The sequence below is a fragment of the Amycolatopsis australiensis genome, from assembly GCF_900119165.1.
GTDB classification, from domain to species: Bacteria; Actinomycetota; Actinomycetes; order Mycobacteriales; family Pseudonocardiaceae; genus Amycolatopsis; species Amycolatopsis australiensis.
Window position 1 is genome coordinate 6590668 of record NZ_FPJG01000006.1, and the last position, 326833, is coordinate 6917500.

Annotated in this window: 300 protein-coding genes, 1 tRNA gene, 2 rRNA genes and 11 pseudogenes (1 of these 314 cut by a window edge); 152 read left to right on the forward strand and 162 right to left on the reverse strand. The window is 70.8% G+C overall.

Annotated elements, in window-relative coordinates:
* A pseudogene (locus BT341_RS47970) lies at positions 1-40 on the forward strand (winged helix-turn-helix transcriptional regulator); its annotated part reaches 29 nt to the left of the window's first position; the annotation flags it as partial.
* 240 nt (positions 41-280) lie between these two features.
* Here BT341_RS47970 and BT341_RS32095 read toward each other — a convergent pair.
* Positions 281-1456, reverse strand: coding sequence for an aminotransferase class V-fold PLP-dependent enzyme (locus BT341_RS32095; RefSeq protein ID WP_177328951.1), 1176 nt, complete (start codon positions 1454-1456; stop codon positions 281-283).
* A gap of 83 nt (positions 1457-1539) precedes the next feature.
* A complete protein-coding gene (locus BT341_RS45630) occupies positions 1540-1716 on the reverse strand; it encodes a hypothetical protein (protein WP_177328952.1) in 177 nt (58 codons plus the stop codon).
* 132 nt (positions 1717-1848) lie between these two features.
* Between BT341_RS45630 and BT341_RS32100 the strand changes: the two genes are divergently transcribed.
* The 3 genes from BT341_RS32100 to BT341_RS44625 all read left to right on the forward strand — a co-directional run bounded on the left by BT341_RS32100 (position 1849) and on the right by BT341_RS44625 (position 3880).
* Positions 1849-2610 (forward strand): hypothetical protein, encoded by a 762-nt coding sequence (locus BT341_RS32100; protein ID WP_143168703.1) that lies wholly within the window; start codon positions 1849-1851, stop codon positions 2608-2610.
* Between the two features lie 569 nt (positions 2611-3179).
* Positions 3180-3449 (forward strand): hypothetical protein, encoded by a 270-nt coding sequence (locus BT341_RS32105; protein ID WP_143168704.1) that lies wholly within the window; start codon positions 3180-3182, stop codon positions 3447-3449.
* Between the two features lie 20 nt (positions 3450-3469).
* Positions 3470-3880: a hypothetical protein gene (locus tag BT341_RS44625; protein ID WP_143168705.1), complete on the forward strand. Its 411-nt coding sequence runs from the start codon at positions 3470-3472 to the stop codon at positions 3878-3880.
* 75 nt (positions 3881-3955) lie between these two features.
* Here the strand turns inward: BT341_RS44625 and BT341_RS32110 are convergent, their stop codons facing one another.
* Positions 3956-4525: a TetR/AcrR family transcriptional regulator gene (locus tag BT341_RS32110; protein ID WP_072479825.1), complete on the reverse strand. Its 570-nt coding sequence runs from the start codon at positions 4523-4525 to the stop codon at positions 3956-3958.
* 75 nt (positions 4526-4600) lie between these two features.
* Here BT341_RS32110 and BT341_RS32115 point away from each other — a divergent pair, with 75 nt between their 5' ends.
* Together BT341_RS32115 and BT341_RS44630 are read left to right on the forward strand one after the other, a co-directional pair.
* Positions 4601-5533, forward strand: a complete 933-nt coding sequence (locus BT341_RS32115; protein ID WP_072479826.1) for a DMT family transporter — start codon at positions 4601-4603, stop codon at positions 5531-5533.
* Positions 5534-5877: 344 nt separating this feature from the next.
* Positions 5878-6921, forward strand: coding sequence for a hypothetical protein (locus BT341_RS44630; RefSeq protein ID WP_143168706.1), 1044 nt, complete (start codon positions 5878-5880; stop codon positions 6919-6921).
* A gap of 314 nt (positions 6922-7235) precedes the next feature.
* Here BT341_RS44630 and fxsT read toward each other — a convergent pair whose 3' ends face one another.
* The 5 genes from fxsT to BT341_RS32145 form a co-directional block, all read right to left on the reverse strand.
* Positions 7236-9872 carry an FxSxx-COOH system tetratricopeptide repeat protein gene (gene fxsT / locus BT341_RS32120; protein WP_143168707.1) on the reverse strand — a complete coding sequence of 879 codons (2637 nt, stop codon included), beginning with the start codon at positions 9870-9872 and terminating at the stop codon, positions 7236-7238.
* Between the two features lie 574 nt (positions 9873-10446).
* Entirely contained in the window at positions 10447-11262 is an 816-nt protein-coding gene (locus BT341_RS44635; RefSeq protein ID WP_143168708.1) for a hypothetical protein, read from the reverse strand.
* Positions 11259-13586 carry a hypothetical protein gene (locus BT341_RS32135; RefSeq protein ID WP_143168709.1) on the reverse strand — a complete coding sequence of 776 codons (2328 nt, stop codon included), beginning with the start codon at positions 13584-13586 and terminating at the stop codon, positions 11259-11261. The genes BT341_RS44635 and BT341_RS32135 overlap by 4 nt, the downstream gene beginning before the upstream one ends.
* Entirely contained in the window at positions 13583-14080 is a 498-nt protein-coding gene (locus tag BT341_RS32140; RefSeq protein ID WP_143168710.1) for a hypothetical protein, read from the reverse strand. The genes BT341_RS32135 and BT341_RS32140 overlap by 4 nt, the downstream gene beginning before the upstream one ends.
* Before the next feature lie 795 nt (positions 14081-14875).
* Positions 14876-16558 carry a hypothetical protein gene (locus tag BT341_RS32145; RefSeq protein ID WP_143168711.1) on the reverse strand — a complete coding sequence of 561 codons (1683 nt, stop codon included), beginning with the start codon at positions 16556-16558 and terminating at the stop codon, positions 14876-14878.
* 961 nt (positions 16559-17519) lie between these two features.
* On the opposite strand from BT341_RS32145, the gene BT341_RS32150 reads away from it, so the two are divergent.
* The 6 genes from BT341_RS32150 (at position 17520) to BT341_RS32170 (ending at position 22366) form a co-directional block, all read left to right on the forward strand.
* Entirely contained in the window at positions 17520-18179 is a 660-nt protein-coding gene (locus BT341_RS32150) for a hypothetical protein (protein WP_072479832.1), read from the forward strand.
* Positions 18180-18192: 13 nt separating this feature from the next.
* Entirely contained in the window at positions 18193-19032 is an 840-nt protein-coding gene (locus BT341_RS32155) for a hypothetical protein (protein ID WP_072479833.1), read from the forward strand.
* Between the two features lie 365 nt (positions 19033-19397).
* Positions 19398-19538 (forward strand): hypothetical protein, encoded by a 141-nt coding sequence (locus BT341_RS45635; RefSeq protein WP_177328953.1) that lies wholly within the window; start codon positions 19398-19400, stop codon positions 19536-19538.
* Positions 19539-19987: 449 nt separating this feature from the next.
* Entirely contained in the window at positions 19988-21214 is a 1227-nt protein-coding gene (locus tag BT341_RS32160) for a cytochrome P450 family protein (protein WP_072479834.1), read from the forward strand.
* Between the two features lie 439 nt (positions 21215-21653).
* Complete coding sequence (locus BT341_RS47975) at positions 21654-22085, forward strand: sigma factor-like helix-turn-helix DNA-binding protein (protein WP_072479835.1); 432 nt, start codon at positions 21654-21656, stop codon at positions 22083-22085.
* On the forward strand, positions 22082-22366 hold the full coding sequence (locus BT341_RS32170; RefSeq protein ID WP_072479836.1) for a hypothetical protein: 285 nt from the start codon (positions 22082-22084) through the stop codon (positions 22364-22366). Before BT341_RS47975 ends, BT341_RS32170 begins: the two co-directional genes overlap by 4 nt.
* A gap of 45 nt (positions 22367-22411) precedes the next feature.
* Here the strand turns inward: BT341_RS32170 and BT341_RS32175 are convergent, their stop codons facing one another.
* On the reverse strand, positions 22412-22942 hold the full coding sequence (locus BT341_RS32175) for an ArsR/SmtB family transcription factor (protein ID WP_143168712.1): 531 nt from the start codon (positions 22940-22942) through the stop codon (positions 22412-22414).
* A 73-nt stretch (positions 22943-23015) separates the two neighbouring features.
* On the opposite strand from BT341_RS32175, the gene BT341_RS32180 reads away from it, so the two are divergent.
* From BT341_RS32180 to BT341_RS46890, 5 genes and pseudogenes are all read left to right on the forward strand, one after another.
* Positions 23016-24230 carry an MFS transporter gene (locus BT341_RS32180; protein ID WP_072479838.1) on the forward strand — a complete coding sequence of 405 codons (1215 nt, stop codon included), beginning with the start codon at positions 23016-23018 and terminating at the stop codon, positions 24228-24230.
* A 25-nt stretch (positions 24231-24255) separates the two neighbouring features.
* A pseudogene (locus tag BT341_RS47980) lies at positions 24256-24591 on the forward strand (pentapeptide repeat-containing protein); the annotation flags it as partial.
* On the forward strand, positions 24506-25363 hold the full coding sequence (locus BT341_RS32190; protein WP_072479839.1) for a polymorphic toxin-type HINT domain-containing protein: 858 nt from the start codon (positions 24506-24508) through the stop codon (positions 25361-25363). The pseudogene BT341_RS47980 and the gene BT341_RS32190, both read left to right, overlap by 86 nt.
* 70 nt (positions 25364-25433) lie before the next feature.
* The gene (locus BT341_RS32195; protein WP_072479840.1) at positions 25434-25790 is read left to right on the forward strand and encodes a hypothetical protein; all 357 of its coding nucleotides are present in this window, start codon (positions 25434-25436) and stop codon (positions 25788-25790) included.
* Positions 25791-26191: 401 nt separating this feature from the next.
* Positions 26192-26368, forward strand: coding sequence for a hypothetical protein (locus tag BT341_RS46890; RefSeq protein WP_245805182.1), 177 nt, complete (start codon positions 26192-26194; stop codon positions 26366-26368).
* On the opposite strand, the gene BT341_RS32205 is transcribed toward BT341_RS46890, so the two are convergent.
* The 4 genes and pseudogenes from BT341_RS32205 to BT341_RS32215 form a co-directional block, all read right to left on the reverse strand.
* Positions 26365-26721 (reverse strand): alpha/beta fold hydrolase, encoded by a 357-nt coding sequence (locus tag BT341_RS32205; RefSeq protein WP_342750235.1) that lies wholly within the window; start codon positions 26719-26721, stop codon positions 26365-26367. The two genes, BT341_RS46890 and BT341_RS32205, sit on opposite strands and share 4 nt — an antisense overlap.
* A gap of 469 nt (positions 26722-27190) precedes the next feature.
* Positions 27191-27436 carry a 1-aminocyclopropane-1-carboxylate deaminase gene (locus BT341_RS46895; RefSeq protein WP_245805183.1) on the reverse strand — a complete coding sequence of 82 codons (246 nt, stop codon included), beginning with the start codon at positions 27434-27436 and terminating at the stop codon, positions 27191-27193.
* Positions 27405-28079, reverse strand: coding sequence for a 1-aminocyclopropane-1-carboxylate deaminase/D-cysteine desulfhydrase (locus BT341_RS32210; RefSeq protein WP_245805184.1), 675 nt, complete (start codon positions 28077-28079; stop codon positions 27405-27407). The genes BT341_RS46895 and BT341_RS32210 overlap by 32 nt, the downstream gene beginning before the upstream one ends.
* Positions 28080-29027: 948 nt before the next feature.
* Positions 29028-29633, reverse strand: a pseudogene (locus BT341_RS32215) (hypothetical protein); the annotation flags it as partial.
* Positions 29634-29781: 148 nt separating this feature from the next.
* On the opposite strand from BT341_RS32215, the gene BT341_RS32220 reads away from it, so the two are divergent.
* Positions 29782-30099 (forward strand): winged helix-turn-helix domain-containing protein, encoded by a 318-nt coding sequence (locus tag BT341_RS32220; protein ID WP_143168713.1) that lies wholly within the window; start codon positions 29782-29784, stop codon positions 30097-30099.
* A gap of 813 nt (positions 30100-30912) precedes the next feature.
* Positions 30913-31089, forward strand: a complete 177-nt coding sequence (locus tag BT341_RS47985; RefSeq protein ID WP_218177790.1) for a response regulator transcription factor — start codon at positions 30913-30915, stop codon at positions 31087-31089.
* A 99-nt stretch (positions 31090-31188) separates the two neighbouring features.
* Here BT341_RS47985 and BT341_RS44655 read toward each other — a convergent pair whose 3' ends face one another.
* The 3 genes from BT341_RS44655 to BT341_RS32245 all read right to left on the reverse strand — a co-directional run bounded on the left by BT341_RS44655 (position 31189) and on the right by BT341_RS32245 (position 34309).
* A complete protein-coding gene (locus tag BT341_RS44655; RefSeq protein WP_143168714.1) occupies positions 31189-32499 on the reverse strand; it encodes a hypothetical protein in 1311 nt (436 codons plus the stop codon).
* A 597-nt stretch (positions 32500-33096) separates the two neighbouring features.
* Positions 33097-33447 (reverse strand): cytochrome P450 family protein, encoded by a 351-nt coding sequence (locus BT341_RS32240; RefSeq protein ID WP_072479845.1) that lies wholly within the window; start codon positions 33445-33447, stop codon positions 33097-33099.
* Positions 33448-34048: 601 nt separating this feature from the next.
* Entirely contained in the window at positions 34049-34309 is a 261-nt protein-coding gene (locus BT341_RS32245; RefSeq protein ID WP_072479846.1) for a hypothetical protein, read from the reverse strand.
* A gap of 14 nt (positions 34310-34323) precedes the next feature.
* Here BT341_RS32245 and BT341_RS32250 point away from each other — a divergent pair, with 14 nt between their 5' ends.
* From BT341_RS32250 to BT341_RS32265, 4 genes are all read left to right on the forward strand, one after another.
* Positions 34324-34755: a hypothetical protein gene (locus tag BT341_RS32250; RefSeq protein ID WP_072479847.1), complete on the forward strand. Its 432-nt coding sequence runs from the start codon at positions 34324-34326 to the stop codon at positions 34753-34755.
* A gap of 101 nt (positions 34756-34856) precedes the next feature.
* On the forward strand, positions 34857-35429 hold the full coding sequence (locus BT341_RS32255) for a hypothetical protein (protein ID WP_072479848.1): 573 nt from the start codon (positions 34857-34859) through the stop codon (positions 35427-35429).
* 199 nt (positions 35430-35628) lie between these two features.
* A complete protein-coding gene (locus BT341_RS32260; RefSeq protein ID WP_143168715.1) occupies positions 35629-36105 on the forward strand; it encodes an ATP-binding protein in 477 nt (158 codons plus the stop codon).
* A gap of 45 nt (positions 36106-36150) precedes the next feature.
* Positions 36151-36531: an anti-sigma factor antagonist gene (locus BT341_RS32265; RefSeq protein WP_177328954.1), complete on the forward strand. Its 381-nt coding sequence runs from the start codon at positions 36151-36153 to the stop codon at positions 36529-36531.
* A 517-nt stretch (positions 36532-37048) separates the two neighbouring features.
* On the opposite strand, the gene BT341_RS32270 is transcribed toward BT341_RS32265, so the two are convergent.
* Entirely contained in the window at positions 37049-37477 is a 429-nt protein-coding gene (locus tag BT341_RS32270) for an iron chaperone (RefSeq protein ID WP_072479850.1), read from the reverse strand.
* A gap of 105 nt (positions 37478-37582) precedes the next feature.
* Here BT341_RS32270 and BT341_RS32275 point away from each other — a divergent pair, with 105 nt between their 5' ends.
* Entirely contained in the window at positions 37583-38158 is a 576-nt protein-coding gene (locus BT341_RS32275) for a TetR/AcrR family transcriptional regulator (RefSeq protein ID WP_072479851.1), read from the forward strand.
* Positions 38159-38316: 158 nt separating this feature from the next.
* Complete coding sequence (locus tag BT341_RS46050) at positions 38317-38562, forward strand: hypothetical protein (RefSeq protein ID WP_072479852.1); 246 nt, start codon at positions 38317-38319, stop codon at positions 38560-38562.
* A gap of 145 nt (positions 38563-38707) precedes the next feature.
* Here BT341_RS46050 and BT341_RS32285 read toward each other — a convergent pair whose 3' ends face one another.
* Together BT341_RS32285 and BT341_RS32290 are read right to left on the reverse strand one after the other, a co-directional pair.
* Positions 38708-40183, reverse strand: coding sequence for a glycoside hydrolase family 28 protein (locus BT341_RS32285; protein WP_143168716.1), 1476 nt, complete (start codon positions 40181-40183; stop codon positions 38708-38710).
* A 376-nt stretch (positions 40184-40559) separates the two neighbouring features.
* Positions 40560-40985: an Hsp20/alpha crystallin family protein gene (locus BT341_RS32290; protein ID WP_072479854.1), complete on the reverse strand. Its 426-nt coding sequence runs from the start codon at positions 40983-40985 to the stop codon at positions 40560-40562.
* A 290-nt stretch (positions 40986-41275) separates the two neighbouring features.
* Here BT341_RS32290 and BT341_RS32295 point away from each other — a divergent pair, with 290 nt between their 5' ends.
* The 4 genes from BT341_RS32295 to BT341_RS32310 all read left to right on the forward strand — a co-directional run bounded on the left by BT341_RS32295 (position 41276) and on the right by BT341_RS32310 (position 43712).
* On the forward strand, positions 41276-41635 hold the full coding sequence (locus tag BT341_RS32295; protein WP_072479855.1) for an Hsp20/alpha crystallin family protein: 360 nt from the start codon (positions 41276-41278) through the stop codon (positions 41633-41635).
* Positions 41636-41663: 28 nt separating this feature from the next.
* A complete protein-coding gene (locus BT341_RS32300) occupies positions 41664-42233 on the forward strand; it encodes a YflT domain-containing protein (RefSeq protein ID WP_072479856.1) in 570 nt (189 codons plus the stop codon).
* A 106-nt stretch (positions 42234-42339) separates the two neighbouring features.
* Positions 42340-42621 carry a hypothetical protein gene (locus BT341_RS32305; protein ID WP_072479857.1) on the forward strand — a complete coding sequence of 94 codons (282 nt, stop codon included), beginning with the start codon at positions 42340-42342 and terminating at the stop codon, positions 42619-42621.
* 641 nt (positions 42622-43262) lie between these two features.
* Positions 43263-43712: an STAS domain-containing protein gene (locus BT341_RS32310; RefSeq protein ID WP_072479858.1), complete on the forward strand. Its 450-nt coding sequence runs from the start codon at positions 43263-43265 to the stop codon at positions 43710-43712.
* Positions 43713-44219: 507 nt separating this feature from the next.
* Here the strand turns inward: BT341_RS32310 and BT341_RS32315 are convergent.
* Both BT341_RS32315 and BT341_RS32320 read right to left on the reverse strand, forming a co-directional pair.
* Positions 44220-45242 (reverse strand): cytochrome d ubiquinol oxidase subunit II, encoded by a 1023-nt coding sequence (locus tag BT341_RS32315; protein WP_072479859.1) that lies wholly within the window; start codon positions 45240-45242, stop codon positions 44220-44222.
* A complete protein-coding gene (locus tag BT341_RS32320; protein WP_245805186.1) occupies positions 45239-46579 on the reverse strand; it encodes a cytochrome ubiquinol oxidase subunit I in 1341 nt (446 codons plus the stop codon). Before BT341_RS32320 ends, BT341_RS32315 begins: the two co-directional genes overlap by 4 nt.
* A 1299-nt stretch (positions 46580-47878) precedes the next feature.
* Here BT341_RS32320 and BT341_RS32330 point away from each other — a divergent pair.
* Entirely contained in the window at positions 47879-48097 is a 219-nt protein-coding gene (locus BT341_RS32330; protein ID WP_072479862.1) for a DUF2188 domain-containing protein, read from the forward strand.
* A gap of 330 nt (positions 48098-48427) precedes the next feature.
* Complete coding sequence (locus BT341_RS32335; protein WP_072479863.1) at positions 48428-48655, forward strand: hypothetical protein; 228 nt, start codon at positions 48428-48430, stop codon at positions 48653-48655.
* A 51-nt stretch (positions 48656-48706) separates the two neighbouring features.
* Here BT341_RS32335 and BT341_RS32340 read toward each other — a convergent pair whose 3' ends face one another.
* On the reverse strand, positions 48707-49483 hold the full coding sequence (locus BT341_RS32340) for a GAF and ANTAR domain-containing protein (protein ID WP_245805187.1): 777 nt from the start codon (positions 49481-49483) through the stop codon (positions 48707-48709).
* 38 nt (positions 49484-49521) lie between these two features.
* Positions 49522-50226: a GAF domain-containing protein gene (locus BT341_RS32345; RefSeq protein WP_072479865.1), complete on the reverse strand. Its 705-nt coding sequence runs from the start codon at positions 50224-50226 to the stop codon at positions 49522-49524.
* A gap of 230 nt (positions 50227-50456) precedes the next feature.
* Between BT341_RS32345 and BT341_RS32350 the strand changes: the two genes are divergently transcribed.
* Positions 50457-51209: a GAF and ANTAR domain-containing protein gene (locus BT341_RS32350; protein WP_245805188.1), complete on the forward strand. Its 753-nt coding sequence runs from the start codon at positions 50457-50459 to the stop codon at positions 51207-51209.
* A gap of 302 nt (positions 51210-51511) precedes the next feature.
* The gene (locus tag BT341_RS32355) at positions 51512-52249 is read left to right on the forward strand and encodes a GAF and ANTAR domain-containing protein (RefSeq protein ID WP_072479867.1); all 738 of its coding nucleotides are present in this window, start codon (positions 51512-51514) and stop codon (positions 52247-52249) included.
* Between the two features lie 20 nt (positions 52250-52269).
* Here BT341_RS32355 and BT341_RS32360 read toward each other — a convergent pair whose 3' ends face one another.
* Entirely contained in the window at positions 52270-53010 is a 741-nt protein-coding gene (locus BT341_RS32360; RefSeq protein WP_072479868.1) for a GAF and ANTAR domain-containing protein, read from the reverse strand.
* A 576-nt stretch (positions 53011-53586) separates the two neighbouring features.
* On the opposite strand from BT341_RS32360, the gene BT341_RS32365 reads away from it, so the two are divergent.
* The 15 genes from BT341_RS32365 to BT341_RS32425 all read left to right on the forward strand — a co-directional run bounded on the left by BT341_RS32365 (position 53587) and on the right by BT341_RS32425 (position 63752).
* Positions 53587-54597: a chemotaxis protein CheB gene (locus BT341_RS32365; protein ID WP_072482301.1), complete on the forward strand. Its 1011-nt coding sequence runs from the start codon at positions 53587-53589 to the stop codon at positions 54595-54597.
* 50 nt (positions 54598-54647) lie between these two features.
* On the forward strand, positions 54648-55073 hold the full coding sequence (locus BT341_RS47705; protein WP_342750275.1) for a hypothetical protein: 426 nt from the start codon (positions 54648-54650) through the stop codon (positions 55071-55073).
* Complete coding sequence (locus BT341_RS47710) at positions 54968-55354, forward strand: ATP-binding protein (protein ID WP_342750237.1); 387 nt, start codon at positions 54968-54970, stop codon at positions 55352-55354. Before BT341_RS47705 ends, BT341_RS47710 begins: the two co-directional genes overlap by 106 nt.
* Positions 55355-55364: 10 nt before the next feature.
* The gene (locus tag BT341_RS32375; RefSeq protein ID WP_072482302.1) at positions 55365-57215 is read left to right on the forward strand and encodes a CheR family methyltransferase; all 1851 of its coding nucleotides are present in this window, start codon (positions 55365-55367) and stop codon (positions 57213-57215) included.
* A 295-nt stretch (positions 57216-57510) separates the two neighbouring features.
* Positions 57511-57882 carry an STAS domain-containing protein gene (locus BT341_RS44670; RefSeq protein WP_072479869.1) on the forward strand — a complete coding sequence of 124 codons (372 nt, stop codon included), beginning with the start codon at positions 57511-57513 and terminating at the stop codon, positions 57880-57882.
* A gap of 207 nt (positions 57883-58089) precedes the next feature.
* Positions 58090-58293, forward strand: coding sequence for a hypothetical protein (locus BT341_RS32385; protein WP_072479870.1), 204 nt, complete (start codon positions 58090-58092; stop codon positions 58291-58293).
* 114 nt (positions 58294-58407) lie between these two features.
* On the forward strand, positions 58408-58779 hold the full coding sequence (locus BT341_RS43765) for a hypothetical protein (protein ID WP_218177791.1): 372 nt from the start codon (positions 58408-58410) through the stop codon (positions 58777-58779).
* Positions 58780-58999: 220 nt separating this feature from the next.
* Positions 59000-59425 carry a MarR family winged helix-turn-helix transcriptional regulator gene (locus BT341_RS32395; RefSeq protein WP_072479871.1) on the forward strand — a complete coding sequence of 142 codons (426 nt, stop codon included), beginning with the start codon at positions 59000-59002 and terminating at the stop codon, positions 59423-59425.
* Complete coding sequence (locus BT341_RS32400; RefSeq protein WP_072479872.1) at positions 59422-60483, forward strand: flavin-containing monooxygenase; 1062 nt, start codon at positions 59422-59424, stop codon at positions 60481-60483. Before BT341_RS32395 ends, BT341_RS32400 begins: the two co-directional genes overlap by 4 nt.
* Positions 60480-60866 carry a helix-turn-helix domain-containing protein gene (locus BT341_RS32405; protein ID WP_072479873.1) on the forward strand — a complete coding sequence of 129 codons (387 nt, stop codon included), beginning with the start codon at positions 60480-60482 and terminating at the stop codon, positions 60864-60866. Before BT341_RS32400 ends, BT341_RS32405 begins: the two co-directional genes overlap by 4 nt.
* 44 nt (positions 60867-60910) lie before the next feature.
* Positions 60911-61081 (forward strand): hypothetical protein, encoded by a 171-nt coding sequence (locus BT341_RS45645; RefSeq protein ID WP_177328955.1) that lies wholly within the window; start codon positions 60911-60913, stop codon positions 61079-61081.
* A 229-nt stretch (positions 61082-61310) separates the two neighbouring features.
* Positions 61311-61787: an ATP-binding protein gene (locus BT341_RS32415; RefSeq protein WP_072479875.1), complete on the forward strand. Its 477-nt coding sequence runs from the start codon at positions 61311-61313 to the stop codon at positions 61785-61787.
* A 240-nt stretch (positions 61788-62027) separates the two neighbouring features.
* Positions 62028-62309, forward strand: coding sequence for a hypothetical protein (locus BT341_RS47990; RefSeq protein ID WP_425426412.1), 282 nt, complete (start codon positions 62028-62030; stop codon positions 62307-62309).
* A 33-nt stretch (positions 62310-62342) separates the two neighbouring features.
* On the forward strand, positions 62343-62912 hold the full coding sequence (locus tag BT341_RS47995) for a hypothetical protein (protein WP_425426413.1): 570 nt from the start codon (positions 62343-62345) through the stop codon (positions 62910-62912).
* Between the two features lie 645 nt (positions 62913-63557).
* Positions 63558-63752 carry a hypothetical protein gene (locus BT341_RS32425; RefSeq protein WP_143168720.1) on the forward strand — a complete coding sequence of 65 codons (195 nt, stop codon included), beginning with the start codon at positions 63558-63560 and terminating at the stop codon, positions 63750-63752.
* A gap of 13 nt (positions 63753-63765) precedes the next feature.
* Here BT341_RS32425 and BT341_RS32430 read toward each other — a convergent pair whose 3' ends face one another.
* The gene (locus tag BT341_RS32430) at positions 63766-64542 is read right to left on the reverse strand and encodes a methyltransferase domain-containing protein (RefSeq protein WP_072482305.1); all 777 of its coding nucleotides are present in this window, start codon (positions 64540-64542) and stop codon (positions 63766-63768) included.
* Between the two features lie 49 nt (positions 64543-64591).
* Between BT341_RS32430 and BT341_RS47715 the strand changes: the two are divergent.
* Positions 64592-64642, forward strand: a pseudogene (locus BT341_RS47715) (hypothetical protein); the annotation flags it as partial.
* 433 nt (positions 64643-65075) lie between these two features.
* Here BT341_RS47715 and BT341_RS32440 read toward each other — a convergent pair.
* The 5 genes from BT341_RS32440 to BT341_RS32460 all read right to left on the reverse strand — a co-directional run bounded on the left by BT341_RS32440 (position 65076) and on the right by BT341_RS32460 (position 71184).
* Entirely contained in the window at positions 65076-66512 is a 1437-nt protein-coding gene (locus tag BT341_RS32440) for an MFS transporter (RefSeq protein WP_072479877.1), read from the reverse strand.
* Between the two features lie 563 nt (positions 66513-67075).
* Positions 67076-69022: a heavy metal translocating P-type ATPase gene (locus tag BT341_RS32445; RefSeq protein WP_281256021.1), complete on the reverse strand. Its 1947-nt coding sequence runs from the start codon at positions 69020-69022 to the stop codon at positions 67076-67078.
* Positions 69023-69191: 169 nt separating this feature from the next.
* Positions 69192-69890, reverse strand: a complete 699-nt coding sequence (locus BT341_RS32450) for a hypothetical protein (protein ID WP_084743074.1) — start codon at positions 69888-69890, stop codon at positions 69192-69194.
* A gap of 215 nt (positions 69891-70105) precedes the next feature.
* Complete coding sequence (locus tag BT341_RS32455; protein WP_072479878.1) at positions 70106-70510, reverse strand: hypothetical protein; 405 nt, start codon at positions 70508-70510, stop codon at positions 70106-70108.
* Positions 70511-70725: 215 nt separating this feature from the next.
* A complete protein-coding gene (locus BT341_RS32460) occupies positions 70726-71184 on the reverse strand; it encodes a hypothetical protein (RefSeq protein WP_072479879.1) in 459 nt (152 codons plus the stop codon).
* Between the two features lie 110 nt (positions 71185-71294).
* On the opposite strand from BT341_RS32460, the gene BT341_RS32465 reads away from it, so the two are divergent.
* A complete protein-coding gene (locus tag BT341_RS32465) occupies positions 71295-73187 on the forward strand; it encodes a HEAT repeat domain-containing protein (protein ID WP_072479880.1) in 1893 nt (630 codons plus the stop codon).
* A gap of 524 nt (positions 73188-73711) precedes the next feature.
* Complete coding sequence (locus BT341_RS32470) at positions 73712-75367, forward strand: pentapeptide repeat-containing protein (RefSeq protein WP_143168721.1); 1656 nt, start codon at positions 73712-73714, stop codon at positions 75365-75367.
* A 131-nt stretch (positions 75368-75498) separates the two neighbouring features.
* Here the strand turns inward: BT341_RS32470 and BT341_RS46910 are convergent.
* The 6 genes and pseudogenes from BT341_RS46910 to BT341_RS32500 all read right to left on the reverse strand — a co-directional run.
* Positions 75499-75627, reverse strand: a pseudogene (locus tag BT341_RS46910) (DUF2188 domain-containing protein); the annotation flags it as partial.
* A gap of 235 nt (positions 75628-75862) precedes the next feature.
* A pseudogene (gene ligD, locus BT341_RS32480) lies at positions 75863-76342 on the reverse strand (non-homologous end-joining DNA ligase LigD); the annotation flags it as partial.
* A gap of 139 nt (positions 76343-76481) precedes the next feature.
* Positions 76482-77012 (reverse strand): GNAT family N-acetyltransferase, encoded by a 531-nt coding sequence (locus BT341_RS32485; RefSeq protein WP_072479884.1) that lies wholly within the window; start codon positions 77010-77012, stop codon positions 76482-76484.
* Positions 77013-77121: 109 nt separating this feature from the next.
* Positions 77122-77583, reverse strand: a complete 462-nt coding sequence (locus BT341_RS32490) for a hypothetical protein (RefSeq protein WP_072479885.1) — start codon at positions 77581-77583, stop codon at positions 77122-77124.
* A 2-nt stretch (positions 77584-77585) separates the two neighbouring features.
* Complete coding sequence (locus tag BT341_RS32495; protein WP_084743076.1) at positions 77586-78095, reverse strand: MarR family winged helix-turn-helix transcriptional regulator; 510 nt, start codon at positions 78093-78095, stop codon at positions 77586-77588.
* A 192-nt stretch (positions 78096-78287) separates the two neighbouring features.
* Positions 78288-79148 (reverse strand): tyrosine-type recombinase/integrase, encoded by an 861-nt coding sequence (locus BT341_RS32500; RefSeq protein WP_084743077.1) that lies wholly within the window; start codon positions 79146-79148, stop codon positions 78288-78290.
* A gap of 94 nt (positions 79149-79242) precedes the next feature.
* Between BT341_RS32500 and BT341_RS32505 the strand changes: the two genes are divergently transcribed.
* The 4 genes from BT341_RS32505 to BT341_RS48000 all read left to right on the forward strand — a co-directional run bounded on the left by BT341_RS32505 (position 79243) and on the right by BT341_RS48000 (position 81753).
* Positions 79243-80025, forward strand: coding sequence for an XRE family transcriptional regulator (locus BT341_RS32505; RefSeq protein ID WP_218177792.1), 783 nt, complete (start codon positions 79243-79245; stop codon positions 80023-80025).
* A gap of 138 nt (positions 80026-80163) precedes the next feature.
* The gene (locus BT341_RS32510) at positions 80164-80703 is read left to right on the forward strand and encodes a CHAP domain-containing protein (RefSeq protein ID WP_072479888.1); all 540 of its coding nucleotides are present in this window, start codon (positions 80164-80166) and stop codon (positions 80701-80703) included.
* A 14-nt stretch (positions 80704-80717) separates the two neighbouring features.
* A complete protein-coding gene (locus BT341_RS32515) occupies positions 80718-81167 on the forward strand; it encodes an alpha/beta hydrolase (protein WP_072479889.1) in 450 nt (149 codons plus the stop codon).
* A gap of 121 nt (positions 81168-81288) precedes the next feature.
* Complete coding sequence (locus tag BT341_RS48000) at positions 81289-81753, forward strand: DUF6218 family protein (RefSeq protein ID WP_425426498.1); 465 nt, start codon at positions 81289-81291, stop codon at positions 81751-81753.
* Here the strand turns inward: BT341_RS48000 and BT341_RS32525 are convergent.
* Both BT341_RS32525 and BT341_RS32530 read right to left on the reverse strand, forming a co-directional pair.
* Positions 81644-82120: a hypothetical protein gene (locus tag BT341_RS32525; protein ID WP_072479890.1), complete on the reverse strand. Its 477-nt coding sequence runs from the start codon at positions 82118-82120 to the stop codon at positions 81644-81646. The genes BT341_RS48000 and BT341_RS32525 overlap by 110 nt on opposite strands.
* On the reverse strand, positions 82117-88620 hold the full coding sequence (locus BT341_RS32530; RefSeq protein WP_245805189.1) for an RHS repeat-associated core domain-containing protein: 6504 nt from the start codon (positions 88618-88620) through the stop codon (positions 82117-82119). The genes BT341_RS32525 and BT341_RS32530 overlap by 4 nt, the downstream gene beginning before the upstream one ends.
* A gap of 612 nt (positions 88621-89232) precedes the next feature.
* Here BT341_RS32530 and BT341_RS32535 point away from each other — a divergent pair.
* The 3 genes from BT341_RS32535 to BT341_RS32540 all read left to right on the forward strand — a co-directional run bounded on the left by BT341_RS32535 (position 89233) and on the right by BT341_RS32540 (position 91478).
* Positions 89233-89754, forward strand: a complete 522-nt coding sequence (locus BT341_RS32535) for a hypothetical protein (protein ID WP_072479891.1) — start codon at positions 89233-89235, stop codon at positions 89752-89754.
* Positions 89755-90335: 581 nt separating this feature from the next.
* Entirely contained in the window at positions 90336-90479 is a 144-nt protein-coding gene (locus BT341_RS45650) for a hypothetical protein (RefSeq protein WP_177328957.1), read from the forward strand.
* 240 nt (positions 90480-90719) lie between these two features.
* The gene (locus BT341_RS32540) at positions 90720-91478 is read left to right on the forward strand and encodes a DUF5131 family protein (protein ID WP_072479892.1); all 759 of its coding nucleotides are present in this window, start codon (positions 90720-90722) and stop codon (positions 91476-91478) included.
* Here BT341_RS32540 and tcmP read toward each other — a convergent pair.
* Positions 91475-92686 carry a three-Cys-motif partner protein TcmP gene (tcmP, locus tag BT341_RS32545; protein ID WP_072479893.1) on the reverse strand — a complete coding sequence of 404 codons (1212 nt, stop codon included), beginning with the start codon at positions 92684-92686 and terminating at the stop codon, positions 91475-91477. The two genes, BT341_RS32540 and tcmP, sit on opposite strands and share 4 nt — an antisense overlap.
* An 870-nt stretch (positions 92687-93556) precedes the next feature.
* Between tcmP and BT341_RS32550 the strand changes: the two genes are divergently transcribed.
* Positions 93557-93778 (forward strand): hypothetical protein, encoded by a 222-nt coding sequence (locus BT341_RS32550; protein WP_143168723.1) that lies wholly within the window; start codon positions 93557-93559, stop codon positions 93776-93778.
* Positions 93779-94175: 397 nt separating this feature from the next.
* Here BT341_RS32550 and BT341_RS48005 read toward each other — a convergent pair.
* The 4 genes and pseudogenes from BT341_RS48005 to BT341_RS44685 form a co-directional block, all read right to left on the reverse strand.
* Positions 94176-94861 (reverse strand): annotated as a pseudogene (locus BT341_RS48005) (DUF2637 domain-containing protein).
* Between the two features lie 515 nt (positions 94862-95376).
* Positions 95377-96384, reverse strand: coding sequence for a DUF2637 domain-containing protein (locus tag BT341_RS47725; RefSeq protein WP_342750239.1), 1008 nt, complete (start codon positions 96382-96384; stop codon positions 95377-95379).
* Complete coding sequence (locus tag BT341_RS47730; protein WP_342750240.1) at positions 96384-97028, reverse strand: hypothetical protein; 645 nt, start codon at positions 97026-97028, stop codon at positions 96384-96386. The genes BT341_RS47725 and BT341_RS47730 overlap by 1 nt, the downstream gene beginning before the upstream one ends.
* Before the next feature lie 4 nt (positions 97029-97032).
* Positions 97033-97494 (reverse strand): hypothetical protein, encoded by a 462-nt coding sequence (locus BT341_RS44685; RefSeq protein ID WP_143168724.1) that lies wholly within the window; start codon positions 97492-97494, stop codon positions 97033-97035.
* A gap of 306 nt (positions 97495-97800) precedes the next feature.
* Here BT341_RS44685 and BT341_RS48010 point away from each other — a divergent pair.
* Together BT341_RS48010 and BT341_RS32575 are read left to right on the forward strand one after the other, a co-directional pair.
* A pseudogene (locus BT341_RS48010) lies at positions 97801-97977 on the forward strand (cellulose binding domain-containing protein); the annotation flags it as partial.
* Between the two features lie 72 nt (positions 97978-98049).
* On the forward strand, positions 98050-100419 hold the full coding sequence (locus BT341_RS32575; protein ID WP_084743080.1) for an nSTAND3 domain-containing NTPase: 2370 nt from the start codon (positions 98050-98052) through the stop codon (positions 100417-100419).
* Positions 100420-100861: 442 nt separating this feature from the next.
* Here BT341_RS32575 and BT341_RS32580 read toward each other — a convergent pair whose 3' ends face one another.
* From BT341_RS32580 to BT341_RS32605, 6 genes are all read right to left on the reverse strand, one after another.
* Positions 100862-102730, reverse strand: a complete 1869-nt coding sequence (locus tag BT341_RS32580) for a DNA cytosine methyltransferase (protein WP_218177794.1) — start codon at positions 102728-102730, stop codon at positions 100862-100864.
* Between the two features lie 145 nt (positions 102731-102875).
* A complete protein-coding gene (locus tag BT341_RS32585) occupies positions 102876-104621 on the reverse strand; it encodes an AIPR family protein (protein WP_072479897.1) in 1746 nt (581 codons plus the stop codon).
* Positions 104618-107722, reverse strand: a complete 3105-nt coding sequence (locus BT341_RS32590) for a sigma-70 family RNA polymerase sigma factor (protein WP_143168725.1) — start codon at positions 107720-107722, stop codon at positions 104618-104620. The genes BT341_RS32585 and BT341_RS32590 overlap by 4 nt, the downstream gene beginning before the upstream one ends.
* A gap of 47 nt (positions 107723-107769) precedes the next feature.
* Positions 107770-109551, reverse strand: a complete 1782-nt coding sequence (gene drmB, locus BT341_RS32595) for a DUF1998 domain-containing protein (RefSeq protein WP_072479899.1) — start codon at positions 109549-109551, stop codon at positions 107770-107772.
* Positions 109548-112676, reverse strand: a complete 3129-nt coding sequence (locus BT341_RS32600; RefSeq protein WP_218177795.1) for a helicase-related protein — start codon at positions 112674-112676, stop codon at positions 109548-109550. Before BT341_RS32600 ends, drmB begins: the two co-directional genes overlap by 4 nt.
* 38 nt (positions 112677-112714) lie before the next feature.
* On the reverse strand, positions 112715-114286 hold the full coding sequence (locus BT341_RS32605) for an NERD domain-containing protein/DEAD/DEAH box helicase (protein ID WP_218177796.1): 1572 nt from the start codon (positions 114284-114286) through the stop codon (positions 112715-112717).
* A gap of 715 nt (positions 114287-115001) precedes the next feature.
* Between BT341_RS32605 and BT341_RS44695 the strand changes: the two genes are divergently transcribed.
* A complete protein-coding gene (locus tag BT341_RS44695) occupies positions 115002-116249 on the forward strand; it encodes a hypothetical protein (RefSeq protein WP_143168726.1) in 1248 nt (415 codons plus the stop codon).
* Between the two features lie 271 nt (positions 116250-116520).
* Here the strand turns inward: BT341_RS44695 and BT341_RS32620 are convergent, their stop codons facing one another.
* The 3 genes from BT341_RS32620 to BT341_RS46915 form a co-directional block, all read right to left on the reverse strand.
* The gene (locus BT341_RS32620; RefSeq protein ID WP_245805190.1) at positions 116521-116736 is read right to left on the reverse strand and encodes a hypothetical protein; all 216 of its coding nucleotides are present in this window, start codon (positions 116734-116736) and stop codon (positions 116521-116523) included.
* A 38-nt stretch (positions 116737-116774) separates the two neighbouring features.
* Entirely contained in the window at positions 116775-117602 is an 828-nt protein-coding gene (locus BT341_RS32625) for a Scr1 family TA system antitoxin-like transcriptional regulator (protein ID WP_072479904.1), read from the reverse strand.
* Positions 117603-117685: 83 nt separating this feature from the next.
* Positions 117686-117880: a transcriptional regulator gene (locus BT341_RS46915; protein ID WP_245805191.1), complete on the reverse strand. Its 195-nt coding sequence runs from the start codon at positions 117878-117880 to the stop codon at positions 117686-117688.
* Between the two features lie 566 nt (positions 117881-118446).
* Between BT341_RS46915 and BT341_RS32640 the strand changes: the two genes are divergently transcribed.
* Entirely contained in the window at positions 118447-119928 is a 1482-nt protein-coding gene (locus BT341_RS32640) for a helix-turn-helix transcriptional regulator (protein WP_084743285.1), read from the forward strand.
* Here the strand turns inward: BT341_RS32640 and BT341_RS32645 are convergent.
* The 3 genes from BT341_RS32645 to BT341_RS32655 form a co-directional block, all read right to left on the reverse strand.
* Positions 119917-120267, reverse strand: a complete 351-nt coding sequence (locus BT341_RS32645) for a cupin domain-containing protein (RefSeq protein WP_072479906.1) — start codon at positions 120265-120267, stop codon at positions 119917-119919. The genes BT341_RS32640 and BT341_RS32645 overlap by 12 nt on opposite strands.
* Positions 120264-121826 (reverse strand): transcriptional regulator, encoded by a 1563-nt coding sequence (locus tag BT341_RS32650; protein ID WP_072479907.1) that lies wholly within the window; start codon positions 121824-121826, stop codon positions 120264-120266. The genes BT341_RS32645 and BT341_RS32650 overlap by 4 nt, the downstream gene beginning before the upstream one ends.
* 144 nt (positions 121827-121970) lie before the next feature.
* Complete coding sequence (locus BT341_RS32655; RefSeq protein WP_020640049.1) at positions 121971-122351, reverse strand: helix-turn-helix domain-containing protein; 381 nt, start codon at positions 122349-122351, stop codon at positions 121971-121973.
* Positions 122352-122507: 156 nt separating this feature from the next.
* Here BT341_RS32655 and BT341_RS44705 point away from each other — a divergent pair, with 156 nt between their 5' ends.
* The 7 genes and pseudogenes from BT341_RS44705 to BT341_RS46925 form a co-directional block, all read left to right on the forward strand.
* Positions 122508-122696 carry a helix-turn-helix domain-containing protein gene (locus BT341_RS44705; protein ID WP_072479908.1) on the forward strand — a complete coding sequence of 63 codons (189 nt, stop codon included), beginning with the start codon at positions 122508-122510 and terminating at the stop codon, positions 122694-122696.
* Positions 122693-123028 carry a WhiB family transcriptional regulator gene (locus BT341_RS32665; RefSeq protein WP_072479909.1) on the forward strand — a complete coding sequence of 112 codons (336 nt, stop codon included), beginning with the start codon at positions 122693-122695 and terminating at the stop codon, positions 123026-123028. Before BT341_RS44705 ends, BT341_RS32665 begins: the two co-directional genes overlap by 4 nt.
* A complete protein-coding gene (locus BT341_RS32670; protein ID WP_072479910.1) occupies positions 123025-123354 on the forward strand; it encodes a hypothetical protein in 330 nt (109 codons plus the stop codon). The genes BT341_RS32665 and BT341_RS32670 overlap by 4 nt, the downstream gene beginning before the upstream one ends.
* Positions 123351-124049 (forward strand): hypothetical protein, encoded by a 699-nt coding sequence (locus tag BT341_RS32675; RefSeq protein WP_072479911.1) that lies wholly within the window; start codon positions 123351-123353, stop codon positions 124047-124049. The genes BT341_RS32670 and BT341_RS32675 overlap by 4 nt, the downstream gene beginning before the upstream one ends.
* Positions 124042-126168: an FtsK/SpoIIIE domain-containing protein gene (locus BT341_RS32680; protein ID WP_072479912.1), complete on the forward strand. Its 2127-nt coding sequence runs from the start codon at positions 124042-124044 to the stop codon at positions 126166-126168. Before BT341_RS32675 ends, BT341_RS32680 begins: the two co-directional genes overlap by 8 nt.
* Before the next feature lie 195 nt (positions 126169-126363).
* Entirely contained in the window at positions 126364-126999 is a 636-nt protein-coding gene (locus BT341_RS46920; protein ID WP_245805193.1) for a recombinase family protein, read from the forward strand.
* Positions 127000-127022: 23 nt separating this feature from the next.
* Positions 127023-127304: pseudogene (locus tag BT341_RS46925) on the forward strand (recombinase family protein); the annotation flags it as partial.
* A 438-nt stretch (positions 127305-127742) separates the two neighbouring features.
* Here BT341_RS46925 and BT341_RS46930 read toward each other — a convergent pair.
* Positions 127743-127928 (reverse strand): hypothetical protein, encoded by a 186-nt coding sequence (locus BT341_RS46930; RefSeq protein WP_245805194.1) that lies wholly within the window; start codon positions 127926-127928, stop codon positions 127743-127745.
* 120 nt (positions 127929-128048) lie between these two features.
* Positions 128049-128134, reverse strand: a tRNA-Leu gene (locus tag BT341_RS32690).
* A gap of 560 nt (positions 128135-128694) precedes the next feature.
* On the opposite strand from BT341_RS32690, the gene BT341_RS46935 reads away from it, so the two are divergent.
* Entirely contained in the window at positions 128695-129105 is a 411-nt protein-coding gene (locus BT341_RS46935) for a cellulose-binding domain-containing protein (RefSeq protein WP_072479914.1), read from the forward strand.
* On the opposite strand, the gene BT341_RS32705 is transcribed toward BT341_RS46935, so the two are convergent.
* Complete coding sequence (locus BT341_RS32705) at positions 129102-129995, reverse strand: LysR family transcriptional regulator (RefSeq protein WP_072479915.1); 894 nt, start codon at positions 129993-129995, stop codon at positions 129102-129104. The two genes, BT341_RS46935 and BT341_RS32705, sit on opposite strands and share 4 nt — an antisense overlap.
* 96 nt (positions 129996-130091) lie before the next feature.
* On the opposite strand from BT341_RS32705, the gene mdlC reads away from it, so the two are divergent.
* From mdlC to BT341_RS45655, 4 genes are read left to right on the forward strand one after another with little or no spacing between them, the layout of a single operon-like run.
* Entirely contained in the window at positions 130092-131666 is a 1575-nt protein-coding gene (gene mdlC, locus BT341_RS32710; RefSeq protein ID WP_072479916.1) for a benzoylformate decarboxylase, read from the forward strand.
* 2 nt (positions 131667-131668) lie between these two features.
* Positions 131669-133096, forward strand: coding sequence for a benzaldehyde dehydrogenase (locus BT341_RS32715; RefSeq protein WP_072479917.1), 1428 nt, complete (start codon positions 131669-131671; stop codon positions 133094-133096).
* Positions 133097-133116: 20 nt separating this feature from the next.
* Complete coding sequence (locus tag BT341_RS32720) at positions 133117-134343, forward strand: MFS transporter (protein WP_072479918.1); 1227 nt, start codon at positions 133117-133119, stop codon at positions 134341-134343.
* Positions 134344-134352: 9 nt separating this feature from the next.
* The gene (locus tag BT341_RS45655) at positions 134353-134514 is read left to right on the forward strand and encodes a hypothetical protein (protein WP_177328958.1); all 162 of its coding nucleotides are present in this window, start codon (positions 134353-134355) and stop codon (positions 134512-134514) included.
* Here the strand turns inward: BT341_RS45655 and BT341_RS45660 are convergent.
* The 3 genes from BT341_RS45660 to BT341_RS32730 form a co-directional block, all read right to left on the reverse strand.
* The gene (locus BT341_RS45660) at positions 134511-134684 is read right to left on the reverse strand and encodes a hypothetical protein (RefSeq protein ID WP_177328959.1); all 174 of its coding nucleotides are present in this window, start codon (positions 134682-134684) and stop codon (positions 134511-134513) included. The genes BT341_RS45655 and BT341_RS45660 overlap by 4 nt on opposite strands.
* Before the next feature lie 29 nt (positions 134685-134713).
* Positions 134714-134950: a DUF6480 family protein gene (locus BT341_RS32725; protein WP_072479919.1), complete on the reverse strand. Its 237-nt coding sequence runs from the start codon at positions 134948-134950 to the stop codon at positions 134714-134716.
* Positions 134951-135013: 63 nt separating this feature from the next.
* On the reverse strand, positions 135014-135622 hold the full coding sequence (locus tag BT341_RS32730) for an HSP18 transcriptional regulator (RefSeq protein WP_072479920.1): 609 nt from the start codon (positions 135620-135622) through the stop codon (positions 135014-135016).
* 105 nt (positions 135623-135727) lie between these two features.
* Here BT341_RS32730 and BT341_RS32735 point away from each other — a divergent pair, with 105 nt between their 5' ends.
* Complete coding sequence (locus BT341_RS32735) at positions 135728-136168, forward strand: Hsp20/alpha crystallin family protein (protein WP_072479921.1); 441 nt, start codon at positions 135728-135730, stop codon at positions 136166-136168.
* 41 nt (positions 136169-136209) lie between these two features.
* Here BT341_RS32735 and BT341_RS32740 read toward each other — a convergent pair whose 3' ends face one another.
* Together BT341_RS32740 and BT341_RS32745 are read right to left on the reverse strand one after the other, a co-directional pair.
* The gene (locus BT341_RS32740; protein WP_245805195.1) at positions 136210-136656 is read right to left on the reverse strand and encodes a nitroreductase family deazaflavin-dependent oxidoreductase; all 447 of its coding nucleotides are present in this window, start codon (positions 136654-136656) and stop codon (positions 136210-136212) included.
* 60 nt (positions 136657-136716) lie between these two features.
* The gene (locus BT341_RS32745) at positions 136717-137286 is read right to left on the reverse strand and encodes a TIGR03086 family metal-binding protein (protein WP_072479922.1); all 570 of its coding nucleotides are present in this window, start codon (positions 137284-137286) and stop codon (positions 136717-136719) included.
* A gap of 101 nt (positions 137287-137387) precedes the next feature.
* On the opposite strand from BT341_RS32745, the gene BT341_RS32750 reads away from it, so the two are divergent.
* Together BT341_RS32750 and BT341_RS32755 are read left to right on the forward strand one after the other, a co-directional pair.
* Positions 137388-138662: an amidase family protein gene (locus BT341_RS32750; RefSeq protein WP_072479923.1), complete on the forward strand. Its 1275-nt coding sequence runs from the start codon at positions 137388-137390 to the stop codon at positions 138660-138662.
* A gap of 7 nt (positions 138663-138669) precedes the next feature.
* The gene (locus BT341_RS32755; RefSeq protein WP_072479924.1) at positions 138670-139479 is read left to right on the forward strand and encodes a MerR family transcriptional regulator; all 810 of its coding nucleotides are present in this window, start codon (positions 138670-138672) and stop codon (positions 139477-139479) included.
* Here the strand turns inward: BT341_RS32755 and BT341_RS32760 are convergent.
* Positions 139472-139834 (reverse strand): ArsR/SmtB family transcription factor, encoded by a 363-nt coding sequence (locus BT341_RS32760; protein WP_072479925.1) that lies wholly within the window; start codon positions 139832-139834, stop codon positions 139472-139474. The genes BT341_RS32755 and BT341_RS32760 overlap by 8 nt on opposite strands.
* Before the next feature lie 53 nt (positions 139835-139887).
* On the opposite strand from BT341_RS32760, the gene BT341_RS32765 reads away from it, so the two are divergent.
* Together BT341_RS32765 and BT341_RS32770 are read left to right on the forward strand one after the other, a co-directional pair.
* Positions 139888-140844 (forward strand): cation diffusion facilitator family transporter, encoded by a 957-nt coding sequence (locus tag BT341_RS32765; protein WP_072479926.1) that lies wholly within the window; start codon positions 139888-139890, stop codon positions 140842-140844.
* 39 nt (positions 140845-140883) lie between these two features.
* Positions 140884-142944 carry a leucine-rich repeat domain-containing protein gene (locus tag BT341_RS32770; protein ID WP_072479927.1) on the forward strand — a complete coding sequence of 687 codons (2061 nt, stop codon included), beginning with the start codon at positions 140884-140886 and terminating at the stop codon, positions 142942-142944.
* Here BT341_RS32770 and BT341_RS32775 read toward each other — a convergent pair.
* Complete coding sequence (locus tag BT341_RS32775) at positions 142939-144135, reverse strand: MFS transporter (RefSeq protein WP_072479928.1); 1197 nt, start codon at positions 144133-144135, stop codon at positions 142939-142941. The genes BT341_RS32770 and BT341_RS32775 overlap by 6 nt on opposite strands.
* Complete coding sequence (locus BT341_RS32780; RefSeq protein ID WP_072479929.1) at positions 144132-144908, reverse strand: DeoR/GlpR family DNA-binding transcription regulator; 777 nt, start codon at positions 144906-144908, stop codon at positions 144132-144134. The genes BT341_RS32775 and BT341_RS32780 overlap by 4 nt, the downstream gene beginning before the upstream one ends.
* Before the next feature lie 123 nt (positions 144909-145031).
* On the opposite strand from BT341_RS32780, the gene BT341_RS32785 reads away from it, so the two are divergent.
* Complete coding sequence (locus BT341_RS32785) at positions 145032-145619, forward strand: TetR/AcrR family transcriptional regulator (protein ID WP_072479930.1); 588 nt, start codon at positions 145032-145034, stop codon at positions 145617-145619.
* Here the strand turns inward: BT341_RS32785 and BT341_RS32790 are convergent.
* Together BT341_RS32790 and BT341_RS32795 are read right to left on the reverse strand one after the other, a co-directional pair.
* Positions 145616-146716, reverse strand: coding sequence for a Gfo/Idh/MocA family protein (locus BT341_RS32790; protein WP_072479931.1), 1101 nt, complete (start codon positions 146714-146716; stop codon positions 145616-145618). The two genes, BT341_RS32785 and BT341_RS32790, sit on opposite strands and share 4 nt — an antisense overlap.
* Positions 146713-147447 carry a sugar phosphate isomerase/epimerase family protein gene (locus tag BT341_RS32795; RefSeq protein WP_072479932.1) on the reverse strand — a complete coding sequence of 245 codons (735 nt, stop codon included), beginning with the start codon at positions 147445-147447 and terminating at the stop codon, positions 146713-146715. The genes BT341_RS32790 and BT341_RS32795 overlap by 4 nt, the downstream gene beginning before the upstream one ends.
* 213 nt (positions 147448-147660) lie before the next feature.
* On the opposite strand from BT341_RS32795, the gene BT341_RS32800 reads away from it, so the two are divergent.
* Together BT341_RS32800 and BT341_RS32805 are read left to right on the forward strand one after the other, a co-directional pair.
* Positions 147661-147855 (forward strand): hypothetical protein, encoded by a 195-nt coding sequence (locus tag BT341_RS32800; RefSeq protein ID WP_072479933.1) that lies wholly within the window; start codon positions 147661-147663, stop codon positions 147853-147855.
* Between the two features lie 78 nt (positions 147856-147933).
* Entirely contained in the window at positions 147934-148779 is an 846-nt protein-coding gene (locus BT341_RS32805) for an SAM-dependent methyltransferase (RefSeq protein WP_072479934.1), read from the forward strand.
* A gap of 2 nt (positions 148780-148781) precedes the next feature.
* On the opposite strand, the gene BT341_RS32810 is transcribed toward BT341_RS32805, so the two are convergent.
* From BT341_RS32810 to BT341_RS32820, 3 genes are read right to left on the reverse strand one after another with little or no spacing between them, the layout of a single operon-like run.
* Positions 148782-149759: an ABC transporter permease gene (locus BT341_RS32810; protein WP_072482311.1), complete on the reverse strand. Its 978-nt coding sequence runs from the start codon at positions 149757-149759 to the stop codon at positions 148782-148784.
* A complete protein-coding gene (locus tag BT341_RS32815) occupies positions 149756-150640 on the reverse strand; it encodes an ABC transporter ATP-binding protein (RefSeq protein WP_072479935.1) in 885 nt (294 codons plus the stop codon). The genes BT341_RS32810 and BT341_RS32815 overlap by 4 nt, the downstream gene beginning before the upstream one ends.
* A 13-nt stretch (positions 150641-150653) precedes the next feature.
* Positions 150654-151049 carry a GntR family transcriptional regulator gene (locus BT341_RS32820; RefSeq protein ID WP_072479936.1) on the reverse strand — a complete coding sequence of 132 codons (396 nt, stop codon included), beginning with the start codon at positions 151047-151049 and terminating at the stop codon, positions 150654-150656.
* Positions 151050-151169: 120 nt separating this feature from the next.
* Here BT341_RS32820 and BT341_RS32825 point away from each other — a divergent pair, with 120 nt between their 5' ends.
* Positions 151170-151943: a cyclase family protein gene (locus BT341_RS32825; RefSeq protein ID WP_072479937.1), complete on the forward strand. Its 774-nt coding sequence runs from the start codon at positions 151170-151172 to the stop codon at positions 151941-151943.
* Positions 151940-153562 carry a thiamine pyrophosphate-binding protein gene (locus tag BT341_RS32830; protein ID WP_072479938.1) on the forward strand — a complete coding sequence of 541 codons (1623 nt, stop codon included), beginning with the start codon at positions 151940-151942 and terminating at the stop codon, positions 153560-153562. The genes BT341_RS32825 and BT341_RS32830 overlap by 4 nt, the downstream gene beginning before the upstream one ends.
* A 12-nt stretch (positions 153563-153574) precedes the next feature.
* On the opposite strand, the gene BT341_RS32835 is transcribed toward BT341_RS32830, so the two are convergent.
* Together BT341_RS32835 and BT341_RS32840 are read right to left on the reverse strand one after the other, a co-directional pair.
* Positions 153575-154306: a hypothetical protein gene (locus BT341_RS32835; RefSeq protein WP_072479939.1), complete on the reverse strand. Its 732-nt coding sequence runs from the start codon at positions 154304-154306 to the stop codon at positions 153575-153577.
* A gap of 1 nt (position 154307) precedes the next feature.
* Positions 154308-154754, reverse strand: coding sequence for an Lrp/AsnC family transcriptional regulator (locus BT341_RS32840; protein WP_072479940.1), 447 nt, complete (start codon positions 154752-154754; stop codon positions 154308-154310).
* Positions 154755-154911: 157 nt separating this feature from the next.
* On the opposite strand from BT341_RS32840, the gene BT341_RS32845 reads away from it, so the two are divergent.
* Positions 154912-158307, forward strand: a complete 3396-nt coding sequence (locus BT341_RS32845; protein WP_245805196.1) for an indolepyruvate ferredoxin oxidoreductase family protein — start codon at positions 154912-154914, stop codon at positions 158305-158307.
* Here BT341_RS32845 and BT341_RS32850 read toward each other — a convergent pair.
* The 3 genes from BT341_RS32850 to BT341_RS32860 are packed head-to-tail and all read right to left on the reverse strand — an operon-like array spanning position 158288 to position 160444.
* Positions 158288-158914 carry a response regulator gene (locus tag BT341_RS32850; protein ID WP_072479941.1) on the reverse strand — a complete coding sequence of 209 codons (627 nt, stop codon included), beginning with the start codon at positions 158912-158914 and terminating at the stop codon, positions 158288-158290. The genes BT341_RS32845 and BT341_RS32850 overlap by 20 nt on opposite strands.
* A gap of 56 nt (positions 158915-158970) precedes the next feature.
* Positions 158971-159936, reverse strand: a complete 966-nt coding sequence (locus BT341_RS32855) for a GlxA family transcriptional regulator (RefSeq protein WP_072479942.1) — start codon at positions 159934-159936, stop codon at positions 158971-158973.
* 1 nt (position 159937) lies between these two features.
* Entirely contained in the window at positions 159938-160444 is a 507-nt protein-coding gene (locus BT341_RS32860; protein WP_072479943.1) for an ATP-binding protein, read from the reverse strand.
* 103 nt (positions 160445-160547) lie between these two features.
* Between BT341_RS32860 and BT341_RS32865 the strand changes: the two genes are divergently transcribed.
* Entirely contained in the window at positions 160548-161267 is a 720-nt protein-coding gene (locus tag BT341_RS32865; protein WP_072479944.1) for a M24 family metallopeptidase, read from the forward strand.
* 18 nt (positions 161268-161285) lie between these two features.
* Here BT341_RS32865 and BT341_RS32870 read toward each other — a convergent pair whose 3' ends face one another.
* Positions 161286-161927, reverse strand: a complete 642-nt coding sequence (locus BT341_RS32870) for an FMN-dependent NADH-azoreductase (RefSeq protein ID WP_072479945.1) — start codon at positions 161925-161927, stop codon at positions 161286-161288.
* Between the two features lie 82 nt (positions 161928-162009).
* Here BT341_RS32870 and BT341_RS32875 point away from each other — a divergent pair, with 82 nt between their 5' ends.
* A complete protein-coding gene (locus tag BT341_RS32875; RefSeq protein ID WP_072479946.1) occupies positions 162010-162489 on the forward strand; it encodes a MarR family winged helix-turn-helix transcriptional regulator in 480 nt (159 codons plus the stop codon).
* Between the two features lie 4 nt (positions 162490-162493).
* Here the strand turns inward: BT341_RS32875 and BT341_RS32880 are convergent, their stop codons facing one another.
* From BT341_RS32880 to BT341_RS32900, 5 genes are read right to left on the reverse strand one after another with little or no spacing between them, the layout of a single operon-like run.
* On the reverse strand, positions 162494-163096 hold the full coding sequence (locus BT341_RS32880; RefSeq protein WP_072482313.1) for a SecDF P1 head subdomain-containing protein: 603 nt from the start codon (positions 163094-163096) through the stop codon (positions 162494-162496).
* A gap of 23 nt (positions 163097-163119) precedes the next feature.
* Entirely contained in the window at positions 163120-164907 is a 1788-nt protein-coding gene (locus BT341_RS32885; RefSeq protein ID WP_072479947.1) for a glycoside hydrolase family 76 protein, read from the reverse strand.
* Positions 164859-165581 carry a CPBP family intramembrane glutamic endopeptidase gene (locus tag BT341_RS32890; protein ID WP_177328960.1) on the reverse strand — a complete coding sequence of 241 codons (723 nt, stop codon included), beginning with the start codon at positions 165579-165581 and terminating at the stop codon, positions 164859-164861. The genes BT341_RS32885 and BT341_RS32890 overlap by 49 nt, the downstream gene beginning before the upstream one ends.
* The gene (locus BT341_RS32895) at positions 165578-166474 is read right to left on the reverse strand and encodes an NAD(P)H-binding protein (protein ID WP_072479948.1); all 897 of its coding nucleotides are present in this window, start codon (positions 166472-166474) and stop codon (positions 165578-165580) included. The genes BT341_RS32890 and BT341_RS32895 overlap by 4 nt, the downstream gene beginning before the upstream one ends.
* Before the next feature lie 10 nt (positions 166475-166484).
* Entirely contained in the window at positions 166485-167408 is a 924-nt protein-coding gene (locus tag BT341_RS32900) for a DMT family transporter (RefSeq protein WP_072479949.1), read from the reverse strand.
* A 73-nt stretch (positions 167409-167481) separates the two neighbouring features.
* On the opposite strand from BT341_RS32900, the gene BT341_RS32905 reads away from it, so the two are divergent.
* Complete coding sequence (locus BT341_RS32905) at positions 167482-168405, forward strand: LysR family transcriptional regulator (protein ID WP_072479950.1); 924 nt, start codon at positions 167482-167484, stop codon at positions 168403-168405.
* On the opposite strand, the gene BT341_RS32910 is transcribed toward BT341_RS32905, so the two are convergent.
* Positions 168356-169279 (reverse strand): LysR family transcriptional regulator, encoded by a 924-nt coding sequence (locus BT341_RS32910; protein WP_072479951.1) that lies wholly within the window; start codon positions 169277-169279, stop codon positions 168356-168358. The two genes, BT341_RS32905 and BT341_RS32910, sit on opposite strands and share 50 nt — an antisense overlap.
* 84 nt (positions 169280-169363) lie before the next feature.
* Here BT341_RS32910 and BT341_RS32915 point away from each other — a divergent pair, with 84 nt between their 5' ends.
* Positions 169364-170308, forward strand: a complete 945-nt coding sequence (locus BT341_RS32915; RefSeq protein ID WP_072479952.1) for a threonine/serine dehydratase — start codon at positions 169364-169366, stop codon at positions 170306-170308.
* Here BT341_RS32915 and BT341_RS32920 read toward each other — a convergent pair.
* Complete coding sequence (locus tag BT341_RS32920; RefSeq protein WP_072479953.1) at positions 170262-171080, reverse strand: LLM class flavin-dependent oxidoreductase; 819 nt, start codon at positions 171078-171080, stop codon at positions 170262-170264. The genes BT341_RS32915 and BT341_RS32920 overlap by 47 nt on opposite strands.
* Before the next feature lie 83 nt (positions 171081-171163).
* A complete protein-coding gene (locus tag BT341_RS32925) occupies positions 171164-171994 on the reverse strand; it encodes a peptidoglycan-binding domain-containing protein (protein WP_072479954.1) in 831 nt (276 codons plus the stop codon).
* Between the two features lie 410 nt (positions 171995-172404).
* Here BT341_RS32925 and BT341_RS32930 point away from each other — a divergent pair, with 410 nt between their 5' ends.
* The 3 genes from BT341_RS32930 (at position 172405) to BT341_RS32940 (ending at position 174202) form a co-directional block, all read left to right on the forward strand.
* A complete protein-coding gene (locus BT341_RS32930; protein WP_072479955.1) occupies positions 172405-173457 on the forward strand; it encodes a C40 family peptidase in 1053 nt (350 codons plus the stop codon).
* Between the two features lie 55 nt (positions 173458-173512).
* The gene (locus tag BT341_RS32935; RefSeq protein WP_072479956.1) at positions 173513-173935 is read left to right on the forward strand and encodes a hypothetical protein; all 423 of its coding nucleotides are present in this window, start codon (positions 173513-173515) and stop codon (positions 173933-173935) included.
* A 66-nt stretch (positions 173936-174001) separates the two neighbouring features.
* The gene (locus BT341_RS32940) at positions 174002-174202 is read left to right on the forward strand and encodes a DUF3072 domain-containing protein (protein WP_072479957.1); all 201 of its coding nucleotides are present in this window, start codon (positions 174002-174004) and stop codon (positions 174200-174202) included.
* 337 nt (positions 174203-174539) lie between these two features.
* Here BT341_RS32940 and BT341_RS32945 read toward each other — a convergent pair whose 3' ends face one another.
* Positions 174540-175481, reverse strand: coding sequence for a PrsW family intramembrane metalloprotease (locus BT341_RS32945; protein ID WP_072479958.1), 942 nt, complete (start codon positions 175479-175481; stop codon positions 174540-174542).
* 203 nt (positions 175482-175684) lie between these two features.
* On the opposite strand from BT341_RS32945, the gene BT341_RS32950 reads away from it, so the two are divergent.
* Positions 175685-175963: a hypothetical protein gene (locus BT341_RS32950; RefSeq protein ID WP_072479959.1), complete on the forward strand. Its 279-nt coding sequence runs from the start codon at positions 175685-175687 to the stop codon at positions 175961-175963.
* 18 nt (positions 175964-175981) lie between these two features.
* Here BT341_RS32950 and rho read toward each other — a convergent pair whose 3' ends face one another.
* Positions 175982-177043, reverse strand: coding sequence for a transcription termination factor Rho (rho, locus tag BT341_RS32955; protein WP_072479960.1), 1062 nt, complete (start codon positions 177041-177043; stop codon positions 175982-175984).
* A gap of 234 nt (positions 177044-177277) precedes the next feature.
* Between rho and BT341_RS32960 the strand changes: the two genes are divergently transcribed.
* A complete protein-coding gene (locus tag BT341_RS32960) occupies positions 177278-177790 on the forward strand; it encodes an ATP-binding protein (protein ID WP_245805198.1) in 513 nt (170 codons plus the stop codon).
* Between the two features lie 128 nt (positions 177791-177918).
* On the opposite strand, the gene BT341_RS32965 is transcribed toward BT341_RS32960, so the two are convergent.
* On the reverse strand, positions 177919-178131 hold the full coding sequence (locus tag BT341_RS32965) for a hypothetical protein (RefSeq protein ID WP_072482314.1): 213 nt from the start codon (positions 178129-178131) through the stop codon (positions 177919-177921).
* Between the two features lie 80 nt (positions 178132-178211).
* On the opposite strand from BT341_RS32965, the gene BT341_RS32970 reads away from it, so the two are divergent.
* Positions 178212-178712, forward strand: coding sequence for a methylated-DNA--[protein]-cysteine S-methyltransferase (locus BT341_RS32970; protein ID WP_072479962.1), 501 nt, complete (start codon positions 178212-178214; stop codon positions 178710-178712).
* On the opposite strand, the gene BT341_RS47485 is transcribed toward BT341_RS32970, so the two are convergent.
* Positions 178709-180937, reverse strand: a complete 2229-nt coding sequence (locus BT341_RS47485) for an extracellular catalytic domain type 1 short-chain-length polyhydroxyalkanoate depolymerase (protein ID WP_072479963.1) — start codon at positions 180935-180937, stop codon at positions 178709-178711. The genes BT341_RS32970 and BT341_RS47485 overlap by 4 nt on opposite strands.
* 154 nt (positions 180938-181091) lie before the next feature.
* On the opposite strand from BT341_RS47485, the gene BT341_RS32980 reads away from it, so the two are divergent.
* From BT341_RS32980 to BT341_RS32990, 3 genes are read left to right on the forward strand one after another with little or no spacing between them, the layout of a single operon-like run.
* A complete protein-coding gene (locus BT341_RS32980; RefSeq protein WP_072479964.1) occupies positions 181092-181910 on the forward strand; it encodes a helix-turn-helix transcriptional regulator in 819 nt (272 codons plus the stop codon).
* 30 nt (positions 181911-181940) lie between these two features.
* Positions 181941-182804: an oxidoreductase gene (locus BT341_RS32985; protein ID WP_072479965.1), complete on the forward strand. Its 864-nt coding sequence runs from the start codon at positions 181941-181943 to the stop codon at positions 182802-182804.
* Positions 182801-183520 (forward strand): SDR family oxidoreductase, encoded by a 720-nt coding sequence (locus BT341_RS32990; protein WP_072479966.1) that lies wholly within the window; start codon positions 182801-182803, stop codon positions 183518-183520. Before BT341_RS32985 ends, BT341_RS32990 begins: the two co-directional genes overlap by 4 nt.
* Before the next feature lie 4 nt (positions 183521-183524).
* On the opposite strand, the gene BT341_RS32995 is transcribed toward BT341_RS32990, so the two are convergent.
* Both BT341_RS32995 and BT341_RS33000 read right to left on the reverse strand, forming a co-directional pair.
* Positions 183525-184394 carry an NAD(P)H-hydrate dehydratase gene (locus BT341_RS32995; protein WP_072479967.1) on the reverse strand — a complete coding sequence of 290 codons (870 nt, stop codon included), beginning with the start codon at positions 184392-184394 and terminating at the stop codon, positions 183525-183527.
* Entirely contained in the window at positions 184372-185091 is a 720-nt protein-coding gene (locus tag BT341_RS33000) for a histidine phosphatase family protein (RefSeq protein WP_072479968.1), read from the reverse strand. Before BT341_RS33000 ends, BT341_RS32995 begins: the two co-directional genes overlap by 23 nt.
* Positions 185092-185173: 82 nt before the next feature.
* Between BT341_RS33000 and BT341_RS33005 the strand changes: the two genes are divergently transcribed.
* The gene (locus BT341_RS33005) at positions 185174-186397 is read left to right on the forward strand and encodes a PP2C family protein-serine/threonine phosphatase (RefSeq protein WP_072479969.1); all 1224 of its coding nucleotides are present in this window, start codon (positions 185174-185176) and stop codon (positions 186395-186397) included.
* A gap of 19 nt (positions 186398-186416) precedes the next feature.
* Here BT341_RS33005 and BT341_RS33010 read toward each other — a convergent pair whose 3' ends face one another.
* Entirely contained in the window at positions 186417-186800 is a 384-nt protein-coding gene (locus BT341_RS33010) for an STAS domain-containing protein (protein ID WP_072479970.1), read from the reverse strand.
* A gap of 168 nt (positions 186801-186968) precedes the next feature.
* Here BT341_RS33010 and BT341_RS33015 point away from each other — a divergent pair, with 168 nt between their 5' ends.
* From BT341_RS33015 to BT341_RS33040, 6 genes are all read left to right on the forward strand, one after another.
* Entirely contained in the window at positions 186969-187352 is a 384-nt protein-coding gene (locus BT341_RS33015; RefSeq protein ID WP_072479971.1) for an STAS domain-containing protein, read from the forward strand.
* Positions 187349-188920 (forward strand): PP2C family protein-serine/threonine phosphatase, encoded by a 1572-nt coding sequence (locus tag BT341_RS33020; protein ID WP_072479972.1) that lies wholly within the window; start codon positions 187349-187351, stop codon positions 188918-188920. The genes BT341_RS33015 and BT341_RS33020 overlap by 4 nt, the downstream gene beginning before the upstream one ends.
* Complete coding sequence (locus BT341_RS33025; RefSeq protein ID WP_072479973.1) at positions 188917-189342, forward strand: ATP-binding protein; 426 nt, start codon at positions 188917-188919, stop codon at positions 189340-189342. The genes BT341_RS33020 and BT341_RS33025 overlap by 4 nt, the downstream gene beginning before the upstream one ends.
* Before the next feature lie 95 nt (positions 189343-189437).
* On the forward strand, positions 189438-193508 hold the full coding sequence (locus BT341_RS33030) for a SpoIIE family protein phosphatase (RefSeq protein WP_072479974.1): 4071 nt from the start codon (positions 189438-189440) through the stop codon (positions 193506-193508).
* Complete coding sequence (locus BT341_RS33035) at positions 193505-193807, forward strand: STAS domain-containing protein (protein WP_072479975.1); 303 nt, start codon at positions 193505-193507, stop codon at positions 193805-193807. Before BT341_RS33030 ends, BT341_RS33035 begins: the two co-directional genes overlap by 4 nt.
* A 231-nt stretch (positions 193808-194038) precedes the next feature.
* Positions 194039-194764, forward strand: coding sequence for a GAF and ANTAR domain-containing protein (locus tag BT341_RS33040; protein WP_072482315.1), 726 nt, complete (start codon positions 194039-194041; stop codon positions 194762-194764).
* A 3-nt stretch (positions 194765-194767) separates the two neighbouring features.
* Here the strand turns inward: BT341_RS33040 and BT341_RS33045 are convergent, their stop codons facing one another.
* Positions 194768-195178 (reverse strand): ATP-binding protein, encoded by a 411-nt coding sequence (locus tag BT341_RS33045; RefSeq protein ID WP_072482316.1) that lies wholly within the window; start codon positions 195176-195178, stop codon positions 194768-194770.
* A gap of 112 nt (positions 195179-195290) precedes the next feature.
* Here BT341_RS33045 and BT341_RS33050 point away from each other — a divergent pair, with 112 nt between their 5' ends.
* Together BT341_RS33050 and BT341_RS33055 are read left to right on the forward strand one after the other, a co-directional pair.
* Entirely contained in the window at positions 195291-198557 is a 3267-nt protein-coding gene (locus BT341_RS33050; RefSeq protein ID WP_072479976.1) for a glucodextranase DOMON-like domain-containing protein, read from the forward strand.
* A gap of 18 nt (positions 198558-198575) precedes the next feature.
* Positions 198576-199145 carry a DinB family protein gene (locus tag BT341_RS33055; protein ID WP_072479977.1) on the forward strand — a complete coding sequence of 190 codons (570 nt, stop codon included), beginning with the start codon at positions 198576-198578 and terminating at the stop codon, positions 199143-199145.
* Here the strand turns inward: BT341_RS33055 and BT341_RS33060 are convergent.
* The 8 genes from BT341_RS33060 to BT341_RS33095 form a co-directional block, all read right to left on the reverse strand.
* Complete coding sequence (locus BT341_RS33060; protein ID WP_072479978.1) at positions 199142-200638, reverse strand: helix-turn-helix domain-containing protein; 1497 nt, start codon at positions 200636-200638, stop codon at positions 199142-199144. The genes BT341_RS33055 and BT341_RS33060 overlap by 4 nt on opposite strands.
* A 130-nt stretch (positions 200639-200768) precedes the next feature.
* A complete protein-coding gene (locus BT341_RS33065; RefSeq protein ID WP_072479979.1) occupies positions 200769-201839 on the reverse strand; it encodes an S-methyl thiohydantoin desulfurase family protein in 1071 nt (356 codons plus the stop codon).
* 21 nt (positions 201840-201860) lie between these two features.
* Positions 201861-202574 (reverse strand): SDR family oxidoreductase, encoded by a 714-nt coding sequence (locus BT341_RS33070; RefSeq protein ID WP_072479980.1) that lies wholly within the window; start codon positions 202572-202574, stop codon positions 201861-201863.
* Positions 202571-203665, reverse strand: a complete 1095-nt coding sequence (locus BT341_RS33075; RefSeq protein ID WP_072479981.1) for an S-methyl thiohydantoin desulfurase family protein — start codon at positions 203663-203665, stop codon at positions 202571-202573. Before BT341_RS33075 ends, BT341_RS33070 begins: the two co-directional genes overlap by 4 nt.
* Positions 203662-204732, reverse strand: a complete 1071-nt coding sequence (locus BT341_RS33080; RefSeq protein WP_072479982.1) for an S-methyl thiohydantoin desulfurase family protein — start codon at positions 204730-204732, stop codon at positions 203662-203664. Before BT341_RS33080 ends, BT341_RS33075 begins: the two co-directional genes overlap by 4 nt.
* On the reverse strand, positions 204732-206273 hold the full coding sequence (locus BT341_RS33085; protein WP_072479983.1) for a hydantoinase/oxoprolinase N-terminal domain-containing protein: 1542 nt from the start codon (positions 206271-206273) through the stop codon (positions 204732-204734). Before BT341_RS33085 ends, BT341_RS33080 begins: the two co-directional genes overlap by 1 nt.
* Before the next feature lie 14 nt (positions 206274-206287).
* Positions 206288-207613 carry a purine-cytosine permease family protein gene (locus tag BT341_RS33090; RefSeq protein WP_072479984.1) on the reverse strand — a complete coding sequence of 442 codons (1326 nt, stop codon included), beginning with the start codon at positions 207611-207613 and terminating at the stop codon, positions 206288-206290.
* Between the two features lie 105 nt (positions 207614-207718).
* Positions 207719-208582, reverse strand: coding sequence for an SDR family NAD(P)-dependent oxidoreductase (locus BT341_RS33095; protein WP_072479985.1), 864 nt, complete (start codon positions 208580-208582; stop codon positions 207719-207721).
* Positions 208583-208613: 31 nt separating this feature from the next.
* Here BT341_RS33095 and BT341_RS33100 point away from each other — a divergent pair, with 31 nt between their 5' ends.
* Both BT341_RS33100 and BT341_RS33105 read left to right on the forward strand, forming a co-directional pair.
* Positions 208614-209231 carry a TetR/AcrR family transcriptional regulator gene (locus BT341_RS33100; protein WP_072479986.1) on the forward strand — a complete coding sequence of 206 codons (618 nt, stop codon included), beginning with the start codon at positions 208614-208616 and terminating at the stop codon, positions 209229-209231.
* Positions 209232-209269: 38 nt separating this feature from the next.
* Complete coding sequence (locus BT341_RS33105; RefSeq protein WP_072479987.1) at positions 209270-210097, forward strand: alpha/beta fold hydrolase; 828 nt, start codon at positions 209270-209272, stop codon at positions 210095-210097.
* Here BT341_RS33105 and BT341_RS33110 read toward each other — a convergent pair.
* Together BT341_RS33110 and BT341_RS33115 are read right to left on the reverse strand one after the other, a co-directional pair.
* Positions 210084-210452, reverse strand: coding sequence for a DUF742 domain-containing protein (locus BT341_RS33110; RefSeq protein ID WP_072479988.1), 369 nt, complete (start codon positions 210450-210452; stop codon positions 210084-210086). The two genes, BT341_RS33105 and BT341_RS33110, sit on opposite strands and share 14 nt — an antisense overlap.
* 211 nt (positions 210453-210663) lie before the next feature.
* Entirely contained in the window at positions 210664-212025 is a 1362-nt protein-coding gene (locus BT341_RS33115) for an NAD-dependent succinate-semialdehyde dehydrogenase (RefSeq protein ID WP_072479989.1), read from the reverse strand.
* 111 nt (positions 212026-212136) lie between these two features.
* Here BT341_RS33115 and BT341_RS33120 point away from each other — a divergent pair, with 111 nt between their 5' ends.
* Together BT341_RS33120 and BT341_RS33125 are read left to right on the forward strand one after the other, a co-directional pair.
* Positions 212137-212553 carry a hypothetical protein gene (locus tag BT341_RS33120; RefSeq protein WP_072479990.1) on the forward strand — a complete coding sequence of 139 codons (417 nt, stop codon included), beginning with the start codon at positions 212137-212139 and terminating at the stop codon, positions 212551-212553.
* Positions 212554-212600: 47 nt separating this feature from the next.
* On the forward strand, positions 212601-212999 hold the full coding sequence (locus tag BT341_RS33125) for a hypothetical protein (protein WP_245805200.1): 399 nt from the start codon (positions 212601-212603) through the stop codon (positions 212997-212999).
* Here BT341_RS33125 and BT341_RS33130 read toward each other — a convergent pair.
* On the reverse strand, positions 212954-213391 hold the full coding sequence (locus BT341_RS33130) for a L,D-transpeptidase (RefSeq protein WP_072479992.1): 438 nt from the start codon (positions 213389-213391) through the stop codon (positions 212954-212956). The two genes, BT341_RS33125 and BT341_RS33130, sit on opposite strands and share 46 nt — an antisense overlap.
* 69 nt (positions 213392-213460) lie before the next feature.
* Positions 213461-214366, reverse strand: coding sequence for a hypothetical protein (locus tag BT341_RS33135; protein ID WP_072479993.1), 906 nt, complete (start codon positions 214364-214366; stop codon positions 213461-213463).
* Positions 214367-214491: 125 nt separating this feature from the next.
* Here BT341_RS33135 and BT341_RS33140 point away from each other — a divergent pair, with 125 nt between their 5' ends.
* Positions 214492-214794: a hypothetical protein gene (locus BT341_RS33140; RefSeq protein ID WP_072479994.1), complete on the forward strand. Its 303-nt coding sequence runs from the start codon at positions 214492-214494 to the stop codon at positions 214792-214794.
* A 1-nt stretch (position 214795) separates the two neighbouring features.
* Here the strand turns inward: BT341_RS33140 and BT341_RS33145 are convergent, their stop codons facing one another.
* Positions 214796-215242, reverse strand: coding sequence for a nuclear transport factor 2 family protein (locus tag BT341_RS33145; protein WP_072479995.1), 447 nt, complete (start codon positions 215240-215242; stop codon positions 214796-214798).
* Between the two features lie 106 nt (positions 215243-215348).
* On the opposite strand from BT341_RS33145, the gene BT341_RS33150 reads away from it, so the two are divergent.
* Positions 215349-216215 (forward strand): LysR family transcriptional regulator, encoded by an 867-nt coding sequence (locus BT341_RS33150; protein WP_072479996.1) that lies wholly within the window; start codon positions 215349-215351, stop codon positions 216213-216215.
* 20 nt (positions 216216-216235) lie between these two features.
* On the opposite strand, the gene BT341_RS33155 is transcribed toward BT341_RS33150, so the two are convergent.
* Positions 216236-216619, reverse strand: a complete 384-nt coding sequence (locus BT341_RS33155; protein ID WP_072479997.1) for an STAS domain-containing protein — start codon at positions 216617-216619, stop codon at positions 216236-216238.
* A 321-nt stretch (positions 216620-216940) separates the two neighbouring features.
* On the opposite strand from BT341_RS33155, the gene msrA reads away from it, so the two are divergent.
* The 4 genes and pseudogenes from msrA (at position 216941) to BT341_RS33175 (ending at position 221957) form a co-directional block, all read left to right on the forward strand.
* Entirely contained in the window at positions 216941-217456 is a 516-nt protein-coding gene (gene msrA / locus BT341_RS33160) for a peptide-methionine (S)-S-oxide reductase MsrA (RefSeq protein ID WP_072479998.1), read from the forward strand.
* Between the two features lie 319 nt (positions 217457-217775).
* Positions 217776-220055, forward strand: a complete 2280-nt coding sequence (locus BT341_RS33165; protein WP_143168729.1) for a M4 family metallopeptidase — start codon at positions 217776-217778, stop codon at positions 220053-220055.
* A 129-nt stretch (positions 220056-220184) separates the two neighbouring features.
* Positions 220185-221157: pseudogene (locus BT341_RS33170) on the forward strand (ATP-binding cassette domain-containing protein).
* Positions 221154-221957 (forward strand): ABC transporter permease, encoded by an 804-nt coding sequence (locus BT341_RS33175; protein WP_072480000.1) that lies wholly within the window; start codon positions 221154-221156, stop codon positions 221955-221957. Before BT341_RS33170 ends, BT341_RS33175 begins: the two are co-directional and overlap by 4 nt.
* A gap of 21 nt (positions 221958-221978) precedes the next feature.
* Here the strand turns inward: BT341_RS33175 and BT341_RS33180 are convergent, their stop codons facing one another.
* Complete coding sequence (locus BT341_RS33180) at positions 221979-222395, reverse strand: nitroreductase/quinone reductase family protein (protein WP_072480001.1); 417 nt, start codon at positions 222393-222395, stop codon at positions 221979-221981.
* Positions 222396-222397: 2 nt separating this feature from the next.
* The gene (locus BT341_RS33185) at positions 222398-222940 is read right to left on the reverse strand and encodes a DUF6069 family protein (RefSeq protein ID WP_072480002.1); all 543 of its coding nucleotides are present in this window, start codon (positions 222938-222940) and stop codon (positions 222398-222400) included.
* A gap of 104 nt (positions 222941-223044) precedes the next feature.
* On the opposite strand from BT341_RS33185, the gene BT341_RS33190 reads away from it, so the two are divergent.
* From BT341_RS33190 to BT341_RS33200, 3 genes are all read left to right on the forward strand, one after another.
* Entirely contained in the window at positions 223045-224004 is a 960-nt protein-coding gene (locus BT341_RS33190; RefSeq protein ID WP_072480003.1) for an SDR family NAD(P)-dependent oxidoreductase, read from the forward strand.
* A 44-nt stretch (positions 224005-224048) separates the two neighbouring features.
* Positions 224049-225722 carry a serine/threonine-protein kinase gene (locus BT341_RS33195; RefSeq protein ID WP_245805201.1) on the forward strand — a complete coding sequence of 558 codons (1674 nt, stop codon included), beginning with the start codon at positions 224049-224051 and terminating at the stop codon, positions 225720-225722.
* Positions 225723-225957: 235 nt separating this feature from the next.
* Positions 225958-227127, forward strand: a complete 1170-nt coding sequence (locus BT341_RS33200; RefSeq protein WP_072480004.1) for a glycosyltransferase — start codon at positions 225958-225960, stop codon at positions 227125-227127.
* Here BT341_RS33200 and BT341_RS33205 read toward each other — a convergent pair.
* Positions 227114-227878 (reverse strand): SIR2 family NAD-dependent protein deacylase, encoded by a 765-nt coding sequence (locus BT341_RS33205; RefSeq protein ID WP_072480005.1) that lies wholly within the window; start codon positions 227876-227878, stop codon positions 227114-227116. The genes BT341_RS33200 and BT341_RS33205 overlap by 14 nt on opposite strands.
* 689 nt (positions 227879-228567) lie before the next feature.
* On the opposite strand from BT341_RS33205, the gene BT341_RS33210 reads away from it, so the two are divergent.
* The 3 genes from BT341_RS33210 to BT341_RS33220 are packed head-to-tail and all read left to right on the forward strand — an operon-like array spanning position 228568 to position 231678.
* A complete protein-coding gene (locus BT341_RS33210) occupies positions 228568-229440 on the forward strand; it encodes an alkaline phosphatase family protein (protein WP_072480006.1) in 873 nt (290 codons plus the stop codon).
* A gap of 4 nt (positions 229441-229444) precedes the next feature.
* Positions 229445-230686, forward strand: coding sequence for an MFS transporter (locus tag BT341_RS33215; protein WP_072480007.1), 1242 nt, complete (start codon positions 229445-229447; stop codon positions 230684-230686).
* Entirely contained in the window at positions 230683-231678 is a 996-nt protein-coding gene (locus BT341_RS33220; RefSeq protein WP_072480008.1) for a TolB-like translocation protein, read from the forward strand. The genes BT341_RS33215 and BT341_RS33220 overlap by 4 nt, the downstream gene beginning before the upstream one ends.
* Here the strand turns inward: BT341_RS33220 and BT341_RS33225 are convergent.
* The 4 genes from BT341_RS33225 to BT341_RS33240 form a co-directional block, all read right to left on the reverse strand.
* Entirely contained in the window at positions 231653-232237 is a 585-nt protein-coding gene (locus BT341_RS33225; protein WP_072480009.1) for a dihydrofolate reductase family protein, read from the reverse strand. The two genes, BT341_RS33220 and BT341_RS33225, sit on opposite strands and share 26 nt — an antisense overlap.
* 69 nt (positions 232238-232306) lie before the next feature.
* Positions 232307-232711, reverse strand: coding sequence for a RidA family protein (locus BT341_RS33230; protein WP_084743085.1), 405 nt, complete (start codon positions 232709-232711; stop codon positions 232307-232309).
* 30 nt (positions 232712-232741) lie between these two features.
* On the reverse strand, positions 232742-233131 hold the full coding sequence (locus tag BT341_RS33235) for a hypothetical protein (protein ID WP_072480010.1): 390 nt from the start codon (positions 233129-233131) through the stop codon (positions 232742-232744).
* Positions 233132-233529: 398 nt separating this feature from the next.
* The gene (locus tag BT341_RS33240) at positions 233530-234858 is read right to left on the reverse strand and encodes a 3-hydroxybutyrate oligomer hydrolase family protein (RefSeq protein ID WP_072480011.1); all 1329 of its coding nucleotides are present in this window, start codon (positions 234856-234858) and stop codon (positions 233530-233532) included.
* Positions 234859-235049: 191 nt separating this feature from the next.
* Between BT341_RS33240 and BT341_RS33245 the strand changes: the two genes are divergently transcribed.
* Positions 235050-236261, forward strand: a complete 1212-nt coding sequence (locus tag BT341_RS33245; protein WP_072480012.1) for an extracellular catalytic domain type 1 short-chain-length polyhydroxyalkanoate depolymerase — start codon at positions 235050-235052, stop codon at positions 236259-236261.
* 27 nt (positions 236262-236288) lie between these two features.
* Here BT341_RS33245 and BT341_RS33250 read toward each other — a convergent pair whose 3' ends face one another.
* Positions 236289-237299: a LacI family DNA-binding transcriptional regulator gene (locus tag BT341_RS33250; protein ID WP_072480013.1), complete on the reverse strand. Its 1011-nt coding sequence runs from the start codon at positions 237297-237299 to the stop codon at positions 236289-236291.
* Positions 237300-237329: 30 nt separating this feature from the next.
* On the opposite strand from BT341_RS33250, the gene BT341_RS33255 reads away from it, so the two are divergent.
* A complete protein-coding gene (locus BT341_RS33255; protein ID WP_072480014.1) occupies positions 237330-238478 on the forward strand; it encodes an MFS transporter in 1149 nt (382 codons plus the stop codon).
* Here BT341_RS33255 and BT341_RS33260 read toward each other — a convergent pair.
* The 3 genes from BT341_RS33260 to BT341_RS33270 are packed head-to-tail and all read right to left on the reverse strand — an operon-like array spanning position 238467 to position 242452.
* The gene (locus BT341_RS33260) at positions 238467-240335 is read right to left on the reverse strand and encodes a helix-turn-helix domain-containing protein (protein WP_072480015.1); all 1869 of its coding nucleotides are present in this window, start codon (positions 240333-240335) and stop codon (positions 238467-238469) included. The genes BT341_RS33255 and BT341_RS33260 overlap by 12 nt on opposite strands.
* 1 nt (position 240336) lies before the next feature.
* Positions 240337-241665, reverse strand: coding sequence for an MFS transporter (locus BT341_RS33265; protein ID WP_072480016.1), 1329 nt, complete (start codon positions 241663-241665; stop codon positions 240337-240339).
* Between the two features lie 37 nt (positions 241666-241702).
* On the reverse strand, positions 241703-242452 hold the full coding sequence (locus BT341_RS33270) for a 3-hydroxybutyrate dehydrogenase (RefSeq protein ID WP_072480017.1): 750 nt from the start codon (positions 242450-242452) through the stop codon (positions 241703-241705).
* Positions 242453-242592: 140 nt separating this feature from the next.
* Between BT341_RS33270 and BT341_RS43795 the strand changes: the two are divergent.
* Together BT341_RS43795 and BT341_RS33285 are read left to right on the forward strand one after the other, a co-directional pair.
* A pseudogene (locus BT341_RS43795) lies at positions 242593-243073 on the forward strand (transposase); the annotation flags it as partial.
* Between the two features lie 51 nt (positions 243074-243124).
* Complete coding sequence (locus BT341_RS33285) at positions 243125-243565, forward strand: hypothetical protein (RefSeq protein ID WP_072480020.1); 441 nt, start codon at positions 243125-243127, stop codon at positions 243563-243565.
* Here the strand turns inward: BT341_RS33285 and BT341_RS33290 are convergent.
* Positions 243519-243911 carry a VOC family protein gene (locus tag BT341_RS33290; RefSeq protein WP_072480021.1) on the reverse strand — a complete coding sequence of 131 codons (393 nt, stop codon included), beginning with the start codon at positions 243909-243911 and terminating at the stop codon, positions 243519-243521. The two genes, BT341_RS33285 and BT341_RS33290, sit on opposite strands and share 47 nt — an antisense overlap.
* Positions 243912-243996: 85 nt before the next feature.
* Between BT341_RS33290 and BT341_RS33295 the strand changes: the two genes are divergently transcribed.
* Entirely contained in the window at positions 243997-244926 is a 930-nt protein-coding gene (locus tag BT341_RS33295) for a helix-turn-helix transcriptional regulator (RefSeq protein WP_072480022.1), read from the forward strand.
* 180 nt (positions 244927-245106) lie between these two features.
* The gene (locus BT341_RS33300; protein WP_072480023.1) at positions 245107-247173 is read left to right on the forward strand and encodes an AMP-binding protein; all 2067 of its coding nucleotides are present in this window, start codon (positions 245107-245109) and stop codon (positions 247171-247173) included.
* Between the two features lie 3 nt (positions 247174-247176).
* On the opposite strand, the gene BT341_RS33305 is transcribed toward BT341_RS33300, so the two are convergent.
* A complete protein-coding gene (locus tag BT341_RS33305; protein ID WP_072480024.1) occupies positions 247177-247776 on the reverse strand; it encodes a GyrI-like domain-containing protein in 600 nt (199 codons plus the stop codon).
* Positions 247776-248279 carry a helix-turn-helix transcriptional regulator gene (locus tag BT341_RS33310; RefSeq protein ID WP_072482319.1) on the reverse strand — a complete coding sequence of 168 codons (504 nt, stop codon included), beginning with the start codon at positions 248277-248279 and terminating at the stop codon, positions 247776-247778. Before BT341_RS33310 ends, BT341_RS33305 begins: the two co-directional genes overlap by 1 nt.
* Positions 248280-248371: 92 nt before the next feature.
* Between BT341_RS33310 and BT341_RS33315 the strand changes: the two genes are divergently transcribed.
* The 6 genes from BT341_RS33315 to rpmJ all read left to right on the forward strand — a co-directional run bounded on the left by BT341_RS33315 (position 248372) and on the right by rpmJ (position 255938).
* Complete coding sequence (locus BT341_RS33315) at positions 248372-249691, forward strand: SWIM zinc finger family protein (RefSeq protein ID WP_245805203.1); 1320 nt, start codon at positions 248372-248374, stop codon at positions 249689-249691.
* 240 nt (positions 249692-249931) lie between these two features.
* Positions 249932-251317, forward strand: coding sequence for a DUF5691 domain-containing protein (locus BT341_RS33320; protein WP_072480026.1), 1386 nt, complete (start codon positions 249932-249934; stop codon positions 251315-251317).
* On the forward strand, positions 251314-252396 hold the full coding sequence (locus BT341_RS33325) for an ATP-binding protein (protein WP_072480027.1): 1083 nt from the start codon (positions 251314-251316) through the stop codon (positions 252394-252396). The genes BT341_RS33320 and BT341_RS33325 overlap by 4 nt, the downstream gene beginning before the upstream one ends.
* The gene (locus BT341_RS33330) at positions 252393-254573 is read left to right on the forward strand and encodes a DUF5682 family protein (protein ID WP_072480028.1); all 2181 of its coding nucleotides are present in this window, start codon (positions 252393-252395) and stop codon (positions 254571-254573) included. Before BT341_RS33325 ends, BT341_RS33330 begins: the two co-directional genes overlap by 4 nt.
* Positions 254570-255739, forward strand: a complete 1170-nt coding sequence (locus BT341_RS33335) for a VWA domain-containing protein (protein WP_072480029.1) — start codon at positions 254570-254572, stop codon at positions 255737-255739. Before BT341_RS33330 ends, BT341_RS33335 begins: the two co-directional genes overlap by 4 nt.
* A 76-nt stretch (positions 255740-255815) precedes the next feature.
* On the forward strand, positions 255816-255938 hold the full coding sequence (gene rpmJ, locus BT341_RS33340) for a 50S ribosomal protein L36 (protein ID WP_072480030.1): 123 nt from the start codon (positions 255816-255818) through the stop codon (positions 255936-255938).
* A 134-nt stretch (positions 255939-256072) separates the two neighbouring features.
* On the opposite strand, the gene BT341_RS33345 is transcribed toward rpmJ, so the two are convergent.
* From BT341_RS33345 to BT341_RS33375, 7 genes are all read right to left on the reverse strand, one after another.
* Positions 256073-257548, reverse strand: a complete 1476-nt coding sequence (locus BT341_RS33345; protein ID WP_072480031.1) for a flavin-containing monooxygenase — start codon at positions 257546-257548, stop codon at positions 256073-256075.
* 66 nt (positions 257549-257614) lie between these two features.
* On the reverse strand, positions 257615-259993 hold the full coding sequence (locus BT341_RS33350; protein WP_072480032.1) for a polysaccharide lyase 8 family protein: 2379 nt from the start codon (positions 259991-259993) through the stop codon (positions 257615-257617).
* Positions 259994-260097: 104 nt separating this feature from the next.
* Positions 260098-261552, reverse strand: a complete 1455-nt coding sequence (locus BT341_RS33355; protein WP_072480033.1) for an aldehyde dehydrogenase (NADP(+)) — start codon at positions 261550-261552, stop codon at positions 260098-260100.
* A 14-nt stretch (positions 261553-261566) separates the two neighbouring features.
* Positions 261567-262694, reverse strand: a complete 1128-nt coding sequence (locus tag BT341_RS33360) for a hypothetical protein (RefSeq protein ID WP_072480034.1) — start codon at positions 262692-262694, stop codon at positions 261567-261569.
* A 4-nt stretch (positions 262695-262698) separates the two neighbouring features.
* Entirely contained in the window at positions 262699-263955 is a 1257-nt protein-coding gene (locus tag BT341_RS33365) for a glucarate dehydratase family protein (protein ID WP_072480035.1), read from the reverse strand.
* A complete protein-coding gene (locus BT341_RS33370) occupies positions 263955-264890 on the reverse strand; it encodes a 5-dehydro-4-deoxyglucarate dehydratase (RefSeq protein WP_072480036.1) in 936 nt (311 codons plus the stop codon). Before BT341_RS33370 ends, BT341_RS33365 begins: the two co-directional genes overlap by 1 nt.
* 51 nt (positions 264891-264941) lie before the next feature.
* On the reverse strand, positions 264942-266447 hold the full coding sequence (locus BT341_RS33375) for a sodium:solute symporter family protein (RefSeq protein WP_072480037.1): 1506 nt from the start codon (positions 266445-266447) through the stop codon (positions 264942-264944).
* A 159-nt stretch (positions 266448-266606) separates the two neighbouring features.
* Between BT341_RS33375 and BT341_RS33380 the strand changes: the two genes are divergently transcribed.
* Positions 266607-267416, forward strand: a complete 810-nt coding sequence (locus tag BT341_RS33380; protein WP_072480038.1) for an IclR family transcriptional regulator — start codon at positions 266607-266609, stop codon at positions 267414-267416.
* Between the two features lie 36 nt (positions 267417-267452).
* A complete protein-coding gene (locus BT341_RS33385; protein WP_072480039.1) occupies positions 267453-268259 on the forward strand; it encodes an NAD-dependent epimerase/dehydratase family protein in 807 nt (268 codons plus the stop codon).
* 42 nt (positions 268260-268301) lie between these two features.
* Here BT341_RS33385 and BT341_RS33390 read toward each other — a convergent pair whose 3' ends face one another.
* Positions 268302-268919, reverse strand: coding sequence for a TetR/AcrR family transcriptional regulator (locus tag BT341_RS33390; RefSeq protein ID WP_072480040.1), 618 nt, complete (start codon positions 268917-268919; stop codon positions 268302-268304).
* 67 nt (positions 268920-268986) lie between these two features.
* Here BT341_RS33390 and BT341_RS33395 point away from each other — a divergent pair, with 67 nt between their 5' ends.
* From BT341_RS33395 to BT341_RS33415, 5 genes are all read left to right on the forward strand, one after another.
* Positions 268987-269613, forward strand: coding sequence for an MSMEG_1061 family FMN-dependent PPOX-type flavoprotein (locus BT341_RS33395; RefSeq protein ID WP_072480041.1), 627 nt, complete (start codon positions 268987-268989; stop codon positions 269611-269613).
* Between the two features lies 1 nt (position 269614).
* On the forward strand, positions 269615-270502 hold the full coding sequence (locus BT341_RS33400) for a PDR/VanB family oxidoreductase (protein ID WP_072480042.1): 888 nt from the start codon (positions 269615-269617) through the stop codon (positions 270500-270502).
* A 51-nt stretch (positions 270503-270553) separates the two neighbouring features.
* Positions 270554-271429 carry a helix-turn-helix domain-containing protein gene (locus BT341_RS33405; protein WP_072480043.1) on the forward strand — a complete coding sequence of 292 codons (876 nt, stop codon included), beginning with the start codon at positions 270554-270556 and terminating at the stop codon, positions 271427-271429.
* Between the two features lie 974 nt (positions 271430-272403).
* Positions 272404-274170 carry a maleylacetate reductase and hydroxyquinol 1,2-dioxygenase domain-containing protein gene (locus BT341_RS33410; RefSeq protein WP_072480044.1) on the forward strand — a complete coding sequence of 589 codons (1767 nt, stop codon included), beginning with the start codon at positions 272404-272406 and terminating at the stop codon, positions 274168-274170.
* Entirely contained in the window at positions 274167-275909 is a 1743-nt protein-coding gene (locus BT341_RS33415; RefSeq protein WP_072480045.1) for an FAD-dependent monooxygenase, read from the forward strand. The genes BT341_RS33410 and BT341_RS33415 overlap by 4 nt, the downstream gene beginning before the upstream one ends.
* Before the next feature lie 7 nt (positions 275910-275916).
* Here the strand turns inward: BT341_RS33415 and BT341_RS33420 are convergent, their stop codons facing one another.
* From BT341_RS33420 to BT341_RS33455, 8 genes are all read right to left on the reverse strand, one after another.
* Positions 275917-278193 (reverse strand): glycosyl hydrolase family 95 catalytic domain-containing protein, encoded by a 2277-nt coding sequence (locus BT341_RS33420; RefSeq protein ID WP_072480046.1) that lies wholly within the window; start codon positions 278191-278193, stop codon positions 275917-275919.
* 22 nt (positions 278194-278215) lie between these two features.
* Positions 278216-280507, reverse strand: coding sequence for a glycosyl hydrolase family 95 catalytic domain-containing protein (locus BT341_RS33425; protein WP_072480047.1), 2292 nt, complete (start codon positions 280505-280507; stop codon positions 278216-278218).
* 208 nt (positions 280508-280715) lie between these two features.
* Positions 280716-282044, reverse strand: coding sequence for a M1 family metallopeptidase (locus BT341_RS33430; protein WP_072480048.1), 1329 nt, complete (start codon positions 282042-282044; stop codon positions 280716-280718).
* An 81-nt stretch (positions 282045-282125) separates the two neighbouring features.
* Positions 282126-286010: a Pls/PosA family non-ribosomal peptide synthetase gene (locus tag BT341_RS33435; protein WP_072480049.1), complete on the reverse strand. Its 3885-nt coding sequence runs from the start codon at positions 286008-286010 to the stop codon at positions 282126-282128.
* Positions 286011-286193: 183 nt separating this feature from the next.
* Positions 286194-287654 (reverse strand): ribosome biogenesis GTPase Der, encoded by a 1461-nt coding sequence (gene der / locus BT341_RS33440; RefSeq protein WP_072480050.1) that lies wholly within the window; start codon positions 287652-287654, stop codon positions 286194-286196.
* A gap of 17 nt (positions 287655-287671) precedes the next feature.
* Positions 287672-288316 (reverse strand): lysophospholipid acyltransferase family protein, encoded by a 645-nt coding sequence (locus BT341_RS33445; protein WP_177329096.1) that lies wholly within the window; start codon positions 288314-288316, stop codon positions 287672-287674.
* An 80-nt stretch (positions 288317-288396) separates the two neighbouring features.
* Positions 288397-289101, reverse strand: coding sequence for a (d)CMP kinase (cmk, locus tag BT341_RS33450; RefSeq protein ID WP_072480052.1), 705 nt, complete (start codon positions 289099-289101; stop codon positions 288397-288399).
* A 91-nt stretch (positions 289102-289192) separates the two neighbouring features.
* On the reverse strand, positions 289193-289759 hold the full coding sequence (locus tag BT341_RS33455; RefSeq protein ID WP_072480053.1) for a TetR/AcrR family transcriptional regulator: 567 nt from the start codon (positions 289757-289759) through the stop codon (positions 289193-289195).
* Positions 289760-289850: 91 nt separating this feature from the next.
* On the opposite strand from BT341_RS33455, the gene BT341_RS33460 reads away from it, so the two are divergent.
* Genes BT341_RS33460 through BT341_RS33470 form a run of 3 tightly spaced genes read left to right on the forward strand, consistent with a single transcriptional unit; the run spans position 289851 to position 291941 of the window.
* Positions 289851-290219, forward strand: a complete 369-nt coding sequence (locus BT341_RS33460) for a DUF4267 domain-containing protein (RefSeq protein ID WP_072480054.1) — start codon at positions 289851-289853, stop codon at positions 290217-290219.
* Between the two features lie 38 nt (positions 290220-290257).
* Complete coding sequence (locus tag BT341_RS33465) at positions 290258-290740, forward strand: cation:proton antiporter regulatory subunit (protein ID WP_072480055.1); 483 nt, start codon at positions 290258-290260, stop codon at positions 290738-290740.
* Positions 290741-290747: 7 nt separating this feature from the next.
* Positions 290748-291941, forward strand: coding sequence for a cation:proton antiporter (locus BT341_RS33470; RefSeq protein WP_072480056.1), 1194 nt, complete (start codon positions 290748-290750; stop codon positions 291939-291941).
* A gap of 102 nt (positions 291942-292043) precedes the next feature.
* On the opposite strand, the gene BT341_RS33475 is transcribed toward BT341_RS33470, so the two are convergent.
* Positions 292044-293897 (reverse strand): Xaa-Pro dipeptidyl-peptidase, encoded by a 1854-nt coding sequence (locus BT341_RS33475; protein WP_245805204.1) that lies wholly within the window; start codon positions 293895-293897, stop codon positions 292044-292046.
* 58 nt (positions 293898-293955) lie between these two features.
* On the opposite strand from BT341_RS33475, the gene BT341_RS33480 reads away from it, so the two are divergent.
* Positions 293956-294783, forward strand: a complete 828-nt coding sequence (locus BT341_RS33480; RefSeq protein WP_143168731.1) for an SAM-dependent methyltransferase — start codon at positions 293956-293958, stop codon at positions 294781-294783.
* A 39-nt stretch (positions 294784-294822) separates the two neighbouring features.
* On the opposite strand, the gene BT341_RS33485 is transcribed toward BT341_RS33480, so the two are convergent.
* The 11 genes from BT341_RS33485 to BT341_RS33535 form a co-directional block, all read right to left on the reverse strand.
* On the reverse strand, positions 294823-295575 hold the full coding sequence (locus BT341_RS33485; RefSeq protein WP_072480057.1) for a pseudouridine synthase: 753 nt from the start codon (positions 295573-295575) through the stop codon (positions 294823-294825).
* Positions 295562-296242: an SMC-Scp complex subunit ScpB gene (gene scpB, locus BT341_RS33490; protein WP_072482322.1), complete on the reverse strand. Its 681-nt coding sequence runs from the start codon at positions 296240-296242 to the stop codon at positions 295562-295564. The genes BT341_RS33485 and scpB overlap by 14 nt, the downstream gene beginning before the upstream one ends.
* Positions 296243-296784: 542 nt before the next feature.
* Positions 296785-297681, reverse strand: coding sequence for a segregation and condensation protein A (locus BT341_RS33495; protein WP_072480058.1), 897 nt, complete (start codon positions 297679-297681; stop codon positions 296785-296787).
* Positions 297681-298085, reverse strand: coding sequence for a cobyrinic acid a,c-diamide synthase (locus tag BT341_RS33500; RefSeq protein ID WP_072480059.1), 405 nt, complete (start codon positions 298083-298085; stop codon positions 297681-297683). The genes BT341_RS33495 and BT341_RS33500 overlap by 1 nt, the downstream gene beginning before the upstream one ends.
* Entirely contained in the window at positions 298082-299053 is a 972-nt protein-coding gene (locus tag BT341_RS33505) for a ParA family protein (protein ID WP_072480060.1), read from the reverse strand. The genes BT341_RS33500 and BT341_RS33505 overlap by 4 nt, the downstream gene beginning before the upstream one ends.
* Before the next feature lie 146 nt (positions 299054-299199).
* Positions 299200-300102, reverse strand: a complete 903-nt coding sequence (gene xerD, locus BT341_RS33510) for a site-specific tyrosine recombinase XerD (protein ID WP_072482323.1) — start codon at positions 300100-300102, stop codon at positions 299200-299202.
* A gap of 141 nt (positions 300103-300243) precedes the next feature.
* Positions 300244-300873, reverse strand: coding sequence for an NUDIX domain-containing protein (locus tag BT341_RS33515; protein ID WP_072480061.1), 630 nt, complete (start codon positions 300871-300873; stop codon positions 300244-300246).
* Positions 300870-302570 carry a CTP synthase gene (locus BT341_RS33520; RefSeq protein WP_072480062.1) on the reverse strand — a complete coding sequence of 567 codons (1701 nt, stop codon included), beginning with the start codon at positions 302568-302570 and terminating at the stop codon, positions 300870-300872. The genes BT341_RS33515 and BT341_RS33520 overlap by 4 nt, the downstream gene beginning before the upstream one ends.
* 90 nt (positions 302571-302660) lie before the next feature.
* Positions 302661-303821 (reverse strand): acyltransferase, encoded by a 1161-nt coding sequence (locus BT341_RS33525; RefSeq protein WP_072480063.1) that lies wholly within the window; start codon positions 303819-303821, stop codon positions 302661-302663.
* A gap of 235 nt (positions 303822-304056) precedes the next feature.
* On the reverse strand, positions 304057-305253 hold the full coding sequence (locus tag BT341_RS33530; RefSeq protein WP_072480064.1) for a S53 family peptidase: 1197 nt from the start codon (positions 305251-305253) through the stop codon (positions 304057-304059).
* Positions 305254-305404: 151 nt separating this feature from the next.
* Positions 305405-306073 carry a GntR family transcriptional regulator gene (locus BT341_RS33535; RefSeq protein WP_072480065.1) on the reverse strand — a complete coding sequence of 223 codons (669 nt, stop codon included), beginning with the start codon at positions 306071-306073 and terminating at the stop codon, positions 305405-305407.
* A gap of 147 nt (positions 306074-306220) precedes the next feature.
* On the opposite strand from BT341_RS33535, the gene BT341_RS33540 reads away from it, so the two are divergent.
* The 4 genes from BT341_RS33540 (at position 306221) to BT341_RS33555 (ending at position 311601) form a co-directional block, all read left to right on the forward strand.
* Complete coding sequence (locus BT341_RS33540; RefSeq protein ID WP_072480066.1) at positions 306221-307642, forward strand: NCS1 family nucleobase:cation symporter-1; 1422 nt, start codon at positions 306221-306223, stop codon at positions 307640-307642.
* A complete protein-coding gene (locus tag BT341_RS33545) occupies positions 307639-308346 on the forward strand; it encodes an aspartate/glutamate racemase family protein (RefSeq protein WP_072480067.1) in 708 nt (235 codons plus the stop codon). Before BT341_RS33540 ends, BT341_RS33545 begins: the two co-directional genes overlap by 4 nt.
* 100 nt (positions 308347-308446) lie before the next feature.
* On the forward strand, positions 308447-309712 hold the full coding sequence (locus BT341_RS33550) for an alginate lyase family protein (protein ID WP_245805205.1): 1266 nt from the start codon (positions 308447-308449) through the stop codon (positions 309710-309712).
* 194 nt (positions 309713-309906) lie between these two features.
* Entirely contained in the window at positions 309907-311601 is a 1695-nt protein-coding gene (locus tag BT341_RS33555; protein ID WP_072480068.1) for a glycosyl hydrolase family 18 protein, read from the forward strand.
* Between the two features lie 52 nt (positions 311602-311653).
* Here BT341_RS33555 and BT341_RS33560 read toward each other — a convergent pair whose 3' ends face one another.
* From BT341_RS33560 to BT341_RS46955, 11 genes are all read right to left on the reverse strand, one after another.
* Complete coding sequence (locus BT341_RS33560; protein WP_072480069.1) at positions 311654-312604, reverse strand: copper transporter; 951 nt, start codon at positions 312602-312604, stop codon at positions 311654-311656.
* Positions 312601-313785 (reverse strand): putative cytokinetic ring protein SteA, encoded by a 1185-nt coding sequence (gene steA / locus BT341_RS33565; protein ID WP_072480070.1) that lies wholly within the window; start codon positions 313783-313785, stop codon positions 312601-312603. Before steA ends, BT341_RS33560 begins: the two co-directional genes overlap by 4 nt.
* Positions 313786-313871: 86 nt before the next feature.
* Positions 313872-315044 (reverse strand): DUF1266 domain-containing protein, encoded by a 1173-nt coding sequence (locus tag BT341_RS33570; RefSeq protein WP_072480071.1) that lies wholly within the window; start codon positions 315042-315044, stop codon positions 313872-313874.
* Positions 315041-315256: a zinc-binding dehydrogenase gene (locus tag BT341_RS46950; RefSeq protein WP_245805206.1), complete on the reverse strand. Its 216-nt coding sequence runs from the start codon at positions 315254-315256 to the stop codon at positions 315041-315043. Before BT341_RS46950 ends, BT341_RS33570 begins: the two co-directional genes overlap by 4 nt.
* The gene (locus BT341_RS33575) at positions 315231-316028 is read right to left on the reverse strand and encodes a zinc-binding dehydrogenase (RefSeq protein ID WP_245805207.1); all 798 of its coding nucleotides are present in this window, start codon (positions 316026-316028) and stop codon (positions 315231-315233) included. The genes BT341_RS46950 and BT341_RS33575 overlap by 26 nt, the downstream gene beginning before the upstream one ends.
* Positions 316029-316452: 424 nt before the next feature.
* Complete coding sequence (gene recN, locus BT341_RS33580) at positions 316453-318234, reverse strand: DNA repair protein RecN (RefSeq protein WP_072480072.1); 1782 nt, start codon at positions 318232-318234, stop codon at positions 316453-316455.
* Positions 318235-318347: 113 nt separating this feature from the next.
* On the reverse strand, positions 318348-319274 hold the full coding sequence (locus BT341_RS33585) for an NAD kinase (protein ID WP_072480073.1): 927 nt from the start codon (positions 319272-319274) through the stop codon (positions 318348-318350).
* Positions 319271-320098: a TlyA family RNA methyltransferase gene (locus BT341_RS33590; protein WP_072480074.1), complete on the reverse strand. Its 828-nt coding sequence runs from the start codon at positions 320096-320098 to the stop codon at positions 319271-319273. The genes BT341_RS33585 and BT341_RS33590 overlap by 4 nt, the downstream gene beginning before the upstream one ends.
* Before the next feature lie 5 nt (positions 320099-320103).
* Positions 320104-320301 (reverse strand): hypothetical protein, encoded by a 198-nt coding sequence (locus tag BT341_RS33595; RefSeq protein ID WP_072480075.1) that lies wholly within the window; start codon positions 320299-320301, stop codon positions 320104-320106.
* A 16-nt stretch (positions 320302-320317) separates the two neighbouring features.
* A complete protein-coding gene (locus BT341_RS33600) occupies positions 320318-321289 on the reverse strand; it encodes an HAD-IIA family hydrolase (RefSeq protein WP_072482325.1) in 972 nt (323 codons plus the stop codon).
* Positions 321282-321845, reverse strand: a complete 564-nt coding sequence (locus BT341_RS46955) for a tetratricopeptide repeat protein (protein WP_245805208.1) — start codon at positions 321843-321845, stop codon at positions 321282-321284. The genes BT341_RS33600 and BT341_RS46955 overlap by 8 nt, the downstream gene beginning before the upstream one ends.
* Here BT341_RS46955 and BT341_RS46960 point away from each other — a divergent pair.
* Complete coding sequence (locus BT341_RS46960) at positions 321813-322832, forward strand: hypothetical protein (RefSeq protein ID WP_245805209.1); 1020 nt, start codon at positions 321813-321815, stop codon at positions 322830-322832. The two genes, BT341_RS46955 and BT341_RS46960, sit on opposite strands and share 33 nt — an antisense overlap.
* Before the next feature lie 560 nt (positions 322833-323392).
* Here BT341_RS46960 and rrf read toward each other — a convergent pair.
* Together rrf and BT341_RS33615 are read right to left on the reverse strand one after the other, a co-directional pair.
* Positions 323393-323509: ribosomal RNA gene (rrf, locus tag BT341_RS33610) — 5S ribosomal RNA — on the reverse strand.
* A 68-nt stretch (positions 323510-323577) separates the two neighbouring features.
* Positions 323578-326694: ribosomal RNA gene (locus tag BT341_RS33615) — 23S ribosomal RNA — on the reverse strand.
* Positions 326695-326833: the final 139 nt, after the last annotated feature.

A 326833-nucleotide genomic window follows, 5' to 3' on the forward strand; every position in this document is an offset into this window, starting at 1 on the left:
AGCGGACGGGTTCGTCACCCGCACCGCCTACCCGACGGTGCCACCGCAGGTGGAGTACACGCTCACCCCGCTCGGCCACAGCCTGCGGAGCCCGATCGCGGCTTGCGAGAGTGGGTGGAAGCCCACATCAACGACATCGAACGCGCCCGTCAAAGCCGCTGAACGACGGTCCGGCGCCGCGGAGGCGGTGCGAACGTCGCCGAGTTCGCTCACCTCCCCGCCAAGCCAGGATTGGCGCCCACGGGCGATACCCGAAGGACAACTTCCCTTGTTCGTGTGCTCAGCGACCGGTGCAGCAAGCCAGGAGCTCACCGAGCCGGACGAGCTCGTCCGGCGTCACGTCGATGTGCGGGCTGAACCGCAGCAACGAACCCGTCAAATGATGCGGAGCACGCTCGGCACCGGCCACCGAGCACACCACGCCCCGCCGCACCAGCCGCTCCCGCACCGCCGCCGGGTCGACGTCGTCCGCCGGCCGCAGCGCCACGATCGCTCCCGGCGCCGCGACCGGGTCGCACACCGCCCAGCCCGGCACCTCCGCCAACGCCCGCCGCGTCGCCGCGCCCACCTCGGCCAGGCGGCGCATGATCCGCGACGGGCCCAGCTCCTCGAACTCCGCCAACGCCACCGCCAGCCCCGCCCGGCCCGCCACGAACGCCTCCCGGCTCTCCAACCGCCGCACCGGCCGCGACTCCCCCGGCCACGCCCCCGCCGCCAACGCCGGTGCCCGCGGTACCAGCCGTCCCTGCCACGGATCCGCCACCGCCACATACCCCACACCACGCGGCCCGCACAGAAACTTGCGTCCCGTCCCATACGCCGCCGCCGCGCCCGACGGCAACCGGAACTGCCCCAGTGCCTGCGCCGCGTCCAGCACCACCGGCACCTCGTACTCCGCACACGCCGCCACACACTCGGCGACCGGCTGCAGCACCGCCCGATGCGACAACGCCGCCGTCACGTGCACCAACGCCGGACGCTCCCGCCGCAACCGCCCAGCCAGCGCCTCCACGTCCAGGACCCCGCGCGAATCCACGTCCAGCAACTCGACCCGCAACCCCCGGTCGGCCAACGCCGCCAGGCTCGGCCCCCAATCCGAACGCGGCGCCCACACCACATCACCGGCTTCCACCGGCCACGCCGCCAGCAACTGCGCCAACGCCGTCGACGCGCTCTCCGTGAAAGCCACGTCCTCCGCACCGAACCCCAGCAACGCCCCCAGCCGCGCACGAGCCTCGCGCAACTCACCCGCGATAGCCACCTCCGCGACGTACCCGCCACGCCTCGCCTCAGCCGCCTGATGCCGCGCCACCCGGGCCCGGACCGCCCCGCTCGTCCGCCCGCACGCCGCGGTGTCCACGTGCAATCCCGCCGTCCGCGGCCGCCGCTCCGCCCACGCCCGCCCCAGCTGCTCGTCCGGAACCTTCGGTAGCCATGCAGCTGTCTCACCGGGCATTTCGCTCTCCTCCCCCATCAGTGGCAAGCTCTAGTGCCCCTTCTACACCGCGCCGATGATCCACGTCAGCCGTTGGAACCTCGTCAAACGGCCTGTGCCACTGTGGCCGGGCACTGGCTCGGCTGGTCCGCAGCCGCCGCTTGTTGGTTCGGCACGATGACGGCCATCGCCGCGATCGCGAGCACGGCCATGAGACTGCCGAATTGCATGCTTCGCCGACGCGACACCAGTGTTCTGACCATAATCTTCACTCCGCTCATGGCGCGTCATCGCGCAACGTACCAGGAGAGCCTCCAAATTCACTCCAAACCTCAGAACCAGCGACTGGAAGGAACTTGGAGAACCTTGACGTAGCGTCGGCATGTTCCACAGTCAGTCAAAGGAGCGAAACCATGAGATTGCGCAACGTCCTGACCGGAATCGCCTGCGCGGCGGCGATGATCGCCGCGAACGGCACAGCGACCGCCGAAACATCCACGGTGGTGACCCCGAAGACACCATACGGGTGGGGCTTCACCGAGATCGACACCTCCGGATATTTCTCGTGCTGGGAGTCCAACGCAAGCTTCACCGGCTATTCCCGGTTCAGCATCAACACCATTCAGCAATGGGCGGGGCGGGCTCTCACCACGCGGGTCGGCCCGGCGTCAACTGATGCTCCGCAGTGCGCGGCCCTGTTCGTCAGTGGGGACAGCCTCTGGGAGATCAACACCGAGACCAGCGGTACTCACTACATCGGCCCCGGCTGGACCAACGCCCGGCTCATCGCCGCCCTCGGCGGTTCGGAGTTCATCGAGGTCACCGACACCGGCCAACTGATGCTGTGGACCTACACCGACAACTGGCACAGCCAGCAAATCGGCCAGGATTGGCAGAACGCGCGGCTCATCACCGGGGTCGGCGTCGGCGAGTTCGTCGAGGTGACCTCCGACGGACGGCTGGTCGACTGGCTGAGCACGGACGACGTCCACTGGTATCCCTCGACTGTCGGCCAGGGATGGGGAGACGCCAAGTTCATCGCCGGCGTCGCACAAAACCGGTTCACCGAAGTGACCTACGACGGACGACTGGTCAACTGGGTCTATGACGGCTCGGTCGGCTGGACCGGTCGTCAGGTGGGCCAGGACTGGGGCAACGCCGCGCTGGTCGGATAGCCGTTCCCGAGCGGTACAACGAGCTCAAGTGTCAAGGGCTAGATGCATCTGCTTTCCGCCGACATCACCAGCTGAATATCGGCGAGTCCTGCCTGCGCACCTGGATGGCCCAGACCGACGGCGGCTAGAACGGCTCGGCCACGAGCGACGCGGACGCCACGTCGGCTTCTCGACGGAGGTGAGCCCCGAGCTGCCCGGATGGCGTTGGAACACACCGGCGAGCGACGGCTCTCATCCTGACAGCCTTCGATCTCTGCGTGACCGAGGTAGATACCAGCGGAGGCAGATTCTCTCCCCTGGAGGGAGCGCCGATCGGGCCGACGCACTCTAGCGGAGCCTGGCGTCGGCGGAAGCCCGCGCATGCGCTGCCTCGGCTGCGGACTAGCAGGCGGGGCGGGCTTGCCGCCGACGCGGGCGGCCCCGCTCGGGCGAGTGCGTCCCGACCGGGACACCCCGCACTCCGCTCCTTCTCCACCGCATCGCGGAAAGGGAGAAGGAAGTGGTGCGGGGTTCGTGGCCGGTCACCGGATCTGCTCGGTGACCGGCCGGCCCGTGTGAAGGAGCCCTTCGTGACCAGCACGATGCATCTGCCGACCCAGCGCGACACCGACGACCCCACCCCCACGACCATTCGAACATGGGAGCCCTTCTTGCGAGCTGAACGCATCATCGACGAGACCGGCAGGAGCCTGTGGGAGCTTGCCGACGAGCGAGCGAGTCTGGAGCTTCCGAACCGGTTCCTCCGCCATCTGCACAACCGGTCGATGTCGCCGACATGCGATCGTGGCTATGCCGGGGACCTGGCTCACTTCTTCCGGTTTCTCAATGATGGGCGGTAGACGTCCACGATGTCGGAACCGTGGTGATCGCTGGCGTCCCGGATTATCTGGTGCGCCTTCCCGCTCCAATAAGGGACAAGCAGCAGACGCTCGCTGCGGTGACCAGTGACAGCAACGGGCCGGGCTGGCGCCGCGCGGCAACCTCGACCAAGCGAACTCTCGCTGCGGTGTCCAGCTTCTTCGAGTTCGTCGTCACCGTCGAGGTGTACGACGCGGACAACCCAGTTCGCAAGGTCGACGACCACGCGCTCAGCCGCGTACCCGAACGTCACCGGCCGTTCATGGGAAAGGCCACGCCCGGTCCTTCGTGCAACGCGAGTCAAGACCATCCGGGCACTGCGACGCCCTCTGGCCGGCGCGGATGTCGACGTGCTGCTCGCGGCGCCGCGCACGAAGCGGGACCGTGCGTGTTGCCTGAGGAAATTTTCTGAAGGTTGATCCGCGAAGTGGCATCACTTCGGCTTTCGCCTGCCGCCGCGTGACCTCCCAGCGCGAGGCGGCCCGGCTCACCCGCGCTCGATGAGCAGGCCCGCGGTGTCGCGTGCCCGGGCGATCGCCGTAGGAAGGACCCCGGCGGACCCCGCGACCAGTGCGCCCTCGAACAGTATCAACAGCGACTCGGCCAGCCGCTTGGGCTTCGGCAAGCCCGCGTCGCCGGCCAGCTCTGCGAAGATGTCGAGCAGCCAGCGCTTCTGTGCGACGATCACCGGCCGAGCCGGGTGGCCGGGGTCGGGCAGCTCGGCCTGCGCGTTCACGAACGCGCAGCCCCGGCTGTTCCCGGCGTTCCAGCTCTCCAAGGCGTCGAAGACCAGCAGCGGCCGGCGTGCGGGCTTCATCCTCGGCGCCGCCTCGAGGGTGGCCAGCACGTGGGTCCGCCAGCGCTCGTCCCGGCGCCGCAGGTACAACGTGACCAGGGCGTCCTTCGAGCCGAACCGATCGTACAGCGTCTTCTTCGTCACCCCGGCGACGGCCGCGATCAAGTCCACGCCGACGGCGTGGATCCCGTTGTCGTAGAACAACTTTTCGGCGGCCGTGAGGATTCTCTCGGCCGCCGGTGTCAGCGTGACCTCGGGCATGCCCTTGACAGTACACCAACCGGTATACCTATGATCAGGTAACCATACCGGTCAGTATACTCGAGAGGATGGCGAATGCGCTCCGAGGCTGTCGCCGGCGCCGGGTTCGTGCTGATGTGGAGCTCCGGCTTCATCGGCGCCACCCTCGGAACCAGGTACGCCGCCGCGGAGACGCTGCTGATGTGGCGGTTCCTGTTCGCTGCTGGGCTGCTGGGCGGCTGGTGGCTGCTCACCCGGCGGCGCCGGTTCTCCGTGCAGGAACTGGTGGTCCACGCCGCGCTCGGCGTACTGTCCCAAGGGGCCTACCTGGCCGGCACGGTCTGGTCCGTGCAGCTCGGCGTGCCGGCGGGCACGGTCGCGTTGATCGCCGCGCTGCAGCCGATCCTGGCGGCGGCGCTCGCGCACGTGCTGCTCGGCGACCGGGCGGCACGTCGGCAGTGGGCCGGGCTGGTGCTCGGGCTCGGCGGGGTGGCCCTGGTCGTCGGCGGTGACCTGGCCGGCGGATCCGGTGCGGCGCCGTCCGCCTACCTGCTGCCGTTCGCGGCGATGCTCGCGCTCGTCGGCGCCAGCTTTCTGGAGCGGAGCGCGCCCGAGGGCTCGTCGCTGGCGGACACCCTGATGATCCAGTGCGCGGTCAGCGCGGTGCTGTTCACCGGCGTCGCGCTCGGCACGGGGCACGCCGCTCCCTCGGCGTCCGGCCCGTTCTGGTTCGCGGTCGCGTGGGTGGTGGTGCTGTCCACGTTCGGCGGCTACGGCTGCTACTGGCTGGTGCTGCGGCGCGGCTCGGTGACGCGGGTGTCCACCTTGCTCTACCTGACCCCGCCGACCACCATGCTCTTCGCGTTCCTGCTGTTCGGCCAGCGGATCGACCTGCTCGGTTTGCTCGGTCTCGCGGTCTGCGCGGCGGCGGTCGCGCTGGTGCTCGCCCCCCGGAACCGGCCGCCCGGCAGCAAGAGCGGGCCCGGCAAGCACTCGCCGTCGCGGCGGCAGGTCGACGCCAGGGAATAACACTACGTCATTGCGTGCTCACAGCGGTCTCGCACCCCGCACTCGCGTCGATCGATCAGCTCTGCCACCCGTGCTCCCCGGTCCAGTACTTCATCGCGCGTACGGGGTGGATCGGTGGGTGCCCGAGCTGGGCGGAAAGTACGACGCGCGGAAATGCTCATGAGCGTGCTCGGTGGGATGAGCGAGTCAGAACGCCAGCACGTCCAGGCTCGTGTCCGTGCGGCGATGGACGCGCAGGTGGTCAACGAAGGGCGACACCAGGGCGGCCGAGCGCCGTACGGGTACGTCGTCGTCGATCGTGGGCCGCACCCGAATCCGCGAAAGGGCTGCTGAAGGGTTCCGGCGTGGAAGGCGTCGGTGACCGCGCGACCGCGAAGGGGTTCAATGAGGAGCGAGTACCTGCCCTTCGGAACGCCGGCCTGACCAGAACCGGCACTGGCTCGCCGATGGCTGGCAAGGGAGCACCGTCCGGTCCATCCTGGAGAATCCGCGGTACACCCGGGTATGCGATCTTCGGGCGATGGACCAAGCACGAGACGCTTCTGAATCCGGATGACGTCGGCGCGGGGCACGTCGTGCGGTTCAAGCGCGCAGCGCCGGATCACGTTGTTCGGTCGCGGCGACCCGCGCACCCGGAGATTGTTTCTGTCGAGGCGTTCACGCAGGCGCGGTTGATGCGCCGGTCCCGCGCGGCCGGCGGCTTGCCCGGGATTGCCAAGCTCGAACGGAATCGGGCAGCCACGAAGCACACGTACCTGTTGAAGAGGCTGGTGCGGTGCGAGATCTGTACCCGGAAGATGCAGGGGGCGGCGATCCGGAAGAGCGTCTACTACCGCTGTATCGCTCGGACGATGGCGCCGGGCTCGGCAGCGCTGGCCGATCACCCGAAGACGGTGAACCTGCGAGAGGACGTCGTAGTCCCGCCGATCAACGAGTGGTTGTGTCAGATCTTCGACCCGGACAACCGCGACGAGACGGTACGGCTGCTGACCGGGTCACAGGACGGCCGAGTGGACGGCCGACGCGCCGCCGCCGACAAGCGGATGAAGGATGCCGAGGCGAAGCTACGGCGACACCTGGCAGCGATCGAAGCGGGCGTGGACCCCGTCAACTTCGTCGAGCCGATGAAGCGCGCACAGGCTGAGCGGCAGGCCGCGATGGAGGAGCTGAAGCACCTACCGGACACGCAGGGTCGACCTGGCGGAGGTGTACGCGATGCTCGACCAGCTCGGCGACGTCGCGAGGCACCTGAACTCGCGGGCCCCGGAGAGGGGCGTGCAGGTCTACCGCGACCTGGGCCTACAGGTGGTCTACGACAACAAAAAGAGGCAGTCACTGTGACTGCCTCTCCCCGTGTGGGTAACGTGTGTGTCCGAGGGGGGACTTGAACCCCCATACGTGGAATATCTCCCGTGTTTGGGGAGATCATGCACTCACGGTAGCACAGAGTCACAACTATTTCGTGGCTGCGGCGACCCTCACGTCGGCGGAAGCTGGTCGGCGGCGAGGAGCTGCGCTCGTTCACCAGCTGCGCGATGAGGCCTGCCCGCGACGCTTCCGTCGCCCGCTATGTGCGAGTAGGAAGGCCCGCTATCCGGACCGGAGGGTCGTGGGAACGCCCGCAAGTTTGACGAGTTGCGCAAGGACAGCGGCTCATACCAACGACGGGGGGCTGCGAGTTGTGACCCGTATCAGCCGTCGTTCAGGCTCCGTGCGCCCACCACTCCATCGCCAGGCTCTTCCACCAACCCGGCCAAGACTGCAGATCTGCAATCATCTGCCACGAGATGAGGTTGTTGCGGATGGTCAGCGTGGACTTGTGTCCGGGACCCAGTACGCGCTCTGAATCCGCCAGGAGGGCTTGCAAGTCCGCTACGGCGCCAGCCAGGTCGCCTGCATCGCCGCGCCAGGAGGCGAGGTTGTTGCGAGTGATCAGGGTGTCACGATGGTCGGAGCCGAGTACGCGGCACTCGTCGGCCAGTACCGACTCATACTCGGCCTCCGCGCGGGCCGGGTCACCGCCCTCGCCGCGCCACCGGGCAAGCATGCCACGGATAGCCAGGTTCTTGGGATGGTCCGAACCCAGGATGCGCCGCTGGTCGGTTAATAATGCCTCGAGCTCGGCGACGGCGCCGCCCGTGTCACCGGCCTCGCCCCGCCAGGAGGCGAGGTTGGCGCGGGTGGTAAATAGGGCGGGGTGGTCGGCTTCGAGCACACGTCGCTGGTCGGCCAGCAGCACTTTCGCTTCGGCGACGGCACGGGTCGCGTCACCGGCCGAGCTTCGCCAGTAGACGAGATTATTTCGGGTAGTCAGAGTGCTGGGGTGGTCGGGGCCGAGTACACGCTGCTGCTCGACCAGCAGCATCTCGTACTCGGCAATGGCGCCGGGTACGTCACCGGCCTGGCCCCGGAAGCTCGCGAGGTGTCTGCGTGTGATCAGGATGGAGTAGTGGTCAGGACCCAGCACACGCAGTTGGTCGACCAGCAAAGCTTCTAAATCGGCAAGGGCGCCAACTGCGTCACCGGCATTACCCCGGCAGGAAGCGAGGTTGCCGCGATTGCAGAGGGTGCCCAGGTGATCGGGGCCTAGTACGCGTTGATGGTTGGCGAGGAGCTGCTCGTACCCGGCGATGGCGCCGGCTGAGTCGCCTGACTCGTCGCGCCAATGGGCGAGATCGTTGCAGATGGCCATCACGAGATCGTCGTCCGACCCAAGCGCACCTTCGGCCGTGGCTCGCAGTGCTTCGAACTCCGTGACAGCACCGGATGCGTCGCCAGCCATCCCCTGCAAACGGGCGAGATGGCAGCGGGCGGCCAGAGTCTGGAGATGGACTGACCCCAGCCGGCTGGTCGCGTCCCGACAGAGGCGCAGAAAGTGGGTGGCTGAGGCGGTGATCTGCCCTGATTCGGCCAATGACCGCCCGATGCGGAATAGCAGCGGGTGGTGGTCGGGTTGGGACAGGGCCGAGACGGTGACGGCGTCGAGGGCTTCGCTGCAACTGCGCAGCGTCCGGGCTACGCCGAGGTCGGCGGTGTCGAACTCGGGCCAGAGGTCTAGCAGCGCATCAGCCGTGAGCCGGGCCAGGTCCCCGACGTGCGCCGGGCTGAGGGCGTCGCGGACGGCACGCTGGACCAGCGGGTGCACCGCCACCGCCCGACCCGGCCGGGTGGGGTCTAATGTGAGGAGATTGAGCCGGTGCAGACACGCCAACCCGTCCTGGACCGCTTCTTGATCCACCTCACGCCCTACTGCCGTGGCCAGGCAATCCCGGATGACGGTGCCGGTGAACACCGCCAACGGACTACCGTGCGGATCCAATAGGCTGGCTACCTCGAGGAGCGGGCGGGCCAATCCCCGGGGCCGGAGCCGGTCGGCGCGTTCGATGGACAGCGACCAGGTCGCGTCCACAGTCGCCGCGTACTGGTCAGGCAGCTCGGCTGAGCTGGGCAGAACATCTGCGAGCGTATACCGACGGTCCGCCAGCCGCCGCCGGTAGCCGGCGACGGTGAGCAATGGCTTGTCGTGCAAGAACGCCACCGCCTGCGACAGCGCCAGCGGTAGCCGTCCGAGGTCTTCGGCAAGCCCCTGAAGCTGCATCCGCTCCACCGCGTGGACGGCGTGGCCGGCCAGCGCCTTGGTCAGGAAGTCGATCGCCTCGGTCTCCGTGTAGACACCGAGCTCGATGACGCGGTGCCACATGCTGGTGGCTGTGTTCAACGCGGCGTCACGACGCCGGGAGGTCAGCAAGATCTCGCCCGAGTCGTTGTGTGGAGGCCACAGTCCATGCAGATCCTGCGGATCCTGCACGTCGTCGAGCACCATCAGCCAACGTCGGCTGGTGGCAGCAAGCCAGTCCCTCAGTAATTGCGCGGCTTCCTCAGGAGCCCGAAGGGCAATGTCGGGTATCGTTCCGGACAGCACCTGCCGCGAGGCTTCCGCGTAGGTGCTGACCACCGCGTCGCGGGACAACACCGGCATCCAAACTGCCAGGTCGATGGCGCTGTCAGGCCATACCGACCACGCGTGGTGGGCGGCGAGCTGCGACTTGCCCACTCCGCCCAGCCCGGAAACCACCACACTTCGGCCGCGCGCCCCGGTTCCGCCTGGCGCCAGGGCTTCCGCCAGCTGTCGGCGAGCGTCGCGGTGCTGGTAGTGGTCCGCGACCTGCGGGGGCACACCCAGGCGCACCGGCCATGCGGTCCTCACGCCAGGCACGTAGAAGGTGTTGCGCTGGACGTTGTTGTCACCGACCTGGGCACCGAGGTTGTGGTCGACGGCGAACGTCTCGCCGAGCGGATACTCGGATGGGCCCGTGCGGGGAAAGCGGCGTCGAGGCACAGTAGCTCAGGAGGTGAAGGTGTTGGTCTGCGTGTTGTGGTCCCCTACCTGGACTCCCTGGTTGTCCCGCACCTCCACCTGCCCATACCTCCTGTCCGAAACCCCCGCGAGGCCGGTCAACTCTAGGACGTGCCGCGCTGCGGCGACGAGCTCGTCGTCCAGCTCGACAGCGGCTGCGGACAACGCCGCCGCAAGCTCGGCTTGGTGCGCTTCAGGGACTGCCAACCCTGCTTCCAGTACAGCTTGTCCGTCCTCGGACGTCGAAGGGGAGCGTCGCACCGCTCTGAGCGTCAGCGACTTCAATCCCTCGTACCCGTCCCTCACCGCAGCCGAGGCCGCACCACCCGCACCCGCGGCCGCCCCAGCCGACAACGCGGCGACCACCAGCCCTACTGATTCCAGCAATTCCTGCTCTCCTGACTTCCCAGCTCAGTATGAACCGCGGCCGCATCCCAGCCAGGACGACACTCCTGACAGTGTCGAGTCCACGGGCCATTACGACCGGTATGATCACCACGGCTCCAAATTGAAGACCTCACGGCACGCGCCGGCATTTGGTGCAACACAACGATGTTCAGCGTCCATCAGCTCCACGAGCGACCCCATTCGACTCGGTCGATGGTTCATCGGCTGGATGGGTCCATCCGTTCTTGGATGCCTGCCGCTCCTGCGACTCGGTCAGCATCGCATCAGCAAACTGCTGTCCTCGTTCAGCCTCGCTGAACCTCGCCATGACGTCGCGAACGGAGTTGCCCAACATAACCAGCTGTGGTGGTGTCAGCTTGTCACCGAAATCGATGAGCGTCTTCGCCGCTCGCACCCAACCACTGTCAGGCTCCCATTTTCGCACCAGCTCCACCAACCGGTCCGGGTCTCCAGCAGGTGAGGATCCGGTAAGCCGCGGCGAGGGCGGCAGCAACACGAACAGCTCGGCCGCAGCAGGATCCCGCAGACACTCCTCCCGAAGGAACCGCATACGCGCTTTGATCTGCCGGTGCGCGACCTCGTCGAGTTCGAGTTCGTGGCGGGCATGTTCCACTCGCATCGCCGCTTCCAGGTCCTCCGACCGTACTCGGACAACTACGGTCGCCTCCCGAAACTCTGCACCCGGCACCGAGAACGGAACCCGCTCCATCAGCCGGTTCGCCAGCAGTTGCCGCACCGCTTGCCACCGCACCAGCGAAGACCGGCTCGTCACATCCTCGAATGCCTCTCGGACATGGTCGGCGCCGGCCGTGCCAACCTCACCGTTCTGCGCTGCGTTGGCTATTGCGATGCCAAAGAACCGAATCTGGACATCGAAGTATAGGCCGACATCCCGGCTCGGCAGGTACTCCCGGTGCTCCCACCTCTCATTGGGTTCACGGCCTCGATTCCGCCATCGCGTCATGCCCAGCTGCCCGAAGCCGCGCCGTGAGAAGCCATGAAGTCGTCGTCCACCTTCCCGGTGATGAGCGTGTAGAGCTGCTCGCGCTGCTCCGCCTCAACCGAAGGACGTTTGCTCCACTGGCGTACCAACCCCGTCAAGCGGTTCCGCGGCGACTCCTCGCCCGCGATCTCCGGCCCCCGCACCGCCCGGCACAAGATGTCGGCGATCCGCCCGCGATGTTCCGGGAACGCGACCGCCGCCTCGAGCCAGAACGGCAGTACCTCTTCCAGATGGTCGTCACTGTTGCCCGGCGCCAGCAAGCTGCGCCAACCGCGGGCGAGGTCTTCGACCGTGGGCGCCTGCTCCTCGCGCTCGACAGGTTCGATCAACAACGACGGCTGCCGCGAATCGGCCGGAGGACTCATAAGAGCGAGCGTGCGGAACGACTGCCGACCGGCAGCAGCAGTCTTGTTGTCGCCACACCATCCGATGACAGCCGCGAACAAGGCGTGCCGGACACTCTCGTCGTCCCATAACGTCTGCACGGCCTCCCTCACCGCGCCGACAACGCGCACATCGTCAGAGTTCGCCGCATGCTTCAGCCGGATGAGGGCCTTGCCCGTGTATTTCCTGCCGAACTGCCGGGAGCAGATCTCTGCCACGGCCAGCTTGCAGGGTTGCTTGCTGCCCGGTAGCGCATTCGCCCAGGTCAGCAGCATCGGGTGAATACTGCGAGCGGTGCTCGGCTGCACCGCCGCGTGATCGAGGACGTCGATGAACTCCGACCACACCACCCCTTGGTCGTACCACTCTTCCGCGATCCGCGTGAGCGGCTGGGCTCGTCCCTGCCGGACTGCCCAGTCGACCGCCAACTGGGAGATACGCGCCGCCAACGCGCGTCGCTGTACCTCGGTGAGGGATTCGAGCGCTTCGTGCTTGTGTGACTGCACAGCCCGCTCGGCCAACCAGTCGAGAAACAACTTGCGCGACAACGGCCGGTCGACCCAGAAGTACTGTAACGCCGCGTCGTCCCAGCCAACGCGATCGAACACGACCGTGCCATCGTGGGCGAGGTCCGCCTGCACCGCATCGACCAAGTCGATCACGCCAGGCACGTCCTGCCCGGTCGATGTCTTTCGTCCGTGCCTCTCCCCCAGCGTCTGCCCCAGATCGGTGGCTCCTGTGTACACGTAGGCGACAGGTGCCCCCTTCTGGACGGCCGCCGAGATCAAAAAATTGCGCTCCATGCCGGTCCGCCCCTGCGCGCGATGCCACTCCAGCAGCCGCTTGTGCCAGTTCAGGCGCGCTTCGACGACCACCTCGACGCGCTTGCTGAACAGCCAGTCGGCGCTGCGCACCAGTCCGCCCTCCACCCCGCGGTTCGCTTTCGGTGCGCCATCGTCCTCGAACGCCGACTCCGGCATCTGCTGCGCGGCGACGATGAGCTCGACGATCTCCTGTACTTCTGCCGGGACCTGGCCGGTGATCAAGCGCGCTACCTGCCCGTCGGCAAGCCATTGCTCGACCGGGATCTGGCTGTCTCGCACACGTAAGGCTCGGCGGGCGATCTCCTGCGGGTCGACCCGACCGTCCCGGATGGTGACAAGGCCTGGAACCTGCGCTTGGGCGCGGTTCCACTGCTCGACGCTCATCACCATCACCATCCAGCAGGACTGGCTGCGCAGCCTCTCCTGCAGTGCACGCAGGCTGCTGCCGAACGTCGAGTGCAGCTTGAACTCGGCCTCTTCGGCGGGAACCTCGACCACATAGGCCCGGTCACGGTGTGGCGGCAGCTGCCTGACCGGGAACGTCGACCCACCACCAAAGCTCAGGGCACCGACCTTGACCCCGCGCTCCTTATGGATGGTCGCCAACAACGCGTGCGCCGTAATGAACCGGCCGCGATCCTGATCCAGGGCGACGACCAGTAGGGGTGAGTCCAGCCATTCGGCGACACGGTTGCCAAACCCGGCCGGAGGTGCGAACAGCTCCAGCACGGCGGCCAGGTAGCCCTCGTCCGCGTCGAACCGCTCAAGACTCTCCTGCAGATGGTTGACAATTTTGATCGCAGTGTTTTCGCCTGCGTTGGATTTCGCGATCGCCACTGCCCTGCCTGCAGTGGCCAGTGCGTCCGCAGTCGCTGCCGCCGCGGCCGGTGACACCGCGTCCACCTCGGACAGAGCAGCCGCAACTGCGTCATCGGATGCCTCACTGACCGCAGCCGCCGGTTCCGCGCCGCCTGATTCGGAACCAGCACTCTCGCGCCATGCCACGACGTCCCAGCGATGGTCATCCGGCCGTGCCGGCTCCGGCTGGCCCCGGCGATCGTCGCGAAACAGGCTCATCCCAGCCTCCGCTCGATCCGCATTCCGGTAACCTCGCCGCCAGCCTTGACCGTCCTCGTACGGACTCGCACATCGGCACGCCCGATTTCACCGATCTCCTCGGCGACCAGCCCTGTCACTGTTCCCTCAACGTCGTCGCTTTCAACCTCCACCGCCACGCCAGCCCGGGCCACAGCGGCAATGTCGATGGGTCGGCCCTCGATACGCTGCAGTTCGTCCAGCACAGTCTCCAAGTGCCCGACTAGCTTTGCGTCGTCAGACCGCAACGGCAAGCCATGCTCGTCGTAGACCTCGAGCGCATTCATCGCACGCCTCATGCTCTCCACCGACTCACGCTCAACCGCAGTTCCGACGAGCCCTTCCGCACCGTCCTCCACTTTATCCCCGGTCGCGTTACGCCGATCCAGAAACGCGCTCGCCCGATCGAAAAGGAACTTGAATGCGGCCGCCATCATCGGCCCCGTCATGGTCGCCAGAGACACTGCGTCCGACATACCATCCCTCCCCATGCCCTCACCGACCAGCACAGTCAGCCCGAACAGTCTGACGCCGGATCATACGAAAGACAAGCATCGCAGACGTTCAGCACCTAGCAAAACGCATTTGACCCTAATTCTTCCTTAAATTGCCGACCGAGCCGACTCCGATCATCTGTTGACAAAAAGTGGACAGGAAGGTGAATAATCGCAAGCCTGCACGTGCAGGTTCACGACCGCCCGGAGTCAGGGTCACCCGGGCAAATCAACGCCTCAGGCTGCCACCCCCGTTCGAACCACCCGCACCAGCTGAAACGAGCAGTCCAGGAAAGTCTGCCTCTGACCTGCAGCTCGGTCGACCGCGCCAGGTTGGCGAACTACTCGGCGCGGACGAAAGGAGGGACCAATCGGTGCCAGTTCAGCGGCGACAGCTCCACTGCAGGTGGAAGTCGATCAAGTCTATGACTTCCTCGCCGGTCCGGTGCCCGAGCAGGACCGCGCCCGGCAAGAGTAGCCAAACAGCACGAGTCACTATCGGATCTGGTCACCCGGCTACGGCCGCACCTCGTCGCCGCGACCCGTACCCCTCGCGTTGGAGTATCGCGGCACTGCACCTCTGCCTGACGGCGTCAGCCGGGCCTGCCCGCCATCGAGCATCCTGCCCTCGGGGAGTCACCGGCCTCCCCTCTCGATGGCACGGTCACCACGACCGCGGCCTCCGTCGGACCGTACTCGTTCACCGCCTCATCCGCTCCGCGTGGGGTGCCGCCGCGCCCGGGCCTGGACAGCTGTTCGCCGGCGCCGGACGTCGAGTCAGTTCGCAGAGCCGAGCAAACCCACCCTCCCCAGCAGGGAAGAGACCTGTTCGGTCGCGAGCGTCATCGACTCAGGACCACGCAGGTCTCCGTCCGCGTGCGGGTGGAGGCCGAGTATCGTGCTTTCGACCTGATGAGGCACCGATTCGATCGCGCCGCGCAGAAGATCCTGGGCCGCGGTCAGGAGATCAGTGCCCCAACGCTCGACCGCCTCGTCACCTGTGTCCACGTCCTCCGCCCCTTCGGTTCCGGTGAGCACCCCGTCCTCGGCGAGCAGATCCAGGCTGGACTCCAGCCAGGGCTTCCCGTCTCCCAGCCGCACCCGCCGGGTGACCGGGTCGTACTCCACCCGCACGCAGTGCTCGGCCCGACGCAGGAGCAGATCCTCCAAACCGCCGTCCCAGGTCGATCGCTCCAGCTCGACCCAGCCCGCGCCGGACAGCGTCGAGCCCACGACGTCGAGCACCGAGTCCGCGTACTCGGCGAACCCCGTCGCCCCGTACAGCTGCAGATACGCCTCGGCCACTTCATCCTGGCCGGTCATGGCGCCGGATGTCTGGCCGGCTTCGATCAACGGCGACAACAGAGCGTCGAGCTCCGGCTCGACCGTCTCGGCGCAGCCTCCGCGATGACACCAGTCCGGCCCGGGGCAGGACAGCGTCACCCGGTGCACGGCGTCGATGGCATCCGTGCCCGCTCGGGACCGGGTGACGCACAGCAGATGGCTGTGCAGAGGCCCCGGATATCCCGACAGCCCTTCGTGAGCGTGGAACGCGCCACCGGAAGCGTAAAGGATCAAGCCGCTGCCGCGCTCGTGCGCCCAGCCCGCGAAGGCGGCTCGAGCTGTGACCAGCACTCCGGCGTCCGAAGTCGGATCCCAGGCGTCGAGCCGCCACCGCCGGCTGAACCGCCAGTCCCCGGCCGCCGTGAGGGCTCGCGCGATCACCTCGGGCGAGTCGTCGACCACCCGGACGCCGCCGAGGGTCGCGCACGTCGCCAGCAGCTCGCTCGCAACCCCCGGATCGTGTGCCGCCGGCACCGGCCCGGTTCGCTGCCGGGGCCACCAGCACGTCTCATCGGGAACGAGCGCTTCGTTGGCTGCCGCATCAAGGTGCAGCTCACCGAGTACTCCCTCGGCACCAACCGTGCCCAGGACAGCGTGCAGCACCATTTCCAGCTCGCCGATTCCTCCGGTGAGCACCGGGACTTCGGGTCGGTCTTCGTCGTCCGTGGGCAGCTGGACGGTGACAGCACCGAGCTCGGGAAAGCTTGCGACCACCGCCGAGACCGAAGATGGCTCTTCCTCGGCGCCGGCCGAGGGCAACGGACGGCCGTACCGGTCGACCGTGGGAATCCAAGACGGCCGGCGCTCGTGCCGGCGTTTGATCCGGTCGAGCTCGTCGAGCAGTTCGCCCTTGGTGGGGTACGACCGCAGGAACCCCGTCGCCGCCGGACGAACCAGCTCGGCCAGTTCGGCCTTGGCCAGCTCCTCGGGGTGCTCAGCGACGTCGATGACCACCTCCGGCTTGGCCACCACAGCGAGCTGGACCTCGATCGCCGCAGCGAACCGGGCGGCGAAACCGCCCCGGGTCCTCTCGAACGCGATCCTCGCAGGCTCGATATCGACATCGGCGCCCACGAGCGTCGACAACATCGTCTCCAACAAGGCGTTGTGCGTCACGGGGCTCACCATGGGCTCAACATACTTGATCAGCGAGTCACCGGAGACCGGGTCAGGTGAATCGGACGGCCGTTTTCAGCAAGCCGGGATTCGCGCGGAGTTCTTTCAGCCCGACCGTTTCCTGGGGGATCCGCGCGCGCTGGTGGAGCAAGTGTGTCACGGCTTCGTGCATGTCTTCAGGGAGCCCGGCGGTCAGTGCGGATACATCGACCGACCCACGGCTGGATTTGTCCGGCCGGGCGGTGCCGTGGTCGAGCAGCCGCCAGCCGGTGAGCGACTCCGACTACGTCACTCGATTCGCCTCCATGGCCGCGACGCTCACTCAGCACGAACAGCTGGTCCAGCTGTTCACCTCACGGCCAGCCCGCTCAGTGGTCACTCAGTAAGGCACGTCTAGGGCGCGTCTGGCAATGCCCTGGTCCTGGTGATCACGGCGGGCAGGACGACCGCGGCGCGGTAGACGATGGCGAGCTTGTCGTAGCGCTCAACCGCCGGCGTTTCCCGGCCGCCGTCCCTTCGATTCACTCCAAAGGTGAAGCTCCCAAGGACGGCCCGCCCACCCTTGGGACCGCGTGGCCCGGCTGTCGAGGCAATTGCGCGCGGCGGCGGTCACCACATATGCCTGCGATGGGCGGCCCTCCGACGGGGCGGCCGGCACCGCCGAACGGTTCCCGGATCGCCGCCGGTCTTCCCGTGCGTGATCACGGAGAGTGGGGCTGTTCACCGTCCCGGCGTAGTGTGTTCGCTCGCTACGGCAGACCCCGCGCATTCCGTCATTTTTCGCCGATATTTTCCTGAAAGTTTCCCTGGTTCACTCCAGTGGGTTTTTATCGCCGTTCCCGCGCGTTCCCACACCTTCAGGTCATCGCACCGATCCGGGATGGCCACCTCGGTAGCATCGGTTCGGTTGGTGCGCACCCGGCAGTCACGTTCGAAGACCATTGTCAGGAGCTGGTGAATCGTGACGAACACCGGAATCGATCGCGAAACGTTGACCGTGGTGGCGTCCGTGGCGGCGGTCCGGCACACCGCCGCCGTGCCGGAGGAAAACCGCGGCCAGATCGACAACGTGCTGCTGCTGGCGGTGCTGGCCGCCGGCGCGAAGTACAACATCGGCCTGCAGAGCGATGAGTGGTTCAGCACGTTCGACGACACGATCCAGACCGGCGCGGAGTGGGCCGTCGACGCCGGCTCCTGGAAGCGCGTGACCCGGTCGGGCAGCCCGTTCGACCTGGCCATGATCCTACCGGGCGGCATCGCGGACACCGAGCGGGCACTGGTCGCCGTGCGCTCGGAGCACTACCCGCTGCGCGGCGCGTTGCGGTTCGGAGCCGTGGCGAGCGCGGACGTCGCCGTGCTGTGCGCGGTGGCGGACGTGACGCCGCGGCCGGGTGCGCTGTCCGTCGTGCTGGGCGCCGTCGCCTACCGCTTCAAATCCGACCTGAGCGTCGACAACCCGCTGGCGCCGCGCCCCTGGGCCGAAGTTGATGACGCATTCCTGCGGCTGTCGAAATACACGATCGACACCACGGAGGCGGGCTACAACGGGATCCAGCAGCGGATCGCGAAAGCACTCGGTGACCGGGTCGAGAAATACCTCTACCGCACACCGATCAAGTGAAACGAGGAAACCGATGATCACCAAGGAAGCCCCCTTCACGCTCTCGGACGACGCCGTCTCGTCCCTACCGGGGCAGCGCGACCGCGCGGTGGACTACCTGGAGAACCTGCCGCTCGCCGACTTCGACGTCGAGTCCCGGCCCGGCCGGGCCGGCCTGTACCTGCCGACCGGCGACACCTTCGGCACCTCGAAGGTGACCCCGGCGAACGGCAACTCGGCCGCCCAGGACACGATCGTGGCACCCGACGCGATGGGTGACGCCAACTACACGGCTGTCATGCGCACGAAACTGCTCGCGCAGATGGGCGCCCGCACCGAGTTCGACGTCAACCGCGAAACCGACAAGTACTACCAGAAGTACATGGAAATCCTCGGCTACTGCGGCTGGGTGCAGAACTACAGCAAGTGGCGGCAGTACACGTCGTCGAGCTCCAGCCTCGAGATCAGCCGGGTGCTCATCGACCTGCTGACGGGCCTGCTGGTCGGCCCGCAGCTGGAGCTGCTGGAGACGGCGCTGACGGTCCTGAAGACGGGCTACTCGTCGAACGAGCAGATCCGCCTGCTGGGCAAGGACAAGGCGGCGGACAAGGAGGTCAACTTCGACCTCGGCGTCGTCGGCGAGGACAGCCACGCCTGGCCGACGTTCAAGCCGGTGTTCTTCGCGATCTCGGCCGAGTCCGAGACTGTCAACATCCTGTTCGCCACCCTGAAGTCCAGCCAGACGTCGGTGTTCTACGCGACTTCCGACCAGACCCTCGACATGAGTCACTACGCGAAGGTCAAGGCGACGGTCGAAGCCAAGACTGAGGAGGCGGCGAAGAAGTACATCGAGAACCTGCCGATCGCCGACTGACCGACAGGCGCCGGTCGTGGTGGCCTCAGGCGCCGGGACCACCACGGCAGGCCGACGGTCAGGCGGGTCATCCCGGCAGGCCGCCGCCTGATCCGAGACCCGTCCCAAGTACTGACGACCTACCCACTCAATCGGGTCCTCACCGTCACGGTGCGCTCGCGGCGGCGCGCACCCGCGGGAGACGCCTCTCCGACAGAGCCGGCGTACAGAGTGTCCATCCTGAGGGAAGCTATATTCGGTGGATACCGCCCAATCGGAGGGTTTGTGTCGCCGAAGTGATACAGGCACCGTTGAGTACGTGGAATCGCGTGAGTTTCGGGTGCGGCTGCCCGTTCGACGTACCACCAGCCCGGTACGCGGTGCTCGTGCACGCGGTCGCCGGCGTGCTCGATGCCGCCGACCTGATCGCCAGATCGTCGATCGTCGTGGACCATCAAGCCCGCGACGAGGACCTGAACCGCGAGTTTGACCGATTCAGCGCCGAGTACCCGTGGGGTGACCTCTGATCGCTAAGTGTGCCGGTCAAATCTGCCTCTGCTCGGTGGCTGGCAGAAAACATGCTCGCGGGCCGCCGAGGTTGTGGAAGGCCGCGTGCTGGATCACCGCGTTGAACGTAGTCGCCGGACGGCTCAGACGACGGCTGTCCACTCGGCTGCGGCCACCATCGTGCCGCACCTCTCCTGCAGTGCAGGGGTTCAACATGCTCTTCTGTTCGGTGCCCCCACCGGCGGGGTCGCGTTTTAAGTCGAGTCCTGGAATAACCAGCGGCTATTTCGCCGCCGCGCCGTTCTACGGCGGCCCGGGCGTCGGCGGCGGCACGGTCGTGACAGCGCCGGAAACACCCGTTCGCAGGGGCGACCGTGATCTGCATCCTAGATGCCCAGTGACCCGCAGCCGGTATTCCGTATCCGAGTTCGGCCGGGGGTCCGTGCGAGAACCGACGGGGGGGATGAGAATGGAACAGCCGATCACGCTCGACGTCAACGGTTCGGATGTGCACGCCGAAGGTGCCCGCCTACGGGAACGGGGGCCGATCACCCGGATCGAACTGCCCGGTGGCGTTCCGGCCTGGGCCGCTACCGGGAACGATGTCCTGCGTCGGCTGCTGGCCGACCCCCGGGTGTCCAAGGACGCGGTGCAGCACTGGCCCGCGTTCACCAACGGGGAAATCGCCGACGACTGGCCGCTGCGGATCTGGGTGTCGATCCGGAACATGTTCACCGCCTACGGCGCCGACCACCGGCGGCTGCGTTCCCTGACGGCCGCCGCCTTCACCGCCCGCCGCACCGAGGCGCTGCGCCCGAAAGTCGAAGAAATCACCCGGGACCTGCTCGACGCCATCGAGACGGATTTCGGTGACACGCCCGTCGACCTGCGGGCGCGGTACGCCTACCCGCTGCCGATCGAGGTCATCTGCCGGCTGTTCGGCGTCCCGGAGGACAAACGGGCCGGGATCCGCGAAGTAGTGGACGGCTTCTTCGACAGCGCGATCACCGAGGTCCAGGCGCAGGCGAACGTGGCGGCGGCGTACGTCCTGTCCACCGAACTGATCGCGCAGAAGCGCGCGGCGCCCGCCGACGACCTGACCAGCGCCCTGATCGCCGCACGCGACGACCGGGACGGCGCGCTGACCGAAACCGAGCTCGTCGACACCCTGATGCTGATGATGACCGCCGGCCACGAGACCACGGTGAACCTGCTCGACCACGCCATCACCGCGCTGCTGACCCACCCTGATCAGCTCGCCCTAGTCCGGTCCGGGCGAGGGTCCTGGACCGCCGTGGTGGAGGAGACGCTGCGCTGGCAGGCGCCGATCCCGTACACACCGCTGCGGTACGCGGTCGAGGACATCGAGGTGGACGGCACGATGATCCGACGCGGCGACGCGATCCTGGTCTGCTTCGGCGCCGCCGGCCGCGACCCCGCCCAGCACGGCGACACCGCCGACGAATTCGACATCACCCGCGCGCCCGCACCGCACCTCACCTTCGGCTACGGCGTGCACCACTGCCCCGGCGCGCCGCTGGCCCGGCTCGAAGCCGAAGTGGCGCTCCCGGCGCTGTTCGACCGCTTCCCGGACCTGACCCTCGCCGTGCCACCGGAGAAACTGACCACTCTGCCCACGTTCCTGTCCAACGGGCACACCAGCCTGCCCGTCCGCCTCCGGCCCGCACCTCGCTGACACCGCAACCGTGAATCCGGACGCCTTACGGTCTTACGGTCGAAGACGACGAAATTCCGCTGTCCTGCGGGAAGCACCACCTGTTGCTTCACCATGTGCCGTAGTCGTCGCCGCCGGTCGTGAGTTTCCGGGTGACCGCATCAGCGCCGGGCGGCCCGCACCCAGGAGGCAGTCCATGACCATCACTCGCACCCAGCCGACCCGCCGTCCACGCCACGCTGCAGCTACGGCAGGGAAGTACGGTCAGCCTGAGGCAGAGCTGCGATGGGCGACGTCGATGCCGATAAACAGGCAGTGATTACGAGGGGAACAGCCGGAGAGCTGCCGTCGGCGAGCATGTCCGCTGGCTGCAACCTGTCCCGGACGCGCGGCCCGACCGGAAGACAACGACCCGGCGGCGACAGTCTCCGAGCGAGCCAGCGTGAGACTGGCGTTAAACGTGAACCTGCAGTACCTGCCGCCGCATGAGCGCGCCGTGCTGATCCTGCGCGAGATGTCGGCCTGGTCCGCCGTTGAGGCGGCCGCACTGCTCGACATGCCCGTGGCCGCGATCAAGAGTGCTCACCCCGCCGTTGGCGAATGTTCTCGACCCGTGCGGACGGGCAACCCGTCGTCGCCGCCTACACCGAGCCTTCGACGGCCAGTATGTGCCCTACGGGATCGTCGTACTCACCGCGGGCAACGACGGCACCACGGCAATCACCGCATTCGTCTTTCCACGCAGTCTTCCCTGACCGCCCTGACTGGACCGATCCAGGATCGGCTTTGCGTAGCGGCCAGGCTGGTCCCGGTCGAGCGGTGCGTCGCCCTGCTGGCCCGCGTTGTCGACGTCGAGCGACGCGTCCGGCGGCCATCCCGCTGTATGACGTGACCGTCGCCGACCACGAGCGGGTGCTGGGACCCGGCCACCCCACAACCACGCCACCCAGGCCGATCCTGACCATGCTGCCCGGTGGCCTCGCGTTCTTCTCCAGCGGCAGCTGCTACGGCCACACGATGATCTCGATCGGCGGCGGCGACTTCCTGTCGAACGCCATCCACGGCGCGGGCGCCTACACCAAGACCACCACCGCGGAGATCAAGGGCAAGCGGGGCCCGACCTACCTCGGCTGGGCGCAGCCGTGGTTCAAGGCGAAACCACTGACGCGGTGAAGCCGGCGGCCCGCGCCACCTCCGGGCAGGGGCCGCTCGCACGCGTCAGCCGCCGGGCCGCACGTGGTGGAGCACGAAGATGCCGCCGACCGCAGGCCGGCCGAGCCGTTTGTGGTCGGTCGCCACGTACTCGTCGAGCACGGCGAGGATCCGGCGGTCCAGCTCTTCGACCTCGTCGGGGGACAGGTGCAGCAGGAACTTCTCGTGTAGCACCACCGATTCCGGGCCCGCCTCCCGCAGCTCCTCCTGAAAGATCTCGATCGGCGCGAACCGCGTTTCGGCGTCGGCGCCGGCGAGCGGTCCGTCCAGCCACCACGTCTCGCTGTTCGAGCGGTACGGCTTCTCGAGGGCGCCGCTCGCCCCGGTCCGGACAGGGGCCGGTTCCAGCAGTCCCGCGGCGACGAGCCGGCGCACGTGGTGCAGGACCGTGCCGGGGTCGCGGCCGAGGCGGTCGGCCAGCTGCTTGTTGGTCAGCTCTTCGACCAGGCACAGCCGCATGATCCGCAGCCGCAGCGGGTGACCGAGGGCCTGGGCCTCCTCCGGTGTGGCCGGGCGCCGTCGGCGGGGTTCGGGCATGAGCGGAGCGTAGTCCATCGATCCGACTCGCACATCGATGGAGAAAAGCCCATCGATGTGTCATTCTCCATCCATGACTTCCGGGTTCTGGCGGCTGTGGACCGCGGCGGGGCTGTCCAGCCTCGCCGACGGCGTGCTGAAGACCGCTCTGCCGCTGGTCGCGGTCGGCTACACGCGGTCGCCGCCGCTCGTCGCCGGGCTCGCTTTCGCCTTCAGCCTGCCGTGGCTGCTCTGCGCGTTGCCCGTCGGCGCGCTGGTCGACCGGCTCGATCGCCGCCGCGCGATGCTGGCCGCCAACGTGCTCCGCGGGGCGCTGGTCGCCGCGGTGACGCTGCTGACGGTGACCGGCAACGGCTCGATCTGGGCGCTGTACGTCGTCGCGCTCGGCGTCGGCTGCGCGGAGACGGTCTACGACACCGCCGCCCAGTCGATCCTCCCGCAGGTCGTCGGGCGCGCCGAGCTGGCGCGCGCGAACGGCCGGGTGTTCGCCGTCGAGCAAACGGCCAACGAGTTCGCGGGGCCGCCGCTGGCCGGTGTGCTCGTCGCGACGGGTGTCGCCGCCGCGTTCGCCGCGCCGGTCGTGATGTGGGCGGTGGCCGTCACGGCGCTGCTGCTGGTGCGCGGCCCGTTCCGGATCCCGCGGGAGGGCGGCACGACGCTGCGCGCGGACATCGCCGAGGGCCTGCGGTTCCTGATACGCCACCGGGTGCTGCGCACGTTCTCGGTCATGATCGGGACGTTCAACTTCGCCACCGGAGCGACCTTCGCCGTCCTCGTGCTCTACGCGGTGGGCCCCGGCTCGGCGATGGGCCTGTCCGGACCGGCGTTCGGCCTGCTGATGGCGACGATCCCGGCGGGCGGCCTGGCCGGGGCGCTGCTGGCCGGGCCGGTGGAACGCCGGCTCGGCCGCGTCCGCGCGCTGGCGGTGTCCTGGCTCGCCGGCGGGCTGACGATCGGGGTGCTCGCGGTGACGGCGGACCCGTACGCGGTGGGAGCCGCGTTCTTCGCCGGCGGAGCCGGGCTCCTGGTGTCGAACGTGATCGTGGTGTCGCTACGCCAGCGCGTGACCCCCGACCGGCTCCTGGGACGGCTCACCAGCAGCCACCGCCTGGTGGCCTGGGGAACGAAGTCCCTCGGCGCACTGGCCGGCGGGGCGATCGCCCAGGGGGCCGGGCTGCACGCGGTATTCGTGGTGATGGCAGTGATGGCGTTCGCAGCGCTCGCCGGCCTGCTCGTGGTCACCGAGGACGCGCTCACGACGGCCGAACGCGCGGTCACCGCCCGCTGAGGGCGCCGCCTGGTTCGACCGCGCGACCTTCACCGGCAACGCCCGGTTCGACAGCGCAAACTTCACCGGCAGCGCCCGGTTCAACAGCGCAAACTTCACCGGCAGCGCCCGGTTCAACGACGCCACCTTCATCGGCGACGTCACCTTCAACAACACCAAGTTCTCTTCCCGGCTCATCGACCTCAACCATGTGATCGTTGTGGGCGGCGCCAGGCGGGCAGACGTGTGTCTCCCTGGACATCTCCACGACGTCGGCACGATCCCTCCGGGCGACCTTGAAGGCCGCCAGCGAGGCCCGCGGCGCGATCATCGATCACCGGGAACCTCAAAACCGTTACATCGCAGCAGCCGACTCCGGTGACGAAGCCTCCGGGCCGAACTTCCTCAACCAGTTCGTCAAGCCCTTCACGTCGTGCACGCCGAACAGCTTCTCCGGCGACACCCCGGTTCTCCTTGCCGGTGGGGGCGCCAAGCCGATCAAGGACATCGTCATCGCCGACCGCGTGCTGGCCGCGAACGCGCACGACGGGCGGCCGGTTCCGGAGCCGGTCACGCGGCTGATCACCGGTGAGGGCCGTAAGCACATCGTCGACGTCGAGGTGCGGACGCAGGACTCGGCCACGCGGATCCGGGCGACCTCAAACCACCCGTTCTGGGTGCAGAACCTCGGCAAATGGATCGAAGCGAAGGACCTCCGGCACGGGGACCGCTTGAGAACGCCGGCTGGCGACGCCGTCGTCGGTTCGGAAGTACGTGAACACCAAGAACAGATCAAGGTCTATAACCTCACGGTGGCCGATCTGCACACGTATTACGTCGGCTCCGGGACGAACGCGGTACTCGTCCACAACGCCGACTGCGTGATCGACCCACGGAAACTCGATTACCTGTTCAACGTGAACATCAAGGACGATCCACACAACTCCGCGCGCGCCGCGCAAAACGTGATGGAGCTGCTCAAGGTCGGGATCAGGGACACCCCCGAGATGCGGGCGTATCTCGCCGAGCAGCTCCAAGCGGCCACTGCTGGCGGATTCGATCGGACGTTCACCAATAAGTACGGAAATTTCGGCGTCACGCATTCCGTGCTCTACGGACCGTACGGCGTGCGCAGCGTCGAAAGCACCTGGTAGATCATGCCCGACGGAACATATCGGTTCTCGACTGCTATCCTTCGGGGACGAAAGTGATGAAGGGTGGATCATGACGTTTCGCGAGCTCGTAGTGCCGAGCGCCCTCGAGGTCCTGGAATGCGTTGGCGTGGAGCCTGTGGCGCCCGAGCCGGGTTCCACCGTGCAGGAGCTCACCTTCGAAGCAGACGGTCGGAATTCCGTCAGCTTCTCCTATGACGTGATCGGAAGATCGGTCAGGGTGATCTGGAAAGCAGGTGACCGGACCATTCTCGACATATTCCGAGAGGGCGCGGTTCGCATCGAGTTCCGCCAGGATGGCGACGATACTGTGGTCGACGCCGATTTCGAAACGGATTCTCTGGGCGGGAACATCGAGGTGAGAGTCGGGGGCGAGGTGCAGGTCAAGGACAAATTGCTCTTCGTTTAGTCCGCCCCCTGGCTCTGGCCGTCGGCCGCGCAGCGTCGCCAGGCGTGGCCGTGTCTATCGCCCCCCAGCGCGGATGTACCGGTTCCGATCTCGCACCGGATGTTCGGAAGATGTCCGACGGTGGTACCGGTAACCCGTGCGGAAATCCCACTGCGCACTGCGGCGCCACTTCGAGGACCGGCTGGCCGCGAGCGTGCGCGGGGCGCTGGCCGATCTCGGCGGGGGTCCAGGTGCGCGCCGGGCCGGATTGCTGGCGGTTTCGGCCTACGCCGCACTCGACGAACTGGTGCGGCGGGCGTGGGAGGTGCCCGGAGGGAGTGTCGTGCAGCCGCCGCGCGGGTGGGCAAGAGCGCCGATGAGGCGGTCGCCGCGGCCGTGCTGCAGCGACTAAGTCGAGCGAGTTGTCGGGACGCGATCGTCCAGGCTGCGCCGACGCGTACTCGAGCTTGCTTCTGCACGCCGAGCGCTACGGGGTGCCGGCGCGGGCGGTCCTGCGCCGCTGCGGCGAACCCGCGCTCGTGGGCGACCAGGAGGGCATGCCCATCGACGTGGCGGCGATGCTCGCGGCGGAACGCTAGCGCGCGAACCGGTCGAGCGCCGCGAGCTTCCATCCGCGCTTGAGGTCACTGGCCCGGTGCCCGGAGTGGTCGTCCACCAGGAGCTCCGCACCGGGCCACGCCTCGGCCAGTTCAACCGCCGTGCTCACCGGGCAGCTGAGGTCGAGTCGGCCGTAGATCAGCACGCCGGGAATGCCCGCCAAGCGCCCGGCGTCGCGGATCACCGCGCCTTCCTCGAGCCAGGCCGCGTGCGCGTAGTAGTGCGTGGTGAGCCGGACGAACGCCAGCGCGGCCGTCGTCGTGCCGATCGCAGCGTTCTGCTGGGTGCTCGCCGACCCCGACCGCCCGCAGCGGCTCGCGCTGCTTCTGAACACCTGGCGCCATGGCACCCCCATCCCGACTACGCGACGGAGCGCGGCCACCACGCCGCGCCGGGAGATCACGAAACCGCCCACCGCCGTGGGGTGTTTTACCGGTCCACCGCCCGGCGCGCAGCCCTCACGCGCGGGCCGATAGCAAGCCGTGGCGCTGCGATCAGCACGATGGAAAGCAGCTCCAGCCACCGGCGGACACGCGATACTCCGTCGGCACGCAGGTCCGCCATCCCCACTCTTCGCAGCACTCGTCTCTGACGTCCGCGGGAAGCAGCAGGCCGATGCTTGATAGCGCGCGGAACCGCGGACGTGTGCCCGCACTACACCACAGCTGGCTCCCCGACTCTGATCTACGCCGTCCCCCGCCACGACCGCGTCGACCTCGTCGGCTGCGACGTGGCCAACGACGACGAATACGACATCGCCCACACGTTGGGTACTGGCCTGGCTGACTCGGCCAGTACCCAACCTAACTCAGCACCGCGATGATGCGGGTACCGGGCGCAAACGCTCCGGCCTCGATGCGGGCGAACAGGCCGTACAGCATCTTCGCCTCATACACCCAGTCGGGTGTGATCCCATGCCGGGTCGCAAAGTCGGCGATGAAGGCATCCAGCTCCGGCTTGCGCTTTGCGTAGCCGCCGAAGTGGAAGTCGTAGTCGATGAACCAGTTCGACGTCGCCTCACCGAACGCTTCGCGCTGCAGCCGCTGCATCTCGTCGTCCAGGAACTGGCCGCCCTTGAGCACAGCGAAGCCGAGGGCACGCTGCTCCGCGCCGAGGCCAGCCGCAATCCCAGCACAGAGTGCCGCCGGTGCCACAGGCACAAGCGATGACATCGAAGTCCACGGTGATCTCGGCGACCAGCTCGGCGCAGCCACGCACCGCCAGGCCGTTGCTCCCACCTTCGGGCAAGACATAACACGGCCCGAACTGCTGCAAGAGACGGGCGAGCACGTCGGGCTCGGTCTTGCGGCGGTAGGTCGCGCGGTCGAGATAGGTCAGCACCATGCCACGGCCGGTGGCGTACGCCAACGCGTCGTTGAGCGGCAGGTGCGCCTCCCCGCGGATCACCCCGACGGTCTCAAAGTCCAGGTAGTAGCCAGCAGCAGCCGTCGCCCGGATGTGGTTGGAGAACGCCCCGCCGAAAGTGAGGAGCCGAGCAAAGCGCTCACCACGGGCAGCCTCGAGGTTGTAACGTAGCTTGCGCCACTTATTGCCCGGCACCTCGGGATGGATGAGGTCGTCCCGCTTGAGCAGCAGCTCGACGCCGTACAGCTCCAGCCGCTCGTCCCGCAGCTCGACCAGCGGCGACGGCAGGCGCACCGAACTCGCCAGGTCATGCTCGCCGGGGTTCATGCTGGTCAGCGTAATGGGCGGAAGCCCAGACTGATCTCGCTGGGCGTTAGGGAGGGCCAACCGTTCGAGATCTTGCTTCTGGTATCAGCACGCGCTGAGCTGACTCGATGAGCGACGCTGGAACAACAGGGCGAGCAGATCCGAACCACCATCCGTCCAGCCGTGCTCATCGGGTCGTCAGGCTTCTGGGCGGCCGACCGGTACGCCGCATGCGGCTCCGGCCGCCGACTTCCTGGAGCGCTCTGGCCCTTTAGGTCTAGCCCTAGCGGCTGCTGGTGCGCAACACCGACCGCGAGGACCTCGACCAGTCGCCACCTCGGCGAGCTAGCGGCGGGTCGGCTCAGGCGTCCGGGGCGGGCAGACGTGCTCTTCGTCGGCCGGGTGGGCGTAGCTGCAGTCCGCGATCCGTGCCTTCACCCAGCGATGCTCGCGGAGGCTGTGCGGAAGGATTGTCGTGCTGTCAATCAACGCGGCAGCCAGCAGCAACGAAGACCAATCTCGCCGAAGACTGGCTGCAGCGGTCACTACACTGGGCCTTGCGCAATGGCGATGACCTGGCCGGTATCACCGTCCACGTCATCGACGCGGGCGCCGACTCCGCCGAATCGTTGTGCTCGATCTGGCCCGCCGTCGACGAAGTCCGTGACGTCTGGTGGCCAGCCATCGCTCACGGTCGCCAGCTCATCACGACACGCTTTCACGACTGGACCAAACCACACGTCGACCGCAGGACCCGCAGCTCGCGATGCCCCTCTACAGCCGCGAGAACCACCCGCTCGGCGATCGAACCGAGTGACCACGTGCTCCATCGTGCCGACGCGACTAACGGCGCTGCACGTTCGGTGGCCGCCGATCCGATTCAGGGTCAGCTGACACACAGCCGGAACAGATGCGTCAGCTCGAGCGAATTCCCAAGGCGCACGACCAGTATGGCGCAGCCTGCGATCATCAGCGCCCAATCAGGGTGTCGTGAAGGTGGTCGTCAAGTTCAGCCACGAAATCTTCGGATCGCCACGGCCGGAGGTCGCGTCGAGCCAGCCGAATACGTTGGGCGGCGACTCGACCGCCCGTGGCGGCAGTGATGTCGATGGCGTCGTGCAGCAGTTCGACGCAAGCGGCCGGGTCGCCGAGGCGCAGACGTGCGAGCGCCAAGTCGGTGCTAACGATGCCGCGCTGGACGGCATCGCGCGACAACGGCAGGGCAGAGACTGACCGGCCGAGGCTCTCGTGCGCACGGTCCGCGTCGCCTGCGTGCAGGGCGCAGAGGCCATCGAACCCACTCAAGCGGTCAGCGTTGAACCCGCCGTGCGGATCATCGACGGCCAACTGCTCGACGGTCCTCCACGCTCGGTCCAAAGCAGCGGCTGCCTCGCGGGTCTGGCCGGCGCGAGCGCTGATTTCTGCGTGCACCGCGTGGGCGCGAGCGCGGACGGCGTAGCTGGGGCCGCGGTGCGCGTCGACCGTCGCGGCGCGGGCGATCGTCCGTGCCGCGGCCAGGTCGCCGGTTGCATGCAAGGTCACCATGGTGTGGCTCGTCTGGACCGCGGCTCGATGGCTTCGGTCGGGAGACGTTCAGCCGCTCTGGTCGCGTTGGTGTACAGGACCATGGCCGCTTCGTCGTCTCGAGTCTCGAACGCTAAGCGGCCGGCAAGTGAGCTGGTCCTACACTCGGCTGCTCGAGCCCGAGCAGAGACTGTGGGTAGTGGCCAGCGTCTTCGAAGGCGCGTTCGACCTCGACGCCGTCCAGGCGATCTCTCACCACGCCGGCCTCGACGAAGCCGACGTGCAGACCCTTCTCATCGCGCTGGTCAGCAAAAACATCATCAAGGGCCTGCAGCGTCGTGGCCGTCCGTGCTACCGCATGCTGGAGACGATCCGCCAGTACGGACCTGCGCGTTCATCTTCGGTGGCCGGCTCAACGAAAACGTTCGCCTGCTCACCGCAGGGCTGGCCCGCCACCGTGGCGACCCGAGCGTGGACCAGGTGGCGGCACTGTCGCTGGCGGCATGGATCGCGCTGATCCAGGGCAACCATGTGCGCGCTGCTCCCCTGCTGGACCAAGCCGAGGCGGCGGCCGCCGCGCTCGACCTCGACGACGCCTTCGGCCCGCTCGACATCGCACGCGCAACCCGGTTGTGGCTGGTCGAGCAGGACCCGGCACGGGCGCGGGACTCGCTGAGCTTGTTCCGAAGGGCAGCGGAAGCGTTTCGCGCAGCAGGCGCCATCGCCGATGAGTGGCTGGCTCGCCTGTTCTTGACGATGTCGGCGGCGTCGTTGCGGCGCCTGGACGTCGCCAGAACCGAAAGCGTGACCCTGCTGACCGACGCCGAGGAAGCGCAAGCCCCGTGGTGCATCTCCTGGGCCCTATGGTCGCGGGCGCTGGTGGAGCTGCTCGACAGCCGCCCACGCCACGCCGCCGGCTCAGCGCAGGAGGCGTCGCGCATCCAGCGGGAGATCGGAGACGCGTGGGGGCCGGCATGGAGTCTGTGGCTGATCGCGCTGATCGCCGCGCAGCTGGGTGAGTTCACGACGGCCGCGCAGGTGCTGGGCGGTGCACGGGCGCAACAACAGTCGACCCAGGCCAGCGTGCTCGGGCTGACACCATTCCTCCGCCTGCAGCGGCAGGCCGAGACCGCTGGACGCCACGCGCTCGGCAAAGACGCGCACGGCAACGACGAATGGGACAGCCACGTCACGGCTGCGCAGAAGCTGTCCACGAGCGAAATGCACGCGCTGGCGCTCGCCCCGTTGGCTTCCCCCGAGCCGGACCCGCTTCCCGCTGGGATCCCCCCCCCCCCCCCCCCCCCCCCCCCGCGAATCCGAAGTCGCCGGATTGATCGCCCAAGGGTGGACGAACGAATCGATAGCCGGCCAGCTGCCGATGTCGCCCCGGACCGTCAGCACGCACGTCTCGAATCTCAACCGCAAGCTAGGCACGGCGAGCCGGACCGGAATCGCCGCCCGGTACCTCACCACCCTTGCCGCCCGGACCGGCCATGACGAGTCGTGACAACGCACGTCGGGCGGACCTCACTTGCCGTCAAGGTACGAGCTGGCGTGGTCTTGCCGAGGCTCGCCGACCACGGGCGAGCCTCGGCAATGCGGTACCTCACGAAGCTGGGCCAGCCGACAGACTGCCAGGGGCCATGACACTCACCTTCGGCTCGGGTAGCACATCTGTCCAGTCGAAAAGGCGACGAGCGTCGGTGTATTCCAGGCCGCCACTCGCGGAAGCCTCGACACCGACACCGACACCGACACTGTCATTGAGGTACTTGCGGTCTTCGGATACCGAACCGTTGATTTCGACCCCGGGCCCGGCAGCCATCCCCACTGTGCCGTAGATCGACCGGCCGGTGAGCTCATCGATGTTCGCGTTCGACCCCTTCGCACTGATGGTAGCTTCGGCGCCGAAACCCAGGCCCGGACCCACGTGCTGACTGTTGGCGAAGCCGACCCCGCGCCGGTCGAACACCAGACAGGAGTCACCACCAGCGCCGGCGCCCACGCCTTGAAGGTGCACGCCGAAGCAGAGCGCGTTGGAACCACTGGGCGGGTCCTTCTCCTCTGCCTTGTTCTGGTCCGCAGGCGCGGCAGTACGCACCTGGGCGGCAGCCAGACTGGCCGGCTGCCGCGGTGGACGGACCGCAGCCTGCCGATGACGAGTCTGCTCCTGACGACTGGCCTCCCTCATTTGTTCCGGCCCCTTGTCGTTGTCAGCTGATATGGCCTTCCGTCGCTCGGCCTCACGTGGCTGCAGCTGCTGTTGTTCGGCAACCATTTTCGGATCGGGCACTTTTCTCGTCGGCGCCTTCCGCGCCACTTCACTCACCTGCCGCTTGCGTTGTTGTTGATCTTTCGCAACCAACAGAGGATCGCTCACTCGCTCGATCGGATCGTTGCCCTTCGCCCTTGCACCTTCTTTGAACATATTTTGCACTTCCGCGAGGAAGTTCTCGTCCTTCTTCTGATCTTTCCGCGCCAAACGCACGTCATGCGCCTGCTGCCGCGCCCGCTCCGGAGTCGGGCCGGTATCCCGACCCTGCACCGCATTCCGCTTTTCCTGCTTCCCGTCCTTCTTCTGGTCCTTCCGCGCCAAACGCACGTCATGCGCCTGCTGCCGCGCCCGCTCCGGAGTCGGGCCGGTATCCCGACCCTGCACCGCATTCCGCTTTTCCTGCTTCCCGTCCTTCTTCTGGTCCTTCCGCGCCAAACGCACGTCATGCGCCTGCTGCCGCGCCCGCTCCGGAGTCGGGCCGGTATCCCGACCCTGCACCGCCGTGCGTGCGCCGGCGTCTGCTGGCGGAGTCTTGTTCGGTGCAGCTTCGGCCTCAGCGATACCGAGTACGCTGAACAAAAGCGTCAGGAAGCCACCAGAAGCCGAGTACAACAAGGCCCGGCTCACTTTTGAGCTGCTCACCACATCCCCTTTCCCAGACCGTTCCGACGAAGCTCCGTCGGCTACGATCGTCCCTCATGCGGTATATGAAAAGTCCACCGGCGATACATCGGTTCAGACGAGGAAGTGATCCAGTTCCTCAGCCGCCTCCCGGCGACCGCTGAAGGCTGGCACAAGGAGGGCACCGGCCCAGGGCCAAGACCGAGGTCCAGCGACGGGGTGGGCGTGCGCGCTCAGGTCGTTGCGGTGGCTTGATCGCGCCTGCTCGCGGACTATCTGAAGGCCTGACTCGCGTGCTGGAACAAGCACTCGGCGCGTGCGTCGTCACTGATCTGGCGCCGTTCACTCGCCACGACGTGACCCGCTTGCCGCCAACACCGACATCGACACTACGGCGTTCGCCGACGCCGTCGTCCGGGCGGGCGGGCGTCGGAACGATTGCCAACGCCCTCGGCTCTGAAGGAACTTGCTCGCAGAGTTTCCACCAGGAGGCTGATGGTCTGAGCAGGACACCTCGAGAGCTGTTCGAAACGGTCTCGCCGCGGCGATGTATTCGGCGAGCAGTGTGACGGCGAAGGTCGGCGACGGCACCTCCGTGACCATCACCGAAGACGATACCTAGCCCAGATACACCGGCAGGTCGACGTAGCTGTTGGGGATCATCGCGGGTTGCCGCCGCCGCAGGCCAGCTTTGTCGATCAGACGGGCGTCCGGGAACCGTCGGGTCAGCGCTCCGAGGACAATCTCGGCTTCCATGGCACCCAGCTGCGCGCCCAGGCAGTAGAGGATGCCGTGGCCGAACGCCAGGCTGGTCTCGTTCCGGTGGATATCAAGCTGGTCAGCACGGTCGTACCGGCGTTCGTCGCGGTTGGCGCTCAGCAGGGGCTTCCCCGCCGTCGCCCACTCCGGCAGCGCGGGGCAGAAACCGCCTTCGGATTTCTGCCAGGCCAGCGTCGGGCTCGCCGACACCTACTCCATCGACATCAGCCTGACCCTCGGCAGCAGCAAACGAGGCATCGCCGACCCATGCGGAGAACCACTTCGACAGATCTGCGACCTCGTGATCACGACACTGCGCGCCAAAGCGCGCCCGTGACGCACGCCGACGCCGCCCGGCAGCCATCGACTCGCCGGGCCCAGCCCAGTCCCGGCACAGCAGCTCGCGCTGCGACCGCTGCCGTCGTGAGGCCCTCCCCGCCGAACCAGCTCCCCGCAACCCCCACTGCTCGTCCGCAACCCCCACCAGAAGGCAGCCCCACGGTGCTCACCGTCCACCGAACCGCCCTCAGCGCCCTCGCCGTCGTCCTGACCACCGCCGCCTGCACAGGCACCGGCGCCGGCCCCACCACGGCGCCCGGCCTCGCTCATCGGCGCCGATCACCAGCCCCGCCCTGGACCTCGCCCGCTACCTCACCACGCCCTGCGCAGCAGTGCCGTCAAGCCTGATCACGGAACTGGGCCTGGCGACACGCGAAGACAGCCACGACACCGTCCTGCCCCCGGCCGGGCGCCAGGCTCAATGCCGGATGTCCAGCAGCCCACCCCTCATCGCTGCCGCCGAAATCCGGCTCTACCCGCAGACCCGGCCAGTTCCGCTCGTCACCAGCACCGACAACCTCGCGAAGCCCGTCACCGTCAGCGGGTATCCCGCCGTCGAATGGATCTTGAGCACCGGCAGGGACGGCTCGTTCACCCCCTGCCAGCTGATCGTGGACATCGCGCCGACGCAAGGCTTGGCTGCGCTGTTCAACGGCCCACCGGGCGAAGACATCGACACCACCTGCATGAAATCCCGCACCTCGCGATCGGCATCCTCGCCGCCCTCGGGCACCAGGCACCCGGCCGATGAGCAGCATCGCGTCCTGCCCGTGCGGCACCGCCATCTCGGCCATCGTCACAAACGAAGTAGGCGCCGAGGAGGCGACCGCGGCCTACGAGCGGACCGTCATGCAGGCGATGGCCTCGGGTGCGCGGTTTTACGTGCGCTGGCACGACACCGGCCACACCCCGGCCGACGCAGCCGCCGAGCTCGCACTGATCGCCCGGCACCTGCGCATCACGCTCGCGCAGCTGGAACAGCACCTGGCCGAGACCCCGTCCGCGCATCAGCAGCCAGCGACACTGGCCGAGCAATTGCGATTTTTCGCCCGCTCATACGGGCACATTGCGGCCCGCCTCTACCGCGAAGCGGAGCGTGTGGACGCCCGCGTCCCATCCGCCCGCCCCGTCCCCGACTCCAGCACCCACGCCGGAACCGCCGAGGACAGCCGATGGTGACCGGGCATGCCTAAGTCACTGGGGCGCCACGTTGCGGCAGCAACACCGCCACGGTAACCGCCGGTGTCATCGCCGAACTCAGGCCGGAGGCGGGCAGGCCGGTGAATCTCGTGCACGACCACCTGCCCGGCCCCGCCCAGCAGGTCTACCAGCTGATGGCCGACCACCCTGGCCCCGACACCGCCGCCACGCCGCTGGCCGCCGCCCTGGAATTGACCGGAACCGAAGTCGCCGACGCGTTACAGATGCTGCCCACCGCCCGGCTCCTCGACCGGTCGCCCGGCGACCGCTACCAACTGCCCGGGCGACTCCACCGCCACGCCGCCAGCCCGCGCGACCGGGAGCGACCCTCGATCCGGACCCGGCAACGCGCCCGGCTGGTCGACTTCTACGCCGCGACCGCAGCCGCTGCCATCCCGTCGCCCCCGACGCCCACCGCTTCAGCCCACCCGCAGCCCACGAAATCAGTCCTGCTCTCCACGCCGACGAACGCCACGCCCGCTGCTGGTTCGGCTGGGAACACCAGTTCTTGCCGCCACGTCGCCACGACTGCCGTCGGCTGGGGCTGGGACGTCCAGCGCGCGGCCACGGCCGGCCCAGCCTTATTGGCCGCCGCCAGTGGCTTGCCAGACGTGAATGAACGGGTCCTCGCCAACTTCCCTGCTGCCGGTTGATCAGGCCGGTCGTGTCCGGGCCGAAGGACCTGTCCCGCGCAGACCTTGTTCGAATTCGCATGCATCGGCGCCTGTGGCTGGGCTCCTCCGTCAAGCTACGCGCAGGTCCGCCACACCGGTTTACGTTTGCAGGTGCGCGGGTATGTCACGTCGGCAGGCATCCTCAGTGATGATCATCTGATTTGGGGCGGTGTGGTACGTGCCGACGCAGGCGTGGGAGCGGGCGAATGACGACCGCGACGACCCCGTCGTCCGATGCGACCTGGACACGACCCCGTTCCGAGAAGTGCGGCGCCTGGTCCGCGGCCTGCTGGTCGACCGAGGCGATGTCGTCGTCGAAGATGCCACCCTGATCGCGGATGAACTGGTCAGCAACGCCCACCAGCACGCTCCCGGACCCCGCATGTGCCGGCTCAGCCTGCTCGACCACGGCCGCTATCTGCGGATCGAGGTTGAGGACGCCTCACCCGCCCCGCCCCGCATCCGCGCACCCGACGCGCGCGGCGGCCGCGGCATGGTCCTCATCGACCAGCTCGCCTCCTCCTGGGGCGTCGAGCACCACGATCACCACAAGACGGTGTGGGCCCACCTCCGCCTGGATCGAGCCGGATCGAACAGCCGGGCCCGACATCTGGCGCTGGCGCCTCGCTGGCCGCTCAGCGGCGTTGAGCAGTGACCTTCTCCAGCCACCCCGGTCCAAGATCGGATACTGTGCATGGCTGTGAGTGAGCATCTCGATACCGAAAGACCCGCGTCCGGGCTGGAAACCACGCGACAGACCATCGATGGAACCGTGGTGGTGAAGGCCGTCGGTGAGGTGGATCCGGAGTCCGTTCACGTACTGAGGATCGCAGTTGGCACGGGGCTCACCGAAGCGGCAGGCGGGCCGTGCATTCTCGACCTCACGCAGGTCACCTTTCTCGATTCAGTCGGCCTCACGGCCTTGGTTGACGCGACCAAGCGGGCGGAACAACGCGGCGGACCATTACGGATCGTGGTAGACGCGAATCGACCCGTGATCAGGCCCATCGAAATAACCGGCCTCGACGACGTCCTGCGTCTCTACCACACCCTCGATGAAGCTCTCCGCGCCACCGGATAGCAGGCGCCAGGCGAGACACCGAACCGGAGCGGTCACGACATCCAGTCGAGCATGGACAATTCGCGAGCCGCCGCTCCTCCACGCGCACCTGGCTATTGCCCAGGCAGGGCATGCTCTGGCGCCGGCGCTACAGCGAGCGCGCGTGCCGCACCTCGGTCCGGAAGCCGAACAGAGCTTGCCCGCAGCCGACACCGCGGGCAAGCTCCTGTCGATTCCGAGCGACCGTCTTCTTCGGTCAACGCGACGGTGGCGATCAGGCTGCCGTCCGCGATCGCGGCCAGGTACTGCTGCTTAGCTGCCTCGTCGCCAGGAACTTCAGTGGACATCCAGTGACGTCGCCTGCTCGCTTCGCCGCGCCAGAATGTCGTCTTCCCAAGGATCAGGCGATGAGCTTTCCACACGCTGACCCGACGCGGTACGAAGGGCTGCGCTCCCACGGCCACCTTGGCGAAGGACTTCCACGGTAGAGCCGGCGTTCCGGCGGTCCACATAGCGTGCGAGAGCAGGCGGCGCCCGCTCAACTCACCGCTCGCGTCACCAGTTCGGCGATTCTCTTCTCCACGGCCGGGGTCACCGCGGTGAGGGCGAAACCCGCCGGCCACATCTCGCCGTCGTCAAGCTTCGCCTGATCGCTGAAGCCCAGGGTGGCGTAGCGCGCCTTGAACTTCTCCGCGCTCTGGAAGAAGCAGACGACCTTGCCGTCGAGCGCGTAGGACGGCATGCCGTACCACAGCTTCGGCTCCAGCACCGGGGCGTGCGCCGTGACGAGCGCGTGCACGCGCTCGGCCAGCACCCGGTCCGCCGGCGCCATCTCGGCGATCTTCGCGAGCACCTCCCGCTCCGCCTGGGCCGCCTTGTCGGCCTGGGACGCCCGGCGGGCGGCGGTTTTCAGCTCCTTGGCGTGCTCCTTCATCGCGGCGCGCTCTTCGGCCGTGAACGTACTCATGGGATTCTCCTCGTTCTATCGGCACGGTGCGTGCCGATGAGCGCCATCATGGACCGCGGGCGAGGAGACTGTCAACGGCACGGTGCGTGCCGTTAGAATCGGGGCATGACCGACGAACCGCGCCGCCGGGGCGCTGCCCGGACCGACGAACTGCTCCGGGTCACCCTCGAAACGGCAGCCGAGGTCGGGTACGCGGGCCTCAACGTCGAGGCCGTCGCGCGCCGGGCGGGCGTCGGGAAGCACACGATCTACCGGCGCTGGCCGACCATGGCCGCGCTCCTGCTCGACGCGCTCAGCCGCGTGTGGACCACCGATCTCGACTACCACGACACCGGCGACATCCGCGCCGACCTGCGCGAGCAGTTCCTGCGCTCGGCGCCCGCGCTCGCCGCCCCGCCGATCGGGCCCGTCTACCGCGCGGTGATCGCCGAGGCGCAAGCCGACGAAGCACTGCGGGCGACGTTGCACGACCGGTTCCTGCGCACCGTCGAGGAAAGCACCCTCGCGCGGATCAAGCGGGCCCAGGAAGCCGGCGAGCTCGTCAGCGGCGTCGACCTGACATTCCCGGCGGAAGTCCTGTGCGGCACGCTCTACTACCGCCATCTGCTGTCGACGCGCGCCGTCGACGAAACGGCCGTCGACGCGCTGCTGGACATGTTCATGGCGGCGTACGGGACTTAGCCGGTCGGCTCGGCCGTCAGTCCCTGGCCAAGAGTGCGGCTGGTGACGCCGTCTGTTCCGCGAACGGGCGACCGGATCAGCTCTCGAGCGTCCGCGCCGACCGGGCTAAACGTACGGGGCAGAACTGCGAGCCGGTCTTCACACTCCCGGGCCTGCAGATGATTCACCCCGACGCGTCCTCCCCGGCCGGCGGCGGTCCGGAGATTGTCGAACTGGGCGCCGCCGATCTGCCCGAGATGACGCGGCTCGTCGAGCGGACGCAACCCGGCCCGTTCTGGCCCCGAATCCGCGAGCTGGGGACCTACCTGGGCATCCGGGAGAACGGCAGCCTGGTCGCCACGTCATCGTCATTGCCGGACTCGGCGCAGCCCTGCTCGCCTACACATCACGGCCTCGTCACCTGATCAGCGGCGACTCGCTCCAGGATCGTCAGCACGTGTGCTGGCAACGATGTCAGGAGCCGCGCCGGGCGATGGGAGACCGTCAGAGGTCAACCAGGAAGAGAGCCCCGTACTTGTCCTGACCGTGGGGCGCGGAGACGGCGGCCGGTCACCCGGCCGGCCGGCCGCCGATGGTGACGTTCCTGAGCCGCAGGTTGCGCACGTCGGTGGCGACGTTCGCACCGGACATGGCGGTGATCTCCACGTCGCTGAGGCGCACGGTGCCGATCGGGTCGCGGTGGTAGCCGGCCATCTGCCAGCCCTGCTTGCAGGACTGCACGGCCCAGTCGGCCAGGTTGATGTCGGTGACGGTCGGCAGGTACTGCCCGGTGTCGCCCTCGCCGTAGTTGAAGTCGATGAGCAGCATCGGGCCGCCGACCGCGCCGACGTCGACCCGTTCCAGCAGGACCGACTCGACGAAGCCGCCGCGCACCGAGTTCGTCTTGATCCGGTGACAGCTGGCCAGTCCGGTGCTGTTCATCGTCAGGTCGTGGCCGTGCACGTTGCGCACGCCGCCGGTCATCTCGCTGCCGATGGTCACGCCGCCGTGCCCGTTGGCGAAGGTGCTGTGCGCGATCACGATGTTCTGGCAGGGCACGTTCACCCGGCGGCCGTCGGCGTTGCGACCGGCCTTGATGGCGATGCAGTCGTCGCCGGTGTTGAACGAGCAGCCGGTGATGAGCACTCCGTCGCAGGACTCCGGGTCGCAGCCGTCGGTGTTGGGGCCGCTGGAGTTCACCGTCACCCCGTCCACGGTCACGTTGGTGCACAGCACCGGGTTGAGGTGCCAGAACGGGCTGTTCGTGAACGTCACGCCCTGGATCAGCACCCGGTCGCAGCGGTAGGGCTGCATGAACGGCGGCCGGAAGTGGAAGCCCTGGCCGAACACCCGACCGCGCACCGGCACGCCGCCGTTCGCCTGGGCCTCCAGCTGCGGGAATTCGGCGTCGCCCAAGGATTTCCAGTCCCACCAGTGCGTCGCGTCGGCCTGGCCGTCCAGCACGCCGGAACCGGTGACGGCGATGTCGGTCTGGCCGTGGGCGTAGACCAGCGGCGAGTAGTTCATGAATTCGATGCCCTGCCAGCGGCTGTAGACGACGGGCAGGTAGTCGTTCGGATCGGTGCTGAACCGCAGCATGCTGCCGGCGGCCAGATGCAGGTCGACGTGGCTGAGCAGGTGGATCGGGCCGGTGGCGTGGATGCCGGTGACCAGTACGTGCCCGCCGCCGGCCCGGTGGCACGCTTCGATGGCCCGGCGGAAGGCCGAGGTGTCGTCGGTCCGCCCGTCGCCGACGGCGCCGAAGTGGGTCACGGGGAACCACTTGTCGGGGAAGCGTGGCCGGCATTCCGCCGAGGTCGCCGCAGACGAGGTGGCCGCGGTCGAGGTCGGCGCCGGGGTCAGCCCGATCAGCGGCACGGCCATGCCCGCGGTGACTCCGAGGCGCAACAGGGTTCGTCGGTCGAACGCGTCGGACATGGCAGCCTCCGTGATCGCTGTCGGCACACCGTCAAACCCGCGGAGTTGACGAGCAGACGCTGGCGTGCCGGAATAATATATCAGATCTCGTGCATCAAGCAGATTCATGGGAATCCTGACCTGCCTCGGCGCCTGCGCGCACCGCCAGACGATCCCCACCACTGTTCATGATTCCCACCCTCCGATAGACCGATTCAGATCAGCGCGAAGTTGAGGTTGCATCCCGTCGCCGCACCGGCAATCCCACACCCTGCGCCCACCAGATCTAGCTGGGGCGCAAGGTGGCGGTACGACCAGACCAGCCTGTCCCCTTCGGCAACTGAAGGGGACGAGCGGCTTCGATACGTCCGGATGGCAGGCGTTCCCGTGTGCCTACTGCGCCCATGCGGGGCCGCGCCTCCGACACGCTCGGACGGCCGAGCGCCGATGCCGCATGTCACCGGTCAGGCGTCGGGTGAGCGCGCCACCATCCGCCGGGCGGGCGTCAGGCCTTGATCGCCTGCCGCTCGGCGCCGCTGGCGACGGTGATCTTGCGCGGCTTGGCCTGCTCGGCGACCGGGATGTGCAGGGTCAGCACCCCGGCGTCGTAGCCCGCCTCGATGTGGTCGGCGTCCAGGGTGTCACCCAGGAACTTCTGCCGGCTGAACGTCCCGGCTGGCCGCTCGCTGATCAGCGCCTGGACGTCGTCGCCGGTCACCGTGGTGCGCTCCGCCTTCACGGTGAGCACATCGTTCTGAACGTCGACCTCGATGGACTCCGGACTCACACCGGGCAGGTCGAAGTGCACCACGAACTGGTCACCGTCGCGGTAGGCGTCCATCGGCATCGCCGCCGACCGCGACAGGCCGTTGCCGAAGAACTGCTGGGTCAGCCGATCCAGAGTCTGGAACGGGTCGGTACGCATCAGCATGGTGGTTCTCCTCCTTCCCTTGGTGATGTGGTGCCTCGACGACGCCGGTTATCCGCGTCCCGCCGGCACCGCCACTGCGCTGACACCCCGGGAACGGGCGTCTTCGGAGAGCTTGCCCACATTGATCTAAAATCACCCAAATGGAGCATTGCACTGGCCTACCAGCACAGAATCTGCAGGAAATCGATTGAGCCCACTACGCTCAAGACAGGGGAACATATGTGCAGCCTGGTGCGTCATAAGAGTGAGAGCGCGGCTCGTAGACCTGTCGGATTCTGGAGGTGGGACTGATGACGCTGACGACTGTGCGATCGGTTTCCGCGCTGCGGACAGGCCGGTGGTCGCCCGGGGCCGGCGTGCGGGAAACGGACGACGCGTACCTGGTCGAGGTGGAACTGCCCGGAGTCAAGCGCCGGGACGTCACCGTCGAGGTCACCGGGAACGAAGTGGCCGTCCAGGGCAAGGCCGGGCGACGGGACCTGTTCCGGCTCCGCAGCCGCCGCACGGACGAGTTCTCCTACCGGGTCACGCTGCCGGATGAGGTGGACTCGGGCGCTGCGTCGGCCGCCCTGACCAAGGGCGTGCTGACCGTGCGGGTGCCGAAGCGCGAGTTCGCCCGGCGGCGGCGGATCCCGGTTCACAGCGCCTGAGTCACAACCCGGCTGGAGGTGAGAAGCGATGACCCCCTACTCGCCACTGCGTGAGCCGGCCGCGGTGCCAGCGCTACCCACCGGGTGGCCCATCGGCGTTTACGGCAGCTACGCCGAAGCGCAGCGCGCCGTGGAACACCTGGCCGGCCACGACTTCCCCATCCAGGATGTCACGATCGTCGGCGTCGAACCCATGGTGGTCGAGCGCGTGACCGCCCGCCTAACCTGGAGCCGCGTCCTGGCCGGCGGCGCGGCGTCCGGCGCCTGGTTCGGGCTTTTCCTCTGCCTGCTGCTCGGCTTGTTCGACCACCAGCCGCCGGGAGCGCTGATCCCGGCCGGGCTGGTCACCGGAGTTCTCGCCGGCGTGGCGTCCGCCGCGATCGGCTACGCCTCCCTGAAGGGCCGGCGGGACTTCGCCACGATCACGCAGGTCGTCGCCCGGCGGTACGACGTGCTGTGCGAACCACGCAACGCTGAGCACGGGCGAGACCTGCTGGCAAAGCTCGCCCTGGCCGGGCCGCCGTCCTCGACCGAGCCGGCGAGCCGGGAGGTGCGCAGGACGGGAGGTGATCGAGGTGTGCGCCCATCCCTTCCATGAGGCGTTGCGAACCGGAACCGAGGCCGTGCGGCAGGCGGCAGGCTCGGTAGCACGCCATCCTTTGTCGGCGGATGCGCTGCGGTGTGCGGTCCAGTGCACCCGGGCAATGAGCACTGAACTGGCCGACTTGGCCGGTGCGCTGGCCGACCGGGCGGAGAGCACCCTGGCCGCCACGTCGCTCTCCGATCACCGGGTCAGCGCGCCGGCCGGTTCGGTCACCAGGGACGTCGTCGAGGACCTCCGCACCATCGCCCGCTACTTGAAGACCACGGACCTCCTGCTGCAACCGGCTGACGACGACCTCTCTGCCCTGGCCCCGCAGCCGGATTCCGAGGAACATCGCGAGTATCGTGAAGCCTCTTGGTGGAGCCCCGCCCACGCCGGATGAGGCTGAGCCCCGTCACGACCTCGCCCTGCGACGACCCTGCCCGGTCCAACACAACTGCGCCGATGTGCCGGGTTGGCCGGGCTCGGTCCGACGGGAAAGGCTGCCGGATCCCTTGCAGCGTGTGCGGATATCGGCGACGACAGACGTGGTCGTGAGGCGGGAGGAACGGCGCACGTTCCTTCCGTCAGGCTCGTTCTCCCTGACCGACGAGAAATCTGGCACGTCGCCAGGCCGGGTCATCCGTCTCGCCGACGTCCACCAGATTTCCTACGCACCACGAGGATGACCGGCGAGTCTTCAATTGCGGTTTGGGCGATCTCTACTGAATCGGTACAGAAGTCCGACGATCTCGTCCCGCGGTCAGCCGTTTCGCGTACAGCCAGGACAGCGGTTCCGCCGACCACTCTCTCCCACCCGCCGATGACGACCGTCCACATATGAGTATCTTTTCGGGTGACTGTTGCCCGCGACAAACCACAAGAATGCGCCTACCATGATGGAGAGCGTGGTTGAGCCGGAGCTACGCAGATCCTCGTCTGGCGACGGATGTCACGGCGAGGTGCCGGGCTTCCCCTGTTGCGCTCGATTCTTCTCGGTGGTGCACCGACGCTTCGCCCCGACTCGTTCGGGAGCACACAGCCATGCCTTCACGACTTTCGCATTTCCCACGTCCACCCACCGCGACGGGGCAGGAATCCACCCGTCAGTACGCCGAAACGGTTCTGACCGTACGGACAATTCCGTGGCGGCACGATCTGGCGATCATCTCCGCCACCGGGGAAATCGACACCGGTTCCGTCCGCCTGCTGCAGCGAGCGTTGTGGCAGGACTTGCCAGCCGGCCTCGTGCTGGATCTGTCCAGGGTCACGTTCCTGGGCGCGGCGGGGTTGCGTGCGATCGAGGGCGTGGTGACCCGGGCCCGCGCCGAGCGCCGCCGGATCGGGATCGTCGCCGCTGCCCGTCCGGTCCTTCGCCCGCTGCGGATTTTCGGCGTCGACACCCTGGTCGTCGTCTACCCGATCCTGGCTGACGCACTGCGCGAAGTCCCGCTGTCCCCTCCGCCGGTGGCCGGAGCGACCGACTGGAATTGAGTTTCCCGGGAGCCCGTTGCCTGCCGAACCGGGTGCCGTCAGCCCTGACCCCCCAGGCCACGGGGATGCCCTTGGTCAGCCCGATCACCGCACAGGTCGTCAACGCAGTGATCGCCGAGCTCGGTGCCCTCGAGACAGCGCTGGCAGACGCGTTCACTTCGATGTCGGGGTCGAAACGAAAGCCACTGCGTGGCCCGGGTCGGGATCGGCCGCACCATGATGGTCGGATCCGGTTCGGCCACCTCGTAGTTCAGGCATGCCAACCAGACCACGAGATGCCGCAGGATCGACACCGTCGACGGCGAGCGGGACCCCGGCCCATGGGCACACGGCCCGCGCCAGCACACAGCTTGCCTCGCCGAAGTCGGCGACGCCCCGGACGACGATGCCGCGGTCGGTGACATCCGGGCGACCGGGTCACGAGGTAGGTCATGAGGCGGTGGTCATGAGGTCTCGGACCAGTTGAGTCATGGTGGGTGCCGCGACGGCAGAGCGCCAAAGCGGTGATCAGGTCCGTGTTCGCGCCCGGTCCGGGGGCCGAGCCGGACGTTGGAACAGGCTGTACAGCCACCACAGCGACGGGATCAGCACGAGCGCGCCGACACCCAGCGCGGCCAGGGTGGCCGACAGCACCGCCGGTGTGGCGGCGCCTTCGGCGATGGTGACGTCCGGTTCGAGCAGGTAGGGGTACTGCCCGACGGCCCAGCCCCACAGCAGGGTTCCCACCGCGAGCGCTGCGGTGATCCGCACCGCGAGGAAACGGCGGCGCAGCAGCAACACCAGCGACACCGCGCCGGACACCGCCGAGAGGATGACGACCAGCAGCCCGCGGTGGGTGAGGCCGTCGAACAGCCGCGGGGCGTCGGAGGCCAGGACCGGGATCCCAGCCGCCGCGATCACCCCCAGCGCGAGCCCGGTCGCCAGCGCGCGGCGGCGGAACGCCTCGGCGAGGCCGGGGTCTCCGGAGCGGCGGGCGTCGGCGCACAGATACGTCGCGGCCAAGTAGGCGGCCGCGCCGACCGCGAGGACGCCACCGAGCACCGAGGTCGGGTTCAGCCAGCTGGTCAGCAGATCGCCGCCGGCGATGGCGACCGGGATCCGTCCGGAGGCGATGCCGCCGGCGACCGTGCCGAGGAAGAACGGCGTCAGGACGGATGAAACGGCGAAGGCCGCGCCGAACAGCCGTTGCTGGCCGAGTGTGTCGCTGGCCTTGCGGAAGGCGAAGGCCGCGCCGCGGATGATGATACCCAGCGCCACCAACGTCAATGGGATGTACAGAGTGGACATCACGGCGGCGAACACGGGCGGGAACGCGCTCCACAGCGTGACCAACACAAAGATCAACCAGACGTGGTTCGCCTCCCACACCGGCCCGATCGAGTGCTCGATCAGCTCCCGCTGGCCTCTCCCGCGGTGGTTTCCGCCGGCGAAGAGGTCCCAGAACCCGGCGCCGAAATCCGCTCCGGCGAGCAGCACGTACAGCGTGAGCCCGACCCAGAGGACCGCGACAGACCAGTCGGCCAGCGTCATGACGGCGTCCCCGCTTCCTGCGGCGCCGCCCGGCGGTCAGTGCGGGCCATGCGGCGCAGCACGTACACGGTTCCCACCGTCAACACGACGTACACCGCCAGCACGACGATCAGCCCCATCAACAGGCCAGGTGCCGGGTTGACGGCGTCGGCCGTTCTCAGGTGGCCCCAGACGATCCAGGGCTGGCGGCCGACCTCGGTGGTAACCCACCCGGCTTCCAGCGCGCAGCAGGCGGCGACACCGCTGACCGCGACCGCGCGCAGGAACCACCGCGAGCGCGGCACGTCGCGGCGGCGCCACCACACCAGCGCCAGCCAGACGCCGAGGGCCAGGAGAGCGAACCCGATCCCGACCATGACGTCGAAGGACAGGTGCACGACCGCGACCGGCGGCCGGTCGGGCACCGGCGTCCGGTCCAGCCCGGTGATCACCGTCGCCGGGCTGTCCCCGACCAGCAGGGAAAGCCCGCTCGGGATCTCGAGGCCATAACGCAGTTCCCCGCCGACCGGGACGCCGCCGATGGTCAGCGGGACGTGCGAGCCGGTGCGGTAGACACCCTCGAGCGCGGCCAGCTTCGCGGGCTGGTTGGTCGCCAAAAACCGCGCCGCATAGTCGCCCGCGGCGATCTGCAGCGGCGTCAGCACGGCCGCGAACGTCAGCGGTATCAGCAGCCCGAGCCGATGGTGGCGGTCGCGACGGCCACGCAGCATGCCCACCGCGTAGACGCTGCTGATCAGATAACCGGTGACCATGAGCGCGGCGAGGATCATGTGGATCGTCTCCGGCGGGGTCGCCGGATTGAACATGGCCGCCCACGGATCGACTTCGGTGATCCGGCCGCCGGCGAGGTCGAACCCGCGGGGCTGGTTCATCCAGGCGTTCGCGCTGACGACGAAGAACGCCGAGGCGATCCCGGCGACGACGATGGGGACGCCGGCGAGCAGATGCCGCCGCGGCGGCAGGCGGTCCCAGGCATAGAGGTAAATGCCGAGGAAGATCGCCTCGACGAAGAACGCAATGCCCTCCATGGTGAACGGTAGGCCGATGACCTGGCCGTAGGTGCCCATCAGACCGGGCCACAAGATGCCCATCTCGAAGCTGAGAATGGTGCCGGACACGGCGCCGACGGCGAACAGGACGCCCATTGCCTTGGCCCACCGCCGGGCGAGCACGAGGTACGCTTCGTCCCCGGTGCGCAGCCCCCGCCACTCCGCGAACAAGGTGAGCGCGGGCATGCCGACGCCGAGACAAGCGAGGATGATGTGCCAGCCCAGGGACAGGGCCATTTGTTCGCGCGCCGCGAGGAGATCCAGCGGCGCAGCGGACGAGGTGAGCACGACGACCGTCCTTCCGGCGAGCCGATCGGACACGAAGCCGTGTCCGGAGCAGACGTCGTTCGCCGCTCCGATGATCGCCCCCGGCGGCTACCCACCGGCCCACCGGGGAAAACCCGCGCCGGCCGGCAGGACCCGCGCGAGTGAGCCTCTCCCCTCGGTCTATTTCGGCAGCCACTGCTCGGCGCCCGTTCCCGTGAACCCCGGCATGCAGTCGACGCGGCTCTGGTGCATGTACACCTCCGCCCCTGATCTGGCGCGCCCGGACCTGCCACCCGCGGATCACCGACCACCTCGGCGACCAGCAGGCTGACCCGGGGCATCTGAAAAATGGACCGGACCGCGCCGGAGCGCTTCTCCCCGATCACTCGCGAAATCCGAAGCCGGCGCGAGATCTCCGCTCAACCCAGCCACTTCCTCTCGCAGCGACCGCGACCTCCACCTCCCTCACCACCAGGTAGCCGTTGCGGTCAAGGCGCCGAGATCCGCCGGGGCGATCCGGCCGGGGGGCCACCCGGCCACACTGTGGGCTCGACCCCGGCACCGGGTCAGTGGTATGCGGACGCCGGTCGGAAAGCGGTCTGCGGTCGTGCTGGCGGTCATGGCCATGGAGGACTCCTCGCAGTCCTCCATGGCCATGACTTTCCAGGCAAACGGACGATAAACCTGCAGCATCCACCGGGCCCGGTGTGACCGGCCGCTGGTCTCTCCTGCCGACACCGACCCGACGGAACAGGCTGGCCGGATGTCCGCCGCCCACGCCGCGATCGTCCTGTCGGGGCCACCGCCCGCGGTGAGCCACACACGTCACGCCCGTCGGCTTCGCCAGCAGGAAACACCGCACCGCGCCCGGACGTTGCACCGGGTGTCGTGCGGCGGAGTCCCCGGGCCTCACCGCCTTCCTGGAACAGCGGTTCACCCGGAGCCGGGTCGCGCCACTCGCGGAGAGTCTCCCCCACCCTTCGTCGAGCGGAAGCGGCTCTCCTCCCCAGAAACCCGAGCAGGTCGACGGCCGGCCGCCGGGTCTTCCGACACGAAGGTTTCGATTCCGGCTGCCCGGGCATCCGCGCAGCGGTGAAGCAAGCAGCCACCCGCCCCGGATCTCCGCGATCCGCCGTCCGGGAATGGCCTCGGGTTCAACCCCAGCTCGAGCGTCGCGATCACCGCCGACGGACCATCCGGGCGGCGAAGCTCGCGGCGTGTGCGGCGGCTCTGTGTCAGGGCGCGCGCCGAGCGATTCGACGTGTCGACAGCGCCGCCCGCCTGCGCCGTCGATCACCGAGCGATCCGAAGGGGCATCCCATGGCCGAAGGCGACGTGCACACCTACTTCGAAGACGGCCAGTGGAAGAACCGGGTCGAAGGCGGCGTCCGCGCCTCCAATACGTCGCCGCATCGCGTGGACGCTGTGGTCGCCGGCCGTCAGGCAGCCAGGAAACGACGCGTCGCGCATGTGATCCACGACCGAGACGGCGGGATTGAGAGCGAACGGGACTTCCGCCCACGCACCTCGAGGCGATAATCCGGCCGCTTCACAACCACGCCGACGATCTCCCCTCGGTGCGAAAGCCGGCGAGCACCACGCTCGCGTCGTTGACGGAGACGTCCCCGAGCGCGGCTACGACCCGGGTGCCCTCCGGCAGCACCGGCCGCGGCTTCGCACGGCCTCCCACCGAACTGGTACCGCAGGTGGTCGGCCTTGCGGAGCACCGCTGGTCGAGCAGGCTCACCTCTGTCAGAACAGTTGCCCACGGGACTAGCCGGAAGGATGACCGCCATCCCCGGCTGCGGCAGCACTACACCTCGAGCACGCAGGCGGCTAGCGTGGAGGCCAAGGGACGGAGGTCCGCTGGTGGACCGACAGGATCGGGAGCACGCGGCGCACGAGGCACTGGCGAAGGCCGATCGACAGGCGGCGATCGGCGAAGCGACGGGCATCCTCATCGCCCAGGGGGACGACCACGCCCGCGCGACGCTGCGCGCGCCCCACGGTCCGGCCGGGGAGGACGACGAGGCCGCCCGCGTGGTCGCGACGGCGAATGCGACCGCCGAGGACCGGGCCGACCCGGACTGGATCTGACCAGCGACGCACCGGTTCCGCGGCCGACAACTCGAGGAGCGGCCAGCCGGGTCAGCCGTCTTCGGCCCGAAGGTCCGCGGCCGAGTGACTGGGCAGGACGGTCGCCACGAGCTCCGCGGGGTCGAGGGTGCCCGCGGTGATCGCCCACGCAACCTCGCCGGTCGTGGCCCGGGTCCGGTCGGCGTGGGACTGCAGCAGGACCCGGGCCGCGCCCGGGTCGAGGTTTCGCGCCGCGGCCACCATGCCCACCGCCTGGGCAACCCGCACCCGGCCGTTGAGGACCGCGAGCGTCGTCTCGGCCAAGCGAGCTTCGCGGCGGTCGCCGGACTCCGCCGTCATGCCGAGCACCGCGAGATCCGCCAGCGCCTGCGCGGCCGCCAGCTCCTCGCGGCCAAGCTCACGCCGACGCTCGTGGAAGACGTTCACACCACCCAGCGCCCGGCCCCGCAACCGCAGCGGAAACGCATGAACCGCAGCGAACCCGCCGGACAATGCCGCGAGCCTGAACGCCGGCCAGCGCGCCGAATCCCCACCATCGAGGTCGGGCACGGCGACGACCTCGCCCGTCCGGATGCAGTCCACACACGGCCCCTCCCCCGTCAGGGTCTGGAGCAGTTCGAGGAACCGGGACGTGTCGTCGGACGCCGCGAGCACTTCGACGCCGCCGCGGGGGTCGGCCACCAGCAAGCCGGCGGCCGAAGCGCCGGTCACCTCGCTCACCGACCGCGTCGCCGTCCGCAGCAGCCAGGCCGCGTCCGCGCCGTCGGCGACGAGCCGGGTGGTGAGTTCCACCATCGCGTGCGCAAGCTGTTCCCGGTCGACGGACACTCCGTGAGCATACGGCCCGCCACCGTGGGATGCCGGTGTCACTCGGCCCACCGGTCGAGCGTGATGCGGCGGGCGATCACGTCGCGCGACACCTCCAGCAGTGAACGTCCCTCCGCGAAGGCGTGCGCCCGCAGGCGGACGGACGCGTCGGCGAGGCTGATCCGCAGCTGGACGGCGACCATGCCGGTCGCGATGTGCACGTCTTCGTACGCGCCGCCGCCCTGCTCCGCCGGATCCAGACCCGCCGCCTCGTCGTCGAGAGCCTGCCGCAGGACCACCGCCATGGCGAGGTCGGCCAGGACCGTCGCGTCCGCCAGGGCGTCGGGCGTCAGCCGGCCGGGTGCGCGGCGATACAGGTCCAGGGTGCCGAGCCGGATCGCGCCGCTGTGCAGCGGGAAGGCGAACACCGCAGCGACCCCTTCGGCGCGCGCGGCGTCGGTGAACATCGGCCACCGGCCGTCTTCGGCGGTGATGTCCGCGATGAGCACGGGCCGGTCGCCGGTGTAGGCCAGGACGCCGGGGCCTTCCCCGAGCGCGTATTGGGCTTCCTCCAACTTGGACGCCCACGGCCCGCTCGTGGCCAGCAGCTCCTGCGTGCGTCCCGCCGAACGCATCGAGAGCGCGGCGCCGTCGGCCAGATCGCCGACGCAGGTGGCGCAGACCGCGGCGGGCATTCCCGCGCCGTCCCGCGCAGCTCGCCGGGTCACCTCTTGCCACAGCCGCTCACGGCGCCGACCGTCCACCGACCCCTCATCCGCGGCCGCCACGCTCGCGTGCCCCGCGCCCGCGCGGCACGCCGGACTCCGCCTGTCTTCCGCTCCGGCCTTGTGCGGTACCAGGGTACGAACCGAGCACAGTCCGCGCAGCCCAGGGTCGCGGCGCATCGTCCGCGGCTTTCGCTCCGCGGGGAACGACCGGGACGAGTAGCGTCGGGCACATCGGTCCGGCAAGACGGCCGATGGTGGGAGGGGTGGTGGACCAGCTGCACGAGGTGACCGCGGCGCTGCTCGAACTCACCAGCACGCTGAAGCCCGAGGATTCCCGGGAGCGGTTGCTCGGCCGGGTCGCGGCCCGGGTGGTCGGGATCATCCCGGGAGCCGACGCGGCGACGGTGACCCTCTACGACCGGGACGTGCCGTCGACGGTCGCGGCGACGGAACCGGCCGTGCAAGCACTGGACGAGGCCCAGTACCGCGCCGACGACGGCCCCTGCCTGCGCGCGGTGCGCACGGAGACCGTCGTGCGCACGCAGCTGGGCCGGAACCGGCACCGCTGGCCGGAGCTGGCCGACGCCGGCACGGCGCTCGGGATACGCAGCTCGCTGTCGTGCCCGCTGTTCGTGGCCGCCGACGACGCCGCCACCCATCGCCGGGCCGCCGAGTACGGCCTCGGCGGCGCGCTGAACGTCTGGAGCCGCCGCGACGACGCGTTCGACCCGGTCGCGACGGCGACGATCGCGGTGTTCACCTCGGCGGCCGCGGCGGTGGTCCTCACCGCGGCGCGGTGGGCGTCCGCCGAAGCCCAGGCCCGCGGCCTGGTGACCGCCTTGGAAAGCCGGGACACCATCGCGACCGCGAAGGGCATCGTGATGGCCCGGGCCGGCCTCGACCGCGATGCCGCGTTCGCCTGGCTGGTCGACGTCTCCCAGCGCACCAACCGGAAGGTCCGCGAGCTGGCCACGGTGATCGTCGAAGCTCCGGAAGTGGTCGAACGGGCCCTGCTGTGACGTGCTGAACCGGACCGCGCATACCAAGACAGGCGAGAGCGCGCGGCGCAGGCCGCTGGGCGGTACGGTGTGGACGCCGAGGTTCATCGTGCGCGCCGGTCCAGTGGCGCGTCACCTTCGCAGCACACCGAGCTTGCGCGAACGCCGAAGGGACCTCGCCGTGGGACGGAGTGCGGCGCGTCCTCGTCCAGCAGCGGGCCCGGAAACCACATCACCTGATGTCTCCTCGAGTGACGCCGCCTTGCTCCCGCCTGTGCGCTGTGGTCCTTCCCGCGTCGCCGTAGCGGCAGGAGAACACGACCATGTCATCTACCCACGACCGGCCTTGGGCCACGGTGCTCGACGAAGTCACCGGCGCGCTGGAGTCGCTGACCGCGGCGCTGGACACCGAGGACGACTTCGCCGTCCTGCTGAACAAGACATGCGCCCAAGTCGTCAATGCCGTGCCCGGAGTCGACGAAGCCACCATCACCCTGCTGACCGGCGGCCGGCCTACGACCATCGCCAGCACCAGCGACGTGACCACCGCACTCGACCACGACCAGTACGCCGCCGGCCACGGACCCTGCATCGAGGCCGCAACCACCGGGAAACTGGTCCGGGTACCGGTCACGGACGCGGCCACGAAATGGCCCGACTTCGCCCGTGACGCGGCCACCGCCGGGTTCGGCAGCTTCCTGTCCGCGCCCCTGGTCGTTAGCGAAGAGCACAGCGGCGGGGTCAACTGCTACAGCCGCCAAGGCGACGGCTTCGCCGAACTGGACGAGAAGCTGCTCGACCTCTATACCAGCGCCGTGACCCCGACGTTGCGCGTCTACTCCCGCTACCAGCAGGCCCGCGACACCGTCGAACACCTGCGCACCGCCCTGCACAGCCGTGCGGTAATCGACCAGGCCAAAGGCATCCTCATGGCCGTCCGCCAGGTCAGCGCCGACAAAGCCTTCACCTTGCTCGTCGAGCAGTCCCAGCGGGAAAACCGCAAAGTCCGCGACCTGGCGGTGCAACTAGTCTGCCAAGCCACCGGAATCACGCCGGCCTGAGCCTGGGCGCCGGCAGGCGCTCAGGAATCCAGCACCTCGGCGACGAACCGCTCGGCGACCTCGCGCAGCTTGACGTTCTGTTCCTGCGATCGCTTGACCAGCATGTCGAACGCTTCTTTTTCGGAGATGCGATGCACAGCCATCAGCATGCCCTTCGCCTGGTCGATGACGGCTCGCGAGCTCAGCGCGGTGCGCAGCTGGCCGACGGTTTCTCGGGCGCTCACGTAACGGCGAGCGCCGCGCAGGGCCGCCTCGGCCGCGGTGGTGTACAGCTCCAGCAGCGCCGCGTCCAGTGCGCCGAACCCGTCGCCGCCGGCGCCGTAGAGGTTGAGCGAGCCCTGGTACTCGCTGTCGATGAACAACGGCGCGGACAGGAAACTGGCCACCGACGCTCCCTCGGCCGCGGCGGCGAACTCCGGCCACCGGCGGGCCGCCTCGCGCACCTTGACCCGCTGGATCGTTCCGGTGCGCGCAGCCTCCAGGCACGGGCCCTCACCGGCGTCGTACTGGGCCTGATCGATCCGGCGAGCCACGTCGCCGGTCGCCGTCGCGGTGGAGTACCCGCCGTCGCGCAGCAAGGTGATGCTGGCCATCTCGGCGTCCGGCACCGCCTGGACCACCTGCAGGCACACCCGCTGAAGGACCACCGACAAGTCTTCGTCCTGCTCGAGGATGGCGGTCAGACCTTCCAAGGCGCCCGTGACGTCGTCGACCCGCCGGACGACATCCGGTTCGGCAAGGTGATCCTGTGACTTGTTCATCGCCTGGCCTCCGCTCGCTGTGGTCGTCCTGAAGCTTCGCGTCCTGAAGCTTCGCCCAGGCAGCCACGTAGTTCCAGCCGGGCCGGGAACCTCAAGATATCAAGCCGGAGCGGGCGAAGCCGATCACCGGCCGACGGGTGACTCGCCGGCCGAAACCGGCGACGAGTGACCCGGCTCGGCGCCGGTCTCGTGTGGCAGCTTCACCGCGCGCCGCCGGCGCCGTCCGCTTTGGACAACGGCCGGTTGCGGCCGAGTCCGATCAGGACCTCCTCGGTTCGTCGCCGGACAGCGGTCGGCGCAGCCTGTCGAGCACGAGGTGATCACGCCGTCGGGGCGGCACCAGGTCGGTCGCCCACCGGCTTTCGATCCAGGACGACCGTTGCCGCAACGTCGCCGAACGACGGTGGAAGCTCCGTCGGCGATGCGCGGGTCCTGCTGTCCGCGCTGCCGTTGCCCACCCAGCGCTCGCCCGTATGCCGGGCGGAGTTTCCCGGTGGCCGGGTTTCGATTCCCGTCGCCCGAGTTACCCGGGGAAGTCAGGGGGTCTACCGTGGTCCTGGTGAGGAGGTGACCGCCGTGGCCTTCCAGCGCGATGTCGTCGTGGTCGGTGCCTCCGCCGGAGGCGTCGAAGCGCTGCGTCAGGTCGTGCGGTCGCTGTCGGCGGATCTTCCCGCCGCCGTTCTGGTGGTCATGCATCTCGCCCCGGGCGCGCCGACCGCGCTGCCGCAGATTCTCGGCCGGGCGGGGCCGTTGCGGGCGGTTGCGGCCGCGCACGCGGCGCCGCTGACCGCCGGGGTGATCCACGTGGCGCCACCCGATCACCATCTGCTTCTCGACGACGGCGCGCTCATGCTCAGCCACGGCCCGACCGAAAACGGGCACCGGCCCGCGATCAACGCCACCTTCCGGTCCGCGGCGGTCGCCGCCGGGCCCCGCGTGATCGGCGTCATCCTTTCGGGTGCTCTCCACGACGGCGCCGCCGGCCTGGGGGCGATCGTGGAACGCGGCGGTCTGGCGATGGTGCAGGACCCTTCCGACGCGCTGTACCCGGGCATGCCCGAGAGCGCGCTCGCCCGCGTCACGACGGACCACGTCTACCCCGCCGACGTGCTCGGCAAGGTGCTCGACCGGCTGGTGCGCACGCCGGCGGATGCCGGGCCGGCCGAGCCGCCCGCGCCCACGCTGCTGCTGGAAGACCGCATCGCGCGGGACGGCGTCCGGCGGGGCGCCGTCGCCGAAGAACTCGCGGCCGCCGCATCCGGCTACAGCTGCCCGGACTGCCAGGGCGCCCTGCTCGAAGTCGGCGACCGGCCCGGCCAGTTCCGCTGCCGCATCGGTCACGCCTGGTCGGCCGAGGCCCTGCTCGGGGCGCGCGACATCGAACTGGAACGCGCGCTGTGGACGGCGTTGCGCTCGCTGGACGAGAAGGCCGCTCTCGCCCAGCGTATGGAGCGGGACGCCGCCGGTCGCGGGCACGCCGGCCTCACCGGCCGCTACGGCAGCACCGCCCGGGAATGCGCGACCGCCGCGGAAAGACTGCGCCGGTTCCTGCTTTCCCTGTCCCAAGACATCGAGGCGAACCCGTGAACACCGGAGGCGGCCTGCAGCTGGTACCGCAGTATCGGGCGGAGTCGACCGTGGCCACCTTGACCGGCACTCTTTCCCTGGCCACCTACCCCGAGCTGCGCGACAGCGTGCTCAAGATCGCCGCGGAGGCGCCGGAGAGCGTCATCGCCGACATCCAGGGGCTCGAGATCGACGACGACACCCTGATGACGGTGTTTTCGGTCATCGCCGCGCGGATCGGTGAATGGCCGGGGGTCCCGTTCGCGGTGGTGACCGACCGCGCGGATCACGTGGCACGCCTGTCGGCGCAGCTGGTGGACCGCTTCGTGGCGGTCCACGCGACGTCGCCGCGGCCGAGCGGGCGCGTGACCGGCCACCCCGCCGGCGGGCGGTGCAGCAGCTGGCCGCGTCACCGCAGGCCTCAGCGCTCGCCCGGTCGTTCGTCGGCCGGGTCTGCGCGGAGTGGGACGTGCCGGAACACGTCGAGGACGCTCTGATGATCGCGACCGAGCTGGTGGAAAACGCGATCCGGCACACGACGTCGACCCCGCGGCTGCGGCTGGAGCTGCGCCGCGGCGTCTTCACCGTCGCGGTGGCCGATGACGACCCGCGGCCCGCCGTGCTGTTCGAGCTGCCCAGGCCCGGGCACGGTCTCGGACTGCGGCTGGTCGCCCAGACCTCGCGGGTCTGGGGGTGCAGCGGGTCCTGGACTGGCGGCAAGGTCGTCTGGGCCGTGCTGGCGCGGCGCCGCCGCTCCTCCCGCGTTCGGGGCCGGTAGCGTGCGGAACGTGACGGAGTCCCAGCCGGAAGACGACGGCGAGTTCGAATCGGTCCTCGCCTACCTCAAGGAGTCGCGAGGCTTCGACTTCACCGGCTACAAGCGCAGCAGCCTGCGCCGGCGGGTGCAGCGCCGGATGGCCCAGGCCGGTGCCGAGAACTACGGCGACTACATCGACCAGCTGCAGGTCAACGCCGACGAGTTCGTCGCGCTGTTCAACACCATCCTGATCAACGTCACCGGGTTCTTCCGCGATCCCGAGGCCTGGGACTACCTGCGTGAGCAAGTGATCCCGGCCCTGCTGGCCGAGCGCAGCCCGGAGGAGCCGATCCGGGTGTGGAGCGCCGGCTGCGCCGCCGGCCAGGAGGCCTACAGCCTCGCCATCGCGTTCGCCGACGCCATCGGTGTCGACGCGTTCCGGCAGCGCGTCAAGATCTACGCGACCGACGTCGACGAAGAGGCCCTTGCCCAGGCCCGGCACGCCGCCTACACCCCGGCCGAGGTCGAAGGGCTGCCCGAAGACAAGCTGGAGCAGTACTTCGAGCTGCAGGGCAGCCGGTACTGGTTCCGCAAGGACCTGCGCCGCTCGGTGATCTTCGGCCGCAACGACCTGGTCCAGGACGCCCCGATCTCGCGGATCGACCTGCTCGTCTGCCGCAACACGCTGATGTACTTCAACGCCGAGACGCAGACGAAGATCCTCGAGCGGTTCCACTTCACGCTGGCCCAGCGCGGGCTCATGTTCCTGGGCAAGGCCGAGATGCTGCTCAGCCACACCCGCATCTTCGAGCCGCTCGATCTCAAGCGGCGCGTGTTCCGCAAGGTGGCCGGCACTCCTTCCGGCTACAGCCATTTCGTGTCCCCCGGCCTGCCCGCGCGCCGATCGATCGACATGTCGGGTCTGGACGAGCTGCGCGAGCAGGCCTTCTCGGCCAGCCCGGTGGCCCAGCTGGTGGTGACCGGCGACGAGGTGGTCGCCCTGATCAACCAGCAGGCGGAGATCTCGTTCGCGCTCACCGACCGCGACATCGGACGCAAGCTGTGGGACCTCGACGTGTCCTACCGGCCGGTCGCGTTGCGCCCGTACGTCGAGCAGGCCCGGCTGGAACGGCGGTCGCTGCGCATCAAGGACGTCGAGTGGCGGCGCGCGGGCGACACGGTCTGGTACGAGGTGCACGTCAACCCGCTGGTGAGCCGGGACAAGAGCCTGCTCGGCGTGTCGGTGGTGTTCCACGACGTCAGCTGGGCGCGCCTGCTCCTGCTGGAGCTCGAGCACACCAACCGCCGCCTCGAGTCCGCCTACGAAGAACTCCAGTCGACCAACGAGGAACTCGAAACCACCAACGAAGAGCTCCAGTCCACAGTGGAAGAACTGGAAACGACCAACGAAGAGCTCCAGTCCACCAACGAAGAGCTCGAGACCATGAACGAGGAACTGCAGTCGACCAACGACGAGCTGCAGACCATCAACGACGCGCTGCGCGACCGCAGCGTCGAACTCGACGAGCTGAACGACTTCCTCGAATCCGTGCTGACCTCGATCCAGGCCGGGATCGTCGTGGTCGACACCGAAATGCGGATCAAGGCCTGGAACCGCGGCGCCGAGGACCTGTGGGGCGTGCGCCGGGAGGAGGCCGAGGGCACCCACCTGCTCAACCTCGACATCGGGCTGCCGCTCACCGAGCTGCGGCCGGCCGTGCGTGATGCCCTCGCCGACGCCGACTTCCAGACCGAGCTGACGCTGAGCGCGATCAACCGACGGGGCCGGGCCGCGGTCGTCCGGCTGCTGTGCAGCGCCCTGCGGTCCGCCGGCGGGCAGAGCCAGGGAGCCTTGCTGCTCATGGAAGAAACGCAGCCCTGAGGCGGTGTCCAGCACGCCAGCGGCGAGTAGCTTGAGGCCATGGACACCCAGCGCCGGTCCGGTGCCCGCCGACGTGCGCCGTAATGGCGCCATGGCCGATGACACGCCCGGCCCGCCACGATCGCCGAGCGTGCCGACCTGCGTGATCCGGGCTGGGCCTGCGCATCGTCGCCCACACCGCGAAGACGTGGGGCAGCAGCCGCCGGTGGTCGGGGTGACCCGGTCGTCTGGGCCACCCTCGCCTCCACCCACGGCACCTGATGTGCCCGAGGACCCGGCGAGGCAAAATGACCGCGTGACCTTTCGCCATCCCGAGGAACGCCCCGCCGACGCGCGAGACGAGCTGACGGTGTCTGTGCGCTCGCTCGACGGCGCGCGGATAGTCGCCGCCGAAGGCACCGTCGACCTGCACACCGCGGGCCAGCTGACCGACGCGATCACCGCCGCGCTGGCGCACCAGCCCACCCGGCTGGTCATCGACCTGACCGCCGTGCGCTTCCTCTCCGCCGCGGGTCTGCACGTCCTGCTCAAAGCCGACCACGCCGCCGGCGACCGCACCCAGGTCAAGGTCGTCGCGACCGGCCCGGCCCTGCACACAATCACCCTCACCGCCCTCGACCGAGTCCTGGCCGTCCACCCGACACTGGCCGACGCGACGGGCCACTGATCCCTGGCCGGACTCCCCTCATTCCCGAGAACCGATCCGCACACCGTGATCGATCCGCTCGGCCGCCGTTGGAGCTACCACGGAAAGACCGGCCGCGCTGACGCCGCGTCAGCAGCAGACGTGCGCCCCGCTCCCCGGCGGTGCCGCGGAAGCAGCCGATACCGGCGGAGGACCGATAACCACCGCGACTTCCCGACGCCCGCGCCGATGAGGCGCCCGACGCCACCACCACTGCCCGAGACCGGCTTCGACCTCACGCGCGACCAGCGCTACCACGGTGCCCGCGTGGTGGCCTCGGCGGCGAACGACGCCGAGGACTGCGCCTTGCTGCTCGCCGTGCTCGGCCTCGAACCCGCCGACGGGATGGCGGAGCCACCACCGCTCCCGCGTCCCGGCCTGCCAGGCGGATGAGCACCAGAGCCGTCCACATCGGACGCGTCACCGCCGCTGATTCTGCCCGCGCACCCGCCACCCGCTGAGTGCGCATCGCCGGGAGCAGCCCTGCCGGGATCCACGATGTCGGCCATGTTTCATGGCAACGACGACCGCGAGCTGGCCGCACGCACGGCGGCGGCCCACACCGGAGCGCTCGTCGGAGACGACGGGACCATCGACGCGGTCTTCCGCGACCTCGGGGTCATCCGGATCGACGCCATCGAGGACATGCTGGTCACCGCGGGCACCGCCGCGCACCTCGGGCAGCTGGCGCGTCCCGGCTTCGGCGTGGTGTCGATCTCCGGCGGGCCCGCAACATCCTTGCCGACCGCGCCGAGGACTTGGGCGCCGAGCTGCCATGTCTACGCAGACAGGTCGGCGAAGCCAAGACCAGGGACGGTCGTTGGGCACCAGGCCAGCCATGTCATCCAGTGGACGCGGCTGATCCGCCGATCGGGATGACCACCACCGCCAGATAGCGCAGGTAGAAGCCGGGCCACAACACTTCATCGCCGGAGTCAACGCCCGCCTGCGTAGGACTGACCGGGGCGATCGTCGTCCAGGCCAGGTGTCCACGCGCCGTGGCAGGCCAACGTGGTCCCGACCAGCGGAACCCAAACACATACGGTATTACTGAACTCAATTCACTATGTACTATCTACATTGATTGAGGTGAGGTGACATGCCCGGAAACCCGGTCGAAGCGTTCGACATGGCGTTCCAGCTGGCGGCACGGCTGGGTGAGGCGATGCAGCGTGCCCTGGCCGAACGAGACCTCACGCCCAGCCGCGCAGAGGTGATTTACGTGCTTGCCCGCGACGGCGAGCTGGTACAGCGCGCGCTGGCCGAGGCTTTGGGCTGCACACCGCGGCACGTCACCGGTCTCATCGATCAGCTCGAGGGCGCCGGATTCGTTGAGCGGCGGGCACACCCCCACGACCGGCGGGCTACGGCGGTGCACCTCACCGACGACGGCGTCGCAACCGCGCAGTGGATGACCAAGAGCCGCCACGACGCGGCTCGCGCGATCCTCGGCGACGTCTCCGAGGCCGACCTGGCCGCGTTCCTCCGGGTCGTCGGCCTCATCCTCCGCGGCGTGACTGCGTGAACGGCCACGACGTCGCCGTTGTCGGCGGAGGGCAAGCCGGGCTCGCTCTTGGGCACGAGCTCGCGGCGGCCGGACTCGATTTCGTGATCCTCGACCGGGGCGACACCATCGGCCATGTGTGGCGGGACCGCTGGACGTCCCTGCGGCTGTTCACCCCGGCCCGATACGCGGCGCTGCCGGGTCTGCCCTTTCCCGCCGCTCCCGACTCCTATCCCGGCAAAGACCAGGTCGCCGACTACCTCAGCGCCTACGCGACCACGTTCGGCCTCCCGGTCCGCACCGGCACCACCGTCACCGAGCTCACGCGGGAGGACAACGGCTTCCGCCTCGCGACCTCCGCCGGCCTGCTCCGGGCACGGCAGGTGGTGGCCGCCACCGGCCCGTTCCAGACGGCGCGGATTCCCTCCTGCGCGGCCGGGTTTGCACCGCAAGTCCTCCAGCAGCACAGCAGCGGGTACCGGAACCCGACCGTCTTCCACGGCCGCCGAGTACTCGTCACCGGCGGCGGCAACTCCGGCTTCCAGATCGCCGCCGAACTGGCTGCCGATGTGGCCGTCGGCGCGGTGACGCTGGCGATCGGCACCCATAACGTCTGCGTCCCCCAGCGGATCCTCGGTCGCGACATCTTCTGGTGGCAGACTCGTACCGGGTTGGTCACCGCTCCCGCCGAGTCCCGCCGCGGTCGCTGGATGCGCCGCGGCGATGGCACCGTGATCGGCAACTCGCGCCGAGCCCTTCGCCGCCGCGGCATCGACTTCCGGCCTCGGCTCATCGAGGCGTACGGCTCCACCGCGGTGTTCGCTGACGGGCAGGCCACGGACGTCGACGCGGTCGTCTGGGCAACCGGCTTCCGTCGCGACCACACGTGGGTCGGCATCCCCGACGCGCTTGACGGCCGCGAACTCAGACAGCACAAGGGTGTGACGCCGGTGCCCGGCCTGTACACCCTCGGCCTCCCTTGGCAACGTACCGCGGGCTCTGCGCTTATCGGCTTCGTCGGCGACGACGCGGCGCAGCTGACACGTCACATTCTCACTTACCGTCGCAAAGTACTGTGATTCAGTCGCTTGCCAGTCTGAGCATCCCGCCCCGCCAGCACGACCTCCTCGCCGACATCCTGCTGGACGCCGTCCTCGACGAAAGCGACGGCGAAATCGCGCGCAACGCGGCACTGCGCGCCGCCCGCCGCCACGGCGAGACGCTGGGCGCGACGGAACGCGACCAGCTCCGTCCCGGGCGCCTCGGCACCGAGCGGGCACTCACCCTCACTTCGGCCATCGTCGAACGCCACGGTTTCGAACCCGACCGGGAAACCCCGACCTGCCTGCGGCTGCGCAACTGCCCATTCCACCCGCTCGCAATGAACAGACCCGGCGCCGGGGACGTGCCGTTCCCGCGGAGCGTGGCCAGCCACCGGCTTCACGTTTATCCGCCTGGGTAGCACCTCAGCGAGTGTGTGAACTGAGCGGGAATCGGATGCAGCGGATGAGTGTCGTCGAGAACCCGGCGAGCCGGCACAGCGACCACGCCACGCTCGGCGACAGTGACTACGTCACCGCGCTCGCCGAACTGCACCAACGAGTGCTGCAGCTGCAAAGCGACATCGACGACCATCTGCAGCGACTCCACTCCCCGCCTCACCCAGCGGCATCCTGAGAACGTGGTTGCCACGTCCCGCCGCTCGAACACGGCGAGTGGTACCCGCGTCGCTAAGACTTCCGCGGCTCGACTGGTGGGCTCCGGTTCGCCGCCGTGGGTCCGCAAACCCAACTGCTCAGGGCGGCCGACATGACGGCAATTCGTGACCGTGCCCACTTACGTTTGTGCGTGGGCAATATGGGTACTGCTTCCCGGGCAGGTGTTCACCTCGCAGGAGGTGTGTCCGGTGCCCGAAACTGACGAGCCGCCGTCGCTCGGCCGCTGGGTGTTGCCTTTGCACGGTACGTCCCCGTCCGCGCTGCAGCCCGTGCGTGAATGGGTTCGGCGGCACCTGTCCGATGTGGGCGAGGCGCATCTGCAGGACGCGCTGACGGTGGTCACCGAGCTGGTCACCAACGCCTATGAGCACGGCGGCGGGCCCAGCCGCCTGGAGCTGCGCCGGAATACTGACCCGTGTTTGATCTCCATCGAAGTCACCGATGCAACCGAGGCTCAGCCGGTCGCGGGCCGGTCGAGCTTGCCTGGTCCCCGCGGTCGCGGGTTGCAGCTGGTCAACTTGCTGAGCACCGGATGGGGTGTGCGCTACGACCGCGGGCGTCCTGTCAAGACCGTCTGGGCGCAGGTACCCTGCGAAGGCTCGGACCGCATACCCTGCCCCGCTCCAGACGCGCAGTCCCTCCCGGCTCAGCCCTGTCCCGTATAGCGCCGGTCAATGTATTTCCCCGGCTGTGACCACGGCGTTCCTCCTCCCAGGGGCGTCGACTGGCGGTGAACTTAGCTTCATCACTGACTCCGTGACCCTCCACCCGGATACCGTCGTTTCGACGGCCTGGCGCGCGCGCTGCAGGAACTAACTGGTCAAGGTCGTGCTCGCCGTGGATTCTGACCAGCCATGCGTGGGTGACGAGGAGCAGCTCACGGCGTCGCCAGCCGAAGCAAGCCGATGAGTGAGGGCACCGGCCGCCGCGACTTGCCGATTGCAGCCATCGAGGTGAACGGTTGCTCGGACGAGAGCTGTACACCGGTCACGTCGTCACCCGGCGTTGAACCGACGCCGGGCGATGTTGTAGCGGCGGGTGCGACTGTGGTCACCGCCACGATCACCTACAACGCCAACGAGGCGATCGTCGCGATCCCAGCCGGTACCATCGCCGATTCAACCGCCTTGATCGGGTTCGGCCTGGACTCGGTCATCACGGTCGCGTCTGTGGCGGCAGTGGCCTGACAGTACTCCGGTGCCTCCGCAGAGCACTCGACCGTGGGCATCGTGCTGGCCGCGGTGCCGCTGCTGATCATGCCGTACCTGTCCTACGTCCAGCGTCGCGCCGGGCGGGAACTCGGCTCGGCCAGCGCGGTAGCGGACTTCAAGCAAACCTTGTTGTACTCCTGCCTCTCGGGCATGCTGCTGTCGGGCTCCAACTCAACGCATAGTTCGGCTGATCCTGGGGCGACCAGATCCTCGCGCCGACGATCGCTTCTGAATACCACCGGCGCGACCGGAAGGACTGCCGTGATGGAGATCGAACTGCTGATCGTGCCGGACTGTCCGAATGAAGCACCGGCGGCGCGACTGCTCAGGCAGGCATTGGACGATGTCGGCCTCCGGACCATGCGGTTCACCACGGTCGTCGTGACGAGCCCCGAAGACGCCGAGAAACAGCAATTCACCGGTTCGCCGACAATCAGGGTCGACGGCACGGACCCCTTCGCCGAACCAGGACAGCCGCCGGGGATGGCATGCCGGATCTACCACACCGCGATGGGGCCGGCCGGTGTGCCAGACCTCGCTACCTTGCGCCAAGCCCTGAAACAAGCGGCTGATCACTGAACCGGCAAGCGGCGCCGGCAACGCCGACGCCGAGAACCCTGCTAATCCTGCCCCCGAGACGGCCGAGGGGTCGCCTGGACACGGCCCGCATCCCCAAAGGCAAAGACCGTCAGCGCGGCGTTACAGGTCACTCCGCGACCTCGCATTCTACCGCCGACAAGCCAGAGCGAGGGCCACAATAGAACAAGGGAACGCAGCTGCCTTTTCGCGTGGCCCACGCCTCTGCTGCGGCGGCACCGTCTACCGAGGGCGACACCGGAAGGAAGGTCGCCCTGGAACTGTTTCACAGCAAGGAAAGCAGGCAAGCTGCTAACCCAAATCGTCAACCGCGTCGGATCCTCCCCCAAGAACTGGCACGCCGGGCGGACGCAGGATCTCACCGATCCGCGTCCGTCCACTCGCGCACAATCGACTCCGTCGACGAAGTTGAGTCGGTCCTGCTCCACTTCGTCAGCACGGTCACGGAGAAGGAGTCGGACGTCCTGCGCAGGAAGCGATGATCCTCGCGGCAGCTCTGCTGCTCGGCAGCGTCGCGGGCGGCTGGTGGTCGCCACGGCTGCTCTGGCGGTGCAGGCTCCCTTACTGCTGCGCCGAGCTGGGGTGCGGCGGCCCAAGCGAATCCGGCAGGCCCACCTGGACCTGGTCATGATGGGCACGATCCAGGTCGCTGTCGGTGCCGCGGTCCCCGCGCTGCCACTCTGGATCGCCGCGCTGATCATGCTTTGCGCCGTTGTCCAGCCGCTGCTGTTCCTGCCGCTGGCGGCGCGTCCCGGGCTGAGCCGGGCACGCGGTTTTCGGGCGCTCGTCGCGGCGGTGTTCGCCGCGACAAGCGTGGGGTGAGTTTCCTTGGCGGTCACCGTGTTGGGCTGACACCTGCGGCAATGAACAGCGGCACAGCCAGGAACATCCGGTCCGAGTCCGCTCGCCGGGTCTGCTCGGCCACCCAGACCTCCGCCCGGTCGCGGTCAACGGCCCCCTCAGCCGACGCGGCAGCGGCCAATCCGGTCAACATCGGCAGCATGCGCCGATCGGTGAAGACCGCGGTCCGCACCTCGACGGTGACGTCGTCGAATCCTGCGTCGAGCAGCAAAGACCGATATGCCCGGGCGGCGTGCGGGCTGGGCAAGGTGTCGGCTCGAGCGTGCACGATGGTGCGGGTCAGCTCCGGATCGTCGGAGTCGATGACGAAGGTATCCCAGTCCTGCCCGATCAGGACGATCCGCCCGCCCGGCGCCAGCACCCGCCGCGCTTCGGCCAGCGCGGCGGCGGGATCGGCGAGTTCGTGGAACACCTTGTCGACGCGGTATCCGGCCACGCTGCCGTCATCGAGAGGCAGCTCGTCGGCGAAACCTTCGCGGAAGTCCCAATCCTGCCACCGTCGCCGCGCTGCGGCGAGCATCCGCGCATCCGGTTCGACGCCGATCGGCCGCGCCCCGCGATCGGCGAGTTCGGCGACCGCGCGTCCGGACCCACAACCGACGTCCACGACCGGCTGGCCATCGCCGAGCCGCAGGAGGTCGTATGTGTGGGCGCGCAGCTCGGCCGCGCCAGGCAGCACGTCCGCGGCGTCGAGCAACCGGATCAAGGACTCGGTGACGTCGTCGGACGGAGAAGTCGTAGTGCTGGACATGTCCGCCATGCTGCGACTTAAAGTCAACATGAAGTCAAGCGACGCGGAGATGAGCATCGGCGAGATCGCGCAGCGCTCCGGCCTGGCCACGCACGTGCTGCGGCACTGGGAATCGATGGGACTGCTGGCTCCGTCCCGGGGTCACCGCGTCGCGCCGCCGCTACGGCGCGGGCGACCTGTATCGGGTCGCAGTGATCCTGCGCGCGAAGGAGGCCGGGTTCGGCTTGGACGACATCCGGGAGATGTTCGCCGCCCAGGACCCGCCCGGACGGAGGGCCATCCTGCGCCGCCACCGGGCCGAGCTCGCCGCCCGAATCGCCGCCGCGCAGGCATCGCTGGAGCTGATCGACTCCGCGTTGGACTGCGACCACGAGGACATCGCCGAGTGCCCGCATTTCCAGGCCATGGTGACCGCCCGGATCAGCCCGGGCAGGTGCCGCACGTGCACACTTGACTTTCGCACGCAACCGGGGCGGCAGCGCGAGTTCGCACTGCCGCCCCGAACCATGTCGCTGCCGACCCGCACGAGGTCGTCACCGCGCGACGGCGTCCTTGTCACCCACCGGCACCGAGGGTTCGGCCGCACTCCGGTCGGTCCTCAGCGTGGCCATGGCCAGGAAGCCGCCGACCATAGCGATGCCCGCCGCGCCGAGGAACGCCGCCGAGAAGCCGCCGGTCATGACGACCGGATCGTCGTGCCGGTCGGCGCCAAACGACAGCCCGACCGCCGTCATCGCGGCCAGCCCCAGGGCCGACCCGACCTGGTAAGCCGTGTTCACGATCCCGGCCGCGAGACCGCCTTCCTCAGGCTTGGCGCTAGAGATCGCCCTTCCGAGCGACGGAATGAAGGCCAGGGCCTGACCGAGCGCCGCGACCAACGACGCCGGCAGGACGTCGACGACGAAGTTCCCGGTCGGACGCGCGAACGACAACCACAGCAGACCCGCCGCCAGCGCCCCCAACCCGCCGACGATCATCGGCTTCGCCCCCAGTTTCGCGATCAGCTTCGGAGCCACCGCGACCATGAGCACGACGATCAGCACGGTCATCGGCAGCAAGGCCGCGCCACTGGCGAAGGCTCCATAGCCCAGGACCTGCTGCAGGTACAGGTTGAGGAAGTACCACATCGGGATCCACGCGGCCCCGAGCAGGAACTGCGCGAGGTTGGCCCCGCCCAGGTTCGGTGTGCGGAAAATCCCCAGCCGCACCAGCGGCACCCGCCGGACGCGCTGGACCGCCACAAACAGCACCAGCAGGAGCAGACCACCGGTCAGCGGCCCCAGCGTCTCGAACACACCCCAGCCCACCTGCGGCGCACGGACGACGGCGAAGACCGTCAGCGCCAGCCCGGCGGTCACGGTCGCAGCCCCGAGAACGTCGACCGACCCGCGCTTGGCCGGCACCTCGGGCATGAGGCGCGCGGTCGCGATGATCGCGACCAGCGAGATCGGCACGTACAGCCAGAAGATCCACGGCCACGACAACCATTCAGTGATCACGCCGCCGAGGAAGACGCCAGCCGTGCCGCCGGCGGGCGCGGCGGCACCGTAGAGCGCGAGCGCCTTCGGCAGTTCCTGCGGACGCGACCCGAAGATCATCATCAGCAACGTCAGCGCCGACGGCGCGATCAGCGCCGCACCCCCACCCTGCAACACCCGGCCCAACAGTTCCACCCAAGCCGTCCCGGCCAGCGCCGCGACCACCGAGCCGGCGAGCGTGACCACCCACCCCGTGGTGAACAGCCGCCGCGCGCCGAACAGGTCGGACAACCGGCCACCGAGCAGCAGAAGCCCGCCGAGCGCGATGACGTAGGCGTTGAACACCCACGACAAGCCGCCGGAGGAGAACCCGAGGTCCTTCTGCATCTCGGGGAGCGCGACCCCGATGATCGACGTGTCCATGATGACCATGAACTGCGCCAGGGCGATGAGGCCCAGCGCCCACCATCGCCTTGAACCGGTGTCAGCCATGACAACCATCCCTTCGCGTAGGTACCCCCGGGGGGTATCCAGTAGCCCTGAGAGTAGGACGGCGATGGACGCCTTGACAAGTACCCCCGAGGGGTATCTGCGTCTCATGCGTCACACATCAGCACCGCGACAGGCAGTGCCACGGCCACGTGGCGGCGGCGATAGGCATTACGCATAGGTACCGCTCGAGATGGCCGCCCGAGGTTCGTGACGCGGCCGGACAGCGGGGCCAATTCCCGGCCGGCCGGTCGGGCTCCACGATCGACGGCGGGGTCGCCCGAGCCGGGCAAGCCGTGCTGGCTCAAGTAGAGCGAAACGAGCAACGGCCCTAGCGTGACGCGGTCACGCGCTATTCCCTGCTCAACAGCGTTTTACAGCCACCCAGCCAGAAAACTGGTCATCCAACACAACGCCACGGCAACCAACTCAGATTCGTCGCCTCACCCGAGATTCGCCGCAAGTCGCCCGCTGCCGTGCTCGCGCCGGCCCCGCGTGGCGCTCACCCTGATCGCGGACATCAGTCTCGTCGTGCACCCGTGACCTCGGGACCCGGTGTCGGCGTTTCAGCCGACGGCGCCTGAGCGTCCAGCGACTCGTCGCCATGCTGCCGAGCGCAGCAGCCGGAGGCCGTTGAGGCCGACGATGACGGTGGACCCCTCGTGCCCGGCCACACCGAGCGGCAGCGGCAGGGTTCCGAACAGATCCCACAGCACCAGCACGGCGATAAACGTCGCGGCGATCACGAGGTTCGCGATCACCACTCGGCGGGCCCGGCGCGCGAGGGCGATGAGCGCGGGGATGGTGCTCAGGTCGTCGCGGACGACGACGGCGTCCGCGGTCTGCAGGGTGACGTCCGAACCGCCGCCGCCCATGGCGATCCCGGCCTGGGCCGCGGCCAAGGCGGGAGCGTCGTTGACGCCGTCGCCGACCACGGTCACCCGGGCGCCGGTGGCTTCCAGTTCGCGCACGGCGGTCACCTTGTCCTCGGGCAGGAGCCCGGCTCGGACGTCGCCGATGCCCAGCTCGCCGGCGAGTCGCGTCGCGGTGGCGTGGTTGTCGCCGGTGAGCAGCACCGGCGAGGTGCCGGTCAGCCGCGTGAGCGCGGTGACCGCGGCCGCGGCTTCGGGGCGGGTCTGGTCGGTGATGGCCAGCACGGCGACGACCCGCTGCTCCCTCAGCACCAGCACCGCGGTCTGCCCGCGCTGCTGGATCGCCTCGACGGCCGCCGCGGCACTCGCGTCGGCCTCATCGGGCATGAGCGCCGCGGGAGAGCCGATGCGCAGGAAGTGCCCGTCGACGAGCGCGGAGACGCCTCGGCCGGGTTGGGAGCTGAACTCCTCGGCCTCCGGCAGCTGCAGACCCCGGGCTCGCGCGGCGGCGAGCACAGCCCTGGCCAATGGGTGTTCGCTGGGCCGTTCGGCGGCCGCGGCTAGCCGCAGCACCTCGGTTTCGGTGAGACCGGCACCGGGCAGGACGCGGATGTCGGCGAGTTCCGGTGTACCGCGGGTGAGGGTGCCGGTCTTGTCGAACGCGACCCGGGTCGTGGCGGCGAGCTGTTCCAGCACGACGGCGGACTTCGCCAGCACACCGTGTCGGCCGGCGTTGGCGATCGCGGCCAGCAGCGGAGGCATGGTCGCCAGCACGACCGCGCACGGCGAGGCCACGATCATGAAGGTCATCGCCCGCAGCAGCGAGTCCCGCAGCGCCTCACCCCACAGCAGCGGCAGCACGAAGATCGCCACCGTGGCGGCGACCATCCCGATCGAGTACCGCTGTTCGACCTTCTCGATGAACAGCTGCGTACGCGCCTTCGTCTGTCCGGCCTGCTCGACCAGCGTCGCGATGCGCGCGACGACCGAGTCTTCGGCGCGGCGGGCCACCCGCACGTGCATCGAACCGGTGCCATTGAGCGTCCCGGCGAACACCTCGTCTCCGACGACCTTGTCGACCGTCAGCGGCTCGCCGGTGATCGTGGCCTGGTCCACCTCGCTGCCGCCGGCGACCACGGTCCCGTCGGCGGGGATCCGCTCCCCCGGACGCACCAGCACCACGTCCCCGACCGCCAGCTCGACGACCGGGACAACCACCTCGTCATCTGCGGTGATCCGCGTGGCCGTCTCCGGTGCCAGGTCCAGTAACCCGCGTACGGAGTCCTCCGTCCGCGCGGTCGCGAGTGCCTCCAGCGCGCCGGAGGTGGCGAAGATGACGATCAGCAGCGCGCCGTCGAGCACCTGCCCGATCGCCGCCGCACCGATCGCCGCCGCGACCATCAGCAGGTCGACGTCCAGGGTCTTCTCTCGCAGCGCCTGCAGCCCGGCCCAGCCCGGCTCCCAACCGCCGGCCGCGTAGCAAGCCAGGTACAGCGCCCACCACGACCACCCGGGGCCGCCGGCAGCTGACCGTGGGGGTCGACGCGACCGGCCGCAACGGCGTCGGCATCGTCCGCACCGCCGTCGCCAGCCGACGCCGTCCGGATCGCCGAGACCCGTTTCCTCCTCTGGTCGCCCCACCCCCTGAGAGACCGGGCCAGCCAGCGCCCGAACGCGCGCTCACGCCGCAGGCCGTCGACGGTGGGCCGCAGGACGCGCGCTCGTGCCGACGATCGGACATTGCAGCGGACGTTGCAGGACCCCGGCGAGGGGCCCGATGCCCGGTCCACCTCAGCCGGGCACGGGCGATTCAGCTCGCTGCCCCCTGTTTCTCGAGACCCCACGCCTTCCGGCGCTGTCCGTCAGGGTCGAGATGCTCGTACAGCACAGTCACGTGCTCTTCGCGAGTGAGCTCCACAAGGACGTTCTGCTGCAGCCGATGCAGCGACTCGACCTCGATGCGCAGTGCGCTCATCCGGTGGCGCAACCGCAGCCGGGCCCGCCAGGGATGCCAGAGCACCGCCAGCAACAAGGCGGTAGCGGCCGCCTGGTACTCCTGCGTCGCCCGGACCAGCCGATCCGCGTCGGCACCGAGCACGCCGCCGAGGCAGCGGTCGATCGTCACCATCAGCGTGCTGTCCAGGAGCCGCTCGTGAGCACCGCCCGCGAAATCGGCAACCCGCCGCGGCATCCCGGCCACGAGAACCGCGGTCATCAGGTCGGCGAGCGCCTCGCGCAAGGCGCGATACCCATCAGCGCCGCCATCCAGAAGCGCGGTGACACCCAGCTCCATGGCAATCGACCGCCGACGGCCACCCGGGGACGACCGCGGAGCCACGCCGACCTCGACGGTGCGGACACCGCCGCTGATTTCCCGCACCTTGGCCAGATGCCGATAGACCTCAGCGCGCAACTGGCGCCGATCCTGGATCTTCGCGACGTAGTTCGTCAGCGCCGCACCAACGACACCCCCACCGATGGTGTAGGCCACCTCGACCAGACCGGGCACGGGTACCAATCTTACCCCAAGTGATCAGGACAACAGATCCCGACATCGTCCCGATCCAGAGCCCGCTCATCGTCGCGAACCGTCTGTGGCAGAGACGAGCCAGCTCGAGGCCAAGACCGCTCTGGACACCTCGTCCAGGCGGGACTGGTAAAAGTCGCCGAGTTCCTGGTCAGCCTCTCCCCGCGTGGCCTACAGCGTGGTCGAGCTTGTCCGGATCAGTTCCGCACGAGTCGCCGGGCACGTCGCGCGTGGACCATGCTGGCGATCCCGGCGCCGAACGCGAGGATCAGCCCGGCGGACATCACGACGTTGCCGGCGACCGTGCCCGGGTTCGAGGAGACGAGGTTGGGGGCCAGTTGCCCGGAGATGCCACCGACGCCGACGATCCAGAACGCGATGAACGCGCCGAACACCGAGTGCCAGCACCAACGCGCGGTCGCCAGCATGAGCAGTCCGGCCAGAACGATGAACAGGATGCCGGGTGGGAACGCGAGCCCGAAGAAGCCTTGTGCCGCGGAGAATTTCGCCGGGTTAGCGGCCCACTGCACCAGCAGTCCGGTGATGCCTACGAGCATCCCGGCGAATGCGAGCAGGGTGTTGCGGTTGAGACGGCGGAACATGGTGGACTCCTTCGCAGCGGGCCATGGAAAACTGTTTCGGCGCCCAGTGTCAGCGCGCGGCCCCTGCACAGGCATCGGGCCGGAAGCGACACCTTTCCTGCGCCACCTACGTCACCGGACGTACCTGTCGTCTCGGCGCCCCGTAGACGTCCGCGGCCAGGCCGCTGGACGCGACATAGTCGCTCACGACTGGAGTGCAGCGCACCAAAAGGTGCCTACTTCCTTCTTGAACGAGCCTCGCCGGTGGCGGCGGCACCCGCGTGATGCAGTTGCTGAAGGTCGAGGACCGCGTGCTGTTCGACGGCGTCGGGCACCAGGTGGTCGCGCTCGCCGGAACCCGCGTGCGGCCGGTCGCCGAGGCCGGCACGCCGAGCGTGGTGCTGCTGGGCCACCTGCTCGCGTCGCCGGGGTTCGCGATCCTCGGCGCGGCCGAGCCGGCCGCCGCGCCGCCGCTGGACGGGCACCTGCTCGAGGACGTGCCCGCCGAGGTCGCCGCGCGGCCCGGGAGTGAGAACGGCACGTGGTCGAGGCCGAGACCGGGCTGCCGCCCGGCGCGCCGCCGGGACCGCGCCGCGTCCGGAGTTCGGCCCGGCGCTGCGGACCGTCCGGCAGCGGGAAGCGGTGGCCAAGGCCGCGGAGCTGACCGCGGCGGGCACGCCGACGAGCGCGATCACCGTCCAGCGGATGCGGCACCGCTACCGCGACGGCGGGCTGCGCGGCCTCGTCGACGGGCGTGCAGCCCGCCGCAGCGCTCCGCACGGACGCACCGACGAGCGCGTCGTCGATGCGATCCGTCAGGCGCTGGCCAGGCGACGCCTCGCTGCGGATGCTGGTGGCGGATTCGATGTGCCGGGTGCAGTTCCGGGCACGGCCGACTCCGCGCGACATCCGCCACGTCCTCTACGACGCACTGCACATCGGCGGGCCCCCACCGGCCAAGCCGATCGAGTTCGACACGGTCCTGAAGAAGGCGCTCTCCCAGCGGTTCCGGGTGCTGATATGTGACGAGACGCAAGGCTCTCGCCGGAGTGCTTCGAGTCGGTGCGGGTCACCGCCCGGTCCCGCGTCGCATAATGGGTGGATGTTCGGTGCACCCAATGTGGAGCGGCTGAAGCTCCGTGGTGACGTGCGGAAGCTGGTCAAGGCGTTGCACTACCAGCCGGACGAGCAGGTCCGTCGCGAAGCGGCGCTGGCGCTCGGTGAGGTCGGAGACCGGCAGGTCGTCGCGGTCCTAGTCGAGGTGATGGCCTGCGATGTCTGCCCAGCCGCCGGCGCTGCCGCCAGATCGCTGCAGGCGATCGGCGTGGCCGGCGTGCCGGTGGAGGACCTGGTCGATGCGCTGGTGCGGTCGCGCCGCTGGCACGCCGAAGGCGTACGCAGCTGTGGCTGCGCCTCGCAGAGCCAGCTGATCATGGGCGTCACCGACATGGTGCGGCCGCGGGTGGAGGCGGCTCACCTGCCGCTGTTTGTCGGGCTCCTCAACGATGGCGACGTCGCCCTGCGAGAGTTCGCGGCGATGGTGCTGGAGAGGATGGGGCCGTCAGCGGTCGCCCCATTGGTCGCCAGGCTCGCCCAGGAGCGGCCGGGAAGCGTCGTGCACCGGGTCATCTTGAAGGCCATCGCCTCGCTCGGTGATCCCTCGACGGTAGATGTCCTCGTGCGTGGCATCGCCGACATTCCGTTCGGAGAATCCTACCGGTCTTTCGAGTTCGCGCTTAGTGATGTGGCCGGCTCCGGTCTGCCGGGTCTTGCCGAGGGTCTCGCGGCGCTGATCCCGCAGGCCCGTTACGTCCAGCAGCGCGAGCAGTTGGTGGAAGCCGTCGGGCGCCGCCTGGGCGCACCCGCACTTGCCGACGCCGCGATGGCACGGGCGAAGCTGGCCGACCGGCGTGCCAAACTGGACCAGGCGGTCGCCCGGCAGCACATCTCCACGCTGATCGGGCTGCTGGATGGCGAGTTCGCCGAGGAGGCCCGGCGCGCGCTGAGCGGCATCGCCAGCCCGCGAATGTACGACGAGCTGGTCCACATGCTGCGCGGCGACCATTGGGAGTTCGCCGCGGCGGAGCTGGGCCGGCGCCGGGAACACCAAGCGGTCTTCCAGATCATCGATCAGCTGCGCGCGGGCCGGAAGGGCGTGCTGCCCGCGCTCACCCAGCTGGGCGTCACCGACGTGGACGAGTTCCTCGTGTCCGCTTTGGACTCGGCGGACCTGCGCAGCCGGGCGGTCAGTCGCGTCGACCCGGATCGCGGTGCGACCGCCCTTCGACGCATCGCCGAGGACAACGCGGTCGCCTACCACGTCCGGTATCTGGCACAGTCCCGCCTCGGCTCTCCCCCCACCGGTGATCCCAAGGAGACATCAGTCAAGCTGCTGATGAGCGCCGCCGCCGACCTCGGCCTCGGCCGGGACCTCGGCCTCACCCCATACACCCTGGGAACCGCGGTGGACCCGTCGCTTCCGAGGCCGGGATATGTCGATGTCTGGAGCCGCGGACGCGTCCTCTACGAGGAGGAGTACACCTTTTACGACTATGACGACGGCACGCCCTCGAAGCGGTGGCAGACGCCCGGCTACCACTGGGACGTGCGCAGCAAAACCCGGCGAAGACGGTACCTATTTTACCGCCACTGTGCGCGCCGACGGCCAGGTGGAGTTCGGTGGCGGCCTGGAATTTGATGGCTCTCTTGGTGGCCCGCATCGTCCTAACCGGCGCTATCCGGCCGACCCCGATGGTTGGCGCGCCACCATCGCCTACCTCAACTACGGTTTCCGCGCCGGCAGGCGGATCCGCCTTTTCGAACGCTGACCCGCTCCGGTTCCGGGGCCGGCGCCGACTGCACCGTAGACCGCCGCGAGACCGATTCCCCAGCGCGACGCCGACGCGCCGGTGCCGCGTGAGATGCTCACCCAACAGGCGACCAGGTGACATAGACGCGGAAGACGGCAGGCCGCGAGCGACACGACTCCGGGCCATGGTCGCGACAGTCACGCAGTCGGCGCAGTCGAGCGGGGCAACCACCTGGGACCACCATCGCGAAGGCTTCTCACTGCGCCCGCAAGCGCGCGCGACATTGTGGCGCGGGCGTAGCAGCAGGCCGCGCCGTAGCGATTCACAGTCTGTGATGAGACGGAAACCGCTTTTGTCCGGGTCGCTCTGGCGGGGTTGGGCGCCGGCGCGTGGCGCGCTGGTGCTCAGCGGGGTGGCGCTGCTGGCCGCGATGGCGGTGCTGTTCGGGTGGGTGGACTGGCTGGCGTTGGGTCGGTGGGCGCGCCCGCTGGCGGTACCGCTGGCGCTGCTGGCCGTCGCGGTCGGCGGGCTGGCGGTCGCGGTGGCTCGGCGGCGGGGGGAGCGGACGCCGCGAGCCAGGTCGGTCGGGATGAGCTGGTGGGTTGTGGTCGCCGCAGCGATCGTGGTGGCCGCGGTGGGGTGGGTGGCGACCAGCTGGCTGCTCGGCGAGGCCAACCAGGCCGGCGATGCGGACAAGAGGGCAGCGGCGCGGGTTGAGGCGATCAAGACCGGGCTCGGGATCGGCGCGGGCACCACCGGCATCTTCGCGCTGCTGCTGGCGGTGCGGCGCCAGCAACACAGCGAGAACGACGCGGCGGAGAAGAACGTCACCGAGCTCTACACCAAAGCCGCTGACCAGCTCGGCTCCGACGAGGCTCCGGTTCGGCTGGCCGGGTTGTACGCGCTGGAGCGGTTGGCTCACAATAATCCCGGCCAGCGCCAGAGCATCGTCAACGTTATCTGCGCCTACCTGCGGATGCCCTTCAGCCCGCCGGACGCTGTACCGTCCGCGGCGGCCAACCAAACCCAGGTCGAGGAGCACCAGCGCCGGGTGCAGGAGCGGGAAGTCCGACTCGCCGCGCAGCGGATTCTTTTCGATCATCTTCAACCCCAGGAACGCGGGAAATTCTGGGCAGACATCGACCTCGACCTCACCAACGCCAACCTGATTAACTTCACTTTGAAGAGCTGCCGAGTAGAGACCGCCTTCTTTCGCGGCGCGACCTTCACCGGCGAAGCCATGTTCGATGAGGCGACCTTCACCCGCGGCGCCCGGTTCGATGACGTGACCTTCACTGGCGACGCCTCGTTCGACCATGCGACCTTCACCAGCCTGGGCGCAGCGTTCGACGGCGCAACCTTCCTCGACGTCGCCAGGTTCCACCACGCGACTTTGACCCACGCCTCGTTCAGAGAAGTGACGTTCATCGGCTCCGCCGGGTTCAGCTTTGTCACCTTCATCGATACCGCCACGTTCACCGGCACGACCTTCACCGGAGCAGCCTGGTTCGACCATGCAGACTTTAACGGCGAAGCCATATTCACCGGCGCGACCTTCACTGGCGCTGCCGAGTTCACCGGCGCGACCTTCACCTGCCCCACGTGGTCTGGCGACGTCGCCAGCGCCGAGTTCACCGGCACGACCTTCACCGGAGCCGCCCGGTTCAAATATGCGAGCTTCACCGGCACCGCGCGGTTCAACGACGCGACCTTTATCGGCTACATCGAGTTCGACGACGTCACGTTCGAGCTGCCTGAACTTTTCAGCTACTCCACCGCTCTGGTCGAGTTCGACCGTGTGACCACCGCGGGCGGCGTCAGGTTCGCCCGCGTTGCTTTGATCGGCATCGGCTATTCGGGAGGTCCCGGCCGTGTGCTGCGAGCGGCTTTGCAGATCGCTCGTGCCAGTAACGCGATTCTCGACCCGCAGGACTTCGCAACCGTGACCTCGCAGTGGTGGATCAACCGAGGTTTCGTCCGTCTGAAGCGGTCCCGACCACGCATTCGTGTGGTGACTGACCGACGATTCGCTGTTCGGCAGCTGTCGGGCCGACGGGGGCGTGGGTGATCACCAGCGCACCCGCGCCTCGCCGTCGGAGCTCCGTGGCGGCTTAGCTGGGGATGTTGCGGGGGTTGTCCGTAAGTGTTGCGTTCGCCGATCTTGCCGTCCTTGTTGCGGATGAAGTGCTCGACCTTGCGTTCGCGTGCCAGGTCGCGGCCCTGCTCGATCGCGGCGGCTCTGGTGTCGTGGCTGTCGAGCCCCTTGATGCCTTCGACCTTGTTGTGCCACTGGCCGTTTTCGAAGTAGGTCTCGACGTCGCCCTTCATCGCTGGCTGCTACTCGGCTCGACGTGGGCGGGTATCCGCGTCGTTGTCACCGCGCGGGTACCCCGCCGACCCTGCGGGGAACATCAACACTCCTGCGACCAGCCCTGAAGCGCCGTGACCGGGTTCGGAGGGCCGGACGAAGAAGGCTCCGTCGGCCGTGGTTTCGACCGGCAGAGCCTCGCGCGCTCGGGGAGCGCAACCCGCACGACATACCCGGTTCGCCAGCAGCGAAACCTCAGCCGATGGGCAGGTCGGCGCGTGCGTGGTCGAGGTCGGCGAGCAGGTCGCCGTGCTCACCGACCCGGTCGAGCACGTCCTCGGCGGTGAACACCAGCTGCGCAGCGCGCTGGCAGGCGCGAACCTGGTCCCAGGTCAGCGGGGTGGACACGATGGGGGTGTCGCGGCCGCGCAGCGAGTATGGCGCGATCGTGGTCTTCGCCGGGTTGTTCTGGGACCAGTCGATGAACACCCGGCCGGTGCGCTGGGCCTTGGCCATGACCGCGGTCACCTGGCCGGGGGTTTCGCGGGCCAGCTGCTGGGCGAGGCGTTTCGCGTAGGCCGACGGCGCGCCCGGGTCGTCGACGTCGATGCCGCAGTAGAGCTGCATGCCCTTCGAGCTGGACGTCTTCGCGAACGGGGTGAGCCCGTCCGCCACGAGCAGGTCGTGCAGCCGCTCGGCGACCCGGCAGCAGTGCACGATCGAGGTGCCGGGGCCTTCACCGGACTAGCCATCGAGATGCCAGATCCCAGCTTGGCGGCTATGCCGCGCGAGCGGTCATCCTCGCGAGTTGCCACCCTCCCAGCTCGGCGGCCTGATCTGACTCGAACGCGCGACACGCGGCATGTGCGGATGTCTACAATTGCCCCGCGGCGACCTCGTAAATGATCCCCAGACCGTCCTCGTCGTCCCACTGCTCGCCGATCTCGACAAAGCCGTACTGCGATGCCAGCTGGTAGGAAGCCAAGTTGTCGGGGCTTATGGTGACCCGAACGGTGCGCACTCGTGGCTCGTCGGCGGCTCGGCGCAGCAGGGCTTCCAGCGCCGCGCGGGCGTAGCCGCGGCGACGGTGTACCGGTTCGACGGCGTAGCCGATCTCCACCATCCCCGACGGGTCGGGAGGCCCGTGGTAGCCGGCCCGGCCCACGGCCAACTGCCGCGGTTCGTCCCAGATGACCCCAGTGACCCAGGCCGCGCTGGCCGGGTCTTCGTCCACTTGTCTGCAGCGCATCTGCCACACTCCGCGCCAATCCGGGCCGGCGAAGTAAGCGGAGACGGGGACCGGACTGACCGCGTTCGCCGCCGCCAGGTTGCCACGTGCGAGAGCATGGAATGCCGGACCGGTCAGGTGCACGATCCGTACCTCCGGCCTCCTGTGATCGGTCATGAGACAACCTTGGCAGACTGACCGGGCGGACGTCATACGTTCCCGGCATCCGCAATTCGGCAATTGGGTGCGTTCAGGTCAGCGTCCGATCAGCGGCGGAAGCGTGCGTTCAGGAGCGCTTGGTGAAGAACTCCCGGGCTGTCGGGGGAAACCAGAGCAGGGCGACAATGAGGATCTGCGCGGCGCTGATGGTCGGGATGACGGCGTGGAACATCGGCGAGGATGACCAGGACACGACGCTGAACACCACGGATAGCAGCTGGGACGCTGTGGCGAGGCGACGGGTCCACGGCCGCGCGGTGGCCAGCTTCCATGCCAGCAGTGCGCACAGCGCCAGGAGGATGCCGTGGAAGGTGGCTCCGGAGGTCACGGCGATTGTGGCTGACCGGGCGACCTCGGCTGCGTCGAAATCGGGGTGCTGGGTCGCGATCTGGGCGCGCAGGGTGTTCTGGTTGAGTCCCATTACCAGGGGCACGACCAGGTGGCTGATCGCTATGGCGGTCAGCAGTGCCTGTGCCGCCTGGACGGGTGTCGGGGTCCGCGATGCCGTGACCTGAGCAGGTCGTTGCATGTCTAGGCCTCCTCTTCCTGGGAGTTCACGCGACCTCGCGCTCGGAGCCACCGGGGTCCGGTGCCGGGCCGGGACTTGGCCCCGGATGTGTCGCCGCGGTGTGCCCAGGCCTGGTTGAGCCGGGTGATCAGGGTCAGCGCGGTGGACACGTCTGCGTCCGGCCAGTCGGAGATGACGTCCGCGAACACGGCCGCTCCGGCCTGGACCGTGGTGTTGATCTCCGCCTGACCGTTTTCGGTCAGGCGGGCGAGGAACGTGCGGGAGTCGTGCGGATCAGGTTCCACTGCGAGGTGCCCCGCGCGTTCCAGGGCGGCGAGGTGTCGGCTGGTCGCGGATGCGGTGAGACCCAGTTCGGTGGCGATCGTGCTCGGGCGGACGGGACCGAGCACGGCCACGGTCCCCAGCACCCGAACCCGGGCCAGGTCCAGGCGCCGGGATATCCGGCGGTGTCCCTGGTCGATGAGCTCCATGACCGCACGCGCCAGTTCGGTACGGTCATTTCGTTGCGACATGAAATGAATCTAGCAGATCACGTCTCCGGGCGCCACGTCCAACCGGTCACCACACCTTCGCGCATCGACGCGAACCACGTCCCCTCATCGGCATGACAGGACGTCGGCTCATGCAACTCGACTGGTTGCCCACTGTCGCCCGGCGGAGGCGCCGGTCTCGCCGAGGCCGAACGTGCTTGTCTGCTCAGCTCCTCACTCCGGCGAGTCGACGATGACCGGTACACCCAGGTCGACGGGGCCTGCTGGCCCTCGGGTGCGTGTTCGGCCGAGGCTGGTCAATTTCCGGGCGGCTTCGTTGAGGCTGGTCTGCAGGCCAGCGACCTCGCCGAGCCAGCCGTTGAGATGGGCTTCCTGGATGCGGTCGCGTAGGTTGGCGATGATCTCGACCAGCCGTGGCCAGGCTGAGGGGTCTAGGCGCAGGCTGGGGCAGCGGATGCAGGCGTGTTCGTGCTTGCAGGGGGTGCCGTAGGGGCGGCCGTACTCGCCGACCTCGAGTTTGCGGGTTTGGAAATGTTGCTGAAACTCGGTCCATTCCTGCTGCGTCGGTTCCCGGTATTCAGCTTCGGCCCGGGTGGCGCGGCGGCGGTCGAGGAACGCCCGATACGTGCGGACGAGAGCTTCGTCGAAGACAGCCAGGTAGGCCTGGGTGGTGTTGATGTTGGCGTGGCCGAGGATCCGGGCGAGGATGTGGACCGGGAGCCCGCCGGTGGCGGCCTCGGTGGCGAACATGCGACGGAAGTCATGGGGCCGGTAGCGCAACGGTTGACCGTCGGCGGCGGTCAGGCCGGCGCGAGCGACGGTCTGGTCGAGCAGCTTGTAGATGGTGTTCTGCGTGGGGACTTCCCACGTCCAGCCGTTGCGGGTGTGCTGGAACAGGTGCGGCAGTGGTGGTCCGACGAGGTGTTCGGTGGTGTCGTAGCGTCCGGTCAGGGGAACGGTGCCTCCGTTGCGGCGACGGAGCCGGGTGATGATGGTGGCCAGAACGCTGGCGAGCTCCGGGCCTACCAACAGGAGTCGTTCCTCGTTGGACTTCGACGGGACAATCTGCAACATCGGTACAACCTCGCCGGTGTCGGGCACTTTGTAGGAGATCAACCCATCCGGGCTGTCCCTCGACCGGCTCCAGCACCACCTCGCCGTCCGCGGGGTGCGCCTCTCGCGCTCGGCATTGTCCTACTGGCGACGCGGACGCTCCCAGCCGGAACGCGAGAAGTCGATGGTCGCCGTGACGCACCTGGAATCGGTGCTCGGCCTCGAAGCCGGGGCGCTGACCTCGCGGCTCGGGCCCAAGGCGCCCCGCGGACGCTGGCTCGGCGAGCCCACCTGCCGGATCGAGCGCCGCCGGCTGTGGCCGCAGCTGCGGGCCTTCGCCGGCGAGTTGAAGCCACCGCCGGACGGCCAGCTGGTGTTCTGGTCGATCCACGACCGGGTGCTGCTGGACGAGCACGGCGGCGAGCGTGCGTTGCAGATCCGTATGGTCGCCGAAGCCGCCGTCGACGGCGTGGACCGGCTGATGACCTACTACCAGGCCGACTCGGCCCTCACCGCCGATCCGTACTACCACTACGTCCGGTCGGCCCGGCCGGGGCAGGTCTGCGTCGACCGGACGACCGGGATGGTCGCCGGCGAGCTGCACCTCACGCACCCACTCGCACTGGGCGCGTTGACCGTGGTGGAGTACGAAATCCGCTTCCCGCCCGGGCCGCCGATCGACCACTACCACCGCCGGTTCACACGGCCGATCACGGAATACGTCTGCCAGGTGAGCTTCGGCCCGCGGGAGCCTCGAAGCATCCGCTCCTTCGAGCAGCGAGGACTGGGCGGCCCAGAACACCCCGGCAGCCCGTTGTCGGCCGGAGGCACCCACGTTGCGACGCTCGGACTGCGCGACGTCCGCCCCGGAATCTACGGCATCGGCTGGCAATGGTGACGGCAATTCTGTGAACAACTGACGTCGACCTGGACGTTCGTTCCGCCGGCGACGCGTCGTTCACAAAGGTATAGGCCAGGCGTGATCACGGACTTACCGTCACGGCGCATTCAGTCCCTGGATAGGAAGGGCGTCATCATGCGCCGACCGTCCCGCGCCCTGCTCACCTTCGCCGCTGTCTTCGCCTTCGCGATAGGCGGCACCGTCACCGCGACCGTCGCATCCGCGGCCGGTCACGACACGCGGCCGACGTCCATGGCCGCCCAGTACGGCACCTCCCCGGCGTCCTCCGCGGCCAACACCATCGGCGACATCTACCCCGCGAAGTGGCGCAACGTCCCGCAGGACTCCGTCGTCGACGACTGGAACATGTACAACCGCGAATGCGTCTCGTGGGCCGCCTTCAACATCGCCCGCCACGGCCAAAGCGCCAGCAACTACGGCGACGCCAAGTACTGGGACGACAACGCCCGCAACCACGGCTACCGCGTCGACAACACCCCGACCGTCGGCGCCATCGCCCAGACCGACAACGGCACCTACGGCCACGTCGCCATCGTCGACAGCGTCCACGGCGGCACCATCACCGTCGAGGACTACAACTGGACCGGCGACGGCCACTACCTCGTCCACGACGTCAGCACGTCTTCCTTCCGCTACATCCACTTCTACAACTGATCCCGGGAGCCGACATGCCTGCTTTGAGCCGAAGGCTGGTACTCGCGGCGACCGCGTTGGCCGTCGCCGCCGCCCTGGTCCCGCAGCCCGCCGTCGCCGCGCCGGCGCCGATCGCCGCCGTCACTGCCCGCGACTACGAGAAGGACGGGCCCCACCAGCCCGTCAAGGCCGCCGGCGACGCCGCCCACACGCTGTACTACCCGGCCGACATCACCGCGAGCACCGCCAGGCACCCGGTGCTGATCTGGGGCAACGGAACCGGGGCGGCCGTCGAGCAGTACGAGGCCCTGTTCACCCACCTGGCGAGCTGGGGCTACGTCATCGCCGCAGCCAACACCGGGGAGTCCGGCTCCGGACAGGAAATGCTAAGGCTGCAGTTGCCACACTTTGGAATGCGCACTCGTTTCGTCCGCCGACGGTCGCCCGGTGCGTTCTCGCGCCAACGAGAGCGCTCGTTCGGTTGAGGCCTGTCCGAATGCTTGCGCGTTACGGCCGGTGAGCCACCAGCGTGCTCACCAGGGCGCTGATCTCCTGGTTCAATTCCACCTCAAGCGAGTCCGCGAGGGCGGCCAGCTTGTCGGCGGTATGGCGGACGGCGGCGAGGTTGCCGGCGCGGTACTCGATCCGGAGCAGAGTCTCGAGAGAAACCTCGCTCACCGGCTCGGCCTGCAGGCCACGCATTGCGTCCGTCGAGCGGCTCATTGGCACGTCAGTCCCGCAGGCGATCCGACGGGCGCCTGGATCGTTCCTGCCGACCAGGCTTTCAGCTCCTGCGAAGGCACTCGACGGCTCTTGGCGCTTGTCGAACGACGCGCCGTCGCAGCCGTCCGCCAGCGGGGCCTGAAGGACTGTCTCGTGAGTCTGACCGTCGCAGCCAAGGTCTCCGAGCCAGAAGCGCTTCGAGTGACCAATGGCCCGACACCGGGACCGCGATACCGGCTCAGCGGTCCGCAACATCCGGGAAGACGTAGTGGATGTCCGAACCCCGGTCGAACAGGCGCCATTGCTCAATCGGGCCGCCACAAGCCGGGAAGACCTCGATCACGATAGAACCCGTCAGCACCAACGTTATCGTCCCCGCCCGGCCCAAGGTCGCCGTTTCGACGAAGTACTCGACGGACTGGAAACGCTCGCTGACCTGGCGCGCCCGTTTGTCGAACATCGTCTGGTTGTTCCGGTAGGCCTCGTCCGGGTCGGCGTCGGCCGTTCCGGGGTAGGCCATGTCCACCGTGCCGAACCAGGTCGACTCGCCACGGGTCACCCGGAACGGGCATTGTGCGTGTAGCCAGGTTTCGACCTCACCACGAGCGAATCCGACTTCGGCGATGTTCACCGTCCTGCTAAAGCCGATCACTCTGGCCGACACCAGTTCGGCCAGGGCGGCCTTCAGTTCATCGACCGTCGACAGCGGACTCATCCTCCACAGAACAGGTGCAGGCCTTCACGAAGGATTCCATTGTAGTCGAGCCCGCGTCCGGTGATCGCGTCATGCCAGCTCCTTCGGTCCGCCTTCGAAAGCTGCTGGCCCAGCTGTGCGGCACGCCGCTCGATCTCGCGCCAAGCGCGGTCAGCTTGGTCTTGTTGGACCTCTCGGCTCTTCGGGGCGTGGTAGCCGTCGTCGTCATCGTCGCCCGGATCCCACTCCATGTCTTCGAAGCGGCCGATGCCGCCGGCCATCGCGGCTGTCATGCCACCGGCGACTGCTCCGGTCGCGCCGATCACCGCGACGGCGCCGGCGTCGATCGCGATCGCGCCGCCGACTCCGACGGCGATCGCGCCACACGGTTCGAGAACGGCGCACGCGCCGATGGCCAGGGCTGCCCCGGCGACCATCAGGCCGGCGGTGAACGAACTCCAGAAACTGCGGCCTGTCGGATCGGTGTAGTTCAGCGGGTTGCCGCTGGTGTAGGCGTATGGCGTGCGGGTTTGGTCGACGAGGGGGTCGACGGTCAGGAACTGCGCCGTGCTGGGGTCGTAGTAGCGAGCGTGGAGGTAGACCAGCCCCGATTCCGCGTCGGTGTACTGTCCGGTGTACTGCAGCGGTGTCCGCCCGCTGCCTGCGGCGGTCACGCGGCCGTAGGGGGTGTAGCTGTAGCTGCCGGCGACCGCTCCGGCGCTGTCCAGCAGCGCGACGGTCGACCCGACCTGGTCGTGGACGTACCAGAGCGTGCCGCCCGCGCCCACCTGTTCGATCGGTGTTCCGGAAGGGCCGTACAGGTAGTTGTTCGTGCCGTCGTTCAGGAGCTTCGGTGTCGCGTCCGCGTCCCACACGAACGGAGTGGTGCTGCCACCGCTCGTCTTCGAGACCCGTAAGTCATCGCCGTCGTAGGCGTAGGTCGCCGAAGCCGGGCCGGTGAGGCTCGTCAGCCGGCCAATCTGGTCGTAGCCGTAGGTCGTGGAGCCTGCCGTCTTCCGCTCTCCGAGCTTGTCGAACGTGAATCCGGTGGCGCCGGCGGGTACCGTACCGCAGCTGGGGTTGCTTACCGTACCGCTCGGCAACGACCAGCACAGCTGGCCGGCCGCGTCGAACGTCTGGGCTGCGGTGCCGACAGTGACCGGGTTGTTCGCCGCATCGTTCGCGTATGTGCCGGTACCGTCCGAACTAAGCTGTTCACGAACGGAATAGCCGAAGGTCTGTGACGTCGAGCCGATCGTCCGGGCCGACAGCTGGCCCATGGGGTCACGGCCGAACGTCATCGACACCGCCGTGGCGGTCCCGGCCGCGGCCGTGGTGCCGGTCAGCGCATCGCTGTCGTCGTAGCCGTTGGTGATCGTGATTCCGTCTGGATAGGAGCTTGTTTTGACGGCGTTGTCGTTGTCGTAGCCGAACGTCGTCTTGTTGGTGTCCCAATCGGTCACGGTCTTCAGCCGTTCGGCGTCGTCGAAGCTGCGCACGACGGGTGTGGCCTGCCCGGGGTAGGTGATCGAGGTCAGGTTTCCGTTGTCGTCGTAGCCGTAGCCGACCATGGTGCCGGAGCCCTGCTTCTGGGAGGTGATCTCGCCGAACGTGTTGTAGGTCCAGGTCGAGGTGCCGGTTCCGTCGGTCATCGACACCCGATGGCCCGCGGGGTCGTACCCGTAGGTGACGCCGGGCGTCACCCCGTCCGAGTAGGACACTGACTTCGGCTGACCGGCTGCGTCGTAGCCGATGGTGACGGTCCGGCCGGTCGGGTCGGTGGTGGACAGCGCCCGACCGGCCGGATCGAGGTGCGAACTGGTCGTGCGGTTGTCGGCGTCGGTGCGCGAGCTCTTCCGTCCCTGGCCGTCGTAGCCGTACGTCGTCTTGGCGTTGAGGCCGTCGATGATGTCAGCGACAGTTCCGTCCGGGTTGTGGTCGATGATCTGGGTGGTGTTGTCCGCCTGCGTCACCTTGCCCAGCTGGCCGACCGGGTCGTAGGCCGAGGTCGTGGTGTGGTGGTTGGCGTCGGTCACCGAGGTCTGGTTGCCGTCGGCGTCGAAGTCCGCAGACGTCTGGTTGCCGAGCGCGTCGGTGGTCAGGGTGACGTGGCCGTGCGCGTCGTGCCCATAGGTGGTGCAGCCCTTGGCGGGCGGGATACAGCCCGGGGCGACTCCGGCCGCAACGCCATTTCCATCCACAGTGGACGTCTGCAAGCCGGTCTGGACGTCGTAGCCGAAACGGGTCTTGTCCCCGGCGCCGTCGGTCACCGAGACCTTGTTCCCGTAGCCGTCGTACTCGGTGGTGGTCGTCTTACCGTTCGGATCGGTTGTGCGGGTCCTGTCGCCGGGGTGGGCAGCGTCGTCGTAGTAGTAGTTCGTTGTCCGGACCGGCGCCGGGCCGAAGTTGCCGGTGGTCGATTCCACTACGTTGTTCGCGCGGGTGATCGTCGTCGAAGTGGGCACCCGCACTCCGTTGGCCCCGCCGGGGATGTGATCTGCCTGGTCGAATTGGCTGACCGTCGCGACGCCATCAGGGTTGATGGTCTCCACGAGGTTGCCCGCGTCGTCGTAGACGTAGTCCGTGGTGAACCCGAGAGCGTTCGACTCCGAGGTCTTGTTGCCGTGGTCGTCGTAGGTGAACGTCTGCAGATTGCCGTCCGGATCGGTGAGCGTGCTCACGCCCAGGGTGACCGGGTCATAGGTGTATGAGGTCGTTCCCGCGTCGGACGTGCCGTATCCCTTGGTCTCCGAAACCAGCAGGCCGTTCTGGTAGGTGTCCAGCTTCTCGTGCCCGACCGGATCGGTCACCAGAGTCTGCCCGGCCGCGAGGCCACCGTCCGGGCCGTAGGTGAATGTCGTGGTGTGCCCGTTAGCGTCGGTCTGGGTGTGCACGCGTTCGGCGCTGTCATAAACCATGGACGTCGCCGCCGACGCTGGTCCCGCGTAGTTTGCCGGGGAGCGCATCGACGTCATCAGGTGGTTGCCGTCGTAGGCGTACTTGGTGTGGTCGTCGTCTTTGAGGGCCGGCGTACGCGTGGTCCCGATCCCGTAGACGTCCGTCAAGTTGTCGTCGGCGTCATACCCGTAGGTCACCTGACGCCCCGCGGTGTCCGCGAGACCGGTGATGTGGTGACCGGTCCAGGTGAGGATGTACTTGCGGTTGCCGGGATCGGTGATGGTGGCGAGGTGGCCAGAGCCGTCGTAGGCCAAGGTCGTTTGGTATTGCGGCGAGGCCTTGCTCCCGGCCAGGTCGGTCTCCGCCGTCAAGTGTCCGCTCGAGGCTTCGAAGGTGAAGATCTGGTTGCCGCGCCGGGTGTAGACGTATGAAGAACCGGACTTCACCAGTGTCGCGTCGAAACGGGGGGCCACGGGCGTGTAGCTGCCACCGCTGCTGACGAACGTGACGGAGGATCCGTCTTCCTGCTTTACGGTGACGTTCCCGGTCGAGGAGTCGGTGACCGCGGTGCTGTTGTAGGAGAAGGTCCAGCCCCAGCCGAATGGACCGTCGGCCGAGAGTGCCTTGTTGGGGCCGTTGGGGTCGGCGATGCTCTCCGCGTAGGTGCGGTTGAAGTTCAGTGCCATGCCGCGCCCGGGTGTGGCGAGGTCGGTGAAACTGTCGCCGAAGTAGCCCGTCGAGGTGTCGACCGGGTCGCCCGCGGTGCGGCGGGCGCAGCCGCAAGCGATGTATGCCGGGTTGGAACCCTTGGGGGCGTCCTGGATGCCCGGTGGGCCGCCGATCGGCTGGCCGGGAGTGCCGCCCTGCGGGACGAACGCGATCGCGTCGAACGCCACGTCGAAGTCCGAATAGCCGAAGCCACCCTGATCCTGGGAACTGCCGTTGTTGTTCAGGGTGACGTTGCCGCCGTTCTGCATGGCGAACGTGCCGATGGTGACCCACTGCTCGGAGTTCCACGCCTGGTTGACGCGGATTTTCCACGGCGAGACCCCGCCGCCGGGGTTGATGTTGTAGACCACATTGGTCGCCTCGGCGCCGAGGCCGGGCAGGTGCAGCTTCACCTTGTAGTACTGCAGCGACGGCAGGTTCGGCGTCCAGACACCGGTGTTGATCAGCGCCGGGTTCGAGCCGTCCTCGGTATGGGTGAACAACACCCGGCCGCCGAGACCGGTGCCGAGCTGGTGAGTGTCGATCGCGCCGATCGGGTCACCCGCGGAATTTGTGCCGTAGGTGTAGGTGAAGGTGCCGTTGCTCGACCAGTTCGCGCCGCCGCAACCCTGCAGGTTCAAGCGGTTCGGCTCATCGTCGACGATGATCGAACCGCTCGGCACCTTCGACGTGTCCTGACTGCACGTCGGAGGGTTCTGCGTCGGGTTCGCCGGCTCGCTCCCACCCGAGACCGCGTACGGGCTCGTCGCGCACGTCGTGGCGCAGCTCGGGATCCACGTCACCGGGTCGTGCCACCAGCACTGGAAGTCGTCCAGCATGCAGTGGCTCGCCCCCGGGTTGGAGGTGTTGGTGTTGTTCGGGTCGCACTGGTTCGCCGCCGGCGAGCACATCGCGGTGAACGGCGCCGGCTGCACCCAGCGCTGGCCGCCGTTGTACGTCGGCTTCGCGTAGGCCGGGTTGCCGTAGCGGATCAGCGGGCTCGCCGTCCAGCCGAGCACACGCTCCTGGTACGGCCAGCTGGCCGGGTGCGCCGCGTCGGCGTAGGTGTCCTGCAGGTACGGGTCGCGGTTGGGCGGGTAGTCCAGGTTGGCCGGGTTGTTGGTCCAGCCCAGGCCCCACGTGCCGTGCGGGCCGGTGCACGACGGGCCGGGCGTGCAGCCGGTGGTGTTGCCGTTGGCCGCGTTCGGCTGGACCCCGGAGTTGTACGCCCAGGCCGCGAAGTACCAGTTCTCCAGGTAGCGCGGGTCGGCGTTGTTCGCGGTGATCCCGGCCGCGTAGAGCTGGTTCCAGGTGGTCTCCAGGATTTGCAGGCCGGCGGCGATGTTCTCCTGGTAGTCGACCGCGACCTTCCACTGACCGTGCTCGGACAGCGAGTGGTCGCCGATGTGCATGCCGTCGGTGACCTGGCTGATGCCGTAACCGCAGTCGGAAGCGGCGTAGTTGATCGAGACGATGTCCCCGCCCGCGCCATAGTAGCTCGCGATCAGCGGGTCGCCCGCCGTGCCGGCGGGCGCGTGCCACGACGCCTGCGACCAGTTCGACTCCTGGGCCATGATGCCCTCGAAGATCGACCGTGGCACCGAGTTCGAACCGCCCGCCGGGTGCGACAGCGGGATCAGCGGGAAGTCGCTGTTCGGTGCGTAGGCGACGAGGCCCAGGTTGGCGAATCCGGCCGGGCGCGTGTAGGCGCTGCCGGTCAGCAGGCCCTGCTCGGCCATCTGCACCGCCCAGTTGACCTGCGCAGGGTTCGGCTGCATCACCTGGCGGTTGGCGTTCAACGGCGGCACCGCGCACTTGGGCGACTGCGCCTGGGTCGTGTTCGGCGCGGCGGTCGCCGTCGGCGCCGCGTCGGCCTTCGGGCTCAGCCGGTTCTGGTGCGGTGCCTGAGCAGACTTCGGCGCGGCGGAGTACGTGGGCACGGCAGTGGTGACCTTGGCGGCACTCGGCGGAACCGCGGGCGCGAAGACCTTGCCCGTCTTCGCGGCCAGCACAGCTGGCGTGGATTTGTGCCCGTCGGCGTCTGGGCCGAGCAGGGCGTCACCGTCCAGCGACGCGGTCGAGGCCCCGCGGGCGAGATTGGTGTCCGCGACAGCCGTGACGTTCGCTGCGGCCAGCACACTCGCGCCAGCTGGACTGGCGCCGGAGAGAATGGCGTGCCCCGCGCGCCCCTGGGACAGCTGCACGCGACTGAGGTTGCCGGTGCCGAGAGTCGTGACGACGCCGCCGTGCTCGTGGACCGCGGTCGCGACGTTCGCGCCGGGTGCTGTGTGCAGGAAGCTCACCCCGCCGTCTGCCGAGGGGCGGACGTCATACACCGCCCCGGCAACGGACGCGATCACGGCGGGACTTCCCATGGCGGGCACGGAAACAAGGCGGTTGCCCGCGGCACCGACGATCCCGGTCCGCGTGGGCACGGCCGAGGTGATCTGCCCCGGCGCCGTGATCGCGCCGGTGATCTTCCCCGCGGAGAGATCTGCGGTCACCAGCTTCGTCTTCTGGTCGGCCGCGACGGTGAATACGGCGTCGTCACCGGTACCGCAGCCGGGCGAGTAGTACTTCAGCCCGACGTCGCCGGCGAGCGCGTGCACCGCGCCCGAGTCGAGGTCGACCGAGTAGGCGAACGCGCCGTGATCGCGGGCCGCTTGCACGTTCACCGCCGACGCGGGAAGGATCGCGAGCGCGGCGAACCGGCCGTCCCCGGATAGGCACTGGTAGCCGGTCCAGGATGAGTCGTCGAAACCCGCCGGGTGGATCAGCGCGATCTCGCGCCAGGCGAACCCGGAGCTCTCCCGGCCGACTTCGAGGTGATAGCCCTGCGCGTCACCCCAGCCGTCGACGACGACATCCGCGGACTTCGCCGCGTCCGGACCGAAGTCGGCGGGCTTCGCAGCCACGACGGACCCAGACCTCGCGTCAGCCAACGGCTTCGCCTGGGCAACCGAAACCACTCCAGCTGTCAAGGCGGCAACGCTCAAGAGAAGAGTAAGAGTTCGGGCAAATCGAAGCGAAACCCAGATGATCGATCTTTTACGCGCATGAACGAACAAGCCAGGCATAGCAACCTTCCCCCAGGCAGCCCGTAAGAGGCACTCAAGTCAGCCACCCGGGAACCCGGAGCCGCAGAGGAAATCTAACGCTCCTCAAGACCGCACCCATCAGCCGTTGGGGTGAAGTTTTCTCTACGGATTCCAAACATGTGATTCACCGACATTGGTTCTCCTTTAACTTAGAGTGGGCAGCACCAAGGGGTCAGCGGAGCCGGGGCGAGCCATGAGGCGCCCCGGCCCGACTGCGCCCCAACGGCTTCGGAGTCCTGTAACGCCTGTTCGCGAAGCCGCGATTCTTGCTGTGATCGTTAACAGCGGAGGGCAACGCTCGGGGTGCCGCGCTCCGTCTGCGGCTCACGCGGGCTCCGCTGCAGGGCAGCGACGCGCCACCATCAGCGAGCTACGCGGCAGCGTCGAGAAGGTCGTCGAGGCGCTCGCCCAGAACGCGGCGGGGTCAACGTGCTGGCCGACGCGATCGCCTGGGCCGTCGGCGAGAAGATCTACAAGCCGCGCCAGTTCGACACCGAGGGCGGCGTAAAGAAGAACATCCACGGCGATGAGCAGCACTTCACCACGGACTGGCGTAACGGCAACATGGGCGTCCGCGCGCTTGCGTTCACCGGCGGTGAGATCCCGACTGGCAAGGGCGGCTCGGGCGGGAGCGAGGAGACGTCGAAGACGCCGGACGAGTCGTACCGGGCGAAGGAGGAAGACCTAATCGCGGCCCTCGGCCGGGCCACGGTCTCCCTGCGGGACATGTACGTCCTCAAGGACGAGCAGGACCGGCTGATCATTGAGCGCCTCGGCCTGCGGCCGCTCAAGCTGCACGAGGACTTCCCCAAGCAGCTCACCAAGATCTACGCCAAGTACGGCAAGGAAGAGGACCCGTTCGCCACGTTCCCCGAGGACGAGCTGCCGGCCGATCCCATCGAAGAGTGGGGTTCCGCCCAGGACGACGAGAACGAGGAGAACGGCGAATGAGCCGCCTCACAAGGCGGGTCCACCACGACCTGTGCGTCCTCGCCAGCCACGCGCTGGACCACCCGCAGCCCCGGGTTCAGGAGATCGGCTCCCGGGCCGGCTGGCCGGTCGCGATCTACCTACTCAGCCACCGGCACCCCGGGCGACAACGGTCTCGTCGTCGACTACGTCGGCAGCACCATCCGGCCCGGCGGTGACGTCGCCGCGCGGATCAACGAGCACCGCCGCGTGCCGGCGAAGCGGGAGCAGTTCTCGTCCGAGGTCATCCTCCCGCTGCGGCAGAACACCGCCGAAGAGGAAGTCCGGCGGCTCGAAGGCGTCGTCGCACGCACCCTCGGGGTGCCGCGGTGTCCAAGCGGATCCCCGGTGGCCGACGCTGGAACTGATGGTCGGGGTCTTGAGTGGCCGTGTTGCCCTGCAGGGCAACACGGCCACTCAGGATCCGGGCTAAGGCCCGTCGCTCAGCTCGTCCGGCCGGATCGCGGTCACCCGTCGCGGGGGGATGCCGGCCGCTGGATGGCTGACTGGACGAGCGACCACTTGGGCGGAGCCCGGTCGAGGTGCGCAGGGCTGCGTCGGTCGTGGAGGTGAAGGCTGCAGCGACGCAGTCGCGCGGCGAAATCGACCCGCACACCCGCCGCCTGCATTCCGCCGAGCACACCGGACCGGCTCGTCCTGCTCCTGAAGCGATCGCCGAGACCCAGGGTGAAGAAGCGCTTGACTGAGCGGGACGCGGGCCGGTGTGCCGAGGGGGAGGGAGCGCGCCGACCCGCGGATTCCAGGTTATCCAGGCCGGTCGCGATCTGCGCGGCGGCTCGAGGGCAAACATACGACGAGGATGGTTACGCCGAGTCGCCGAGAGGCAGTAGAGTGCCACGTGGCGTAGCCGTCCGACCATGCAGTGCAACCCGCTCGGCCGAGGACGTCGCCGAGCGGCCCGAGCTACGCGGTAGAAGAGGTGAACCGTGAGCGACAGGTCCAGCATCGAATGGACGCAGACCACGTGGAACCCGACCACCGGGTGCGACCGGATTTCCGCCGGGTGCGACCACTGCTACGCGCTGACGTTGGCGAAGCGGTTGAAGGCGATGGGGTCGGCGAAGTACCAGCAGGACGGTGACCCGCGCACGAGCGGGCCAGGGTTCGGCGTGGCGACGCACGCCGCCTCGTTGGCGGAACCGTACCGGTGGCGCCAGCCCCGACTGGTGTTCGTCAACTCCATGTCCGACTTGTTCCACGCCAAGGTCCCGGTGGAGTTCATTCGCCGCGTGTTCGCGGTGATGGAGGCGACTCCGCAGCACACCTACCAGGTGCTGACGAAGCGGTCGCGACGGATCCGCCGACTGGCTGGCTCGCTGGACTGGCCGGGCAATCTGTGGCTTGGAGTGTCGGTGGAGAACCAGGACGCCGCCTACCGGGTCGACGACCTGCGCGACGTACCGGCCGCGGTGCGGTTCCTCTCGTGTGAACCGCTGCTCGGCCCGCTCGAGCAGCTCGACCTCGCTGGGATCGGCTGGGTCATCGTCGGCGGCGAGTCCGGGCCCGGCTGCCGGCCGATGGCCGCGGACTGGGCCCGCGATCTGCGGGACCAGTGCGTAGGCGCGCGCGTGCCGTTCTTCTTCAAGCAGTGGGGCGGCCGGACCCCGAAGGCCGGCGGCCGGGAGCTGGACGGCCGTACGTGGGACCAGATGCCGTCCTGCCAGGTGGCTCTGGCTAGCGCTTAGCGCGGACGTGACATGCGGGCGCGTTCGAAGTCACCGGTTCCGTTGTGATCGACCCGGCCCTGCTTGTAGAGCTGTTTAACTGCGAGCCGGGCGTGTTTCGCCCGTGCACCCGATCCGAGGGTGGTGCCGAAGACGTCAGCGACGTGGTGCTGGAGAACCAGCGCTGCGTGCTGGTCGAGGAGTTGGTCGATGTTGTGGGCAATAAGGGCGACCCACGCGGCTTGGTTGGTCGCCTCGTAGTGGTCGCGGTCGAACACCCAGTCGGTGTTCTCTGCGAGGAGGTTGGCCGTACCGTGCCTGGCGGGCTTGGTGAGTCTGGCTTTGCGCCACGCTCCTTCCCAGTCCAGTCCGGCCTGGCCGATGCAGTCGGCAAACAGCCATAGGCCCTGCGTATTCGCCGTGAACAGGCTCAAAACGAAGATCGGCGCGTGGTCTGGTTGTCGTCGTACCGGCATGCTCACGGTCTTGTACCCGCTGTCCGCGGCGAGCTTCTCTGCGTACTGCTGAGCGACTCGCAGGGCAATGGCTGCGGAGGTCTCGCCTCCCTGTTCGCCGTCTGGTGCGTCGCCGGGGGTTTCGCCGGCACGTTCAAACTCCGGACGCCACCAGCCGCCACCAAGGAAGCGGTCGAGCCGCTCGGCGAGCTTGACGTCCCTGGGGCTGAGTGCGCGGCCTTCGCGTCGGGCCTTGGTAAGACGGGACCCGAAGTTCCACACGCTGCGGACCGAAATGTGCAGCAGCACGTCCGTGGGCATCCCGGCGAGCCGACGTTGCCGGAGCAAGGTCCACAACCGGTCCCGACTGAGTGCGGGCCCGAAGGGATCGAAGAACGCAAAGAGCGCGCGGCCGCGGCAGCTGGCCATCACCTGGTCGAGATGCTGGTCGACGTCCCCAGAAAGAGCCGCGTAGGGCTGCCCGGCACATCGGTGCCTGAGCACCTGCTCCAGCTTCGAGTAGGTCTTCAGGTCCTTCTCGATGAAGACCGCGTTGATATCCAGACGATCACGCAGCTTGTGCACCGACCGGAGCATGACCAGCGGGGAACCCGGTGTGTCGTCGTCGTAGCAGCCCGCTCCAGCGTAGCCATCGAGGAACGTGACTCGACCTCGTGTAACCGAACCCGCCTTGTTGGCGAACGCCGGGCAGTATCGGAAGAGGAGACCATGTTTCACCACGGCCGGTGCTCTGCGCGCGTCGAAGAAGCCCACCGCCGCCCTCCTCGCCGGGGTTCACACCTCGAATTCACAGAGTGAACGCGGTTTCACGTGCTGTCCAGATCCAATGGAGTGGAACAGCGTTCGTCATTATGTTCGCTTGCAGCCCTGTAGGCAGGCGACGCGGTCAGCTCGAACGTCGCCCAATGGCTCGCCAGCAACTCGCCGAGGTGCTGTGACTTCCCGTGAACGACCACGACAACGCCGCTGGCGTGTCGCATGTGTGCGCACGCCAGCGGTATTTCTACAGGTGAAGCTCTGGCATATCGGCTCTCGTTGAGCAGGAGAGCGACACCTGTCGACAGGCGGCGCGAGTGCGGGATTGTCTGCGCCGACCACCGATCACGAACGGCGTGAACAGCCGTTTCGGCGCCCTGATCGGTCCGGGCGAAGTCCGGTGACCGCTCTCCGTGGAACCCAGTCCGGTCGCCGCTATGACGCCATTCCGACCTTCTATCGCACCTGCATTCACGCCACTGTAGTTCCCAGATCTCCGGCGGCTGCCGCGGAGAACGATGAGTTGGGCGGGCCTCCTCCGCGTGCGGAGGAGGCCCGCCCGCGAAGCTCGGGGCGCTCCAGCCCCAAAGCCTCGAACCCGAGAACCGGTTCCAGCCGGCCACGGGCTCGTCGTACTCCCGACCGCTGTCGAAGCTCCAGCGCCCGATCGAGCATCAGCAACGCCCGTCGCTGTCGATCGCGCACCACACCCGGAAGGACGACGCCATGACCATAAGGCCGGATCAGCCGAGATCTCCAGGGCCGGACGCTAACCAGTCTCCACCGCACGACGGACGGCACAACGAAGCCGAGTTATCCACAGAACTACGGCGAATGGGTGACATTTCTGTGGACAACCCCGCAAGCGTGAGTGAGTCCCGCGCCGACGAGTGGCGCGACGAACGGCACGCACTACTGGCCTTCACTGGTCGAATCCTGAGTAGCTGGAGCTATACCACGCGCATGATTGCGCTGGCCGGAGCGCTTCTGGCGATCTTGGTGATTGGTATCGGGGTCCTTCGGCTCACCGTCGACGTCGGCCCGCTGCGGGTGACCAGCAATAGCTCAACCGGCGACCACCACCGGTAGCCGCCTGGCGAGCGCTTGCGGCCACCCCGATGCCTCGTTGGGGTGGCCTCAGGTGAAGTCGCCGGCCTGGCGTGCAGCGGCCTCGCACGATCCGGTTCGTGGACAAGTCCGAGCGCGGCGAGGACGTCGGCGGCCACGAGCCAGGTACCGACGCGTGAGGTCATGGCCGCCGGGTACGACGAATGGTCCGGCAAACCCGTCCGGCAGGCGATCCAGAAGAAGACCCGGCTCGAACTCACGCCCGATCCCGCAGACCGACCCGCGGGGGCGCGCCTACGGCATGACCGAGCTGATGACGCTCACGAAGTCACGCGGATGGAGCTCCCACGCCGACCCGGTGGCCGAGCGGTGTTTCGACGCGGTCCAGGTTCGCTACCCCGCCAGCGGCACATCAACATCACGAGGGCGGTCCCGAGTAAACGACCGCCCTCACGGACGTCGCTGCCGCGCCTATCGCCGCTGAGCATCCAGAGCCACTAACCTGACGGTCTTGCCCAGTCCTCCACTTCCGAAGGATCCGCCGACCATAGTTGTGCGTTCCGGCCACTCGATCCAGCTCGGCGCCTGTCGGCGTGCGGCCGCGAGCCCGCTCGCCGACGCAGTACTCCCACATCCGCTGCTCAGCCGTTAATTCAGAATCCCCCATGCTCGACGGCGAGACCATGACAGCCGGTCTCGCGAGACCGGTGCTTCAGCGCACCGTTCAGCAGCTCGACCGCCAGCAGCAAGACCAAAGGCGGACACGCCGCCACCGTCACCTGCAACACGCTCAACGTCGGCGCCGAGCCGATGTTCGCCACCAACGACAAGCAGATACCGAACACGAACGCCAGCCACGCCACCCACTGGCCCGACCCGCCGCCACCGCGGTGGGTCTTCCACAGCTCGACCGTCGCGATCGTCAGCAGACCATCGACCAGGAGCGGCCAGATCGACGCCGTCACCGTGTCTGCACCGAAGCGGAGCGCGAACTCACGTCCGGCCGATAAGCGGCATACGCCGCGCCGAGGCAACCAGCCCGGTACAGGCGCACTGGACAGACAGAGCAAGGTCTTGAGCAAGCCAGCCCCAGAGCCGCCTCATGAGCGCTCCGTCTTGCTCGCCGGCTCAGCAGCTTTTCCGAACGCGCCCGCCAAGCCGATCATGTAGCGCTGATGAGAAGCTCAGACCAGGCGACACGGCCCGGGCAGTTGCGAGTCCGAGGGGAGCCCGAGAGTGCACGGACACGACACCAAACCGCGACACAGACCGACACCGCCGCCACCCAACAGCCGAGAAAGACGACCTTGGCCGACATCACTTGACACCATCCGACACCTCAGGGTTCGCGCTCTTAACCAGCGGGTCGGGTCAGGGCGCTTCCATACGGCGTGATCGGACGCCTCAAACCTCGGCAGCACTTGACGTGCGTCGATTCGAACGTATGTTCTATGCTCGACGATGTCGGGCGGAGTGGGGAAGACTCCGCCCGACGCCAGCAGGCATCTCGGCCAATGACGGAGCAGTTCCTTGGGAGGAGCGTTTAGATCGACTGGCAAGGTTCCGAGCGGGAGTGCCCTACGAGACGGCCCTGTTAGTCGCGAGGCGGTCTGGCGATATCAGACCAAGACGTTCAGGTGGTCGTCCCGATCTATCCAGCCGGCCGGTGGCCTTCCAGGTGCGGAGATCCGGCGGCCGTAATTGGACGTGTTGGTAACGCGGTCCAGTTCCGCCCCGGTGGGGACGCGGCCACGCGCGTGCTCACGGAGGTAGTACTGCCACATCCGCTGCTCTGCCGTCAATTCAGTGTCGCCCGAGACGAGATCTCGTGTCGGTACGTCGTTGGTCTCGTCGGTCTCGACTTGCACTCGGCGGCGGCGCAGAGATCGGTTCAGTAACTCGACGGCCAACAACAAGGACAGTGGCGGGCTGGCCGCCACGATGACCCCGAACACGGTGTGGTCGTAAGTGGATCCAACGTTGGCGCACAACGACAGGCAGATCCCGAACCCGAACGCCGTCCACGCGATCCGACGCCCGGTGTCATGGCCGGCCTTCCACAACTCCACCGTCGCGATGGTCAGCAGGCCATCGACGATCAGGGGCCAGATTGATGCCGTTGTCGGGTCGCCGCCGAAGCGGATTGCGAAGACTCGGCCGTGGCGGTAGGAGGCGTACGCCGCGCCCAGCGCAACCAGCGCCGTGCACGCACACTGGATCACTAGTCCGGCAGTCCATCGATCCGTGCGGGTCACGACGCACCTCCACGGGCATGGTTGTGGGCAAGGGGGATGGGGTTCGCCCGTCAGGGTGGCCAAGGCTGTGGCTACGTCCTGGAGCGAGGCTTTGACGTACGTGACCGTCGCGCTGTCGGCGGAATCGAAGTGGCCCGCGTAGGCATGGGCCACGCCGTAGCCGAAGCGGCGCTCCACCCACGTCAGCGTCGTGTGGCGGAGCCAGTGCGTGGAGACGTTCTGCGTGCGCACCGACGATACTTGGCGACCGATCCGGTCCCACAGGTGGTCGTAGCGGCGCTTGGTGATCGGCTCACCCGTGCGGTAGCGCAGCAGCTGCGCGTCTGGGTGGGTCGCGCCTCGCTCGTTGCCGTGGGCGACCAGAAGGCGCATCAGGGTCGGTGAGACCGGTTGGAAGCGGCTGGTGCCGTCTTTCTCCCGGAGGTGAACGAGACACTGGGTCTCCTCCAGGTCTCGCCGCCGCAGGCCGAGCGCTCCCCGCGGCGGCAGGCGGTCTCGGTGTGCAACCGCAGCAGCAGCGTGTCCAGATGCGGATCATCGCCGGTCGTCGCGGCCGTGGTGTTGATGTCCACCAGCTCGTGGTCGGCCAACGCCCGCCGCGGCGACGGCAGCCGACGTGGCTTGGCGACCTTCAACGCCGGGTTCTGCCCCTCGGTCAGCAGCCGGTCGTTCACCGCGTGGCGATAGAGACAGCGGATGGCCGCGATGAAGTTCTCCGCGGCGTTCCGGCCACCACGGCTGTTGCGGCGCACGAGCGCGTTTGCTCGGCTTTCCTCGGCCAGCTGTTTGATCTCCGACGGCGTCGGCTCATCCAGCCGCCGGCCACCCCATGCCTCCTCGACGCGGCGCCAGTAGGAGCCGTAGGACCTGGCCGTCGCGGGCGAGACCGCCCGCGAGACCTGCGGGATGTACTCCGAGAACGTCGGCACCACCGGCCGTAGCTCGGTCTCGGCAAGCAGATCCGCCGGGGCGATGCCCATTTTTGACAACAGCAACCGGGCCGCGTCCAGCTCCATCGGACTAGCGGTCATCACGATCACCGCCGACTAGTGACGCATGATAGCCGGTGACCATCTGGTCCAAGGCACTCGCGGGATGCACGACCAGAACACCGCGTGCCGGATCGGCAACCATGAACGCGTCATCCCCGGCGGAGATCCCGCACCGACGCCTGAGCATGATCGGCAGGACCACCATCCGCCGCTTCCCCAGCATGAACACGCCACCCGGGTCTCGACGCATCAGCAGCGACGTCCCCACAACTGTTGCAGCAAGGCGCACATCGTCGCGCCAACCCAGCCGATCCAGCAGCGGCCACACACAGACCCGGCCGGAAGGACTGACTCGAGCTATCGCGTACTCCAGCCCTGACCGAGTCCGATCAGGCAGCAGCGCGGGCAACGGCAGCGCCACCGCAGGAGAAACCAGACGATCCAGGAGCCCTTCCGTAGTCGCACCGGGGATCACGGGTGCCACGATCACGCCGACCACCGCCCCGATCGGGCGATCCGGCTACGGAACGCAAGGTGCCGACCACCACGAACGGTGATCGGCTTGTCGTGAGAGAGTTGGTGAAAGTTCACCACTTTTGGTGTCCGAGGACGATCTAGCTCGCTAACCACAACGCTCACGCTGGTCTGATCAGGCATGTTAGCTGTTCAGGACGTCGTCGGATGAGGCTCGATGGCGGGTCGAGTTCGGGTTCTGCGACCCGTCTACCTGGCGTAGTGCCCCGGGAGCAGTGGAACGACAACTTCACCGCGGCGGTCGCCGTCACCGACAACGGTCGGTACGCCGTGGACGCTGACCTTGAGTTTATCCGCCAGCCAACGGTCTCGCTCTACCGAGACGGCGACTATCTCCCAGCACGGCGACCGGGTCACCGTTACGGCCGCGGACTGCAACACGACCCCGGCGCCAGGCAAGACCGTCACGACCGGTTCCAACAGCAACTTCAACCACGGCACCCCGCCGCCGCGGGGTTCACGCTCAAGGGCGCCTGCTGCGGCGCCCTTGAGCGCCGGGCAGAATGAGCGGATGGATTCGTTCGATCTGGGACGGCTGAGTGACTACGACTTCGAAGTGGTCTGCCGGGACCTGTTTGAGGAGATCCTGGGTCTAAAGATCGAGATCTTAGCCCGCGGTGCCGACCGCGGGATCGACCTTCGGCACATGACCGGCGACGCCGGCGACGTCGTGATCCAGTGCAAGCACTGGGCCCGCAGCGGCCGTGCCAAGCTGCTCGCCCACATGCGCGATAAGGAGCGGGCCAAGATCGCAGAACTGCGGCCTGCACGGTACATCCTCGCCACGAGCGTCGAATTGACCGTAGACGCGAAGGACACCCTCCTTGAAGACCTCGCGCCATACGTCCACAGTACTGGCGACCTGTACGGCGCGGAGCAGCTCACCGAGGAGTTGCGCAAGCGCCCGGCACTCGTGCAGCGCCATCTTCGGCTGTGGCTGACCAGTACCGCTGTCCTGCATGCGGTGCTGAACCAGGACGCGCTGCTCCGCTCGGAAGACCTGGTTAGTGAGCTCGACGACGCCGCGATGACCTTCGTCCCGACCCCCACCTTCGACGTAGCCCTGGACCTTCTCGAGCGAGAGTCGGTCTGCCTACTGGCGGGTATCCCGGGCATCGGCAAGTCGACGATCGCGAAGATGCTCGCCCGCCTCCATCTGGAAAGAGGTTACCAGGTGGTCGACGTGACGCGGGAAATCAGCGAAATCGACAGAATGTGGCTTCCCGAAAGTCCACAGCTGTTCTTCTACGACGACTTCCTGGGCGAAATTGCCTTCGACCACCACCTCGGAAAAAACGAGGATCGTCGGCTGCTCGGGGTCCTTCGCCGGATCCGGAAGACGCCGGGGAAACTGCTGGTCCTCACCACACGCGAGTACATCCTGCGGGAGGCCAAGCATCGCCACGAGACTTTGGACGACGGCGACCTCGAACCGCTTACGTGCGATGTCGGGACGGACGCCTACAGCGTGGATATCCGTGCCAGCATCCTGTACAACCACGTCTACTATTCCGAAATCTCAGCCGCCGAGAAGAGAAAGTTCGCCGTCCCGTCGCAGTGGCGCGATCTCCTCTGGCACCGCAACTTCAGTCCCCGACTCGTGGCGAATACCCTGCGCCTCGCCAGCCGTGACGGCACCGCGGAAGTGGCCGAAGCCCTGCTCCTCAACTTTGAGAACCCAGAGCGAATCTGGGCACGCGTCATAGAACAGCAGCTCGACGCCTCCGCCGTCCACCTGCTCGAGGTGCTGTTCACGTTCGGCCGGGACACGGAGCTCGACGATCTCCACGACGCCTGGCGCAGCTATCGCATCGCTCTCAGGCAGTCGGACGACCGCCGGCAGTTCCACGACGCGGTGAAAGTGCTCGACGGCTCGATGATCGAAACGTCGCGCCTGTTCGACCCGATCGGGTTTGAAGGTGAAACCGCACCCGTCATCGTATCCTTTCACAACCCGTCCATTCGCGACTACCTACTGAGCCGGGTTCAATCGAAGCTGGTCTCCCTCGACGAGCTGCTCGGGACGATTACCGACGCTTCGCGTCTTCACCATTTGGTCTCACTCGCGTTCCTGCGCTCGCACAGCGTCCTGCGGGACGCGTTGCGCACCCGCGTCGACGACCTGACGGACTTGTTCCTTCGCGAATACGCCGAAACCGAGAGACCGTCCTTCGAGGAAGCACTTAGAGACGACGACTGGGGCGACGAAGACGATGACGGCAGCTGGACGAGCGACCTGGACTACTACCTGAAGGTCGCGGTCGTCATCGACTCCCGGGTCCTGGCCGGATTTATTGCGGACAAGATCGAGAACGCAGATTCCGGCCGGATCGGCGACTGCGAACCGAGTCATCTCATCACCCTCGCTGCTCACCTCGCGGCAACCGAGCTGGTCCCAGCGGAGCAGCGCCTTCGGCTAGGGCCCAAACTGCTCGACGAGGCCATCGCCGACAGGTCGCGCGCGCAAGGCCAGCTCGGATATCTGTGGTCGGACCTCATCGAGCTAGCGGAACTGCTGACCGACCTGGAGGTACCGGGAGCGCCCGCGCGCCTGCAGACGATCCACGAGGAGATGACCGATGTGGTGCACGGGGAACTCCGCGCATGGCTGTTCGACGAGCCGGCACGGCGAGCATACACAGCCCGTTACGGCAACTGGTGGGATCTCGCGGAGGTCTTGTCGTCTGTCGAGCCCGAAGACCTGCCCGAAGAGCTGCGTCCCGCGTACGTCGTCGCTACGGCCGCGGCCCAGGCAGGTATTTCGGCCGAAACCCCGACACCGAAAGCCAGAGAGGTGCCGCCGACGAACAGGCCGCCCGTTCATATCACCGAGCTGACTCTCGACGAGACGCTTCGCAACATGCTCGAAACCCTCGAATAGGCCAGGATTTCCCGCAAGAAGTCCACCGCGAGTACAGCGCCGGACTGGGAGTGTGCGGGTGCTGCGTGTAGACATAAGCCTGAGCCAGCTCGACATTGAAACGGCAGCTTGAACCGCCAAAGCGATGCTCGGCCGGAAACATCTTGGTCGCCAGGCGCGCGACACCGCCAACAACTCGCTGATTTGGACCAGGTACGGCAGGCTATGGTCGCAAACTGAGCATCGGGCATCGCTAAGCGGACGTCGACGACTGGTCAAGACAGCCTACACGGCCGCTCCTCACCGAACAGGGCGATCTATTGACCACAGGCTGGGAAATGCGACCGACTGGTTCGCCTGATCCCACCCATTTACCGCACTGCAAGGAAAGTCCAGTAGATGGATGGATCCCCCCAATCTATCGCGATATCCTTCCGACCTTCGGTATTATCTGCAATTCTGGTCAGAACAGTCTGTCCGACAACTCACTGTCCCGGGCGGTCGCGCACTGGCGAGCCAGTGGACATCCCGCGCACATCGGTGCTCGCTTGTGGCAGTGAAGCTGGCCGACCAGTCGCAACGCGGCCATGCGCAGCGGTGCTCTGGAGTCGCCTCCTATCAAGCGGGAGATGTCGACCCTGCCGTCAGTGAGGCTGTTCGTCCTCTCCGAGCTGGTGTTAAGTACGCGTGACGACACGCGGATGGCCGGCTGGCTGGTTAACAGGACATCGTCGCCCGCCAGCAGCTTCAGGAGTGCGGTCTTCCCAGGCGGAAGCGCTAAGACTTCCGGCATGTCCTGGGGGTGAAGCCAGAGCTTCCTGTCGTTCTGCAACTGCCGTAGGCGTGTGACCGATGCAGCAGCTCCGCGCGTGACTACCGCTCGTTCGATGAGGTCGACCGCTCGCTTGGTGATCCGCCCCCGCGTGGCCACCTCACGGAGGCCAGAAGCGTAGGCGGCTAGTTCAACGGGTAATGGGTCCAGCATCGCCACGACCGCGGCGACGGGCGGGGTCAGCTCGTCGCCGGGGAGCACACACCAGTAATTCCCGGCACGCCTCTCCTCTGCCCAAGCGACCAAGTGATTCGCGAGAACGCGCCACCGGTTCTGCCGGGCCTTATCGGCGACCGGTACCGGGACCAAGGCAGTAGCCGCGGCCTTGCCCAGCATCGGCGGCACCGCATTGCCGATCTGCTGAAACGCGTGACTGCGGCTGCCCGCGAAGCGGAAGTTGTCCGGGAATGTCTGGATACGGGCAGCCTCACGCACGGTGAGCGTGCGGTTCTCAGACGGGTGAATGTACCAGTACCCGTCCTTCGCGATATGCGCGGTGATGGAACGGCTCAGCTCTTTCCAGTCCAACCGCTTGTACTTGTCGTCGAATGTTTCTGCGGTGTACCTGCGCAGGCTGGGATCGATGTGCGCATAGAGCGTCTTCGACGTCATCGAGGCGAAAATCTCACGATCGTCCTCGCGAACCGGGCGGGTCATGTGATCCCACACCCTCTGCTCGCCGATGCCGCGCCTCATCGCCTTCGCGAACTCCGACACTTCGCCATCGGGTGAGTAGGGCAGGTCTCGACGACCGGTCGTGAGGCCGAGGCGAGGTAGGTCGTGAATTGCGTCCTGCACGAACACCTCTTTGCCTGGGCTAGGCCAAGTGAAGGCGTCGCTGTCGAGGCGGGCGAGCAGGATCAGCCGCTTGCGGTGCTGGGGAACGCCGTAGTGCCGGGCGTCGACCAGCCGGAGGTTGGTCCGGTACCCGACGTCCTCCAGCATGTTCACGATCCGCCGCACGACATGGAAGTCATCCCCCAGAGCCATGTCAGGAACGTTTTCCATCAGCACCGCGCGAGGCTTCACCTTGAGCACGACATCGACGTACGCTCGCCACAGTTCCTTGCGTTCGTCGAACTCGTCACGCACACCCGCGTCCACCAGACTGCGGATCTTGCTGCGCCCTGCCCTGCTGAACGGCTGGCACGGTGGCCCGCCGGCGATGAGATCGATCTCCACACGCTTGAGCATCCTGATCAACGCGGCGCGCTTCTTCGGGTCCCCCAAATCGACGTCGAGCGCGAGGCCGGGGAAGTTCGCCCGGTGAGTCTGCAACGCGAACTTGTTGTGGTCGACCGAGGCCGCGACGGTCCACCCGGCGTCGGTCAAGCCCAGGCTCAAGCCACCGCCGCCGGAAAACAAGTCGACCGCGAGCCGGGCACCTTTCGCCACCCGTTCGGCGCACCACTGCTCGAAGGTCTCCTCGGTGCATGCGTCCGGGTGTGCCGGCAACTGGAGCAGGTCGCTGCGCTCGAGTTTCACCGCGTAGACCGCCACGTCGCCTCCCGTCCTCCGAACAGGGACCCGCGCGGGACCTCCACCACCGTAGATCTGGTTGTGCTCAATTTCTCTATGCCACTTCCCGGGACCTGTCCACTCGGCCCACCCGACGCGCTAACAATGAAAACGGGGATGAAGTCGCCTAACCGACGAGGACGTTGGCAGGAGGGGCCCACCCTATCGCGCGGACGCGGTCCCAGCAGGCGGTCTTCTTTGCCCACTCGGTGACGTTTCCGCCGCTCGGAGGTGACGTGAGCACTCGGCGCACAGCCTTGGCAACGTCGGGTACCGCACTGACGATCGCTTCGGGCAGCGTCTGTTCGCGCCAGAGCCGGTCGAGATCGAGCCCGCCGAGCGTGTGTACGATCAGCGACACGCTGTGCGCAGCTGTCTGCCCGAGGTATCCCCCGAAGTTCTGCTTCTGGATGATCGACCTCACCTGGCGGAACACGATCGCCTTGGCGACCAGATGGCGGAAGTACACGTCATCGGGGGCTTCGCGCTCGGCTAAGCCCTCGTCCGACGTCCACGTCCGGAAGCACTTCTCAGCGCCCTGGCACACGACTTCAGGTCGGAGCGAGTAGGCGTACTCGTACTTGGCGGCGTCCGTCTTGCCGAATCGCTGTCGCACAGGGTTCTCGCGGTCGAACTTTCGTCGCGTGGCGGTGGTCGTGAACCTGTTCTTCTCGACGTCGTACTGCCCGCGCACGCGCTCGTAGTACCAGCGAGTCTGCTCGACGTCGACCCCGAGAGACGGCACCCAGGTGGTGCGGGACCACCGCTCCAACCCGACATGGAAGCGGCTGTTGCCCTCGAAGTCGGCTGGGGTGACAGCGTTCTGCGAGTTTGCGTAGCGGGAAATCTCCGGGACCATGCTGTCAAGCCGGTCATCGGGGATCAAGGTTATCTTCGCAGGCACCATGACCTGGGCCAAGTCGATCCCCTTGCGCGCAGCGTGGTGCAGCGAGGCGGTGGTCTGCCCACCGTTGACGATCTGCAGCTCGGTCAGGGTGCGCAGCACCAGTCCGCCCGACGTCCGCTCGAGGTCTGCTGCCCGAGCGGTGGCGGAGACGCCGTTGTTGTAGGCCAGGAATCGGCCAGGCTGCTCCTTGAGCGTCTCCGCGATTCCCTTGTTGACCTTTCCCCTGGCTTGGAGATAGGCACGCACGTTGCGCTGGAGCAGCCGGCTGTGGTGCTCGTCGTACAGATCGGCGAGCAGCTTCCCCGGCAGCATCGCCATCAAGCAGCGGTAACCATCGGCCTGCTCAGGTGACTCCAGGCAGTGCACCTCGTACCCCATCTCCGCGACGTCGATGAGAATGTCCTCCTGGTGGGCGCCGGAGCTGATCAGCTTTTGGAGACGGCTGACGTCCCACACGTTCACGAGGGTCGGGAGACCAGCAACGGTGGCCTCTTCCGCTCGGCGCAATCCGCTCTTCCCGTCGGTGAAGACCAGAATCTTGATCATCTGCAACTGGGGCCACGCGCCGTGGATGTGCTCGACCATGTCGTAAGGCGGGCTCGACCGCTCAAGCTGCTCGTGCAGTCCGCTGCGGCAGAACTCCGCGAACGCGCCAGCGCGGCGGACCAACTGGGTTAGCCGCTCGCGCTTCAGGGGCTCGGCGTCCAAGCCGTAATCAGCCGTCACGAGGTGCAGGATCGTGCCGTCTCCTGTGATGTCGTACCCCGCGACCTCGATGCGACGGCTCTGCCAGGGCATGAACAAGTAGCAGGTGTCCAGATCGTCTAGCGCCCCGTCGTCGATCAGGTGCTCACCGATCAGGGTCACGAAGGCGTCCCGCGCCATTAGCTCCGGCTCCGCCTGGACCCGGTCCTCCACCCTGCGCCGCAGCTCCGCTACGAAGGCGGCGAGTTCGCCGTCCGTCACGTCGTCCCCCTGGTTCGGTGCTGTTCGATTACAAGCTCTGACTTGCCGCGTGCAATGCGCGCGAGAGCAGTAAGCCTCGGCCGCAGCGGTGCCGGCACCACGACCGCGGCTCCGGGGTGATCTTCGCGCCAGGCGGACCGCTGTGCGAACGGTACCTCGACGAGGACCCTGGCCAGTGCGGTGCTCTCCGCCATGTCCAAGCCGTCGAGTCCGAGCCACCCACCGCGCGAGAGGTACCGGCCGTCACATCGCACGTAGAAACCCTGCGAGGCCCGCCAGTCGACCGGGTCGCCGACCGAGTCCGCCTCTCCGGCACGCAGGAGGTCCGGGTGGGGTAGGACGCGAGGACTGGCGACCACCGAGAAGCCTTCGCCAGTTACCCGCTCTTCCCCGAGGTGCTGCCCGGCCGGGTTGCCCCACAGGAACGGGTCTTTCGCAGTCACCGCGCATCCGTTGACGTCGAGGCGGATACTGCGTTCCAACAACTCTCCGAACACCACGCCCAAGTCGCGGATGCACCGGTTGAGGATCGTTCCGAGGTGTGCACCCGCGACTTGCGGACGTGGGATGCGGAGCAACACCACCGACCAGCGGTCGACCTCGTCCTTGGCCAGCAGTCCCGCGGGGAGCCTCCGAGAAGAGCGATGCAACCACCAAGTGTCGGTGTCCACGGCGGAGGTGAGCACGAGGCAGGCCGGGGACGCATGCGACTCCCAGGTGGTGATCTCACCGTACAGGGAAGCGGCGATGCCGAGGGCCACCGATCCGAGGGACACCTCGCGTCCCTCGGACAGCGTCGAGAGCAACGAATACCCGGCGAATGCTGCACCGTCGTGGACTAGCGAAAGTCTGCAGCTCGTGCCAGAGCCCGCGCTCCTGATGCGGACGTGGCGGGCGCCGGATCGCAACGCGCGGTCCACCAAGGCGATCAGCAATGTTCCCACGGCATTATCTCCGCCTGCAGCGCCGAGCAGCTCCACGAGTCGCGATCCCGTGGCGATCTCCGTGCTGGTCGGGCGCTTGTCACGCTTCGGTGTGCGCATGCCGTTCGACCGACGGGTCGGACGCTTCGGTGAGGGCACGGGAACGGGATTTGCACCGCCGGCCACCAGACCTACGTCCGCGAGCTTGTCGCGCAGGTTGTCCTTCGCCTTGCTTTCGATCTGCCGCGCTCGTTCGCGGGTGAACGAGAAGTGCTCGCCGATCTTATCCAGGGTGAGGTCGTCACCACCGTCAAAGCCGAACCGCAACCTGAGCACTTCGGCTTCGCGCTCCTTCAATAGTGACAAAGCTTCCTGCACGAGTTCGGCGCCGAGTTCGCGGTCTACCACGTAGTCGGGGTTCGAGTGGTCCTCGAGCGGAGCGGGGATCAGCTCCGCGAACGAGATCTCGCCATCCATGCCCAAGGGTGCGTCCAGGCTGATCACACCCAAGGACAACCGCAGGCAGTCCACCACCTTCTCCCAAGACAACCCGGTGCGTTTGGCGATCTCTGCGATTGGAGCGTCTTCCTGCTGGAGGAGCAGCCTGTTCCGGACGGTGCGAACTTTGCGGACTTCTTCGTATTTGTGGACCGGCAGCCGGATCATCGCGCCTTCGTCGGGAACTGCTCGGCCCATGTGCTGGTTGATCCAGTTCACCGCGTAGGTGGAGAACTTCAGCCCTCGCGAGCCGTCCCACTTCTCGATCGCCCGCATCAGACCCAACAGCCCGTGCTGGTGCAGGTCCTCGTAGTCGAGACCGGCACCGAGGTGCTTCGTGATGCAGGAGCCCACGAGGCCGGTGTTGTGCAATACCATGGCGTCGAACGCCTTCGCCCGCTCGTCAGCGCTGCGCAGCGTTGAGCGAAAGCCTTTGGGCAGTTCCTCCGCGAGATCTTCACCGGTAAGCCGCATCAACTGTGCCAGCCCGACCTCCTCCTCCGCCGTCAGCAGGCGTTTCGCGCGGTCCTCGCTCCGCATTGGAGCAGCGAGCACAGCGCGGGCACTGTCGACGGCTGATCGGCTGGGCGGGGGCAGCTGTTCTGCTGTGGAAGGAGAAGCAGCGAGGTGCCTGGTGGACACCATCTCCACCCACTCGTCGCCGACCGCCTTGCGCGTGCGGTCGTCCACCAAGGCGGACGGGAGCCCGCTCAAAGCAGTGGGTCGTCCCACACCGGAGTAGGAGAGAAACAACTCCGAGCGCGTCGTAGGGCCGAGCACCCGCAGCGCGTTCTCGAACCGGAAACGGTCCTCCACCTGGTCGAGTCCCGCCAGCACGACGTGGTCGAACCGCATACCCACGGCGCTGACCCAGGTCAGAACCTTGACTCCCGGGTCGGATGCGGTAACCGCGGCGTGCCGCGGGACCCTTGCACCGGACAGGTGCCACTGCGTCGTACCGTCGAACAGGTCGCCGATCCCGTCCTTGAAGACTTGGACCAATTCGCGGGTCGGCAGCAGCACGCCGATTCGCCGGTCGCGGTGCGCCGTCGCGTGCTCTACGACAAACCGGATCTCCTCGTCGACGTCCTCGTGGTCCACCAGCACTGGGCGCGGACCTTCACGGCGGGAGACGTCTGTGAGGAAAGATCCATCGCCGAGGCGCTCTAGCAACTGGTCGATCTGCGCGGTGCCGCCATCGACGTCGTGCGAAGTCGTGGCGGCATCCGCGCCGAGGAGAGCGGTGAGGTCGTCCTGTGTCGTACCGGAGTCTCCGACCGTCTGCACGGGGTCGACGAATACCGTCGCCTCGATGCTCAGTAGCCGGAGCACCGTGTAGAAGTCGGGCGGCAGCTGCTGCCCTTGGACCACGATGACATGTCGCCGGTCCAGCGGCCGGACGTAACGGGCCCGGAGGTGCCGCTTGAACTCCCAGAAGTCGACGTCGTAATCGTCCGTCTCCGGTTGCCTCACTCGCAGCACCGTGCGCCACATGTCGGCGAAGTAGGAGTGGTAGGTCATCACCGTGTCTCCACGGCTCTCGAACGGCATCATCGTGCGGATGCGGCTCGTCAGCACGCTTGACCGGGTGATGACGTGGAGTTCCTTGCCGCTCCCCCGCAAGCGGCGGTAGGCCGTGACCGCCTGGTCCGCTTGATCGACTGCGGGTGCGGCGGCCACCACGGTATGACAAGGTGCCTCGTGAACCGGGGCTCGTAACGCGGCGCTCACAGCACGCTTCCCGGGACACCGTCGACCGTCGCAGCCAGGTCCTTGAAGAACCCGAACTCCGGGTCGATCAGAAGGCGTCTGTCCAGCAGCCTGTTCATCACCTCGCAGCTCGTCTCCGGGGTCAGCGAGCACGCGTGGCATGCCGCCAGGGACAACCCGTCCGGTCCCTGACCTGGGTGGTCTGCGCACACGGGATCAAACGAGCACCACACGGCCGAAATGATCGACATGTCGAGGAGCCGACCCAACCGGGGGGACTCACCCATCCTGACGAGACCGCCGAGAGTGCCCTCCAAGTCACCAGCTGCAGTGTAAATCAATACCCCGGCCATGGCGGGGCCTTTGCCGCTCTTCGTCACGTATAGGCGCTCGCGCAACGCGGAAGTCGAGTAGCCAGCTTCGAAGGCGGTGTTGCGCAGGAGCAGGTGTGCGAAGGTATGCAGGAGCACCAAGCGCGGTGTCGGCTCGGGGAGCCACTTGGCTCCCTTGTCTTTGTGCCGCTCCACCAGCTTCCGGCATCGGTCGATCACTGCGCCTGATCGTTCCCAGTGGGCGAGGGCTTCTTCGTCGAACCGGAGGAAGAAGCCCTCGCCGAAGACCTCGATCGCTGGCAGGAAGTCGCCGTCGGAACTCAAGTTCGACGGCACCTTCTCCCGCATCGTGTGGCGCTCGAAGTGCGTCAGCACCCGAACTTCGCGCAGGCGGTCGACCAGTACGACGTCTGCGATCAGTTTCCGCCAGCCGCTCGTCGTCCCTCCGACGTCTCCCAACGGACGATCGGCTCTGCGCGAGATGAAGCGATCCCGGTGGTCGTGGTCCTCTTGGGGGTTGATCAGGGCCGCCCACTCGTCCGGACGGATGTTCTCCGGACCACCGTCGACGGGAGCGCGCGGATCACCCGCCTCACGAGCCAGTGCCGCCTCGACCTCGGCGACGGAGAGTTTATACTCGTCGGCCGCTACCTCGATCATCTGTTTGGCCAGCTTGTAGCTCGGTTGGCCCACCAGGAACTTGAACTCGTTGCTCCTTATCAGCGCCGCCAGCGGGTCGCTGATCGTGCTCCACGCCGACTCCGGCGGAATATCGATCGCGCTCTCCACCGTGGGGAAGTACACACTCGACGCCCCGCGTTGCATCGCAACCATTTGCTCGGAGCATGCCGAGGCGTCCCTCGAGCCCTGCCACGGCTGCCTGCCAGAGCATTTGCCGCCAATCTGCTTCAGTCCGATCCTGGTGGTCAATCCGTCCAGGGACTTCTCGCAGCCGCACGTTCCGCAGCGCACGACGAGCGAGTTAAGGCCGCCACCGACGCCGGTCTTGTTTAGGAACTTCAGCTCCGGCCGCTGGCATTGGTTCTGATTCCGGCTGCGGCGAACCGCGGAGTGTGCCCAGCCTGCCCAGTCCACATCCGAGAGGTGCCCGTTGGCGCACACCGCAACGAACCGCATTGGGACGAGCTGCTTGCGACCGGGGCAGTGTTCACAAGGCGGGGCGGTGTTGGCGACCTCTTTCTTGTACGACCACCGGCTCATGCGCCGGCAGCTTGGACAGAACAGCCACTGCGGGAAGCGGAAGTAGGGGATGGGCCAGCGGGGTGAGGGCGCCGCGAGCGAATCCACCTTCAGGTAGGCGGCTAAGCGCGGAAAATCGATGGGCACGTGCGGGCCGCGCCACTTCCCGGCATCCTCGACCACAAACGACTCACCGACGAGGTCGATGATCGCTCCTGGGCCGAAAGGACTGATGATTTGCGAACGCCGAACCTTGCGGACCGTCACTTTCGTGCCCCCCTCACTTCGACTTGGACCTCCACATCGACGCTGCGCATCGAGTCGAGCGTGGCCCAGCCGTCCCCTCGGTCGGTAAATCGCTTGAGCAGTTTGGGGCGCTCGCGCCCGCCCTGGCTGTAGCGCAGACCGCCAGCCGGCTCCGCATCTACTGCCCGCTTCACCCACGTCTCGATGAGGTCGTTGAGGTGAGCCTCGACCCGCTCCAGTTCGGTTGCGTCGGCTCGTTCGACTCGGCCGAGGAATCTCTTGACGAGCACAGCGAAGCGCTCGTCGTCGGGGTCGAATGACGCGGCCTCTTGATCACCCGACAGACCGAGCGCGTGGCGCACCAGTACGACCAAGTCTGCGTGAAGGGCGCGCAGGCGCGCCGGTACCGAGAACGGAGTTACCGAACTCGGCTCGACCGAGCGGTAGAGGCTCGCGTGATAGGGCGTGAACGACTCGTAGTGCGACCGGTCTCGCGGCTTGGACGGTGAGTACACCGTTACGACGATGCCTGGACGGTCGGCGCTCCGGCCCACGCGGCTGGTGGCCTGGATGTATTCGGCGGTCGTCTTCGGCTGGCCAACGACGGTCATGACGCCGAGACGGCCGACGTCGACGCCCACAGAGATCATATTGGTGCTGGCGAGGAAGGCGACGCCGTCCGACGCGTCGTGCCGTTTCTTGAGCCGGTCCAGGCGTTGCGGGATCTGTGCTGACGCCACGTTGCTGGTCAGCTCGACCACGTTGTCGTCGTCGAGGTGCCGCACGTGGTCCTCGGCCTGCGCGATCACCTTTAACCGCGACGGGATGTCGTCAGAGGCGAGGTTGATCGTCTTGCCCAGCTCGCGGAGACTGTTGTGGTAGACGACGAGCGTCGAGTATGCATCCTTGGCCGCGGGCGTCAGATCGACTTCGAGTGGCGCCTGCAGCTGCGCTGCAGCGACGTGGATGAGCGCGGTAAGCGGCGTGTGCCCTTGGGGCATAACCCCCATGTAGGCACGACCGGGTCGTTCGCGGTCGGTGCTCACGAAGTACGAGTCGGCCGCGTCGACACCCGCCGGCGGGAACAGCGCAACAGGCCGTCCGAAGACACCCCTGGTCTGCTCGTCGGCCCGGCGAATGGTGGCCGTGGCGGCGACGATCTTGGGCTTGTTGCCCCGATGCGCCATCAGCACGTCGAAAGCCGCTTCATAGAGGCCGACTATGGTCCCGAGCGGACCGGAAATGAGGTGGAACTCATCTTGGATGATCAGTGACGGACCCGGGTAGGGACCCGCACCGAAGAACACGCCGGTGTCTTCTTTCCAGACCGTACGGGCGAACTTGTCGACCGTGCCGACCAGCATGGTGGGCGGGTTCAGGTAGAGGTCTTCGTCCACCGAGGACATTGGCAGCTCGGTTCGAAAAGGACATTTGTCGTTAACACACCGCACGCGGAAAGAGTTATTGGTCGCCGAGATGCCCCACCGCTGCTCATCCTCCGGGCTACCGGGCGTGACCCTGGTACCGCACCACGGGCAGGACTCGATCTGGAAGCCTTGGTCGCTCGCGGTTCCGTCACGCAGCCGTGTGATCAGTCGCCGGGCCTCTGCGAAGCTGTTGGGGCTGTTATCACCGCCGACCCAAAGGCCAATCGACACGGCGCGGCTGCCGAGCTGCCCCCGGTACTCGGGGTCGTCCCGGCGCACCCGCTCGCAGGCGGCAATCATGGTCGCGGCGCGCTGAAACTGCTGGCTGGTGAGCAGACGTAGGGTGTACCTGGTGATGACCGTGGTGCCCACTCCCGCGTCACCCCTGGTCATGCGCCGGTGGAGGATGGTGAACGCCGCGAGCCCGAGGTACGCCTCGGTCTTGCCACCACCGGTGGGGAACCAGATCAGGTCGACCAAGTCCCGGTCTTCGCCCTCTTGGACCACGCCTTTCACCGTCATCAACAGGAAGCCGAGCTGGAACGGTCGCCAAGCGTAGTCGAGCGAGTCGTAGTCGACCGCCGGGTCCGGTGCGTCCGCGGGAGCGTGCGGCGAGCCGCCGAGGTGCGGCTGGCTGTGCGCCATCTGCATGACCATCACGCGGTTGGCCAGCGCGAACGCCTTGAGTGCAACTTGGTCTTCGCGCAAGAATTCGAGGCCGCCCAGCATGCGGTCCCTGGCACTTGTGGCACGGACGCGCAACCGCTGAGCGGCGGCCTGGAGTCGCTGGTCAAGGTTCGCCACTGCGGCGTCCCAGGTCTTCGCGATCCAGTCCGAATACCGGTCGACGAAGCCGGTCAGGGCCGCGAACACGGGCTCAGGATCGGTGGCGATCGCAGCGAGGCCGTTCAGACGGACGGCGTCGGCCACGTCGGGCAGGTCGAAGTCGACGTCGGGCACGACGTGCACAGGAAGGAACGACGTGCCGACCCACGAGGGCTGGTCGCCGGTCGTGTCCCAGCGGGCGGCCGTCCCGTGGCCGACGGCGTACACCGGCACGTCACGGTACTGGAGTTCGAGTTCTTCCGCCTCTTCGTCGCTATGTGTCCGTGCCTGGGCCGGATAGCGGATGAGGGTGCCCTCCACGGCCGAGCAGCGCAGGTCGACCTGGAAGAGCAAGTCCTCTGGGTTCACCGCCCGGCGCTCTTCCTGCACCTTGCGGTTGACCAGGACGGCGGTGACGATCACGCCGTCGGGATGCAGACGCCAGATGACCTCGACGCTGGCCGCCCCGTTCCAAACCTCCTTCCGCCGGCTCGCCCCGGAGGGTGGAGGCTCAAACAGCAGACCTTCTTCCTCCACGAGGTCCAGCGGTTCGCGTTGCCACTCGTCGTCCGAGGTGGCCCGGTACTTCCCAGCTCGCACCTCCACCACAATGGCGGACCGCTCCGCGGTCATGAAGCTGATGCCAGCCGAACTCGGTCGACTTTGTCCCGCCAGCGTGATGGGGTTCTCGTCGTCGTCTTCGGGTAGTGCCGCCGCTTGATCGTCGACTTCCTCGGCATCATCGGCTGGGAAGCTCACATCGGCAGAGGACGGGGTGAGCGACATCGGGTACAGCACGGCGGTCAGGTACCGGTGCTGCGGAGCCCGCTCGTACAGGACCTCGTCCTCGCCGTCGACCGGACCGACCAGTTGGTCGTGTAGATAGTCGATCACCCGGTCACGGTCCGAGAACCCAGTGGTGTGCAACCTTGTCACTGATCTGCCCCCGATGCGTCCGGTTTGACCACCCAGAGCGCGGCCTTGGCGCGGGTCATACCCACGTACAACTGGGCGCGCGCTGCCTGCTCGTCCGCCGCGGCGTCCACCTCCAGAAAGGCGTACCGGCTCTCCAGTCCCTTGAAGTCGGCGATCCGCGCGAACCCGACGCGCCCACGGCCGGGACGGCGCATGCGCATCAGGTCCAGCACGTCGACCCGCTCAAGCCACTCGACGGGCAGGCCGACGAAGATCGATGCGGCCAGGTCGTGCGGTGACAGCAGCACGACCTGTTCGAGCGGCACGCCGTGCTCTTCGAGCTCGGCCAAGGCCGCAGCCACTGCGATGATTGCCTTATCGCGCTCCTCCTCGACCACTACGACCTCGCGGCCGTGTCCGGCCGTGGTCACCCCCAAGTCGGCGCCGGTCCGTTCCTGGGTTGCGCGGACGATTTCGATCGTGTTCCGGCAGTTGTCCATTAGGTCGACGAAGGTGGGTCGGTGCGAGTCGAGCCTGGCTTTAGCGCGGTCCTCGTAGCGCCCGACCAGTCCACGCTGGTTGTTGGAGTCGAGGAAGAAGGCCCAGCGACCATCGGCCAATCCGCCGAACAGCGCGCTGTCCAGCACGTCGAGGCTATGCTCGTTTATGACGTCCTGCGCCTCGTCCACCACGACCATGTCGAAGGTGTCCGCACCGAAGGTCGACACCTCGTCGAACGGAACTGCGGTAATGCCGTCCAAGTCCTGCTGTGAACGGATGAAGGCTGCCAGGATGTGGCTGTGGCAGGTCAGCAGGATACGTTCGCCGGAGTCTCGGACACGCCGGCACATCTCCACCGCCAGCATGGTCTTGCCCGTCCCGGCACCGCCCTCGAACACCAGTCGCGGATTCCTCCGATGCTGGTCAAGCGCCTTGTACTGGCTCCTGGTCAGGGCAACGAGTTCTTTCTCCACCATGTCGTCGAGACGGCGCAAGGACAGCACACGGTCGAAGTCGGGTCGGAGGGCGTTGAGGTAGCGCTCGACGTCATCGGCGGACAGAGGACCACGGTTGCCCGGCTTTCCCTCCCAGAATGCGCCCAACCGGTCGAGGCAGTCCGCCCACCCCTCGGAGGCCAGGCGAATCGAGTTGATCACCATTTCCGGGGTCCACTCCACGCTGACCGCGTCGAACTCGCTGTCCGGGAAGACGACTCCGTACCCGAACACCGTGCGCTCGACCAGCTCCGGGTCGGCGGTGATGCGGCGGAGGACTTTCGCCAAGGCGAACATACTAGTCTGAGCCTGGTCGAGTGGGCTCTCCTTGAGCCGGTGTCGGTTACCCTTGAGGTCGCGCGTGTGCCACACGTCCTTCTTCAGGAGGATCTCGCCTCCCTTGGCTTCCAGCACCAGTAAGCCGCGTTCACCCAGCAGCAGGAAGTCGATCTCGCAGACCCGCTTGCGGTCGTGCTCGGGCAGGTTGGTGCTGTGCAGGGCGTATTCCCACCCGGTCACTTCGAGGGCGGCCAGCTGGGAGAAGATCTCCTGCTCTGCCCGACTGGCACCGGAGTGCACCGATTCCGGAATCATGCGCACGGTAACCTACCTGCATCGTTACGAGGGGGAAGGGTGATCGAAAACCTGTTCGATAAATTCAGCGAAGTCCCCCTTGGATCACCTGAGCAGCGGTGCGCAGCCACGCGCGAACGATCAATCGTTGGTTCGGGTGACATAGTTACATAATCCAGAAGCGAGCTTTGATCACAGGTGCATATCGGTTCTCCGCAGCCGATCATGAGCACCTTCGAGAGCCCCTGACCTCGCTTTTTGTGTTTGCGGACTCGACGCTGACCCAAGCGACGTTGGCCTGGATCTTCCGCAGCTCCTAGGTCAGCGCGAACCGCTCCTCGCCACGATCCGCCCCCGGCCACCTTGCTGCCGCCGGACACAGCCGAACAGCTGATCGACCTCGGGAAGGACCGTCCGCAACTTGACCACTTTTTGTCACGTTCCCACCAGACACTTTCCAGTTGGGTGGAACGACACACCTCGATGCACCCGACTAACCCAGCCCCGCGCTGCGTAGCATGGGCGAGCTCCTCCGAAACTGCAGGGCGATAAAACTTGCGACGCCGAGAATCTGGAAAGTGGCGAAGTCCTTGAACATGTCCTCGCAGGGAGGCATAGTCAAGCTGGGCACGCCAGCGCGTAGTGCGCCCAGCCTGGCGGGCGCCGCGACTGCGACCAGCTGATACAGAGAAACTCCCGGCGATCGGTGGCCGGGTTGGCCTGGGAGGCTGATGCGGTGTACGCGCGTGATGATGAGGGTATTGAATTGAATGCGGAGTTCTCGGTGGTTGCCGACGGCGAGCACCTGAATTTGGTGCTGGAGAGCGCAGGCGGCCGGGCGGCTGGACCTCGTCCACGTAACGACCAGTATGTGCCCGCGTTGACGTTGCTGCTTGGTCGACTTCGCGACCGACGGGCGGTACTGGTCTCCGGCCTGGTGGCGTCAGCGCGGACCGCCCGCTTGTCGGAGGAAGCCCGCAGCATCGTCCCGAGTCCGATCCAGTTGGCCGCGGAGCACGACATCAACGAGGTGCGGCTGCAGATCACGCGGGCGCAAGGGCGGGTCGGTCTGCCGGACGGTGCTGCGAAGGAAGGAAACAACCGGAAGCGAATCGAGCTGCACCTGGATGTTCCGGGTTACGGCCCAGACGACGCTGCACGACTCGCGGCAGATCTCGCGGTCCCCGCCAAACCGGCCTCGATCGCGGAGCTGCCGCAGGCAGATGAACTGCTCCGAGATCTCACTGGCGAGACGATCCTGACCGTCGCCGGTCGACAGAACAGGGTGCTCAAGATCGAGAACGGATTCGTGCTGGTGGCTACCGACCGGTCGCCGGAAGGGCAGCCGGTCGCCGTCGCCGACGTACAGCATGGGCTCGACTTGCTCGCTGAACGGGGCTCGGTCCATGTTTCGGTCAACGAACTCGGTCACCGAAGCGCTTTCGTCGGGGCAGTGCTGGCAACTCTGCCGCACGCTGACGTCAGCTCGTCGCCTGCGGTGGTGACACTGCAAAGCTCGGCGGTCGAACCCGACCCGGGTGACATCCACTTCGGCGAGCTCGACGCGCTCGCTCAGGTTAAGGTCCGGACCGAACAGGCAAGACTCCGCCGGCTGCTCGCGGATGGCCGTGACAGCGCGGCGTGCGCATTGTGCGGCGACGAGTATCCGGTGCGGTTCCTTGTCGCCGCGCACGTGAAGAAGCGCGCAGCCTGTACCGACGCCGAGCGTCGGAACCTACGCGACGTAGCCATGCTCGCATGCAGCTTCGGATGCGACATCCTCTACGAGTCGGGCTGGGTCACAGTCGACGGCACCGGCCACATCCGGACCGTCGAGGTCGACGGACTCCCGGCCGGGAGCCTGAAAACGCGCATAGAACATCTGTCCAGCCGACGCTGCGAAGCCCACGGGCCGGAGTCCGAGCCATACTTCGCCTGGCACCGCACGACCACGTTCCGCGGCCGACTCGGCAGCCGACCCTGAACGCTCGATCTAGTCGACTCAGCAGCTCGGCGGCGGCCGGTCCTGCGACGAGCCGGGCTGCGGGCTGACTGTCACACCACTTCGCGGATGTCAACACGCCCCCGCTCAGGTTGTGACACCTCAAACGACGGTCTACCTGCTAAAAGATTGCTGGGACGGCTGGGACAGGGTCCCGACGGCCCGTCCCAGCTGTCCCAAACTGCCGCATGGTCGCAACACTAGGTCGCCTGCCTGCGCCGGTCACAGCGAGTCGAATGGACGAGGCGAGCGCTTAGGTGTGACCGATCCTGTCTTGCCGAAGTGGGATCCCTCGCTCACGTCGATAGATGACATCGCAGCGTTCGCACTGCCGGTGGATCTCGCGCCGTCGGCGCTCGTCGGACAGCTCGAACACCGCGGTGCCAGTTGCTCCGCAGAGCATCGTGATGACCTGGCCGGGTGCCGGAATCTTCGTCAAGCGGGTTCGGTGCCACTCGCCTTCGATCACCGGGAGGATCGTAAGCGGGTCGATGTAGATCGCCGCCGTCACCGCGTCGCTCGGATCAGCACAGGTACGGTCAAGGCGCACGTGCTCGCCGGCTCGTCGGACGCGCGCCGCAAGAGGGTCCTCACCGTCTCGTGGTAGCGGCTTAGCATCGTCCGGTCGGTCAGGTAGGTGTTGCAGTGCTGGTGTCTGAGCACCACGGCGATCGGGTCGGATCGGTTCTCGAAAAGCGTGAAGGCACCGATCGACTTCAGCGCGGTCTCCGTTGACGGCACGATCCGGACAGTCACGTGCTTGAGCTGCGCCGCCGCGCGAAGGTGTTCGACCTGCTCGTTACGCAGGTCGTCCAAGCCGTGAAGTGCCTGGTCACCGACCAGGAAGACGTAGCGACGTGACCCGTCGTTCAGGGCCTGCTGGCGGACTTGGCGGCTCAGCAGGTCCATGTCCCTGCGGTCGTCCTGCACCACGGCCTTGTCGAGCACTCGTTCGGCATACGCCCGCGTCTGGAGAAGATCCGGAATGCACGACGGCGCCCACTCCACGACCCGGCTTGACAGCTGTTCATACGTCCACAGCAAGTGTCCTAGCTGCGGGTCAGACTGGTCGACCAGGTTGGCGGCGCCGGCGTCCGGTGCGAGCGCCATCACCCGCTCGTACTCGGCCGACTCGACCCGAAGGTATCCGAGAATCCACGCCACGGCGGTCTCCGGCGCCACTTTGATGCCCAACTCCCACGCCGAGAGCGTCGCGGGATGAACACCGATCTTCTCGGCCAGCCTCCGCAGGCCGATTCCACGGCGCTTGCGGGCGTCACGGAGGCTGCTGCTGACGGCAACAGTCGCGGGCGGACGGATGATCGGCTTGGGCATCTTCGGGTCCTTGCTGAGGGCTGTCGGTGGCACGAACGCGCACATGAGCTGCGGATTGAAGACTGCGGTTGGGTGGCCTGCTGTCAGGGCGGGTTCTCGGCGGGGAGCGCACCTCGCACCTCTGCGACCAGAGCGCCGGCTGTTGCCGCGACCGTCTTCAGCGCGCCGATGTGCTCCAGCAGCCGGTTCAGACCCAGCGGGGTCAGGCGGAGTTCGCGGGGTTCGGCACGGCACCGGAGGTAGCCAGCCGCGCGCAGGAACTCGATGTGCAAGTCCAAGTCGGGCGTGGGGAGTCCCCAATGCCTGCTGAACGGCGAATTTCGAACGCCAGCTGGTGTCGGCCAGCAGGCAGGCGATGAACAGGCGGACCGGCTGGAGCAACAGCGCGTCGAGCTCCGTACGCGACGGGGGCGAGATCGGCGTCATCGTCGGCTCACCGCGACGCGGGCGGATGCGTTCACGAGTTCACGACATGTCGGACATGAACGGTCGGCCGGTGCCAGGCAGGAGTGAATCAGCACTTCGTGGCCGCAGAGGGCGCGGTACCGGCCTTGCTGGAGGCGGATGCCGCGCAGAAACTCGTCGTCCGTGACCGCGTGCGTTAGGCCGTCGAGCACGCACCGGTACCAGCTGATGTAGAGCGCTGAGTGCAGCGGCCTGCAGCTAGTGCCCGTCACGGCCCTCCGTTCGACGTCGTGAGTTGATGAAATCAGCCAAACGAATGTCGGACTCGACGACCAGAGCAGCAGTGCGGCAGTTGTGTGGCGCGTACATCGCACTAGCTGGTCTGAGCTGCGGTTACTGCTGCTACATTGATCTGGTCACGCAGGGTTGGAGGTCGGTCATGCCCGTAGGGCGACGTCGCGATGGGCTGATCTCAGCTCGTAAGGTCGCGGGCTTCACCCAGGAGGGTCTGGCGGACGTGCTGCACGTCGACCGGTCGACCGTTGCTCGCTGGGAGGCGGGCGACTACGTGCCACTCCCCTATCTCTGGCCGAAGCTCGCGAGCGTGCTCGGTCGTTCACGAGACGAGTTGCAGGCCCTGATCGGTCCGAGCGCCGGCACGCGGGAGTTCAACCCCGACGACTCGTTCGAGCCGGTGTTCACTTGGCTCGATCGGCGTGCCGGGTGGCCGCTGGGGAGAGCCCGTGAGCAGGTGTACGCGAGCGCAGCCGCCTCATCTCGGAACCGGCCGAATCCGCCGCGAAGCGTCATCGCGGATGCCCTGGCTGATTACTACGCGCCGCCGACCAGCGACCACCGGCCCTACGTCGCGCGCTGCGGTCAGGTGGAGGTGACCACCACCGTCCTTACGCGGCCGGCTTGGCTGGATCTCGCATGCTCGTTGACGCCCACGGGTGAGCACACCGCCTTCGAGGGTGGCAGAGCGAGGCCATCAGCGGTGGTCGATGAGCGAGCTGCGGTGCAGCGTCTCGCGGACGCAGCAGCGTCCGGCATCCGGATCACTGACGTTCCCCTGTACCGGCTGCTCGAGGTCGACCCGCAGCCTGGAGCGCTGCGGGCGAAGGTCGGGATCGCGTCGTTCGTCGAGTACGCACTGGGCGTCGACCTGCTGGAACGGGAGTTGATCGAGTACTTGGCGAGCGGCCGCACCGCGCGTCCGGGACACATGCCGCTCCGCGATCGCCAACTGCCCGACGTGTCCGCGGTGCTCGATCTACCCGGACGTCTCTGCGCCGGTGGCGTGCTGGCGTTGACAGCGATCGCGCGGCCGGCGGACCCGTTCCGCGGTGATGCCGACTTCGTACTGTTGGTTCAGACGAGGTCCGCGCAGGTCGTGAACACAGCCGACCGGTTGTCGGTCATCCCGAAGAGCTTCCATGGGCCGCTTGCGGACCGACGAGCAGATGCCCGGATCGGCGTCACCCTGCGCCGTGAGCTTGAGGAAGAACTATTCGGCAGGACGGACGTCGACCGGTCCGCCGGGGATCTCAGGGTCGCCGATCCCATGCACCCGACCAGGCTTTCCGCTCCGATGCGGTGGTTGACCGACCAGCCCGGCCGGTTGCGGATGGAGTGCACCGGGTTCGGGCTCAACCTGGTCAGCGGGAACTACGAGTTCGCCAGCCTGGTCGTGATCGAAGATGAGGCGTTCTGGCCCCGGTTCGGTGGCGACGTGGAGGCGAACTGGGAGGCAGCGGGGCTACAGCAGTATTCGACGCTCGACGGCGAATTGATCACCGAACTGATCGGTGATGAAAACTGGAGCAACGAAGGACTGTTCGCGTTTCTCCAGGGTTTACGCCGCCTCGCCGAGATCGGCGGCGATCGAGTGGAGTTTCCCGCCGTCGAATTAGGTTGCTGAAGGCCAACGAACGGTCAACACGACCGAATCCGCCAACGCTTCCCAAGAATGGTCAACCCCCGGCCCCCACATCACGTAGTCACCCTGGCGCGTCATAACCTTGCCGCCGCCGGTGACCTCTACGCGAAACTCGCCAGAGACCAGCATCACCAGCGTCGTTCGCTGGTCGTCGGAGGTCCACGCGGGGCGCTTGTCCCCCGCAGGATGGTTGGCCCACTTGACTTCGACGTCCTTGGAGGCTCGGACGCCCTGCGACGGGTCGATGAAGTGGCCGACCAACCAGCCGCGCGTATCGGCCGCGTCTTCGTTGGCGTTGCCGGCGGTCCAACCGTCGCTCACTGGCCTATCTCCCATTCGATCGCGGGCAGTTTCACGCGCTCTCCGCCGATTCCCGCAAGGCGCCGAAGCCCTTGCGTCATGGCGAACAGTCCTTCGTTGCTCCACGCTACATCACCCAACAACTCGGTGACGAGTTCCGCATCAGTAGTTGAATACTGACGAAGAGTCGCAGATTCCCAGTTGGCTTCGACCACTCCCCCGTAGCGTGCCCAGAATTCTTCGTCGTCGATGACGATCAGGCTGGCGAACTCGTAGTTTCCGCTCACGAGGTTCAGGCCGAACCCGGTGCACTCCATCCGTAGGCGGCCGGGTTCGGCGAGGAGCCAGCGCATCGGTTCCGTGAGCCTGGTCGGGTGCATCGGGTCCGCGGTCAGGGTGTCGGCGACGGTGTTGTCAGCGTCCGGCCGGCCGAACAGCTCTTCTTCCATCTCTCGGCGCAGGGTGGCGCCGATCTGGGTTTCTCGCCGGACGTCGGTAAGCGGCTGGTGGAAGCCCTTCGGGATGACGGCCAACCGGCGCGTGGCGTTGAGTACGTGGCCGGAGCGTTCCTGGACCAGCAGCACGTAGTCCGCTTCGCCGCGGTACGGGTCAGCCGGTCGAGCAATGGCCGTCAAGGCGAGGGCTCCCCCTGCGCAGAGTCGGCCGCCGACGTCCAGGACGGCGCCGATGTCTGGGAGGTAGCGATCACGCAGGGGCAGCGACGTCGTGTCGCCGGCCGCGAGCGCGTCGAGCAGCTCGCCTTCGAGCAGGTCCATCGTCAGGGCGTAGTGGACGAAGTGGTCCACGCCGAACGTGCCGCCGAGGTGGCGTTCACTGATGTCCGTGCTCAGCAGCCGGTAGAGCGGCGCGTTCATGAGCCGGGTGTTCATGGCTACCGTCTCGGCGAGCCGGTTGACCGCTGCCTTCGTCGCGTGCTCGTCCAGGACTTCCCGCGGGTCTGGTCGGGCGCTCGCGATCGTGAGCCCGTCGTGCGGCGGGCGTAGTTCGCACGCCAGGTCGAGCCAATCAGCGCAGGTCAGGACGCTGGTGTTCACAGCCTGGTCACCGCAGCTTCCGGCGTACAAGCCGTGGTCACCGTGGCGTCGGCCGTAGTACTCGGCAAGTGCGTCGGTCACGGCGCGCTGGTCGACCCACGCGCGGCGAGTGGCCCGGGCGTACGCCTCCTGCGCGTCGACGCGAGCGGCCTGCGCGGCGACGGCGCGGCGTGCGGCACCAGGGCTTCGGTAGGCGTGCTGGTCGAGCCATTCGAGAGCCGCGCCGATGTGGGGATCCGCGGCCAGTCGTCGATCGGCTTCCTTCGTGTCGGGCCTGGTATGAGCGGCCAGCCCGCCGCCGGTCAGCTCGGCGAAGCGGGCTCGCTCGGCGTCGGACGCCCGTTCATACGCGGTGTCGAGGACCTGCTGCATCTCCGACTGCGGGCGAAGGTCCGGCTTCTGGTGCCAGGACGCGACCGTACGCGCACCGATTCCGAGCTTTTCGGCGAATTTCTCATTGCTCAGCCGCAAGGCGGATTGCAGCGCCGACGCTGAACGTCCGGTCCAGCCACCTACCCCGCTCATTGCTGCCCCAAAGCGCTCTTGTGCAGCGGATATGCAGTGGTTGCGCACTGCTTCTGCACTGGTTGTGCATGGGATCGGACGTCGTTTCGGCCTTGAATTCTAGGTATGGAAATCACCTGGTTCACCAGCCCGAATCGCCCTGCCCTAACGCTTCGGCTTCACGTGCTCGACCACGGTCGCGAGGCTCGTTTGGACGTCCTCCAGCCGGTCGGTGATCTCGGCCAGGCGCTGTTCCAGCGCGTCCAGCCGGGACCACAGCTCGTGGCCGTCGTCGGCCGGCTCGTCCGGGTGCGGCGGAGTGCGGTTTTGCAGCACGGCCAACAAGTGCTGCGGGTGCCAGCCCAGCGTCGTCGACAGCGCTTCGAGCGTGCGCGCGCTCCGGCGGCGCTCGACCGTGTGGTGCTGGAGCTCGCGCACGATCGCCTGCGACACGTGCGATCGCTCGGCCAGCTCGCGTTGCCGCCAGCCGAGTTCGTTCACGCGCATGTTGATCGCCTTGGCGACCGCCGCCCAGTCCTCCGTCACGTATTCCTCCGCGCTCCGCCTCAGCGCCGAGATTAGCGGTTCTTCGCGCTTTCACCACGTCGCCTAGCACTTCGTCGGCGGCGCGTCGGACAAACGCGCCCGTCGAAGAGCTGAAATCAACAACATAGTCTTGAAATCATCAGATTGGTCTTTCTTATGAACTCGCACATCACCTTTCACACCATTCGAGAAGCGGCCTGGCTGCTCGGCGTCTCCCGCGCTGCGGTGAGCCGCGCAATCCGGACGCGCGAGCTGCGCGCCACCCGGTGCCGTCCCGGACTCCGTGTGTCGTCGACCGAGCTGGCCCGCCTGCTCGGGTCGCGTCAGGCCGGAGGTGCCGCATGAGCGCCGACGACCTTTGGCTTATCGGGGTCGCGTGGCGGCTGGACCGGCTGCGCTGGGTGCCGACCGAAGTCCTGACCGATGTCGTGACCAGCGAGGGAGTCTGCATGTGGCCCCCGCCGGACGATGGACCACCCGACGCGAGCCGTGACGGCGAGCTGGCCGAGCGGCTGTGCGGCGGGTGCCCTGTTCGGGACGAGTGCCTGGAGCTGGAGTTGCGGACGGCCGGCCTCGACACCGTCGGCGTCTGGGGCGGGATGACCGACGACGACCGGCGCGCGCTGCACCCCGTCTGGCTGCGGCGGGGCGAGCGGACCGATCGAGGTGCGCGATGAACGGACTCACCGTGACGCCCACGCAGATCCTCGCCGGTGTTGGCGTGCTGCTCGTGCTGTTCTGGGTCTGGCGGGCCGGTTCCCGCCGGGCGAAGGCCGCCGCCGAGGCTGCTCGGAGCGGGGCGCGGCTCGTGTCGCTGGTCGGGCGGGTGCTGTTCAACGCCGGGCTGATCGTCGCTGTTCAGTGGGTCGTGATCGCTCACCCCGGTAGCCCGTGGCTGCTGTTCGCCGTGCTCGGGTTGCCGGCGCTGTTCGCGTCCTACGCGCTGACTCGCGCGATGACCGTGACCACCGTCGACACGTCGAAGCGGGGTGGTCGGCGATGAACAGGGCTCAACGGCTCGCGCAGGACGCGGCCGAAGCCGCGGAGGTGCGCGCTTACCAGACCGATCCGGACGTCGTCGCGCTGCGGATCGAACGCGTGCGGCGGCAGGTCGACTGGATGTGCTGGTCCGGGATCGTGCTGGGGCTGGCCTTCACGATGACCAACGTCCAGGGCTTCGCGTCGGCCGGCACGCGACCGGGGTCACTGCCGTGGCTGGCCGCGTGGGTGCTGGACCCGACCGTCTCCCTCGTTCTGCTGGCGATCCTGCGGGCCGAGCAGGTCACCGCGCGGTACCAGGTTCGGACGGGTGTCTGGGTGCGGCGGGCGAAGTGGTTCACGCTCGCGGCCACCTACGTCATGAACACCTGGACGTCGTTCGCCGCCGGGGAGGCTGCGTCGATCGTGCTGCACTCGGTGCCGCCGCTGGTCGTGTTCGTCGCCGTTGAGGCGATCACCGACCTGCGGGACAAGCTCACCGATGCCGTACTGGTCGCGGCTGAACGGCACACCAACCAGGAGGAGTCTGCGAAGGCTGGCCGGCGCGTGCTGTTCGCCGATTACCTCGCTATCGCTCGGGAGAGCTGGACGCCGGACGTCGAGATCACCCCGGCGTGGGTGCGGCGGGCTACCGGCTGCTCGCGGGGCCTGTCGCCCCGGCTGGCGCGGGCGCTGCGGTCGGAGGTAGCCAATGGCTGACTCTTTGCCGGTCAAGGCCGATCCCGTGTTCGACGGCGAGTTGGTCGACGACACGTTGCCTCAACCGCGCCGACGGGAGCCGACGACGAACCGCTTCGTCCGGTGGTGGCGGCACTCGCCGCGTGTGCCGTTGTGGCTGAAGAGCAAGCCGCAGGCCGTTCAAGCGAGCAAAGACGCCGTCGTCGGGCTGGTGAAGTCGCCGTGGCGGTACGTCGGCGCGGTTGTTCGCGGCCTGATCGTCGGAGTGCGGTGGTGGCGTGGGTGGGTCACCGTCCGGGACTACCGGACGGCGGCCGAAGAGTCGGAGAAGCTGGCCGACAAGTTCACGGAGATTCGGGCGCTCACGCTGTTCCGCTGGAAGGTGACCGGTGCTGCCCTGGTCGTTGCTGCCGTCGGGGTGGCCATCGTCGACCTGGTGTACGGCACCGATCCTGTTTGGATTGGCGGGGCCGCTGCCTCCGTGGCGCTCGCGATCCTCGGGCGCAAAAAGGACGGCAGTCCCGGCCGAAAGCCGGCGCTCGCCGGGCCGCGGACGCTGACCTGGACGATGGACCCGCAGGTACTGGTGGATGCGTTTCGGGACGCGAAGCTGATCGGCAAGGATGAGGCGTTGCGGCTGGTCGAGCGCGCGACGCGTGTCGGCGACGGCTGGGCGGTCACTGTCGACCTTCCGGCCACCCGCAAGGCAGCCGACGTGGTGAAGAATCGGGATGCACTCGCGTCGGCGCTCGCCGTCGATGAGGTCCAGCTGATCGTCGAACGGGTCCGCGGGAACGGTGGGCACGCCGGGCGGGTGTCGATGTGGGTGGCTGATGAGGACCCGTACGCCTCGCCGCCGTTGCGGACGCCGTTGCTCGGTGTGGCGCAGTGGGATGCGTGGCGGCCGATCCCGTTCGGACGGGATGCGCGGGACCGGCGGATTGACCTGCCGCTGGTGTGGACGTCCCTGCTGGTCGGTGCCATCCCCCGGCAGGGCAAGACCTTCGCCGCCCGGCTCGCGGCGGCCGGGCTCATTCTGGACGCGTGGGTACGGCTGTACGTCGCGGACTTCAAGGCCGGGAAGGACTGGGACACGGCCGGCCTGGTGGCGCACCGGTTCATGTCCGGCGACGAACCCGAACACGTTCTGGCGCTCGTGGACTGGCTGATTGAACTGGTCGGCGAAGTTCAGACGCGGTTTCGGCGGATGCGCGACCTGGACGACCTCACGTGCCCGGAATCGAAGGTCACGCCGGAGATGTCCCGCGACAAGGCGCTGAACATGCCGATCACGGCCATCTTCATCGACGAGGTTCAGGTTCCTCTGGAGGATCGCACCCCCGTCGACGTGCAAGGCAAGAAGCTCACCGCGGGCGAGTACGTCGGCGAGCTGTTGACGTGGCTGGCGAAGAAGGGGCCGGCCGCCGGGATCGTGCTCGTGCTCGCCACCCAGCGACCGGACTCGAAGACGATCCCGTCCGGGCTGCGGGCGGTACTCGGGTCGCGGTTCGCGCTGCGGGTGATGGACTGGCGCGACTCGAACATCGTCCTCGGCGAGCAGATGAACACGCGCGGGTTCGACTCCAGTCGGCTGCTGCCCTCGCACAAGGGCGTGGGCATCCTGCGGCCGGACGGCGACACGTCAGCCGGCGCCGACGTGCTGGCCATGACGGTTCGGACCTACTACATGCCAAACGAGGACTGGCGGACCATCTGCGAGCAGGGCCGGACGCTGCGCGAGGCGGCCGGGACGCTTACCGGACACGCGGCCGGACAGGACACCATGCCGGTGCTCGACCACGCGGCCGCGGTCAAGGCAATCGGTGCAGGACACGCAGCTGAGTCGCCTGGCGAACTGCCCGAGGTACTCGCATCGCTCGTTGAGTGCTGGGGAGATGATCTCGGGCCAGACGGCCGAGACTTCGTGCCGACGGCCGAGTTGCTGGACGTCCTGGAGGTTGACTCGCGGACGTTCGCGCAGCAGATGGCCGAGGTGGGGTGCCGACCGACGCGCGACCGCGTGACCGGCGAGGACGGCGAGATGCGGCAGGTTCGCGGATACCGGACGGCTGAAATCAGGAGCGCAATCGACCGCGCGAGGGACGGCGGCGAATCGGCTGGGCAGGAAGGTCGGTCATGAGCGCCGCTCACTCCGAGGATCCACCGATCCGGGTTATCCTACCTGCGGGATTGCCAGAGCTGACGCCAGCGGTGGCACGCGGACTGATGGCCGTATTGATCGAGCTTACCGAGGTGCCAGCGCTGGACGGACCGGCAGAGGAGGAACCGTGATGGCTGAAATCAGCAACGACCCTGGTCGACGCTGGACGAGATCTTGGGCCTTGAGGTGGCCGAGCCGGTCGACGACGGAATCGGTGAGCTGGCGGTCTACGGCCGGTGCTCGACGGAGGACAACCAGGACCCGGAGACCTCCCGCGGCTGGCAGTTCGGGAACGCTCGGAAGTTCGTCGAGCCGCTGGGCGGCCGGATCGTCGCCGAGTACTTCGACGTCGGGCAGTCACGTTCGGTCCCCTGGGAGCGTCGGAACGAGGCATCCCCGTTTCTCGCCGAGCTGAGGAATCCGCGGCGGACGTGGAACGCGGTGGTGGTCGGCGAGGGCACCCGGTGTTGGTTCGGCAATCAGTTCTCACTGATCGCGCCGCGGTTCGCCGCGTACGGCGTCGACCTGTGGGTGCCCGAACTGGGTGGTAAGTACGACGCGCGGAACCCGTCGCACAAGATGCTGATGAGCGTGCTTGGCGGGATGAGCGAGTCAGAACGTCAGCACGTTCAGGCTCGTGTCCGTGCCGCGATGGACGCGCAGGTTGTCAACGAGGGGCGCCACCAGGGCGGCCGGGCGCGCCGTACGGGTACGTCGTCGTCGACGGCGGGCCGCACCCGAACCCCCGAAAGGCCGCCGAGGGGTTCCGGCTGCGCGTGCTGGCCATCGATCCCGACGCAGCCGAGGTAGTCCAGCGGATATTCGCCGAGTACATGGAAGGCGTCGGTGACCGCGCGATCGCGAAGGGGCTCAATGAGGACGGAGTGCCCTGCCCTTCGGAACGCCGGCCCGACCAGAACCGGCACCGGCTCGCCGACGGCTGGCAAGGCAGCACCGTTCGATCCATTCTGGAGAATCCGCGATACACGGGGTACGCGATCTTCGGGCGTTGGACCAAGCACGAGACGCTGCTGAATCCGGATGACGTCGGCGCCGGGCACGTCGTGCGGTTCAAGCGGGCGGCGCCGGATCGCATAGTCCGGTCACGGCGACCTGCGCACCCGGAGATTGTTTCTGTCGAGACGTTCACGCAAGCGCAGCTGATGCGCCGGTCCCGTGCGGCCGGCGGGTTGCCCGGGATTGCCAAGCTCGAACGAAATCGGGCAGTCACGAAGCACACGTACCTGTTGAAGGGGCTGGTGCGCTGCGAGATCTGCACCCGGAAGATGCAAGGTGCTGCGATCCGCAAGGGCGTCTACTACCGGTGCATCGCTCGAACGATGGCGCCGGGTTCGGCGGCGCTGGCCGATCATCCGAAGACGGTGAACCTACGCGAGGACGTCGTGGTCCCGCCGATCAACGACTGGCTGTGCCAGATCTTCGACCCGGACAACCGCGACGACACGGTACGGCTGCTGACCGGGTCGCAGGATGGCCGGGCGGACGGCCGTCGAGCCAACGCGGAGAAGCGGCTGAAGGGTGCAGAGGAGAAGCTACGGCGTCACCTTGCGGCTATCGAGGCAGGCGTAGACCCCGTCAACTTCGTCGAGCCGATGAAGCGCGCACAGGCCGAGCGGCAGGCCGCGTTGGAGGAGCTGAGGCACCTGCCGGACACGCAGGCGGTCGACGTAGCGGAGGTGTACGCGATGCTCGACCAACTCGGCGATGTCGCGAGGCACCTCAACTCGCGGAGCCCGGAGAGGATCACGCAGGTCTACCGCGACCTGGGCCTACAGGTGGTCTACGACAACAAAAAAGAGGCAGTCACCGTGACTGCCTCTCCCCGTGTGGGTAACGTGTGTGTCCGAGGGGGACTTGAACCCCCACGCCCGTTAAGGGCACTAGCACCTCAAGCTAGCGCGTCTGCCATTCCGCCACTCGGACCTGCTGAAGAAAGAGTATACGGCTCCCCCCGACCGTCGTTCAGGGGGGTCTCCATCCGTCACCTCCGCACCTCTGGCAAGATCGGCCGGTTTCGGGTTCTCTGCATCGGTTCAGCACGCCTCCGCACGCACCGCTTGCAACTTAGATTCGCCCGTCCGGGGCGATGCCGGAGAACTGGGAGGTCCGCGGATGGCACGCGCCGGGCGGCGGCGGGAACGACGGGACGCAGCTGGCACGCAGCTCTCCGTTGCCCAGCTCCTCCGGGAGACCGGGGCCACTCCCCGCGCCCTCGATGCGGCCTCCGCGGTCACCAGCCATCCGCGCCGTGACGACACCGGGGACGGCTACCGGGAACGGCTCGAGCAACGGGCCCGGGAAGCCGCCGCCGGGCAGTGGGTTGCCGGACGGCGGATTCGGCTCTTCGCCGGGCTTCTCGGTGCTCTTGTCGTTGTCGGCAGCCTGATCGCCGTCATCTCCCAGGACTCGCCCGGCCGGCAAGCCGCGCCGCCGCCTGGGGCGCTTGCTCCCGCCACTTCCACTTCCGCCACCAGCCGATCCTCCGTGCCCAGTCCGACGGCCGTCACCACCGTTCTCCGGCAAACCGCGACGCCGTCCGAAGCACTGCCCGCGACGGAACCGGCCAAAGAACCCGCCAAGTGCCTCGTGCGCTTCACCGTGCAAGACCAGTGGAACGACGGCTTCACCGCCGCCGTCACCATCACCAACAACAGCGACCGGACCCTCCGGCCCTGGACGCTCACCTGGACCTTCACCGCCGGGCAGCGGGTCACCCACGGCTGGGATGGCCGCTACACCCAAACCGGCGGCCGCGTCACCGTCGAGGCCGAGTCCTACAACGGCACGCTCGCCCCCGGCTCCAGCGTCAGCACCGGCCTCAACGGTGCCTTCGACCACGGCAACCCCGCTCCCGGCGGCTTCACCCTCAACGGCTCCCCCTGCGACGCCGGCTAGCTCAGCACCTCGCGCATGAACTCCACCAGCCAGTGCTGCGCCGGGCTGCGGGCGTGCGTGTGGCGCGTGTACACCGACACCTGCGCCGGCTCCACCTCCAGCGGCAGCTCGAACAGGCGGACCCGGTGCTGGGCCGCGAACATCTCCGCCACCAGGCGCGGCACCATCGCCACCAACTCGCCGTCCTGGACCAGGTACGGCAGGGCCGCGAAGCGGGTCACCTCCAGGACCACCCGGTCGAGCAGGCCGCACGCCCCCAGCGCCCGGCGCGGGCCGTCGTGGCCGGTCGGGCCGAACACCGTCACGTGGCGCTCCGCCGCCAGCTGGTCGAACGTCACCTCCGCCGCCAGGCGCGGGTGGTCGCGGGACACCATGCCCACGTAGCCCTCCGAAAACAGCGGGTGCCGCGCCACGCGCTGGGAGCTGATCAGCGACGAGGCGATGAACGCGTCGATCTCGCCGCGGCCGAGCTGGTCGGCCGCGCCGTCGACGTCCAGCGGCCGGACCGACAGCGTCACGCCGGGGGCGCGCGACGGCAACGCCGCCATCAGGCGCGGCAGCAGCGAGATCTCCCCCAGGTCGGACAGGCACAGCGTGAACGCCGTCCTGGCCGTCGCCGGCGAGAACGACCACGCCCCGCTGACCGCCGCCTCGATGCCCGACAGCGCGCTGTGCAGGGGCTCGTAGAGCGCCCGCGCCGTCGTCGTGGGGACCAGGCCGCCGCCGGTGCGGCGGAACAGCTCGTCCGAAAACCGGCGCCGCAGCTTCTGCAGGCTGTAGCTGATCGTCGGCTGCGTGACGTGCAGGGACTCGGCCGTCGCCGTCACGCTGCGCGTCTCGTAGAGCAGTACGAACGTCCGCACCAGGTTGAGGTCGAAGTCGCGCACCATCGATCCCGTCTATGAACCGCCACGGCAACATTTATTGGAACACACCCCGGTGTGCTCCCTAGGGTCGGTCCAACCCGTTCGAGGAGGACCCCGCGCATGCCCACCGCCCGCCGGCTCGCCCACGAGTTCCTGCACCGCCGTGGCCTGACCACGATCTTCGGCAACCCCGGCTCCAACGAGCTGCCGTTCCTCGCCGAGCTGCCCGAGGACTTCCGCTACGTCCTCGGCCTGCACGAAGGTGCCGTCGTCGGGATGGCCGACGGCTACGCCCAGGTGACCGGCCGCCCGGTGCTGGTCAACCTGCACGCCGCGGCCGGCTCGGGCAACGCGATGGGCGCGCTGACCAACGCCGTCTACTCCCGCTCTCCGCTGGTCCTCACCGCCGGCCAGCAGGTGCGCGCGGCCATCGGGATGGAGGCGATGCTCGCCAACGTCGACGCCACGCAGCTCACGCGTCCCCTGGTCGGCTGGGCCGGCGAACCCAGCTGCGCCGCCGACGTCCCGCGGTCGCTCGCGCAGGCCGTGTTCGAAGCCGAGCTGCACCGGCGCCCGAGCTACCTCTCGGTGCCCTACGACGACTGGGCCGCCGAGCTCGGCCCCAACGCCGCCGTGACGCTCGATCGCGAGGTGCGCCGCGGGCTCAGCCCCAGCGCGGCCCAGCTCGACGACCTCGCCGCGAGCGTCGCCGCGGCGAAGAACCCCGCGCTCGTGCTCGGCGGCGACCTCGACGCGCTCGGGCTGTTCGACCGGGCCGTCGCCCTCGCCGAGCACCTCGGCGCGGCGACCTGGGTGGCCCCTTCGCCGCACCGGCTGCCCTTCCCCAACCGGCATCCCCTCTTCCGCGGCGTGCTGCCGGCCGGCATCGCGCCGATCTCGGCCGCGCTGACCGGGCACGACCTCGTCCTCGTCCTCGGCGCGCCGGTGTTCCGCTACCACCAGCACGTGCCCGGCGCGTACCTGCCGGACGGCACCCGGCTGGTCCAGGTGACCGACGACTTCGGTGCCGCGACGCGTGCGCCGATGGGCGAGGCGCTGGTCGCCGACCCGGCGCCGGTGCTCGAGGCGCTGCTGGCCAAGGTGCCCGCGAGGACGTCGGAGGACGGCTACGTCGCGAACCCGGAACCCCGGACCGGCGAAACGGCGCTGCACCCGGAGCAGGTCTTCGCCGCCCTCCGCGACACGCAGGCCGGCGACACGCGCTACGTCGTCGAGTCGACGTCGACGAACGCGGCGTGGTGGCGGCAGCTGGACCTGCGCCGCGAAGGCTCGTACTTCTTCCCCGCCGCCGGCGGCCTCGGCTTCGGCCTGCCCGCCGCGGTCGGCGTGGCGATGGGCAGCCCGGAGCGCCCGGTCGTCGGCGTCATCGGCGACGGCTCGGCGAACTACGGCATCACGGCGTTGTGGACGGCGGCGCACTACCGCGTCCCGGTGACCTTCGTGATCCTCCGCAACGGCGTCTACGGCGCCCTGCGCTGGTTCGGCGAGCTGCTCGGGACGCCGGACGTGCCGGGCACGGAGATCCCCGGGCTCGACTTCACGGCCATCGCGGCGGGCTACGGCGTCGAAGCCACCACCGTCACCGACGAAGACCACCTGCGCACCCAGCTCAAGACGACCCCGGACGGCCCGCGGCTGCTCCAGGTCGACACCGAACCGACCACACCGGAGTGATCATGACCCTGCTCGACGACGAGTTCCTCGGCGGCACCGGCGGCACCCACGCGGTCGTCGAACCGGCGACCGGCGAAACCCTCGGCCACGTGGGCGTCGCGACGCCGGACGACGTCGCGAAGGCCGCCGAGACGGCCGCGAAGGCCCAGCGCGACTGGGCCCGGCGCAAGCCGGCCGAACGCGCCGCGGTGCTGCGCCGCGCCGGCGAGCTGTGGGAGACGCACGCCGCCGAAGTCCAGGAGTGGATCGTCCGCGAAGCCGGTTCGACGCGGCCCAAGGCCGGGATCGAGACGGAGATGGCCGCCGGGATCTGCTTCGAGGCCGCGGCCCTGCCCACCCATCCCCTCGGCGAGGTGCTGAGCACCGGCGAACCCCGCTGGTCGCTGGCCCGGCGCGGGCCGGCCGGGGTGGTCTCGGTGATCTCGCCGTTCAATTTCCCGCTCATCCTGGCGATCCGCTCGGTCGCGCCCGCCCTGGCGCTCGGCAACGCCGTGCTGCTCAAGCCGGACCTGCGCACCGCGGTGTCCGGCGGCGTGAGCATCCTGCGCGTGTTCGAGGCGGCCGGGCTGCCCGAAGGGCTGCTGCACCTGCTGCCCGGGGACGCCGCCGTCGGCGCGGCGGTCGTCGACGCGCCGGAGGTGTCGGTGGTGTCGTTCACCGGCTCGACCGCGGCCGGGCGCAAGGTCGGCGAAGCCGCCGCGCGCTCGCTCAAGCGCGTGCACCTGGAGCTGGGCGGGAACAACGCGCTGGTCGTGCTGCCCGGCGCCGACGTCGCCAAGGCGGCGTCCGCCGGCGCGTTCGGGTCCTTCCTGCACCAGGGCCAGATCTGCATGACCACCGGCCGCCACCTCGTGCACGAGTCCCAGGTGGACGCCTACGTCGAAGCTCTGGCCGGGAAGGCGCGGCGGCTGCCCGTCGGCAACCCGGCCACCGGGGACGTCGCGCTCGGCCCGATCATCGACGACCGGCAGCTCGCGCACGTCACCGACGTCGTCGACCGCAGCGTCGCGGCGGGCGCACGGGTACTGGCGGGCGGGAAGCCGGACGCGCCGTTCTACCCGCCGACCGTCCTCTTCGGACTCGACGACACGACGCCGGCGTGGCGCGAGGAGATCTTCGGGCCGGTCGCGCCGGTGCGGGCCTACCGCGACCTCGACGAGGCCGCCCGGCTGGTCAACGACTCCGAGTACGGCCTGTCGGTCGGCATCCTCGGCGACGTCGGCACGGCGATGACGCTGGCCGACCAGGTCCGCTCGGGCAAGGTGCACATCAACGAGCAGACGGTCGGCGACGAGCCGACCGCTCCGTTCGGCGGCGTCGGCGACTCGGGCAACGGCTCCCGCTTCGGCGGCGCGCAGGCCAACATCGAGGCCTTCACCGAGACGCAGTGGCTGACCGTCCGCGCGGAAATCGCGGGCTACCCCTTCTGAGAACCCCTAGGAGTACGGCAATGACGACGTCTCCCGCCCGTCCCGTGTGGACGGCGGTCCTCTGCTGGCTGACCGTCCTGCTCGAGGGCTACGACCTGGTCGCGCTCGGCGCCACCATCCCGACCCTGCTCAAGACCGGCCACCTCGGCTTCACCGCGGCCGGCGCGACCGCGGTGGCCACGGTGTCGCTGATCGGCGTGGCCGTCGGCGCGGCCTGCCTCGGCCCGCTCACCGACCGGTTCGGCCGCCGCATGATGCTCATCGGCTCGGTCCTGCTGTTCTCGCTGTTCACCCTGCTGACGCCGCTGGCGCCGAACGTCGCGACCTTCGGCGTCTTCCGGTTCGTCGCCGGGCTCGGCCTCGGCGCGTGCATGCCGGTGGCGCTCACCGTGATGTCGGAGAACCTGCCCGCGCGGCGGCGCGCCAGCGCCAGCACGTTCACCATGACCGGCTACCACGTCGGCGCGGTGCTGACCTCGGTCCTCGCGCTGGTGGTGCACGAGAACTGGCACTGGCTGTTCTACGGCGGCGGGATCGTCGGCCTGCTGGCCGTGCCGCTGATGTGGTGGCGCCTGCCGGAGTCGGCCGCCTACCTCGCGGCCAAGGAGGAGCCGCCCGCCGAGCGCGTCGGGCTGAAGGACCTGCTGGGCGCGCGGTTCCGGCGGATCAGCATCGCCGTGTGGACCGGGTCGTTCATGGGGCTGCTGCTGGTCTACGGGCTCAACACCTGGCTGCCGCAGCTGATGCGCACCGCCGGCTACCCGATCTCGACGTCGATCACGCTGCTGCTGGTGCTCAACGTCGGCGCGGTGCTCGGCCTGGTGCTGGCGGGCACGATCGCCGACCGGTTCGGCATCCGGCCGATCGCCCGGATCTGGTTCGGCGCGGGCGCGGTGCTGCTCGCGGCGCTGAGCCTGAAGATCGGCAACGCGTTCGTGCTCAACGCGGTCGTGCTGCTGACCGGCGTGTTCGTGTTCTCGGCGCAGGTGCTGATCTACGGGTACGTCGCGCACGCGTTCCCGGCGCAGGCCCGCGGCACCGCGCTCGGGCTGACGTCGGCGGTCGGGCGGCTCGGCTCGATCCTCGGGCCGTTCGTCACCGGCGCGCTGGTCACCGCCGGCGTCGCCTATCCGTGGGGCTTCTACTTCTTCGCCGTCGTCGCCGCGCTGGGCCTGGTCGCCGTGCTGATGCTGCGCGGCGAGCCGCGTGGGTCGGCGGAGCGGTTGACCTCCGTGTCGGCCGGGTAGCCGGAGGGGATGACCCAGCCTCACGACGAAGTCGGCGAAGAGGACTCGAGCGGCAACCGCATCGAAGAGCCCCCTCGCCGCGAAGAATCCGACACGCCGCTGGAAGACGAAGAAGCTCGTGCGAAGCCGGGGCACCCCGCTTCGCACGAGAACTTCCGCGGCAGCGACTAGACCGTGTCCTCCGGCCGCCGCCGGCCCAGCGTCGCTTCGGGGTGCTCGGTCCGGCGGTCGGAGTCGCGCAGGACCTCGCGGGCCTGGGCCTCGGGGTCCGCGCTGTCGACGGCCTGCTCTTCGGGCAGCAGCTCGGCCCGGGTCTCGGTCCGGTCAGGTGTGTCGTCCATGTCCCGCTGGTACCCGCTCGCGCGCCGGCTCAGACACCGCTCAGCCAGCCGAAGGCCAGCGCGACGATCAGGGCCGCCACCATCAGCACGAGCACGCCGGTGAGCACCAGCCACAGCACCGGTGTGGTCTTGGACGGCATCGGCTGCGGGTGCGACAGGCCGGACGTCTGCGCGGAGTCGGGTGGCGTGCTGCCCGGCGGCACGCCACCCCCGGCCTCGAGGTCCGGTGTCCGGCGCGGGTCCGGATCCGGGGGCTGGGCGGTCATGGCAGGGTCCTTCCGTCGCGGGGCGGCTCCCGTGCCGGGTGCCCGGCGGCGATGCGGTCAAACTCAGTCCTTCGCCCGGCGGTTGCCCGCCGCGTCGCGCCGGAGCCGGTCGGTCTGCTCGGAGATTTCGCCGAGCTGGCGCGCCAGGCCCGCGTGGGCGTCGGTCAGGTGGGCCCGCGCCGCCGCCAATGGCGGCAGCAGCGTCGCCGGGTCGTCGTCGCCGAGTGCCGCCCCGATCCGGTCCGCGCTCTCCTGGGCGGCGGGCCCGAGCCCGTCCAGCGCGCTGACCCGGCCGGCCAGCTGGCGCAGGATGGCGGAGTTGCGCCGGGCCCAGTCGGCCACCGCCCGGTCGCCCGCGCGGCGGCCGCGTTCGGCGTCGACCCGGGCCTCGCCCGTCTTCTCCCCCGTGTCCGAGGGCTGCAGCCGCAGGTAACGCCGTTCCGCGGCCTGGCGGCTCGCGACGCCCAGCGCCGGGGCCAGCGCCACCCAGCTCGCGCCCGCCGCCCGGGCGGCGGTGATCAGCTCCGGCTCCCAGCCGGCGATCTGCTCCCGCAGCGTGCGCAGGCCGGCGAGCGCGGTCAGCAGCTGGTCCTGGTCCGCCGAACCGGCGCGGGCGGCCGTGACCACCTCGTGGAGCCGGCGCACCGCGCCGACCGGGTCGCTTTCGTCCATCTGTCATCCTTTCGACGACCTACTTCTTGTCATCGTTCTGACGACATGCTAGAACAGAACCGCGTATTGACACCAGTGTCGTCGAGCTCCTGGAGGTGGATCCCGATGTTGATGCGCACCGACCCGTTCCGCGACTTCGACCGGTTCGCCCAGCAGGTGTTCGGCGCCGCGACGCCCGGTACGTGGTCGAAGCCGGCTCCGATGCCGATGGACGCCTACCGCGCCGGGGACCAGTTCGTGATCTGCTTCGACCTGCCCGGCGTCGACCCCGGTGCCATCGAGCTGGACGTCGAGCGCAACGTCCTCACCGTGAAGGCCGAACGCCGTCCCCTGCCGACCGACGGCGACGTTCAGCTGCAGGTTTCCGAGCGGCGGCTCGGCGTGTTCTCCCGCCAGCTCTTCCTCGGCGACACCCTCGACGCCGACCACATCACCGCCGACTACGACGCCGGTGTGCTGACCGTCCGCATCCCGGTCGCCGAAAAGGCGAAGCCGCGCCGCATCGAGGTCACCGGCAGCGGCGAGCAGCGCGAAATCAAGGCCTGAGCACGCAAGCGGCGGGGCCCGGCAGTCCCGGCCCCGCCCGCTCACGCCGGGTCGACGCGGAACACCGCGATGCGCTCGGCCGCCGCGGCGACGGCGTCCGGGGTCGGCGCGTCCGCGAGACCGGTCGTCACCAGCCGCTTCCCCACGCTCGCCGGGCTGGTCGCCACCAGCTCACGCAGGAGCGGGCGCCGATCCTCCACCGGCACCTCGGTGAGCCGCGCGGCCGCCGTGCGCCGGCCGCGGGTGAGCGTCACCTCGCCCGCCGCCCGGGCGTTCGCGACCCAGGCCGCCTTCGGATAGGCCTGGAAGATGTAGCGGCCGCCGTCGATCGGGATGACCGCGATCGGGAACGTCCGCGGCACACCGGTGCGCCGCCCGCGCACGGTGAGCAGCTGCATCGGGCCGAAGGCGATCCCCAGCCGCTGGAGCCCCACGACGATCTTGTTCCCCGCGTTGACCATCCGCCGGTAGTTCTGCGCTGTTGTCATGCCGCCGACGGTACACCAGATCATATGAGTTTCATATGATCTGTGAGTCGTATTTTTCGCTCACGCCCGGCGGCCGAGGAAGGCCAGCAGCCGCGTCTGCTCGTCGGCCCCCGCGGGCGCGTCGAGTTCGGGACCGAAGAAGCCGGGACGGCGCACGACGTTCGCGCGCGCCCAGTCGAAGGCCACCGCGACCAGGTCCGGCTCGAGGCGCACGTCCTGGCCGGTGGCCGAGCCGATGTCCCACCGGTGCGCGACGAGGTCGGTGATCAGCAACGTGACGACACCGGCCAGCGGGATGTCGCCGAGCCCCGGCAGCGTGATCCGGTGGTGCAGTGCCTCTTCGGTCAGCGTCGCGGCGGACGCCGCCCGCGCGGCCCGCCACGTCGCGACGGGGTCCGCTCCGGCCAGCACGGCGGGGTGCGGTGCGCCCGGGGCGCCGGCCGTCTCGGCGTAGTGCTCGCCGGTGGCCCACGCCGCCAGCTGGTGCTGGCCCCAGACGACGTGCCCGGCGACGTCCCGCACCGACCACTCCGCACACGCCGAAGGCGCGTCCCACCGGTCGGCGGGCACCGCCGCCAGCACCGTGCCGAACCCGTCCTGCGCGCGCCGGTACAAGTCCATCGTGTCCATTTCGCTCCTTCGCCGAGGTGGTGTGTCCCCTCGAGGACGAACGGAAGCGGCCGGGCTCGACAGTTGACCCTGACACCGTGTCAGGCGCTATCCCCGGTGCCATGACGTTCTTCCGCACCGCCATCGAGGTCGCCGCGGACATCCGCCGGGGCGCGCTCTCGGCCCGTGAGCTGACCGAAGGGCTCCTCGCCCGCATCGACGCTTCCGACGTCAACGCCGTCGTCGCGACCCGCCGCGACTTCGCCCTCGAAGCCGCTTCGCAAGCCGATCAGGCCGTCGCGCGCGGCGACGACGTCGGGCCGCTGCACGGCGTCCCGATGACGATCAAGGACGCCTTCGCCGTGGCCGGAATGGCCACGACCTGGGGCGAGCCGGCGTTCGCGGACTGCGTCGCCGACCAGGACGCCGCGGTCGTTTCGCGGCTGCGGGCGGCCGGGGCGATCATCGTGGGCAAGTCGAACGTGCACCGCATGCTCGCCGATTTCGGGCGGACGGCGAACCCGATCCACGGACGGACCGTCAACCCGAGGGACGCCACGCGGACGCCGGGCGGCTCGAGCGGCGGGGCCGCGGCCGCGCTGGCGGCCGGGCTGTCCTTTGCGGAGTACGGGTCGGACCTCGTCGGCTCGATCCGGATCCCGGCGGCGTACTGCGGCGTCTACGGCCTCAAGCCGACGCCGGGAACCGTGCCGCTGCGGGGCTTCCGGCCGCCGGGGCCGGTCGCGCCCGGCGGCCGGGAGTTCCCGTCGGCGGTCGGCCCGCTGGCCCGGTCGGCCGCCGACCTGCGGCTCGCGCTGGCGGTCACCGGCGGGCCGCTGCGGCCGTCCCGGCGTTCCCGGCTCGGGGAGTTCCGCGTCGGCGTCGTGCTCGACGATCCGGCCTGCCCGGTGACCGGCGACGTCGGGGCGGCGCTGTCGGACGCGGCCGACGCGCTGGCCCGCGCGGGAGTCCGGATCCGCGAAGGCTGGCCGGACGGCGTCGACCCGGCCGCGCAGGCGGCGGCGTTCGGCTTCCAGGTCGAGTGGTTCTTCGCCGCGCAAGAAGGCCGTGAACCGGACGGCGCCGCGGAGCAGGAACGGCGGCGGGCGGCGTTGACCGCGGCGTGGGACCGGTTCTTCGGCGAGGCCGACGTCTTCCTCTGCCCGGCGGTGTTCACGACCGCGATGCGGCACGACGACCGGTACCGCTACGACGACCAGCCGTTCTGGATCGCGCAGGCGTCGCTGCCGGGGCTGCCGGCGGTGAGCGCGCCGGTCGGCGGCCCGCTGCCGGCCGGTCTGCAGGTGATCGGCCCGGCGCACGAGGACGACACGGCGATCACGTTCGCCGAGCGGGCCGCGGACGTCGTCGGCGGATTCGTCCCGCCTGCGGAATGATCGGGCGGTGTTCTCGATCGGCGACTTCGCCCGCCACGGCCGGGTGTCGGTCCGCATGCTGCGTCATTACGACGCACTCGGGCTGCTGCGCCCGGCACGCGTCGACCCCGCGACCGGCTACCGCAGTTACGAGGCGAGCCAGCTGGCGCGGCTCAACCGGATCGTCGCGCTGAAGGAGCTGGGGTTCACCCTCGAGCAGGTGGCCACGCTGCTGGCGGACGAGGTCCCGGCGGAGCGGGTCCGCGGCATGCTGACACTCCGGCGCGCGCAGCTGCAGGCGGCGCTGGCGGAGGGCGCCGCCCGGCTGGCGCGGGTGGAAGCCCGGCTGCGGACGATCGAGGACGAAGGCCGCCCGCCCGCGTACGACGTGGTGGTCAAGGAGCTGCCCGCGACGCGCGTGGTGGAGCTGACGGGCGTGGCGGCCGGGTTCGGCCCGGAGGCGATCGGCCCGGTGGTCCGTCCGCTGTGCGCGGAGCTGGGCCGCCGCCTCGCCTCGGCGGACGTCACGCCGGCGGGTCGTCTGACGTGCTACTACGAGCAGCGCGGCGAAGACGAGGTCGTGGTGCACGCGGCCGTCCCGGCGTCGGTGGGCGCCGGGGAGCTGAACGGCCTGGCGGTGGCGGAGCTGCCCCGGACGCGCGCGGCGACACTGGTCCACCACGGCGCGATCGACGGCGTCCTGCCGAGCTGGCAGGCGGTGACCCGGTGGATCACCGCGCACGGACTCAGTTCGGCGGGGCCACAGCGGGAGCTGTACCTGGACTGCCCCGATGACCCGGCGGCCTGGGTCACGGAGCTGCAGGAGCCGGTCAGCTAGTCCGCGGGTGGTGGGCGTGCTCGCCCGACGGCAGGTCGCGATCCAGGTGGTCCGCGTGGTGCAGCGCCTGGGCCAGCAGCCCGCGCACGTGGTTGTCCGCCGCCGAGTAGTACACGAACGTTCCCTCACGGCGGCCCTTCACCAGGCCCGCCAGGCGCAGCTTGGCCAGGTGCTGGCTGACCGCCGTCGGGGCCGCGCCCGCCAGTTCCGCCAGGCACGCCACCGAGGACTCGCCCTGCAGCAGCGCCCACAGGACCTTGATGCGGGTCGGGTCGGCCAGCAGGCGGAAGGACTCCGCCGCCAGGTGGACCTGCTCGTCGGTGGGCATGTCGAACTCCGGCAGCGACGCGTGCATGCCGAAACCCTACTACTTGCGTATCTGCGTGTCTGCGCAGATAGACTGGCACCATGACCGGACACGGACACCGCCACTCCCGGTGGCGCCCCCACACGCACGACACCGCCGACCGTGTCGACCACGCCCTCGAAACCAGCCGGCGCGGGTTGCGCACGCTCGGGTGGTCGTTCGCCGCGCTGTTCGTGACCGCTGTCGCGCAGCTCGTGCTCGTGCTGGTCACCGGGTCGGTCGCGCTGCTCGGCGACACGATCCACAACTTCGCCGACGCGCTGACCGCCGTTCCCCTCGGGATCGCGTTCCTGCTCGGCCGCCGGGCCGCCACCCGCCGCTACACCTACGGCCTCGGCCGCGCGGAAGACCTCGCCGGCGTGGTCGTCGTCCTGGTCGTCGCCGCTTCCGCCGTGCTCGTCGCGTACGAGTCGGTGCTGCGGCTGTTCGACCCGCAACCCGTCGGTCACCCGTGGGTGGTCGCCACCGCCGGGGTGATCGGCTTCGCCGGGAACGAGCTCGTCGCGCGGTACCGGATCAAGGTCGGCCGCGAGATCGGCTCCGCCGCGCTGGTGGCCGACGGCGTGCACGCCCGCACGGACGGCTTCACGTCGCTGGCCGTCGTCGTCGGGGCCGCCGGGGTCGCGTTCGGCGTTCCCGTGGCGGACCCGATCGTCGGGCTCGGCATCACCGTCGCGATCCTGTTCGTCCTGCGCGACACCGCGAAGGAGGTGTTCCGGCGGCTGCTCGACGCCGTCGACCCGGCGTCGGTCGAGCTGGCCGAGCAGACGGCGCGTGCCGTCGACGGCGTGCTCGGCACCCGTGATCTGCGGATGCGCTGGATCGGCCACAGCCTGCGGGCCGAGCTGGCGGTGACGGTGGCGGCGGACCTGACGGTCGCCGAGGCCCACACGCTCGCGCACGAGGTGGAGCACCGGCTGGTGCACACGATCCCCCGGCTGGCCGCGGTGGTCGTCCACACCGAACCGGCCACCGGCGCGGAGCGGGTGGCGCACTAGCTCCCGTTTTTGTCGGTGCCCTCCGCTAGCTTCGCGGCCATGATCGACCACGCAGCGGAGATCGACCGGCTCCTGGACGGCCCGCCCGGCAAGCTCGCCTTCCGGGCGCTGTGCGCCGTCCTGCGGCGGGCGGGCAGCCCCGCGTCCCTCACCGAGCGCTGCGAACGTCGGCTCGCGGCGTGGCCCGACGAAGTGCGCGAAGCGCCGTGGTCGTGGCTTGCCGCCTTGGCCGCGGGGCATTCGCGGCCCGGCTGGCGGCTCGCGCGGTCGATCGCGTTCCGCTCGGCGAACTGCGGCACGGCCGACCCGCCGTTCCCGGATCCGCGGAACCACCCGGAGATCCGCGGCATCAGCACCCTGGACCTCGGCTCGTTCGCCGGCGACCGGCTCGCGGCCGTCGTCCGCGACTGGCCGCACTGGCCGGACCTGCGCTCACTGCGCACCGGCTGGCTCAGCCCGCTGGAGGCGGAACTGCTCGCCGACCTCGCGAACGCCCCGGAGCTCGCCCGGCTCGGCTCCCTGAGCCTGATCGGCGTGGGCGAAGACCTGTTCCACTTCGACCGGCCCCCGTTCCGGCCGCCCGCCGGACGGCCGCTGCGCCTGCGCCACGCCGGGCTGCGCGCGCCCGACCTCGTGCACCTGCTCCGCTCGGGCCTGGTGCCGGACCTGCGGTCCGCCGACGTGATCGTGGGCAACGCCGGCGAAGCGCGCGATCTCGCGGCTTGCCCGGAACTGGCCCGGCTCGACCGGCTGGCGATCGGCTTCCGCTGCGGCCACAACCGGAGACATCCGGGGTGGACGCCGTTCTTCGGCAACGTCGTCGAGGAGGACGACGAAGCCTGCGAGGCCTTCTTCGCCGGAGCGGACCTGACGGCCGTGAAGGCGCTGGCCATCCAGGGCATACCCCTGGGACTGGGGCGGGAAGGCCTCGGCGCGCGGGGCATGGCGGCCGTCGTCGCCTGCGGTGTCCTGCCGCGGCTGACCGAGCTGACGCTCACCCTGCTGCCGTTGGGCGACGGCCCGCTCGCCCGGGTCGTCGCGGCACTCGACCACGACCGCGTCGAGAAGCTCGCGCTCACCGATGTCGTGGCCACGGACCTGACGGCCGCCGCGTTCGCCGGGACCTTCCCGCGGTTGAAGCACCTCGACCTGAGCCGCAACTACCTCACCGAAACCGGCGCCCGGCACCTGGCTGCCGGCGTCCGGTTACCGGCGCTGGAACACCTCGACCTGTCCGGCAAGAGCGGCTCGCCGTACTACGCGCGTCCCGCCGTTCAGCCGATCGGGGACGCCGGAGCCGAGGCGTGGGCCGTCTCCCCCAACGCGGTCAACCTGACCTCGCTGAAGCTCTCGGCCACCGGAGTCGGCAGCAAGGGCCTCGGCGCCCTGCTGCGGCCGGAGCACCTCCGGCACCTCGCCGGCCTGGACGTCTCCGGCAATCCGCTGAGCTGGCCCGACGACGGTCCGTTCCCGCCGGACCTACGCACCCTCGACCTCGCCGCGTGCGGACTCGGCGACGGCGACGTCCGCGCCTTGACGGCGTCCGGGCCCGCGCCCGCCCTGACCGGGATCTCGCTGGCCTACAACACCGTCGGCTCGGCCGGGGCGAAGGCGCTCGCGTCCTGGAGCGCGCTGCCCCGGCTGAGCGAGCTGAACCTGCACGACAACGTGATCGGCGACGACGGCCTCGCCGGGCTGGCCGCCTCGCAGGCGGCACAGCTGCTGGTCGAACTGGACCTGGAGCAGGACTGCTGGAACGCCGCCCGGCGGCCGTCCGGCGTTCCGCTGCCGCCGGAAGTCGTCGATCCCGCGTCCTTCCCGAACCTCGACGCGCTGTTCCTCGGCGTCGTCGACGAGTACCACGGCGCTCGCCTCTCCAGCGGTTTCCCGCCCGCCGTCCAGGCGGAGCTCGCCGCGTCGGACACGGCCCGGCCCGAGCTGGTCGCCTTCCTCACCCACCTCGATCCGGACGCCGAGGGCAGCGATTTCCCGCCGGATCCCAGCCACGACTTCCGGTCCCGCGTCGCCGCCCGGCACGCCGAGTGCGTCGCCGGGGCCCGGGAGTTCGCCCGCGAGCTGCGGGACGGCGGAGGCTCATGAACAGACCGGCTCCGCCACCGGCTCCGGCTTCCGGCTCAGCACCCCGGCGAACACCGCCGCCAGCACGCACAGCACCACCGGCACCGCGAACGTCACGTTCAGCGGCATCCACCGCGTCAGACCGCCGATCAACGCCGGCCCGGCCAGGAGGCCCACGTACCCGAGCCCGACCACCCGGGCCATCAACGCCCCCGACGCGCGGGTGCTCAGGTTGCCCGCCGCCGTGAACAGCTGCGGGACGCCGCCGGAGAGGCCCAGCCCGAACAGCGCCCAGCCCACCAGGGACAACGGCACCCACGGAGCGGCCGCGGCCGTCGTCAGGCCGACCGCCGCCAGCGTCGCGCCGTAGCGGACGATCGCCGCCGGGCCGGCCCAGGCCGCCACGCGGTCGGTCAGGAAGCGGCCCGTCGTCATCGCCACGGCGAACGCGCCGTACGCCAGCGCCGCCGTCGAGGCCGAGGTCCCGAGCACCTTCTCCATGTGCAGGGCGGCCCAGTCGTTCGCCACGCCCTCCGAGAGCATCAGCGCCAGCGCGAGCAGGCCGAGCAGCCACACCACGCGTCCCGGCGGCCGCCGGCGAGCGGGCTCGGCCGGTGCTGCCTCCGCGTCCGCCGAAGGCGCGTCCGACGGCTCCATCAGGAACCGCGCGGACACCAGCGAAAGCACCACGCACAGCAGGCCGGTGGCGGTGAGCGTGACGCCGGTGGGCACGCCCGCGCCGAGCGTCGCCGCGCCGATGACCGCGGCGATCGCGCCGCCGATCGACCACATCGCGTGGAACGCCGCCATGATCGGCCGCGGATAGGCCCGTTCCACGACGACGGCGTGCGCGTTCATGCCGACGTCGATGGCGCCGTTGCCGAAGCCGAACAGGAGCAGCGTCAGTCCCAGCGTCCACCACGAGTTCGCGAAGCCCGGCCCGCACAGGGCGAGCCCGAGCAGCACCCCGGCGGCCGGGACGAGCCGGCGGTGGCCGAGCCGGTCGACGAGCGGGCCCGCCACCTGCATGCCGGCGAACGCGGCGCCGCCGAGCACCAGCAGCAGCGCGCCCAGCGTGCTGTGCGAGATGCCGGTCGCGCGCTCGACGTCCGGGATGTGCACCACCCACATGCCCATCCCGAACCCGTTGAGGGCGAAGAACATGAAGGTCGCGAACCGGGCGGCACGCGGGCGGGGCGAAGCGGTCGTCATCGGCTCTCCGTGGGGACGGCGACGTGCACCAGCACGCCGTGTTCGGCCAGCGCCGCGCGCTGGTCTTCGGGTGCGCCAGGGTCGGTGATCACCACGTCGGCCCGGTCGGCGGCGCAGACGTGGGCGAGCGCGGCCCGGCCCCACTTGGCGCCGTCGGCGAGCACGATCGCCCGCGCCGCCACCGCCAGGGCCGTCTGCTTGACCTCGGCGTCGCCGAGGTCGAAGGCGGTCAGTCCGGAACGGACATCGAACGCGCACGGGCTCAGCACGGCGACGTCGAATCGCAGCGCCCGCAGCGAAGCCAGCGTCAGCGGCCCGGTCAGGGACTGCTCCCCCGGCCTCGGCTCGCCGCCGGGCAGCAGCAGCCGCACGCCCGGTGCGTCGGCCAGCTCGCGGACCGCGTGCAGCGACAGCGGCATCACGGTGACCGCGCGCCCGCGCAGCAGCCGCGCCAGTTCCAGCGCCGTGGTGCCGCCGTCGAGGACGATGGTTTCGCCGTCGCGGACCAGCTCCGCCGCCGCGGCCGCGATGGCCCGCTTCGCCGCGATCGCGGCCGTCGCCCGCGCCGCGAACGGCGGCTCGATCCCCGACGGCGACGCCGGGACCGCGCCGCCGTGCACGCGCCGCAGCACGCCCCGGGCGGCCAGCTGATCGAGGTCGCGGCGCACGGTCATCTCCGACGCGCCGGTCGCCGCCGCCAGCTCCGCGACCGCCACCTGGTCGGTGCCGCGCAGCCGCTCCACGATGATCCGCTGCCGTTCCGCACTCTTCACCCCGCGATGCTCGCAAGACACGCGGGTTCGCACAACCGAATTGTTCGATCACTCACGACGTTTGTGCGAACGATCGCTGCGGCATGATGGTCCCGTGCACGCCGCCGAGACCACCGCGACCCCGTGACCGGGGGCTACCTGAAAGGCCGGATCCGCCGCGAGGACATCATCACCGCGGCGGCCGCGGCCTACGGCGAACTCGGCTACCACGGCTCGTCCCTGCGGGAGATCGCCAAGCGCGTCGGCATCTCCCACGCCGGCCTCCTGTACTACTTCCCCACCAAGGAGGCCCTGCTCGCGGCCGTGCTCGAACGGCGCGACGCGGAGGACTCCGAGCGCGAGCGGCTGACCGTGCCGCCCGGGCTCGAAGTCCTGCGCCACTTCGTCGCGCTGGCCGAGCACAACGTCCGCCACCCCGGCATCGTCGACCTGTACTCGCGGCTCGCCGCCGAAGCGGTCGCCCCGGACCACCCGGCGCACGAGTACTTCGTGCGCCACTACCGGGCCGCGCGCGACGGCGTGCGCGAGTCGTTCGAAGCCCTCGCCGCCCGCGGCGAGCTGCGTCCCGGGGTCGACCCCGGGACGGCGGCGCTGACGTTCATCGCGCTGATGGACGGCCTGCAGGTGCAGTGGCTGACCGTCCCCGGCGACGTCGACCTGGTCGGCTCGCTGCGCTTCTACCTGCAGAACCTGCTCACCGTCCCGCTCTAGAGGGTCTTCGCGTACGGGTCCCAGCCCGGCGGCAGCAGCGGCGGGACGTCGGCGCTGCTGCCGACCTCGACCGGCCGGCCGCCGGTGAGCGACTCGTCGATGGCCAGCATCGCGTCGAGCACGTGGTAGGCCAGCTCGCCGGACGCTCGCTCCGGGACCCCGGCCCGGATCGCCCTGGCCAGCTCCAGCGTGCCGGTGCCGCGCGAGGCCGGGTGGCCTTCCGGCGCCAGCTCTTCCGGCTCGTCGTGGCCGAGCAGGTGCAGCGTGGTCGGCGGGTCGAACCGGTTGGGGTCGGGCAGCACGGCGGTGCCGAGCGTGCCGGTCAGCTCGACCAGCCCGGCGCGCTTGAGCGCCGAGTCGAAGCTCAGGACCAGCTGCGCGGAGCCGCGTTCGAACTCGACGAGCGCGGTGACCGTCGTCGGCACCAGCACCGGGAACTCCGTGCCCGCCCGCGGCCCGGAGCCGATGACGCGCGTGTCGCGCGCCCGCGCGCCGGCCGCGGTGACCCGCCGGACCGGGCCGAGCAGGTGCACCAGCGCCGTCAGGTAGTACGGGCCCATGTCGAGCAGCGGCCCGCCGCCCGCCTGGAAGTAGAACTCGGGCGCCGGGTGCCACACCTCCGGTCCCGGCACCTGGAACAGCGCCAGCGCGGTGAGGGGACGGCCGATCCGGCCCGCGTCGACGGCGCGCCGCGCGGTCTGCAGCGCCGCGCCGAGCACGGTGTCGGGCGCGCTCGCCACGCGCAGGCCCTTCTCGCGGGCGCGGTCGAGCAGCTTGCGGCCGGTCTGGCGGTCCAGGGCCAGCGGCTTCTCGGCCCAGACGTGCTTGCCCGCTTCCAGCGCGGCGAGCCCGACCTCGACGTGTGCCGCGGGCAGGGTCAGGTTGACGACGATCTCGACTTCCGGGTCGTCCAGCAGCTCGGCCACGGTGCCCGGACGCGGCACGCCGTACTCGGCCGCGCGGGCCGCGGCGCGCCCGGTGTCGAGGTCGGCGACCCGCAGCACGCGCACGTCCGGGAAGCTCGTCAGGTTCTCCAGGTACGTGCCGCTGATGACGCCGGCGCCGACGATGCCGACGCCGACCGGCCCGCCGGTCACCGCGCGCCGCCGGTCAGGAAGGCGCGGCTGGCGGCGATGGCCTCGAACAGGTCGCCGTCGAAGGCGTCGAACTCGATCACGCGCAGCGCGTCCGGCGCGGCGGCGAGCACCTCGGCGACCGGCACGCGGCCCTGGCCGGCGGGGACCTGGCCGGTGGCGTCGGTGGCGAGCCCGCCGTCCTTGACGTGGATCGCGCGGACCCGGTCGCCGAGCCGCCGCAGCAGGGCGGGCGCGTCCTCGCCGCCCGCGGTCGCCCAGTACGTGTCGACCTCCAGCGCCACGGCCGGGTCGAGCTGCGCGGCGAACACCTCGAGCGCGCTGCGGCCGTCGATCCGCGACTGCAGCTCCCACCAGTGGTTGTGGTAGCCGGCCCGCACGCCGTGCCCGGCCGCGACCTCGGCGGCGGCGTTGAGCGCGTCCGCGGTGGCCGCGATGTCGGCGGGGTCCTGCCAGCGCTCCGGCGCGACCATCGGGTCGATCACCAGGCCGATGCCCAGCTCGGCCGCCGCGGCGAACACGGCGTGCTGGTCGGCGCCGACGAGCCGCGCGTGCGCGGTCGGCGCGCTCAGGCCGTTCGCGGGCAGCCCGGCCCGCAGCGCTTCGACGTTTTCGACGACGCCGTAGGGCTCGACCCGCGTGAAGCCGATCGCGGCGAGCCGCCGCAGGGTGTCGGCGGGGTCGGCCGCGAAGGCGTCGCGGACTGAGTACAGCTGCACGGAAAGCTCGCTCATCCCCAGCTCCTGAGGTCACGGTGGCACCTGGCTGCCAAATTTCTACCACCTGGTCAAAATTGGCACCAGGGAATTCCCCGCCCCGTCCACCGGACGGCCGCAGGCCGGGTGCCCGAGGTCACGGGGTCCGGTGTTTTGGCGAGCGCCCCGTGGGGCAGTAACGCCTTTGAACGGGGGTCAAGCCCGAGCCGATCCGACGCGGGAGGTGCGGCAGTGGACTGGGCAGGGGACGAAGCGGACACGGGGGCCGTCGGCCACCCGCTGTCCCGTCGCGACCTGACGGAACTGTCCGAGGCCGCGCGCGACCTCGACCGGCGGATCGAGCAGCACCTCGCCCGGCTGCGCCGCGAACGCGCCGAACGCGCCCGCGACATCATCCCCGACCAGCGCCTTCGCCCGAGCGGCTGACCTCGCCTTCACCGCGCGGACCCGGACTACTACGCTGGGTGGCCCATCGCCACCCGCCGAAGTCCTGCGAGGTCGCCCATGTCCGAGACCCTGTCCCCGAGCCAGATCCCCGTGGGCGTCGACCCCGAGCGGCCGAGCATCGCGCGCATCTACGACGGGTTCCTCGGCGGCAGCAACTTCTACGAGGTCGACCGCGTGGTGATGGACAAGATCCGCACGGCGGTCCCCGAGGCGGTCGACATCGCCCGCGGCAACCGCGGCTTCCACAACCGCGCGCTGCGGATGCTCGCGACCCAGACGAAGATCCGCCAGTACGTCGACTGCGGGTCCGGGCTGCCGACGGCGGAGAACACGCACCAGATCGTCCAGCGCATCGACAAGGACAACACGGTCGTCTACGTCGACAACGACCCCGTGGTCCTCGCGCACGGCCGGGCGCTGCTGGTGGAGAACGACTTCACGCACATGGTCGAGGCGGACATCTTCGAGCCGCAGCAGGTGCTCGGCAACGAGCAGGTGCTCCAGCACGTCGACTTCGCGGAGCCGGTCGCGCTGCTGCACGTCGGCACGATGCACCACTTCGAGGGCGACGGCGCGGTCGACGTCATGCGCGAGTACATCGACGCGCTGGCCCCGGGCTCGTACGTGGTGCTGTCGCACTTCTTCGACCCCGAGATCCCGGAGCTGACCGCGATCGCCAAGCGCATCGAGCAGATCCTGGTGCAGGGCCCGCTCGGCGCCGGCCGGTTCCGCACCCGCGCGGAGATCGAAGCCATGCTGCCGGGCCTGGAGTTCCTCCAGCCGAACGCCACGTCGGAGCCGGGCCTGGCGGTGTGCGACGAGTGGTGGCCGGACGGGCCCCGCCTGACGCCCCTGTCCGGGTCGGCCAAGTGCGTGGCGGGGATCGTCGGCGTCAAGCGCTGACGTCAGGCGAGGGTGCGCAGCCGGCGGAGGGCGAAGTACACCAGTGCCGCCGTCAGCAGGACGAAGATGCCCGTCTCGATGCCCTGGAACGTCCAGAACCGGTCCCCCGGCTGGTACTGAAGCCAGTTGTACGCGCCGGGTCCGGCGCCGCCGCCGTCGCCGCAGCCGCCGCTCGGCGGGCAGGGGCCGATCTGCGCGTCCGGCAGCACCAGCTCGCCCGCCGCGTCGCGGACACCCTGGGACATCACCCAGTCCCCCGACGCCGGGTTCGGTGTCTGGTTGCCCGACGGTGAGAAGGTCAGGGTCCGCGCGGGGAGGTACCGCGGCCGGGCCAGGACCTCGATCGCGACGCGGACCGCGGCGAAGCCCACCAGCGCGATCCCCATGGCGGGGAGCACCTTCCGCCAGAACGTGCCCGCGAAGACGCCCAGCGCGAGCGCGAACAGCGTGTACGCGATCGGGACGACTCCCTGGACGTCGAACGACAGGTAGGTCAGCCGTCCGGTGCTCGCCGAGACCAGCGGCTGGAACCACCAGGACACGCCGAGCGCGTACCCGACCGCCAGCACCCCGGTGATCGCGCCGACCAGGCCGAACTTCGCCAGCGCCCAGCGCAGCCTGCTCACGCCCTGCGTCCACACGAGACGGTGGGTGCCCTGCTCGACCTCGCGGGCGACCAGCGGCGCGCCGAAGAACACGCCGACCAGCACCGGCAGCACCACGAACAGGACGGCGACGAACACCATGCCGTTGAACTGCTGCTGGAACTGGTGGCCGAGGCTTTCGCAGCGCGCGACGGCGTCGGTCTGCGTGACCGTCGACGCGCTGCCGAGCGCGGCCCGGCAGGCGGCCAGGCCGAGGCTGTCGTACTTCGCGTGCATCGCCAGGCCCGTGGGCACCATGATCGCGGCGAGCACGCCGAGGGCGGCGAGGGTGAACAGCGCCTGCCTGCGGTGCTGGCGCCAGGTCAGCCAGATCATGCCGGCACCCCCCACGCGGACGCGGCGACACGCGGCCCGGCCTCCGCCAGGTGCGCCAGCACCAGGTCCTCCAGTGTCACGTCATGCTCCGTCCACAGTGGATCGACAGGCCCGCCGCCGCGGCGGACCAGCAGGGTCGACTGGCGTTCGGTGTGGCTCGCGCGGACCACCTTCGCCACCCCGGCGATGGACTCGCTGCCGGCCCGCGGGCCGACGAGCGTCCGATGGGTGTCGAGCAGCTCGTCGACCGGACCGGCGAGCTGGACGCGGGACTGCTGCAGGACGACGACGTAGTCGCAGCTGCGTTCGAGGTCGGCCAGCAGGTGCGAGGACAGCAGCACGGTCGTCTCGCTTTCGGCGACCGCGCCCATCAGCGCCTGCATGAACTCCCGGCGCGCCAACGGGTCGAGGCTCGCGATGGGCTCGTCGAGCAGCAACAGCCGCGGGCGTTTGGCCAGGGCCAGCGCCAGCGCGACCTGCGCCCGCTGCCCGCCGGAGAGCTGCCCGACCGGTTTGCCCGGCGGAATGCCGAGCATGGCGAGGCGCTCACGGGCCAGCGCGGCGTCCCAGCGGCGGCGGTTGAGCTTGCCGCCCATGGTGACCAGCTCCGCGGCGGTGAAGTCCCGGTACAGCGGGGTGTCCTGGGCGACGAACCCGACGTCGGCGAGCACCGACCGCGGGTCGTGGCCGAACACGCGCACCTCGCCCGCGTCGGGCCGCGACAGCCCGACGGCCAGGTGCAGCAACGTCGTCTTGCCCGCGCCGTTCGGGCCGACCAGCGCGGCGATCCGCCCGGCAGGCACGTCCAGCGTGCAGTCCCGCAGAGCCCACGTGCGCCCGTAGCGCTTGCCCAGCGCCCGGGCCTCGATGGCCAGCTCCATCTCCGCCAACTCCCTACGCAAGGTCGCGCGGCACCGGGGCACCGCGCAACGTGGTCTCGAACAGGGCGGCGATGTCGTCGGCCGACATCCCCGCGGCTTCGGCGCGCTCCAGCCAGGCCACCAGCTCGTCGCGCAGCCGCGCCTGGCTCCCCAGCGAAGGGCCGGCCAGGCTGCCGGTGACGAACGTGCCCACCCCCGGCCTGCCCTCGGCGAGCCCCTCCAGCACCAGCTCGCGATAGGCCTTGAGCACGGTGTTCGGGTTGATCGCCAGTGCCTGGGCCACGTCCCGCACCTTCGGCAGCTGGTCGCCGGGGCGCAGCAGGCCGACCCGCAGCGCCTGCTTCACCTGCACGACGAGCTGCATGTACGTGGCGACCTTGGAACGGCCGTCCAGCACGAACTCGATCACCCGTCACCTTCCTATTGTCTTACGACATTAAGACAACACCGCCGGGCGCACGGCTGTCAAGGCGGCCCGCGCGGGCATAGGGTCTCGGAGCGAGACGCACACCGGCACCGGGAGGCAGGCATGTCGTTGTTGGACGGGCTGAGCAAGGCGATCGCGGGCGGCGCGATCGAGATCGTCGACCTGACCGCTCCGCTGAGCGCGGCGACGCCGATCCTGCAGCTGCCGGAGCCGTTCGCCAACACGATCCCGTTCCGGCTGGAGGAGATCAGCCGCTACGACGAGCGCGGCCCGCGGTGGTACTGGAACGACATCCACACCGGCGAGCACACCGGCACCCACCTGGACGTCCCGGTGCACTGGGTGTCCGGGAAGGACGGCCACGACGTCTCGCAGGTGCCGCTCAGGACACTCGTGGCGCCCGCGGTGGTCCTCGACTTCTCCGCGCAGGCGGCGGAAAACCCGGACTTCCTGCTGTCGGTCGACGACGTGCGCGCCTGGACGGCCGAGCACGGCCCGCTGCCCGACGGCGGCTGGCTGCTCTACCGCACCGGCTGGGACACGCGCAGCCACGACCAGGCCGAATTCCTCAACGCCGACGACACCGGCTCGCACACCCCCGGCGTCTCCCCCGAGTGCGCGCGGTGGCTGGCCGAGCAAACGCCGATCACCGGGCTGGGCGTCGAAACCGTCGGCACGGACGCCGGGCAGGCGCCCGGGCTCGAGCCGATGTTCCCGTGCCACGAGCTGCTGCTGGGCGCGGGCAAGCACGGGCTGACGCAGCTGCAGAACCTCGCCGCCCTGCCGCCGACCGGGACGCTGCTGCTCGTCTCGCCGCTGCCGATCGTCGGCGGGTCCGGCAGCCCGGCCCGGGTGCTGGCGCTGGTGGAACGGTGAACGTCGCCGAGCTCGTCGGCCGCACGCTGGCCGGCCTCGGCGCCGGCACGGCCTTCGGCGTGGTCGGCAGCGGCAACTTCGAGGTGACGAACGCGCTGCGCGCGGGCGGCGTCCGGTTCGTCGCCGCCCGCCACGAGGGCGGCGCGGCGAGCATGGCCGACGCGTACGCGCGGATGAGCGGGCAGGTGTCGGTGCTGTCGCTGCACCAGGGGTGCGGGCTGACCAACGCCGTCACCGGGATCACCGAGGCGGCCAAGAGCCGGACGCCGATGCTCGTGCTCACCGCCGACTCCGCGGCCGCGTCGGTGCTGTCGAACTTCCGGATCGACCAGGACGGGCTCGCCGCGGCGGTCGGCGCGGTGCCGGAGCGCGTGCACTCGGCCGCGAGCGCGGTCGCCGACACCGTGCGGGCCTTCCGGACCGCGCGGCAGCAGCGCCGGACCGTGGTGCTGAACCTGCCGCTCGACGTCCAGGCCCAGCCCGCGCCGTCGCCGCCGGAGTCCCTGCCGGAGGTCGCGGGGCCGGCGCCGGTCCGGCCGGACGCGTCGGCCGTGACGGCGCTGGCGGCCCTGCTCGACGCCGCCGAGCGGCCCGTGTTCATCGCCGGCCGCGGCGCCCGTGGCAGCGCCGCACCGTTGCGGGAGCTGGCTTCGCGGTGCGGCGCGTTGCCGGCGACGTCGGCGGTCGCGCACGGGCTGTTCGCCGGCGACCCGTTCGCCCTCGGCATCTCCGGCGGGTTCGCGTCCCCGGTGGCGGCAGAGCTGATCGTGGGCGCCGACCTCGTCGTCGGCTGGGGGTGCGCGCTGAACACGTGGACCACGCGGCACGGGAAGCTGCTCAGCCCGCACGCAAAACTCGCGCAGGTCGACCTCGAGCAGGGCGCGCTCGGCGCGCACCGGCCGATCGACCTCGGCGTCACCGGGGACGTCGGCTGCACGGCCGCGGACGTCGCGGCGGTGGTGCGGCAGCGGCGGGGCTACCGGACCGGCGAGGTCGCCGCGCGCATCGCGGCCGGGCGCTGGAACGACGTCGCCCACGACGACCTCTCGCGCGACGGGCGGATCGACCCGCGCACGCTGAGCAAGCTGCTCGACGAGCTGCTGCCCGCGCAGCGGATCGTCTCCGTCGACTCGGGCAACTTCATGGGCTACCCGAGCGCCTACCTGTCGGTGCCCGACGAAGCGGGTTTCTGCTTCACGCAGGCGTTCCAGAGCATCGGGCTCGGACTGGGAACCGCGATCGGCGCGGCGCTCGCCCGCCCGGACCGCCTGCCGGTGCTGGGCACCGGCGACGGCGGGTTCCACATGGCACTGTCCGAACTGGACACGGCGGTCCGGCTCGGCCTGCCACTGGTGGTGATCGTCTACAACGACGCGGCGTACGGCGCGGAGGTCCACCACTTCGGCGACGCCGACATGACGACGGTCCGCTTCCCCGACTCCGACGTGGCCGCGATCGCCCGCGGCTTCGGCGCGGACGGCATCACCGTGCGGTCCGCCGAAGACCTGTTCGCGGTGCGGGAATGGCTGGCCGGCCCGCGAGACGCACCGCTGGTGATCGACGCGAAGATCGCCGACGACGGCGGGTCGTGGTGGCTCGCGGAGGCCTTCCGGCACTGACCGGCCCCGGCGTCAGGCCACCCGGTGCGACACCCAGACGTTCGGCTCCACGTAGACCGCGAAGTCCTGGGCGGTGGACACGAACACCGGGGCGAGCGCGCCGGGGACCGTCACCTCGCCGTCGCGGTCGAACGCGAGCCCGGTCCAGCTCCGCCAGTCCGCCAGTGGCGCCTGGACCGTCGCCGAGCACGGCGCGACCGCCTCGATGCGGCCGCCCGCGCGGACGTGCGTGCGCAACCAGCGGTCGGCCGGCAGGCCGTCCGCGCGCGTCTCGGCCGCGTACTCCCGCATCGGCGTCGCCGGGGCCGCTGCCTTGTCCGGCGGGCGGAGCGGGATCACCAGCGAGCCCAGCCCGGCCGCCGCGACCGCTTCGCGCATCGCCTCCAGGACCGTGCGCGAGTGGCCGCGGGCCCGGTGGTCCGGGTGGACCGCGATCTCCAGGGCGGCCGCCGTGTCCGGGGCGACGTCGTCGAGGGCGTCCTCCGCCGCCCACACCGCCACCTCGTCCCAGCCGCGCGCGGGCAGGGCGCCCCGGCCGCGGAACGGCACCATGATCCCGCGGGCGACCGGCGCGCCCTCGTCCAGCAGCGCGACCACCAGGTGCGGCCAGCGGCGCGCCACCCGGCGGCCGCGCACCAGCAGGCTCGCCAGGCTGCCCGCCATGAACTTCGGCGACTCCGGCGGGTACGGGATCGCGTAGGCCGCCTCCGCCAGGTCCGGGCGCTGCGCCAGCGTGACGAGCACGTCAGCTCCCCCGCGACCAGGATTCGAGCGCGATCAGCGTCTTCGTGCCGGTCACCTGGTGGTGCCGGCGGATCTCGTCGATCGTCTTCTGCAGGTGGGCCATGTCCCGCACGCGCAGCCACACCAGGGCGTCCGGGTCGCCGGCGATCGTGAACACCGCCTGCGCCTCCGGCATCCGGGTGGTGGTGCGCAGGATTTCGTCGACCTTCGTGTTGCCGACGAACCGCAGCTCGGTGAACGCCTCGATGCCCCAGCCGAGCTTCGCGTGGTCGACCTGCACGGTGAACCCGGTGATCACGCCGGTCTCGCGCAGCCGGTCGATGCGGCGCTTGACCGCGGCCGTCGACAGGGTGACGCGGCCGGCGATGTCCGACAGCGTCCGGCGGGCGTCCTCGCGCAGCAGGCCGAGGATCTCGTGGTCGGTCGCGTCGAGCGGCTCTTCGGTCATGCGCCAGAGCGTAACCGCGCGCAAAAATCCGGGCCAGCAGGCGACCGGGCCCGCTGATCTTTGCGTGTCACGGCGTGAAACGGGCCCGGCTGTTGCGTGGCTGTGGCGCGCGTCGCACTGTGCCCGGAAGCACACCGACGCGAAGGGAGCCGGCACCGTGGAGACGTACACCCTGGAAGACCGCTATCTCCGGGAGGCCGGGACCGTGCACCTGACCGGGGTGCAGGCCCTGGTCCGGCTGCTGTTCGACCGCGTCCGCCACGACCGCGCCCACGGCGGCGACCCGGCCGTGTTCGTCTCCGGCTACGAGGGCTCGCCGCTGGCCGGCTACGACCTCGAACTCGGCCGCCGCGCGAAGCTGCTCGAGAAGCACGACGTCGTGCACCGGCCCGGGCTCAACGAGGAGCTGGCCGCGACGTCGGTCATGGGCAGCCAGCTCGTCGCGGGCGCCGGCGGCCGCCGTGGCGTCACCGGCTTCTGGTACGGCAAGGCCCCCGGCCTCGACCGCGCCACCGACGCCCTCCGCCACGCCAACCTGGCCGGCACCGATCCGCGGGGCGGCGCGGTCGCCCTGGTCGGCGACGACCCGAACGCGAAGTCCTCGACCGTCCCCTGCGCGTCCGAACTCGCGCTCGCCGACCTGGCGATCCCGGTGTTCTTCCCGGCCGACTCACAGGACGTGCTCGACCTCGGCAGGCACGCGGTCGAGCTGTCCCGCGCGGCCGGGCTGTGGACGTCGCTGAAGATCGTGGCCAACGTCGCCGACGCGTCGGGCACCGCCGTCGTCAGTCCGCAGTGGACCGCTCCGGAGATCGACGGCGCGTACCGGCACGCGCCGACGTCGCGGCTGCTCGGCCCGGGCCTCGCGGCCCTGGAACGCAGCCTCTTCACCGTCCGGCTGCCGCTGGCGCTGGAGTACCTGCGCGCGAGCGGCGTCAACCGGATCACCGCGCGCGGCCCGGCCGACCGGATCGGCATCGTCTCCGCCGGTAAGTCCTATCTGGACCTTCAGCAGGCGTTGCGCACGCTCGGGCTCGACGCCGAAAGCCTGACGAAGCACGGCATCCGGATCCTCAAGCTCGGCGCGATCCACCCGCTCGAACCGGGGATCGTCCGCCAGTTCGCCGACGGGCTCGAGGAGATCGTCGTCGTCGAGGAGAAGCGGTCCTTCGTCGAAACGGCGCTGAAGGAAGTCCTGTACGGCGTTCCCGGCGCGCCCGCGGTCACCGGCAAGAAGGATCGCGACGGCCGCACGCTGTTCACCGAGCTCGGCGAGCTGGACCCCGACGGCATCGCCACCGGCCTGGCCCGCCGGCTGCCGGAAGGCATCCCGCCCGTCGACGCGTGGCGCGGCCGCCGCCGACGCGAACGCATCTCGGTGCCGCTGCTCGCGCGGACGCCGTACTTCTGCTCGGGCTGCCCGCACAACTCGTCGACGAAGGTCCCGGACGGCACGCTCGTCGGTGGCGGCATCGGCTGCCACACCATGGCCCTGTTCATGGAACCCGACCAGGTCGGCACGGTCCTCGGCGTGACGCAGATGGGCGGCGAAGGCACCCAGTGGATCGGCATGGCGCCGTTCGTCGAGGCCGAGCACTTCGTCCAGAACATCGGCGACGGCACGTTCACCCACTCCGGCAGCCTCGCGGTCCGTGCCGCGGTCGCCGCCGGGGTCAACATCACCTACAAGCTGCTCTACAACTCCGCCGTCGCGATGACCGGCGGGCAGGACGCGGTCGGCGGGCTCCCGGTCGAGAAGGTCGCCGAGCTGCTGCTCGTGGAAGGCGCCCGCCGGGTCGTCATCACCAGCGACGCGCCCGCGCGGCTGCGGCGGCGGAAGCTGCCCGCCGGCGTGGAAGTCCGCGACCGCACGGAACTGCTGGCCACGCAGGAGGAGCTGGCGAAGGTCAAGGGCGTCACCGTGCTGATCCACGAGCAGGAGTGCGCGGCCGAAAAGCGCCGGAAACGCCGCCGCGGCAAGCAGGCCGCACCCGCCACGCGCGTGGTGATCAACGAGCGCGTCTGCGAGGGCTGCGGCGACTGCGGCACCAAGTCGAACTGCCTGTCCGTGCAGCCGGTGGCGACCGAGTTCGGCCGCAAGACCGCGATCCACCAGTCCTCGTGCAACGTCGACTACTCGTGCCTGGCCGGGGACTGCCCGTCGTTCGTCACCGTCATGCCGGCCGGCCGCAAGCGGCGGCGGCAGCTCGGTGAGCTGGCCGCCGACGCGGTCCCCGCCCCCGCGTCGGCGTCCACATCGGACTTCACCGTGCGGATCACCGGCATCGGCGGCACCGGCGTCGTCACCGTGACCCAGATCCTCGCCACCGCCGCGGTGCTCGACGGACGGCACGTCCGCACGCTCGACCAGACCGGGCTCGCGCAGAAGGGCGGCGCGGTCGTGTCGGACCTGAAGGTCACGGCCGAGCCCGTCGAGCAGGCCCCGAAGCTCGCCGCCGGGGAATGCGACCTCTACCTGGCGTGCGACGCGCTGGTCGGGGCGGACGCGGCCAACCTCGGCGTCACCGACCCGGCCCGCACCACCGCCGTCGTGTCGACCACCGAGGTCCCGACCGGGCGGATGGTCGTGGACACGACGGTGTCGTTCCCGGACCCCGGCAGCGTCCTGGCGCCGCTGGAAGCCGCGGCGGCGCGCACGGTCTCGCTGGACGCGCGCGGCCTCGCCGAGGAACTGTTCGACGACGACCAGTTCGCGAACGTCCTGCAGCTCGGCGCGGCCTACCAGACCGGCGCCATCCCGCTGCCCGCCGCGGTGATCGAGCGCGCGATCGAGCTGAACGGCACCGCCGTGGCCGCGAACCTGCAGGCCTTCCGCCGCGGCCGTCAGCTGGTGGCCGACCCGGACGCCGTCACCACGGCGCCGGCGCCGGCGCGGCCGGTCGCCCAGCCCGCGGTGCGGGCGCTGGTGCACGCCGAGCCCGGCTCGGAGCTGGCCCGGCTGCTCGACATCCGGATTCCGGACCTGGTCGCCTACCAGGACGAGCGGTACGCGCGGGCGTACGCGGAATTCGTCGAGCAGGTGCGGGTGCTGGAAGACGGGCCGACGGAGATCACCGAGGCGGTCGCGAAGCACCTGTACAAGCTGATGGCGTACAAGGACGAGTACGAGGTCGCCCGGCTGTCGCTGGACCCGGCGTTCCTGTCCGGGCTGGCCGAGGAGTTCGGCGCGGGCTCGAAGTACGCCTACCGGCTGCACCCGCCGGTGCTGCGGGCGCTCGGGATGAAGCGCAAGATCAGCCTGGGCCCGTGGTTCCGCCCGGCGTTCCGGCTGCTGCACGCGTCGCGGCGGCTGCGCGGCACCCGCTTCGACCCCTTCGGCCGCGCCGAGGTGCGGCGCGTGGAACGCGAGCTGATCGCGGACTACCGCGAGGTGGTGCTGGCGGCGCTCCGCGCCGGCGACGTCGACCGCGCCCGCGTGCTGGCCCTCGCGGAACTGCCCGACCTGGTGCGCGGCTACGAGGACGTCAAGCTGGCGAACGTGGCCCGCTACCGGGAGAAGCAGGCCGAGCTGCTCACGCTCGTAACCAGCTGAGCATCGACTGGGCCTCGCCGGGGACGCGCAGCTTCGCGCTGACGTCCCCAGCGTGCTTGCGCGCCGCATCGGTGCCGATGCCGAGCAGCCGCCCGATCGTCGGGACCGAGTGGCCTTCGGCGAGGAGGGCGACGACCTCGCGTTCGCGGGCGGTGAGCGTGGCGACCGGGTCGCCCGGCCGCCGCCGGGCCAGCTGAGCCGCCACGACGTCCCGGTCGAGGACCGTGCCGCCCGCCGCCACCCGCCGGAGGGCGTCGAGGAACTCGTCCGGCTTCCCGACCCGCTCCTTGAGCAGGTAGCCGGCGCCGCCCCCGCCGGCGGCCAGGAGGTCGCCCGCGTAGCCGTCCTCGACGAAGGCCGACAGTGCCAGGATCGCCAGGCCCGGCTGCCGGCGCCGGGCTTCGAGGGCGGCCCGCAGCCCTTCGTCGGTGAACGTCGGCGGCATCCGCACGTCGACGACGGCGAGGTCGGGTGCCTGCGCGCCGGCCTCGGCGACCAGGTCGCCGGGGTGGTCGACGGCCGCGACGACGTGGAACCCCTCGCTGCGCAGGAGCAGCACGAGCCCCTCCCGCAGCAGGGTGTCCTCCTCGGCGATCACGATCCGCACGACGGCTGCCTCCTCACTCCCCCTGCCTGGAGGCACGGATCCGCGGGCGGAACCGTTCAGCGGATGCCGGTGGTCCGGAACCGCGCCCGGTAGCCGCTCGGCGTCACGCCGAGGCCACGCGCGAAGGCCCGCCGCATCGTCTCCGCCGACCCGAACCCCGACCGGCGCGCCACCGCGTCCAGCGGATCGGCCGTGCGCTCCAGCAGCTGCCGCGCCGACTCCACCCGCACCTGCTCGACGAACCGGGCCGGGGTGCGGCCGAGCTCGACGGCGAACAGGCGGGTCAGGTGGCGGGGGCTGACGCCGGCGCGGGCCGCCATCGTTTCGAGCGTGTGCGGTGCCGACGGGTCGGCCGCCACCGAGTCGAGCACCGCCCGCAGCACCTCGGTGCGCGGGCGGCCCGTCTCCAGCCGGACGCTGAACTGCGACTGGCCGCCCGGCCGCTGCAGGAACACGACCAGGTGCTTGGCCACCAGCCGGGCCACCTCCGCGCCGAGGTCGGCCTCGACCAGCGCGAGCGCCAGGTCGATCCCGGAGGTCACGCCCGCCGAGGTGATGACCGGCCCGTCCTTGACGAAGATCGCGTCGGCGTCGACCCGCACGCGCGGGAATCGGCGGGCGAGCTGGTCGGTGAGATCCCAGTGCGTGGTGGCCCGCCTGCCGTCGAGCACGCCCGCGGCGGCCAGGGCGAACGCGCCCGCGCAGACCGAGGCCGTGCGGTCCGCGCCGTCGGCCAGCCGCCGGATCTGCGCGACGAGCCCGGTGTCGGCGATCGTGCGGACCCACTCGGGACCGCCCGGTACCAGCACGGTCGCGCCACGCGGGTCGGCCGCCGCGAGGTCGAGGTCGGCACCCAGGCGGGTCCCGGTGTTGGTGCGGACGTCGGCACCGCCCGGTGACGCCGTCTTCAGTTCGTACCGCCCGCCGTGCTCGTTGGCTTCGGCGAAGACTTCGAGCGGCCCCGAGACGTCCAGCAGGCGGACGCCGTCGTAGAGCACGACGAGCACGGGCCGGGTCCGCACGTCAGCTCGAGCCCGACCAGCCGCTCAACCGGGTGAGCAGGCGCTCCAGCACCTGGGGGTCGGCGGCCACCGGCTCGCCCGAGACCGGCTCGTCGACCAGGGTCCGCCGGTCCTGCCGCCGCGGCAGGCGCACCTGCCGCGCGTTCATCCCGCCGGGCAGCGGCAGCTCGCACCAGGTCGTGCGGGACCCGCCGGGGCCGGGCGTGACGCCGACGCGCTCGCCGGGCCGGGCCTGCGGTTCCGGCAGCCCGGGCACGTCGTCGTCGACCTCGACCGCCAGCACGTCGGCGCGCAGCCGCAGCCGCAGCGTGACGAAGGCGGGCGCCTGCGGGTTGCCGGCCTCGACCACCGCCTCGACCAGCCGTTTCGCGGTCGCGGTCGTCTGCTCCAGCATGGGCAGCAGGGACCAGTCGGTGAGAATCAGGCGGACGAACAGTTCCGTGACCGGCAGCGCGCTGGGCTGCGCGACCAGCCGGATATCGTCCATCTGGGAGGTGTGCGCGCTCAACCCTGACCTTCCTCGCCCAGGTCGACTGTCCGGGCCCCGCATCTTGCCACCCGGGTCCGGCGGCACGGTACCGCCCGGCCCCGGCGTTGTTACCGTCGGGTCCATGGGCGAACCGGTCGAGGACGAGGCGCAGCGCGCCGCACGGCTGCTGGACGCGCAGGCGAAGGCGGTGGAGCTGTTCGCCGCGGTGGCCGACCGCGGCATCCTGGCGCCGGGCGTGCGGGAGACCGAGGCGAGCGACGCGATCCGCGACCTGGCCGGCGACCTGCTGGGCATCCGCCGCTACTGGCACAAGCGGATCGTCCGCGCCGGCGTCAACACGCTGCGGCCCTACCGCGAAAACCCGCCGGACCGGGTGCTGGCCGAGGACGACATCGTGTTCGCCGACTTCGGTCCGATCTTCGAGGACTGGGAAGCGGACTTCGGCCGCACGTTCGTCCTGGGCGACGACCCGGTCAAGCACCGGCTGCGCGACACGCTCCCGGAGGTGTTCGATGCGGGCCGGGCGTACTTCGCCGCGCGGCCGGACGTCACGGGCGCGCAGCTGTACGCGCACATGGTGGAGCTGGCGCGGGAAGCGGGCTGGGAGTTCGGCGGCTCGATCGCCGGTCACCTGGTGGGCCGGTTCCCGCACGAGCGGATCGACGGCGCCGACATCGACTCCTACATCGCCCCGGGCAGCGACGGCCCGATGCGGCGGCCGGACCGGGCCGGGCGGACGGCGCACTGGATCCTGGAGGTGCACCTGGTGGACCGCCGGCTGGGGATCGGCGGCTTCTTCGAGCAGCTCCTGGATCTGGGGCCGAGCGCCGCGGAGTCGTGACGCCCGGCCCGCCGCCGGTCAGACTCGCGCGGGCAGCCAGAGTTCGTCGATCGCCTTCTCCGCCGTCGCCAGGCTCGCGTCGGCCAGCGGGATCAGCTCCGCCATCGCCGGGTTCACGCGCGCCAGGGTCAGCTCCGCCGTGATGAACCGCGGCTCCAGGCCGGTCAGCGAGACGCCGTGCGGCAGCCACTGCTCGGCGTGGTCCCAGCCCTCGCGCGGGGTTCCTTCGCCGTACCCGCCGCCGCGGGAGGCCAGCACGATGAACTCGCGGCCGCCCAGCAGCCCGGCCTGCGTCTCCGGGTCGATCGACAGGCCCGGGGCGATCAAGTGGTCGACCCACGTCTTCACGCTGCTCGGCGCGCCGAAGTTGTACAGCGGCAGGCCGAGCAGGACCGTGTCGGCCGCCTTGATCTCGTCGACCAGCTCGCGGCTGCGCGCCCACGCCGCCGCCTGCTCCGGCGTGTGCTGGTCCGGCGGCACCATGCCCGCCAGCCCGCTCGCCGCGTCGATGTGGGGCAGCGGGTGCGCGCCCAGGTCGCGGTAGGTCACCGTGCCGCCGGGGTGGGCGGCCCGCCACGCGGCCGCGGCCCGCGCGCTGAGCCGGCGGCTCACCGAGCGCTCGCCCTGGATGCTCGAGTCGATGTGGAGGAGATGCGCCATGTCGTTAACCATCCGTAGATCGTTTGTGTAAGGCAAACCATTAATAGCACATCGATCGTTGGGGTGCCCATATACTGGGCGCATGACGTCGCTGCCGGTCGTGAACCAGCCGCCCCACCGCTGCGGGGCGCTGCTCGACCACCTCTCGCGCCGGATGCGGCTGCGCAGCGAGTCGGTCCTGGCGCCGCTGGGGCTGCGCCCGCGCCACCTGATCGCCCTCACGGTCCTGCGCGACCTCGGCGGCAGCTCCCAGCAGGACCTGGCGAAGACGCTGGAGATGGACGGCACGAACGTCGTCGGCCTGCTCAACGACCTCGAGGCCGAGAACCTGGTCGAGCGGCGCCGCTCCCCCGTCGACCGGCGCCGCCACGTCGTGGAGCTCACCGACGTCGGCGCGAAGCTGCTCGCGCGGGCCGAGTTCGCGCTGGCGGCGGTCGAGAACGAGGTGCTGGCCGGGCTGAGCGACGACCAGCGCGAGCAGCTCTACGAACTGCTCCACCAGGCCACGAACAAGACCGAGACGCAGGCGTGCACGGAAGCCGCGGCGGAGCCGGGCTGCTGACGCCTCAGCCCCCGGCGATGTCGCGAGCCAGCTGCCGCGCCTCCGCCAGGGTGAACTTCCCGGCGATCTGCGTTTCCCCGCCGGTGATGGCGGACTGCACGACCGGCGCGGTCAGCACCCGGCTCTTCAGCACCATCGCGACCTGCTTGCCGACGTTCTGCCCGGTCCACTCCGCCCACGTCCGCGCGCCCTCGGCGGTGAAGCTGAGGTCGATGACCGAGCCGCCCGTCGCCGGGTCGGGGTGCGCGGCCACGCGGCTCACGTCGGCGCCGCTGAGGAACCCGGGGCCGAGGACGTACTTCGTGCCGTCCGCGCGGTCGCAGCCGACCAGCGGCAGCGCCGGGTCGTCGCGGCCGTCGAGCGGGTCCGGCCGGTCCGCCGCGCAGTCGAGCGCCTGCGCCGCGGCCCGCTGCGTGGCCGGGTCGGCGCTCTGCCGCTCGGCCGCCGGACCGGACGGCGGCCCCGCCGGCAGCGCGGCCAGTACCGGCCGGAACCGCAGCAGCGTGCCGTCCTTGACGACGAACCCGGTGGGCGTCGCCTGACCCGCGACCTCGGTCTGGCACCCGGCGACGAGCACGGCGACGGCCGCGAGCAGGAGGATCCGCACGGCGGTCATTCTCCCCCGCAGCCCTACCCGGCCGCCAGGATCGCTTCCAGCCCCGAGGCCTGGGTACGCCAGTCCGTGACGTTCGGCGCGGTGCCGGTCCAGCGCTGGCCGATCCGGTTCAGCGAGTCACGGTCGCCCGCCCACAGCGCGTCCGCCTGCCTTCTCGCGAACGCGAGGTAGGCGGCCGAGCCCGTCGCCGTGGCCAGGTCGCCGAAGTAGCGCATGAAGATGCCCTTGAACTGCTTCTGGTTGTCGTCGCACGATCCCGTGCCGAGGTCGCACGACTCGACGAGCACGCCGCCGTCGGTCAGCCGCGCCATCGCCGCGTCCGCGAGCCGCCTCGCGGCGTCCAGATAGGACGGGATGCCGGTGGCGCGCCACAGCTCCAGCAGCCCGCCGATGCCGAGGCCCTGGTTGTAGGTCCAGACCGTCTGGCCGTTGTTGGCGCACGAAGCCGTCAGGCCGTCGTTGACCAGGCCGGCGGAGTTGACCAGCCCGCTGGCGAGGTACCAGTCCCCGGCCGTCTTCGCCCACTGCCCCCACACGGTGTCACCGGCGATCCGCCGGTGCAGCGACGCGGTCAACCGCAGGTACAGTCCGGCCGTGACGGCGTTCTTGTACGTCCGCTCGCGGTTCCACCACACGCCGCCGCCGCAGGAGCCGGTGTCCCAGAACCCGTGGACGTAGTTCGCGATCGTCGTCGCCTCGGCGAGGTAACGCGGGTCGTGGGTGCGGTCGTAGACGGCGACCCAGGCCAGACCCCACCACGCGCTGTCGTCGACGGCCCGGCTGACGAAGTCGCCGTCGATCGCGTCGGAACTCCTTGCCCCGGCCGGGAAAGCCACGCGGTTGACGTCGAAGGTGCGCGCCAGCGCCGCCTCGGACCCGCCCGCGTCGGCCACCGCCGTCACCGCGACCGCGGAGTTCCACCAGCTCGAGGGCCACCACGCGGTGTACGGGTCGTAGGACCACATCAGCGCGTCGAGCGCCCCGGCCGCGCGAGTCACCGCCGGACGGGCCCAGGCCGTGCAGCTCCCCTGCGCGTGCGTGGCTTCCCGGCCGCACGCCCGGACCGCGCCGCCGTAGAGGCGGCCCCGGGGATCGCGCGTCGCGAAGGCCGCGGTCTGCGTGCCGGTCGCGCCCGCGGGCACGCTCGTGCGGCCCAGCGACGAGCCGTCCGGCCAGCTCGCCCCGGCGTCCCAGGAGCGGTCGAGCCAGATCTCGTCACCGGGGCCGCCCGAATCGATCCCCGCCCACGCCATGCCGCGGCCGTCGAAGTGCAGGCGGATGGTGCGGCCGAAGAGCGTCGCCGGCGCCACCGGCCGGCTGTCCCCCGCGGCCGGCGCGGTCCGGTCGCAGGCCGCGTCGCAGACGTCCGGGTAGATCCACGCCGTGCAGCCGACCGCCTGCGCGTCACCGCAGGCACGCACCAGGCCGCGGCGGTGGTGCGCGGGATCGGTGAGGTTGTACATCAGCGTGCGGGTGCCGGTCCACGTGCCGGGGATGCTCGCCTTGCCCAGCAGGCCGTCCCAGGTGGCACCGCCGTCCCAGGAGCGGTCGAGCCACACGGCGTCCCCGGGAACGCCGTTGTCGATGCCGGCCCACGCCATCCCGTCCGGGTCCGAGGCGTGCAACCGCAGCACGCGGCCGTTGATCACCTTGTCCGGCAAGGGAAAGCTCTCCCGTGCGGCCCGCGACGGATCGAGCGTGTCGCACGCGGTGACGCACACCGCGGTGTCCGCCGCGGCGGCGGGCATCGGGGTCAGGGAACCGAACACGAGCAGCAGCACGAGCAATGTCCGCACCGACATCCCTCTCCACGCACGGGTTTCGTCCCAGGATAGGAACACCGCGTGGCGCGGCGAAGGTTTCTGTCCGGTTCTGACGCGTTCCGGACAAGAACCGACTGAGGCGCGGGCGGGAAGAGCCGGGGCATGACGGCGAGCATCAGCGCCGACCAGGTGACGTGCGTCAGCAGCGGTGCCTGTACTCCGCCGGACCGGTGGCGCTGCCACGCGAACACCGTCCCCATCACCGCGGAAGCCAGCACCAGCGCAGGATTCCGGGTCGCCGCGGTGGACAGGACGTACACCGCCGTGGCGCCGCGCGCCCCGAACGCGTCGTAGAGCGCGCCGCGGAAGAAGACCTCCTCCGCCACGCCGGTGACCAGCGCCGTCGCGGCGACCGACGGCGTCGACCCGCGGTGGGCGTGGTCGAGCACGCCCGTGATCGCCCGGCGCAGCGGCGGGATGTGCCGGGCCACCAGGGCACCGCCGTAGAACACGCCGAACGCGCCCGCCCCCGCGGCCACCGGCTGGACGACGTCCCGGCGGCCCCGCGGCACCCGCCCTGCCCCGGCGAACCACGTCGCGGCGACCGACGCGGTGAGCGCGTGGAACCGCCGCGAGCCGGGACGGCTGGCCAGCGACGCGCCGAGCAGGCCCGACCCGAATGCCGTGATGGCGGCCAGGACCGTCTTCCTCACGCCGTCCGCCTGCTCTTCGCCCGCTCGCCCAGCGCCCGCAGGACGGCTTCGTCGTAGTCCATCGGCTCGAAGCCGGCGATCTCGCGGATCGAGTCGTCGCGCACGACGACCTCGTTCGCCATCGAATCGATCAGCGCCCGCCCGGTCGGCACGTCGATGTCGGTGACCAGGGAAAGCCAGTACGACGACAGCCGCGGCGAAAGCAGCGGCACCGGCACGATCACCAGCGGCCTGCCTTCGATCGCCGCCAGCCGCTGCAGCATGTCCCGGTAGGCCAGCACCTCCGGGCCGCCGATCTCGAACGTCCGCCCCTCGGCGGCCGGGTGGTCGAGCACGGCCACGAGGTAGCGGACGACGTCGGCGACCGCGATCGGCTGCGTGCGCGTGCCGACCCAGCGCGGGGTGACCATGGCCGGGAGGTGCTCGACCAGCTGGCGGGTCAGCTCCCACGACGTCCCGCCGTGCCCGACGACGATCCCGGCGCGCAGCACGGTCACCGGCACGCCGGTCTCCGCGAGCAGCCGTTCGACCTCGCGGCGGCTGGCCAGGTGCTCCGACAACGCGTCACCGTCGTCGCCGAGGCCGCCCAGGTAGACGATCCGGCGCAGGCGCGCGTCCGCCGCCGCCCGGGCGAACGCGCGGGCCGCGTCGGCGTCGCGGCGCTTGAAGTCCGCGCTGTCCAGCGAATGCACCAGGTAGTAGGCGGCTTCGGCGTTCTCGAGCGCCTCACGCAGGGAGTGCGCGTCGGCGACGTCACCGCGGACGGCTTTCCCGGCCCCGGCGTATTTCGCGGGATGGCGGGTCATGGCGAGAACGTCGTGGCCGGCCGCTTCCAGCGCGCGGCACAACCGGCTGCCGACGAACCCCGAAGCCCCGGCCACCAGCACGCGCATACCGGCGACGTTAGCCGGGGCTCCGCCGGTCCGCAGAACGTCCGTTCCCGGCGAAGCAGACCGCGGCGACCACGCCCGCGCACCCCACCAGCTGCAGCGCGCTCGGCGTCTCCCCGAGCAGCACGATGCCCAGCAGCACCGCGCCGACCGGCTGCAGCAGCATCAGCGTGGCGCCGGCGGTGGCGGACATCCGGGGCAGCGCGGCGGAGATGAGCGTCCAGCCGGCCAGCTGGCCGACGAGCGCGAGCGCGGCCAGCCACCCGAACGTGCGCGGGTCCGGCGTGAAGTCGAGCGTGCCGGTCGGCACCCCGAGGGCGACGGCGACCACGCCGGCCGACAGCGTCGCCAGCACGAGGGACTGCGCCTGCGAGCCCGCGCCGCCGCTCAGCCGGATCAGGAAGAGGTAGCCGGCGTACCCGGCGCCGGCCAGCATGGCCGCGACGGCGCCGGTGACCGGGTCGGGCCCGAAGGAGCCGGTGCCGGCGAACCCGCCGGCCAGCACGACCCCGCCGAGCAGGACGGGCACGGCCAGCAGGAACCGCTTCGCCGGCCGTTCCCGCAGGAACGCGAAGGCGAGCAGCGGCACGATGATCACCTGCACGGCGAGCAGGACGGTCGCGACGCCGGCGCCGACCCGCGGGATCGCCTCGCCCCACAGCACGAAGTCCAGCCCGAGACCGACCCCGGCCAGCAGCGGCAGCAGCACGCGCCGCGGCCCCGGGCTCCGCCGTTCCCGCGCGGCGAGCAGGAGCAGCACCGGCAGGGCCAGCAGGCACCGCCAGAACGCGCTCGTGCTGCCGCTGGCGTGCGAGACCTTGATGAAGACCGACGACAGCGAGATGCAGAAGCTGCCGAGCGCGGCGAGCAGCCGTGGGTCGAAGCGTTCGGTGAACGCCATGGCGGTCTTGGCGGGGTGGGACGCGGTCGTGGTCACCTCTCCAGCGTGCGGGCCGCGACTGTCAAGGACAAGCGAATGTTTCTGCGCGAAATTCGGTAGCATTACTACTGTGTTCGGCCTCGACCGGCTGCGTGCGCTGCACGCCGTCGCCACCCAGGGCTCGGTCGCCGCGGCGGCCACGTCCCTGCACGTCACGCCGTCCGGGGTGTCCCAGCAGCTGGCGAAGCTGGAGCGGGAAGCCGGGCAGCGGCTGCTCGAACCGCGCGGCCGCGGCGTCCGGCTGACCAAGGCGGGCCAGGTGCTGGCCGGGCACGCCGAGCGGATCCTGGCGCAGGTCGCCGAGGCCAAGGCGGACCTGGAGCTGCTGCGCGAGGACGTCATCGGGCCGCTGCGGATCGGCGCGATCCCGACGACCGTGCACGCGCTGCTGCCGCCGGCGCTGGCCACCCTCGCCGACCGGCACCCGCGGCTGGAGGTGACCCTGCACGAAGGCGAGGCGGAGCAGACGATGCCCCGCGTGCTGGCCGGCGACCTCGACGTCGCGGTGCTGGAGAGCTGGGCGGACCGGCCGACGGTCATCCCGCCGTCGACGACGCGGATCGCGCTGTTCTCCGACGTCGCCGACCTCGCTTTGCCCGCCGGACACCGGCTGGCGCACCGCAAGACCGCCGACCTGTCCGAAGTGGACGATCTGCCGTGGATCGGCTGGAGCCTGGGTTCCGGCTGCTACGAATGGCTGCTGCAGGTGCTGCGCAAGCAGCGGCTGGAGCCCCGGATCAGCTGCACGGTCGGCAGCTACCCGACGCAGCTGGCGCTGGTGGCGGGCAACGCCGGCGCGGCGCTGGTGCCCCGGCTGGCCCGGGAGCGGCTGCCGGACGGCGTGCGCATCCTGACGACACGCCCCGCCCTCACGCGCACCATCTACGCGATCTGCCGGGCAGGCGAAGAGGACCACGGGGCCGTGCGGGCGTGCCTGGACGCGCTCAAGGCCGCCTCGGCGAGTTACGAGACCGCCGCCCGGCCGGTCGGCTGAGCCGGTCGGCCATCTCCGTCACGAGCTTGCCCGGACGGCGGTGGTGGACCAGGAAGATGTCCCGCGCCGGCCGCGCGTCGGCGGCGTCGCGCACCTCGATCCGCGTCGGCCCAGCCCGCCCGAGCACGCTTTCCGGCACGTACGCGACGCCGAGGCCGGCCTCGACCAGCGCGAGGATGACCTGGTAGTCGCGGGTTTCGTAGGCGACGGTCAGCCGGATTCCGGCGGCGGCGGCGAGCTCCTCGAGGCAGACGCGGTTGGGCACGCCCGGGCTGCCGGAGATCCAGTCCTCGCCGGCGAGGGCCCGCAGCGTGAGCCGGCGGAGGCGCGCCAGGGGGTGGCCGGCCGGCAGGACCAGCCGGAACCGCTCCGAGCACAGCAGCGACCGCTCGAGCCCACGCGGGTCGGGCAGCGGCGTGCCGGGATACCGGTGGGTGATCAGCAGGTCGAGGTCGCGGGAGCGGACCAGGCCGTAGCCGTCGGGCGGTTCCAGGTCCAGCAGCCGCAGCGCGACCGCGGGGTGGTCGCGGCGGAACCCGGCGAGGGCGGCGGGCACGAGCGTCATGCCCGCGCTCGCGAACGTCCCGACGGTGAGCTGGGCGGGCTCCTCGGCCAGCAAGGCGCGGACCGTCCGCTCGGCCGTGCGCAGCTCTCCGACGATGGTCTCGGCGTGGCTGAGCAGCGCCTCGCCGACCGGTGTGAGCGTGACCCCGCGCGGGTTGCGGTGCAGCACGGGCGCGCCGACGTCGCGTTCGAGCTTCGCCACCTGCTGCGAGACGGCGGACGGCGTGAAGGACAGCCGCTGGGCCGCCCCGGCGATCGACCCGGCGTGCGCCACTTCGGCGAGCAGGGCCAGGCGGTGGGCGTCGAGCACGTGGACCTCCAGCCGTAAGCGTTGCTAATGCCAGCATAGGAGACGTCGCTGGTGCTTACGGCCGTTCGCGTGCATGCTGGGCCCATGATCAGCGCTTCCGATGTCGAGCGGGCCGCCGCGCGGATCGAGGGCCGGGTCCGCCGGACACCGGTGTTCGCCGACGGCGGCGTGTGGTTCAAGCTCGAACAGCTGCAGCACACCGGGTCCTTCAAGGCCCGTGGGGCGTTCAACCGGATCATCGCCGCGGGTGCGCTTTCGGCGGCCGGGGTCGTGGCCGCGTCGGGCGGCAACGCCGGGCTCGCCGTCGCCTACGCCGCGCGCGAGTTCGGGGTGACGGCGCGGGTCTACGTCCCGGCGAACGCGCCCGCGGTCAAGGTGGCGAAGCTGCGGCAGCTGGGCGCCGCCGTCGAGCTGGTCGGCGAGAAGTACGCGGACGCCTACGACGCGGCGGTGAAGGACGCGGCCGAGCGCGGCGCGCTCTTCTGCCACGCCTACGACCAGCCCGAGATCTGCGCCGGCCAGGGAACGGCCGCCCTGGAGCTGCTCGCGCAGACCGGCGGCGTCGACACGGTCCTGGTCGCGGTCGGCGGCGGTGGGCTGCTGGCCGGGATCGCGGCGGCGGTCGAAGGCCGGGCCCGGGTGGTCGGCGTCGAACCGCGCTCGGCGCCGACGCTGAACGCGGCACTGGCCGCGGGCGAGCCGGTGCCGGTCGAGGTGTCCGGCGTCGCCGCGGACTCCCTCGGCGCGACCCGGCTCGGCGACATCGCCTTCGCCGTCGCCACCCGCACGGAGGCCGGCTCGGTGCTGGTGGACGACGCCACGATCGTCGAAGCGCGGGCGGCGCTGTGGGACCGTTACCGGCTGGCCGTCGAGCCCGGCGGGGCGACGGCGTTCGCCGCTCTGCTCGGGGGCGCCTACCGGCCCGCGCCCGGGGAGCGCGTCGCCGTACTGCTGTGCGGCGCCAACACCGACCCGGCGACGCTCACTTCCCCGTCAGCCGCTCCACCAGCGGCGCGAACTCCTCGATGAACGCGCCGTTGACGCTGACGTAGGACACGCCCAGCTCCTCGCGCCGGCGTTCCAGCTCTTCGGCCATGGCGTCCGCGCTGCCGCGGATGATGGTCAGCGAGTCGTGCTCGATGAGGGTCTCGGCGTCGACGCCGATGAAGCCGCGGATCCACGGCGGCACCTGCTCGCCGACGACGAAGATGTTGAGCGCCAGCTCGATGTCCCGCCCGCCGGCCGCCGCGCGGATCTCCTCGGCGTAGCCCGCCATCTCCTCGCGGGTGGTCAGCACGCCACCGGCGAGCGTCACGACGTCGGCCTTGGCGCCGGCGAGCTTGCGCGCCTTCGGGCCGCCGGCGGCGACCATCACGGGCGTGTGCCCGTCGCCGTCGAGCCGCCGGACGTGGTCGATCGTCTCGGAGATCGCGTCGAGGCGCTCCTGGCCGGAGCCGTAGGGCAGGCCGAGCTCCTCGGCCTGCTGCCGCATGGTCGGCAGCCCGGTGCCGAGGCCGAGCTCGAACCGGCCGCCGGTCACCACGGTCAGGCTGTGGGCTTCCCACGCCGCGGCCCGCGCGGTGCGCAGCGGGCTGGCGAAGACGAAGGAGCCGACGCGCAGCTCGCTCGTCGCCGCCGCGGCGGCCGCGAGCGCCGCGGTCGGGGTCGGCAGGTTGAGGTTGTCCGGGCAGAGCAGCGTCGAGTAGCCGAGCTCCTCCGCGCGGCGCGCGGTCTGGAGCCACTTGGCGCCCCCTTCGGACGCCGCGGCCACCACGCCGAACCGGAACGGCTTCTTCGCCATGAGCGCACCCCCACTGTGTCGGTGCTTCCGATCAAACCACCGGTGCGCCCGGCCGTGCCACCACGGCCGGGCGCGGGTCCGGATCAGCCGCGCTGGTATTCCTCCCAGGTGACCTTCGGCACCGACGGGCCGTCGTCGGCGCCGCGGCCGGCGAGGCCGTTCATGCCCAGGTAGTAGTCGCCGGTCTGGTGCTGCGCGCCCGAGGACAGGTCCGGATCGGAGATCGCCATCGCGTGGATGTGGTAGGCGAAGCCCTGCGCGGGCGTGCGCAGCCAGGCCGCGAAGCCGACCTTGCGCAGGGCCTTGAGCAGGGTGGTGCGGCTCGTCGAGGACAGGTTGGACACCGAGATGTCCATCGCGCCGCCGCCGTCGTGCGTGCCGGCCGAAGCGTCGACACCGCCCGGGTTGTACGAGCCCTGCGTCAGGCTGACCGACGAGCCGAAGAGACCCTCGGCGGCCACCAGCATCGCCTTGGTGCGCGTGTTGAGCGTGACGCCGTGGTAGGTCACGTGGCTGCCGGCCGAGACCGGGTTGGTGACCGTGTACCGGCCCTCGCCCAGCTTCTCCAGCGACGTCTTGCCGGGCAGGCCGGACGCGTCGATCCCGGTGTAGCCCAGCGACTTCTGGTACTGCGAGTAGGCGGCGATCGTGGTGGTGCCGAAGTAGCCGTCGACGTACTGGGCGGCGAGCAGCCCCTTGGCCTGCAGCGCCTGCTCGACGAGCAGGACGCTGTCGTGCGCGCCCGGCGTCTGCGTGTCGTCGGCGCGGCGCGGGTCGATCTGTGCCGCCTTCAGCACGGCCTCCATGTTCGCCGTGGGCAGCGCCGTCGTGGTCACGGGCTCGGCCTGGGCCGGTGCGGCCACGGCGAACGCCGCCGCGGTGAGTGCCGTCAGGACGGCGGCCTTCGTGAACATCCCTGTCCTCCACTCGTCGGAATCGCTGGCGGCCACCACGATCACCGGACCGGATACAAGGGACGTACAAAGCGGCATTCGACCGCTCCCGAGGCCGTGACGTCGTGTAATCCCAGCCACACACGATCCGGTCGTCACTGGTCCAGGCGGATTTCTTTCGGTTACACAGAGTTGCGTCGAGCCCGCACTGGACGTGCCCGTGCTCGTTTCGTAACCTGTTCGAGATCTCGCGGCCCCCGGTCGTCGATGAGACGGCGACGCGAGATCGCCGCCGATACCCCTCCCCCGGGTACCGGACCCACCGCGTGCCTTTCGTGTTGCGGTCGAGCACGCGCCGGGTACGGGCGAGGCCCCCGACTCGCCCTCCGGTACCCGAAGGCGGCCGAACAGCAAAGGAGACCCGCGCGAGAATGCATTCGCATCCCGTCAAGCGCGTGGTGTCAGGTGCCCTCGCCGCGGCCGCGGTGATCACCGTGGTCACCGTGGCCCAGCCGACGGCCACCGCCGCCCCCGTCCCCGTCCTGCAGGCGCCGCCCACCGGGTCGGACGCCCTCGCCAAGTACCGCGAGCTGGCGGCACAGGCCGAGAAGCTCAACGAGGACCTGCTCCGGGCCCAGGACGACCTGACCGCCAAGCAGGCAGAGCTCGACAAGGCCAACGCCGACGTCACCGCCGCGAAGAACGCCGGCGCCCAGGCCGCCGAGGCGAAGCAGAAGTACCAGACGGAGGTCGACAAGTTCGCCGGCGCGTCGTTCACCAGCGGCGTCGCGATGAACAAGCTGTCGGCCCTGCTGGCCGGAACGTCCACTCAGGACTTCCTGGACCGCTCCTCGGCCCTCGAGGTCATCGCGACCCACAAGAACGCCGCGATGGACAACCTCACCGGAGCGGCGGACAAGGCCGCGGCGGCCGAGAAGTCGGCGACCGACGCGGCGAAGCGGGCGCAGGACGCCCGCGACGCGGCGGCGAAGCTGGCGTCGGACATCGAAGCCAAGAAGAAGAACCTGCAGGCCCAGATCGACCAGATCGAGGCGCAGAGCCGGAACCTCAGCAGCACCGACAAGGCCGCCCAGAAGGACACGGGCGGCGCGGCGCCGACGGTCAAGGCGCCCAGCGCGGCGGCGCAGAAGGCGGTCGACGCGGCGCTGAGCAAGCTCGGCAGCGCCTACGTCTGGGGTGCCACCGGGCCGAGCACGTTCGACTGCTCGGGCCTGATGCAGTGGGCCTACAAGCAGGCCGGGATCTCGCTGCCCCGGACGTCGGCGGCGCAGGCGGGCTTCGGCACGCCGGTGTCGCGCGACCAGCTGCAGCCGGGCGACCTGGTCGCGTACTACTCCCCCGTGTCCCACATCGGGATGTACATCGGCGACGGCAAGATGGTGCACGCCCCGACCAGCGGCGACGTCGTCAAGATTTCGCCGCTGCTGAGCGAGTACGCGGGGGCGACGCGGCCCACGGCGTGAACCGGTGCCCCGTTCCGCGAAGTGTAGAAAGCGCGGAACGGGGCACTTTCCGCGCATGGTCGACAACTACGACGCAGCGACGGTCGAGGCCGTCGGCAAGGTGACCGAAGCGCTCGAGACGATCGAGCGTGCCCGCGGGCACCTCTATTCGTTCCACCAGCTGACCGGCAGCGCGGACCTGGCGCTCGGCGAAGCCGTGGAGAAGCTGGAAAAAGCCGGCCACGCGGACTGGGCACGGCAGCTGACCGAGGAACTGATCGGGCGGAACGTGTTACCCGATCGGTGGACGTTCCAGGTGGTCGAGGAGTACGACGACGGCTACTACAAGAGCTGCCGCGACTTCGAGCGGAACCTGCTGGCCGACCTGACGGACGGCCGCCGCCACCTGCACGAACAGCAGATGAAGGACGACCGCCGCACCCACGGGCGCCCGGGCCACGAGGCGGGCCGCCCGAGCACCCCGCCGGCGGGTCCGTGACCGGCGATCGCCGGACCCCTGCGCTAGAGTCGACGGTAGCCGAACAGACGTTCGAATGGAGGAGTGATGGCGGACCAGGTGGAGCCGAACCCGGAGAAGGACCCGAGCGAGTGGACGACGGGCGACGAGCCGATGACGGGGCCGCAGAAGTCGTACCTGCAGACGCTGGCCCAGGAGGCCGGTGAGGAGGTGCCGGACGATCTGACGAAGGCGGAGGCTTCGGCGCGGATCGACGAGTTGCAGCGTGTTACCGGCCGGGGCGCCTGAGGGCTCGGCGGTTTAGCCCCGCGGCAGAGGGGTTCCGGGGCAGGGCGGGCGGATGGGGTCGGGAGCGGTTGCCCTGCAGCTCCGCGGCTTCCTCCTTCCGCGCCCTTCCTGCGCCTCCGCGGCCTTTCCCACAGCCCGCGCGACCCGCGCCCTTCCGGCACGCCGCCGCGCCCGTCCTGCGCCGCCGCAGCCTTTCCCACAGCCCGCGCGACTTCCCGACCCCGCGCCCTTCCGGCACGCCGCCACGCCCATCCCGCGCCGCGGCCGCCTCGCGCAATCACGTCCGCGGCCTCCCGCGCCGTGGCTCGCGGCCCGGCCTGCGGCGCGTCCTGCCCCGTCAGCGGGGCCGGCCTGCCGGGATGCGCCACAGCACCGCTGCCTCCTGCTCGCCTCGGCGGGCCCGGGCTCGGACCGCCAGCAGCCAGGCGATCCCGATCAGGGACACCACCGCCAGGCCGCCCCACGACAGTGCCGTGAACACGTCCGCCTGCAGTGGTGTCGGCTGGGGCTGGTAGCCCTGCTCCAGCTGGATGTACTGCCACCGCGTGCCCGTCAGCAGGAGCGTCAGCACCAGCGCGATGCCGTGCATCGAGTCCCACAGCGCGTGCAGCACCGACACCCCCACGTAGCTCAACAGCAGCCGCAGCGTCAGGGCGAAGTGCCGGTGGTCGCTCGCCGAAAACAGCACGCCGCCGAGGATGGCCGTCCACAGGCCGTGGCCCACCGGGGCCAGTACGCCGCGCAGCAGCTCCGTCTGGACCAGGTCCATCAGGGAAAGGCCACGCTCGGTGAACAGCGCCGTGAACGCGTACCCGGCCGACTCGAACGCCGCGAAGCCGAACCCGACCGCGGCGCCCAGCACCAGGCCGTCGCCGGCGAACTTCACCCGCAGGTGGCGCGTCAGCACCGCCAGCACGGCCAGCTTGACCGCTTCTTCGATCAGTCCCACCCCGCCGAACAGCCACGGCGACGGATGCAGCAGGTACGACTCGAGCAGCGACGCCGCCAGCACGCCGAGCACCCCACCGGCGACGAAGGTGCTGAACAGCAGTTCGGCGGTCACCTCACCGGTCCGCCGCCGCCCGAACGCCCAGGCGACGAACGTGACGGGCACGAGAAAACTGCCGAGCAGCACGACCGTGGGCACGAGGTTGGGGTTGCCGGTCACGAAGGTGACGACTACGGCGAGCACCCAGAGCAGCGCACCGACGAGGAACATGCGCAGCCAGACCCGGCGTGGCCGCACCCGGGCCGGGGACGGAGCGGACGGAAAAGCCATGCAGGTACTGTGCCCCGCCCAGGCCCATCCCGCACCCGATCGCACGACGGGCGTTCTCAGGCGAACCACAGGCAGATTCAGCCGCGGTCGCACCGCGGCTCATGCACGAGAGCAAGCCGCGCTGTGCTCGGCGCCACGGCGTGCCCGCGTGCCGGATGGGTATCCCCATCCCAGATGCCCGACTCCCCGAAGGAGGACATCCCGTGTACCTGACCGTGCTGCTCGTCGCTCTCGCCGGGCTGCTCGTGCTCGGCGCTTCCACCCTCCGGGAGCTGCCGAAGCCCTATCCCCGCACCGCCAAGCGCACTCTCGTCGTCGCCTGGCTCGTCGCCGCAGCCGGGGTCGGGTGGTGGGCCGGGGCTCCCGGGGCCGCTCCCCTTGTCGTCACCGTTGTCGGGCTCGGCTTTCTCGTCGCCACCCTGAACCGGGAGCCCGAACGGCCGTCCTACCCGGTCGCCACCCCCTACCAGCCGCCCCGGTGACGGGCTGGGCCGTGCGCGTCAGGCAGCTTGCGCCAGCCCGGCACCCGTGACGCGGAGCAGGAACTCGGCGTTGGATCCCGTCTTGCGCAGCTGGTCCAGCAGCTGCTCGATGGCGTTCGGGCCCGCCAGCGCGCGGCGGACGTCGCGCATCGCGGCGAGTTCGCCGGGCGTGACCAGGAGTTCTTCGCGCCGGGTGCCGGATGCCGGCAGGTCGACCGCCGGGAACACGCGGCGCTCGGCCGTCCTGCGGTCGAGTTTCAGTTCGGCGTTGCCGGTGCTCTTCAGCTCCTCGAAGAACACCGTGTCAGCCAGCGAACCGGTCTCCACCAGCGCCGACGCGACGATCGTCAGCGAGCCGCCGCCTTCGAGGTTGCGCGCCGCGCCGAGGATGCGCTTCATCGGCTGCAACGCGGCCGCGTCGACGCCGCCGGACAGCGTGCGGCCCGACGGGCGTGCCGAAAGGTTGTACGCGCGGCCGAGGCGGGTGAGCGAGTCGAGCAGCAGCACGACGTCTTCGCCGCGCTCCACCAGGCGTTTCGCCCGCTCGACGGCCAGTTCCGCCACCGCGACGTGTTCGGCGGGCGGACGGTCGAAAGTGGACGCGATCACCTCGCCCCGCACGGTCCGGCGCAGTTCGGTGACCTCCTCCGGCCGTTCGTCGGCGAGCAGCACCATCAGCCGGCATTCCGGGTGGTTGACCGAGATGCCGTGGCCGATGTCGCGCAGCACCGTGGTTTTCCCGGCCTTGGGCGGGGAAACGACCAGCGCGCGCTGGCCTTTGCCGAGGGGGGTGGCGAGGTCGATGACGCGCGGCAGCAGCAACGTCGGCGTCGTTTCGAGCAGCAGGCGCCGGTCGGGGTGGACCGGCACCAGGTCGCCGAAGAACGGCCGCGGCTCGGCCGGGTCGGCGCCGTTGACGCTGGTGAGCCGCTCGGTGGTGCCGGTGATTTCGTCGCCGGGACGCAGTTTGTGCTTGCGGACGAAGGAAAGCGGAAGGACGACGTCGTCGGGGGCCGGCCGGTAGCCGGTCCGGACGAAGGCGGATTTTGCGGATACGTCAAGGATTCCGTGAAAAGACATGGGTGTCTCCCGATGAGGTGACCGGCGCGCGCGGAAGGCGAAGCCGGAAAGGAAGGAAGAGGCCGATCGGCCTGGATCCCGGGGAGCTTCCTCCGGGCGGCCGACGGGCCGGCATCCGCGAGGAGCATCTTCACGGTAGCGCGACGCCGGCGAAAGCACAACGGGTTAGACCACGTGGCGGTGGGTAGCCCACAAGTGGAACCAAGAAGGTGCTACCGACGATGGGAGCGGATCGTGTATCGACATAGCCCGGACTCTGGCGTCGATACCGGGGAAAGCGCCGAGGACGAGCAAACCGGGACCGCGGCCCGTACCGCCGGCACCGCGGTCGCCTCGAGGTTCGAAGAGCTCGCACCGGCGCTGCCGAACGAGATGGCCGGGCTGCGCCGCAAGCTGATCGGCTGGCTGGACGGGTTGCCGCTGGACCCGGCCATCCTGCACGACATCACGCTGGCGACGTACGAGGCATTGGCGAACGTGGCGGCCCACGCCTACCCGGACGGCCACGGCTGGGCCCGTCTGCAGGCAACTCGAACGGGTGACGCCCTGACCGTGACGGTGACGGACACGGGCTGCGGAATCCCGGCGACGCGCCCGCACAAGGCAGGGTTGCGCACGTCGGGTGGCCGCGGACTGGTGCTGATCGACAAGGTGACGGACCAGTCGGACATCGACACGGGCGGCCAAGGAACAACGGTCCGCATGACGTGGCGCCCGGCGGCGCTGAGGGAAAAGACCCCGGCCTGAGCCACGCACCCGGCCTGCGCACGCCTGCCTGGGAAATCGGTTACCCCGGCGGGGTCGCGAAGACGGCAGGCGAGGGGTGCTTGCCGAACGGCGGCAAAAGCACATCCCTCACCCCCCTCGAAACCCCCTCAAGCCGCCCTAGCCAGCCGGACCATCCGGTTCCGCGGATAGGAAACCAGCTCCCGCTCCTCATCGGTGGTGAAGATCTCGACGGAGTCCTCCAGCAGCTCCGCCGAGTTCACCTGCAGTGGCCACGCCGGCAGACCCGGCGCGGGCTCGTGCCAGAACCACTGGCCCTTCGTCAGCTGGTCCGCCGGGACCGTCGCGTCGTCGGTGTTCATGGCCATGAGGCTAGCCGCCACCACCGACAGTTTTCGCACTGCCTCACGCGTGCCCGGTGCCCGCTGCGTACGCTGGCGGCATGAGTGTCCGCCACACCGTCGTCGCGTCCCCGGTCGGTCCGCTGACCCTGGTCGGCGACGGCGCCGCGCTCATCGGGCTGTACTTCGACGGCCACCTGCGCACACCTCGCGTCACCGACCTGGGTCCGCGCGTGGACGACGGCTTCGAAGCCGTCGTCCAGCAGCTCGGCGAGTACTTCGCGGGCACGCGGCGCGAGTTCGACCTCGAACTCGCGCCCCGCGGCTCGGCGTTCGAAAAGCAGGTCTGGGCGCTGCTGACGAAGATCCCGTACGGCGAGACGCGCACGTACGGGCAGCTGGCCGCCGAGCTGGGCGATCCCGGTGCCGCGCAGGCCGTCGGGAACGCCAACGGCTGGAACCCGATCAGCATCGTCGTGCCGTGCCACCGCGTCGTCGGCACCAGCGGCGGCCTGACCGGGTACGCCGGCGGCCTCGCCCGCAAGCGGTTCCTCCTCAGCCTGGAAGAACCGCCCGCGGACGAGGTCGGCCGCCTGTTCTAGCCCACCGCGCAGGTCACGGTCGGGTCCGTCAGGTTCCCGCCGTGCTGGACGGTGAACCCGATGACGTTGCCGCTGCCGTTGGGCCGTGCGGTCAGCACGTACCCGGTGCTGTCCCAGGTGCCCGTGTAGTTCCAGCTGCCGATCACCTTCTGGGGCGCGTGGAAGGTGATCGTCAGCACCCAGGTGTTCGTGCCGGACACCGTGACCTGGCCGTTGAAGCCGACGTTCCACTCCGCCGTCTTGGCGTAGGCCGCCGTGCAGCCGCCGGACGGCGGTGTCGTGGTGGTCGCCGGCGGTGTGGTGGTGGTCGTGCCGCCGTCCGGCGGGGCGCCGTTGTTCAGCGCGTCGAGCACCGCGGTGTAGGCGGCCTTCTTCTGGCCGTTGCCGTCGAAGAGCAGCGGCGTCGCCGACGCGCGCCACGAGTCCGTGTCCCGGATGCCCCACACCGTCATCCCGGTGCACCGCGGCACCGCGAGGCACGCCTGCGTGACGGTCCGGAAGTTGTCCGCCTGCGTGGTGCCCGAACCTTCGATGTCCAGCTCGGTGATCTGGACGTCCACGCCCAAGTCCGCGAAGTTCTGCAACGTGGTCCGGTAGTTCGACGGCACCGGGCTGTTGCTGTTGAAGTGCGACTGGAAGCCGACGCAGTCGATGGGCACGCCGCGGGACTTGAAGTCCTGCACCATGCGGTACACCGCCTGGGTCTTCGCCTGGTTCCAGTCGTCGGTGTTGTAGTCGTTGTAGCAGAGCTTCGCGCCCGGGTCGGCCGCCCGCGCGGCGCGGAACGCCGCCTCGATCCAGTCGTCGCCGGTGCGCTGCAGGTTCGAGTCGCGCCGGGCGCCCGAGCCGCCGTCGGCGAACGCTTCGTTCACGACGTCCCAGGCGTAGATCTTGCCGCGGTAGTGGCCCGCGACCTGGGTGATGTGGTTGAGCATCGCCTGCCGCAGCGCGGTGCCCTCCATGCTCTGCATCCAGCCGGGCTGCTGCGAGTACCAGGCCAGCGTGTGCCCGCGCAGCCGCGCGCCCTGGCTCGTGGCCTGGTCGACGATCCGGTCGGCGTTCGCGTAGCTGAACTGGTTCTGGTTCGGCTCGGTCGCGTCCATCTTCATCTCGTTCTCGGGCGTGATCATGGTGAACTCGCGGCTCAGGATGCCGGTGTACACCGAGTCCGAGAGCTTGCTCGCCGAGACGGCGGTGCCGAAGTACCGGCCGGTGCGGGCCGCGGCACCGCCCAGCGTGCTTCCGGCGGGCGGGGCGGACGTCGTCGTGGCCGGCGGCGGCGTGGAAGTGCTGTCACCGCCGCTGTTCAGGCCGAGGAACGCGATCGCGTACTGCACCATCCCGTTCTGCGGCAGCACATGCCCGGCGCCCTGGACGCTGATGCCCTCGACCGGCGCCTGGGTCCCGGTGCCGCCGTAGCGGGTGCGCGTCCACCCGGACTGCGGGGAATCGGTCGACGACGGCGTCTGGCTCACGCCGCGCAAGTTGGTCCACTGCTTGATCTCCTCGCCGAAGTTCGGGTAGCGGAGCGTGTCGTCGGCGGTGCCGTGCCACAGCTGCATCCGCGGATACGGGCCGCTGCGCCCGCCGCTCATCTGGCGGGCCTGGTCGCCCCACTGCTGCGGGGTCTTCGTGATCTGCCCGTTGGCGCACTGGCTGTTCCAGCTCGACCCGTCGGTGGTGGCGAAGCAGCCCGCGGGCACGCCCATGAACGCCGAGCCCGCGGCGAACACGTCGGGGTACTCGGCCGCGAGCACGTTCGTCATCATCGCGCCCGAGGAGAACCCGGTGACGTACACCCGGCCCGGGTCGACGTTGTAGTGCTGCTTGGCGTAGCCGACCATCGACAGGATGCCGACCGGGTCGCTGCCGCCGCCGCGGGTGAGCGCCTGCGGCGAAGACACGTCGAAGCACTGCCCGCTGCGCGTGGCCTCCGGGAACACGATCACGTACCCGTACTGGTCGGCCGCGGTGACGTAGTCGCGCGCGTAGCCGTTGAACACCGCCGACGCCGAACCGGTGCAGTAGTGGATCGCGACCAGCAGCGCCGGCCGGGCCGCGACCCGGTCCGGGACGTAGACGTACATGTTGAGGTTGCTGGGGTTGTCGCCGAAGCCCGTCACCCGCGTCAACGTGGCTGCCGACGCGGGTTGCGCGGCGATCAGCACGATCGCGGCGGCGATCGGCAGCACGGCGGCGAGGAGGGCGGTGAGGAGTCGTCGCACTCGGGGAATCCTTTCCGGGGGCAGGAGAGGAACTGCGATGATGGTTCGTTCGCGGGCCCGGGGCGGTCAACGATTATCGAGATGTTTCGGACCCGTTCGAGGGTGGGTGCGGCGCGGCCACCCAACCGCGGCGGATCCGGGTTAGCCTCGGATCATGGCTGAAGGAAACGCGCTCGGGGAGTTCCTCCGGGCCCGCCGGGAGCAGGTGCGGCCCGAGGACCTCGGCCTGCCCGGCGGCGGGTCACGCCGGGTCGCGGGCCTGCGCCGGGAGGAGGTCGCCCTGCTGGCCGGCGTCAGCACGGACTACTACGTCCGGCTGGAGCAGGGCCGGGAGCGGCGCCCGTCCGGGCAGGTCGTGGCCGCGCTGGCGCACGGGCTGGCGCTGGACGACGACGCCACCGCCCACCTGCACCGGCTGGCGCGTCCGGCGCCCGCGCGCCGCCGCCCGCGGCGGCGGGAGCAGGTCAGCCCGAACCTGCTGCGCCTGATGGACCGCTGGCCGGACACGCCCGCGCTCGTGCTCGGCCGCTGCCTCGAGGTCCTGGCGCACAACGCGCTGGGCGAGGCGCTGTTCGCCGGCCACACCCACAGCGGTGACCTGGTCCGGCTGGTGTTCCTCGACCCGGACGCGCGCGAGTTCTACCCGGACTGGGAGCGCGTCGCGGTCAACACGGTCGGCGGCCTGCGTGCGGCCGCGGGAATCGATCCGGACGACCCGCGGCTCGTCGAGACGGTCGGCGAGCTGTCGGTCAAGAGCGCGGACTTCCGCCGCCTGTGGGGCCGCCACGACATCCGGCAGAAGACCCACGAGACCAAGCGGTTCCACCACCCGCAGGTCGGCGAGCTGGTCCTCAGCTACGAGGCGCTGACCGTGAACAGCGCACCCGGCCAGCAGCTGGTCGTCTACCAGGCCGAGCCGGGCAGCACGTCCGAAGCCGCGCTCCGGCTGCTCGGCAGCCTCGCCGCCGGCTGACCGAACCCTTTCCCCGTCAATCCACAATGGATGGAGTACTTCGTCGTGCCCGAAAACGCTGTCTGGTTCATCACCGGCTGCTCGACCGGCCTCGGCCGGGCGGTGGCCGAAGCCGTGCTCGGCCGCGGCCTGCGGGCGGTCGTCACCGCCCGCGACCCGGCCCAGGTCGCGGACCTCGCCGCCGCCCACGGCGAGCGCGCACTGGCCCTGCCGCTCGACGTCACCGACCACGCGCAGGTCGTCGACGCCGTGAAGCGGGCGGAAACCGCGTTCGGCCGGATCGACGTCCTGGTCAACAACGCCGGCTACGGCTATCTCGCCGCGGTCGAAGAAGGCGAGGACGAGGAGGTCCGGCGGCTGTTCGACACGAACGTGTTCGGCCTCGCCGACGTCACCCGCGCGGTGCTGCCGGGCATGCGGGCCCGGCGCAGCGGGCACGTCGTGAACGTCTCGTCCCTCGGCGGGCTCGCCGCCTTCGGCGCGACCGGCTACTACCACGCGACGAAGTTCGCCGTGGAAGGGCTTTCCGAGTCGCTGGCCGCCGAAGTGGCGCCGCTGGGGATCAAGGTGACCATCGTGGAGCCTGCCGCGTTCCGCACGAACTGGTCCGGACCCTCGATGCGGCAGTCGGCCGTCCGCATCGACGACTACGCGGAGACCGCCGGCGCCCGGCGCGCGGCGACCACCGCGACCTACGGCCACCAGCCGGGCGACCCGGTCCGCGCGGCCGAAGCGATCCTCACCGCCGTCGGCGCCGGCGAACCGCCCCTGCGGCTGCTGCTCGGCAAGGCGGCCTACGACATCGCCACCGCGCGGCTCGACACGCTGCGCACCGCCTTCGACGCCTGGCGCGAGGTCACCCTCGGCGCCGACTTCCCGGAAGGAACCCGGTGAAGACCGTCCTCATCACCGGGGCCAGCAGCGGTATCGGCCACGCGACCGCGCTGCGGCTGGCCCGCGAAGGCCACCACGTCGTGCTCGGTGCCCGGCGCGAAGACCGCCTCACCGCGCTGGCGAAGGAGATCCGCGACGCCGGCGGCACCGCCGACGTGCACCGCCTCGACGTCACCGACCGGGCCGAGGTGGCCGCCTTCGCCGACGCCGCTGTCGCCGCGCACGGCCGGCTCGACGTCTTCGTCGCCAACGCCGGCGTGATGCCGTTGTCGCGTTTGGACGCCCTGCTCGTCGACGAGTGGGACCGGATGATCGACGTCAACGTCCGCGGGCTGCTCCACGGGATCGCGGCCGCACTCCCCCACTTCCGGCGGCAGGGGTCCGGCCACTTCGTGACGATCGCCTCCACCGGCGCGCACCAAGTCGTGCCCACGGCGGCCGTCTACTGCGGGACGAAGTACGCCGCCCGGGCGATCACCGAAGGCCTGCGGCTGGAGGCGGAACCCGGCATCCGCGTCACGACGGTCTCGCCGGGGGTCACCGAATCCGAGCTGGCCGACAGCATCACCGACGAAGGCGCCCGGGACGCGATGCGCAGCTACCGCGCGGTGACCCTGCCGTCCGACGTCATCGCCGGGGCCGTCTCCTACGCCATCGGGCAGCCGGACGGCGTCGACGTCAACGAAGTCGTCGTGCGGCCCACCACGCAACGGTAGGGCTTCAGCGCTCCAGCTCGGCGATGACCCGCGGGATCTCGGCCACCAGCTCCCGCGCCAGCAAGCCGGTGCTGCCGGTGCGCGGGAGCAGGCGCTGGCCCGCCACGGCGTGGACGTGCGTCGCCCAGCACGCGGCCTGGTCGGCCGCCGCGCCGCGGGCCAGGAAGCCGCCGGTCAGCCCGGCCAGGACGTCGCCGCTGCCGGACGTCGCCAGCCCGACGTGCCCGCTGCCGTCGCGCCAGGTGCGGCCGCCGGGTTCGGCGACCACGCCCATGAGCAGCACCACACCCCGGTACCGCCCGGCGATCCGCACCGCCGTCTCCAGGTCGTCCACGTCCTTTTCCTCGCAGCCGTCGAGGAAGGCCGCTTCCACGCGGTTCGGTGTCAGCACGAGCCGTCCGGCCAGCGGCTCGGCCAGCTCCGGGGCCCGGCTCAGCGCGCCGAGCGCGAAGGCGTCCAGCACCACGTGGGCGTCGGGGGCGACGGCGGGGACCAGGCGCCGCAACAGGTCCTCGGTTTCGGCGGCACCGGTGAGGCCGGGACCGACGACGACGGTTCCGGCGCCCGGCAGCACGTCGGCCAGCCGGTCCACGGCGTCGCCGCCGATCGCGCCCGAGCCGGTTTCCGGCAGGCCGAACACCGACGACTCCGGGACGGAGACGCCGAGGGTCGACGCGTGCCGTTCGCTGACCGCCAGCTGCAGCGTGCCCGCCCCGGCGCGCAGGGCGGCTGTCCCGGACAGCGCCGGCGCGCCCGGCACCGTCCGCGCGCCGCCGACGACGAGCACCGTGCCACGGTCCTCGGAGCCGATCCGCCGGTCCCGCAACAGGGCCGGGCTGATCGGCTCCGGGTCAGGAGAGCTGTTGCGCGGCATCGTCGTCCGCCGTCGGCGGGGTCGAAGTGGCGTGCAGGTGGCCGACCTCCTGGGCCAGCACCATGGTGAACCCGCCGTCGGGGTCGCGGTCCCACGCCGTCACCGAGCCGTTCGGGACCTCCGTGACGCCGGCCACGCGCAGCAGGTCGGGCTCCGGCAGCCCTTCGAGGAGGTAGCGCAGCGCGAACACCGTCATCTCGTGCGCCGACAGCAGGACGCGCGCGCCGGGCCGCTGCGCGCTCAGCTCGTCGAGCAGGGACCGCAGCCGCAGCACCACATCGGCCCAGGACTCGCCGCCCGGCGGCCGGTAGTAGAACTTCCCGAGCCGCCGCTTGCGCCGCAGCTCGTCCGGCCAGCGTTCGCGGACGCCGTGCGAGGTGAGCAGGTCCAGCACGCCGAGCTCGCGGTCGCGCAGCCGTTCGTCCGGGACGATCGGCACGCCGTCGGGCACGGCCAGCCGCGCGGTGTCCCAGGCCCGGCGGTAGGTCGAGGTGACCACGAGGTCCGGCGGCCGCTCGGCGAGGAACGCCGCGGCGGCCTTCGCCTGCTCCCGCCCCAGGTCGGTCAGCGGCACGTCGGCGTCGCGCTCGGCGATGTCGATCACGTCCGCACCCGCCGACTCCGCCTCTTCCCTGGCCACGTTCCCGGTGCTCTGCCCGTGGCGCAGCACGGCCACCCACTCCAAGTCGACGCTCACGCCCGGCTGGTTACCCCCGGGGACCCGCCGTCGAAACCCGGGATGGTTAGGCGCGCAAAAGGGTTCCGGCTAGGGTCGTTCCATGTCGCGAAGTCTCGACGCCCATGACCGGCTGCAGCAGCTGGAGACGATCATCGGCGAACCGGCCGCCCACCTGGGCCTGGCCGAGCTGCTCGCCGAGACTTTGCAACGCCTGCGCGACGTCCTGGAGGTCGACACCGCGACCGTGCTGCGGTACCAGGCCAGCGGCGGCCAGCTCGTGGCGTTCGCGGCGGCCGGCATCGAAGAAGAGGTCCACCAGGGCGTGCGGGTGCCGGTCGGCAGCGGCTTCGCCGGCCGGGTCGCGCTCGAGCGGGCGCCGGTCATCATCGACCACGTCGACGACTCCACGGTCGTGAACTCGCTGCTGTGGGAACGCGGCCTGCACTCCATGCTCGGCGTGCCGATGCTCGCCGGTACCGAGCTCGTCGGGGTGCTGCACGTCGGGTCCGTTCCGCCGCGGGAATTCACCGACGACGAAGTCGTCACCATGCAGCTGCTGGCCGACCGCCTCGCCATGACGATCCAGGTCGAAGCACTGGAGGAGAACCGCTCCGCCACCATGGCGCTGCAGCGCAGCCTGCTGCCGAGCAAGCTGCCCGACGTGCCCGGCCTCGCGTTCGGCGCGCGGTACGTGCCCGGCGCGGAAACCGGCCTCGGCGGCGACTGGTACGACCTGTTTCTCCTGCCGGGCGACCGGCTCGGCGTCGTGATGGGCGACGTCTCCGGCCACGGCCTGGACGCGGCGGTGATCATGGGACGGCTGCGCAGTGCCCTGCGCGCCTACGCCCTCGACTGCGAAAGCCCGGCCGAGGTGCTCGCCAAGCTCGACCGCAAGGCCAACCACTTCGAGCACGGCGCGATGGCGACGGTCGCGTACGGGATCATCGAGCCGGCCCGCGAGACGATGGCGCTTTCGCTCGCCGGGCACCTGCCGCCGGTGCAGGCGACGGCCGGGGAGCCCGGCCGGCTGGTGGCCGTGCCGCCGGATCCTCCGATCGGCCTGACCATCGGGCAGCCGCGGCGCCGGACGACGGTGGTGGACCTGCCGCCGGGCAGCGTGCTCGCGTTCTACACCGACGGCCTGGTCGAACGCCGGGACCGGCCGGTGGACACGGGGATGCGGCAGCTGGCGGCGGCGCTGCGCGCCGGGGAACCGGACTGGGTCTGCGCGCAGGTGATGTCGGCGATGATCGGCAACCGGGCGGCCCAGGACGACGTGGCCCTGCTGGCCATCCAGCGGCAGGTCGTCCCGGCCGGTGCGTGACGGGCCGGGACGACGCCGGTCAGGATCCGGCCAGCGCCGCCTCGCGCGTCGGGAACAGCGACAGGCTGTCCTCGAGCCCGGTCAGCTGGATCGGGCGCAGGGTCGCCCGGCCGGACGCGACGATCCGGACGGTGGTGGCGGCTCCGGCGTCGCGGTGGATCGTCAGCAGCGCCGTGAGGCCGGGCGAGGCCAGGAACTCCACCCGGGTCAGGTCCACCACCAGCAGCGGCGGCTCGGCGGCCAGCGCCTCTTCGGCGGCCTGGACGAGCGCCGGCGCGGTGGTCGTGTCCACGTCCCCGGAGACCTCGACGACGACCGCGCCGTCCTGCTCCGTTCGGGCGACGCGGAATTCGCCGAATGGCACAGCGGTGGCCGAGCCCTCAGTGTGGATGTGCTCCGTCATCGTGTTCTTCTCCTCGCCTTCGGCAGCGCCCCGGGAGGTCCGAGGGCGCGCGGGGTCACGAAGGCTGTCTGCTCAACCGGGTTCAATCATGCCTGCCCTGCTCCCGGCTCGCCGCGTCAGTGGCCGCTCCGCTTTGCCGGAAGCCTGCGAGCAGGCAAGATGAGCGCCATGGCCGAAACGGACGCGACCGGGGACACACTCGGTGACGCGGCCGGCCCCGCGGGCAGTGTCGTCCTGGAGCACCAGGACGACACCGCTGTGCTGCGGGTCGCCGGAGCACTCGACCTCGCGCTGGCACCGAAGCTGCGGCAGCTGGCCGAGCGCGCGTCCCGGCTGGAGCCCGCGACGCTCGTCATCGACCTGACCGGCGTCACGTTCCTGGCCTCGGCGGGCATGGCCGAGCTCGTCCGCGCGCACCGCGGGCTGACCGTCTCCTCGCCCGTGCGGGTGGTGGCCAGCGGCCGGATCACCCTGCGTCCCCTGGAGCTGACCCGGCTGACCGACGAGCTGGCCATCTACCCGTCGCTGGCCGAGGCGCTGGCCGCGGGATGACCGCCCCGGAGTTCGACGAGCTGCTCGACGCGGTGCGCCGGGCCTTCGGCAGCGGCGCCGGCGCCGCGGCCACCGGGGTGCGGCCCCTCGGTCCGGCCGAAGCCCGCGCAGTGCTCGGCGACCGGTTCGCGGCCGCGGTGACCGACCCCGCGCTGCTGGCCGAGCTGGTGCCGGGGCAGGAGGTCACGGGCGCGCTCGCCGTGGCGGGCGGCGGGCGGCACGCGCTGGTCTACGCCACCGGGACGGCAGGCGGGACGCCGGCCGCCATCGCCGCCGGCATCGAGGCGGCCACCGCGCATCTCGCGGACACCGTGCGCGGGCTGCGCAGCGAAGCCGCGGTGCTCGACGCGCTGCACTCGACCGGACGGCAGCTGACCGCGCAGCTCGACATCGACCGGATCGTGCAGGACGCGACCGACGCGGCCACGAAGGCGACCGGCGCGGAGTTCGGCGCGTTCTTCTACAACCTCATCGACGAGTTCGGCGAGTCCTACACGCTGTACACGCTGTCCGGCGTGCCGCGCGAGGCGTTCGCCGGGTTCCCGATGCCGCGCAACACCGCGGTGTTCGCGCCGACCTTCGACGGCGACGGCACCGTCCGCAGCCCCGACATCACGCGCGACCCGCGGTTCGGCAAGAACGCGCCGCACCACGGGATGCCGGAAGGGCACCTGCCCGTGTGCAGCTACCTGGCCGTGCCGGTGATCAGCCCGACCACCGAGGAGGTGCTGGGCGGGTTCTTCTTCGGCCATTCGCGGCCGGACCGGTTCACCGCGCGGCACGAGTACCTCGCCGAGAGCATCGCCGGCTACTCGGCCATCGCGCTGGACAACGCGCGCCTCTACGAACGCGAGCGCACCCTCGCCTCGGAGCTGTCGCGCAGCATGCTGCCGGTCGCGCCGCCGACACCCGGCCTCGACGTCGTCACCCGGTACCTGCCCGCGGCGACCGGCAGCAAGGTGGGTGGGGACTGGTTCGACGTCATCGCGCTGCCCTCCGGCGCGACCGCGTTCGTCATCGGCGACGTCGTCGGCCACGGCGTCACGGCGGCGACCGTGATGGGCCAGGTCCGCACGGCGATCCGGTGCTACGCGCTGCTCGGGCTGCCGCCCTCGGAGGTGCTGCGCGACGTCTCGGCGCTGACCGGCGGGCTGTTCGGCGAGAGCTTCGTCACCTGCTTCTACGCGGTGCACCGGCCGGACGAGGGCACGCTGACCTACGCCAACGCCGGCCACCTGCCCGCGATCCTGATCCGCCCGGACGCCGGGCCGGAGCAGATCGGCGAGGCGCTGGCGCAGCCGCTGGGTGTCGGCGCCGAGTTCCCGCAGCGCACCACGGCGTTCCCGCGCGGCGCCGACCTGGTCCTCTACACCGACGGGCTGGTCGAAAGCCGCACGCGGGACCTCACGCTGGGTGTGGAATGGCTGCTGGCGGGCATCCCGGCGGTGCTGGCCGCGGCGGATCCGGGCCCGGCGTGGGACAAGCTGATCGACGAGCTGACCCACGGCAGGCACGACGACGACATCGCCCTGATCCACGTGCGCCACCGCGGAGAGGACGGAGCATGACGGACCCCCTCCCCCCGGGCGCGCCCGCGCCCCCGGCGACGTTCCACCGCCGCGTGGTCGCGGTGGCGGACCGGCTGCCCGAGCTGCGCGAGGCACTGGGGAAGTGGCTGCGCACGCTCGGCCTGAGCGAAGAACGCCGGGAGGACATCGTCCTCGCCGGCTACGAGGCGATGGCCAACTCGGCCGAGCACGCCTACCGGGACACCGAAGCGGGCCCGGTCGACGTCCGGGCCGAGGCCACGAACGGCAGGCTGACCGTGACGGTCACCGACTACGGCGCCTGGCACCCGCCGACCGAGACGAACGGGCTGCGGGGGCGCGGCCTGCTGCTCATCGACACCCTCGCCGACCACAGCGCGAAGGTGCACCGCGAGGACGGCACGACCGTCACGATGACGTGGCTGGCCGACGGCGCGCGCTGAGGGCCCGCTGTCACCCGGCCGTGCGAGGTGCGGGTGCGCGGCAGGGGCCGTCGCGGTCCAGTAGGCTCGCCCGGGTCGCGTGAACCGGGAGTGTGATGAGCGTCGGTGAGGCATCCGGCCACCGTGCCGTGTTCCCGGGCACCAGCCAGATGGCCGCCCGGATGCGGGCGTTCGACTGGGCGTCGTCCCCGCTCGGCGAGCCCGCGGACTGGCCGTCGAGCCTGACCGCGGCCGTGCGGATCTGCCTCACCTCGCGGTTCCCGATGATCGTCTGGTGGGGCCCGGAGCTGCGCTTCCTCTACAACGACGCCTATCTGCCGCTGCTGGGCACCAAGCACCCGGCGCTGGACAAGCCGGGCGCGGCGGTCTGGAGCGAGATCTGGCACATCATCGGCCCGATGCTGGACAGCGTGATGGCCACCGGCGAGGCGACCTGGTCGGAGGACCTGCTGCTGCCGATGAACCGGCACGGCTACTGGGAAGAGACCTACTGGACCTACTCCTACAGCCCGGTCCACGACGACGAAGGGGCCGTGCGGGCGGTGTTCACCGCGGTCACCGACACCACCGAACGCGTGATCGGCGAACGCCGGCTGGCCACCCTGCGCGAGCTGGGTGCCCAGGCCGGCATCGCCCGCAGCGTCGAAGAGGCCTGTGAGCTGGTCGCCGGCGTGCTGGGCCGGGCCGGCGCGGACGTGCCCTACGCCGGGATCCACGTCCGGGACGGCGGCGGCGACCTCGTCCTCGCCGCCGCCACCCCCGGCGGCGCCGGGCACGCGGACGGCTGGCCGATCGAGGAGGTGCTCGCCGACGGTGTCCCGCGGACCGTGTCCGGCCTGTCGGCGAAGTTCGGGGAACTGCCGTCGGGCGGCTGGTCCACTCCGCCCGCCGAGGCGATGGTGCTGCCGCTCGCCGGCGACACCGGCACCGCGCCCACCGGCGTGATCGTGCTCGCGGCCAGCGCCGGGCGCGCGCTCGACGAGTCCTACCGGACGTTCCTGGGCCTGGTCGCCCAGCAGACGGCGGCCCTGGTCAACGGCGCGCTCGCCTACCAGGCCCAGCAGCAGCGCGCCGAGGAGCTCGCCGCGCTCGACGCGGCGAAGACGACCTTCTTCGCCAACATCAGCCACGAGTTCCGGACGCCGCTGACGCTGATCCTCGGGCCCGTCGCCGAGCTGGACAAGACGCTCGGCGACGCGGACGAGCGCGTCCGCGAGGAGATCGCCGTCATCCACCGCAACGCGCTGCGGCTGGGCCGGCTGGTGAACAACCTGCTCGACTTCTCCCGGATCGAGGCCGGCCGGATGCAGGCCCGGTTCGAGCCGGTGGACTTCGCCGCGTTCACCGCCGAGCTGGCGAGCGTGTTCCGCGCCGCCGTCGAGCGGGCCGGCCTGCGGTTCGCCGTCGACTGCCCGCCGCTGACCGAGCCGGTGTACCTCGACCGCGGGATGTGGGAGAAGGTCGTCCTCAACCTGCTGTCCAACGCCGTCAAGTACACCTTCGAGGGCGAGATCCGGGTGAGCACCGCGCTCGACGGCGCGCACGCCGTCGTCACCGTGGCCGACACCGGGATCGGGATCGACGCCGCGGAGCTGCCGCGGCTGTTCGAGCGCTTCCACCGGATCCCGTCGGCGCGGGCGAGGTCGAACGAGGGCAGCGGGATCGGCCTGGCGCTGGTGCGCGAGCTCGTCACGATGCACGGCGGCGAAGTCGCCGTGGAGAGTGCGCCCGGGGTGGGCACGACGTTCCGGATCCGGCTGCCGCTGGGCACCCGGCACCTGCCCGCCGAGCACGTCGCCGGCGCGTCGTCGGCGGGCGCCTCCGAGCCCGGCACCGCGGAGCCGTACGTCCAGGAGGCGCTGCGCTGGCTGCCCGACGACGGCGAACGTCCCGCGCCGGCCCGGGTCACCGGCGCTCGCGTGCTCGTCGCCGACGACAACGCCGACATGCGCGACTACCTCGCCCGGCTGCTGCGCGACGACTACGCGGTGACCGCGGTGCGCGACGGCGTCGAGGCGTTCGCCGTCGCCTGCGCCGAGCCACCCGACCTGGTCATCAGCGACGTGATGATGCCGCGGATGGACGGGCTGAGCCTGCTCGCCGAGCTGCGGCGCGACCCGCGCACGGCCGCCGTGCCCGTGCTGCTGCTGTCCGCCAGGGCCGGGCAGGAGGCCGCGGTCGACGGGCTGGCCGCCGGTGCCGACGACTACCTCGTGAAGCCGTTCTCGGCGCGGGAGCTGCTCGCCCGCGTCCGCACGACCGTCCAGCTGGCCCGGTTGCGGACGCAGCACTCCCGGTGGCGCGCGGCGATGATCGACTCGCTGCAGGAGGGCTTCTTCGTCTGCGACGCCGACGGGCAGGTCGTGGAGATCAACTCCGCGTGCGGCGAGCTGCTGGGCTTCGGGCCCGACGGGCTGCCCTACGCGCCCCCGCATCCGTGGTGGCCGGACCGCGACGCCGACCCCGGCGCGTACCGGCAGGTCGCCGACGCCTTCGGGCGGGTGCGGACCGAGCCAGCGGGCAGCTTCGTGCTGCCGTTGCGGCACCGTGACGGGCACCGGGTGTGGGCCGCGATCTCCTACAACGAGCTGCACGACGACGAGGGCCGCCGCCGGCTCGTCGGCACGATCCGCGACGTCACCGCCGAGCGCTACGCGGTGCAGCGGGAGAACGCGCTCGCCGCGATGAACCAGCGCCTCGCCGGGGCCAGCGGGGTGCCCGGAGTGCTGCGCACCGCCCTGGACCTGCTGCGTGAGCTGTGGCAGGCCGAGCGCGTGCTCGCGGTGACCTGGCCGCGCGACGGCGAGCCGGAGCTCACCTCGACCGACCCCGGCGACCGGCGGTGGGCGGACCTCGCCGCGCCGCTGCGCACGACGCTCGAGCAGGTCCGCTCGCTCCCGGCGATGCACGCGACGCCCGCCGAGGGCGGGGCGGGCGCGACCCTGGACCACCCCGGCGGCCGCTTGACGCTCTGGGTGGAACCGGGCCCGGAGCGCCCGCTCGGTACCGAAGACCGGACACTGCTGGCGCTGCTGGCCGGGACGCTGGCGCACGCCCTGCGCCGCGCCCACCGCGACGACCGCCAGCGCGAAGTCGCCATCGCGCTGCAACGCTCGATCCTCGGCCCGGCCCGGCTGCCCGACGGCTTCGCGGTGCGCTACGAACCGGCGAACCCGCCGCTGGAGGTCGGCGGCGACTGGTACGACGTCGTCCCGCTGTCCGGCGACCGGATCGGCATCGTCGTCGGCGACTGCGTCGGCCGGGGCCTCGCGGCGGCCGCGGTGATGGGCCAGCTGCGCAGCGCCTGCCGCGCGCTGCTGCTCGAGGCCAACAGCCCGGCGCACACCCTGACCACGCTCGACCGCTTCGCCGACCGGCTGCCGGGCGCGTTGTGCACCACCGTCTTCTGCGGCGTTCTCGACCCGGCCACCGGCGCGCTCACCTACAGCAGCGCCGGGCACCCGCCCGCCACCCTGGTGCACCGCGACGGCACGGCGGAGTTCCTCGACGCGGGCGGCAGCGTGCCGCTCGCGGTCCGGGTCGCCACCGAGCGCCCGGAGGCCACGGCGGTCGTCCCCGTCGGATCGCTGCTCATGCTCTACACCGACGGCCTGGTGGAACGTCGCCGCGAAGCGCTGGACGACGGCATCGGCCGTGCCACCGCGGTGGCCCACGGCGCGCGCGACGCGGACCTCGCCGACCTGGCGGCGACGCTGATGGGCCGGCTCCGCCCGGCGGACGGGTACGAGGACGACGTGGCGCTGCTGCTCTACCGCCGGTCCGTGCCGCCGCTGGACCTGGACTTCCGGGCGCACCCGGACGCCCTCGCGTCGACGCGCCACTGGCTGCGCGCGTGGCTGGCCAACGCGGCCATCGAGGAGGATCTCGCGCAGGACGTGCTGGTCGCGGTGGGTGAGGCGTGCGCCAACGCCATCGAGCACGCCTACCCCGGCGGCTCCGGTGAGGCGCACCTGGCGGCCGGCCTGACCGGCGCGCACCTGGTGGTGACCGTCACCGACCGGGGCCGCTGGAAGCAGCCGCCGCCGGACAACCAGGTGCTGCGCGGGCGCGGGATGCCGATGATGGAGGCACTGGCCGACGCGGTCACGCTCCGGCACGGCACGGACGGCACCACGGTGACGCTGGAATGGAGAATCGCTTCGTGACGACGGCACTCGCGCTGGTCGCCACCACGGGCGGCGACGGAGACCGGACCCTGACCGCGACGGGCGAGATCGACATGAGCAACGCCGCCGAGTTCGGTGCGGCGCTGGACCGCGAGCTGGCCTCGGGAGCGGCGGTGACGGTGGACCTGACGGGCGTGACGTACCTGGACAGCGCGGGCGTGTCGGCGCTGTTCGACCGGGCCGCGGACCACGACCTGCGGCTGCGGGCACCGCGCCTGCTCGAACGCGTCCTGCGCATCTCGGGCCTCACCGAGGCCGTGAAGGTGACGATCTGCTGAAGCCGGCCGGGCGTTGTTCTCGCCCGGAAAAGCACCCGGGCGGTTGACCGCGACCACACCGGGTAAGCGGGACGGCAGCGACGGTCGCCGGGTGGGTTGTGCTGCCGGCTGTCGTCAGGTGGTTCCGGCGGCCAACCCACGACGTTCAGCAGTGAGCGGCGGGCCGGAGCCACCGCCTTCCCGGCGCGGGCGGGTAAGGTCGCCGCCGGAACCGGGAAAGAGGTGACGACCGTGGCCGGTGAGCCGATCTCGCCTGCGGACCTCGACGAGCTGACCGCCGCGATGGCGGACCTCACGAGCGCGCTGGAAAACGAGCCTGCCGAGCGCGAGATCCTCGACGCCGTCTGCGCCGAAGCCGTCCGGGCCGTGCCCGGGGCCGACATGGCCAGCATCACCGCGATCCGCGACGGCGCGCCGGAGACCGCCGCCTCCACCGACGAACGCGCCGTCGAGATCGATCGCGTGCAGTACGCCGCGGGGCAAGGGCCGTGCCTGCGCGCGGCCGAGACGGGCGAAATCGTCCGGGTGCCGCTCGCGACCGCCGGGAGTGTCTGGCCCGAGTTCACCGCGCACGCCCGCCGCGTCGGCGTCGGGAGCTATCTCGCCGCGCCGCTGCGCGTGGACGAGAGCCTCGGCGGCGCACTCAACCTCTTCGGCTACGGCGACCACGGGTTCGCCGAGACCGACTCCCGCATGCTCGAGCTGTACACCACGATCGTCTCGTTCGGGCTGCGCGCCACGCGGCGCTACCAGCAGGCCCGCAAGCGCGCCGCCGAGCTGGAGACGGCGATGAGCTCGCGGGCGGTGATCGAGCAGGCCAAGGGCATCCTGATGGCCGTGCACCGGATCACCGCCGGCGACGCCATGAAACGCCTGATCACCGAGTCGCAGCACTCCAACGTGAAGGTCCGGGACGTCGCGACCCGGTTCGTCCGGGAGCTGTCCGCGGCGGACTGACGCTCAGGCGTTGTGGCGCACCCGGAACGGCCAGGTCAGCGTGATCACCGTGCCGTCGTCGGTGGAGCGCAGGTCGAGCCCGTCGACCAGGGCCTGGATCAGGCGCAGGCCACGGCCGCCGTCGGCGCGTTCGGCGAGCGTCGCCCAGCGCCCCTGGTCGGCCACGGTGACGATCAGCACGTCGTCGTCGATGCGCGCCCGGACGTCGATCAGCCCGGGACGGCCGTGGTAGGCGTGGTCCAGCACGTTGGCCATGGCTTCCCAGCAGGCCAGGACGACGTCGTCGGCCTGTCGCCCGACCTCGTCACCCGCGCGCCTGCGCAGCCACGACACGAGGTGCCGCCGCAGGCTCGGCAGCGTCCGTGGCGAAATCGTGCCGCGGTAGCGCCAGCCGTCCGAACCGTGCTCTTCCACGTTCACCTCCCCGGGGGACTGCAGGTTTGCTACCCACCGGTCCGGTTTCTCAATCGCCGGTGACGCCGTTCGGCCCCTGGTGCCGCGCGGGCCACCGTGATCGGATGTGCGGATGACTCGGTCGACGTCGTCCGTGGTGCTGTGCGCGGTGCTGGCCGCCGCCCTCCTGCCCGTCCCCGCGGCCGCGGCCGCCACCACCCCGGGACCGGGCGTGGTCTCGCACTTCGGCCTGGCCCGCAAGGACTGCCTCGGCACCGCGCGGAACACCACCAGCAAGGCGTGGTTCACCGTCGCGGGCGGAGTGCTGTCCGACGTGTACGCGCCGGCGATCGACAACACGAACGTCGAGACGTTCCAGTTCGCCGTCACCGACGGGCGCACCTTCACCGACCTGCAGGCGCGCGACATGACCTACACGGTCCGCACCAGCGCGGGCGGGATGGCCTGCGAGGTGACCTCGACGCCGCGCAGCGGCCGGTACCGCCTGGTCACCGAGTACCTGACCGACCCGGCCCGCACCGGCGTGCTCATCCGGACGCGACTGGACCCGCTGCGCGGGTCCGGTCGTGACCTCAAGGTCTACGTGCGGTTCGACGCGAGCATCAACGGCAACGGCGGTGGCGGCCCGGCGAACGGCGGCGGCGACACCGCGACCGTCGACCCGGCGACGAGCGCGCTGGTCAGCGCCGACGCGAACACCGTGTCGAGCGCGCCCGCCCGTGACTACGGCACGCCGCTGGCCGCCGCGTTGCGCGCCGATCGCCGGTTCCTGGGCACCTCCAGCGGGTTCGCGGGCACGGACGGCGACGGGCTGGCCCAGCTCGACCGCGACCACCGGCTCACCGATCACACGGCTTCGGCGGTGAACGGCAACGTCGTGCAGACCGCGCAGCTGGACGTCGAACCGCGCCGCCCGGCGGTGCTGGCGCTCGGGTTCGGCCCGGACGCCCGCACGGCCGTCGAGACGGCGGGCGCGAGCCTGCGCACGCCGTTCGACGAGAGCTACCGCGAGTACGCGCGCGGCTGGCGCGACTACGACAACGGGCTGATTCCGGTGCGCGGCAAGGACGCCGACGCGTACTACCAGTCGGTCAACGTGCTGAAGGCCAGTGAGGACAAGACGTTCCCGGGCGCGGTCGTGGCGTCGCTCGGCAGCCCGTGGGGTCAGGCGGTCTCCGCCGGCGACGCGCCCGGTGGCAAGCCCGTCTACTTCGGGTCCTACCGCGAGATCTTCGCCCGCGACCTCTACGAAAGCTTCTCGGGCCTGCTCGCCGCCGGCGACCGCGAGACGGCGCGGGCGAGCGTGCGCTGGCTGTTCGGCCGCCAGCAGCAGCCGGACGGCCGGTTCCCGCGCAACTCGCTGCTCAACGGCAAGAAGGCACCCGACTCCGGCGGTGACCAGCTGGACGAGAGCGCGTACCCGATCCTGATGGCTCTGCAGGCCGGGCTGGACCACGACCGCACGCTCTACACCGACCACATCCGGGCGGCGGCCGACTTCGTCGTCGCGCACGGCCCGGCGTTCGGCTCGGAACGCTGGGAGGAACAGGGCGGCTACTCCCCCTCGACGATCGCCGCCGAGATCGCCGGGCTGGTGGCGGCGGGCGTGATCGCCGACCGCAACGGCGACCCGGCGCGCGCCCGCGTCTACCGCGCCACGGCCGACCACTTCCAGCGCGGCGTCAAGGGGTGGACGGTGACGTCCACCGGCCCGTACGGCGGCCGGTACTTCCTGCGGCTGACCAAGAACGGCAACCCGGACTCGGAGTGGATCTACAACCTCGGCAACGGCTCGGTCGACGCCGACCAGCGCGCGGTCGTCGACGCCGGGTTCCTCGAGCTGACCCGCCTCGGCGTGCTGCCGGCGGACGATCCCGACGTCACCGCGTCGCTCGGCGTCGTCGACCGCGTGATCAAGCGCGACACGCCCGCCGGGCCGGGCTGGTACCGGTACGGGACATCCGCGCCGGGCAGCGAAGACGGCTACGGCGACTGCTACGAGCCGGACCCGACGAACTGCGCCCCGACCGGCGCGCCGTGGCCGTCGACGAACACCGGTTCCGGGCACCTGTGGCCGGTGCTCGCGGGCGAGCGCGGCGAGCAGGCCGTGCAGGCCGGCGACCGGGACGGCGCGGCGGCGTTGCTGCGCGCCATGCGCGCGCAGACCGGCGGCACCGGGCTGATTCCCGAGCAGGCGTGGGAAGACCCGGCGCTGCCGGCGTCGCCGTACGGTTCGGACCCGCGCACGGCGTCGATCGGCTTCGCCCCGGGACAGCCCGCGGGTTCGGTCGCGCCGCTGAGCTGGGCGCAGTCGCAGTCGGTGCGGCTGGCCCGGGCCCTGGACGACGGACGGCTGCCCGAGCAGCCCGCCGACGTCCGCGCCCGGTACGTCACCCACGCCCCGCCGGCGGCGCTGGCCGTGACGCTCGACGCGCCCGCGTCGGTGTCCACGGCGACCGCGGCGGTCACCGGCACCGCACCGGCCGGCAGCCAGGTCGACCTCGCCGTTTCGGCGACCGACGCCGGGACGACTTCGGTGCTGTCGGTCCGGGCCTCGGCGGCGGGCACGTTCAGCGCGACGGTGCCGACACCGCTGGGCGCGAACGTCGTCACGGCGACGGCGACCGGCGCGGGGACCGGGTACGCGCAGAAGACCGTCAGCTCGGACTTCGTCACCGGGACGGTGCTGCTCGACACGACCGACCCGGACGGCGACGACAACGGCCCGGGCACCTTCACCTACCCGACCGCCGGGGACTTCCACGCCGGCGCGTTCGACCTGCAGCGGTTCCAGGTCGTCGACTCGGGGACGCAGCTGGTGTTCCGCGCGCGGATCCGCGACCTGACGCCGACGTTCGGCTCGCCGCTGGGCGCGCAGCTGCTGACGATCTACGCCCATGACCCGGCCGCGACGGCGACGTCGACCGCGGCACCGTTCCCGAGCCGGGCGTACACGATCGCCGCGCAGGACGCGTGGAGCCGCCGGATCGAGGTCCAGGGCTTCGCCGACCCGGCGCTCGTCGACGCTTCGGGCGCTTCGCTGGCGACGCCGTCTGTCCAGGCTTCGCAGGCGACGCGGTACATCACGGTGAGCGTCGCGAAGTCGGCGTTCGGGACACCGGGAGCCGGCTGGACGTTCGCGGTGGTGCTGACCGGGCAGGACGGCAACTCCCCCGACCAGGCGCGGCCGTTCACCCCGACGGCCGGGCCGTACACGTTCGGCCTGTGCGCGCCCGGCGGCGCGGCGCCGGTCTGCGCCGCGGACCCGGCGACGGCACCGAAGGCGTTCGACGTGCTGACGCCGTCCGGCGTAGCCCAGGCGGTGGAGCTGGACCCGACCCGCGGGCCGGTCGCGGTGCGCGGCGTGCCGGTGGGCTGATCTGGCAGGCTGGGCCGGGTGATCGACGACTTCGCGAAGCAGTACCTGCACGGCGATCTGCGTGAGGCGCGCGAGGAGGTGCTGGGGAAGCTCGACGGCTTGAGCGAGTACGACGTCCGCCGTCCGCTGACCGTGACCGGGACGAACCTGCTCGGCCTGGTCAAGCACCTGGCCCTGGCGGAGTCCCGGTACTTCGGCGAGGTCTTCGGCCGTCCGTTCCCCGATCCGCTGCCGCGCTGGGACGACCTCCCGGCGCGCGGCACCGACATGTGGGCGACCGAGCACGAGACGCGGGCGGACATCACCGGCCGGTACCGCCGCGCGGCGGACCACGCCGACGCGACGATCGCCGCGCTCCCCGTCGACGCGCCCGGCCACGTGCCGTGGTGGCCACGGCCGGACGTCCTGCTGTTCAACGTCCTGGTGCACGTGCTCACCGAGACGAGCCGGCACGCCGGGCACGCCGACATCCTGCGCGAGCAGCTCGACGGGGTGACCAGTTCCGCGTCCCGCGACGAAGCCGTCCGGGCGGCGCGGTACGCCGAGGTCGAGCGGGCGGCGCGGGCCGCTGTGTCCATTTCGGGCTAGCGCGGTCGGTCCGCCGAGAGGATCACGGCCCGGGCCGCGAGGTGCAGGGCCAGCCGCTCGTCCGGACGCGAGAGGTCGACGCCCAGCAGCTGGGAAATCCGCGCGACCCGGGCCGCGACGGTGTTGCGGTGCACGCCGAGGACCGTCGCGGTCTCGGCGAGCGACGACTCCGCGTCGAGGTAGGCCGCGAGGGTCCGGATCAGGTCACCCGGGGCGTCGAGCAGCGGGGCGATGAGGGCCCGGGCCGCCGGCTCGAACGTGTCCGTACGGGTCCATTCGAGCAGCAGCTGGGCCATGCCGAGCTGGTCGACGTGCAGGAAGTGGCCGGTCTCCGGGCGGGTGGCGGCCAGCCGGGCCGCGTCGACGGCCTCCGCGACGGTCGCGGCGAGCCCTTCCGGACGCGCGTGCGGGCGCCCGACGCCCATGTGCGCGCCCAGGCGCAGCGTCCGGTGCACGGCCTGCAGCCGGGTGGCCAGTGACCGCACGCGCGCGGCCGTGGGCTCGTGGTCGAAGGTCACCCAGCCGGTCCAGCCGTCGCCGTGCTCGACCACGACGGCGTCGACGTCCCCGGCTCGCAGCGCGCGGACGACCTCCTGGGTGCGCGCGACCGTGTCGACGGCCGCCGGGACGCCGATGTGCAGCCCGACGTGCCAGCCACCGAGCCGCCAGCCGGCGTCGGCGACGCGGCGGCGCAGGTCGGCGCCCGGCTCGGTGTCCAGGCGCAGGAGGTCGCCGAGCAACGCCGTGCGGGAGCGGGCGTCGCGTTCCAGTTCGAGGCGGTTGGCGAGCAGCCACCGCTGCAGGACGCCGGCGGCCACGGCGAGCGCGGGCGGCACGACGTCGGCACGGGCGGCATCGACGTCCCGCAGCTCGACGGCCAGCCACATCGCCGGCCGCTGCAGCAGCACGGGGTGGGCGAGCAGGACGCCGTCGCCGGAGTCGGTCCGCTGCGGCACGGCTTCGTCGAGCCGGACGCGCCCGGCGACTTCGCCGGCGAGCGGAACGCCACGGTCGTCGAGCACGGCGACGGGCGAACGCAGCAGCCGCCGCAGCACGGCCACGACCTCCTCGGGCGGCCGCAGCCGATCCCCGAGCGCGCGGTGGGTGGCGAGCAGCAGCCCCGCCCGATCCAGCTCGGGCGCGGCGAGCAGCAAGCGCGCTTCGACGAGCAGGTCGAGCGGCGGCGCACCGGTGGTGAGCAGCGGCACGGCAAGGCGGTCGGCGAGCAGGCGCGAGGCGGTGAGCGGTTCGGTGCCGGGCAGGAGGACCCCGGTGCCCCCGCGATCGGCGCACCGGCGGAGCAGGGCATCGATCTGCCAGTCGGTCCCGGCGACGGCCCGCGCGACGACGGTCAGCTCTCCCGCCGACGGTACGTGCGAGGTGTCGAGGGTGGCTTGGACGGTCGCGAGTGGACGGTCGAGCCCGGCCGAGCCGGCGAGCACCCGGACGTGCTCGGCCCAGCCCGGCAGCGCGAGCACGCGGCGGAGAGTCATCCCAGCCCCACCGGGTCGAGGCCGCCCCCGGACGCCATCCCACCCAGGCTCCCCAACCCGGCTCGCGCCGGCAGCCCACCGCGCCCCTCCCGGCGGCGCCGCCGATCCGCCCGGTGCGCGCGTGGCGTGCTCATCCCAGCCCCACCGGGTCGGCGTCGATGCCGTAGGCCCGGGGCTGCAGCACCGGCAGCCGCCGGGGGTCCGTCCAGAACGGGGCGGCCCTCAGGCGGACAGCGTCGACCTCCACTCCTGCGCGGATCGCGTCGCACGGCACCGGTACTCCCGTCCGGTGGTCCAGCACCGACAGCACGTCCGGGGTCGAGGCCACCGGGGCGCCGTCGCGCAGGGCCAGCAGGTACTCGTTCTCCATCTCCAGCCGCAGCAGGGCGCCGTCGCGGTGGTCGGCCAGCGTCACGCTGCCGCGGCCGAACCCCGGGCTGCCGTGCCGTCCCGGCCCGACGTGCCGCGCCACCTCCAGCACCCGGCCGCGGGCCAGTACCGAGCCGTCCAGCGCCGCTTCCAGCGCCTCGCGCGGCGGGCTCTCCCCCACCGCGAGCACCCGGCGGCCCAGCGCCAGCGCGCCGCTGGTCGTCCCCGGCACCGAGCACCCCGCCAGCTCGCCCGCCGGGATCGGCGCCAGCGCGAACGCCGCCCAGCCGCCCGAACTGCCCAGGAACGCCCGCGTTCCGCGCTCGATCACCACGTCCGAGCCCGCCGCCAGCACCACCACCTGGCCGCCGGGCTCCGCGAGCGCCGCCGGTGCCACGCCGCGGCCGGTCGCGGCCACCGAGAACTGGTCGAGCCGCGGCAGCCCGCGGCCCGAAAGGTCCGCGTCGACGTAGCCCAGCCCGAGCTGCTCGGCCACGACCAGCGGCAGCAGCCCGTTGAGCCCGCCGATCTCGATGGACATCAGCGCGTCCGCCCGCTCGCCCGTCCACCGCTCGATCGCCGCCACCGCGGACGCGAACTCGTCGCCGCCCGGCAGCTTCTCCGTGAACGCCGCCGTCGCGCCGACCACGCCGATCGGCACCACCCGGGCCGACGGCGCCAGGTCCGCCACCGGCGAGACGACCAGCGAGCGGCCGCCGGTGAGCAGCCGGCGCAGCAGCACCGCGGCGGTGACGGTGTCGCCGCCGCCCCCGGACCCGAGCAGGGCCACCCCGCGTTCGAGGGCGGCCACGTCACCGGCGGTGATGCGCATGACTGACCACAGTAGACGAGCTCAGCGCAGGGCGTAGCCACCGTCGGGGTAGAGCGTCGACCCGGTGGTGTAGGTGCTGCCGAACAGGTACAGCACCGCATCGGCCACTTCGGACTCCTTCCCGACCCGGTGCAGCAGCGTGTCCGCGCGGTACTGCGCGAAGCTGGCCTCCCGCACCGCCGCCGGCCGCGCGGCCCACATGTTGCCGTCGATCGTGCCCGGCGCGACCACGTTCACCCGGACCGGTGCCAGCTCGACGGCGAGGCCGCGGCCGAGGCCCTCGACCGCCGCGTTGCAGGCGACGTACGCGGGTGCCGCCGCCGGGGGCCGGACGCTCGCCGCGCCGGACATCAGCACGATCGAGGCGTCCGGGGCCAGCCGGGGCACGGCGTGCTTGACGGCGTGGTACTGGCCCCAGAACTTCGTCTCGAAGGGGCTGGCGGCCTCCTCGTCGCTCAGCTCCCGCAACGGCCCGACCGTGTAGGAGGCGCCCGGCGTGAACAGGTGGTCGACGCGGTCCAGGGCGCCGAAGAACGCGGCCAGGGAGTCCTGGTCGGTGTTGTCGACGACCTGCCAGGTCCCGCCCACCTCCTTGGCCGCCGACGCCAGTTTCTCCGGCGTCCGGCCGCCGAGGTGGACCGACGCGCCCGCCGCGGCCGCGCGCCGGGCCACCTCGAGGCCGATGCCCGAGCCGCCGCCGATGATCACGACCCGCCGGCCCGCCAGCGCGCTCACGCGATCTCCTCCACGGGGACGAAACCGTGCGGCAGCCCGAACGCGGCCGGGCCGAAGGTGTCCAGCGCCGCGGGAGTGCGCATCAACGGCGGCGTCGAGATCCCGACGACGGTGACGCGCTGCCCGTAACGCAGTGTCTCGGTGGTGATCGGTTCGGCCGTCGCGGACTCCAGCACGCAGATCAGGTCGGGCACCACGCACCGCACGGAACCGTCCACAGTGGCCAGAAGGTTCTCGTTCTGGAACAGGATCTCCAGCTTGTGCGCGCCGTCGAACGACACCGCCGCCGCGCGGCCCCGCGCGAAGCCCGCCTCCGTGCGTCGCTCCACATCGGACACCTTGCCGCGGAACAGCACCCGCAGGTGCTCATACGGCGTCGAGCGCAACGCCGAGGCCAGCCGCTCGACCGGATCCTCGTTGCGCTCACGCGCTTCCCGGATCGTCCGGCCCACGGTCAACGCCAGGGAAAGCGTTTGCGGCACGGCGGTCCGCTTGACGTCCGCGCCGCTCATCGCGTACTCGGCGATGTGCGCGACCCCGCCGAGCCGGATGGTGACGCCACGAGCCAGCCACTCCATCCGCCGGTTGTCGGCGCCGGTGTCGATCACCGTCGTCTCGCCGCGTTCGCCGCCGATGGCCATCGGCGAGCCGGGCACGCCGTAGACGCCGAACGTCTCCATCTGCAGCTCCGGGAAGGCCCGGCCCATGCCGTCGGCGTCGACCACCGGCAGCCCGAGCCGGGCGCCGACCAGCAGCGGGATCATCGAGTTGATGCCGCCGCACTCGATCGGCATGGTCGCGTCGGCCCGCGTCCCGAGGTGCCGCTCCAGCGTCCGCAACGCCAGCACGGGCTCGGCGCCGTTCGGCAGCTTTTCGTGGACGACGGTCGGCGCGCCCATCTGCGCCGTGGGGATCACCAGGGCCGAGTCGTCCACTTCGGCCGGATCGAGGATCGTGACCGGCCCGTGCTCCCGGATGGCCTCGCGCACGAGCAGCCGTCCGACGTAGGGGTCACCGCCCCCGCCGGTGCCGAGGACGGCGGCACCGCGGGCGAGGTCGGGCAGGTCCGCTTCGGTCAGGGTCCAGCTCACCCGGCCACTCCGATCGGGTCGATGTCGTAGCCGAAGTACCGCGGGCCGGCGAGCGCGATCCCTTCCGGCGTGTGCCACCGCGGGTCGGCGGGCGCGGCGATGACCGTGACGCGCTGGCCGTACCGCAGCCCTTCGGTCGTCACGGCATCCCCGGACTCGCGCTCGAGCGTGCAGATCAGGTCCGGCACGGACGCTTCGACGACGCCGTCGCGCTCGGCCACCAGGTGCTCGTTCTGGAACCGCAGCACCAGCTCGGCGCCGGTGTCACCGTCCATTCCGGACAGGCGCGCCTCGCCGCGGGCGAAGCCGGTGACCGTCCGGCGGGCGACGTCGACGACCTTGCCGGTGAACAGCCGGCGGCCACCCAGGCGGGAAACGACCCGGGCGACGGGATCCTCGTGCGCCGCACGCGCCGAACGCACGAGGGCACCCAGCTCGGCGCACAGGCTCAGCGTGCCCGGCACCAGCGACTCCCGGGCCTGGGACCCCGACATCGCATAGTTGCTGATCATCGCCGAACAGCCCATGTCGATGGTCGCCGAGCGGGCCAGCCGCTCGGCCCAGTGGTTGTCCACTGTGTCCAGCACGCCACGGTTGCCCTTCTCGTCCGCGATGGACATGGGTGTGGCTCGGATGCCGTACAACGTCGGCAACACCATCTGCAGCTCGGGGAACGCCCGGCCCATGCCGTCGGCGTCGACCAGCGGCAGCCCGAGCTGCGCGGCCGCGACGACCGGGATCAGCGAGTTGACGCCGCCCGCCTCGGCGCACGCGATGTGCGTCAGCTCCTTGCCGAGGTACCCGGCGAGCGTGCGCGCGGCGAGCCCGACCTGCTCGGCCGACGGCAGCTTCTCGACCATCACCGTCGGCGCGCCCATCATCGCGACGGGCAGCACGACGGCGTCGTCCGGCACCTCCGCCAGCGGCACCAGCGGCACGGCCCCGTGCGAGCGCACCGCCGAGGACGCCAGCAGCCGGCCGATGTAGGGGTCGCCACCGCCGCCGGTGCCGAGAATGGCGGCGCCTCGGGCGATGTCGTCGAGGTCGTTTTCGGTGATCTCGCGCATCACGCCCCCAGCTGCAGGTCGCCGACCGCCTTGACGCGGATGCGCGTGGCGTTGCCGGGCAGGTACGGGATGGGCACCTCGTCGAAGTCGACGATGCCGACGGACGCGGGCGAGGCGCCGGCCGCCACCGCGCGGTCGACCGCCTCCTGCTTCGCCTCGTCGACGACGGCCTCGCGGCGGCCGGGCTCGATCACGTAGACGCGGTCGACCTCGCCGCCGATCTGCGCGATGGCCGCGCCGATCGCGTTGGCCACGGCGTAGTTCTCCGGCCGGTGCACGGCGCCGCAGCCGGCCAGCTCGTCCGGCAGCAGCACCGAACCCCCGCCGACGGCGACCACCGGCAGCGGTTCGGCGGAGGTCCGCATCCGTTCGACCACATCGGACACGTCCGCGGCGATCCGGTCCAGCGCCGCCTCGACCAGGCCGCGGTCCAGATGCGACACCAGTGATGGATCGCCGATCTCCGCACGGCCCGCCGCGACCGCGATGTCGGTGGCGGTGAGCGTGTCACCGCCGAAGACCAGCGCCTTCGACGTCAGCTCGTACCCGACCGAATCCGGGCCCACGGTGACGCCCGCGCGAACCCGGCTGCCGCCGCCGATACCGATCGAGAGGACGTCCGGCATCCGGAAGTTGGTGCGGATCCCGGCGACGCTGACGTCGGTGGTCGCCTCCCGGGGGAAGCCCTGCCGCAGCACGCCGACGTCGCTGGTCGTGCCGCCGACGTCGACCACCGCGCAGGTGTCCAGACCGGACAGCACGGCCGCGCCGCGCATCGAGTTCGTCGGCCCGGACGCGAAGGTGGCCACCGGGTAGCGGCGGGCGAAGTCGACGTCCATCAAGGTGCCGTCGTTCTGGCTCAGGTACAGCGGCGCGGTGATGCCGGCGCCGGTGACCGACGCGGACAGGCCGTCGACGATGTGCGCGGCCAGCTCCCGCAGCGCCGCGTTGATCACCGTCGCGTTTTCCCGCTCCAGCAAGCCGATCCGGCCGATCTCGTGGGACAGCGAGATCGCCACGTCCGGCAGCTGCGCCGCGATGATCTCGGCCGCGCGGGCCTCGAACTCGGCGTTGACCGGGGAGAAGACCGAGGTGATCGCGACGCTGCGCACCCCGGCCTCCCCCATGTCGTCCGCCGCCTTGCGCAGCTCGCTTTCGTCGAGCTCCGCGATGTGCCGTCCGTCGAACTCGTGTCCGCCGTGGACGAGGTAGCTGCGCCCCGACACCGCGTCGACGAGCCGCTGCGGCCAGTCGACCATCGGCGGCAGCGACGCCCCGGCCGGCAGGCTCAGCCGCACGGCCGCGGTCGGCGCGAGCCGGTGGGCCTCGACGAGGGCGTTGATGAAGTGCGTGGTGCCGATCATCACCGCCCGCACCGCCGCCGGGTCGAACGCGCGCTGCCGCTGCAGCCCGTCGATCGCGGCGACGATGCCCGAGGTGACGTCCGCGGTCGTGCTGGTCTTGACCGAGGCGAGCACCTGACGGCCGTCGAGCAGGACGGCGTCGGTGTTGGTGCCGCCGACGTCGATGCCGATGCGCACGAAGAGACTCCTTTTCAGACTGCGGGGGCGGGCTCGGCGTCGGCGGTCCGGCTGCTGCCGATCCCCCGCACCCAGCCGAGCTTCCCGGCGACGACGTACAGGACGAAGGCCACGACGAGCGAGTTGATGCTCGGCAGGCCCCACTCGACGAACTCGCCGAAGACCGCCGCGGCGATCCAGACGACGATGGTGGCGGGCACCCACACGGGCGCGTCCTCGGGCACGGTTCCGCGCGCCCGCGCGGCTTCCAGGTCGCCGCGCCACTTCTTCACGACGAAGTACTCGGCCACCATGATCCCCGCGATCGGCGGGAACGCGACGCCCAGCACGGTGAGGAAGTCGGTGAACTTCGCCAGGATCCCGGCCGCGGCGAGCACGCTGCCCGCGACACCGAGCACCGCCGTGACGAGCCCGCGGTGGGCCTTGCGGCCGGAGACCGTGCCGATGAAGTTCACGACACCGAGCCCCGACGAGTAGAGGTTCCAGTCGTTGATCTTGATCGTGCCGGCGATGACGATCAGCAGCCCGACCCAGCCCACCGACGACGTCACGATGGTGGTGATCCCGGCGCTGCCGACGGCGTGCGCGAGCAGCACCCCGGACAGGCCGATGACGTACTCGCCGAGGGTGATGCCGACGAGCGTCTGCTTGACGACGTCGCCCGTGGTGCGGTTGAAGCGGGTCATGTCCGGCGTGATCACCGCGCCGACGATGAACCCGCCTGCCACGAGCGTGGTGCCCTGCAGCAGGCTCAGCGACGGCCCGGGCGGGGCCGAGGAGACGAGCGCGCCGAGGTCGTGGCGGGTCAGCTCGGAGATCACCGACCAGCCGACCAGGACCAGGAACGCCGGCACGGTCAGGTACGCCGTCCAGGCCATGGAGTGGAAGCCGCGGACCACGATCGCGGTGACGAGCAGGCCGAACACGAGCGCCCAGCCCCACTCCGGCAGGCCGCCGATGAGCGAGACGAGCCCCTGCGCGGAGACGGCGGACTGGATGCCGAACCAGCCGATGAGGCTGATCCCGATGGCGAGCCCGATGAGCGCCGAGCCGCCGCGGCCGAAGCCGGTCCAGCGGGCGATCATGGACGTCGAGAGGCCCTCGCGGACGCCGATGACGCCGACGAGGATGGTGATGAGCTCCAGGATGACCGAGCCGAGCGTGAACGCCAGCACGGCGTTCCCGAAGCTCATCCCGAAGCCGACGGTGGCTCCGAGCAGGAACTGGGACAAGGCGGACACCTGGCCGAACCGCTGGACGGCGACCGACCACCACGAGTACCGGGCGTGGTCCGGCACTCTGGTGAGGGCGTAGTCATCGACACCGACTGTTGAGGCCACGCCGACCTCCTATTCCGGAAGGGGAAACGGTTCCCCGCACCGTAAGCAGCGGTCCCGGCGACGTCACCGTGCGATGTGCACAACCGTGGCGGCGGCACTGTGCAGTCAGCCCAGCGGGTCCGTTCCGGTCAGCGCGGCACTTTCCGCCCACAGCCGCTCGGCGGCCGCGTCGTCGGCCAGGTTCGCCCAGTGCTCCTCCAGGCGTGGCCGGCCGCGAAGCCCGAAGACGCGCGGACCCCACAGCTGGCCACCGGCGACGTCCGGGCCGAGCACCGCGCGGACCGCGGGCCGCGCGCCGGCGTCCTTGCCCTGCAGCACGATCCGCGCGGGCAGGCCGCGCAGCCACTGCCCGGCCGTGCGGACGTGCACCGGCGGCCGCGACGGCGTCAGGGAGTCGAGCGCGCCGCCGGGGTGGGCCACCACGCTCAGCCGCTCGGAGCCGATTCGCCGCAGGCGCCGGTCGAGTTCGACGGCGAAGAGCATCTGGGCCAGCTTGGAGCGCTCGTAGGCGCGTTTCGGGTGGTAGCCGCGTTCGCTCTGGAGGTCGGCGAAGTCGAGGCTCGCCGACTTCGCCGCGAAACTGCCGGTGGTGACGATCCGCGCGTCCGGCGCCAAGACCGGCATCAGCCGGGCGACCAGCGCGAAGTGGCCGAGGTGGTTGGTGCCGAACATCAGCTCGTGCCCGGCCTTCGTTTCCCTGCGCGGGGGCTTGTCGAGCATGACCCCGGCGTTGCACACGACGGCGTCCAGCGGTCCGGGGGCGACGGTGGCGACCTGCGCCAGGTCGGCCAGGTCGAGCCGGACGTGGGTGACGCGCGCACCGGCGACCCGCGACCGGATCGCGGTGACCGCGACCTGCGCCTTCGCCGGGTCGCGGCTGCCGAGCACCACTTCCGCCCCGGCCGAAGCCAGCTGCTCGGCCGTGAAGTACCCGATCCCGGCGTTGCCGCCGGTCACCAGCACCCGCATCGGCGTCCCCTCCCCGTGTCAAGCTGTCCGCGTGGACAACGCTACCGGTGAACGGGCCGGCTACCGGCGGTCGGCGGGGTCGCCCCGCGGCGAGGCCCGGCGGCGGGAACTGCTGGCGAAGATCACCGAGGACGTCGCCGAGAACGGCCTGGTGGACTTCTCGCTGCGCCGCGCCGCGCGGGCGGCCGGGACGACGCACAAGGTGCTGCTCTACCACTTCGAAAGCGCGGAAGACCTGCTCCGGCAGGTCGTGTTCGCGCTGCGCGAGCGGCGGATCGGCAACGCGCTGGCGGCGATCGCCGCTACCCCGGCCACGTTGACCGACCGGGTCCGCGCGGCGTGGGAGAGCCTGCGCGACGAGGAGACGCGGCTGCGGCGCGTGCTCGACCAGGCGATGGGCCTGGCGATGTACGACCCGGGCCGGTACGCGGCGCTCGGCCGTGGCGCTTCCGGCCAGTACTTGCCGACGCTGCTGGAGTTCTGCCCGCCGGACTGGCCGGAGCGGCGGAAGTTCGAGGTCGCGTCGATGATCCTCGCGACCCTGCGCGGGTTTCTCGTGGACCTGCTGACCAGTCCGGACGGCGACGGTGCGGCCGCGGGGTTCGAGGCGCTGCTGCGCGCGGTGGAGCGGGAGGAAGCGGCTCCCTGAGCCTCGACAGTTTGCGAACCACGTGGTTCACTTCGGGCATGCAGATCGAGCTGTCCGCGGGGACCGTCGAGTACACCGACACGGGCGGGGCGGGCCCGGTGGTCGTGTTCGTCCACGGCCTGCTGATGGACGGCTCGCTGTGGGACGGCCCGGTCGCCACCCTGCCGGGCCACCGGTGCGTCGTCCCGGCGTTGCCGCTGGGCGCACATCGGGTTCCGATGCCGGGCGCCGACCTTTCGCTCCTGGGCATCGCCGCCCTGCTCGCGGAGTTCCTCGAGCGTCTCGACCTGCGGGAGGTCACGCTCGTCGGCGTCGACACCGGCGGGGCGCTGGTCCAGCTGCTCATGGCCGGCGGCGCGGCGCGGGTGAGCCGGGTGGTGCTGGCGTCGTGCGACGCGTTCGACAACTTCCCGCCGGGGCTGACCGGCAAGACCCTGTTCCTGGCGGGCAAGCTATCGCCCCGGTTGTTCGGGGCGTTCATGCAGCAGCTGCGGCTGCGAGCGGTGCGACGGCTGCCGATCGCGTTCGGCTGGCTGACCAAGCGCGGCGACGCTGTCTCGGCGGGCTGGATCCGCCCGTTGCTGAAGCAACCGGCGATCCGGCGCGACGCGGTCCGCGCGCTGCGGGCTTTCGCGGCGTCGCCGGGCATCCTGCGGGAGGCGGCGGAACGGCTCCCGGCGTTCGACCGGCCGGCTTTGGTGGTGTGGGCGAGCGAAGACCGCGTGATGCCACCGGAGCACGGCCGGCGGCTGGCCGCGTTGCTGCCGAAGGGGAAGCTCGTCGAAGTGGCCGACAGCTACACGCTGCTCCCGCTGGACCAGCCGGCGGAGTTCGCGCGGCTGGTGCGGGAGTTCACAGCCGGCTGAGGCCGTGGAGGATGCGCTCCATCAGCTCGAGGCTGGGCCGGTTCCCGGAGCCCTTCCGCGCGGTGTGCACGGCGACGAGCCCCCGGTCGGCGAGGTCGGAGAGCAGAACCCGGGCAACGCCGAGCGGAATCCGCCGCCGCGCGGCCACCTCCGCAACGGACTGCGAAGTCCGCAGCAGAGCGCAGATCTCGGTCTCTTCCTGCGTGCTCCCCCGCACGACGGCCCGCCCCCGCTGGGTGATCGAGACGAGCGTCTCGACGGGCAGATCCCGCGTCGGCCGGGTACGGCCATGGGTACGGAAGTACGGGCGGACCATCCCCGCCCCGCCTTCTTCGAGCACGGACCCCCAGTGCACAGCCAGCTCCTCACGGCGATTAATCCCTGTCGGCGATTATTCCACACGGTGATCCACTTCACCGCAATCGACCGAACAGCGTAACGCCGGAAAAATCGCAGGTCAGGCGGCTTCGGATGGTGGCGTGGTCCCCGGAAGGACTAGTGGTGTCCTGGGAATCGACGGAAAGTCCGCGATTTTTCCGCGGGTTCAATCGCGCGCAGCCGGGCGGTCAGAGGCGGATCGGCTTCTTGTTCATGAATTCCTCGATCCCGAGCGGCCCCAGCTCGCGCCCGATGCCGGAACGCTTGATCCCGCCGAACGGCAGATCCGCCTCCGACCCGCCCGACTTGTTCAAATACACCATCCCCGCCTCGATGCGGCGAGCCACCCGGACCGCCCTCGCCCGGTCCGTCGCGTACACGCTCGCGCCCAAGCCGAACGGCGTGTCGTTCGCCAATGCGATCGCCTCCTCCTCCGTCTCCGCGCGGAACACCAGCGCCACCGGGCCGAAGATCTCCTCTCGGTACGCCGCCATCTCGGGCGTCACGTCCGTGAGCACCGTCGCCTCCACATACGCTCCCGGGCCCGGGACGCGGTGGCCGCCCGCGCGCAGCGTCGCGCCCTCGCGGACTGCCGTCGCTATCTGGGCCGCCACCTCCTCTGCCGCTGCCACGGAAGCCAGCGGTGGGAGCGTTGTCGCCGGGTCCGCCGGGTCGCCCGGCACGTAATACTCCGTCACCCGCTTCGCCAGCCGGTCGACGAACTCGTCGTACAGCTCGCCCAGGACGATCATCCGCTTGGGCGCGTTGCACGACTGGCCGCAGTTGCGCATCCGGGCGGTCGCCGTCACCTTGACCGTTTCGTCCAGGTCGGCCGTGTCCAGCACGATCAGCGGGTCGGATCCACCCAGTTCCAGGACGCACTTCTTGAGGTTCCGGCCGGCTTCCGCCGCCACCGAGATCCCCGCCTGCTCGCTGCCGGTCAGCGACACGCCCACGAGACGCGGGTCGGCCAGCATCCACGGCACCTGGCGGCTCGAGGCGAACACGTTCACGTACGCGTCCGCGGGCACGCCGGCGTCGCGCAGCACTTCTTCGATCGCCTTCGCCGAACGCGGGCAGATCGACGCGTGCTTGAGCAGGATCGTGTTGCCCAGCACCAGGTTCGGCGCCACGAACCGGGCGACCTGGTAGCACGGGAAGTTCCACGGCATGACGCCGAGCAGCGCCCCGATCGGCTCCTTCGTCAGCACGGCCTCGCCGCCGCGCAGCGCCAGCGGCTCGTCGGCCAGCAGGTCCGGGCCGCGTTCGCCGTAGTAGCGGAAGATGTCGGCGACGACCCCCACCTCGCCGCGGCCCTCGTTGATCCGCTTCCCCATCTCCAGGGTCATGATCGCGGCCAGCTCGCCGGCGCGCTCGGCGAACAGCTCGGCCGCGCGCCGCACGATCGCGGCGCGATCGGCCACCGGCCGGGCCCGCCAGGCCGCGAACCCGACGTGGACGCGGCCGATCGCGGCGCGGACCTGCTCGTCGGTCGCGTTCGGAACCTCCTCCACGAGCTCACCCGTCGCCGGGTTGGTGACTGAGTACATGGCGGCCTCCTCTGCCCACGGTAGCCTACTGCATACTGTATACACCATGGGATCGGTGATCGGCACCCGCGCGGCGGTACCGCCGCCCGCGTGATCGACTATCGTTCCCCCATGACGCTGGACATCACCGGCGGACCCCCTTTCTCCGCCGTGGCAAGGAAAACCTGGACGCGCCGGTACACCGACGGCGCGGTTGTCTTCGGGCGCTCGGCGCGGCCACCGGAACGCGCGCCGCGGGTCTGGAGCGGCCGCGGCCTCGGCCTGCCGGAGTCCGAGCTGCCCGAGTTCGCCGCGCAGCTCAAACGCGTCATGAAGCACGAGGCGTACTGGCGGGCCCGGGGCGACGCCCGGCAGCGCTGGTCACCAGGCCGCTACGACGACGAAGACGGCTTCGTCTACTTCGCGGGCCCCTGCACGCAGCGTGACCCGTGGCCCGGGTACCGGCCCACGAGCGAGTTCACGGTCGCGCTGCCCCACGTGCGCGGCTTGCGGATCCGGGTGGCCGCGCACCTGGCCGCCTTCCGGTGACCCGCGGGGTCCGCCGAGCCGTCCGTGCCGGAGCCGTCGCCGCGGTCGTGAGCGGGCTTCCGTCCACCACGCACGCGCTGCTCACCGGCCGGGACGTCCTCGCGGCGACCCGCGCGGCCGGCACCCTGCTCCCGGGCCGGCGCGACCGGCCCGGCGTCGCCGCCGGGCTGGTCGCGCACGTCGTCGTCTCCGCCGCCTGGACCGCGGTGCTCGCCGCCACCGGACGCCGGGGCGCCGGCCGCGGCGCGGTGGCCGGGCTGGCGATCGCGGCACTGGACCTCGGCATCGCGCACCGGGCCTACCCGGCCGTGCGAGCCCTGCCCCGGCTGCCGCAGCTCCTCGACCACCTGGTCTTCGGCGCCGTCACCGGCGCGTTGCTCGACCGTCCATACCGGACGGATCAGGGCACGACCTCGACGACGTCACCGGGCTGCAGCGTGTTGTAGAACGTCACCGCCGCCGCGTGCGAAAGGTGCACGCACCCGTGGGACCTGGCCTTCAGGCTGCCCTGGTGGAAGGCGACCCCCGTGTCGGTGAAGAACACCGAGTACGGCATCGGCCCGTTGTACTGCTTGCTGTAGTGGTCGATGTCCTTGTACTGCACGTGGAACGTGCCCAGCGGGGTCGGGTACTTCGGCAGCCCCACGGTGATCGGGACACCGCCGTAGGTGACGTTCCCGGCGCCGTCGGTCAGCCACGCGGTATTCGAACTGCGCTGGACGCAGGCCTTCGCTTCGGCACTGCACGGCGTGGATGCCGCTTCGGCCGTTCCCGCGAACGCCACGGTCCCCGCCATCGCGGCGACCCCGCCCAGTAGCGCGATCATCCTCCGGTTCATCGTGTGCCTCCCGTGTTCGTTCGGCTACACGGGAAGAGTGCCCCGGTTTTCCGATCTCCAACCGGCGATTCAGTCCCGGGGCCGGGACAGGCCGAGAAACTCGTTCTGCTCGCGGTCGTAGCGCCGCGTCAGCCCGTTGCCGTAGCGGTCCCACCAGTTCTGCGTGTGCCCGCCCTGCGTGGTGGTCGTCCCGCCGTAGATCTGCCGGTCGTATTCGAGGCGCGCGTCGCGGAACTCCTGCTGGAACTGCTCCGGGGTCAGGCTTCGCGCGTGCTGGATCGCCGCGTCGGACAAGGTGCGCGAGCTGCGGACGATGTCGTCGCCCGCCATGTGGTTGAGGATCGCGCGGACGCCGCCCGCCCCGCGCATGTGGGCGCCGGACATGATCGCGGCCTGGGTGCCGGGATCGGTGAAGTTGAGCGCGCCCGCCGTGCGCGCGTTCGCGGTCATCAGGTCGGCGACGACGGCGCGTTCTTCCGGGCTGCCGATGCCGTACTGCTCGCGCGCGGCCATGATCCGGTCGTAGCCGTTGTGCATGTTCCGCCGGAAGCCGTAGGCCTCGGGCACCCCGCCCTGCTCCCCCGTCGCGCCTTCGGAGCGCATGATCGAGTCGACGACCCGCGGGTCGAGCTGCTGCGGCGCCGCGGCCGCCGCACCACCACCCTCGTTCCGGCCGCCGCCGTAGGCCTGCGCGACGTCGGCGTCGGCGGCGTTGTAACCGTTCGCCGCCGTCCGGACGTTCTGGTTGACGTTGGTGATGAGGCCGAGGAACTTCTGGAGCGCACTGGCCAGCGTCGAGTGCAACGCCGCGTTCGCGGCGGCGACCCCGCTGCCGATGCCGGCGAACGACAACGCGTCCAGCACCAGGCCCTCCAGGTCGCGGGTCACCGACAGGAAGGACGATCCGACCTCATCGACCGCCTTGACGACCGTCCCCATCTCCGCGGTTTCGGCGTGGTAGGCCCCGGCACCCATGGTTCGCTCCCTCCGGACACGGCGTTGCCCGCCCGAGAATTCCGCACCGGGCCGCGGCGCCCCACGGCCGAATTACCCACTGCGGTACCGGCGGGACTGCCCACCGGAGGCGCTATGGTCGAGCCATGAGCGAACGCGACGACCCGGGCGTGGTCGAGGGCGAGATCGTCGACGAGACCCCCGCGGCGGCGCTCGCGGTGCCTTCGCCGCCGCTGCCCGACCCGGACTACAGCGAGGGCGGAGTGCCCAGCTTCGACTTCGTCCGCGACAAGATCGAGAACCGCTACACGACGTCGCTCGGCGCGGTCGACGTGGCCGGGCTCGGCACCGACAACACGGCCGAAGCCCTGGACAAGAAGATCGCCGACCGCGACCAGGCGGCCAAGGACCGGCTCGCCGAGATCCGCCGCTCGCTGCGCGGCGAGTAGCTCAGCCGAAGATGGCCGCCGGATCGCCGGTGTACCAGGCGTTTTCGATCACCACGCGGCGCATCACCCAGCGGTCGCCGTCGCGGACCAGGCTGACGTCGTAGCGGTTCTTCAGCAGCGCGTGCGTGCCGTGGTCGGCGCTCAGCAGGTGCTGGGCTTCGACCATGGCCGTCAAGTGCGCGGTGTCGCCGTCGACCGTGACGCGCGGGTTGGTCACCTGGTGCGTGGTGTCGACGCGGCCGGAGAAGGACGCGAGAATCGTGTCAACGATCGAGTCCCGGCCGGTCATCAACGGCGGTTCGGCACCCCAGCGCGCGGCCGCCGGCCGGAAGTCCAGCTCGGCGTCGGCGGCGAAGGACGACGCGAACAGCTCGCGGTCCTTGAGGTCCTGGCCGAGGCCGAAGCGGTACAGCGCGTCGATGATTTCCACGCGGTCGTGCAGGTCCATCGTCCGTCCTTTCCGGTGAGCTGCCCCCAGCCTCGCGACGCCCGCGAAGCCGGTCAACGCGCTTCTGCGCCACGATCGTTAAGCTGGAATTGACGATCGGGGTGCCATGGCGGAATCACGCGAGATCGAGACGTTCCTGGTGCTGGCCGAGGAGCTGCACTTCGGCCACTCGGCGCAGCGGCTGCGCGTCTCGACCGCCCAGGTCAGCCAGACCATCCGGAAGCTGGAACGGCGGATCGGCGTGCCGCTGTTCACCCGGACCAGCCGCCGGGTCGAGCTGACGCCGGTCGGGCGGCAGCTCCTCGCCGGCCTCGGGCCGGCCTGGTCGGCGGTCGAATCGGCGCTGGCGAAGGCGGTCCAGGCGGGCCGCGGGGTGACCGGGACGCTGCGCGTCGCGTTCGGTGACGCCGCGGGCGCGCAGCTGCTGGCCGGGGTCGCCGAGCTGTTCCGGCGGCGGCTGCCCGGGTGCGAGGTCGAGTTCCGGGAGGTCCGGCCGGCGGAGGTCCTGCCCTGGCTGCGCGAAGACGAGGTCGACGTCGTGCTCGCCGGGCTCCCGCTCGACGGTCCCGGCCTGGTGACCGGCCCGGTGCTGGTGCGGGAACGGCGGTTTCTCGCCGTCGCGGCCGATCACCCGTTCGCCCGGCGGGACGCCGTGCCGGTCGCGGAGCTGGCGCGGGCGACGGTGCTGCGGTGCGCGCTGCCGGACCCGTGGTTCGACGAGCACGCGCCGGCCGCGGCGGTGCGGCCGCGAGCCGGGCTGCAGGAGCTGCTCACCCTGGCGGGCGCGGGCGCCGGCGTGCTGCCGGTGGGGGCGCACGTCCGCCGCTACTACCCGCGGCCGGACGTCGCGTACGTCCCGCTCGCCGACGCGCCCCTGCTCGAGTGGGGTCTCGTGTGGCGCGCGGGCGCCGGGACAGCGCGGGTGCGCGCCTTCGCCGAGGCCGCCGCGGACCTGGTCCGCGAACCGGCCTGACCCCCGTCACGGCCGGCACGTCACACCGGCAGCCAGCGCATCTCCACCGGCTGGTAGGCGGCGATGGCCGCCAGGCGGCTCGGGAACACCGGGACACGCCCGGCGAGACCCGTCAGCCGCACCGCCCGCTCGACCACCGTCCCCGGCGTGGCGATCAGGCAGCCCGCGATCCCGCGGCCGCGGCAGCCCTCCATCACCTCGAACAGCCCGCGGGCGCCGCGGACCGACAGGAACTCCAGTGACGCCAGGTCGACGACCAGCAGGTGCGGGTCCGGCAGCTCGCAGATGGCGGCTTCGATCAGGGTCGTCCACCGCAGCACCGTGCCGATGTCCAGCTCGCCGCGGACCTCCACGACCAGCACGCCCCTGGACCGCGCCGAGACGGCTTCTTCTTGGTCGCGCATGGCGCGCCTCCCCGGGGGCCGATCGGGGACGGCCCCGGCTCATCGTCCCACCCGCACCCGGCCGCGGCCGCGCGAGACGGCGAAAACCCCCGTTGCCCCCAAGGGAAGGCGCGCAGACGGCCCAGTCGCGGCGGCCGTCCGGCTCAGCGTCCACTATGGACGCTCAACTCCCGGGCCCTCGCGGAATTATCACCGTTATCAAACCGACGATAACCCTGATGCCGCGTGACGTCACACCTCCGTAAGGTCCCCGTGGAATCATCGGTACCCGGCGGAAGTTGTACCGGGCGGAAGCACCGCACGAGGAGAAGGAGTGACGCCGTGACCACGTCAACCGAGAGGGCCGTCCTGGCCGGCGGCTGCTTCTGGGGCATGCAGGAGCTGTTCCGCCGTCAGCCCGGGGTGATCTCGACCCGGGTCGGTTACAGCGGCGGCGACGTCCCGAACGCGACCTACCGCAACCACGGCACGCACGCCGAGGCCATCGAGGTCATCTTCGACCCGGCGCGGACGACGTTCCGCGACCTGCTCGAGTTCTTCTTCCAGGTCCACGACCCGACGACGAAGAACCGCCAGGGCAACGACATCGGCACCAGTTACCGCTCGGCGATCTTCTACACCAGCGACGAGCAGAAGCGGGTCGCCGAGGACACGATCGCCGACGTCGACGCGTCCGGGCTGTGGCCGGGCAAGGTCGTCACCGAGGTCAGCCCCGCCGGCGACTTCTGGGAGGCCGAGCCGGAGCACCAGGACTACCTGCAGCGCATCCCGAACGGGTACACCTGCCACTTCGTGCGCCCGGGCTGGAAGCTCCCGAAGCGCGAGAAGACCGCCTGACCCCCACGCAGCCCTGAAGGCCCCTTCGCCGTTCTCCGGCGAAGGGGCCTTCGTCGTTTCGGACGCGGGAAGATCACCCGAACGGCGGTGATCGCGGTCCAGTCCTGAGTGGACGGCGGACCCGCGCCATCCCAAACGCGAGCTATGTCTTTTTCGCGACTTATTGCGTCCGGTAGATAAGACCGTACGTTAGTCGCTTGTTCACGAGGCTTCGGCGCCGGATCCTGATTTCCGCCAAGCAGCACCGTTTTTCCCCGTCCCCCGTTCTCGGCCCGGCCTGCACCCGGGCCGGTTCGCCCTGCCCGGAGGAGATCCTTCGATGCATCTGAGACGACCACTCGTCTTGGCCGCGAGCGGCGCGCTGATCGCCGCGATGTGCACGACCACGACCGCCCAAGCCCAGCCCACCGCCACTCCCGGCGCCGTCGCGGACGCCCAGACTCTCGCCGTCAACGCGGCCGCCGGTCTCGTGGCCGGCAGGCCGTCCGCGCTGCACGCCAGCGCGGACGACGTCTTCGTGGCGCAGAAAGCGATTTCCGCCACCAACGGCCTCAAGTACGTCCCCTACGAGCGCAGCTACAAGGGCCTGCCGGTGGTGGGTGGCGACTTCGTCGTCGCGACCGACTCGACGGGGCACGTGCTCGGCACCTCCGTGGCGCAGGACCAGACCATCAACGTCGCCACGACCGGCGCGAAGGTGACGAAGGCGGCCGCCGAGGCGACCGCGCGGCAGCAACTGTCCGCCGTGGAAAGCGTGAGCCCGGCCCAGCAGGTCGTGTTCGCGCTCGGCACGCCGACGCTGGCGTGGAAGAGCACCGTCGTCGGCCGCGACGCCGAAGGCCCGAGCCGGCTCGACGTCGTCGTCGACGCCGCCACCGGCAAGGTGCTCCACACGCAGGAGCACGTCCTGCACGGTGACGGCACCTCCGCGTGGAACGGCCCGAACCCGGTGCACCTCGACACGACGCACTCGGGCAGCACGTACACGCTGAAGGACCCCACCATCACCAACACGTCCTGCCAGGACGCGGCCACCAACACCACGTTCAGCGGCCCGGACGACCTGTGGGGCAACGGCAACGCCACCAGCCGGGAGACCGGCTGCGTCGACGCGCTCTTCGCCGCCCAGACCGAGAACAAGATGCTCTCGCAGTGGCTGGGCCGCAACGGCTTCGACGGCAACGGCGGCGGCTGGCCGATCCGCGTCGGGCTCAACGACCAGAACGCCTACTACGACGGCACGCAGGTCCAGATCGGCAAGAACACGCAGGGCCAGTGGATCGGCTCGATCGACGTCGTCGCGCACGAGCACGGTCACGGCATCGACGACCACACCCCGGGCGGCATCTCCGGCAACGGCACGCAGGAGTTCGTCGCGGACGTCTTCGGCGCCTCGACCGAGTGGTTCGCGAACGAGCCCGCCCCGTACGACACGCCGGACTTCCTCGTCGGCGAGCAGATCAACCTGGTCGGCAACGGCCCGATCCGCAACATGTACAACCCGTCGGCGCTGGGCGACAAGAACTGCTACGACAGCTCGATCCCGACCACCGAGGTGCACGCGGCCGCCGGCCCCGGCAACCACTGGTTCTACCTGCTGGCCGAAGGCACCAACCCGACCAACGGGCAGCCGACCAGCCCCACCTGCAACAACTCGTCGATCACCGGCCTCGGCGTCCAGAACGCGGTGAAGATCTTCTACAACGCGATGCTGCTCAAGACCAGCGGCGCGTCGTACCTGAAGTACCGCACCTGGACGCTGACCGCGGCGAAGAACCTGTTCCCGGGCAGCTGCACCGAGTTCAACACCGTCAAGGCGGCGTGGGACGCCATCAGCGTGCCCGCCCAGTCGGGCGACCCGACGTGCTCGGCGACCGGCACGGTCACCGTCTCGAACCCGGGCAACCAGTCGACCACGACGGGCGCTTCGGTGAACCTGCCGCTGTCGGCCAGCGGCGGCACCGCGCCGTACACCTGGTCGGCCACCGGCCTGCCCGCCGGCCTGTCGATCAACGCCTCCACCGGCACGATCTCGGGCACCGCGACCACCGCGGGGACCTCGAACGTGACGGTGACGGCGAAGGACGCGGCCGGCAAGACCGGCTCGGCGTCGTTCACCTGGACCGTCGGCACCACCGGCGGCTGCTCCGGCCAGAAGATCGTCAACGGCGGCTTCGAGTCGGGTGCCGCCAGCTGGACCGGCGACACCGGCACCATCGGCCAGTGGGCGTCCTCGGGTGAGGCGGCGCACGGCGGCACGTACAGCGCGTACCTCGACGGCTACGGCTCGACGCACACCGAGGCCGTCGCGCAGTCGGTGAGCATCCCGGCGGGCTGCCACGCCAGCCTGACGTTCTACCTGCACATCGACACCGCCGAAACGACCACCACCACCGCCTACGACAAGCTGACCGTCTCCAACGGCAGCGCGACGCTGGGCAGCTACTCCAACCTGAACAGCAACACCGGGTACGCGCTCAAGACCATCGACGTCTCGTCGGCGGCCGGCGGCACCCTGGCGCTGAAGTTCAGCGGCACCGAAGACAGCTCGCTGCAGACCTCGTTCGTCATCGACGACGTGGCCGTCACCCTGAGCTGAGCCTGAACCACCGAAGCGGGGAGACCGGGTGACCGGTCTCCCCGCTGCCGTGTTTCCTCAGGGAGAAACCCGGAGGACAAAGCGGACAGCGTCGCCTAGCTTGGCGGTGTCACCGAGAGGGGAACCGCCATGCCGGAACCGGACAGCGCCGTCCAGGTGCGCGGGCTCGTGAAGACCTACGGCTCGACCCGCGCGCTCGACGGTGTCGACCTCGACATCCCGGCCGGGCGCGTGCTCGGCCTCCTGGGCCCGAACGGCGCCGGGAAGACCACCACCGTCCGCATCCTGACCACCCTGCTGCGGCCGGACTCGGGTGAGGCGCGCGTCGCCGGGTTCGACGTCCTCGCCGAACCCGACCAGGTGCGCCGCCGGATCGGGCTGTCCGGCCAGTACGCGGCCGTCGACGAGAACCTCACCGGCTTCGAGAACCTGTACATGGTCGGGCGGCTCTACGGCAGGCGGAAGGCGGCGGCCCGCTCGCGGGCCCGCGAGCTGCTGGCGCGGTTCCGCCTGGAGGAGGCCGCCGACCGGCCGGCCAAGGGCTACTCGGGCGGCATGCGGCGGCGGCTCGACCTGGCCGGCGCGCTGGGTCGCCGAGCCGGCCGTCGTCGTGCTCGACGAGCCGACCACCGGCCTCGACCCCGGCGGGCGCCTCGACACCTGGGGCGTCATCAAGGAGCTGGTCGCCGACGGCACCACCGTGCTGCTGACCACCCAGTACCTGGAAGAGGCCGACCAGCTGGCCGACTCGATCGTGGTGATCGACCACGGCCGGGTGATCGCCCGCGGCACGGCGGACGAGCTCAAGGCGCAGACCGGCGGCGAACGGCTGGAGCTGGTCGTGGCGTCGGCCGCGGACCTGCCCGCCACCCTCGCGGTCCTGCGCGAGGTCGGCGCGGGCGAGCCGTCCGGCGACGACCACACGCGGCGCGCGGAGATCATCGTCGACACCGGCCCGAAGGCGCTCATCGAGGCCCTGCGCCGGCTCGACGCCCAGGGCATCGGCGTCCAGGACGTCGCCCTGCACCGGCCGACGCTGGACGACGTGTTCCTGTCCCTGACCGGCCACGGCGCCGGGTCCGCCGAGGAGGCCGCGAAGTGAACGCGCTGGCGAAGGGCATTTCCGACGGCGGGGTCGTCACGTGGCGCAACCTGATGAACGTCCGCCGCAACCCCGACTGGCTGATGGCCGCGACGCTGCAGCCGATCATGTTCGTGCTGCTGTTCGCCTACGTCTTCGGCAACGCGATCGGCGGCGAAGCGGGCGGCGCGGCGTACCGCGAGTTCCTGATCGCCGGGATCTTCGCCCAGACGGTGGCGTTCAACTCGGCGTTCACCGTCATCGGCTTCGCCAACGACCTGCAGAAGGGCATCATCGACCGGTTCCGCTCGCTGCCGATGTCGCGCCTGGCGGTGGTCTTCGGCCGGACGACGTCGGACCTGGTGGTCAGCGTGGTCGCGCTGGTCGTGATGTCGGCGTGCGGGCTGATCGTCGGCTGGCGCATCCGCGGCAGCCTCGGCGACGCGCTGCTGGGCTACCTGGTGATGCTGATGTTCGCGTGGGCGCTGTCGTGGGTGGGCGCGCTGATCGGGCTCGCCGCGCGCAGCGTCGAGGTGGCGCAGAGCCTCGGGCTGATCTGGATGTTCCCGCTGAGCTTCATCTCCTCGGCGTTCGTCCCGACGCAGACGCTGCCGCCGTTCCTGCGGGCGATCGCGGACTGGAACCCGTTCACGGCGGTGATCAACGCGACGCGGGAGCTGTTCGGCAACCGGTTCGGGGCGCCACCGACGGGCTGGCCGGCCGAGCACGCAGCCCTGTACTCGATCGTGTGCTGCGTGGTGATCATCGCGGTGTTCGCCCCGCTGGCGACTGCGCGCTACCGCCGGGTGGCGAGCAAGTAGGACCGTCCGAAGAGGACGCCTTCAGTCCTCTTCGGACAGTTCGACGATCGGGATGACCCGCTTGGCCTGCCGGGCCTTCGCCGCGTGGTCGGCCAGGAACGGGTAGTGCTTCTCCAGCTCCGTCCAGGTCCGCACGTAGTCCGCGCCCAGCAGGGGCAGGGCCTCGGCCGCGAACTCGCGGCCGTCCAGCTCCACCGTCACCCGCGGGTCGTCCACCAGGTTCAGGTACCAGTCCGGGTGCCGCGGCGCGCCGATGTTCGACGCCACCACCAGCAGCCGGTCGCCGTCGCGGTGGAACATCATCGGCACCGTTCTCGGCTCGCCCGACCGCCGTCCCGTCGTGGTCAGCAGCACCAGCCGGTCCCGGTGCATCCCGTCGACCTCGCCGCCCGCCCGGAACTGCTCGATCACGCGGCGGTTCGTCTCCCGGACGTCCATGGTCAGCTGTCGTAGTACCGGGTCGGCGGGGGCTCCTGCTGCGTCCACTGCCGGGTCGGCGGCGGTGCGGCCTTCTGCTGGCTGCGGCGCCGGTGCAGCGTCCGCGCGCTGGCCGCCATGCTGTTCACGACCGCGGCGATGACGAGCCCGATGACGAGGTTGATCACGGCCGTCGCGATCTTGGCGCTCGGCGCGACCGTGAGCGTCAGCGGCAGCACCACCGCGATCAGCGTCACCAGCACCATGATCCAGCCGAAGAACTGGGCCGGCGCCGGCGTGGCGACGCTGAGCAGGTGCATCAGCCCAGTGGCGAGCAGGGCCACCGCGGCGGCGACCAGGGCGTACGTCGTGGTGCTCGCGTTCCCCCACACGCCCTCGCCTTTTGGGGCCAGCACTTCGACCTCGAAGATCCCGCGCGCGATCAGCAGCCCGACCACCGCGAGCAGGGCCGCGACCACCGCCGTCGCCACGCCGCCCGCCCACAGCCGGCGCGCGTCGATCCCCGGGCGGACGTCCTGGGGCTGGTTCCCGTAGTAGTCGGACATCAGAGCCTTCCTAGGTCGGCTGCGCCTCTCGTGGTCGATTGTCCCCTCTTTCGGCCTCGTCCGCGATTTGCGCTGGAGCGCACTCCAGTTCGTAGCGTCGGGGCATGACCACCGCACAGCACAAGATCGGCTCGGGCTTCGGCGCCACCACCACGGCCGCCGAAGCCGTCGCAGGCATCGACCTGACCGGCAAGCTCGCCCTCGTCACCGGCGGGTACTCCGGGATCGGCCTGGAAACCACCCGCGCGCTGACCGGCGCCGGTGCCCACGTCGTCGTCCCGGCCCGCCGCCGCCAGGCCGCCGAGGAAGCACTGGACGGCATCGGCGGCGTCGAGGTCGGCGAGCTGGACCTGGGCGACCTCGACAGCGTCCGCGCGTTCGCGGAGCGGTTCCTGGCCACCGGACGCCGGATCGACCTCCTCATCGCCAACGCGGGCGTCATGGCGTGCCCGGAGACCCGCGTCGGACCGGGCTGGGAGGCCCAGTTCGCCACCAACCACCTCGGCCACTTCGCGCTGGTCAACCGCCTCTGGCCGGCGGTCGCCGACGGCGCGCGGGTCGTCTCGCTGTCTTCTCGCGGCCACCACTACTCGCCGATCCGCTGGGACGACGTCCAGTTCACCCGCGGCTACGACAAGTGGGCGGCCTACGGGCAGGCCAAGACGGCCAACGTCCTGTTCGCCGTCCGGCTCGACGAGCTCGGCGCCGCGCGCGGCGTCCACGCGTTCGCGCTGCACCCGGGCGGCATCATGACGCCGCTGCAGCGGCACCTGCCGCGGGAGGAGATGATCGAGCGCGGCTGGATCGACGAAGCGGGCAACGTCCTGATGCGGTTCAAGACGCCGGAGCAGGGCGCCGCGACGACCGTGTGGGCGGCGACGTCACCGCAGCTGGACGGACTGGGCGGGCTGTACCTGGAGGACTGCGACGTCGCCGAGCTGTCCCCCGAGGACGCCGGAGGTCTCGCCGCTTCGGGCGTCCGCCGGTACGCCGTGGACCGCGACGAGGCGCGGCGGCTCTGGACGCTCTCGGCGGAGCTCACCGGGGTGGCCGCGTTCGCGTGATCATCTGACGTTTGCCGCCGCCGGCGCCCGGGTACATTGCGGCCGTGGCCGACGACGCCGGCAGAACGGGGAACGCGCCGATGAGCGACGCGGACGACCGCACCTGCGCTCGTTTCGCTCTCGGCGAGTTCTCCGTGCCACCGCGTTCGCTGCCCGACGAGCGGCCGCCCGGCCTGCTGGCCGGGAGGTACGAGGTCGGCAGGCTGATCGGCAGCGGCGGCACGGCCCGCGTGTACCGGGCCTACGACCTGCGGCTCGCGCGCGAGGTCGCGGTGAAGATCTACGACCGGGACGCGGTGGCGCTCGACCAGCGGCGGCGGCTGCGCGAGATGACCATCCAGGGCAGCATCGCCCATCCGGGTGTGGTGGCGCTGCTCGACAGCGGCACCGAGCACGGCCGCACGTACCTGGTGATGCAGCTGGTCGAGGGCGAGAACCTGGCGGAGCGGCTGCTCGGCGGCCCGATGCCGGCGGCCGAGGTGATCACGCTGGCCGACGGGCTGGCCGAAGCGCTGGCGCACGTGCACGCGCTGCGCGTGGTGCACCGCGACCTCAAGCCGGCCAACGTGTTCCTGTCCGCGGACGGCCCGCTGATCGGCGACTTCGGCATCGCGCACGCACTGGACACGACGCACATCACGGGCACGGGCGTGGTCCCGGGCACGGCGGCGTACCTGGCCCCGGAGCAGGTGGGCGGCGAGCCGGCGGGCCCACCGGCGGACGTCTACGCGCTGGGACTGATCCTGCTGGAGTGCGTGACGGGCCGGCGCGAATACCTGGGCACGATGGTCGAGGCGGCGATGGCGCGGCTGACGAGGCCACCCCGGATCCCGGAGGGGCTGCCGCCATCGCTGGCGTACACGCTGCACCGGATGACGCAACGGGAGCCGTCGGCCCGCCCGACGGCGACGGAGGTGCGGCAGCTGCTGCACGCACCGGCACCGAGTACGCCCCGGTGGACCAGCGCGACAGCCTCGGGCGAGCACGACTTGCTGGGCGCGGTGCGCGACGCCGGCTGGACCGGCACCGCCGCCAATCCCGGCCACCACGACCGGCCTGGCACCACGGCGAGCGACCTCGGCGAGATCGGCACCGGCCAGCCGGGCCACCACCAACGGCTCTGGGCCACCGAGAGCGACTCCAGCTGGACCGGCACCGCCCAACCCGGCCACCACGACCGCCCCGGCACCACCGCGAGCGACCTAGGCGCCATCGGCATCGGCGCACGCGCCTCCGGAGAGCCCGGCCGCATCGGCGCGGCCGCCGGCCGCCGCCGGACCGGCGACCACCCCGGCTCCGGCACCACAGGCCGCGGCTTCGACCGGACCGCCGGCGACACCCGCGAACCCCATCGAATTCTCGGCGTCCTCGGCCTGTCACCCGCGAGCGATCCGGCGCACCGGCGCCGGTTCACGACGGCCGCCGGATTGACCGCTGCCGCCGTGGTCGCCGTCTCCGCGATGCTGCTCTCCGCGCAGGAACCCGGCACCACTCCCGCTCAGCCGCCGGTGGCGAACTCGCCCGTGCCGACGTCCTCGCCGGCCTCGTCCGCGCCGCTCGCCGAGTCCGGCACGCCGGCTCCTGGCTCGACCGAGTCCGCCTCTCTCGAACCGGCCGCCGTCACCAGCAGAACGCAGGCGCCGCCGGCTTCGAAGCCCGGCAAGCCGCCGAAAACCCCGCCGCCGGGCAAGGGCAAAGGCAAAGGCCACGACTCGTGAGACGCGGGACCTCCGGCGGCCCGATCGGCCCCGCTGCGGAAAACCGCTCCGGACCAGCCCGGAATCGTTTCGCCGAATACGGACTCGAAGCGAAACCGACCGGCAGCCGAACCGGCGAAACGGCGCTGACGCCGTAATCCCCACTTCAACATACAGCCGTCCCCAGGGCTTGCGGCAAGCCCCCGGCGCGGGTCCACAATCCGGGCTCGTCTTTTTCCGTCGAGGGGATTCCGTCATGCGTGTGCTGCTGTCCACGATCGGTTCGCGGGGTGAGGTCCAGCCGGTCCTGGCGCTGGCTTCGGAGCTGCGGGCGCTGGGGCAGGACGTCCGCCTGTGCGTGCCGCCGGACTTCCGGGACCGGCTCGAGGGCCTCGGGTTCGACGTCGTGCCCATCGGGCCCGCGCTGCGCCGGACCACGCTCGAACAGGTCCGCAAGTCCGCCGGGGACACCGTCGCCACCCAGTTCGAGACGATCACGGTGGCCGCCGAGGGCTGTGACGTCCTGGTCGCCGCCGGGGCCCTGCAGTTCGCCGCCCGCTCGATCGCCGAACGGATGGGCGCCGCCTACGTCTACGCCGCTTTCTGCCCGATCACGTTGCCGTCGGAGCGGCACGCGCCGCCGCCGATGCCGTGGCGGTCGCCCGGCGAGACGGACAACTTGGCCCTCTGGCGCGAAGACGCGCAGCGCTGGAACACGATGTTCGGCGGGCGGGTCGACGCGTTCCGGGCGGCGGCCGGCCAGGAGCCCGTCGACGACCTGCCGGGCCACGTCTTCACCGACCGGCCGTGGCTCGCCGCCGATGCGGCGCTGGCGCCGTGGCCGGGCGACCCCCGGGTCGTCCAGACGGGCGCGTGGATCTGGCCGGACGAGCGGCCGCTGCCGGACGAGCTGCGGGAGTTCCTCGACGCGGGCGAGCCGCCGGTGTACTTCGGGTTCGGCAGCATGCACGCGCCGGCCGAAGTCGCCGGAATCGCGCTCGAGGCGGCGCGGGCGCACGGCCGCCGGGCCGTCGTCGCCCGCGGGTGGGCCGGCCTCGCCGTGGTGGACGCGCCCGGCTGCCTCGGCATCGGCGAGGTCAACCAGCAGGCGCTGTTCCGGCGGGTGGCGGCGGTCGTCCACCACGGCGGCGCGGGCACGACGACGACGGCGGCCCGCGCGGGCGCGCCCCAGGTGGTCGTGCCGCAGATGTACGACCAGCACTACTTCGCCGGCCGCGTCACCGCGTTGGGGCTGGGCGCGGCCACCGAGCCGGGCGTGCCGACGGTCGCGGCGCTGACGGAAGCCCTGGACACCGCCCTGCGGTCCCACGCGGCGGCGCGGGAGTTCGCGGGCCGGGTGCGCGGGGACGGCACGAGCGTCGCCGCCCGCCACCTGCTGGAGACGGTCCCGCTCACGTCGGCCTGAGGCGGGTCCCGGTCACGGCGGCGCAGAGTTCGGGGACGACGGTTTCGATGTCGTCGCGCAGCACGAACGCGGCGATCGCGTCGTAGGGCGTCGGGTCGCGGTTGACGACCACGAGCGTCGCCCCGGCCCGCGCGGCCACCGCGCACAGCGACGCGGCCGGCTCGACCTGCAGCGAGCTGCCGACGGCCAGGAAGACCTCGCTCGCCGCCGCCACCCGCCGCGCCCGGCCGAGGACGTCGCCGTCCAGCAACTGTCCGAAAAGGACGATGTCGGGCTGGAGGATCCCGGCGCAGGCGGGGCAGGCGGGGTCGTCGTCGCCACGCTCGACCCGGGCGAGGACTTCGGAGGTCGGGAACCGCGCGGGGCAGCCGGCGCACCGCGTGGTGCGCAGGGTGCCGTGCAGTTCGAGGACCTTGCGCGCGGCGAGCCCGGCCCGCTGGTGCAGGCCGTCGACGTTCTGCGTGAGCACGCGGACGGCGGCGCCCTGCCGGTCCAGGTCCGCCAGGGCGCGGTGCGCCGCGTTCGGCTGGGCCTGCCACACGGCATGCCCGAGCCAGCCCCGCCAGAACTTCCGCCGCACGGCGGCGTCGGCCATGAAGTTCTCGACGGTGAAGGCGGTCATGGCCCCGGGATCGCGGGTCCAGACGCCATCGGGCCCGCGGTAGTCGGGAACGCCGGAAGCGGTGGAGATCCCGGCCCCGGTCAGCGCGGCGACGAGCCGCGCGCCGCGGAGCCGGTCGGTGAGGTTCACAGGCGGCAGGTTAGCGACGGCGACCGGCCGGACGACCGGATCTGTACCCGCCACGGCGCGGTGATGTGAGCCTTGGCTCGGCTCTCGCCGGCCGGCTGAGGAGCACCTCGACGAGGAGGCCCGGTCGAGGCAGGACACGGCCATGCGCAGGCGAACTGTTTTCGGCCAGGGACGAAGCGGGCCATCCAGCCGCGAGCGCATCCGGCCTGCTCGCCCTCACCAAGCTCGGCAACGCAGAGTTGGCGTTCGCCATCCTGGTCGGCCTCTGAGCCTGGTCGTCGACGCGGCCCCGGAGTCGACCGGAAACGCGCAGCTCGTCGCGGCCGAGCTGCTGTGTCGCAAAGCTCCCGGCTCGACGCCTGCCAGTCGCTGCATTGGCCGGGCGCTGTCGGCGGCTGCCGGAACTCCGAAGCCGAGCCCGAGCCTGAGCTCCCGCTCATCGACGCTCTCGTCCGGCCGAGGCTCGCGCGCCGCGTTCGGGGTACGAACCGGACGTGACCGATCAAGAACCGCACCGGCCACAATGGACACCTACCTCCGTAGGTTGACACCGGAAAATCCTTGACCCACTCTTTCGGTTGTCCGCCGGAGGTTTCCTGATGTTCACGCGCCGGTCCCCGGCTCGGCACCGGACGGTTCGCGGGGGTCGGCACCATGAGGCGCCCTCACCCGCCACCGTTGGAGGACCCATGATCCGCAAGCGGATCTTCGCCGCCTTCGCCGCCGCCATGGTCACAGCCGGTGTCGTCACCGCCGCCGTCGTCACCGGAACGGACGAGCCCGGCGGCGTCCGGCCCGCCGCGTCGGCCGTGCCGGCGTTCGACCACATCGTCCTGGTGATGTTCGAGAACAAGAAGTACTCCTCGATCGACGGCAGTTCCAGCGCCCCCTACTTCAACACCCTGGCCTCGCAGAGCGCGAAGTTCACCAGCTCCTTCGCGATCACCCACCCGAGCCAGCCCAACTACGTCGCCCTCTTCTCCGGCGCGACGCAGGGTGTCGTGGACGACACCTGCCCCGCCGACCTCGGCAGCAAGGCCAACCTCGGCCGTCAGCTGATCGACGCGGGCAAGACCTTCACCGGCTACTCCGAGGCCATGCCGTCGGACGGCTACACCGGCTGCTCCAGCGGCACCTACCGGCGCAAGCACAACAGCTGGGTCGACTTCTCGAACGTCCCCGCCGCGAGCAACCTCCGGTACTCGAGCTTCCCGTCCGACTTCACCCGGCTGCCGACCGTCGCCTTCGTCACTCCGGACATGTGCAACGACATGCACGACTGCTCCATCGGCACCGGCGACACCTGGCTCAAGAACCACCTCGACGCCTACGCCCAGTGGGCGAAGACGCACAACAGCCTGCTGATCGTCACCTTCGACGAGGACAGCGGCACATCGGTCAACCAGATCTTCACGACGTTCACCGGCGCGCACGTCAAGGTCGGCAGCTACGGCGAATCCATCAACCACTACACCGTCCTGCGCACGATCGAGGCGTCCTACGGCCTGCCCGGCATCGGCAACGCCGCGAGCAAGTCGCCGATCCTCGACGTCTGGCAGTAACCGCGTGTACCTGTCCACCATCGGCCGCCGGGAGCACGCCGCGAACGGCAAGCTCTCGGCGGTCGGCGCGAACGTCTTCGCGCTCGGCGCCGTCAGCCTGGTCACCGACGTCTCCTCTGAGATGGTCACCGCGATCCTGCCGGTCTACCTCGTGCTGGGGCTGCACCTGAGCCCCGCCGCGTACGGCGTGTTCGACGGGCTCTACACCGGCGCCACCGCGCTGCTGCGGATCGCCGGCGGGTACGTCGCCGACCGGGTGCGGCGGCGCAAGGTCGTGGCCGGCGCGGGCTACGCGCTGTCGGCGGTCGCCAAGCTCGGCCTGCTCGCCGCCGGCGCGTCGGCGGCCGCGATCGGCGCCGTCATCACCCTGGACCGCACCGGCAAGGGCCTGCGGACGGCGCCGCGCGACGCGCTCATCACGCTGTCGGTGCCGGAACCGCTGCTCGGACGCGCGTTCGGCGTGCACCGCGCGATGGACAGCGCCGGCGCCTTCGCCGGACCGCTGGTCGCGCTCGCCGTGCTGGCCGCCGTCGGCGCCGCGAACCCCGAGGCGTTCGACGCCGTCTTCGTCGTCAGCTTCTGCGTCGCCGCGATCGGCGTGCTGCTGCTGGTCCTGTTCGTGCGCGACCGCCGGACGCCGAAGGCCACCGCGAACCCGGTCTCGCCCCGCGCGGCGGCGGCGCTGCTGCGCGGGAGCGGTGTGCGGCGGCTGCTGGTCGCCGCGTGCGTGCTCGGGCTGGCCACGGTCGGCGACGGGTTCGTCTACCTGCTCCTGCAGCACAAGGAAGACGTCGCGACCGGCTGGTTCCCGCTGCTCGCGGTCGGCACCAACCTCAGCTACCTGCTGCTCGCCGCGCCGCTGGGCGCGCTGGCCGACCGGGTCGGGCGGCTGCCGGTGGTGCTCGGCGGCTACGGCGCGCTGGCGCTGGTCTACCTGCTGCTGGCCGGCCCGGTGTCCGGCTGGCCGCTGTTCGCGGCGGCGCTGGCGTTGTACGGCGCGTTCTACGCGGCCACCGACGGCGTCCTGATGGCACTGGCCGGTCCGCTGCTGCCGGAGTCGTTGCGCACCACGGGAATCTCGCTGGTGCAGACGGCACAGGCGCTCGCCTACTTCGCCTCGTCCGTCCTCTTCGGACTGGCCTGGCAGTTCTGGGGCGCGGACCGCGCGATCGGCATCGCCGCGGGCGGGGCCGTGGTCGCCGTCGCCGTGACGTTCGTGGTGCTCTCGCCCCGGCGGACGGCATGAGGACGCGGATCCTGATCGCGATCGCGGGCGTGCTCGTGCTGGCCGGGGCGGCGGTCGCGTACGTCGGGTTCGCCGGCGCGCGCGGCCGCGACGTCGCCGCGACCGGCGCGGTGAGCCTCTCCCCCGGTCCGCGGCTGCTCTTCCGCAGCACCGCCGACGCCGACCGCGGGCACGTCGCCACCGTGTCCGTCGCCGACCCGGGCGGCCCGCGGACGGTGTCGCCGCTGTCGTGTTCGCGCGTGTACGCCGCCGGCGGCACCGGGCTCTGCCTGCGCCCCGACGGCGACCTGACCACGTACCAGCTGGCGGTGCTCGACGCGGGCCTCGCCGTCCGCCGGGAGATCCCGCTGGTCGGCCTGCCGAACCGCGCGCGCGTGTCGGCGAGCGGGCGGATGGTCGCGTGGACGGTGTTCGTCACCGGCGACTCCTACAACGGCGGCCGGTTCTCCACCCGCGCCGGCATCCTCGACACGGCGACCGGCGACCTGGCCGGAACCCTGGAGGACTACGCCGTGACGCTCGACGGGAAGCCGTACCAGGCGGCCGACCTCAACTTCTGGGGCGTCACGTTCACCCGCGACGACCGCCACTTCTACGCGACGATGTCGACTGCGGGCCACCGGTACCTGGTCGCGGGCGACTTCGCCGCGCACACGATCCGGACGCTGCGGGAGAACGTCGAGTGCCCCTCGCTGTCGCCCGACGGGACGCGCGTGGCCTACAAGTCCGCTGTGGACGGTGACCCGGCACGCGGGTGGCGGCTGTCCGTCGTGGACCTGTCGACGTCGGCAGTCACGCCGCTGGCCGAAACCCGCAGCGTCGACGACCAGCCCGCGTGGCTCGACGACCGCACGATCGGCTACGGCGTACCGCGCGGGCCGGGGCATGCGGACGTCTGGTCGGTCCCGGCCGACGGCTCGGGCACGCCCCGGCTGCTGATCCCGGACGCGGAGTCCCCGGCGGCCCTCAGCGACGGTCGTACCGGGCGATGAGCACGCCCTTCGTGGTCGTGACGCAGCTGGTGAGCGTGAACTCGGTCAGCGGCGCCGGCCCCTCGAACAGGCGACGGCCGGAGCCGAGGGTCAGCGGGAAGATCAGCAGCGTGTAGTGGTCGACCAGGCCCGCGGCGTGCAGGGTGTGCACGAGCGAGGCGCTGCCGATGACGGACAGGTCGGGACCGGGCCGCGACTTCAGCTCGGCGACCGTCTTCTCGGCGTCGCCGGGCAGCAGCACCGAGTTCGGCCAGGCATCGGCGTCTTCGAGGGTCGTCGAGGCGACGTACTTCGTGACCGCGTTCATATGGGTGGTGAACGGGTTGCCGTCTTCGCGCCGGGCCCAGGCGGTGATGAAGTCTTCCCAGGTCCGCCGTCCGAAGAGCATCTCGCCGCGCCGGCTCATGCCCTTGGCCATCTCCTCGGCCATGACGTCGTCCTGGAACCGGGTGCCCCAGCCGCCGTGGCGGAAGCCGCCGCGGGTGTCCTCGTCGGCCCGGCCCAGTCCTTGCACGACGCCGTCGAGGGTGACGCTCATGGTGACGCTGAGGGAACGCATCGGGAATCCTTCCGTCCGGGTGGGTGGTCACCGCCTATACGAACGGCCGGGGCCCGGATCGACAGGCCCTCAGGATCCGGCCGCGGCGACGCCGTCGATCTCGACGCGGACCCCTTCGCGCACGAGCTGCGTGACGACCGTGGTCCGCGCCGGCAGCTGCGGGCAGTCCGCGAAGAACTCGCGGTAGACGCGGTTGAACGTCGTGAAGTCGCCGCGGTCGGCGAGGTAGCACGTGCACTTGACGATCCGGTCCTTGCCGCTGCCGGCCGCGGCGAAGACGGCGACGAGGTTGGCCAGCACCTGCCGTACCTGCGCGGCGAAGTCGTCCGGGATCTCGTGGGTCACCGGGTCCAGCGGTCCCTGCCCGGAGGTGAAGACCAGGTCGCCGACCCGGATGGCCTGGCTCAGCGGCGGCTCGGTGCCGTCGGGGAAGCGCACGAACGGCGCGTCCTCGGTGCGGATGACTTCGATCATGACGGCATTCTGCCGGATCGGCGGCCCGGGCTAGTCGAGTTCGCGCAGTCCGTCGAGGATGCGGCGCATCAGGTCGGTGTCCGGGGGCGCGAACGCGAAGCGGGACGCCGGCACCGGGCGCGGCGGCGGGATCGTGCGCGGGACCCGCCACGGCAGCCGGTCCGGTGAGGAGTCCGGGCCGGTCTGCCGCGGGATCGGCAGGGTCGGCAGCGCGATCGTGCCGGCTTCGGCCAGCCGCCGCGCGGCCTGCTCGAAACGCAGCCGCGCCTGGATGCCGGCCACCGTCCAGTCCGGCTCGGGACCGGGGTCGGCCGTCGCCCGGGGCGCCCGGCATTCGAGCGCGAGCGCCCAGGCCGCGGCGGCGAGCGCCGGGAGCAGCAGGCCGGCGACGATGGCGAAACCGGGCAGGTCCGCGGCCATCAGGAGGCCCCGGTGGCGGGTAGCAGCATGGCGTTCACTTCCGGACTTGCGGTTTCTCCGACCATGGGCCGACACCTGGATATTCGACGTGAACGAATGTTTCGCGGACCCCGGACGCCCATCATGAACGACGGGGCACACTCCCGCAAGCGGCCGATCGGGGTGCCCCGTCCCGGTGGTGAAACAGCAGGTCAGTAGCGGTTTCAGGGTAGCCGGAACGGGCCCCTCACCCTGTAGTACGGCCGCCGGCGCCGTCCGGTTCAGTTTCTTTTCCTGCGTCCCGTGTACCCGCCCCCGGCCAACTCGCCGAATGCGCATTTCACCGCACAGACGACGAGCCGGCGGGGCGGCAACGGCCACGACACCAGGTCTGTGATGGGCATCCACGGCCGTCGGGCTCAGCCCAGGGAACAGGTGCGGGCCAGGTCGGCCGGGGTGGCGTCCGCGGGACGCGGGATCGTCGCCGAGGCCGGCGGACGCACTCCGCGCAGCCAGCCCGCCAGCGCGTCGAACGCCGTGCGGAAGCACGGGCCCAGCGGGCGCAGCCGGTCCGGGTACGCGTCGGCCAGGCCGTCGACGTGGTTGCCGCCCTCGACGCGGTAGTACCGGTGCAGGTCGCCGCGGCCGGCCGCGGCGATCATCCGGTCGTACACGTCGGAGTCGCGGGTGATCGGCAGCAGCGTGTCCAGGGTGCCGTGCAGCGTCAGCAGCGGCTTGCCGATCCGGCCGGTCAGCGAGATCCGCTCCACCGCGCGGGCGACCGACGGCGGCCGCGAGCTGTACGCGTAGTCCGCGTCGCACGACGGCGTTCCCGAAGCGCAGAACGGGACACCGGCCGCGAGCGGGCCGTCGAACGACGGGTCCAGCTCTTCGCGGTAGATCCGCTGGGTCAGGTCCCAGTAGACGCGGTAGTGGTAGTCCCACAGGAACTCCGAACCCGGCGCGAACCCGGCGTCCAAAATGGACTGGTGGGCCGCCGGGGAGCCGGCCGCGTAGGCCGGGTACGCCCGCAACGCCGGTGGCAGGAACGTCAGCAGGTTCGGCCCGTCGGCGCGCCACAGCGTGCCTTCCCAGTCGACGCCGCCGTCGTAGAGCCCGGGCCGGTTCTCCAGCTGCCACCGCACGAGGTACCCGCCGTTGGACAGCCCCGCCGCCAGGGTCCGCGTGACCGGGCGGCCGTAGTGCCGGGTCGCCGCGGCGCGCGCGGCCACGGTCAGCTGCGTGACGCGCGTGTTCCACTCCGCCAGCGCGTCACCCGGCCGGACGCCGTCGTCGAAGAAGGCCGCGCCGGTGTTGCCCTTGTCGGTCGCGGCGAACGCGTAGCCCTCGGCCAGTACCTGGTCGCCGATCGCGCGGTCGTTCGCGTACTGCCGCCGCACGCCCGGGGAGCCGGAGACGACGAGCCCGCCGTTCCACCGCGCGGGCAGCCGCAGGACGAACTGCGCGTCGTGGTTCCAGCCGTTGTTCGTGTTCGCCGTCGACGTGTCCGGGAAGTACCCGTCGACCTGGACGCCGGGGACGGCGCCGGGCACGGGCAGGCCCGCCGACGTCAGCCCGGCCCAGTCGGCCTCGACGGTGTGCCCGGTCGCGCGCGTGCCGGTCGTCGTCAGATCGGCCAGGCAGACGGACACGGACTTCTCGGCGCCGGGGACCTCGACCCGGCAGCTCCCGGCCGCCGCCGACGCCGGCGCGGGCAAGCCCGTCGCGAGCGCCCCCGCCAGAACCACAACCAGCCATCTGCGCACGGTTCACCTCCGGTCTCGGATGAGACAGAACCCAAGCGTGTGCCGGCGGGGAGAGCCACCCCGCCAGCCACCATGAATCGCCGCGGCGATGTGGTGGGCGGCCACATGGTCCGGACCAGGGTGACGGACTTAGCGTCGCTGGGGACCCTCTCAACGACGAGAAGGAACTGACCATGCGCAAACTCGCCTTCGCCGGACTCGCCGCGATCACCGCCGCCGTGCTCACCACCGTCGGGGTGGCTGCCGCCGATCCCCCGCCGTCGTCGCTGGTCCAAGTCGCCGACTTCGGGGCCAACCCGGGCGCCCTGGCGATGTACACCTACACGCCGGCCGGGCTCGAGACCGGCCGTCCGGTGGTCGTCGCCCTGCACGGCTGCACGCAGAGCGCCGCCGACTACTACGCCCACTCGGGCTGGCCCGAGCTGGCCGACCGGTGGCGGTTCGAGGTCGTCTTCCCCCAGCAGTCGACGTCGAACAACTCGCTGAAGTGCTTCAACTGGTTCTCCACCGCCGACGACACGCGCGGCAACGGCGAGGCGGCCTCCGTCAAGTCCATGGTGGACAAGGCGGTCGCCGACCACGGCTCGGACCGCTCGCGCGTGTTCGTCACGGGTTTGTCGGCGGGCGGCGGCATGACCGCGGACCTGCTCGCGGCGTACCCGGATGTCTTCGCAGGCGGCGGCATCATGGCCGGGCTGCCCGCGCAGTGCGCCACGAGCGTCACCGAAGCGACGAACTGCCAGCAGAACGACCAGCACCTGACCCCGGCGCAGTGGGCGTCGAAGGTCAAGGCGCAGTACCCGGGCTACAGCGGACCCTGGCCGCGCGTCGCGATCTGGCAGGGCACCGGCGACTACACGGTCTACCCCGTCAACGGCACCGAGCTGCGCGACCAGTGGACGGCCGTGCACGGCGTCTCCCAGACGCCGTCGAGCACGCAGTCGCTGCCCGGCGGCACGACGTTGACGACCTACGCCGACAAGGTACAGCTGTATTCGATCGCCGGGATGGGCCACGGCACGGCGGTCGACCCGGGCACCGGCGCGACGCAGTGCGGCAGCACCGGCGCCTACTTCCTCGCCGGCATCTGCTCCAGCTACTACACGGGTGTGTTCTTCGGGCTGGACAAGGGAACCGGGACCACGACGACGGCCACGCCACCGCCGACGACGGCCACGACCACGGCCACGACGACCCAGCCGCCGGGCACGTGCGTCAACGCGAGCAACTACGCCCACACCCAGGCGGGCCGCGCGCACCAGAGCGGCGGCCAGACGTACGCGAACGGCTCCAACCAGGCCATGGGCCTGTGGAACACGTTCACCACGCACGCACTGCGCGAGACGTCACCGGGTTACTGGGTGCTCGCCGACGGGCAGTGCTAGGGCGACGGCCCGGGAACGCCGTGGCGGTCAGCGGGTGGTCGTCCGGACGGTCGCGGTCCACTCGGCCGCACCGCCCGGCCCCCGCTCGCCGAGCGCGATCAGCGCGCAGTCGCGGCCCTGGGCGAACAGCGACTGCGTGATGGTCGTCAGGCCCGCCGCCGCGGCGTCCGGGCCGCCGTCCCACCCGGCGACGGCGAGGTCCTGCGGGACCCGGAGCCCGCGGCGGCGAGCGGCGTCGAGGACCGCGAAGGCGAGCTGGTCGCTCATCGCGACCACGGCGTCGGGTCCGGTGTCGAGCAGCGCGTCGGCCAGCTCGGCCGCTTCCTCGCGGTCGTTGCGCGCCACGACGGCCACCGGCACTCCGCCGGCGTCCCCGAGCTGGTCGTAGAGGCCGAGCAGCCGCTCGCGCGTCACCGGGAACGCGACACTTTCGGGTGGTGGCCCGGTTTCCAGGCGCGGCCGGCGGTCACGGTCGAACGGGAAGCTGAGCACCGCGGGCCGTCGTGCCCCGGCGAACGTGCGCGCGGCCAGCTCGCGGGCCGACGCGCGGTTGTCGATGCCGACGACGCGCGCGCCGTCGACGGCCGGGCCGCCGTGGATCGCCACCGGCTTGCCGAGCCCGGTCACGACGTCGAGCACCGGGTCGGCGTCGACGGTCGTCCAGACGATGTAGCCGTCGACCGACGCCGACCGCACGCGCTCGGCGTCGTCCGCCGTCCCGGTCGTGGGGATGAGGTTCAGCCCGCTCCCCCGCTCGCGGCAGACCTCCGCGACACCGGCCAGGAACCGCCGGGCCTGCGGATCCTCGAAGGCGTAGGCGAGGTGCTCGCCGAGCACGACGCCGATCGCGCCGACGTGGCGGCGGCGCAGCGACCGCGCGGTCGGGTCCGGCCCGCGGTAGCCCAGCTCGGCGGCCACTTCGCGGACCCGGCGCAGCGTCTCGGGCGCGACCCGGTCCGGCTGGTTGTAGCAGTACGACACCGTCATCACCGAGACCCCGCTGCGGCGCGCGACCTCGGCCATCGTGGGTCTGGACATGACCCCACCTTAGCTGTGTATCGTTAAACAATGCCTGTCGAAGCCCGCACCCGAGTCGCGCTGGGAGCACTCAGCGCGGCGTGCTTCGTGTCCGTGACGTCGGAAAACCTGCCCGTCGCCCTGCTGCCGCAGCTCGCCGCCGGGCTCGGGGCCGGCGACTCCGCGATCGGGCTGCTGATGACCGGGTACGCGCTGGTCGTCGCGGTGTCGGTGATCCCGCTGGTCGCCTGGACGTCCCGCTGGGACCGCCGGACGACCGCGCTGGTGACCCTCGGCATGGTCGTGGCGTCGAACGTGGTGCTCGCGCTCGCGCCGGCCTACTGGGTCGCGGTCGTCGCGCGGCTCGTGGCGGCCGCGGGTCACGGCGTGTTCTGGTCGGTCGTCGCGTCGATGGCCGCCCGGCTGCTGGGGCCCGGCCGGGGCGGCCGCGCGACGGCGGTGGTGTTCGCCGGGAACTCCGTGGCCTTCCTCTTCGGGCTTTCGGTGAGCTCCTGGCTCGGCGCGACCCTCGGCTGGCGGACGGCGGTGCTGGCCGTGGCGGGCGTCGCGGCCGTCACGGCGCTGGTCATCCGCCTCACGGTCGGCCCGATGCCCGCGGAAGGGCCGTCCGGCGGGCCCCGGATCGTCGCCGACCGGGCGCTGGCGCCGGTGCACCTGGCGACGCTGCTGGTGGTCACCGGGCACTTCGCGGCGTTCACCTACATCACGGCGCTGATCGCGCACTACGTGCGGGTGACCGGCCCGGCGACCTCGGCGCTGCTGTTCGCCCACGGCGCGGCGGGCCTGGCCGGCCTGGTCCTGATCGGCCGCCACATCGACCGGCACCCGCGGGCGACGGCGCTGGTCACGACGGCCGGCGTGGCCGCGTGCCTGCTGGTGCTCCTGGTCGTCCCGGGCCCGGTGGCCGCGGGGTCGGCGATCGTCGCGTGGGCCGCCCCGGCGGCCGGGATCGGCGTGGTGCTGCAGGGGGCCGTCCTGCGCGTGGCGAAGGGCCGCCCGGACCTCGCGTCGGCGGTCTACATCGTGGCGTTCCAGATCGGCATCGCGCTGGGCGCCGCGCTCGGCGGCCTCGGGCTGGACCACGACCTGCTCCCGGCGGCGGTGGCCATCGCGGTGGCGGGCGGCCTCACCTCGGCGCTCGTCGTGCGCCGCTCCCGGGCGTTCGGCTCACCGGCCTAGGCGGTGCACCCGCAGCGCCAGCTGGATTTCCAGCGCGCGGTCCGGTGCCTGCCAGTCCTCCCCGAGCAGCGACGCCACCCGCTCCAGCCGCTGCACCACCGTGTTCACGTGGACGTGCAGCACGTCCTTCGTCCGCGCCAGCTGGGACCCGCTCGCGAAGTACGCCCGCAGCGTCGCCACCAGTTCCGTGCCCCGGCGCGCGTCGTAGTCCAGGACCGGCCCGAGCGTCCGGCGGACGAACCCCTCCAGGTCCGCGTGCTCGCCCAGCAGCTGGCCGAGGAACCCGAGCCCCGCCATCGCCGCGCCTTCGCCGGTCCGGCCCAGCGCCAGCAGCGCCCGGACGCAGCGCGCCGCTTCGCCGTGTGCCGCGGCGATCGCCGACGGCCCGCCCGCCGGGCCCGCGGCCCCCACCGTCACCGGACGGCCGGTCGCCGCGCCGAGGTCGGCCGCCACCCGGCGGGCCAGCTCGTCCGGGTCGCCCGTGCCCAGCAGCACGACCTCCTCCGCGTGCACCCCGACCAGCGTCGCGTGCCGGGCGGCCGCGCTCGCCAGCCGCCGCCGCGAGCCGCCGTCGGCGTGCGCGACCAGCACCGCGTGCGGTGCCGAGAGGTCGATGCCCAGCCGGCGTCCGCGCGCCAGCAGGGCGCGGGGATTGCGGTCCGGCGCGGTGAGCAGGTCGGTCAGCAGCTCGCCGCGGACCTCGTCCTCGGCCCGCACCACCGACCGCCGCAGCATCAGCAGCAGCGCCGTCACGACGCCGGCGCGTTCGAACAGCCGCCGGTCCGGGTCGGCCAGCCCGTCGCGGCCGGCCAGCACCAGGCTGCCCAGCAGCTCGGGACCGGCCTGCACGGCGCACACCCACGAGTCCTTCGTGGACACCGCACGCCCGGCGGCGCGGGCCGCGGCGAGCGCGTCCGGGTCCAGCGCGGCCGGCGCCGCGGAGCTCGCCAGCAGCGTGCCGTCGGCGTCGTAGACCGTGAGGTCGCCGTGCAGCACCCCGGCGACCGCGGCCGCCACGTCCGGCAGGTCGCCGCCGCGCAGCACGAGGTCGGTCAGCCGGTCGTGCGCGTCCTGGGCGCGTTCCATCGCCTCGTTGTGCGCGCGGATCGTCGCGTTCGCCTCGTTCAGCTCGGCGACGGCCCGCCGCGTCTGGTCGAGCAGGTTCGCGCTGTCCAGCGCGATCGCCGCGTGGTCGGCGAGCGAGGACAGCAGCGCGACCTCGTCCGGCGAGAACTCCCGTGTGGCCCGGTCGGACGCGAAGAGCACGCCCAGCACCTTCGGGCCGATGGCCAGCGGGACGCCGAGGATCGCGGTCAGGCCCTCGTCCTCGACGCCCGAGTCGATGTGCCGGGTGTGCTTGAACCGCTCGTCGGTGAAGTAGTCCGACGTCGCGTACGGCCGCGCGGTCTGCGCGACCAGCCCGCCGAGGCCCTCCCCCATGCCGAGCACGATCTGCTGGAACTCGGCCGACACCGAGCCGTCGCTGACCCGGATGTAGGTCTTGCCCTCGGCCTCGTCGTTGAGCGACAGGTACGACACGTCGACGTTGAGCAGGGCCCGCGCCCGCCGGACGATCGAGCGCAGCACGGTGTCCGGATCGGACAGTGCGGCGAGCTCGCTCGCGGTGTCGAACAGCGCCCCGAGCTGGGCTTCGCGCCGCCGGTGCTCTTCGAGGGTCTCGCGGATCCGCAGGGCCAGCTCACCCGCGCTGGCCAGTGCGGCGAGGTCGGCCGCGTCGAGCGCGCCCTCGGCCCGGGCGGCCACGACGACGTGCGCCAGCTGCTCGCTGCTCGCCCCGGAGGCGAGCAGGTCGAGCAGCCGGCGCAGCGCGTCCGTCGGTGCGGTCACGGCCGTCATGCTAGGGCGAAACGACCACCGTCTCCGCTTCGACGTCGTCGTCGTGCAGCGACTCGCCGCGCGTCTCGCGCGCCGCGAGCAGCGCGATCACCGTCAGCACGCACATCGCGGCGACGTACAGCGACACCGGCACGGTGCTGCCCCACGCGGAGAACAGCGCCACGGCGACCAGCGGCGCGACGGCCCCGGCGGCGATCGAGGACAGCTGGCCGCCGACGGACAGGCCCGTGTAGCGCACCCGGGTCGGGAACTGCTCGGCGAAGAAGGCGGCCTGCGGGCCGTACATCGCGCCGTGCAGCAGCAGCCCGACGGTCGTCGCCAGCACGATCACCGCCGACGACTTCGTGTCCAGCAGCGCGAAGAACGCGAAGCTCCACACGGCCATGCCGATCGCGCCGGTCAGGTACACCGGACGGCGGCCGACGCGGTCGGACAGCGCGCCCCACAGCGGGATCGTCGCGAAGTGCACGGCCGAGCCGATCAGCACCGCGCCGAGGCCGACGCCCTTGGGCAGGTGCAGCCCGGTCGTGACGTACACGAGGATGAACGCGGTCAGGACGTAGTACGAGACGTTTTCGGCCATCCGGGCGCCGATCGTGACGAGCACCTGACGCCAGCTGTGGCGGAAGACGTCGACGACCGGCACGTGCTTCTCGCCGCGGCGCTCGGCCTGCTTCTGGGCGGCGAGGAACACCGGCGACTCGGAGACGGCCAGCCGGATCCACAGCCCGATCAGCAGCAGCACGGCCGAAAGCAGGAACGGGACCCGCCAGCCCCAGGACATGAACGTCGCGTCCGACTGCGTCGCGGACAGGATCGCCAGCACGGCGGTGGCCAGCAGGTTACCGCCCGGCGCGCCGCACTGCGGCCAGCTCGCCCAGAATCCGCGGCGGCGGTCGTCGCCGTGCTCGGAGACGATCAGGACCGCGCCACCCCATTCGCCGCCGAGCGCGAAGCCCTGGACGAGGCGAAGGAGCGTCAGCAGCAGCGGAGCCGCGACGCCCGCCGACGCGTACGTCGGCAGGACGCCCATCAGCGCGGTCGAGCCGCCCATCAGCACCAGGCTGACGACCAGCAGCTTCTTGCGTCCGAGCCGGTCGCCGAAGTGGCCGAACACGAGGCCGCCGACCGGGCGGGCCAGGAACCCGACGGCGTAGGTCAGGAACGCCAGCAGCGTGCCGGTGAGCGGGTTGGCCGTCGGGAAGAACAGCTTGTTGAAGACGAGGGCGGCGGCCGAGGTGTAGAGGAAGAAGTCGTACCACTCGATGGTGGTGCCGATCAGGCTCGCGCCGACGATCTTGGCGATCGCCGACCGGTTCGGTTGACTCACTGCGGGCTCCACTTCCTTGTGGGGTTGGCGCTGGCGGCTAAGCGGCGGTCCAGCCGCCGTCGAGGGGGATGGAGGCCCCGGTGACGTGGCCGGCGTGCGTGCCGCACAGCCACACCACCAGGGAGGCGACGTCGTCCGGTTCGATGAGCTCCTTGATCGCGGCGCGCTTGAGGAGGACCTCGGCGACGACGTCGTCACGCGGGATGCCGTGCTCGGCGGCCTGCGCGTCGATCTGGCCGTCGACGAGCGGGGTGCGGACGTACCCGGGGTTGACGCAGTTGCTGGTGACGCCGTGCTCGGCGCCTTCGAGGGCGGCGACCTTGGAGAGCCCTTCGAGCCCGTGCTTCGCGGCGACGTAGGCGGCTTTGTAGGGCGACGCGCGAAGCCCGTGGACGCTCGACATGTTGACGATCCGGCCCCAGCCCCGGGCGTACATCGACGGCAGCGTGCGCCGGATGAGCAGGAAGGGCGCGGTGACCATCAGGGACTGGATCCGGCTGAAGACGTCCGGCGGGAAGTCCTCGAGGGGCGCGACGTGCTGGATCCCGGCGTTGTTGACGAGGATGTCGACTTCGGCGGGCAGCCCGTCGATCGCCGCGGCGTCGGTGAGGTCGGCGGCGTGCGCCCACCCGCCGACGGCCCCGGCGGCGGCTTCGGCGGCGGCTCCGTCGATGTCGACGACGTGCACCTTGGCCCCGGCCGCGGCGAGGGCCCGGACGCAGGCCAGGCCGATACCGCCGGCGCCGCCGGTGACGAGGGCGGTGCGCCCGTCCAGATCGCTGGTCATGGACGGGAACGGTAAGCGTGACCCGGGTCGCGGGCCATGTGCGCGGCAACTACAGCTGAGGAAGATACTGTGGTGCACGGCCACATCCGGGCGGTCACTGGCCGGGTTCGACGACGACCTGGACGAAGCCGCCCGAATCCCGCATGGGCGAGCGACTGGTCGAGGCGGTCATGACCGCGCTGGACGAGCAGACCGTCACCGTCCCGGGCAGCCGCCGCCGCGACCACCATGCTGCCGTGGCTGGCCGCAGCCTGAAACCGTTCTCCAGCAGCGCAAACAGGCCGCCGAGCAGGTTGACGCGGAAACTCGATGCGCACCCGCTTGCCGGGTCCTGACCTCGATGCCCGGCATCGGCGCCGGGACCGCAGCCCGCATCCCCCTGGGAGTCGGCTTCGCCGGCTCCGGGCAGCTGGCCGCCTACGCCGGCATCGCTCCAGCCACCCGCACCTCCGGCACGTCGATCAACGGCGAACACCGCGCCCGCTCCGGCAGCCGCCAGCTCGAACGCGCGTTCTTCTCGCCGTCTTAGCCGGACCTACTACGCCAGGAAGAGACGAGGGCAAGAAGCACAACGCCGCCGTCATCTTCCTGGTGCGCCAACGGTGCGACGTCCTCTACGCCAGGCCGTGCCGACGTTGGTGTCACAAATCCGTGTCAGGTTTGCTGCCCGTCATGGACCCGGACCACGCCCTCCTGACCCGGCTGCGCGACCTCGCCGAAACGCTCCCCGGCGACGTCTCCTGGCTCACCGGCCCGCCCCTGCGCGCAGACGGGATGCGCGACCTCGGGGAGCGTCTTTCCTGCCTCGGCGCGGACCTGATCAGCCGCGCCGGCGTGCTCGACGAAATCGCCGCCGCCCGGCTGCCTGCGCACGGCTGGATCCCCGAGTGCGGGCCCGATCCGCGCCGCCGGCTCGCTCACTACGTCGGCCGCGGGGAGGTCCGGCTGGGCCTGATCTACTTCGCGAGCTGCGGCGCCGGCTGTTTCCCGTTCTACGGCACCGACCCGGCCGGGAAGACGGCCCGGCACGAGCGGTGCGACAAGTGCGTCAAGGAGGCCTACCGGATCATGAGCGTCCAGCCAGTACGGACAGATAGTGCGCGTTCGTCATGACGCCGAGCACGTTGCCGAACGGGTCGACGACCGAGGCCGTCACGAACCCGGGCCCGCGCTCGGTGATCGGCTCGTGCTCCTGCGCGCCCAGCTCGTGCAGGCGCGCGACGGCCGCCCCGAGGTCGTCGACGTGCCAGTAGACGATCTCGCCGCCCGGCCCGCCCGTGCTCGCCGCGACGTACCGGCGGTCGATCAGGCCGAGTTCGTGCTGGAAATCGCCGATCCGGAACTCGGCGTACCCGGGCCGGCAGAAGTACGGCTCGACGCCGAGGAACTCGGTGTACCAGGCCCGCGCGGCCGCGTGGTCGTCGGCGAAGTAGGAAACGGTGGCCATTCCTCGCAGCATGTCTGCTCCTTCTCAAGCGGTGTGCCGCCAGCATGCGGAGCGAAAGTGCTCATCGACTGAGCACTTTGTCTGCCATGCTTGTCCCATGCGCGCCGACCGTCTCGTGGCCACCCTCCTGCTCATGCAGGCGCGTGGCCGCGTCACGGCCGCGGAACTGGCGGCCGAGCTGGAGATCTCCGTCGCGACGGCCCGCCGCGACCTCGAAGCGCTCTCGGCGGCCGGCGTACCCGTCTACCCGCAGCCCGGCCGCGGCGGCGGCTGGCAGCTGGTCGGAGGCGCGCGGACGGACCTGTCCGGGCTGACGGCGCGCGAGGCGCGGGCCCTCTTCGTCCTGGCGGGTCCGGCCGCGGGCGCCTCCCCGGAGGTCAAGTCCGCGCTGCGGAAGCTGATGGGCGCGCTGCCGGGCACGTTCCGCGCGGACGCCGAGGCGGCCGCGGACGCGGTGGTCGTCGACCAGGCGGGCTGGGGCGAGCGTCCGAAGCCGCGGCCGCCGGTCGCCGAGCTGCTGCGGGAAGCGGTCATCGCGCGCCGTCGCGTCCGCTTCACCTACACCGGGCGTGAGCGGCTGGTGGACCCGTGGGGCCTGGCCGACAAGGACGACGTCTGGTACCTGGTCGCCGGGACCGACCAGGGCCGGCGGACGTTCCGGGTGGACCGGATCGCCGGGGCCGTCGTGACCGGAGAGGCCGCGGACCGGCCGCCGGACCTCGAACTGGCGGCGGTGTGGCGGGAGGTCGTCGAAGAGATGGAGCGGCGCCGGTCGCTCCTGAGCGCGGACGTCGTGCTGGACCGGCGGTACTTCGGGGTGCTGCGTGACCGGTTCGGGCGGCACTGCGAGCTGGTCGCGGAGCTGCCGGGCGACCGGGTCCGGGCGCGGGTCGCGGCGGCCGCGCCGGTCATGATCGCGCAGGAGCTGGCGGGGTGGGGCGCGCTCGTCGAGGTCGAACGGCCGGACTCGGTGACGGCCGAGCTCGCGCGGCTCGGCGGCGAGCTGATCGCCCGTTATGCTCGGTGAACGGCGTTAATCACTCCTCTGTGGACATGGGAGGACCTACTACGAGTGTCCGTTACTCTCCGGTACCTGGCCGTTCGGAGTATCCGTGATCACCCGTTTGCTGCTAATGTGACGCGTCCGTGACCTGAACGTGCGTTCGGTGCCACCTGGACTCCCGAGAGCCTGCGACGAGGGCAGACGATGCGTGACGATGTGGTCGAGGCGAGTGCCGTGGTCGGGCACCCGCCGGACGTGGTGTGGCAGATCGTCGGATCGCCGGAGTGGTACTCGCGGTTCGTGCCGGAGATCAGCGGGTGCGAGATCCACGAGCCCGCCGCGCGCGGCCGCGGGCCCCGCGGCGTGATCCGGATCGTCCCCGAGCGGGGACCGATGCTGGAGGCGCAGGTCCAGGCCGTCGTGTACCGGCCGGGCGAGCACGTCGTGTGGTGCGGCGTCCCGGACGAGGGCACGTGGGTCTCCCTGGAGCTGAGACCGCTGGCCGGCGGCCGGACCGAGCTGTTCGTCCGGATGATGCTGCCGCCGTCGTACCTCGATCTGGTGTCGTCGATCAAGAAGGACGTCCGGGGCCTGGCCCGGCGCCTCGACCTGCACCTGGCCGGCCGGCCGGACCCCGACGCCGACCGGGACGGCAACAAGGCCACCAAGCTGCGCACCACGAGCATCCTGCTGCGCGCGGGCGTGCTGAGCGCGGGACGGCCGGACAAGATCGCCCGCCAGCTCAACTCCCTCGCCCAGTGGGGCGCGACCGTCGCGGGCGGCTACCAGGCCGCCGCCGCCCGGGTGCCCGACGAGCCCGCCCTGCACGACGAGCGCAACCTCCGCACGTTCCGCCAGGTCCAGGAGCGCAGCGACCGGCTGGCCAACGCGCTCAGCGAGTTCGGCGTCGGCGAGCGCGACCGGATGGCGCTGATGTGCCGCAACCACGCCGCGATGGTCGAGTCGTTCGTCGCCGCCAGCAAGCTCGGGGCCGACGTCGTGCTGCTGAACACCGGCCTGTCCGCGGCCTCGGTCAGGGACGTGCTGGCCGAGCACCAGCCCGCCGCCGTGCTGGCCGACGACGAGTTCGCGCAGACGATCGCGAACGTCCCCGGCGACTTCGCCCGGATCAGCACCTGGCCGGACGCCGACGCCGGCTACCCGACCGTCGACGAGCTGATCCACGCCGCGCCCGCCGATCCGCCCAAGCCGGTCGAGCGGCCGGGCCGCCTGGTGGTGCTCACCTCGGGCACCACCGGGACGCCGAAGGGCGCGCGCCGTCCCACGCCGAAGGGGCTGGGCTCGGCCGCGGCGATCCTCGACCGCATCCCGCTGCGCGCCGGCGACCGGATCCTCGTCGCCGCGCCGCTGTTCCACAGCTGGGGCCTCGCCGCCATGCAGATCGGCATGGCACTGCGCGCGTCACTGGCGCTGATCCGCAAGTTCGACGCCGAGGAGACGCTGCGGGCGATCGCCGAGCAGAAGTGCGACGCGCTGTTCGCCGTGCCGATCATGCTGCAGCGGATCATGGACCTGCCCGAGCGCGTCCGCTCGCGGTACGACCTGTCGTCGCTGCGGATCGTCGCCAGCAGCGGCTCGGCGATGTCCGGCGCGTTCGTCACGCAGTTCATGGACACCTTCGGCGACGTCCTCTACAACTTCTACGGCTCGACCGAAGTGTCCTGGGCGAGCATCGCCGACCCGGCCGACCTGCGCGCGGCGCCGACGACGGCGGGCCGCTGCCCGCTCGGCACGCGCGTGGCGATCCTGGACGAGGACCGCAAGCCGGTCCCGCCCGGCGGTGAGGGCCAGATCTTCGTCGCCAACGACATGCTGTTCGACGGCTACACGAACGGCACCGACCCGGCGCGCGCGGCGGACCTGATGGCCACCGGCGACGTCGGCTACCTCGACGCGGCGGGCCGCCTGTTCGTCACCGGCCGCGCCGACGAGATGATCGTCTCCGGCGGCGAGAACGTGTTCCCGCGGCCGGTGGAGGAAGCACTGGTCGCGCTGCCGGGTGTGCACGACGCGGCGGTGGTCGGCGTGGCGGACGCGGAGTGGGGCCAGCGGCTGGCGGCGTACGTCGTCCCGCGGCGTGGTGCGTCGCTGCACGCGGAGGACATCCGGGCCTACATCCACCAGCGGCTGGCGCGGTTCGCGGTGCCGCGGGACGTGTACTTCGTCCCGGACCTGCCGCGCAACGCGACGGGCAAGATCCTCAAGCGCCTGCTGCACGACGACACCTGGCCGGTCACCACCGAATACTGACGCTCAGGCGACCGGCTGCCGCAGCACCGTCCTCAGCTTCGCGGGCTCCACTCGCCGCGGGTCGCCGAGGTAGACCTCGTGGTGCAGCCCGGCGGGCTCGAGCCCGTGGTGCTCGAGGAACTCGCCGTGCAGGCGGGCCAGCAGCGGACCTTCGTCGTCGTACGAGCCGACGTGGAGTGCCTGCGCGCAGCGGCCTTCGCCGAGCGTCAAGAAGCGGACTGGCGCGTCGATCTTCTTCTTGCGCCGCACGGATTCCCGGGCTTCTTCCACGGCGTCCGCGCCGATCCAGCCGGGCAGCGAGATGAGCATGGTCCACTGCCAGGAGTCCTTGGCGCGCACGGTGAACGCGGCGTAGTCCTCGGCCCACCACAGGCCTTCCAGCGGGCCCACGACGAAGTCCTCGCCCCGGCCCTTCGCCGCCATCTTGATCGTGTACGCGAAGGCGTACAGCGCTTCGACGGCGCTTCTGTGGCTCACCGCGGTGTTCGGGTCGCCGCGGCCGTCGATCGCGAGGAACCGCTGTTCGGGCACGTCCACCAGGGCCCAGTCGGTGTTCTTCGGCGCGTACAGCTGCTTCAGGTCCTTCTTGACGTCGTACGGCATCAGATCTTCCTTCCGGCCAGCCACTGGGCTTCGGCTTCGAGCTGGGCGATCGAGTACTCGAAGATCGCTCGGACGACCGGCGGCGCGCCGGCCTGGGCCGCGGCGGCGCGCCGGACCTCGGCCAGCCGGTCCCGGACCGCTTCGGCTCGCCGGGCGAGCGCGGCGGGGAGCCGCTCCGGCGGGCAGTTCGCCAGGCCGACCAGGACAGGCTGGTGGACCGGGCGCAGCTCGGCGACCGCTGCCTCCGCCGCGGCCGCGCACGCCTTCCGGCCCGCTTCGGTGGCCGTGAACGTCTTCTTCGCCTTGGCGTGCGCGCGCTTCTCCGGCACTTCGGCGACCAGGCCGCGGTCCCGCAGCTTGCCCAAGACGTAGTAGATGGAGCTGAAACCGAGCGCGGTCCAGTCGCGCATGCCGCGCTCGGCGACCACCTCGTCGAGTTCGTAGCCGTGCCTCGGCCGCTCGGCCACCAGGCCCAGCACCGTCAGCTCCGCGTCGGTCAGCACCTTCATATTCTAGCACTAGAATAACCGTGAACCGGAAATTGTCGGTGGGTGCTGGCATGCTTCAGCGGAGAGGCGGAAAGCGAGGGGAACCAGTGGGGGGACAGGTGGTGACGGCGGTGCCGTGGACCGCGGAACGCGTGGCCGGGCTGGCGCCGGATCCCGCTTCGGAGAAGGCGGGCCGGGCGCTCGCCGCGCCCGCGCGGTGGTCGGGCGCGGGCGCGTCCGAGGACGCCGTGTGGGGCCTCTGCCAGGGCAGCGGCAAGCGGCCGTACCAGACGTGCGTCGAGCTCGCCGAGCCCGCGTTCCGGTGTTCGTGTCCCAGCCGCAAGTTCCCGTGCAAGCACGCGCTGGGGCTGCTGCTGCTCTGGGCGGCGGGTCAGGTTCCCGCGGGCGGACCGCCGGAGTGGGTGCACGCGTGGCTCGCCGAACGCGCCGACCGGGCCCGGCGCGCGGAAAACCGCGCGGAAGCGGCCGGCCCCAAGGACGAGGAAGCGGCCGCGCGGCGTGCCGCCGAGCGGGCGGCGCGCGTCGAAGGCGGCGTCGCGGAACTGAAGATCTGGCTGACCGACCGGATCGGCGCGGGCCTGGCGGGGTTCGAACGCAGCGGCGGCGAGGAGCTGCGCACGGTGGCGGCGCGGATGGTCGACGCCCAGGCGTCCGGCCTGGCGGGCGGCCTGCGCCGGGCGGCCGGGATCGTCGGCCGCCGCGACTGGCCGGAGGCACTGCTCGGCGAGCTGTCCCTGCTGTACCTGCTGGCGGACGCGGCCACGCGGCTGGACGAGCTGCCGCCGCCACTGGCGGAGACGGTCCGGACCCGGCTGGGGTTCTCGGTGGAGACGGCACGCGTGCTGGAGAGCGGCGAGCGCGTGTCGGACGAGTGGCTGATCACGGGAGCGGCCGACGAGGAGAACGACCGCCTGCTGACGCGCCGCACGTGGCTGCGCGGCCGGCGGTCGGGCCGTGACGCGCTGGTGTTGTCGTTCGCGCCACCGGGCCGCCCGCTGGACGCGTCACTGCCACCGGGCCACGTCCTGAAGGCGGAGCTGGCGTTCTACCCGGGCGCGGCACCGTTGCGCGCACTGGTGGTGGAGCGCGGAATCCCGGAGGCGGCCCCGGCAGCCGAAGGCGGCTCGATCTCGGAGGCGCTGACGGCGTACGCGCGGGCGATGGCGGCGGACCCGTGGCTGGAGCGCTGGCCGGTGCTGTTGTCCGGCGTGACCCCGGCCGAGCACGCGGGCGGCTGGTGTCTGTCCGAAAAGGACGGAACGGCGTTGCCGCTGGTGCCGTACGCGTTCCCGTGGTCGTTGCTGGCGATGTCGGCGGGAAACCCGCTGACGGTGGCGGCCGAGTGGAGCCAGGCGGGCCTCCGTCCCCTGACGTGCTGGCACGAGAACCGGGCGGTGCGGCTGTGAGTGCCGAGCGACCCAGCCACACCGCCGCGCGGGCCTTCCCACCGGACCACGCCCGGCACGTGCCCAGCAACCCGGCCCCGAGCCTGCGCCCGAACCACACCCCCGCGCGGCACTTCCCACCGGACCACGCCCGGCGCGAGCCCAGCAGCGCGCGCCTCCAACCGGCCGCCCGAGCCACACCCGCGGGCGACCAGCCCACTCCCCCGCTCGCACCCACCAAGCCCGGAAGGCGGTGAAGCCGTGAAAGCCTGGGAAGACCTCGTCGGCACCGCGCTCCTCGGCACCCGCCGCCGCGTGCTCGACTCCGCCGGCCAGCCGCCCGCGGTACAACAGCTCATTGCCGGGCGCGACGATCCGGCCGAGCAGCTTCTCGTCGCCGCCGCCGTGCTCACCACCTATCGGCGGGCCGGGCGGCTGCCGCTGCGGGATGTACGGCCGCTTCCCGTTGCCGCGGCCGATGAGCGGCCCTTCGTTCCCCCGCTCGCGCGGGAACGGCTGGGACGGCTGCTCGCCGCCAGTCATCCCGATCTGCTGCTCGAATGGCTCGGCATCGTCGCCGGCACGGGCTACCGCGTCCCGCCCGAAACCCTGCCGCTGCTCGCCGAGGCCGCCCGCAGCAAGGCCGCCCTGCGCGGGCCGCTCCTGGCCGTCGCCGGGTCCGTCGGGGCGTGGCTCGGGCAGCGGAACCCCGACTGGTCGTTCCTCTCCGCGCCCGCCGAAGACGAAGGCGACGTCTGGCAGTACGGCAGCCTCGCCCAGCGCCGCCGCTGGCTGGCCGCCAAGCTCGCCGAAGACCCCGGCACCGCACGCGCTGCCCTCGGATCCTCGTGGAAGAACGAACCCGCCGACGTCCGCGCCGACTTCCTCGGCGTGCTCGCCGCGCACGTCCGCGCCGAAGACGAAACCTTCCTCGAAGCCGCCCTCACCGACCGCGCGGCCGCCGTCCGCGAACGGGCCGCCGAGTTGCTCGGCCGGCTGCCCGGTACCCGGTACGGCGAAAGCATGGCCGCTCGGCTCAGGCCCCTGGTCCGCCGCCGGGGCCGGGTCCTCGAAGTCTCCGTGCCACCCGGGGAACGCGGTGAGGGCACCGTCCGGCTGCGCACGCTCGTCGCGGCCGCTCCGCTGTCCTTCTGGACCGAGTTCGGCCCGCCCGCCGAGGTCGTCCGGATGACCGTCGAGGGTTGCCCGGCCGGCGTCCTGCGGGACTCGTGGGCCACCGCGGCTCTGCGCCAGCGCGACGAAGCCTGGGCGCAGGCACTCATCGGCGCCGATCCCGGCGGGCGCACCACGCCGCCGCTGCTCGGCGTGCTGAGCCCGGCGAGCCAGGCCGCCACCGTCGGGCACCTGATCAGCCGGCTGCCCGTCGAGTCGTTCGCGCGGCTCGTGCACGAACTGCCCCGGCCGTGGACGAAGGAACTCGGCACCGCCCTGCTCGACTGGATCGCCCGCCAGGACGACCATCGCCTGGTTTCGCACGCCGCCGTCGTGATCGCCCGCGCGGTCCCGGCGGAGTGCCTGCGCCACCCGCTGGCCACCACCCGCCTGACCATGGACGCCGGGCCGTGGCGCCGGGCGCTCACCGAGACGCTGAACTTCCGCCGCGAAATGTACGAGGAGCTCGCATGACCGCCACCGTCCTCCGGCCCCACGCCGAACAGGACCACGCCGCCGAGCTGGCCGCGCTGGCCGCCGCCGACGACCGGGCGAAGCCGCCGAACTGGAACCTGTCGCCGTGGGCCGTCGTCGAGTACCTCCTCGGCGGCACCCTGCCGGACGGCACCGTGATCACGCCGAAGTACGTCGGCCCGCGGCGGCTGATCGAGGTCGCCGTCGCGACACTGGCCACCGACCGCGCGCTGCTGCTGCTCGGCGTGCCCGGAACGGCGAAAACCTGGGTCTCCGAGCACCTTTCGGCCGCGATCAGCGGCGACTCGACGCTGCTGGTGCAGGGCACCGCGGGCACGTCCGAGGAGTCGATCCGCTACGGCTGGAACTACGCCCGGCTGATCGCCGAAGGCCCGAGCGCCGCGGCGCTCGTCGAAAGCCCGGTGCTGCGCGCGATGCGTGACGGCAAGCTGGCCCGGCTCGAGGAGCTGACCCGCATCCCCGCCGACGTCCAGGACACGCTCATCACGATCCTGTCCGAGAAGACGCTCCCGATCCCGGAGCTGGCGACGGAGGTGCAGGCGCGGCCGGGCTTCAACCTGATCGCGACCGCGAACAACCGCGACAAGGGCGTCAATGAGCTGTCGAGCGCGCTGCGGCGGCGCTTCAACACCGTCGTGCTGCCGCTGCCGGACAGCGCGGAGGCGGAGGTCGAGATCGTCAGCAGGCGGGTCGCGGAGCTGGGCGCGTCGCTGCAGCTGCCCGCCGAGGCCGCCGAGCTGGCGGAGATCCGCCGGGTGGTCACGGTGTTCCGCGAGCTGCGCTCGGGCCGCACCGAAGACGGCCGGACGGCGGTCAAGTCGCCCTCCGGCACGCTCTCGACCGCCGAGGCGATCAGCGTGCTCACCGGCGGGCTCGCGCTGGCCGCGCACTTCGGCGACGGCGTGCTGCGCCCGCACGACATCGCGGCCGGCATCCACGGCGCGGTGGTGAAGGACCCGGTGGCCGACCGCGCGATCTGGATCGAATACCTGGAGACGGTCGTGCGCGAGCGTGACGGCTGGGCCGACTTCTACCGGGCGGGCCAGGAGATCGCGTGACCACCCACCTGCTCGGCATCCGCCACCACGGCCCGGGATCCGCCAGGGCCGTGGCGACGCGGCTGGCCGAACTGGCGCCCGACGTCGTGCTGATCGAGGGGCCGCCGGAAGCCGACGCCCTGGTCGAGCTGACCGGAGACCCGGCGATGGCGCCGCCCGTCGCGCTGCTGGCCTACGCGACCGACGACGTCTCGCGCGCCGCGTTCTGGCCGTTCGCCGTCTTCAGCCCGGAGTGGCAGGCGCTCAGGTACGCGCGCGAAGCCGGGATTCCGGTGCGGTTCTGCGACCTGCCGGCCGCGAACACGTTCGCCGCGGGGCCGGACGAGCACGCGGGCCCGCCGGTCGATCCCCTGGCGCTGCTGGCCTCGGCCGGGGGTTACGACGACCCGGAACGCTGGTGGGACGACGTCGTCGAGTCCCGGCGGGACACCGAAAACCCGTTCGAGGTGATCGCGGACGCGATGACCGCGGTGCGGGAGGGCGAAGAGCCGCCGCGGGGCAGCGAAGCCCGGCGGGAGGCTTACATGCGCTCGGTGCTGCGCCGCACCCGCAAGGACGGCTTCGAGAACATCGCCGTCGTCTGCGGGGCCTGGCACGTGCCCGCGCTCGCCGATCCGCTGCCGCCCGCGTCGCACGACGCGGCCGTCCTCAAAGGACTCCCGAAGCGGAAGGTCGCCTGCACGTGGGTGCCGTGGACCCACGGCAGGCTCGCCACGGCCAGCGGCTACGGCGCGGGCGTGCGGTCGCCGGGCTGGTACCACCACCTGTTCACCACGGCCGAGGACGTCACGACGCGCTGGCTGGCCGGGGTCGCGGCGGTGCTGCGGGAGGAGGACCTGCCCGTCTCGACGGCGCACGTCATCGAGGCGGTCCGGCTGGCCGGAACGCTCGCCACGCTGCGCGGGCGGTCGTCGGCCGGGCTGGCCGAGGTCACCGAAGCCACGCGGTCGGTGCTCTGCGGCGGCGACGAAGTGCAGGTCGAGCTCGTCACGCGACGGCTGGTGGTCGGCGAACGGCTCGGCGAGGTGCCCGACCGGGTGCCGCAGCCACCGCTGGCCGCGGACCTGACGGCGACGGCGCGGCGCCTGCGGCTCAAGAAGGACCCGATCGTCAAGGAGCTCGACCTCGACCTGCGGACCCCCGCCGGCCTCGACCGCTCGAAGCTGCTGCACCGGCTGCGGATCCTCGGCATCGAATGGGGCACCCGGGAGACGTCGGCGCGGCGGAACAAGGGCACGTTCCGGGAGACCTGGGCGCTGGCCTGGGAACCGTCGTTCGAGGTCGACCTGGTCGCGGCCGCGGTGCACGGCACGACCGTGCCGTCGGCGGCCACCGCCGCGGTCCGCGGCGCCGTCGAGGGCACGCCGCCGCTGGACGAGGTCACCACGGCCGTCGAAGACTGCCTGCTCGCCGACCTGCCGGAGGCGCTGCCCGACGCGCTCACGGCGCTCGACGCGCGGGCGGCGGCGGACGCGGACGTCGCCCGGCTGATGGCGGCGCTGCCCGCGCTGGCCAGGGCGACCCGCTACGGCAACGTCCGGGGCACCGACACGGGCGCGCTGCGCGCGGTCGCCGACCGCATGCTCGACCGCATCTGCGCCGGCCTGCCGCCGGCGACGCACGGCATCGACGACGACGCCGCGGCGCGGATGGCCAAGCTCGTCGACGGCGTGCACGACGCGACCTCCCTGCTGGACGAGGACGCGAAGCAGCGCTGGCTCGCCGCACTGGCGCGGCTGGCGGAACGGCCGTCACTGCCGCCCCTGCTGGCGGGCCGGCTCACCCGGATCCTGCACGACGCCGGGTTGCTGGACGCGTTCGACATCGAGCTGCGGCTGGGCCGGGCGCTCACCCCCGGCATCACACCGTCGGCGGGCGCGGCGTACGTCGAGGGTTTCTTCGACGGCGGCGCGCTGCTGCTGGTGCACGACGAAGGCCTGTTGCGCGTGATCGACGCCTGGCTCGCGGCGATCCCCGCCGACGTCTTCACCGAGGTGCTCCCGTTGCTGCGCCGCACTTTCGGGGCGTTCAGCGGGCCGGAAAAGCGGGCCATCGGGCACCGCGCCGCCGGGCTCACCGGCGGTGCGCGGGTCGTGCCGGTGGCCGACGAACTGGACGAGGACCGGGCCGAGCGCGTGCTGCCGGTCCTGGCGGCATTGCTGGGGGCGGGGGCATGAGCGCGGACACCGAGCGCGCGCGGCGCTGGCGGCTGGTGCTGGGCGCCGAGGGCGCGGGAGCGGGCTCGGGGCTCGCCGACGCGCCACTGTCCGATGAGGACAGTGGGGTCGACGCGGTGCTGGCCGCCCTCTACGACAAGCCGGACGAGGAAGCCGCGGGCGGGCCGCGCAGCGCGAACCTGGGCGCGTCCGCGCCGCGGGTGGCGCGCTGGCTGGGCGACATCCGGCGGTACTTCCCGAGCACCGTGGTGCAGGTGATGCAGCGCGACGCGGTCGACCGGCTCGGGCTCACCCGGATGCTGCTGGAGAAGGAGCTGCTGTCGGCCGTCGAGCCGGACGTGCACCTGGTCGGGACGCTGCTCTCGCTCAACGGCGTGCTGCCCGAGGAGACGAAGGAGACCGCGCGCGAGGTCGTCCGCAAGGTGGTCGAACAGCTGGAGGAACGCCTCGCCGAGCGCACCCGCGCGGCCATCACGGGCGCCCTGGACAAGGCGTCGCGCACGCAGCGGCCGCGGCCCGGGGACGTCGACTGGGCGCGCACGATCCACGCCAACCTCAAGCACTACTCCCCCGAGCTGGGCACGATCGTGCCGGAGAAGGTGGTCGGCTTCGGCCGGCGCCGTCAGGCGGTGCAGCGGGACGTCGTCCTGGCCGTCGACCAGTCGGGCTCGATGGCGGAGTCGGTGGTCTACTCGGGGCTGTTCGGCGCGGTGCTGGCGTCGATGCGGGCGCTGAAGACGTCGTTCGTCGCGTTCGACACGGAGGTCGCGGACCTGACCGAGCACCTCGCCGACCCGGTCGACGTCCTGTTCGGCACCCAGCTGGGCGGCGGCACGGACATCAACCGGGCGATCGCGTACTGCCAGGGCCTGGTCGAGCGGCCGGAGCGGACGCTGCTGGTGCTGATCAGCGACCTGTACGAGGGCGGCGACGAGGACGAGCTGCTGCACCGGATCGGCGAGCTGGTCGGTGCGGGAGTCCAGGTGGTGACGCTGCTGGCGCTGTCGGACTCGGGCGCGCCGTCGTACGACCACGAGAACGCGGCGGCGCTGGCGGAGCTGGGCGTCCCGGCGTTCGCGTGCACCCCGGACCAGTTCCCGGACCTGATGGCAGCCGCCGTCCGCGGCGACGACCTGCAGGCGTGGGTGGCCAAGGAGAGCAGCTGAGTTGCGGGATTAAACCCGCTCGGGCGGCGGTTGAAGGGGAGGTGCGGGACGGTTCCCGCAGGAAGGACGGCTCGCCATGAAGGTCCGCAGCTCGATCCGTTCGCTGGCGAAGCAGCCGGGCGCCCAGGTCATCAGGCGCGGGACCCGGGTGTTCGTGATCAACAAGGACAACCCGCGCTCGAAGGCCCGCCAGGGCTGACGCCGGGGAAGCGAGGCCGGCCGCCCGGGACACCGACCCGGCGCGGTCGGCGCTAGGCTGCGTTGGGTCCGGCCGGGGCTGGGCCGAGACGAGGGCGGCGGCCTCGACACCACACCGGCCCCCCGGCAAGCAGCTCAACGCGCCGAAGCCACCCGGTCCTCCGCGTGGCCGAAGCGCAGCACCCCGTCGTCCAGGCGGCCGAACCGCATGTCCGCCAGGTCCAGCAGGTAGTTCTGGCGCATCAGCCACGGCCGCCGGTCGCCCTGCTTCGGCAGGCCCGGGGCCGCTCGCTTGATGTAGCCCGACATCAACTCCACGATCGGGCGCGGCTTTCCCGCCGCCGACGCCGCCGCCTCGTCGGGGACGCAGTACGCGAGCCCGCGCCGGTCCAGGTGCGCCAGCAGGCGGCACACGTACAGCGCCGCCAGGTCCGCCCGCAGCGTCCAGGAACTGTTCGAATACCCCACGCACCACGCCAGGTTCGGGACCCCGCCGAACATCAGGCCCTTGTACACCCGCTGCTCGCCCGGCTCGACCGCCCGGCCGTCCACGCTCAGCTCGATCCCGCCGAACGCCACCAGCCGCAGCCCGGTCGCCGTCACGATGACGTCCGCCGGCAGCTCGTGCCCCGACTCCAGCAGCACGCCGGACGTCGTGAACCGCGCGATCCGGCCCGTCACCACGTCCGCCTTGCCCGATCGCAGCGCGCGGAACAGGTCCGCGTCCGGCACCAGGCACAGCCGCTGGTCCCACGGCGCGTAGTCCGGCACGAAGTGCGGGTCCACCGGGATCGACGCCGGCAGCTGCGCCGCCACCCGGTCGCGCAGCGCCAGTGACGCCCGCTCCGGCAGGCGCCGCATCAGCTGGAAGAACACCGTCCCGAAGACCACGTTCTTGCCGCGCACCACCCGGTGCGCGAGCTTTTCCGGCAGCAGCGCCCGAAGCCGGTCGGCCAGCGCGTCCCGCCCCGGCCGCGACACGATGTACGACGGCGAGCGCTGCAGCATCGTCACCCGCGAAGCGCGCTCAGCCAGGGCCGGGACCAGCGTCACCGCTGTCGCCCCGCTGCCGATCACCACCACCCGGCGGCCGTCGTGGGCCAGGTCCGCGGGCCAGTGCTGCGGATGCACGACCTCCCCGCGGAAGTCCTCCTGCCCGGGGAAGGCGACGACGTGCCCGGACTCGTAGGAGAAGTAACCACTGCACAGGTAGAGGAACCGGCAGGTGAACGTCGCCCCGTGGGCGGTCGAAACCGTCCACGACGCCGACGCCGACGACCAGGACGCCCGCACCACCCGGTGCCCGAACCGGATCCGCGACGTCACCCCGAAGGCTTCCGCCGTCTCCCGGATGTAGGCGAGGATCGACGATCCGTCCGCGATCGCCTTCGGGTCCTTCCACGGCCGGAACGGGTAGCCGAGGGTGAACATGTCCGAATCGGACCGGACGCCCGGATACCGGAACAGGTCCCAGGTTCCCCCGATCGAGTCGCGCGCCTCGAGCACGGCGTACGTCTTGCCCGGCAGCCGCTCCTGCAGCCGGCAGGCCGCGCCGACGCCGGACAGGCCGGCGCCCACGAGCAGGACGTCCACGTGCTCGGCGGCGGTCATGACGGCCAGCCTAAACGACGTGGGGACCCCGCCGGGCCGGGTCGGGGCACCGGCCCGGCGGGGAGGTCACAGCGCGACCACCGTCGTCGCCCCGAACGTGCCCTTCAGCGGCACCGTCACGGACTTCCCGTGCACGGTCACCGTGACGCCGTCCTGCAGCTGGGTCGGGTCCGCCACGGCGACCTGCCGGCGGCTGCCGGAACGCCCGACCGCGACCGACGCGGGGCCGGACACGCTCACACCGTCGACCGACCCGGCGGCGAAGAAGTTGGCCAGGACCGTGCCGTCGCCCAGGCGCACGGCCTGCACCACCGGCGTGTTGGCGAGCACTCGCCACGCCCAGGACGCGGTGAGCGTCCCGATCACCGAAGCGCCCGGCAGCACCGCGTACGCGTAGGTCGCGTTCACCGGGTCCCTCCCGTGCTCCAGGACCAGCTTCTGGTACCGGCGGGTGTTCGGCGTCGTGGTGCCCTTGGTGTTGGCACCGGTGTCGATGTCGCGCCACGCGCCCGTGCGGTCTTCGCGCAGGGCCGTCACCGAAGCGTCGTCGAGCAGGAGGTAACCGCCGACGTCCGCCAGGTGCATCCAGCGCGGCCGGCGCAGGGCGGTGGCCTTCCCGAGGTCGGCCGGGACGCACCACCCGTCGGCGAGCAGGACGCCGCGGCCGCCCTCGCCGAGGTTGCGGTTCTCGATCGTCGTGCGCACCGCGTGCCCGGACGTCCCGGTGATGCCCGTCCCGAGGCAGACGATCCCGGACGGGGTGAAGAACCACGACTTCTTCGCGACCAGCGACCCGTCCCAGGACTTGAAGTCCATCGCGAAGGCGCCGTTGCGCGCGTCCCACCGCACCCCGCCGGTGTGCGGGTTCGGGCCCACCGGCACGCCACCGAACTTCGGGTCGGGCGGGCCGTCGTTCTCCGTCGTGCCCGGCAGCAGCAGCGGATCGACCGTCGGCCAGTACGCGTCGGTGTAGTGGCCCTTGGCGTTGGGCAGGAATGTGTACAGCACGCCGTCGCCGACGTGGAAGCCCTTCAGGTTCTGGCCGTTGATGGCTTCGTAGCGCGAGATCCGCGTCGAGCTGACCCCGAGCGACGCCGACCAGCCCTCGGTGACGTGCACCATCCGGTCCTGCTGGCCGAAGATCCGGTGCGTCGCGGTCACCCGCGCCGGTCGCACGCCCGAAGCGAGCATGTCCTGCGCGAACTCGATGCCCGGCGTCGCCACCAGGTCCGGGCCCGGCGCGAACCGCTCGGGGTCCGGGATCTTCAGGAACGGCGCGTAGGTGCCTTCCTTGATCCACTTCGCGGCGAGGGCGTTGAGGTCGGCCTTGGTCTTGCCTGCCGCCTTCCGGGCCAGGACCAGTGTCGCGACGGTGAGCTGGTGGCCGATGTCGTGCCCGGTCTCCCCCTGGCGCGAAAGCATCCGCCCGCGCACCGGCTCCATCAGCGCGCCCGCGTAGACGAACGGGGCGAAGCTGTCGGCGACGAGCGCGTAGATCTTGTCCTTCAGCGCCTGCGGCAACGCGTATTCGGTGCCCTGCGTGACGTGGATGGCGCCGGCGAGCGCGGTGAGCAGGACGATGCCGTAGTGCCCGGGGTAGGGAATCGTGTCGTGCTGGATGAACGAGCCGTCGACGTGGAAGCCGTCGCCCGCCGCGCGGTCCAGCTTCGCGACGACGCTCGCCGCTCCCCCGCCCTGGACGTCGGTCAGCGCGTCGATGCCGGTCCGGATCCACGCAGTGTCGCCGAGCAGCGCGCCCGAGACGATGGAGATGAGCGCCTTGTCCGCGCGGTTGGCCCCGGTCTCGATCACCGACGCGTTGTTGGCGCGGCGGTTCGGGTCGCCGACGAACCGCTTGACCGGCCGGAGGTAACGGGCCAGCTGCTCCGCGGTGAGCTGGTCGGCGACCACCGACAGCGTGTGCAGCAGGTAGTACGGGATGCCGATCTCGTAGGTGTACCAGTTGCCGATCTCGCCGACGTTCTCGTTGTACTGGCTGGCGTAGATGAGTTCCAGTGCCGCCTTGATCCGGTCGAGCACCACCGGGTCGCCGGAGAGCGCGCCGCCCGGCGTGCCCCAGTCGACGGCGATCGCGCGCAGCCGGGCGTACATCGACGTCGTGTAGTCGCTGCCCGGGCCCAGCGGCAAGTCCGTCCACAGTGGAGCTCCGCCGCCGGCGACGGACATGCTCGCGTGGTAGGCCTTGGCGACGCGGCTCAGGTTGGCCAGCGCTTCGGTGCGTTCCGGCGAGGGCCGGTTGATGCCGGTCTGCAGCTGCCGGTACGCGGCGACGATCGGCGCCGTCGCGGCGGGCACCGCGCCGCCGGCGGCCGGGGCCGCGGCGGGCACGGGCGTGGCCGACGCGAACGCCGGGCGGGTGAGGAACACGGTCGAAGCGGCCGCCAGCGCGCCGCCGCGCAGGGCGTTTCTCCGGTTCACGGGCATGACGATGCCTCCCAGGGACGGGGAACGGGACTCGGTGGTGCGGCGGCGGAAGAGGTCGTGAGTGGGAAACCGGGTTCTAACCCTGTTTCTCACCCACGACGGGGTCAGCGGGAGCCGTCGGTGCGGCGGGGCAGCTGCCAGGGGTTGGCCTCCTGCAGGGGTTCGGGCAGCAACGCGTCCGGGAAGCCCTGCCACGCGATCGGGCGCAGGAACCGCTCGATCGCGGCAGTGCCGACCGACGTCGTCGTCGGGGCCGTCGTGGCCGGGTACGGGCCGCCGTGCTGCTGGGCCCAGCTCACCGTGACTCCGGTGGGCCAGTCGTTCCACAGCAGCCGCCCGGCGATGCGGGCCAGCGCCGGCAGCACCGGCCGGATCCAGTCCGCGTCGGACTCCTCGCCGTGGATCGTGGCGGTGAGCCCCGGTTCGATCACGTCGAGCAGGCGCAGCAGCTCGGCCTGGTCGGCGTAGGTGACGATCAGCGAAGCCGGGCCGAAGCACTCCTCGTGCACGGTCGCGCCGCCCTCGAGAAACTGCTTGCCGGTGGTGGCCAGCAGCGTCGGCGTGAACGCGGGCGAGGTGGACGGCGACTCGGCGACGACGTCGACCCCGGGCACCTCGCGCAGCTTCGCCAGCTTTTCGCGGTAGCCGGACGCGATCCGGTCGTTGAGCATCGGCTGGGCCGCGGCACCGGCCAGTGCCGACCGCAGCGTCTCGGTCAGGCCGTGGTCCTCGGGCAGGAACAGCAGGCCCGGCTTGGTGCAGAACTGGCCGGCGCCGAGGGTGAACGACCCGGCGTAGCCCTTCGCGACGGCCTCCCCGCGCGCGGCGATCGCGGCCTCGGTCACGACGACCGGGTTGACGCTGCCCAGCTCGCCGTAGAAGGGGATCGGCCGCGGCCGCGCGTTCGCGATGTCGAACAGCGCCCGCCCGCCGGGGATGGACCCGGTGAACGACGCCGCGGCGATGCGCGGGTCCTTCAGCGCCGTGACGCCTTCCTCCTGGCCGGAGATGACGTCGAAGATGCCGTCGGGCGCGCCCGCGCCGATCAGGGCTTCGCGCACGATCCGGCCGGTCAGCGCCGACAGCTCGGGGTGGCCGGGGTGGGCCTTGAGGACCACCGGGCAGCCCGCGGCGAGCGCGGACGCCGTGTCGCCGCCGGCGACGCTGAACGCGAACGGGAAGTTGCTGGCCGCGAAGACCAGCACCGGCCCGATCGCGGTCTTGACCCGGCGGATGTCCGGGCGCGGGCCCATCGGCCAGTCCGGGTCGGCGTGGTCGACCGTGGCGCCGAGGTACTCGCCGTCGGTGAGCACCTCGCCGAACAGGCGCAGCTGGAACGTCGTGCGCTTCAGCTCGCCGGCCAGCCGCGGCGTGGCGGGCAGGTGGGTCTCGGCGTGGGCCAGCGGGACGAGGTCGTCCGCGGCGGCGTCGAGCGCGTCGGCGGCCGCGACCAGCCAGCGGGCGCGCTCGGCCGGCGTGGCCGAGGCGGCGGGGCGGGCGGCCGCGGCGGCCCCCGCCAGGATCTTCTCGAGCGTGGCGGCGTCGGTGGCCTGGCTCATCGGGGTACAGCTCCTCAGTTTTCGTGGGCGGCGGCGGTGGCCGTTTCGAGGTCGGGCCAGCGACCCGGACCGGCCAAGCCGAGGTGGTACAGGTGCAGCTCGGCCGCGCCCGCCTTGGCCAGCTCGCCGACGTAGGCGGCGATGTCCGGCACCGGCGCGGCGGCGACCGCGGTGATGTAGCTGCCGATCGCGACCCGTCCGGGTAGCGCTTCCCGGGCCGCGGCGACGGCTTCGGCTCCCGTGGCGGGCGCCCAGCCGAACAGGACGACGGCGTCGACGTCGTCCGGCGCGGACGGCGTCAGCCCGGGCAGCGCGCCGGTGACCCACGGGTCGAGCGCGCCGTGCAGCACGACCCGCGCTCCGGTGGGCAGCTGGGCCAGCACGGCTGCCCGCAGCTCGTCGGTGGCCTTCTGCCGCACGCGCAGCAGCATCTGGGTCAGCTCCGGCGGCAACCGGTCCCCGGTGACGCCGAGGTCGCCGGTGGCGATCAGCCGCCGCACCTCGTTGGCCAGCTGGGCCCGGACGGCGCCGGCGTCGAGGTCCCATGAAGCAGCGCAGGCGTCGCAGCAGCAGATCGACAGCAGCCGGGCCACCGCGGGCGCCCAGACGCCGTCGGTCTTCTCGTGCTGGTGCTGGTGCACCGCGCCCAGCGGGCCGCAGGCTTCGAGGATCACCGACGACAGCTCCAGCCCGGCGACGGCTTCCGCGGTCAGCGTCGCCGCGTACTCGCGCACGGCGACCTGCGACGGGCACAGGGCCCACGGGTAGGCCTCGCCGAAGCAGTTGCGCACGACGACGTCCGGGTGGTCGTAGCCGAGCTGGGAGTTGTGGGTCAGCACGATCCACGCGGCCGCCGGGATCCCGGCCTCGTTGAGCAGCCGGACGGCGTCGCCACCACTGTCCTCCGACCCGACCCAGTCCGGAGTGGACGGTCGCAGCTCGCCCCACCCGGTCGAAACCGGCCGGTAGAACGCCGCGTGCCGGGCGACCACCGAAGTCCGCGAGGCCGACCACGGCGTCGCCGCGCGGGCGCTGTGGTACGACAACGCGACGGCCACTTCGTCGACACCGAGGTCGCGGGCGCGCGCGGCGAACCCCGCCTCGAGGACGTCCCACGGGTAGGCGTATCCCGTCACCTTCACCGGCTCACCACCTCGCCGTGTTCGGTTCGAACCCGGGCACGTACTTGCGCATGTACGTCACGTCGTCCCGTTTGGTCAGTCCACATCGGACGTAGTTCTCGTGCAGGCGGGCCAGCGCGTCCTCGTCGAGCTTGACCCCGAGCCCCGGGGTCCTCGGCACGGTCACCGCACCCTCGCGGAACTCCAGCACGCCCGGCTCGATGACGTCTTCGACCTTCCAGGGCCAGTGCGTGTCGCAGGCGTAGGTCAGGTGCGGCGTCGCCGCGGCGACCTGCACCATCGCGGCCAGGCTGATCCCGAGGTGGCTGTTGGAGTGCATCGACAGGCCGACGCCGAAGCTCTCGCACGTCACCGACAGCGACTGGGTGGCGCGCAGGCCGCCCCAGAAGTGGTGGTCCGACAGCAGCACGCCGATCGCCCGCGCCCGGAAACCCGGCTCGATGTCGCCGAAGTTGACCACGCACATGTTGGTGGCCAGCGGCATGGACGCCTCGGCAGCCACCCGCGCCATGCCTTCGATGCCCGGCGTCGGGTCTTCGAGGTATTCCAGGACGCCGTCCAGTTCGGCCGCGACCCGGATGCCGGTCTCGGTCGTCCACGCGCCGTTCGGGTCGATCCGCAGCGGGTGCCCGGGAAACGCCTCGGCCAGCGCCCGGATGCCGTCGACCTCCCGCGCGGGCTCGTAGACCCCGCCCTTGAGCTTGATCGAGCGGAAGCCGTACTCGTCGATCATCCGTTTCGCGGACCCCACCAGGGTTTCCGGCGTGGTGATCTCGCCCCAGGAGTCCTCGCGGCCGTCGACGTGCTTGCCGTACTTGTAGAACAGGTAGGCGGAGAACTCGACGGCGTCGCGTGCCTTGCCGCCGAGCAGGTCGGTCACCGGCCGGCCCAGGTACTGCCCCTGCGCGTCGAGGCACGCGACCTCGAACAGGGAGTACACGCTCGCCACGGTCTTGCGGATCGAGAACCCCCCGATCAGCCCGTGCGCGTCGGTGAGCACCGTGTCCGACAGCGCCCGGGCGACGAGCCGCTGCAGGCCGGGCAGGTCGAACACGTCGTGGCCGCGCAGCTGCGGCAGCACCTTCCGCACTTCGCCGAGGAACGCGGAGTCGCCGTAGGACTCGCCGAGCCCGACGACGCCGTCCTCGCACTTGACCTGCACGACGCTGCGCAGCGCGAACGGCTCGTGCACGCCCATGACGTTGAGCAGCGGCGGGTCGGCGAACGCGACCGGGATCAGCACCACATCGAGGATCTTCATCAGCCCAGCGCCTTCAGCGTGACGAAGCCGTCCTCCACGATCTTCTCGAGCCGGCGGATCTGCTCCGGCGTCGGCTCGACCAGCGGCGGCCGGACCGGGCCGACCTTGTCGCCGCGCAGCCGGGCGGCGGCCTTGACCAGCGAGACGGCGAAGCCCGGCGTCTCGTCCCGCAACGCCACCAGCGGCAGGTAGAAGCCGGTCAGCAGCGCGTCCATCACGCGGGTGTCGCCCTCGCCGAGCGCGCGGTGGAAGCGGTGCGCGATCTCCGGCGCGAAGCAGTGCACGGCCGAGGAGTAGCGGGAGACGCCGATCGAGGCATACGCCTTGGCCGAGACCTCCGCGGTCGGCAAGCCGTTGAAGAACAGGAAGTCCCGGGCCCGGCCGGTGTCCAGCGCGCGGATCGTCGTGATGATCCGGGTCATCACCTCGACGTCGCCGTAGCCGTCCTTGAGCCCGACGACCGACGGGATGTCGAGCAGGGACGCGGCGGCCGGCGCGGTGAACACGCCGGTGCCGCGGTGGTACACGATCACCGGCACGGAAGAGTCGCCGACGGCGTAGCGGACGAAGTCGGTCAGGCCCGACGGCGGGCCGGTCACCAGGTACGGCGGCAGCAGCAGGACGCCGTCGGCGCCCCCGGCCTGCGCCGCCGCGATGCCGGCCCGCGCCGACGCCGCGCCGCCCCCGGCGCCCACCCAGACCGGGACGCGGCCGGCGGCCACCTCCCGGGACCGGGCGAGCACCGAGGCGTGCTCGGCGGGCGAGAGCGAGCTGAACTCGCCGGTGCCGCACGCGACGAACAGCGCACCGGCGCCCGCCGCGATGTGGCTCTCCACGTTCTCCGCGAGCGCGTCGAGGTTGACCTCGAGGTCTTCGGTGAACGGGGTGAGGGGGAACGCCAGCAGGCCGTCCAGCTCGATCTCGTTCTGTGCCATCAGTTTCTGCTCTCTCGTCCTTTATTCGGGTTCGGCCGGGTGGGGCCGGGATCAGGCGGGCACGGTCGTGCCTTCCCGCTTGCGGTCGACGTCGTCGTCGGCGTTCACGGTGTCGACGATCTCATCCGCGGCCGTGCTGCGCTCGGGCGCGAGCAGGCCGAGACCGGCGTAGAGGGCGAGCGAGACGAGGATCGGCGTCGCGATCAGCACCGTCTGGTTCGCGTTGAACACGTAGTAGCAGAGCGCGTAGTCGATCAGGCCGCCCGCCCACGAGACCAGCGCCGCGCGGGGACCGCACTTGCGGAACCACGGCAGCATGCCCAGCAGCAGCGGGATCGAGATCGGGCCCATCAGCGCGGCGACCCAGTTGACGACGATCTGCAGCACGCCGCCGAGGTTCTGCGCCTGGGTGGCCACGACCATGGTCAGCGCGACGAACACGACCGTGGTGACCCGGGCCGCCTTGAGGCCCTGGACGTCGGTCCACCGGCGGGCCTTGGCGAACACCGCCGGGATCATGTCCCGGGTGATCACCGCGGAGATCGCGTTGGCGTCGGAAGAGACCATCGCCATGGTGTGCGAGAAGATCCCGGCCAGCACCAGCCCGATCAGGCCGGGCGGCAGGAACGTCGTCGTCATGATCGCGTACGACTGCGTGGGGTCCTTGATGCCGGGGATGAGCAGCGGCGCGGCGAACATGGGGAACATCAGCACCAGCGGCCACACCAGGTACAGCGCCGACGACAGCCGCGCGCCGCGCCGGGCCTCGTGGGTGTTCGGCGCGGCCATGTACCGCTGCGCCAGGTTCCACATGCCTCCGTTGTACTCCAGCGTTTTCACGAGCACGTAGACCAGCAGGAAGATGGTGGTGTACTTGGACGTGACCGGGTTCACGTGGCTTTCGGGCAGCTTGTCCCACATCGTCCAGAGGGCGGAGATGCCGCCGAGCTTGCCCAGCACCACGACGATCATGACGACCGCGGCGATGGCCTGGATGACGAACTGGCCGAAGTCGGTGAGCGCGTCGGCCCACAGGCCGCCGATGGTGCAGTAGATCAGGGTGACCGCGCCGGTGACGAGGATGCCGAGGTTGTAGTCCAGGCCGGCGAACACGTGCAGCAGCGTCGCGACGGCGAACCACTTGGCCGCGATGTCGAAGATCTTCAGCAGGCTGCCGCTCCAGGCGAGCGCCTGCTGCGTCGGCACGTTGTACCGCTTCGCGAGGTATTCCAGCGGTGAGGCGACGCCGAGCTTGGAGCGCAACCGGTTCCAGCGAGCGGCGAACAGCCAGCTGCCGATGCCCACGCCGATGCCGATGCTGGCGAAGCCCCAGAAGTAGACGGTGACGCCACTGGTGTACGCGACGCCCGCGTACGCGACGAAGAGCACGGCGCTGTAGCCGGACATGTGGTGCGAGATGCCGGCCAGCCACCACGGCATCTTGCCGCCGGCGGTGAAGAAGTCCTTCACGTCGCTGACCCGTTTGTGCGACCACCAGCCGATCACGATCATCAGCGCGAAGTACGCGCAGACCATCGTCCAGTCGAGTGCGTGCACCGCAGGCTCCTTTCCGCGTCCACGTCGATGCGGTCTCGAACGAGATGTTCACATCCATGAACGGAGTCTGTTATAGTGATTATGTTCATCCATAAGAACGTTGTTCGGGACGCTAATATGGCCGGAGTCACAAGTCAACGGCCGGACGGAGGAGCACAAATGCCGCAGAAGGTGGACACCCCGGCAGCGGCCGACGGCGCCCCCGCCGAGTCCTCGGGCGTGAAGTCCGCGCGCCGGGCCGTCGACCTCATCGAGACGTTCGCGGCGAACGACGTCTGGCTGTCGCTGTCCGACCTGCACGCGCGCACGGGCTTCCCGCGCTCGTCGCTGCACGGCCTGCTCCGGACGCTGCTGGAGGCCGGCTGGCTGGAGGCGGACGCCAACACCGCCCGCTACCGCCTCGGCGTCCGCGCGCTGATCTGCGGCACGGCCTACCTCGACCGCGACGCCGTGGTGCCCTTCGCCACCGAAGCGCTCGAACGCATCCGCGAGAAGACCGGCTTCACCGCGCACTTCGCGCGCCGCAACGGCACCGAGGTCGTCTACCTGGAGACGCGCGAGTCGCAGCGCTCGACGCATCTCGTCTCGCGCGTCGGGCGCACGCTGCCCGCGCACGCGACCGCGCTGGGCAAGGCGCTGCTGGCCGAGCTGACGCACGACGAGATCGAGGCGCTGATGCCGGCGACGCTGACCGCGCTGACGCCGAACACCATCACCACGCTCGACGCCCTGCACGCCGAGTGCGCCGCGACCCGCGAACGCGGGTACGCCGCCGAGGTCGAGGAGGGCACGCTGGGCGTCCGGTGCGTCGCCGCGGTGATCCCCTACCGGATCCCGGGCACGGACGCGATCAGCTGCTCGATGCCGATCAGCCAGGTGACCGACGCCGACGCGCAGCGCGTCGGCGAGCTGCTCGCCGAAACCACCGCCGAGCTCGGCCAGCAGCTGCGCCGCGCCGGCATCCGATAACACACACTGCCCGCCGCCCTTATCGAGAGGAACCCCATGACGGACCAGCGCGTGCTCATCACCGGGTCGGCGGGTGTCGTCGGCACCCTGATGCGGCCCCGCCTGCGACGCCCCGGCCGCGTGCTGCGCCTGCTCGACCTGGCGCCGCAGACGGCGTCGGACGCCTCCGAAGAGATCGTGACGGCGTCCGTGACGGACCCGGAGGCGATGGCCGCGGCGTGCGAGGGCGTCGACGCACTCATCCACCTCGGCGGGCACAGCCGCGAGAACTCGTGGGAAGCCACCCTCGACGTCAACATCAACGGCACGCACACGGTGCTGGAAGCGGCCCGCGCGGCAGGGGTGTCGCGCGTCGTCCTGGCATCGAGCAACCACGCGGTGGGCTTCCGCCGCGTCGACGAGGACCTGCCCGCGGACTCCTCCCCGCGCCCGGACACCTACTACGGCGTCAGCAAGGCGGCGATCGAGGCGCTGGGCAGCCTGTACCACTCGCGGTTCGGCATGGACGTGATCGTGATCCGCATCGGCTCGTGCTTCGAAACGCCGTTGCCGCTGGGCCCGCGCGGCCTGACGACGTGGCTGTCCCCCGACGACGGCGCCCGGCTGTTCGAGGCGTGCCTGGCGGCGCCTTCGCCCGGGTACCGGCTGATCTGGGGCGTCTCGGACAACACGCGCCGGATCTACTCGCTGAAGGAAGCGGAGGCGCTGGGCTACAAGTCCCTCGACGACGCCGAGGTGTACGCCGACCAGCTGGCGGACAAGCCGGCGCCGGCGGGCATCGCGGCCGAGTACGTCGGCGGCCCGTTCTGCACGGCGCCGCTGGGCGTGTTCAACCCCCTCTGACGGGCTTCGATATCAGCGCGGTGAACCGGCGGCGCCTGAGGCTCATCCCTTGACGTACCGCGTCAGCATCGCGACCAGCTCGTGCTCCAGCCGTCCGACGTCCACCGGTTCGCGGTCGGCGACGAGCTGGTGGACCACCAGCTCCGTCGTCGTCACGACCAGCCGGGCCGCCGTTTCCGTGTCGGTCACCCGGACCTCCGGGTGGCGGTCGAACAGTCCCTGGACGTAGGAGACCAGGGACTGCTTCAGCCGCGCGACCTTGTCGAGCAGCTCGTTCGACCGTGGCGCCTGCTCCAGCAGGACCCGCAGCAGCTGCGGGTCGCCGAGGTGGGATTCGATCGCCCCGCGCACGAAGACGCGGAGGATGTCTTCGATCGGGCCCGGCAGTTCCGCGCGCTGGATCCGTTCCGTGTTCGCCGTGCCGTCGTCCAGGTGGCGGGTCAGCAGCTCGGCCAGGATCGCGTCCTTGTTCGGGAAGTACTGGTACAGCGAGCCGATGGAGATGCCCGCCCGCTCGGCGATGCGGTTGGTGGTGCCCGCGGCGTAGCCGTGCTCGGCGAAAACGTGAGCAGCCGCGGTGAGGATGCGCTGGCGGGTCAGCTCGGCGCGGACCTGCCGCGGCTGCTTACGTGGCTGGATGCGGCGCTGGTCCGGTGTCACGGCCCCTCCTGACGCGCGGGCGGAAAGCGAGTAGCGCAAGATTCGAACAATTGCTCATAATTGTGCCATGACCAGCACAAATGCGCTGCGCCGTGTATCCATGGCCGAGGTGCGGGCCCGGCTGGGCGAGCCCGAAGCGATGATCCAGGCGAAGCTCCTCGACCACGTCGACCGGCACGCCCGCCGCTTCATCGCCCACTCGCCCTTCCTGACGCTGGCGACCGCCGACGCCGCCGGCCGCGCCGACTGCTCGCCCCGCGGCGACTACCCCGGGTTCGTGAAGGTCCTCGACGAGCGGACCCTCGCCCTGCCCGACCGCACCGGCAACAAGATCGCCGACTCCTTCCGCAACATCGCCGAGAACGACGGCGTCGGCCTGCTGTTCTTCGTCCCCGGTATGCGGGAGACGCTGCGCGTCAACGGCAGCGCGTTCGTCACCGACGAACCGGACGTCCTCGCGCGGATGCGCACCGAGGCGAAGGAGCCGATGCTCGCGATCGTCGTCGAGGTCGAGCAGGTGTACTTCCACTGCGGCCGCGCTTTGATCCGGTCGCGGCTGTGGGACCCGGCGAGCCAGGCGCTGGCCGGCGAGCTGCCCTCGGCCGGCGAGATCGTCAGCGACCAGCTCGGCATGGACATCGACCCCGCGCAGTTCGAGCAGCTGCTCGAAGCCGGCTACCGGAAGCTGTACTGACATGCAGAAGACGCTTTTGGAGCGCATCGAGCGCGTCGCCGACGACGTCGTCTCGCTGGTGCTGCGCGGTGACGAGGGCCAGCTGGCGCCGTGGGAGCCGGGCGCGCACATCGACCTCGCATTGCCGAACTGGCTGACGCGGCAGTACTCGCTGTGCGGTGACCCCGGCGATCTTGCGGCCCACCGGATCGCGGTCCGCCTCGACCCGCTGAGCCGGGGCGGCTCGGAGTACGTCCACCTGCACCTGCGGCCGGGCCGGACGCTCGAGGTTTCGCTGCCGCGCAACCACTTCCCGCTGCGGCCCGCGGCCGGCTACCTGTTCCTGGCCGGCGGGATCGGGATCACGCCGATCGTGCCGATGATGCGGGCCGCCGTCGCTTCCGGGGCGGACGTTTCGCTGGTGTACGCCGGACGGTCGGCTTCGAGCATGCCGTTCGCGGCGGACCTCGCCGCCGCGTACGGCGACCGCGTGCGGCTGTTCGACCGCGGACGGCCGGACCTGGCGACCTTGACGGCCGGGCCGGGCACGGAGGTCTACTGCTGCGGGCCGGCGTCGATGCTCGACGCCGCCGAGGCGGTGTTCCCGCGGGTGCACGTCGAGCGCTTCCAGCCGGTGCGGCGCACGTTCGGGCCGGACACCGCGTTCGAGGCCGGGTGCGCCCGATCGGGGGTGACCGTCCCGGTTCCGGCCGACGAGTCCCTGCTGGACGCGCTGAACCACGCCGGGCGGCGGGTGCCATCGGCGTGCCGCGAGGGCGTCTGCGGCAGCTGCCAGGTCTCGGTGCTGGACGGCGAGCCGGAGCACCGCGACGACATCGGTGCCCCGGCGGGCCGGATGTACCCGTGCGTGTCGCGGTCCCGTTCGCCGCGGCTCGTCCTGGACCTCTGACCGGCCGGTTCGCGTACCATCGCGGGCAGCCTCGACGTCGAGGAGGCAGGCGTGGGCGAACTCGGGCTGGCCGACACCAACGGCATCCTCGCGCTGCCCTGGGTCCGCCCGGAACGCACCAGCGCCGGCCTCGGCTGGGACCGGGTGTACGTCTCCAAGCAGCGGGAACGTCCGTATCGCGCCGAGTTCGGCGCCGCACGCAGCCACCAGCTGATCCTGCACCTCGACGGCCCGGTGACGGTCCGCCGCGGCGTCGGAACCGCACGCGAGCGCAGCCGCCGCATGCCGGCGGGCGGGCTGTTCCTGCAGCCGTCCCACGCGGACCTGTCGGTCGAGCTGGGCGGCGAGCTGGACACCGTGCACGTGTACGTCAGCGACGACGCCGTGCAGGAGGCGGCCGGCGAGCAGGCGCCCGTCCGGCTCGCCGAGGAGCTGGGAAGCACGGATCCCCTGCTCGAACAGCTGGTGCTGAGCCTCGACGGCGTCGTCCGGGACTGGGAGCCGAGCGCCCGCACGTACGCCGACCAGCTGGCCGCGCTGGTGGCGGCGCAGCTGGTCCGCCGCCACCACGACGGCCGGGCCCACGACCCGGCCCCGGCCCGCGGCCTGTCCGACCGCCGGTTCGCGCGGGTCCGGGAGGCGATGGCGGAGCGGCTGGCCGAGCCGGTGCCGCTGGCGGAGCTGGCCGCACTGGCCGGGCTGAGCGTCAGCCAGTTTTCCCGGCAGTTCAAGACGCGCACGGGCCTGCCGCCGCACCGGTACCTGCTGAGGTTGCGGGTGGAGCAGGCGGGCCTGCTGCTGCGCACGGGCGACGAGCCGATCGCGGAGATCGCCGCCCGCTGCGGCTTCTCCCACCAGGAGCATTTGACCCGGGTGCTGCGCGCGCAACTCGGGACCACGCCGGCGGCCTTGCGCCGAGGCAGCTGACGCCAAGCGCCACCCGCCCGCGCCACCCGCGCGGCGCACACCAAGCCCGGCTCGGCACGCCAAGCACCCCCGCCGCCGCGCGCCGGGCCGAGCGCCGCTTGGCCGCCGAACACCCGCCCGCGCCCCACGCACCGGCCCGGCATGCCCAAGCCCGGCCCCGCACGCCAAACGTCCCGCCGCCTCGAGCCCGGGCTCCATCCCCCGCCAGACCCCCGCGCGGCCCGCACCAAGCCCCGCCGCACAAGCCGCCCGGCACGCCGAGCGCCCCGCCGCCGCGCGCCCGGGCCGCTCCCGCCAGACCACCCGCGCGGCCCGCACCAAGCCCCGCCGCACAGGCCCGGCCCGGCACGCCGCCGCGCACCCGGAGCTCCATCCCCCGCCAGACCCCCGCGCGGCCCGCACCAAGCCCCGCCGCACAAGCCCGGCCCGGCACGCCGCCGCGCACCCGGAGCTCCATCCCCCGCCAGACCCCCGCGCGGCCCACACCAAGCCCCGCCGCACAAGCCCGGCCCGGCACGCCGCCGCGCGCCCGGGCTCCATCCCCCGCCAGACCCCCGCGCGGCCCGCACCAAGCCCCGCCGCACAAGCCCGGCCCGGCACGCCGCCGCGCGCCCGGGCTCCATCCCCCGCCAGACCCCCGCGCGGCCCGCACCAAGCCCCGCCGCACAAGCCCGGCCCGGCACGCCGCCGCGCGCCCGGGCTCCATCCCCCGCCAGACCCCCGCGCGGCCCGCACCAAGCCCCGCCGCACAAGCCCGGCCCGGCACGCCGAGCGCCCCGCCGCCGCGCGCCCGGGCCGCTCCCGCCAGACCACCCGCGCGGCGCACACCAAGCCCAGCCCCGCACGCCAAACGCCCCGCCGCCGCGGCCCCTGCCCCGCCAGGCCACCCGCCACCACCCCGCACGCGCGTTTCGTGCCGTCGCGCAGCACGAACGTGCAGGACCGCGGCCCGCCGGGGCCGGATACTCCCTCGCATGACCTCGTTCAGCTACGCCGCCAACCCCGTCCGGGTGGTCTTCGGCTCCCTTCGCGCCCTCGGCGAGGAGGCCGATCGGCTCGGGCTCGGCCGGGTGCTGCTCGTCGCGGGTTCGCGGTTCGGTGACCGGGCCGCCGACGCCCTCGGTTCCCGCCTTGCCGCGCGCTTCGCCGGCGCCGCCATGCACACCCCCGTCGACGTCACCGAGCGCGCGCTGAAGGTCGTCGCCGAGCACGGGGCCGACGGGGTCGTCGCGGTCGGCGGTGGCTCGGCCACCGGGCTCGCCAAGGCGATCGCCCTGCGGACCGGTCTGCCGCAGCTCGTCGTCCCCACCACTTACGCCGGTTCGGAGCTGACGTCCGTGCTCGGCGAAACCGCCGACGGCCGCAAGACCACCCAGAGGACCCCCAAGGTCCGGCCCGAGACCGTCCTCTACGACGTCGGCCTCACCCTCGGCCTGCCCGTTTCCACCTCCGCGGCCAGCGGCCTCAACGCCCTCGCCCACGCCGTCGAAGCCCGCTACGCCCCCGACGCCAACCCGATGACCGACCTGCTCGCCGCCGAGGCCGTCCGGCTGCTCACCGGCGCGCTGCCGCGCATCGCCGCCGATCCGTCCGATGTGGACGCCCGGACCGATGCCCTGCGCGGTGCCTGGCTGGCCGGCACCTGCCTCGACGCCGTGCAGATGGGCCTGCACCACCGGCTCTGCCACCACCTCGGCGGCAAGTTCGGCCTGCCCCACGCGGAAACGCACGCCGTCCTGCTCCCGTACGTCATGGCGCACCAGGGTCTCTCCGACGCCGCCGACGTCTTCGAGCTGGCCGCGTCCCTGCCCATCCCGCATTCGCTCGGCGAACTCGGGCTCACCGAAGCGGATATCGCCGGCGAGCCGGAAGCCGAGCTGCTGCGGCAGGCGCTCGACGGCACCCGACCGGCCTCGCCGCCGAGCCTCAAGGCGCTCACCAAGCAGGTGACCGACAGCTTCGCCGGTGCCCCGGACCGCGTCCGCGAGCTGCTCACCGACCTCGTCGAGACGCTGCACGGCTACGCCATCCGCACCGACCTCACGCAGGACGAGTGGGAGTACGCGATCGGCTTCCTGACCCGCGCCGGCCACATCACCACCGACACGCGGCAGGAGTTCATCCTGCTGTCGGACACCCTCGGCGTGTCCAGCGTCGTCGACGTCCTGACCAACTCGCGGACCCCGGACACGACGCCGTCGGCCGTGCTCGGCCCGTTCTACGTGGACGGCCCGCCCGAGACCCCGCAGGGCGCGAACCTCGCCGAAGGCCTGCCGGGCACTCCCCTGGAGGCCGACATCCGGGTCACGAACACCGACGACGAGCCGGTCGCCGACGCGGTCGTCGACGTCTGGCAGTCCAATGAGGACGGTTTCTACGACGTCCAGCTGCCCGACCTCGACGGACCGGTGCTGCGCGCCCGGTTCCGCACCGACGCCGGCGGCAGGCTGCGGTTCCGGTCGATCGTGCCGAGCGCGTACCCGATCCCGGCCGACGGCCCGGTCGGGCAGATGCTCGACGCCGTCGGCAGGCACCCCTTCCGGGCGCCGCACGTGCACTTCATGATCGCCAAGCCCGGCTACCGGACGCTGATCACGCAGCTGTTCGTCGCCGGCGGCGAGTACCTCGGCTCCGACACCGTGTTCGGCGTCAAGGACGGCCTGATCGTCGACTTCACCGAGCAGCCCGACCGCACGCGGCGGCTCGAATTCACCTTCCGGATCTCAGGGAGCGGCGCATGAGCTACGACACCGACGTCATCGTGGTCGGCAGTGGCCCGGCGGGCGGTTCCGCCGCCCTGCTGCTCGCCACCTACGGCGTGCCCACCGTGCTGGCCACCAAGTACGGCTGGATGGCCAACACGCCCCGCGCGCACATCACCAACCAGCGCACCATGGAGGTGCTGCGCGACCTCGGCGTCGAACAGCGGGCGCTGGCCGTGGGCACGCCGCCGGAGCTGATGGGCGACACCGTGCTGTGCACGTCGCTGACCGGGCCGGAGATCGGCCGGATCGCCAGCTGGGGCACCGGCGACCGGTCGGCGTCGGAGTACGCGGCCGCCAGCCCGTGCCACATGATCGACCTGCCGCAGACCTACCTCGAGCCGATCCTGGCGAGCGAGGCGGCCGCGCGCGGCGCGAAGCTGCGGCTGGACACCGAGTTCCTCGGCTTCACCCAGGACGCCGGCGGCGTCACCGCCCGCTTCCGCGACCGCGTCCGCGGCGACGAGTTCACGTTGCGGGCCAAGTACCTCGTCGGCGCCGACGGCGCGCGCAGCCGCGTCGCCGAGCAGGCCGGGCTGCCGATCGCCGGGCAGACGGGCAAGGCGGGCAGCATGAACATCACGTTCACCGCCGACCTCGCCCGGTACGTCGCGCACCGGCCGAGCGTCCTGTACTGGGTCATGCGGCCGGGCGCGCACCTCGGCGGCATCGGGATGGGCCTGGTCCGGATGGTGCGGCCGTGGAACGAATGGCTGCTGACCTGGGGCTACGACATTACCGGGGCGCCGCCGGAGGTCGACGTCGAAGAGGCGACCCGGCTGGTGCGCGACCTCGTCGGCGACCCTGCGCTGGACGTCGAGATCACCTCGACGTCACTGTGGACGGTCAACCACAACTACGCGACCGAGTACCGCAGCGGCCGCGTGTTCTGCGCGGGGGACGCCGTGCACCGGCACCCGCCGTCCAACGGGCTCGGCTCGAACACCTCGATCCAGGACTCGTACAACCTCGCCTGGAAGCTCGCGATGGTGCTGCGCGGCGAGGCGGGCGAAGGACTGCTGGACAGCTACACCGCCGAACGCGCGCCGGTCGGCAAGCAGATCGTCGACCGGGCGAACCTGAGCCGTGACCAGTTCGGGCCGATCTTCGCCGCGCTGGGCATCACCGGCGACACCGACGCCGACGGCATCACCGCCGGGCTCGAGACGTGCCTCGCGCCGACGGCCGAAGGCGCGCGGAAACGGCGTGAGCTGGAGAAGGCGATCGAGCTGAAGCACTACGAGTTCAACGCCCACGGCGTCGAGATGGACCAGCGGTACTCCTCGGGCGCGGTGCTGCCCGATGGCGTCGTCACGCCGCCGGACCGCGACCCCGAGCTGTTCCACCGGCCCAGCACCGAGCCGGGCGCGAAGCTGCCGCACGCCTGGCTGGTCGGGCCGCACGGCCGCCGCGTGTCCACTTTGGACCTCGTCGGCGGCGGCCGCTGGACGGTGCTGACCGGGCTGACGGGCACGTCCTGGCGCGACGCGGCGGCCAAGGCCGGCGCCGAACTGGGTCTCGACCTGCGTGCGGTACGCATCGGCGACCCGGAGGCACGCGACGCGTACGGCGACTGGTCCCGGCTGAGCGGCATCGACGAGGACGGCTGCCTGTTGGTCCGCCCGGACGGCTACGTCGCCTGGCGCCGTCGCACGGCGTCCCCCGAAGCGGCGAAGTCACTCCTAAAGGCCCTCCGCCGCCTCCTGGACCGTGCGTGAAGCGGTATCACGGCAAGCCCCACGGATCGCTCGGCCCGCCCGGGGCGACCGGCCGCACCGCGAAGTCCGGCCGGTCGCCTTTCCGGTACACGAACGCGTCCTCGCCGCACCCGAGCTCGACCTCGACGTCGCCGTTCGGCCGCCGCCACCAGCGACGGGTCCGGCCACGCGCGTCCGTCACCGCCAGCTCGCCGTCGATGCCCGGGCGCAGCACGCACGGCGCGCCCGCCTCGCTGTGCACCTTCAGCCACTCGGTCCGGCCGCCGGCCCGGGACGCGCTGAGCAGGAACGCGCCCTCGGTGCGGAAGTCCCGCAACGCGATGTCGCTCCAGGCCGCGGGCACCGCCGGGAACAGCCGCAGCACACCACCCCAGCTCTGCACCAGCATGTCCTGCACGGACTTCGCCGCCGACAACGGCGTCTCGATGACCGGCCCGGACTCCTTGTACATCGTGTTCGGCTGGATGTACCGCCGCTGCAGCTCGCCGAGGTAGAACGCCGCCTGCTCACCGCGCAGCATCTGCGCCGAGATCGACGCCGCCCCGGTGAACGTGTAGCCCTGCAGGGCACCTTCGAAGCCGACCCAGTGGTTCAGCGACGTCTCGATGATCTGCCGGTGTTCCGGCTGTTCCCACGTGACGTCGTAGAGCGGGTAGATCTGCAGCAGGTGCGAATAGTGCCGGTGCGACTTCGCGAACGGCACGCCGGCGCCGATCATGTAGCCGTTGACGTCGGCCGGGTAGCCGACGAGGTTCGCCAGGACGTCACGCCACTTCGGCGCGAGCGGATCGCCGGGCGCGGTCTGCAGCAGCGTCTTGCAGCCCCAGCGGATGAGGGACAGGTCGTAGTTGCAGTCCGGGGCGTCGACCCCGTACTCGGGCGAGAACGTCGGCGGCAGGTGCAGCTTGCCGTCCGGGCCGGGCGCGAGGAAGTGCAGGTAGTAGTTGATCGCCTTGCGCAGCAACGGGAAGAGCGTGCCGTGGAGGAGTGCCCGGTCCATCGTGTGCCGGTAGGACAGCCACACGTTGTGCAGCGCCCAGGTCAGGTTGCCGACCTCCGGGGTGGGTGGGTCCTGCCCGGGGATGCCGACGGGGAACCCGCTGGCCGGGTTCGAGACGCCGTTGAGCAGCGTCATGTCCGTCGTGCGCGGGATGCCCGCGGAATCGGCCTGGTAGGGCGACGCCACCTGGCTGGTCAGATTGGCGCGGTACTTGGCGAGGGCGTGGCTGACGGCGTCGAGTTCCAGGTGGTTCGAGCCGTGGATCAGCCAGTACTCCAGCTGGACGTTGAGGTTCCACCACGTCGCCGGCCACGGCGTGTTCTCCAGCCACGGCCCGGACGTCGCCATCACCGGCGCCTCGCGCCGGGCGGCGGAGGCGACCTTGTACAGCTGGATCCAGTAGAAACTCTGCAGCCGCGTGTCCGGAATGGACACGAAACTCGCCCGGTAGTAGTCGTGCCACCAGCGCCGGTGGTCCTGGGTCAGCGCGGCGAACGGCAAGGCCCGGCGGACCGTGCCCAGCGCACGCGCGACCGACGTCTTCTCGGGGTGCGACCACGCGACCGACGTGTACAGCGTGCGCGCGCCGCCGCGGCCGGCTTCGCGCCAGGCCGTCACGTGCTCACCGCCCGCCAGCAGCGGCTGGACGGCCAGCTGGGTGTCGCCGCTCGCCGACAGCTGGGCCGGCGGGTTGGCGGTGTAGCCCGCCGGTGGCGGCTTCTTCCACACCGGGTCGGCGCGCGGGCTGACCGCGACCGCCGGGTGGAACACCCACTTGAACCGGCGTTCGCCCTCCGACGGCCGGACTTCGACGGCGAGCAACGGCTGTCCCGTGTGGACGATCGCGCGCAGGCTCAGGCTGCCCGCCGCGGTCGTGATGGTGCCGGTCAGCTCGGCGTTCCACAGGTCCATCCGCCAGTCGATCGCGGTGATCGCGCCGACCGGCTCGAGCGTGAAGTACCCGACCGGCAGCCGGGCCAGTCCGAACAGCGAGCCGAACTCCGGCCGGTGGTCCTGGACCTGGCTGTGCTGGACGTTGAACCGGATCGCGTTCCGCCCCGGCTCGGCGTAGATGCCCGAACCGAGGAAGCCGTTGCCCAGGAACGGGCCTTCGTACCAGGTTGCCGGCAGCCGCCGCCAGTAGAGGTCCGCGGTGCCCAGGAACCCGGCCCAGCCGAAGTCGTCACCGCCGGGCACGCCGGCGAACGCGGGTGTGAATCCCGCCGCGCCGGCGGCCAGCCCGGCGAGCGCCCCGCCGAGCACGGTCCTGCGGGTGATGTCCATTCCGACCTCCTTGTCGCGAGCTTCAGCCGGGCAAGCCCCACGCCGGGGCCGGGCCGAGCGCCGGCACGTCCCGGGGTGCCTGGTCCGGGCGCGTGCCCCGCGGGGTGACGACGGCGGTGCCGCCGCGCCGCAGCCCGATCGCGATCCGTCCGGGCCCGGCCGGGCGCCACGGCAGCCGCCTGCCGTGCTCGTCGCGGACGTCGACGTCGCCGGTGACGCCGTGCTGGAGCACCAGCGGCTCGCCGGCTTCGCTGCGCACGCGCACGAACTCCGTCGCCCCGTCGCGGCGGGAGGCGTCCACGAGGAACGCGCCTTCCGCGCGCAGGCCCGCGATCGAGGCGTCCCGCCAGGTCGCCGACACCGCCGGGAAGACCTTGAGCACGCCACCGGAGCCCTGCAGCAGCATGTCCACCACGGACTGCGCGGCGGTGATCGGGCTCTCGATCGCGAAGTTCGAGCCCTCCCGGTACATCGTGTTCGCGGTCAGCTCGGTGTCGGCGACGACGTTGCGGTCGAGGAAGAACTTCAGGTAGCGCAACGCTTCCTCGGGCGCGTCCATGACCGAGGACATCGACGACGCGGCCGCGTAGCTGTAGCCGTGCCATGCCGTCTGGTCGGCGCTCCAGTGCCGGAAGGTCCGCGTCATGACGTCCCGGTCATCGGCCCGGTCCCAGACCTTCTCGCGCAACGGGTACAGCCACAGCAGGTGCGAGAAGTGCCGGTGCGAGGCGGCGAGCGGCACGCCGTCGCCGATCAGCACGCCGTTCGCGGGATCTTCGTGGTACGGCACCAGTTTGGCGGCGATCTCACGCCACATCGGCACGCGCGGCTCGTCGAGGCACAGGATCCGCGCGGAGTCGGCGAGCGTGCGGGCCGCCCACCGGATGAGCGACAGGTCGTAGGTGCAGTCGGCCGCGTCGGCGTACTCGGGCGAGCGGGTCAGCGGCAGGTGCAGGAACCCGTCGGGGCCGGTGAACAGGAAGTGCCGGTAGAAGTTCAGCGCCTTCGCCAGTGTCGGGTACAGCACGTCACGCAGCACCCGCCGGTCCATGTGGTGCCGGTAGGCCAGCCACACGTTGTGCAGGCCCCACAGGAGGTTCCCGGTCTGGTCGGTCTTGGACGTCGTCCCGGGGACGCCGACCGAGCGCGTGCCGCCGGGCCGCAGCCGCCAGTCCCCCGGGTGCGAAAGCGCGTAGGTGTCGCCGTCCCGGAAGGCGGGCGGGACGGAGACTTCGAGGTTCGCGTGGTCGCGCCGGAACGTCTCGGTGACGGCGTCGAGCTCGGGGTGGTTGCTGCTGTTGACGATCGGGTAGGTGACCTGGACGTTGAGGTTCCACCACACCGCCGTCCAGCTGTTGCCGACCTCGGGGAACCACGGCCCCCACTCGGACACGACCGGCCCGTCCGCGCGGGTGGCGGCCGCGATCTTGTAGAGCTGGATCCAGTAGAACCGCTGCACCTGCTTGTCGGGCACGGAGACGAAGCTGCGCCGGTGGTAGTCGTTCCACCAGCGCCGATGCCGGGCGAGCAACGCGTCCGGGTTCGCGGCAAGCGCTTTCCGGACGGCGTCGAGCGCGGCCGCCGTGTGCGTGGTGCCGGGGAAGCTGTAGGCGACGGTGGCGGCGAGCAGCCGCCGGGAGCCGATCGCGCGCTCCCGCCACGCGGTCGTGTAGCCGCCGCCGGCCAGCATCGGCTGGGCGCAGTAGCCGTCCCCGATCTCGGGCGCCGGGTTGGCGACGTACTCCGGTGGCTTGCGGACGGTCCGGGTGGTCGCCGACTCCAGGGGCTGGAACGCCCACGCCGCCCCGGCCTCGCCCGCGCCCGGCGTCAGCGAGAAGAGCAGCACGCCCAGGTCGTTGTGCACGACCGCGGAGAACGCGACCGATCCCCGTGTGGTGGTGATCGTGCCGCCCAGCTCGGCGTTGTAGAGGTCGAGCGTCCAGTCGACGGCGGTGATCGCGCCGGCGAAGGTGAGCGTAAGGTAGCCGATCGGCAGCCGGGACAGGCCGATCCCGGCCTCCCACTGGATCCGCTGGTCCTGCACCTGGGTGTGGCTGAGCATCACCTTGAGCACCTGCGGCGCCGTCCCGGCGTAGACCTGCGCGCCGAGGTAGCCGTTGGCCAGGAACGGGCCCTCCTGCCAGTTCTCCGGCAGCCGCCGCCAGCGCATCCGGGCGTCGGCGGCGACGTCCCGGTGCGGATCGGCCGCGGCGAGGACGGGCGGCGCCGCGCGAGCCCACAGGCCGCCGAAAGCGGCGGCTCCCGCCACGACCGTGGCCGACCGGAGCACCGTCCGCCGGGACACTGCGTCCATGAAGCATCCTCCGAATTCATATTACGTTTCGGTGAGATCATGCGGCGGCGTCCGGTCATACTTGCAGAGAGGCACACAAAACACCAGAGAAGTTCACCCGGAAAGCGGCAGATACATCCGATGAATGCGGCCGTTAGTGGCGCGGCCTGAGCGATCGGGTCCAGGGCGGCGGGCCCGCCCGCCATGCCACCCCGAGCGGCGTTGCCCCTCAGCCGCCGGGCAGCGGCGGCAGCGCCGGCGTGAACAGCCAGCGCGTGAAGAACGCGTCCAGCGAGCCACCGGCGTGCGCCTCGGCCGCGGCCACGAAGCTCGCTGTCGTGACCAGGCCGTGCCGGTTGCCCTCGGCCCACGCCTTCAGCAGCGCGAAGAACGCCGGGTCGCCGATCTCCGCCCGCAGCGCGTGCAGGGTCAGCGCGCCGCGCTTGTAGACGCGCTCGTCGAACATCCGGGCCACGCCCGGGTCGGCGATCCGGACGTCGGCCGGCTTGGCCTTGATGCGCGTGTGCCAGCTGCGGGCCAGCGCCGAAGCGTCCTGGCCGCCGGACTCCTCCGACCACAGCCACTCGGCGTACGTCGCGAAGCCCTCGTTGAGCCAGATGTGGCGCCAGTCGGCCACGGTCAGGCTGTTGCCGAACCACTGGTGCGCCAGCTCGTGCACGACGAGCCGCTCGTGGGTGCGGCGGCCGTCGAGGTGGTTGGCGCCGAAGATCGCCATGCCCTGCGCCTCGATCGGGTCGTCCAGCTCGTCGTCGGTGACGATCACGACGTACTCGCCAAAGGGGTACGGGCCGAACAGCCGCTGGAGGACCTCCAGCATCCGGCCTTGCCTGCCGAAGTCGCGCTCGGCCTGCCGCCGCAGCCGCGGCGGGACGGCCGCGCGCTGGGGCACCGCCGAACCGGTCAGCGCGACCTCGTCGTAGCGGCCGATCTGCACGCTCATCAGGTACGTCGCCGTCGGCTCCGGCCGCTCGAAGACCCACCTCGTCGTGCTCGCCGACGTCGAGCGCCCGACCAGGTTCCCGGTCACCGCGACCAGGTACGGCGACGCCGTCGTCACGCTCACCCGGTAGGTGGCCTTGTCCGCCGGGTGGTCGTTGCACGGGAACCACGACGGCGCGCCGACCGGCTGGCTCGCCACCAGCGCGCCGTCGGTCAGCTCGTCCCAGCCGACGTCGCCCCAGCGGCTTGGCACCGGACGCGGGTTGCCGACGTAGTGCACTTCGACGGTGAAGGTGGCACCCGCCGCGATCGACCTGGTCGGCTTGACGTGCAGCTTCGCGCCGCGCTTCAGGTACTTCGCGGGCTTGCCGTCGACCAGTACGCGGTTGATCCGGAACTCGGCGAAGTCCAGGCTGACGCGGGAAAGCGCCTGGGTCGCCTCGGCGGTGATCGCCGCCGAGGCGGAGAGCCGGTTCGGCGCGACCTTGTAGTCGAGGCTCAGGTCGTAGTGCCGGACCCGGTAGCCGCCGTTGCCGTGGGCGGGGAGGTAGGGGTCACCGGAGGTGTCCGCGCCGGGAGCGGGAGCCTTCGCAATCACCCGTGGCGCACCTTTCCTCGTGCCGTACTGCGACCAGGCTCGCACGGACGTGTGCATCCGGCGAGCCCGGTCCCCGCTTCGTTACTTGCCCGGCCACGCCGAGATCGGGTTGCCGAGCCAGCGCGTGTCCGCCGGCACCTCGTCGCCGCGGGTCACCAGCGAGCCCGGGCCGACCGTGGTGCGGGCGCCGATGCCGGCGCCGGGCAGCACGATGCCGTGCGGGCCGAGCGTCGCGCCCTCGCCGAGGGTCACCCGGGACATGCTCATGATCCGGTCGTGGAACAGGTGCGTCTGCACGACGCAGCCGCGGTTGATCGTCGCGCCGTCGCCCAGCTCGACGAGGTCGGCCTCGGGCAGCCAGTACGTCTCCAGCCAGACGCCGCGGCCGATCTTGACGCCCATCGTGCGCAGCCACGCGGTGAGCAGCGGCGTGCCGCCGACCGAGCCGATCAGCCACGGCACGGCCAGGGCCTCGACGAAGGTGTCGGCCAGCTCGTTGCGCCAGACGAAAGAGCTCCACAGCGGGCGGTCGACCTCGCGGAACTTCCCGACCAGCAGCCACTTCATGACCGTTGCGGTCAGCGCGGCGACGATCCCGGCGGCCAGCAGCGCCGGGCCGGCCAGCAGCAGCGCGACGCCGAAGCCGACCGCCGAAGCGGCCCACAGCAGGCCGAAGGCGACGGTGACGGTCAGCGCGACCCCGCACATGACCGGGACGATCCGGCACAGCTCGACCAGCGCCCGCGCCACCTTGAGGCGCGGCGGCGGGGTGTAGGTGCGGCTCGTGTCGGCCTCGCCGACCGCGCGCCGGACCGGCAGCGGCGGCATCCCGAGGTACGACGAACCCTTCTTCGCCTTCAGCGGCGTCGAAGACAGCACGCCGACCAGGCCGCGCTTCGGCACCGAACGGCCAGGCGCGGTCATCCCCGAGTTGCCGAGGAAGGCCTGCTTGCCGATCCGCGCCGGGGCGACGTGCAGCCAGCCGTGGCCCAGTTCGTAGGTGGCGACCATCGTGTCGTCGGCGAGGAACGCGCCGCTGTCGACCTTGGTCATCTTCGGCAGCGCCAGGACCGTCGACGCCTCGACGTTGCGGCCGACCTTCGCGCCCAGCAGCCGCAGCCACACCGGCGTGAACAGGCTGGCGTACAGCGGGAACAGGCCTTCGCGGGCCATGCTCATCAGGCGTTCGGTGGCCCAGACCTGCCAGGCGACGCGGCCGTGCACCGGGTGGTAGCCCTCGACCATGCCGATGCTCAGCGACCGGACGCCGGCGAGCACCAGCAGCATGTAGGCCAGGAAGTACGCCACGGTCGCCACCGGCACGAACACCAGGGCGCGGGTCAACGCGTCCAGCAGCGTCGGTGCCCCGGCGATCGCGTGGCCGAGCACGGCCACACCGGCCAGCGCGGCCACGCCGGGCAGGAAACCGAGCGCCAGGGAGGTCGCGCCGTAGACGGCGGCCCAGAAGTGCGACCGCGGCGGACGGCTCGACGGCCACTTCAGCGCGTCCCGCTCGTCCTTGCCGACGCGGGTGGCGGGCGAACCGGCCCACCGCTGCCCGGCCGGCACGGCGCCGCGTACGGTCGAGCCGGCCGCGATCTCCGCGCCCTTGCCGATCCGGGCGCCCGGGAACAGCGTGCTGCGCGCGCCGACCCGGACCTCCGCGCCGACGCGGACCTTGCCGATGTGCACGACGTCGCCGTCGACCCAGTGGCCGGACAGGTCGACCTCGGGCTCGATCGCCGCGCCGCGGCCCAGCTTGAGGAAGCCGGTGACCGGCGGCGGCGAGTGCAGGTCGACGTCCTTGCCGATCCGCGCCCCGAGCGCCTTGGCGTAGGTGGTCGTCCAGGACGCGCCGGCGACGCTGTCCGCGCCGCTGAACCCGGCGAGCTTCTCGGCCGCCCACAGTCGCAAGTGGACACTGCCGCCGCGCGGGTAGGTGCCGGGGCGCACGCCCGACAGCAGCAGGCGCGCACCGGTCGCGGCGATCGCGATCCGGCCCGCCGGGCTGAACAGCACCACCCAGGCCAGCACCAGCCACGCCCAGTTCAGCGTCGGCGCCCAGGCGAAGCCGAGCAGCGACAGGACGTTCGACAGCGCCGCGGCGAGCGTCGCCCACCGCAGGCCGACGAGCCCCATCAGCGGGACCATCACCAGCGTCTGGATGACGCCGGCGCGACGCTTGGTCGGCGCGATGTCCCGGCGTTCGGTGGCCTGGCCGCTCAGCGCGTCCAGCATCGCGGCCAGCGCACCCAGCTTCGGGTACTGGTAGATGTCGGCCACCGAGACCTGCGGGTGCCGGGTGCGGATGCGGGCGACGACCTGCGCGGCGGTCAGGCTGCCGCCGCCGTGGGTGAAGAAGTCGGCCTTCGGGTCGTCGACCGACACGCCGAGGATCTCGGCCCAGCCTTCGGCGAGCCACGTCTCGGTCGGGGACAGCCCGGTGGCGTCCACCGTGGACAGCGGCCAGGGCAGGGCGGCGCGGTCGACCTTGCCCGAGGTGCGGGTCGGCAGGTCGCCGACGACGGCGAGCAGCGGCACCAGCGCGGCGGGCAGCTGCTCGCGCAGCCGGTTCGCGGCCTGGTCGTGGTCGAACTCCCCGGTGCCGGGCACGACGTACCCGACGAGGACCTGGTTGCCCGCCTTGGTGCGGCGGATCGCGGCGGCCGCGCCCTGCACGCCCGGCAGGGCCTGCAGCGCGGCGTCGACCTCGCCCAGCTCGATGCGGCGGCCGCCGAGCTTGATCTGCTCGTCGAGGCGGCCGAGGAAGAGCAGGCCTTCGGGTTCGGCGCGGACCATGTCGCCTGAGCGGTAGGCGCGCTGCCAGCCCAGCGACGGCAGCGGCGCGAACTTCTCGGCGTCCTTGGCAGCGTCGAGGTAACGGGCGAGCCCGATCCCGCCGATCACCAGCTCGCCGGTTTCGCCCATGGCGACCGGCTCGCCCTCGTCGTTGACGACGGCGAGCTGCCAGCCGGCCAGCGGCAGGCCGATGCGCACCGGGCCCTCGCCGGTCAGCGGCGCGGCGCAGGCGACGACGGTGGCCTCGGTCGGGCCGTAGGTGTTCCAGACCTCGCGGCCTTCGACGGCGACGCGCTCGGCCAGCTCGGGCGGGCAGGCTTCGCCACCGAAGATGAGCAGGCGGACGTCTTCCAGCGCGTCGGCGGGCCACAGCGCGGCCAGCGTCGGCACGGTCGAGACGATCGTGATGCGCTGCGCGACCAGCCACGGCCCGAGGTCGACGCCGGTGCGGACGAGCGCCCGCGGCGCCGGAACCAGGCAGGCGCCGTGGCGCCAGGCCAGCCACATCTCTTCGCAGGAGGCGTCGAAGGCGACGCTCAGCCCGGCGAGCACCCGGTCACCGGGACCGATCGGCTCGTCGACGAGGAACAGCTCGGCTTCGGCGTCGACGAACGCGGCGGCACTGGCGTGCGTGACCGCGACGCCCTTCGGCTTGCCCGTGGAGCCGGAGGTGAAGATGATCCACGCGTCGTCCGCCGGGCCCGGGACGCCGTCACGGCCGCCGGGCGTGCTGTGGACGGTGATCCTGCCGTCGGTGGCGACCGCCGCGACCTGTGCCTCCTCGAAGACGAGTTCGGCGCGCTCGTCCGGGTCGTCGGCGTCGACCGGCACGTACGCGGCGCCGACGGACAGGGTGGCCAGGACCGCGACGTACAGCTCGGCGGTGCCGGAGGAGATGCGGATGCCGACGCGGTCGCCGAGGCCGACGCCGTAGCTCTTGAGGCGGCGCCCGTAGGCGTCGACCTCTTCCAGCAGGCGCCGGTAGGTCAGCGTGGTCGTGCCGTCGTCGATCGCGGCGGCGTTGGGGTACCGCTCGGCGGTGGCGGCGAGGATGCCGAGCAGGGTGCGCTCGCTCGCGCCGGCACTGGTCCGGAAGAGCGCCCGGTCGGCGACCGGGGCGAGCATCACCCCGGCTGCGGATTCGGCGGGTTCGACGGTGACGGTCATCGGCCGCTCACCCCGGGCAGGACAAAACCATGGGCGCGCAAGCCCACCACTCACCTTTCGGGAGCCTCAACCGGGCTCGCTCTCCGGTTGAGGCGCCCGCAACGACCATCAACGATACCCGCGGGTCAAGAAAAGGTGTCCACAGGGTCACGACGGAGTGTCGGACCTCACGCGGGCGTTGCCCTACCTGGTCCGGGCGGCCTTTCCGCCGACCTTGGGCTTCGCCTTCTTCTCCCGGACCCGGACATTCACCCGGACGGGGCTGCCGGTGAAGCCGAACCGCTCCCGGAACTTGCGCTCGATGAACCGGCGGTAGCCCGCCTCGAGGAAGCCCGTGGTGAACAGCACCAGCGTCGGCGGCCGGATGCCGGCCTGCGTCGCGAACAGCACCTTCGGCTGCTTGCCGCCGCGGACCGGCGGCGGGGTGGCCGCGATCAGGTCCGACAGCCACGCGTTGAGCTGGCCGGTCGGCACCCGCTGGTCCCACGACGCCAGCGCCGTCCGCAGCGCCGGCGCGAGCTTGCGCACCGAACGGCCGGTCAGCGCGGAGATGTTGACCTTCTCCGCCCACGGCACGCGGACCAGGCCGCGCTCCAGCTCGCGGACCATCGCGTGCCGGCGGTCCTCGTCGACCAGGTCCCACTTGTTGAACGCCAGCACGCAGGCGCGGCCGGCCTCGACGACCATGGTCAGCACCCGCAGGTCCTGCTCGGAGATCGGCTCGGACGCGTCCAGCAGCACGATCGCGACCTCGGCCGCGTCGATCGCGGTCTTGGTGCGCAGCGACGCGTAGTACTCGGCGCCGGCGGCGAAGTTGACGCGCTTGCGCAGGCCCGCCGTGTCCACGAACCGCCAGGTCTCGCCGTCCAGCTCGACGAGGGAGTCGACCGGGTCGACGGTGGTGCCCGCGACCGAATCGACGACCGAGCGTTCCTCGCCGGAGAGCTTGTTGAGCAGGCTCGACTTGCCGACGTTCGGCTTGCCGACCAGGGCGACACGCCGCGGCCCCGACGTCACCGCGCCGCCTTCGCGCGGCGACTCGGGCAGCGCCTTGAGGATCGCGTCGAGCAGGTCGCCGGAGCTGCGCCCGTGCAGCGCGCTGACCGGGTGCGGCTCGCCGAGGCCGAGCGACCACAGCGACGCGGTGTCCGCGAGCAGCCGGTCGTCGTCCACCTTGTTCGCGGCCAGCAGCACCGGCTTCTTCGAGCGGCGCAGCACGCGGGCGACGGCCTCGTCGGTGGCGGTGGCGCCGACCGTGGCGTCGATGACCAGCAGCACGGCGTCCGCGGTCTGCATGGCCAGCTCGGCCTGCGCGGCGACGGCCGCCTGCAGCCCGGTCGCGTCCGGCTCCCAGCCGCCGGTGTCGACCAGGGTGAACTTGCGCCCGCCCCAGTAGGCGTCGTAGGCGACGCGGTCGCGGGTCACGCCCGGCACGTCCTGCACCACGGCTTCGCGGCGGCCGAGGATGCGGTTGACCAGCGTCGACTTGCCCACGTTGGGCCGTCCGACGACGGCGAGCACCGGCTGCGCGAGCGCGGCCTCCTCGGCCAGCTCGGCCGCCTCGATCTGGGCGTCGAGCGCGGCGAACTCGGTCTCGTCGGACCAGGTGCCGTCGACTTCGCCGACGCTGTCCAGCTCTTCCATTGCTAACCCATTTTCCCTTATGGCGTGACGAATCCGTTTTCGCTACGCCAATCGTCCAAAGTCTTCACGAGCGCCGCGAGCTCGCCGCGCAGCTCCTCGGTGCCCTGGTCGAGCCCGGTCTTCCCGGGGCCGACCTTCGGCGTGAACGGCTCCCCCACGAGGATGTCCACCCGCGGCCGGAACCGTCGCCTGCCGCCGGCAGGCTTGCGCGTGCCCCGCGTCGCGACCGGGAGCACGGTCGCGCCGGAGGCCCGGACCAGCCAGGCCGCGCCGCGTTCGGCCGCGCCGACGTCCCCGGCGCCGCGGGTGCCCTCGGGAAAGATCCCGACGACCCCGCCGCCCTTGAGCACGGCGACCGCGGTCATCAGCGGTGTGCGGTCGATCTCGCCGCGCTTGAGCGGGATCTGCCCGATCGCCAGCAGGAACTTCCCGACGATCCCCGAGAACATCTCGGCCTTGACCAGGAACGCCGAGCGCCGCGGCAGCATTCCGAAGATCAGCTGCGGCTCGATCATCGAGCTGTGGTTCGCGATCACGAGCACCGGCCCGGTGGCGGGCATGCGCTCGCGGCCGTGCACGCGGACGCGGAAGGCCGACCGCAGATAGTACCGGGCGAAGACCCGCCCGGCGTCGTGGAGTGCGCCGACGGAGCCTTCCGGCAGTCCGTCAGCCGCTTTCGGGGGGTCCGAGGAGGCTCGCCCCCCGGCTGGGGTCCGGGGCTCGGCCCCGGAAGACCCAGCTTTCATCGCGCCACTTCTTCTTTGCAGCCCGCGAGCAGGCCGCGGTGGCTGGCCAGCTCGCTGAGGGCGACGATCACCTGGTCGATGGACAGTTCCGAGGTGTCGACGTGCACGGCGTCGTCGGCCGCGCGCAGCGGCGAGGCAGCGCGGGTCGAGTCGAGGTGGTCGCGGCGCTCGACGCTGGCCAGCGCGTCGGCGACCGACGACTTCCGCCCGGCGGCGGTGTCCTGGGTGCTGCGGCGCGAGGCGCGGACGTCGGCCGACGCGGTGAGGAAGACCTTGAGCGGCGAGTCCGGCGCGACGACCGTGCCGATGTCGCGGCCTTCGACGACGATCCCGCCGACGCTGCCGAGGACTTCGCCGATGATCCGCCGCTGCCGGGCGACCAGCAGCTCGCGCACGTGCGGCACGGCCGAGACGGGCGAGACGGCCTTGGTGACCTCGGGGCCGCGGATGTCGGCGGCGACATCCTCCCCGCCGAGGCGGATGTCGGTCCGGTCGGGGCTGGTGCCGATGCTGAACTCGGCCCGGTCGGCGATCTCGGCGACGGCGACGGCGTCGGCCGGGTCGACTCGGGCCCGCAGCACGGCGAGGGTGACCATCCGGTACATGGCGCCGGTGTCGAGGTAGCCGGCACCGAGCCGGTCGGCGAGCTTGCGGGCGACGGTGGTCTTCCCTGTCCCCGACGGGCCGTCCAGCGCGACCACACCACGTAGGGCTCCCGTCACCGGCACTCTCCTCGCGTTCTCGTCTCGTTCCGGGCCGGTGTCCATTCTGCCGGTCGGGCCGCGGAGGAGATCAGTCGGCCCGCGCGCCGAAGCGCTCCACCACCAGCGCGAGACGCTCGTCACGGTGGTCCGGCGACAGCCGACGGCCCCGGTCCAGCGTCACGAGGCCGTGCAGGGCCCCCCAGAAGACCTCCGTCAGCGCGCCCGCGCTCTCGCCCCGCGCGACCGGCTCGACCACCGCGAAGAGCCCGGCGAACGCCTCTTTCATCACGGCGGGCGTGTCGTCCTGGGCGAACGGCAGCTCCGACGCCAGGGTGAACATCGCGTCGTACAGCGCCGGTTTTTCGAAGGCGAACTCGACGTACGCGCGGACGACGCCCGCCAGGCCGCCGTCCCGCGCGGCCGCCAGCACGGCGGCCAGCTCGGCGAAGCCTTCCAGCGCGGCGGCCGCCATGATCGCGTCCTTGCCGCCCGGGAAGTGGCTGTAGAGCACGGGCTGGCTGTACTCGATGAGCGCCGCGAGCCGCCGGGTGGTGACCGCGTCCCAGCCCTCCGCCTCGGCCAGTTCGCGTGCCGCGGTGACGATCCGCCGGCCGCGCTCGGCCCGGTCCCGCACCCGCCGTTCTCGCTGGTTCATGCCCTCGATGCTAGCACCGCTAGACAAACTAGCGTCGCTAGATTAGCGTTGCTAGTAATTCTAGCGATGCTAGCAACCTGGAGGGAACACCATGATCGTCGCCGGCTACGTCCTCGTCTCGCTCGTCTCGCTCGGCATCATCTACGTCGGCCTCAACTACCTCTTCGCGCCGCGGAAGATCGCCGCGGGCTTCGGGTTCAACGAGGTCCCCGAGAACGCCGAGTCCTTCTTGAACGTCAAAGGCGGCCGCGACGTCGGGGCCGGCCTGATCCCGCTAGCCCTGATGATCTACGGCGACGCGCACGCGCTGGGCTGGGTCATCCTGACCGCGGCCGTCTGGCCCTTCTTCGACATGCTGATCGTGCTGCGCCACCGGGGAAAGAAGGCCACGGCCTTCGGCGTCCACGGCCTGACCGCGGTCGTGATGGTGGTCGCGGCGCTGCTGCTCCTGCTCGGCTGAAAACCCCGCGAAACGGACACGTGGGTTACGGTGGCCGGGTGAACGTCGAAGTAACTCCCCTGCCCGGCATCGGGGTCCGCAAGGACTTCGCCACCCGTACCGGCCGCCGCATCGGGGTCGTCACCCAGCGGGACGGGCACATCGAGCTGATCGTGTCCAAATCGGACGATCCCGACGCCTGCGCCGCCTCGATCCCGCTGACCGCGGACGAGGCGGGCGCGCTGGCCAACCTGCTCGGTGCGCCGCAGCTGGTCGCCCAGCTCACCGAGGAGCACCGGGACCTGCCGGGGATCAGCACGCGGCAGCTGCCGATCAAGCCGTCCGGCCCGTTCGACGGCCGGACGCTCGGCGACACCGCGATGCGCACCCGCACCGGCGTCTCGGTGGTCGCGGTGGCGCGGGCGGGGCAGGTGCACCCCTCGCCGGCGCCGGACTTCACGTTCACCGGGGGCGACCTGCTGGTCGCGGTCGGCACGAGCGAGGGTCTCGAGGCCGCCGCCAAGATCCTCAAGTACGGCTGAGCGGCCGATGGACCACACCGCGCTGTCCCTGATCGAACTGGGGGCGGTCTTCTTCGCGCTGGGCGTGCTCGGGCGCCTGGCCGGCAAGATCGGCCTCTCCCCCATCCCGCTCTACCTGCTCGGCGGCCTCTGCTTCGGCTCGGGCGGGCTGATCCCGCTGACCGACATCGGCGGCTTCACCCACCTGGCCGGCGAAATCGGCGTCGTGCTGCTGCTCCTGCTGCTCGGCCTCGAGTATTCGGCGGCCGAGCTGTTCACCGGGCTGCGCCGCTCCTGGACGGCGGGCCTGCTGGACATCGTCCTCAACGCCGCCCCGGGCGCGGCGGTCGCGTTGCTGCTGGGCTGGGGCCCGGTCGGCGCGATGGTGATGGCGGGCGTCACGTACATCTCGTCGTCCGGCATCGTCGCGAAGGTGCTCGGCGACCTCGGCCGGCTGGGCAACCGCGAGACGCCGGTGGTGCTCTCGATCCTCGTGTTCGAGGACCTCGTGATGGCGCTCTACCTGCCGATCCTCACGGCGGTGCTCGGCGGGGTGTCGCTGCTGGGCGGCATGGAAGCCGTCGGGATCTCGCTGCTGGTGATCACCGTGGTGCTGGTGATCGCGCTGAAGTTCGGCCGCTACGTCTCGGCGGCGGTCGACAGCCCCGACCGCGAGGTGTTCCTGCTCAAGGTCCTCGGCGCGGCCCTGCTGGTGGCGGGCGTCGCGTCGGCGATGCAGGTGTCGGCGGCGGTGGGCGCGTTCCTGCTCGGCATCGCGATCTCGGGCTCGACGGCGGAGAACGCGACGCACCTGCTGGAGCCGTTGCGCGACCTGTTCGCGGCGGTGTTCTTCGTGGTGTTCGGGCTGAACACGAACCCGGCATCGATCCCGCCGGTGCTGGGCTGGGCGATCGTGCTGGCGGTGGTGACCACGCTGACGAAGGTGGGCACGGGCTGGTGGGCGGCACGCCGCCAGGGCATCGGCAAGATGGGCCGGGCCCGGGCCGGCGCGGCGCTGGTGGCGCGCGGCGAGTTCTCGATCGTGATCGCGGGCCTGGCGGTGACGGCGGGAGCGGTCGAGGGCGAGCTGGCGGCCCTGGCGACGGCGTACGTCCTGCTGATGGCGATCCTCGGCCCGACGGCGGCCCGGGTGGTGGAGCCGATAGCCCGGGCACTGCAACGCAAGTCGGCCGCCCGAGCAGCGACAGCCGAAGCGAACTAGCACCGGCCCCAAGCGCCCCAATGCGGCCTTGGTTGCGTCTCACGCACCGAAGGCCGCCTTGGGTGCGTCTCACGCACCGAAGGCCACATTGGGGCGCTCGGGTCAGCGCAGGTCCGCCTGGGCCGCCTGGGCCGCCGACGGCACGAACGCGTCGCCGCCGGGGCGGCCCTGGTGGGTCGCCGCCGCCGGGACCACGCCCGCCAGCGGGACCGACACCGATGTCCGGGCCAGGTCCACGGTCAGCCGGCCCGGCTGGGCCGGACCCCGGATGAAGCTGCCGTCCGTGCCGCCGATGATCAAGGCCAGCGCGTGCCCGCGCGGCACGATGTGGTCGGTCGGGGCCAGCCGGAACGTCATCGTGTACGCCGTCCCCGGCGTCAGCGGTCGTTCCTGGGAAAGGGACGCGTAGTTCGCCAGGTCCGCCCACCCGCGGCCGAGGATCGTGTAGTTCACCTTCTTCACGTCCGCCGACGTGATCCGGTAACAGGCGTCGTCGCCGGGCGTCGACGCGCCCCAGCAGTTCTCCGCCGTTCCCGTCTTGATCCCTTCACCGTTTCCGGTGAAGTTCCGGATCGTCGCCGGGCCGAGGTCCACCAGCAGCGCCGACAAGCGCGCCGATGACGTGCTCGGTGTCGCCGTGACGGTCACCGAGGACGTCCCCGAGACGTGCACGTCCGAGGACAGCGTCCCGGTCGAGTAGGTCAGCGCCGCGCTGCCCGGGTCGGTCACCCAGGTGTCCTCGCCCACGCTCGGGTTGTCGGTGAAGGACGCCGTGCCCGAGGCCGCCGACGTGCCGAGCGTTCCCGAAACGTGGGGTCGCAAAGTGGTCGCGACCGCGTCGGCCGCCGGGTACGCGCTTTGCGTCACCCACAGGTCCGGCTGCCGCTCGACGGTGGCCTGCGGGCCGTTCTGGACGCCGTTGTCGATGCCGAGCAGGTAGTGGTCGAACCAGCGGTGCAGCAGGTCGACCCAGTCCGCGCGCCGGTAGTCGAACGGGTCGACGTGCCCGGTCTGCGACAGCCAGATCTTCTTCTCGACGCGCAGCCCGGCCCACCACTGTCCGAAGTGGATGGTCTTGACGTTGAGGTCGTTGACGCCGTGCGACAGCAGCACGCTCGCGCGCACGTCGGCCGCGTGCGTGACGTAGTCCCGGTCCGCCCACAGCGGCCCGTAGTCGCCGTTCGCCGTCGCGCCCTGCCGGAGGGCCTGGTTCTGCGCCGAGCAGTCCTGCCCGCCGTTGCGGTCCTCGACGGTCTGCGCGAGCCCCGCCGGGCTGGAGCCGAAGACCGCGCCGTCGGAACGGTAGTAGTCGTACCACGAGCTGATCGCGGAGATCGGCACGATCGTCTTGAGTCCCGCGACGCCGGTCGCCGCGACCCCGTTGGCGACGGTGCCGTCGTAGGACTTCCCGATCATGCCGACGTTCCCGCTGCTCCAGCCCGCGGTGACCGGGCTGCCGCCGGTCTTCGCGCGGTAGCCGGTCGCGCGGCCGTTCAGCCAGTCGACGACCTTGCGCGCCGAGTCGACGTCGGAGGAGCCGCCGACGTCCGCGCAGCCGGCCGAGCGGTTCGTCCCGGCCAGGTCGACGAGCACCACGGCGTAGCCGCGCGGCACGAAGTAGTTGTCGTAGAACAGCGGGAACTTCACCGGTTTCCCGGCGCTGTCGTAGGTCTTGAGCTCGCTCTCGTTGCCGCGCCCGCAGCACGAGTAGTAGGGGCTGGCGTCCATGATCACCGGAACGCCCGACGTCGGTTCGCCCGGCCGCACGATGTCGGCGGCGACCCGGTCGGAGCGGCCGTCGCCGTCGCCGTCGTGCCCGATGTCGACCCACACGGTTTCGCGGATCGCCTTCGCGTAGTCGTAGACCGGTTCGCTCGCCGCCGGCGCCGCGGCGGCCGGGGCCACCACGCCGGACAGGAGAACCGCGAGGACCCCGCACACCACACCGAGTCGCATGCCGGTCACGCTAGCGAGCCGGCGAACCCGCCCACCACGGCGGAAAGTCGGGGGTACGTTGGCGGTCGTGACCGAGTCCCTGCCCGCTGTGAGCCGCACCGCCGTCGGCGTCGCCGCCCTGCGCGCCTACGAGAGCAGCCGGCCGGACCGGCTGTTCGACGACCCGTACGCGGCCGCGTTCGCCGCGGCCGGCCACCCGGCGCTGCCCGCCACCGGCCGCGGCGACGCGCAGGCCCGGCTGGGCATGCTGTTCTACCCGCAGGTCGTGATCCGCACCCGGTTCTTCGACGACTACCTGCTCGGCAGCGGCTGCCCGCAGGTGGTGCTGCTCGCGGCCGGGCTCGACGCCCGGGCGTTCCGCCTGGCCTGGCCGCCAGGCACCCGCGTGTTCGAGATCGACCTGCCGGAGGTGCTGGCGTTCAAGGACGAGGTCCTCGCCGCGCACGGCGCGTCACCGGCGTGCGAACGGGTCGTCGTGCCGGCGGACCTGCGCGGGAACTGGGCGAAGGCCGTGCGTGACGCCGGGTTCGACCCGGCGGTCCCGACCGCGTGGCTGGCCGAAGGGCTGCTGATCTACCTGGCGCGGGAGGACGCCGAGCGGCTGCTGACCGCCGTCCGGGAGCTGTCGGCGCCGGGCAGCCGGATCGCGTTCGAGCACCGGCCGGGCACGCCGCCGGAGAGCCTGATCGCCCGCGCCCGCGCTACCGAAGGCGGCGAGCCCGTAACGGCCCTGTGGCGCGGCGGGCTCGGCGGCCGCGCACCGGAGTGGCTGGCCGCCCACGGCTGGGAGCCGTCGACGGTCACGCGCGCCGAGCTGGCCGCCCGGTACGGGCGGCCGTCGGACGATGACGCCACCGCCGGCGGGTTCGTCACCGCCGTGCTGTGACAACCGGGCGGCGCCACCCGGACTCTCGAAAAGCGGGCGTCAGAGGTCGACGGCGCGGTAGAGCGAGCCGACCTCGCCCTTCGTCAGGCGGCGGATCGAGCCCGAGCGCTGGTTGCCGAGCTGGACGTCGCCGATCGCCGTGCGGACCAGCTTGAGCACCGGGTGGCCGGTGTCCTTGAGCAGGCGGCGCACGATGTGCTTGCGGCCCTCGTGGATGACCAGCTCGACCAGCGACTTGCCGGAGTGCATGTCCTTGACCCGGAACTGGTCGACCTTGACGATGCCGTCCGGCAGCTCCCAGCCCTTCCGCAGCTCCTTGCCGAGCCCGCGCGGGACGAGCCCGTCGACCTCGGCGAGGTAGGTCTTGAGCACCCGGTAGGACGGGTGCATCAGCCGGTGCCCGAGGTCGCCGTCGTTGGTCAGCAGCAGCAGGCCCTCGGTGTTCTCGTCGAGCCGTCCGACGTGCACGACGCCGGGCGTCTCCTCGTACCGGCCGCGCAGGTAGTCGCCGACGCAGGGGCGGCCGCGGTCGTCCGACATCGTCGAGTGCACGCCCTTGGGCTTGTTCAAGGCGAGGTAGACCAGGTCGTCGCGCAGGTTCACGCGGGTGCCGTCGACGTGGATGACCGCCTCGTCCGGGTGCACGCGGCGGCCCAGCTCGGTGACGACCTCGCCGTCCACCTCGACCCGGCCGGCGACGATCAGGTCTTCCGCCGCGCGCCGCGAGGCGACGCCGGCCTGCGAAAGCACCTTCTGCAGCCGGACGCCGTCGGGGTGTTCACTGGATGTCATCGATGGTGTCCACTTCGGGTAGCAGCGGAGCGATCGGGGGCAGGTCGTTCAGTGACGACAGCCCCAGTCGCTCCAGGAACAGCTCGGTCGTCACGTACAGCGTGCCGGTCGTCTCGGGATCGGTCCCCATCTCTTCGATGAGGCCGCGGGCGAGCAGCGTCCGGATCACGCCGTCCACGTTCACGCCACGCACCGCGGCAACCCGCGCGCGGGTCACCGGCTGCCGGTACGCGATCACGGCGAGGCTCTCCAGCGCGGCCCTGGTCAGCTTCGACCGCTGGCCGTCCAGCAGGAGCTTCTCCACGAACGGGGCATAGACGTCCCTAGTGTAGAACCGCCACCCTTCGCCGACGCGCCGCAGGTCGATCCCGGAGGCGCGTTCGGTGAACTTCTGCGCCATGGTCCGCAGGGCGACGACGATCCGAGCCTTGGGCTGGTTCAGGGTGTCGGCGAGAAGTTCCTCGCTGGCGGGCGAGTCGACGACGAGGAGAAGGGCTTCGAGGGCGGCTTCGAGGGCCTCGTCGGAGGTGACGTCGGGCAGGGAGTCGGCATCCCCGGCGGCGACCAGGTCGGACTCGGGATCGGCCGGGCCGGGCTCGGCTTCGGCGGCGGCCGGTTCGCCGGCGGCACCGGGCTCGGCCGGTTCGGCCGGGTCCGGCTCGGCCAGTTCGCCGACGGCATCGGGCTCGGCCGCGGTCTCGGGCTCCGCAAGCGCGACACTTTCGGGTGAGAGCTGCGGGTTGGCCTCGGGTTCGGCGGGACCTTCATCCGCCCCGGCGGCACCCGTCCCCGGCGCGGCGGCTTCGGCCTCGGCCGCGGGCTGCTCGGCGGGCTCGCCCCCGGTCTCCTCGGCGGGTTCGAAGACTGTGGGCTCGGCCGAGCTCCCCTCGGCTGGCTCGGCGACTGTGGGCTCGACCGAACTCCCCTCGCCCGGCACCCCACCCTCGACCGGCTCAGCGGCTTCGGCGACCGCCGCCTCGAGCAGCGGCTCCAGCGGCTCACCTTCCTCGGTCACCGGCTCGCCGGACAGCGCCTCGTCCAGCGCCAGCTCCGCCGCGGCTTCCCCCGGCTCCGGCGGCGAGACCGGCTCGGCGGCATCCGCGGCCCCGGCGGCCACGACCTCCGCGGCATCCGCGGCCCCGGCCTCCGTGACCTCCGCGGCCTCGCTCGCCGGGGACTCCGGCGCGACCGGCTCGTTGTCTTCGGGGCTCACCCGTACTCCTCTTCGTCTCCGGCGGTGCGGTCCAGCTCCGCCGCAACGGAGGCTTCCTCCACCGATCCGCCCGTCCAGCGGACATGCAGCTCCGCCAGTGCTTCGCTCTGCTCGAACTGGACCGTCGCCTCGCGGTAGAGCTCCAGCAGCGCCAGGAAGCGCGCCACGATCTCCACCGTGTGCTCGCAGTCCTCCACCAGCTCGCCGAACGTCGCCTGTCCCGCCGATGCCAGCTTCACCCGCAGGATCGCCGCGTGCTCGCGCACCGAGATGCGGCCCATGTGGATGTGCGCGATCGACACCGTCGGTGGCGGCTTCGGGCGGAACACCGCCACCGCGATCTCCGCGAACTTCTGCGGCGTCACGCCCAGCATCACCTCGGGCAGCAGACCGACGAACCGCTCCTCCAGCGCCACCGACCGCGGGTAGCGCCGCAGCGCGTTCTGCTCCAGCTCGCCGAACAGCGCCGCCACCTGCTTGTACGCCCGGTACTGCAGCACCCGCGCGAAGAGCAGGTCACGGGCCTCCAGCAGCGCCAGGTCGTCCTCGCTCTCGACCTCGGCCGCGGGCAGCAGCCGCGCCGCCTTCAAATCCAGCAGCGTGGCCGCGATGACCAGGAACTCCGTCGTCTCGTCGAGGTTCCAGTCCGTGCCCAGCGCCCGCGTGTACGCGATGAAGTCGTCGGTGACCTGGTGCAGCGCCACCTCGGTGACGTCGAGCTGGTGCTGGGAGATCAGCTGCAGCAGCAGGTCGAACGGGCCCTCGAAGTTGGCCAGCCGCACCTTGAACTTCGACGTGCTCAGTTCTTCGGTGTTGACGCCTTCGGGGATCATCCCGCCGTGCACCGTCTGGTGCTCTTCGGGGACCTCCGGAGCCGGTTCCGGCTCGTCCATCAGCCCTCGGTTTCGCCGCCGTCTGAGCCGACCACCCGCAGCCGCTGCACCAGCACCGAGTCCTCGCCGTTCTGGTCGAAGTCGGCCAGCAGCACCGCGACGGCCTCGCGGACCAGCCGGCCGCGGTCGACGACCAGGTCGTGCTTCGCGCGCAGCGTCAGCCGGGCCTGCTCCATCGCGACGAGCTCGTCGCCGGAGACGTACACGGTGATCTTCGCGTCGTGCTTGGTCCGGCCCGAGCCGTGCGGGGCCGCGCTGCGGGCGAGTTGTTCCGCGCGGCCGTTGCCCGAAGGCTTGGGCTTCTCCGCGGGCTCGGCCGGGGGCTGGGGAGGGAGATCGAGGGCGGGGCTGGAGGTGATGCGGAAGAGTTCCGACGCTCCGGGCAGGGAAGCGCGCCTGCTCACCGAGCGATCACCTCACGGGCCAGCTGGCGGTACGCCGCCGCGCCGGCCGACTTGGGCGCCCAGGTCGTGATCGGCTCACCCGCGACCGTCGTCTCGGGGAACCGCACGGTGCGGTTGATGACCGTGTCGAACACGGTGTCACCGAATGCCTCCACCACGCGAGCCATGACCTCCTTCGAATGCAGGGTTCTCGGGTCGTACATGGTGGCGAGAATCCCGACTATGTCCAGTTTGGGGTTGAGGCGTTCTTGCACCTTCTCGATGGTGTCGATCAGGAGGGCGACGCCTCGCAGACTGAAGAACTCGCACTCCAGCGGGATGATCACGCCGTCCGCGGCGGTCAGCGCGTTCACCGTGAGCAGGCCGAGCGAGGGCTGGCAGTCGACAAGAACATAGTCGTAGTCGTTCATGACCGGACGAAGGACCCGTAACAACGTGTGCTCGCGCCCTACCTCGGCGACGAGCTGGACCTCGGCGGCGGACAGGTCGATGTTGCTCGGCAGCAGGTCAACGCCGTCGACGCGGGTCTTCATGAGCACGTCGGTGGCGCTGACCGACCGCTCCATGATGGCGTTGTACACCGTCTGGTCCAGCTCGTGCGGCTGGATGCCGAGGCCGACGGCGAGCGCGCCCTGCGGGTCGAAGTCGACGAGCAGCACCTTGCGCCCGTACTCGGCGAGGGCGGCCCCCAGGTTGATGGTCGACGTCGTCTTGCCGACGCCGCCCTTCTGGTTGCACATCGCCATGATCTTGGCCGGGCCGTGCTTGTCCAGCGGCGGCGGCTCGGGGTGCTCCCGGATCGGGCGCCCGGTCGGGCCGATGCCTTCGAGCCTGACCTTCTTGCCGTTGCGCTCCTGCGGCTCGTCGCCGTCGTGGAGGTCCGGCGTCGCGATCTTGACGTCGTTGAGGTTCGCCGCCGCCGACCCGGCGGACTCGGCCGGGTGGGCCGGCTGGTTCGGTGTCGACATGGCGAGAAGGCTCCTTGTTCGTCGCGTCCGCCGCAGCCTATGTCCGGAGTCGGAGCCCCGGCAAAGCAACGCGCCGGACTCGACGGGGCAATGTCACTCGACCGTCGGTGCAGGCCGGCAAGGCCCTTCGCCGTTTCTAGTGCTTTCTAGCCGAGCGCCCGCGGGTGCGCCGTCGCGTACACCTCGCGCAGGGTGTTGACCGTGACCAGCGTGTACACCTGGGTCGTCGTCACCGACGCGTGGCCGAGCAGTTCCTGGACGACCCGGACATCCGCGCCGCCTTCGAGCAGGTGCGTGGCGAACGAGTGGCGGAGGGTGTGCGGCGACACCCCGGCGGTGATGCCCGCGCGTTCGGCGGTGTCCTTGAGCACCTGCCACGCGCTCTGCCGCGACAGCCTGCTGCCGCGGGCGTTGAGGAACAGGGCGGACGTGCCGCGGCCGTGCGCGGCGAGTGCCGGCCGGGCCCGGACGGTGTAGGCGTGCAGCGCCGCGAGCGCGGGACGGCCGATCGGGACCAGCCGCTGCTTGCCGCCCTTGCCGTCGAGCAGCACGGTGCGTTCGGCGTCGTCGACGTCGTCGACGTCCAGGCCGACCGCCTCGGAGATCCGCGCCCCGGTGGAGTAGAGCAGTTCCAGCAGCGCCCGGTCGCGCAGCGCGCGCTCGCCGTCCGGCGGCGGGGTCTCCAGCAGCCGCAGCACGTCGTCGACCGGCAACGCCTTGGGCAGGCGTTTCGCCGGCGTCGGCGGCCGGACCTCGCGGGCCGGGTTGTGCTCGGTGAGGCCCTCGGCGTGGGCGAACTTGTGCAGGCCGCGGACGGCGACGAGCGCCCGCGCGGCCGACGACGCGGCCAGCGGCTTGTGCTCGTCGTCGCCTTCGCGCAGCGCCGCGCCGAAGGAGGTGACGTGCGCGGAGGTGACGTCGGCGATCTTCGCGACCCCCGCGGTGTCGAGGTGTGCGGCGTACCGGCGCAGATCGCGGGCGTAGCTGTCCAGGGTGTTGCGCGCGGTCCCGCGTTCGACGACCAGGTGGTCGAGATACGCGGCGATCACGTCGGCCGTGCTGTGTGGGCTGGAGGCCACGCCGTCACCTTAGGCCGCCGGCGGTCCCTCGCCCGGCAGAAACCCCGCGGACGCCGTGAATGCCGCATTCCCGGACGCTTGGCCCGTCGATGTGGCATTCACGGCCGTCGCTCAGGACTCGCGGCGCTTGGCGAACGCCGTCGGGCGGTCCTCCCAGGGGGCGTCCGCCGGACGCGGCGTGGCCGCGCCCGTCACCACCGCGTGCGCCGCCAGGACGCCGGACACCGTCGCGCCGTTGACCAGCTCGCCGGCCAGCGCCATCCGCACCGCCTCGGCCAGCGGGAACTTGCGGATCACCAGGTCCGCCTCCTCCTCGCCGAGCACGTCGCGGTCCACATCGGACAGCCCGCGGGCGAGGAAGACGCGCACCACCTCGTCGGTGAAGCCGGGTGACGCCGCGACGTCGACCAGCGTCTCCCACTCCGCAGCGGCCAGCCCGACCTCTTCGACCAGCTCGCGGCGGGCCGTGTCGACCGGGTCCTCGCCGAGGTGGTCGATCAGGCCGGCCGGCAGCTCCCACAGCCGGTGCCCGATCGGGTGGCGGTACTGGTGGATCAGCGTGACCTGCCCGTCTTCGTCGAGCGCGACGATCGCCACCGCGCCGAGGTGCTCGATCACCTCGCGGACCGCGGTTCCGCCGCCCGGCATCACGACGTCGTCGATGCGCAGGCCGACGACGCGTCCGATGTGGACGTCACGGCTGGCGGCGACGCTGAACTCGTGCTCCCCGGGCGCGGTCACCGGGCCGCCACCGGCGCTTCGGGCAGCTCGACCGGCAGCCGCTCGGCGACCTTGCGGTCCACCACGGCCTTGACGAATGCGCTGAACAGCGGGTGCGGCCGGGTCGGGCGGCTCTTCAGCTCGGGGTGGGCCTGCGTGCCGACGAAGAACGGGTGGACGTCGGCGGGCAGCTCGACGAACTCGACCAGGTGGTCGTCCGGCGAAGTGCCGGAGAACACCAGACCCGCGTCCGAGAGCCGCTTGCGGTAGGCGTTGTTCACCTCGTAGCGGTGCCGGTGGCGCTCGGACACCTCGGTGGTGCCGTACGCCTTCGCGACCTGCGAGCCGGGCTTGAGCTTCGCCGGGTAGGCGCCCAGCCGCATGGTGCCGCCCATGTCCCGCTCCCCCGCGACGACGTCACGCTGGTCGGCCATGGTCGAGATGACCGGGTGCGGGGTGTCCTCGTCGAACTCGGCCGAGTTCGCGCCCTCGATCCCGGCCAGGTGCCGGGCGCCCTCGATGACCATGCACTGCAGGCCGAGGCACAGGCCGAGCAGCGGGACGCCGCGGGTGCGGGCGTACTCGATCGCGCCGACCTTGCCCTCGATGCCGCGGATGCCGAATCCGCCCGGGATCAGCACACCGTCCACACCGGACAGCACGGAGGCGGCGCCGGACGCGGTCTGCGCGTCGTCGGAGGCGACCCAGACGATCTCGACCTTGGCGCGGTGGGCGAACCCGCCCGCGCGCAGGGCCTCGGTCACCGACAGGTAGGCGTCGGGCAGGTCGATGTACTTGCCGACGACCGCGATGCGCACGGTCTCGCTGGGGTTGTGGACGCGGTCGAGCAGGTCGCCCCACACGGTCCAGTCGACGTCGCGGAACGGCAGGCCGAGGCGGCGGACGACGTAGGCGTCGAGCGCCTCGCCGTGCAGCACCTTCGGGATGTCGTAGATGGACCGCGCGTCCGGGCAGGCGATGACGGCCTCGGTGTCGACGTCGCACATCAGGCCGATCTTGCGCTTGAGGTCCTCGGGGATCTCCCGGTCGGCCCGGCAGACCAGCGCGTCGGGCTGGATGCCGATGTTGCGCAGCGCGGCCACCGAGTGCTGCGTCGGCTTCGTCTTGAGCTCGCCCGAGGGCGCCAGGTACGGCACCAGCGAGACGTGCAGGAAGAAGCAGTGGTCGCGGCCGACGTCGTGGCGGACCTGGCGGCAGGCCTCCAGGAACGGCAGGGACTCGATGTCGCCGACCGTGCCGCCGACCTCGGTGATGACGACGTCCGGGGCGTTCCCGGACTCGTCGGGCTCGGCGGCCGCGGTGATCCGGGCCTTGATCTCGTCGGTGATGTGCGGGATGACCTGCACGGTGTCACCGAGGTACTCGCCGCGGCGCTCCTTGGCGATCACCTCGGAGTAGACCTGGCCGGTGGTGACGTTGGCCTTGCCGTCGAGGTCGCGGTCGAGGAAGCGCTCGTAGTGCCCGATGTCGAGGTCGGTCTCGGCGCCGTCTTCGGTGACGAAGACCTCACCGTGCTGGAACGGGTTCATCGTCCCGGGGTCGACGTTGAGGTACGGATCGAGCTTCTGCATCGTGACGCGAAGCCCGCGCGCGGTAAGGAGCTGACCGAGGCTGGAAGCCGTGAGTCCCTTACCCAGAGAGGAGGCGACGCCTCCGGTGACAAAGACGTACTTGGTAGCCCGTGACTGAAGTCCCACGGGCCGCCAGCATATCCCACCCGCGGGGATCCGCTCGCTGTGACATGCCCGAATCGTCTGACGTGACCCGGGCCACCCACCCGGGTGAGGTCAGGCGGCGACCTTCACGGGACGCAACCGGGGCCGTCCGGTCAGCGCGCGGCTGCCCGGCAGGCGCCGCAGGGCCTCCACGATCACGATCGTCAGCGCGATCGTCGCGCCGTAGATGATCACGCTCAGCCACGGTGCGCCGAAGCGCTCCGCCACGCGCGGGATCACCGGGCCGAGCAGGGCCAGCGCGAGCGGGTGGACGAGGAACACGCTGAACGACCGGTTCGCCGCCCACGAGACCAGCCGGGCCCCGCGGCTGCCGTCCCGCCGGCGCGCGGCCCACCACGTCGTGAACGCGTAGATCGCCGCGATGACCGTGACGCACCACGGGATCAGGTACGGCTGGAACGGGTCGCTGGCCACCTGCGGGAACGTTCCATTGTGGACGGTGTGCAGGTAGCACCACTCGGTGCCGGCGAGCACCGCCACGAGCGCGCCGCCGAGCAGCAGCCGGTGCCGGCCGACCCAGGCGTGCACGGCCTCGAAGTGCATGGCCACGACGGCGCCGAACAGCGTGTAGAACTGGTACGGCAGGACCGTGGCGTACAGGTGCGTGATCGTCTCGTAGCTGACGCCGAACGGCTGGTAGGTCATGAACGCGACGACGCCGACCTGGAGCACGCCGCTGCCGAGCAGCAGCCACTTGTGCCGTCCCGCGGTCGCCCGCAGCAGCTTCAGCAGCACCGGGAACAGCAGGTACACCTGCATCGTCACGAGCAGGAAGTACAGGTGGTACCACGCACCGCCGGTCACCAGGTCCTTGAGCAGCAGGCGCATCGACGCTTCGAGCGAGCCGGGCTGCTGCGTGCCGGTGACCAGCGAGTACGCCCAGAAGAACATCGACCAGGCCAGGTACGGCGTCGCGACCAGCGGCAGCCGCCGTCGCCAGAAGTCGCCGGGGGCGATCTCGCGGCGGCGGTTCTGGAACACCAGGACGAACCCGGTCAGCGCGAAGAACGCCTCCCGCGTGAAGTGCAGCGGCGTCTCGACGGCGTTGGCCCCCACGTCCTGCGCGTAGTTGGTCGCGCCCACCACGTGGATGAGGATCACGCAGGCGAACGTGATCAACCGGAACAGGTCGATCTGGTGGAGGTACGGCGCTTTGCCGCCCGGTCTGGCGACGTGGGCGGGCGCTTCGAGCGTGGCCTGGGCGGTCGTCATCGTGCCGCCGTTCCGGCACCGTCGTCGGCGTGGTTCACGTTCTCAGACTTGCCACCCATTCTGTGAATTTCCCATGAAGCCACTGGGAACCGCCTGTTGGCCCAGGTCCCCGGGCATGTCGGATATGCCACGTCCGCTCGGGGAGCGGAGAACCGGTGATGATGCTAGTGCGGTGCGTGACGGCCCACCACACGGGCGGGGTGGGCACCCGCGTGGCGGACCGTCCGCGGCCGGGTCAGAAGGCGGCCGCGCCGTTCGGCGTGCCGAGGCCGGTCGGGCCGTCGTAGCCGGTCACGGCGGTGCACAGGTAGCCGCCGCCGCACGAGCCGTTGCTGCCGCCGCTCACGTCGTAGAGCGACGATGTGTGCGAGTACACAGTGTTCGCGCCGGTGACGCCGCTGACCCCGCCGAGCGCGTAGACGCCGCCGACGAGCGGGGCCGCGACGCTGGTGCCGCCGAACACCATCCAGCCGGAGCGGCCCTGGTAGGCCGTGCTGTCGTAGACCGCGACACCGGTGGCCGGGTCGGCGACCGCGCTGACGTCGGCCACCGTCCGCTTGCCGCAGCCGCTGTCGGACTGCCAGGACGGCTTGGCGACGTACGCCGAGCAGCCACTGCCCGCGCCGCTCCACGCTGTCTCGCTCCAGCCGCGGGTGTTCGACGCCTTCGTGAGGCTGGTGCCGCCGACGGCGGTCACGTAGCGCGACGCCGCGGGGAACTCGACGCCGTAGCCGGAGTCGCCCGAGCTGACCGTGACGGCGACACCGGGGTGGTTGAAGTACTGGCTTTCGTCGGTCGTCTCGCCGGAGTACTCGCTGCCGCCGTAGGAGTTGCTGACCACCTCGGCACCGAGCCCCACCGCGGTGTTCACGGCGGTGCCGAGGTTCGCCATGCTCGGCGTGGTCGCCTCGACCAGCAGGATGTTGCACTTCGGGCAGATCGCCGACGTCATGTCGAGGTCGAGCGAGATCTCCTGGGCCCAGCCGCCGTCCTTGCGCGGGTAGGTGGTACCGCCGCTCTGGTCGGCCTTGGCGAAGCACGGCGTGGTGCTCGCGTCGACCGACGACGGCGTGCAGGACGCCAGTGCGGGGATGCCGTACTGGGCGCGGTAGACGTTGACGTCGGCGAAGGCGGTCGGGGCGTCGTAGGCGTCCACGATAGCGATCGTGCGGCCGGCACCGGCGCTGCCCGCGAGCGTGCCGAGGTTGTAGGCGGAGAGCAGGTCGGCCGGGCCCAGCCCGGACGGCATGGCGGCGGCCGCCGCGGGGACGGCGTCGGTGTCGATCCAGGCGTTGCAGGCGGCGAACCCGGCGGGGGCGGCCGAGCAGACGCGCTGGGCGTGCCCGTGCTGGGCGGGGGCCGCCTCGGCGACGGGCGCCGTGACGGCGAGGGCGACGGTGAAGGCTGCGGCGAATACTGGCGTTCTACGCACAGTGAACCTCCGGAAGGTGGGGACCCGGCCGGCGCGGACCGGTGAGCGAAGACGGTAAGCCGCCGTTCGGCCGTGTGACACAGACCAAAGTCGTGTCAGCTTTGGTGCGAACGGAGGAAAAACCGGGCGCTGGTGCGCAAATCCGGCAGTGTCAGCCCGCAGGCCGCTCGCCGGGCTCGTCGCCGAAGAGGGAACGCAGGGTCACCTCACGGTTCACCCGCACGTGCTCGACCGCGGACGCCTTCGCGCGGTCCGGGTCCCCGGACGCGATCGCCTCGTAGAGCCGGCGGTGCTCGCCGAGCAGGTCCGTCCAGTGCTCGTTCTGGCTCGTCAGCCAGCGCAGCCTGCCCTCCAGCGGCTGCAGCATCGTGCTCAGCAGCCCGTTGCCGGCGACGGCCACGATCTCGTCGTGGAACCGCGAGTTGAGCACGGTGATCCGGGCCGCGTCGCCCCGGGCCGTCGCGCGGGCGGCGTCGGCGAGCATCCGCTCCAGCCGCTTCAGCTCCGCCGCGCCGGCACGCTCTGCGGCGAGCCCCGCGGCGAGCCCTTCGAGCGCCTCCCGGACGTCGAACAGCTCCTCGACGTCGATCCGCGCCAGCTGCCGGACGACGACCCGGCGCGGCGATTGGACGACGACGAACCCCTCGGCTTCGAGGCTGCGGATGGCCTCGCGGACGGGGACGCGCGAGACGCCGAGGTCCTCGGCCAGTTCGCGCTCGACCAGCCGGTCGCCCGGGCGGAGACGGCCGGTGAGGATCCGTTCGCGCAGCTCTTCCCGCACCCGCTGCCGGGTGGCCGCGAGGGGCTGCCGCTCGTTCACCGCTCCCCCTTCAACACCGTCGTAACCGGCCGTAACAGGAGTTTATCGGCAGGAGGGTTGACGGCGGCGGACCAGGGGGTGATATTTGGGATGCCAAATTTTGGTATCCCAAATCGTCGTCCCTGCACGTCGATCGGAGGGCCCCGCATGACCGCCGCCCCGCTCGCCTCCACTCGGCAAGAGACCGCCGCGCCACCGGACCCCCGGCTCTGGAACGAAGACCTCGCCCCGGCGAAGGAACGCCGCTGGAAGGTCTACGACATCTTCGCGCTGTGGATGTCCGACGTGCACAACCTCGGCAACTACACCTTCGCGGCCGGGTTGTTCGTGCTCGGGCTGTCGGCCTGGCAGGTGTTCACCGCGCTGCTGTTCGGGTTCGTGATCATCTACGCCGGCATGAACCTGATGGGCCGGATCGGGCAGCGCACCGGCGTGCCCTTCCCGGTGGTGGCCCGGATCAGCTTCGGCACGTTCGGCGCCAACCTGCCCGCCCTGATCCGCGCGATCATCGCGATCTTCTGGTACGGCATCCAGACCTACCTCGCGAGCGTCGCGATCACGGTGCTGGCGCTCGCCATCGACCCGGGCCTGAAACCGCTGACCGAACACGGTTTCCTCGGCCTGCACTTCCTCGGCTGGATCTGCTTCGTTGCCCTGTGGGCGGTCCAGGCGCTGATCCTGACCCGCGGCATGGAGTCGGTGCGCAAGTTCCAGGACTGGTGCGGGCCGGCGATCTGGGTCGTGATGATCGCCCTCGCCGTCTGGATCCTCGCCGCCGGGCACTGGCACATCTCCCTGACCGGCAGCCCGAAACACCTGTCGACGGGCGAGCAGGTCCGGCAGTGGTTCGGCGCGGCCGGGCTGATCCTGGCCACCTACGGCACGCTCATGCTGAACTTCTGCGACTTCTCCCGCAACGCACCGGACCAGAAGACCGTGCGGCGCGGCAACTTCTGGGGCCTGCCGGTCAACTCGACGGCGTTCGCGCTGCTGTCGGTGATCGTCACCGCGGGCAGCATGCAGGTCTTCGGCGAGGCCATCACCGACCCGGCCGAGCTGCTGGCCAAGGTGCACAACACGCCGGTGCTGATCGTCGGCGCGCTGACGTTCGCGGTGGCGACCATGGGCGTCAACATCGTCGCCAACTTCGTCTCCCCCGCCTACGACCTGGCCAACATCTGGCCGAAGCGGATCACGTTCACCATCGGCGGGATGATCAGCGCGGTCGCGGCGCTGTGCGTGCTGCCGTGGAAGCTGTACTCCTCGCCGGCGGTGGTCAACTACTTCCTCGGCGGGCTCGGCGCGTTCCTCGGGCCGCTGTTCGGGATCATGATCGTCGACTACTACCTGATCCGGCGCGGCAAGGTCGACGTCGCGCAGCTGTTCGTCGACGGCGGCGCGTACCCCCGGGTGAACCCGCGGGCGCTGGTGACGTTCTTCCCGGCGGCCGCGCTGTCGGCGGTGATCGCGCTGGTGCCGTTCTTCGCGCCCGCGGCGCCGTACTCGTGGTTCATCGGCACGGCGTCGTCGGCCGCACTCTACTGGGCCGTTTCGAGGAAGCTCCGATGAGGATCGTCGTCACCAACTGCAACACCACCGAGGCGATGACGAAGGAGATCGAAGCCGGGGCCCGCGCGGCCGCGAGCCCCGGCACCGAGATCCTCGCCAGGACGCCGCGCTGGGGTCCGGAGTCGGCCGAAGGCTGGCTGGACAGCTTCCTGTCCGCCGCGGCCGTGCTGGACCTGTTGCGGGGCCTGGACGAACCGTTCGACGCGGTCGTGCTCGCCGGCTTCGGCGAGCACGGCCGCGAAGGCGCGCGCGAGCTGCTCGACGTCCCGGTCGTCGACATCACCGAGGCGGCGGCGCACCTGGCCTGCCTGCTCGGCCGCCGCTACGGCGTGGTGACCACTTTGGACCGCACGTGCGGGCTGATCGAGGACAGCCTCCACGCCGCGGGCGTCGGGCAGAACTGCGTCACGGTCACCGGCGCGGGCCTCGGCGTGCTGGAGCTGACCGACGAGCGCCGGACGGAGTCGGCGTTGCTCACCGCGGGCCGCCGCGCGCGGGACGCCGGCGCGGAGGTGCTCGTCCTCGGCTGCGCCGGGATGACCGGGCTGGACCGCAAGATCGCGACGATGCTGGACATCCCGGTCATCGACGGGGTCGCGGCGGCGGTCCGGCTCGCGGAGTCGCTCGTGGCGCTGGGACTCCGGACCAGCCGCGCGGGGTCGTACGCGAAGCCGCTGGACAAGCGGCGCACCTGGCCCGGCTGATTGACACTTCCGCGCCAGCCACGCAGAATTCGACCGCCACACGCCGTACCGCCGCCCGGTGACGAGTGGGGATCCTGGCGTCCCCGAAAGGGCGGTCGAAGTGCGAAGCGTTCTGGGCGCGCTGGCTTTGTCGGCGAGCATGCTCCTGGTCCCGGTGAGCGGGACGGCGGTGGCCGCGCCGCCACCGCACACCGTCGTCACCGACGGCGCGAAGCTCGCCGGTATCCGGCAAGCGATCCGCAGTGGCCACGCGGGCAAGGCCCAGCGTGACGCCCTGAAAGTGGTGGTGGACAAGGCGAACGCGGCGTTGACGGCCGGGCCGTGGTCGGTCGTGCAGAAACCGTCGGCGCCGCCGAGCGGCGACAAGCACGACTACCTGAGCCAGGCACCCTACTGGTGGGCGAGCCGGCCGAAGACGCCGGACAACCCGCAGGGCTGCCCGTACGTCAGCAAGGACGGCCAGCGCAACCCGGAGGCCGACGCGATCACCGACCACACCTACCGGATGTGGGCCTGGGACGCGATGTACTACCTCTCGCTCGCCTGGTACTACACCGGCGACGCGAAGTACGCGAACCGGGCGGCGCTGGACATCCGGACGTGGTTCCTCGACCCGGCCACCAAGATGAACCCGAACATGACGTACTCGCAGCTCGTCCCGTGCAGGAACACGATCAGCGGCACCGGCATCATCGATTCGACCCAGTCGTTCAGCCAGCTGATGGACGCGTTCGCGCTGCTCGACGGCGGCGCCCCGGGCTGGACCGGCAAGGACCGCTCCGGCATCAGGACGTGGCTCACCCAGTACCTGGACTGGATGCGGACGAGCCCGCAGGCCGAGCTGGAACTGGCCGCCACCAACAACCACGGCACGTTCCTCGACATGCAGAACGCGGCGATCTCGGCCTACCTCGGCCGGCGCGACGCGGCGCGCAAGATCGTCCTGGACGCGGAGCAGAAGCGGTTCACGGCGCAGTTCGCCGCCGACGGCAGCCAGCCCCTGGAGCTGTCGCGGACGATGTCGTGGCACTACGCCAACTTCAACCTCACCGCGTGGGGCCGGATGGCGGAGGTCGGGCAGAACCTCGGAGTCGACGTCTGGAAGTACACCGCGCCGAACGGCGTGACCCTGCGGAAGGTCGTCGACCAGCTGATCCCGGGCGCTCTGCACGGCGCCGGAGCCTGGCCGCACCAGCAGATCGGCGTGTTCGACCAGTCGATCGCGGCGGACATCTTCCACGCCGCGGCCGAAGAGGCACACGACACCGACGCGGCCGCGGCGCTGAAGCAGATGCCGCTGCCGGCCGGGGGCGACACGTGGCCGGTGCGCGTGTCGTGCTTCCCGCTCGACCCGCCACTGAAGTAGGGGAAATCCGGACACAACACCGCATAGCGCACCGTTTCCCAAATTGGTCTAGTCCAAAGTCTTGACACCCCGTCGTCTCCGCGCGCACATTCATGACCGGGGCCGGACCCGCTTCGTGAAGAACCGTCGCGTACGCCCTCTCCCGCGCCGTCGCGGCCCGGGAGAGGGCCGTCCGCCTGCGCGAGGAGACATCCATGCAGCGAAGAATCGCCCTGGTCGCCGCCGCGGCCGCGGCCGTCGTGGCCGGTGCGCTGGCCGTCGCGGGCCCGGCGGCCCCCGGTGCCGCCGCCGCGACTTCCGGCGGGGTGCGGATCGCCTACTACGACCAGTGGAGCATCTACCAGAACGCCTACTACCTGAAGAACGTCGACGCCATCGCCGGCAACCTGGACTACCTGCTCTACGACTTCGAAAACATCGACCCGAACAACCTCACGTGCTTCGAAGCGACGAAGGCGACGACGCCGGATCCGGGCGGGGAAAGCGATCCGAACGCCGGTGACGGCGCCGAGGACCAGTTCGCCGACTACCAGAAGACCTTCGGCTCCGACATCAGCGTCGACGGCAGCGCCGACACGTGGAACCAGCCGATCGCCGGCAACTTCCACCAGCTGCAGGAGCTCAAGGCGCGGCACCCGAACCTCAAGGTGCTGCTGTCGATCGGCGGCTGGACGTACTCGAAGTACTTCTCCGACGCCGCCGCGACCGACGCTTCCCGCAAGAAGTTCGTCAGCTCCTGCCTCGACATGTTCATCAAGGGCAACATCCCGGCCTCCGGCGGCTACGGCGGCCCGGGCACGGCGGCGGGGATCTTCGACGGCATCGACATCGACTGGGAGTACCCGGGTTCGCCCACCGGGCACGTCGGCAACCACTACAGCGCCGCCGACACGGCGAACTACACCGCGCTGCTCGCGGAGTTCCGCAGCGAGCTGGACGCGTTGGGCGGCAAGCACTACGCGCTGTCGGCCGCGCTGCCCGGCGGCCAGGACAAGATCGCGAAGCTGCAGACCGACAAGATCGGCCAGTACCTGGACTTCGGCAACGCGATGACCTACGACATGCACGGCGCGTGGGACGCGACCGGCCCGACGAACTTCCAGGACCCGCTGTACCCGTCGCCGAACGACCCGTCCGGCACGATCCCGCCGGGCACCGAGAAGTACACGATCGACTCGGTGGTCAAGGACTACCTGCACGGCAGCAGCGCGTACGGCATCGCGGGCGGTTTCCCGGCGTCCAAGCTGACGCTGGGCATCCCGTTCTACTACCGGGGCTGGACCGGTGTGCCCGCCGGGCCGAACCACGGGCTGTACCAGGCGGCGTCCGGTCCGTCGGCCGGGCATCCGTTGAGCGGCAACGTTCCCGGTGTCGCGATGTACAAGGAGCTGTCCGGCGTGGTCGACAACCCGGCGGACACCTACTGGGACCCGGTCACGCAGTCGGCGTGGTTCTACGACGGGACCAACTTCTACGGCGGCTCGTCGGCCCAGTCGATCAGGGCGCGCACGGACTACATCCACTGCACGGGTCTCGGCGGCGCGATGATGTTCTCGCTCTACGACCTGGACCCGGGCTCGACGTTGTTCCACGCGGTGGTCGACGGCCTCGCCGCTTCGACGCCGAACTGCTCGGCACCCCCGCCCACCACGCCCACCACACCCACCACACCGACGACCCCGACCACCCCCACGACTCCGACCACACCCACCACCCCGCCGACGACCACCACCACACCGCCGTCGATCCCCGCGTGGGCACCGAACACGGCCTACGCGGTGGGAGCGAAGGTGACCTACAACGGCGTCACGTACACGTGCCGCCAGGCCCACACGTCACTGGTGGGCTGGGAACCGCCGAACGTCCCGGCCCTCTGGCTCGCAAGCTGAAAGAGGTCGTGAGTGAGAAACAGGGTTCCAACCCTGTTTCTCACTCACGACCTCAGTTGCCGTTGGGGGCGCTGACTCCCGGTGCGGGGGCCTGGGCGTTGCCGGCGATGCCGTAGCGCCCGGCGCCGCCGTCGAGCTGTTCCTTCAGCGCCAGGACGGTGCTCACCCGTCCGGCCGACGTGTCCACGTTGTCCACTGTGGACAAGATCGACGTCGCCGACGTGTCGGCGCGCACGACTCCCAGCGCGCCGGTGCCTTCGGCCGAGCCGGCGTCACCGGCGAGCACGGTGCCGGCGCCGGAGCGGTCGAGCTGCGTGGCGAACCGGGCGATCGTCGCCGCGCGGTCGCCCGCGCCGTCGCCGGTCGCCTGCGCGCCGGTGAGCACGATCGCCAGCTGCGCCGGCTTGACCTCGGGGCCGGCCTTGACGAACCCGCCGTCGGTGAGCCCGCCGATCGCCGCCGCCAGTTCCTCGCCCGACGACTGCGGTTTCGCGGTCGTCTTGTCCAGCAGCAGCACCGAGCCGAGCAGCGCGCCGGCGAGCGTGCCGGAGTCGCCCGCGGTCGGGAACTTCGAGCCGGCCGGCTGCAGCCGCGTGACGACGTCCCGGAGCTGGTCGGCCTTGCCGGGGTCGGCGAACGCGGCCGTCAGCTGGACCTCGCCGGTCACCGACGCCCCGGCCTGCCCGATGAGCTGCTTCAGCGCGTCCCGGTCGGCCGGTCGCGCGTCCTCGGTGGTCACCAGCACCACCGACCGCTTGTCCAGGGCTCCGGCGACGACCTTCGGGCCCATCGAGCCGGCGAACGCGTCGGCGTCGGCCAGCCGGGCGTTGAGCGCGTTGCGCTGCGCCTCGAGGTCGGCGACCTGGTTGCCCAGGTCCTTCTTCTCCCCCGCCAGCCCGGACAGCAGCGTGCCGTTGAGCGCGGTCGAGCCCAGCACGACGCCGACGGCGAGCGCCAGGAAGCAGGCGGCGATGGAAACGACGTGGTAGCGCAGCGATATCACGTGAACAATCCCTTGACCCAGGCGAAGAGCGAGTTCCAGGTGTCCCGGAGCCAGTCCAGGTAGACCGAGCCCACGTCGGACACCAGCAGGGCCGCGGCGACGACCACGACCGCGGCGAGCACGAGCAGGACGACCGCGCCGATCGACACCCGGCTGCGGTGCAGCGTCGCCACGGCCTTGCCGTCGACGAGCTTCGTGCCGAGCTTCAGCCGGGTCAGGAACGTCGACGGGTTCGAGCCGGACCGGCCGTGGTCGAGGAACTCGCGCAGCGTGGCCTGGAAGCCGACCGTGACGACCAGGCTCGCACCGTGCGCGTCGGCCAGCAGCAGCGCGAGGTCTTCGGCGTTGCCCGACGCGGGGAACGTCACCGCGCCGATGCCGAGGTCCTGGATCCGCTCGACGCCCGGAGCGTGCCCATCGGGCTGGGCGGGCACCACGACCTCGCCGCCGCCGCGCAGCGTGGCGGTGCCGATGCCGGTCGGGTCGCCGACGATGACGTCCGGCCGGTGGCCCTGCACGCGCAGGGTGTCGGCGCCGGCGTCGACGCCGATCAGCACCGGCCGGTGCTCGGCGATGTACTTCTTGAGCTTCTTCAGGTCTTCGGCGTGCCCGTTGCCGCCCGCGACGACCAGCACGTGCCGGTCGCGGATCGGGACCTTCAGCTCCGGCACGCCGACGCCGTCGAGGATCAGCGTGCGCTCGCGGCGCAGGAACTCGATGGTGTTCGCCGAGAACGCCTCCAGCTGCGTCGACATCCCGGCCTTGGCCTCGATCATCTGGTCGGCGACGCTCTCGGCGGTCTGCAGGATGCCGGAGGCGACCTGCCGCTCGCCGACGTACACGACGCCGTCGTGCAGCCGCAGCTTCGTGCCGTCCTTGATGGTGCGCAGCAGCTCGCCGCCGACGGAGTCGACGAGCGGGATGCCCGCTCCGATGAGGATCTCGGGGCCCAGGTTCGGGAACCGGCCGGAGATCGACGGGGACGCGTTGACCACGCCCGCGACCTCGGCCTCGACCAGGGCGTCGGCCGTCGCGCGGTCGAGGTCCAGCTGGTCGAGCACGACGATGTCGCCGGGACTGATCCGGCGCAGCAGCTCCCGGGTGCGGCGGTCGACCCGGGCGACCCCGGTGATCCCCGGGAGGGGTTCTTGGTTCCGCGTGAGCAGGCCCGTGAGCTTCATGTGGCCGATGGTGACAAATTTGCTCGTGGGACGAGGCACGCCACGCCGTAGCGCAGGTGACTCGTTGTGGTGACCCGCGCCTCGGTTCAGGCGTCGGACTCCTCCGAAAGGGAGCCGAAACCGAGGTTCAGCCAGGGGCTCGAGGGGTCCTGAAGGAGCTGGTGGTGGACCCGCGCGGCGGCCGCGTACCACTCGCCGAACTCGTCGCCGGCCTGCAGCATGCGGCCCATGACGTACCCCGCCGACAGGTCGGGCCATGACTGGTGGTAGCGGCGGGCGAGCGAACCGGCCTCCAGCACCATCAGCTCGGCTGTCCAGTCGTCACAATAACCGGCCGCCAGGCCCCACCGGGCGATGTTGACCGCGCGCCCGACGTCCCACGCCAACGTCGTGGTGACGAACCCGTCGGTGTCGAGCAGGCCGTCCGCGCGGAACCGCTGCTCGTAGCGCGACACGCGCCGGACGGTGTCCCGCAGCTCGGCTGCCTGGTCTTCGGCGTCGTTCTCCACGCACCACCGGCCGACGAGCTCCGCCCAGGTCAGCGGGTCGAACTCATCGCCGGACAGTCCGTACTCGGCGGCGAACCGCAGGCGCAGCATGAGCACCAGGTTGCCCGGGGTCAGCGCATAGCCGTCGCCGATCAGCTCGGTCATGGTGGCGCGCCAGGCCGGCGGGTCGGGCACGCCCCACCAGTCCCGCAGGCCCCGGACCTCGGCGACGTAGTCGTGGCGGCGCGCGTCGAGGACGTTCCACGGCGCCGCGTTGAGCACGGCCAGGTGGGCGCCGCAGGCGAGCGCGTGCGCGATCGGGCCGTCGAGGTGCCCGTACGGGGCGGTGATCAGCCGTTCGACCTGCTCGTCCAGCGGCGTGACGTCGTCGTGGTGCGCGTCGAGCCACGGCTGCAGGGTCGCGCCCGGCAGCCGCCACTCGCCGCGGGTGCCGCGGTTGAACACGACCCGCTCGTGCCGTCCCACGCCGTCGACCGCCCAGTCCAGCGCGCCGCTCATGGCGACGACGTCCGGGCCGAGGTCGGGCAGCGCGCCGCGGGTGAAGACCTGCAGGAACTCGTCGCCGCCGGTCTCGAAGTAGACGTTCGGGAAGGTCTCCGCCCGCTCGTCGAGGATGCGGTGGGCGTCCAGCCGCCGGATCGGGACGAACAGCTCTTCCCCGGCGAGCAGGCCGAGGTAGCGGTCGAGGTCGCCGTCCCGCCGCGCGGCGGCGAGCTGCGCTTCGACGTCGGCGGGCGGCGGCAGGATCACGGGGCGGCTCCCTCCGCTCGGCCGGTCAGCACGACGAGCTTGCCCGCCGTCCGGTTGTGCTCCAGGTCGTCGTGCGCCTGCCGGATCTCGTCCATCCGGTAGACCTTGGCCGGGCCGAGGCCGGCTTCGCCGGCGGCGATCCGGTCCAGGTACCGCTGGAGGACGGAGGCGGGCAGGTCGTCCGCCTCACCACCATAAGCGGTCAGCCGCACCCCGGCGGGAAGGTAACCGATCAGATAGAAAATCCTTGACGATCCACTGGTTGGACAACATCCCGGTGAAGCAGACGGTGCCGTGCACCCGGGTGGCGCGCAGCGTGTCCGGCAGGGTCGGCGTGCCGACGAGTTCGAGGGCCGCGTCGACGCCTCCGGGCACGATCTCGCGGACCTGTTTCGCGACGTCGCCGTCGTCGAGGAGCGGGTGGTCGACGCCATGCGCGCGCAGGATTTCCAGGCGTTCGGGCTGCCGCGTGGTGGCGAGGACGGTGGCGCCGAGGTCTTTCGCCAGGGTCGCGGTGGCGAAGCCGAGTGCGGAGGTGCCGCCGCGGATCAGCAGCGTCTGGCCGCGCTGGAGGTCGAGGCCGGTGGTGAGCGAGCCGTAGGCGGTCTGGAGGGTCTCGGGGACCTGGCCGATGACGTACCAGGGCAGGTCGGAGCGGAACGGGATGACCTGGCGTTCGGGCACGAGGGTGTATTCGGCGTAGCCGCCGTCGAAGGTGCGGCCCATGCCGCCCATCATGGTGGCGACCTGCTGCCCGGGCGCGAAGCCGCCCCCGGCGTCGACGACACCGACGGCCTCGATGCCGGGCACGCGCGGGAAGGTGACGCCTTCGGCCAGCCCGAGCCGGGTGTGCAGCTCGGACCGGTTGAGCCCGAACGCCTTGACGGCGATCCGCACCCACCCGGGTTTCACCTCCGGTACCGGCAGGTCGGTGAGGTGGAGGTTCTCGACGGGACCGGGTTCCCGGAGCACGACCGCGCGCATCGGAAGTCCTTTCTTCGCAGGCGAACCCCCAGCCGGGCCCGCGGTTCTCGAGGGCGCCCGCCGGGAGACCGATCCTCGGGGCCCTCCGACGGCCGGATCCACCCGCCGGCGGCCGCTCCAGTGCCTTCCGCGCGCAGAACCGGCCCCGGGTGCCCGCCAGGCCCAGCCCGCCCTACGGACCCCGCCAGGCCAGGCCCTCGGGCCGCCGGATCCACCCACCGCTCCGGGTGCCTTGAGTCCGCGGGACCTACCCGGTGCCCGCCGGGCCCGGCCCCTTTCGCCCGCGGGACCGCCACCGGACCGGAGCTCCCGACCACCGGACCCACCCCACCGGCCCGGCCCCGTCCGTCCGCGGGGTCTGGCACCGCCCCGCCGAGCCGGCCCTTCCCAACCTGCCCCGGCGCCGGCCACCTGCCCGCCGGCGCTACTTCTTCTTCGCCGCCCGCTTCCGCTTCGGCTCGAACTCGGCCTTGTCCTTCTCCGCGGTGGCGAGCAATTCCTCGGCGTGCGCGCGGCCGGTCTCGTTGTCCAGCCCGGCCAGCATCCGCGCCAGCTCCGAAACCCGCTCGGTCTGGCTGAGACTCTTCACCCCGCTGCGCGTCACGCCGCCGCTGTGGCCCTTGTCCACCACCAGGTGCTGGTCGGCGAACGCCGCCACCTGCGGCAGGTGCGTCACCACCAGCACCTGGTGCGTGCGCGCCAGCCGGGCCAGCCGGCGGCCGATCTCGACCGCCGCGCGGCCGCCCACTCCCGCGTCGACCTCGTCGAACACCAGGGTCTGGACCGTGTCCGCGTGTGCCAGCACCACCTCGATCGCCAGCATCACCCGCGACAGCTCGCCGCCCGACGCCGCCTTGTGCACCGGCAGCGGCGGCGCGCCGTCGTGGGCCCGCAGCAGCAGCTCGACGTCGTCGACGCCGTCCGGGCCCGCGTGCACCGCGCGGCCGTCGATGGCCAGCGCGTGCGTGTCGCCGTGCTCGGCCGGGCGCTGCTCGACCGTCACCTCGATCGCCGCCTGGCCCATCGCCAGCCCCGACAGCTCGCGCGTGATCTCCGCAGCCAGCGACGCCGCCGCATCTTTGCGTGCCGCCGACACCTCCGCCGCGTGTGCCGCGAGCTGCACCGCGAGCTGGTCGCGGCGCAGCGCCAGCTCGGCCAGCGCCTCTTCCGAGGTGTCCATCGACTCGAGACGGCGTCGCGCGTCGTCGGCCCACGCCAGGACGCCGTCGACGTCCGCCGCGTACTTGCGCGTCAGCCGCTTCAGGTCGGCCTGCCGGGCCAGCACCTTCTCCAGCAGCGCCGGGTCGGCGTCCAGCGTCTCGACGTAGTTGCCCAGCTCGGCCCCGACGTCGGACAGCAGCACCGACGCCTCCTCCAGCCGCGGCGCCAGCTCGCGCAGCACGGCGTCTTCGGACGTCGAGAGCCGCCGCAGCGCCTCCGACACCAGGCCCATCGCGCCCGGGGCGTCCGGGTCGCCGTCCGGCGAGCCCGACACCGCGACGTGCGCCTCGGTCGCGGCCGCGCGCAGCTCGTCGACCGCCGCCAGCCGCTTGATCTGCTCGGTCAGCTCGACGTCCTCGCCCGGTTCCGGCGCGACGGCGTCGATCTCGGTGAGCCCGTGCTTGAGCAGGTCGGCCTGCTGGGCCATCTCCCGCGAGCGCGTCGACCGCTCGGTCAGCTCGGCGATCACCGCGAGCCATTCGGCCCTGATCTCCTGATACGCCCGAAGCGGCTTCGCCACCGCATCGCCGGCGAACCGGTCGATGACCGCGCGCTGCTCGCTCGGGCGCAGCAGCCGCAGCTGGTCGTTCTGCCCGTGCACCGCGATCAGCTGCTCGGACAGCTCCGCGAGCACGCCGACCGGCACCGACCGGCCGCCGAGGTGGGCGCGCGAGCGCCCGTCGACGGCGACCGCGCGCAGCGCGATCACGCTGCCGTCCTCGTCGACGTCGGCACCCGACTCGGCGACGATCCGCTCGGCGCCTTCGACGCCGGAATAGGTGAACCGCCCTTCGACGAACGCCTTCAGCATCCCCGTCCGGACCTTGGACACCTCGGCCCGGCCCCCGGAGAGCAGGTGCAGCCCGGTGACGACCATGGTCTTCCCGGCACCCGTCTCACCGGTGACGACGGTGAAGCCCGCGTGCAGTTCCAGCAGGGCGTCCTCGATGACTCCGAGGCCCTGGATGCGCATCTCGGCCAGCACGCCGCCTACGGTAGCGGCCCCCACCGACACTCTGCGCGCGCGGCACCCCGGCGAGTCGCCGATATGTTCGAATTCGAGTCGAACCAGGGGCGCGAAGCGCCTCCTTTGCGGAGCTACTCGCAGGGGCGGGCGTGCCGTTCCCGCCAGCTTTTCACCGGCAGCGAGAACTTCTGCACCAGCCGGTCGGTGAACGGCCCGTCCCACAGCCGGACCAGCCGCACCGGCGTCTTGCCGCACGTCACGCGCACACGAGCGCCCGGCGGCAGGTCGATGAGCCGGCCCCCGTCGCAGGTCAGGACGGCCGGCGAGCCGTCCGGGTCGATCCCGACGGTGATCACCGAGTCGCGTGAGACGACCAGCGGCCGCGAGAACATCGCGTGCGCGTTGCTCGGCACCACCAGCAGCGCCTGGACGTCCGGCCAGATGATCGGGCCGCCGGCCGAGAACGCGTACGCCGTCGAACCGGTGGGTGTGGCGCACAACACACCGTCGCAGCCGAACGCCGAAACCGGGCGGCCGTCGACCTCGATCAGCGCGTCGAGGACCCGCTCGCGCGTGCTCTTCTCGACGCTGGCCTCGTTGAGCGCCCAGGTGTGGGCCAGCTCGGTGCCGCCGTCGGTGACCGTGACGTCGATCGTCATCCGGTCCTCGACCTGGTAGTCGCCGTCGACGACGCGCTGCACGGTGTCGGCGAGCGCGTCGGAGTCGGCCTCGGCGAGGAAGCCGACGCGCCCGAGGTTCACGCCCAGCACCGGCACGCCGGCCGGGCGGGCCAGCTCGGCCGCGCGCAGCAGCGTCCCGTCGCCGCCGAGGACGAAGACGAGCTCGACGCCGTCGGCGGGGTTTTCGTCCGGGTCGACGACGGTGCACTTCGACCCGACACCGTGCCGGTCCGGGTCGATGAGCGCGCGGACGTCGTCCTCGATCACGCGGATCCGGATGCCGGCCTTGGCGAAGCGCGCCGACACCTCGCGCGCGGCCTCCCCCGTCGCGTCGCGATCCGGGTGCACCATGAGGAGCACTTCACGTTCGGTGGTCATGCGGGCCCTTCCTCGACGGCGGTTCGGACGAGCCGCTCGGCCTCAGACCTGTCTACCGCGTCCACAGTGGACTCGGCCACGTGTTCTTTCCGCAGCCACACGAAGTACTCGACGTTCCCGGACGGCCCCGGCAGCGGGCTCGCGGTGACCCCGCGCAGCGCGAGCCCGAGTTTCGCGGCCTCGTCGATGACCCCGAGCACCGATTCGGCACGCAGCCCGGGATCGCGGACCACGCCGCCGCTGCCGAGCCGGTCCTTGCCCACCTCGAACTGCGGTTTCACCATCGGCACCAGGTCGGCGCCTTCGCGCGCGCAGGCGGCGAGCGCGGGCAGCACGAGCTTGAGGGAGATGAACGAGAGGTCCCCGACGACGAGGTCGACCTGCCCGCCGAGGTCTTCGGGCGTGAGGTTGCGGACGTTGGTGCGGTCCATGACCACGACGCGTTCGTCGGTGCGGATCCGCCAGTCGAGGAGGCCGCGGCCGACGTCGGCGGCGATCACGGCCGCGGCGCCGTTGCGCAGCAGGACGTCGGTGAAGCCGCCGGTGGACGCGCCGGCGTCGAGGCAGCGCTTGCCCTCGACGCTCAGGTCCGTGAACGCTTCCAGCGCGCCGAGGAGCTTGTGGGCGCCGCGCGAGGCCCAGCCGGGGTCGTCTTCGTCTTTGACGACGATCGGCGCGTCGGACTCGACGCCGGTGGCGGGCTTGGTGGCCACCATGCCGCGCACGGTGACCTTGCCGCCGGTGATCAGGGCCGAAGCCTGCTCGCGCGACCGGGCGAGGCCGCGCCGAACCAGTTCCGCGTCGAGGCGCGCCCGCTTGGGCACCGTGGTCAGACCTTGTCGATGCTGGACAGGGCGACCGTCAGCTCGGTGTGCACGGCGTCGAAGCGCTCGACGTGCTCCGCGAGCGGCAGCGCGTCCAGGTCGTCCAGGCCGGCGACGGCTTCCTCGATACCGGCCCGCGGGTCGGTCTGCTGGGAGAACGAACCGGGCGGCGGGCCCGGGACGGGGTACGGATGATCCTGCACAGTACGAAGGTATCAGTCAGGCGAGGCCGAGCCGTGCCTTGGCGGCGTCGCCGAGCTCGGTGACGCCGGTCTCCCAGGCCGTGTGGCACAGCGCGCGCAGCAGGTCGAGGTCGTCGCCGTCGCCGGTCACGGCCAGGACGTCGTCGCGCACTTCGACGGTCCAGCCGGGGCGAGGGCCGATCTTGAGGTCCTCGGCGCTGCAGGTGAGTGCGGTGAGGTCTTCGGCGACGTAGGTGCCGCGCTCGGCGGGCGCCGCCTCGATCAGCTGTTTCGGCGTCGCGACACCCGACAGGACGACGAGGGAGTCGATGCCCGCGGCGACCGCGCCGGCGATGTCGGTGTCCAGCCGGTCGCCGACGACCAGCGGCCGCTCCGCACGCGCCGAGCGCGCGGCGGTCTCGAACAGCAGCGGCTCCGGCTTCCCGGCGACCACGGGTACGGCGTCGGTGGCGGTCCGCAGCGCGGCGACCATGGAGCCGTTGCCGGGCAGCAGGCCGCGCTCGCTGGGGAGGGTGGCGTCGACATTGCAGGCCACCCAGAGCGCGCCGGCGCGGATGGCCAGGCAGGCTTCGGCCAGCGCGGCCCACGTGTTGTCGGGCGAGTGGCCCTGGACGACGGCCTGGACGCCCGGCGCGTTTTCCCGCACCGGCTTGAGCCCCGCCTCGCGGACCTCGGCGGCGAGCGACTCGGTGCCGACGACGAGCACTTCGGCGCCCGGCGCGAGCCGGTCCTTCAGCACCTGCACACCGGCCTGGGCGCTGGTGTGCACCTCACCGGCGTCGGCGGGCAGGCCGAGGCCGGTGAGGTGGTCGACGACCTCGGCCGGGGCCTTGGACGCGTTGTTCGTGACGAACCGGACGGGTGTGCCGTGCTCGCGCGCGGCCCGGACCGCCTCCGGGGCTCCCGGGATGACCCGGGAGCCGTGGTAGACGGTGCCGTCGAGGTCGAACAGGACGGCGTCGTAGGCCGCGAGCAGGGCGTCACTCATCGTTCTGCTGCTCGCCCCGCTGCCGGCCCGCGAGTTCGGCGGCACGTTCGGCCGCGTCGGTCTCGTCGTTCTCGTCGGCCTCGGCCGAGTTGAGGAACCACTGGACGGCTTCGTCCGCGCGCCCGGCAGCCGCGAGGTTGTCGGCGTAGGCGTAGAACAGGCGGGCGCTCCACGGGTCACGCTTCTCGGGCTTGAGGTCGTCGCTCTGCAGCGAGACGACGGCGGCGTCGAGCTGCCCGAGGTCCCGCCGCGCCCCGGCCGCGACGATGGCCAGCTCGACCTGGGTGGCCTTGCTGAGCTTCGCGGTGTCGGCCTCCTTGGCGAGGTCGAGCGCGCGTTCGGGCCGGCCGAGGGCGCGTTCGGCGTCGGCGATGATGGCGATGTGGTCGTCGCTGCGGGTCATCCGCCGGACGGCCCGCAGTTCGGAGAGGGCCTCGGACCAGTTGCCGGCGTGGTAGGCGACCAGGCCGAGCGCCTCCCGCACGATCGGCACGCGCGAGGCCTTGGCCTTGGCGTACTTGGCGTGCTCGAGAGCGGCCTCGGGATCGGTGTCCATGAGCCCACCGGCGGCGACGAGGTGCTTCCCGACGGTCTCGGCGAGCCCCTTGGGCAGGGTCCTCAGCTCGCGGCGGGCCTCCTCGTCGAGGTCGGAGAACTCGATGTCCTCGGGCAGCTCGGGGGCTTCGAGCAGTTCCTTGGCGAGGGCCTCGTCATCGAGCGGAGCGGAGACCTTGGGCCGCGGCTCCCGGCGCGGCCGCTCCTCGCGGCGCTGGTCGTCGCGCCGGTCGGGGCGGTTGCCGGAGTCGCGGAAACCGCCCCCGGTGCGCTCGCCGCGGTTGTCGGTGCTGCGGTTGCCGGTCTTGCGGTCGTCGGTCTTGCGGTCGTCGCGCTGGTAGCCGGCGCGGTTATCGCTGCCGCGGTCGTCGCGCTGGTAGCCGCCACTGCGGGCACCTCGGTCGTCGTCGCGGCGCTGGTAGGAGCCGCGATCACGCGAGTCGCTGCCCGAGCGGAAACCACCCGGACGGCCGCCACGGTCATCATCGCGCCGCTGGTAACCCCCGCGATCGCCGCGCGAATCATCGCGGCGGGCGCCGCCCTGCCCACGCTCATCGGAGCGGAAACCACCGGGGCGACTGTCGTCATCACGGCGGTCGTTGCCTCGGCCACGCTCGTCCGAGCGGAAGCCACCCGGGCGACGGTCACCACTGCGGCCACGGTCATCCGAGCGGAAACCACCGGGACGGCGATCATCGCCACCCCGCCCACGCTCATCGGAACGGAAACCACCGGGGCGGCGATCATCGCCACTACGGCCACGGTCGTCCGAGCGGAAGCCACCCGGGCGACGGTCACCACTACGGCCACGGTCATCCGAGCGGAAACCACCGGAGCGGCGATCATCGCCACCCCGCCCACGGTCATCGGAACGGAAGCCGCCCGAGCGGCGATCATCGCCACTTCGACCGCGATCGTCCGAACGGAAACCGCCCGGGCGGGCGCCGCGGTCGTTGCCACGGCGGTCGTCCGGCCGGAAGCCGCCTGAGCGGCGGTCGTCGTCGCGGCGGCCGTAGCCGCCGGCTTCGCGGCGCTGGTAGTCGTCGCGGGAACCACCCGAACGGGGGCCTCGGTCGTCGTCGCGGCGGGTCGTGCCGCGGTCGTCCCAGCGGGGCTTGCGGTCGCCGGATGAGGCTTTGCCCTGGGGGCGGCCGCCTCGGTCGTCGTAGCCGCGACCGGATCGTTCGGTGCGGTCGCCGCCCGGGAACCGGGAACCGCCTCGGCGGTCGTCCCGATCGCCGAAGTTGCGGCTCTGACCTGCGGGTCCTCCACGCTGGCCGCGGTCGTCACGGCGAGGGCCGCCCTGGTAACCGCCGTCGCGGCCGCCGCGGTCCTGCCGCGCGCCGCGCCGTTCTCCTCCTGGTCCGTCCGGCCGGCCCCGGGAGCCTTCGTCCCGGCGTGCCGACCGGCCGGACCCATCATCCGCTGAGTCTCGTCGACCGAACTCGGACACCTGGCCTCCTGCCGTGAAAAATCTTGTTCTGGACATACGCGTACGGCCCGCTAGGGCAGCCAACTGGCTATCCTAACGGGCCGTACGGAAGGTAAGTTCGGCGGTGTCCTACTCTCCCACAACCCTTCGGTTGCAGTACCATCGGCGCTGTCAGGCTTAGCTTCCGGGTTCGGAATGGGACCGGGCGTTTCCCTGACGCTATAACCACCGAAACACTACGAAACAACACACACACCCGGTGTGGTGTTTCAGAGCTGTAGAGTGGATGCGTAACATCTTCGTAGGCAAGTCCTCGGCCTATTAGTACCAGTCAACTCGACAACACATTACTGTGCTTCCATCTCTGGCCTATCAACCCAATGGTCTCTTGGGGGCCTTAACCCACAAAGGGTGGGATACCTCATCTTGGAACAGGCTTCCCGCTTAGATGCCTTCAGCGGTTATCCCTTCCGAACGTGGCCAACCAGCCATGCCCCTGGCGGAACAACTGGCACACCAGAGGTTCGTCCGTCCCGGTCCTCTCGTACTAGGGACAGCCTTCCTCAAGTATCCTACGCGCGCGGCGGATAGGGACCGAACTGTCTCACGACGTTCTAAACCCAGCTCGCGTGCCGCTTTAATGGGCGAACAGCCCAACCCTTGGGACCTACTCCGGCCCCAGGATGCGACGAGCCGACATCGAGGTGCCAAACCATGCCGTCGATATGGACTCTTGGGCAAGATCAGCCTGTTATCCCCGGGGTACCTTTTATCCGTTGAGCGACACCCCTTCCACCAGGAGGTGCCGGATCACTAGTCCCGACTTTCGTCCCTGCTCGACATGTCTGTCTCACAGTCAAGCTCCCTTGTGCACTTGCACTCAACACCTGATTGCCAACCAGGCTGAGGGAACCTTTGGGCGCCTCCGTTACTCTTTAGGAGGCAACCGCCCCAGTTAAACTACCCATCAGGCACTGTCCCTGAACCAGATCATGGCCCGAGGTTCAGATTCCCAATTCGACCAGAGTGGTATTTCAACAACGACTCCACCACAACTAGCGTCGCAGCTTCACAGTCTCCCACCTATCCTACACAAGCCGAACCGAAAACCAATACCAAACTATAGTAAAGGTCCCGGGGTCTTTCCGTCCTGCCGCGCGTAACGAGCATCTTTACTCGTAGTGCAATTTCGCCGGGCCTGTGGTTGAGACAGCCGGAAAGTCGTTACGCCATTCGTGCAGGTCGGAACTTACCCGACAAGGAATTTCGCTACCTTAGGATGGTTATAGTTACCACCGCCGTTTACTGGCGCTTAAATTCTCAGCTTCACCCCCGAAGGAGTTAACCGGTCCTCTTAACGTTCCAGCACCGGGCAGGCGTCAGTCCATATACATCGTCTTGCGACTTCGCATGGACCTGTGTTTTTAGTAAACAGTCGCTTTCCGCTGGTCTCTGCGGCCACCCACCCCTAGCCCGAAAAAGGCTTCAAGGTGTTTGGCCCCCCTTCTCCCGAAGTTACGGGGGCATTTTGCCGAGTTCCTTAACCACAGTTCACCCGATCGCCTTGGTATTCTCTACCTGACCACCTGTGTTGGTTTGGGGTACGGGCCGTGCATGCACTCACTAGAGGCTTTTCTCGGCAGCATAGGATCACTCTACTTCGCCTCAAACGGCTACGCATCACGTCTCAGCCTCATGGAACACGGATTTACCTATGTTCCAGCCTACACGCTTACACCAGGACAACCATCGCCTGGCGGAGCTACCTTCCTGCGTCACCCCATCGCTTGACTACTACGAAATCAGGTCCCACGCTCCACACGACACTTCCATCCGAAGACTTCCGCGCCGGCTTTGGGTGGTTAGTATCAAACGCCTCGTCATGGGCGCACATGCTCGGGTACGGGAATATCAACCCGTTGTCCATCGACTACGCCTGTCGGCCTCGCCTTAGGTCCCGACTTACCCTGGGCGGATTAGCCTGGCCCAGGAACCCTTGGTCATCCGGCGGCAGAGTTTCTCACTCTGCATTCGCTACTCATGCCTGCATTCTCACTCCCACACCCTCCACCACTCGCTTCCGCGGCGGCTTCCCTGGATGCAGGACGCTCCCCTACCCATCCACACCACTAGACACAACCCTCAAGGAGCTGAGCCGATGTATTGTGCGAATGACACAGCTTCGGCGGTGTGCTTAAGCCCCGCTACATTGTCGGCGCAGGACCACTTGACCAGTGAGCTATTACGCACTCTTTCAAGGGTGGCTGCTTCTAAGCCAACCTCCTGGTTGTCTGGGCAATCCCACATCCTTTCCCACTGAGCACACACTTAGGGGCCTTAGCTGGTGTTCTGGGCTGTTTCCCTCTCGACGACGAAGCTTATCCCCCGCCGTCTCACTGCCACGCTCTCACACTACGGTATTCGGAGTTTGGTTGATTTCGGTAACCCGGTAAGGCCCCTAGACCATCCAGTAGCTCTACCCCCGCAGAGAAACACGTGACGCTGCACCTAAATGCATTTCGGGGAGAACCAGCTATCACGGAGTTTGATTGGCCTTTCACCCCTACCCACAGCTCATCCCCCAGGTTTTCAACCCTGGTGGGTTCGGGCCTCCACGACGTCTTACCGACGCTTCACCCTGGCCATGGGTAGATCACCCCGCTTCGGGTCTAGACCACGCGACTCAAACGCCCTATTCAGACTCGCTTTCGCTACGGCTACCCCACACGGGTTAACCTCGCCACGCAGCACTAACTCGCAGGCTCATTCTTCAAAAGGCACGCCATCACCCAAAGGCTCTGACGGCTTGTAGGCACACGGTTTCAGGTACTCTTTCACTCCCCTCCCGGGGTACTTTTCATCTTTCCCTCACGGTACTCGTCCGCTATCGGTCTTCAGGAAGTATTTAGGCTTACCGGGTGGTCCCGGCAGATTCACAGCAAATTCCACGAGCTCGCTGCTACTCGGGAACACCAAACAAACAACCAACAATGCGTTTTCGCGTACGGGGCTCTCACCCACTCCGGCCCGCCATCCCAAACGGTTCCACTAACACACGTGATCATTCCGAGGACTGTCAGATCCTCGACGCTGGGTCCCACAACACCGCCTGCACAACGCCTGACAGCTTGACATGCAAACGGTTTAGCCTCATCCGCTTTCGCTCGCCACTACTCACGGAATCACGGTTGTTTTCTCTTCCTACGGGTACTGAGATGTTTCACTTCCCCGCGTTCCCTCCACACACCCTATATATTCAGGTGCGGGTAACACCACATCACTGGTGCTGGGTTTCCCCATTCGGAAATCCTCGGATCACAGCTCGGTTGACAGCTCCCCGAGGCATATCGCAGCCTCCCACGTCCTTCATCGGCTCCTGAAGCCAAGACATCCACCATGTGCCCTTAACAACTTGACCACAAAGATGCTCGCATCCACTCTACAGTTCTCAAACACCACACCAGAAACAAACGTCCCTAGGGCGATAGCCCTGCGGCGTGTTGCCTCAGGACCCAACAGTGTGCACAGCGAACAACCGACCCTCCAGGCGCCGACCC

Coding starts and splice junctions, on each gene's coding strand:
- BT341_RS32095 (WP_177328951.1), bottom strand. CDS start 1,456: ATGCCCGGTGAGACAGCTGCATGGCTACCGAAGGTTCCGGACGAGCAG.
- BT341_RS45630 (WP_177328952.1), bottom strand. CDS start 1,716: ATGAGCGGAGTGAAGATTATGGTCAGAACACTGGTGTCGCGTCGGCGA.
- BT341_RS32100 (WP_143168703.1), top strand. CDS start 1,849: ATGAGATTGCGCAACGTCCTGACCGGAATCGCCTGCGCGGCGGCGATG.
- BT341_RS32110 (WP_072479825.1), bottom strand. CDS start 4,525: ATGCCCGAGGTCACGCTGACACCGGCGGCCGAGAGAATCCTCACGGCC.
- BT341_RS32115 (WP_072479826.1), top strand. CDS start 4,601: ATGCGCTCCGAGGCTGTCGCCGGCGCCGGGTTCGTGCTGATGTGGAGC.
- BT341_RS44635 (WP_143168708.1), bottom strand. CDS start 11,262: ATGACGCGATGGCGGAATCGAGGCCGTGAACCCAATGAGAGGTGGGAG.
- BT341_RS32135 (WP_143168709.1), bottom strand. CDS start 13,586: ATGAGCCTGTTTCGCGACGATCGCCGGGGCCAGCCGGAGCCGGCACGG.
- BT341_RS32140 (WP_143168710.1), bottom strand. CDS start 14,080: ATGTCGGACGCAGTGTCTCTGGCGACCATGACGGGGCCGATGATGGCG.
- BT341_RS32155 (WP_072479833.1), top strand. CDS start 18,193: ATGATCACCAAGGAAGCCCCCTTCACGCTCTCGGACGACGCCGTCTCG.
- BT341_RS32160 (WP_072479834.1), top strand. CDS start 19,988: ATGGAACAGCCGATCACGCTCGACGTCAACGGTTCGGATGTGCACGCC.
- BT341_RS32175 (WP_143168712.1), bottom strand. CDS start 22,942: ATGCCCGAACCCCGCCGACGGCGCCCGGCCACACCGGAGGAGGCCCAG.
- BT341_RS32180 (WP_072479838.1), top strand. CDS start 23,016: ATGACTTCCGGGTTCTGGCGGCTGTGGACCGCGGCGGGGCTGTCCAGC.
- BT341_RS32195 (WP_072479840.1), top strand. CDS start 25,434: ATGACGTTTCGCGAGCTCGTAGTGCCGAGCGCCCTCGAGGTCCTGGAA.
- BT341_RS46895 (WP_245805183.1), bottom strand. CDS start 27,436: ATGCAGCGGCTGCAGCGCGAAGCGTTCGGTGAGGCGACGTCGAACTGG.
- BT341_RS32210 (WP_245805184.1), bottom strand. CDS start 28,079: ATGAACCCCGGCGAGCATGACCTGGCGAGTTCGGTGCGCCTGCCGTCG.
- BT341_RS32250 (WP_072479847.1), top strand. CDS start 34,324: ATGAGCAGCATCGCGTCCTGCCCGTGCGGCACCGCCATCTCGGCCATC.
- BT341_RS32270 (WP_072479850.1), bottom strand. CDS start 37,477: ATGAGTACGTTCACGGCCGAAGAGCGCGCCGCGATGAAGGAGCACGCC.
- BT341_RS32275 (WP_072479851.1), top strand. CDS start 37,583: ATGACCGACGAACCGCGCCGCCGGGGCGCTGCCCGGACCGACGAACTG.
- BT341_RS46050 (WP_072479852.1), top strand. CDS start 38,317: ATGATTCACCCCGACGCGTCCTCCCCGGCCGGCGGCGGTCCGGAGATT.
- BT341_RS32285 (WP_143168716.1), bottom strand. CDS start 40,183: ATGAATCTGCTTGATGCACGAGATCTGATATATTATTCCGGCACGCCA.
- BT341_RS32290 (WP_072479854.1), bottom strand. CDS start 40,985: ATGCTGATGCGTACCGACCCGTTCCAGACTCTGGATCGGCTGACCCAG.
- BT341_RS32295 (WP_072479855.1), top strand. CDS start 41,276: ATGACGCTGACGACTGTGCGATCGGTTTCCGCGCTGCGGACAGGCCGG.
- BT341_RS32300 (WP_072479856.1), top strand. CDS start 41,664: ATGACCCCCTACTCGCCACTGCGTGAGCCGGCCGCGGTGCCAGCGCTA.
- BT341_RS32305 (WP_072479857.1), top strand. CDS start 42,340: ATGAGCACTGAACTGGCCGACTTGGCCGGTGCGCTGGCCGACCGGGCG.
- BT341_RS32310 (WP_072479858.1), top strand. CDS start 43,263: ATGCCTTCACGACTTTCGCATTTCCCACGTCCACCCACCGCGACGGGG.
- BT341_RS32315 (WP_072479859.1), bottom strand. CDS start 45,242: ATGACGCTGGCCGACTGGTCTGTCGCGGTCCTCTGGGTCGGGCTCACG.
- BT341_RS32330 (WP_072479862.1), top strand. CDS start 47,879: ATGGCCGAAGGCGACGTGCACACCTACTTCGAAGACGGCCAGTGGAAG.
- BT341_RS32355 (WP_072479867.1), top strand. CDS start 51,512: ATGTCATCTACCCACGACCGGCCTTGGGCCACGGTGCTCGACGAAGTC.
- BT341_RS32360 (WP_072479868.1), bottom strand. CDS start 53,010: ATGAACAAGTCACAGGATCACCTTGCCGAACCGGATGTCGTCCGGCGG.
- BT341_RS32385 (WP_072479870.1), top strand. CDS start 58,090: ATGAGGCGCCCGACGCCACCACCACTGCCCGAGACCGGCTTCGACCTC.
- BT341_RS43765 (WP_218177791.1), top strand. CDS start 58,408: ATGTTTCATGGCAACGACGACCGCGAGCTGGCCGCACGCACGGCGGCG.
- BT341_RS32395 (WP_072479871.1), top strand. CDS start 59,000: ATGCCCGGAAACCCGGTCGAAGCGTTCGACATGGCGTTCCAGCTGGCG.
- BT341_RS45645 (WP_177328955.1), top strand. CDS start 60,911: ATGAGTGTCGTCGAGAACCCGGCGAGCCGGCACAGCGACCACGCCACG.
- BT341_RS47990 (WP_425426412.1), top strand. CDS start 62,028: ATGAGTGAGGGCACCGGCCGCCGCGACTTGCCGATTGCAGCCATCGAG.
- BT341_RS32425 (WP_143168720.1), top strand. CDS start 63,558: ATGATGGGCACGATCCAGGTCGCTGTCGGTGCCGCGGTCCCCGCGCTG.
- BT341_RS32430 (WP_072482305.1), bottom strand. CDS start 64,542: ATGTCCAGCACTACGACTTCTCCGTCCGACGACGTCACCGAGTCCTTG.
- BT341_RS32440 (WP_072479877.1), bottom strand. CDS start 66,512: ATGGCTGACACCGGTTCAAGGCGATGGTGGGCGCTGGGCCTCATCGCC.
- BT341_RS32455 (WP_072479878.1), bottom strand. CDS start 70,510: ATGTTCCGCCGTCTCAACCGCAACACCCTGCTCGCATTCGCCGGGATG.
- BT341_RS32465 (WP_072479880.1), top strand. CDS start 71,295: ATGCGATCCGTCAGGCGCTGGCCAGGCGACGCCTCGCTGCGGATGCTG.
- BT341_RS32485 (WP_072479884.1), bottom strand. CDS start 77,012: ATGACCGATCACAGGAGGCCGGAGGTACGGATCGTGCACCTGACCGGT.
- BT341_RS32490 (WP_072479885.1), bottom strand. CDS start 77,583: ATGCAACGACCTGCTCAGGTCACGGCATCGCGGACCCCGACACCCGTC.
- BT341_RS32495 (WP_084743076.1), bottom strand. CDS start 78,095: ATGTCGCAACGAAATGACCGTACCGAACTGGCGCGTGCGGTCATGGAG.
- BT341_RS32500 (WP_084743077.1), bottom strand. CDS start 79,148: ATGTTGCAGATTGTCCCGTCGAAGTCCAACGAGGAACGACTCCTGTTG.
- BT341_RS32510 (WP_072479888.1), top strand. CDS start 80,164: ATGCGCCGACCGTCCCGCGCCCTGCTCACCTTCGCCGCTGTCTTCGCC.
- BT341_RS32515 (WP_072479889.1), top strand. CDS start 80,718: ATGCCTGCTTTGAGCCGAAGGCTGGTACTCGCGGCGACCGCGTTGGCC.
- BT341_RS48000 (WP_425426498.1), top strand. CDS start 81,289: ATGGCGGACGGCGGCGAGGTTGCCGGCGCGGTACTCGATCCGGAGCAG.
- BT341_RS32525 (WP_072479890.1), bottom strand. CDS start 82,120: ATGAGTCCGCTGTCGACGGTCGATGAACTGAAGGCCGCCCTGGCCGAA.
- BT341_RS47725 (WP_342750239.1), bottom strand. CDS start 96,384: ATGCGCCTTCTGGTCGCCCACGGCAACGAGCGAGGCGCGACCCACCCA.
- BT341_RS47730 (WP_342750240.1), bottom strand. CDS start 97,028: ATGGAGCTGGACGCGGCCCGGTTGCTGTTGTCAAAAATGGGCATCGCC.
- BT341_RS32575 (WP_084743080.1), top strand. CDS start 98,050: ATGGATTCGTTCGATCTGGGACGGCTGAGTGACTACGACTTCGAAGTG.
- BT341_RS32605 (WP_218177796.1), bottom strand. CDS start 114,286: ATGATTCCGGAATCGGTGCACTCCGGTGCCAGTCGGGCAGAGCAGGAG.
- BT341_RS32625 (WP_072479904.1), bottom strand. CDS start 117,602: ATGCCCAAGCCGATCATCCGTCCGCCCGCGACTGTTGCCGTCAGCAGC.
- BT341_RS32640 (WP_084743285.1), top strand. CDS start 118,447: ATGCCCGTAGGGCGACGTCGCGATGGGCTGATCTCAGCTCGTAAGGTC.
- BT341_RS32650 (WP_072479907.1), bottom strand. CDS start 121,826: ATGAGCGGGGTAGGTGGCTGGACCGGACGTTCAGCGTCGGCGCTGCAA.
- BT341_RS44705 (WP_072479908.1), top strand. CDS start 122,508: ATGAACTCGCACATCACCTTTCACACCATTCGAGAAGCGGCCTGGCTG.
- BT341_RS32665 (WP_072479909.1), top strand. CDS start 122,693: ATGAGCGCCGACGACCTTTGGCTTATCGGGGTCGCGTGGCGGCTGGAC.
- BT341_RS32670 (WP_072479910.1), top strand. CDS start 123,025: ATGAACGGACTCACCGTGACGCCCACGCAGATCCTCGCCGGTGTTGGC.
- BT341_RS32675 (WP_072479911.1), top strand. CDS start 123,351: ATGAACAGGGCTCAACGGCTCGCGCAGGACGCGGCCGAAGCCGCGGAG.
- BT341_RS32680 (WP_072479912.1), top strand. CDS start 124,042: ATGGCTGACTCTTTGCCGGTCAAGGCCGATCCCGTGTTCGACGGCGAG.
- BT341_RS32705 (WP_072479915.1), bottom strand. CDS start 129,995: ATGGTGCGCGACTTCGACCTCAACCTGGTGCGGACGTTCGTACTGCTC.
- mdlC (WP_072479916.1), top strand. CDS start 130,092: ATGCCCACCGCCCGCCGGCTCGCCCACGAGTTCCTGCACCGCCGTGGC.
- BT341_RS32715 (WP_072479917.1), top strand. CDS start 131,669: ATGACCCTGCTCGACGACGAGTTCCTCGGCGGCACCGGCGGCACCCAC.
- BT341_RS32720 (WP_072479918.1), top strand. CDS start 133,117: ATGACGACGTCTCCCGCCCGTCCCGTGTGGACGGCGGTCCTCTGCTGG.
- BT341_RS45655 (WP_177328958.1), top strand. CDS start 134,353: ATGACCCAGCCTCACGACGAAGTCGGCGAAGAGGACTCGAGCGGCAAC.
- BT341_RS45660 (WP_177328959.1), bottom strand. CDS start 134,684: ATGGACGACACACCTGACCGGACCGAGACCCGGGCCGAGCTGCTGCCC.
- BT341_RS32725 (WP_072479919.1), bottom strand. CDS start 134,950: ATGACCGCCCAGCCCCCGGATCCGGACCCGCGCCGGACACCGGACCTC.
- BT341_RS32730 (WP_072479920.1), bottom strand. CDS start 135,622: ATGGACGAAAGCGACCCGGTCGGCGCGGTGCGCCGGCTCCACGAGGTG.
- BT341_RS32735 (WP_072479921.1), top strand. CDS start 135,728: ATGTTGATGCGCACCGACCCGTTCCGCGACTTCGACCGGTTCGCCCAG.
- BT341_RS32740 (WP_245805195.1), bottom strand. CDS start 136,656: ATGACAACAGCGCAGAACTACCGGCGGATGGTCAACGCGGGGAACAAG.
- BT341_RS32745 (WP_072479922.1), bottom strand. CDS start 137,286: ATGGACACGATGGACTTGTACCGGCGCGCGCAGGACGGGTTCGGCACG.
- BT341_RS32750 (WP_072479923.1), top strand. CDS start 137,388: ATGACGTTCTTCCGCACCGCCATCGAGGTCGCCGCGGACATCCGCCGG.
- BT341_RS32760 (WP_072479925.1), bottom strand. CDS start 139,834: ATGCACGCGTCGCTGCCGGAGTTCGACATGCCCACCGACGAGCAGGTC.
- BT341_RS32765 (WP_072479926.1), top strand. CDS start 139,888: ATGACCGGACACGGACACCGCCACTCCCGGTGGCGCCCCCACACGCAC.
- BT341_RS32770 (WP_072479927.1), top strand. CDS start 140,884: ATGATCGACCACGCAGCGGAGATCGACCGGCTCCTGGACGGCCCGCCC.
- BT341_RS32775 (WP_072479928.1), bottom strand. CDS start 144,135: ATGACGACCGCTTCGCCCCGCCCGCGTGCCGCCCGGTTCGCGACCTTC.
- BT341_RS32795 (WP_072479932.1), bottom strand. CDS start 147,447: ATGAGCGAGCTTTCCGTGCAGCTGTACTCAGTCCGCGACGCCTTCGCG.
- BT341_RS32805 (WP_072479934.1), top strand. CDS start 147,934: ATGTCCGAGACCCTGTCCCCGAGCCAGATCCCCGTGGGCGTCGACCCC.
- BT341_RS32810 (WP_072482311.1), bottom strand. CDS start 149,759: ATGATCTGGCTGACCTGGCGCCAGCACCGCAGGCAGGCGCTGTTCACC.
- BT341_RS32815 (WP_072479935.1), bottom strand. CDS start 150,640: ATGGAGCTGGCCATCGAGGCCCGGGCGCTGGGCAAGCGCTACGGGCGC.
- BT341_RS32825 (WP_072479937.1), top strand. CDS start 151,170: ATGTCGTTGTTGGACGGGCTGAGCAAGGCGATCGCGGGCGGCGCGATC.
- BT341_RS32840 (WP_072479940.1), bottom strand. CDS start 154,754: ATGACCGAAGAGCCGCTCGACGCGACCGACCACGAGATCCTCGGCCTG.
- BT341_RS32865 (WP_072479944.1), top strand. CDS start 160,548: ATGGGCGAACCGGTCGAGGACGAGGCGCAGCGCGCCGCACGGCTGCTG.
- BT341_RS32870 (WP_072479945.1), bottom strand. CDS start 161,927: ATGGCGCATCTCCTCCACATCGACTCGAGCATCCAGGGCGAGCGCTCG.
- BT341_RS32875 (WP_072479946.1), top strand. CDS start 162,010: ATGACGTCGCTGCCGGTCGTGAACCAGCCGCCCCACCGCTGCGGGGCG.
- BT341_RS32885 (WP_072479947.1), bottom strand. CDS start 164,907: ATGTCGGTGCGGACATTGCTCGTGCTGCTGCTCGTGTTCGGTTCCCTG.
- BT341_RS32895 (WP_072479948.1), bottom strand. CDS start 166,474: ATGCGCGTGCTGGTGGCCGGGGCTTCGGGGTTCGTCGGCAGCCGGTTG.
- BT341_RS32915 (WP_072479952.1), top strand. CDS start 169,364: ATGATCAGCGCTTCCGATGTCGAGCGGGCCGCCGCGCGGATCGAGGGC.
- BT341_RS32920 (WP_072479953.1), bottom strand. CDS start 171,080: ATGGCGAAGAAGCCGTTCCGGTTCGGCGTGGTGGCCGCGGCGTCCGAA.
- BT341_RS32925 (WP_072479954.1), bottom strand. CDS start 171,994: ATGTTCACGAAGGCCGCCGTCCTGACGGCACTCACCGCGGCGGCGTTC.
- BT341_RS32930 (WP_072479955.1), top strand. CDS start 172,405: ATGCATTCGCATCCCGTCAAGCGCGTGGTGTCAGGTGCCCTCGCCGCG.
- BT341_RS32935 (WP_072479956.1), top strand. CDS start 173,513: ATGGTCGACAACTACGACGCAGCGACGGTCGAGGCCGTCGGCAAGGTG.
- BT341_RS32940 (WP_072479957.1), top strand. CDS start 174,002: ATGGCGGACCAGGTGGAGCCGAACCCGGAGAAGGACCCGAGCGAGTGG.
- BT341_RS32945 (WP_072479958.1), bottom strand. CDS start 175,481: ATGGCTTTTCCGTCCGCTCCGTCCCCGGCCCGGGTGCGGCCACGCCGG.
- rho (WP_072479960.1), bottom strand. CDS start 177,043: ATGTCTTTTCACGGAATCCTTGACGTATCCGCAAAATCCGCCTTCGTC.
- BT341_RS32965 (WP_072482314.1), bottom strand. CDS start 178,131: ATGAACACCGACGACGCGACGGTCCCGGCGGACCAGCTGACGAAGGGC.
- BT341_RS32970 (WP_072479962.1), top strand. CDS start 178,212: ATGAGTGTCCGCCACACCGTCGTCGCGTCCCCGGTCGGTCCGCTGACC.
- BT341_RS32980 (WP_072479964.1), top strand. CDS start 181,092: ATGGCTGAAGGAAACGCGCTCGGGGAGTTCCTCCGGGCCCGCCGGGAG.
- BT341_RS32985 (WP_072479965.1), top strand. CDS start 181,941: ATGGAGTACTTCGTCGTGCCCGAAAACGCTGTCTGGTTCATCACCGGC.
- BT341_RS32995 (WP_072479967.1), bottom strand. CDS start 184,394: ATGCCGCGCAACAGCTCTCCTGACCCGGAGCCGATCAGCCCGGCCCTG.
- BT341_RS33005 (WP_072479969.1), top strand. CDS start 185,174: ATGTCGCGAAGTCTCGACGCCCATGACCGGCTGCAGCAGCTGGAGACG.
- BT341_RS33010 (WP_072479970.1), bottom strand. CDS start 186,800: ATGACGGAGCACATCCACACTGAGGGCTCGGCCACCGCTGTGCCATTC.
- BT341_RS33015 (WP_072479971.1), top strand. CDS start 186,969: ATGGCCGAAACGGACGCGACCGGGGACACACTCGGTGACGCGGCCGGC.
- BT341_RS33020 (WP_072479972.1), top strand. CDS start 187,349: ATGACCGCCCCGGAGTTCGACGAGCTGCTCGACGCGGTGCGCCGGGCC.
- BT341_RS33025 (WP_072479973.1), top strand. CDS start 188,917: ATGACGGACCCCCTCCCCCCGGGCGCGCCCGCGCCCCCGGCGACGTTC.
- BT341_RS33030 (WP_072479974.1), top strand. CDS start 189,438: ATGAGCGTCGGTGAGGCATCCGGCCACCGTGCCGTGTTCCCGGGCACC.
- BT341_RS33050 (WP_072479976.1), top strand. CDS start 195,291: ATGACTCGGTCGACGTCGTCCGTGGTGCTGTGCGCGGTGCTGGCCGCC.
- BT341_RS33060 (WP_072479978.1), bottom strand. CDS start 200,638: ATGACTCTCCGCCGCGTGCTCGCGCTGCCGGGCTGGGCCGAGCACGTC.
- BT341_RS33065 (WP_072479979.1), bottom strand. CDS start 201,839: ATGCGCATCACCGCCGGTGACGTGGCCGCCCTCGAACGCGGGGTGGCC.
- BT341_RS33080 (WP_072479982.1), bottom strand. CDS start 204,732: ATGCGCGAGATCACCGAAAACGACCTCGACGACATCGCCCGAGGCGCC.
- BT341_RS33095 (WP_072479985.1), bottom strand. CDS start 208,582: ATGCGGGTGCTGGTGACCGGCGGCAACGCCGGGATCGGGTACTTCACG.
- BT341_RS33105 (WP_072479987.1), top strand. CDS start 209,270: ATGCAGATCGAGCTGTCCGCGGGGACCGTCGAGTACACCGACACGGGC.
- BT341_RS33115 (WP_072479989.1), bottom strand. CDS start 212,025: ATGTACTCAGTCACCAACCCGGCGACGGGTGAGCTCGTGGAGGAGGTT.
- BT341_RS33120 (WP_072479990.1), top strand. CDS start 212,137: ATGACGCTGGACATCACCGGCGGACCCCCTTTCTCCGCCGTGGCAAGG.
- BT341_RS33130 (WP_072479992.1), bottom strand. CDS start 213,391: ATGAACCGGAGGATGATCGCGCTACTGGGCGGGGTCGCCGCGATGGCG.
- BT341_RS33135 (WP_072479993.1), bottom strand. CDS start 214,366: ATGGGTGCCGGGGCCTACCACGCCGAAACCGCGGAGATGGGGACGGTC.
- BT341_RS33140 (WP_072479994.1), top strand. CDS start 214,492: ATGAGCGAACGCGACGACCCGGGCGTGGTCGAGGGCGAGATCGTCGAC.
- BT341_RS33145 (WP_072479995.1), bottom strand. CDS start 215,242: ATGGACCTGCACGACCGCGTGGAAATCATCGACGCGCTGTACCGCTTC.
- BT341_RS33150 (WP_072479996.1), top strand. CDS start 215,349: ATGGCGGAATCACGCGAGATCGAGACGTTCCTGGTGCTGGCCGAGGAG.
- BT341_RS33155 (WP_072479997.1), bottom strand. CDS start 216,619: ATGCGCGACCAAGAAGAAGCCGTCTCGGCGCGGTCCAGGGGCGTGCTG.
- BT341_RS33165 (WP_143168729.1), top strand. CDS start 217,776: ATGCATCTGAGACGACCACTCGTCTTGGCCGCGAGCGGCGCGCTGATC.
- BT341_RS33180 (WP_072480001.1), bottom strand. CDS start 222,395: ATGGACGTCCGGGAGACGAACCGCCGCGTGATCGAGCAGTTCCGGGCG.
- BT341_RS33185 (WP_072480002.1), bottom strand. CDS start 222,940: ATGTCCGACTACTACGGGAACCAGCCCCAGGACGTCCGCCCGGGGATC.
- BT341_RS33190 (WP_072480003.1), top strand. CDS start 223,045: ATGACCACCGCACAGCACAAGATCGGCTCGGGCTTCGGCGCCACCACC.
- BT341_RS33200 (WP_072480004.1), top strand. CDS start 225,958: ATGCGTGTGCTGCTGTCCACGATCGGTTCGCGGGGTGAGGTCCAGCCG.
- BT341_RS33210 (WP_072480006.1), top strand. CDS start 228,568: ATGATCCGCAAGCGGATCTTCGCCGCCTTCGCCGCCGCCATGGTCACA.
- BT341_RS33220 (WP_072480008.1), top strand. CDS start 230,683: ATGAGGACGCGGATCCTGATCGCGATCGCGGGCGTGCTCGTGCTGGCC.
- BT341_RS33225 (WP_072480009.1), bottom strand. CDS start 232,237: ATGCGTTCCCTCAGCGTCACCATGAGCGTCACCCTCGACGGCGTCGTG.
- BT341_RS33230 (WP_084743085.1), bottom strand. CDS start 232,711: ATGATCGAAGTCATCCGCACCGAGGACGCGCCGTTCGTGCGCTTCCCC.
- BT341_RS33235 (WP_072480010.1), bottom strand. CDS start 233,131: ATGGCCGCGGACCTGCCCGGTTTCGCCATCGTCGCCGGCCTGCTGCTC.
- BT341_RS33245 (WP_072480012.1), top strand. CDS start 235,050: ATGCGCAAACTCGCCTTCGCCGGACTCGCCGCGATCACCGCCGCCGTG.
- BT341_RS33250 (WP_072480013.1), bottom strand. CDS start 237,299: ATGTCCAGACCCACGATGGCCGAGGTCGCGCGCCGCAGCGGGGTCTCG.
- BT341_RS33255 (WP_072480014.1), top strand. CDS start 237,330: ATGCCTGTCGAAGCCCGCACCCGAGTCGCGCTGGGAGCACTCAGCGCG.
- BT341_RS33260 (WP_072480015.1), bottom strand. CDS start 240,335: ATGACGGCCGTGACCGCACCGACGGACGCGCTGCGCCGGCTGCTCGAC.
- BT341_RS33270 (WP_072480017.1), bottom strand. CDS start 242,452: ATGACCAGCGATCTGGACGGGCGCACCGCCCTCGTCACCGGCGGCGCC.
- BT341_RS33285 (WP_072480020.1), top strand. CDS start 243,125: ATGGACCCGGACCACGCCCTCCTGACCCGGCTGCGCGACCTCGCCGAA.
- BT341_RS33290 (WP_072480021.1), bottom strand. CDS start 243,911: ATGCTGCGAGGAATGGCCACCGTTTCCTACTTCGCCGACGACCACGCG.
- BT341_RS33295 (WP_072480022.1), top strand. CDS start 243,997: ATGCGCGCCGACCGTCTCGTGGCCACCCTCCTGCTCATGCAGGCGCGT.
- BT341_RS33300 (WP_072480023.1), top strand. CDS start 245,107: ATGCGTGACGATGTGGTCGAGGCGAGTGCCGTGGTCGGGCACCCGCCG.
- BT341_RS33305 (WP_072480024.1), bottom strand. CDS start 247,776: ATGCCGTACGACGTCAAGAAGGACCTGAAGCAGCTGTACGCGCCGAAG.
- BT341_RS33325 (WP_072480027.1), top strand. CDS start 251,314: ATGACCGCCACCGTCCTCCGGCCCCACGCCGAACAGGACCACGCCGCC.
- BT341_RS33335 (WP_072480029.1), top strand. CDS start 254,570: ATGAGCGCGGACACCGAGCGCGCGCGGCGCTGGCGGCTGGTGCTGGGC.
- rpmJ (WP_072480030.1), top strand. CDS start 255,816: ATGAAGGTCCGCAGCTCGATCCGTTCGCTGGCGAAGCAGCCGGGCGCC.
- BT341_RS33345 (WP_072480031.1), bottom strand. CDS start 257,548: ATGACCGCCGCCGAGCACGTGGACGTCCTGCTCGTGGGCGCCGGCCTG.
- BT341_RS33350 (WP_072480032.1), bottom strand. CDS start 259,993: ATGCCCGTGAACCGGAGAAACGCCCTGCGCGGCGGCGCGCTGGCGGCC.
- BT341_RS33355 (WP_072480033.1), bottom strand. CDS start 261,552: ATGAGCCAGGCCACCGACGCCGCCACGCTCGAGAAGATCCTGGCGGGG.
- BT341_RS33365 (WP_072480035.1), bottom strand. CDS start 263,955: ATGAAGATCCTCGATGTGGTGCTGATCCCGGTCGCGTTCGCCGACCCG.
- BT341_RS33370 (WP_072480036.1), bottom strand. CDS start 264,890: ATGGCACAGAACGAGATCGAGCTGGACGGCCTGCTGGCGTTCCCCCTC.
- BT341_RS33380 (WP_072480038.1), top strand. CDS start 266,607: ATGCCGCAGAAGGTGGACACCCCGGCAGCGGCCGACGGCGCCCCCGCC.
- BT341_RS33385 (WP_072480039.1), top strand. CDS start 267,453: ATGACGGACCAGCGCGTGCTCATCACCGGGTCGGCGGGTGTCGTCGGC.
- BT341_RS33395 (WP_072480041.1), top strand. CDS start 268,987: ATGACCAGCACAAATGCGCTGCGCCGTGTATCCATGGCCGAGGTGCGG.
- BT341_RS33400 (WP_072480042.1), top strand. CDS start 269,615: ATGCAGAAGACGCTTTTGGAGCGCATCGAGCGCGTCGCCGACGACGTC.
- BT341_RS33410 (WP_072480044.1), top strand. CDS start 272,404: ATGACCTCGTTCAGCTACGCCGCCAACCCCGTCCGGGTGGTCTTCGGC.
- BT341_RS33415 (WP_072480045.1), top strand. CDS start 274,167: ATGAGCTACGACACCGACGTCATCGTGGTCGGCAGTGGCCCGGCGGGC.
- BT341_RS33420 (WP_072480046.1), bottom strand. CDS start 278,193: ATGGACATCACCCGCAGGACCGTGCTCGGCGGGGCGCTCGCCGGGCTG.
- BT341_RS33425 (WP_072480047.1), bottom strand. CDS start 280,507: ATGGACGCAGTGTCCCGGCGGACGGTGCTCCGGTCGGCCACGGTCGTG.
- BT341_RS33435 (WP_072480049.1), bottom strand. CDS start 286,010: ATGACCGTCACCGTCGAACCCGCCGAATCCGCAGCCGGGGTGATGCTC.
- der (WP_072480050.1), bottom strand. CDS start 287,654: ATGGAAGAGCTGGACAGCGTCGGCGAAGTCGACGGCACCTGGTCCGAC.
- BT341_RS33455 (WP_072480053.1), bottom strand. CDS start 289,759: ATGAACCAGCGAGAACGGCGGGTGCGGGACCGGGCCGAGCGCGGCCGG.
- BT341_RS33460 (WP_072480054.1), top strand. CDS start 289,851: ATGATCGTCGCCGGCTACGTCCTCGTCTCGCTCGTCTCGCTCGGCATC.
- BT341_RS33470 (WP_072480056.1), top strand. CDS start 290,748: ATGGACCACACCGCGCTGTCCCTGATCGAACTGGGGGCGGTCTTCTTC.
- BT341_RS33475 (WP_245805204.1), bottom strand. CDS start 293,897: ATGCGACTCGGTGTGGTGTGCGGGGTCCTCGCGGTTCTCCTGTCCGGC.
- BT341_RS33485 (WP_072480057.1), bottom strand. CDS start 295,575: ATGACATCCAGTGAACACCCCGACGGCGTCCGGCTGCAGAAGGTGCTT.
- BT341_RS33495 (WP_072480058.1), bottom strand. CDS start 297,681: ATGGACGAGCCGGAACCGGCTCCGGAGGTCCCCGAAGAGCACCAGACG.
- BT341_RS33505 (WP_072480060.1), bottom strand. CDS start 299,053: ATGTCGACACCGAACCAGCCGGCCCACCCGGCCGAGTCCGCCGGGTCG.
- BT341_RS33525 (WP_072480063.1), bottom strand. CDS start 303,821: ATGACGACCGCCCAGGCCACGCTCGAAGCGCCCGCCCACGTCGCCAGA.
- BT341_RS33540 (WP_072480066.1), top strand. CDS start 306,221: ATGACCGCCGCCCCGCTCGCCTCCACTCGGCAAGAGACCGCCGCGCCA.
- BT341_RS33545 (WP_072480067.1), top strand. CDS start 307,639: ATGAGGATCGTCGTCACCAACTGCAACACCACCGAGGCGATGACGAAG.
- BT341_RS33555 (WP_072480068.1), top strand. CDS start 309,907: ATGCAGCGAAGAATCGCCCTGGTCGCCGCCGCGGCCGCGGCCGTCGTG.
- steA (WP_072480070.1), bottom strand. CDS start 313,785: ATGAAGCTCACGGGCCTGCTCACGCGGAACCAAGAACCCCTCCCGGGG.
- BT341_RS33575 (WP_245805207.1), bottom strand. CDS start 316,028: ATGCGCGCGGTCGTGCTCCGGGAACCCGGTCCCGTCGAGAACCTCCAC.
- BT341_RS33585 (WP_072480073.1), bottom strand. CDS start 319,274: ATGACCACCGAACGTGAAGTGCTCCTCATGGTGCACCCGGATCGCGAC.
- BT341_RS33600 (WP_072482325.1), bottom strand. CDS start 321,289: ATGAGTGACGCCCTGCTCGCGGCCTACGACGCCGTCCTGTTCGACCTC.
- BT341_RS46955 (WP_245805208.1), bottom strand. CDS start 321,845: ATGGACACCGATCCCGAGGCCGCTCTCGAGCACGCCAAGTACGCCAAG.